This is a genomic window from Rhodoferax fermentans (genome assembly GCF_002017865.1).
GTDB lineage: Bacteria > Pseudomonadota > Gammaproteobacteria > Burkholderiales > Burkholderiaceae_C > Rhodoferax > Rhodoferax fermentans.
On record NZ_MTJN01000002.1, the window covers coordinates 570,845 to 1,024,424 of the forward strand.

The following is a 453,580-nucleotide window of genomic DNA, read 5'->3' on the forward strand; positions in this document are numbered from 1 at the left end:
GTGCTTTGAACTCTAAAAAGCCTGTTCCTGACTGAAATCTTACAGTTTTCACAGTCAAATAGGATAGCAGCTATGATCTTAATAGCAAACTATCGTTGTTCCTATTCAAATTCTTTGCTATCATTTTTGATGGTAACCAAATTACACAGGAGAAAATCCAAATGGCACTTGATGCAGAACTGAACTCATTAGCCCGCCTTGCTATACGCAATGCCTTCTGGGCTGACTTCAGCGCCCTAGCTAATCACTACATCAAACTTGGAGCCGGGCTGGACACGGAACTCTTAGAGATGGAACTAGGCGAATTAACAAGTATCTACGGACGAAACACTAAAGCAACCGGCGATGAGTTCATAAATCTGTGGGTTCAAACCACTCGCGGGACAAATGGTCACGAAACAGTCGTGGAAGCCCTCAAACAAGAAGACGCTCTTGAAGTTCACCTCCAAGGCAAACTAGTTTTCAAACGTGTGAAAGGTATGTGGTTCTTTCAAGAGAAAGCACTTGGCTGATTATTGAGGGAGCAAACCTCATTGAAAGAATTAATCGACAATCTGAACTCTAAGGTGATCTAATCGTCTCCCTCGAAACAACAGGCATCGCCTCTTCGCACAACATCTGAAAGTGCTCCCACCATGAACTCGACTGCTATACATTTTCTAGCGGCGGAAATGACTCTCGGTAAGTCATTCTGGCTAGACAGTCAAGGCGAACTCTGCAAATCAAACTACCCAAATGTCCGTGATTTCACATCGACCACAGTGCACTGCAGCTCGCTCAAAGAGTTTCATGCGGCGCTCATCAAACACGCAGCTGAAGGCATGTGCCTGCTCAAAGGCAAGCTGCACAAAAAGCTCGACCGTGAATCACGCGCAGGCAGCACCAAGTCCGATGACCCAACCAACTGGTTATGTCTGGACCTCGATGGTGCGCCTTATGACACGCCTCAGCAGTTCATGGCAGCAATCCCTGAGTTCAAAGATGTCTCGCACATCGTTCAATACTCAGCGTCCTATGGCATCAACGGCAACAAAAAACTGAGTTGCCACATCTTTATGCTCCTGGACCAAGCCCTCCCCGCCGCCAACATCAAGACCTGGCTGATGGACAAAAACCTCAGCGACGGTCTGCGCAAGGGCATCACACTCAGCCGCATAGGTGCAACGCTACACTGGCCACTCGACGTGACGGCGTGCCAGAACGACAAGCTGCTGTATATCGCACCGCCAACTCTTGGGAAAGGTGTCACTTCAACTCTAAAGGCATCTGAACGAATCCAATACGTTCCAGGCAGACTCCAAGTCCTATCTGTCAAACACCTCCAACCCAAACGCACACTCGAACAAGTCAAAGAAGAATCCAAGAAACTGCGTGACGACCTGCGTAAAGCGGCGAACTTGCCAGCTCTGCGCTCAGGAACCAAATGGGTCGGTGAACTGGAGATTCAAAGCAAACCAGGTGTAGCCAGTATTACCGGCAGAAAGGAAGAACGTGGGTTTGTATATTTCAACCTTAATGGCGGCGACAGCTGGTCTTATTACCACCCTGTTGGTAACCCTGAGTTCATCCGATGCTTCAAAGATCCTGACCTCAGCTACCTCACCCGTGAGCTTCTGCCTGACTATTACAAAGACCAGCGAATCACGCAGCGCATACAACAGTCCCAACCCACCGAAGGTGGTGAACTGGTGCTGGCCTTCAGGGACAAGCGAACAGCTCAATACTGGAACGGAACCTGGCAAGAAGAAACCCAGACCCTTGACCTTCATCCAGCCAAGTCCGAGCTGCAGCTCAACCACTGGATGCAAGGCCACCAGCTCCCACCCTTTGACGTGATCCCTGTATGGGACATGCTGTTCAACCCACAATCCACCGTCATCATTGACGAAGCTGCACACACTATCAACACGTATGTGCCGACCAAGTATTTCAGGCAAGAGCACAACCCCAAAGCCGCCCTGAACGACTGCCCACTGATCAAGCGCATCATGCTGCATGCCATCAGCGGCGGACAAGAAGACGAGACCTTCGAGCACTGGCTCAACTGGCTGGCCGTCATCTTCCAGCAAAAAGTCAAACCCAAGACAGCCTGGATACTCCATGGCGAAGAAGGAACAGGCAAGGGCGTCATCGTCAGCCGCGTACTCACGCCGCTACTGGGTGCCCAGTACGTCCAGCAAAAGCGCGCCAGCGAGCTGGAAGAGAAGTTCACTGGGTGGCTGGAGAAAGCCCTCATCGCATTCATCGACGAGATTGAGGTCTCAGCCTCACAGCGCAAAGACACCATCAGCGGCGACCTGCGCTCCTTCATCACAGAGGACGTGGTCACTATCCGACACATGAACCGCGCAGCGGTGCAAACCACGAACTACACCGGTTTCATCTTCAGCTCCAACAAGACGACACCCGTCGTCATCAGCTCTGGGGACCGCCGCTACAACGTAGGCTTCTTCCAGAAACAACGTCTCCAAGTTACTCAAAACGAACTCGACCACACACTGCCCAAAGAACTGCCCGCCTTCATGAGCTACATCATGACGCGCGAGGCCGACGTACAGACAGCAGGCCAAGCACTCAAAAACCAAGCGCACAAAGACCTGGTCGAAGGCAACAAGACCAGCGCAGACATCACCGCAGGCCAGCTAGCCAACGGCGACATCATGGCCCTGTGGGAGATGCGTATGGACCTGAACCTGGCCCTGCAGATCACTGGTGGCAATGCAGGCTTCGCACACATGTACCACGACATCATCAAGCGTGAGGTAGAGCTGCTGGCCACAAGCCCCAACGCAGACACCTACAAAGGCCGCGTGTCCAAATCTGCCAAGCAAGACATCGTCGTGACTGCCGAGTCAAGACTCAGCCGCGACGAGCTGCTGGTTGTATTCGAGCACTGCGTGGGCAACATGCCCAAGACACCAAACAAATTCACCTCGCTGCTCAAGCACAGAGGCATCAAGACCGAACAGCTTCGTGTCAACGGTGCCAAGACCTTCGGCCTCAAAGTCGAATGGAAAGCACCTCGCTCCTGGCTCGACGAGGTCATGCAGGAAATCGAAGAAGCCAAGCCCCGCACCAGCCGGGCCAAGATCATCAAGCTCTCAGAACGGAGGACAGCATGAAGTGCGTCGCGGGCGATCTCGCCGTCATCCTTAATGACCCCTATCCAGAAAACATAGGGGCCTTTGTAAAGGTTACTCAGCGCGTCACAGACACCGATGCGTGGTATGGATACAGCGGAGAAGAATGGGAGTGCAAACCGCTGCAACCAATTCGCGGCTGGGTAAGTGACGACAAAACACAAAGCACAGTCGGATTAGAAGCCTGCGCTCTTTTCGACGCTGACCTCAAACCCATTCGCGGCAAGAAAGCCGCCGACAAGCAACTCACCATCAACCCGCCAGAAGAGGCTCTCGCATGAAGCACTCACAAATCCAACTCGCCATCGCAGCTGCCAAGCGCTTCATCAAAGCAGCTGAACAAGTCGAGCGTGCCACTTTCAGTGGAACCAGCTCACCGGCTGGCGACTACATCAACACAGGCAAAACCAGCGGAGCTGCGCGCCGAGCTTCTCTGGATCTCACTCGTCAACTCGCAGAAATGAGGAAACCATGAGCAACACACCCGTCGAAATCAACCAGCTTCAACTCGCAGTCCTTCGTGCCTTAGGCGCCACCTTCGAGGGCAACGTCATCCGTTGCTCAGGACGCAAAGGCATCGTCTACCTGCGTACAAGCAAAGGCACAGCGCCCATCGCTCACAACAAACTGACTGGCAAGCCCATCGTCTCAGGTTGTGAACACGAAGGTGCTGACAGCGTCGCTAACTTCATCTCAGAAGTAGCACTTGCGAACCTCATGACTGTGCTGTTCGGCGGCAAAGAATACGTGCTGCCCAAGCCCGAAGACTTCTTCTACGTGTTCGTCGAAGACCTCGACAACGACAACGAACCTGAGATCACAGACACCTCGGACGCAGCCACTGTGCTCGCAGCTATTCAACAACTCTGAAAGAAACCTCACCATGCTCAACACAAACCGCCTCGCCGCCTCGCCGCCATGGCAGCAGCCATGCCGGCCTCAGCAGGATCGGTCGGTAATACTCAAGTCGTAGTTGTGTCTGGAAACACACCTACTGCCGCTGAACTGCAAAAACAGCTGCCTGTCGAACGGACGCCACGCCAGAAAAAACTCGCATCCTTGGGCTTCGACATCTCTTACGCCACCCGGCCACGACGTCGCGCGGGCTATGGCTGGACGAACGCACATGCCAATCGTGTCGCACGGAAGGCACGCAATGTCAAACGGCACCGTGCCGCAGCGAAAGGCTGACCATGATCCATCGTCCTGAACAGCTCGACTATGGCTAGCGGCCCATAGCCCAAAACACAAACCAACAGAGTAACCGGACGGTAGCTTGGAGGGACTTGCTACCGTCCACAAATTCGATAGCGTTGCGTGCAACATTATCAAATTCGTAAAGAAGGATGTATGGAACTCCCAGTTAACTACAACGACACACCGTTCTCTGAGCGACGTGCTGTCCGTGAAGAGTACGCCCGCATTCAAGAAGGCAAATGCTCACACTGCGGCGCACAGCTTGATGGCGCGCCCACCGCCGAGATCCTAAGCAAACGGATCAACACACGCTTGTTCCCCGAAAACTTCTTCAAGTGGCCTGTTCACCTGCACCACGATCACGACACAGGCATGACCATCGGTGCCGTTCACAGCACATGCAACGCCGTCCTTTGGCAATACCACGGAGAGTAAGTATGCAAGTCAATCAACGCGGCGAACCAGTCGTCGAAGAGCACCTGTTTAGGTACGGTATCCGCTCAGCTACAGACGACGAGCGGGACACAGCCATCGTGCTCATCCTTGAGCACCTTGGCCTCGTGATTGTTAAAACGAATGCAACGAAACACGGGACTACCGAGTTGGAGTTGCGAAAGGAAGCACCATGAAGATCAAAGTAAGCGAAACCACGCCCATCCAGCTCGACTGGCTGGTGGCGAAGTGCTTGGGTGGCGTCGTTAAACCTAGCCGCTGTTTCGACTGCAAGCATTATGAAGAAAGACAAGGGCGAGACGAGGCTATTCAATACTGTCATCACCCTAAGATGGATTTTGAAGACGGCTCGGGTGCAATCCATAGCTGGCCCTCTGACCATGAAACGCACAGTCAATGCCCAATCAGTGACCTAACTCCAGAACCGTTCTCCACCGACCCAGCACAAGGTCAGCCGATCTTGGAGCGGGAGGGCGTCCATACTGGCCCACTGACTTACGGAAATGCGTGTCGGGTCATAGGAAAGTGGCGGGGAATTATTGGCTATGCACCTGATGGCGGTGAGCATTTGTTTGAGCAGTTTGGCCCAACCATGCTGATCGCCGGTCTGCGCTGCTTCGTGGCGTCCAAGCTGGGTGACGAAGTCGAAGTACCGGATGACCGCACCTGATCAAACCTTTCACTGACCCGCAACTCTAACCACCTCTAACTAAGGACCACCATGTCGACATTCAAACCCTTCGCCAAAGTCATTCACGACCGTCTGGTCGAGCTGTCCAAACACGAGCTGTACACCACGTCGATCACCGGCGACGAGCTGTGGGCCGCGTACCTCGCCGCCTTCCCTGAAGGCACCAACCCGATTTACAAAACCCGCACTGAGCACGACTGCAGCTGCTGCAAGAACTTCGTGCGCAACTTCGGGCCGCTGGTGGCGATCATCAATGGCCAGACGCACTCAATCTGGCGCGCCGAGGGTCTGGAGCACCCCTTCAACGTCGTGGCCTCCCAGCTTGACAGCCTTGTGGGCAGCGCCACCATCAAAGGCGTGTTCCGCACCTCGGAGAGCCAGTACGGCGCCGAGACGACCCGCAGTCTCGAGGATGGCAACACCAAGACATGGAACCACTTCCACGGGCGGGTGGCAGAACGCCACCAGAACCACATGCCCGACAAGGCTCGTGGTGACATCAACACCACCGCCCAAGTGTTCCTGCGCGGCCTCGAAGAGCTAACGAGGGATGCGATCGGTCAAGTGGTTCAGCTGATCGAAGGCAACGCGCTGTACCGCGGTGAAGAACATCTGGCCGCTGTCAAGGCTTTCCAGAAGCTGCACAACCAATACTGGCTCGTGGACTCGAAGGGGCAAGACCTGTTCATCTGGCAGCACGCCACCAACCCCGCCGTGCGTTTCCGCAACACCGTGATCGGCACGCTGGTGGACGACCTGTCCAAGGGCGTCGATCTGGAAGCCGCGGTGCGCTCGTTCGAGGCCAAGGTAGCACCCGCCAACTACAAACGCACATCGGCCCTGATCACGCCGCGCATGGTGGCTGACGCCATGAAGACCATCAATGACCTGGGCCTGGAATCCGCACTGGAACGCCGCCACGCCACGCTGTCTGATGTCAGCGTCAACAACGTGCTGTGGGTGGACAACGACGCCAAGGCCAAGATGAAAGGCGGTGTTGAGTCCTTGTTGCTGGCCGCCGCCGTGGCGCCGGAGCCCAAGGGCAAGCCCGAAGACATCAGCATCGACGACTTCATGGCCAAAGTAATTCCAACCGCTGTGTCCATGTCGGTGATGGTGAAGAACAGCCAGCAGGCCAACTTCATGAGCCTGACTGCTCCGGTGCATGCCGACGTCGCCCCACTGTTCAAGTGGGACAACAACTTTGCCTGGAGCTACGACGGCAACGTCACCGACTCCATCAAGGAGCGCGTCAAACGTGCCGGTGGCAACATCACCACCGCCAAGCTGCGCGTCAGCCTGGCCTGGTTCAACTACGACGACCTGGATATTCACGTCATTGAACCCAGTGGCAACCACATCGACTTCCGCAACAAGTGCGGCAAGCTGGATGTGGACATGAATGCTGGTGGTGGCCAGACCCGTGAGCCCGTGGAGAACGTGAGCTGGACATCCGCCAATCTGCGTGACGGTGTGTACATGGTGATCATTGATCAGTGGTCGCGCCGCGAAACCAAGGACGTCGGCTTTGAACTGGAAGTCGAAAGTAACGGACAAATCCACCGCTTCGCCTATAAGAAAGCGCTGATGGACGAGTGTGATGCCTTGGTGCTCACTGTCAAGAACGGCGCTGTCGTGGACATCAAGCTGCACGCCGACCTCACAGGTGGCGGCTTCTCGCAAGAAAAGTGGGGTATCAAAACCGAAGCTTGGACCAAGGTCAACACCCTGATGTACAGCCCCAACTACTGGGATGACAACCACACCGGCAACCGCCATGTGTTCTTCATCCTGGATGGCTGTGTCAGCGATGCCGCCACCCGTGGCATCTACAACGAGTTCCTGAAACCCGAGCTGGAAAAGCACCGCAAGGTGTTTGAAGTCCTGGGCAACCGGACGCAATGCACGCCGTCGACTGAGCAGCTCAGCGGCGTAGGATTTTCCTCAACCAACAAGGACACGGTCGTGGTGCGCGTCACCACTGCCAAGTCCAACCGTGTCTACAACGTCAACTTCTGAAAGCCAACCATGAACATCTTTGAACAAGCCTCCATCAACAAACTGCGCTTCTCCACCAACAAGGGCGACCTGACCACCGAACAACTGTGGGACTTGCCGCTGACCTCCAAGACAAGCTTCGACCTGGACACCATCGCCAAGTCAGTCAATGATGAGCTGCGTGGTGCAACGGAAGAAAGTTTCGTAGCGACCAGCACCAACCCGGCTAAGCCCAGCCTGGAACTGAAACTCGAAATCCTCAAGCACATCATCGCTATCAAACTGGCCCAGAACGACGCTCGCCGTCTCGCCGCACAACGTGCCGAAGAACGTCGCAAGCTGCTCGACATCCTGAGTAAGAAGGAAGACGCAGCGCTGGAAAGCCTAAAGCCTGAAGAACTACGCGCTCGCCTGGCAGCGCTCGACTCGTGAACTCTAACGACCTCGAACAACGTGCGCAGCAACTCTACCCTGCGCAGCCAAGCTACCGCGCAGCCTGGCTGCGCATGGTTCAGCTGCTTGGCAACAAGTGGCTTCTCGCTGCGAACGCAGTACCTCGTCCTAAAGGAAATTAACCGTGAACATCAACGACCTTACCCTGGGCCAAGCCAAAGAACTCGCAGCTCTGTTCGGCGCAACAACGGCAACAGTTAAACCCACCCACCCGTTCGTCGGCAAATATGTCATCGCACGTTGCTACACAGCTGGCGTGCATGCTGGCGAAGTTATCAGCGCCGAGGGCGAAAACGTCATCCTGAAAAACTCGCGCCGCCTCTGGAGCTGGAAAGCCAAAGACGGCATAGCTCTGTCCGGTGTTGCTCAGAACGGCGTGCAAAGCGGTTGCAAGATCGACGTGCTCAATCCTGAGATTTATCTCACAGGTATTTGCGAACTCATCCCTTGCAGCGCAACAGCTAAGGAGTCCATCAATGAGTTCAAAAAATAAGGCGTTTATTGACGGCGACGGCTCTGGCTCCGGCGACGGCTACGGCGACGGCTACGGCTCTGGCTCCGGCTCCGGCTCCGGCGACGGCTCCGGCGACGGCTCCGGCTACGGCGACGGCGACGGCGACGGCGACGGCTCCGGCTCCGGCTCCGGCTACGGCGACGGCTACGGCTCCGGCTCCGGCTCCGGCTACGGCGACGGCTACGGCGACGGCGACGGCTACGGCGACGGCTCCGGCTCCGGCTCCGGCTCCGGCTCCGGCTCCGGCTCCGGCGACGGCTCCGGCTACGGCGGCGAATAAAGTAGGCGCATTGGCATTGTCACGATGTAACGGGCAGATAGCCCCAACCTATCCCACCAGCCCCCACAGTAGCGAAATTCAACGCCACTTCGCTCACTACTCTCATACACTCTAACGCCATCTTACGAAAGCGAACCATGCCCTGGTCATACTCCAAGCTACTCGACTTCGAGCAATGCAAGCTGCGCTACAAATATAAACACATCGACCGTGTGCCCGAAGAAAAGAGTCCCGCAGCAGACCGTGGCACAGCCATCCATACCTTGGCTGAGAAGTTCGTCGACGGTCGCTTGAAGAGCTTGCCCACCGAGCTGATGAAGTTCCAGAACGACTTCTGCGCTCTTCGCGAACGGTACTCTAACGGACTCGTATCGAACGAGGGCGAATGGGGATTCGATCAGAACTGGCAACCCGCCGCCTACAAAACAGCGTGGCTTCGCATGAAGGCCGACTCAGTGGCGTTCAACGAAAACCGCACTGAGGCCATTGTCATCGACTTCAAGACCGGCAAGAAGTGGGGCAACGAACTCAAGCATGGTGAACAAACACAGCTCTACTCGCTGGCCACAGCCATCCGCAACCCGACTGTCAAGAAGGTCACCGCAGAACTCTGGTATCTGGACAAAGACGAGCTGACCCCAGTCACGTACACCCGTGAGCAGGCCATCAACTTTGTCAAGAGCTTCGACAAACGCGCCAAGCGTATCGACCACGCACACAGCACCGGGATCTTCGAGCCTTCGCCCAACATGGTGAGCTGTCAGTGGTGCCCCTACGGCCCGCAGAAGGGCAACCAGTGCCAACACGCCTACACCACCTCCATGACCATTGCTGACTACCGGAGAAAGTACGCATGAACCTCGAAGACGTCAAACAACAGGCCATCTACGAGCTTCATCAGGAACATGCACGCCAGCAAATTGAAGCCCTCAAAGCACAGCTTCGCACGCGCAAAACCATTTGGCAGCGCCTCGCCGATCTCCTTCCCTTCACCCTAACCTGGAAAAAACCATGAACATCAAAGCCATCACCGCAACTCCTTCTGTCCGTGAACAAGCCGAGGCAGAAGTGCGCCAAGAGCAAGCCGCCAAAGCCAAAGAAAAGATGAAAGCCAAACTGCGTGACTTGGCTGCGGCACAAGCCGTGGTCAAGGGCATCGAAATCCAGATCGCTGACTTGGAACGGCAGATCGAAGATGGCACTCTTTGAGCCACGCATTCTGAGTCGACCCTACAAAGTTCACTTTGCAGGATTCGAGTCCAGTACCTACAGGCTTCAACAAGCCGGGTGGCAAATTGCCGTTGAACAAGATTTTTACGGTGAGCGGATTAACCTCGCGTTACACCACCCAGTCTTGAAGCTCTCGATGCTGGCAAAACTACAAGATTTCTACTTCGCAGGGCAACCCAATCAATGGGTCGACCCACAGTCCGTGGGTCGACCACTTGAGTTCCACATCACACACTGCTCTTCAAACCTGGGCGTTCAAGTGCTAGCAAACTCATTCGACTTTAAGCCAATTGACGCTCGTCCACAGTTCGTCAACACGGAGTACAAAAACATTGAGGACTACGGCATCTTTGCAACGCCCTTGGTCCGCACAGAAGAAATTCTGATCGAACCCAGCTCGGTGGCTGAGTGCCTTGACCTGATCCGTAGGCTTCAGGCTCCAGACCTGGCTGACATCCGCCAGCGCAACCGCGCCGCCAACGACGCACCCATCGCCCGACAAACTTTCCACGCTCAGATTCTGAGCCTCGCAGCATGACTACCAAACCCATCATTTTTTACCACGCCAACTGCGCCGACGGGTTCGGTGCTGCATACGCCGCCTGGAAACGCTTCGGCGACGATGCGGAGTACGTCGCTGTTAAATACGGTGACATCAAAACGACCGACGACATTGACCTGCTCGGCCAGATCGAAGGGCGCAACGTCTACATCCTGGACTTCAGCTTTCCGCACGACGTGATGGTTCACATCATGGCCGTTGCCAAGCACACCACCTGGCTGGATCACCACAAGACCTCCTTCGAGATGTGGGTGCCCGAAGAGCCGTTCACACCAACATCGTGCTATGTCCAGCAGGACGATGTGATGATCATCCTCCTGAACAACACACGCTCCGGCGCCTTGATTGCATGGAGCTACTTCGTCGGGACAAACCCGCCGCTGGCAATCAGATTCATCGACGACTATGACCGCTGGCAATTCGCATTGCCCGACACCAAGCCATTCAACAAAGCGCTCTGGTCTTACGCACCCTGGAACTTCAAACAATGGGATGAGATCGTCAACGCAGACCCGGACAAATGCGACGCTTTCTTGGCTACCGGCGACGCCCTGCTCCGCGATCACTCGGCCCGAATCTCTAAGCACGTCGAACGCTCTCGCATGTGCTCCATCGCAGGCAAGCCGGGCCTGGCCATCAACGCACCAGGCTACGTCAGCAGCGACGCAGGTCATGATCTGGCCATCCAGAGCGGCACGTACGGCATGACCTACACCATCGACGAGCACCTCGTGGTTAAGGCCAGCTTGCGCAGCAACGGCGACTACGACGTCAGCGCCCTGGCCAAGACCCTAGGTGGCGGCGGACATCGCAACGCCGCAGGCTTCGAGTGCACCGTACACCAACTGATGAACATCCTCACACCAGCATGAAAGTCAACCCCACCTCGGCCACACACCTGTTTCCGATGAAGCCGGTCAAACGATACGCCAGTACCAAGGCACCGGGCACAGCGCTCTCTGTCCAGATCGGTATTCCGAAGGACGAGTACGACAGCAAAGACCTGCGTCCATTTGACGGCAGGCCAGGTGCGCTGGATTTTCTGAAATGTCCAAGCAGAGGGTTTTAGCCATGAGCACCTTCAATTTCAACATCCCTCACTGCCCGCGCTGCAACGGAGACATCGTAAATAACAAATGCCAGAACTGCAGATACGAAGGCAAAGGCGAAATCGTAAAGCCGTTCACTTCCCAAGCCGCGTACGAACGTGAAGCGTACAAAGACCGCAACAACGGCGACTACGACAGAACGTACTATGGGGATGAACTCTAATGGCCTCGCATAAACCACCCCCGCTCTTCAAGCATCAAGGCCAAACCAAGAAAGCGCTCAAAAATGCACACCGATTCTTTGACCAAAGCGAGCCCGGCACGGGGAAAACCCGTGTCGAGGTCGAAGACTTCGCAGAGCGCCGCGCCCGTGGTGGCAAGCCAGCCATCGTCCTGGCCACCCGCTCCACGATGGACTCGGCCTGGGGCGACGACTTCAAAAAGTACGCCCCAGACCTCAAAGTCGCTGTGGCCTACGCGAACAATCGAGAGAAAGCCTTCGCCTCGGGCGCAGATGTTTACATCACGAATCACGATGCGGTGAACTGGCTAGCCAAGCAGAAGGCACCGTTCTGGAAAAAGTTCGAGGGTGGCACACTGGTCGTCGACGAGAGCACTGCCTTCAAGCACAACACAAGCATGCGTTCAAAGAACGCAGCCAAGATCATCAAGCGCTTCGAGTGGCGGCGCATGATGAGTGGCCTGGCTGACCCCAACGGCATCCTTGACCTCTGGCACCAGTATTTCCTGCTCGACGAAGGCAAGCGCCTGGGCAAGAGCTTCTTCGGGTTTCGCAGCGCCGTCTGCACACCACAGCAGGTCGGCCCGATGCCCAACATGGTCAAGTGGGTCGAAAAAGAAGGCATCGCCAACATCGTCGCCGCCCTGGTCAAAGACATCACCATCAAGCACCTGTTCGAAGAGTGTGTCGACATTCCACCCAACCACGAATACACCCGCGCCGTCACGCTAGGGACCAAACATGCGAAGCACTACACCGAGATGGCTGAGGACATGGTCACGATGGCTAAGGGTCAAGTCCTGTCAGCTGTCAACAAAGCGGTGCTTTGTATCAAGCTGCTACAAATTGCATCGGGCGCGGTGTACAACAGCGAAGAGACCGGCTATACGCGCTTCGATACTGACCGCTATGAGCTTGTGCTCGATCTGGTTCAGGAGTGCGAGCATAGCGTCGTGTTTTTCCAGTGGGAGCACCAGCGCGACGAACTCGTCAAAGAAGCCGAACGACGTGGCCTGAACTTCGCTGTCTACGACGGCAAAACAACGGACAAAGAACGCAAGGCGATCACCGAGGACTTCCAGAAGGGCGCCTACGACTGCATCTTCGCCCACCCCAAAAGTGCGGCGCACGGGCTCACCTGGGTCAAGGGTACACGCACCATCTGGGCGTCGCCTTCATCAAATTTGGAGTGGTACAGGCAAGGCTTAAAGCGTATCTATCGCATTGGCCAAACGCAGAAAACCGAAACCATCACCATCATTGCAGCAGGAACTTACGACGAAGTCGAGTGGGAGCGCCTGACAGGCAAGTGCCTTCGCTCAGATGAGTTCACTCAGAAGCTGAAGGAATTTCTTTCATGAGCGCCCCGCACACTCCTGAATCCTTCTGGGCGAACGTCAAAAAGCAACCGTCAGGCTGCTGGGAGTGGCAAGGCTGTACAAACGTTCCGAATGGCTACGGACTTGTCAGGTGGGACAGAAAGCAACGAGTCACACATCGAGTCGCAGCTTTCATAAGCGGCATGATTGTGGACGTCAAAGCGCCACCAAATAAGCAAGACAAAACGCACGTCCTACACACATGCGACAACAAACTTTGCTGTAACCCAGATCATTTATATCTGGGTTCCTATTCAGACAACCTGCGCCACGCTTACAAAACAGGACTGAAGAAGCCAGCCTGCGGAGAGCATGCAAACTCAAAATTAACTGCCTTAAAAGTGCGCCAGATATTCACAAAACGCCGCCAAGGACAGCCCCGTGCATCGGTTGCAAACCAATTTGGTATCTCAAAAGCAATGGTAGACAAGATTGCTCAAGGAAACGCTTGGAAACACATCACAAAGGAGTTTTTAGCATGACTACAAAAGTTACTCGTCAAGACCCAGTGAACCTTATCCGAGACCGCCTCGTCACCCGTCTCTCCAAGCGCGGCACAGTGCGCGACGACCTCTGGATGAAGAATGTTTGGGCTGACTTCAGCCACATGGTCGCAGTGTTCCACATGCAAAGCGCTGTGAACAACATCGCAGAACATCTTCCTGTCGAACTGAAAAGAGCGGCATGAACATCACCTTCGACCCTGCCGCCACAGGTGCAGATAAAACCGTCATCACTACATGGCTTCGCAGACCTGCGATCCTCAATCGCCCACACCTCAGCCCAGACTCAATCATCGCGGTAGGTTTTGGCTCAGCCTTCTGTACTAAAGACCTTGAACTCATCTGCGACGAGCAAGACGTGCCGGAAGGAGATGAGTACAGAACCTGCGCTGACATCGAACTGCTGGCAGCTGCTGACCCGGACCATGACTGGCAGATCAATTACCACGCACCGCTGTACGACGCTGTCTATCAACGCCAAGACGGCTTCTGGGTGCTGATCGAAGAAGGGCGAGGTTTTGCATGAATAACCAGCACATCATCTTCGACTGCGAAATCATCGGCAAAGACAAGCCGGTCTTCCTGGTCCGCACGCTGAACGTCGAGACGCGCGAGCGCTGCGAGTTTTGGTATCACAAGCGCGGCCACATGAACAAGCTGGCGCGCATGCTGGCCACCCCGGACTACACCTGGGTGGGGTTCAACAGCGAGAACTTCGACCGGCCTCTGATCGCCATGGCCATGGACCCGGAGTACGACGTGCACGGTATCAAAGAGCTGGCCACGATCATCATCGAAGAACGGCTGCGCTCCTGGCAGACCTACAAGCAGTTCAACCTGGAGTTCATCGACTACGACCACATCGACCTGTTTGAAGTCATGCCTGGTGTGATGATCAGTCTGAAGACCTACGCCGGGCGCATGGGTTACAAGACCATGGTCGACCTGCCCTTCCACCACGACACCGACCTGACCCCAGCCCAGCAGAAGGTGCTCAGCACCTACTGCGACAACGATCTGGGTGTCACCGAAGCGGCGTTTCTGAGCCAGAAGACCGAGCTGGAGCTGCGTGCCGAGATGAGTGAAGAGTACGGCATCGACCTGCGCTCCAAGAGCGACGCCCAGATCGCCGAGGCCATCCTCAAGAAGCGCGTGGGCATCGGTGCTGGCTCCAAGCATGTACCGCACAGTGTCGATTACGAGGCCCCTGACTTCATCGTCACAGACAGCCCTGTCATCAACGAGCTGGCCGACCTGCTCAGCCGCTTCCCCTTCGTGCTCAACCGTGGCAACGGCAGTCCGACGGCACCCAAGTTCCTCGACGAGCCAGTCGTCATCGGCAGTGGCACCTACCAGTGCGGCGTGGGTGGGTTACACAGCACCCACGACAAAGCTATGTACCTCGAAGCCTCTGACGACTTGCTGCTCAGTGACTTTGACGTGGCCAGCTACTACCCCAACATCATGCTCAAGGCGGGCCTGGCTCCAAAGCTCGGTGGCAACAAGGGCAACAAGTTTCTCGAAGAGTACCGACACATCTACGAGACACGCATTGCGGCAAAGCGACGCGCTCAACAACTATCTGCTGAGATCAAAGTGATTGAGGCCCAGTTGGCAAATGGCTAATCGAACGTATCACGAGCGAGGAAAACTAATCCAAGGTTTTCCTTGCAAAAAGCACCCGCTCTATAACACCTGGGTGCTGATGCGTCAACGCTGCGACAACCCGAATAATCCAGCGTACCGTCATTACGGTGGCCGAGGGATCACAGTTTGCGAACGCTGGCAATCTTTTGAGAACTTCGCGCTGGACATGGGGATGAAGCCCTCGCAAAAGCATTCTCTTGAGCGCGAAGACAACGACAAGGGTTACTCGCCCGAGAACTGCAAATGGGAAACCGTTGAAGCACAACGGCTTAACCGACGTTGCTTTGTGACCAGCGAAAGCGGTCACACCGGAGTTCGCCAAATCAAACCCGGTTGCTTTCAAGCAATGGTTCATATCAACAAAGTGAGATATATCCTTGGAAAATTCAAAACCATCGAAGAAGCTGTCGCAGCAAGAACGAACTTCATTGCAAACAAAGCTGGAAAAGCTCAAAACTGAGCGACGCAAAAACCTTCAAGTTGCAAACGCGCTTAAGATTTGCCTTAACGGCACGTTCGGCAAACTAGGCAGCATTTACTGCAGCTTCTATGCGCCTGAACTGATGCTCGCTGTGACGCTGACAGGCCAGCTCAACTTGTTGTGCCTCATCCACGAGCTGGAGAAGATCAAAGGTTGTAATGTCAAGTCGGCCAACACCGACGGCCTACTTGTTGCCTACAAACCTAATGTTCGTGAGCGTGTGCTGAAAGTCTTTGCTAAAAACGCAAAGCACACGGGTTTCGAGTACGAAGAAACTCCGTACGCCAAGTACGCAGCCAAGGACGTAAACAACTTTATCGCTCTCAAGACCGACGGCAAAGTCAAGTCCAAGGGGCTATACACCCTGAATGACCCCAAAGATAATCCGCTGTACCTGATGAAGAACCCGACGATGGACGTGTGCACACGCATGGTCATCGACTATCTCAAGTGCGGCACACGCCCTGAGTCCAGCATCCTTGGTTACACCGACATGAAGGACTTCGTGGCCATCCGCAACGTCCAGGGCGGCGGCATCCAGTACACCGGGTACAAAAAGGTGGACGACTGGGTCGAGACCGCGCCGGGCAACTGGCGTCGTCCTGACTGGCCCAGCCTGAAAGCCTCGGTACGTCGCAAGTCGCGCCCCGCTCCGGTGGATGTCGGTGTCGGTGGTGAGCCCTTTGGGCGTGTCGCACGCTGGTACATGACGACGGCTGACCTGCCCCCGCTCACGTACCTCAGCTCGGGCAACCAGGTGCCCAAGACTGAAGGCGCTCGCATCTGCATGACGCTGCCCGACAAGCTGCCCAAGGACTTGAACAAACAGTGGTACGTCGACGAGGCGTACGCAATCTTGGAGTCAATCGGCGTGAAGGCGCGATAGCTTTTTTCAATCACTGTAATCTAACGCAATCTGATATTCTCTCAAACCCAAAGGACGCAAACCATGGCAACCGTATCTGCTCTGCGAAAACCCAAAGTCACCGTCGGCAGTCTCATCGACCAGCTCCACACCATACGCTCCCAGAAGCGCGAGCTGGCAGTCCGTGAGAAAGAACTTACCACCGAATACGAAGCCACTGAGCAGCAGCTCATGGCCCTGATGGACGCCGAGGGCGTGACCAAGTCCACTGGCAAGACAGCCACCGCCTCGCTCTCCACGGTGCAGACATTCAACTTCATCCCCGAAACTGGCTTCGACGCCTTCTTCGCCTACGCGGCCAAGATCAAGCGTCCCGACCTGCTGCAGCGGCGCATCTCGGTGCCCGCCGTGCGCGAGCTGTGGAGCATGAAAGGCGCCGTCCCCGGCCTCGTCCCATTTGAAGAAAAGAAGATTGGCCTGCGCGATCTCTGATCCTCAACTCTAAGCGAATCGAAGCGAACCAACGACACTCTTCAACAACCTTGCAAGGAAAACCATGGTAACCAAAGCAACCCCCAAGAAAACCACCTCTGCCTTCGACGCTACCAAGCCCGTCGGCACTGCGCTGGTCAAAGCGAAAGTCAATCTCCCCGCGAACATCCAGGAGCAGTTCGCTGCTGAAGTGGCCGCACTGCAAAAGCGCATCGCTGCGCCGAGCGGTGACCGCATCACAGTGACCCAAGGCCGCACCCTCAAGCTGCCCAACGGCCTGGAGGTCGATGAAATCGAGTGCGTCATCGTCGACTTCGTCGCAGCCAACTTCTACTACTCGTCGGACTTCGACCGCCAGAACATCGTGCCACCAGACTGTTTCGCCATCGGTATGGAGCCTGCGGGCCTCGTGCCTTCGGACAACAGCCCTGACAAGCAGTGTGCTGCGTGCGCCGGATGCTGGGCGAACCAGTTCAAGTCAGCCAAGAACGGTCGTGGCAAAGCGTGCTCCAACACGCGGCTGCTGGCGGTGCTCCCGCTGGACGCCGACGCCGAGTCGCAGATCATGATTCTGAAGGTGTCCAGCACCGGACTCAAGAGCTTCGACGGTCATGTGGCGAACGTGGTCAGCAAGTACGGCGTGCCAATCCGTGGTGTCACCACCCGTGTGACGATGAGCGACGAAGAATACGCCTCGCTGCGTTTCTCTGTCATCGAGAAGCTGTCCCCCAAAGACCCGCTGCTCGCCATCGCGCAAAGCCTCAAAGAAACCGCGCTCACACGACTGCAGACTGAGCCCGACGTGACTGCGGCCACCGCCGAACCTGCACCGGCTCGCCGGGCGCCAGCCAAGAAGGCTGTGCGCCGCTAAAAGTTTCGATTCTCGAATGGCAGGCCGGAAAGACGGCCATCTCGTTTCTTTTTCACAACAACCTGGAGTATTTTTATCATGGCACGTTCCCCATCCGCAGTTCTCTCTCCCGCTGACCGCAAAGCCGCTCTGGCCAACGCCAAGGTCGCTGCAAAAACTGCTGCAGCCGCAGTGAGCGCCAGCGAAAAAGCCGCAGTCGCAGCCGCCAAGTCGTACGCCAAGGCTCAGGCCGCAGCCGACAAGGAATTGATCAAGCTCAAGAAAGAAGCTGACAAAGCCAAGGCTGCTCTGGACGCGCTGGCACCCACAGCTGCAGTCTGATCTGATCTAATCTGATCAAGGGTCGCCTCTCAACGAGGCGGCTCTGTTGAGAGCACAACGTGCTCTCAACAGAGTTTCGATTAACCCAAAGGAGTGAAGATGAACTGCGCTGTTACGCAAGCCAAAGAACAACCCGAATGGATCAAAGACAAAACTGCACCGCCTTGCGAACCGACAGCGCCAGCCTTGCTCATCAAAGCCGCCAGCATTATGCAAGCACGCGCGGCGACCTACGACAAACCAGAAGGTGAACGCTCGATGGCGGCTACAGTGACGGCGTTCAACGCTGTCACCGGGCACACCCTCACCGAATCGCATGGGTGGCTGCTCATGATTTTACTCAAAGCCGTGCGCGACAATCAGCGGGCCGAACCACACGTCGACTCTGTTGAAGACCTCGTCGCCTACGCCAGCCTTTATGGCGAAGCCCGCCTTAAATGAGCCGCAAACCCGAGACAGCGTTCATTGATTCGGTCCACAGGCACTTACCCAAGAGCCTGTACCGAATCAAAAACAACAATCCCTTCAACGGAGGCCAAGCCGACTGCTGGTATAGCGGAAAATACGCAGACCTTTGGATTGAGTACAAATTCATCGAGCGTATAGCTAAAGACGGCGTTTGTGCAAACTTATCCGCACTGCAGTCTGAGTGGTTGCGTGATCGGTACTCAGAAGGCCGCAACATAGCGGTTATCGTTGGAAGCAAAGACGGCGGCGTCCTCTTGCGTGATCTTGAGTGGGAAACTAAGCTCCCACAACAGACTTTTATAAACAATTTAAAAAGCCGCCAGGAACTTGCGCGGTGGATACAAAGCGAAACCGGAGTCCAAAATGATAAAGTCCGAAGCGGAGATTTACCAGATACTCGAAGAACTCCTTCGAGCGGCGGGCAACACACCCCAGACGTGTGTCGACCTGCACGACGACCCACGCGTGCGGGCGCTCGCACCCAGCCCTAACCGCGTCAGCGACTACCTCGGCCACATGTGGCGTAGAGGTCTAGTACAGCGCTGGTACGCCAGCAAGGAAACCGCGCAGCGTTCGCGCTATGCCTACACCTGGATTGATCAACCTGAAGAAAAGCCTGAGCCTGTATCCCGCCTGACAGTGCCTCAGCGCAAAGCCGCGCCAGAGAAGCCCAACGTGACGGTCGTCGAAGACGATGGCAGCATCACGCTTGACTTCAAAGAATTCACCATCACGGTCAAGCGCAAATAAAGCGGGCTGCGGGTGACTGCAGCCTTTATTTAAACCCACAACTCTAACGAGGTCTTATGAACATCAATACAGATGACGAACGAGCACGTCTGATCGGCGGCGCATCATGAGAGCGGGCTGGAAGAACGACCCCGCCACGCGCGCCTACTTCGAGATCAAGCGCGCCGTCCAGCAGCACAACGCACGCTGCAACCAGATGCATGAGATTCAGCTCCAGGCACTGGATGTGGTGGCCGCAGAACTTCTCAAGACCGCTGCGGACGCAGCGAACCGCAGCAAAGAAACGAGGCACTGAAGATGACAAAGCTCACTGACTTGTCGGGAAAGGTCATCGGGCGACTGTTCGTTCAACGCCGTGCCAAAGACTTCGTACAGCCAAACGGTCGAAAGCGCGCTCAATGGCATTGCATCTGTGCCTGCGGAAACGTGATATTGGTTGAAGCCAGCAATCTTGCTTCAGCTCACACACGTTCTTGCGGGTGCCTGGTTGTGGACACCTGTTCTGACGTTGGATGCAAAAATCGAACGCACAGCAAGACAGACACCCGCGAATGGAACGCGTGGGCCGGAGCCAAGAGTCGGTGCTCTAATCCAAACGTAAGCGCGTTTAAAAACTACGGTGGGCGTGGAATAACAATGTGCCGTCGATGGCTAAATTCATTCGCAGCGTTTTTTGCTGACATGGGGCCTTGCCCTCCAAGATTCACTCTCGAACGCAAAGATGTGAACCGAGGCTATACCCCCAAAAATTGCATCTGGGCTTCAGCCAAAACGCAAGCCCGCAATAGACGCACCACTGTTTATGTGCGGCGTAAAGGCCGAAAAATCACTTTGGCTCAAGCGGCTGAAGACCACGGTTTACGACTTAGCCTTGTGCGCGACAGATTTTGCCGCCAAGGTTGGAGTCTTGAAAGATCATTAACAACCCCTGTAAGGAAAATCTGTGTTTAAACCATTACTTGCTGCAGCTATTGAAGACGTCACCAAGCTAGATTTTTCACGAGGCTGGATGGTTTCCGCCAAGCTCGACGGCGTACGCGCCATCGTTAAGGATGGCATCGTACTCTCACGAAGTCTGAAGAAGATTCCAAATCTGCACGTTCAGACTCTGTTCGGCCAGTGCGAGCACTTCGACGGCGAACTCATCGTCGGTGAACCGACCAGCAAGACCTGTTACACCGACACGGTGTCCGGGGTCATGCGTGTCAGCGGGCAACCCGACGTGCGGTTCTACGTGTTCGACAGCGTTCAGTTTCCGCAACGCACCTACTTCGAGCGCCGCCCTCGGCTTTCAGACGAACAAAAGCACCTCGTCGAAGTTAAGCAGACCGTCATCAACGACCTCGACGAGCTACTGGCAATGGAACAGCGCCACCTGACGCTGGGCTACGAAGGCTTGATCCTACGTGACCCAAACGGCAAATACAAGTTTGGACGCAGCACGGCCAATGAAGGTATTTTGCTCAAGCTCAAGCGTATGGAAACCGACGAAGCCGTCGTGCTTGCGGTCGTCGAAGAGCAGCACAACGGCAACGAGGCGACAACCAGTGAGCTGGGCCGCACCAAGCGCAGTTCGCACCAAGCGAACAAGACGGGCAAGGGTTCGATGGGCGCGCTGCATGTGCGTGATGTCAAGAGCGGCATCGACTTTCACATTGGAACAGGCTTTACCGCTGAAGACCGCGCAGCCCTTTGGGCCAAACCACCTATCGGGAAGATCGTCAGCTACAACCACTTCCCTATTGGGCGCGTTGACCGACCCCGACACCCCTCGTTCAAGGGGTTCCGCGACGCGCGAGATATGTCATGAAGACGCACGGCCACGGCTCAGTTGCAAAGGGTATCTCTACGACTTACCGCAGCTGGCAAGAGATGCGTAAACGGTGCAACAACCCGAACGTGATCAGCTACAAAAATTACGGCGGGCGGGGTATACGTATTTGCCCGCGCTGGGATTCATATGAAGCGTTCCTTCAAGACATGGGCGAGCGCCCACCAGGCACCAGTCTCGACCGCAAAGATGGCGAAGGCGACTACACGCCAGAAAACTGTTGTTGGTCTACACGTTTGGTCCAAAACAACAACCGACGCAACTGTCTTTTTGTGACACACCTCGGGCGTAAACAAACCGTTGCACAGTGGTGCACCGAGCTGAAATTGAACTACGCACGGACCTACAGCCGATTGTTTCGTTCGTGTATGCCTCCCGCGCAAGCCTTCGCAGCGCCAGCTCTGCGCAAAAGCCTATGACCCGCCCCGAGTACGCAGCCGCTGAGGTCTGCTGTCTGGGTAAAGACAAGCTCAGCACGATGAACTTGGCGCGTGGCATCGCCAAGCGCATGTCCAAGGTCCGCGAGAAAGCCATTACGGCCTACAAGTGCCCGCACTGTGATGCCTATCACGTCGGGGAAGATAACCGCAAAGGGAGACTCCATGGAAAACCGAGAACTTGAATCCATCCGCCAGGAACTGGCCGGTCGCCTGGTGCAGCGCGAAGTGGTGTGCTGCGTCAGCAGCCTGATGACAGGCGTCATGCGGCTTAGCCAACTCGTGAGCTACGAAGAGATGCAGGACGCGCTGAGCACGGACTCTGACGAACTCTCAGAACTGTTCGTCAGACAGGACTACGAAGAAGCGGTACGTCAGTTCATCATGAACGATGCCGACCGCGTCGAACTCGAAGAAGTGGCTGAACAGCATGGCTACTGGAGCGAGGTGCTGGTGGACGCCAAGGTGCCGGAGGTCTTCGAGTCATCGCCCGACGAAGACGGCGACACGCTCTGGGGCTACGAAGGGGCGGACCCCACGTACGGCGACGAAGACGATGCCCGCGAAGCCGCCATAGAGTCCGTCTTGCCCGCCATCCGAGCCTGCGTCTGGGAGCTGATCAACACCGATGACGAGTACCAGTGGGTGTGCCGCGAGTACGACCTCGACTACGACTACGACGAGGTTTACGAGCACTGGGTGGTCAGTGGCTGGTTGCAGCGTAAGCTGGCCGAGAAAGGCGAGATCACGGGCGACCTGTGCGGCCTGACGATCTGGGGCCGCTGCTGCACCGGACAGAGCATGGTGCTCGACCACGTCATTCAAGAAATCACCCGTGAGCTGTGGCCCGAGGAATGGCCTGGGGAGAAGGCGTGATGGAAGCGCGCATCCCTTTTTCCGGGTTCTACGAAACCAAGTGGTCCGAAGGCATCGACGAAGAAGAAAACCGTTACGCCGAAGAGCTGGCTGCCGAGTACGACGTTCCTATGAGCGAAGTTGCTGCGCTGCTTTTCCGTCACACGAAGTACCACGACGCTTACCGCCAAGTGGCCCGCGACTACGTGCCTTCTTTCTCAGCCCTCATCGACGTGCCCATGACCTACAAGGACATGACGAGCCCGCGCGAGTACAACTTCGAGACCGACCGTGTCTTCGTCGAGGTGGCCTACAAGGACATGCTGCGCTTGGCCCGGCGCGTCGGGCGCAAGGCGCTGCGCAAAGCTGCCAAGGACATGTTCACGTCGCGCAGCGGCTTCATCAGTTTCTATGACGCCGATATAGCACGCTGGGGACCGCTGCGGGGCTGGGACCACAACCAGCTGTACTGCCTACTGACTGCTGCGGTCGACGCCCTGGACGAAGAAGACTGGGACTGGAGCATCTACGAAGACTTCCTCTCCAACGGCGACTTCTCGAACGCCTTCCACGGCGCACTCGACAGTGAAGCCTTGATGCTGAACATCGGCAAGCTCGTTGGACGGCGCGAGCTGCGCGAAGAACTCGAAGAGTCCGACGACGACGGTGGTAAGCGGTTCCCAGTGGCTTGGTCCAACACCGCCGACTATGTCAACCGCTACAACGCAATGAACCCGGATGTGCCGCCAACCTCAGTCGTTTTTGTCAGGATCACACCATGACCCACGAACCCTACTTCGCAGCCCGCAGCGGTCAGCGCTACACCTTCCGCTCGATAGCTGAGGCCATCCACGAAGACCACCCGCACCTCGACGGCAAGCACATCTTTGTGCAGCTCGACGCGGTGGACCTGCGTGCTGAGTTCGACGCAGGCGACACGCCGTACGGCCTGCCCTATTCGTTCACGGATTACCTGGAGACAGCTCATGCGTAAACGCACCACCTATCTTGAAGACGTCGAAGGCGTTGACTGCGAACTGACGTTTGAACCTGTCGAATGGATCGACATGCACAAGGCCAAGGTCGACGACAAGTACGTCGTCGCCTACTGCGTACAGGACAACGACTACCGCGACATCGACGACCTCCTGGGCGACTGCATGGGCAAGATGTACAGCTTCCACCGGCACGCTGGGCACGACGACCACTCTAACGGCCTCGAAGCGCTGGGCAACACCTCTGACGGTGAAGCGGACCTCGACGCGGTGTGGGACAGGGCCTGGCATGAAGCCACAGATCGGCTCGTCAAGCGCGTCATGCTGCGCTACGAACTGGCCGACATCGCAGCAACGTACGACGGCACATCGTATGAAGAGCCGTACCAGGATCAGGAAAAGTACGTCGAGTCGTGCCTGCGTCAAGACTGCAATGACAGCGGCTGGGCCAACATCATGTACGACGAAGACCTCCGGGCTGTCCTCGAAGAAATGTGGTCCGAGCCCGCCTACTTCCCAGGTGACAAAGACGCGCAGCTGCTGGATGTTTACTCTCACAGCGGCGAGCACTGGAGCCTGAGCGGCGGCGGCATGCGCTGCAGGTGGGACACAGCCAGCGGCGCGGGCGTCTGGGTGCCTGACGAGTATCTGCGCCAGCAGCTCGACGATGACGAAGCCAAGGGCAAAGACCGCGCAGACCAGGCTCGCACCTACTGCGAGCAATTCCTCGACACGTACAACGACATCATCAGTGGCAACGTGTTCGGCTGCGTCGTCGAGTGGTTCGACGAAGACGGCACGAGCATCGACCACGACAGCTGCTGGGGCTTCATCGGTGACGACCACGCCCAGGAAGCGCTCAAGAGCGAGTTCTTCGACCCGGTGTGCAAGCGTCTGGCCGACGAAGTGCCTGCGGAGGCAGGGGTATGAAATTCAAATTCACCACCACACCGCTCAAAGACTTGCCGCTGGGCAGCGTCGTCGACGGCTACAAGCTCACCGCGCGCTCGGCCACTGGCAACGGCTGCTTCGCACATCGTGTCGACGCCGACGGCTTCCCGACCACGCCGCGCGAGAAAGTCCTGCTGCTTTACACGAACGAACAACCTGTCGAGGAACAGACATGAAAACACCACTCTTTGAACTCGGCCAGATCGTGGCCACCCGAGGCGCGCCTGTGGACGCCGACCTCGACAAGCTGGTCAAAGAGCTGGCTGACGTGGGCTACTACGCCATCCGCCTCGACCACAAGGAGTGGGAACGCTGGGCCTGGCCCGGTGGCTACCCGCTCTACTACCTCTGCGCTGACGGCGGCGTGCTGTGCAGCAAGTGCGCGAACAAAGAGATTGAGTTGACCAGCACTCCAGACGCTGAGGCGGACTGGCACATCGTCGCGGCTGACATCAACTACGAAGACCCGCATCTGGAGTGCAGCGCCTGTGGCGAATTCTGCGAGTCTGCGTACGGTGAACCGATTGACAAGGACATGGGGTCCTCGCACAGCAGCGTCTGCCCAGGAGCCACATCATGACCGCCACAGCCACAGCCACTCTGCAAGACGTGCACGGCAAGAAGGGCCGTGGCAGCCGGATCGAGGTCAAGTTGTCTGCCACCCAGATCGACTTCCCGTACACCGACGAGGCGCAGCGCCTGGCCCAGTTGGGCAACGCCCGCGCCTACCTCAAGCACGCGCAGCAGGCCGGTGCCAAACTGAAGATCAAGGAACTGGAGGACAAGGTATGAGCACATTAAGTGGTTCAATTATCGGGAGGTGGCGTGTTTTTGAGCGTGTCGCAGAACCACGCAAAGAAACAAAATACAGATGCATATGCGTGTGCGGCACTGAGCGCTTGATTCGCGCGTCCAGACTTTCTTCGTTTGACTCGCTGTCATGTGGGTGCATGGCAAAAGACCTTCTCTCTGAAGCCACTAAAACGCATGGAATGTCTAAATCCGCCGAGTTCCGCGCTTGGGCAAACATGTGGGACCGTTGTACGCGGCCCACGCACAAACAATACCCGCAATACAAAGCGCGAACGCCGCCATTGCGCTGGCGCTCATTTGAAATGTTTCTTTCGGATGTAGGGCTCCGCCCAAGCAAATTGCATTCTTTGGACAGGATAGACAACAGCAAGCCTTATGGACCCGATAACACACGTTGGGCGACATCCACACAGCAGCAAAACAACACGAGCCGCACAGTTCGCTTAACCCACGCTGGGCGCACGCAAGGCATCGCGCAATGGGCGAGAGAACTAGGTGTATCAAAAAGCACTTTGTGTACGCGCCTTTATCGCGGCTGGACCGTAAACGAAATACTCGCGCGGCCCATCCGTGCTAAGCATAAGGAGCAGCAACTATGTCCATGATTTTGATCGAAGTCCGTGGCGGCATCGTCAACACCGTCTGGTGCTCTGAGCCCGACGGTGTGGAGGTCTTTATCCGTGATCTCGACGACATCTACGACGCCGACGATCAGGTCTTCGACCCGCTGGTCGCCATACCCGGCCTGAAGGAACTGCGTGTTCCGCACTTTGTAATTTACTAGGAGGATTTATGAACCCCATCGAAGCACTACGGGCCTCGGGCCTGAACCCCATCGTCATCGACGAAGACACCGACCTGGACAGCGCCTTGGGCGAGCTGCTGGGTGAAACCGCCACGCCGCCGCGACCCGAGACGAACGAAGAATTCATCGCCCGCGTCATGAACTTTGGTTGCCCAACGGGCGCACTGATTCAGTCCTTCATCATCGAAGCTCTGATGCAGTACAGCCAGAAGGTGTCCGAGAGCGACGCTGTCTGGGACAACGGCCTGCTCAACTCCGCGACGTGCAAGCGCACGGCAGTGTGGCTGCTGGCCGAAATCAACGCTAAGTACAAAGGCTGAGCATGTTCTGGAAAGTTTTAGCTGGCATGGCCAAGGGTTCGTTCTATCTCAGTCGCACAGCCACAGCCCTTGGTGCGGCGGTCGTCATCACGGTGGGCGTGTACGACTTTCTCAAAGCTCGGAAACGCCACGACGAGCAACCGGTACGGAGGATCAGATGAAAGCGTTTTACGTCGAAGTCACGAAGATTATCGTGATCACTATCGAGGCTGAGGACTATGACTCCGCCATTAAAGAGATCGAAAAACAGGAAACTGACGGTGAGCATGGGTATAGCTGGGTTCGGGCTGAGCCCCAGTTCAAACTGCTCGACGAATTCAATCTATAGCTATGACCCTCGTCCTCAGCCCCGAGGAACTGGTCAGCCTGACCGGATACAAGCAGCCTGCCCGGCAGGCCAAGTGGCTCAAGACCAACGGCTTCAAGTTCATCATGAACCGCTTCAAACAGCCCAAGGTCGACCGAGCCCACTACCACGCCAAGATGGGGCTTGGCAAGATCAAAGAGCCCGAACCGAACTGGACCGCGAAACAAGGAGCAATCAATGAGCAACAACCTGCCCGTGCCAGGCGTGCCGGGCCTGTACCAGCGTCCCGGCAAGCGCCGGGTCTTGTACTTCTGCAAGCCTCAAAATAAATACACGCCGCTGGGCTACGACCTCGAAGTGGCCAAGGCCGAGCTGGCCAAGCTCATGGAAACGCCGCCCGCGCCAGGCCAGCACACCGTGGCGTACATGTGCCACGAGTTCATCAAGGAGCAGCGCGCGTACATCGCCGCGCATGACCCAGAGGCACGCGCGGTCAGCACCATCGACGACTACGAGGCCAGCCTGACGCGCTTCATCATCCCGGTCTTCGGCCACATGCACCCGGACAGCGTGACCAAGAACCACATCGCCAAGTACCTCAAGGATGGCCGTGCCACACGGCGTGTTCGGGCCAACCGCGACCGCGCTGCACTCTCCGGCGCCTACAAGTTCGGCCTCGGTGAAGGGCTGGCGCAAGCCAACCCCTGTATCGGCGTGCCGCGCAACATGGAGCGTGCCCGTACGCGCAAGGTCTCCATCGCAGAGTTCAACGACTTTCTGGAGCACGCCCGCAGCAAGGGCGGCTCGGCCTACCTCGTGGCCCTGATCGGCTGCACCGTGGCTCTCACCGGCAGGCGCCGGGCCGAGATACTGCACCTGACCAAGAGCGCTCTGCAGCCCGAGGGCTTCAAGGTCAAGGACTCCAAGACCAAGTTCAACGAGCCTGAGCGCCACTACCTCATCGCCTGGAGCGACCTGCTGCACCAGGTGATAGCTGAGGTGGCAGCGATCAAACGCCGGGTGTCGAGCATCTACCTGTTCGCCACGCTCGACGGCACGCCGTACGTCGACGCAGGCTTCAAGTGCCTGTGGAACCGGCTGATGCACAGCTACGCACCGGGCGGCACCAAGGACGCCAAGTGGTTCACGGCGCACGACCTGCGCGCACTTTATGTCTCAGAAATGAAACACCAGGAGCGTGATCCCAACACCCACCGCCAGGAAAAGACCATGAACCGGGTCTATGACCGGCGCGAATTGATCAAGGTAACGCCGCTGGCGTGAAGGAAGAACTATGGTTTACATACAACGTCGCGGCAACGGATACCTCGAAACAGTAGACGAGTTTGAAACAATGGACGAGGCAAAAAAGATGTTGGGCGAGTATCGGCTGAGCGATCCGTCCGCTGAATACTACACATCGTCTCGCCCGTGCAAGGGTTGGAATAGCGACGCCAACCCGGCACAGTGAAACGCAGGAGGACCAAATGTCAACAAGTGCTGAACACGTCAAACAATTCTTTGACCTTCTGAACTCAGGCAAGAAAGCCGCGCTCGACGTACGCCTTGACACAGGCGAAGTGTTTTGTCAGGCGACGCACAACACGGCGACCGGGGCAGTCGGTAACGGTACACCCGGCCAGACGTTCACAGAACGCTGGACCCGCGTCGCAAGTTGTGCCGATGGGAAGCTAACGCAGTCATGACGCCTGCTGAGTCAGCCACCGCGAACTCAGGGCTCTGCCCGAAGTGCCTGATACCTTTCGACGTCAAACACAGAGCGCCGGTTGAAGGCGGCGGAGAACTCTGGGCCGCGTACTGTCGAAAGTGTGGCTCGACGTACATCCTCGGCTAAAAATAAACCCGCTCTAGGCGGGTTTATTTTTGGTGTCGAGCTGTGGTCTTTGCGACTTGCTACGTTTCACCGTTTTTGCTACGATTTACGCTACTATTTTTGTAGTGCGAAACCCTTTATTACTGGGGTGGCTGATGGGGCTCGAACCCACGACAACAGGAATCACAATCCTGGACTCTACCAACTGAGCTACAGCCACCGTGCCCAAAATTATAACATCACACCACAACCAAAATGCCGCGCACTTGAATCCAAAAGCGAGATAAGGCCATTAACTTTCGATGGCCTCGCTGTGAGGGGGAGCACAGTGCGGATTCAGACTCGCATGTTTTTTGGCATGCCTGCGTAGAACACAGATAAATTTTTGCAAGATAACCAGGCTTTTAGTGCCGGATCAACGCGGTGTGATTCGTTTGGGCTCTACATCGGTGACCTCTGTCACGTCCGTCACCTCTGCATCCACCACGTTGTCAGGGCTCGGCGTTGCCCTGCCAGGCTGGCCAAAACCGCCTTGGTTAAAACGCTGCCACATGGCCTGGCGATTCATCTGAAACGTCCATGGGCTCACCGGCTGGCCGGTTAACTTGGCCCACAACGCACGCAACAGCCAAAGGATCAGAACCAGCAAACCTGCGGCCATCAAGCTGGCAAAAAACACCAGCCCCGCCAGCAGCAGTCCGACCCGCACAACAAAACCCAATAATTTCAACAACACGTCACTCAAAACATTGCTCCTTGTGAACCGTTCAAATGGGGCATCCATCCCCTTTTGCAAGCCACTTTACCTCGCCGATGCAAGCCACCACACTCTGTGGCACAAGCGCTTTCTTCTTCAAAGCGACCCGGCAACGGCTTGTATCTGCCCGCCCACCCGGCGCAGCACCGCATACGGCGGCAAGCCTTTCAGCATACGTCTGCCATACGGGGTGGACAGCAGGCGTTTGTCGTAACACACCACCCGCGCCAAATCGTCTTCGGTGCGGATGGCGCGCCCGGTCCACTGCAGCAGGCGAATGCCAGTGGCAGGCACCACCAGTTCAGAAAACGGATCGCGCCCTTCGCGCTTGAGCCACTCAGAACGGGCTTCCTCCACCGGGTCGGATGGGGAGGCAAAAGGCAGTTTGGTGATGAACACCGTCTCGCACAACTGGCCAGGCAAATCCAGCCCCTCGCCAAACGACTGCATGCCAAAAATCACGGAGGGCTGGCCCGCCTCCACCCGCGCCATGTGGGTGCCCAGCAGACGCGCACGCGACAACTGGCCTTGCACCAACACCATGCCCAACAGTGCAGCGTCCAGCGCATCCACCGCTGCCTTCATCTGCGCACGCGAGGTGAACAGCACCAATGCGCCGTGCGCGACCAAGCGCAAATCGGCCTGCAAGGTGGCGACCATCTCACGGGTGAAATTCTCCACCTGACGTGGGTCGGCCACGGTGTCGACCACCAGTAACTGGCCCTGCTTGCGGTAATCAAACGGGCTGTCCACCGCCAGCGTGCTGACATGGTCGAGCCGATGCAGCCCGGTTTCTGCCAAAAAATAGTCAAAACTGCCACAACTGGTGAGAGAAGCCGAGGTGATCACCGCACCACGCACCTGACGCCACAGGTGGTGGCGCAGCAAGCTGCCAGGCACGATCGGGCAGGCATGGGCACTCAATGACACCAAGCCGCTGCTGGTGTCGGACTTGAGCCACTTGGCCATCGGCTGCGCGTCATGGGCCAGCAGCATCGCGCTGGTGCCCAACACGCTGTTGAGTTTGGGCGCCATCTGGCCCAGCTTGGCGTACTGCACCGAGTTTTGGGCAGCTTGTGTCGGGTCTTCTTTGGCGCGGGCTTTGAGTTCCGCCCCCAGGGCTTCAAGCACCTCCGACAAACCTTTGGCATGGCCCTGAATCAGAGACATCGGGTCCATAAAAGCTTCGGGTAGCACACCATCCGGAAAACGGTGCACGATGTCGTAGCTGTCGGTCACACCACGCAGCAAGTCCATGGCAATGCGGCCAGCGTCCAGCAGTGCGGTTTTGAGCTGCTGGGCCAAGGTGATCACATCTTGCTCGACCGCAACTCCCATTTTTTCAGCCACTTCGTGCAGGATTTTGGGCAGCTTGTCGAGCCAGCGCAGGCCGGTCAGGTCCATGGCGCCCGAGAACTGGTCCAGCGCCACCGCAGGCAGGTGGTGGCCTTCGTCAAACACCACCAGGCAGTTGTCGAGTTCGGGCAGCGCCTTCATACCCAGCGAGGCCAGCACCAGGTCGTGGTTGGCCACAATCACCTGGGCCTGTGCCAACAGCGTACGTGCGTTGTAGTAACTGCAATTGCGAAACAGCGGGCAGTGGCGTGCGGTGCAGGTGTGGCGCTCGGCGGCTACCGTGGACCAGTCGCGCGGGTCGGGCTGCTCGGCCAGGCTGTCGCGGTCACCATCCCAACGGCCAGCGGCCAGCGCATTGGCCAGGGTGTCGTACAAGGCCATACGACGCTCTTCGGGATCTTGCCAGTCCTGGCCCTTGAGCTGTTTGGCATACGCGGTTGGGGGCGGCGGCGCATCTTCATCCACGCCAAACAACTCGCTGCTGTCGTCCTCACCGGCTCCGGCCAGACGCTCCAGTTTGAGTTTGCAGACATACCGACCCCGGCCCTTGGCCAATGCGTACACAAACGGGGTGTCCAACGCTGCGGCCAGCGCGGGCAGGTCTTTGGTCATGAGCTGCTCTTGCAGCGCCACCGTGGCGGTAGAGACCACCACCCGTGTCTTGCGTGCCAGCGCCAGCGCCACTGTGGTCGACAAATAAGCTGCCGATTTGCCAACACCGGTACCGGCCTGGATCACCGCAATGGCTTTTTCGGGGTCAGCGTGCTCACCGAGGGTGACGTTGTGCAAGGCGGTGGCAATGCGTTCTGCCATCTCGCGCTGGCCGGGACGCGACCGGAACGCCGAAGTGCTGGCGACCATCCGGTCAAACGCGGCCAGCGACAGCGCTGCCAAGGGGTGGTCAGTCAAAGCGACGCCCACCCGCGCCCACCGTGGTGGCTTCAACAAACAGCCACAGACAACGCGACATGGATATTTTTTTAATATAAATCATAGGCTTATGCCCAAACCAAGCATCTGGTTCAGGCGCCGATGATTGTATCTGGCAAGGCTTAACCCCCGTGATGCACGCCAAGACAGCTTTCACAGGTATGCCATCCAAGTCCCAAAACCAATGACCGGATCAATGCAAGGCGTGCAAACTCGCTACGCCACATAGGCAAACGGGGACCCGTGGCCCCCGTGTTGTCATGCTTTAGACAGACTTACCAAAAGTGTCCAACACCCTGGTGTTGACACTCGCACAACATCTAAGCAGCCGCAAGCAGGTTCATCGCGTGTTTGGCAATCATCATTTCTTCGTTGGTCGGCACCACAAAGGTGGGAACGCGTGCATCTGTCGCCGAAATGTTGAATTGACGTGAAGAGTTGGCATCAGCATCCAACTTGACACCGAGCCACGCCAGACGTTGAGCAATCATGTTGCGAATGTAGGGCGAGTTTTCTCCGATACCAGCCGTAAACACCAGAGCATCAAGCCCGCCCATGGAGGCAGCCATCGCAGCAACTTCCTTGGCTACGCGAAAACAGAACAGGTCAACAGCTTCTTTGGCGTGGGGATCGTCCGACTCCTCGAGCACCTTCATGTCATTGGACAGGCCGGATACACCGAGCAAACCCGAACGCCGATACAGCAGATCCTCGATGGCTTCCAGGTCCATCTTCTTCTCACGCATTAGGTAGAGCAGCACACCCGGATCAATGCTGCCCGAGCGGGTGCCCATCGGCACACCGTCCAGCGCCGTGAAGCCCATGGTGGTGTCCATGCTGCGGCCATCCTTGACTGCACACAGGCTGGATCCATTGCCCAAATGACAGATCACGATGTGGCCTGAGGCCAACTCCGGGCGCGTGGCCAGCAGTTGTTTGCTGACGTATTCGTAAGACAGGCCGTGAAAACCGTATTTGCATACACCCTCGTCGCTAAGTGCCCGTGGCAGTGCGTAGGTCTTAGCCTGCTTGGGTTGGGTGCTATGAAAAGCGGTGTCAAAACAAGCCACCTGATCCAGTTCAGGGTGATTGCGTGCCAGGATATGGATGGGTGCCAAATTGTGTGGCTGATGCAGCGGTGCCAGCGGAACCAGTTGCTCCAGATCGTTCAACAACGCAGGTGTGACCTTCATTGGCAGGCCCAGGAAGCGCCCGCCATGAACCACGCGATGGCCGGCGGCAACAATCTGATCGTCCACCAGGGTGCTACTGATCCAGTCCAGCAGATACTGGAGCATGATGTCGCGGCTGTTCGAGTCGCTTTCGTTCCAGCTGTGTTTGGCCAAAACGCGGCGACTGGCGTCTTTGGCTTCAAAGGTGGCAAGGCTGCCAATTCCCGCAATCTGTCCAGACAGGATGGTTTGCAACTCTGTGGAGCCCGTCGCTTGGCGAAATACTGAAAACTTCAGGCTCGAAGAACCGGCGTTGAGAACCAGATAGGCTTTGTGCTTGGTCATGTTCATGTTTCACTGTGTAGGTTGAACAGCGCCCAATGGACATCAAGTCACTTCAGGCTGATGCAGAGAATATACGACAAAGTCTGCAATTTATGAAACATCGTTTCAATAATTTGTGAAAATAGTCATCGTAAACAAAACAGTGTTTCATGTTTCTTGGATTTTGACCCGATTTGGTGTAGAGTCCGCGCCTGTCAAGCACACACAAGTGTGAATCGAGCGATCAAGCGCCTGCCCAGGGCAAGCCTAACCACCATTGGCCGCTTTGACGGCACATTCTGACAAACACCTGAAGTGCGCTGCGCTCTTGGAGGCACGGCGGAATAAATGACCAGAAAGGATCAAGACATGTATGAACTGAACCGCCAGAGGCTTGCCGAAGGCAAACTGGGTGTTGAATCAACAGCCCCCTCGTCCCTGAAGCCCGTGCGCATCCTGCAAATTGGTGACGGCAACTTCCTGCGCGGCTTTGTCGACTGGATGGTCGATGTGACCAATGGTGCGGGCCTGATGAACGCCGAAGTGATCATGGCGCAACCCATCGACCGCGGTATCGCCGACCTGATGAAAGCCCAGGACCAGCTGTTCACGGTATTGTTGCGCGGTGTGCAAAATGGCCAACCGGTCCAGTCCAAACGCTTGGTGAGCTGTGTCAAAGACACCCTCAACCCCTACACCCAATGGGACGCCATGCTGGCCACTATGCAGGACCCGACTTTGCGTTTTGTCGTCTCCAACACCACCGAGGCCGGTATCGCTTATGTCCCTGAAGCCTTGTTCGAAGGCCAATGCCCGGCCAACTTCCCGGCCAAGGTGACGGCGCTGCTGCTGGCGCGTTTTAAAGCCTTTGGCGGCTCCGCTGAATCGGGCCTGGTGTTCCTGCCCGCTGAACTGATCGAAGCCAACGGCACCAAGCTCAAAAACTATGTGTTGCAATTTGCCGATGTCTGGAAGTTGCCCTCAGAGTTCGTCGCTTGGGTCAAAGAACACAACGTGTTCTGCAACACCCTGGTGGACCGCATCGTCCCGGGTTATCCTGCTGCCGAAGCCGAGGCGCTGTTCGCCGAGTTTGGCTACAAGGATCCGCTGACGGTGGCGGCCGAGCCGTTCCTGCTGTGGGTCATCGAAGGGCCGGCCAAGATTGCCGACGAACTGCCTCTGCACAAGGCGGGCCTGGATGTGGTGTGGACAAAAGACTTGCAGCCCTACCGCACACGCAAGGTGCGCATTCTCAACGGCGCCCATACCGCCAGTTCTCTTGCGGCCTACTGCGCCGGGCTGGACACGGTGCGCGAGATGACCGAAGACGCTGTGGTGTCCAAGTTCCTGAACAAGGTGATGTTCGAAGAAATTGTCCCCTTTGTGCCACTGCCAGAGGCCGAGCGCAAGGCTTATGCAGAAACCATTGTGGAGCGTTTTGCCAACCCACACATCCGCCATGAACTGATCTCGATTGCGCTGAATTCGGTCTCCAAGTGGCAGGTGCGGGTGTTGCCAACCATCAAGGATTACGCTGCCAAACACGGCAAAGCACCTGCCGGGCTCTCGTTTTCATTGGCTGCGCTGCTCACTTTTTACAAGGGACAGTTCGCTGCGAACGGAGACTACGAGGGTCTGCGCCAGGGACAAAGTTATCCGATCAAAGACAACGCCGACATTCTGGTCATCATGCACGCTGCGTGGCATGGCGCCACGGACTTGAACCAAGTCGCATCAACGCTGCTGGCAGACGTCCGGCTGTGGGGCGAGGACCTGACCCAGGTTCCTGGCTTGGCCCAGCAGACGGCCAGCGCTTTGATCCGGATCAAGGAGATCGGTATCAAGTCGGCCATGGGCGCGCTGTGAACCCGTGAAGAAGGCAAAATACAGGGTCTTGTGCTTTACATCAATAAGCTAACAGAAAACTGACTATCCACCATGACCACAGGCACGATCTGGCGCAAGTCGACCACCGATGGCACCAAGCGTGAACAGACTCCACCTGACTCGATGCTCCCTAGCGGAACATCGAGTGAACGTTAATGACTCACAGAGCGAGATTTTTAAAATGACTAAGGAATTGAAAAAAATGCACCGTAACCGTAACGCCAAAATCGTCGCTACCCTCGGACCAGCCAGCGCTGACCGCGAAACCATTCAAGCCCTGTTTGAAGCTGGCGCCGACGTTTTCCGATTGAACTTCAGCCACGGCACACAAGAAGATCACAAACAACGCCTGGACACCATCCGCGCGATTGAACGCCATGCAGGCCGCCCGATTGGTGTGTTGCTTGATCTGCAAGGCCCCAAGTTGCGCCTGGGCACATTTGCCAAGGGCCCGATCATGCTGGCGGAAGGTGCGTCTTTCCGCCTGGACCTGAACACCGACAAACCCGGTGACCAAACCCGGGCGCCGATGCCCCACCCTGAAATTTTTAATGCCTTGGAAGTTGGCACTGACTTGTTGGTCGACGACGGCCGGGTGCGTCTGCGTGTGGAGAGTTTTGGCCCCGACTTTGCAGAAACCCGCGTGATCGCCGGTGGTGCTGTGTCTGACCGCAAGGGTGTCAATGTGCCTGGCGTCGTTTTGCCGCTGTCGGCCCTGACCGAAAAAGACCGCTCAGACTTGGACTACGGACTGACACTGGGCATCGACTGGATCGCCTTGTCGTTTGTGCAACGGCCAGAAGACATTGTGGAGATCAAATCCATCGTCAAGGGGCGCGCACGTATTGTGGCCAAGCTTGAAAAACCGGCGGCCATCCTGAGCCTGGATGCCATCGTGGCGGAAACGGATGCTGTGATGGTGGCGCGTGGTGATCTGGGTGTGGAAATGCCACCAGAACAAGTGCCAGCCATTCAAAAACGCATCGTCCGTGCCTGCCGCGAAGCCGGCAAACCAGTGATTGTGGCCACACAGATGCTCGAGTCGATGGTCACCGCACCGGTGCCCACCCGTGCCGAAGCCTCCGACGTGGCCACCGCGATTTACGACGGTGCTGATGCCGTGATGTTGTCCGCCGAATCCGCCTCCGGTAAATACCCGGTCGAAGCTGTGTGCATGATGAACTCCATCATTGCGCAAACCGAAGCTGACCCCTACTACCGTGAGGCGATCAAAGCCTCTCAGACCACCCACATCCCGGTGCCGTCTGATGCCATCGGTGTGGCGGTGCGCAGTGTGGCTGAGCTTTTGAATGTGGCGGCTGTTGTGGCCTACACCAGTTCAGGTTATTCCGCGCTGCGTATGGCTCGTGAACGCCCCCAAGCCCCCATCATCGGCATGACCCCACGCCGTGCCGTTGCACGTCAGCTGGCGCTGACCTGGGGCGTCTACCCCGTGCTGTGCCATGACGTTCAAGACGTGCTGGAGATGAGCGACTGGGCCTGCGAAACCGCCAAAAAAGAAGGTCTAGGCAAAACGGGCGACACCATCGTGGTGTCGGCTGGTGTTCCCTTCAACACCTCAGGCACCACCAATTTGATGCGTATCGCACAAATCGGCTGATAAAAGCTTGCGTCAACGCGCTTGTCCCGGCTTCGGGGCAAGCGCGTTTTTCTTTTTGTGCGTTACCCGGGCACCTTTGCAAAACGCACCACCAGATCGGCAAGCAAGGCACGCCGCCCTTGCCTATTCTCTCAATCACAGCGTTGAAGTTCAGCAGGCAATCAGGCCACAGCAAATGCCTGCGCACTCAGATCCAGATCAGCGGTTCACGGGAAGATAAGACGTGATATTGGCCAGCGCACGGTCAACATACAGCTCTTTTTCACCGACTGGGGCCACGTAAAACATCGCTTCCTTGGCTGCCTCCAGCCCCGCCAGGCGGGCAATGACCCAGGTTGCCAGGGGGGGGATGTTTGAATTGATCCAGGGGAAAGGCGCCAGAAATACCGAAAAAGGCCTATTGAATCAATGATTTACGGGAAAGAGAGCAAAAACGCCAGGAACGTTTATTTTGATCCAGTCAGTGACCAAAATTCGACTGAAAGTGTTCATTAAATGCCGATTAAATGCCTGGTGAAGTGCTAGAAAAATGCCCGAATATTGCTAAGAACAGACGATGGGCTTAAACTTCGACCAAGTCAGTGGACTGGAAATGCACCAGCCAAAATCCGCGAAGGCGGCTTTATTATGAAGACGTAGCGCCCTTTCTGACCCAAGCCCACCCTGTGTGGGCTTTTTCATGGGTCTAGGGTTCCCAGCAGCAGATCGTAGGCATTCCGGTCTTGCAAGTTTGCGGCAGATGCACTTCCCAGAGAGATGACAGATGCAGACGTGCCAAATTTGGTGGGCTCGTTTAACCGCAGTATGATTTTCGGTAGGGTCTTGTTAAAGCTACCTTGCGGTACAACGATCAGTGTATTTTTCTTCTTGTCCCAAAGCACCGCCCGGTAATTCCTGAAATGCTCTGGCAGGCTGTTGACCCACTCATCCGGCCAAGCCTGCAGGGATGATGCCTTGTGACCGCCAGCCAGATGGTTGGTCAAGCCGTCAAGCACTGAAACAGCCGTGGACTGAAGCTCAATAGCGGGCAGCTTTTCAGCCAACGCGTTGATCATGCCGCTGTCCATAAATCCAACGATTTGGGCCTGACCACTGCGCTGTTTAATCCCCGTTTTAAAGCCCTTGAAATTGTCGCTGAGCACCTTTTGAAAGGCGGGTGAAATCGTTTTGTCGACCAATGGTCCCTGCAATTGGCGCGGCAAAGCGGCCAGTTTTTTGCCCAAGGCCAGTTCCGGACTGATCCAGGCCTGTCCGACGTTGTGATCCCAGCCTGGGTCGATGCCGACAGGCACCCTGTCCTTGATTTCACCATCGCCTGTGATCACCTCACGGGTCTTGATCTCAAACGGGGCGGACTCGGACAGGTCTTTGTCTTTCATCTCGGCCTCTCCGTAGGCCCGCACCGTGCAGCGGCAGCCCCAGCCGTTGGGTGGAAAGTGGGTTTGCCAGAATGAATCCGACAGTGGATAAATCAAGCCGTTCCACATCTTGTGCAGCGGGCGCACGCGTGAGTCACCCGCTGTGCGGTATTGCAGATAGGGGCGCTGTGCCTGATTGGCAATCAGTTGCTTCCAGCGGCCCGCCATGTGCGCTGATCGCATGTTGGTGTTGAAGATCACCGCTGACCTCCAGCCGCGCTTGCCCTTGTAGGTCCAGCCATGTTGCTGCACGATGCGGTCAAAGTCTTTTCGGAACTGGCTGAGGGTGCTGCCGTTGCTAAGTGCATCTGTCACGGCCACATGCATGTCGAGAACCAGGTCAGCGGATGTGGCACCAGCTATGGTGAACACCTTGCCATGCACCGGCCCTGCCAGATCGTCCCACTTCAGGCTGACCTCGGGCAGCTTGCCCTTGAGATAGTCGATGGCTTCGGTGAACTTGACGCCATCAGCCATTGAATACCTCCGGTCCATGCTGGATGGCGCTTTCCAGAACGACAGTAAAGCCCAGCATGCCAGCCAGCCAGCGCTCAATACGGGCACCGCGTGAACCGCGCCAGCCCGGCAGCAGAGCGACAACATCACATGTCACCAGCTGACGGATGGCCAAGCGCATGTAGCCGAGCCAGGTGCCGCATTTGGGGTCCGGGTTCTCAGCAGGGTTTTCAACCTCAAAGCCGAGCGCCCGCAAGCGCTGGGCGGCCGCGTTGAAGGCGGGATAGTTGAACTGGGGCAAACCGGTCATTGGGCCTGCGATGTAAACGCGCTTTTTCATGCAGCCTATGCCTTTGCTGCCGCTTCAGCACCGACCAAGGCCAGCGCGAGTTGGCCGGTCACACCCGCACTTTCGACGGTTGCCCTGATCTGTTCAGCGATCTGTTTCACCTTCTCTTGGTCTGACGCGGGAAGATCAAAGATGACACCCTTGACCGCCAGCAGAACAGCGTCGTCGCTCGAATTAGCCATGGTGTTCCTCCCGGTCGTCCTGGGCGGCCAGCTTTGAGCGCAGCTCGTAGCCCATGAGTGGCCAGATTTTGTTGACAGCGTTTTGCCGGGCGATCTTGCGACCAATCTCGGCATCAAAGTTTTCAGGCGATGCGCAGGCCGACTCGCCGGTCACGGTGAAGCCGTTGCGCAGGACAAGAACGCAGAATGTCAGGAGACTGAGTTGCTGATTCCTTTTTGGAAGGTCTCCTGGGTATGTTCCAAGGCCCTCAGCGGCGAGCCTATTTGCAAACTTCCCGACGACGCCTTCATCAGCCGTGAAATAGTGCTCGGCGGCAATCGCAGCTTCGATGTCCGCAGGCGTCACACGCGCGGCTGTCTTGCCCTTGGCTTGGATTTCTTGCTCGATAGATTGGTCAGTCATGGTGCTCTCCGTTAAAAAATCAGTTGGCCTGCGTGGCAGCGCCGCGCAGGATGGAATAGGTCAAGGCGCGGTCGATGACTTCGCGCAGGGATTCGTTGTCCATCTGGCCGACCAGGCCCTCCAGGGCGGTCTGGAACTCGGCCAGGGTTTTGCCTTCGGACTCGAACTGCACCAGCATCTGGTAGACGGGCGCGATCATGTTGTCTTCGATGGCCTGGTCAGCGGCATCGGCAGCGAGCGCCATGGCTTCGTCTTCTGTCATGCCTGCAGCCTTGGCAAAGGTGAAACCGGCCACGGCGTTGAAGTCCACCGCTGGCTGACTTGCGTCGCCTGCAGCTGCTGGCTTGTTGCTTGTTACGCCGGAAAGGCGTGCAGTCAGGGGCAACAAGGCGTCGGCATCATCCACCGCAGGTGGAATATCGAGTTCATTCAGCATGGCCTTGCGTGAGGGTTTAGCACCCATGTTGGCGGCGATCTGATAGGTCTCGGCCCGCGCCTTGCCAGCAGCTTCCTGCTTGAAAAACTCCAGTGTTGGCGGCGAGACGCCATCACCGAAGTTGAACAAGGTGATCCACTTGAAAATCTGCGCCATGCTGGCCGCCGAGATATCGCGGTCAGAGTCATGCACCGAGTTCTGCCGATCCATCGCTGTCTCTGCAGCAGCGCGGGCACCTACGTCGAGCTGCTCGCCGATCATGGCCTGGCTGGTGAGCGCCTTGCTCATTTCACGGTTGCACAAAGTGATCAAATTTTGCTGTGGCAGATTGCTGCCACCACCTGTGGGCGTCAACAGCTCCAGACCAGTGCCTACCTCTGTCACCACATAACCGGCTTCAATCATCCCGGCCAGTGCATCGGCCAGTTTGTCCTGATCTTCTTCACTGGTGCCAGCCGGATAGCGCTCCACGGGCCAAGGCAGGCCGTGGCGCTCGCAGTACTTGACGAAATACCGCCAGCCACCGGTCTTGAAGGTCCAGGGCCAAAAGCAGCTCGAAAGCAAGGCCATGCCATAGGGGTTGTCAGTGGTGGGCATGTGCCGGGACACCACAAACTGATACGGCTCGACCGGCGCGCCCTGCCACTGGTCGCGTGAGATCAGCAGCGGCGCGCCATAGGCATCGAAGCGAAAGCGCCGACCTGGGCGGTCCAGCACCATGCTGGGCAGGTAATGACCGTCCACCAGGTCCCAGACTATTTCATGCACCCGGTAACCAGTGAAGATGGAGGCGGTCATTTGCCACATCACCTCCAGCCAGTCAGACACGTCATTGGGTGCCAGGGACTGCATCCACTTAACACACAGCTCCATGGCCGCTGCGGCCTTGCTGTCGTTGTCACTGCCGGGAGTCAGTCGGTAGTGGTAAGAACGAAAGGAGCCCCGGATAGAGCGGATTTCGCCCATGACATGGGCGTCGGCCATGATGGAGTAGTAGACCTTTTCCGCCTGGCCCATCTCGCGCAGGATGGGGTCGGGGTTGGGCAGCGAGAACATCGTGCCAAAGTACTTTTGCGGGTCGGTATCAGGCCCTGCGATGGGCTTGCCGAGCCAGCCTTTCATTGTTTGAACTAGGCCGCGTGTAGAAATCATTTTCTTTTTCCAGTTCTGATTTTGGGAATGCCCCCGGCGCTCTTTTGAAAGAGCTTCCAGAGCATTTGCAGACCATCGGGACCGTCGTCATGTGCGGCCTCTGGGTAGTGCTTCACGTTGTCGTTGAAGACGGTGTGGCGCTGGTTGAAAAGGATCAGGCCGTTATTGACGTGCGGCGCGACACCTTCGATCAGGATGTCTTTGTCCCGGTCGTTGTGGATGCCTACGGCGGGCACCGGAACAAATAGCTTCGCCGACTCTTTGACGATTTGCTGCCTGAAATACTCCTGGAAGGCAGTGTCTTCAATGCCCCAAGTGATGCATCGGTATTCGCGCTGAAAGTCGATGATCTTTTCGATCTGCTTATCAGGTTTGATGCGGGCGAGAATGGCTTCAACGATATGCAGCTTCAACTCGTTACGAGGAGAGGCACCAACCAAGATGCAGCAGGGGTCGCCCTTTCGAGCGCTGCGTCCCATGCTGGGGTCATCAACACCGCGATAAATCCACTCACGTTTGATTTCAAACCAGAACTGCATTCCCGTGAAGATCGCGTTCTCTTCATTTGATGGGTCGTTCTGATACTCGCAGTCAAAGGCGTGGTGATCGCTGGCCCGAATCTTCATCAGGCGCAATAGTGGGCGAACGGTGGGCCAGCTGACCACGGCGCCCTGGTCCATATCTTTCTTGCGAGTTGCGTAGTAGGCGTCCGCAGCTTCCTCGCCTTCGCTTTTGAAGACGTCTTCCCATTCTTGCCATAAATCCATGCGGTCAGGCCAGCGCACGATAGCCTTGAACTTGAACCGCTTCCACATAGGGTTTTGGTGGAAGCGGTTCGCCACTGAGTCGTGGTGCAAGATGGTGTTGAGGTACAGGATGTGCATGGAACCATCGGGCGGCCCCAGCGGCATCACCACTTTCTTGACCCATGCCTCGGTCTTGTCGCGTTGCTCTTTTGAGCGGACGTTTTCATCGTTTTCGATATCGTCCAAAGTGACAAAGCCAGGGCGGTGTGGGCCGTGGCGCAGGCCACGCATTTTCTTGCCGGAGCCGAATGCTTGAACCTTGCGGCCATTGGCTGTAACGATCACGCCTGCATTCCACACTCGACCACGACCACAGGCATTGGGGAAGTCCATAGCCAAACGTGGGTTGCTCTCCAGCTCTGCCTTGATGGCTTCCAACATGGTGGCGGCCTGGTCAAAACTGTCCATGACGATGGGCAGGAACCACTGACGCTCGGTCACCACAAGCCACAAGTTGATCAGCTGCGTACCCAATGTTGACTTCGCCTCACCACGCGGGGCAGACACTTCGATGAGCTGGCCGACCTTCATATCCAACATGGGTGGCACGTTGTCATAGAACCAGCGATGAAAGACAGACGGATCGCCCTTGATGTAGTGCGGGAAGTAGGTCTTGCCGAAGAACTCGAAGTCGTTCTGTGCGCGGCTGGCCCGTTGATCACGTGCCGCATGGTCCGTAGAGAAACCGTCGCACTCGGCTGCAATCAGGCGGCGCTGTTCGTCTGCAAAGGCGCGCAGCTCTTCCAGGAACTCTTTGTCCTTGAGGCGTTTTTGCTTTGCCATCAGGCACCGCCTCCACTGAACTCGCGCACAAAGTCGTCTGCTGCGGCTTCGGTGATTTCAATGAACTGTTCGCGCAGCTTGGGGTAGCGGCCCGCAATGAACACGCTCAGGAACTTGACCACGTCCATGGCCACGGCCAGGCGGTTGGCGTTGGGCATGGCCCGGCTGGCGGCGCCGATGGCCTTGTTGTAACCGTCCATCAGGCGCACCATGATGTCGGCGCGCTTGTCGGCAGGCATCTTGGGGTCTTTCTTAACGGCTTCCAGTGTGGCCAGGAACTGCTCGGCGAGTTCGCCCAACACCTCGTTGGCCATGTCTTCCACACCGCTCTTGGTCATGCGCCTGGCGTTGCGCGTCAAGTCCCAGTCGTTGCCGTCGTCAGCGTCCTGGCGCTTCCAGTTGCGGGCGGTGTTGTAGGGCACCTTGCACGCTTCGGCAGCGGTGGCCAGGGGCAGGCCCTGCACGTACTTGGCGCGCACCTTGTTGCGGGTGGAACGTTCGTAAGCCATTGATCAGTGCCCCAGGCCCCGCATTGCTGCGATACCTGCTGCCACGATGGCCCCCGCCAGAGCGCCGGTGCCAGCGGCGCGGATCGCGGTGCCGCGTTCATTCGCCTCCAGCGTAGTCAAACGGCTTTTGACATCATCAAATTGGACGCCTACCGACTTGCTCAAATCTTCAATACGCGTTTGCGTGGCAAGATGATTTTGCTGTAGCAGTGCCGTCATAGCGGTGAGTTGCCCCTTGACCTGGCCCATTTCAACCAGCAAGGCATTGGCTACAGCGGTGGGGTCACTCATGATTTCTTCCTTTTAGCTTTTCAAAAATGGTTTGGCAGGTGACACACCTGATGGCGTTGGGTGCCGCTTTGCGGCGCTCGCGCGGGATCGGTTCGCGGCAGTCTTCACAGCGGGCTTTGCCTTTTCCCTGCAGTGCACGGCGCGCGGCGGATAGACCATCGTCACGGCGGCTTTGCTCCAGGGCGGCGGCTTGTTCATGAAACTTTTCATCCACAGACACGGCTCCTAGCGATCTGCTTCAAACTTGATGCAGATGTCATGGTTGATCTCCAGGAAGGACAGCAGGTTGCACATCTGCTGAGCCAGCAGGTGATAGGCCCGCGCTGTGGCCAGGTGGTTTGATTCCAAGTCCCGCATCTGGCCGGAGTCCGGGGGTGGCAACGGCTGGGGCGGTGCTGTCAGGCTGGCCGGGGGCGGCACCTTCGGTGGTGTGCCCGGCGTTGGCGTCGGCCCAACGGCGCAAGCGCTCAGCAGGCAGCACGCAACTATCGACAGGGTCAGCAGGCGCATGATCTTGGTCCTTGGCAAGTTGATTGAAAAAAGTGTTGACGGCGACACGCCCGCGTTCCTGGCGGGTGCCCACAACATCGGCGCGCTTGATCACGGCCTGGGTGTCGGCCTTTTGGGTGGCTTCGGCCTTTTCATTGACCTTCAGCTGGGCGGCTTCGCAGGTGGTTTGACCACTGGAGGCACCGAGGTCATAGACATATAGGAGCGCTGCCATGAATGCGATGGTCGCCAGGGCGAGATAGATGGCTGAGCGGATCATGCGCAGCTCCTGGTGCCCCAGCTGGCGTACAGCGGCTCAAACTTGCGCAGGATCACCACGGGGTAATGCTGGTTTTCTGCCTGGCTGGCTTGCGCCACGCCGGGGTTGAGGTTGCAGGTGCGGTCCAGGCACACGCCCGGTGTCGGGCTGATCTTCTGGCGCTTGTAAACCCACCCCAAGCCGCCGTTGTAGGCGCTGAGGGTGAAGGCCATTCGCTCACAGTCGTTCGCCGCCTTGATGCGGTCAGACAGCCACTTGTCATAGGTAACCAGGGCGCGCAAGGCCCATGTGGGGTTGGTGGGGGCGCGCTCGCCCAGGCTGGCGTAGAGGCCACTGATCCAGGTGCTGGTGGCGGGCATGAACTGCGCGAGGCCGACAGCGCCAACCGGGCTGCGCGCAGACTCACGCCAACGGCTCTCCTGGTGCACCTGGGCCGCAAAGGTGGCAATCGGCGCATTCAGGCCCCAGACGTGCTGGGCCTCGCGCTTGAGGGTGAGCTGATGGCGGTGAGCGTCACGCGGGATAGCTTGAGCCATGGCCACAGACAGACAAGCGCCCGCCACGAAGAGCAGCATGCCGACATGCACCCAGATGGCCAGGCGAGTGATCGGCCGCATGTCAGGCCCCCAGGCCAACGCAGATCAGACAGGCCGCGACGATGATGGCGCGGCGCAGCATGGACTGACTGAACGTGCCGCCATGACAAACAGCCGTAGCAAATTCACCCGGCAGATCATCCGGTTCCGGCGTGTCGTCTATCTCCAGGTACTGATGCGGGCGGTCATAAGGGAACAGGCAGCGGTCAAGCCAGTAGCCACCCCAGCCGCCCAAGGCCATGAGGTGTGATTTGTAGACGGTGACGGCCAATAGGCTGCCGGGCTGAGATTGCTGCAGAAAGAGGCTCAAAACCATCAACAGCAGCATGAGCACCAGAAAGACCAACATGCGCGGGATCGCAAACATAGAGAACTCCAGACGTAAAAAAGGACTACTAAAAAAGTAGTCCCAGTGTCTGGATTCAGGGCATTCAGGTCATGGTGAACTGGTTCACCGTGCGGGAAATCGCGCACGCGCGAAGAATGCGGGGCATGATCAAACCTCTACCTCGATTGCGCCATGATTGATGCTATCCGAGAGTATTTTGCAGGTCACCCTGTCGCCTATGGGATTTTGATTGGGGTGCTGGTGCGCCACACGCTGGGCAGTTTATTTCAGAGCAAGGTAGGCAAGGAAAAGGCCTGCAATGGCAAGAGTCGCGTTAAATACATTCCATGACCAAACCAGACGCACTTCTCGCACCACCCTGTGTGCCAGGGTTGCTGTCCAGTGCCAACGCACCGCCATTACCACGCCACCATCAGAGCGTTGATGCCTCTCGGGTCTACCGCGCCACCAGCGCTTGATTGGGTTCATTCAGCCTTTTTGCGCCTCGGTTTTGGTGGCGGCAAATTGGCAATCGCCTCGCGCACGATTTGATCAATGCTCTCTTTTTGCTTAGCTCGCGCAGTTTCGTCAATTGGAAACGGAAGCGCATCGAACATTGCAGTCTGGTTGGTGCGAACAACTTCTGCCCGACTTTCCAGAGTCTTTAAGTTCTTGGTTTTTTCGATGATCTGGAGACTCTCGTTAATGATTTGCAGGTGTCGTGCGGATTCAGCAAATGCCGGGTAGCGATCAAGTACTTCCTGCATGGCCAGCTTGGAAGCCGGATAGCCTTCTGCTGTGGTGATGAGCATTGCCACTTCGGAAAACTGCTCGCGGTACTGATCCTCACGAACTAGCTTGATGCCGCCTTGTAGCGAAAAAGTGCCTTCGGTAAGTTGCTGTTTTATTGCACCCGCCACGCGGGTTTCTGCGGTGTCCGCAGGGTTGAAAACACGCACCTCCAGGCGACTGCGCCTGTAGCCCCACATGAGCCAGGCCAAAACGAGCAAACCCAGGGTTATTGCCCACCCCATGGCTCACGCTCTCTTTTTGCTGTCTGTCTTGATTTTCGGTTGCGGAACCACCCAATCATTCTTTGATTCATTGTCTTCTGCAGGTGTGTTCTTCTTCACGCGAGGTTTAACCGGGGCGGCTTCGGGCGATGGCGCCACCGCAGCTCTGGCGGCCTCACGGTTGGGCCTGTAATCAGCGACCAAGTCAATCGTCACATCATCTGAAGGCGCTGGCGCAACCGGGTTGTAGGCCGTGACATTGGCAGCCATGCCCGATGCTTGGCGGATGAATTCTTTGCCCACCGCAGGGGCCTTGCGGTAGGCCTCAATCAGAGCGCGTTCGTCTTGCGAAAGCTCACTGGATTCAGATGTCTCGCCAGTGACCAAGTAAACCAAGTCAATAGGCGACTGGAGCTGCTTGAAGTGCCCATAAAGATTCTGCAAATACGAAATGTCCGGAAGGCGCTCGCCGGCCTCGTAGTTCTGTTGGCCGCGTTTGCTAACGCCCCCCAGCGTTCCCATCGCTTCTTGGCTTTGCATTTTTTCTACACGAAGTGTCCGCAGACGCTCAGAAAAAGAAACACTCATTTTTGCATCTTTCTATTGAAAAGCACTCAAACGTGCGCTATAGTTTCACCATGTTCACAGCGTTTTAGGAAAGGGCAAGAACATGGAGCCAGCAGATATTAAAGCAGCAATTGAACGGGCCGGAACGAATCAATCGGCCATCGCCCGTTATCTGGGGGTGACCACGGGGCACATCGCCCAAGTGGTGAACAAGAAGGTGCGCAGCGCCCGCGTGGAGGCGGAGCTACAGAAGATCACGGGTCGCCCGATTCATGCGCAGAAGGCCAAGCGCGGTCGCCGTATGGCTGTGTGGAATGGGCAGGTGGCCGTATGACTGCCGCTGCTCTCCAAGACACCATCAAAGCCCGCCGCGTAACCGGTGGCGCAGTGGTGACCGTGGTCCGTGCTGACGGACGTACCCACCGCCACCAGGTGAGCCTGCGCCGCTACAGAGCGCTGCGCGGTGCACTGACCGTTCATGACGGTTTGGCAGGCGGCAATTTCACCCATAACGGCTTCGAGTGCCGACTGCGCGACGTGGCTGGTATGGCCGCGTCACTGCGCTGGGTGAAGCGCAATGCCCCCCGCCTTTTGCGTGGCAATGGGAGGGCAGCATGAGCGCCGCCACGACTGAAGGGTTTATGGAAACCTGGCGCGGTATGACCGCTGCAAGCCTGGCTGCGGACCCCGACGATGCCGAGTTGTCCAGGCACATCGCGTGGGCCAGCCATAGGCGCTTTATGCAAAAAGAAGCCCACCAGTACCTGCACGACTTGCTGGAGGTGTGCCGTGCCGTGCGTGCTGCCGCACAGGCTAAACCTTTGACCCCCGGCGAACTGACAGATCTTGAAAGCTGCCTGGCAGATTTTGCTGAAGCGGTGATAGCCGTCACACCGGTGGGTGAGTTGTGGCGGGTTGTGATGCTGCTGGCCTCTGAGGCGGCTGGCAACAAGGTGGTAACGGGTTTGGAGGTGCAGCATGGCTAAGAAAAATGAAGTGGCGGTGGTGGGCAAGAAGGCTGGTGATTTGGTAGAGATTACGGATTCCGGAAAACCAGAGTCTGTAGATCCATTTGCCATGGTGCTGGACTTGCCAGCAGATGCGCTGGTGGGGCGTGCAGTAGAGGCGCTGAATGTGGCCGAGCGCTTGAATATTGGTGCTGGTCTTTGTCTGCTGAAGGCGCGAGAGTTGTGCAGTACGGAATCCGTACTTTTTGACGACTTCCTAAAAAATCACAACTTCCCTCGGCCTCGTGCCTACGAGTTGATGGCCATTGCAGACGTTCTGCAACGCGCCACACCTGAAGATCGCAAGCGGCTGATGCAGCAGCCAAAGACCACGCTGATCGGCCTGGCCCGTATGGATGACGAAGTTCGCCAGCAGCTGCTGGACACCGGCAAGCTTGATGAGCGGCTCACGCTCAACGAGTACAAGGCACTCCTAGAGCGCAAAGATGCGGAGCTGGCAACCCGCGGCTCTGCCATTGAAAAACTGACCGCCCAGGTGCGCACCGCCGAGCTGACCGGGCGCAAGGCGCTGGACGTGCAAACGCCGCTGACGGTGGCGCAGGTGCGCCGTGAGGCTGCCAGCTACGCACAAGATGCCTTGGCTTGTGTGCATGGGTTCACGGGGATGGCTAACCGGCTGGTGCCGCTGGACAACGAACCCTCAACGCGGGCCTGGGTGAAGCCTGCGGCGCTGTCTATGGTGTCGCTACTCGTAGCAGTGCAAGACGCGGTGGCATACCAGTTAAGCGAGCTTGTAAGCCAGTTTGAACTGGATGTGGAGCTGCCCAGCAAGGCTGAATTGCACTTGGCAACACCCGGGCCTGAAGAGGCAGAGCTGATTCGCCGGGCGATGACGGGGGTGCTGGTGGGGTTTGAAACCCGCCAGAGCCAGGTGGCGTATGCGCAGTACCAGGAGCAACGCGAAGCCAACCCCAGCAAAGGCGCACCGCGCAAAGCCCCCAAGGTGACCCAGGGCACAACGCGGGCGGGAGGGCTTAAAGCATGAGCGCCGTAATGCGACTGCCCACAGGCCCTGGCCTTCTTGCGGTGCAAGCGGTGCCAGTTAGCCCCTTGATGATGGCAAACACAAAAGCGCGAGAACAGGCCCAGGCTTTGGCAACCTTGTTGGCAAGTGCTACGGGCGGTGCCGGTGCGGATGCAGAGGCGCAGGCACTGCGCAGCCGGGTGGCAGCAGCCCTGGCCGGTGCACCCGAGTACGTGGCACTGCTGGTGGTGGCGCGCCAGGCGGGCGTGGTGCGGCCCAATGGGGCAATACAAAGCGTGCCGACGCTCAAAAGGGCCATTTTGAAGCACCGCAACGGGGGCACAGCGGCACTGCTCAAGCGGCACCAGGGCAGACCGATGCAAGTGCAGGAATGGCATGTGCGCGCCGCCCGCCTGTGGGCCAATCCGACCAAGCGCGGCTATGCAGATGTGGCCTGGAAGCTGCGCGGCGAAGGGTATGAGGTCACGGATGCGCAAGTGATGCGCTACATCAAAAGCCTGGGTGCCACGGTGGCCAGCCCGCGCAGTGCGGACCGGGTGGGCAAACACTTTTTCAAGCTCAACTACAAGCATCACAAGCGCCGCAACATGGACGAGGTGTTGGTGGGCGAGATATACGCAGCCGATGGGCACACGGTGGACGCGTACATGGCACACCCCAGTACGGGCGGGCTGTATCGCCCCGAGCTGACCCTGTTCATGGACGTGAAGAGCCGCTACTTTGCTGGCTGGTGGCTGAGCGAGGCAGAAACAAAGGAGAGCACGCTGTTTGCGCTGAGCAGCGCCATGACAAGCCACGACCATGTGCCAGCGTGGGTTTACACAGACCACGGCTCTGGCTACCGCGCCAAGATGATGAGCGACGAGAACGTGGGCTTCTATGCCAAATTCTCCATCGCCACGATTGCCGCGCTACCCGGTAATGCCAACGGCAAGGGCTGGATTGAGCGCGCCTTTCGCACGGTGCGCGACAAGCATGACAAGTTCTTTGCCGATGGCCTGATGTATTGCGGCGACGACATGGCGCCAGAAATAAACCGCCGCCTGAGTGTTGACGTAGAGAAGGGCAAACGCAAGTTGCCCAGCTTTAACCAGTATGTGGACAGCCTGACCGCATTTATTGAGCAGTACCACAACACGCCCATGGATGCGCTGGGCGGAAAAACACCTGCGCAGGTGTGGGCGGGGTTGGAGCGCGTGCCGGTGGGCATTGAGTTTGACGCGGTGGCACGCCCCAGCGTAGAGCGCACTGTGAGTCACCAAGAGGTGCGCCTGGACAACCGGCACTACTACAGCGAAATGCTGGCCGAGTGGGACGGCAAGAAGGTGGCCGTGGAATACGACCTGCACAACGATACCAAGGTGTGGGTGCGAACACCCAAAGGCGTGCTCATCTGCGAGGCACCCCTGGTGCACACGATTGGTATTTTGCCGACCGACCGTATGGAGGAGCGGCGGCTTGTGCGTGCCGCAGATGCCGTCAAGCGCAAGCAAAAACACATTGCAGAAGACCTGGCGCGCAGCAGAGCACCCGTGGACGCCGCCAGCCAGGCCGCTGCCATTGAGGCGTTGACCTATGCCCCCAGCCCGGCGCTGCCCGCCCCGCGTGTGGATGACGATTTCAAAGTTGATCTCTTAAATTGGAGGAAAGACCAGTGAGCACTCCCGCAACTGAAACACAGAACGCCTTGCCAGGCATGGCTAGCGCCCCGACTGCCTACACACCACAAGATGTGTCCAAGGTGGATGCGGTCAAGAAGTGGCTGGAGGACCGCAAGAAGAGCCGTGCCTGGCTGAGCAAGAAGGCCGACATCCCCAGCGGCACGCTGAGCCAGATTCTGAGCGGCAAATACGTCAGCAGCCCGACCCGCCAGCTCAATCAGATGCTGTCGGTGCTGGACGTGGAAGCTGATCGCCTGAAGGATGGCACGCCTGGCTATGTGAGGGGCAGCGTGCACAAGCTGATGGTCGTGGTGTGTGACCGCACCCGCAAGCACCAGAACTTTGGCGTGATCACCGGCTATGTGGGCGTGGGCAAAAGCCGCTTCTGTGCTGAGTACCACGAAACCAACCCGATGACGCTGCTGGTCGAAGTCAGCCCCAACATGACGCCTGGTGTGCTGATGACCGAGCTGCTGGAGCAGTTGAACAACGCGGTGCCTGCCGGGCTGGACCGCAAGTTCCGCGAGCTGGTGCGGGTGCTCAAGGGCACCAACTATCTGATCGTGGCTGATGAGGCCGAGAAGATGAGCAGCAGCGCGCTGGAACACCTGCGCCGCCTGCGCGACATGGCCATGGTAGGCGTGGTTCTGGTGGGCACCGAGAAGCTGACCAGCCTGATCAAGCCGCAGCACGGCCAGTTTGACCAGGTGCGCAGCCGGGTGGGCATGTGGCCTGAGACGATCCAGTGCATCAGTCGCGACGACGCTGACGACATGGTGCGCGCCGCCCTGGCGGATGCCGGTGAGCTGAGTGATGACGTGCTGGACACCTTGTGGGCTTATTGCGATGGCAGTGCCCGTGTCCTCAATGAGAACCTGATCCCGGCTGTACGGGACTACGGCATGGGTAGCCTGCCCCTGTCAAGCCGGATGATTGAGACGATTGCCGCCAGCGTGCTGTTCATGTCCAAGCCACGTGTCGAGGTGACGAAATGATGGCCGCGCCGATGGCCGTAGCTGCCCCGCAGGCCGCAGCCAACGCACCAGGCCAATTGCTGGCGTGCCGAGTGGTGATCAAGATGGAAGACGGCTCACGCGGTGAGCACAACGGTTTGTACTATCACCGCATGGATGCGCTGAATCGGGCGCTGGACCTGTTCCCCGATGCCAAGGTGATCGTCAGCTTGTCGGGTGGCAAAGCCCACCGGAGCGCATCATGAGCAAGAACCACACCTGTCATGAGCTGGGCGTGTGTAACAGCCGCCATTGCAGCGACGTGAGCGCCTGCCCCGACTATGACCTGCTGGCGTGTAACGACACGGCTTGCCAGGGTCATGCCGAGATTGCGGCCAAGGGCCTTTGCCCCAGCCTTCTCCCGAAGCGCCGGTTTACCGACCGGCCCGGCGTGGCCCGAGAGGCTTACCCGCAGCCCACTTTCCCGTTTGCGCCAGGCGTGATTCAAGGGCCGAAATGGCGGACTGATGTCTACCCCCTGGAGGATGAGCACGCCGCCCTGAAAGCGCTGCATCGGGCGCAGATTGTGGTGGTTTTGATCGTATTGGCGCTGGTCGGCGCAAGGTGGTTCTATGTCACACACTGATCTGAGCTGCCCCGTGTGTGGCACCGGTCTGAGCATCGCCCACCTGCTGGTCGATGCGGATGACCGCGCCGCTGTGGTGCGCCTGCTGGCCCTGAGTACGCCTGTGGGCGCTGCTGTGGGCCGCTACATCAGCCTGTTCACCCCACCCAAAACAAGCCTGACCCTGCGCAAGCAAGTGCGCATCGTGCTGCAGTTGCTGCCCGACCTTGAGCGCCGAGCCATCACCCACCGTGGGCGCGATTGGCAGGTTCCCCTGAAGGTGTGGGAGGCAGGCATTGACCAGATGCTGGCCGCTCGCGATGCCGGTAAGTTGGATTTGCCAATGAAGGGGCACGCCTATCTGTATTCGATCTTGATGAGCATGGCTGACAAGACCGAAGCCGTTGCAGAGGCGCAATCCGAAGCGCAGCGCCGCACGCCTGCGGCCACCTACCAGGTGCGCGGGCAAACCATGCCGATGGGCCAGGCGCTGGATCAGGTGTTTGGTGGCGTTGACCCAGAGCTGGCAAGGAGGAAGGCCGAGGCGAGCCAAGCCGCACCTGTACCTGCAGAGGCGCGTGCCCTGCTGCAGAACCTGAAGCAAAGCATGAAACCCTGATTTTTACAACTGAGAAGGAACTGACCGTGAGTGAACAAAAAGAAACTGTGCCTGCTGGCTACTGGAAGGATGCCAATGGCTCCCTGGTGCCGGTGGGAAAGATCAAGGAAATCGACAAGCTGCGCCACCAGTGTGTGACCGGCCTGGCCGAAGCCGCCAAGAAGGCCAGCGCCGACCTGTTGTCTTTCAAGTTGTGCGCCATGCAGGAAGTCCAGGCGTTCATTGATACGAGCCTGGCCACCTATGACGTGCGCCAGGGCGGCAAGAAGGGCAATGTCTCTCTGGTGTCGTTTGACGGGCGCTACAAGATCACACGCACCATGCAGGACACCATCGTGTTTGACGAACGCCTGCAGGCGGCCAAGGCACTGGTGGACGAATGTGTGAAGGCCTGGAGCAAAGGCAGCAACGACAACATCAAGGTGTTGGTCAACAACGCCTTCCAGGTGGACAAAGCCGGTGCGGTCAATGTGGGCCGCATTCTGAACCTTCGCACGCTTGAGATCGCAGATGAGAAATGGCAACGGGCCATGAAGGCCATCGGCGACAGCATGAAAGTTCATTCCACCAAGCCGTATATTCGTTTTTACGAATTGGATGAGCAGGCTGGTGATTACGTGCCGATCTCACTGGATGTGGCGGCGCTATGAGCCAGGATACAGCTGCCCATCGCCCGGTCAGGTTGCAGATGAACACCAAGGGTGCCTGGCGTGACGTGCTGGACTTTGATTGCGCGGATGAAGATCGGGTCAAGACTGCGGCCGAGCTGCTCTTCAGAGGCGACAAGCGGGTGACATTGCGGGTGATCGCGCCAAAGCTGCCCGGCCCGCCGCTGATGTGCTGGTCTGATGCCACGGGCTGGCGGGTGTGGGGGGAGCGTCATGCCAATCAAGCCTGAAAACCGCTCTCGCTATCCAAAGGACTGGCCGGAGATTCACCTGGCCATATTGGAGCGTGCCAAATACCGCTGTGAGTGGCCTGGCTGTGGTGCGGGTCACCATCATGTTGGCTATTGGCGCGGTGAGCAGTTTGTGCGGATGCCCCAGGTGCTGAAAGATGCTGGATACAAAGCTGGCGATATTGTCATTTGCTCAGACCGCTCCGAACTCAAACTGCTGCGGATCGTGCTGACCATCGCCCACAAGGACCACACGCCCGAGCACTGCCACCCTGACAACCTGGCTGCCTGGTGCCAGCGACACCACCTGGCGTATGACCAGGAGCACCACAAGACCACGGCCTACATGTCGCGCAAACAGCGCGCCTGCACTCTGGAGCTACCACTATGAGCAAGGCTGCAACCGATGTTCAGCGCAAGCGCGAGCTGGCCCTGATCCACCTGGCCAAGGCCACGCTTGGTCTGAGCCGGGCTGACTATGAGCACGTGTTGCGCACGGTCACGGGCGAAACCAGTGCCGCCGATCTGGATGCGGCCGGGCGTGACAAGCTGCTCAAACACTTCAAGGCCAAGGGCTTCCAGGTCAAACCGACGCTCAAGTCAAAGCAGACCCGCACGGCGGCTGAGCAGCCGCAGGTGCGCAAGCTGCGGGCCATGTGGTACGCGCTGGCTGAAGTGGGTGCGGTGGCGCAGCCGACCAGCCCTGGCGCCTGTGATCTGTTGTTAGAAGCCTGGGCCAAGCGCCAACTCAATGGCACCCGCCTGGGGCCGCTGGATGCGCTGCGGTTTGCCTCTGGCGAGCAGTTGAACAAGCTGATTGAGGAAATGAAGGCCTGGGGCCTGCGCGTGGGAGCCAAGATCAAATGAGCCGCCCGGCCCCCAAGCTGACCGTCAAGCCGCAGGCGTTGCCCGCTGCCCTGCGCGAGCTGGCGCGGGTGCTGGGTGACTCTGACGCGCTGCGCCTGGTGGGCATGCATGGCGGGGCGCGGGTGTCGGTGCCCAAGCAGGCACGGGCTGATCACCCACTGCGCATGGCGCTGGGTGAGGAGGCTTTTGGGCGACTGGTGGCGGAATACGCAGGCGAGACGATTGAGCTGCCCAAGGGCGACGCCTACTTGCGCGAGCTGCGCCACGACCAGGTGCGCCAGTGCCGTGAGCAGGGCCTGACGGTAGATGAGACAGCCGAGGCGGTGGGCTACAGCCGCCGCCATGTGATCAACATCATTGGCGGGCATGCCGACGGCACCGATACGCTGACGATGGATATGTTTGAGGAGGCACCCTGCTCTTACGCTGGGCAAGCCAATGACCCGTTTGGGATGGGGGCACGGGGATGACTCCGCAGGTTTGCGGAGTCCTTAACCGGCGCAATTTTGCGCCGGTCTCAAACGCCTTTTTTTGTTCCGCTGGAACTTGTGCTAAATTCCGCGTGCACCTGAAAAAAACAGGTGTGGGTCTTGACAGGGCTCAAAAACCTAAGCGACTCTTAGAGCCGCTTGGACACCGCACAGGTCTAGCGGCTTTTTCGTTTGCGCTATCAATTTTGGTGGCTCGAATGGGAGGGCGCGAGCCCTGCCGGTTTCCCTTGGGTTTCCCGGTCTGTCAACCCGTTCGAGCCACCGCCCGATTGACAGCGAGCGATGGTTTCTCAACTGAAACGTAAGGAGTCGATATGACTAATTTTTCTCTTTCAAATTTCAACAGCAACACCCTGACTATGGGCAGCCAGGAATTGGCTAGCCTCACGCAAACACGCCATGACAGCGTCAAACGAACTATCGAGACACTGGCCCAAAAAGGGGCCGTAAAGCAACTTCCACAAATTGTGGAAGTTACCAACCACCTTGGACAACGTGTGCAGGAATACCACCTGAACCAGCGTGACACGATGGTGGTGGTGGCCCGCTTGAACCCGCAATTCATGGCCCGTGTGGTAGACCGCTGGATGGAATTGGAGGCCAAACAAGCCCCCGACACTGAGCGCGTGGCCCAGCTCGAAGCGGCTTTGCTGCGCAGCAACCCGCAGTGGGTGCAGACCATCCGCCTGCGCGGCGCTGGCCTGGAGGGCTGGGAGATTGCGCGGGTGCTGGAGGTGAGCCGCACCAAGCAAGAAAAGATTGTGCGTGCCATTCGCGCCGCAGGCCTGGGGCATTTGCTGCCCGCCACCGCCAAGCCACCCGTGGGCCACAAGCTGGCTGCAGCGCCCAGCACCCAAATGGCGCTGGAGGTCTGAACCATGAGCGCCTCTGTACAAGCCATTTACCCCAGCACCCGCCAGCAACGCGCCGCCTACAGCGTGGTGGATGCGGTGGACGATCTGGACGCCCAACTGGGCGCGCTGCGCGCCGTGGAGTGCCTGGCCATCAATGAGAAGGTGGGTAGCGAGGAATACCTGCCACAGCTCAAGCGCGAAGACCTGGCGATGCTGCTGTCGGTGCTGACCAGCAACCTGCAAACCCATTGCGCCACGGCGCGTGAAGCGGCGGTGGCCTCTGCCAAGGGGGTGGCCGCATGATTGTGGGGCAACACCGGGGGAACTTCCCCAAAGGCATAGCAGGTGAGCCAGCGCAGGCCAAGCGGCTGCGGTATGAAGATTGGCTGATTGCCACGCGTGAGCGCCTGTTGACTGGCGCTGAGTTTGCAGCGCAGTTGGGCGGTGCCACAGAAGACCGCAAACATCTTGACCCGGAGTTTGATGCGGTGATGTATCAGCCGGGGCGCACGGCCGCGGTGACACGCCCGAGCAAGACGCTGGCGATTCGGGCGCGCTGCTGGCAGTGTGTGAGCGGTGATGATGACGATGGCGGCACCACGCGCATTGCGGTGTGCAGCAGCACCGGGTGTGCCTTGCATTCGGTGCGGCCCTACCAGCCCGAGGGCGCACGGGTGAAGCGCCTGCCCCGCGCTGATGCCGACGTGAGCGGGGCAGGCCTGCACCGGTTGGACCATGGTGCCAAGGCGGTGGCCAACCCGGGAAACATTGGGCTGGCAGTGCGCGGCTACTGTCACCAGTGCTGCGGCGGGCGCTCAGATGTGGGTACCATGCGGGAAGCCCAGGGATGTGCTGTAGCGAACTGTGGGCTTTGGCGGGTTCGGCCGGGGGCAAATAGTGGTGGCGATCTGCCTTTGGGGGCTCAGGATGATTTGAGGGGGGAGTCGGTGGCATCAGAGGGCGTTTGAAACCGAGTTTGAAGCCGTTTAAAAGGGGGTTCGGCGCGACCAACAAAGAAAGTTGATACCAGCGCACCCCCGAAGCCCTGAAAGGCCCTGTAGTTCACACTGCAGGGCCTTTGCTTTTGGGGAACTGTTTCACCATGACCTGACGCCCCATGCCCGGCAAAGTACAGGGCATGAACAAAGCACACCAATTTAAAGGGCTGGCCGACTGGATCGAAGTGTTCCGGGCTGGCACGCACACCGACAGCAAGGGCCGTAGCTGCACTTTCAGCGAGGCCGACCTGGATCAGATGGTGAGCAACCTGGCGCTGGGCGCTGCGCCCGCCGTGCTGGGCCACCCAAAACACAACGACCCGGCGTATGGCTGGGTCAACGAAGGCGGTGCCAAGCGTGAAGGTGCCTCGCTGTACGTCAAATTCTCAGATATCAACCCGGCCTTTGAGGCGGGTGTGGCCAGCGGGGCGTATCGCAACCGGTCGGTGGCGGTGGTGAAAGATGCCGACGCTGGCTACCGCCTGCAGCATGTGGGCTGGCTTGGCGCAGCGGCCCCGGCCATCGCGGGCCTGACCCCGGTGTCGTTTGCGGCTGATGTGGCAGACGATGCCTGCTTTGAGTTTGCCGCCCCGGGCTACAGCCTGGTGTGGGGCCTGGAGACTGTGGTGCGCCTGTTGCGCGGCCTGCGCGACCAGATGATTGCCAAGGATGGCCTGGAGGCCGCCGATGCCACGCTGCCGCAATGGCAGATAGACAGCGCCCTGGAGGCCGCAACCCAGGCGCGCCAGGAGTTTCAGGATGCTGCTGATGACGCGGCCGAGGGCGAGACCGCCGACCCCATTGCCCCCCAATTTTCCAAACCAACCCCAACCGGAGGAGTTATGTCGTTTACCCAAGAGCAGCTTGATGCTGCAGCGGCCAAGGCCAAAAAAGAGGCCGAAGACAAAGCTGTGGCTGAATTTGCGTCAAGCCAGGCCGAGTTGACCAAGTTGCGCGGCGAGCGCCGGGCTGAGCGCATTGGTGCGCAGATCAGCGGCTGGAAGGCCAAAGGACTGGTGACCCCGGCTGAAGAGGCTGGTCTGGCTGAGTTCATGGGCTCGCTGGAAAGCGGCGAAGGTGGCGAGTTCACCTTCAGCGCCAGTGACAAGAGCGAGGTCAAGAAGACGCCGGCGCAGTTCTTTGCCGAGTTCATGGCGGCACGCAAGCCGCTGGTGAAACTGGGTGCGCAAATGGTTGCTGATGACGCGCCTGGTGTGAATAGCAACGATGCCGGTGCGCTGGCCGACGCCGCGCGCAGCTATATGAAAGAACAGTCTGACAAGGGACTCACCGTGAGCTTGCCAGAGGCCGTGGCCCATGTGGGCCGTCGCGCCTGATCAATCCCTTCAACCCCTCATTTTTCTGGAGTAACGCATGGCAAATATTTTGTTGGTCACCAATCACGTGGCCGAGGGTGCGATTGTTATTAATCGCTTGGTGAAGTATGGCGCGACTGATCGCGGCATTTTGCAGGCTTCGGCCAATACCGATTTCATCATCGGCAGTTGCATGGAGTCTGGCGCCGCCGTAGGTGAGCGCCAGGATGTGCCACGTGTGGGTCTGGGTTGGGTAGAGGCGGGGGCGGCGATTGTGCGCGGCTCGCCCATCACGTCTGATGCCACGGGCCGCGCGATCGTGGCGGCACCGGCTGCTGGCGTGAATGCGCGCATTGTGGGCTTTGCCGATGAGTCTGCTACTGCTGCGGGCGACGTGATCCGGTATGTGATTGAGCCGGGTGTGATGCAAGGCTGATAAGCCTGGCGCCTGATTGTTTTGAGTAAGTAACCCCCTTTTTTTCTGGAGTAACCCCTATGGCAACGACTTCGTTCCCCGTCAACCCGACGATGACGGCAATTGCGATGATGTACAGCAACCCGGCTGTGACATTGATCGCTGACCATGTGATGCCGCGCATTCCGGTGGCCAAGAAGTTCTCTTACAGCTCGTATGACATCGCGCAGGGCTTTACCGTGCCCCAAACATTGGTGGGTCGTAAGAGCACGCCCACCGAGGTGGACTTCACCGGCACGCTGATCAACGATGAAACGCAGGACTTTGGCCTGGACGACGTGGTGCCCAATGACGAAATTGAAGCCTGGGCCAGCATGCAAAAACCCGAGCGCGGTGGGCCGATCAACCCGCTGGACATCAGCACCATGCTGTTGACCAAGCTGGTGCTGCTGGACCGTGAGGTGCGAGTGGCTGGCAAAGTGTTCAATGCGGCCAACTATGGCGGCAACACGGCCACGCTGAGCGGCACCAGCCAGTGGAGCGATTTTGTGAACAGCAACCCGTTGGATGCGATTTTGGCGGCGCTGGACATCCCTCTATATCGGCCCAATGTGGCGACCTTTGGGCAGGCTGCATTTACCAAGCTGCGTCAACACCCGGCCATTGTGCAGGCGGTGTACGGCACGGCGCAAACCCGTGGCACGGTGACACGCGCCCAACTGGCCGAGGTGCTGGAGGTGCAGCAGGTGCTGGTGGGCGCAGGATTTGTGAACACGGCGCGCAAGGGTCAGGCAGTGAACAACCAGCGGGTGTGGGGCAAACACGCGGCGTTTCTGTACATCGACCCGGAGGCCGCACAAGCCAGCCAGCCGACCTGGGGCTTTACCGGCCAGTGGGGCACCCGTGTGGCAGGCAGCCTGCCAGAGCCCAAGAACGGCCTGCGCGGCAGTGAACGGGCGCGGGTGGGCGAGTCGGTCAAGGAAGTGATCTCGGCCCCGGCGCTGGGCTACTTCTTCCAGAACGTGGTGGCGTAAACCGTCAGGCGTTTCCGTGGCAAAGGGCAGTAGTTGCCCTTTGCTGCAAGTCCCCTTTTTCAATTTGATGGAGATTCCCAATGGCAACGAAGAATGACAAAGCTGCAGCCTTGCCCACAAAAACCTACAAGACCCTCACCCAGGTCGAACATGACCAGGTGAAATATGGCGCGGGCCAGCCTGCAGGTGATGAGCTGGAGCTGACCGATGCCCAGGCTGAGCCGCTGCTGGGCGTGAAAGCGGTCGAGTTGAAGGCTGTTGCTGCCGAGGCCTAAACCAGCATGCCTTACGCAACCGCATCCCAGTACATCCAGAAGTTTGGTCTGGATGACGCCGCCCAACTGCTGGCTGATGAGCAGAACACGCTCACCAGTCAGTTGTTGGCGGATGCTGTTGCCGTCAGCTTGGGCGGCTCCTGGACAGGTACGCCAGCGCAGGCTGACAAGGATGTGGCCAATGCGGCGCTGGCACGGCTTAACCGCCAACTGGTGGTCAGCAGCAACTTCATGGATGGCTACCTGCGCAGCGCAGTGACCCTGCCGCTGGCGGTCGGTGATGCCAATGCGGGCGTTCTGGAGGATTGCTGCCTGGCGCTGGTTCGTTACGGGTTGGCCGATGACTCTGACAACGCGACCGAGCGCATGGAAAAGGCGTATGAGCAATGGCGCTCCTGGTTGAAGGATGTGCAGGCTGGGCGGGCGCAATTGGTCGGGGCCACTGGTGAAGCGGTTCCCTCAACCGGGCGGGTGCGCACTGGACAGGCTGTGAGCATGTTTGATTGGCGCAGTTTTGGAGGCGGGCAGTGAGCGGCACGTCTCTGAGCTTCGGCTTTGACTCCCATCTCATTGCCGGCCATCTGGCGCGGCTGGTGATTTTTGACCATGGCAAGTTTGGAGGCGTTCGGCGTGAGATTGGTGAGTTCATGCGCGGCGAAATCCAGGACAACCTGGACGGGCAAAAGCTGTTTGACGGCTCGCCCATGCCGCAAAGCAAGGCGGCGGTCAAGCGCCGAGGAAAGACGCTGATCAAGGATCACCATCTGTATGACAGCTACACGTACAACCTGATTGACAGTGGCTTGGAGGTTGGCTCGGAGAAGGTCTATGCCGCCATTCATCACTTTGGTGGTGAGACGGGACGCCCTGGGCATCGGTTCACACTTCAGGCGCGGCCTGTGATGGGAATAGGGCCTCGCCAAGAGCTGGCCATTGGTGACTACGTGTTTGCAGCTATCAGGCGGACCCAATGAGCGCGACGGTCCTTCTTGACCAGGTGGTGGCACGGGTGCGGGCCAAGTTCACCAAGACTGAGGTGGCCACGGTGCAGCCGTATGCGGGTGAGTTCTCTGCGGCTGAGATTCCGTTCAAGAGCTACAACTGCCCGGCCATCTTTGTGACGGTGCAGGGCTGGCAACCGGCAGACAGTGATTGCCGCCTGACTGGCAAGCATGCCAACAAGGTGCAGCTGGCAGCGTTTGTGGTGTTCAAACATGCCGACCGCAACAAGCGCATGGCCGGGGCGATGCTGCTGGCTGAGCGCCTGGGCATCGTGATGCGCCAGTGGGAGCCGATGCGCGAGACGGCAAATGCCAACCTGCCTGTGACGATAGCCGGACTGGAAGCCGATGCCACTTGCGAAAACCTGTACGGCCGTGCGCTGGACGCAGCAGGTCAGGCGCTATTTCTGGTCGACTGGCACCAGTGCGTGAAGCCCGAGGTGCCTATGGAACAGATATGGGACTTGTTGGCGGTGGGCATTGTGGACAACACACGGGGCGGCACCGTGCCTGCCGATGCTGCGGACACGGGTGTGGTGCCGGTGGTGACTGATGACGTGAAATTTATACAAACCTGAAAGGTAACCCATGGCCAAGACTGATTCCAAGATTGAAACCCCAGTGGCACCCCCCGCACTGGGCACGCAGGTGCTGGTGAAGGTGGCCAGCGGTTGCATGCTGGTGAACAACGAAACCAATGCTTACTTTGAGCCCGACGTGGCTACCCCGGCGACGGTGACCATCACGCTGCTGCGCCGCCTGCAGGACGGTGATGTGACGCTGGTTGGCTGAACCGCCTTCACGCGGCCGTCAAACCCCCATTCAAACTGCCTTTAACGGAACAACGATATGTCTTTACCCAACCTGCTTTCTTTGAGTTTCCTGGTGCCCTTTGTGGCGGCCAAGAATGATTTTTCTCGTGCTATCCGGGGCTTACGCGGCATGCAGCGTCGGTTGCTGTTGGTGGGCCACAAGCTGGCGGCCGGTGGCGTGGCGCTGAACACCCTGGTCACGGTGACCACTGAAGCCGATGCGATTGCGCTGTTTGGCGAGGGGTCGATGCTGGTGGCCATGTGGCGTGACGCCAAGGCCAATGCGGACTTGGGCCTGCCGATTGACTGTTTTGCGATTGCGCCCAACGGCTCGGCCGTGGCGGCGACCAGCATCATTGCGATCACGCCGCCGGGCAATTTGGCAATGAGTGGCGAGGTGATGCTGTACGTTGGTGGTGAACGGGTGAGCGTGGGTGTGACCACGGCAGACACTGCCAACACGGTCGCCACCAAGCTGATCAATGCGGTGAATGCCAATGTGGCTTTGCCTGTGACGGCCGCTGCTACGGCCAACCTGTATGAGTGCAAGCTGACCGCACGCTGGGGCGGCCCAACGGGCAACGACATTGACCTGCGCACCACGTACTACACCGATGACCGCCTGCCCAACAGCCTGATCGTGACGGTGCCAGCCATGTCGGGTGGGGCTGCGTTGCCGGATGTGACGCCGTTGATTGCCGCGATGAACCTGTACCGGGCGACCGAGATTGTTTGCCCGTTCACCGACAGCACCAACATGGCCATCCTGGAGACCGAGCTGGCTGCACGCTGGCTGGCCAACAACATGCAGGATGGCACGGTGATCAATGCGATTCGCGGCACGGAAGCCGCCAACACAACCTGGCTGAGCACCCGCAACAGCCCGCACGTGCACACCATCACCACGACCAAGGATTGCACCAACCCTTGGGAACTGGCGGCATCTGCCGGTGCGGCGATTGAGAGTCTGGCCGCCATTGACCCGGCCATGCCTGCCACCGGCATCAAACTGGCGGGCTACAAGGGGCCAAGTCAGGGTAACCACTGGACCATTGACCAGCTCAACAACATGCTGGTGGCCGGTGGATGCCCGCTGCAGATCGCGCCGGACTACAGCGGCACGCTGTTGCGCATGGTGACGAACTACAAGAAAACGACTTCGGGCGCGGCCGACCGCAGCATGGCCGAGCTGGCCTGGATCAAGACGATGAGCTACTACCGGTGGTTTCACGTGACTGAGTTCCAGACCAAGTACCAGGGTTTCAAGATCGCCCAGTACATCACCGACCCGATCCCTGGCCAGAAGATCATGACCAAGCAACTGGGCGAAGAAATCATGATCGGTCTCTACAAGCTGTTCATGGATGCCGGGCTGTGCCAGAACATGGACTACTACCGCAAAACGCTGGTGGTTGAGGTGGATGGACCCAACGGCAAGCTCAAAGTGCAGGATGAGCCAGTGATCGTGACACAGCACTACCAGACCGAAATCAGCAGCTTTGTGGTGGCCGGACAGGTCTGAGCCTGACCGGTAACCCAATCAACTCCAGGAGAAAGACATGGCAGGAACAGACAATTTGCTCTACCACATCGACCAGATCGTGGTGGACGGCAAGCCGATTGCGTTTGAGGATGGCACCGGCATGCTCAGCGGTGCGGCTCGGTTTGAGAACGACGTGGTGACAAGTGCCAGTGGCGATGACTTCAACAAGCGCAAACGGGTGCCGACGCTGTTCAAGTGCAAGATTCAGTTTGGGCCAGCCGTGAATCCGGCCGACTATGCCAATTACCTGGGCGTGCAAATCACCGCCCGTGATGCGCAGAGTGGTCGCCGGGCGCTGATGCCCAATTGCAGTTTTGGCCAGATGGGGGACATTGGCGGCGGGTCGGTGGATGTGACGTTCAACGTGCTGGCACCGGTGCAGTGGCTGTAATGAAATAAACCACGTTACCCGAAAGGGGCTGGCCCAGCGGGGGCACTAAGGGGCAGGCTAATCACCTGCCCCTTTTTCATTTGGTGAAGTGTTTCACCGTGACGCCCTGGGCCTGGACCGGCACAGTCGGTGCCATGGACACACAAAGCAAACACATAGACGATCTCTACACCCTGACTCTGGTGGACGGTCTGCCGACCGAGAGCCAGGGCAAGACCCTGAAGTACCGCGTGGTGAAGCTACGAGAAACCACGGTGGCGGATGAACGGGCCGCTGCCCGCATGGCGGAACGGGTGCTGGTGGTGGGTGGCAGCCCACGGCTGCTGGTGAGCGAGTCTGACTTTCGCTATGCCATGACGTTGCGGCACTGCGAGCAGTTTGTGTGTGACGGGCAGGCGATTTCTCAGGCGCTGCTTGATCTGGACTTGTTTGGCAAGCTGTCAGCGCATGACTTGCAACTGATTGAGGAGCGGATAGCCCTGATCACGCTGGCAGCACAGGTGCGTTATGGGGCCATCACGCAAGCAGAGTTTGATGACTTTGTGGCTGGGCGGCCTGTGCCTGGGGTGCCCCAGTCCCCACAGCCTGGGGGCCAGGCTGCGAGCGTGGGAAAGTATGCTGATGACGCTCAGCCTGGCCCTGCATTGCTCGCCGATTACTCTGGAGAATCTGCCCAAGGGGCAGCTGCAGGCCATGGCGCTTGAGCTGAACCGGCGCGCAAAGAAGTGAAGGCGATGCCCTATGTCTAAAGAGCTGCGGCTGAAGTATTTCATTGAACTGATCAGCAACATCAAGGAAAAGGCTGGCAGCGATGCCGCTGCCCTGGCCCAGGCGCAGGAAAAGATTCAAAAGGCGCTGGGAAACACTGAGAACAAGCTGTCCCAGTTTGAGCGGGTGCTGCTTCGGGTTGGCGGGATGCGAAACACCGGCTTGCAGCAGCAGGCGCAGTATTTCACCCAGATTGCGCTGACGGCCCAAAGGGCGCAGGCGGCGGTGGAACGGTTTGCACGGGTGGCCAGCGCAGCCAACAAGGGTTTGCAAGCCGTGACTGGTGCCGGTGCGGGGGCTGCGGGGGCGTTCATGGTGGCAAAAGCGGCGCTGGACAAACCGATGGATTACAGCTTGACCTTGGCGCGCATGGCCAATACAGCATTCGCAGACCGGAACAAGGCAGGCCGCATTGCAGGCAAAGCCGAACTCAACGACGCTGTTATGCGGGCGGTCCGCACGGGCGGCGGAAGCCGCGACGATGCAGCGGCCACGTTGGATAGTTTGATCTCTTCGGGCGCCATGCCGATTGAGGCAGCCAAGGTGCTGCTGCCGACTTTAATGCGTGGGTCCAGCGCCAGTGGCGCAACCGCTGGGCAACTAGGTGCGATTGCGGTCAAGTCGTCACAAAACATGAATATTCCGTTGGCCGACAGCGCGGCCATGCTGGATGAGGCGAACGCGGCGGGTAAGGCTGGTGGATTTGAACTGCGTGATATGGCCAAAAGTTTGCCTGAGGCGATGGCGGCTGGCAGGCAAAGTGGTTTGGTCGGGCGCGAGGGGTACCGAAAAATTGTGGCCATGATGCAGGCGAGTGTGATTACCGCTGGCACCAAGGATGAGGCTGCCAACAATGTTGTGAATCTGCTGGCGAAAGCGAACTCCGCTGACACCGCCAATGACTTCAAAAAACAAGGGATTGATTTGTCCAAAGAGCTTGTCAAGGGGCGGGCAAACGGGATGGACTCGATAGACACGTTTGTTTCTTTGGTTGACCGTGTTGCGAGCAAAGATGCGCAATACACGAGCCTCAAGGATCAGCTCGGAAAAGCCAAAACCAATGATGAGAAGCGGGAGACCCTCGCCTCCATGGCAGACATTTTGCAGGGCAAGGCAATTGGTGCTGTTGTGCAGGACCGCCAGGCGCTGATGAGTTTGGTGGCGGTGATGAACAACCGTGACTATGTGACCGACATACAAACAAAAATGCGCGGCGGTAAAGGCTCGCTGGGGCAGGATTTTGAAGTGATCGCAGATGAATCCAGTTACAAAGCTACGGCGACTGGAAATGAGGCCCGGGAGGCTGCAAGCACTGCGTTCAATTCAACTGCGGGTGCGTTGAATTCAGTGCTGGATGGTGCAACGGGTTTGGCGCGAGAGTTTCCGCAGGTGGCTGCGGCCGCTGCGGGTGCAACCGTGGCGCTGGGTGCATTGGCCGCAGCTTCAACCGCGGCCGCACTGCTGGGTGGCGGTGGTGGGGTCGGGTCCAAGGTGGGCGGCTGGATCGGCGGGGCTGCAGGAAAGATTGCGGCCTTGTTTGGTGCGGCAAGGATCGGCGGTGGGGCTGTAGCTGGTGCCTCGACGGCAGGGCGTGTTGGCGCTGGCTTTGGCGCTTTAGGAAAGATGCTGGGGCCGCTTGGGATGATTTTGTCGTTTGATGCGATCAGTGATGAAGATATTGCCAGGCTGAAGGCGTATGAGGCCAAAAAGGCACGCAATGGCAGCGGTGTGCGTGGGCAGGGATTTGATGATCCGCGTAGGCTGGACTTCTTGACGCTGTCGGCTCCTGGTGGTGCAGCCGAGCAACTGGCCGCTGGCCAGGCAAGCAAGGCTGCGGCAGTCGAAGGCAAACTGGCCATTGATGTGCGGGTGAGCGATGAGCGAGTGAGCGCAACATCGGCGGTAGTTCGCCAGCCGGGAGGTGTTCGCGTGAACCCAGGCAACACCAACCCTGGAGGGTTCAAGCCATGAGCGCCCGGCTTGATGCGATGGCGGATGCGGCCAATGGCGAGACGATGTCCAGCCACTGGCTGGATCAGTTGCGCATGGGCAGCTACCGGGGGGTGCCCTTCCACGTCGATAGTCTTGACTGGACGCTGGGTGACAACGTGGTGGTGCGTGAGTACCCGTTTCAGGACTTGCCCACGGTGTTTCGGATGGGGCGGGCGGCCGAAGAGATCAAGTTCAGCGCCTATGTGATCGGTGATGACTATCACCTGCAGCGCGACGCGCTGATTGAGGCCTTGACTGGCAGTGGCCAACTGATGCACCCGACTGCCGGGACGATGCGTGTCTTTGTCAATGGCAAGTTCACCATCAAGGAAAACCCCACGGCTGAGGGCGGCATGGCGCGGTTTGAGTTGTCATTTGTGGTGGCTGAGACTCGGCGCTACCCGTCTGGCGTGGTGTCAACTGCCGGGGCTGCAGTTGCCGCGGCTGATGCTGCAAAAAAATCCAGTGCCGACGCCTTTGCATCGTCGTTTGACCTGACCGGCAAGCATGGCTGGGCGGCAGACCGGGTGGTATCACGTGTGACGGACTCAGTGGCGGCGGTGTGGGGCCAGATGAAGACGGTGACCGGTGGCCTGGGTGACTACAGCAACGCCATCATTGGCAACTACCAGTCGCTGCGCGACGGTCTGACCGCCCTGGTACGCCAGCCGCGCCTGTTGGCCAACTCAGTGACTACGCTGTTTGCCTTGCCCAGCGATCTGAGTGCGGCGTCTTCCAGAGACTTTATGGCGGCCTTTGAAGGGCTGTTTGATGTCTCTTCGAAGGTGACTAAAAGGGACTTTGAAGTGTCTGTGATGCCTGCGGTTGGTGCGGGGCTGGTGATGTTCGGCACGGGCAACGCCGATGTGTTGGGGTTGAGCACCCCGGCGCGAGCGCAGCTTGAAGCGCTGAGCACGGCCAGCGACCAGCTGATTGAGTCTTTTGCCGTGGCGAGCTGGGTACAGGCGGCATCAGTGGCTGAGCTGACCAGTTTTGACGATGCCCTGGCGTTGCGGGCCACGCTGAATGCGCAGTGCACGCGGCTGCTGTTGCGGGCATCGACAGCGGCCGCCAGTGATGGATTGCCTGACTCGGCCTGGCATGACGCCATGCTGGCCTTGCTGACGGCCGGGCTGCGGGACATCCAGGAACGCAGCCGAGACATGGCACGCCTGAGCAGCTTCACGCCCGAGGCGTGGATGCCTGTTTGGTATGTGAGTTACCGGCTGTTTGGCACTGCGGCCTATGCGGATGAGATTTTGGCAATGAACCCACACATCACCCACCCGCTGCTGGTGCCGCCGGGCAAGGCGTTGCGCATCATGAGGCATGACTGATGGTGGCGCAGTACACACGTGACAACGCCAAGATCATGGTGATCGTGAACGGCGTGGCGTATGAAGGTTGGCTGCAGAGCGAGGTGGACCGCAACCTGGAGGCGCTGTGCGGGACGTTCAGCATCCCGATCTCGCTGGTGCCGGGCAAGCCGCCAGCCATCAAGCGCCAGGACCTGGTGCAGATCAAGATTGGTGACACCATTGTGCTGACGGGCTATGTGCTGGCGGCTGAGCCGTTTTACCGGCGTGGCGACTGTGGCATGCGCATCACTGGCCGATCCCGTGCGGGTGACCTGGTGCGGTGCTCTGCGATCTACAAGGGCGGGCAATGGCGCAGTGCCAAGATTGACCGCATCATCAAGGACATCGTGCAGCCGTTTGGCCTGGAAGTGAAGGTGGATGCCGACATTGGTGCGGTGGTGCAGGATTTCAAACTGGGACACGGTGAGTCGGCACTGGACGCGGTGGCCAGGGCGGCGCGGCTGCGGGGCGTGCTGGTGACCAGCGACGACGCGGGCCGGGTGCTGCTGACCAAGGCGGGCACGAAGCGCTTCAAGGGGTCGATTGTGCGGGGCCACAACGTGATCGCCATGGAGGGCATTGGCAGCGATGAGGAGCGGCACAGCGAATACATCGCCTATGGCCAGAGTACCGACTTGACGATGGATTTTGACCAGGCACGTGGGTTGAAGGCGAGTGCCAAGGATGATGAGATCACCCGGTATCTGCCGCTGGTGATCAATGCCGATGGCAACACTACCCAGGCTGAGCTGACCACGTTGGTCAAACACACGGTGCGGGTGCGCCGGGGGCATTCGATGGGCTTTCGCTACCAGGTAGAGGGCTGGACGTTTGAGGGGGAGCCGTGGCCTCTGAATCAGCGCGTGCCCATCTATGACGATGTGGCCGGGCTGGACGGTGCTGAGTGGTTGATCTGCGGGGTAAAGCAAACCTGTGATCTGAAAGAAGGTGATGTGACAGACCTGACTGTGCGGCCCGTCGAGGCGTATGACACGGCACCGCTTAAAACCAAAGTGAAGCGGCACAACTGGGGCAACAAGGGCAATACCACCAACCACCCGCGCGGGCCGAACGACAAGGCAGGGGGCGGCTGATGTGGGCCAACTTGATGCGCTGGGTGCGAATTCGTGGACTGACCGAGGGCAAGATGCAAAAAGGCCGGGTGGAAGGCCTGCCCAATGATGTGCGTGACGCTGCTCAGCGGCCGCAGGACTATGGCTTTGCAGGCAACCCGGTTGATGGCCAGGGGCTGAAGCTGGAGATTGGTGGCCACACGGTGATCATCCGCATGGATCGCGTTGCCGAGCGGCCTCACCTGGCAGCCTATGAAGTGGCGGTGTGGCACAAGGAAGGCCACATGGTGCGACTCAAGGCGGGCCGAATCGTGCAGGTGGACTGTGACCAGTTTGTTGTCAATGCCTCTGCTGGGGTGGTTTTCAACACGCCTGCAGTCACTGCATCTGGCGCAATGGCTGCGGCGACCAGTCTCAAGGTGGGAGGCAAGGAAGTGCTTGGCCACAACCATGGAAGTGTGCAGCGAGGTTCGGACAGTACCGCCAACTTCTGACGAACCGGTGAAGTGTTTCACCATGACCTGGTGAGGTGCTTTTAAGACACTGGCTGCATGTTTGATGTGGCTACCCGACCCCAACCCAATAGCAACGATGCAGCCAGCGTGTTTGGCGTGCCGTTTGACTGGCGGCTGGTCACGCCCGGACCGGCTGTAGCCTACCCATGGAAAGACTTTGCGCAGCCCAACGGCGTGCCAGTGGTGTATGCGGACGTGCTGTCCACCTATTCGGTCGAGCTGGAGGACACGCTGCAGACAGCCATCATCTTGTCGCTGTTCAGTGACCGGCGTGCCACAGTCGATGACACCTTGCCGCTGAATGAGACTGACCGGCGCGGTTGGGTCGGTGATGAATTTTCAAGTGATGACTTTGACACGCGCGCAGACGCCTGGGGTTCGCGCTTGTGGTTGTGCTACTACGGCAAGGCGGGCGTAGGTGTGCTGGAGGCGGCGCGCTTTGCCGCCCAGGAGTCCCTGGACTGGCTGGTGCGTGATGGCATTGCCGACCGGGTGACCGTGACGGCGCAATGGGCGGGTGAACGTGGTGACCGCCTGGCAGTACGCCCGATGATCTACAAGCCCGACCAGGTGCGCCCGGTGTATGACGTGCTCTGGGGCACCAGTATCAAGAGGTTGACGCAATGAGCAGCTCACCACTTGGGACCGCGATCCCCTCTATCAATGACCTGCAGCAGAACGTCGCCCGGCTGCTGCAGCAGCAATTGCTGGCAAGCCAACAGACGGCCAGTCCGTCCATCGGTCTGGGCGTCAATGACCTGGACCTGGCGCGCAGCAACATCAAGGCGCTGGCGTTTGTGAAGGCTGTGGGGCTGCATGGTGCCTACCGTTACCTGCGGGACTTCATTGCCAGGCAGGCCATCCCGATCAAGTCATCTGGTGAGTTTCTGGATGGGTGGTTGGCTACCTATTTTGAAGAAAGCCAGAGGCGTAAGGGAGCGGCTGCAGCTACCGGTCTTGCGAATGGCACCGGCGTAACAGCGACTCTTTTGGAAGCAGGCACGCTCATGCAAACCTCGGATGGTCGCCAATACAAAGTTAGTGCTGATGCGGTAGTGGTCGCTGGCGTGGTGACCCCCTCGGTGGTAGCGCTGGTGGCTGGTGCTGCGAGCAACTTGAGCGGCGGCACGGTTTTGACGCTGGTGTCTCCGGTGGCAGGTATCGATTCCAACTTTGTGGCCGCTATGCCAAACGGTGTGAGCAATGGGGCCGATGCTGAGACGGACACCCAGGCGATCTACCGTTTGCAGCAGCGTCTGAGCAATGAACCGATGGGTGGGTGCCCGGCTGACTATGCGCGCTGGGCGTTACAGGTGGCAGGTATCACGCGGGCCTGGGGATTGCGCAACCCGGCCGGGGCAACGTCGGCGGGGGTGATCATCATGGCGGATGGCAACGTTTCACCAGGCTTGCCGACCGCTGGCCAGCGTCAGGCCGTGCTGGATTACATCCGTGACCCGAAACGTGGACCGCCCGATGAGCTGTTTGTGATCATCCCGACGCCAGTCGTTCACAACTACACGCTGAGCATTTCTCCCGACACGAAAGCAACTCGCGATGCCACAGTGCTGGCTTTACAAGACCTGTATTTCAGGGAAGCAGTTCCTGGCGGATCAATGCCCCACTCCCATCCCAAGGAGGCAATCAGCGGTGTGGTTGGTGAGTACAACCACAGCATCAGCGCGCCAGCGCTTACAGAAGGCGGTGTGTTCACCGTTGGAACCTACAGCAGCCTGCTGGTGCTAGGCACGGTGACGTTTGTCTGACCATGGATAAGTTCTGGCAAGCGCTCACCTATCTGCTGCCCAGCGGTTTTGCCTGGCCACGCGACCCCAACTCGACGTTGATGCGGGTGATGCGGGCGCTGGCGGGTGCCTTGAGTGACCTGCACGAGTTCACCAGGCTGACGGCGAACCAATGGCAACCCCACCAGACGGTCACACGCTTGGCCGAGTGGGAAGAAGCCACTGGCCTACCGGATGCGTGTTTTGGCACCAGCCAGAGTGATGACTTGCGGCGCAAGTTGCTGCTGTCACGCCTGCGCGGGCCGGTGTTGGCCTATGCAGATTCAAGCCCGGCCAGCCCTGGTGCGCTGGTAGCCATTTGTGCCTGGCTTGGCTACAAGGCCACCGTTCAATACAACACACCGTTTCGCTGTGGGATGCGGGTTGGCAGGCGTCTTGGTGCCTTGGACGGCCATCTGTGGATCACGGTAACCATCGAGTCAAAAAGGTTTCGGTGCGGTTCCCGTGTTGGAGAGCGCTTGCGCAGTGGCACTTTGAATGGAGGAGAACTCGCCTGCTATCTCAAACGTGTTGTTCCTGCGCGCTACAGCGTCAACGTCATTTTTGTTTGAGGTAATCATGGACTACACAATCAGCGACTCATATGCAACCGACGCCGGCACCGGCAATCGGATGCATCAAGACACGGCAGCTGTCACCTCGGAGTTCTCTGCTCAAGACGCCAATGGTCTTATTTGGGAAGCCCTGGCGGCGATCAAGGCGGGCGGGCTTGTGCCTGCAGCGTTTGACAAGGCAGTGCCTGCCACCTACACCCAGTTGCGCGATGCCATTGCGATTGCGGTGCGCCTGCAGTCTGCCGCCTACGCCAGCGCAGGTGGAACGGCCGACGCCTCGACCGGGGTTTATGCGCCGGTGGTGCCTGCGCTGGTCAACGGTCTGACTCTTTACGTGCGTGCAGCCACAGCCAATGCCACGCCGACCCCCACTTTCTCGCCAAACGGTCTCGCTGCCAAGCAGATCGTGAAAGGAAACGGCTTGCCGTTGGTGGCAGGAGACATTGCCGGTGCTGGGCACTGGCTTGAACTGAAATATGACCTAGCGCTTGACAAGTGGGTACTGCTTAATCCGGCCACGGGTATTTCTTCTCAGATGCCCGGTGAAGTGTGCCTGTTTGCTCGGTCTACACCGCCTTCCGGCTTTCTTAAGGCAAACGGCGCCGCCGTTTCGCGCGCTGCATATGCCAGCCTATTCAACGCCATCGGCACCATATTTGGTGGTGGTGATGGAGTAGCGACCTTCAATCTTCCCGACCTGCGTGGTGAGTTTTTACGCGGTTTTGATGACGCTCGTGGAGTTGACCCGGCGCGAGTGTTCGGTTCACCGCAAGCCCAAGATTTCCTGGCACACGCACACTTTGCATTTGGCTACATGGACCGAAATTCAATCGGTTCTGCATATGCGCTTACCGGTCAAGCATTTCCTGTCGCAGGTAAAGGATTTGCTTCAAGTTCTGTAAGTTACCCAATCACAACCGAAATGAGTGGCGCCGCCCAAGGCGCGTACTCGGGAGGCACTGAAACCCGGCCCCGTAACGTTGCTCTTCTTGCCTGCATCAAGTACTGATTTTGACCGCCATGAAAAAAACTATTTATAACTTCGACCAAAAAACTGGTGAATTGGTTTTCGAATCGCAAGCGGATGAATCCCCGCTGGAACCCGGTGTAGCTCTAATCCCGGCCTACGCCACCGACATCAAGCCGCCGAAGGCGGGGGCACACGAAGCTGCCGTATTTGTGGATGCAAAGTGGCATAAGAAACCAGACTGGCGAGGCGTTGTTCTCTTCAGCACTACGGATGGCTCATCCGTAGTGCTCAGTGAGTTGGACAAAACGCCCGATGGTGTGGGCGCGACTGAGTGGCCGAGGCCAAGCGCCTCACACATTTGGAAAAACGGGGCATGGGCGCTTGATGAAACCAAGTTTTCAGCGCAGCTTGCAGCGTCAAAAGTGGATGCGCTCACTCGAGTAAGAGAAATGCGCAGACTTGTTTTCAACACCTTAGCAGGCCTGCAGTCCGAGGCCTTGACCAACGGCGACATGGGTGCAGCCCAAAGCATTGCCGTGATCCAGGGCAAGCTGCGCGGGTTGCCTGACGTCGACCTGTCGGAATGTCAGACTGTGGACGAGGTTAATGCGACTTTTTCGGCCGCCTGGCAGACGATTGTGGCGTCTGCTGCACCGGGTCTGATCAGCGCATTCGCTGGGGTTGACCTGTGACCGCCCTCTATGCCGCCCTGGCCACTTTGGGCTACCTGTGGGCCTTTTGGTTGTTGTATGTCCTGACGATGGGCCTGTACCGTGCCAGCCTGTCGGGCAAGCTGACCCGCGTGGCGCTGGTGCTCGGCTCGCCATTCGTCATCCTGGCCATCGCAGTCGATCTGTTGGCCAACTGGACGCTGGCCACGCTTTGGTTTTGGCAGTGGCCTGCCAAGTCCGATTGGCCCAAGCTATCGTTTGTAGGGTGGCGGCCCACCGTCGTTTGGCAGCGGCCTGACCTGGTGACCAGCCGGTTATCTCGCTATATCGACGGCCCTGACGGTTGGCGCAAGGATCATGCGACATGGCTGTGTCACAGCCTGCTGGATGCCTTCGACCCAAGCGGAACACACTGCAAAAGAAAAATTAGTTAAAACAGGGCGAGGGCCTGGGGTGCGCTAACACCTCAAGCCCCCGCCGCCGCCGTGAGTGACCACGGCATTGACCGAAGACCCTGCCACCTGTACAGGTCAGGGCATTATGGAAGATGCCGACATGCAAGAAGTGAGATGTGGTGCCTGTGGCAAGCTGTTGGCCATTGGTGATTACAAAAGACTGCAGATAAAGTGCCCGCGTTGCCGGGTGCTCAATGACCTGAGGGCCGAGAGCCTCCAACCTGAACGCCTCAGAGCGTCATCAAAAAATGGATTGACTGATGACGACAGAACGAGCAGCGCAGAGCACCTTCAACAACACGGCCGATCTGGACATGATTCAGGCGGCGCCGATGGTGCAGTGGGTAGGCGGAAAGCGCCGCCTCGCACCACACATCCTGCCGGTGTTTCCTGAGCACACCTGCTATGTGGAACCCTTCTGCGGTGCGGCCGCGTTGTTTTTCCTCAAGGCGCCCGTGAAGGTCGAGGTGCTCAACGATGTGAACGGTGAACTGGTCACCCTGTATCGAGTGGTGCAGCATCACCTGGAGGAGTTTGTCAGGCACTTCAAATGGGCGCTGGCCAGCCGAGAGATTTACAAGTGGCTGCAGATAACCCCGTCTGAGACCTTGACGGACATCCAAAGGGCGGCCAGGTTCTTTTACCTACAAAAACTGGGCTTTGGCGGCAAGGTGACCGGGCAGACGTTTGGAACCGCCACCGTGCGGCCCGCTGGGTTGAACCTGCTGCGCCTTGAAGAACAGCTCAGCGCCGTGCACCTTCGGCTGCATCAGGTGTTTATCGAGCGACTGGAGTGGTCTGCCTGCGTTGAGCGTTATGACCGTCCACACAGTCTGTTTTATCTGGACCCGCCGTACTTTGGCACTGTCGGCTATGGCGTTCCATTTGGTCTTGAGCAATACGACCAGATGGCGCAGCTGATGGGTTCGATGAAGGGTAAGGCTGTGGTGAGTGTCAATGACATCCCTGAGATGCGCCTGGCATTCAAGGGACACCACTTCAAGCAGGTGAGCATCAGCTACACGGTCGGTGCATCTGGACGTGGTCGGGTGCCCAAAGGCGAGTTGATCATCAGCAACTTCAATCCAGGCGTTTGAAGCGGTTTTGAAGTTCTTTTAATGCTGGATCAAATCAAACGTCTGCCTGGATCAAACTAAACGGCGCGCTACTTTGCCAAATACTGGGAGGCCAGGCACCCACCAGAGGTCGCCACATTGCCGTCCGCGTAAAAAGCCTGGTTCAGCACATCTACCCCGGCTTCCTGCACCCAAGGCTTGGTTAGCAGGTCGGTGCAGGCGGGTATCGACCGCAGCAGCCCCAGTTTGGCCAACATCAAGGTGCCTGAACATTGGGCGCCAATCAGCTGCCTGCTCGGATCGAGTTGCAGCTGGTCCATGACATGCAGGTCATTGGCAATCTCGCGGGTTTTCATGCCACTGCCAAACAGAACCGCGTCCGCCCCACAGGCCTGGGCCAGAGTGGATTGCGCGTGCAAGGTGACGCCATTCATGGATGTCACCTTTGGCGTCGGGCAGCACAGTGAGACACGCCAATCTGGCGTTTTGATGCGATTGAGAATGCCCAGGGCAATCAGCGAGTCGAGTTCATTGAACCCGTCGAAGGTCAGGATGGCGATGTGCATCGGGTCACTTTACCAGCCAGCACACTTTTTTATGTTGTGTGGTGTAAGAAACCGGCAGCCCCACCGACTAAACCATCAGCACGGTACAAAAAGTGTTTCGTGCGGTTCCCCTACTTCCCCTATGTCAACTTCTTAAAGGACAGTCACATGACAACCCAAACCACCACTTCACGTTACACCACAGCTGCTGGCCTGGCGCTGGCCATGAGCGCGGCCCTGACCATTGCGGCAACCCCTATCGCCGCCCAAGCGGCCGACATGGAGAAGTGTTTTGGCGTGGCCCTCAAAGGCAAAAACGACTGCAAAGCAGGTGCGGGTACCACCTGCGCAGGCACCTCCAAGATGGACTACCAAGGCAATGCCTGGTCGATGGTGCCCAAGGGTACCTGCGAAAAAACCATGTCCAAAACCTCGCCCACAGGTTTTGGACAACTGCAAGAGTTCAAGGAAGTCAAAGCCTGATTGGCCCCTAAGGAACGGAGCACCTGGCATGTTGAACCTGACCAACACAGCGCTTCAGACCCAGCTTGCTCCCACCCACCCCCTGCCCACCCGGGCGGGGGTGGGGCTCAAGCCTGAACACTTTCAGGACGTCTTGAGCACGCAGCCAGACATCGGCTTCTTTGAAATCCATGCCGAGAATTACATGGTGCCGGGTGGCCCGTTTCACCATTACCTCACCTGCATCAGGGAAAGTTATGCACTCTCGATCCACGGTGTGGGGCTGTCCATCGGCGCCGATGGGCCGCTGGACTTGGATCACCTGCAAAACCTGAAGCACTTGCTGGACCGATATCAGCCGCAATCCTTCTCGGAGCATCTGGCCTGGTCAACCCACGGCAGCACCTTCCTGAACGACTTGCTGCCACTGCCCTACACCACCGCCACGCTGCAACGAGTGTGCGACCACATTGACCAGGTGCAGTTGTACCTGGGTCGGCGTATGTTGCTGGAGAACCCGGCGACCTACCTGGAATTTGCCTCATCCACCTGGAGCGAAGCCGCGTTTTTGTCAGAAGTGATTCGGCGCACCGGCTGCGGGCTGCTGCTGGACGTGAACAACGTGTATGTCAGCAGCGTCAACCACCAGCGTGACGCACAGGCCGTCATCCGCACTTTGCCTTTGGACCAGCTTGGCGAGATCCATCTGGCCGGGTTTGCCGAGTCACAAGACGCCAACGGTGATCTGCTGTTGATTGACAGCCATGGCGCCCCGGTGGCGCAGGCCGTGTGGGACTTGTACAGCTTCACGCTGGCTTTGACCGGCCCGGTGGCCACCCTGCTGGAACGCGACAACCACATCCCACCTTGGCCGGTGTTGCTGGCCGAGGCCCATCTAGCCGACACCCAGTTGCGCAAAGCGGCGGGCAGATACCAAAACGGCCAATGGCTTGGCCTGGCAGAGGTAGACGCATGAGTACCCAGGCCGACTTCGCAGAAGCCCTGCTCAACCCCGATCTGACTTGCCCGGGTGGCCTGCACAGCTGGAACGGCAGCAACCCGGCGACTCGTTTTGCGGTGTACCGCAACAACGTGATGGTGTCTTTGGTCGATGCCCTGGCCGACACCTACCCGGTGGTGCAAGCGCTGGTGGGCAAGGAGTTTTTCAGCGCCATGGCGCGGGTCTATGCCCAGGCCAGGCCACCACGCTCCCCCGTTTTGGCCTATTACGGGCAAGACTTTGCCGCGTTCATCCACAGCTTTGCGCCCGCAGCCAGCGTGCCCTACCTGGCCGATGTGGCCCGGCTGGAAATGGCCCGGGTGTTGGCCTACCACGCGGCCGATGTGACCTCCATTGCCCCCCAGACACTGCAAGAGGTGCTGACTGACCCGCAACAACTGGCGTCGGCGCGGCTGATCCTGCACCCCTCGGCTCAGATCATTGCCTCACCCTTTGCTGTGTTGTCCATTTGGGCTGCGCATCAGGACAAGGACAACCCGTCGGCATTCGACCCCACCCCAGCCCAGACGGTGCTGGTGTTCAGACTCGGCCTGGCGGTGGACATGCTGGAACTGCTCAAGGGGACAGCGCACTTTGTCCAAACCCTACACAAAGGAGACAGCTTGCTGACTGCTGCCAGCCAAGCCGCCGAATATGACGCTGAATTTGACTTGACCCAGACCTTGGCGCTGTTGCTGCGTTTGCAGCTCGTCACAGACGTCACCACCGAAAAGGCATGACATGAACACACCCGCTAAGCCCTTGCGTTCAACGGCATCACCCCCTTCCCAAGAAGGTGGGATACCCGGCCTGATATGGCAGTTCATCCGCATCGCCGAGTCTTTGCCCAACAGCTTGCTGGCGTTTGTCGCGCGCTTCTCCATCGCAGCGGTGTTCTGGAAGTCAGGTCAGACCAAGATCCAGGGTTTTGCGCTGGACATCGTCAACGGCGAACACATCTGGGGCTGGCCACGCCTGTCGGATTCGGTGGTGGATCTGTTTCGGGATGAGTACCGCCTGCCGCTGTTGCCGCCTGAGCTCGCCGCCATGCTGGCGGCGACGGCTGAACATGTTTTCCCAGCACTGATCTTGCTGGGCCTGGCGACCCGGCTGTCGGCGTTGGCGCTGCTGGGCATGACACTGACCATCCAGTTATTTGTCTACCCCGATGCCTACCCTACCCACGGCACCTGGGCCGCTGTCTTGTTGTACCTGACGGCGCATGGGCCGGGCAAGCTGTCGATAGACCACTGGATCGCCCGGCGTTGCCGCTGAAGCGCAGCACCTGCTGCAAGTGACTCCGCCACAAGTCTGATCAACAGCCGCAAGGACGGTTGTCTATTTGGGCGGCTCTGTCGGCGGGGCTTCGTCCTGGCCCTGGGCATAGGCTTTCATGACCTGGCTCAGAAACGGCAGTTGCACACTGAAATTCTTGCAGCCGGAACACATCATCAAGTGGAACTTCAGACCCACTTTTTCCGGCAGCAACAAGGCACGCTCCTGCGACTCGGACATCAGTTGTGTGGCGTGTTGGCAGTTCATCATCAGTGTTCACCCCTCGCAAACCAATTGTTCTCCAGGCACTCCCGCAGGCGCAGGCGCGCCCGGTGCAACATCACATTGAGGTTGCTGGTGCTGATGCCCACAGCAGTGCAAATCTCGGTGGCATCCAGCTCAATAAATTCTTTCATCATGAACACCCTGGCTTGGTTGCCTGGTAGCCGCTCCAGGCAGATTTCGAACACTGCCCAGAACTGCTGCTGATGCAGGGCTTCGTGTGGGTTGCCCCAATGTGCGGGTCGCTCATCGGCCTGCCAATGCCCTTTCGGGTCAAACAGCTCCGAGAAGTCTTCATGCTCTTGCGGTTCACGCAGCAGGCTGCTGGCATCACCCGTGCGCTGTTTGTGTCGCAAGACATCGGCAATCTTGTTGCGCAAAATGGCAAACACCCAGGTTTTTAACGCTGCCCGACCGGCGAATGCCTTGGCGTTTTTGAGGGCACCCACCAGCGCCTCCTGTACAGCATCTTCCGCCGTATGGCTGCTGGAGAGTTGCAGCGTCGCAAACCGCAACATCTGGCGGCGCAAGTCGCTCAAGAAAGCGGTGTCGGACAAGATTGACGTGTCAGGCAGCTCCGACCCCAGGGCTTCACGCAGTTGCGCGTCCATCACTTTGCACCTGCAAACATCAACAACGCTCCCGCAACAGTGGTAACGCCGCCTGCGACCCTGCGGCGGGCAACCTCCTCAGCGGGGTGGTGTCAGGGCGCCTGTCCAAGGAGGGGAGAACGATGTGCATCCAGTCACTTTACCAGTGGGAGCGGCTGAAATATGCAGGTTTGGGAAAACAACTTGCACGTGGACGTGCACTGTGGAACAGAACAGCTTGTGATTTGCAAAAGAAATGGCGTATAGCCCTTATACAGCAAGCCTTAATAGCTATTTATTTTGAAGTAAACAAACAGCAGATTGGCGAGGCATCCGGCGGATGACAGGTTTGGCAAGCGCTGGCCAGCCCCTAAGCAAGGTGTCTTCGCCTGACAATGGCATGACCCAGACTCAAGGCTTTGGGGACACTTATCGCCGCATACACGCCGACGGTGGGTAGCCAAAGTTGCGCTGAAAAGCCGAGGAAAAGTTCGACACAGTCGAGTAGCCGGCACGGTAGCCCGCCTCGCCGACAGTCAAGCGCCCTTCCATCAACAGTGCGCGGGCTGCGTTCAGGCGCTCGCTACGCTGGAACGCCATCACCGACATGCCATAGGCGGCCTTGAACAGCCGTTGCAGGGTGCTCACGCTCATACCCAGCTCCTGGGCCAACTGCTGCGGCTCGATCAGGCACACGCACACCTGGATCGGCCCCAGCGCCTGGCCAAGCTGGCTTCCATCCTGGGTATCGCGCTTGATGGCCTGCCGAATGACCGTCGCCTTGGCCCCGAAGACTTTGCGGCGCCAACACAGCCGGTGCGCAGCCGCACCCATGCCGAGCTGCTGCTGCGCCGCATCGCCAGCGACCGGCCCACGCTGAAGGACCTGTTGGCCCTGCCCGAGGTGGTGTCGTCCGCGCATTGGCAGGTGATTGGGACACCCGCTGACGCGGTCGAGCAGATCCTGGCTTGGCGAGCGGCCGATGCCATCGACGGGTTCATCGCCCTGCCCGGTGGCAGCCTGGGTTCGCTGGCGCTGTTCCTGGACCAGGTGGTCCCGACCTTGCAGGCGGCAGGTGCCCTGAAAACCGCCTATCACGACGCCGGGCCAGGACAAGCAACGAAACAGGGGTGAGGGAATTTTTTGGCAGACGCCCATCACCCCTCACAACACCTGCACCACCCCCATGTCCGGCCGGTCCAGCCACTGCGCAAATTCGTCAGCCAGCTGCTGACTGGCTGAGACGGCGGCGGTCCAGACCTTGATGCGGCCCGCCAGATCGGCGCCGTAGTGGGTGAAGTCGGTGCGGTCGGGCAGTTTGCCGTTGGGCAGAGTGCTGACCCACTCCGGGTTGGGCGCCAGCAGCAGCAGGTTGTCGAGAAACGGTGTAGCGCGGTGGCGCCAGCGCAGGTGCTTGTCCAGCCAACCCGGCACCACGCTGCGCTGAAAGTGGGGGTACAACACCAGCGCCGCCCCGCTTTGTGGGTCTTTTTGGCCTGTAGCCCTTGTATCACCTGGGCTAACAGCTATGTTTCTGGTAGTACCCAGCGCTGCCGCCCAGTTCAGGTGCAGGTGGTAGTCGGTCACGCCCCCGTCCCAGTACGCGCCGCTGGGTGCACCAGCTATGTCGTGCACCGCCTGCAGCACAAACGGGATCGAGCAGCTGGCCTGCATCGCAGGCAAGAAGTTGGCCTCGGTCAAGCCCACCTGCTGTGTCGGGTAGTCGCTCGTCTCAAATGGCAAGCTGGCCAGCAGATGGGGTGCACCCGGTAGCGGGCTGGAGAACACCACCCGCTGCAGCCACAGGCCCAGCGCCCGACGTGCCAGCAGGTTGCTGGCAAAAGCCGCGCCATAACCGGCGGCGGTGGACCAACCACCTTCGCGCTTGAGCAAGCCACGCCCATGCGCTGTGAGCAGATGCAGCCGGTAACGCGGGTGCTGCAGCAGCTCGGTGATGCGCCCGCCGTAAAAGGCCTGCAGGTTCTGGCCAAACACCGCGCTGACCCGTGCTGCGGCAGGCCGTTTCTCACCGGGCAACAGCGCGTAGTTCTGGTGGATGTAGTCGTGCTCGAGCCGTTGGAGTGCGGCCACCGGCTCGTTCAGGCAGGCGGTGGCCATGCGCCAGGCACCGATCGAGGCCCCCACCAGCGCCACCGGCTGGTTCGACTGCGGCAACCAGTGACCAAAAATGAACTGGTCCAGCGGCCCCAGGATCAGGCCCTTGGGGCCACCCGCAGCGGCCGGTATCGCGGCAATGTCCTGGCTGTGCAGCCCGTGTTGGCGCAGGTGCGCCAGCGCGCGCGGGCCAGCGTAAATGTGTAGCGCTTTTGTCATGGGCAAGGTGGGTAAATAGGGGTCAAGACCTGGGGATTGTCCAGCCACAAGCAGGCAAACCCGGCTCAAACACTCGGATGGGGGTCTGATGGCGGCACATCGGTCACAGCGGCGTGTTTTGGACTATCGCCAAAACGCCACAACGGCTAATATGGCCCGTCCATCTTTGGCTGTTGCCCCAGGCGCGCTGGTCAGCCGCGTGGCGTGTGACAGTTCCCCCCGGTGTGATCCAAGCTTGAACAGGTGTTGCCCATGAAGATGCGTATCCGAATCCCCCTGACTTTTGCCATTGGTGCGGTGCTGATCCTCAGCGCGGGGCTGCTGGGCATTGGTCTGCTCAACGGCGCGGTGGCCAAGTTTGAGAACAATGTGCTCCAGCATGTGGCTGGCAGCAAAAAAGGCGCCGAAGTGGCTTCCGGGTTTGCGGTGGCCATCCAGGAATGGAAAAACGTGTTGCTGCGTGGCAAAGACCCTGCCAATCTGGACAAATACTGGGCCGCACACCAAAAAGCCATGAACCAGGTCAACAGCAACCTCACAACACTGGCGGATCTGGTGGCCGACGAACCGGCAGCCAAAACGCTGGTGGCGCAATTGCAGCCCGAAATGGCCGCAGCCCAGGCGGGCTACCAGAAAGCCTTTGCCGCATTCCAGGCTGCCGACCATGACCCCAGCGCCGGTGACAACGCCGCCAAAGGGGTGGACCGTGCCGCCGCCGCCACCCTGGGCAAGGTGTTGGCCGCCCTGAGTGCGGCGGAGGCCGCAGAAACACAGCAGGCCCACGACCATGCCCAACAGGCCACCTGGGTGTCGACCAGCATGATGCTGCTGGTGGCCCTGCTGTCGGTGCTGGCCGTGACCTGGATGACCTGGAAACAGACCATCGTGCCCCTGAGCTCGGCCTCCGGCCTGGCCAGCCGGGTGGCTGCCGGTGACCTCACCAGCACCGCCACCGTGGTGGTGGCCGATGAGGTGGGTGAGTTGATCGACGCCATGCACAGCATGCAAAACAACTTGGTGCAGGTGGTCAGCCGGGTGCGCCAGGGTGCCGAGGCGGTCGCTGCCGCCAGCACCGAAATCGCCCAGGGCAACCTGGATCTGTCGGCACGCACCGAGTCGCAGGCCAGCGCCCTGGAGCAAACCTCGGCCAGCATGGAAGAGCTCAACGGGCGCGTCAAACAAAATGCCGACAGCGCCCAGCAGGCCAACCAGCTCGCGCTGAACGCCAGCCAGGTCGCCCAACAAGGTGGTGTGGTAGTGAGTCAGGTGGTGGACACCATGCGTGGCATCAACGAAGCCTCGCGCAAGATCAGCGACATCATTTCCGTGATCGACGGCATTGCCTTTCAAACCAACATCCTGGCCTTGAACGCTGCGGTGGAAGCCGCACGTGCTGGTGAGCAGGGGCGTGGCTTTGCCGTGGTGGCCTCCGAGGTGCGTTTGCTGGCCGGGCGCAGTGCCGAGGCCGCGCGCGAGATCAAGACCCTCATCCAGGCCAGCGTAACACGCATCGACCAGGGCAACGCGCTGGTGGACCAAGCCGGCAGCACCATGCAGGAGGTGGTGCAGTCGATCCAGCGCGTAACTGACATCATGAGCGAGATCAGCGCTGCCAGCCAGGAACAAAGCCACGGGGTGACCCAGATTGGTGAAGCCGTGATGCAGATGGACCAGGTCACCCAGCAAAACGCCGCGCTGGTTGAAGAAATGACCGCTGCGGCCAGCAGCCTGAAGGTTCAGGCGCACGGCCTGGTGCAGACGGTGGCGATGTTCAAGCTGCAAACACAGGGTTCGGCAGCGGCACTGCCGCAGCCCATCCGCCAGGCTTAAATCAGCGGTCGCCCGGGCTCCTGCACCGACCAGTCGATCGGGTCCTGCTGCAGCACCAGGTCGATGTCCAGGCCCATCACCTCCGCCACCAGCGAGGGGAAACTCACCGTCATCGCGTTTTCGCTCAAACGCACTTGCCGGGCGCGGGCGCGCCAGATCGCCAGGTGCACCACACCGGCCATCGGTTCGTGGGGCTCATGGTCAAACGGTGCATGGGCAAACAGCAGCGCGTCATGGATCAAGCTCGGCAAATGCCACTGGCGCGCCAGCCAGGCGCTGACCTCGGTGTAACAGAAGCCAAACACACGGCGCTCCACCCGGCTGCGTTTGAGGCCCAGCGGGCGCGACCGGGCGTCCAGCGCCACCACCTGGCTCATGCCGGAGCGCATCGCGAGTTCACCCACCGCATGGATCAGCCCACAGGTGAACGCAGCCTGTTGGTTAAGTCGCAACAACCCGGCCAGCGAACGCGCCACCTTGGCGCAGTCCAGGCTGTAGGCCCAGAACTGGGTGATGTCAAAACTGGGGCTGCTGGGGTAACCCGGCACAGCGGCGGCCGACGCCACCATGGCCTGCACCTGGCCCAGGCGCAGCACCGCCAGCGCCTCACTCACACCGTGGATCTGGCCAGTCAGCCCGAAGTAGTTGGCATTGGCCGCTTGCAACAGGCGCATGGCCAGCGCCGGGTCGGAACTCACCAGCTGGTCAATACGCCGCAAATCCGGCTCGGGCCGGGCCAACTCCACCAGCAGCAGCGCCACCGCCCGGGGCCTGCTGGGCATGACAAAGCGTGACGACAACAGGGCGGTGGGCTCCATGGGGTGTCAGTTTCCCAAGCCTTTGAGTTTGGCAAATGCGGATGACATAGCCGTGGATTGTGGCGCATGTGCTGCCGCACCCGCACCACGCGCACGCTGTTGTGCGCTGGCCCCCTGGAAGCGGTTGTCACCGGCGGCACCGCTGCGTGCGGGCGGTGTGCCAAGTTTCATGGTCAGCGCAATACGTTTGCGCGCCACATCGACCTCGACCACCTGCACCTTGACGATGTCACCGGTCTTGACGACCTCGCGTGCGTCATTGACAAATTTGTGCGCGAGCTGGCTCACATGCACCAGGCCGTCCTGGTGCACACCCAGGTCCACAAACGCGCCAAAGGCGGCCACATTGCTGACCGTGCCCTCCAGAATCATGCCCTCCTTGAGGTCGCGGATGTCTTCGACGCCGTCGTTAAAACGCGCCACCTTGAAGTCCGGGCGCGGGTCACGGCCTGGCTTTTCGAGTTCGGCCAGGATGTCCTTGACGGTGATGACCCCAAACTTCTCGTTGGCAAACAACTCGGGGCGCAGGGTCTTGAGCATCTCGGCGCGGCCCATCAGCTCAGCCACTTCTCTACCGGTCTTGGCCAGGATCTGCTCGACCACCGGATAGGTTTCGGGGTGCACCCCGGTCATATCGAGCGGGTTGCTGCCACCACGGATGCGCAAAAAGCCCGCACATTGTTCGAAGGTTTTGGCGCCCAGGCCGGTCACTTTGAGCAAATCCTGGCGGCTGGCAAAAGCGCCGTTGGCTTCACGCCAGCGCACCACCGCCTTGGCGACACCAGCACTCAGGCCCGAGACACGGCTCAAGAGCGGCACACTGGCCATGTTCAGGTCGACCCCGACGGAGTTGACACAGTCCTCCACCACCGCCTCCAGGGTTTTGGCGAGTTCGCTCTGGTTCACATCGTGCTGGTACTGGCCCACACCGATGGATTTGGGGTCGATCTTGACCAGCTCGGCCAACGGGTCCTGCAGGCGCCGGGCGATGCTGGCAGCACCGCGCAGGCTCACATCCACATCGGGCATTTCTTGGGAGGCAAATTCGCTGGCCGAGTAGACCGAGGCACCGGCCTCAGACACAACTACTTTTTCAATAGCTACCTGCCCTTGTCCATTCTGGGCTGCAGGCGATTTGGCCATCAATTTGATGAGGTCGGCGGCGAGTTTGTCGGTCTCGCGGCTGGCGGTGCCGTTGCCAATCGCAATCAGGTTCACGCCGTGTCTTTGGCACAAGGCGGCCAGAACATGTAAGGAACCGTCCCAGTCTTTGCGGGGTTCGTGCGGGTACACCGTGCTGGTATCCACCAGCTTGCCGGTGGCGTCCACCACCGCCACCTTGACACCAGTGCGGATGCCCGGGTCCAGCCCCAGCACCACGCGTGGGCCCGCCGGTGCGGCCAGCAACAGGTCACGCAGGTTGTCGGCAAAGACCTTGATCGCCACCGCCTCCGACGCTTCGCGCAACCGCGCAAACAGGTCGCGCTCGGTCGACAGGCTCAGTTTGACGCGCCAGGTCCAGGCCACACATTTGCGGATCAGATCGTCCGCCGCGCGGCCTTTGTGGCTCCAGCCGAGTTTGAGCGCGATCCGGCCTTCGGCCAGCGAGACCACAGGTGTTGCTCTTGTTTTTGTAACTGCAGACCCTTTATCTGAAAGGGCTGAAGGCTGATTTGATGCTTGAACACTGGCTACCGGCGGTTCGGGCAAAACCAGCTTGGTCTCCAGAATCTCCAGGCTGCGGCCACGGAACACCGCCAACGCGCGGTGCGATGGCACGCGGGCAATCGGCTCGTCGTAGTCAAAATAATCACGGAACTTGGCCACCTCGGGGTCGGACTCGTTTTTGCCGACCATCAGGCTGCTCTTGAACAGGCCCTGCTCCCACAACCAGCCGCGCAAGTCTTGCACCAGCGCGGCGTCTTCGGCCCAGCGTTCGCTCAAGATGTCGCGCACACCATCGAGCACCGCTTGCACCGTGGTGAAGTCGTCACCGGCTTCGGTTTTCTCGGGCTTGACATAGGCTTGCGCCTGAGCCGCCGGGTCCAGAATCGGGTCGGCAAACAACGCATCGGCCAGAGGCTCGATACCGGCCTCACGGGCGATCTGGCCCTTGGTGCGGCGTTTTTGTTTGAACGGCAGGTACAGGTCTTCGAGCTCCTGTTTGGTCGGTGCGGCCAGCAGCGCGGCCAGCAAGGCCGGGGTCATCTTGCCCTGCTCGTCGATGCTTTTGATCACCGCAGCGCGGCGGTCGCGCAGGTCGCGCAAATAACTCAGGCGGGCTTCCAGCTCACGCAGCTGGATGTCGTCCAGGCCGCCGGTGACTTCCTTGCGGTATCGGGCAATAAAGGGAACGGTGGCGCCACCGTCGAGCAACTCCACCGCAGCCGCCACCTGGCGTTCCTGCACCCGTATTTCTTGCGCCAGTTGCGCGATGATTTTCTGCATAACTTAACAACTAGCCGACCTGGTGAGCGGCCCCAAAACAAACAGGTGCGGGAGTGTGCCACAAGGGACAAGGCAGCGTCGTTTAAGAGCAACACCTGAATTCAGGCACGCTGTTTGCTGCAAACCATACGCAGTCGACGGCTAGCGCCAGCAATTGGGCGGTGTTGCATGTTTTGATAGCATCTCATACAGAATGGATTTAGGGTTACACATGATCTATCTCAATATATCTGCTATACAAATTGCATCCAAGTGGTAAAAATTCACCCCTTGCTGTTATATTGACTTGGTCGTTGCGACATGGAACATAACCAGGGCTCTCAGCTGGGCCCACACACCACCTTATTTGTGAACTCTGCTCATCCTGATGACATCCGGAACCGCTTGCTGGTGGCGCGCCTGCCCACCATGCCGCAGATTCTGATCAAACTCATTGACCTGTGCCAGGCCGATGAAGTTGGGATCACTGAGCTTGCCAAATTGATCGCCAACGACGCAGGCATGACCAGCCGGGTACTGCGTGTGGCCAACAGCGCCGCCTACCAGCGCAGTGGCCGCAAACTGGGCCTGCCGCAGGCGCTGACCACACTGGGTGCAGACCTGGTCAAGTCGCTGCTGATCAGCGAGTCGGTGTTCCAGACCTTCAGCGGTTTTCCACACACCGGCGGCACCGACCTGCGCCCGTTCTGGAAACACTCCCTGGCCGCCGCCGTGATCGCCCGCGATCTGGCCAAGGCCATGCAGTACCCGCAGATTGAAGAGGCCTACCTCGCCGGGCTGTTGCACGATGTGGGTCGACTGGCCTTGCTGGCAGCGGCACCCGACACCTACAGCTTCAATTTTTACACCTCCGATGACGGAGATCTGTGCGCCATCGAACAGAAAAGCCTGCATATCTCACATGCCGAAGCAGGCGCCTGGCTGATCGAACGCTGGGAGATGGACTCGTTCCTGGCCGACGCGGTGCTCTACCACCACGAAAATCCGGCACGCGTCATGATGGCGCACCCGCTGATACGCATCATCCACCTCGCACATGTGCTCAGCGACCACCCAGTAGGTACCCCGCTGGCCGAGGATATGGGCGCGGTGTGTGGCATCGACGATGCCAAGCTGCTGGACATCTACCAGGCTTGTGAGGCACAGGTGATGCTGGCCGCCGAGCATCTGGGCATCAACCTGGCAGGCCTGCCCGAATTGTCGGCATCGGTCTCGGTGCCCGTGGCGCCGGTGACCTCCAACCCGATGCAGCAGCGCCTGACCGAAGAGATCCGTAATCGGGCACTCACGGCCGAGCTCAGCCAGGTATTTGCACGCCAGAAAGACGGCACCCAGCTGCTCGACAGCGTGCGGCAAAACGCCCGCATCCTGTTTGACCTGGAAGACACGGCGGTGTTTCTGGTCAGCAGCAACGGCCGCTCGCTGATCAGCGCCTCGGTGGGTGAGCAGCGCCAGCGGCTGGCAGACTTTTCCATCAGCCTGGCCGGTGGTGGCATCGCCGACTCGGTGACCAGCAGGCATCTGGCTTTTCTGGAGCGCGGCCGCAGCAGCCTGACACTGGCCGAAGAGCAACTGCTGCGCAGCTTCAACAGCCCCTGTTTGTTGTGTCTGCCACTGGTGTCGGGCAACCGCAGTCTGGGCCTGCTGATTGCCGGGCTGGAAGCCTGGCGGGTGTCGGATTTGCAGCGCCAGGAGAAATTCCTGCTGGTGTTTGGCAACCAGGCCGCCAGCGCCATGGAGGCCGCAGCCAAAGAGCGTGGCGAGATGGACCGGCGCATCGCCACCCTGCAGGAAGAACACATCAAGAACTCGCGCAAGATCGTGCACGAGGCCAGCAACCCCCTGTCGATCATCAAGAACTACCTGGGGGTGCTGGACGACAAGCTGGCGCGCCAGGAGCCGGTGGGTGCCGAGTTGTCGATCCTCAACGAGGAAATCGACCGCGTGGGCAGCATCATCAAGGAGTTCGCGCGGGTGACGCCTCCGGCGCCCGACACCCTGATCGACATCAACAAGCTGATCAACGACATCGTGCGCTTGTTCCGGGAGAGCCGGTTTTTGCCGCCCACGGTGCACATTGCGGCCGTGGTGCCCGATGAGCCCAGCACCATTTCAGGCACCAGCGGTGTGGTCAAACAGATTTTGGTCAACCTCATCAAAAACGCGGTCGAGGCCTTGTCCAAAGGGGGCCGCATCGAGGTCATCAACAACGGCATCACACAACGTGGCGGTGCCGAGTATTTTTCGCTGCAGGTCCGGGACAACGGCCCCGGTTTGCCCGACGAGGTGCTGGCCAAACTCTTCTCACCGGTGCGCAGCAGCAAGGCAGGCGACAACCGCGGTCTGGGCCTGAGCATCGTCCATGGTCTGGTGCAAAAGCTGCAAGGGTCGATCACCTGCAAAAGCTCCGCACTGGGAACCGTCTTTGAAATTCTGCTGCCAGCACGGCATGCCAAAAGCCAGGTTCAATGAGTAACTTAAGTCCACTGCAATGGGATTTCACGCTGGCCTCACGTGGGCTGCAAACCACCCAGATCCTGCACAAACCAGCCAAGCTGCTGCTGGTGGATGACGAACCCAGGCTGCTGCAAAGCCTGTGTGATCTGCTGGGCAACCGGGGCTTCATCCTGGTCACCGCCAACAGTGGCACCGAAGCGATTGAGCGACTCAGCAGCGACAGCTTCGACCTGATCATCCTGGACCTGCGCATGCCCGACATCTCGGGACACGAGGTCATGGACTACATGAACCTGCACCAGATCGACGCCAACGTGATCGTCACCAGCGGCGACGTGGGCATCGAGGCGGCCATTGGTGCGCTGCGCCGTGGTGCCTACGACTACCTGCGCAAACCCTATCCGCGCGAGGAACTGATCAAAGCGGTGCAAAACGCCCTGCACCAACGCCAGCTCGAAGCCGAAAACAAGCAGATTGCCGGCAGGCTGGAGAGTTCGGAGCGCATTTACCGCTACCTGGTAGACAGCTCACCCGACATCATCTTCACACTCGACCACCAGGGCAAACTGACCTTTGTCAACAACCGGATTCACCCGCTGCTGGGCTTTCATGCCGAAGAACTGATTGGCAAACACTATGCCGACATGGTGCATACGCGTGATCTTGAGCGTGCCAACTATGTCTTCAGCGACGGGCAACAGCAGCAGCGCTGGTCACGCAACATCGAGCTGCGGCTCAAGTCGCGCCATCTGGAAGAAGAGGGGCGGGTCTTCAGTGTGGAGCTCATGAGTGTGTCCTTCACCACCCAGGTGATGCGCACAGAAGGCATTCCACAGAACCTGGAGCAGATGGGCATCTACGGTGTGGCACGCGACATCACCGACCGCAAACGCGCCGATGAACTGATTGCCTACCAGGCCTACTACGACATCCTCACCGATTTGCCCAACCGGGTCCTGTTCAAGGACCGGCTGAACCTGGCGCTGTTGCAGGCCAAGCGCAAAAAAGGCGGCCTGGCCGTGATGTTTGTGGATCTGGACCGTTTCAAGGTGATCAACGATTCCCTGGGCCACCAACTCGGTGACGAGCTGTTGCAGCAGGCCACCATCCGGCTCAAAGGCTGCCTGCGCCACAGCGACACCTTGTCACGTTTTGGCAGCGACGAATTCAATGTGGTGCTGCCCGAGCTGGACTCGGTGCAAGACCCGACCCGGGTGGCACAGGCTTTTCTGGACGCCTTGCGTGCACCGTTTGCGCTGGGTGGCCAAACCGTGCACATCACCGCCAGCATTGGTGTGGCGGTGTACCCCAAGGACGGCGAAAGTGTCGACGAGCTGATCCGCAACGCCGATCTGGCCATGCATGCCAAGAAGTCCTCCGGGCGCAACGGTTACCAGTTTTTTGAGCTGTCGATGCTCAACCAGAGTTTCGAGCAGATCTCTGTCGAAAGTGGCTTGCGCCTGGCGCTGTTGGCGGGTGAACTGGAGATGTATTACCAGCCACAGGTCGATGCCAAAAGTGGCAAGGTGATTGGTGCCGAGGCGCTGATGCGTTGGAACCATCCGCAGCGCGGTTTCCTGGGGGCCGGTGCGTTTCTGCCCTATGCCGAAGAAAGCGGCCTGATCATTGCCATCAGCGACTGGATGCTCGAGGCGGTGTGCCGTGACCTGCTGGCCTGGAACACCCTCGGCGCAGACCGCCCTTACCTCTCGATCAACCTGTCACCCCATTACTTGGACCGGGGCGACTTTTACGACAAGCTCAAGAACACAATGGAGCGTTACCAGATTTCGCCCTCGCAGCTGGAGGTCGAGATCACCGAAAACATCTGCATCCGCAACCCGCAGGCGGCGATTGACCAGCTTCAGAAGCTGTGCCAGCTAGGGGTCAGGGTGGCGATTGATGACTTTGGCACCGGTTACTCGTCGCTGGCGTATCTGCATCGGTTCCCGATCCATGTGCTGAAGATTGACCGCTCCTTTGTCATGCCGATTGAAGACGACACCCTGCAGTTCCCGGTGGTGCTGGCGATCATCTCCATCGCCAAAGGCCTGGGCCTCAAACTGGTGGCCGAAGGCGTCGAGACCGAGGTGCAGCAACGTTACCTGGAGCAGGCCGGTTGCCAGACCTTCCAAGGGTTTTATTACCACCGGCCCATGCCGCAAAGCGCCCTGATGGGGCTTTTGGACAGCCAAAGAATCCACTGAGTCTGCAAATTGGGTGGGCAAGCCCCAAATTGTTAACAATCCCTTACTTTTTTGTAAGACACAATTTTTGAGGATGCACGGAGCTGCACCGAAAATACTGGGGTAAGCTGCTTCAACACTCCCACCCCCTGCAGGCAGAACATGCATCCAGTTCCCCGGCGCTTTCGCTAGTCTGAACCAAGGCCTGTTGTGAAACTACCGCCCGAAGACATCCACCAACGGCTGCTGGTTGCCCGCCTGCCCAGCCCGCCTCAGACGCTGATGCGGCTGATGGTGTTGTGCCAGTCAGACGATGCAGGCATGGGTGAGTTGTCGGAGTTGATTGCCAGTGACCCCGGCCTGTCGGCCAAGGTGTTGTCGGTGGCCCACAGCGCGGCCTATTACCGCAGCAGCGCAAAAACCCTGACCCTGCTTCAAGCCACCAGCACGCTGGGCATGGCACTGATCAAGGTGCTGGCGATCAGCGAGTCGGTGTTTCAGACCTTCCACGCTTTCCGGCAAACCACCAGCGCTGACCTGCGCCGATTCTGGAAACACAGCCTAGGTGTGGCCGTGCTGGCGCGTGCGCTGGCCGAGCGCCAGGACAGTGTCGGCGCCGAAGAAGCCTACTTGACCGGTTTGTTGCACGACGTGGGCCGCCTGGCGCTGCTGGTGGCGGTGCCCGAGCGTTACAGCGCCCTGTTTGGCTTGCCGGACGACACCAGCCTGTGCAGCCAGGAGCAGCAACAGCTTGGTACCACCCACGCCGAAGCAGGCGCCTGGTTGCTGACGCACTGGCACCTGAGCCAATCCATGGTGCACAGTGTGCTGGAGCACCACAACCCGCCCACCAGACTGGCAGACACCCGGCCACTCACGCGCCTGATCCACCTGGCCCACCTGCTCGATGACCTGCCGCCGGAGCCCCTAGAGGAGCCCCCAGCCTGGGCCAGTGAACACGGCCTGACGCTGCAAGACATCAGTGAGCTGTTGCAAACAGCGGCCACCCAGGTGGCGCAGATCGCCCGCGACCTGGGGGTGGACATCTCGGACGCCAGTGAGCCCAGCGCCGCCAGCCTGGCCGTCACCCGGCCCCAGCCACTCGACGCCGACCAGAGCGCGCTGGCGCGCGATGTGCTGGACCGCAGCGTGCTCAACGAGATGGCCATGACACTGATCAACCTGACCAGTACCAATGCCGCCCTCACCTCGATGCGCCAACACGCCAGCGCGGTGCTGCAGCTCGAAGACGCGATGGTGATGCTCACCCGTGACAACCAGCAGACGCTGGTGCCGGTGTCGATGAACGAGCGCCACCTGGCCGCCACACCGCTGGCCTTCGAGGTGGCGCATGACCCGTCGATGACGCACTGCCTGGCGCAGCGCAAGGTGGTTTTTTCCAAACGCCAGGGCCTGTCGCCGAGTGTCCTGCTCGATGTCATGGATACCAACGAAGTGGTGCTGCTGCCCTTGCTGACCGCCCAGCAGTGCTTGGGTGTGCTGGCGGCCAGCGTGCCGCCAGAGCTGAGCCAGCATCTCAGAAGCCAGCTGCCGACCCTGCAGGCCTTTGGGGTGTATGCCGGGCTGGCCCTGTCGCGCCGGCGCCTGGCCGACAAAAACCGCTCCGGCCAGACCCTGTCGGCCAAAGAAGCGCAAACCCTCGAACTCAAACGGGTGGTTCAGGCGGTTGACCTGCTGGTGGATGCCCTGTCCAAAACACCCCAGCCGACCGCCATGGTGCCGGTTGACCTGAGCCTGGCCGTGCGTGACACGGTGCAACTGCTGCAACACCGCCAGCTCATACCCGGCAACATCGAGGTCAATGCCGAGATGCCCAACCGCGCCGCCTGGGTGCAGGGCTCACCCGGAAAAATCAAGCAGATCCTGCTGATCCTCATCAAAAATGCCTGTGAAACCATGCCCGATGGCGGGCAGATCATGGTCAACGGCGGTGGACTGGTGCAACGTGATGGGGGTGTCTACACCGTGCTCACGGTGGCAGACAGCGCTGCCAGCACCAAGGAAGCCATCCAGGCCCAGCTGTATGACAACGCCCCGGATGCGGCGCGCATCAACCGTGGCCAACCCAGCTTTGGCCTGGCCACGGTGAACCAGCTGCTCGAACAGATGGCCGGGCACATCAAGTTCAGCACCGGCCCCAGCGGCACCCGCTTTGACATCCTGTTGCCCTGCCCGCGCAACCCGACGGTGTGAGGGCTGTCACCCGGGGCGAAGCATCTCCAGGTGCGGTATGCCATCTTCCAGGTAGTGGGTGCCGGTGTCGACAAAACCGTGCTGGGCATAAAAGTGCGTGAGTTGCAGCTGGGCGCCGATGCGAATGGGCTGCGGGCCCCAGACCTGGCTGATGGCCGCAATCGCCTGGGTGATCAGGGCGTGGCCCAAACCGCCACCACGCGCGCTCTGGCGTGTCAGCACCCGCCCGAAACTGGCCTCGGGAAACTTCACACCGGCTTCAAAACAGCGCGCATAGGCCTGCAATTCACCGTGTTGCACCCCCAGCAGATGCATGGCCTGCCGGTCAGCACCGTCCATGTCCTGGAACAGGCACTGCTGCTCCACCACAAACACCTGGCTGCGTAGGCGCAGCACCTCGTACAACTCGTACACGCGTAAGTCGTCAAAAGCCAGCAAACGCCATACTGGCGCGGCGTCCTCACCCTGCTTGCCAGCGGCCGAGCCAATCGACCAGAGTTTGAATGTCACGGTACAACCTCCTGTGTGCGCGCATCAGCGTCGCGCCAAAAAACGACCAAAACAAAATCAGCAATTACTTCCAAATACATAGCTATATGCCCTTATTTCAAAAGGACTAGAGGCCAATTTTTCATACAAATCAGGCATCCGACTGGGCCAAGGCGCTGTTGAAACCATGCACAGTTTTGCTGCCCACTGGCAGACGTTTGATGTATTTGAAAGTACCGGTGGCATGGGCGCAGGCCTGGCCGTGGGCGTCATACACCGTGGCCTCGGTGAAGGCCAGGGTGGCGGTGTGGTGTTTGAGGGTGCCACGCGCTGTCAAAGCTCCTTGTGAGGGCCGCATGAAGCTGGTTTTCATCTCCACCGTGACCACACCGGTACGCCCGGGTGCGGCGCGCGCTGCCATCGCCATGGTCACGTCCAGCAGCGTCATCACCACACCACCGTGGGTCACCTGGTAAGAATTCAGGTGTTCGGGCTGCGGTGCGAAGCTCACCTCGGACTGGCCGTCGGCAAACACCGTGAGCACAAACCCCAGGTGGCGAACAAACGGGATATCGACGCCAAAGTCGGTGCTGGGCAGGGACAGGGTCATGCGACAGACCCTCGCATGTAGGCGCTGGTGCCACCGTCCACCACCAGGCACTGGCCGGTGATGTGTTTGCCCGCGTCGGACGCCAGCAACAGCGTCACGCCCTTGAGGTCTTCATCATCCCCCAGGCGGCGCAGCGGCGCGCTGGCGGCCAGTCGCTCCTCACCCAGCAGTACTAGGGTGTCGGCGGTCATCTGGCTGGGGAACAAACCCGGACAGATGGCGTTGACATTGATGCCGTAACGACCCCACTCACAGGCCAGCGTGCGGGTGAAATTGATCACCGCGCCTTTGGAGGTGTTGTAGGCCAGGCTGCTCATGCCCGGCGGGTTGCCACCCAGCCCGGCAATCGAGGCCACATTGATGATGCGCCCACCCCGCGCGAGCATGCTTTGCTGGCCCAGCAACTGGCTCAGCACAAACATGCCGCGCACATTGAGGGCCATCACCTCGTCCCAGGCTGGCAGCGGGTGGTCTTGCGCCGGGGCGGCCCAGGTGGCGCCAGCGTTGTTGACCAGGATGTCCACATCCCCCATGCGTTGCAGGGTCTCGGACACCAGCTTGTGGATATCGGCCTCCTGCGCGCAATCGGCCGCCACCCAGCGTGCGTCGATGCCAGCGGCTTGTAATTCGGCGCAGGCTGCTTCCAGTGCGTCGGGCTGGCGTGCACACAACATCAGGCGTGCGCCCGCTTCACCCAGCGCGTGGGCCATTTGTAAACCCAGTCCGCGCGAGCCGCCGGCGACCAGCGCGGTTTTGCCGCTCAGGTCAAAAAGTTGTTGGATGGTGCGTGGCATGGTTTGTCCTTGTGGGGACCCATTTTGCAGGAAATTCGACGGCCTTCGCGCGGCCACCCCAGCAGCCGAGCTTGCCCACAAAAACCGCCCCCGCCACACGGCCCGGTTACCATCGGCCGCCCAACGTTCACAACGGCCTGCTGGGTGCTTCTCGCACCGGCGTCTTGTGACACACGCTGTTGAGCCACTGAACCCATGAACATCCACCTGAGCCTCACCCCCCTGATTTCGCTGCTGGCCGGCATCCTGATCCTGATCATGCCCCGGCTGCTGAACACCATCGTGGCGGTCTACCTGATTGCGATTGGCCTGATTGGCCTGTTTGGTGCGGGCGGCTTGCGCCTGGGCTAAAGCCGTCAGAACAGGCTTGAGGCGATGTTGATCGTCAAAGCCAGCAGCGTGGTGTTGAAGAAAAACGCCAGCACACAGTGCAGGGTGCCGGTGCGGCGCATGCTGCGGCTGGTGAAGCTCACATCCGCTGTTTGTGCCGAGGTGCCAATCACGATGGCAAAGTACACAAAGTCGGCATAGTCCGGTGCGTGGGTGCCCGGAAAGTCCAGCCCACCCGGCGCACCCTGGGCCACCGACACATAAAAATCGTGCGCGTAGTGCAGCGCAAACGCCACCTGGGTGAAGGCCCAGGAGCTGACCAGCGTCACGGTGGCCAGCAACACATGGCTGCGCCGCAACTCACCGGTGAGCTCCTTGACCATCGAGAGTTCGGCCACGATGGCCCAGACACACATCAACGCCGCACCCACCACCAGCAACAACACCAGAAACTTGCCATCATCCTGCGACACCGCACGGCTGCGCATGCGCTCGTGGGTGGACCCAAACATCATCCAGGCCGCCAGCAACAGGTACACCAGCGCGCCCACGTTCCAGCCGATGATGGCGCGTGTCACCCAGGGCTGCACCGTGGCCTGCGGAATCAACGCGGCGGTGAACACCCCCGCTGCCAGACAGCCCCACAAGCGCGGGCGTGAGCGCAACACCCGCAACACATAGGCGGATTTACCGCCTGGCGTCTCTGGCAAATTGGCCATGAACGCGGCTACAACAGCCCGCTGGCCAGGTTGACCAGCAACACCAACAACATCAGGTTGAACAACACCGCCAGCCCCCGCTGCACCCAGAGCACACGCGCCAGCTCGGGGCTGCTGATGCTGGCCTGGGCGCTGCGGCCCACGGTGCCCAGCGCCACCGCCAGGCCCAGAAAACGCCGGTAGTCACACACCCGCTCCTCGGACCAACGCAGCACCGCCGGGCTGCCCTGCACCTGTGCATAAAAAAAGGCCTGCGCATAGTGCAGCGCACAACTGACCTGGGTCACCGCCCAGGCACTGGCCAGCGTCAGACCGGCCAGCACCGTGTGGGCCAGCCGCTGCGCTGCGGGCAGCTCCCGGGCCAGTGCCAGCTGAGCCACCACCGTGCCCAAGCACAACAGCACCGCCGCCGCCACCAACCCCAGCACGATCTGCCTGCCGTCTTGCTGCAGCACCGCCAGCACCCGCACACTGGTGCGAGGTTTGCCAAAAATCTGCCAGGCAGCGCCCAGCAAAAACACCGCAGCGCCAGCGTTCCAGCCCAAAATGGCCTTGGCCACCCAGGCTTGTACCTCTGCTGCGGGCACGATCCAGGCCACCACAGCACCGACCAGCCAGGCGCCCCAAAACACCGGGCGCGCCAGGATCACCCGCAGCACATAGGGCACCGAGCTGAACGACAGGTTCGAGGCTTCGCTCATGGTGCAGGGTAGGTGTAGTCCATACACTGGCGCTCCAGGCGGATGGCGCCGATGAAGGGCTTGATGGCCACGTGATCCGGGTGGTTCTGGTAGGCCGCCAGCGCCTGGGCGTCTTCAAACTGCGAATACAGCACCAGGTCATAGGTGCATTCATGGCCCGGCTGGGCCGTGGCCACTTCAAAGCGGTGGGTGCCAGGCACCAGTTCGGCGCAGGATTCGAGCAGCGCCTTGGCGCGCGCCAGGTTGGTGGCCTTGTCCGCGCCCTCGGCGTGGTCCTTGAGTTTCCAGAAAACGATGTGTGTCAGCATACAAATGATGATAAGTCCATAAAACGGGCCCCTGGCGCCACAGATCTTGCTCAGCCCGGCACCGTGGCTTGAGGCAGCGGTGCCGGTGGCAGCGGGCGCAGCTCCCGCGTCAGATCAAGCCGGGTGTAGGGCTGCGTGCGCCCGGACAGCAGCAACGCCAGCCGGGTCACCATCCAATGGGTTGGCGCGGGTGGCGCCAGCAGCGGCGCCAGCACCATCCAGAGTGCCAGCAGCGTCGGCACATACAGATGCCAGCGTGCACTTTGCAGAGCGGGTCGGGACATGGCCAACAGCGTCACCCCACTGCCCAGAAGCCAGCCCAGCACCACCTCAGACACCGAATGGGCATTCACCATCACCCGCGACAGCGCCACCCCAGCGGCCAGCACCAGGCCAAGACCCAGCGCCGCCTTGTGCCAGCCCGGTGAACACCGGGCCACCAGCGTGACCAGCAACAGCGGGTAAATCGCCGCCGAGAACATGGCGTGGCCCGAAAAACCGGTGAAGTTCCAGCTGGCCACCCCCACGCCCCAGCCGATGAACGCCAGCTTGGAAGCGGCATTCAACAGCGTGACCAGCGCCAGGAAGAACAACCACCTGTAGGCCAAAACCCGCGTGGCCTGCGAGCGCAACAAGGCCAGGCACACCCACAACGCCGCTGGCAACAAGGTTTGTACCTCACCAAAACGGGTGATCACATGCCAGTAGATGGGGAAAGCGGTCTCAGACATTGTGGGCGCGCGCCGCAATGGTGACCGGCCTGTTGTGTTGACATGACATCGACAGCAGCTGTGACAGGAGCATAAGGGGGTGGGTCATCGATGGCTCTTTGGGTGGGGCATGTTATTGCCAGTCATCACGTGAGCATATAGAAAAATTTGCCAAGTTTGGCCGCAGTGCCAACCCAAACGCAGACAGCGTCGCGCCAACGCTCACAGCGCGAGCCACTCCCGGCACACGACCTCGTTGGCCAGCAGCGTGGCGGGGCTGCCCTCAAACACCACCCGACCCTGACCCATGACCAGGCAGCGGTTGGACACCTGCAGCGCGATGCTGAGTTTTTGCTCGATCAGCAGCACCGACACCCCGCGCGCTTTGAGGGTCCCCAGGAAGGTGGCCACCTGCGCCACCAGCTGCGGCGCCAGGCCCTCGGTGGGTTCGTCGATCAGGATCAGCTCGGGGTTGCCCATGAGCGTGCGGCACAGGGTCAGCATCTGCTGCTCACCCCCCGACAAGACACCGGCCTTGACATGGGCACGCTGCTGCAGCTGCGGGAACAGCGCAAACATGTCGTTCATGGACCAGCGGCTGGCCGCGTGCCCCGGTTTCTGGCCCAGCAGCAGGTTTTGGGTGACCGTCAGGTCTGGGAACACATCACGGCTCTCGGGCACATACCCCAGCCCGGCGCGGGCAATCTCAAAAGTGGTGCGACCCAGCAGCTGCTGGCCACGCCACACCACACGGCCTTGGGCGGGCACCAGGCCCATGATGGCCTTGGCCAGGGTCGAGCGGCCCGAACCATTGCGCCCGAGCAGCGCCACCAGCTCGCCCGGCCCCACCTGCAGGGACACATCCTGCAGGACTCGGCTTTTGCCGTAACCGGCGCTCAGGTTCTGGATCTGCAGCATCTGCATCAGGCCTTTGACGTGACATCGCGAAGCGATTGCTCGCCCCCTCTCCCCATCTGGGAGAGGGTCGGGGTGAGGGCAACCGCCGACTCGGCTGTGGACAACACGGCGCCCAGGTAAGCCTGCTGCACCAGCGGGTTGTTCCGCACCGCCTCAGGGCTGTCAAAGGCCAGCAGCTGGCCCTGCACCAGCACAGCGATTTTGGTCGCCAGCCCAAAGACCACGGACATGTCGTGCTCTACCATCAATAGCGTTTTGCCACGGGTCAGTGTGTCGATCAGCGCCATGAACTGGCTGGTCTCAGAACGGCTCATGCCTGCCGTGGGCTCATCCAGCAGCAACACCGGCGCATCGCTGGCCAGGGTCAAACCCAGCTCCAGCGCGCGTTGCTGGGCGTAACTGAGCTGTTGCGCTGGCAGGTGGGCAACGCTCTCAAGCTGCAGCTGCTGCATCAGGTTCTGGGTGCGGGTATTGGTGTCGGTCAAGCTGGCCAGAGACCGCCAGAAGTTGTAACCCAGGCCCTGACGCCACAACATCGCGCAGCGCAGGTTGTCAAACACACTCAGGGTCGGAAACAGCTGGCTGATCTGGAAGCTGCGCGCCAGGCCCAGGCGGTTGATCTCAAACGGTTTTTTGCCGTCGATACGCTGGCCCGCCAGCCAGATCTGGCCGCTGCTGGGGGCGCTGCGGCCGCTGATCAGGTCAAACAGGGTGGACTTGCCCGCGCCATTGGGGCCGATGATGGCCACCCGCTCACCCGCAGCCACCGTCAGGCTCAGGTCACGGATGATCTGGGCCGGGCCAAAAGATTTGTTCAGGCCAGCCAAGGCCAGCGCGGCACCAGCAGGGGGAGACGGCTGTGAGTTCATGACACCCCCTTGTGCGCCAGCACAGTGTTGCTCAGCCAGCACAGCCCCCCACCCAAGGAGCCCACAGCCGCCGCAGCCAGCCAACTCAACGGGCTCAACACATCCAAGGGCAGACCCAAGAAGAGCAGATGGGGACCCAGCATGTCCACCTGTTGCAAGCGATAAAGCATCTCAACCCCCGCCAATACAGGGGTGATAGCTATCAAAAATGAGACAAACAACGCCAGGCGCCAGGGCCACAAAACTCGCCAGCCGCCCTGCCCGGCGCTTTGCCAAGCGCGCAGCACCAGCGCCGCCAGACCACCGGGGGCCAACATCACCACCACCACAAACAACACGCCCAGGTACAGCAGCCAGGCCGGGGTCAGGCCAGGCAAGACACCGAGTGCCAGCACCATCAGCACCGCGCCCAGGATCGGGCCGACAAACAGGGTGCTGCCGCCCACAAAGGTGAACAGCAGCAGCAGGCCAGAGCGGTGCGCCGAGAGCACATCGGCGCTCACCATTTCATAGTGCAAGGCCGACAAACCACCTGCGATACCGGCAAAAAAGGCTGACATCACGAAGACCAGGTAGCGGACCCACTGCGGGTTGTAGCCAATGAAGGCGACACGCTCCGGGTTGTCGCGCACCGCGTTGAGCAGGCGCCCCAGCGGCGTCTGGGTCAGGGCGTACATCAGCGCGGTGCAGACCAGGGTGTAGGCCGCAATCAGGTAGTAGAGCTGGATTTGCGGGCCAAAAGTCAGCTCCAGCGGCGCACCACCCACCACCCGGTTGCCCGAGAGTCCCCCCTCCCCGCCAAAAAACCCCGGCAACACCAGCGCGCTCGCCCAGATCAGCTCACCCACTCCAAAAGTGATCATGGCAAACGCGGTGCCCGCGCGCCGGGTGCTGACCCAGCCCAGCAGCAGCGCCAGAAGCACACTGCCCAGGCCACCGGCCAGCGGGATCAGGCTCACCGGCAGCGGCCAGCCACCACTGACGCGGTTGAGTGTGTGCATGGCCAAATAAGCACCCATGCCCGAATACACCGCATGGCCAAAACTCACCAGCCCGCCCTGTCCCAGCAGCAGGTTGTAACTCAGGCAGACGATGATCGCGATGCCGATCTGGCTCAGCAAGGACTGGCCCAGGCTGCTGTCCCACAGCAGCGGCGCCAGCATCAGGGCCAGTGCGTAGCCGCCCCACAGCAGCCGCGTCTGGCGATGGCGGCTGGCCCCCAACTCAGTAACTGGCATGGCGCTGGGCACTCCCCATCAAACCGTTGGGCCGGACCACCAGTGTCAACACCATCACCACATAGGGCAAAACCGGCGCCAGCTGGCTGAGCTTGAGTGAGGGCAACAGCGCCACATCCAGCGCCACGGCAAAGGTCTGCAACAGCCCGATCCCCAGCGAAGCCAGCAAGGCACCGCGCAAGGAGCCCAGCCCACCGACCACCACCACGACAAATACCACGCCACCCAGCGCCTGCGCCATGTCGGGCTCGGTGACAAAGGCGTTGCCCCCCAGCACCCCGGCCAGCCCGGCCAGGGCACAACCCAGGCCAAACACGAGTGTGAACACCCGTGGCACGTTGTGCCCAAGGGCCTGCACCATCTCGGGGTGTGTCAGCGCGGCGCGGATCACCAGCCCCACGCGGGTGCGCACCAGCAGCGCCAGCGCACCCAACACCAAGAGCGTGATGCCCATGATGAAGGCGCGGTACAAGGGGAACTGGGTGTCAAACAGGGTCAACAGCGGCCCGTCGAGCGCTGGCGGCACCCGGTAGTCGACCGCGCTGCGGCCCCACAGGCCTTGCACCAGCTCCACCAGGATGTAGGACAGGCCAAAACTGATCAACAGCTCGGACATGTGGCCAAAGGCGCGCACCCTGCGCAGACCAAGAGACTCAAAACCCGCGCCCAGCAGGCCAACGATCAGCGGCGCCAGTAGCAGCGCCCACCAGAAACCCAGCCAGCCAGACAGGCTGTAGGCCAGGTAGGCGCCCAGCATGTAAAAGGCGGCGTGGGCAAAGTTGAGCACACCCATCAGGCCCCAGATCAGCGTCAGCCCGGAGCTGAGCAAAAACAGCAGCAGGCCGTAGCTGATGCCGTTCAACAAAGACAGGGTCAACCAAGCCATGCCGTGCAGGTGTCCTCAACGCAGGTCGGGCAACACATAGTCTTTGAGCAGCTCGCGCAGCTTGCTCTTTTGCATCTTGCCGGTGGCACCCATCGGAATGGCCTCCAGAAAGATCACATCGTCGGGCACCTGCCACTTGGCCGCCTTGCCCGCGTAAAAGGCCAGCAGCTCCTCACGCGACACGTCCAGACCGGGCTTCCTGACCACCACCACCACCGGGCGTTCGTCCCACTTGGGGTGTTTCATGCCCACACAGGCCGCCAAGGCAACCGCCGGGTGGGCGACAGCGATGTTTTCGATGTCGATCGAGCTGATCCACTCACCACCCGACTTGATCAAGTCCTTGCTGCGGTCGGTGATCTGCATGTAGCCATCGGCATCGATGCTGGCCACATCCCCCGTGGGAAACCAGCCGTCCACCAGCGGCCTGACCGCCTGGGTGTCACCCTCACCCTGGTAATACTCGCGGATCACCCATGGCCCTTTGACCAGCAGGTCGCCACAGGTGTGGCCGTCCCAAGGCAGTTCGGCACCGTCGCCGTCGACGATCTTCATGTCGATGCCGTAGAGGGCTCGCCCCTGTTTCAGGCGCACCTTCATCTTCTCGTCCTCCGACAGGTGCTGGTGTTTGTTTTTCAGAGTGCACAGTGTGCCCAAGGGGCTCATCTCGGTCATGCCCCAGGCGTGCAACACCTCCACACCAAACTGGTCGTTGAACGCGCTGATCATCGCGGGCGGACAGGCCGAGCCACCAATCACCGTGCGTTTCAGACTGGAAAACCTCAGGCCCTTGCCTTGCACATGGCTCAGCAGCATCTGCCACACGGTGGGCACACCGGCGGCATACGTCACCTGCTCCGACTCGATCAGCTCGTAGACCGACTTGCCGTCCAGCCCCGGCCCCGGAAACACCAGCTTGGCACCGGTGAGTGCGGCCGAGTACGGGATACCCCAGGCGTTGACGTGAAACATCGGCACCACCGGCAGGATCGCGTCACGCGCCGAGATACACATCACATCGGGCAGTGCGGCAGCGTAGGCATGCAACACGGTGGAGCGGTGGCTGTAGAGCGCGGCCTTGGGGTTGCCGGTGGTGCCGCTGGTGTAACACATGCTTGATGCGGTGTTTTCGTCGAGGTCGGGCCAGGTGAAGGTCTCCGGCTGACGCGCCAGCAGGGCCTCATAACTCAGCAAACCGGGGATGCCGCTGTTGGCCGGCAGCTTGTCGGCGTCACACAGCGCCACCCAGTGTTTGACGCTCGGGCATCGGCTGTGGATGGCCTGGACGATGGGCAAAAACGTGAGGTCAAAACACAGCAACTGGTCCTGCGCATGGTGGATCACCCAGGCGATCTGGTCCGGGTGCATGCGTGGGTTGATGGTGTGCAAGACCCGGCCCGAGCCGCTGACACCAAAATACATCTCCAGATGACGGTAACCATTCCACGCGATCGAGCCAACACGTTCACCCATCTGGACACCCAGGGTATCCAGCCCATTGGCCAACTGGCGTGCGCGCTGCGCCACCTGGCGGTAGGTGTAGCGGTGGATGTCACCTTCGACCCGGCGCGAGACGATCTCGCCGTCGCCATGGTGGCGCTCGGCAAAGTCGATCAGGGACGAAATCGTCAGCGCCTGGTTTTGCATCAATCCCAACATGTCAGCGCTCCTCTTGTGGTTTGAATCAACCGTCCATCGTACTGCGAAACCAGGCACCCTCCGCACCCCCCACCCGCTCAGGCACCCTGCAACCCTAGCCTGCGCCGGATGCCCCTGCACCCACAGGGTTTGTCGCGGCCAGCCCACAATTCAGTGCTGCGTCACAGAAATACAGGAACACAATGAAAACGACAGATTTTTTTGACTGGCTAGGCGAGAGGAGGCGACATAGCCGTAGCTATGGCAACGACGAACAACAACGCCAGGCAGGAAAAGATGCGTTTTTATGTTCCTGCATTTCTGTGGCGCAGTACTCACCATGAATGCGCCCCACCCGCCCAAGCTGCCCCTGCGTTTGCCCCTGAACTGGGACAACCAGTTTCACCAACTGGGCGCGGCTTTTTACACCCAGATTGCCCCCCAACCACTGCCCGAGCCGTATTGGGTCGGGCGCAGCCCCAGCGCCGCCGCGCTGCTGGGCCTGGACGCCCAGGCCCTGGCCGCGCCTGAGCTGTTGCAAGCGCTGTCAGGCAACCTGCCGTTGTCAGGCAGCCAGCCGCTGGCCAGCGTCTACAGCGGCCACCAGTTTGGCAGCTGGGCCGGGCAGTTGGGCGATGGCCGGGCGATTCTGCTCGGCGAAGCCAATGGCTGGGAAATCCAGCTCAAAGGCTCGGGCCTCACACCCTACTCCCGCATGGGGGATGGTCGGGCGGTGTTGCGCAGCAGCATCCGCGAGTTTTTGTGTTCCGAGGCGATGTTTGGGCTGGGTATTCCCACCACCCGGGCGCTGTGTGTGAGCGGATCGGACCAGCCGGTGGCGCGCGAGCTGCTGGAAACAGCGGCGGTGGTGACCCGGCTGGCACCCAGTTTCATCCGTTTTGGCCACTTTGAACACTTTGCCAGCCGCCGGCAACATGCCGAGTTAAAGACCCTGGCCGACTTTGTCATCGACCGCTTTTACCCGGACTGCCGCAGCACCCCCACGCTGGACGGCAACGTCTACGCGAGCTGGTTGCAGGCGGTGGTGCAACGCACGGCGGTGATGGTGGCGCACTGGCAGGCGGTGGGTTTTTGCCACGGCGTGATGAACACCGACAACATGAGCATCCTGGGCCTGACGCTGGACTACGGCCCGTTTGCCTTTCTGGATGTATTTGACCCGGGCCACATCTGCAACCACAGCGACCCGCATGGCCGTTATGCGTTTGACCAGCAACCCGAGATCGCCCACTGGAACCTGTATGCGCTGGCCAACGCACTGCTGCCGCTGATTGGCCGCCCCGCTCTGGCCGAACAAGCGCTGGACAGCTTTGAGCCCACCTTCAAGCGCAGCTACCAGCAGTTGATGGCAGCCAAACTCGGGCTCCAGGCCGCAGAGGGGGACGAGCAGCTGCCCGTCTTGATCCGCGACACGCTGGCCATGCTGGCGCAGGACCGGGTCGACTACAGCATCTTCTGGCGCCGCCTGAGCCATGCCCGGGTCAGTGGCCCCTTCGAGCCGGTGCGCGACCTGTTCATCGACCGGGTCGGCTTCGACACCTGGCTGCTACGGTATCAAGAGCTATGTGCCCAATCAGAAAAAGGACCAGAGGCCAATTTGATGCTCAAAGTCAACCCCAAGTATGTGCTGCGCAACTACCTCGGTGAAAACGCCATCGAGGCGGCGCGACACAAAGACTTCAGCGGCGTGGCCAACTTGCTGACGCTGCTGCTGGCGCCCTATGATGAACACCCCGCGTTTGAGGCGCTGGCTGGTTTGCCGCCCGACTGGGCCAGCCAGATCAGCATCAGCTGCAGTTCCTGACCCTTTTGGAGACCCACACCATGCGCTTTCCCATCCAGAAAAGTGACGCCGAGTGGCAGGCCCAGCTGGCCGACATGGGCGCCGAACCCGGTGCTTTCCAGGTCACACGCCAGGCCGCCACCGAGCGCCCGTTCACCGGCAAATACGCGCGCCACTGGGCCGACGGCAGCTACCACTGCATCTGCTGCGGCAACAAGTTGTTTGATGCCGATACGAAGTTCGACGCGCATTGCGGCTGGCCCAGCTTTTCGCTGGCGGTGCCGGGTGCCATCACCGAGATCACCGACCGCAGCCACGGCATGACCCGGGTGGAAACCGTGTGCTCCCAATGTGGCGCCCACCTGGGCCATGTGTTTGACGACGGCCCGGCGCCCACCGGCCTGCGTTATTGCATGAACTCGGCTTCGTTAAACTTCAAGGCTACATGAAAATCCTCATCGACTTCTTCCCGATCCTGCTGTTTTTCGGCGCCTTCAAGTTCTACGACATCTATGTGGGCACGGCGGTGCTGATGGCCGCCACCGTGCTGCAGATGGCGCTGATCTACGGCATCGACCGCAAACTGACCGCCATGCACAAGATCACGCTGGCCTTGATCCTGGTATTTGGCACCTTGACCCTGGTTTTGCACGATGAGCGTTTCATCAAATGGAAACCCACCGTGTTGTACGGTGCCATGGCGATTGCGCTGGCCTTGGCCGTGTGGGTCTACAAGAAAAACTTTCTCAAGTCGCTGCTGGGCAGCCAGCTGAGCCTGCCCGAGCCGGTGTGGATGCGCCTGAACGGGTTGTGGGTGGGCTACAGTGCCTTCATGGCGTTCATCAACGCTTATGTGGCGGCGTATTTCAGCACCGAGGCCTGGGTCGACTTCAAAATCTGGGGTTATGTGTTCCCGGTGGTGTTTCTGGTGGGCCAGGGTATCTACATCTCGCGTTACCTGACCGAGGAGAAAAGCGAGCCCACACCATGAGCCAGCCACTGCCGACCGCGAGCGCGGCGCTGATCACCCAACGCCTGCAAGAGCGGCTGCAACCCACTGCGCTCGAGGTGATTGACGAGAGTGCATTACACAGCGGCCATGCGGGTGCCAATGGCACTGGCTTTGGCAGCCACTTCCGTGTACGGATTGCTTCACCGTTATTTACCGGCAAGACACCGGTAGCGCGGCATCGGCTTGTGTATGATGCGCTGCAAGATTTCATCGACCAGGGCCTGCATGCGCTGGCCATCGAAACCCAATTGCCCGCCGCCAACTGAAGCGGGTCCAACCCCCAAACACTTTTCATTCAAAAAACGCAGGAAATTTCCATGAAAAACAAACTCGTCGCAAGTTTTGCACTGGCTGCCCTGGTGGCCGGTCTGTCTCCCTTGGTGAACGCCCAGAACCTGGCCATCGTGAATGGCAAAGCCGTGCCGCTGGCCCGTGTCCAGGCGCTGAGCCAGCAAATCGCCCGCTCCGGCCGTGAAGTCACGCCGGACATCGAAAAACAGATCAAGGACGAAGTCATCGCCCGCGAAATCTTCATCCAGGAAGCCCAGAAACAAGGCCTGGACACCACCGAAGACTACAAGGTGCAGATGGACCTGGCACGCCAGACCATCCTGATCCGTGACCTGTTCACCAACTTCCAGAAGACCAACGCCGTCACCGACGAAGAAATCAAGGCCGAGTACGACAAGTTTGCGGCAGCCAACAGCGGCAAGGAATACAAGGCACGCCACATCCTGGTTGAGAAAGAAGCCGATGCCAAGGCCATCATCGCCAAGCTCAAAAAAGGCGCCAAGTTTGAAGACATCGCCAAAAAGGAAAGCAAGGATCCAGGCTCCGGTGTCAACGGTGGTGACCTGGACTGGGCACCCGCTGGCAACTATGTGACCGAATTTGCCGAAGCCCTGACCAAACTGGCCAAGGGCAAGACCACCGACACCCCGGTCAAGTCACAGTTTGGTTACCACATCATCCGCCTGGACGATGTGCGTGAAGCCCAGTTGCCCAAGTTTGAGGAAGTCAAACCGCAGATCGCCCAGCAACTGCAACAGCAAAAACTGGCCAACTACCAAAACGAGTTGCGCACCAAAGCACGCATCGAATAAGGCAACAGCCTTTGATGCCAAAAAAGCGCGGCCCGAGTGGCCGCGTTTTTTTTGACCTAAGACGGTGGATCGCTGGGCGCGACCATGTCGCCCAAGCCTTGCAGCGACAAAGCCAGCTCCTCTTGCAACCAGGCGCGAAAGGCGACCAAGGGTGGCCAGTTGTCCAGCTCTGGTGGAAAAACACACCAGTAGAGTGCGTAGGCTGAATCTCCGGGCAAGGCTGTGGGTGACAAACGCAGCAAACGCCCATCGCGCAAGGCATCAGCGGCCAGAACCTCGCGCGCCAAGCCGATGCCAATGTCTTGCTCCACCGCCTGCAATAACAAACCGGCATCATTGAAGGTGGCTACTGGGCTCACCTCGCCGCGCCAGCCCCCCAGGGCAAACCAGCGCTCCCACAGTTCTGGTCTGCCCAGCAGGGGCTCTTCTGCCAGGTCGGCCACACAACAGCCTTTTAAGCGACGTGCGGCTGCAGCAGAACCCAGCACCACCAAGGGAGAGTCCACCAACTGTTCGGCTTGCAGGCCGCGCCATGGCCCCTGCCCCTGGCGCAAGGCCACGTGGTAGCCCTCACGCACCAGATCTACCAGTTGTTGGGAGGTATGCAGCTCCAGATGGATCTCTGGGTAGCGCTCACGCCAGCGCGGCATACGTGGCAACAACCAGCGCTGCGCAAAGGAGGGCAGCAAACTCAGGCGGATGCGCTGCGCCTCGCCCTTTGCCGTCGCCACGGCGGCGCGTAAACCTTCATCCAGGCGGTCAAGTGCAGGCTCCACATGGCGCAGCAAAGCCGCGCCTGCGGCGTTGAGCACAATGCGCCGCCCACGCCGGTCAAACAGCTCAAAACCCAGCTGCTCTTCGAGCAATTTGACCTGCTGGCTGACTGCACTGTGGGTCAGATGCAATTCCTGCGCGGCCGCACGCAGGTTGCCCAGGCGCGCCACCACACGAAAGGTCGGCAGGATGTTCAGCGGTAATCTTGACATGTATTGGTAAGCATAAGTGAACAATCAATCCATAAATCATCGATATACAGCACAAGATTAGGCATATAAGCTTACCAGAACCTTCAACCAAACCCTGGAGATTCTCATGAACACCCTCGCCCAGCCCTGTGCCTGCCGCGCTTTGCCACAAGACAGCACACCCAGCCTCATCCCACGCTGGATCGGTGCTGTGCACCGCTTCTGGGCGGCCTGGAAAGCGGCTCGGCGCGCCCGGCGGGAACTGAGCCATTTGACGGCACTGGACGGCCTGAATGCTGAAACACTCAAGGACATCGGTGCGCCGGAATGGCTGCAGGCGCAGGAGTACCAGGCCCAGCAGCGTGCCCACCAAGGCGGCTTGTTGGAGCGCGACTCGCTGCACTGGCGCTAGACGGCCCCGGCCATGCCCCGCACAAGCCGCTGGGGCCATCACCCGCAGGGGCAACACAGCCCGGCCCACACAGGGATAATTCGGGCCATGTCCCTGCTCCCTCACCAACTTGAACTCTTAGCCCCGGCGCGTGACGCCGCCATTGGCATCGAAGCCGTCAACCACGGGGCCGACGCCGTCTACATCGGCGGCCCCGGCTTTGGGGCACGCTCCAGCGCCGACAACTCTGTGGCCGACATCGCCCGTCTGGTGGCACATGCCCATCAGTTCAACAGCCGGATTTTTGTCACCCTCAATACCATCCTGCGTGACGATGAGTTAGAGCCTGCGCGAAAACTGACCTGGCAGCTCTACGACGCGGGGGTGGACGCGCTGATCATCCAGGACATGGGCCTGCTGGAGCTGGACCTGCCACCGATCCAGTTACACGCCAGCACCCAAACCGACATCCGCACGCCTGAGAAAGCACGTTTTTTGCAAGACGCAGGCCTGTCGCAGATTGTGCTGGCGCGTGAGCTGACGCTGCAGCAGATTGCCGCCATCCGCGCCGCCACCGACCCCAGCCGATGCGCCATCGAGTTTTTTGTGCACGGCGCCTTGTGTGTGGCCTACAGCGGCCAGTGTTACATCAGTGCCGCACACACCGGGCGCAGCGCCAACCGAGGTGAATGCAGCCAGGCTTGTCGCCTGCCCTACCAGGTGATCGACGACAAGGGCCGTTTTGTCGCCCATGACAAACACGTCCTCTCGATGAAAGACAACAACCAGAGCGACAACATCGCTGCGCTGGTCAACGCCGGGGTGCGCAGCTTCAAGATCGAAGGCCGCTACAAAGACATGGCCTATGTCAAAAACATCACTGCGCACTACCGCACCCTGCTTGATGAGCTGATTGAAGCGCGCCAACACTCGGAGCAGCCGTTGGCCCGCGCCAGCAGCGGCAAAACCACCTTCAGTTTCACACCCGACCCGAACCAGAACTTCAACCGCGAATTCACCGACTACTTTGTCAACGGCCGCCAGGATGACATCGGCGCTTTTGACTCACCCAAAAACCCGGGCCAACCGATTGGCCACGTGTTGTTGACCGGCCCGAACTGGGTGGAGCTGGAACTGAGCAGCCGTTACACCGAGTTGCACAACGGCGACGGCCTGTGTTACTACGACCTGCAAAAAGAGTTGGTGGGCCTGGCCATCAACCGCGCCGAACTGATCAGCGCCAAAAAAGCGCGCTGGCGGGTGTTTCCCAAAGACGCGATGGACACGCTCAAAGACCTGCGCGCAGGGCTGGAAGTCAACCGCAACCGCGATGTGCATTGGCTGCGCCAGCTCGACAAGAAGTCAAGCGACCGGCGCATCGGCCTCTGGATCAACCTGCAGGTACAAGCTGAAGACGTGCACCTAACCCTGACCGACGAAGATGGCCACAGCGCCACGGTGCAGCAGCCCTTCCCCGCGTCGCAGCGGCAAGCGGCGCTGGATACAGACGCTGCGTTGGAACAGATCCGCAATCAGCTGGGCCGCCTGGGAACGACCAATTTCATAGCCATCAGCACTGACGTAACCTGGGCTAGAGGCCGATTTGAGGCCATTGTGTTGCCGAGCTCCCTGCTCAACAGCTTGCGCCGCGATGCCGTGGCGCAGCTGGAAGCAGCCCGCGTGGCTGCCTTCACCCGCCTGCCACGTGCCCTGCCCGTGGCGCCACCCGCGCCCTACCCCGAAGACAGCTTGAGTTACCTGGCCAATGTGTTCAACAAAGCGGCCCGCAGCTTTTACGCCAAACACGGCGTCAAGGTGATCGCGCCAGCGTATGAAGCAGTGCAGGAGATGGGCGAAGTCAGCCTGATGATCACCAAACACTGTGTGCGCTTTTCTTTGAGCCTGTGCCCCAAACAGGCCAAGGGCGTGACCGGTGTGCAGGGTTTTGTCAAAGCAGAGCCGTTACAACTCGTCAACGGCAAAGAAAAACTCACCCTGCGTTTTGACTGCAAACCCTGCGAGATGCATGTCATGGGCAAGATGAAACCAGCGGTGGCCAAGCAGTCACGCCAGGAGCTGGCCGCAGCCAGCCAGGGTGTGCCAATCAGTTTTCACAAAGTCCGGCCCAAGCAGGAATTTGGGCACTGACATGGCCTGATCAGCGCCCCGGATGGGCCCACTATTTCGGGCATCATCCAGGGCTTTGATGTGAACGAGTGCTCCCCATGACTTTGAAAGCTGTTGCTGCGCCGCCTCTGTGGCTGGCCTGTGTGTTCCTGGCCCTGAGCATGTCGCTGGTGGGCAGTTATGTGGCGCTGAGCAAGCCGCTGGCGGCGGTGCTGCCGGTGTTTTTGCTGGCCTGGCTGCGTTTTGGCATTGGGGCGCTGGCCATGCCGCACTGGCTGGTCAAACCCGCCAATGAGGCGCCGATGAGCCGCTCGACAAAGAAGCTGATTTTTCTCGAATCCTTCCTGGGCAATTTTTTGTTCACGATCTGTATGCTGTTTGGCGTGAGCCTGACCACCGCCGTCTCAGCGGGCGTCATTTTGGCAGCGATCCCGGCGGTGGTGGCGCTGCTGAGCTGGGTTTTCCTGCGTGAGCGCATCAGCCGCCGCGTGGCGCTGGCGATTGTGCTGGCGGCGCTGGGCATCGGCCTGTTCTCACTCTCGAAATCAGAGCTATCTGCCCATGCAATACAAGGGCTAGATGCCAATTTGGCTCATAAAACATCGTGGCTAGGCAATCTGCTGGTGATGGGGGCGGTGGTGTGTGAGGCCGCGTATGCGGTGATTGGCAAAAAACTCACCGGCACGGTGTCACCCAAACGCATCACAGCACTGATCAACCTGTGGGGGTTTGCGCTGATGACCCCGATGGGCCTGTACGCGGCCTGGGCCTTTGACTTCTCGGGCGTGACGCTGCCCATCTGGCTGCTGCTGGTGTTCTACGCACTGGCCGCCAGCGTCTGGACAGTGTGGTTGTGGATGACCGGTCTGAAAACCGTGCCCGCGTCGCAGGCCGGTGTGTTCACCGTGATGCTGCCGATCTCGGCCGCCGCCGTGGGTGTGCTGGTGCTGGGTGAATCACTCAGTGGCTGGCAGCTGCTGGCGTTTGCGCTGTGCCTCTCAGGGGTGGTGCTGGCCACACTGCCGGCACGCGCCACGCCGGTCAAGGCCTGAGCCCGGCTCAGCCCAAGGGCGTGGCGCTCACCACCATGCCATCGGCATCAGCGTACAACCAGTCGCCCGGGCGCACCCAGACACCCTGAATCTGCACCGGCACATCACGCAAGCCCTGGTTGTGTTTGTCGGTGGGCATGGGCACACAGGCCAGCGCGCGGATGCCCAGGTCCAGCTGAGCGAGCTCGGCCACATCGCGCACACAACCGTTGATCACCATCCCGGCCCAGCCATTGCGGGCTGCAGCAGCGCCCAGATTGCCGCCCAGCAGCGCACGGCGCAAGGAGGCCGCACCGTCCACCACCAGCACCTTGGCCGCGCGCCCCTCGGGCGTGTCAATCCAGCCGGGGCTCTCCACTGCGGCTTTCACGAGCGAGTTGTCTTCGAAACATTTGACCGTGCTCACCGGCCCGGCAAAAGCCAGGCGTGCCCCAAAGTCGCGAAACACCGGCGGCAACACCGCAAACACCTCGGGAGACGCCTGTTTGTGCGCATCACACAGGTCACAAGTCAGTGGAATTAAACGCATCGTGATCCCCCTCAAAAATGGAAAATTGTAGGCACGCGCGCGCCCTGACGAGCCCTTCAAACGGGCCACTGGCCACCGTACGGCACCACTGTGGGGCATCACGCTACAAAAAACGTAAGCAACAGGCCATATTTCTCGCTTTTCCCCTTGGAAAAGGGGTTTTTCTCCAGTAGCATCCGGCACAACCAGCAGATGAGCTTTTCTTGCTGGTGATTGATCAACTTCCAATAGGACAAAACACCATGGCAACTGCAACCAAAGCGCCAGCAAAAAAAGCTGCTCCAGCCCCCAAAGCCGCACCCGCAAAAAAAGCGGCAGCCACCAAGGCTGTGCCAGCGGCACCGGCAAAAAAGGCGGCTCCTGCCAAAGCGGCAGCACCCGCCAAAGCCGTGAAGGCTGCACCAGCCAAAGCTGCCGCCAAGGCCGCCCCTGCCAAAGCAGCACCCGCCAAGAAGGCCGCACCGGCTAAAAAGGCCGCAGCCCCCAAAGCCGCAGCCCCCAAAGCCGCTGCCAAAAAAGCGCCCGCCAAAAAACGCACCGTCAATGCTGCCTTCATGAAGGCCCTGACCCCGAGCGCCGCTTTGGCAGCTGTTGTGGGTGGCAAGCCTCTGCCACGTACCGAAGTGGTCAAGCAGTTGTGGGTCTACATCAAAAAGCAAAAACTGCAAGACGCTGTTAACAAGCGCTTGATCAATGCCGATGCCAAACTCAAGGAAGTGTTTGGCAAAGCACAGGTCACCATGTTTGAGATGGCCGGGTTGATCGGTAAACACCTTAAATAAATCTGAAATAATCGATCCCCTTGGCAGCATGAAAAAGCCGACATCACGTCGGCTTTTTTTCCGTGTCAAGACGTTGGGTTCATCATAAAAATCAAAGTCTGCGATGTTTCGTTTCCTGTTAACCCGCTTCAGTCTGATCATCCCGACCTTCATCGGCATGACGCTGGTAGCGTTCTTCCTGATCCGGATGGTGCCCGGTGATCCCATTGAAACCCTGGCCGGGGAACGGGGCATTGACGCAGCACGTCACGCCGAGTTGCTCAAGGCCTATGGTCTGGACCGCCCGGTGATGGTGCAATACGGCATCTACATCGGCCGTGTGCTCCAAGGTGACCTGGGTAACTCGATCATCACCCACAGCCCGGTGCTCGACGAATTCCTAGCCCTGTTTCCAGCCACGGTGGAGCTGGCGGTGTGCGCCATGTTGTTCGCCCTCATCGTGGGCATTCCGGCAGGCATTTTGGCCGCCGTCAAACGCAACACCTTTCTCGACCACGGCGTGATGGGGGTGTCCCTGACCGGTTATTCGATGCCGATTTTCTGGTGGGGTCTGTTGCTGATTTTGCTGTTTTCGGTGCAACTGGATCTGACACCAGTGTCTGGTCGCATCTCGGTGCAGTATTTCATTGAGCCGGTGACCGGCTTCCTGCTGATCGACACCTGGTTGGCTGGCGACAAAGACGCTTTCTGGTCCGCTGTCACCCACCTGATCTTGCCGATGGTTGTGCTGGGCACCAACCCGTTGGCGGTGATTGCACGCATGACACGTTCTGCCATGCTCGAAGTGCTGGGTGAGGACTACATCCGCACCGCACGCGCCAAGGGCCTGTCCAACCTTCGGGTGGTGGGTTTACATGCCCTGCGCAATGCGCTGATCCCTGTGATCACCGTGATTGGGCTGCAGATCGGTGTGTTGTTCACCGGCGCGATCCTGACCGAAACCATTTTTTCCTGGCCCGGCGTGGGCAAATGGATGATCGAAGCCATTGGCCGGCGTGACTACCCCGTGCTGCAAGGCGGCATCTTGCTGCTGGGCGGCATGGTAATGATCATCAACCTGCTGGTGGATGTGACCTACGGCATCATCAACCCGCGCATTCGGCATTAAACAGGCCCTTGACCATGACGACGCTTGCCGAACCTATTTCTCATACCCCCCAGCATCCCCTGCGCGAGTTCTGGGACTATTTTTCAACCAACAAAGGCGCCGTGGGTGGCCTGGTGATTGTGTTGCTGGTGCTGCTGATGGCTGCTTTTGCGCCCTGGATTGCACCGTACGCCCCCGACATCACCGACCCCAGCGTGTTCCTGGTGCCACCGGCCTGGCAGGAAGGTGGCTCAAGTGCCCACCTGCTCGGTACCGACGCGATTGGCCGCGACATCCTGTCCCGCCTGATCCACGGCGCCCGCCTGTCTTTGGCCATTGGCCTGGCGGTGGTGGCGCTGTCGGTGACGCTGGGCACCGTGCTGGGTCTCACTGCTGGCTATTTCCGTGGCGTGTTCGAGGTGGCCGTGATGCGCCTGATGGACATCATCCTGACCCTGCCCAGCCTGCTGCTGGCGATTGTGATCGTGGCCATCCTCGGCCCAGGTCTCATGAACGCGATGCTGGCGGTGGCGATTGTGGTGTTGCCACATTACGTGCGTATCACCCGTGCCGCAGTGATCTCCGAAATGTCGCGCGACTATGTGACGGCGGCGCGCATGAACGGCGCTGGGCACCTGCGGCTGATGTTCAGCGAGGTGCTGCCCAACTGCACCGCACCACTGATCGTCCAGGCTTCGCTGGGCATCTCGACCGCCATTCTGGACGCCGCTGCCCTGGGCTTTCTGGGCCTGGGTGCACAACCGCCCTCACCCGAGTGGGGCACCATGCTGGCCGACGCGCGTGAATTTGTGTTGCGCGCCTGGTGGGTGGTGACCTTCCCCGGTCTGGCAATTTTGATCACGGTGCTGGCCTTCAACCTCTTGGGTGACGGCCTGCGCGACGCGTTTGACCCCAAACTCAAACGCTGAAAGAGTTATAGATGGCACTTCTGGAAATTCAAAACCTGTCGGTCAGGTTCCCGTCCAAGACCGCAGTCATGCACGCCGTGGACGGCGTGAGCCTGTCCCTGGAAGCAGGCGACGTGCTGGGTATTGTGGGCGAGTCCGGCTCCGGCAAAAGCGTGACCATGATGGCCCTGATGGGTCTGGTGTCCTACCCGGGCCAGATCAAGGCCGACAAACTGGTGTTTGACGGCCACGACCTGCTCAAACTGTCAGACCGTGATCGCCGCCGACTCATCGGCAAAGACATGGCGATGATTTTTCAAGACCCGACCACCAGTCTGAACCCCTGTTTTACGGTGGGCTTTCAGATGGCGGAGACCTTGAAGTTACACATGGGCATGGACAAGGCGGCAGCCCGCAAACGCTCTATCGAACTGCTCGAACAAGTGGGCATCCCGGCGCCCGAGAGCCGCCTGGGCGTCTACCCGCACCAGTTGTCGGGCGGTATGAGCCAGCGCGTGATGATTGCCATGGCCATTGCCTGCAACCCGAAACTTTTGATAGCAGATGAACCAACCACGGCGCTGGATGTGACCATTCAGGCCCAAATCCTGGACCTGCTGCGTAACCTGCAGAAGGAACGCAACATGGCGCTGGTGCTGATCACCCACAACATGGGCGTGGTGTCCGAGATGGCGCAACGTGTGGCTGTGATTTACGCCGGCCAGATCATGGAAGAACGCAGCGCACAAGCCATGTTTGAGACCCCGCAACACCCTTACACCGACGCCCTGCTGGCGGCCATGCCCGAGCGCAGTGATGGCGCGACACGTCTGGCCACCATTCCTGGCATGGTGCCGGGCCTGTTTGACCGACCCAGCGGCTGCTTGTTTGCGCCGCGTTGTACGTATGCCAATGCCCACTGCCGTGAACAGCGACCCGCATTGCGCGACTGGCAAAACGGGCTGGTGCGTTGCCACACACCACTCGCAACATCGCCTGCTGCACAAGGAGTGGCAGCATGAGTCAGTCTCCCCATTCCCAACACACCACCAACCTGGCCGATGAGCCGGTGGTGGTCGCGCGTGACCTGAAACAGGTTTACAAAATCAACCATGGTGCATTTCGGGCTGCCGATCACCTGCAGGCTGTCAGCGGTGTGTCGTTCACCGTGCGTGCCGGCAAAACGCTGGCGGTGGTCGGTGAATCTGGCTGCGGCAAGTCCACCCTGGCACGCATGGTGTCGCTCATTGAAGCCCCAACCGCAGGTGACCTGAAACTGGGCCAGGTCGATGTGATGGCCGCCAGTGCCAAAGAGCGCCATGCCCTGCGGCGCACGGTGCAGTTGGTGTTCCAGAACCCGTATGGGTCGCTCAACCCACGCAAGAAGATTGGTGCCATTCTGGAGGCGCCTCTGGAGATCAACACCGACCTGTCCCCCGCCCACCGCGCCGAGCAGGCCCGCTCCATGCTGGCCCTGGTGGGTCTGCGCCCCGAGCACTATGACCGCTACCCGCACATGTTCTCGGGTGGCCAGCGCCAGCGTATCGCCATCGCACGCGCGCTGATGCTCAAGCCCGCTCTGATCGTGGCTGACGAGCCGGTCTCGGCACTGGACGTGTCGATCCAGGCCCAGGTGCTGAACCTGCTGGCCGATCTGCAGCGCGAACTGGGTCTGGCTTACCTGTTCATCTCGCACGATCTCGGGGTGGTGCGCCACATTGCCGACGATCTGCTGGTGATGTACCTCGGCCACGCCATGGAACAAGGTGACAAGGCCACCATTTTTGCCCAGCCCTTGCACCCCTACACCCAGGCACTGCTGGCCTCCACACCGGGTATGGTGGGCTCTGGGGTGTCCAAGCAACGCATTGTGCTCAAAGGGGAGCTGCCGTCGCCACTGAATCCCCCGAGCGGTTGCGTTTTCTCAACCCGCTGCCCGCATGTCACTGCACAATGCCAAGCGGAGCGTCCGATTCTGAGAGAGCTGGCTGGCAGGAAAGTTGCTTGTCATCTGGCTGAACAATTCATCAAACCCGCTGCTTAAGCAGCATCTACCTGTCAGGAGTCCACAAGATGACCATTTCCATTGCGACGACATTGACCAAATTCCCGCTGAAGCGAACTGCACTGTGTGCGTTGGCGCTGCCAGCTCTGCTGGCTCTGTCGCCGGTCTCGGCCAAAACCCTGGTGTACTGCTCGGAAGGCAGCCCGGAAAACTTTGCCCCCAGCATCAACACCACCGGCACCTCGTTTGACGTCAGTGAACAGATCTACGACAACATCGTCGACTTCGAACGTGGTGGCACCAAAGTGGTACCCGGGCTGGCCGAAAAATGGGATGTCTCCAAAGATGGCATGGAATACACCTTCCACCTGCGCAAAGGTGTGAAATGGCAATCCAATAAAAACTTCAAACCCACCCGCGACTTCAACGCCGATGACGTGTTGTTCATGTTTGAGCGGCAGTGGAAAGAAAACGACCCTTACTTCAAGGTCACCAGCGCCAACCACGCTTATTTTGGTGACATGGGCATGCCCAAGCTGCTGAAGTCCGTGGACAAGGTGGACGACTACACCGTCAAGGTCACCCTGAATGCGCCTGAAGCACCGTTCCTGTCCAACCTGGCCATGCAGTTCGCCGGTGTCCAGTCCAAGGAATACGCGATTGCCATGCTCAAGGCTGGCACCCCCGAAAAGATTGACCAGGAACCGGTCGGTACCGGCCCCTTCATGCTGGTGCAATACCAGAAAGACGCCATCATCCGCTACAAGGCCTTCCCACAATACTGGGCTGGCAAGGCCAAGATCGATGACCTGATCTTCTCCATCACCCCCGATGCATCGGTGCGTTGGGCCAAGCTGCAAAAGGGTGAATGCCATGTCATGCCCTACCCCAACCCAGCTGACCTGCCCGCCATCCGCAAAGACCCGAATGTGGTCGTGATGGAACAACCTGGCCTGAACGTGGGTTACCTGGCCTACAACACCACCAAGAAGCCGTTTGACGATGTGCGTGTGCGCAAAGCCGTGAACATGGCCATCGACAAGAAGGCGATTGTGGATGCGGTGTATCTGGGCACAGGTGTTCCTGCCACCAACCCGATCCCACCCACCCAGTGGTCTTACAACAAGTCTGTCAAGGACGACGCCTACAACCCCGCAGAAGCCAAGAAATTGCTGGCTGCTGCTGGCCTGGCCAACGGCTTCACCACTGACCTGTGGGCCATGCCCGTGCAACGCCCCTACAACCCGAACGCCAAACGTATTGCCGAGCTGATGCAGGCAGACCTGGCCAAGGTGGGCATCAAGGCTGAAATCAAGAGCTTTGAATGGGGTGAGTACCGCAAGCGCATGCAGTCGGGTGAACACCAAATGGGTATGTTGGGCTGGACCGGTGACAACGGTGACCCGGACAACTTCCTGAACACCCTGCTGGGCTGTGCTGCGTCCAAGAACAATGGCTCCAACGTGGCCAAGTTCTGCTACCAGCCGTTTGAAGACCTGGTGCAAAAAGCAAAGGTGGTGTCCAACCCGGCTGAGCGTGCCAAGCTGTACGAAAAAGCGCAGGTGATCTTCAAGGAACAAGCCCCCTGGTTCACCATCGCCCACGCGGTGCAGATCAAACCGGTGCGCAAGGAAGTCATTGGCTTCAAGCTGAGCCCGTTTGGCCGTCATTCCTTCTACGGTGTGGACATGGCCAAGTAAGTCGTTTCCGACTCACTCAAAAAAGCCAGCTTCACGCTGGCTTTTTTTTGCCTGATCGGGCTCGCACCAAAGCGTTAGGGTCTCAATACCAAGGCTTCAAAGTGAATCGCCCTGGGAATTGAGGAGGCTCCACACTTTGAGAAGATGGAACCATGAGCAAAAAGTCAAACCGTTTTTCCCCGGAAGTGCGCGAACGCGCCGTACGCATGGTGCAAGAGCACCGTGGCAAAGTGGTTCGCACCACGGTGCCAGACAAGGCCTTGCCCACTGGATAAGGTCCATCGGCAGTTCAAAGCGGATCGGCCCAACCAGCTCTGGGTATCAGACTTCACCTATGTCAGCACCTGGCAGGGCTGGCAGTATGTGGCCTTTGTCATTGACATCTTTGCCCGGCGCATAGTGGGCTGGCGTGTCAGCAGTTCCATGCGTACGGACTTTATGCTCGACGCCCTGGAGCAGGCTTTGTATGACCGTCAGCCCGAACAAAATGCACTGATCCACCACACAGACAGGGGCTCACAGTATGTCTCCATCCTGTACACCAAGCGTCTGGCTCGGGCAGGCATAGAACCTTCGGTGGGTAGCAAGGCTGAGTTGATTCACCGCCGGGCCCCGTGGAAAACCAAAGAGTCTCTGGAACTGGCTACCCTGGAGTGGGTGCACTGGTTCAACCACCATCGGCTGCTGGAGCCTATTGGGTATATTCCACTTGCCGAGGCTGAGGCCAACTTCTACCGGCAACTTGCCCAGAAGACCGAATTCCCGGTTTCACTTTAACTATCCAGCCTCCACGAAAACCGGGGCGATTCAAGATGGGTGATATTGCTGATTGGCCGAAGCTGCCTAAACCAGCTTCTTTACCACGGTTTCACCAAATCACCGCTCGCCTCCCCACACACCTCCAACACACACCCCCGCAACCAGCGGTGCGCGGCATCCCCATCCATACGCGGGTGCCAGAGCATGGACACGGTGATCTCGGGTGCGGGCACCGGCAGGGCGAAGCTGAACATCTCCGCGCGCAACTTGCCGGTGTGGCGCTCGGGCACGGTGGTGATCAGGTCGGTGGCGCGCGTGATGGCCAGTGCGGCTGAAAAACCGCCAACGTAAGCGCCAATCACCCGCGCCAGCCCCTGCGCGGACAAGGCCTCGTCCATCACCCCCTTGTCCAGACCCCGGCGCGACACCAGCACATGTTGGCCTGCCGCATAACGGGCAGGTGTAATCTCACCCTGGCACAACGCATGGCCTAGGCGCACCACACCCACAAATCGGTCATGGAACAACACACGGGTGCGGACCTCCGGGCCGGTGTCGTCGCCCACCACACCGGTTTCCAGGTCCACACTGCCTTCGCGCAAGGCGGTGCTGTGTTTGTCGAGCTTGGGCACAAAACGTAGCCGCACGCCAGGTGCTTGCTGGTTAACGCGCTTGATCAGGTCCGGGCCAAAGTTCTCGGTGAAGCCGTCGCTGACCCGCAGGGTGAAGGTGCGCACCAGCTGTGACAGGTCCAGCAACTCGGCGGAGCGCAATACCGCCTGAGCGCCTTGCACCAGTTGACTCACCTGCGCACGCAGTTGCAGCGCGCGGGGGGTGGGCACCAGGCCGCGCCCGGCCCGGACCAGCAGCGGGTCGCCCAGGGTCTCACGCAGGCGCGCCAGGGCGCGGCTCATGGCAGACGGGCTCAGGTGCAGCCTTTGCGCGGCGCGCGTCACATTGCCTTCGGCAAGCAACACGTCCAGCGTGACAAGTTGGTTCAGATCAGGGGTGGACATGGGGTGGGCTGGGCGCTGATAACTGGCGTCAGACGCAATCACACAGTGCAAATGTAGCGCCTTCCGCTCTGGCACTGCCGTCCCTACGATCCAGACATCAACCTTTCAGAACTGAGCCCAACATGATTTTTAAAACTCCAACACAGACCGATGGCGCGGTGCAAAAAAAACCTGCGGTTCAATGGGTTCTGCTGAGCCTGTCGATGGCCATGTTGTTGTCCTCGCTGGGCACCAGCATCACCAACGTGGCGCTGCCAACTTTGGCGCACGTGTTTGGTGTGTCATTTCAGGCGGTGCAGTGGGTGGTGCTGGCCTACCTGCTGGCCATCACCAGCCTGATTGTGGGTGCCGGTCGGCTGGGTGACATGCTTGGCCGCAGGCGGCTGTTGCTGGCGGGTATCGGGCTGTTCACTGTAGCCTCAAGCTTGTGCGCTGCCGCCCCCACACTCTGGCTGCTGATCGCCGCGCGGGCACTGCAGGGCCTGGGAGCAGCGATTCTGATGGCGCTGACCATGGCGCTGGTAGGTGAAGCCGTGTCCAAAAACAAAACCGGCAGCGCCATGGGTTTGTTGGGCACGATGTCGGCGGTGGGCACCGCACTTGGGCCCACGCTGGGCGGTGTGTTGATTGGCAACTGGGGTTGGCAGGCCATCTTTTGGGTCAACGTGCCGCTGGGTGTGCTGACCTTTTTTTTGGCGCGGCGTTATCTGCCCGTGGATCGTTCGGGGCCAAAACCGGCCTGGGCCAGTTTTGATGGGCCAGGCACGCTGCTGCTGGCGCTGACACTGGTGATGTATGCACTGGCCATGACGCTGGGACGCGGCAATTTGGGCTGGTTCAACGCGGCGTTGTTATTGGCGGCTGTGTTGGGAGCGGGCGTATTTGTGTGGGTGGAGAAACGGGCGGCCGCCCCCTTGATCCGAGGGGCCATGTTCAGCAACCCGGTATGGAGCGCGGGCTTTGCCATGAGTGCCCTGGTGACCACAGTGGTGATGGCGACGCTGGTGGTGGGGCCGTTTTACCTGTCGGGTGCGCTGCAGCTGGAAACAACCCGCGTGGGTCTGGTGATGTCGGTCGGGCCGGTGGTGGCGGCATTGACGGGTGTTCCGGCGGGTCGATTTGTAGACCGCTTGGGCGCCCACACCATGGGTCTGTGCGGGCTGGCCGCCATGTTGGTGGGTTCGAGCCTGTTGGCGCTGCTGCCCATGGCTTGGGGTGTAGCAGGCTACGTCTTGCCGCTGGTGGTGGTCACCGCCGGGTATGCACTGTTTCAGGCGGCCAACAACACCGCAGTGATGCGTGATGTGCCAGCTGAGCGGCGGGGTGTGGTGTCCGGCCTGCTGGGCCTGTCGCGTAACCTGGGGCTGATCACCGGTGCCTCGGTAATGGGCGCGGTGTTTGTGGCTGGGTCAGGCGCGACCGAACTAGCAATAGCCCGCCCCGAGCAAATGGCCGCAGGGCTACACGCCACGTTTGCCGTGGCAGCGGGTCTGGTGCTTGTTGCGCTGGCCGTGGGCCGCCGGGCGCGTTAAAAAAGGGGCAAGGCTTACAAACCCAGGCGCTTGAGGATGTTCATCACCTTCTCCTCAAGAACCGCCTTGGTAAAGGGTTTGACAATGTAGCCAGCAGCACCCTGCTGAGCAGCCAGAACAATGTCTTCTTTTCTGGCTTCGGCCGTCACCATCAAAAAGGGGATGTGTTTGAGCTTGTCGTCTTTCTTGATCTCGGCCAGCAGCTGAAAGCCGTTCATGTTGGGCATGTTGATGTCGCTCACCACAAAGTCAAAGTGACCGTTCTGGAGCATGCGCCAAGCCACCGCACCGTCTTCGGCTTCATCTGCATTCACGAACCCGCTCTCTTTGAGCAGGTTTCGGATGATGCGACGCATGGTGGAAAAGTCATCTACTATCAAAAATCGAAGGTCAGAACTCATGAGAGACACTCAAAACAGACATATCCAAAATCAGAGGGCCATTCTCGTCCATTTCAGAGTCTCTCTCGTGACCATGTGGGCACAATGCCGGCAGATTTCCGCTGGGAGTTGATCAAACGCAGCCAGATGGGCTCTGCAGGCGAAGTTGACCCCACCCGTTGACATGGAACCCACAGTTCGGCCACGGCCTCTTGCACAGCCATCGCAGCAGCTTTGAGTGCGCCAGCGTGTGGTGTAGCATCAGGTGACACATGGAGTTCGGAGAGGTCGTTCAGACAATTGCTCATGTCAAAGCCTGCCACCCAGTTGCCTGCGCACGTGGAGAACACCAGTTACTCCGCCACCGCCGCCAAACGGATCATCCTGATTTACGCGGCGTTTGCCAGCTTCTGGATACTCGTGTCCGACAACCTGGTGAGTTGGCTGGTCAGTGACCCGGTGATGATCAGCCGTATCAGCATTGCCAAAGGGTGGTTGTTTGTGGCGGTCACCACCCTGATGCTATACGGCTTGATCCGAAGAATGCAGATTCGGGCGCAAGATATCTCGGAGCGCGAGCTGACGGTTCAAAAAGACCGTGCAGCCATTCGGCGTCTGCTGGACAACATCGTCGAAAGTTCCTCGGACGCCATTTATGCCAAAGATACCGAAGGACGCTACCTGCTGTTCAACCAGGAAACAGCGCGTTTGCTCGGCCAAACCACCGACAAGGCACTGGGCAAAGACGACGCAGCCTTGTTCCCCAACCAGGCCACCATGATCCGCGCCAACGACCAGCGGGTGATGTCAGAAGACCGGGTCATCAGCTTCGAGGAAACCGTCGCAACCACCATGGGCGAGAGGACTTTCCTGGTGACTAAAGGTCCGCTGCGTGATGCGGATGGCATGGTGATCGGGCTGTTTGGCATCTCACGCGACATCACCGAACGCAAACAGGCGGAGCAGCGGCTGATCACCAGCGAGCTGCAGATGCGTGCGCTTTTCCAGGCGATTCCTGACCTGGTCTGGCTCAAAGACACAAAAGGTGTCTATCTGTCCTGCAACTCGCGCTTTGAGCAGCTTTTTGGCGCAGCCGAGGCGGACATTGTTGGTAAGACCGATTACGACTTTGTGGACAAGGAACTGGCCGACTTTTTCCGCAAAAACGACCAGCTGGCCATGCAAAAAGGGGTTCCCTGTACCAACGAAGAATGGGTCACTTTTGCGTCTGACGGTCACCGGGAGTTGCTGGAGACCACCAAAACCCCGGTGCGCAATGCGCAGGGCCAGGTCATCGGGGTGCTGGGCCTGGGCCACGACATCACCGAACGCAAGCGGATGCATGACGGCCTGATCGCCGCCAAAGAGGACCTCAAGCGACTCAACGAAGACCTTGAGTCCAAGGTGGCTGAACGCACACGAGAGGTTCTTGACTTGTATGACCAGGCACCCTGTGGTTACCACTCGCTATCGCCCGAGGGCGTGGTCCTGCGCGTTAACCAGACCGAACTGAAACTCTTGGGCTACACCGAAGAGGAACTCATTGGACGCCAGTTGCATGAATTCATGACACCTGAAAGTGTGCAGGTCTTCAAAGAAAGCTATCCACGATTCCTTGCATCAGGGTATGTCAGAAACCTCGAATTCGATTTTGTCCACAAGGATGGGTTTGTCCGTCCTGTGGTGATCGATGCCAACTTGGTGAGAGGGCCGAACGGTGAGCCCTTGTTTACCCGTAGTTCGATGGTTGACAACACCGAACACAAGGCCCAGACCCACCAGATCAAAACCTTGAACAACCTGCTCCAGGAAGTGGTCGAGACCCTGCCCTACGGCGTGGTTGTGCTGGACGAGACGCGCCACGTCACACTCAAAAACCGCAGGGTGTCGCAGCTGCTGGACTACCCGGCGGACTTTTTTGAGCCCGGGCAGGTCAGCTTCAGCGACATGATCGCGTTCAACCATGCCCGTGGAGACTACGCAGATCGGACCTTCAACGAGGTGCTGGGCTTTTTTACCCAGGCCATGGTCACACAACAAACCGTCAAGTTTGAGCGGCAACAGGCCAATGGTGTTTTCCTGGAGGTCTGTGGTGTGCCCATGTCCAACGGCTGGAAACTGTTGACCTACACCGACATTTCTGAGCACAAACAGGCCGAACAAACGCTGGACAAGGCCATGCATGCAGCAGAGGCAGCTACCTTGGCCAAAAGTGCCTTCATTGCCAATATGAGCCATGAACTGCGCACACCCATGAATGCCATTCTGGGACTGTCCTACCTGCTGGAAACGAAGATGAGCCTGCCGGGCGACGCCAGTGACCTGGTGCACAAGATACGCCAGTCCAGCACCTCCTTGATGGGCATGCTCAACGATGTGTTGGACTTCTCGAAGATCGAGTCGGGCAAGCTGAACCTGCAATCTGCCCCGTTCCGGCTGGAAGACATCCTCAACAACCTGGCCGGCATCATGTCGACCAATGCGCGTGACAAGGACCTGGAGGTCATCATCGCGCCCACACCGATCGGCACCAGCCAGCTCATCGGTGACTCACTGCGGCTGGAGCAGGTGCTGATCAATCTGACGGGCAACGCCATCAAGTTCACCGCACAGGGCCATGTGGCACTCAACATCATCAAGTTGCACGAAACCAGTGACAGCATCACGTTGCGCTTTGCGGTCAGTGACTCAGGGATCGGTATTGCCCCAGAGCAGCAGCAGGAAATATTTGCGGAGTTTTCACAAGCGGACGGGTCCATCAGCCGCCAGTTCGGTGGCACCGGACTCGGGTTGACCATCAGTCGGCGACTGGTGGAGGCCATGGGTGGTGAGTTGAAAGTGACCAGTGTGCTGGGTAGCGGCAGTGAATTCTGGTTTGTCCTGACGTTTCAACGCATCGAGGATGCGCCGCCAGCCACAACGGACATGGCACACCTGTCGGTGGTGATTGCCGACGACAACGCCATTGCACGGGCAGCCCTGCACACGATTGCGGATGGCTTGGGTTGGCGCGCCAGCGCCTTTGAGTCTGGCGACGAGGTGATTGACCACCTGAAGTCAAGACCACCATTGACGGCGTCGCCAGAAGTGTTGCTGCTGGACTTCAAGATGCCTGGCAAGGACGGACTGGAAACCGCCCGGGCCATTCGCGAGGGCCAGTCCGGGCAAGCTGACCCGATTGTGATTTTGGTCACGGCCTACGCCAACGACGAACTGCTTGGCCACCCGCAGGCCCATCTGGCCGATGCAATCTTGAGCAAGCCGGTGACACCCTCCACGCTCGATGACGCCGTCACACGTGCCATGCGGGTGCGTCGTGGCGCTGAAATACAGACCCCGGCCCACAGCCACTCACGTCTGGCTGGCCTGCGCATCCTGGTGGTGGATGACAGCGACATCAACAGGGAGGTGGCCCAACGTATTTTTGCCAGTGAAGGTGCACAGGTCAGCCTGGCCAACAATGGCCAGGAGGCCTTGGACTGGTTGCAAGACCACGACCATGCGGTCGACCTGGTGTTGATGGATGTCCAGATGCCGGTCCTCAACGGTTATGAGGCCACCCACCAGATCCGCCGCATACCGGCTCTGTCCGAGTTGCCGATTGTGGCCTTGACGGCGGGTGCGTTTCGTGACCAGCAGGAACTGGCCCACGAGGCAGGCATGACCAGTTTCATCTCGAAACCTTTTGACGTGGACACTGCGGTTGCCCTGATTGTGAAACTCACGGGACATGTGGTGGTACCTGCGGCACAGGCCACGACCGATGCCCGCCCTTCGCCGGAGATGCCGCTGGAGGAACTGCCCGGCATTGCCCTGTCCAGAGGTCTGGCCATCTGGCGGGACATAGCCACCTACCAACGCTTCTTGCGCCTGTTTGCCAGCAAATACGCCGATGTGGTTGACCAGTTAGCATCCCTGGACAACACACAGGCCGCCGCTTTGTTGCATAAACTCAAAGGGGCGGCTGCCAACATGGCGCTGCTGGATGTGGCCACCAGCGCCGCCGAGCTGGAAGCAGCGGTGCGTGTCGGCGAGGGTCACGCCGATGGCTTTACAACACTACAGGTTGCGATGGATCGTGTGTTGGTTAGTATTGGGCGTTTTGCACCCGAAGAGGTCTTGTTTGCTGCGCCCGATGTCCGGCCAGAAGACGCGGGCGCGATTGAGGCACTGATCACCAAGCTGCAAGACGCCTGGCACAGCGACAGCGCCAAGGAAGTCCGACAGGCCCTGGCTGAGTTGGGCACGCTGGTACCCAGCGCACGTCTGGCCCAGATACAGGCTGCTTTGGACAACTATGATTTCCGGGCGGGTGAAACCGCCACACATGAACTGCGTAAACAGTTGGCTGCTCTGAGACAGGAACCCTGATGACGACAAATCCGATACTGATGGTCGATGACGAGCCGCTCAATCTGGCGGTGATGGAGGCAGCCTTGAGTGACGACTACGGCCTGCTGTTTGCCCGCAATGGCGCAGAGGCACTGGCCGCTGCCACCAAACACCTGCCGTCGCTGATCCTGCTGGACATTCAGATGCCGGACATGAACGGTTATGCGGTGTGCCGCCAACTCAAGGCCAACCCACGCACCGAAGCCATTCCGGTGATTTTTATCTCGGGCCTGGCAGACGCCGGTCACGAGGAAGAGGGTTTTGCCAGCGGTGGTGTCGACTACATCGTCAAACCGATTTCCAGACCCATATTGAGGGCGCGGGTGAACACCCATTTGTCACTGGTTCGGGCCAGCCGGCTCGACAAGAGTCATCGCGACGCCATCCACATGCTGGGAGAAGCGGGTCACTTCAACGACACCGACACCGGTGTGCACATCTGGCGCATGGCCGCCTATGCCGGCGTGATCGCCTCGGCCTATGGCCTCAACAAAGAGCAATGTGAGCTGATTGAACTGGCGGCACCGATGCACGACACCGGCAAGATTGGCATCCCCCATGCCATCCTCAAGAAGCCCGGCAAACTCGATGCCAATGAGTGGACACAAATGAAGACCCACTCCCGTATCGGCCACGACATTTTGTCCAAGAGTGATGAGCCGGTATTTCAGATGGCGGCAGGCATCGCCCTGCACCACCATGAGCGCTGGGACGGCAGCGGTTACCCCGACAACTTGACGGGTGAGGAAATCCCGGTATCAGCCCGTGTGGTGGCTCTGGCAGATGTGTTTGATGCCTTGACAATGAAGCGCCCCTACAAAGCAGCCTGGCCACTGGAGAAGGTGATTGCCACCATTCGGGACAGTTCAGGCAGCCACTTTGATCCGGCCGTGGTGCGGGCATTTGACTCGGTGCTCGATTGCATTGGCCATATCCGGGCCGAGTGGGACCTCAAGGAACAGCTGGGTGTCCACCACTGAGCTTTGCGGACTCTTGAGCCACACGTTTTGCCCCACGGAACACACATGACCTCGTATGACTACCAGCTTTTTGTCATAGGGGGTGGCTCGGGTGGTGTGCGCGCTGCGCGCGTCGCCGCGGGTCTGGGCGCACGGGTGGCGATCACCGAGGGCTTTCGTTACGGTGGCACCTGTGTCATCCGGGGCTGTGTGCCCAAAAAACTGCTGGTGTACGCCGCCCACTTTGCCGAAGACTTTGCCGACGCCAAAGGTTTTGGCTGGACCGTGCCACCTGCCGAGTTTTCCTGGCCGCAGTTGATTGCGGCTAAAAACCAGGAAATCGCCCGCCTCAGCGGCATTTACGAAAACAACCTGTTGGGCTCCAAGGTCACGGTGTTGCATGGCAACGCACGTCTGCTGGACCCACACACCGTTGAGGTGAACGGCCAGCACGTCCGTGCCCAACACATCCTGATCGCCACCGGTGGCACACCTTATTTGCCAGCCCTACCCGGCATCGAACACGCCCTCACCTCCAACGAGGTGTTTGAGTTGCCGCAGTTGCCCAAGCGGGTGCTGATTGTGGGGGGTGGTTACATCGCGGTGGAGTTTGCTGGCATCCTGCACGACCTGGGAGCACACGTGACCCTGTGTTACCGGGGCCAACACATCTTGCGCGGTTTTGATAACGAGGTGGCGGCGCACTTGCAGGCCGAGATGGTCAAAAAAGGCATCACCATTCTGCTGAACCAGGACGTGGCGCAGATTGAAAAACTGGCCAACGGCAGCTTGTCTGTCAGGCTGGTGGATGCGCAAGCCGCGCCGCTGTTGGTTGACGCGGTGTTGTACGCCACCGGCCGGGTGCCCAACACCCAGGGTTTGGGTTTGGCAGAAGTCGGGGTGGCGTTGAACGACAAAGGCGGAGTCAAGGTCAACGCGTTTGGCCACACCAACCTGCCCAGTGTGCACGCGGTGGGTGATGTGACCCAGCGCATTTCACTCACGCCCGTGGCCATTCGCGAAGGTGCGGCGCTGGCCAACACCCTTTTTGGCCCGGCACCGGTCAGCGCCGACCTGCGCACCGTGCCATCGGCCGTGTTCAGCCAACCACCGATCGGCACCGTTGGCCTGACCGAGGCTCAGGCACTGGCCCAGTTTGGCGAGATCGACGTTTACAGCAGCACATTTCGCAGCCTGCGTCACACGCTGTCGGGTTCAGATGAACGCACGCTGGTCAAACTGGTGGTGGACAGTGCCAGCCAACGGGTGTTGGGCGCCCACATGGTGGGGGCGGATGCGCCCGAAATCATCCAGGGCCTGGCGATTGCGCTTCACATGGGTGCGACCAAAGCCGACTTTGACGCCACCGTGGCCTTGCACCCCTCAGCAGCGGAAGAGTTTGTCACGCTGCGCAACAAGGTCGTCAAAAAAAGACCGGCTTGAACCACTTCGGTCGTGACAGGCGCCCCGCCAAAACCGTCCACTCTGGCTGCGCCTACTTCACCCGTCGCCGCACCGCCTGCAGGATGCCTCGCAAAATGTCCACAGGCTCGGGCGGGCAGCCCGGCACCATCACATCGACCGGGATCACCTTGTCAACCCGGCCACAGGTGGCGTAACTCTCACCAAAAATACCGCCGTTGCAGGCGCAGTCACCCACGGCCACCACCAGCTTGGGCTCGGGCGTGGCCTCATAGGTGCGTTTTAAAGCCATCTCCATGTTGCGCGACACCGGGCCGGTGACCAGCAGCAGGTCGGCGTGGCGCGGACTGGCCACAAACCGGATACCCAAGCCACCGATGTTGTAGTAGGGGTTGCCCAGCGCATTGATCTCCATCTCGCAGCCGTTGCAGGAGCCCGCATCCACCTCGCGGATGGCCAGAGCATCACCCAAAATAGATAGCAACTCGGCCTGAATACGCGAGGCCTCCGCCTGGTTATCTTCACCAATGTCAGGCGCAGCTTCGGTGGCAATACCCACGTTGGCAATCTGACGGACAACTTTCCAGATCATGGCATGTGCCTCATAGGTCTTGCCCTGAGTAACTAAGGTTGAAGGACTTGTTGATGAGCGGAAAGTCGGCCACGATGTCTTTCAGAATGGCGTGCTCGAGCACTGGCCAGTTTTGCCAGGACGGGTCGTGCAGGTGGCAGCGGCTGATGCGATGGCCCACATCGGCGCCCTCAAGTTCAAGCGCCACCACAATCTCGCCGCGCCAGCCTTCGACCCAGCCCAGACCGCGCGCGGCTTGCTGGGGCAAGGCCACATCCACACAAACTGGGCCCTCGGGCATTTCACGCAGCAAACGCTCAACCAGTCGGATCGACTCCAACACTTCCTGAAAACGCACCAGGGCGCGCGCGCCCACGTCGCCCCGTGTGTGGCCAGCCATCACCACACGCAACTGGTCATAGGGCTCAAACGGGTGGTCACAACGCAGGTCCCAGGCCTGGGCGCTGGCACGACCGGCCAAACCCGTCAGTCCCAGCTGCGCCGCCAGTTCGGGGCGCACCCGCCCGGTGTTGATGAAGCGGTCTTGCAGCCCGGCGTGGGCCTCAAACACGTCATACAGCTTTTTCACATCGGTCAGGACCGCGTCACAACAGCTCAGCAGCTGGGTCAACCCCGCTGCGTTGATGTCCGCTTGGACCCCACCGGGCACGATGCTGTCCATCATGAGCCGGTGGCCAAAAGTTACTTTGCAGGCGCGCAACCAGTCCTCGCGCAAGCGCGAGAACTGCGCCAGCGCAAAAGCAAAAGCCACGTCATTGCCCAGCGCGCCCAGATCCCCCAGGTGGTTGGCAACCCGTTCACACTCTAGCAGCAGGGCACGTAACCAGGCGGCACGTGGCGTGACTTGGGTGCGGCAGATCGATTCGAGCGCCATGCAGTAGGCCCAGGCATAAGCCACGGTGCTGTCACCCGAGACCCGGCCCGCCAGCCGGTAGGCCTGCAGCACCGGCAGCTGGGTCATGCGCTGCTCAATGCCTTTGTGGGTGTAGCCCAGGCGCTGTTCCAAGCGCAGCACCTTTTCACCCACCACCGAGAAGCGGAAGTGACCCGGCTCGATGATGCCCGCGTGCACCGGACCCACAGCAATCTCGTGCACACCATCACCTTCCACCCGCACAAACGGGTAATCCTTCAGGGCACCCGGCGCTAGTGGCGGCAGATGCACCGGGTCTTGTAACAGCGGGTGGTGGTCAAACGCCCAGGCGCCGTGGTTGAGCCAGGGCCGCTGGTCCGCTGCACCTTCCGCGTGAACACCCGACAGATCGGCGGCGGCACGCTGCATGCGTGAGGCCGCTGGGAACAGCGCCGACAGGTCCGGATAACACCCATCGGTGCCCAGCGTCAGTTCCAGCCAAAACAGGCCTTCCAGCGTGACATAAGCCACAAATATGGCTCTAGCCCTTTTATCACTTGGGCTAACAGCTTCTGAAAAAGTAGCACCAGAAGCCCACAGCGCCACCAGTCGGCCACCGTGCTCACGCACCGCGCTGGCGGCTGTGACCCACTGCGCCGACGTGACCTGGCCAAACCACACCGGCACCGGTGCGGGCAAGGCGGCAAATTCAACATCCAGACCCGGGATCTTCACGGCGTTAACCTCCCATCATGCGTGCGGCGGCCACATACCAGCCGTTGAGGTAAGGCGGGATGTACAGGCCTAACACCAGGCCCAGGCCCAGGTGCACAAACACCGGCACCAGCGCGGGCGGGTGGGCCAGCCGTTTCAGGCTGGTGTCGCCAAACACCATCGGCAGCACCCGGATCAGCATCGAGGCAAAGGCCACGCCCAGCGCCAAGAACAGGAACGGTGTGGCCCAGGGCTGCTCGCGCATGGCGGTGGTCAAAATCAGAAACTCGCTGGCAAACACCCCAAATGGCGGCATGCCCAAAATCGCCATCACCCCCAGCATCAGGCCCCAGCCCACCGTCGGGTTGACCTTGATCAGGCCGCGGATCTCGCTCATGGTCTGGGTGCCCGCCTTTTGCGTGGCGTGGCCCACGGTGAAAAAGATCGCGGACTTCACGAGCGAATGCACCGTCATGTGCAGCAGCCCGGCAAAGCTCGCAATCGGCCCACCCATGCCAAAAGCAAAGGTGATCAGGCCCATGTGTTCGATGCTCGAGTACGAAAACATGCGCTTGACGTCTTTCTGGCGCGAGATAAAAAACGCCGCCACCACCACCGACAACAGGCCAAACCCCATCATCAGCTGGCCCGCCATCTGGGTGCCCAAGGCGCCGTCGGTCAGCACCTTGCAGCGCAGTACCGCGTACATCGCCACATTGAGCAGCAGGCCAGAGAGCACCGCCGACACCGGCGTCGGGCCCTCGGCATGCGCGTCGGGCAGCCAGCTGTGCAAGGGCACCAGACCAATCTTGGTTCCGTACCCAATCAGCAGGAAAACAAAGGCCAGCGACATGATGGTCGGGTCCAGCTGGCCTTTGATGTCCGAGAGGTTGGTCCACAACAGCGTGGCGTGTTCCGAGCCCAGCACCTTGTCAGCCGCCATGTAGACCAGGATCGTGCCAAACAGCGCCTGCGCAATACCCACGCCACACAAGATGAAGTACTTCCAAGCCGCCTCCAGGCTGGCCGGGGTACGGTAGACGCTGACCAGCAGCACCGTGGTGAGTGTGGCCGCCTCCATCGCCACCCAGATGATGCCCAGATTGTTGGTGGTCAGGCCCAGCAGCATGGTGAAACCAAACAGCTGGTACATGCTGTGGTACAGGCGCATGCGTTTGGGCGTCATCTTGCCGTGGTCTTGCTCGACGCGCATGTAGGGGCGCGAAAAAATCGCGGTGGTCAGGCTGACAAAAGCGGTCAGGGTCACCAAAAACACGTTGAGTGGGTCGATATAAAACTGTTTGGCCCAGAGAAACTGCGGCCCGCCCTCAATCACCTCGTAGGTCATGACACAGCAGGCCAGAAAGGTCCACAGACTGAAACCCACATTGACATCCCGCGCACGCGGCTGGTGCCCCACCAGCGCCAGCACCAGGCCACCCAGCAACGGAATCCCCAGAACAAAACTCAAGGCGTGCATGTCAGGCTCACTCTTCCTTGAGGTTTTCGAGCTTGCGGATGTCCAGGCTGTCGAACTTCTCGCGGATCTGGAACATGAACACCCCCAGGATCAGCACACCCACCAGCACATCCAGGGCAATGCCAAATTCCACAATCATCGGCATGCCGCTGGTGACGGTGGTGGCGGCAAACAACAGGCCGTTTTCCATCGACAAAAAGCCGATCACCTGCGGGATCGCTTTAGAGCGGGTGATCATCATCATGAAGGACAACATCACACAGGCCAGCGCAATGCCCAGCGCCCCGCCCGCCAGCGAGTCCGACAGGCGCGAGATCGGCAGCGCCAGACTGAAGGCAAAAATCACCAGCCCGATGCCCACCAGCATGGTGGTCGGGATGTTGATCAGCGTTTCCACATCCCAGCGCACATTGAGCTTGCGGATGACACGGTGCAGCATCCACGGAATAAACACCACCTTGAGCACCAGTGTGAGCAGGCCGGAGATGTACAGATCGGGTTGCTGCGTGACATAACCCAGCAAGAAGGACGCCGCCACCAACGCCACACCCTGGATCATGAACAGGTTGATCAGCGACACAATGCGCCGCTGGGCGATCATCGCAAACGACAGCAACAAAATCAGCGTCGCCAACAGATTGATCAGCTGGGGCACAAACTTGATCATTTGCCCCCCAGCAACACGTTGACCAGCAGGCCGATCACAGCCATCAGGAAGGCGGTGCCCAGAAACTCCGGCACCCGGAAGATGCGCATCTTGGCACTCGCGGTCTCAATCATGGCCATCAACATACCGCCCACCGCCAGTTTGAACACCAGCACCGGCAAAGCCAGCAGCAGGGCCAGCGGCGCGTTGGCCTCGGCCACACCCCAGGGGAAAAACAGCGCCAGCCCAATACACGAGTAGGCAAACAGTTTGAGGCTGGCAGCCCACTCCAGCAGCGCCAGGTGGCGTGCCGAGTACTCCAGGATCATCGCCTCATGGATCATGGTGAGTTCAAGGTGGGTGTCGGGGTTGTCCACCGGCACCCGGGCGTTTTCTGCCAGCGACACCATGGTGAACGCCACCCCGGCAAGTAACAGGCTCGGGTAGATCGCCAACTCCCGGTGCGCGAGTGTTTCGACAATGGTGGTCAGCGAGGTCGAGCCGGTGATCATCGAGGCACAAAACAGCACCATCAGCAAAGCCGGCTCGGCCAGAAAACCGACCAGCATTTCGCGACGCGCACCGAGTGTGCCAAAGGCAGTGCCGACATCCATGGCCGCCAGAGAGATGAACACCCGCGCCAGCGCAAACAGGCCCACCAGCGCAATCGCGTCGGCCGCCGGTGACAGCGGCAAGTCGGTGGACAGCGTCGGGATGATGGCGCTGGCCAGCAACATACAACCAAACACCACATAGGGTGCAAATCGGTACAGCGGCGAGGCGTGTTCGGCCATCAGCGACTCTTTGTTGAAGAGTTTGTGCAGGTTCATGTAGGGCTGCAGCAGGCTTGGTGCCGACTTGTTCTGCAACCAGTGGCGCCACTGGTTGATCCAGCCGGTGAGCAAGGGCGCCAGCAACAAGGCGACCACCAGGGCCAGCAACTGTGAGAAAGCGCCGAGTGCACTCATCGTTTCACCACCAGCAAGACCACAATCAGGGTAACAAAGCTGTACATCAGGTACACCGCAATCCGTCCCTGCTGCAACACCCCCACCAGCTTGGACACCCAGGCCACCGCCCGCGCCAGCGGCAGGTAGAGCGCATGCCACAGCGGGTCTTCGACCTTGACCTGGTAACTCGGCTGGGCATCAAAGGCAGTCGGCAGGTGCTTGGTGATGCGGAAAAACGGCTCAAAAATCTGCCGGATCGGCTGGCCAAACCCCTCGGCGCTGTCCTGCATACGGGCCGTCTGCCAGGGGTGGCCGCAGTCCCAGGGCGGCACCCGGCGCAGGCGGCCGTGGTAGAGGCGGCGCACCAGCACAAACGCAATACCAAAACTCAGCACCACACCCAGCAGGAAAATCACCGGCGCATAACTGGCCCGCTCCACATTCACCGGCACCAGCAGCCAGCTGTTGTTGTCCACCATCTGCGCCAGCCCGGCGCCCACCAGGCTACGTGTCACCGGGTCCATCAGCGCAATCACCTGGTTCGGAAACAGGCCCAGCAGCACACAACCGGCCACCAGCCACAACATGCCCAGTCGCTCCCAGCGCCCGGCGTCATGCGCCTGGGCCAGCTTGGCCTCACGCGGCTGGCCCAAAAACACCACCCCAAAATACTTGACCATGGTGAAGCCCGAGAGCGCCGCCACCAGCGCAATCAGTGCCGCCATCACCGGCACCAGCATGTCCAGAAACGAGCCCGGCAGCCCGGTAGTGAACAAGAAACTTTGCAACAACAACCACTCGGCGACAAACCCGCCAAACGGCGGCAAACCCGCGCAGGCCAGCACCCCCACCAAGGTCGGCCAAGCCACCCAAGGCATGTAACGCATCAGCCCACCCAGTTTGCCCAGGCTGCGCTCACCGGTGGCATGCAACACCGCGCCGGTGCTGCAAAACAGCAGGCCCTTGAAAAACGCATGGCTGAGCATGTGGTACAGCGCTGCAGTGAGCGCCAGCGCCGACAGCGCCTGCATGTGGTAGCTGGAAAACAGCAATGCCAGCCCGATACCGGCGGCCATCAGCCCAATGTTTTCAATGCTGGAATAAGCCAGCAGGCGCTTCATTTCAACCTGCACCGTGGAGAACACCACACCAAACAACGCGGTGGCCAACCCCAGGCCCATCAACAACACCCCCCACCACCAGAGCCGCGTTTGTAGCAGGTCAAATGACACCCGCAACACCCCATACAGCGCAATCTTGAGCATCACCCCACTCATCAGTGCGGACACCGGTGAGGGCGCTGCCGGGTGCGCCTCGGGCAGCCAGGCGTGTAAGGGCAATAACCCGGCCTTGGCGCCAAAACCGAACACCGCCAGACAGAAGGCCACCGAGGCCCAGAACGGGCTCAGGTGTTGGGCACGCATGTTGGCAAAAGTGTAGTCACCGGTGTTGGCCTGCAACACCCCAAAACACAGCAGGATACCCAGCGCGCCCACGTGCGCCACCAGCATGTAGAGGTAGCCGGCGCTGCGGATTTCGGGGATGCGGTGGTTGGCCAGCACCAGGAAGAAGGAGGAAAACGCCATGGTTTCCCACATCACCATGAACACATAGGCATCGTCAGCCAGCACCACCATCACCATGCTGGCCAGAAACACGTGGTATTCCAGGCACAACAACCCAGGCGGTGTGCCCTCCCCCTGGCGGAAATAACCCGCTGCAAAGGTCGACACCCCGGCCGACACGCCACCGATGAGCAACAGGAAAAAAGCTGAGAGGCTGTCCAGGCGGAAATGGAACGGCAACTGCGGCAAGCCCAGCGGCAACACGACCGTCTCGGTACTGGCAAAGGCGGCACTCAGCGCCACCGCCATCAGGCCCACCGAGGCCACAGCGCCCAGCGGAAACAGCAGGGTCGAGACAATCCGAAAACGCCGCAGTGCCGCGATACCCGCCACACCGATCAACAACCAGACCACAACAACCAGCAACACCCAATCCAGATGGATCCAAGTGGTGGCCGGGGCAAAACTGTTCATGTAGCGGCAACAAATGTGAAGAGGGGGAGGCCTCGGATATTACACCCCCCCTTTTTGGGTGTTAGCCACCCGCAAGCTGGCGGGCGCACAATAGCCGCGCCGGGCTAAAATGCCGCAACGAGACCTCACACCATGAACCTTTTCTACCGCCCCAAGTACGAATCCGAAATCACGCAGTTCCTCAAGGGGCTCAAGGCCAACAACCCGGCCATCGTGCAAGGCCAGCGCCAGGGCCGTAGCCTGTTGTGGGACAAGGCGGTGGACCGCGAGGCCGCCGCGCAGTTCCGTGAGGCCAGAGTGGCGCAACAGCCCTACGTTTACCAAAGCGCCGGTGAGTAACAGGCTTTTTGGCCTGTAGCCCTTACATATCAAGCGTCTTCAGCTATTTAATAAATAGCGATATATCCGCGCAATGGTTGCATCGGCAGTGCCGGTCAGTTCAGCATCCGCCACCACCGCAGACATGCCCACGGTGGTGGACCAGGTGGCGGTGGCGCGCCTGTATGGTGAGCCGCTGTTCTCCTTGCCGCAGAATCTCTACATCCCGCCCGATGCGCTGGAAGTGTTTCTGGAGGCCTTTGAGGGCCCGCTCGACCTGCTGCTCTACCTGATCCGGCGCCAGAACTTCAACATCCTCGACATCCCCATGGCTGGCCTGACGCGCCAGTACATGCTGTATGTCGATGAAATCCGCCAGCGCAACCTGGAGTTGGCCGCCGAGTACCTGCTGATGGCGGCCATGCTGATCGAGATCAAGTCACGCATGTTGCTGCCGCCCAAACCGGTGGCGCAGGGCCAGGAGGCCGAAGACCCGCGCGCCGAGCTGGTGCGCCGCCTGCTCGAGTACGAGCAGATCAAGCTGGCCGCTGCCAACCTCAATGCGATACCGCAGTTCGGGCGCGACTTTGTAGTGGCGCAAGCCTATATCGAACGCTCCCTGCAGCCCCGTTTTGCCGACGTGAGTGTGCAGGAGCTGCAAGAGGCCTGGGCCGCCATCCTGCAACGCGCCCGGCTGGTGCAGCACCACAGAATCACACGCGAGGAACTGTCGGTGCGTGAACACATGAGCCAGGTGCTCAAGCGCCTGCAAGGCCACCGTTTTGTTGAGTTTGAAGACCTGTTCAACCCCGACAAAGGCGCGCCGGTGCTGGTGGTGACCTTCATCGCCCTGCTCGAACTTGCCAAGGAAACCCTCATCGAAATCACCCAGGCCGAGGCCTTTGCGCCAATTTATGTGCGCCTGGCCTACACACCGACCTGAACCCACACCCTGTCCACACCATGAACGCACGCCCTGCCAAATCCACACCACGTCCTCCTTTGGTATTCGATGTCCTGATCGTGGGCAGCGGCCTGGCGGGCTTGAGTGCCGCCCTGCTGCTGGCCCCCACCAAAAAGGTGGCGGTGATCACCAAACGTGCGGTCATGGAGGGCTCCAGCGGCTGGGCACAAGGTGGCATTGCGGCGGTCTGGAACAAGGACGACAGTTTTGAGGCCCACATCCAGGACACCCAGATTGCCGGTGCCGGCCTGTGTGACCCAGATGCCACCCGTTTTGTGGTGGAAAACGCCCCCAAAGCGATTGCCTGGTTGCAAACCATGGGTGTACCGTTCTCGCAGGAGGATGGCCAGCTGCACCTGACCCGCGAAGGCGGCCACAGCGCCCGGCGCATCGTGCATGTGACCGATGCCACCGGTGCGGCGGTACAAAGCACCCTGATCGACGCGGTCAAGAAGACCCCCAACATCAGCCTGTTTGAACAACACACCCTGGTCGATCTGATCACCACCGACAAACTCGGCCAGGCCGACAAACGATGCGTTGGCCTGTACGCACTCGACAGCGAGACCGACGAGGTCATCACCTTCGAGGCACCACAAACCATTCTGGCCACCGGTGGCGCAGGCAAGGTTTACCTCTACACCACCAACCCCGACACCGCCACCGGCGACGGCATCGCTGCCGCCTGGCGCGCCGGTTGCCGGGTGCAGAACATGGAGTTCATCCAGTTTCACCCGACCGCGCTCTACCACCCGCATGCCAAGTCTTTCCTGATCAGCGAAGCGGTGCGTGGTGAAGGTGGCCGACTGCTGTTGCCCGACGGCACCCGCTTCATGCAAAACCACGACGCTCGCCTAGAACTGGCACCGCGTGACGTGGTGGCGCGTGCGATCGACTTCGAGATGAAAAAAGGTGGCTTTGACTGCGTCTACCTCGACATCTCGCACCAGCCCAAAACCTTCCTACTGGAGCACTTCCCCAACATCTACGCACGCTGCCTGGAACTCGGCATCGACATCGCCAAACAACCTATTCCGGTGGTGCCCTCGGCCCACTTCACCTGCGGTGGTGTGTTGTCCGATCTGCATGGCCGCACCGACATCCCGGGTTTGTACGCAATTGGTGAGACCGCCTGCAGTGGCTTACACGGCGCCAACCGGCTGGCCAGCAACTCGCTCGTCGAATGTATGGTGTTTGCCCAAGCCACCACCACCGACATTGCCCAGGCCTCGACCCAGCCCATTGGCACCCTGCCGGTCTGGGATGAGAGCCGGGTCGGTGATGCCGATGAGGCGGTGGTGATCTCGCACAACTGGGACGAGTTGCGCCGCTTCATGTGGGACTACGTGGGCATCGTGCGCACCAACAAACGGCTGGAGCGCGCCGCCCACCGCATCGAGCTGCTCAAAGGCGAAATCCAGGAGTTTTACGCCAACTTCCACGTCACCCGTGACCTGCTGGAGTTACGCAACCTGGTGCTGGTGGCCGACCTGATCGTGCGCTCGGCGCAGGCCCGCCACGAGAGCCGAGGCCTGCATTTCAGCCGCGATTACCCGGACCTGCTGCCTGAGGCGTTGCCCACCATCATGGGCCCACAACGCTGAGTCAGATCGTTTTTCGTCTGCGTTAGACTCGCGCCACTTTTTTTGGGGAGACACCCACATGACCGATCCCACCACCCAGAATGCCAGTCCTTACGGCACGCTGCCGCCAGCCAGTAGCCCGGCCACCCGCAAACCGGTCAGCCTGCCACGCCTGCTGGAAATGCATGCCCGTGGCGAGAAGATTGTCATGCTCACCGCCTACGACGCCACCTTTGCGGCGGTGGCCGATGCGGCGGGCGTGGAATGTATCCTGGTTGGTGATTCGCTGGGCATGGTCTGCCAGGGTCTATCGAGCACGGTGGGGGTGTCTTTGGAAACCATGCGTTACCACACCGAATGTGTCACACGGGGCGTGCGCCGGGTACAAGGCACGGCCTGGATCGTCAGCGACCTGCCCTACGGCACTTATCATGAGTCCAAGGAACAGGCGCTGCGCAGCGCGGTGGTGCTGATGCAGGCCGGGGCCCACATGGTCAAGCTGGAAGGTGGCGGCTGGACCGCCGATACGGTGCGCTTCCTGGTCGACCGGGGCATCCCGGTGTGTGCCCACCTGGGCCTGACGCCACAGACCGTGCACGCGCTCGGTGGTTACCGGGTCCAGGGCAAAACCACCGAATCAGCCACCCTCCTCAAGCGCCACGCACACGAACTGCAGGATGCTGGCGCCACCCTGATGGTGTTGGAGATGGTGCCCGCCGCGCTGTCGGCCGAACTCACCACCGAACTGAGCCACTGCGCCACCATCGGCATCGGTGCGGGCAAGGACACCGCCGGCCAGGTGCTGGTGTTGCACGACATGCTGGGCCTGAACCTGGGCAAGAACCCGAAGTTTGTGCGCAATTTCATGGCCGAGTTGCCCGGCATCCCGGGCCAGCACGGCATCAAGGAAGCCATCACCGCTTATGTACAAGCCGTCAAAAACGGCAGCTTCCCGGACAACGCCCTGCACGCCTGGTAAGCACAGGCAGCGGATTCAAGCACGGGCGCTGGCCACAGCCGGACCCGAACACCTCTTACTTTTTTGCAAGAAATCAGCCGCCAGCCCTTGTGCTGCCTCAATCTTTCACTATGAAAACCATACACACCATCACCGAGCTGCGTGAGCACCTGTCGGCCTTCCGGCACCCAACCTTTGTGCCCACCATGGGCAATTTGCACGACGGCCACCTGGCGCTGGTGCGCCAGGCCAAACCGCTCGGTGACGTGATGGTGACCAGCATTTTTGTCAACCGCCTGCAGTTTCTGCCGCACGAAGACTTTGACACCTACCCGCGCACGCTGGAGGCCGATTGCCACGCGTTGGCCGAAGCCGGTTGTGACGTGTTGTTTGCGCCCAGCGAAAAAGAGTTGTACCCGGAGCCACAGGGTTTCACCGTGCAGCCCCCCACCGAGCTGGCCAACATGCTTGAAGGCCATTTCCGGCCCGGCTTTTTTGGCGGCGTCTGCACCGTGGTGATGAAGCTGTTTGCCATCGTCGGCCCGCGGGTGGCGCTGTTTGGCAAAAAGGACTACCAGCAGCTGATGGTGATCCGGCGCATGGTGCAGCAGTTTGCCCTGCCCATCGAGGTGATTGGCGGCGAGACACTGCGAGCCGCCGATGGCCTGGCGCTGTCGTCACGCAACAACTACCTGAGCCCGACTGAGCGACAGGAAGCGGTGCAGCTCTCGCAAGCGCTCAAGACCATGGCCGAGGCGCTGCGTGGTGGTCAGACCGATCTGCCCGCGCTGGAAGCCCAGGCCATACACGCGCTCAAGGCACGCGGCTGGAAACCGGACTACCTGACCGTGCGCCAGCGCAACAACCTGCAAGCCCCCTCCGTCCACGAGCTGGCACCTTTGCTGGCCAACGCCGGGCTGGTGCTGCTGGCGGCAGCACGTGTGGGCAACACACGACTGATCGATAACCTGGAAATCTGATGCCAGACCACCCGGCGGCAAACCGGGTGCCGCAGGCCGTGCCATTGCGCGCCAAGGCGACGCAACAACACGGATGGTTGAGAAACGGGGTTAGCTGTAATAGGCCTCGACCGTGCCTTTGACCTTGATCAGCAGTGGTTTGCCGTGGCGGTCGCGGGTTTTGCCAGCAGGCACCTTGACCCAGCCTTCGCTGATGCAGTATTCCTCCACATCGGTACGTTCCTTGCCGTTGAAGCGGATGCCGATGTCGTGTTGGAACACGGCGGCGTTGTAAAACGGGCTGCGGGCGTCGATGGACAGATGGTCAGGCAACTCTGGGCGTTGGGTGGTGTCGTTCATGGTTCAAGGAAAAAGAGACCAGAGGTCGTTATAAATTCAATAGCATCTCAGGCAGCACCGATATGGGCTACCAGGCTTCCAGGCACAGGGCCTTGTTTGAGGGCGGCGGTGAAGGCCAGCATCCGGTCAATCGGCACGCGGGCGCGCAATCCCAGCGCCGGGTCGACATGGACCTCGTTGGCACCGGTTTCCAGCACCCGTGCTACGTCAGCCAAGCCGTTCATGGCCATCCATGGGCAGTGGGCGCAGCTTTTGCAGGTGGCGCTGTTGCCGGCGGTGGGCGCTTCAAGGAAGGTCTTGCCGGGGTTCAGCGTACGTAACTTGTGCATCATGCCGTTGTCGGTGGCCACGATGAAGGTTTTGGCATCCATCTCGCGTGCGGCGTTCAGGATGCCAGAGGTGGAACCCACCGCATCCGCCAGCGCCACCACCGCAGCGGGTGACTCAGGGTGCACCAACAGCTTGGCGCCGGGGTGTTCGTGCATCAGTTCTTCGAGCTCAAAGGCCTTGAACTCGTCATGCACGATGCAGGAGCCGCCCCACATCACCATGTCAGCGCCAGTTTCACGCTGGATGTAGCCACCCAGGTGCCGGTCTGGCGCCCACAGGATTTTCTGGCCCTGGTCTTTGAGGGCTTTGACAATGTCGAGCGCGCAACTGGAGGTGACCAACCAGTCCGAACGCGCCTTGACCGCCGCACTGGTGTTGGCATAGACCACCACGGTACGGTCCGGGTGGGCGTCGCAAAAGGCCGAAAACTCGTCCACCGGGCAACCCAGATCAAGCGAGCAGGTGGCGTCCAGATCGGGCATCAGCACGCGTTTTTCGGGCGACAAAATCTTGGAGGTTTCACCCATGAAACGCACGCCCGAGACCACCAGGGTGGTGGCCGCATGGTCACGGCCAAACCGCGCCATCTCGAGCGAGTCGCTGACGATGCCACCGGTCTCCTCGGCCAGGTCCTGCAGGTCCGGGTGCACGTAGTAGTGCGACACCATCACCGCGTTTTTTTCTTTGAGCAGACGGCGGATCTTGTCCTTGAGCGCGGCACGCTCGGCCGGACCAGGCTCCACCGGCACGCGCGCCCAGGCGTGTTTGGTGGCGCACACCGCGCCACCGGTGGGCGAGTTGTCCGGCTGTTCGTAGTCCACCGCCTTGATGGCCAGGGCGCTGTCGCTCATGGTGACTCCAGATTCAAAAGTGAGAGCATTCCCGCCAGGCTCAGAGCGGGTCATCGGCAAATCGCATCGAAAAATCGACGGCCTTGACGTTTTTCGTCAAAGCGCCAATCGAGATGCGGTCGACACCGGTGGAAGCAATCGCACAGACGCTCGACAGATTGACCCCACCCGACACTTCCAGCACCGCACGCCCGGCGGTGATACGCACCGCCTCGTGCAGGTGCATCAGGCCCATGTTGTCAAGCAGGATCATGGTGGCTCCAGCGTCCAGCGCTTCCTTGAGTTGCTCCAGGTTTTCAACCTCGATCTCGACAAAACGGGCCTGCGGCGCCACCTCAGCAGCACGCGCCAGAACCGCGCGTACACCACCAGCAGCGGCAATGTGGTTTTCCTTGATCAGCACCGCGTCATACAGGCCCAGCCGGTGGTTCACACCGCCGCCTGTGTGCACCGCGTACTTCTGCGCCAGGCGCAGGCCCGGCAGGGTTTTGCGGGTGTCCACGATGTTGGTACGGGCGCCAGGCACCTCGCACACCGCCTGCACAAAGTTCGCGGTTTTGGTGGCGACTGCGCTGAGCAATTGCAGGAAATTGAGCGCGGTGCGCTCGGCGGTCAACAAAGCACGCGCCTGCCCATGCACCTCCAGCACCACCTGATCGGCTGCGGCGCGGTGGCCCTCGCCAATGTGCCAGGTCAGTTCAACCGTCGGGTCGAGTTCTCGGAATGCCCGCTCGACCCAGGGCGCGCCACAAATCACCGCAGACTCACGCGCCACCACGGTGGCCCGGGCCAGGCGTGTGGGGTCCACCAGACCAGCGGTGAGGTCGGCCTCACCGACATCTTCGAGCAGAGCCCGTGCCACATCGGCCTGCGCCAGCGCCGCCACGGCTTCGGGGGAAAAATCAAAATAAGCTGCCATCGGATCCTCCTGCGTATTCTTTTAAACCAAAGCCGCCAGTTCGGTGGTGGGCTCACGCCCCATCAAACGCGCGACAGACTGGCGCGGTGTCATGCGTCCGTCCAGCAAATCGACCACTGCCTGGGCAATCGGCATGTCCACCCCCAGATGGGCGGCGCGCTGCACCACGGTGCGAGCACTGTAAACCCCTTCGGCCACATGGCCCAGGGCACCGGTGGCCTGCTGCAAGCTCTGCCCTTGCGCCAGCGCCAGACCCACCTGGCGGTTGCGCGACAGGTCTCCGGTCGCGGTCAGCACCAGATCTCCCAGACCACTCAGGCCCATGAAGGTCTCGGCACGGGCGCCTAGGGCGACACCCAGGCGCGTCATCTCAGCCAGGCCGCGTGTGATCAGGGCGGCACGGGCATTGAGGCCCAGGTTCAGGCCATCACACAGGCCGGTGGCAATGGCCAGCACGTTTTTCACCGCACCACCGACCTCCACCCCGACGATGTCGTCGTTGGCATACACCCGCAGCGCCGAACTGTGAAACGCTGCCACCAGCGCCTGGCGCACAACTTCATGGGCGCTGGCCGCCACCAGGGCGGTCGGCTGGCCACGCGCCACTTCAAGCGCAAAACTCGGGCCGCTGAGCACACCCGCTTGCATTTCAGGAGCAATACTCCCTTGTATTTCATGGGCTAGTAGCCCAAAAGGCTCAGAAACCGGGGCCTCAAAACCTTTGCACAACCAGGCCACGGGCACACGGCAGTTGCGCAGTATTGACAACATCTGGCGCAAAGCTGCCATCGGGGTGGCGACCACCACCAAGTCACAGGTGTTGACCAGCGCGGGCAGCTCGGCATCGGGCGCGGCACTGAATTGCAGCGCGGGCGCCAAGGCCACGCCGGGCAGGTAACGCTGGTTGGCACGCTGCTGCTGCAGCGCCAACACCTGGCTGGCATCACGCGCCCACAATGTGACCTGGTGCCCCGCGCCGTGTGCCGCCGCACTGCTGGCCAGCGCCGTGCCCCAAGCACCGGCACCCAGAACCATTATTTTCATAGCTGCTGAGGCAAGTGATTCAAGGGCTGCAGGCCAATACGGTCAATAACTTACTGAACCGCGGGGGTCTCTTCGGTTTGGGCGGCCTGCTGCTGCTCGTACATCGCCTGGAAGTTGATTTCCGACAGGTGCACCGGCGGGAAACCGCCGCGCTGGATCAGGTCAGACACATTGCTGCGCAAATACGGGTAGACGATTTGCGGGCAGGCGATGCCCATGATCGGGCCCATCTGTTCGGGCGGCAGGTTGCGGATCTCGAAAATACCGGCTTGAGAGGCTTCGACCAGGAACACGGTGCGCTCCTTGATCTTGGTCTGCACGGTGGCCGTCACCACCACTTCATACACACCGTCGGCCACGGTCGAGGCATTCACACCCAGCTGGATGTCCACCGTGGGCTGTTCCTGTTCAAGCAGGATGGCGGGTGAGTTGGGCTGCTCCAGAGAGGCTTCCTTCAGGTAAACGCGCTGAATCTGGAAAACGGGGTTGGGGGTATCGGACATAAGGTTCTCGTGGTTGGTAAATCAGGAGGGCACCCGGCGCTTGCAACGCCCCGGGCGCAAGAAAAAAGTCAGGACTGCAGCAGTGGCATCAGACCACCGCGTGCGTCGAGTGCCACCAGGTCATCACAGCCACCCACATGGGTGCTGCCGATGAAAATCTGTGGCACGGTGCGCCGTCCGGTGAGGCTCATCATCTGGTCACGTTGTTGCAGGTCCAGATCAATGCGGATCTCGTCGATGACCTCAACGCCGCGTGACTTGAGCAGTTGTTTGGCACGAATGCAGTAAGGGCAGACGGCCGTGGTGTACATCTTGACAGCTTGCATAAAGAGGGCTTTCGGTCAGAAGAGTCAGGCTTTTTCAACCGGCAAGTTGGCCGCGCGCCAGGCGCCCATGCCACCCGAGAGCGATTGCGCCTTCTCGAAACCGAGTTTTTTGGCCACAGCCACCGCGCGGCCGCTGCGCGCGCCCGAGCGGCACACCAGGATCAGGGGCAGAGCCTTGTTCTTGACCGCACCCGCCAATTTTTCTTCCAACTGGCCCAGGGGAATGTTTTTGGCACCCACCACATGCCCGGTCGCAAACTCGTCGGTTTCACACACATCCACCACCACCGCTTTTTCGCGGTTGATCAGTTGCACCGCAGCCTCGGCGCTCAAACCACCTGTCGCGCCACCTTTGATGAGCGGCCACAACAACATGCCACCAGATGCCAATGCCACGGCAATCATCATCCAGTTGTCGAGAATAAATTTCACTTGCGAATCCTTATGTTGAGAAATGACCTTAGCCGCGCATTTTAGAATGCGCTTGTTCCCATTACCGGCATCGATTGGAAACCATGCACAAGCTTGTCCTTATTCGCCATGGCGAATCCACCTGGAATCTGGAAAACCGATTCACAGGCTGGACCGATGTCGAGCTGACGCCGCTGGGCATCGAGCAGGCCAGACAAGCCGGGCGTCTGCTCAAGGCCGAGGGATATGACTTTGACGTGTGTTACACCAGCGTGCTCCAACGCGCCACCCACACCCTCTGGCATGTGCTCGACGAAATGGATCGCACCTGGCTGCCGGTGGTCAACAGCTGGCGTCTGAATGAACGCCACTACGGCGCCTTGCAGGGCCTGAACAAGTCCGAGACGGCCAAACAATACGGTGAGTCGCAGGTGCAAGTCTGGCGCCGCAGTTACGACACGCCCCCACCGGCTCTGGAAGCTACCGACCCGCGCTGTGAACGTGGCGACATCCGCTACAGCAAACTCGCACCCGACCAGATACCCCTGACCGAATGCCTCAAAGACACCGTGGCGCGTGTGATGCCGTTCTGGAACGACGCGCTGGCACCGGCTTCGCAACGTGGCAAACGGGTGGTGCTGGCGGCACACGGCAACTCGATCCGGGCTCTGGTCAAGTACCTCGACAACATCTCTGACAACGACATCGTGGGACTGAACATTCCCAATGGCATCCCACTGGTTTATGAGCTTGATGACGAGCTCAAACCGATTCGCCACTACTATCTGGGTGACGCTGAGGCGGCGGCCAAGGCCGCTGCCGCTGTGGCCGCCCAGGGCAAAACCTGAAATACACCGGACAGACACGGAACCCACAGCACAGTTCATGCTCCAAATGGCTCATCACACCCCGCATCCTCACGCTTTGGAATCAAAAATGGGTCACAAATTGAAAATCGTTGGCTTACTGTCTGCCGGAGCGCTGGCTGGCGCCTTGGCCAGCATCTCATTGCAAACCGCAGCCCGTGGCTCGCTCGCACCCTTGCCACTCGAAGAGTTGCAGCAACTGGCCGCCGTGTTCAGCATGGTCAAAAGCAACTACGTCGATCCGGTGGACGAGAAAAAACTCATCACCGATGCGATTGCCGGCATGGTGGCAGGGCTGGACCCCCATTCGGTCTACATGGATGCCAAGACCCTGAAAGATTTCAACGAAGGCACCACCGGCAAGTTTGTCGGCGTTGGCATCGAGATCACCCAGGAGGACGGCTACATCAAGGTGGTCTCACCCATTGAGGACTCACCGGCCTTCAAAGCCGGCCTCAAACCCAACGACCTGATCGTCAAGATTGACGACACCTTGGTCAAAGGGCTGTCGCTCAACGAAGGTGTCAAACGCATGCGGGGTGAGCCCGACACCAAGGTGCTACTGAGTGTGTTCCGCAAGGATGAGAACCGCACGTTTCAGGTGACCATCACCCGCGAACTGATCAAAACCCAGAGTGTCAAAGCCCGCATCGTCGAGCCCGGTTATGGCTGGGTTCGGCTGAGCCAGTTCCAGGAACGCACGGTGGCGGACTTTGCGCGCAAGGTGGAAGACATGTACAAGCAGGAGCCGCGCCTCAAAGGCCTGGTGCTGGATTTGCGCAATGACCCGGGGGGCTACCTGGACGCTGCGGTGGCCATCTCTGCCGCCTTCTTGCCCGAGAACGTTACCGTGGTGTCGGCCAATGGCCAGTTGCCCGAGAGCAAGTTCACTTACAAAGCCTCACCCCAGTTTTACGCCCGCCATGGCAACGACCCGTTGGCACAGCTGAACCCGGCCACCCGCAAGGCTCTCAGCACCGTGCCCCTGGTGGTGCTGGTGAACGAAGGTTCTGCTTCGGCCAGTGAAATTGTGGCCGGTGCGCTGCAGGACCACCATCGTGCCAAGCTGCTGGGTAGCCAGACCTTTGGCAAGGGCTCGGTACAAACCGCAGTGTGCCTGGACGGCGCATTCCGCATGGATAACTGTCCGACGGCGGCACTCAAGCTCACCACCAGCCGCTACTACACACCCAGCGGCAAGTCGATTCAAGCCAAAGGCATCGTGCCCGATGTGATGGTTGACGAAACCGAAGAGGGCAACCTGTTTGCGGCCCTGCGCACCCGTGAAGCTGACCTGGAAAAGCACCTGGCCAGTGGACAAGGTGATGAGGTCAAGGATGCCGCGCGCGAGAAAGTGCGCGAAGAAGCCCGCAAGAAACTGGAAGAAGAAATGAAAAAACCTGCGGCCGATCGCAAGTTGCCCGAGTACGGTTCAGACAAGGACTTCCAACTGCAACAAGCCATCAAACAACTCAAGGGTCAACCCGTGTTGGCCAGCAAAACCCAGGTCGAACGCGCTGAAGAGAAAAAAGAGAACTGAGTCGGTGCTAGCAGATGCAAGACAGCGACCTGCTGCGTTATTCGCGCCACCTCCTGCTCGACGAGATTGGTTTTGAAGGGCAAACACGTTTTCACCAGGCCCACGCACTGATCATTGGTGCGGGCGGCCTGGGCTGCCCCGCCGCGCTGTACCTGTGCTCAGCCGGTGTAGGCCAGATCACCGTGGTGGACCATGACACGGTTGACCTGACAAATTTGCAGCGCCAGATTGCCCACACCCAGGCCCGGGTTGGCTGGCCCAAGGTGGACTCGCTGCAGACCACCCTGGCGGCATTGAACGATCAGGTGCACGTCACCCGCATCCAGGCCCGGGCTGACGCGACGCTGCTGGACACCCTGGTCGCCCAGGCGGACGTGGTGCTGGACTGCTGCGACAACTTTGCCACGCGCCAGGCCATCAACGCGGCCTGCGTGAAGCACAACAAGCCACTGGTGTCGGGCGCTGCCATCCGTTTTGACGGGCAACTGGCGGTGTACGACCCGCGTGAGCCGGGCTCACCCTGCTACGCCTGCCTTTTCCCCCCAGAGACACCACCAGAAGACAGCCACTGCGCCACCCTGGGTGTGTTTGCACCGCTGGTGGGTGTCATCGGCAGTTTGCAGGCCGCCGAAGCACTCAAGCTATTGGGCGGTGTTGGGCAGCCACTCACCGGCCGTTTGCTGATGCTCGATGGCCGGGCCATGCACTTCACCGAGATCGGGCTCAGGCGCAATCCCAGCTGCCCGGTGTGTGGTCCACTCACTTCTGCTTGAAACCACCCTTGTCATCGGGCACAAAACAGCTGCCGTGACGTCGGCGAAAGTCACGCGGCAACTCGGGCTTGGACTGGGCAAACACACCAAGTTTGGCCTGGCGCGCCTGCGCTTCCTGCACCGCATATGGCCCCAGGCTGTGTCGCCAGCGGCTCGACCAGGCCCAGCCTTGATACACCAGGGCCTCGGCCACATCCTGCCCACCCACCTCGATCCGGGCCAGGCCCCGACCATAGTCATCCAAATATTGGACCTGCACTCTCAGCCGACGCTGCATCACCAGCGCACGCAAGGCGTCGCGCGCGGCCACACCACCACTCTGACAGAGCTCCGGGGCATCCACCCCCAACAGGCGCAGCTTGCGCGGTGCCCCGCCCGCCTCCGGCTCCACCCACAGGGTATCACCATCAGAAATGGACTCAGCCCTTGCAGCATAAGCCTCACCAGCTCCAACATGTGTAGCAAAAATGCTCACAAGCCCAGCCAGCAACAGGCGCTGGTAAAAGAACAATGTGTGTCTGCCTGTCAATTTGCACCCTTCTGTGACGATACACATCCAACAAAACTCACAAGAAGAAACCATGGAACAAACTCATCCATCAACCTCTGTGATAGGCCTGGGACAAATGTCAGACCTGTTAGACTCAAAACATCCCAACACCTGCCGCCACCTTGAGTTCATCGACTGCCTCCCCTCTGGTTGATTTGCGCCAATTGCGGCTGGACGATGCTCGGGCATTGCTGGAGCACAGTGGCCAACGCCTGCCTGACCGGCACTCGGACTCCACCGAGTTTTTGCAGGCTGTGATCGACAAACTCAGCGAGTTGTCCCTCAAAGACCCGCTGACCGGCCTTTCCAATCGGCGCTATTTTCAGAGCATCCTGATGCGCGAGATCGAGATGGTGGCACGCTCAGGTGAGTCTGCGCTGCTGCTGATGCTCGATATTGACCATTTCAAGAGTGTCAACGACCAATTCGGCCACCCGGCGGGTGACGCGGTGCTGCAAGCGGTTGCCAAAACACTGGCAGGCTGTGTGCGCCCGATGGACACCGTGGCGCGTTTTGGTGGTGAAGAGTTCGCCATCATCTTGCCGAGCTGCCAGGGTCAATATGGCCTGCAGGTTGCAGAGCGGATTCGTGACTCCGTCAGTGCGTTGAAGGTGGAGTTGCCATCCGGCGTGGCCCTGCGGGTGACCATCAGCATTGGTGGCGCGTTTGCACCGCGCTGGGTGCGCTCAACCTCCGAGCTGTGGGTGGACCGGGCCGACATCGAGTTGTACCGCGCCAAATCGGAAGGTCGTGACCGCGTGTGTATCGAGGCGCAGCCGATGCTGGCGGTCAGCGCCGAAGAAAAGAATTTGCTGTTTGGTCCCCTCTCCTTGGGTGACCCAGCCTGGATTGAGAGCATTGCCAACGATGGTTCTACCGGTTCGTCAGGTAGCGTTATGAACAGAGTGAACTGAAATGAACGACGAAACGCGACCCACTGCAGAACGCCCCGTGGCAAAACCTGGCCCAATCAAGCCCTTGGGCAAGGTGGTGGCCGTCACCAGCGGCAAAGGCGGCGTGGGCAAGACGTTTGTATCAGCCAACCTGGCTGCCGCTTTGGCCAAACGCGGCCAAAAAGTGCTGGTGCTGGACGCCGACCTGGGGCTGGCCAATCTGGACGTGGTGCTCAACCTGTACCCGAAGATCACGCTGCACGATGTGTTCACCGGCAAAGCCAAACTCGAAGAGGCGATTGTGCGGGCGCCGGGTGGGTTCTCGGTGTTGCTGGCTGGCTCGGGCATGGTGGAGTACTCCCGCCTGACCCCCACCGTGCGGCAAGATTTTTTACACATCATGTCGGGCTTGCTACCGCACTACGACATCGTGTTGCTCGACACCGGTGCCGGCATTTCGGACGTGGTGCTGTTTGCAGTGTCTCTGGCCTCCGAGGTGCTGGTGGTGGCCACACCTGAGCCCACCTCTTTGACCGACGCCTACGCCACCATCAAAGTGTTGGTGGGCGAGCAGCAACGGCGCACCATCCGCATGGTGATCAACCAGACCGCACGCATGGGGGATGGCCGCGCCATCACCACCCAGCTGCAGCAGGTGCTGGACCGTTTTGTGGTGGCTAAGCCGGGTGAAAAAGTTCGCCTGATCCACATGGGTGACATCCCGGCTGATACTGCGGTGCGCCAGGCGGTGATGCGCCGTCAACTGCTGATCCTGTCCACGCCGGGTTGCCCGGCGGCGCTGGCGGTGTCGCAACTGGCCGGCAAGATAGAAGACACCCTGATCAACAAACCCCTGTGAGCTGGCGCCCGGCAGCCCGTAGCCATGCGGACTGGACTCTGCTGGTTACGGATGCGTAGCCACACCCGATAGGTCTAGTCTGTTGGGTGTTGTGCCAATATGGCAGTCAACAAGCCCGGGAAGCGACTGTCGATGTCTGCGCGGCGCAGCGAGTTCATGTGGATGGTGCCGTTGTTTTCGGTGCGCACCAATCCCGATTCGCGCAATACCTTGAAATGGTGCGAGACGGTAGATTTCGGCCGTCCGCCGTCAAGGTCGCCGCAGGTCGCCACCTCCACACCCGCCAACTGCCGGACGATCTCCAGGCGGATCGAGTCGCTCAAGGCGTAAAGCACCCGCTCAAGTGAGAGTTCGCTGGCAGCGGGGTGTTTGTAGGGGCGCATGAGCAGCATCATACACTGCGGGCTATACTCCTTCTATAGTTCGATAATCTTCGAAATATAGAACTGAACATTTCCTATCTGCAAAAGGCCCGCCATGTCCGCTTTATTCCAACCCTTCCAACTCAAAGACATCACGTTGCGCAACCGCATCGCCATCCCGCCGATGTGCCAGTACATGGCCGTCGACGGCCTGGTCAACGACTGGCACCTGTCGCATTACGCCAGCATGGCGCGCGGCGGAGCCGGGCTGGTGATTGCCGAAGCAACGGCGGTCGCGCCCGAAGGTCGCATCACGCCGGGTTGCGCCGGGATCTGGAATGACGCCCAGGCGCAAGCCTTTGTGCCGCTGGTGCAGGCGGTCAAGGCGGCCGGTTCGGTGCCGGGCATCCAGATCGGACACGCTGGCCGCAAAGCCAGCGCCAATCTGCCCTGGGAAGGCGACGACCACATCGCCGAAGGGGATGCGCGCGGCTGGCCAACCATTGCGCCGTCCGCCATCGCTTATGGCGCGGGCCTGCCCAAGCTGCCGCGCGCGATGAGCCTGGATGACATCACACGTGTGCGCCAGAACTTTGTCGACGCCGCCGTGCGTGCACGCAACGCCGGTTTTGAATGGCTGGAATTGCACTTTGCCCATGGTTACCTGGCGCAGAGCTTCTTTTCCGCGCATTCGAACCAGCGCGACGACCTCTATGGCGGCAGTGTTGAAAACCGCGGGCGTTTTCTGTTGGAGACACTCAAAGCGGTGCGTGAGGTGTGGCCGGAAAGCCTGCCGCTGACCGTGCGTTTTGGTGTGCTCGAATACGATGGTCGCGACGAACAGACGCTGCTCGAATCGATCGCCCTGGTGCGCGACTTCAAGGCGGCCGGCATGGACATGCTCAGCGTCAGCGTCGGCTTCACCATTGCAGAAACGTCGATCCCTTGGGGTCCGGCCTTCCTGGCTCCAGTGGCAGAACGTGTGCGCCGGGAAGCCAATGTGCCAGTGTCATCCGCCTGGGGTTTTGGCACACCAGAGATTGCAGAACGGGTCGTCAAAGAGCAGCAGTTGGATCTGGTGATGGTTGGTCGTGCACATCTGGCCAATCCGCACTGGGCGTATTTCGCCGCCAAGGAACTCGGCGTCGAGCGTGCGTCGTGGACGCTGCCTGCACCTTATGCCCATTGGCTTGCGCGTTACTGAGCACATCTGTCACCTGCCAACCGTGCTGCGCGCAGGCGGCGCGGCTGTGAAGGTCATAACAGGCGAGGCACCCTCTTCGCCTGAACCGCTTGCCACAAACTGTTTGGCCGAGCAATAGCCTGTCAGGCGGTGATGATCCAACCTTCCAGCGGGTCCATGTTGGCGGGTAAACCATAGGCGCTGTCACCCGCTTCAAACCGGGCTTGCGCCCAGGCCGCCTGCATCAGGCACAAGACCGCGTCGAGCGCATCTCCCCGTGCATCGTCCACCAGGACATCGTGCTGGGCGTGACTCAGCTTCAGACGCAGCCCGAGGCGGGTCCTGCCTTGCTCCAGCGCGGTGACCAGGTCTTTACGGGCGATCAGGCGATCCGGTGTCTGGTTAGCCTTGTCATCACTTTTGTAGCTGCGCCGACCCAGCACCTCACGCGCCAGCAAGCCAGGATAGGCCTCCAGCGCGATGCGTGGTGTTGACTCGCCCTGTTCGCTGCCCAATGCGCAAGACAGGCCCGGCAAGCGCACACCGGCTTGCAGCAACAAGGGCACCCCAGCATGCAACATGAAGGCCACCGGAGGATTGACCCATTTCATGCTCGGGCTGCTGCCCGCCAGAAAATCGGTGGCTCGGTGTGCAAACTTGCCACCGAAGGGGCGTTCATGGCAGAACGCGGCAAAACTCGCCCGGATCTGCTCCCGGCTGAGCGACTGGTAGTGCGTGATGCAGGCCAGCCAGTCGGTCGGCCAGTTCAGGGTTTCAACCAGTTCACGTGGCAGACCAAACGGCAGATCGAACCCACCCAGCCAAGGGCCGCTCTGCTGCAGCCAGTCGGCAACGGCCGACAGGCTCTCGAGTTGCACCAATTTTGATAGCACAACACGCCCATGGGATAAGGACCCAATGGCAATAACAATAGGTTTTTTGCGGCTGGGGGCGCTGGAGAAATCGCAGCCCAGCAAGACCGGGCTCAGGCCAGCCGCGGGCGCCAAGGCAGTGGCCACACCAGGACAGCGATCAGGCCCGGCCAATCACCGAGGCGGTGACCATCAACTCTTCGAGCAAGGCCATCGACACTTTGCCCGAGGCGGAATACGGGTCCAGCTCGGGCTTTTCAGCGTACTTGAGCAGGATCGAGACGTTGACACGCGTCATGTTGACCTCACCCATGGTCCAGCCCGCAAAGCGCCGCTCGGTGATCTCTTCGTAGTGCAGCAGCACCACATCCTTGTGACGGGCATCGCGCTGGATCTGGTTGTAGAGCTGGCTGATGGCCATGCGACCCCCTTCGATCACCTGCAAGAAGATGCCCCCGCCATAACACAGGACCCCGGTGATGCCGCTGTTGGGGTTGCGGGTGCGGCATTCGTGCAGGATGGCTTCGATGGTTTCGGGGCAGGCGTCAATCGCCCGGCTGGCGTAAAGCAAACGTACCAACATGATCAGCCTTTCTGGGGAATCAATGACAGAAATTCGCGGCGCAAGTTGGCATCCTTGAGAAAACTGCCACGCATGACCGAATTGATCATCTTGCTGTCCACGTCTTTGACACCACGCCAGCTCATGCAAAAGTGGCTGGCCTCCATGACGATGGCCAGACCGTCGGGCTGGGTTTTGCGCTGGATCAGGTCGGCCAGTTGCACCACTGCCTCTTCCTGGATCTGCGGGCGCCCCATCACCCATTCAGCCAGCCGGGCGTATTTGGACAGGCCAATCACATTGGTGTGTTCATTGGGCAGCACACCAATCCAGATCTTGCCCATGATCGGGCAAAAGTGGTGGCTGCAAGCGCTGCGCACCGTGATCGGGCCCACAATCATCAACTCGTTGAGGTGTTCGGCGTTGGGGAATTCGGTGATCGTCGGAGCCGGGACATAACGCCCCTGAAACACCTCCTTGAGGTACATCTTGGCGACACGCCGGGCGGTTTTGTCGGTGTTGTGGTCGTGCTCGGTGTCGATCACCAGGCTGCCGAGCACACCCTTCATCTTTTCTTCGACCTCATCAAGCAACAACTCGAGTTCACCGGGCTGGATGAACTCGGCAATGTTGTCGTTGGCATGGAAGCGTTTGCGCGCGGCCTTGATGCGCTCGCGGATTTTGACGGATACCGGGGTGCCTTCGTCGGTGTCAACAGGGTTCATGAGGTTCATGGTAATCAATTGTTTGGCTGATGATGGTATCAGTCTTTTGTTTCAAGGGTTATTGGGCTCTACCCCTTTTCCATAAAGGGCATATTGCTATCAATTTAATACCTCTTGCCGGTCAGCAAAAGCAGCGCATGCATCACCAGCAAAGCCACCCGATCCAGCAGCTTCTGGCCCAGGGAACGCTGTGCATGCTGGTGGGTGTCGAGCCGCACCGCATGGTGTGCCAGCGCCTGTTCCAAGGCGGTACTGAGCGTGCCGGCAAAAGCCGCATCGTTGACCACCACATTGGCCTCACGGGCCAGCAACAGGCTCAAGGGATCGATGTTGGACGACCCCACCGTGGCCCAATGCCCATCCACCACCGCCACCTTGGCGTGTAAAAAACTGCTCTGGTACTCGTAAATCTCGACACCACCGGCCAGCAGATAACCGTAAAGGGCCCGAGTGCCGTGGTAGGACATGAAGTAGTCGTAGCGACCCTGCAGCAACAGGCGTACCCGCACACCACGCTGCGCAGCGCTGACCAGGCTGCGGCGGATCTTGCGGCTCGGTAAAAAGTAGGCGTTGGCCAAAATGATGTCTTTGCGTGCTTCACCCAGCGCCTGGCTGTAGGTCCGCTCGATGCGCGCGCGAAAACGCACGTTGTCACGCAACACCAGTTGCGCCAACGCACCCCGGCCTTTAGCTGGCGACTGGCTGGGGATGGGTTCCTCATGCACCGCCTGCTGCAAGGCCTGCCAGGCACCCGCCCAATCCACCTGCTGAGCACTGCGCACCATCTGGCGACGCCACCAAAACTGCGCCATGGTGGCGTGAACCTCGCGCACCAGCGGGCCAGTGATACGCACCATGAAATCAAAACGCGGCGCCTCCAGCGGGCCATAGTGCGGATCCCACCAGTCATCCAGGATATTGATGCCACCACAATACGCCAGCTTGCCGTCCACCACACACAGTTTGCGGTGCAATCGGCGCCAGCGGCTGGGCAGCAGCAGCCCAAAGGTGCCCAACGGGGCAAAAATCAGCCAGTGCACACCCGCCGCGTCAAAACGCTGAGGCCAGGACTCGGGCAAACCAGGTGTGCCGACACCGTCCATCACCAGATAGACCTGCACCCCGCGTTGGGCAGCATGCACCAGCGCCTGTGCCACCCGCTCGCCACTGCCGTACACCTGGAAAATATAGGTTTCCAGCCGCACCTCGTGGGTGGCGGCATCGATGTCAGCCACCAAAGCATCAAAAAAAGCCTGGGCGCCTTGCAACAGGCTCAGCTGGTGACCCGCCGTGTACTCAGGCATGCACGAACCTCATGCGCCCATCTCAAACTCGGCGATCAGCGGCAAATGGTCCGACATGCGCCACCAGGCACGGCCTTGGGGCGCGGCCAGACTGATCGGTGTCAGCCCCCGCGAAAACACATGGTCGAGCTGGGCCAGCGGCAGTCGTGCGGGAAAAGTTGGCTGCGCTGGGCCAGACCAGCACTGCAGACCCATGCTGGCCAACGCAGCGCCGAGCCGCCAGCCCCCTTCGTTGAAGTCCCCGGCAATCAACAAAGGTGCGTCTGCGGGTACTTCGCGCTGCACAAAACGCTGGAGCTGGGCCACCTGGCGCACCCGGCTGGCGCGCACCAGACCCAGATGCACCACCAACACGTGCAGGCTGCGGCCATGGATCAGCAGCTCCACATGCAAGAGACCACGCTGTTCAAAACGGTGGTCACTCATGTCCTCATGCTGGTGGGTCACCACCGGCCAGCGCGACAGCAGCGCATTGCCGTGTTCACCATGCCGGGTGATGGCGTTCGTCCGGTACACCGAGCTGTAGCCCGGCGGTGCCAGAAAATCCGCCTGCCCGCCCGCCGGCCAGTGTTGAAAACGCTTCTCCTCACGTCGATTGATGTGGCGAACCTCTTGCAAACACACCACGTCGGCGTCAAGCACCTGCACCGCGTCGGCCAGGTTATGGATCTCCAGGCGACGTATGGGCCCCAGCCCTTGCACACCCTTGTGGATGTTGTAGGTCACAACGCGGATAGTTTGCGTGGGAACGGTCATGACACACCCTTGCGTCTGGCCAGGCGCGGCAACATCAGGCAGGCTTCGGCATTGGAAGGTGAAAAACAGCGTTCAGCGGCCTGGGCATATGGCAACCACTGGCAATGGGTGTGTTCACCGGGGTTCAACCGCACCGGCGTGTTGGCAGGCACTTCCAGGCCAAACAGATGTTCGGTGTTGAGCACCACCCCTGGGGCATAACGGTGACGCCAGCGGGGATAAATTTCGTAAACGTTCTCCAGCCCCCAGTCGTGCAAATGGGGCTGCAAAGCCGCACCCTCGCGGCAGTCCAAGGCGGTTTCCTCAAACACCTCGCGCCGGGCGGTCTGCTCAAAGCTCTCGTCCACATGGTCCTTGCTGCCAGTGACCGATTGCCAAAAATCAGGCACATCGGCGCGCTGGATCAGCAACACATCCAGCGCCGGGGTGTAAATCACCACCAGCACGGACTCGGGGAGTTTGAACGCGGTCATGGTTTCCAAAAAACAAAAGGGCGCTCCCAGGAGCGCCCTTTGATTCTGCCTGAAGCCGCAATGTCCGTGGATCAGGCTGGCTTGACCAGATCGGCATTGCGCAGGCGGATGTGCAATTCGCGCAACTGCTTTTCGTCCACCAGAGACGGGGCCTGTGTCAGCAGACACTGGGCACGCTGGGTTTTCGGGAAGGCGATCACGTCGCGGATCGACTCGGCACCGGTCATCATGGTGACGATGCGGTCCAGACCAAAGGCCAAGCCACCGTGCGGCGGCGCGCCGTATTGCAACGCGTCGAGCAGGAAGCCAAACTTGAGCTGGGCTTCTTCGGGCGTGATCTTGAGCGCGTCAAACACTTTCTGCTGCACATCGGCACGGTGAATCCGCACCGAGCCGCCACCCATTTCCCAGCCGTTGAGGACCATGTCGTAGCCCTTGGAGATGCATTTGCCCGGATCGGTGACCATCAGGTCCTCGTGCCCGTCCTTGGGCGCGGTGAAGGGGTGGTGCACGGCCATCCAGCGGTCGGACTCGTCGTCGTACTCGAACATCGGGAAGTCCACCACCCACAGGGGCGCCCAGCGGTCTTCGAACAGGCCGTTGTTCTTGCCAAACGCGCTGTGGCCAATCTTGATGCGCAAGGCACCGATGGCATCGTTGACGATCTTTTCCTTGTCGGCGCCAAAAAACAGCAAGTCGCCGTCTTGGGCACCGGTGCGTGCCAGCACTTCGGCAATGGCCTTGTCATGCAGGTTCTTGACAATCGGGCTTTGCAGGCCGTCGCGTCCCTTGGCCAGGTCGTTGACCTTGATCCAGGCCAGGCCCTTGGCACCGTAAATCTTGACAAACTCACCGTAGCTGTCGATCTCGCCACGTGACAGGCCGGAACCTTCCCGAGCGCCACCGGGCACCCGCAAAGCCACCACACGGCCACCTTTCATGTTGGCCGCACCCGAGAACACCTTGAAGTCCACATCACCCATGACGTCGGTGAGTTCGGTGAATTCGAGCTTGACGCGCAAATCCGGCTTGTCGGAGCCAAAACGCAACGCCGCTTCCTGGTAACTCATCACCGGGAACTCGCCCAGGTCCACACCCAAGGTGTTCTGGAACACGGTCTTGATCATGCCCTGGAACAGGTCGCGGATGTCTTCCTCTTCCATGAACGAGGTTTCGATATCGATCTGGGTGAACTCAGGCTGGCGGTCAGCGCGCAGGTCTTCGTCACGGAAACACTTGGTGATCTGGTAATAACGGTCAAAACCGGCCACCATCAGCAACTGTTTGAACAGCTGCGGGCTTTGCGGCAGGGCAAAAAAGTGACCGTCATGCACCCGGCTGGGCACCAGGTAGTCGCGCGCACCTTCGGGGGTGCTCTTGGTCAACATCGGGGTTTCGATGTCGACAAAACCATGGGTGTCCAGGAACTTGCGCACTTCCATCGCCACGCGGTAGCGCAGCATCAGGTTGTTTTGCATGTAGGGGCGACGCAGGTCCAGCACACGGTGGGTCAGACGGGTGGTCTCACTGAGGTTCTCTTCGTCGAGCTGGAACGGCGGGGTCACAGAAGGGTTGAGCACCTTCAACTCGTGGCACAACACCTCGATCTTGCCGCTCTTCAGGTTGTCATTGACGGTGCCGTCCGGACGTGCACGCACCAGGCCTTTGACCTGGATACAGAACTCGTTGCGCAAGTCTTCAGCCACCTTGAACATCTCGGCACGATCCGGGTCACACACCACCTGGACATAACCTTCGCGGTCACGCACATCGACAAAAATGACACCGCCATGGTCACGCCGACGATTGACCCAGCCACACAGAGTCACAGTTTGGCCCAGCAGGGCCTCGGTCACCAGACCACAATATTGAGAACGCATTGCCATAAACAGCTTTCAAAAGTCACCCCAACGGGTGACAAGGTTGTCAAAAAACTAGGGGTGGGTGGGGGGTGTTCCCACACCCGGCGCCACCGAACCCATCGAAATCACATAGGTCAGGGCCTCATCCACACTCATCTTGAGCTCGATCACATCAGCTCGCGGCAACATCAGGAAAAAACCGCTGGTCGGATTCGGGGTGGTCGGCACATAGACGCTGACAAAGTCATCACCCAGGTGGCTGGCGACCTCACCGCTCGGGGAGCCAGTCTGAAACGCAATGGTCCAGCTGCCAGCACGCGGGTACTGCACCAGCAAGGCGGTGCGAAAAGCATTGCCATTGCTGGAGAACAGGGTGTCTGACACCTTCTTGACACTGTTGTAAATCGACTTGAAGACCGGGATGCGGGTCAACAAGCGCTCCCACTGCCCCAGCCACCAGCGACCAGCGACGTTCGAGACCATGGCGCCGGTCAACAACAGGCCGGCAAACACCAGCACCGGACCTAAGCCGGGAATATGCTTGAGCTGCTCCCAGAACGCAGCATCGGTTTCAGGAGAAATGGCCTGGAGCCCCGTCACCACCCCCTGAAAAACGCCATCGAGCAAACCCATCAGCCACAGCAGCACCCAGATGGTGACCGCCAGCGGCAACCACACCAACAAACCAGTGAGCAGGTATTTTTTAAAAGACACGTTGACTTTCAGTAAAGAATCAGCTGTGGCAAGCACAACCACCGGCACAGCCCGCAGCCGGGGCCGCCGCTGTCTCGGTCGTTGCAGCAGCCGGGGTGCTGGCAAGCGCAGCCGCCGAATCACCCGCAGCTGCTGGCGCGGCTACAGCAGCGCCGCTGCCACCTTTGAAATCGGTGGCATACCAGCCCGAGCCTTTGAGCTGGAAGCCAGCGGCCGTCACTTGTTTGGAAAAGCTGGATTTGCCGCAGTGCGGGCACTCGGTGAGCAAAGGATCAGACACTTTCTGCAACACATCCTTGGCAAACCCGCAGGAATCACATTTATAGGCATAAATCGGCATGGTGTTCAGATCTCCGGGAAAGAGTCGCAAAGCCTGTCATTATAAAGTGGCAGCCTAAAACACCCGCACCCGAACCAAAACCTGCATCACCACCAGCCCCAGGATAAAGCCAACACCGCCATACACCAGGGTGGACAACAAACGGTTGGTCTTTTTCTGCTCCTGCAGCAACGCCTGGACCTCCTCACCCCGGCTGCGGGTGTTGGTGTGCAGGAAGTCGACCAGCAAGCGCGGCAACTCGGGCAACAGCTTGGCATACAGCGGCCCCTCGTTGCGCAGCTGCTCGAACAGTTTTTTGGGCCCCACCTGGTCCAGCATCCATTTCTCAAGAAACGGTTTGGCGGTGCTCCACAGGTCCAGATCCGGGTCCAGCTGGCGTCCCAGACCCTCGATATTGAGCAAGGTTTTTTGCAGCAACACCAGTTGCGGCTGGATCTCGACCTGGAAACGGCGGGAGGTCTGAAACAGGCGCATCAACAAGAAGCCCAGAGAAATCTCTTTGAGCGGCCGGTCAAAGTAGGGCTCACACACCGAGCGGATAGCGGACTCCAGCTCATCGACCCGAGTCGACTCGGGCACCCAGCCCGATTCGATGTGTAACTCGGCCACGCGTTTGTAATCACGCCTGAAAAACGCGGTGAAATTCTGCGCCAGATACTCTTTGTCGGTTTCGGTCAAGGTGCCGACAATGCCGAAGTCCAGCGAGATATACCGGCCAAAGGTGGCGGGTTCCAGGCTCACCTGGATGTTGCCCGGGTGCATGTCAGCGTGGAAAAAGCCGTCACGAAACACCTGGGTGAAAAAAATCGTCACCCCGTCACGCGCCAATTTGGGAATATCCACGCCCGCCGCACGCAGCCGCTCGACCTGGTTGATCGGCACACCCTTCATGCGCTCCATCACCATCACATCGGGCATGCAGTAGTCCCAGAACATTTCGGGGATCAGCACCAGATCCAGGTCGGCCATATTGCGGCGCAACTGGGCCGCGCTGGAGGCCTCACGCACCAGATCCAGCTCGTCGTGCAGGTACTTGTCGAACTCGGCCACCACCTCGCGGGGTTTGAGGCGTTTGCCATCATCCGACAGGTTGTCCACCCAGCCGGCCATCATGCGCATCAGGTCCAGGTCTTTGTCGATCACCGTCAGCATGCCCGGGCGCAGCACCTTCACAGCCACATCTCGCTGGCGACCATCGCGGTCCCGAATGACGGCAAAGTGCACCTGGGCAATCGAGGCACTGGCCACTGGTTCGCGCTCGAACGAGACAAATATGTCTTCCAGTTTTTTCTTGAAAGCCTTCTCAATGATGGCCACCGCCACACCACTTGGAAAAGGCGGAACACGGTCCTGCAGTTTGGCCAGCTCATCGGCAATGTCGACCGGCAGCAGATCGCGCCGGGTGGACATCACCTGACCGAACTTGACAAAAATGGGGCCCAGGCTTTCCAGTGCCTGGCGAATGCGCTGGCCGCGCGGGGCGCTTAAATCGCGCCCCCAGGACAGGGTACGCGCCAGCCGCTTGAGCCAAGGGGCCTTCTGGCTGGACAACACCAGTTCATCCAGTCCGTGGCGCAACAACACCCACAGGATGAAAACACCGCGAATAAGACGCCTCATCGGGCTGCTTGACCTGGAACGAGGGTCGATGCCTTGGTCACAAATTGGCGCACCGCCATCACCAGATTCATGCTCCACTGGCACATCACACGCGCAGGTACGTCACCCAGGATACGCGCCAGATCTTCCTCGATGTCCCAGCGCACGTGCTCGGTGAGCCAGTTGACCTCGGCCGCCAGTTGCACATCTCCTTCAATACGCACCGCAGGCTTGTCGCCGCGCAAGGCGCTTTGTGCCAACACCAAGGGGGATTCTTCTGTGACGGTCAACACCAGGTCCGCTGGCACATGCGCTGGTGCCAGATCCAGCAAACCCGCAGGAGTGGCCTGCAACTTGAAGGAAAAATGACGCCATTGCACCAGCACCACACGGCCCTTTTGGCGCACCAAACGGGCCGTGGCCTCACTTTCCTGCATCAACACATGGTTGAGCAGCAAAACAATGCGGTGCTGAGCCTCGGAAACGGCCCACTCAGGAGCTTGCAGTTTGGGGAGGGGAAGGTGCGGGAGGAGACCCTCCAGCCAAGAAAAAGGGGACTGTGTTGCCATAGTCCCCGATTATTCCTGAAATTTATGAAGCAACGGCTATTGCAGCGCTTGAACCCCTGCTACCAACCAGCCACTTTGACCATTCTTGGGCTTGGTCATGTTCCAGACTTCGCGGAACGGTGCCGGACCGGCCGAGGGTTCCTCGCGAATCATGCCGGAAAACTCGACGCTGGCCATGTAGTCGTCACCCAGGTCTTCGATGCCCAGCAGATGCGCTTCAATCATCACCACCTCGGTCAGGTTGACCGGGCCACCGGTGTGGGCCTCACGCTCAGCGAGCTGGGCCTGGATTTCCTTGAGCATGGTGTCGGTCATCATGATGCGCAGGGCACCCATGTCGGACTTGTCCCAGGCCGCTTGCAAAGACACAAAGTTGGCCTTGGCAGAGCGCAAGAAACCATCCACATCAAAACCAGCCGGAATGCCCCAGGATTGGGAACCGGACAGGCCAGAGCCAATGATGGAACCACTTGCGCCACCGATGCCGCCTGCCTTGCTGCTGTCAAAAGCGGTGGCCGTGCGTTCCCACGGACGGGCTGACGCATCGTTGCCCACATTTTCCGGGCGATAGCTGGCTGGTGTGGCGGTGTGGCCAGAAGCCCCTGCCCCCTGGAACGCAAACGGTGACGCACTTGGTGTTGCGCCACGTGCCTTGCGCGAACGCATCACATAACCGACCACCGCCATGATCACAAAGGCCAGCAGGGCAAACATCATGAACTGCGCCATTTCTTCACCCAGGCCCAGCGAACTGGCCAACCAGGCCAGACCCAAGCCCGCTGCCAGACCACCGAGCATGGCGCCCCAAGGCCGCTTGGGGGCAGCCGCTGCCGCACCCGCCGGCGCCTTGACCGCTGAGTTGGTTGCACCCTGGGTGGGCGCAGCTGCGGGCGGTGTGGCCTGGCGCTGCGTCACATTGCTGGACTGCTGACCAAAAGACTTGCCACCACCCAAGCGTTTGGCAGCTTCGGCCTGACCGGCAAACAGTGCCATGCTCATTGTCAAAACCCAAAGCCACTTTTTCATAACATCTCCTGTTTTTACAAAATACGGTGCGTTGATTCGGGTCAACATTTGATCCCGACGTGTAAGGCTACCAGACCACCGGTCAGGTTGTGGTAATCCACATGCCCAAAGCCACTAGCCTTCATCAGGGTTTTGAGCTCTTCCTGACTCGGGTGCATGCGGATCGACTCGGCCAGATACTGGTAGCTGGACGCGTCCCCCGCCACCCACTCACCGAGCTTGGGCAGGATGTTGAAGGAGTACCAGTCGTAAGCTTTTTCCAGCGGCTTGGCCACTTTGGAGAACTCCAGCACCAGCAGCTTGCCGCCCGGTTTGAGCACCCGGTTCATCTCGGTCAGCGCCACATCCTTGTGGGTCATATTGCGCAGGCCAAAGGCCACGCTGACCAGGTTGAAGTGGTTATCGGGGAACGGCAGTTTTTCGGCGTCACACACCAGCGTGGGCAGAAACACACCCAGATCCACCAGGCGGTTGCGACCGGTGCTGAGCATGGCTTCGTTGATGTCGGTGTGCACCACACAACCCGATTGACCGACCTTTTTGGAAAAAGCCAGCGACAGGTCGCCAGTGCCACCCGCAATGTCCAACACCTTGTCTCCTTCCTGGATGTTGGCCACCATCACGGTGTAGGCCTTCCAGGCGCGGTGCAGACCCATCGACATCAGGTCGTTCATCAGGTCGTACTTGGGTGCCACCGAGTCAAACACGCCCTTGACGTGGCTGGCTTTTTCGGTTTCGTCAACGTTCTTGAATCCAAAATGTGTGGTGCTCATGGTGTGTGCGTGTGTCGGGGTGGTGAACGGGGTTTGGGGTGGCCGGATCTCGAAAGACCTGACTCGGGCATGTATAAACAACGCTGTTGCGGCCGATTATCCCAGCCGACGGCGCGGTATTTCCAGAAAAGTGTCAACCTGCCTCAAGCAGCGCCCTGACCGCAGCCAGTTGCCGCCGCGACACCAGCAGCGGCTCGTTGACCCGGTCCAGTCGCACCGCCCAGCCATCCCCCTCCATGGGGTCATGATGGCGCTCCAGCGAGCGCACCGCCTGGCGCGCCACCAGCGCGTTGCGGTGGATCCGCAGGAAACGCTCGGCATAGCGACTCTCCAGCTCACTCAAGGCTCCTTCGAGGATATAGGTACGGCTGGCGGTGCGCACCGTGATGTATTTGAGTTCGGCTTTGAGGTACAGCACCTCGGCGAGTGGCAGGCGCTCGGTCCGGCCGCGCTCCTGGATCAGCAGAACATCATGGGTCAAATCAGGCTCAAACCCTTTATTTATATGGATCAATCGCTCTATTTTTTGCAGCGATGCCTGCAGACGCTCCAAACGCACCGGCTTGGTCAGGTAGTCCAGCGCGGCCAACTCGAACGCCTGCAGCGCGTGTTCGGCGTAGGCGGTGACAAACACCACGGCCGGCGGCTGTGGCAGGGCACGCAGGCGCTGCGCCAGCGCCAGGCCGTCCTCACCCGGCATGTGGATGTCGGCCAGCACCACATCCACCACCTGTTGGCTCACACATTGCAGGGCCTGCGCCGCGTTGGCCGCCTCCCCCACCACGCGGGCACCGGGCGCCGTGCAGTCGGCCAACAAACTTTTGAGCCGCGAACGGGCCAGCGCTTCGTCATCCACGATCAGCACCCTCAACACCATGTGAACACCCCCAAGCCCCTCATACTGGCACCTCGATCCTGACCTGAAACACACCGTCTTTTAAACCACACTGAAAACGCCCCTGCACATCGTGCAACAGGCTCAAGCGTTCGCGCACATTGTCCAAGGCCAGGCCATGACCGGGTGAACTGGGCGCCGCCGTGGCCGCCACGGTGTTGCTGACCTTGATCACCACCACGTCGCCACGGCGCTGGGTGCTGACCCGGATGCGCGCGCCGCCGGGACTGGGTTCCACCCCGTGTTTGACCGCGTTTTCAACCAGGGGCTGCAGCAGCAAGGGCGGCAAACGGGCACCGTCCGCCTGCACATCCAAGGCCCATTCCACCTGCAGACGTTCGGCAAAACGCACCTGCTCAATCGCCAGGTAACGCTGGGCCAGCGCAATCTCGTCAGCCAGCGTCACACTTTGCGCCTGCACGGTGAGTGCGTAGCGAAACAGGTCACTGAGGTCTTCCAGCAAACGCTCGGCCTGGCGCGGCTCGGCGCGCACCAAGGCAATCGCGCTGTTGAGGGTGTTGAACAAAAAATGCGGCCGGATACGGGCCTGCAACTCCGCCAGGCGCGCGGTGGTGGCGGCCGGTGTCTTGCCTTTGGCGCGCAACACCAGCACGGCCACCAGCACCGCCGACAGCAAAGCCCCGCTGCAGGCGCTGGCCCACCAAGGGGCGCTCTCCAGCAGCCCCATGAACCACAACAGACCACAGCCATACAGCCCCGCCAGCGCACCCAGCAGCACACCGGCCAGCTGCTGCAAAGCAGGCCTCAGGCGCGCCAGCAGCTTTTTAAGACTGCAGGCCAGCAGCAACCAGACCAGGGTGGCTGGCAAGGCGGCACCTGTGATCAATGACAGCCGTGTGAGCCACTGCAAAGCATCGGCCGCGCCAAACATGGCAACCACCGCCACAGAGACCTCCACAAACAGGACCGCACGCAAGACCACGCCCACCCGGCAGGCGTCAAACACCAGGCGGTCGGGTGCTGACGGCAGCTTGGGAGCGGTCTGCAAGGTGGTCTCCTGGAAGACCGATAAAATTTGAGAATCTTTCATTGACCAGCGGGTTGCGGCGAACAGTTGCTTGCGCCGCCCATTATTGATGATTCCCGGTCACAAGCTCCCGCCTAAACTTCCCGCTTACTCACCCTTGACACACCATGAGCCAAAACCAATTTGACAAAAAGTCCCAGGCCTGGTCGGCCCTGTTTTCCGAACCCATGAGTGACCTGGTCAAGCGTTACACCTCCAGCGTGTTTTTTGACAAGCGCCTGTGGCAGGCCGACATCGCAGGCAGCCTGGCGCATGCCGACATGCTGGCCGCCCAAGGCATCATCAGCGCCAAGGATCTGGCCGCCATCGAGCAAGGCATGGCCCAAATCACTTCTGAGATCGCATCCGGTGCCTTTGAATGGAAGCTGGACCTGGAAGACGTGCACCTGAACATCGAGGCGCGCCTGACCCAACTCGTGGGTGACGCGGGCAAACGCTTACACACCGGCCGCAGCCGCAACGACCAGGTCGCCACAGATGTGCGCCTGTGGTTGCGTGGTGAGATGGACCTGATCTCCGAGCTGCTGACCGAGCTGCAAAAAGCCCTGCTGGCGGTGGCAGAGCAACATGTGGACGTGATCCTGCCCGGCTTCACCCATCTGCAGGTGGCGCAGCCAGTGAGTTTTGGCCACCACATGCTGGCTTATGTGGAAATGTTCAGCCGCGATGCCGAACGCATGGCCGAGGTGCGCCGCCGTGTCAACCGCCTGCCGTTGGGCGCCGCCGCCCTGGCTGGCACCAGCTACCCGCTGGACCGTGAACGTGTGGCCAAAACCCTGCAAATGGTCGACGAACAAGGCCGCCCCCAGGTCTGCCAAAACAGCCTGGATGCGGTGAGTGACCGCGACTTTGCGATTGAATTCACAGCAGCGGCCTCCTTGTGCATGGTGCACATCAGCCGTTTGAGTGAAGAACTGGTGTTGTGGATGAGCCAGAACTTCGGCTTCATCAAAATTGCCGACCGTTTCACCACCGGCAGCTCCATCATGCCGCAGAAGAAAAACCCCGACGTGCCTGAACTGGCGCGTGGCAAAACCGGCCGCGTGGTTGGCCACCTGATGGGCCTGATCACCCTCATGAAAGGCCAGCCGCTTGCCTACAACAAAGACAACCAGGAAGACAAGGAGCCGCTGTTTGACACGGTGGACACGCTCAAGGACACGCTGCGCATCTTTGCCGAAATGATCGGCGGCCAGCTCAACCCGGCCACTGGCAAAAAAGAAGGTGGTATCACCGTCAATGCCCAAGCCATGGAACAGGCCGCGCTGAAGGGTTATGCCACCGCCACCGACTTGGCCGACTACCTGGTCAAAAAAGGCCTGCCGTTCCGCGATGCCCATGAAACCGTGGCCCACGCCGTCAAAGCTGCCGTCAGCCACCAGGTGGACCTGTCCGAGCTGCCACTGGCGGTGTTGCAGGAGTTCAACCCCCACATCGGCAAGGACGTGTTTGATGTGTTGTCGCTGCGCGGCTCACTCAACGCGCGCCAAGTCCTCGGTGGCACCGCACCGGTGCAGGTGCGGGCCCAGATCGCACGCCATCAGCAACGCCTGGCCTAAGCAGCCGGGTCACCTGAACAGCCGCAGCCACCAGGCTGCGGTCTAATGTGTCCCAGAGCGCGGCTTGCGCCCTCCCCTGACCTACATCGAGCTCTTGAATGACTGATACCCCCGACAACACCCCTCCCAAACCCTACAACTGGGCGCTGCAACGCTGGCGTCTGGCCACCATTGCCTGTGTGATCCTGCTGGCGGTGGCGGCCGCCACCATGGCCAGCATGATGGAGCAGTTCAAGGCCCAGGTCAGCCATTTGCAAACCAAGCTCAAGACCACGCAGCAGATCAAATACGTGTCGGTCTTGCTGGATGACAAACAACAGCCCGCGATGTTGCTGAGCTTTGACCTGCAGGATGCCTACCTTCAGGTGCAGCGCCTCAATGACGTCAAGGAAGGCCAAGAGGACAGCATGCAACTGTGGGCACTTGACAGCGAGGGGCGCCCCCTGTCTCTGGGTGTCTTGCCCACCAAGTTAAAAACCGCGCAGGTCCCGGTCAGCGACAAAATTCTGTCGCAGGCGGTGGGCCTGGCGATCAGTGTCGAGAACAAAGGTGGCGTTGAAGCGGGCCGGATGCCACGTCTGCCCTACCTGTACACCGGAGCCCTGGTACAAAAGGCGTTGTAAATCGCTTGGGCTAGGATGAGTGATCACTCTAAGGACTCCCAGTGAACCTCATCAAACTCCTGGCAGCAGGCAGCCTGCTGGCCACATCTGTTTTCAGCCACGCGTTCCAGGTGGTCAGCTTCTCACCGCAAGGTGAAATGGCGCGCATCAACCAGGTGGTGGTGAAGTTTGATGCTGCCGTTGTCAACTTCGGCGACCCCAAGGCCAGCGCACCGCTGGATCTGCGTTGCAGTGATGCCCAAGCCAGCCAAGGCACGGGGCGCTGGCTCACTGACCGGCAGTGGGTTTTCGATCTGGCGGCCGATCTAGCACCGGGTGTGAGCTGCACCGCTCAGCTCAAAAAAGAACTCAAATCGACCTCCGGCCAAGTTATCACAAGGGCTGATAGCTACCACTTTAATAGTGGCGGTCCATTTGTACGCAGCATCCAGCCAAGCCCCAGCTCACGCATCGATGAAGAACAATTTTTCATCCTGCAACTCAGCGGCCCCGCCACGCTGACCAGTCTGCAGGCCAACATGTGGTGCAGCGCCGATGGTGTTGGTGAACGCCTGGCCGTGCGGCTGATCAGCGGCAAAGACCGCGAGGCCTTGCTGGCCTCCCAAGGCCTGGAGGAGCAGGCGGCCAGCCAGCCTTTGAGCTTTGTCACGCTGGCCTGCAACCGGCGCCTGACGCCGGGTGCCAAAGTCACGCTGGTGTATGGCAAGGGGGTGGCCAGCCCAGCTGCCACCGGCGTTGCCAAGGGCATTGTTAATTCAGTGGAGTCGCGTTTCGTCTTCCAGGTGCGTGAGCCGTTTGCCGCCAACCTGACCTGTGAGCGTGAAAACGCACAGTCTGCTTGCCTGCCGATCCGCCCGCTGCGCCTGAGCTTCAATGCGCCGGTGGCGCGCAAGCTGCTCGAGGGCATCCGCCTGACATCGGCCAAAGACACGTTCAAACCCAGTTTTGACGAGCAAGAAGGCGACGACGACAGCGTGGTCAGCAGCGTGAGCTTCAAACCGCTGTTGCCGGAGCTGACCGCGTTCTCACTGGTATTGCCCAACGGCTTTCAAGACGCGTCGGGTCGTACCCTGCGCAATGCCGACAGCTTCCCGCTCAAGGTGGCCACCGGGCCCATGCCACCGCTTGCCAAGTTTGCCGCCGCGCCTTTTGGCATCTTGGAACGCTTTGCCGAGCCGGATGGTCTGGCCATGTTACCGATCACACTGCGCCGTGTGGAAGCTGACCTGTCGGTCAAGGCCTTGAGCCCAGGCGGCCAGCCGAGCACAGGCAAAGTCAGCGACCTCAACCCCACGTCGGATGCAGACATCATTGCCTGGTTCAGAAAAGTGCAGCGCTACGACGATTACAACGTGTCGCGCAAGCAGGCCACAAAGGACATTCACACGCCGCTGCCTCAGCTACCAGGTGATCCAAAAAACAGCGAGGTGCAGACCCGCATGGTGTCCTTGCTGCAAGGGCACGCTGGCGTCAAGAAACTGGACTTGCCCAAACCGGCCAGCACCGACCCACGCCCGTTTGAAGTGGTGGGTATTCCCTTGAGCCCCGGCTTCCATGTGGTGGAAGTCGCGTCACCCAAGCTGGGTGAGTCCCTGTTGGACGAACGTTTTGGCGCCAAGCGCACCATGTACGTACGCACGTCGGCGCTGGTGACCAACCTGGGTGTGCACTTCAAACTGGGCCGAGAAAATGCGCTGGCCTGGGTCACCACACTGGACAAAGGCACACCCGTGGCCAACGCGCGGGTGGTGGTGTCTGACTGCCAAGGCCGTGAAGTGGCCACAGCCACCAGCAATGCACAAGGCATGGCCAGCTTCACCGGTATCAGCCCGCGCGCGCCGGTGTGCAGCGGTGACGAGGGCTACAACAACGCCTACTTTGTCAGCGCCCGCGCCCAACAGGCCGGTGTGCTGGACATGGCTTTTACCTGGAGCGACTGGAACAAAGGCATCGAACCCTGGCGCTTCAACCTGCCCACCAGCTCTGAGGCCCAGCCGGATGAGCGCGCCCACACCATTTTTGACCGCAGCTTGTTGCGCGCCGGTGAAACGCTGTCGATGAAACACCTGCTGCGCAGCGAAACATCACAAGGTTTTGGCCTGCCCAGCAGCCAGCCCGACACGCTGGTGATCACCCATGTGGGCAGCGGCCAGCAGTACAGCCAGCCCCTGGTCTGGCGCAAAACCGCCACCGGCGGCCAAAGCGCCGAGAGCACGTTTGCGATACCGCCAGCGGCCAAGCTGGGGGTTTACGAGGTGGTTTTGCGCGGCGGCGAGCATCACCAAAGCTTTGACAGCGGCCAGTTCCGTGTGGAGGAATTCCGCCTGCCGGTGCTGGAGGGTCGCATCACCCCCAGCGACAAAAAACCATTGGTCAATGCCAAGCTTGTGCCAGTGGACGTGCAGGTGAATTACGTCTCGGGCGGCGGTGCCAGCAAGCTGCCGGTGCGTGTGTCAGCGATGGTGCGCAGCAAAGCGGTAAGTTTTAACGACTTTGAAGGCTTCAGCTTCGCGCCGCCACAAGGCAACACCACAGCCAGCCGAGACGAGGAAGAAACCAACACCGGCCAAGATGCCAAGGTGATCGCCGACAAACTGCCACTGATGCTGGACAAAAACGGCGCAGGCAAACTCAGCATCGACCCGGTGCCCAGCAGCCGCCAGCCACAAGACCTGCTGCTGGAAGCCAGCTACGCCGACCCCAACGGCGAGGTGCAAACCCTGCGCAGCACCCAAACGCTGTGGCCAGCCAATGTGGTGGCAGGCATCAAGACCGAGGGCTGGGTGTCCAGCAGTCAAAAAATCAAATTCCAGGCGCTGGCACTCGACCTGAGTGGCAAACCCCAGGCCGACGTGGCGCTGGAGGTCAAGGCCATTGCCCGCATCACCACCACCAGCCGCAAACGCATGGTCGGTGGCTTCTACACCTATGACAACCAAACCCGCCTGAAAGACCTGGGCAGCGTCTGCAGCGGCAAAAGTGATGCACGCGGTCTGTTGTTATGTGACGCCAGTCTGAACGAAGCCGGTGAGGTGGAATTGGTTGTCACGGCACGTGACAGCGCGGGCAATAACATCCAGGCCGCCGCCAGCGTGTATGTCACCAAACAGGGTGAGTTGTGGTTTGGTGGCGAAAACACCGACCGCATCGACTTGCTGCCTGAAAAAAAGAGCTACCAGCCCGGTGACACCGCCAAGTTCCAGGTGCGTATGCCGTTCCGGTTTGCCACAGCACTGGTCGCGGTGGAGCGCGAAGGCATCCTGCACACCGAGGTGGTGAAGTTAAACGGCCAGGACCCGACGGTTGAACTCAAGATCAAAGAGGGCTGGGGCCCCAATGTGTATGTGAGTGTGCTGGCACTGCGTGGGCGCCTGCGCGAGGTGCCGTGGTACAGCTTCTTCACCTGGGGTTACAAGGCGCCACGCGAGTGGTGGACCAGCTTCTGGTACGAGGGCCGTGAATACGTGGCCCCCACCGCACTGGTCGACTTGAGTAAACCGGCCTTTCGCCTGGGCGTGGCGGAGATCCGCGTTGGCACCCAGGCACACCAGCTGGCAGTCAGTGTCAAGACCGACAAAGAAAGTTACGCGGTGCGCAGCCAGGCCAAAGTGACGATCAATGTCAAGTTGCCCAACGGCCAGCCCGCTGCCAACGCCGAAGTCGCGCTGGCCGCCGTGGACCAAGCCCTGCTGGAGCTGATGCCCAACACCAGTTGGAACCTGCTCGACGCGATGCTGCAGCGCCGCAGCTGGGGTGTGGAAACGTCCACGGCACAGATGGAAATCATTGGCCGACGCCACTATGGCCGCAAAGCCGTGCCAGCGGGTGGTGGTGGCGGACACAGCGGCACACGTGAGCTGCTCGACACCTTGCTGCTGTGGAACCCAGCCATCAAGCTCGATGCCAAGGGCAGCGCCACGGTAACCGTGCCACTCAACGACGCGCTGACCACGTTCAAAATTGTTGCCGTGGCCGATGCGAGCACCGGTCTGTTTGGCACCGGCAGCACCAGCATCCGCGCCACACGAGACTTGCAGATCATCAGCGGCCTGCCGCCACTGGTGCGTGAAGACGACGTCTACCGCGCCCAGATCACGCTGCGCAACACCACCAAACAGGCCATGAAGGTGCAGGTGACGCCACGCGCCACTCTCCTGAATTTAGAGCAACAAACCATTGACATACCTGGACTAGAGGCTCGTGAGGCCATATGGACCGTGAAAGCCCCGGCGCAACTGGCGCAAACCCGCTCGGAGGCCATCCTGTGGGAGATCGAGGCCAAGGACACCCTCAGCGGTGCGCGTGATGCACTCAAGGCCAGCCAACGCATCATCCCCGCCGTGCCGCTCACCGTGCAACAGGCCACGCTGGTGCAGATCGACAAAACCTTCACACTGGATGTGGCGCCACCCGCCGATGCCTTGCCTGGGCGCGGTGGGCTGAAGATGTCGCTGCAGCCCAAGCTGGCCGAGGGTTTGCCCGGTGTGAAAGACTGGTTTGCCAACTACCCGTTTGCCTGCCTGGAGCAAAAAACCAGCAAGGCGATTGGCCTGCGTGACGGCAAACTGTGGCAAACCGTGCTGGCGCAGCTGCCCAGTTACCTGGATCAAGACGGCCTGGCCAACTACTTCCCGCCGCGTGATGGCGAGGCGAATCACGGCAGCGACACCCTCACCGCCTACCTGCTGGCCGCCACCCATGAGGCCGCCGACATCGACCCCGCGTTTGCCTTGAGCGACGATGCACGTGCCCCGATGGAACGTGGTTTGATCAATTTTGTGGAGGGCAAGATCCAGCGCAGCTTCTGGAGCCCCCGCAAGGACCTGGACGTGCGCAAACTCGCGGCCATCGAGGCGCTGTCGCGCTACGGCAAAGCCCAGGGCCGCATGCTGGGCAGCATCACCATCGCCCCCAACCAATGGCCGACCCACGCGGTGATCGACTGGCTGAACATCTTGAAACGGGTACCGGATGTGCCTGACCACGACAAACGTCTGGTTGAGGCTAACCAAATCTTAAAGAGCCGCATCAGCTACCAGGGCACCAAAATGCTCTTCAGCACAGAGCGTGACGACTACTGGTGGTGGCTGATGCAAAACGGCGACGTCAACACCGCCCGCCTGATGCTGGCGGTGATGAACGACCCCGCCTGGCAAGACGACATGGGTCGCCTGGCCAACGGCTTCATTGCCCGTCAGCACAACGGCGCCTGGCACACCACCACCGCCAACCTGTGGGGCGGTCTGGCGTTGGAGAAGTTCTCGGCCAAATTTGAAGCCACGCCCGTCTCCGGCACCACCAAGGCCAGCATGGGCGTCAACACCGCCAGCGTGGACTGGAACAAGGTCGAACGCATCAAAACCACGGATACGTCAGGCGCAGGACACCAGACCACCTGGTTTGGCGCACCCGCCGCGCCCGGCAACCTGAAGAACAACAGCATGTTCCTGCCCTGGGGCAAAACGGCTGACAAGGAGGTGCTGAGCGTCACCCATCAAGGCACCGGTAAACCCTGGCTCACGCTGCAGTCGGTCGCAGCGATCCAGCTCAAGAAGCCGTTTTTTGCCGGTTACCAGATCAAAAAAACTATTCAACCGGTTGAGCAGGCCAACAAGAGCCTGCCCGCTGGCAGCTACACCCGCGGTGACGTGTTGCGCATCACGCTGGAAGTCACCGCCAACGCCGACATGAGCTGGGCCGTGATCACCGACCCGGTACCCGGCGGCGCCACCATTCTGGGCAGCGGTCTGGGCCGTGACAGTGAAATCGCCACCCAGGGCGAAAAAAGCGAAGGCGACGGCTGGCCCGCGTTTGAAGAACGCAGCTTCGAATCCTTCCGCAGCTACTACCAGTTTTTGCCCAAGGGCACGGTCAAAATGGCCTACACCCTCCGCCTGAACAACGTCGGCGACTTCTCGCTGCCGCCCTCACGCGTCGAAGCGATGTACGCGCCCGAGATGTTTGGTGAGGCGCCCAATGCGCGGGTGAAGGTGGAGGCAGGCAAGTGACAAGGCCTGTAAGGGCCTGGTCTTTGCTCAACCCGCCACCACTCTTGTCATCGTGAAGCCCTTGCATATTGCCCGCTATATCGCTATTTTTTCAGTAGCTATCTGCCCTCATATCTCATGGGCTGCAGCCAGTTTTGATGAGGTAAAAGCCGCCTGGAAACCGTCTGACACGCAAATCCTTGACCGCCATGGCCAACTGCTGCAGCGGGTGCGCACAGACGCCTCCGTGCGGCGCGGCCAGTGGCTGGCGCTGGCTGACATCTCGCCGGCCATGCGCAGCGCGCTGGTGCTGTCGGAAGACAAACGGTTTTATGAACACAGCGGCGTGGACTGGCAGGCCGTTTCGGCGGCCGCGTGGGCCAACCTGTGGAACACCAAAACACGCGGCGCCTCCACCCTCACCATGCAGCTCGCGGGTTTGCTGGACGATGACCTCAAGCGCGCTTCTGGCGGGCGCAGTGTGCTTCAAAAAGTGCAGCAAACCGTATCCGCCCAGTGGCTGGAGCGCCGTTGGCGCAAGGACCAGATTCTGGAGGCCTATCTGAATCTGGTGCCCCTCAAGGGTGAGCTGGTGGGCATCGACGCCCTGAGCCAGACCTTGTTTGGCAAGGCCGCGCACGGTCTGGACGAGCATGAGGCCGCCGTGGCAACCGCGCTGGTGCGTGCGCCCAATGCCGCCCCCAAGCTGGTGGCACAACGCGCTTGTGGGGTGTTAAAAGCTTTGCACAACCGCAATGCATCCGCCTCTTGCGACGCACTGGAGATGTTCACCACGGGCGCCCTGCAACGACGCGACTATGGCGCCAGCGAAGGTTTCGCGCCGCACGCCGCACGCCAGGTGCTGCGCGGCGCTGTGGGCCAAGCAGCGCCGACCCGCATCACCACCAGCTTGTCTGCCCCGCTGCAACGTTTTGCGGTGCAAACGCTGCAACAACATTTGCGCGAACTTGTCAGCCGCCATGTGGAGGACGGCGCGTTAGTGGTGCTAGACAACGCCAGCGGCCAGGTGCTGGCCTGGGTGGGCTCGTCGGGCGAGTTGAGCAACGCCGCCGAGGTCGATGGTGTCACCGCACTGCGCCAGCCCGGCAGCACCCTCAAGCCGTTTTTGTACGCCCAAGCCATTGCCGAGCGGCGCATCACTGCGGCCACCCTGCTGGAAGACTCGGCCGCCCAAATCCAAACCACCAGCGGGCTCTACATTCCGCAAAACTATGACCACCAGTTCAAAGGCTGGGTGTCAGCGCGCACCGCGCTGGGCGCGTCGCTGAACGTGCCCGCCGTACGCACCCTGGTCATGGTGTCGCCCGACGCCTTTCACAAACAACTGGTCGGGCTTGGCCTGCCCTTGAAGGAAAGTGGCGACTACTACGGCTACAGCCTGGCCCTGGGCAGTGCTGAGGTGTCGCTGCTGGCACTGAGCAACGCCTACCGTGCGCTGGCCAATGGCGGGCGCACCAGCGCAACCACTCTGATGCTGGGTCCCAAACCAACCACGCACGCAGCGTTGGACCCACGCGCCGCCTTCATCGTGGGTGACATCTTGAGTGACCCACTGGCACGCGCCCGCACCTTTGGCACCGACAGCATCCTGGCTACGCGGTTTTGGAGTGCCGTCAAAACAGGCACCAGCAAAGACATGCGCGACAACTGGGCGCTGGGTTATTCACAACACTACACGGTGGGCGTGTGGGTGGGCAACGCCAGCGGCGCACCGATGTGGGACGTGAGCGGCACCAGCGGCGCGGCGCCCATCTGGGCTGCGGTGATGCATTACCTGCACCAAACCCAGCCCAGCCACGCGCCCAGACCACCGACGGGGTTGGTGCAAGTGCCGGTGCAGTTTGCAGAACCCAATGCCAACACCCACAACACTTTGCCGCTGGAGGCGGCCCGCTCGGAATGGTTTATTCAAGGCACACAACAAACCCACTTCGCTATTGATAACGAAGCTATCAGCCCTTATAAAAAAAGGGATAAAGGTCAAAATGGCCTAAAAAATGTCGGCCCGGCCGGTGTGCGCATCAGCAGCCCCACCAACGGCACCATCGTCGCGCTCGACCCAGACATTCCGCCGAACCACCAACGCATCACATTCAGCGCCACGGGTAGCGGGGTGCGCTGGTTGGTGGATGGCAAAGTATTCGCTAGAGGCACCTTAGCGCATTGGCTGCCCTGGCCCGGGCGGCACCTGGTGCAGATCACCGATGCCAGGGGTTGTGTTCTTGACACCATCCAGCTGGAGGTGCGCGGCGCGGGTGTGGTGAACACACCCGACAACCGCACCAAGTCGCGACCTCAAGTCGCTACCCGTGCATGCGTGTTTTGATGACAGCGGGTTTGACTCAGCGCAATACGCTCACAAAGGTTGCGGCAATGATGGCGCTGGTGATGACACCGCTGATGTTGGCCCCCAGCGCCTGCGGCAGGATGATGGCCGAGGGATTGGCTTGTGAAGCAATTTTCTGCACCACCTTGGCGGTGGTCGGCACACAACTCACCCCGGCAATACCGATGATCGGGTTGAATTTTTTGCCGGTGGCAAAGTACAGGATGTAGCCGCCCGCCAAACCACCCAGGGCAGAAATCAGCAGCGCCAGCATACCCAGCAACAGCAGCTTGAGCACCACCGGGTCGAGCAAGGTGCTGGCTTCACACAACACCCCCAGGGTCAGGCCCAGGAAGAATGTGGCGCCGTACAAAAAGGTTTCACCCAACAGTTTGGTGAAAGACTCGAGCCCGCTTTCACGCACTGCCACCCCCACAAACAGCGAGAAAAACAACGGCGCAGCCACCGGAAACAGCAGGCACAGCAGGGTGCAGACCACCACCGCAAACACCATTTTTTGGGATCGGCTGATCTTGGGCCCGAGGTCGGCAGACATGTTGATGCCACGAATGTGCTCAGGCACCAGCCACTTGATCAAATACGGGTAGACACCGTAGGTAAGGCCAAGGTAGAGGTAACCCACCACGGTGATTGGCACAAACAGGTCTTTGGCCAGAATCAGCGAGGTGAACAGCACCATCGGACCATCCGCACCACCAATGGTCGCCACCGACGCCGCCTGACCCGGCGCCATGCCCAGGGCGATGGCGATAGGAAATACGGCAATCGTGCCCAACTCGGCAAACAGCGCGATGAACATGCTCTGGAAGGGGCGTGCCATCACATACCCCACGTCCAGCAGCACACCGATGCCCATGAACACAAAACAGGCGATCAAACCGTTGCTGAAGGTCAGGGTGTAGATCGGTTGCAGCCAGTTGATCTGCAGGATGTTGACCAGGTCGGTCGGGTTCGACATCAATGGGTCAATGAACAGCGTGCCAGCTTTGCCGCTGTCAAGAAACATGACGCCCGCATTGATGGCCGACATGCCCAAGCCCATCGGGATCATCAACAAGGGCTCCAGCACCTGGCGTGACCCCAGATAAATCAGCAAGAAGCCCAGCAACATCAAGAAGATGCGCCCATACATGATGGACGGGTCCGCTGCGACCAGGGTCGCAATGCCCTGGAACAGATCGAGAAAACTCAAATTTTCCATGGCGTGTGACTCAGGCCTTGGCGAGATTACTGGATGGTCAGCACAGGCTGACCACCTTCCACCGCGTCGCCCGCCGCCACCAGAACCCGCGTCACGGTGCCAGCGCGGCTGGCCAGCAGATGGTTTTTCATCTTCATGGCTTCCAGCACCAGCAGACTCTCACCCACGGCCACCGTTTGGCCCACCTTGACATTGACCTGGACAATCACGCCACCCATCTGGGCCACCTCATCGCCAGCGCCAGCCGACGCAGCCGCCACGCTGGGCGCGCGGCTGGGCGCAGCAGCAGCCACACCGCCGGCCACCGGTTCTGTTGGCTGGGCCGACAACGCCGGTGCGGTCGAGGGCGCGGCGCCCGGGGTGAGTTCCAGAACCGCCACATCGTATTCGCGGCCATTCACAGTTACTTTGAACAATCGGGTCATGGTGATTTCCTGCCTTAATGTTGAGGCCGTTGCAACACGGCGTGGGATGTATGTTGTGCCGCACGCCCGTGGCTGGACCAGGTGCGATGGCTGGGCGAAATATGCAAGATGTGGTGCGCACCAATCGCCGCAAAGATGGCCGCCGACAAGGCCGCCACGTCTTCTTCGGGGATACCTTCGGCCACCGGGCAGACCTCACCCTGCGGCACCGTCTTGGCCGCAGTGATGCGTTCAAGCCGCCCCGTGACAGACACCATCACCTTGATCAACACCGCCACCAGCATCGCGATGACGATGGCGATACCGTAGACCTGCAGTGCAAACAAAACGGGCTGATTCATCGTGAAACTTCTTGTGGTGAAGGGTTACAGCGGCATGTTGCCGTGCTTTTTGCCCGGGCGCAGTTCGCGTTTACCCAGCGTCTTGCGCAAGGCCAGCGCCAGGGTCCAGCGGGTGTCAGCCGGGTCAATCACATCGGTGATGTAGAAGTTGGACGCGGCGGCATAAGGCGAGGCAAACTCGTCGCGGTACTGCTGGGTCAACTCCACCGCCTTGGCCTTGGGGTCGGCAGCTTCCTTGAGCTCCTTGCGGTACAAAATCTTGACGGCAGCCTCTGCCCCCATCACCGCAATTTCTGCCGACGGCCAGGCGTAGACCATGTCGGCCCGCATTTCCTGGCTGCACATCGCCAGGTAGGAACCACCGTAGGACTTGCGCAAGATGACCGTGAGTTTGGGCACCGTGGCCGACGCAAACGCATGCAGCATCTTGGCGCCGTGGCGGATGATGCCTCCGCGCTCTTCATCCACACCGGGCAGGAAGCCGGGCACATCCACCAGCGTGACCAGCGGAATGTTGTAGACATTGCAGGTACGCACAAAACGCGCGATTTTGTCGGCTGCGTCCATGTCCAGTGCGCCAGCCATCACCATCGGGTTGTTGGCCACGATGCCCACTACCGCGCCAGAAATGCGGGCAAACCCAACCACCACATTGCGAGCGAAGTTGGCATGCACTTCGAGCATCTCGCCGCGGTCCACCAGACGGCGAATGACCGCATGGATGTCCAGGGGCTCCGAGGAATCGGAGGGAATCAGCTCGGCCATGCCCATGTCGACCTGTTCCTCAATCGGCACCGACAGATCATGCGGCGGCTCTTCGGTGTTGTTGGAAGGCAGGTAGGACAGCAGATTTTTGACCAGGGCAATCGCGTGCTGGTCGTCTTCGGCAATGAAATGCACATTGCCGCTGACCGACGCATGCATCTCGGCACTGCCCACCTCATCCATGGTGGTGGTGCGCCCGGTCACGGCCTTGATGACCTCGGGGCCGGTCAGGAACATGTAGGCGTTGTGCCGCGCCATGATGACAAAGTCCATCAAGGCGGGTGAATAAGCCGCGCCACCCGCGCAGGGGCCCAGCACCACGGCAATCTGCGGCACCACACCCGAGAGCGCCACGTTGTAATAAAACACGTCGCCATAACCCGACAAGGCATCCACACCTTCTTGAATCCGAGCGCCGCCCGAGTCCTTGAACGCGACCATCGGCACCCCCACACGCAAGGCATGGCGCATCAGGCGCACAATTTTGCGGGCCTGCATTTTGCCCATGGTGCCTGCCAGCACCTGGAAATCCTGGCTGAAAGCCGCCACCTGCATGTTGCCCACATAACCGGTGCCGGTGATCACACCGTCGGTCGGCAACTCTCGGCCGGCCATGCCAAACGAGACCGCGTTGTGGTGGGCATGCATGCCCATTTCCTGGAAGCTGCCCTGGATAAACAGGTTCTCCACCCGCTCGCGTGCCGACAACATGCCTTTGGCATGTAAAGCAGCCAGCTTCTCCGGATTGATGTGGTCGGTGATCTTCGCGCGCCGATCGCGCAAGGTGTTCATGGCTTCAATCGGTAGGGTCATCGTAGTTCCCGTCTATGTGGCTGTGTGTCATGCGGCACCAATACACTGAGGCGTCAAAATCAGGCTCTGATTTGACGCTGTGTTTTGTTGCTGTTCAGTATATCCCCCAGCCACAATCATTAATTATTCATTAACAAAGCGTTGACTTTGATCATGCTTTTTTGTTCTTCTGTGCACAAACACACCCAACACTGACCCCGATGTTTCTGGCTTCCAAATTGCTGATGTTTCTGACCCAGCCACTGGCTTGGGTGGCTGCCCTGCTGCTGGCCGGCCTGCTGTTGATTCGCACCCGCCCCCGTTGGGCCCAACGTTTGTGTGCCTCGGCACTGGGCTTGCTGATGCTGCTCGGCTGGGAGCCTTTGCCCAATATGGTCTTGCGCTCACTCGAGACGCAGTACCCCGCCGTTACACCCAACACGCTTGGGGCGGCTTATGTAGGGGTGGTTGTTCTGGGTGGCGCCCTGGAGCCCGCTTACGTCTGGACCGCACCACAGCAAAGCGCCTTGAACAGCGCCGCCGAACGCATGACCGAGGTGATCCCTCTGCTGCGCCAGCTGCCGAAGCTGACTGTGCTGTTCACTGGTGGCGAAGGTGAGCTGTTTGCCAGTGGCCTGTCGGAGGCCGAACGTGCCAGCCGATTCTTCCAGGGCCAAGGGCTGCCCGCCAGCCAGCTGCTGCTCGAATCGGCCTCACGCACCACCTATGAAAACGCGGTGTTGAGCCGCCAACTCCCGGGGGTAGATGCCAACCAGCCCTGGCTGCTGCTGACCTCGGCATTCCACATGCCACGTGCCATGGCCGCATTTCGCCGTGCGGGTTGGAACGTCTCTGCGTACCCGGTGGACTTTCGCAGTGGTGTCAGTACACCCTGGTCACAGTATTCGATGGATCAAGGGGTAGCGAAATGGCGCCTGGCCTTGCATGAGCTGCTGGGCCAACTGGCCTACCGCCTCGCGGTTCGCGCCTGAACACCGGGCCGCTTAGTCTGTGCGGGGCAACAGACTGGCCAGCACCTTGTCAATGCGTTTGCCGTCCAGGTCGATCACCTCAAACAACCAGTTGTCGCACTCGATTTTTTCACCGATGGACGGCAAATGGCCACTCACCGCCATCAACAGACCCGCCACCGTGTTGTAACGACCCCGGTCCTCGTCGGGCAGCTCGTCAATGTCAAGCCGGGCCTTGAGTTCATTCACCGGCATCATGCCGTCGAGCAGCCAGCTGCCGTCCTCGCGCTGGGTGGCCCAGGCATCGGCCTGTAGACCGGGTTGCAATTCTCCGGTGATGGCTTCGAGCAGGTCGTAAGGTGTCAGCAGCCCCTGCACCACGCCGTACTCGTCCACCACCAGCACCAGGCGCCCCACCTTGGCGCGAAACTGCTCCAACAACTCCATGCCGCTGAGGGTTTCTGGCACAAACACGGCGGGGGTGACATAGTCTGCCAGCGTGCCCGGACTGTTGGCCCCGAGTTCAAGCAAGCGCGCCACACTGACCTTGCCAATGACATCGTCCAGCGAACCCCGGCACACCGGGTACCAGGAGTGCGACTTCTCGGCCCCATCCGCGCCCACTTTCTGCAGACTCAAGGCCACCGTCATGCTGGCGTCGAGCCAGTCCACCTCGGCACTGGGCACCATCAGCGAGGTCAGGGGCCGGTCGTCCAGGCTGAACACGTTTTGCACCATCTGGTGCTCGTGTTCTTCGATCACACCGGCATCCACCCCCTCTTCCAGGCTGGCGGTGATTTCCTCTTCGGTCATGGCACGCGAGGTGTTGGTGTCAATGCGCAGCAGCCGCAGAACAGCAGCGGTCGAGCCCGACAGCAGTTTCACAAACGGCCCCGCAGCCCGCGCCAGCCACAACATCGGCCGGGACACCCAACGTGACACCAACTCCGGGTAAAGCTGGCCAATCCGTTTGGGCACCAATTCCCCAAAAATGATGGTGGTGAAGGTGATCAGTGTCACCACCAGCGCGGTGGCCGACAGGGCTGCCGCTTTTTCTGCCACACCCAGCGTGTGTAACCAGTGCGCCAACCCATCGCTGAACGCAGCCTCGCCCACGATGCCGTTGAGCACACCAATCGAGGTGATGCCAACCTGTACCGTCGAGAGAAACTGGTTGGGGTTGGCCAGCAGCGTCAGCGAGGCCTGCGCACCCTTGTCGCCCCCTTCAGCCATCGCGTTCAGGCGCGATTTGCGGCTCGCCGCCAGGGCCAGCTCAGACATGGCAAACACACCATTGAGCAGGGTCAGAAAAACAATCAGCAAAAATTCCATGCGGTACAAACGACAATCAAGACCATGGCACTTTACCTGATTGGTGATGTGCAGGGCTGCGATGGCGCTCTGCAACACTTGCTCGACACCATTTCTTTCTCACCCAGCCGCGACACGATCCACCTTTTGGGTGACTTGGTCAACCGAGGGCCGGACTCTGCTGGCGTGTTGCGCCGACTGATGGCCTATGGCCAGTCTGCGCAGTGCATTCTGGGCAACCACGACCTGCATCTGCTGGCTGCGGCACACGGCGCCCGCAAACCGGGGCGCAAGGACACCCTGGAGGATGTGCTGAACGCACCAGACCGGACCGCCCTGCTCGATTGGCTGCGCCAGCAGCGCCTGGCGATCCAGCTACAGCACCAAGGTTCAGAGTATTTGATGGTTCACGCCGGTGTCCTGCCTGGCTGGAGTGCTACAAAAACCATGGCACTCGCGAGCGAAGTGGAAAGCGTGTTGCGCAGCGCCGGGCTGCCAGAATTCCTGCACCAGATGTATGGCAACACGCCCGCTGGCTGGAGTGATGCACTAACCGGTGTTGAGCGGCTGCGTGTCATCGTCAACGCGCTGACACGGCTGCGTTTTTGTACGCCACAGGGAGAGATGGAGTTTTCTGTCACCGACGGCACGGCTGCGGCGCCAGCCGGTTACCTGCCCTGGTTTGAGGTGCCAGGCCGCCAGACTGCCGATGTGCGTGTGGCGTTTGGCCACTGGTCCACCCTGGGCTGGCTGGGCCGCACCGATGTGCTGTCACTGGACACCGGCTGTGTCTGGGGTGGTGCTCTCAGCGCCCTCAAGCTCGGCGAGAGCCGTCAGGCGACCCATGAACTGATCCAGGTGTCTTGCCCACAAGCGCAACGCCCCGGAGACTGAACCCGGTTAAACCGGGGTGAACAGCGCCGCGACCTTGCGTTTGGAGCGGATGTTGCCGGAAATGGTGCGCACCCCGGGCCGCGCTGCTGCAGCCTCCCACGGGGGAGCGGCTTCGGGCGGCAAGGATGGCTCATAGGGTTTGTCAAAGAAGGGATCGGCCGGTGCGGCCGCGCGCGCTCTAGGCTTGTAGTCACTGCGTGGTTCACGCGGCGCACGCGCCACATAAGCATCACGTCCAGAAGTCTCGCTCTCTTGTTTGTACAGACGCCGACCATCGTTGATGTGGCCCTGCTTACGGATATCGGGCAGGTCTTCCTCGAACTCGATGGCTTCCAGCTCAATCTTGGTCTTGAGCAGTTTTTCGATCTCGGCAATCAGGCGTGCATCACTCTTGGAGACAAAGTTCACCGCCAGACCGGCCGCACCTGCACGGCCCGTGCGCCCAATGCGGTGCACATAATCTTCGGCGTGGAACGGGATGTCGAAGTTGAACACCGCCGGCACGTCCTTGATGTCGAGCCCGCGCGCGGCCACGTCGGTACACACCAGCAAGTCCACCTCGCCTGTTTTGAACGATTCCAACGCCTTCAGGCGCTCGTCCTGGCTTTTGTCGCCATGCAGTGCGGTGGTTTTGAGGCCTTCACGCTCCAGCGAACGCGCCAGTCGGGCACAGCCAAGTTTGCTGTTGACAAACACAAAAGCCTGTTTGAGCTCACGCTGCTTGAGAATCTGGTGCAGGGCGTGGCGTTTGTCGTCATCCCCCACGCTGTAGAAGTGTTGCTCGACCGTGGAGGCGGTGGCATTGGAGCGCGCCACCTCGATCGTCACCGGGTCTTGAAGGTAGCTGTTGGCCAGGCGTTTGATCTCCGGCGAGAAGGTGGCCGAGAACAGCAAGGTGGTGCGTTGTTTGGGCAGGTAACTCAGGATACGCTGCAGATCAGGCAGAAAACCGATGTCAAGCATCCGGTCTGCCTCGTCCAGCACCACGTACTCGACCTGGTTCAACACGCAGTTCTTGGCTTCGATGTGGTCCAGCAAGCGCCCGGGGGTCGCCACCAGCACCTCCACACCTTTTTTGAGCTCAGCGGTTTGCGGCTTCATGTCGATGCCACCAAACACCACGGTGCTGCGCAGGTTGGTGTATTTGCCATACAGACGAACCTGCTCGGCCACCTGATCCGCCAGTTCACGCGTGGGCAACAGCACCAGCGCACGCACCGGGTGGCGCGCGGGTGAGGTCGAGGCGTTTTCATGCTTGAGCATGCGTTGCAACAACGGCAGCGCAAAGGCTGCGGTTTTGCCGGTGCCGGTCTGAGCCGCACCCATCACGTCGCGGCCTTGCAGCACCACGGGAATGGCTTGCGCCTGGATCGGGGTCATGGACTCGTAGCCCATCTCTGCCACGGCGCGGGCCAGAGGTGCCGACAGTTGCAGCTGCGCAAACGCCATGGGGAGCGTGTCGGCGGTTAATTCGTTCGAAAGATCAGGAGTCAGGTCGGTCATTCAGAGCCAGTGTCAGTTGCTACCCATCCGATAGCTGGTGCAGCCCCACGAACTGGAGCAAACCCTCATTATCGCCCAAGCCTTACATTCTGCTGGCAAGCGGCCAAAGGCCGGGCCAAGCGCACGCCCCGCGTGAGTCAGGCTGCTCACCATCGGCAGGGCCGCTGCACCCTCAGGCCTTGGGCAAGGTCACGCCACGCTGGCCCTGGTATTTGCCGCCGCGATCCTTGTAGCTGGTTTCGCAGACGTCGTCCTTGTCGCTCTCGAAAAACAACACCTGGGCGCAGCCTTCACCAGCGTAAATCTTGGCAGGCAGCGGTGTGGTGTTGGAGAACTCCAGCGTCACATACCCTTCCCACTCGGGTTCGAACGGGGTCACGTTGACGATGATGCCGCAGCGTGCGTAGGTGCTTTTGCCCAGGCAAATCGTCAGCACATTGCGCGGAATACGGAAGTACTCCATGGTGCGCGCCAGTGCGAAGCTGTTAGGCGGGATGATGCAGACGTCGTCGTTGAAGTCGACAAAACTCTTCTCATCGAAGTTCTTCGGGTCAACCACCGTGCTGTGGATGTTGGTGAACACCTTGAACTCGGGCGCGCAGCGGATGTCGTAGCCATAGCTGCTGGTGCCGTAGCTGATGATTTTGTTGCCGTCACGCTGGCGGATCTGGCCGGGCTCGAACGGGTCGATCATGCCGTGTTGCTCTGCCATGCGGCGGATCCATTTGTCGCTTTTGATGCTCATGGGAAGTCAGTCTCTTGGTGGGGTAGCGGATTGTAAGCAGGCACCGGGCGCGGCCAAAGGGGCGGTAGCACAAGTGTCGTATCTCAACGGCAAAAACTATCAATAAAATAGCGTTCTGCCCTTGATATAAAAGGGCTAGAGGCCAAAAAGGCTTGTCATACCATCATCCGCTGTGCGCGACAACCCGCAGGCTTCACGGCAAACTACCCGCAGCTTGTGGCCTGGTTTCGCCCCACACCACACACAACAGGCCCAGCAACACCAGTGCCAGGCCACCATAGGCCAGGGTGCCTGGTTGTTCACCCACCACCACAATCGCCAGCACAAAAGCTGTCACCGGCTCGGCCAGCGTCAAGGTCACACAGGTGGCCGCCGACACCCGGCGCAAGGCATGGCTGAACAACAAATACGCCACGCCGGTGACCACCACACCCAGGTAAGTCACCATCCACCAGGTGGCGGCCGAGTTCACCCAGGGTGGCGACACCAGCGCCGCCACCGGCACAGCCATCACCGCCGCCACGGAGAACACCAAAAACGTCGCCATGGTCGGCGTCGTCAGCCCCACCAGATGTTTGGAGACGATGGTGTAACTGGCGTACGACAACCCCGCCAGCAGACAAAGCCCCAAACCCGCCACATTCACCTGGGCGTCGGCGCCACCGGCCATCATCATGAAGCTGATGCCGGCCACCGCCAAGGCGGTTCCCAGCCACCAGACCGGACGCGGCGCTTGCCTGTTGAACAAGGCCTCCAACAGGCCCACCCACACCGGACCGCTGCCAATGGCCACCCCGGTGCCCACCGCCACCCCGGTGGCCTTGACACCGGCAAAAAAACTCAGGTTATAGATCGCGACGGCCGTGCCTGCCAGCAGCGCCCAGCGCCAGACGGTTCGCAAGCCCTGACCGCCAGCAAAATGACCCGCGCGACCAACAAGCAGACAGGCGGCGAAGAAGACACTGCCAATGGCCAGCCGCAAAGCACCAATCCAATAGGGCGACGCCTGGGCCGAGACAAAGGTTTGTGCGGTGCCGGTGGTGCCCCACAGGGCAGCGGCACAGAGCGCCATGGCGATACCGATCAATGTTGGATGTTTCATGGCCACATGGTGCCGCCGGGTGGCGTACCAAATTGCGAGATCCTCTTGACCTGTGGTCAGGCTTGGCGCAGAACGCGAGCGCCGAGTTGGCGGTCGCGTTTGAGGGCATAACTCAAGGCACTGGCGGAGCGGTAGCCCACCTGCAAAGCGGCCGCCTCCAGCGCCAGGCCCTGGCGCACGAAGCGCTCGGCCGCATCCAGGCGCAGACGGCGCAGATAGTCTTGCGGCGTTTGCCCGGTGAGTTCCAACAGCCGCGCATGAAAACGCTGGGGGCTCAAATAGAACAGCGCGGCCATGCGTTGTGTGCTCCAGGCTTCAAACAAGGCGCTGCTCAAAGCTGCATCCAAGCGCGCCAGATCGATGCCACGGCGCGCCAGAATACGCGGCGCCTGCAGTACCTGGGCCAGTTGCACGCTGGCATCACCCCAGACCACACTCTCACGGCAAGCGGCAGTGACCGCAAAACTGCGTGCGCGACCCAGATCCTCTTGTGCGGGCAGCTCGATCACAAACATCCGGGTGTCCGGGCCAGCCAGAAAGCCGTGAGACACGCCCGCAGGAATCAGCAAACCACAGGAGGCATCGGCAAAAGCACTGTGGCCAGCCACCTCCAGTTCCATGCGGCCCTGCAAGCCGAACATGATCTGCACATGGTCGTGCGCGTGGCTCTGGTACTCGCCGTTGTAACGACGCACACCACTGCTCACGCCATCAAAGCGGGCTGGATTGACTTGCATGGACAGACAACAGCATCACAACCCAGCCGCAAACCAAGGCAAACCAAGCGGGATGGGGTGTGAGGGATGGCATGATTTACTACGACTTAAATAGCAAGAAGCGCTTGTTGCAAAAGGGCCAGGGGCCTAAACCGCTTGTGAAATCACGGTGCGCTCCACGAGCCGGTCATCCCCCAGCACAATCATCGAGAACAGCAGCTCATCGAGCGTGGCCGCTTGTGCGGTGCGCCGCGCCAGCAAGGGCGTGGCCTGCGGGTTGAGCAGCACAAAGTCTGCCTCACAGCCTGGCAACAGGTTGCCCACCACACCCTCCAAGCCCAGCGCTTGCGCCGCACCTGCGGTGTGTTGCCACCAGAGTTGCTGGGGCGACAGCGACAGGCCGGTCTTGCCCCGCCCCTCGCGCCCCACGTAATAGGCCGCCAGCATGGTGTGGAACGGGCTGAAACTGGTGCCCCCACCGACGTCGTTGGCCAAGCCGTACTTGAAGCCAACCCGATCCGCACTGGCGTAGTCGAAAAAGCCGCTGGCCAAAAAGAGGTTGCTGGTCGGGCACACGGCGGCAGCCGCGCCGCTGTCGCGCATCAGGGTCCGATCGGCATCGTCAAAGTGGATGCAGTGGGCATACACCGCGCGCTGGCGCAGCAGGCCAAAGTCGGCATAGGTGGCCAGGTAGCTGCTGGAGGCCGGAAACAGCGCACGCGCCCAGGCGATCTCATCTTTGTTCTCGGCCACATGCGACTGAATCCAGACACTCGGGTACTTGGCGGCCAGTTCACCCGCGCCGCGCAACTGGGCGTCGGTGCTGGTGGGTGCAAAACGCGGCGTGATCGCATAACCCAGGCGGTCGACCCCGTGCCAACGCTGCAGCAGCTCTTCAGAGTCGATCAGGCTTTGTTCGGTGGCGTCGACCCGGCCGGGCTGGGACGGCTGATTGAGCAGGCTGGACGGCGCATGGCGGTCCATCAGGCACAAGCCTGTCATCCAGCGCAGGTGCTGGGCTTGTGCCTCCACAAACAAAGCGTTGACCGAGGCCGGGTGCGAGGTGGCAAAAGTCAGCGCGGTGGTGACGCCATTGCGCAACATTTCAGCTACAAAAAACTGAGCTGCCTGCGCACAGTATTCGCAGGCTGAGAAGCGATTCTCTTCAGGAAAGGTGTAATCCTCCAGCCACGGCAACAAGCCGTCGGCGGGTGAGGCAATCACATTGGTTTGCGGGTAGTGGCTGTGCAGGTCGACAAAACCCGGCGCGATGATGCGCCCCGGCCAGTGCTGCACCGGCAGTTGCGCGTAGTCGGCTTGCAAGGTGGCATACGGCCCCAGAGCCAACACCACCTGGGTGCCGCTGGCGTTGGGCCCCACCACCAGCAAGCCGTCTGGCTCATAGACCACAGACTGGCGCGGATCGGCCTCGGGCTTGAAATAAAGAAGGGCGGCACGGTAAGCTTTCATAGGCGCTGAGCTTACCCAATTTGTCCGGAAATCGTCGCCAGCAGGCGGCCTTGGGGGCCAACTGCGATAATCGCGGGATGAATTCCCAGCCCACTACCCCTCTTCTGACCCTCTGGCGGCCGATTTTGGCCATGCTGGTGGTGATCGTTTCGTCCAATTACCTGGTGCAGTTCCCGCTCAACGATTGGTTGACCTGGGGCGCCTTCACCTTCCCGGTGGCCTTTCTGGTGACCGACCTGACCAACCGCGCGGTTGGCAATGCGGCAGCACGCCGTGTGGCCTGGGCAGGTTTTGCGATTGCGGTGGTGGTGTCGTTTGCCCTGGCGCCCTGGCGTATTGCCGTGGCCTCCGGTGTGGCCTTCATTGTGGGTCAGCTGCTTGACATCGTGGCCTTCAACCGCCTGCGCGCCGGATCGTGGTGGAAAGCACCACTGATTGGCTCGGCCGTGGCATCGGTGGTTGACACCGCCATCTTCTTCTTCCTGGCGTTTGCGGGCTCCGACATGAACTGGTTGATGCTCGCCGCTGGCGACCTGAGCATCAAGTGGCTCATGGCTGCGGTGCTGCTGGCACCCTACCGCGTGATGCTGCCGCGCCTGCAGCTGTGGGTGCCGGTGCGCTAAGCACCTGGCCACCCGACCGGCAACCCGCAAGTTGCCGGTTTTCCCTTCACACACCCCTCATTCAAACGTTTCAAACAGCTCAGCCAACCGGTCTTGATAGGCCTGCTTGGCTGACGCATCGATAAAACTCGCCTCAAAACTGTTGCTTGCTAGCTGATAAGCATGTTGCGAGCTCAGGCCCAGCGCCGCAAAGGTCTGGGTGAAGTTCTCATTGATGTAACCACCAAAATACGCCGGGTCGTCCGAGTTGACGGTGGCCACCAGACCGGCCTGCAGCATCGCACCCAGGTTGTGCTGCGCCAGCGTCGGGAACACACACAGCTTCAGGTTGGACAGCGGGCACACCGTGAGCGGAATCTGCTCACGCACCAGCCGCGCCACCAGCGCCGGGTCCTTCAAAGCTTGTACGCCATGGTCAATCCGTTCAACTTTAAGAGCATCCAGGGCGCTCCAGATATAGGCGGGCGGCCCTTCTTCACCGGCATGGGCCACCAAGCGCAGTCCCAGTTGGCGCGCTTTGGCAAACACCTCGGTGAACTTTTCGGGCGGGTGCCCCAGCTCACTGGAGGCCAGGCCCACACCCAACAACTTGTCGAGATGTGGCGTGGCCTGCTCCAGCGCCTCAAAAGCCTCGGCCTGGCTCAGATGGCGCAGGAAACACAGGATCAGCCCGGCGCTGATACCCAGTTGGGACCGCGCGTCCACACAGGCGCGGTGCAAGCCATTGATCACGGTGTCCGTGTCCACCCCATGGCCGGTGTGGGTCTGGGTGTCAAAGAAGATTTCTGTATGCACCACATGGTCGGCCGCCGCACGCTCCAGGTAAGCCCAGGTCATGTCGTAGAAGTCCTGCTCGGTGCGCAGCACCTGGGTACCTGCGTGGTACACGTCCAGAAACTCCTGCAGGTTGCCAAACACATAGGCCTTTTTGAGCGCCGCCACATCGGCATAAGGCAAGCTCAAACCATTGCGTGCGGCCAGCGCAAACATCAGCTCGGGTTCGAGCGAGCCTTCGATGTGCATGTGCAACTCGGCCTTGGGCAAGCGTTTGAGCAAGTCAGGCAGTCGGTGGGCAGGAATGGGTTTGACGGTGTTCATGGCAGTCCGTTTGAAGTGGGGGGTCAGACCCGGGGGCAGCGGGTACAAAATAGCTCGTCTCGGGTTTGACCGGCTGAAGAACAAAAAAGCCGCCCTCAGGCGGCTTTTTTGGGTAGGGACACCAGAGTTTACTTGGCGCCGGGCACTTTGCCTTCCACGCCCTTGACGTAGAAGTTGATGCCGCTGAGGAACTTGTCATCTGCCACAGCGTCCTTGGCCAGCACTTCCTTGCCAGCGCTGTCTTTCAGAGGACCTTTCCAGATCACAAAAGAACCGTCGGCCAGACCCTTCTTGACTTCTTCCACCTTGGTCTTGGTGTCAGCAGGCACGTCTTCAGCGATGGAGACGATGTCGATCGCGCCTTCTTTCACGCCCCACCAGCTGTGGCTACCTTCGCCAGCCTTCCAAGAGCCATCCAAAGCTTCCTTGGTGGTCTTGATGTAGTACGGACCCCAGTTGATGACGGCGGACGCCAGGTGGGCTTTCGGACCATAAGCAGTCATGTCAGAGTCCCAGCCGAAGGCGCGTTTGCCCTTGGCTTCAGCGGTTTTCAAGACAGCGGCTGAGTCGGTGTTCTGGAACAAGACGTCAGCGCCGCCATTGATCAGGCTGGTGGCTGCTTCGGTTTCTTTCGGTGGGTCAAACCAGGTGTTCACCCAAACCACCTTGGTCTTGATCTTGGGGTTGCTGCTTTGGGCACCGAGCGTGAAGCTGTTGATGTTGCGGATCACTTCCGGGATTGGCACCGAGGCCACCACACCCAGGGTGTTGCTCTTGGTCATCTTGCCAGCGATCACGCCCGCCATGTAGGCGCCTTCGTAGGTGCGGCTGTCATAAGTGCGCATGTTCTCGGCTTGTTTGTAACCGGTGGCATGCTCAAACTTGACGTCCTTGAACTCGGCTGCCACCTTGAGCATGGGTTCCATGTAACCAAAGGTGGTGCCAAACACCAGCTTGTTGCCTTGGCCAGCCATGTCGCGGATGACGCGTTCGGCGTCAGCAGACTCGGGCACGTTTTCAACAAACGAGGTCACGATCTTGTCGCCAAATTCGGCTTCCAGCGCTTTGCGACCATTGTCATGGGCAAAAGTCCAGCCACCATCACCCACCGGACCCACATAAGCAAAACCGATTTTCAGCGGCTCAGGTTTGACCGGTTCCGGTGCAGAGGCCACGGGTGCCGGTGCAGGCGCAGGAGCGGGTTCCTCTTTTTTGCCGCAGCCCACCAGCGCGGCAGAAGCCACGGCGGTCAGCGCAGCCACCTTGAGCAGCGTACGTTTTTGCAGATCAGTCATGTTGAATCCTTATCAAAGGGGGTAACGACGGGTTAAAGAAAACAGTGATTATGAGTCCAGCGCAAACCAATTCGTCAAGGCTCAGGCGCCTGGATAAAAAGGTTTGCCAATGCTGGCGGGCATGTTGATGCGAATCCACTGCGGGTTGCGCGAGATCAGCGCCAGCACCAGAATGGTTGCCACATAAGGCAACATGCTCAGGAACTCGCTGGGCACATCGACCCCGATACCCTGCAGATGGAACTGCAACATCGTCACACCACCAAACAGGTAGGCACCAAGCAATACCCGTGCCGGGCGCCAAGTGGCAAAGGTGGTCAAGGCCAGCGCAATCCAGCCTTTGCCAGCCACCATGCCTTCCACCCACAGCGGGGTGTAGATCACCGAGATGTAGGCGCCAGCCAGGCCACACAAGGCGCCACCGGCCACCACCGCTGCCAGACGGATACGGCGCACCGGGTAACCCAGCGCATGGGCCGACTCGGGGCTTTCACCCACACTGCGCACAATCAGGCCGCTGCGGGTGCGGTACAGGAACCAGATCAAGGCCAGCGCAAACAAAACCGTCAGGTACACCAAAGGATGGTGGCGAAACAGCGCCGGGCCAACCAGCGGGATGTCTGACAGGTAGGGCACAGCGAACGACGCACGTTCGGGAATCCTGGCCTGCACAAAACTGGTGCCTACAAAGGCGGAGAAGCCGGTGCCAAACAAGGTCAGCGCCAAGCCGGTGGCGTACTGGTTGGTATTGAGCCAGATCACCAGCAGGCCAAACACCGCCGCCAACGCGCCACCCACGGCCATGCCAGCGACAAAACCCAACCAGTCCGAGCCGGTCGTGACCACCGTGGCAAACCCGGCAATGGCGGCGCACAGCATCATGCCCTCGGCCCCGAGGTTAACGATGCCCACCTTCTCGTTGATCAACAGCCCCAGCGAGGCAATGGCCAGCACCGTGCCTGCATTCAATGTGGCTGCCAACAGCAGCGCGTACGACTCCATCACAAGCTCCTGCTTTGTCGCCAGACCAGGCGGTAGTTCATCAAGGTGTCGCAGGCCAGCAGACTGAACAGCAGCAGGCCCTGGAACACACCGGTAAGGGATTTGGTGAGGCCCAGACGCGATTGCGCCAGCTCACCCCCAATGTAAAACATGCTCATCAACAAGGCTGAGAACACCATGCCGACCGGGTGCAGGCGCCCGACAAAGGCCACGATGATGGCTGCGAAACCGTAACCCGCAGGCACATAAATGGTCAGCTGACCGATCGGCCCTGCCACCTCCAATGCCCCGGCCAGCCCGGCAGCACCACCCGAGATCAACAACGCCGTCCACAAGGCCTTGCGCGAAGAAAAGCCCGCGTAACGCGCCGCCGCTGGCGCCAGGCCACCCACCTGCAGCGAGAACCCGGCACGGGTGCGAAACAGGAACACCCACAACGCGGCCACACCCAGCAAGGCAAAAAACACCCCTATGCTCACGCGTGAGCCGGTGAACAGGCGCGGGATACGTGTGACAAGCTCAAAGGTCTTGCTTTGCGGAAAGTTGAAGCCCATCGGGTCTTTCCAAGGCCCGCCCACCAGATAACTCAGCAGCTGCACCGCCACATAGACCAGCATCAGGCTGACCAGGATCTCGTTGGCATGGAAGCGGTCCCGCAGCAAAGCGGTGATGCTGGCCCAGACCATGCCACCCAGCATGCCCGCCAGCAAAATCGGCAACACGATCCAGGCACTGGTGTCCCGCTCAGCCAGCAGCGCCACCCCAGCGGCAAAAATCGCACCGATGATGTATTGGCCCTCGGCACCGATGTTCCAGACGTTCGAGCGGAAACACACGGCCAGCCCCAGCGCAATGATCAGCAGCGGTGTGGCCTTGACCAGCAGTTCACCCCAGGCGTAGGCGCTGCTGATGGGCAGCCAGAAAAACATCTGCAAACCCTTGACCGGGTCTTTGCCCAGCGCCACAAACATCAGGGTACCGACCAGCACCGTGATCACCAGCGCCAGCAAGGGCGAGGCAAAGGTCCAGATCTTGGACGGCTCGGGACGCGCCTCAAGCTTCAGCATGACCCGCCTCCTGCACCACCACCCCCGACATCTCGGCCAGATGCGCCTGCACCTCCACATCCCACAAGCCACTCATCCATTCCCCAATCTTTTCAACCGTGGCCTGCGCCACCGGCACCGACGGTGACAACTGGCCACGCGCAATCACATGCAGCCGGTCACACACCTCAAACAACTCGTCGAGCTCTTCACTCACCACCAGCACCGCGCAACCGGCATCTCGCATCGCCAGAATCTCACCCCGAATCTGCGCGGCGGCACCCACATCCACACCCCAGGTCGGCTGCGACACGATGAACAGCTTGGGTTTGGCGTCGATCTCGCGCCCAACAATGAACTTCTGCAAATTGCCGCCCGAGAGTGAACGCGCCAGTGAACGCGGCCCACCAGCCTTGACCTTGAAGCGGTTGATGATGTCGTCCGCCTGCGCCTCCAGCTGGCTGAGCCGCACCCAGCCCCCCAGAAAACGCGGGTAGGCAATCGCTTCCTGGCGCGTCAGCAACAGGTTGTGTGCCAAGGGCAAGGTCGGCACCGCACCACGGCCCAGGCGCTCCTCGGGCACAAAATGCAGGCCCAGCTTGCGCCTGCGCCCCGGGTGCATTGCCGCCACATCGATGCGGCCGATGCGCACACTGCCAGGTTTGGCGCGGGTGTCTTCGCCCGACAGGGCGCACAACAATTCTTTCTGGCCATTGCCAGAGACACCAGCAATACCCACCACCTCACCAGCGCGCACCTCAAACGACACCGCCTCCAGGTCGACGCCAAACTGGTCTTCACGCGAGAGCGTCAGGTTGCTGACCCGCAGCACACTCGGGCCGGGGTCTTGCGCCCGGTGGGTCAGCTGCGGCGGCTCGGCGCCAATCATCAGCTTGGACAAGGAGGCATTGCTTTCCTGCGCCGGGTTACACACACCGGTGACCTTGCCACCGCGCAGCACGGTGCAGGCATTGCAGAGTTCGCGGATTTCATGCAGCTTGTGGCTGATGTACAAAATGCTGCAGCCCTCAGAGGCCAATTTTTTGAGCACCACAAATAACTTGTCCACCGCCTGCGGTGTGAGCACCGAGGTGGGCTCGTCCAGGATCAGCAGCTGCGGGTTGGTCAGTAACGCCCTGATGATCTCCACCCGCTGCATCTCACCCACACTCAGGGTGTGCACCGGGCGCGTCGGGTCGATATCCAGCCCGTACTCAGCCGCCTTGACCTCGATGTTGCGGGTGACCTCGGCCAGACTCAGGCTCTTGCTCAAGCCCAGCCAGACGTTTTCTGCCACGGTGATGGTGTCGAACAAGCTGAAATGCTGAAACACCATGCTGATGCCCAGGGCCCGCGCCTCTTGCGGGTTTTTGATGTGCACCGGCTGGCCATTGAACAGCACCGAACCCTCGTCAGGCTTGACCGAGCCGTAGATGATCTTCATCAGGGTCGATTTGCCTGCGCCGTTTTCGCCAAGCACCGCATGGGTTTCGCCGGGAAGCACCACCAGATTGACTTCACTGTTGGCCACCACGCTGGGGTAACGCTTGGTGATGCCGCTGAGTTGGAGTCGGGGAGTGGTCATGGACGGACGCGCAAGATGTGTTTCAGAAAACCGAGCAAAGGTGGGCGGAAAATGATTTTGGACGGAAGTGTATTGAATAAACCGGCCCACTCAGCGCCCAAAGCAACAATCAATTCAAAGCAAGGACAATGCCACCCTTGGCAAGAATCTTGCTGCAAACCTGCTAAAAACGCTCTTTGTACCTGACACCCATCACCGCCTGCTGGATTCATTTTTATGCCTCATCCCGAGCTTTCCTTTGTGCACCGTGGCCAGATCATTCACCTGCGCGAGGTGCCGCCCACCCGCACCCTGCTGCAACTTTTGCGCGACGACCTGGGTATCAACGCCACCAAGGAAGGTTGCAACGAAGGCGATTGCGGCGCCTGCACCGTGGTGATCGGTGAACAACGTGGCGACCATCTGCACTACAGCGCGGTCAACAGCTGCATCCGCCTGGCGCACTCCATCCACGGAATGGCGCTGTGGACCGCGCAAGACCTGAGCGCGGCCGACGGCAGCTTGCACCCGGTGCAGCAGGCGCTGCTCAACCAGCACGCCAGCCAATGCGGCTTTTGCACGCCCGGGTTTGCGATGAGCCTGTTTGGCCTGTACCAGAACCAGGTCTGCCAGGGCAAACCTGTGAGCCGCGAGGGTGCCCAGGAGGCGCTGTCGGGCAACCTGTGCCGCTGCACCGGTTACCGCCCGATTCTGGACGCCGCACAGCAGATGCAGACGCTGCCCCGGGTCACCCTCGACGAGGCTGAGATACTCTCAAAACTGGAGCATATTTCCCTTATTCCAAAAGGGCTGGAGGCCGATTTATCATATAAATCACCGACCACACTGGCTGAGCTGCTGGCCCTGCGGGCGGCCCACCCGCAGGCGCAGATCGTCGCGGGTTGCACCGATGTGGGCTTGTGGATCAACAAGTTGCACAAGGACTTTGCCGAAGTGCTCGATGTGACCCGGGTGGCCGAATTGCGCCAGATCAGCACCGACGACACCCACCTGCGCATTGGCGCGGCGGTGACGCTGACCGACGCTTTTGCCGCGCTGGCCCAGGACCGCCCTGCCCTGGTCACTTTTGCCAATCGTTTTGCCGGGGCACCGGTACGCAACTCGGGCACGCTCGGTGGCAATGTGGCCAATGGTTCACCGATTGGTGACTCGATGCCGCTGCTGATCGCCCTGCAGGCGCGTGTGCAACTGGCCAGTGTGCGTGGCAGCCGCGAGCTGGCGCTGGAGGCGCTCTACACCGGCTACCGCCAGAATGTGATGGCCAGCGACGAGCTGCTGACCCAGATCATCGTGCCCAAGCCCGAACCTGATGAACTGCTGCGGGTCTACAAAATCTCCAAACGCCAGGAAGACGATATTTCTGCGGTCTGCTTCGCGGTTCGGCTGCAGGTACAGAACGGTGTGGTGACCCAAGCCTCCATCGGCGTTGGCGGTGTGGCAGCCACACCGGTGCGCGCCGTTCAGACCGAAGTGACACTGACTGGACAAGCCTGGACTGAAGCCACGGTGGAGGCTGCGGCGGCCGCCTTGCGCCAGGAGTTCCAGCCGATCTCCGACATGCGCGCCAGCAGCGACTACCGCCGACAGGTGCTGGGCAACCTGATGCAGCGCTTCTGGTTGGAGAGCCAGGGGCAAACCCTTGTGACGCTGGCTGACCTGACGCTGGAGGGTCTATGAACACCACCACCCACAGCATCGGCCGCACCGTGGCCCACGAAAGTGCCCGTGCACAAATCGCCGGTGCCGCGCCCTACATTGACGACCTGCCCGAGCTGCGTGGCACCTTGTACGCCGCGCCTATCCTCTCCACCGTGGCGCACGGCAAGATCAATGAGATCCATACGGCTGCAGCCCTTGCCCTGCATGGGGTGGTTGCTATTGTTTTGGCGAGTGATGTGCCTGGCGACCCCATACTGGCGGCGTTTGCCGGAGACGAGCCGGTGTTCGCCCGTGACACCGTGCAGCACATTGGCCAGGTGATTGGCCTGGTGGTGGCCACCGACGTGATGCTGGCCCGGCGCGCAGCGCGGCTGGTCAAGCTTGATATCACGCCCCTGCCCGCGATCCTGACGGTGCCCGACGCGCTGGCATCCGAGAGTTATGTGTTGCCGCCGGTGACGGTGGCGCGTGGGGATTCCGACGCCGCTCTGGCACGTGCACCACACACCCTCAAGGGCACGCTCGAAGTCGGTGGCCAGGAGCACTTCTATTTGGAAGGCCAGATCGCCTACGCGCTGCCGCAGGAGCAAAACCAGTGGCTCATCTACAGCAGCAGCCAGCACCCCGGCGAGGTGCAGCACTGGGTGGCGCACGCGCTGGGGCTGGACAACCACGCGGTGCGGGTCGAATGCCGTCGGCTCGGTGGTGGTTTTGGTGGCAAAGAAACCCAGGCTGGCCATCTGGCGGTGTGGGCGGCAGTGGCCGCAGCCAAGGTCAAACGCCCGGTCAAGCTGCGGCTGGACCGCGACGACGACTTTCTGATCACCGGCAAACGCCACCCGTTCAGCTACCAGTACACCGTGGGCTTTGATGACACCGGGCGCCTGTGCGGCCTCCAACTGATGATGGCGGCGCACTGTGGTTTCAGCGCCGATTTGTCCGGCCCGGTGGCCGACCGCGCGATCTTCCACGCCGACAACGCCTACTACCTGCAGGATGTGGCCATCACCTCCTACCGGCTCAAGCTCCACACCCAGAGCCACACCGCGTTTCGTGGTTTTGGCGGGCCGCAAGGCATGATCGTGACCGAAACGATTCTGGGCGACATCGCGCGCCAGCTTGGGCTCGACCCATTGGCCGTGCGCTTGCGCAACCTCTACAGCGATGAGCCACTGAACCCTGCCGAGCCCGGCCTGCGCCGCGACACCACCCACTACGGCATGCAGGTGGAAGGCAATATCCTGCAGCCCTTGCTCTCAACACTGGAGCAGTCATCCCAATACCAAAAACGGATAGAGGCCATTTCCGCTTGGAATGAACAACACCAGACGCTCAAGCGTGGCATCGCGCTGACACCGGTCAAGTTTGGCATCAGCTTCACCGCCACGCTGTTCAACCAGGCCGGTGCGCTGGTGCATGTCTACCTGGATGGCAGTGTGCAGATGAACCACGGTGGGGTCGAGATGGGCCAGGGCCTGAACACCAAGGTGGCGCAAATTGTGGCCGACGAACTCGGTGTGCCACTGCACAAGGTGCTGGCCACCGCGAGCGACACCAGCAAAATCCCCAATGCCTCGGCCACCGCCGCATCAGCCGGTACCGACCTCAATGGCCGTGCCGCCCAGTTTGCGGCGCGCCATGTGCGCGACAACCTGGCAGCTTTTGTCGGCGGGCTCGACGGTGTGGGCGCCGGTGCGGTCACCTTCCAGGGCGGCCAGGTGTTCACTCCCAAGACCACGCGCACGTTCGATGCGGTGGTGCAACTGGCCTATGCCAACCGCATCCAGCTCTGGAGCGACGGTTTTTACCGCACGCCCAAGATCCATTACGACAAAACCACGCTGAGTGGTCGGCCGTTTTATTACTTTGCCTACGGTGCGGCGTGTACCGAAGTCGCCCTCGACACCTTGACCGGCGAGAACAAGGTGATACGGGTGGACATCCTGCACGATGTCGGTCGCTCGATCAACCCCGGGCTGGACGTGGGTCAGATCGAAGGGGGATTTGTGCAGGGCATGGGCTGGCTCACCACCGAAGAGCTGGTCTGGAATGACAAGGGTTTGTTGACCACCCACGCCCCCAGCACCTACAAGATCCCGACCGCGGGTGACATTCCCGCCCATTTCAAAGTCGATTTGTGGGACGCCCCCAACACCGAGGACAACGTCGGTGGCTCGAAAGCCGTGGGGGAACCACCCTTCATGCTCGCCATCAGTGTGTTTGAGGCACTGCGTGACGCGGTGGCGCGTGCGCGGGACGATGGCGCGGTGGTGCAGCTCAACGCACCGGCGACACCGGAAAAGCTGCTCAAAGCCCTGACCCAGGTCCGCTGAATGGCCAGCCTGGGTGCACGGACCTGTCAGAAACGAAAAACGCCGCAGAAGCGGCGTTTGGACGGTTTGGGGCGGGACTCAGAAACCGGCGAGAGAGCGCAAGGCACTTGGGTTGACCAGGTTCAACACCCGACCCGATCCGCTGATCAGGCGTTTTTCACGCAGGGTGCGCAACACGCGAGAGAAGGTCTCTGGCGCAATGCCCAGCTGGGCGGCAATGCTGCGTTTACGCTGCTGCAGCTCCACAGCCAGATCACCCTTGGCGCCAAAACGCGCGTGGCTCAACAGCCATTCGGCGCAACGTGCTTCGGCATCCTTGGCCAAACGGCTCATTGCAAATTCGGTCTGGCGACGGTGCGCCATCGCTACATCGGTCAGCACCGCCTGGGCGGAACCGTGCATGTCGGCAATGGCTTTTTTGAAATCTGTGGTGGCCACCGAGCACAGTTGCAAGGGGGTGTCGGCCACGGCATCCACCAGATGTGGCAAACCCAGCACCACCGAGCTGGCGTCGAGCCAGCACGGGCCCTCCAACACGCCAATCTGGTGTTCCATCTCCTCAGCGCCCATGACACCCAGCGCCACGCGGCCGGACTCGATGTAACAAACTTGATCCGCCTCAAACCCGCGGCGCAGCAGGACTTGACCACGGTTAAGGGTGCGCATTTGCGCCTGCGGATTGATGGTGTGTACTGAGAACATGGGAGTGACTGTGCCGTAATCTCAAGTTGACAACCTTGAGATAGATCAAACAAGACCTGATTTGACGCGAAACAACCACATCCCTACCCACAACGTCGGGCTTCTGCCCGCTTTGCCCGGCATCGGGACCAGACCGTTGATGCGAACATGACCCCCTTTGAACACCACCGATTCCGACGACCATGCCGACCCTGCTGATCCACAACGCCCACTGCATCGCCACCTTTGACAACGCCGATCCCCTGGCCGCGCGCGAGTTGAGGGACGCCTCGGTGTTCATCCGCGACAACACCATCGAGGCCATCGGACCTGCGGCAGAGCTACCACAAACGGCCGACGAGGTGATCAACGCGCGCGGCCACTTGGTGACTCCCGGCCTGATCAACACCCACCACCACATGACCCAGAGCCTCACCCGGGCTATTCCTGAGGTGCAAAACGCCGAGTTGTTTGGCTGGTTGCGTGGCCTGTACCCGATCTGGGCTGGCCTCACGCCCGAGATGGTGCGGGTCAGCACCCAGATTGCGATGGCCGAGCTGCTGCTGAGTGGCTGCACCACCAGCAGCGACCACCTCTACATCTACCCCAACGGCGTGCGGCTGGATGACAGCATCGAAGCAGCACAAGCCATTGGCATGCGTTTTGTCGCCAGCCGGGGCAGCATGAGTGTGGGCCAGTCGCAAGGGGGTTTGCCGCCCGATGCCGTGGTCGAGAACGAGGCGTTCATCCTCAAAGACACCCAACGCCTGATCGAGACCTGGCATGACCCACGTCATGGTGCGATGGTGAATGTGGCGGTGGCGCCGTGTTCCCCCTTCAGCGTAAGTCAAGATCTGATGCGCCAGTCGGCCCTGCTGGCACGCAGCTACCAAGTGCGCCTGCACACCCATCTGGCCGAGAACGACCACGACCTGGCCTACAGCCGCGAGAAGTTCAACTGCACCCCCACGCAGTACGCACAAGACCTGGGCTGGCTCGGGCCTGATGTGTGGCATGCCCACTGCGTCAAGTTGGACGACGCGGGCATCAGCCTGTTTGCAGCCACGCGCACCGGAGTGGCGCACTGCCCGTGCAGCAACATGCGCCTGGGCTCGGGCATTGCGCCGATCCGCAAGATGCTCGACGCGGGCGTGCCGGTGGGTTTGGGGGTGGATGGCAGCGCCAGCAACGACGCAGCGCACATGGTCAATGAAGCGCGCCAGGCTCTGCTGCTGGCGCGTGTGGGCCGAGCCATGTTGCCACCCGAAACACGGACCCAGGCAGACGGTTCACAGCGCCGCTTTTTTGGCTGTGATCTAGGTCCAGCCGAGATGACCGTGCGTGATGCCTTGGCCCTGGCCACACGCGGTGGGGCGCAGGTGCTGGGTCGGCCCGACATTGGCCACCTGGCGGTCGGCATGTGTGCCGACCTGGCTTTGTTTGATCTGGAAACGCTGGGGTTTGCCGGTGGCGCGGTGCACGACCCGGTCGGTGCACTGTTGTTGTGCACCAGCCCGCAAGCGGCTTACACCATTGTGAATGGCACCGTTGTGGTGCAAAAAGGGCAACTCAGTACGCTGGAACTGGGCCCGCTGGTTGAGCGGCACAACCAACTGGCCCGCCAGCTGGCCAATTTGGTGCACTGAGACGTGCTGCGTTTTAGGTAGCTACCAGCCCTTGTTGCGTAAGGGCTAGAAGCATAAAAGGCTTGAACTATTCGCCCAGGTAGGCGGCACGCACCTTGGGGTCTTTGAGCATGGTCTTGCCCTCACCGGTCATGGTGATCAGACCCGAGTCCATCACATAACCGCGATTGGCCAGGGCCAACGCGCGGCTGGCGTTCTGCTCCACCAGCAGCACCGTGACACCTTGGGCATACACGTCACGCACCACCTCGAAGATCTTGTCGACCATGATCGGTGACAGACCCATCGACGGCTCATCGAGCAAGAGCACTTTGGGGCGGCTGATCAGCGCACGGCCCATGGCCAGCATCTGTTGTTCACCACCGCTGAGCGTGCCAGCGAGCTGGTCCTTGCGCTCTTTCAGGCGCGGGAAGATGCCAAACACCTTCTCGATGTCCATCTGGATCTCAGGCTTGTCGTTGCGGATGTAGGCGCCCATCTGCAGGTTTTCCAGAATGGTCATGCGCGTGAAAATCCCGCGCCCTTCGGGCACCATGGCCAGGCCCTGTTTCACCAGATCCCACGGCCCTTGGCCACGGATGCTCTTGCCCAGGTACTCGATGTCACCATCGTTGATCGGCAGCGAGCCGGTGATGGCCTTCATGGTGGTGGTTTTACCCGCACCGTTGGAGCCGATCAGCGACACCAGTTCGCCCTCGCGCACCTCAAAGTCCACACCTTTGACGGCCTGGATGCCGCCGTAAGCCACTTTGAGGCCTTTAACTTTCAGAAGAGTTTTTGTCATATCAGTGGCCACCCGTGCCCAAATAGGCTTCAATCACTTTTTCATTACGTTGCACTTCGGCGGGTGTCCCCTCGACCAACTGCTTGCCGTAGTCCAGCACAGTCACCCGGTCACACAGGCCCATCACCAGCTTCACATCATGCTCGATGAGCAGAATGGTGCGGTTGTCGTTGCGGATTTTGTCGATCAGCTCACGCAGCAACACCTTTTCGGTGCTGTTCATGCCCGCAGCGGGTTCGTCCAGCGCAATCAGCTGCGGGTCGGTGGCCAGGGCACGGGCAATTTCCAAGCGGCGTTGGTCACCGTAGCTCAGGGTGCGGGCCTTGAAATCGGCCAGTTTGCCAATGCCCACATAGTCCAGCAGCTCATGCGAACGCTGGGTGATGGCGGCTTCTTCGGCCTTGAAACCCGGCGTGCGAAAAACCGCCCCCAGCAAACCCGAGTGGGTGCGCACATGGCGCCCCACCATGACGTTTTCCAGGGCCGTCATTTCGGCGAACAAACGGATGTTCTGGAAGGTGCGGGCAATGCCGGCTTTGGCCACCTCGTGCACGGCGGTGGGCTGGTAGGGTTTGCCTGCCAGCTCAAACGTGCCGGTATCTGGCGTGTACAAACCGGTGAGCACATTAAAAAACGTGGTTTTACCGGCACCATTGGGGCCAATCAGGCCATAGACCTGGCCGCGTTTGATCTGGATGCCCACATCGCTGAGGGCCTGCAGGCCACCAAAACGCTTGGACACACCCGAGACGTTGAGAACTGTATCTGTCATAGTCGTCGATTCCTTTGAGACACCGCTCAGGGCTTGGTGCTGGTCAGTGATTTGCCATGCTCTGGCGCGGGCCACAGGCCGCGTGGGCGCAGCAGCATGATGCTGATCATGGCCAGAGCAATCAGCAGCTGGCGCAGGATGGAGGCATCGAGCCGACCACCGGTCATGCTTTGCAGCGGCCCAGCCACATAACGCAAGACCTCAGGCATGGCCGACAGCGCTACCGCACCCAGGATCACACCAGGCAAGTGGCCAATGCCACCCAGCACCACCATCGCCACAATCATCACCGACTCCATCAGGCTGAAGGACTCGGGCGAAATGAAGCCCTGGAACGAGGCAAACATGGCACCCGAGACACCACCAAAGGTGGCACCCATACCGAAGGCCAGCAATTTCAGGTTGCGGGTGTTGATGCCCATGGCCTTGGCGGCAATTTCATCTTCGCGGATCGCCATCCAGGCCCGACCCACACGCGAGAGTTGCAAGCGGTGCGAGATCAGCACACTGAACACCACCAGCACCAGGAACAGGTAGTAGTACAGCGTCACCGAGGCAATGTCATAGCCAAAAATGTCGATGCGTTTGCCAAAACTCATGCCAAAAAAGGTCAGCGAGTCGATTTCGCCCATGCCTTTGGGGCCGTTGGTGATGTTGACCGGGTGGTCCAAGTTGTTCATGAACACCCGGATGATTTCACCAAAACCCAGGGTCACGATGGCCAGGTAGTCACCGCGCAAACGCAAGGTGGGCGCACCCAGCAAAACACCGAACAGCGCCGCCAGACCTGCGGCTGCCGGGATGATGACCCAGATCGGCATGTGCAAGCCGTTCGGGAACATGGCCGCAATGGCCGGGAAGTTCTCGGTCAGATGCGGCGAGGCCAGCAGCGCGTACATGTAGGCGCCAATGGCAAAAAACGCCACATACCCCAAGTCCAGCAGACCGGCGTAACCCACCACAATGTTCAGACCCAGCGCCAGCAGCACATACAGCAGCGCCATGTCGGCAATCCGCACCCAGGCATTGCCAAAGCCCTGCAGGATGAGTGGGGTGACCAGCAGGCCCACGGCCGCCAGCAGGAAAACGATGATTTGTTTCTGTTTCATGACCCGTCTCCTCAAGCGCGGTCAGCCACGCGCTCGCCCAGCAGGCCGGAGGGCCGCAACGTCAGCACAATGATCAACACAATGAACGCAAAAATATCGGAATAGTGGCTGCCCAGCACACCACCGGTGAGGGCACCGATGTAACCCGCACCCAGCGACTCGATCAAGCCCAGCGCAATACCACCGACCACCGCACCAGCCAGGTTGCCAATGCCACCAAACACCGCCGCCGTGAAGGCCTTCAGACCTGGCAAAAAGCCCATGGTGTGTTGCACCGTGCCGTAGTTGGCAGCCCACATCACACCTGCAATCGCGGCCAGCACCGCACCAATCACAAAAGTGGCCGAGATCACAAAGTCGGGTTTGACACCCATCAGGGCCGCCACGCGCGGGTTTTCGGCGGTGGCGCGCATGGCACGCCCTAGCCGGGTGTAGTTCACCAACCACATCAGCACCGCCAGCGAGATCGCGGTCACACCCAAAATCAGCACCTGCGTGAGGGTGATCACCGCGCCGCCAATCTCATACGGCACCATCGGCAGCAGGTTCGGGTAAGGTTTGTAATTGGGCTTCCAGATGATCATGGCCAGGGTCTGCAGCAGCAGCGACATACCAATGGCGGTGATCAGCGGCGCCAGACGGGGGCTGTTGCGCAAGGGACGATACGCCAGTTTTTCAATCGAAAAGTTCAGCACCGCAGCGACCACCGCAGCAATCAGCATCGACACCAACAGGATCAACCAGCCGGGTGTGCCGGGCATCGCGTCCTGCATCAAACCGATGACGCTCCAGCTGGTCAGAGCCCCCACCATCAGAACCTCGCCATGGGCAAAATTGATCAATCCGATGATGCCGTACACCATGGTGTAGCCCAACGCCACCAAGGCATACATGCTGCCCAACACCAGACCATTGATGATCTGCTGTATCAAGGTTTCCATAAATATTTTTCTCCGAAATAAGCCGAATAATTGTGTCGGCCGGTACGTCGACCCTGGGTAAGGGTCTGCAAAACCATGCACTACAAGCAACCCGGTTTCTCTAGCAATAAGCCTGCCAGTACAAAGCACCGGGGGCGGAAGTGGCCGCGATTGTAGTCAAGGTCAAATGGCCCGCCGCCCCAGTACTGGCGCGGGTTTACCCCCGGATTCACACTCCATCAGATCAGCTAATCGGGGATGACGATGTCTCATTGACCGCCTGATGCACGCACAACACCGCTGGCCAATCGGTCCTGAACGCACCTGCACGAGCCAATGGCCATATCCGGCATCAGCGTTTGCCAGCGGACGCAGCGGCCTGGTTTTGCGCACGCAAGGCACGCATCTTGTCGGCAATCTTGATCTCCAGACCACGCTCCACCGGTTGATAAAAACCGGGTTCGGCCATGCCCTCAGGCAAATAACGTTCACCGGCCGCAAAGCCGCCAGCCTCATCGTGCGCGTAGCGGTAGCCCTTGCCGTAGTCCAGCTGTTTCATGAGTTTGGTCGGTGCGTTGCGCAGGTGCATGGGCACCGGGCGGGTGCCATCTTGCTTGACAAAGGCCTTGGCTGCATTGAAAGCTTTGTAGACCGCGTTGCTCTTGGGGGCGATGGCCAGGTAGACCACACACTCGGCCAGCGCCAGCTCACCCTCGGGGCTGCCCAGGCGCTCATAGACTTCGGCCGCATCCAGCGCCAAACGCAAGGCCCGCGGGTCGGCCAGACCAATGTCTTCGCTGGCCATACGGACCAGGCGTCGCGCCATGTATTTGGGGTCGGCGCCACCGTCGAGCATGCGCACCAGCCAGTACAACGCGGCGTCCGGGTCACTGCCGCGCACACTTTTGTGCAAGGCCGAGATGGTGTCGTAAAACTGTTCGCCACCCTTGTCGTAACGGCGCATGCGCTCACCCAGCACCTTGAGCAACCAATCGTCGGTGATCTCGACACGCTTCTCCTGTGCTGCCGCCACGGCCAAGGTTTCCAGGGTGTTCAGCAGACGCCGGGCGTCCCCATCGGCATAAGCTACCAAACGCTCAACTGCTGCGTCTTCAATAGCAGGCACCCCTTGCAGCGTCTGGGCTGAAGCCACAATGTGCTTCAAATCATCGGCGGTAAGCGCTTGCAACACATAAACGGCTGCGCGTGACAACAGGGCCGAGTTGACCTCGAACGAGGGGTTTTCGGTGGTGGCGCCGATGAAGGTGAACAAACCGCTTTCCACATGCGGCAAAAAAGCGTCCTGCTGGCTTTTGTTGAAGCGGTGCACCTCATCGACAAACACCAGTGTGCGCCGACCCTGGGCCTGGGCCAGTTGCGCCTGCTCGACCGCCTCGCGGATGTCCTTGACCCCACCGAGCACCGCGCTGATGGTGATGAACTGCGCGTCAAACGCATCGGCCATCAGCCGCGCGATGGTGGTTTTACCGGTGCCCGGCGGGCCCCACAGGATGCAGCTGTGCGGCTGACCTGACTCAAAAGCCAGGCGCAGGGCCATGCCCTCGCCCAGCATGTGTTGTTGGCCAATCACCTCGGCCAGGGTCTTGGGGCGCAGGCGCTCGGCCAGCGGCGGGTGGTTGGAGGGCGCGGTGCTCATGACCCTATTGTGGCCTGACCAGGCGGGCAAATGACCCCGCTGCCCGCTCAGCCGTCAGCCAGACGGATCACATTGCGACCCGCCGCTTTGGCCTGGTACATCGCAGCATCAGCCCATTTCAGCAGGTCATTCTGACTGGCGTCCTGACCCAGAAACAGCGCCAGACCGATGCTGGCCGAGCAGTGGTGCTCCACCAGGGTATCCATCTGCCCGCTCTGGGACACCTTGAGCAGGTAAGGCGCGACCAGACTTGCGCGGATTTTCTCGGCCACGTCGCTGGCCTGCTGGATGGAGCGCGGCCGGTCGGCACTCAACTCCCCCAGGATCACCACAAACTCGTCACCCCCAAAACGCGCCACGGTGTCTTTCTGGCGCACACAGTCCACCAGCCGCTGGGCGACCTCCAACAACAGCAAATCACCCACATGGTGGCCGTGCAAATCATTGAGGGTCTTGAAGTTGTCCAGGTCCAGCACCATCACCGCGCCATAGTTGCCGCTGCGTTTGCTCACCACCAGGCTCTGCCCGAGCCGGTCATCGAGCAGGCGCCGGTTGGGCAGGCTGGTCAGCGGGTCAAAAAATGCCAGCTGCCGTACCTCGTCTTCCAGCCGGACACGGTCGGTGCACTCGCGTGTGGTGCCGTGGTAACCCAGGATGTTGCCTTGTGCGTCATATTGCGGTTTGGCCAGCACCTCCCCCCACAACACCCGGCCGTTTTTGGCGCGGTGTTGCACAGAAAAGATCCAGAAGCCTTCGGGAGACCGTTTCCCCTCACCCGCCTGGGTTGTGTTTTTAAGAATGTTCTGTACCGTGGCCACACCGTCTTCGGTGAACAGCTCAAACACATGCCGGCCCAGCACCTCTTCGGCCTTGAAGCCACGCAGCCGCTCATCGGCCGGGCTGATGTAGGTGATGCGCAAGTCGCGGTCGGTCTTCCAGACCACATCCAGGGTTTCTTCGGTCAGCAGGCGGTACAACGCCTCGCTGTCCTGGAGCTGTTTGGTGCGCTGCTCGACCAGACTCTCGAGCGTGCTGTTGCGGTCCTGCAAACCTTTCAGGGGATAGACCTCACCGGCCTGCACCAGGTGGTAGGGGATGGAGATGCCGCTGTGCACAATTTTCCAGTCCCCCTGCTCCAGCCGGAAAATCAGCACCAGGCGTGCCGTCTCGCGGGACAACACATGCTCCGGGCCCGGCAGGTGGATATGGAAAAAAGCGGTGACCACCACCACCTCATGACACAGGTCTTGCAGGCAAATGTCGAGCATCTCGATGCGCAGTGGCTGCGGCACCTGGGCAAAGTCCTGCCGGGTGATCTTCACCCACTCGGCGCGGTCCTTCACCAGCACATCCCCGCCACCGCTGTAACCACTGAAGTTGTCGCTGAAACGGGTGATCAAGCGGTCATCACGCGTGGCGTACTGCGCGATGTAGTCGTCAAACAGAGCCCGGATGGTTGACAGGCGCTCAGACGGCAATGGGACTGGCATAAACAGTGAGGTAAAAGGGTTGGTGTCTTGAGAATGACCCTGGCGCCCGAAAGTGCGGCGGCCACATTCTGCCGGAGACAAGGTCATTTTCCACCGGAGGCACCACACACCAGCCCCAGTTGGATCAACTCCAGCGCAGATACAGGCCAACGGCTCGACCAGATCAAGCCGATGCCATCACCAGCCAGCCCTCACTGTTTGAGCACATCCGCCCCAGGCGGGGGTTTGAACTCAAAACCTTTGGCTGGCAAAGCCGGGTTGACCTGGAAACCCGCAAAACTCAGCACCGAACGCTGGCCAAAACTGTCCAGAATCTCCAGCACTTCGAGGGTGGCCACTTCGGATCCGCCAGCCCTGAAGCCGACCCGCACCGACTGCAACTGTCCGTCTTTGGCCTTCGGTGTCGCCAGCACCCATTGCAGCCCGTCCTTGTCGGGTGCATCAGTCAAGGTGAAGTCTGCCTGCAGCGCCTTCAGATCAGCGGCCGAGGCAATCAGCGCTGCGGGGGTCGAACCCAACACCTGCGACTGCTGGCGCGCCGTGACCTGGTTCAGGTCAACGTCATACAACCACAGGGTCTGGCCATCGGCGACGATGGTCTGGGCAAAGGGTTTGACGTAGACAAACTTGAAACGGTTGGGCCGGGCAAATTCAAACTGGCCGCTCGATGTTTTGACACGTGGCGCCTGCCCGTCCTTGGCCGGTGAAGTCACTACCTGGGTGAAGTCGGCCTTGCCGGCTTTCACGGTTTTGACGAATTCTTCCAAGCTTTTTATGCCGCCAGCCCAGGTATTACCTGCCCCGATAGCTATCAAAGCCGTAGTGATCAAAAGTCGTTTGAAGTGCATTGTGGGACCCATCATTCGTTGCGCGCGGGCACCAGGATGTCACGCTGGCCGCTGGTGCTCATGCTGCTGACCAGACCGGCTTTTTCCATGTCTTCCACCAGCCGGGCGGCGCGGTTGTAACCAATCTTCAAGTGACGCTGCACCAGCGAGATACTTGCCTTGCGGTTTTTCAGGACCACCTCAACTGCCTGGTCGTACATCGGGTCTTTTTCACCGCCACCGCCGTCGAGTGTGCCTGCACCGTCTTCCCCGTCGACCGTGCCGCCTTCGAGAATCCCTTCGATGTAATTGGGTTCACCCTGGCTCTTGAGGTAGCTGACCACGCGGTGCACTTCCTCGTCGCTGACAAAGGCGCCGTGCACACGGATTGGCAGGCCGGTGCCGCTGGGCATGTAGAGCATGTCACCCATGCCCAGCAGCGCCTCGGCCCCCATCTGGTCGAGGATGGTGCGGCTATCGATCTTGCTGGACACTTGGAACGCAATACGCGTCGGGATGTTGGCCTTGATCAGGCCGGTGATCACATCCACACTGGGGCGCTGGGTGGCCAGAATCAGGTGGATACCGGCGGCGCGGGCTTTTTGCGCCAGGCGGGCAATCAGCTCTTCGATCTTTTTCCCCACCACCATCATCAGGTCAGCCAGCTCGTCGATCACCACCACGATGTGGGGCAGGCGCTCAATCGGCTCGGGCGCCTCAGGCGTCAGGCTAAACGGGTTGTAGATGAACTCACCACGTGCCTTGGCCTCGTCCCACTTGGTGTTGAAACCAGCCAGGTTGCGCACGCCCATCTTGCTCATGAGTTTGTAGCGGCGCTCCATTTCGGCCACACACCAGGTCAGGCCATTGGCGGCCTGTTTCATGTCGGTGACCACCGGACACAACAGATGCGGAATGCCTTCGTAGACCGACATTTCGAGCATCTTCGGGTCGATCATCAGCAGGCGCACGTCATGGGCCTCGGCCTTGTAGAGCAGCGAGAGGATCATCGCGTTGATACCGACCGACTTGCCCGAGCCGGTGGTACCCGCTACCAGCACGTGCGGCATCTTGGCCAGATCGGCCAGCACCGGGTTACCCACAATGTCCTTGCCCAGGCCCATGGTCAGCATCGACTTGGCTTCGTTGTAGATCTTGGAGCCCAGAATTTCGCTGAGTTTGATGGTCTGGCGTTTGGCGTTGGGCAACTCCAGCGCCATGTAGTTCTTGCCGGGAATGGTTTCCACAACGCGGATCGACACCAGGCTCAGACTGCGCGCCAAATCCTTGGCCAGGCCCACAATTTGTGACCCTTTGACGCCGGTGGCCGGTTCGATCTCATAACGGGTGATCACCGGGCCGGGCTGGGCCAGCACCACCGCCACCTCGACGCCAAAGTCCTTGAGTTTTTTCTCGATCATGCGGCTGGTCATCTCCAGCGTCTCGGGCGCCACAGTTTCCTGGCGCAGCAGGGCGGCATCGAGCAGGTCAACCTGCGGCAGCTTGCTGTCAATTTCCTGGAACAGCGGTTTCTGGCGCTCTTTGACCACACGCTCACTCTTGGGCACCTCCACCACCACCGGCTCCACCACCACCACCGGTTTGGGGTGGTGCACAGCCTGGTCCTGGCGCTCTTCAACCAGCACCTCGGCCCGTGCCTGGGCGGCCTGCTGGCCCAGCGCCAGGTCTTCGTCCTGGGCGATTTTTTCGCGACGGTTTTCGATCTGGCCGAACATCCAGGCACCCAGCCGTTCGGCCACCAGCCCCCAGGAAAAACCAAACACCAAAGACGAACCAATCACCCCTGCGGCAATCGCCACCAGTCCCGAGCCGGTGAACCCCAGGCCCTGCAGCCCTAGCGGCCCCAGAAAATAACCCAGCAAACCACCACCGTGACCCGGCAAGCCTGCCTCCAAACTGTAAAAACGCGTCCACTCCAGCGTGGCACTGGCGCACAGCAGCACCAGCAAGCCCAACCAGAAAAGAATCCGCCCGCCTTCGGCCGACACGGCCTGAGCACCGGGTTTGGCCGGTGCCAACACCTCCTCATGCCCACGCAACCAGCGCGCCAGGGCCGACAACCAGGCACGCAGGCCGGCGGCCACACACCACCACACCGAATACCCCAGCAGAAAGTAACTGCCGTCGGCCAACCAAGCGCCCACATGACCCGCGTAGTTGTGCAAAGGTCCGCCGTTGCCCGAGGTGGACCATGCCGGGTCCAGCGGGGAATAACTCAGCAGTGCCAGCAGCCACAGCGCCAGCAGCACGAGACCCATCAGCAGCCACAGCTCCTGCGCAAAGCGGCCCAACACCGAGCGACTCGCCTTGGGTGCCTCGTTGCGGGATGAGTTGAGGGTATTGAGGGAATAGGTCATGGGAGTTGGCGCAAAGCCAGACGACGTTCTTTCAACACAAAACAACCAGCTTCATTGGTCTGGATGAAACCCTGCTCTTCAAAATCACGCATCACCCGGCTGACCATTTCACGCGAGGCGCCCACCATTTTGGCAATGTCCTGGCGCGTCATTTTTTCGCAGATCACCAGATCACTCTCACCCTGGGGCTGGGCGGCGTCCACCAGCACCTTGGCCACACGCCCGTACACATCCATCAGCGCCAGCGAGCTGACCATCTCGCCCGATTTGCGCAAGCGCTGCACCAGTCCCTTCATGATCCAGAACGCGATGCTCTGGTTCTCGGCCAGGCAGCGCACAAACTCGGAGTAGCTGAGCACCAGCACATCGGTCTGGACATCGGTCTTGACGCTGGCTGAGTGACTTTCACCGTCGATCAGGCTCATCTCACCGATGCAATCGCCCGGCCCGAGGGTGTTAAGGATCACCTCTTTGCCACGTCGGTCGGTCATGACAACCCGGGCCCGACCCGACAGGATGATGAACAAGGCACCACTTTTTTTGCCCTGTTCAACGATCAATTCACCCCGCTTGTAGCGCTGCTTGACCACATTGCCGGACAATTGAGATATCTGCGCCGGGGTGAGCCCCGCAAAAATAGGCACCCTGCGCAATAAATCCGACGTTGTCAACATAGCCATCTCATCACCCTAAAAAACGCAGATTCCCAGAACCGATAGCATCAAAACACGCACACTTTCCGTTCTTTTAGCAACCCGATAGTTTAAAAAATTATCTCGACTGTACACGTCAGCCCCTCGTATTAAAAAGGTAACAAATGACAATCCAACGCCACACACAAGTTCTGATCCTAGGTTCCGGCCCCGCTGGTTACACCGCGGCCATCTACGCCGCCCGCGCCAACCTGTCGCCACTGCTGATCACCGGCATGGCCCAGGGCGGCCAACTGATGACCACCACCGAGGTCGACAACTGGCCATCCGATGTGGACGGTGTGCAGGGCCCGGACCTGATGGCGCGTTTTCTGGCGCATGCCGAACGTTTCAAGACCGAGATTGTGTTTGATCACATCAACCAGGTTGATTTCTCCAAACGCCCGTTCACCTTGACCGGTGACAGCGGCAGCTACACCTGTGATGCACTGATTCTGGCCACAGGCGCGTCTGCCAAGTACCTGGGACTGCCCTCGGAAGAGGCTTTTATGGGCCGCGGTGTGTCAGGCTGCGCCACCTGTGACGGCTTTTTCTACCGCAATGAGGTCTGTTGTGTGGTCGGTGGTGGCAACACCGCCGTCGAAGAAGCACTGTACCTGTCCAATATTGCGTCCAAGGTGTATCTGATCCACCGCCGCGACAAGTTCCGTGCCGAGCCGATCATGATCGATAAACTCATGGACAAAGTGGCCTCGGGCCGGATTGAACTGCGCACCTTCAGCACCCTCGAAGAGGTGTTGGGTGACCAGAGTGGTGTGACCGGTGCCCGCATCAAAAACGTGAACACCGGCGCGCTGGAAGACCTGACGCTCAAAGGCTGCTTCATCGCCATCGGCCATTCCCCCAACACCGGCATTTTCGAAGGCCAGCTGGCCATGGAAAACGGCTACATCATCACCCAAGGCGGTAACAAGGGCTTTGCCACCCAGACCAGTGTGCCCGGCATTTTTGCCGCAGGCGACGTGCAGGACCACGTCTACCGCCAGGCCATCACCAGCGCCGGCACAGGCTGTATGGCGGCGCTCGATGCCCAGCGTTTTCTGGAACAACAGGCCTGAGCCCAAATAGCGGGCTATAATGCCGGGCTTTGCTGAACGCCCCCGTGAGGGGATCGGACGGCAATCGGGTTACCGCCACCCTTTTTCTTGGCGAGGTGAGGCTCCCGGCGTCAGTCGGGGCCGTTAAAAATATCGGAGTGTCCACATGGCACGCGTATGTGAAGTCACGGGCAAAGGCCCGATGGTTGGGAACACAGTTTCCCACGCCAACAACAAAAACAAGCGTCGGTTCCTGCCGAACCTGCAATACCGCCGTTTCTGGGTGGAATCTGAAAATCGCTGGGTTCGCCTGCGTATTTCCAACGCCGGTCTGCGTTTGATCGACAAAAACGGTATCGACGCTGTGCTCGCAGACCTGCGCGCACGTGGTCAAGCCTAATTTCACGAAGGAATCATCATGGCAGCCAAAGGCGGACGCGAAAAAATCAAGCTGGAATCAACAGCTGGCACCGGTCACTTCTACACCACCGACAAAAACAAGAAGACCACTCCCGAGAAATTGCTGATCAAGAAATTTGATCCCAAGGCTCGCAAACACGTGGAATACAAGGAAATGAAGCTGAAGTAATTCAGTCTTTCCTGAGTCAAAAAAGCCCGCTTCCAGCGGGCTTTTTTGCTTTTATAGCTGTAGCAAGCAGCCCTTTTAAACAAAGGGCTGGAAGCCAATTTAACTGCTTTTTGCCACCGCCTCAGCCCAGCGCCCGGCCATGGCGGGGGTGTTGAAACAGGTGGTGACATCACCTGCGCTGTAGACCGCACGGTCAAGCAGCTGGATGTCGGCCTCATGCTGGCGTGCCACATGCGGGTCTTCAAAAAAGATCACTTTCTGACAGCGCCGATCCAGCACCAGCTCGGCGATCTGGGAATCCCCACCGAGTGGGCCGCTCTGGTAACAGGTGACCCAGGGTTGGGATGCCGGCCAGCCACGCGCCCAGGCCATGGCATTGAGGCGGCTGCCGGTGGTGCCGGTGGCAACCCGTCCAGCAAAACGCGACAAGGTGTCAAAGTGTTTCATGGCAAAGTCGACCATGTCCTCTTTGAGTGCATCGTGGGCGATCAGTGCCACCACCTGGGATTCCAGCGCCAGCAGCTGCGCGGCCATCGGCACCGGCCCGGTGCCGACACCCGCACGCACCAGCTCCAAGGCCACCCACTCCACCGCACCGGCAAAGGTGGCCACAAAGGGTTTGCCATGGATCACACATTGGCGCTTGAGGGCCTGCGCCTCCGGAAAAATCGAGGTCGGGTTGACCGGGTCGATGAAAAAAAACACCCCATCAAGCTCTGCCTCAGGCGTCAGCCCACCCGCAATCCGCGACGCGAGCCGCATCAGGCCGCCATCCCGGCCATAACCCACCGACATCAACTGGCCACGAAACAAGTCGTTGACCACCAATGTGTCATGCGCCCCACCGGTGGCGTGCCAAGTGATTCCGAGCTGCCGCAGCGCCGGTTCACACACACGCGCCCAACGCAGCAAGGTGCACTCTGTTCCCATGCGGTGCAGGCGATGTGCTGCCAGTCCAAAATTCATGCTGCACTCCCGGTGTGAGACAAACAACCCATCGTGGCGTAGCCCACAAGGTGATCAGTGGCTGGCCAGGGCGCAGCAGGCAAGGTCAGGAACGCAGACAGGATCATGGTCAACATCTTTCACAAAAAGGCTGGCATCCAAGGGGCAGCGGCAGGGGCCAGTCGCCCAGAAACGCTATGAATAGCGAAGCATTCTACCCACTTGGAAAAAGGGCCAAATGCCCGTTTCGTGCCTATATTTGCAGCAGCCTCAGGCTTGCACGGCGCGCAGCTTTTTTGAAAACTCCTGCAAGGCCGCAATGCCACTGGCCTCGGCGCGCTGGCACCAGGCCTGCAGTTCGGCGGCGAGTTGCTCACGCGTGTGCAAGCGGTTGAGCCACATCTGGCGCAGCTCTTCACGCATCACCACCATTTTGTCGAGCACCGGCGAAGCCGCACGGGCTGCCGCCAGCTGCGCGGCCATCTCTGCAGGGATCTTGTCGGCATCGCGGTGCAACCAGCTTTTGGCAGCGCGGATCACACTGGCATCGGCCTGGCGCGCGCGCAGGGCTTTGACCTCCTGCTTGAACGCGCTGCGCATGCCCTGGGCGTAACGCGCCATCAACTCAAAGCGGTTGTGGATCAGCGCCTCCAGCGTCTGCTCATCCGCCACGGGCCGTACGCTGCCCAGCGCCAGCCGAGGTGGTGTCTTTTTGACCTTGGCCAGGTGCAGGCGCTGCAGCAGGCTGATGTACATCCAGCCGATGTCAAACTCATAAGGCTTGACCGACAGCTTGGCCGAGGTCGGGTAGGTATGGTGGTTGTTGTGCAACTCCTCACCCGCAATCAGCACACCCCAGGGCGAGATGTTGGTGCTGGCGTCGGGCGCCTCAAAGTTGCGGTAACCCCAGTAGTGCGCCGCGCCATTGATGATGCCAGCCGCCATCACCGGGGTCCACATCATCTGCACCGCCCACACCGCCAGCCCGGCCGCACCAAACAGAGTCAGATCAATCAGCAGCATCAGGATCACACCGGCCGACGAAAACCGGCTGTAAACGTTGCGCTCCAGCCAGTCGTCAGGTGTGCCGTGGCCATAACGCGCCAGGGTGTCGAGGTTGGACGCTTCCTTGCGGTACAGCTCGTAACCTTGCAATAGCACGGTTTTGATGCCGTACACCTGCGGGCTGTGCGGGTCGTCGCGCTGCTCACACTTGGCGTGGTGTTTGCGGTGGATGGCCGCCCACTCCTTGGTGACCTGCCCGGTGGTGAGCCAGAGCCAGAAGCGGAAAAAATGCGAGGCCGCCGGATGCAAATCGAGCGCGCGGTGCGCCTGATGCCGGTGCAAAAAGATGGTGACGCAAATCATGGTGATGTGGGTCATCACCAGCGTGAACAGCACCATGGCCCAGGCACTGATGTCCCACAGGCCCACACTGGCCCAATCGAGCAAAAAAGTCGTCAAGCTTTGTCCCTCTTTATAAATATCCCGCGCTACCAGTGGATCACTGGCAGCGGGTTGCGGCAGCGCGGCTTATTTACGCTGCCAGACTGCGGCAAAAAAGCCGTCGGTCTGGTGCTGGTGAGGCCACAGTCGCAAATAACACTGACCGTTGTCCCCACCGCTGCATAAGGTGGCCGCTTGCTCGACTTTAAGCTGGGTCAACACTTCACCCACATCCAGCGGCTCAAAGTCCTTGTTGGCCTCGGAGAAAGCCTGGGCAATCGCTTCGTTTTCCTGCGGCAACACGCTGCAGGTCGCATAGACCAGGCGGCCACCCGACTTCACCAGACGCGCGGCGCTTTGCAAAATAGCCGTCTGTTTGACCGCCATCTCCTCAACGGCCTTCATGTCCTGGCGCCATTTGAGGTCGGGGTTACGTCGCAGCGTGCCCATGCCGGTGCAGGGTGCATCCACCAGCACCCGGTCGATCTTGCCTGACAGGCGTTTGACGCGGTCATCACGCTCATGCGCAATAGCAGCCGGGTGCACATTGGACAGCCCGCTGCGCGCGAGGCGCGACTTGAAGGCATCGAGCCGCCCAGCCGAGGTGTCAAACGCATAAAGCCGCCCAGTGCTGCGCATGGCCGCACCAATCGCCAGCGTCTTGCCACCGGCACCGGCACAAAAATCGACCACCATCTCGCCGCGTTTGGCGTCCAGCAGCATCGCCAGCAGTTGCGAGCCTTCGTCCTGCACCTCAAAGTCGCCAGCCACAAAGGCAGGGTGTTTGTTCAGCGCTGGTTTGCCCGAAATACGCAGGCCCCAGGGGGAGTACGGCGTGGGCAGCGCCTTGATGCCGGATTCGGCCAGCGCTTTTTGCACATCGGTCCGTTTGGCCTTGAAGGTGTTGACGCGCAGATCAAGCCCGGCGCCTTTGTTGAAACTCTCCACCAGCGGCCAGAAACCGTCACCGAGCTGGTCTTTGAGCGGCTGCACCAGCCACTCGGGCAGGTTGTGGCGGTGGCGATCCATCAGGTCTTGTGGCTGGATCTTTTCACACTGGTCGAGCCAGTTGATTTCTTGATCACTCAGGGCGCTGCGCAGGAAATCACCCGGGCCGTAAAAACCCAGAATCGCCAGGCGCCGCTCTTTGGGGCCACTGCCGGATGGCGCAAAGTGGTCAAACAGGTTTTTTTTGCGCAAGACCGTGTAGACGGTTTCGGCCAGGGTGGCACGCTCACGCGGCCCCAGGCCGCGGTGGTCGCGGAAAAAGCGCGACACAATGGCGTCGGCCGGGTGATCAAATTTGAGGGTGAGACGCACCAGTTCAGAACAGGCGTCAAGCAGGGCTTTTGGATGCATAGGGCGCGCATTGTCCCATGAGCCACCGGACAACGGTGCAAAGTCGCTATATCACCCGCAGGTCACGCCTTGTAGAACCGGTGGCGGCTTGGCCGATGCGGGAACTTTACACAGCTTCACCGCTCTGAGACTCAGCTTTCATCAAGATGCCGCACAATCCGCCGGTCTGGCCCAGCCGCCGCCCCTACATCCCTTTTTGATGCACCCCACACCGCTTCGCACCGCCCGCTTTTGCCCGTCTGCCCGCCCCAGCCTGTTGCTCACACTGACCACCTGCCTGGCATTGGCCGGATGCGCCAACCTGAGTACAACTCCTGACTCACAAGAGCCGGTTTGGGAGGCAAGCAGCACTGCGGCCCAGCAACCCACCGCCTGGTGGGACGATTTTCAAGACCCCTTGTTGAGCCAACTGGTGAACCAGGCTTTGCAGGCCAACACCAGCATCCGCTCTGCGCAAGCCGCCTTGCAGCAAGCGCGCGCCCTGCGGGATGTGGGTGTGGCCACGGCGGGCCCCAATCTGAGCCTGTCCGGCTCAGGCCAGCGCAGCAAAACCGAGAGCAGCGAGGCCAGCAACCGCTTCACGGCCGGGCTGGACGCCGGGTGGGAAGTGGATGTGTTTGGTGCCAACCGCAGCAGCATCCGCGCCAGTGAGGCCGACGCACTCGCCTCCCAGGCCAGCCTGCGCGATGTGCAGGTCAGTATCACGGCCGAGGTGGCGCTGGCTTACCTGCAGTTGCGTGGCACCCAGAGCCAGCTGGCCATTGCCCAGAACAACCTGGCCAGCCAGCAACAAACCCTGCAGATCACCCAGTGGCGTGCCCAGGCCGGTCTGGTAACCTCGCTCGAGGTGGAGCAGGCGCAAACCGCTGCGGCGCAGACCGCCGCGCAAATCCCCTCGCTATTGACCAATCTGGCCCAGACCCGCCACAGCCTGGCGGTATTGACCGGTCAGCGGCCGCTGGATCTGGACACCCTGCTGCTGCCAGAGCGTGCTGTGCCGCAAGCCAACAGCACAATGAGCCAACAGATCCCCGCCGAGACCCTGCGCCAGCGTGCCGATGTGCGTGCCGCCGAGTACCGCATCCGCGCCGCACTGGCACGGGTGGATGCAGCGGATGCCGCGCGTTACCCCAGCTTCAAGCTGGGTGGTTCCCTGTCTCTGAGCGCCCTGACCTTGGCGGGCCTGGGCAACGGCGCCACGCTGGTCAGCAGCCTGCTAGGCTCGGTCTCGGTGCCGCTGATCGACGGTGGCGCTGGCAAAAGCCGGGTACTGGCGCAGGAAGCCGCGCTGGAGCAGGCCCGCGCGAGCTACCAGAGCACGGTGTTGACCGCCCTCAAAGAGGTGGAAGACGCGCTGATGGCACTCCAAAACGACCGCGAACGCCTGGTTTTGCTGCAACAAGCAGCGACCGCTGCGCGCAACGCCGACCTGCTGGCACAAAACCGTTTTGCCAGCGGCCTGATCGACTTCCAGACCGTGCTGCAAACCCAGCGCACCCTGCTCAGCACCCAGGACAGCGTGGCCAGTCTGCAGGCCACATTGGGTGCCGACCATGTCCGGCTGGTCAAAGCGCTGGGTGGCGGCTGGCAGGCGCAGCCCTGACACCGCCCGAACCCCAGGCCGCCGAATCTGATCCCCTATCTGCATCGATATGAACACCCCTATCTCCCCCACCCCACCCACACCCCAGCCCAACGCGCTGCAGGCCTTGCTGGCCGCCAAGCCCAAGCCGACCTGGTGGAAGCGCCGAAGCCTCTGGGCTGCTGTTGTATTGATAGCTGCAGGCTCAGGCGGTTATTGGGCTTGGAGCCTCAATCAGCAAAAAAATGCGGCGCCCAGCTACATCACCGAGCCAGTCACCAAAGGCAACCTGACGCTCAACGTCACCGCCAACGGCACGCTGCAACCCACACGCTCGGTCAGCATCGGCAGTGAACTCTCGGGCACCGTGCGCCGCGTGCTGGTGGACATCAACGACCGGGTCAAACAGGGCCAGGTGCTGGTAGAGCTCGACACCGCCAAGCTGGGTGACCAGGTGACCCGTTCACGCGCCGCACTGGCGGTGGCGCAAGCCCAGCTGGCCCAGGCCACGGCGACCGTCAAGGAAAACCGCGCCAGCCTGGCCCGGCTCGAAGAAGTGGCCCGGCTGTCGGGTGGCAAAGTGCCCTCGGCCACCGAGCTCGACACCGCGCGGGCAGGCATGGAGCGCGCCGTGGCCGCTGAGCTGAGTGCCCGCGCCAGCGTCGACTCGGCCCGTGCCTCCTTATCCACCGACGAGACCAACCTGTCCAAAGCGTCCATCCGCTCACCGATCAACGGTGTGGTGTTGACCCGTAGTGTCGACCCGGGCAACGCGGTGGCCGCCTCATTACAAGCCGTGACCCTGTTCACCATTGCCGAGGATTTGAGCCAGCTGCAGTTGAAAGTGAATGTGGACGAGGCCGACGTGGGCCGGGTCAAGGTTGGACAAAAGGCCAGCTTCACCGTCAGCGCCTTCCCGACGCGGCGCTTTCCGGCCACCATCACCACGGTGTCGTATGGTTCGACCATCACCGACAACGTCGTCACCTATGTGACCCAGCTTGATGTGGCCAACGCCGACCTGAGCCTGCGCCCCGGCATGACCGCCACCAGCACCATCACGGCGGTTGAGCGCAAGGGGGTGCTGCTGGTGCCCAACACCGCGCTGCGTTTTAACCCGGCCAAGACCAACACAGCAGCGGCCAAATCGGGTGGCGGCATCATGTCGAGCATGATGCCGCGTATGCCCCCGGGGCGCAGTAAAAGTGTCTCGGGCGGCGCGACCAAACAGGTATGGGTGCTGCGTGACGGTGTGCCCGAGGCGGTGACGGTCACCCCTGGCATCAGCGACGGTCGTATGACCGAGATCACCGACGGCGCCCTTAGCGAAGGTTTGGCGGTGATCACCGAACAACGCAGCAACGCCAGCGCCAAAAAACCATGAGCAGCGAGCCGCTGATCCAGCTCAAACAGGTGACCAAGGTCTACGGCCAGGGCGCCACCGCCCTGCTCGCCCTCAAAGGGGTGGATCTGGCTATCGATGCGGGTGACTTTGTCGCCATCATGGGCCCCAGCGGCTCGGGTAAATCCACCGCGATGAACACCCTCGGTTGCCTGGATACACCCACCTCGGGCGAGTACATCTTCAACGGTGTGCATGTGGAACACCTGTCGCGTGACCAGCGTGCGTTATTGCGGCGGAACTACCTGGGTTTTGTGTTCCAGGGCTTCAACCTGCTGGCGCGCACCTCGGCGCAGGAAAACGTCGAACTGCCCCTTCTATACCGGGGTGAACCCACCCAAAAGCGCCATGCCGCCGCCAAAAAGGCGCTGGCCTCGGTCGGTCTGGCGGGCTGGGAGCACCACACGCCAGCAGAGCTATCCGGTGGTCAACAACAGCGCGTGGCGATTGCCCGCGCCATCGTCACCGAGCCCGCCGTGCTGCTGGCCGATGAACCCACCGGCAACCTGGACACCAAACGCAGCCACGAGATCATGCACCTGCTCTGGAAGCTCAATGTGGACCACGGCATCACCGTGCTGATGGTCACCCATGAGAGCGACATGGCCGACTACGCCAAACGCATCGTGCGTTTTGTCGACGGTCTGGTGGCCAGTGATGTGCGCAACCCGCATCCGCTGGCACTGACCGAAGCAACTGTCACCCAGACCGAGGAGAGCATCTGATGTGGCTCAACACCTTGTTGCTGGCGCTGCGCTCGATCCGGCGCAACCTGATGCGCTCGTTTTTGACGATCCTGGGCATTGTGATTGGTGTCAGCGCAGTGATCACGATGGTGACCGTGGGCAACGGCGCCACCCTGTCGGTGCAGAACCAGATCGCCGGGCTGGGCACCAACCTGCTGCAAATCCGGCCCGGCCAGCGCATGGGCGGACCCGGTGGCAGTGGCGCACCGTCTTTCCGCGAGGCCGATGCCATCGCCATCCGCAGCCAGGTCAGCGGCTTGTTGGCAGTGGCGGCTGAGGGCCGTACCTCAGCCACCATCGTTGCCGACGGGCGCAACTGGGGCAGCAGCGTGATTGGCAGCACCAACGACTGGCTGGTCACCGGCAACTGGAAACTCAGCGAGGGTCGCTCTTTCAGCGACGACGAAGAACGCGGTGGCGCCTCGGTCTGCCTGGTGGGCCAGACGATCCAACGCGAGCTGTTTTCTGGCAACAGCGCGCTGGGCGCCTTCATCCGGGTCAAACAAATCACCTGCGAGGTCATTGGGGTGCTGGGCTCCAAGGGCCAGGGTGCTTTTGGCAACGACCAGGACGATGTGGTGCTGGTGCCTTTGCACACGCTGCAGCGGCGCATCACCGGCAACCTGCGTATCAACACCTTGCTGGTGTCGATGGTGGACGGCGCCGACCCCGAACGTGTCAAAGCCACCCTGACCGAGCTGCTGCGCGAGCGACGCAAGCTGGCCGAGGCCGACGAAGACAACTTCAATGTGCTCGACACCAAACAACTCGGCGAGACCTTCGCCAGCACCACCAAGGTCATGACCATGCTGCTGGGTGCGGTGGCTGCGGTGAGCCTGCTGGTGGGCGGCATCGGCATCATGAACATCATGCTGGTGAGTGTGACCGAGCGCACGCGTGAGATCGGCCTGCGCCTGGCGATTGGTGCGCTGGAAGGTGAGGTGCTGCTGCAGTTTTTGATAGAGGCGGTGGTGCTCTCGGCCCTGGGTGGCCTGATCGGCATTGTGCTGGCCACAGGTGCGTCCATCGGGCTGGCGCGGCTGATGGATGTGCCCTACGTCTTCAACGTGGGTGTCAACCTGCTGTCCTTCGTGTTTTCAGCGGCGATTGGGGTCTTGTTTGGCTACGTGCCGGCCCGCCGCGCGGCGCGGTTGGACCCAATTGAGGCGCTGCGGCACGAGTGAGTTTTGCATAAGAAATGTGCTTCTAGCCCTTATAAATCAAGGGCTAATAGCTACTTATCTTGAAGCAACTTCACCACCGCACGCGGGTAGATCAGGTGTTCCTGTGTGAGCACCCGTGCCGCCAATGTGTCTGCACTGTCCCCCGGCAACACCGGCACCACGGCTTGCGCCAGGATCGGGCCGTGGTCCAGCTCGGGGGTCACCAAATGCACCGTGGCACCGGCCACCTGGCAGCCCGCATCAATCGCGCGCTGGTGGGTGTTGAGCCCGGCAAAAGCGGGCAGCAGCGAGGGGTGGATGTTGACCAGCCGTCCGGCATAGTGGTTGACAAACCCAGGCGTCAGAATTCGCATGAAGCCCGCCAGCAGCACCAGCGGCGGGTGGCCGGGGGTGGCGTAGCTGTCGATGCGCGCCATCAGCGCCGCATCAAACGCCTCGCGGCTGGCAAAGCTAGTGTGGTCAAGCACCTCGGTGGCCACACCTTGTGCGCGTGCCAGGACCAGCCCACCCGCGCTGGCCTTGTTGCTAATCACCGCGGCCACCTGGGCCTGATACTGGGCGGCCCAGTTGTCGCGTTGTGCGGCTTTGAGGATGGCCAACATGTTGGAGCCGCCGCCTGAGATCAAAATAACGATGTTTTTCATACTTGGCTGAATTATGACTTTGACCCCTCCCCCCTTTGGCAGCGCACCGGTCACCCCGCCTGCGCCCACCATCCTGCTCACCCCGACTGAAGCACGTGTGCTCGGCACCTTGATGGAAAAAGCCCGCACCGTGCCCGACAGTTACCCACTGTCGCTCAACTCGCTGATGCTCGGTTGCAACCAGAAAAGCAGCCGCGACCCGCTCATGAACCTGAGCGAGGCCGAGGTGGCCGACGCGGTCAGCAGCCTCAAAACGCAGCAACTGGTGCGTGAAAGCAGTGGCAGCCGGGTCACCCGTTTTGAGCACAACGCCCAGCGTGGCCTGGGTGTGCCGGAACAGTCGGCGGTGCTGCTGGGCCTGCTGATGCTGCGCGGCCCACAAACCGCCGCCGAGTTGCGCCTCAACAGCGAGCGCTGGTACAAGTTTGCCGACATCTCCTCGGTGGAGGGTTTCTTGGAAGAACTGCAGGACCGCCCCGACGAGAAAGGTGGCCCGCTGGTGGTGAAACTGGCCAAAGCCCCGGGCGCCCGTGAGCAACGCTGGGCGCATCTGCTGTGTGGTCCGGTGGATGAGGCTTTGTGGGCCGGCGCGGGCTCAGCACGTCAGACCGAAGGCCTGGCACTGGAGCGTGTAGCACGCCTAGAGGCCGAGGTGGCCGATCTGCGGGCCACGGTCAACCGGCTGTGTGCGGAGCTGGGGATGGCAACTCCCCCCACAGCGGATTGATCAAACGCTACAAAAGCTTGTGGTCACACGCAGATAGTATGTCGAGCTTGGCCTGGGCCACGCGGGTTTGTACACCGGAGAGGTCCAGCACGGTGTGAAACAGATTGTCGTGTGACCAGGGTTTGCTGGCCTGGGCTTGGGCGCAGCTCATCTGCAGGCCACGCTCCTGTTGCAGGGCTTTGGAAAACCACATCAGCATCGGCACATGGGTCTGTTCCTGCGGTGCCAGGGCGTAGGGCATGCCATGCAGGTACAAACCCTTTTCGCCCAGTGACTCACCGTGGTCAGAGACATACATCAAGGCAGTCGGCTGGTCGGGGGCTTGCGTTTGTAACCAGTGGATGGTTTGCGCCAGAAAGTGGTCGGTGTAACGCAGGGAGTTGTCGTAGGCGTTGACCAGCTGTTGTGTCGGGCAGTCCTGCAAGGCATTGCTGTTGCATTCCGGCAAAAACGCCTTCAAAGCCGGTGTGGAACGCTTGAAGTAGGCCGGCCCATGGCTGCCCATCTGATGCAACACCACCACGGTGCCACGGGCGCGTTTGGCCGGGTCCAGCTGCGCCAGTTGAGCAGGCAGCTGGCGCAGCAGCGCTTCATCCAGGCATTCGTCCCTGTCGCAGAGGGCGCTTCCCCGCTGTTCATGGGTATCTGCGTGTGGCACCCGGTCACAGACACCTTTGCAGCCCGACTGGTTGTCCAGCCAAAGCACGGCCAGACCGGCGTGCTGCAGGATGTCCAGCAGGTTTTCATAACGCGCACCGTTGCCCACATAGTTTTTGCGCCCCAGGTGCGAGAACATGCAGGGCACCGATGTTTCGGTGTTGGTGCCGCAGGAGCTGACCTGGCTGTAGTACACCAAGTCACCCGCCGCTTGCAGCTGGCGCAACTCGGGCGTGGTGTCCCGGGCATAACTGCCCAGGCCAAAGTTATCAGCACGCGCGGTTTCACCCACCACCAGCACAATCAGTGGCGCAGCGCCGGGTTTGCCAACCGGCAGCACCACATGGGCGTCTTCACCGAGCGCCTGCAACACCTGCTGGGAACGCTCGGCCTGGCCGACCCCATGGCGAACCAAGGCATACACGGTGTTGAACGGGTTGATCATGTAACGCAGGGACTTGTGGTTGCGCATCAGCGAAGCCACATCCTGAAACGACAGCCACAGCAAGACCACGGCCAGCACCAAGGCCAAGACCATGGTCCCCAACTGCTGCCCCAGCAGGCGCCTGCTGCCCACGGGTCGCACGGGTTGGCGCCACAACCACAGCCCGGGCAACACCAGGCCCAGGCCTAGCGTCCATAACATCGACCAGGACAACAGATCCAGGGCCTCCGAGGTGTTGGTATTCACCACGTTGGCAATCATGCTGGCGTCGATCACCACGCCGTAACTTTGCATGAAATAGCTGCTCGATGCCGCCAGCGCCAGCAGCACCAAAGCCACCGGCTTGAGCCAGCGCGGCCACACCAGCAAACACAAGACCGCCACCGTGAATGCCATCACCGCCAGCACCAGTGTGCTCACCGTCAACACCGCATGCCAGCCCTGGGTTTCGGGCAGCTGCCAGATGACACGCCACAGCGGCAGGTTGCCCGCTGTGGCCAGCCACAGTGCCAGGGTCAAAATCAGCAAAACAGGGTGCCAAGGTGTGCGGCGGGTCAAGGTGAGGGTCATAAAAGCCTGTGTAAGGGTTGTTACAGGCATTCTGAAAAAGCTGGATTAAGTGCAGCTTAAGAAAGCCCTTCCCGGCCCCTCCACGGCCCTGGTTTTAAGCCTGGCTTAACCCAAAGGGGCTGCAATAGCGGCCATGTACCCATTTGCCAAGCACCCACCCGCCCGCCCATCCAGCCAAACCAAACGAGCCATCCCACTCTGGCCCATCAGTCTGATCGGGCTGGCCCTGCCCCTCTTGTGGGACGCCTCAGGGCTGGACCTGTGGGTGATGGCCCAACTTGGGTCCTCACACGGGTTTGCACTGCAACACAACTGGTGGCTGGAAGCCGTTCTGCACGATGGCGCGCGTCAGTTGGCTTGGGGTGTTTTGGCGTGTCTGGCGCTGATGGTCTGGCGACCCATCGGGCTTTTCAGACAGTTGCCGCGCCGCCAACGTGCCGAGATGCTGCTGGGCACCCTACTGGCCTTGCTGCTGATCAGCACCCTCAAACACCACAGCCTGAGCAGTTGCCCCTGGGACCTGCAGCAGTTTGGTGGGGTGGCCGAGTACCGCTCACACTGGGCCTGGGGGCTGCCCGATGGTGGTCCGGGCAAGTGTTTCCCGGGCGGCCATGCCTCTGCAGCATTCGCATTTTTGGCCTTGCCACTGAGTCTGCTGGCCTCTGAGCTCACCACACACCGCCACACCGGCTGGTGGTGTCTGGCCGGTGTGCTTCTGGCCGGGATCGTGCTGGGGGCCACCCAAACCCTGCGCGGCGCCCATTACCCAAGCCACAACCTGTGGACCGCCCTGATCTGCTGGACCGTGGCCCTGCTCAACCACCTGGCCTGTCGCGCTTTCCCTCAAAAAACTATCTTAAGGCAGCCTTAATCTCGCCGACCCAACATCGCGGCCTGTCTCCAATCAACCACAAGGAAAGCAATGTCGTTCATGGCTTCACGTCAAGTTTTACCGCCCGGTGACGATTCGGCTTTGTCGGCTCGACCCAGGATTCGCACCCATCTGCCGGGCAGCCCGGCACGGGCACAAGTTGAGGACTTCATCGGCCACATTTACCGCGACAGCTACGGCGCCGATGTCCGGCACTTCTCACCCACACTGGTCAGCCTGCACGATGCACAGGGTGAGATCGTGTCAGCCGCGGGTTACCGCGCGGCCAGCCAAGAGCCACTGTTTCTGGAGCGTTATCTGGACACCCCGATTCAGACCCGGCTCACCACTGCTGGTGGCGTCGCGCCCGAACGCACACGGATCGTCGAGGTTGGCCACCTGGCCTCGGGCAAAGTGGGCAGCGGCAAAAGCCTGATCCTGCAATTGGCCCCATTGCTGGCGGCCCAAGGCTTTTTGTGGGTTGTCAGCACCCTGACCGAAGAACTGCGCCACCTGTTTTTGCGCCTGGGCATCGCGCCTTTGGCGCTGGGTATGGCCGACCCCGATTTACTCGGTGATGCGGCAGCAGCCTGGGGCAGTTATTACGACCACCACCCGGTGGTGCTGGCCGGACAGCTGGACCTGGCACTACAGACCCTGAGCCGCCGTGGGGTGTTGGCATGAAGCCGGTATTGGAAGACAGCCAAACGTCTTGGTCGGCGCCCGCCTTGCAACAGGCGGTTGCAGAAGCCCAAGACTGGCTGCAAGCGGGCAACACACGCGTGCTGGCCAGTGTGTTGGACAACTCGGCCGCTTTTGTGGCGCTGGACGAAGCCCTGATGGCCGGTGAAGGTGTCCATGTGCCTTTGCCGCCCTTTTTTACCGCGACACAAATGCGCCATGCGCTGGCAGCCACCGGGGCCGACACCCTGGTCACCGAACCGGCATGGGCACAAGCCTGGCAAGGTTTGCCCTGGCAACCCGTGCGCCTGGCCGGGCGTGAGCTGCTTGCCACCCGCCTGCCCAGTACGCCACGCCCCTTGCCACCCGGCACAACCAAGATCACCTTTACCTCGGGCACCACCGGCTCCCCCAAAGGCGTTTGCCTGAGCCAACAGGCCATGCAGAACGTGGCCCAAGGTCTGATCACGGCGCTGGGGCCCTTGGGCATCGAGCGCCACCTCAATGCCTTGCCCTTTTCGGTGCTGCTGGAAAACATAGCCGGTCTGATGGCCCCGCGCCAACAAGGCATCACCTTGGTGACTCTGGGTATGCAGGCGCTGGGCTTGCAGGGCTCCTCGCAGTTTGATGCCGCTGTGTTCCATGCCGCCGTGACAACAAGCCAGGCACAAAGTCTGATCCTGCTGCCACAAATGCTGCGCGCCTGGTGTGGCTACTTGCAGCACACCGGCCAGCGTGCACCCGAGGGTTTGCGTTTTGTGGCGGTGGGGGGTGCCGCTGTTGGGGCAAGCCTGTTGTTGGCGGCCCACAGCCTTGGGATTCCCGCCTATGAGGGTTACGGCCTGTCCGAAGGTGCCTCGGTTCAGACGCTCAATCTGCCCGGTGCCAGCAAACCGGGCAGCGTCGGGCGCGCACTGGCACATGCCCAGATTCGCTGCGCGGCCGACGGTGAAATTGAGGTCAGCGGCAGCCTGTTCAATGGCTACCTCGGTGACACCACAGCGCCGCCTGCCTGGTGGCCTACCGGCGACCTGGGTTCCATCGATGCCGACGGTTTTGTCCAGGTGTCGGGCCGCAAAAAACATGTGTTGATCACCGCCTTCGGGCGCAATGTCTCGCCCGAGTGGGTGGAAACCAGCCTGTGCAGCCAACCCAGCATCCTCCAGGCGGTGGTGTTTGGGGACGGTGAACCCAGCCTGTTGGCCGTGCTCTGGCCGCTGAGCGCCGACCTCAGCGACGCCGCCTTGCAGGCCGCGGTGGACCGCTGCAACAGCCAGCTACCAGATTACGCACGGATTGGCCGCTGGACGCTTGCGCGCGCCGCCTTCCATGTCTCCACCGGCCTGGCCACCGCCAATGGCCGACCACAACGCCCGGCCATCTGGGCACAACACGCCGATCTTCTTTCCACCCTGACTGTCTCCCAAGCATGAACTTCTACCAACACCTGATTGAACAGACGAATGAGGCCCGCCAGGGCCTGCTGAACACCCCCATCATCGAAGGCGCCTTGCGCGGCCAGGTGAGCCTGTCCAGCTACCTGGCTTTCCTGCGCGAGGCTTACCACCATGTGAGCCACACCGTGCCGCTGTTGCGGGCCACCCAGGCCGCGTTGCCAGCCCACCACCAGTGGCTTTTTGAGCCGCTGCAGGAGTACATCACCGAAGAAAGCGGCCACGAAGAATGGATCCTGGACGACATCCGTGCCTGTGGTGGTGACGCCGAGGCCGTGCGCGCTGGCCCACCAGCCCATGCCACCGAGATGATGGTGGCCTATGCCTACGACACCATCGCGCGCAAGAACCCGCTGGGCTTTTTTGGCATGGTGCTGGTGCTCGAAGGCACCAGCGTGTCCCTGGCGCTGATGGCAGCCGATGCGATCCAGAAGCCGCTGGGCCTGCCTGACGCTGGCTTCAGCTACCTGCGCTCCCACGGCACCCTGGACCAGGAACACACCCAACACCTGGCGGTGTTAATGAACCAGGTCACCGACCCCACAGACCAGGCCGCCATCGTGCATGCCGCGCGCGCCTTTTACCGCCTGTATGGGGATGTGTTTCGCAGCCTGCCACTGCCGGTGGTCAGCCCGGCCCAGCAGATGCCGGTGGCACAGGTATGAAGCTCGATCAGGCACGCGTGCTGCTGACCGGCGCCAGCGGTGGCATCGGTCAGGTCATGTTGCAGGCTTTGCTGCAGGCCGGGGCCCAGGTACTGGGTATAAGCCGCCAGCCACAAAAGTCCACTCACCCCCGTCTGACCTGGCTGCAGGCTGACCTGACCGAACCACAAGGCATCAGCGATGTGGCCCGTATGGGCGCCCAGTGGCAGGCCAATGTGCTGGTCCACGCGGCGGGTTTGCCGGGTTTTGGTGCCCTGCCGAACCTGTCAACAGCGGCCATTGGCCAGGTGATCCAGACCAATTTGCTCACCCCGATGCTGCTCACCCAGGCCCTGTTGCCCCACCTGCAAAGCCAGGCGCGGGCCCAGGTGGTGTTTGTGGGGTCGGCGCTGGGACGCATCGGTTTGCCGGGGTTCAGCGTCTACGGTGCCAGCAAAGCCGGCCTGCATGGTTTTGCCGAAGCCTTGCGGCGAGAACTGGCGGGCAGCAGTGTGCGGATCCAGACACTGGCGCCACGCAGTACCCGCACCGGCTTCAACAGCGCTGAGGCCGAACGCTACAACCAGGCCACCGGCACGGCGGTGGACACCCCCGAGACCGTGGCCCAAGCGCTGCTGAAACTGATCGAAAGCCAAGCCGCCGAGCAGTTCATCGGCTGGCCCGAGCGCCTGGCAGTGCGTCTGAACGGGGCGCTAGGACCACTGCTCGACGGCAGTTTCACCAAACACCGCCAAGCTCTGGCGCAGGCCACCCCCCACACACACCAACCCATACCTCAAGGAACTCAACCATGAAATTGCTCGCCACCCTTCTCTTGACCGCCGCTTGTGTGCTGCCTTTTTCTTTGCGTGCCGCGCCGCTGGACGACGCCATCACCGAACTGCAGCGCGACTGGGAAGTCATCCGTTACCAGACGCCGGAGTCTGCCCGCCTCAAACGTTTTGAGGCGCTGAGCGCCAAGGCACACGGTGTCAGCCAGACCTTTGCCGGGCACAGCGAGCCGCTGGTGTGGGAGGGCATCATCGTCAGCTCTTTGGCCAATGAAAAAGGGGGCCTGGGTGCGCTGAGCCTGGCCAAACAGGCCAAGGCGATGTACGAGCAGGCGATTGCCCTGCGCGGTGATGCGCTGGATGGCTCGGCCTACGGCAGCCTGGCCGTGCTGTATTACAAGGTGCCGGGCTGGCCGCTGGGGTTTGGTGACAAGGCCCGGGCCGAAGAACTGCTCAAAAAAGCGTTAAGCGTGAACCCCACGGGCATTGACCCCAATTATTTCTATGCCGACTACCTGGTCGAGGTGGGCCGCGGCGCCGAGGCCACCCCCTATCTGGAACGCGCCCTGGCAGCCCCACCCCGGCCAGGCCGCGAGGTGGCCGATACGGGCCGGCGCGAAGAAGTGCGCCAGTTGCTGGCCAAAGTCAAGGCGCTGTGAGTTCGGCCACCACCCCGCTGCCATCAGCGCGCGGGTGGTAGCGCAAGACCCAGCCATGCAGCGCGGCGATGCGCTGGGCAATCGACACGCCCAGGCCACTGCCGGGCTCGGCTTGCCCGTCCGGGCGGTAAAACCGCTCGCCCAGACGTTGTAACTGCTCGGCGGGCAGCGGCTCACCCGCGTTTTCCACCCGCACGCTGCTGCTGGTCAGACACAGGGTCACGGTGCTGCCTTCCGGGGCATAACGCACCGCGTTGTCGAGCAGGTTGCGCAACAACACCGCCAACAAGTCCCCGTCACCACACCAGTCAGGCGGTCTCTGGGGTTCTTGTGGCCAGTCACACGCCAGCTCAATCTGACGCCGCTCGGCCAGCGCCAGGCTGTCACTCATGGCCTGCTCGGCCAGCGCCTGCCAGTCCAGCGGCTCGGCATGGACCAACACCTCGGTGGCCTCCAGCCGTGACAGCCGCAACAACTGGTCCACCAGACGCGTCATGCGCGCCATGCCCGCTGTCAGTTTTTGGGCTGCCTGCTCACGCTCTGGCTCAGTGGCGGCGCGCTGCAACACCTCCCACTGCGCACTCAGCACCGCCAGCGGTGTGCGCAGTTCATGCGCGGCATCGGCGGTAAAACGCCGCTCGCGGGCCAGGGTGGCGTCGATGCGGCCAAACAGACCGTTCATCGCCTGCAACAGCGGCTGGATTTCGGCCGGGGCCTGTTGCGACGGGATGGCTTGCAGATCATCGGCGGTGCGTTGTTGCAGCTCGGTGGTCAAGGCGCGCATCGGGCTCAGCGCCTGTCGCACCGCCCAGGCCATCGCCAGCAGCAGCAACGGCAGCATCAGCAACCAGGGCAACAGCTGGCTCCCGACCAAGCCCCACACCAGCTCGTCGCGCTCTTCCACCTTTTGCCCGGCGGCCACCAGCCACTCGCGGTTGGGCGCCTGCAGGTAGTACACCCGCCAGGGCTGTTGCTGCAAAGTCAGCTCTACAAAACCCACCGCGTCGGCCAGCAGCGGCAGCTGTGTGCCTTCACGGTCCGTCAGCAGCACCTTGCCCTGATGGTCCCAGACGGCGATGGCCAGGTCGTCCAGATCCGCCTCCGGGCTCACAACCGGCGCGGTTGGACTGCCCCTGGCCCGGTCCAGCCCCAGCAGCGTGGCCTGCACCTGCAGGGTCAGGCGGATCATTTCGGTGTCAAACAGTTCGTTGACCTCGGTGCGTGCCCGGCTGGACGACACCCAGGCCGCTACCGCCCACACCAGGGGCGCACAGATCAGCAAATAAATCAACAGGCGGCGCTGCAGACTCATGGGGCCTCCTGGGCGGCGCCCAAGGCATAACCCAGCCCGCGAATGGTGCGCACCACGGTGGGGTGAATTTTGCGACGCAGGTGGTGGATGTGCACCTCCAGCGCGTTGCTTTCGGGCTCGTCCCCGCTCCAGTCGTACATCTGCTCCTGCAACTGGGTTTTGGACAACACCCGCTGCGGGTGTTTGAGCAAAATCTCCAGCAAACCCGTCTCGCGTGCGGTCAGTTCCACCGGCTGGTCTTGCCAGTGCACCTGCCGGGTGGACGGGTCATAACGCAGGCCGCCGTGGACCCACTCCGACTGGCTGCGCCCGGTGGCACGGCGCAGCAGGGCGCGCAAGCGTGCTGCCAGTTCTTCGATGCGCATGGGTTTGATCAGGTAGTCATCGGCCCCGGCATCGAGCCCGGCGATGCGTTGCTCCAGACCATCACGGGCAGTCAAGATCAGCACCGGCAAAGCCACCCCACGCTGGCGCCAACGTTTGAGCCAAACCATACCGTCGGCACCCGGCAGGCCCAGGTCCAACACCAGGGCGTCATAACTGGCCGCGCCCAGCGCCGCATCAGCGCGCGCGCCATCTGGAAAACAGTCCACCACATGGCCGAGTTGGCGCAGCCCGGTGCTCAGGGCATCGGCCAGCTGGGCATCGTCTTCAAGAATCAGTAAACGCATCGGGCTCCCTTGGTCCGGGTGGCATGGCCCGCTGCCACAGAGCGAGCTCAGTCTGCGGGCGGGTGGCCGATGCTACCAAAGCGGGTGACTGCGTCAGCCTTAGACACACGGTCCAGCTGACGTGGCAAGCTCAGGGTGGCCACCAGGCCACCTTCGGGGTGGTTGGCCAGCGTCAGAGCACCACCGTGTCGGCGGGCAATGTCACTGGCCGTGGCCAGACCCAGCCCGACCCCGCCACTGTGGCACGGCTGGGTTGATGCCAGCTGGTAGAACGGGGTCAACACCTTGTTGAACGCCGCCTCGGGGATGCCCGGGCCGTTGTCATGCACTGAAATCTGTAGCTGCTCACCCTTATCCAACAAGGAGATGCGGGCATATTGACCATAACGCAGCGCATTGCCAATGAGGTTGCTCACACAGCGGCGCAGGGCCGAGGCCTGCGCCAGCACCGGCGCACAAGCCAGCTCACCGACCAGCTGCACATCTTGCGCGCTGTCGCGGGCGTCTTCGGCCAGACTGCGCAGCAGGGCCGCCACATCCAGCTGCACCATGGGCTCGGGTTCGGCCAGACCCCGCAGGGTGTCAAGCGTGGTACGGATCATCTCGTGCATTTCGCCAATGTCTTTGTCAAAACGCTGGCGCTGCAAAGGGTCAGGCAGGGCTTGGGCGCGCTGCGCCAGACGGTTCAGCGGGGTGCGCAGGTCATGTGAGACCGCCGCCACAAACTGGTCGCGTTGCAGCATCTGCTGGCGGATGCGCGCCCGCATCTGGTTGAACATGCGGGTGGCTTCGCGGCACTCCAGCGCCCCCTCTTCAAGCAAGGGTGCCCGGCGCAAACAGCTGCCAACCGCCTTGGCCGCCACATTGAGCCTGCGCAATGGCAGCCGCGTCCAGCGGGCCCCGAACCAAGCGGCCAACACCAAGGCCACAGCGTCGAGCAGCCAGCCAAGGTGGACCAGACTGGCCAGCGGTGAAACCACCGGCGCAGCACCCCGCTCGCCCCAGGCCGTCAGCGGTGGCCAGGGCGACAGCCCTGTCACCAGCGTGGCCGCCAGCACCCGACTGACCACCATCGTCAACAGCAACAGCAGCAACAAGCGGCCAAACAAACCAGTGGGCAAAGCCCGCAACACCAGCCGATACAAGCCGCTTGCCATCCGGGCGCTCAGTTGTGCCATGCCGAGCGCCCCTGCACCGACTGGGCGTTGAACATGTAACCGGCGCCACGCACCGTCTTGATCATCGAGGGCGCCTGGGGGTCTTGGGCCAGTTTCTGCCGCAGACGCGACACCAGCAGGTCGATGCTGCGCTCAAACACATCCATGGTCCGCCCGCGCGCCTGCTCCACCAGTTGGTCACGGCTGAACAGCCGCCGCGGGGTCTGCAAAAAGGTTGAGAGCAGCCGGAACTCGGCGTTTGACAGAGCCACGGTCAGCCCGCTGGGTGACGTCAGGCTGCGTTCACTGCGGTGCAGCACCCAGCCATCAAAATGCACCACATCGCTGTACAACAAGGCCGCCGCACTGTCCAGGGTCGGTTTGGCGCGGCGCAACACGGTGTGGATACGCGCCACCAGTTCACGGGGCTCAAACGGTTTGCTGACGTAATCGTCGGCGCCATTTTCCAGACCCATGATGCGGTCATAAATGCCGCGGCGTGCGGTCAACAAAATCACCGGGATCGTCGAACGCTGGCGGATTTCGCGCGACAGCTGCAGCCCATCCACCCCTGGCAGCATCACATCCAGCACCACCAGGTCAATCGGGTGACGCGCCAGCTCAGCCCACATCTGGACGCCATCACCGGCGGTGTGTGCTTTGAAATTAAAACGTGCCAGGTAGTCAGCCAGCAAGCTGGTGATTTCTGCGTCGTCGTCAACGATCAAAAGTTGGGGTTGTGGCTTCATGGCGAACTGCACTGCGGCAAAACCAGTTTAGAACGCAGCGCCTGGGCCGATGGGGCGAATTGGGCGGCTTTTCAACCCCTGTTGGTTTTCTCCAGATGACATTTGTATCTGGCCTGACACAAAGCAGACATTGGCGCGAAACCGGGGGGTTTCAAAATGCTGACACCCTCCTCTTCAACCCCGGAAAGGACACGACATGGGCTCCATCTCTGGTGTCAGTGGCATGCGCAATGCTTGGACCCAAGTCACCCCACAGCGCGACCAGAGACAGGACAAGCCTGCCGCTCGCATCGACGCAGACAGCGGCTCGGATGAGCAAGCGAGCCCGGACAACGCCGTCTCGGACATCGGCCAGATCACCGACATGCCAACGGAGTTCGGCGGATCAGAAGACGCCGGGCACTGAGCGTCAGAACCTCAATCTGCCCTCGCCTATTCTGGTTTTCTCACTCTCAAAAACGAAGCAAATCGCGGCAGGCCTTTGGGTGTGCGCTCGCGGTAGCGGTAGCTCACCAGACTGCCGATGGGCGGTGGGTCGGCGCGTTGGGCGTCGCTGAAACCGGTGCCCAGAGCAAAACGCTGGCCACTGGGCAACTCCAGCAACAAGGCGCCCATCTGGCCATGCAGGCGACCTTTGCCCGGCAGGTGGCCCACCACCCGGGCCTCGTCGTCGGGCTGCGGTTTGAGCTTGCGCAAGGCGCTGCTGCGCCCAGGTGACCACAAGGCGTCGGCGCGGTGCAACACCAGCCCCTCGCCACCGCCTTGCACCGTGGTGGTCAGCAGGGCTTGCAAGGCCTGAGCATCCGACACACGCTGCTGAGGCACGGCCTGTAACCAGGGCTGGGCGGCTTGTGCCAGCACGGCCTGCAAACGCTGAACACGTTCACCAAAAGGCTCAGGGGCACCGGGCAAGTCAAACACCATGTAGCGCACTTGGCGCCAATCGTCCTCCAGCGGAGTAGCGCGGCGCACCAGGCCTGAGAGTTCGTCAAAACGACCGCGCCCGAGCCACAACTCTCCGTCGAGCGCCACAGCAGGCAGAGCGGCGGTGAACCAGCCAGGCGCTGCAATCACCCTGCCACTGCGAAAACGCAGGGTCTGGCCGTCCCAGAAGGCGCGCACACCGTCGAGTTTTTCACTCACCAGGTGAGCCGCCGGGTCCTCTTTGGCCAACCAGTCGCTGGCCAGCATCAAGGCCGGGATGTTGGCAGCGGCCAGCGCGTCCGGTGTGCCCGATGGGCTGGCGGCAGCGGCCAACACCGGTGGACAGGCCCCACCGAGCAACAACGCCAGGCAAGCGACCGATGTGGCGGAGCGTGAAAAATGCATGGAATGCCCCCTTTCGTTGTAGAACAAAAAGGCCTCAAGCCCTTGTTCAACAAGGGCCTATTACTATGACTTTGATATCAACAGCTGTGACGGCTCGGGTGATCCGGTTCCACCCCTGCACGAAACAAAGCGACCGCAGTGTTGGGGCCTCAGCCCCGATCAGGCCGCCAGCCGCGATGACTTGGGCACATGCGCCATCAAAAACGCCATCTGGTCCACGAGGATGCGGCGGTTGCGCAGGATGAAGTCTTCCCACAGGCTGGGCACATAAGGCGTGTAGAGCAGCGGCATGTTGGCCTGCTCGGGCGTGCGGTGGCTTTTGCGGTGGTTGCAGGGTTTGCAGGCGGTGACCACATTCATCCAGGTGTCAATGCCCTTTTGGGCAAACGGGATGATGTGTTCACGTGTCAGGTCGGCCTCGGCAAACCAATCACCACAGTAGGCGCAGATGTTGCGGTCGCGCGCAAACAATTTGGCATTGGTCAGGCCCGGGCGCAGCTCAAACGGGTTGATGTTGGGCACCCCCTTGGTGCCAATGATGCTAGAGACCGTGATGACCGACTGTTTACCGGTGATCGCGTTGTGGCCCCCGTGGAACACGGCCACCTCATGGCCCATTTCCCAGCGGACCTCCTCGGCGGCGTAGTGCAACACCGCTTGTTCCAGCGAAATCCACGATTGGGGCAGCCCCTGGGCTGACAGCTTCAAGACTTTCAAAACACGACTCCCAAAAAAGACGTTATCCGAAACCCGTTCAAAACCTGACATTCACCACCAGAACATTTGGCACGCCCCTGAAGGGATGCAGGAAACGCGCCAATATCCATCCCAACACCGGTCTGGGACACAATATACCCCCTTTACGTGTCAAATTGGCGTCAAGCCCACTTGAACTTTGCCTATTGCGCTATTTAAGTTATAACAAAGAATGAAGATTTACAGGGGTTTCAAGCATCCGGACATTGCACCGGCGTGTGCCTTGACGATTGGCAACTTTGACGGCGTGCACCGCGGCCACCAGGCCATGCTCTCGCTGCTCAAGGGTGAGGCCCAGCAACGTGGGGTGCCCAGCTGTGTGCTGACCTTCGAGCCACACCCGCGCGACCACTTTGCCGCCATCACCCACAACCCGGCGCGGGCACCGGCGCGCGTGGGCACCCTGCGCGACAAACTGATTGATCTGGCGGCCTGTGGTGTCGACCAGATTGTGGTGCTGCCTTTTGACAGCCATCTGGCCAATCTGTCACCGATGGACTTCATCAACCAGGTGCTGCGCCGTGGTTTGGGTGCCACCTATGTGCTGGTGGGGGATGACTTCCGTTTTGGTGCACGGCGCTCCGGTGACTATGCGCTGCTCGACCAGGCCGGGCTGGACCAGGGTTTTGATGTGGCCCGCATGAACAGTTACGAGGTGCACAACCTGCGCGTGTCCAGCTCAGCGGTACGTGAGGCGCTGGGGCAAGGCCGCATGAAAGACGCCACCCGCCTGATGGGCCACCCCTACCGCATCTCGGGCCATGTGGTGCATGGCCGCAAACTCGGGCGCTCGCTCGGCTTCAAAACCCTCAACATGCGGTTTGCGCACTGGAAACCGGCCGCCAGTGGCATTTTTGCAGTGCTGGTCTATGGCCTGAGCCCGCAGCCGCTGCGTGGTGTGGCCAACATGGGCATCCGCCCATCGCTTGACCCCAACGATGTCAACGGCGGGCGTGTGCTGCTGGAAACCCATTGCCTGGACTGGCCAGAGAGCCTGGGTGCCGAAGGTGCCTACGGCAAAATTGTGCGTGTGGAACTGCTCCACAAGTTACACGAAGAACGCAAATACGCGTCCCTGGACGCGTTGACGGCGGGCATCCACCAGGACTGCCTCGATGCCCGCACCTACTTTGACACCCACCCTGAAGCGGGCAGCACCAAAACCTGAGCCCTCTCGGCCTGGTGTGCAGACGGTCTGTCCGCCCAGCCCCCGTTGTGCCATCCGCTACGATGTCCCCATGCCCATTGATTACGCGCGCAGCCTGACCGCCGAAGATCGCTCCCTGCGCAGTGATCGCCACCTCGGGTTCACACTCGCCTTTGTGGCGGGTGCTGCCAACGCGGGGGCTTACCTGGCGGTCAAGCTCTACACCTCACACATGACCGGTCTGGTGTCATCCCTGGCGGACCACATCGCGCTGGGTGAACTCACCCTGGCGCTCAGTGCCTTCGGTGCCGTGTTGTCCTTTCTGCTCGGCGCCACCACCTGCGCACTGATGGTCAACTACGCCAAACGACGTCGGCTGCACAGCCGATACGCGCTGCCGCTATTGCTGGAGGCCTTGTTGTTGCTGGTGTTTGGCCTGCTGGGCGCCAGACTGGCGGGGATGCAAGCTTTGTTTGTCCCGGTGACGGTGATGCTGCTGTGTTTCATCATGGGGCTGCAGAACGCCGTCATCACCAAGATCTCGGGCGCGGTGGTACGGACCACCCACCTCACCGGTGTGATCACCGACCTGGGCATTGAAATAGGTCGCCTGCTCTACTGGAACCGAAGCAGCCGTCCGCAGGACGAACACGTGGTGGCCGACCGCGCCAGGTTGGCCATGCTGGTCATGATGTGTATGTACTTTCTGCTGGGCGGCATTGTGGGTGCGCTCGGCTTCAAACACCTGGGTTACCTCGCCACGCTGCCGCTTGCCGCCTTGCTGGTCGCCCTGTGTCTTGTGCCCATCGTCGACGATCTCAAAAACACCCTCCAACCCGCATGACCCACCTAAGATAGCGCTGCATACCTCTCTGTCAATTGTGCTGATAGGCATCACCATCAGGAGTCCCCATGCTTGCCCATTCGCTGTCCCCTTGCATCACCACAACAAAGGTCGAAGAGTCGCGTGACTTCTACGTCAGGCACTTTGGCGCAAAGGTCACTTTCGACTGCGGCTGGTACGTCAGCCTCGGCTTCGGACAGGGGGCATCGCTTCAGTTCATGGCACCTCAACCCGAGCAGCCGGTCTGTAACCCAGCTGGCTTGACCTACAACTTCAGCGTGTCCGATGTTGACGCCGAGTTTCAGTCATTGGCGGCGTCTGGTCTGGTGGCCGTTTTGCCACTCGAAGACCATCCTTGGGGAGATCGCGGTTTTGCTGTTCAAGACCCCAACGGCATCCTTCTCTACATCTACGCCGAGCGCGAACCCAGCCCTGAATTCAAACAGTATTTCAAGCCCTGACGCCATGCCCGCCAATCGCATCTCCAAATTACTCGAAGACATCCGCGCAATCGATCCTGAGCGTTTCGAGCTGGTACAAGCATTGAGGAACATCGTTCTGGGTCTGGATTCATCCATCTCCGAGGAGGTGAAGTACGGTGGTATCTTGTTCGCCGCTGACCAGCCTTTTTGCGGCATCTTCGTGTACACCAAACACGTTTCGCTGGAGTTCAGTGCGGGCGCGTCGCTCCCAGACACCTTCAAAGTACTGGAGGGTGAAGGCAAGTTACGCCGCCACATCAAGCTGACGTCTGCACAGGACATCGCGCAAAAGCATGTCAGTGACTATCTTCTTTTGGCGCTGAAAGCATCTCCCAAACCCTGAGACCCAGCCCCACGCCACCGTGCGCCAGCAGGGCCTACGGTAAAATCCACCGTTTCGCGCGGCAACACCGACTGCACAACGAACTCACCACCCTTGCCTGGACGCTTAGGCACTGGCATTCGTCAAAACTGCCAAGATGCCCGTGCCTACTTTGCCTTTCAGCCGAACCATGACCACACCTACCGACTACCGCAGCACCCTGAACCTGCCCGACACCCCGTTTCCGATGCGTGGCGACCTGCCCAAGCGTGAACCGGTGTGGGTCAAATCCTGGGAAGACCAAGGCCTGTACCAGAAGCTGCGCACCGCGCGCCAAGGCGCCCCGCTGTTTGTGCTGCACGACGGCCCGCCCTACGCCAACGGCCAGATCCACATGGGCCACGCGGTCAACAAGATTCTGAAAGACATGATCGTCAAGGCGCGCCAGCTCAAGGGGCTGGACGCGGTCTACATCCCGGGCTGGGACTGCCACGGCCTGCCGATTGAAAACGCGATTGAAAAAAAGTTTGGCCGCAAATTGGCACGTGACGACATGCAGGCCAAGAGCCGCGCCTACGCCACCGAACAGATCGCCTTACAAATGGCCGACTTCAAGCGCCTGGGTGTGCTGGGCGACTGGGAGCACCCCTACCGCACCATGGACTTCAAGAACGAGGCCGATGAAATCCGCGCGTTCAAACGTGTGATCGAGCGCGGTTTTGTCTACCGTGGCTTGAAACCGGTGTATTGGTGTTTTGACTGCGGCTCGTCCTTGGCCGAGTTCGAGATCGAATACGCCGACAAGAAGTCACAAACACTGGACGTTGGCTTTGTGTGTGCCGAGCCCGCCAAACTCGCCGCAGCCTTTGGCCTGAACGCGATCAACAAAGACGCCTTTGCCGTCATCTGGACCACCACCGCCTGGACCATCCCGGCCAACCAGGCGCTGAACCTGAACCCGGAGCTGACCTACGCGCTGGTCGATACCGAGCGTGGCCTCTTGGTGCTGGCCGAGAGTCTGGTTGAGAAATGTATGACGCGTTTTGGTCTGACCGGCAACGTGGTCGCCACCACCCTGGGTAAAAACCTCGGTGGTTTGAACTTCAAACACCCGTTCGCCCATGTGGACGCGGGTTACGACCGCCTGAGCCCGATCTACCTGGCCGACTACGCCACCGCCGACGACGGCACCGGCATCGTGCACTCTGCCCCAGCCTACGGTTTGGAGGATTTCAACAGCTGTGTCTCACACGGCATGAAGTACGACGACATCCTGAACCCGGTGCAGGGCAATGGCGTCTACGCGCCCGAGCTGCCGCTGTTTGGCAACCAGCAGATCTGGAAGGCTTGCCCGGTGATCATCGACGCACTGCGTGACGCCGGACGCCTGTTTGCCACCGAGAACATCGTGCACAGTTACCCACATTGCTGGCGCCACAAGACGCCGGTGATCTACCGCGCCGCCGCCCAGTGGTTCATCCGTATGGACGAGGGTGAGGGCATCTTTACCAAGGACAAAGCGCCTCAGACCCTCAGGCAGACTGCCTTGGCCGCTATTGAAAACACAGCGTTTTACCCAGAGAACGGCAAGGTGCGGCTGCGCGACATGATCGCCGGGCGGCCCGACTGGTGTATCTCTAGACAACGCAGCTGGGGGGTGCCGCTGCCGTTTTTCCTGCACAAGGACAGCGGCGAGTTGCATCCCAAAACCATGGACATCCTCGACATCGCCGCCAACATGGTGGAAGAAGGTGGCATCGAAGCCTGGAGCAAGGCCAGCACCGAAGACATTCTGGCCACGGTGGACGCACAAGCCGATGCGCCGTTCTACACCAAGAGCAGCGACATTCTGGAAGTCTGGTTTGACTCCGGCACCACCCACACCACGGTGCTCAAAGGCTCCCACCCCGGTTGCGGGCATGACAGCGGCCCAGAAGCCGACCTGTATCTGGAAGGCCACGACCAGCACCGCGGCTGGTTCCACTCCAGCCTGTTGACCGCTTGTGCGATGTACGACCGTGCGCCCTACTTGGGCATCCTGACGCACGGCTTCACCGTGGACAGCAAGGGCCACAAGATGAGCAAAAGCGCCGGCAACGGCGTTGACCCGCAGGAAACCAGCAAGAAGCTCGGCGCCGAGATCATCCGCCTGTGGGTGGCTGCCAGCGACTACTCGGGCGACATCGCCGGTGACGACAAGATCCTGGCGCGGGTGGTGGACACCTACCGCCGGGTGCGCAACACGCTCAAGTTCCTGCTGGCCAACACCCAGGACTTTGACCCGGCCAAGGACAGCGTGCCCGCAGACCAGCTGCTGGAAATTGACCGCTACGCGTTAAGCCGTGCCGCGCAGTTGCAAGCCGACATCCTGGCGCATTTTGAGGTCTATGAATTCCACCCAGTGGTGGCCAAGCTGCAGATTTATTGCTCGGAAGACCTGGGCGCGTTCTATTTGGACGTGCTCAAGGACCGGCTCTACACCACCGGCGCCAACTCGCTGGCCCGGCGCAGCGCGCAAACCGCGCTGTGGCAAATCACGCAGTCCATGCTGCGCTGGATGGCACCTTTCTTGAGCTTCACCGCGGAAGAAGCCTGGGCTGTGTTGGGTGCCGAAGGCAAAACCCCGGCGGCCACGCGCGACTCGATCTTCATGGACACCTACAGCACCCAGCCTGAGCCCAATGCCGAGCTGCTGGCCAAGTGGAACCGCATCCGCGAGATCCGCGACTTGGTCAACAAAGACATCGAGGTTTTGCGCGCCAACGGCCAGGTCGGCTCGTCCTTGCAAGCCGTGGTGGAACTCACCGTCGGCCCAGATGATCTGGCCTTGCTGCAAAGCCTGGGCGCGGATCTGAAGTTTGTGTTCATCACCTCCGCTATTGAACTGGTAGCTGGTGAGGCTTTATCCATCAGGGCTAGTGCCTCAAATGGCGTGAAGTGTGAGCGTTGCTGGCATTACAGCGACGAGCTGGGCACCGACCCCGCTCACCCGACCCTGTGCCCGCGTTGCACCAGCAACCTGTTTGGCAGCGGTGAAACCCGGAGCTTTGCCTGATGGCCAGCAAAGGCAGGGGCGCAGGCCGATCCAACATGAGCTTCAAGTCGGGCTCGGGCAGCTGGTTGCCCTGGCTGGCTTGGTCGCTGGTGGTGATCCTGGTCGACCAGTTCACCAAGGTGCTGGTGCTGGGTTATTACCAACTCGGTGACAGCCACCCGGTGACGAGCTTTTTCAACCTGGTGCGCGTGCACAACCACGGCGCGGCATTTTCGTTTCTGGCCAGCTCGGGCGGCTGGCAGCGCTGGTTGTTCACCGGTATTGGCATCGGTGCGGCGGTGTTGATCATCTGGCTGCTCAAGTCCCACCCCGGGCAAAAACTGTTTGCTTTTGCGCTGGCCAGCATTCTGGGTGGCGCACTGGGCAATGTCATTGACCGGCTGTTGCACGGTTATGTGGTCGATTTTCTGGACTTTTACTGGAAAAACTGGCATTTTCCGGCCTTCAACATCGCCGACAGTGCCATCACCCTGGGCGCGATTTGCCTGATCCTCGACGAGCTGCTGCGTGTGCGCCGTGGCCGCTGAAACCCACTTGAACTAGACCACCACATTGACCCACCTGCTCAACCTGCTCGCCGCGATTGCCCTGCTGGTGTGGGGCACCCACCTGGTGCGCAAGGACACATTGCGGGTGTTGGGCGCCAACCTGCGCCGGGTGCTGGCGCAAAGTGTGGGCAACCGTTTCACGGCGGTGCTCTCTGGCGTGGGGGTCACCGCGCTGCTGCAGTCAAGCACCGCCACCGCGCTGATCATCTCGGCCTTTGTGGGCCAGGGGCTCATGAGCCTACCCGCCGCGTTGGCGGTGATGCTGGGCGCCGATGTGGGCACCAGCCTGATGGCGTTGGTGTTCTCGCGTGATCTGTCCTGGCTGTCACCGCTGTTCATTTTTCTTGGGGTGGTGCTGTTCATTGCCAAACAAAGCACCAGCACCGGTTATGTCGGACGCATCCTGATTGGTCTGGGCCTGATGCTGCTGGCGCTGAGCCTGGTCCGGGCCTCGGCCAACGAACTCACGCAAGCGCAGGCGGTGCGCGACCTGCTGGCCACCTTGGGCAGCGACCGGCTGCTCGAGATCACCATCGGCGCGGTGTTGTCGGTGCTGAGTTATTCGAGCCTGGCGATTGTGCTGCTGATCGCCACCCTGGCCAACAGCCATGTGGTCACGGTGGATGTGGCGCTCGGCCTGGTGTTGGGCGCCAACCTGGGCAGTGGCCTGCTGGCGGTATTGACCACGCTGCGCTCCCCCATCGAAGCGCGTCAGGTCCCCATGGGCAACCTGATCTTCAAGCTGATGGGTGTGGCGCTGATGGCACCCAGCATGGGCCTGTGGCTCAGCCATGTGCGCCCCAACGTGGCCGACGCGGCCACCACCGTGGTGCTGTTTCACTTCATGTTCAACGCGCTGGCGGCGTTGTTATTCATTGGCCTGACCCAGGTGGTGGCGCGCTGGGTGGCCTACTGGCTGCCGATCCCCAAGCGCAACGCCCTCAATGGCCGCCACCGCCATCTGGACGCCTCGGCGCTGGCGACACCCTCGGTGGCGCTGGCCTGTGCGGTGCGCGAGGCCATGCACCAGGCCGACGTGGTGGAGACCATGCTGCGCGGTGTGCTCGATGTGATCAAGACCAACGACCTCGATCTGGCCAAGTCGCTACAGAAGATGGACGACACGGTGGACCGGCTTTACTCCGACATCAAGTACTACCTGACCAAGATCTCGCGCGAGGCGCTCAACGACAAGGAAGGCCGACGCTGGACCGATGTGATCAGCTTCACGATCAACATGGAGCAGATCGGCGACATCGTCGAGCGCATCCTCGAAGACATCGAAAACAAGAAGATCCGCACCGGGCGCGAGTTTTCACCAGCTGGCATGGCCGAGATCACCGAGTTGCATGGTGACTTGGTCAACAACCTGCGTCTGGGCATGAGTGTGTTCCTCAACGACGACCCGCGCGACGCGATCAAGTTACTCGAAGAAAAAACGCGTTTCCGTGATCTGGAGCTGAAATACGCCGCCAACCACCTTAACCGGCTGACCGACAACACGCTGGAGAGCATCGAAACCAGTTCGTTACACCTGGATTTGATCAGCGAGCTCAAACGCATCAACTCGCTGATTTGTGCGATTGCCTACCCGATTCTGGAGTCCACCGGCGCGCTGGCGCCCAACCGCCTGCGTCAGCCCGCAGCTGCACCGGGTTCACCTGACTCGGCCATTTGAGCGCATGTCCAGTGGGCTGGACGCGCGCACCCGCCACATGAAGCGCACATCACTCACCCTGACCCTGGCTCTGGCGGCCCTGTTCGCCAGCCCCTGGGTGCACGCACAAAACCACCAACTTGCCACCTGGCCAGCACACCGCCCTGTCCCGGCACGGGTGGGCACCGACCTTCAGGGCAAGGTGTGGCACTTGGCCGACTTGCGTGGCAAGGCGGTGTTGATCAATTTTTGGGCCAGTTGGTGTGCGCCCTGCCTGGCAGAAATGCCGTCCCTGCAAACCTTGGCGCAAGCCTATGGGCCCGAGAAACTGGTGGTGCTGGCGGTGAACTTCAAGGAGTCAAACGCCATCGTGCAGCGTTTTGTGCAACGAACCCAGTTTGATCTGCCGGTGCTGCTGGACCCGACCGGGGTGATGGCAAACCAGTGGGGTGCCCGTGTGTTCCCGACCACCGTGTTGGTGGCCGCCAACGGGCAAGTGCGTACAGTGATTCGCGGTGAGGTGGATTGGTCAAGCCAGCAGGCCGCCACACTGATCGAGCCTTTGCTGAACCCTTCGGCCCCCTAGGCCCTCCAGGCACACCGCGATAATCTGCGCTTCGACCACGGGCCAGCCCGGCATCGCCACAGCCGAGATGCGTACCTTTCCCTACGCAGACGGCACTTGTCCTTTTCCACTTTTCCGGAGCTCTCTACATGACCCCCGTTCACACCCAAGCACGCCGTGCTTTTATGAAAAATATGGCGGCAGCCGCCGCAGCAGCTTCATTGCCTGCTATATCTTTTGCACAAAACACAGCAGCGACCGAACACAAGTTTGCGCCGCAAGCAGGCACCTGGCGCAGTTTTGAGGTCACCACCCGGGTCAACATCCTCAAGCCCCAAGGTGTCACACGCCTGTGGCTGCCCATGCCGTCCGTCAATACCGACTGGCAACAATCCTTGGGCAGCAGTTTCTCCAGCAATGGCAAGACCCAGATCACCAGCGATGGTCGGTATGGTGCACAGATGTTGTATGTCGAGTTTGCCGAGAACGAAGCCAAACCTGTTGTCGAGCTGACCAGCAAAGTCCGGACCCAAAACCGCTCTGTCGACTGGGCACACCCACACGCCGCCAGCGAAGACCAGGCGGCGCTGAACTATTGGACCCAGCCCACCCATTTGTTGCCCACCGACGGCATCGTGCGCCAGACCGCGCTGCAAGCCATTCGCGGCGCACGTACCGATGTTGAAAAAGCCCAAAAACTCTACGACTGGGTGGTGGTCAACACCTTCCGTGAACCCAAGGTGCAAGGCTGCGGCGAGGGCGAGATCCAGACCATGCTGGAAACCGGCAACCTGGGTGGCAAATGTGCGGACCTGAATGCGCTGTTTGTCGGCTTGTGCCGCTCGGTCGGTCTGCCCGCCCGCGATGTTTACGGGCTGCGGTTGGCGCCCTCGGCCTTTGGTTACAAGCAGTTGGGTGGCAATTCAGCCAGCCTGCAGGGTGCACAGCACTGCCGGGCTGAGGTCTACCTCAAGCAGTATGGCTGGGTGGCGATGGACCCTGCGGACGTGACCAAGGTCATGCGCCAGGAAACACCAGAGTGGATCAAGTCGTCCAACCATGCCCTGGTGGCCCCGGTCAACAAGGCCCTTTTTGGCAGCTGGGAAGGCAACTGGATGGCCTACAACACCGCCCACGACGTGACGCTGCCCCATTCCACCGGGCCGCGCTTGGGCTTCCTGATGTACCCGGTGGCCGAAAATGCCGCTGGCCGCCTGGACTCTTACGCCCCGGACGACTTCAAATACCAGATCAGCGCCCGGGACATCACGGCTTGATGGTCAGACTGGGCTTGGGGTGTCCCCACGCCCGCTGACACGGTGTCGGTTTTTATAGAGGTTCTGGATGAAAGTCTTATTTGTTCTTGCTTTGGCTACATGGGTTTGCGGGTGCGCTCACGCCACCGCAGAATCCGGGCACAACACCGTGATCGTGCAAAGCAACACCCCTGGGTTGGAAGGCCGATGAACCAGCCCGCTGCCCTGCCCCCCTACTTGGCGCTGGTTGGCCCCACCGCAGCGGGCAAAACCGCCGCCGCGCTGGCCATTGCACAGCAACACCCGGTCGAGATCATCAGCATTGACTCGGCCCTGGTTTACCGGGGCATGGACATTGGCACCGCCAAACCCAGCGCAGCTGAACTGGCCGCCGCACCGCACCATCTGATCAACATCCGCGACCCCTTGCACGCCTACAGCGCGGCCGAGTTTGTGGCAGATGCCAGCCAGCTGATCCACGACATCCACACCCGTGGCAAGTTGCCGTTGCTGGTCGGTGGCACCATGCTGTATCTGAAGGCCCTGCGCCAGGGTCTGGACGACCTGCCCAAGGCCGATGCGGCCGTGCGCGCCCAGATCGAATTGGAAGCCGCGCAACACGGCTGGCCCGCGATGCATGCTGAGCTGGCGCAAGTGGACCCGGTCACGGCCGCACGGCTGGCACCTGGCGACTCACAACGCATCTCGCGGGCGCTGGAGGTGTGGCGCCTCACCGGGCAAACGCTGGCCAGTTTTCACACTAGCAAAAAAGAAGCTACTAGCCCAATGGATACAAGGGCTACAGGCCCAAATGGTGCTGAAGATGCTGCAACGTCGATGCTGATCTCGCTGGAGCCGCTGGAGCGCAGCTGGCTGCATTTGCGCATTGCCCAGCGTTTTGACGAGATGCTCAGACAAGGCTTGCTCGACGAGGTGCAGGCCTTGCGCGCGCGCGGTGACCTGAACCCCGATTTGCCCTCGATGCGCTGCGTCGGTTACCGCCAGGTCTGGGAAGCGCTCGACGGCCTGTGGCCTATCAGTGAGTTGCGCGACAAAGGCATTTTTGCCACCCGCCAACTCGCCAAACGCCAGATCACCTGGCTACGCAGCATGCCCGAGCGCCAGGTTGTGGCCTGCGATACACCCGATGCATTGCAACAGGTGCTGGCGCTGGCCAATACCTTTGTGGCGGGTTTGCCCCCAGAGACACTGCGGCACTGACATCTGGCCTATCCTCGCCGCACCGCAGGACAGCCCCACAGCACCCCACCATGAGCCTGATCATCCAGAACTTGAGCAAACACTACGGCAGCGTGCCGGTGTTTCGCAACGTCTCGCTTCATGTGCAGACGGGTGAGTTTGTCGCCATCGTGGGTGAATCGGGTGTCGGCAAATCCACCCTGCTCAACTGCATGGCCGGGCTCGACAGCTGGGACAGCGGCAGCGTGCTGCTGGACGGGCTGGACCTGAGCACCCAGAGTGACGACCAGCTGGCCCGCCTGCGGCGCGAAAAAACCGGTTTTGTGTTCCAGGCCTTCCACGTGTTGCCGCACCTGAGCGTGAGCCAGAACGTGGCCCTGCCGCTGATGCTGCTGGGTCAGCTGGACGAGGCACGCGTACAAACCATGTTGACCGAGGTCGGCCTCGAAGGTTTGGGTGAGCGCCTGCCACAACAGCTCAGCGGTGGCCAGTTGCAGCGGGTGGCGATTGCCCGGGCGCTGGTGCACCGGCCGATGTTGCTGCTGGCCGACGAACCTACCGGCAACCTCGACCCACGCACCGCCGAGCGGGTGATGGACGCCCTGGTCAGCCAGACCCGCGCCCATGGCGCCGCGATGGTGCTGGTGACACACTCGGTGGCCGCTGCGGCGCGTGCCGACCGCAGGCTGCTGCTGACTGCCGACGGTTTGCTGGACCATGCTGATCCGGCTTGACTTTGCCGACCCGCACCGCCCACCCGGCGCACCCGACGCCGCAGGCACACCAGGCAGCAGCGCAGCATCGGGCACTTTGCGCGCCAGTTTCGAGGCACCGCTACACACACTGATCGCCCACACGCCCGAGCAGGTCAAACCTCTGCTAAACGCGGTGGACAACTTTGCCAAGCAAGGCCTGTGGTGTGTGGGGTATTTACGTTATGAAGCGGCCAGCGCCTTCGATGCGGCACTGCAAACCCACCCAGCAAACGGCCCGCTGGCTTGGTTTGGCGTGTTTGAACAGGCCCAAACCTGGCCAGAGACGCCAACGGTGGCCACTGCAGCCCGGTCACAAGATGCACCGCCTCCAGCGGCCCCAGGTGGCCCTGGTTCGCAAATTCAGCCCCAAGACCTGACGCCCACTTCTGTGACTTGGCAGAACCCACTGAGCCACGAGCAGTTCGATAACAACCTGGCCACCATCCACGAGGCGATTGGCGCCGGTGAGTATTACCAGGTGAACTACACGACCCCACTGCAAGGTGACTTTGTGGGCGACCCGCTGGTGCTGTTCGCACGCCTGCAACAAGCCCAACCCGGTGGTTACGCGGCGTTCATTGACACTGGCGCCGAGCAAATCCTGTCCGTTTCACCCGAGCTGTTTTTTGACTGGGACGGCCAGCACATCCTGACCCGGCCAATGAAAGGCACCGCCCCACGCGGCCAGACGCCGCAGGAGGATGCGGCCTTGGTGCAAGCGCTCACAGCGTCACCCAAGGAACGCGCCGAGAACGTGATGATTGTGGATTTGCTGCGCAACGACCTGTCGCGCATCGCCCTTCCCCACACGGTGCAGGTGCCGTCCCTGTTTGCCGTGCAGACCCTGCCCACGGTGCACCAGATGGTGTCGGACGTGACCGCTCAAACCCGCCCCAGTACGAGCTTGAGCGAAGTGTTTGGCGCGCTGTTTCCTTGCGGCTCGATCACCGGCGCACCCAAAGTGCGGGCCATGCAGGCCATCCACGACCTTGAACCCGAGGCTCGCGACGTCTACTGCGGTGCCATCGGTGTGGTGCGTCCCGGCGGCCACGCCACCTTCAACGTGGCGATCCGCACGGTGACGCTGTATGGCCAACAAGCCCGCTGCGGTATTGGCAGCGGCATCACCTTTGACGCCACCGCGCCCAACGAATGGCGTGAATGGCAACACAAACGCGGTTTTCTGGAGCGCGCCAGCGAAGCCTTTCAACTGCTGGAAACCCTGCGTCTGCAGGCCGGTGTGTTTCACCATTTAGGAGCACACTTGGCAAGATTGGCGAGGGCTGCAGCGCATTTTGGCTATCCTTATGACGAGGGGCGTGTGCGCGCTGCCTTGCAAACCCTGCTGGGCCCCAACACGCCTCATCAAGATGACAGCGTTGCCTGGCGGGTGCGCCTGCTGCTGGATGCCCAGGGAACACCGGTGGTTGAGAGGTTTAAGCTAAATCACACCCCAGCCCTCGTATCGCTTGGGCTAGCAGCTATTCCTTTTGAAGCAGCACAGAGTGAATTCACCCGCTTCAAAACCACCCGCCGCGCCCACTACGAGGCCTTGGCCCCCACCGACCCAGCCGCTTTTGACACCCTGCTCTACAACGAACGTGGTGAACTGACCGAATGCACCCGAGGTAACATCGCGGTGCTGCTGGACGGCCAGTGGCTCACCCCCGCACTGCACTGCGGCCTGCTGGATGGCGTGGGGCGGGCGCAGTATCTGGCGCAAGGCCGATTAAAAGAAGCCATCATCACCCTGGCCGACCTGCCGCGTGTGCAGCGCTGGGCATTTGTCAACAGCTTGCGCGGGTGGGTGGATGCGCAGCTGGTGGGCAGGGGCGACTGAGTGCATCCAACGGGCTGGCCGCGCCGCCCACCACCAACTTAAGCACATACGTGTCAATCAAGATGCTGGAAACAGCCAGAACCACCCCAACGCTGCCCAGATAAGGGGGCTTGGTAGCCAAGGCAACTGCACGGCCAGAACTCGATCCCACAACAGCAAGGTGCTCAGCGCCTGATTGAGGGTGGCCACCGACACGTTGCGCTGTGTAGTCAACATGGAGGAAAACTGCTGTACCTCCACCGCAACCATGTCACTCGGGTGATGAAAATCTCACCCAATACACGTCAGCCTCTTCTGTGCGCAGGCTATAGTCTTTGTGACGCAAGACCTCTCGCCATCAGTCCTGCAACCGGGTCGATTAGGGGAGTTTGGAGAATGGTTTTCATGAGAGGCACAACAACCTTTTTGTTTACACAGCCTTCGGCTTTTAGATCAGGGCTGCAAGCGACTGTTTGGCGATGGTAGAACACCCGTAAAAACTCGCTTACCCAGCTTTTTATGCCGTCTAGGGCGGGCTGCTCAGGATAAGCACTTGACTCCATCACGTTCTACATCAAAAGGACACCAATGAGTTCGACCGTGTTTTCACGATATTTTCAGGCGTTGTAACGTTCGTTCTCGGCCAGGTTTTTGTGAAACCGGTTATTGATCCTGTCCAAGACTTGAAGAAAACGATTAGGCAGATTTCCCACTGCCTTATTGAACGTGCAAACGTAATTGCAAATCCCGGCATTCCAACTTCCGCAGTGAAGCGTGAAAATTCGCAAGATCTGCGGTGCCTTTCATCTCAGCTGCAAGCCCATCTATATTTGGTTCCGCTGTATGGCATCATGGGGAAGGTTTTCATTCTTGCGTCAAAGCAAAGCATACGTGCCGCTTCCATTGCATTAATTGGTCTCTCGAACAGCATACATCAGCCATCCGAGCATATTTACAATGGAAGTGAAAAGCGTGTTGAGACCATATGCGACTCGCAATGAATCTTTCTAGCAGAGGGTGATCGGTTGCAAAAAAATTCTTGACGTTGAACCCATTACTTCAGTGAACCACCACACGCTGCACCTGTGGTTCTCTCAGTTTTGCGACGGTAACCCCTTAATTAAAATCTTATATCTTCTTCTTTAGCAAGACCCGTGAGTAACACAAAAAATATCCTCCTTTTGGTAGGCCGAGATGATTGGCAAAAAGATGAGGCTTTGAATTTAGTTTTACTCAATAAGTTAACAAAATACAATATCGAAATAATTTGGGAAGACCCTGCAGCCAAAGTCATTCATCATCTCAGAAAAATTGAGAACAAAATAGGCATTCATGAGAAAACAGTAAAACACCTGAATCTCCGGATAGTTCAGATAGTTTATGGATTATTAAACCCATCTTATCTTGCCTATCTCTATAAAAGAAGAAGCAAATCTGTGTTATCTCGTTGCCATTCATTAGCAAAAATGATTTGCAAACGTGGTATTGCGGCACAGACAATCATTCTTTCACGATCTTCTGGCGGGCGAGTTGCATCGTTAATTGCAGATGAATTGGGAATCAAACATATTGTTTGTTTAGGCTACCCTTTCAATCATCCAGATCACGGGGATGAACCCGAACGATATGCACACTTGGTACATTTAAAAACACCAATGCTCATTATTCAAGGGATTGATGATGCGTATGGCGGCTTAGAAATAAAATACAAGTATGCTTTTAGTGAAAACATAGAGCTCTCTTTTTTCAAATCCGATCATAACTTCGACATTTCCGATGCAATGGCTCACGAAATCGTCGAGTTGATTGAACGTGTCACGGGTTTGGGCCAAAAATAACAAAACTTGACGCTAGACGACATGACGTGCCCTCATTGAAGTAAAAGTTAACCCGCCTTGCAGACCGCACGCACTCTACAGGGATGACCCGGTGCCGGACAATGTATAAAAATGGCACGCTATCCCTGATGTTACCTGGGCTAGCAGCTATACATTCTGAATCTTCCAACAGCTACTTCGGACGCTTCAAAATCACGCGCTGCGGCAACACCGCCGTGCGGCGGTGTCTTCGTGCGTTCAGCCCGCGCCAATCTCCGACAACCCGTATTTCCTGATCTTGTCGTGCAAGGTGGTTTTGGCCAGGCCGAGGGCTTCGGCGCTGCGCGCCAGGCTGCCGTGGTGGCGACGCAGGGCGTCGGCGATCAGGGCGCGCTCAAAGGCGTTGACGGTCTCGGCCAGGGGGCGCACACGGTCATCCGCTTCGTTGCCAAAAGGCGGCGCGCCAGACTCGATGCCCAGCACACAGCGGTCGGCCACGTTGCGCAGTTCACGCACATTGCCGGGCCAGTGGTAGGCCATCAGCTGGCCGGTGCGTGCGGCGTCATCGGCTGGCACCGGCCGCCCATGGCGCGCTGCCGCCTGCAGCAAAAAGTGCTGAAACAACAGCGGGATGTCTTCACGCCGCTCGCGCAGCGGTGGCAAGGGCACGGTGGCGACACTGAGCCGGTAATACAGATCGGCGCGAAAACGGCCCTGCTCGGACAAGGCGCGCAGGTCTTCCTTGGTGGCGGCCACAATGCGGCAGTCAATCGGGATCGGGGTGTTGGAGCCCAGCCGCTCGAGCGTGCGTTCCTGCAGCACACGTAACAGCTTGATCTGCATCGGCACCGGCATGGTCTCGATTTCGTCGAGGAACAAAGTACCGCCATTGGCGTATTCGATCTTGCCGATGCGGCGTTTGCTGGCGCCGGTGTAGGCGCCTGCCTCGTGGCCAAAAATTTCGCTCTCAAACAGCGTCTCGGGCAAACCACCACAGTTGATCGCCACGAAGTTGCCTTTGCGCCGCGAGCTGGCCTCGTGCAGGCAGCGCGCGACCAGTTCCTTGCCGGTGCCGGTTTCGCCCTGGATCAGCACATCGGCGGCGCTGTCGGCCAAGCCGCTGATCAGTGTGCGCAGTTTGCGCATGCCGTCTGCGTTGCCAATCAGGCGCGCTTCGATCTGGTCGCGGCCATCCAGGCGGTTGCGCAGGTCGCGCACTTCCAGGGTAAGCTGGCGTTTCTCCAACGCACGGCGCACCACCTCGACCAGGTATTCCGGCGAAAACGGCTTCTGGATGAAATCGTGCGCACCGTCTTTCATGGCCTGGACCGCCATCGAGATGTCGCCATGGCCGGTGATCAACACCACCGGCAGCTGTGGGTCCACCGCCAGCACTTCGCGCAAAAAAGTCATGCCGTCCATACGCGGCAGGCGGATGTCGCTGACGATGACACCGCGAAAATCCTTGCCCAACAAGGGCCTAGCCGCCTCGGCGCTGGCCACACTGTCGGTCAAGATGCCTTCAAGCTGCAGCGCCTCCTCACAACCCAGGCGCACATCCGGGTCGTCTTCGATGATCAGTACTTTGAGGGCGTCGGTCATGGTGCCGGTGTGGCTAGGGGGATATCCAGGGTGAAGACGGCGCCGCCGTCAGGATGGTTGGCGCCGCTGAGCGTACCACCGAAGTCGCTCACGATACCGGCCGAAATCACCAGCCCCAGGCCAAGGCCAACCCCGGCCTCTTTGGTGGTGAAGAAGGGTTCAAACAAACGCGCCAACACCTCCGCACTCAGGCCCACACCGTGGTCCCGCACGGTCAGGCGCAGCATGCTGCCCTGGGTGGTGCCATGGATCTCCAGACCAGGACGGGTGTGACCAACCATGGCGTCGAGTGCATTGCTGAGCAGGTTGACGATGACCTGCTCCAGCCGGTTGGCGTCACACAACGCGAACAGTGCTGCATCAGGGAAATCCATCTTGACCTCGGCGCCGCTGCTGCGCAGGCGCTGGTCCAGGATGGCCACCGCATGGGTGACCACCTGGCAGATGTCGACCGGCCGGGCTTGCCCGCTGGACTTGTGGGCAAAGGCCTTGAGTTGCCCGGTGATCAAGCCCATGCGGTCCACCAGCTGGGCGATGCGCTCCAGGTTGGAGCGTGCGGTGCTGTCGTCACCCCGTTCCAGAAAACGCACCGCATTGCCTGAGAGTGTGCGCAGCGCCGCCAGCGGCTGGTTGAGTTCATGCGCGATGCCCGCCGAGAGCTGACCGATGACCGCCAGTTTGCCGGCCTGGATCAACTCGTCCTGCGCAGCGCGTAATGTGCGCTCAGCGCGCACCCGCTCCACCACTTCGTCTTGGAGTTGCTGGTTGGCACAAGACAGATCTGCGGTGCGTTCCTCGACCTTGCGTTCGAGCTCATCGTGGGCCTTTTGCAAGGCTTCGCGGGCGGCCAGGCGGTCGCGCAGGTGCCGGCGACGCTGGTAGACCATTGAGGCCAGAATCCACAGCAGAATCGTTGTGACACCCGCCACACTGGCGCGGATGAAGCTCATCTCGTTGACCGGTTTGACGTGGGAGAACACCGTGAGTGTCCAGGGTGTGCCGGGCATGGCCTGGGACTGTGCCAGAAAGTTGCCCGCCACCGGATAGGCCGAGACCATCTCCTGCGGCTGTTTGGCCAGCTGCACCAGGCGTGCACCCTGGCTCAGGTCGCCCATCTCCCTGACACCGAGTGGTTGCAGGGCGCGGCGGTTGTACTGCTGGGTGCGGTCAAAACTTTTGCGGGTACCCTCGTCCAGGGGCCGCAGTGTGGTGAACTTCCAGTCGGGCACCGAGCTCAGGATGACCACCCCGTTTTCATCAGCCACCAGCACCGGCGCCTCCACCGTGGACCACGACTGCTCCAACTGGTCCAGACCCACCTTGACAATCGCCACACCGAGGGTGCGGCTGTCGTCACTCAAAGCTGAGGACAGGTAATAACCCGGTTCACTGCGGGTGGTGCCGATGCCAAAAAAGCGCCCACTGCCGGTGTCCATCGCTTCACGGAAGTACGGGCGAAAAGCGAGGTCTTCGCCCAGGTAACTGTCACTGCGTCGCCAGTTGCTGGTGGCACGTACCGTACCCTGGTCGTTGATCACGTAAATGGCCAAGGTGCCTGCGCGTTCATTGAGGCGCTCAAGGTAGACATTGGCTTGGGCGGTGCGGCGTGGGTCGTCTGCCTGGGTGAGTACATCCAGAACGTCGCGTTCCAAACCGAGGGTGGCCGGGAAATAGGCGTATTTGCCAATTTCGCGCTCCAGGCTGGCGGTGTACAGATCAAGCCGATGCCTGCCGGTGGTCTGCAACTCGGTCAAACCCATGCGCTGGCTGATCTGATAGGTCGTCAGCGATGTCGCGGCCACCAGCGCAGTCAGCACCAGCAACAGTAGGGAAAAGCGCAAGGGTTGACGGGTGAACATGGGCTGGGCAGGTGGCTTTCAAAAAACGTTGTCTATCCCATCAAAAAATGCGGCAGACCTCACAACAACAGCTGCAAGTATCTGCCAGATGCTGGTGATGCCAGCCCTGTTGTATGAACAGGGCGCCACCAAACTACACCACGTTGCCTTTGCGTGTCGGCACAGCACTGGTGGGCTGATCTTCCCACTTGGACATATCGAGCTCACCCTCGGTCTTCGCCACAATCGCGGTGCAGACCATGTCGCCACCCACATTCAGGCAGGTGCGGCCCATGTCGAGCAAAGCATCAATGCCCAGGATCATCGCGTAGGCAGCTGCCACGGCAGAACCTGCCTCGACCTTGATGCCAATCGACTCAAGCGCCATCAGCAACATGATGGCGCCAGCACCCGGCACACCGGCGCTACCGATGGCAGCCAGGGTGGCGGTGGTGACCACAACCATCTGCTGCTCAAACGTCAACGGGTGGCCGGTGGCATAACCGATGAACATGGCGCACACACCCACGTAGATCGCGGTGCCGTTCATGTTGATGGTGGCGCCCAGCGGCAGGGTGAAGGACGAGATGGTGCGTGGCACACCGAGCTTTTCTTCAGACACCCGCATGGTGACTGGCAAGGTGCCGTTCGAAGAACGGGTCACAAATGCGGTGATCAGCGCCTCGTTGGCACCCTTGAAGAACTTGATCACACCGAGCCGGTACACCGCCAGCAAACCGCCGTAACCAATGATCGTCAGCGCAACGAATGCCAGGTAAACCGTGACGGTCACGTAGAGCAGCGGGCCCAGTGCCTTGGCACCTTGTTGGGCAAACACCATGGCGATCAGGAAGAACACACCAATCGGTGCGTACTGCATGATGCCGCGAACAATTTTGTACATGGTCTCAGCCGCCGCGTTGACCAGGCCAAACAGCGAGTTCGCGCCCTTGGCTACAGCTGGATCTTCGGACTCCTTGGTAAAGGAAATCGCCAGACCAAACAACATGGCAAAAAAGATGATCGGCAACACATCCCCCTTGGCCAGCGACTCGGCCGGGTTGGTCGGGATGATATTGAGGAAGATGGTCGAGAGTGAAGGCGCCTCGGCAACCTTGCCCTTGACCGCTTCCACGCCAACAATCTCCATGCCCAGACCAGGTTGCAGCAGGTTGGCAAAGAACAGACCCACAGCCACGGAGGCTGCCGAGGTGGCCATGTAAAAAGCAATGATTTTGACCCCCACACGCCCGAGCCGCGACGGCTCAATGCTGGCAGCACCCGCAATCAGCGAGAAGAAGATCACCGGCACCACAATCATCTTGAGCAGACGGATGAAGATGTCGCCAAAAATCTTGGTGTTGTCGACAAACGCCTTGCTGTTGGCCGGGTCACCAAAACCCAGCAAAATACCCACGATACAGCCTGCGACCAGCCCGACCATGATCCGCGTGAGCAGATTGGTCTTGAAATACCAGTCAAGCATTCCTCTTTTTTGACTCATGTTGTCTTCCTCGGTTAAAAAATTGCAATCAATCTGAGCCTGCGAACTTGCGCTGCACTCGAACAGCCACGCGCGCAGGTGCGGCCGTCCGGGGCAAGCTCAGGCAGGGTTTACTTTTCGAATTTCGGGCTGATCAGGTTCTCGAACGAGAACACCTCATCCCAATGCGCCTGGGTCATGAGCTGGCGCTCTTTGACCACCACGTCGTGTAACGACTTGCCGGTTTGGTGGCATTCGCGGGCAATTTCGGCGCACTGCTTGTAACCCAGCGAGGGTTTGAGCACGGTGATGATGCCCAGCGAGTTCAGCACCAGATCACGTGCGTGTTCCACATTGGCGGTGATGCCGTTGATGCAGTTGATGCGCAGGCTGTTGACCGCGTTTTCCATGGTCGCAATCGAGGTGAACAGCGCATAGGTGATCACCGGCTCCATCACATTGAGCTGCAACTGACCGGCCGAGGCCGCGAGTGTGACCGTGAGGTCCAGACCAATCACCAGAAAGCTGGTCTGGTTGACCACTTCCGGGATCACCGGGTTGACCTTGCCCGGCATGATCGAGCTGCCTGGCTGCATTTGCGGCAGGTTGATCTCGTTGAAACCACAACGCGGCCCCGAGGACAACAGACGGATGTCGTTGCAGATCTTGGTCAGCTTGGTGGAGGTGCGTTTGAGCACCCCCGAGAGCAACACATAGGCACCGGTGTCCGAGGTGGCCTCGACCAGATCACCACCCAGGATGAACTTGCAGTCGGTCAATTCGGACAGGTACTTGGTGGCCAGCTCGGGGTAACCCGGCGCGGCGGTGACCGTGGTGCCAATCGCGGTGGCGCCCAGGTTGATCTCGTGCAGGAACTGGCGGACTTCGGCAATACGCTCCACCTCCTCACCCAGAGTCGTGCCCCAACCGTGGAACTCCTGGCCCAGCGACATCGGCACCGCGTCCTGCAAATGGGTGCGGCCCATTTTCAGAACCCGCTCGAACTCCTTGGACTTGGCAAAAAAGGAACTCTGCAATTTGCGCAGCGCTTCCATGTAGCTCGACAAGCGCAGGATCAGCGCCAGACGGAACGCGGTCGGGTACACGTCGTTGGTCGATTGGCCAAAGTTGACGTGGTCGTTCGGATTCACGAACTGGTACTCACCCTTCTGGTGGCCCAGAGCTTCCAGCGCCACATTGGCGATCACCTCGTTGGCGTTCATGTTGGTGGAGGTGCCAGCCCCCCCCTGGATGAAGTCGGTGACAAACTGGTCACGCAACTCACCGGCAATCAACCGGTCACAGGCACCAATGATGGCGTTGGCGACTTGTGCGTCGATGCAACCCAGGTCCCGGTTGGCCATGGCTGCGGCCTTCTTGACGTAGCCAAACGCTTTCACAAAATACGGCTCGGTCGACATCGGGATGCCGGTGATGTGGAAGTTGTCCTTACCACGTTGTGTCTGCACACCGTAATAGGCGTCGTCCGGTATCTGTTTTTCGCCCAGAAAGTCTTTTTCGATTCGATAACTCGTGCTCATGGGGACTCCTGCAATCGGGTTGCGGCCAAAGGCCGTGCCGCAAGCCTGCGGCCTCTCTCTCACAGCATGGAGCGTACCAATCCACACAGATTGCAAGTCATTGATTCATAAAGATAAAATAGCATTTTTTGCAGCCATCATTCGGTTTTCCGAACAATTGACCAGCAAGCTGATCGGAAATCCGAACAAAACAAAACCCTGTCGGGCAGCACTTGGCCAAGCGCTGCCCGAGAATGGCGCCTGATGTTTGCTCTGCTCACCACCTTCTCCTGGCAGGAATTGCGCCAGCACCCCTGGCGCAATGCAGCTGCCGTGCTGGCGGTGACGCTGGGTGTGGCGCTGGCGTTTTCTGTGCACCTGATCAACAACTCGGCGCTCGACGAGTTTGCCCAGGCAGCCCGCGCGGTAGGTGGCCAGAGTGACCTGGAAGTGTCTGGCGTACAAGGTAACTTTGACCAGGCTGTCTACAAAAAGATAGCACAAACCCCAGGCGTGACAACGGCCTCACCGATTCTGGAGATCAACAGTTATGTGTTGACGCCACAGGGCAAACGCGCGTTGCGGGTGGTGGGGGTGGACGCCTTGAGTGTGTTTGCCACCTCACCGGACCTGGTGCCCTTGCCCAAAGCTGCGCCGGTGGACCGCTGGGTGCTGTTTGCGCCGGGGCAGATGTTTTTGAACGCGGCGGCCAAACGCCTTCTCTGGCCCACAGGCGCCGGGCCTGCAAGCTCAAGCAGCGGCCTCCAGGTACAAAGTGGCATGACCTGGGTGGATGCCCAGGTGGCTGGCAGCGTGCGCGCCACGGGCCCAGCACTGGCGGTGATGGACATCGGCGCCGCGCAGGACCTGTTTGACAAACCCAAGCAGCTCACCCGCATCGACCTGCGGCTGGACAAAGGTGTGGACCGTGATGCTTTGGCCCGCCAGTTACAGGCGGCCCCCGACTGGCCCGCTGATGTGCGGGTGGCGCAGCCCCAAGAGGCCGAGTCCCAGATCAACAACCTGTCACGTGCCTACCGGGTCAACCTCACGGTGCTGGCGCTGATTGCGCTGTTCACCGGCGCGTTTCTGGTGTTTTCGGTGCTGTCGCTGAGTGTGGCCAAACGCGCGCAGCAATTTGCACTGCTGGGCGTGCTGGGCCTGTCCGGTCGTGACCGGCTCAAGCTGGTGTTGTGGGAGTCACTGGCGCTGGGCCTGGTGGGCAGCCTGGCCGGGCTGGCGCTGGGCACTGGGCTGGCGGCGCTGGCGCTGGGCCTGCTCGGTGGTGACCTGGGCAGCGGCTTTTTCTCGGGCGCCTCACCGAGCCTGCAGTTCAGCCCTGTGGCCGCTTTGGTCTATGGTGCTTTGGGTGTGGCAGCGGCGTTGGTGGGCGGCTGGTGGCCAGCACGGGTGGCACAACAACTGCCACCCGCCCAAACCCTCAAAGGCCTGGGCAACCTGGGTGTGGGGACCAAGTCGCACTGGATCAGTTTACTTTTGATAGCTTTTGGCGCTTTATTGACAAGGGCTCCACCCGTTTTTGGCATACCTTTGGCGGCCTATGTGTCGGTCGGGATGCTGCTGGTGGGTGGCATCACCGCCCTGCCGTGGTTGATTGGCCTGCTGCTGGGCTGGCTGGCACCCCGGCTGGCACGCCAGACCTTGCCACTGCTGGCGGTGGAACGCGCCCGGCGCCAGCGCGACACCGCGGCGGTGGCTGTCAGCGGTGTCGCGGCCTCGCTGAGCCTGGCGGTGGCGTTAACGGTGATGGTGGCGAGTTTTCGCGACTCGGTCACCCAGTGGCTGGACCGGTTGCTGCCCGCGGACCTGTATGTGCGCAGCGCGGTGGGCATGAGCGCCAGCGACACCGTGTTTTTTGACCCGGACTTTGTGCAAGCGGCGGCCCAGCTGCCGGGGGTGAGCAAGCTGCAACCACAACGCCTGTTGCCCCTGAGCCTCAGCCCCAGCCTGCCCGCAGTGGCGCTGCTGGCACGTGAGCTGGGTGACCCGACGCGCAGCCTGCCGCTTCTGGCGCCGCCGCTGCCGGTGCCACCCGGCCAGATTGGGGTCTACGTGAGTGAGGCGGTGGTCGATTTACATGGCGCCCAGGTCGGCCAGAGCTTGCCCGCGCTTTCCAAGGCTTTTAGGCCTCTATCCCTTATGGATCAAGGGGGTAGAGCTACATTTTTTGTGGCAGGTGTGTGGCGCGACTACGCCCGCCAGTCGGGATCGATCGCGATCGATCTGGCAGATTTTCGGCGCCTCACCAACGACCAGCGCGCCAACGACCTGGCGCTGTGGCTGGACCAGCCCGAGGACACGGCTCGGGTGCAGCAGGCCCTGCAGGCACTGGCCGGGCCGCAGGCAAACCAAGGTGCCGATGCCCAGCGTGGCACCGGTGGCCTGCTGGAGTTTGGCAGCTCGGCCCAGATCCGAGCCATCTCGCTCAAAATTTTTGACCGCAGTTTTGCGGTGACCTACTGGCTGCAGGCGGTGGCGATTGGCATTGGCCTGTTTGGGGTGGCGGCCAGTTTCAGCGCGCAGGTGTTGTCGCGGCGCAAAGAGTTTGGCCTGCTGGCCCACCTGGGGCTGACGCGCCGCCAGATCCTCAGTGTGGTGGCGCTCGAAGGCCTGGCCTGGACCACGCTGGGTGCCATCGCGGGCCTGGGCCTGGGCCTGGTGGTGGCGCTGGTGTTGGTGCTGGTGGTCAACCCGCAGAGTTTTCACTGGACCATGGACCTGATGCTGCCCTGGGCCAAGTTGCTGACGCTGTGCCTGTCGGTCGTGGCAGCAGGCACCCTGACCGCTTGGCTGGCAGCCCGCGCCGCTGCAGGCCAGGACGCGGTGTTGGCGGTGAAAGAGGATTGGTGAAACAACAGCGTCGATGACGGTGGTTTGGCCTGTGGCCAGGCCTCACGGCCAGGCCGTGCGTCCGTCGGAGGACCAAGCCGCATCAGGCTGCCAGTTGGCCAGCCAGTCGACCAGCGCCGGGCCGGGCATCGGGTGGGCAATGCCATACCCCTGCGCCAAATCACAGCCCAGCTGCAGCAAACGTGTGCCATGGGCCACGGTCTCGACGCCTTCGGCCAGCACCTCGCGCCCGAAGGCACGCGCCAGGCTGATCACGCCCCGCAAAATCGCCAGATCGTCGGCGTCGTCGAGCATGTTGCGCACAAAACTCTGGTCAATCTTGATGGTCTGCACCGGCAGGTGTTTCAGGTAACTCAGTGAGGAGTAGCCGGTGCCAAAGTCGTCCAGCGCAAAACCCACACCCAGTTGTGCGCAAGATCGAATCACCAAAGCGGTGCGCGCCAGGTCACGCAATGCACTGGTTTCGAGCACCTCCATTTGCAGCAAGGCCGGGTTGGCCCCCGGCACACTGGCCAACAATTCACCCAGACGCTGGACAAAATCATCCTGCTGCAGCTGTCTGGCAGCCACATTCACACTGACCTGCAGGTGCAGGCCCAGGTCTTGCCATTCCTGCATTTGCACCAACGCGGTGCGTATCACCCATTCACCCAGGTTCACCGCGAGCATGTGGTCATCGATCAGCGGCAAAAACTGGGCCGGTGCCAGCAGGCCCCGTGTCGGGTGTAACCAGCGCACCAACGCCTCGGCACCCAGCACCTGACCAGTGCGCATATTGACCTTGGGCTGGTAATACAGCACCAGCTCGTTGTGATCGATGGCGCGGGCAATCTCTTCCAGGCTCTCGTGCAGGCCGCGCACGCTGTGGTCGTGTACCGCGTCAAACGCGTGGTAGCGGTTTTTGCCGGTCAGCTTGGCCTGGTACATGGCCTGGTCTGCCTGGCGCAGCAGCTGGTCGGCATCCACCGCTTGTGCCTGCGGGTAAAAGGTCACGCCCAGGCTGGCTGACACGCTCAGCTGGGTGTCGGCAAACTGCACCGGCCGCGCCACGGCGGCCAGCAGCCGCTGCATGGTTTGGGAGCAGTCCTCTGCGTCCGAGAGGTCAGTCAACACCGCCACAAACTCATCCCCACCGAGCCGGGCCAGGGTGTCCCCCTCGCGCAGCACATGTTTCATGTTGTCGGCCACTGCCACCAGCAAGAAGTCGCCCGCTTCGTGGCCAAAGCTGTCGTTGACCAGTTTGAACCCATCGAGGTCCAGATACACCACCGCCAGCAGGCGATCACGCCGCTGCACCTGCGACATCGCCTGCTGCAGCCGGTCTGCCAGCAGGACACGATTGGGCAAATGGGTCAAAGGGTCAAAGTGAGCCAGGTTTTCCAGCTGCTGCTGGTGCGCCTTGATGTCGCTGAGGTCAAAAAACATGGCCACATGGTGCTGAATTTGGCCCTGCGGGTCGCGCACAGCGGTGATGGTCAGCATCTCGGCATAGTCCTCACCACTCTTGCGCCGGTTCCAGATTTCGCCATGCCAGTACCCCTGGTGCGCCAGATCCGCATACATGCTGCGGTAGAACTCGGCGCTGTGGCGCCCCGAGGACAGCAGCCTCGGGTTCTTGCCCAGCACCTCGGTTCGGCTGTAGCCGGTGATGGTGGTGAAGGCCGCGTTGACGTTGATGATGTCACCGGTCGGATCGGTGATCAGGATGCCCTCACGGGCATGCTCGAACACGCTGGCATCGAGCATCAGCTGGGCCTCCAGGCGTTTTTGTTCACTGATGTCTTCGTAGATGCCCAGCACACCAAAAATCTCACCATCCGGGTCACGCAGCGGCACCTTGGAGATGCGGTTCCAGCGCAACTTGCCACGGCGGTTGACAAAACGGTCTTCATAAAACAGCTTCGGAACCCCCGAGGCCATCACCACCAGATCGTCGTCACGGTAACGCTGCGCACGCTCGGGCTCGGCCACATCAAAATCGCCCTTGCCGACCAGGGCTCGGGCATGCGAGCGGCCACAGTCTTTGGCAAACACACTGTTGCAGCCCAGGAAACGCAGGTCACGGCCTTTCCAGAAGATACCGATCGGCACGTTGTCAATGACCGTCATCAGCAACTCGCGCGACTGTTCGGTAGCCCGCTCAGAGGCCTGGCGGTTGGCCACCTCGGTGCGCAGGCGGCGCTGCGCCAAGGCCAGCCGAACCCCCAGCAGCCCCACCAGCATCAGCGCCACCATCGACACAATGAACGGCGTGCGGTAGCGTGAGACCACGTCGCGCCAGGTGAAGGCCGGCATCAGATCAAAGGGTGGCAGGCGCAAGGCCCGCAAGGTGTCAGCCACCTGTGCGTAATCAGCTGGCACCGAAAACCCGCGTATGCCCATGGCACGGGCCTCGGCTGAGTCACCGTCGATGGAAAACAGCGCGGCTGTGACACGCCGCGCCAAGCGCTCATCCACATGCCCCAGGTAAGACAAAGGCCACTCCGGGTAGAGGGTCGTCGATGATGGCACCGGAAACGTATCGAGCTTTTGGGTGTGGATCACCCGCACCTGACCGGGTTTGAGCTTGCCCTCGCGCTGCAGGGCTTCGAGCACACCGGTGCGCACAAAGCCGACATCGGCTTTTTTGTTCAGCACCGCCTCCATCACCCGGTCATGCGGCTGGCCCGTGAGCAACAAGTTGCCGTCTGCCTGTGGATTGACCCCGGCCTGCAGCAGCTCCAGCACCTGCATCTGGTACCCGCCGAGTGACTCCACATCCACAGCGGCAATGGTCTTGCCTTGGAGTTCTGACAAGGTGGCCACCGGTGGGGCATCGGCCCGGGTAAAGATCACACCGCCGTAATTGGCCACTTCCTGCCCACTCTCATCCACCAGCAGCGTGGCCAGCGGCGCCTTCAGACCGGCACGGCGCGCCAGCAGCACATACTGGCCCGGATTGGTCAGCACAAAATCGACCTGCCGGTTGACCACGGCCTGCTGCAGCTCGGCCGGGTCATAGACCAAGACCTCAAAGTCGTACTCAGGAACCGCCGCCTCGAGCACCTTGGCCAAGGGTTGCCATTGCATCAAGGCCTGGGGTTTGGGTCGGTAGGCGCGCACCCCAATCCGGACCGGTTCGGCCGCCAACACCGGCCAAGTCAACAACACGCCAGACAGCATCAGCCAGAGCAACAACAAACCACGCCCCCACACCCGGGCTGTCGCACAAAAGCCGCAGGCGGCCACCCCCATCGACTCCCTGGCAGGGGCACTTGGGGGCCGAAGTGGCAAGAAAACAGGCAGCATGGTGTGTCAAATGTTAATTCATGAATACAAAACTCACTTCTTGGCACGAAGTATGCTGATCCCACCACACCTGTGTCCTAGGTAGAAACATCCGCCAGAAGGGCCTGACGCTGAACTTAAAATATTGTGTTCGCGATTTTTTAACCCGCCGTATTCCGGCACTGTCGTAAGAAAGTCACTGTATGAAGAAACTCCTGCTAGCTGCTGCCATCACCGCCATGTGCGCCACCGCCTTTGCGGCAGGCAAGGATCTCAAGGTCGCGATTGATGCCACCTACGAGCCCTTCACCTTCAAAACCGCCGATGGCAAACCCACCGGCTTTGACGTGGACATTGCCAACGCCCTGTGCGAAGAAATCAAGCGGACCTGCGTGTTTGTGGAACAACCCTGGGACGGCATGATCCCCGGCCTGCTGGCCAAAAAGTACGACGTGATCATCAGCTCGATGTCGATCACCGAAGAACGCCTCAAACAAGTTGACTTCACCGACAAGTACTACAACACCCCAAGCAAGATCGTCCTCAAGAAAGACATCAAGTTTGACGGCCCGGCCTCCCTCAAAGGCAAGAAGATTGGTGTGCTGAAGGCCTCCACCCAAGAAAAATACGCTTTGGGCGAACTCAAGACCGTGGGTGTTGAGGTGGTGTCGTATGACGCACAAGACCAGGTCTACCTGGACATCAAGGCCGGCCGTCTGGACGGCACCGTGGCTGACACCCTGGAAGTCACCGGTGGTTTCCTGACCAAGCCGGGCGGTGAAAACTACCAGTTCGTAGGCACTGAGCTGTTCATTCCCAAATACTTCGGCACCGGTGCCGGTGTGGCATTGCGCAAAGGCCAAGCCGAACTCAAAGGTCAGATCAGTGCTGCCATCAAGGCCATCCGCGCCAATGGCAAGTACAAGACCATCAACGACAAGTACTTCAAGTTCGACGTTTACGGCAAGTAAACCCTCATCAGCGGCGCCCTCCCTCACGCAATGCAGTCTTATTTCTGGGTCATCCTTCACGGCTCTCTGCTGACGGTGGGGGTTTCTTTGCTGGCGCTGCTGGTATCGGTGATTTTTGGTCTGGCCGGTGCTGCGGCCAAACTCTCGGGTAAGCCCCTCTTGGTGGGGCTTGCCACCCTCTACAGCACGATCATTCGTGGTATTCCTGATCTTGTGCTGATGTTGCTGGTGTTTTACGGCGGCACCATCGGCATCAATACCTTGCTGGAAAAACTCGGCTCCGAGGCCACAGTCGACATCGAGCCCTTCATGGCCGGGGTGTTGACCATTGGCTTCATCTACGGCGCCTACATGACAGAGACCTTCCGGGGCGCGATCCTGAGCATCCCCAAAGGCCAGATGGAAGCCGCCTGGGCCTTTGGCATGAGCCGCTTCCAGACCTTTTTGCGCATCACGCTGCCGCAGATGGTGCGTTATGCGCTGCCCGGCTTCACCAACAACTGGCTGGTGCTGATCAAGGCCACCGCCTTGGTGAGTCTGATTGGTCTGCAGGAAATGACCTACCTGGCCAAACAGGCCAGTGCCGCCACCCGCTCACCCTTCATCTTTTTCATGTTCACCGGGGCGCTGTTCCTGATCTACACCTCGGTGTCGCTGTTTGTCCTGAAAAAGGTCAATGCACGCTACAGCCTGGGCACCAAACGAGGCCAGTTGTAATGGAATGGGCTGTCATTTTTGAGCCAGACAACCTGGCCTTGTTTGGCAATGGCATTGTCATCACACTGTGGCTGCTGTTTGCCTCGCTGGCTGTGGGTGGGGTGCTGGCGCTGATGTTTGCGTTGATGCTGACTGGCCCCTGGGCGGCGTTGCGCTGGGTGGTCGGTGCCTACACCTTTGTGATTCGCGGCACACCGCTGCTGATCCAGGTCTATCTGATTTATTACGGCCTGGGCCAACTCGAGTGGATCCAGGCGCGCTGGGACGCGGTTTGGCCCTGGACCTATTTCAAAGAGCCGTTTTTCTGTGCGCTGCTGGCCTTCAGCCTGAACACGGCGGGGTACACCGCCGAGATGCTGGCCGGAGCGATTCGCGAAACCAGCGCGGGCGAGATCGAAGCCGCCCACGCCTACGGCATGAGCCGTGTCCAGACCATGTGGCGCGTGGTCTTGCCCAGCGCCCTGCGCCGCACCCTGCCCGCCTACAGCAACGAGGTGGTGATGATGTTGCATGCCACCAGCCTGGCCAGCGCGGTGCCCAATATGCTGGACGTCACCTCGGCGGCCAGCCGCATTTACGCCACCTACTATTTGCCGTTTGAGGCCTATCTGGCCGCCGCCGCGATTTACCTGACGGCCTCGTTCTGCCTGATCGGGTTTTTCCGCTTCAGCGAAGGTCGGCTGCTGGCCTATTTGGCGCCACGCAAACACTAACCTGGATGGATTGTTGTCATGCAGCGTATGGATCACCCCCTGTTGTCGCCCAGTCTGGGCAGCCACAAAACCCTGACCAGTTTTCACTTTGGCCAGCCCGGCTCGGGCCTCAAAATTTACATCCAGGCCAGCTTACACGCCGAAGAATTGCCCGGCATGTTGGTGGCTCACCATTTGCGCGCGGCGCTTGAGGCGGCTGACGCCCAGGGCTTACTCTGTGGTGAAGTGGTGTTGGTGCCGGTGTCCAACCCGATTGGCCTGGCCCAACGCCTGGACCACAAACCGATGGGGCGTTTTGAACTCGACACCTCGGAAAACTTCAACCGCCATTACCCCGATCTGGCCGAGGCAGTGGCGCCCGCCGTCATGAGCGCCTTGAGCGACGACGCGCAGGCCAATGTGGACCTGGTGCGCCAGGCCATGCGCGAGTACCTGCAGGCCTGGGCACCCGACACCGAGCTGCAAAGCCTGCGCCGCAGGCTGCTGCTGCTGTCACACGACGCAGACTATGTGCTGGACCTGCACTGCGACTGTGAAGGTGTGCTGCATTTCTACACCGAAGAACCGTGCTGGCCACAACTGGCGCCGTTGGCTCATTTTCTGAAAAGCCAAACCAGCTTGCTGGCACGCAATTCGGGCAACCGCCCGTTTGACGAATGCCTCTCCAGCGCCTGGTGGCAACTGGCCGACAAACTGCAGGCAGCCGGGTTTAACGCGCCGCTGCCCCAAGGCTGCTGCAGCACCACCGTGGAATTGCGCGGTGAACTGGACGTGAGCCATGCGCTGGCCCAACAGGATGCCCAAGCCATCACCAACTGGCTGCAACACGTTGGTGTCTGGGCCTGTGAGCGTGCGCCCGATGTCCCCGCACCCTTGTGTGAAGCCACGCCACTGGCCGGGTCTGAAACCCTGTATGCCCGCTCCCCTGGCGTGGTGGTGTTTGCCGCCGAACCTGGCCAGACCCTGGGCAAGGGTGACCTGGTGGCCGAGGTCATCAACCCGATCGAGGGCAGCGTCGAGCATGTCCGGGCGGGTGTCGATGGCCTGTTTTACGCCCGCATCCGCGACCGCTACATCACCACAGGTGGTGAACTGGGCAAAATTGCCGGCGCCCAGGCGTTTCGCACCGGTGCCCTGCTAGGGGCTTGACCGCACCGCCCCGACTACAAGAGCTTTTCCATGACCGCCACCACCACCCTCAAACTCCAGGTTGAAAACATCCACAAGCGCTTTGGCTCCAACGAGGTGCTCAAGGGGGTGTCGCTGACCGCCCATGCGGGCGATGTGATCAGCATCATTGGCAGCTCGGGCTCGGGCAAAAGCACCTTTCTGCGGTGTATCAACATGCTGGAAAAGCCCCACCAAGGCCGCATCAACGTGGCCGGTGAAGAGTTACACCTGAACCCCAGCGCCAACGGTGAGTTACACCCCGCCAACCCGAAACAGCTGGCGCGCCTGCGCACCAAGCTGGCCATGGTGTTCCAGCACTTCAACCTGTGGGCGCACATGACGGTGTTGCAAAACATCATCGAGGCGCCGGTGCATGTGCTGAAGGTGCCGCACGACCAGGCGGTGGAAACCGCCCGCAAGTACCTGGCCAAGGTCGGTCTGGAAGGCAAGGAAGACGCCTATCCCGCACACCTGAGTGGTGGCCAGCAGCAACGTGTGGCGATTGCCCGCGCGCTGGCGATGGAGCCTGAGGTGATGTTGTTTGACGAGCCCACCAGCGCACTTGACCCCGAACTGGTGTCCGAGGTGCTCAAGGTCATGAAAAACCTGGCTTTGGAAGGCCGCACCATGGTGGTGGTGACGCATGAAATGGGCTTTGCCCGCGAGGTCTCCAACCACCTGATCTTTTTGCACAAGGGCCTGATCGAAGAAGAAGGCAACCCGGCGCATGTGCTCTCCAACCCCAAGAGTGTGCGCCTGGCGCAGTTCCTCTCGGGCAGCCTCAAATAGGCATCAAAACAGGCCCTAGCCCTTAATCCATAAGGGTTAGTAGCTCACATTTTTGAGAACATCTATGAACTGGCTTCACAACGCCATCGCGCAGATCGAGGCCGACTACCAGCGCAGCGCCGACACCCACCTGATCGCCCTGCCGCTGCCCGGCTTTGCCAAACACGGCATCGACCTGTACCTCAAAGACGAGTCCACCCACCCCACCGGCAGTCTGAAACACCGGCTGGCACGTTCGCTGTTTTTGTACGGCCTGTGCAATGGCTGGATCCACGAGGGCTCCACCGTGGTCGAATCCTCCAGCGGCTCCACCGCCGTGAGTGAGGCCTACTTTGCCCGGCTGCTGGGCCTGCCGTTTATTGCGGTCATGCCACGCGGCACCTCGTGTGAAAAGATTGCCCAGATCGAGTTTTACGGTGGCCGCTGCCACCTGGTGGACAGCGCCAGCGCCGTCTACGACGAAGCGCGCGAACTGGCTCGTAACACCGGTGGCCACTACATGGACCAGTTCACCTATGCCGAACGCGCCACCGACTGGCGTTCCAGCAACAATATCGCGCAAAGCATGTTCAGCCAGATGGCGCGTGAACGTTTCCCGGTGCCGCGCTGGATTGTGGTGGGCGCCGGCACTGGCGGCACCAGCGCCACCATAGGCCGTTTTGTGCGTTACCAGCGCCACAACACCCAGCTGTGTGTGGCTGACCCGGTCGGCTCGGTGTTTGGTGAGTACCACCGCACCGGTGACGCCAGCGTCACCGGCCCGGGCTCGCACATCGAAGGCATTGGCCGACCACGGGTCGAGCCCAGCTTCATCCGCACCCTGGTCGACCGCATGATCGAGGTGGCCGATGTCGATTCGGTGGCGGCCATGCAATTGCTCTCCGGTTTGCTCGGCCGCAAAGTCGGCCCCTCCACCGGCACCAACCTGGTCGGTATGCTGCAACTGGCCAGCGAGATGCGTGAACAAGGCCAGCAAGGCTCGATCCTGTCGCTGTTGTGTGACGCGGGTGAACGTTACCTGGGATCGTATTTTGATCCGGCGTGGGTCTCCAAAAACATCGGGGATTGCAGCACGGCGTTGGCACAACTCAGGACGCAGTTGAACTGAAACTAGTGATCGGGAGTACATCATGAGACTCGTTGTTTTGGGCAAACACTTCCTGGGTGTCTTGGCGTTGACACTGCTCCCCGTCCTCACACAGGCCCAAAGCTTGATCACCGTTCCACGTTATGACGACGCAGACGAATATCTGCCAGAAGCCGAGAAAAAAAATGTAGACGGGGTGCGCTTGTTCCTGAAACAGCAGCCAGGCGAAGAGACCTGGACGGCGATTTCCGAACGCAGGGTAAGTGTGAAAGTGATTGCGCACATTCCTGAAGCGGCAAAAGCCGGTGTCATTGTTTTCCCAGGTGGCTCCGGCCAGTTGTCGATGACTGCTGATGACAGACTTGATCGCTCATTCAATTTCAGTGGACGGTCAAGGAGCTATTACTGGCCCCTTGGACTGGCAACTTTTTTGGTGGATGCGCCATCAGACCATCTGGACAAGACAGGGATGACAGCAAAGTTTCGGGCCAGCCCGGAATTCACCACCGATATGCGTGCCGTCATTTCCATGATCCGTCAAAAATTTGACAAACCACTGCACGCAGTCGGCCACTCCAACGGTGCCATTGCAGTGGCTACGGTTGCGGCTATGCAAGACCTACCGATTTCTAGCTACACGCTGATGGGCCCCAACTACGGCAGCACAGACACAGTGGCCAATACAAGCTATACAAAGCCCGTTTTCATCGTCGAGAACACAGAGGACACCTGCAAATTAAGCAGTGCCTCTGGTATTGATGCATTATCCAAATCCATCAACGCGCCAAGCATGAAAGTCAGCTGGATCAATGGTGGCAAGAATATTCTCGGCGGCCCGTGTGGACCATTCAGCAGGCACTCCTTCATTGGCGTTGAAGATCTAGCGATTCAGGCTGTCGCAGCATCGTTGCCTTGAAACAAGACTTTTGAAGGTGTTCCAGCGGCTTGGTCGATTGGGGACGATAAACAACGGATTTCATGGGGTAAGCCAATAAACATCCGTTTGGTCAATTCATTTTGTCGTCTAGCTGGAGTTGATCAAAATAGAGACGTTGGCACAGACGTCGCCCCACCATCCACACAAGGACAGACCGATGATCAAGCAGGTTGGCCCCACCACCATCAACGAGCACCATCTCGCCTCCTGCCACTGCGGTGCGGTGGTGTTGCGCCTGCATCTGCCGGATGGCATTGTGGATCCGCGTCGTTGTGACTGTTCGATCTGCCGCCGAAAAGGCGCCATCGTGGCGTCTGTGCCCTTGTCAGGCATCGAGGTGGTTCAAGGCCACGACAAGCTGCGTTTGTACGAGTTCAACACCAAAACAGCCAAACACTATTTTTGCTCTGTGTGCGGGATCTACACCCACCACCAGCGCCGATCCAATCCCAACGAGTACGGTTACAACGTGGGTTGTCTGGACGGTGTCAATCCGTTTGATATCCAAGACGTGCCCACCAACGATGGGGTGAATCACCCCGCTGATCGGCTGCGCTAGCAGTTGTGTTGAGAGAAGTCGACACTCAGCTCAAGCTTCATCGGTCCACAGGCGTTTGTCCCACAAGGAACCCTCCATGAGTATCTCGAAAGCATTTGCCGTTTTCCTAAAAGAAGCGCCAGCCCAAGCACAAGCCTGGATGCAGATGGCACAGGCCCTGGATCAGGCCAGTGCTTTGGACAAAAAGACCGAGGAATTGGCCTACATTGCGGTCCTTGCTGCCACCGGCAACACCTCTGGTGTGCCATTTCATGTGCTCTCGGCCAAATCACAGGGGGCGTCACGGCAAGAAGTTCTGAGCGCGGTGCTGCTCGGCCTGCCCGCCGCCGGTGCCACGGTCATTGGGGCCTTGCCTGTTGCCTTGGAGGCCTACGATGGGCAAGATCAATAAGCTGTGGCATGAGCAACACGCCATGCCCAAAAACCCCAGTCTGCAACAACGTATCGACTGGCATCTGGTGCATCACAGGGCCTGCAACTGCCGCCCGATCCCGGCCGGTATTCTCAAAGCCCTTCAAGACCGGGCGCCGAAACCCGGCGCTTGAGACATCCTCTTGCACACCCCGACCTTCACCCCCCTGACCCGCCGCCAGTGGCTGGCGGCGACGCTGATTGCCCCGCTGTGGCATAACCAGGCGCAGGCGCAAAGCAACGACCCCACCGCCGCGCCAGCAGTGCTGGTCAAACGCCTGCTGCAGTTCCCACGTGATCTGGGCAGCCACCCGGACACGGCCACCGAATGGTGGTATGTCACCGGTGAGTTGCAGGCGCAGGGCCGCTTGTTTGGTTTTCAGCTGACCTTTTTCCGCTCTCGGGTGCCCAGTACACAGGCCATGCGCTCCGGCTTTGCGGCCAAACAGCTTCACTTTGCCCATGCGGCGGTCACCGATGTGACGGGCCAGCGCCTGTTGCACGACCAGCGGATTGCCCGCAGTTCGGGTAACGCACAAGTCGACTTGGCCCAGGCCAGTGACACCGATACCGATGTCAGCCTGCGTGACTGGTCGCTGCAGCGGCGTAGCAGCAGCTACCTGGCGCGTGCCAATGGCGCAGGTTTTGCCTTTGAGCTGAACCTGCAGGAAACCCAGCCGCTGCTGCTGCAAGGTGATGCAGGCCTGTCGCGCAAAGGACCCGAGGCGAGCCAGGCAAGCTTTTATTACAGCCTGCCGCAGCTTCGTGTGAGTGGCCAGTTGACACTGGACGGTCAGCGCCAGGCGGTGACCGGGCGCGCCTGGCTGGACCATGAGTGGAGCCAGTCCATCATGGCGCCGCAGGCGGTGGGCTGGGACTGGATCGGCATGAACCTCAACGATGGCAGCGCACTCACCGCCTTTCGCTTGCGCAACAAAACGGGTGGCACGGTCTGGGCCGGTGGCTCCTGGCGCGCCAAGGATGCCTTGGTGCCGGTGGTCTTTGGGCACGATCAGGTGAGTTTTGAACCCATACGCCGCTGGACCAGCCCGGCCAGTGCCACAAGCTACCCGGTGGAATGGCGAGTGACCGTGCCCGATGCCTCATCCACCCCCAGACGCTACACCGTGCGCGCCTTGGTCGACAACCAGGAACTCGACAGCAGCCGCTCCACCGGCGCGATCTACTGGGAAGGACTGAGCGACTTGCTCGATGAGCAGGGCAAGCCGCTGGGTCGGGGATATCTGGAGATGACAGGCTACGCCAAACCTCTCAGCCTGTGAGTCAATTGCTCTAGTTTTTGAAGCTATCCACCCATATACTACATGGGCTAGAGCCTATTTCCAGCGCAATTCAAAACGGCACACATCGTCGCCCTTGGCTTCACATTCGGTCTCTTCGACTTGGGTGTTGGGGTGCACCAGCACCTGAAACAGGCGCTCAAAGGTGGCGGAATAGAAGTCGCACACCGGCACATCGGTGCGCACATCGCGGCACAGTGGGTTGTTGCGAATCGTCAGCACCACCGTCTGTCCCACCTCGTAGCTGAACTGGCCACTGCCCGCAAAGGTCCAGCTGTGGCCGCCGATGGTTTTCAGCAGCAGACGCGCCGAGGCCGCAGCAGGTAGCGCCTTGAACACCACTTGCGCGGCCTTGGGGATGCGGTTGGCCAGCAGGTAGTCGGCGGTTTTGAGGCCAGCCTTCCAGGTGATGTCGGCACAGGTGGGCTGCCCCAACTGCTCACGCAAGACCTGGTGCAAGCGCCACACCTCGGTCTCGTTGACCATTTTTTCGGGCAGCTGATCGAGATAGTGCCCCAGCCGGGCCTGCACAAACAGACCAGCCGTGACATCCTGCCCGAAGCTCTCGCGCAGGGTCTCCAACACACGAATGATGGCGTTGGGCCCAATGCGGCCCGCCACGCCGTCGGCTGCACCCATCAAGCTCTGGCCATTTCTTCTTCGGTCATTTGCTCTTTACCACCACCACAGGCCGATACAGGCATTGCAGCGGCTGCGGCGGCTTGTGCGGCAATGGCTTCTGCAGCGATGTCCTCGCCCTTCTTGCGGCGCATCTCGATCTTGGGACCGTGCATGGTGATCCAGCCTTCGTCGGCCTTGGCCACCAGAGCGGCATCGGGGCGTTCGTGGCGCACACCCTGGTCGAACTTGAAGTCGACCTTTTTCTTGCTCTGCGGGCCCCAGTAACCGACCCGGCCCAGGTCGTAGAACTTGCGCTCAAAACCACTCTTCAAGAAGGCCTTCAAACAGCCCATCAGGTACTTGCGGCGCACCGGGTCGCGCGTCCAGGGGTACTGGAAGAAGGTCTTGTTCATGAAGAACCGGCGGTAGTTGTTCATCACCCGGTCCAGCAGCTCACCACGGTCCATGGCGGTGGGTTTCATGATCGGGGTGACAAAGTTGTACTTCTCGTAGTCGAACACCTCGACCTTGTCGCCCAGTTCCTGGAACAGGTCGGAGAACGGCCACGGGGTGTACATCGCCCAGTTGGCCATGTCGGGGTTCCAGTCGCGCGTCATGCGATAGGTTTCCTCGATGGTCTCGGCGGTTTCGTTTTCCAGACCGACGATGAACTGCGCTTCGGTCACGATGCCGGCTTCACGCAGCAGGCGGATCGCCTTCTTGTTCTGCTCAATCGTGGTCTCTTTGTTGAACAAATCGAGCTTGAGCTGGGCCGCCGCTTCGGTACCGAGCGACACGTGGATCAGGCCAGCCTTGCGGTACAACGGCAGCAGTTTTTCGTCACGCAGGATGTCGGTCACGCGGGTGTTGATACCCCACAGCACCGGTAACTTGCGCTCAACCAGCTCTTCACAGAACTGGATGAACTTCTTGCGGTGGATGGTGGGCTCTTCGTCGGCCAGGATGAAGAAGCCGACCTTGTGGTTCTTGACCAGGTCTTCGATCTCGTCGACCACCTTTTTCGGGTCACGGATGCGGTAGTCGCGCCAGAACTTCCACTGGCTGCAGAAACTGCAGGTGAACGGGCAGCCGCGCGCAAAGTTGGGGATCGCCACCCGCACATTCATCGGGGTGTAGATGTATTTGCTCCAGTCCAGGATGCCCCAGTCTGGTGTGATGGTGTCCAGGTCGGCAATCGGTGGCTCGGCCGGGGTGGCCACAATCTTGCCCTCGTCGTTGCGGTAGGCAATGCCTTTGACAGCGTCGCGGTTTTGCATGAAGTCACCGGCGTCCACCGCTTTCACCAGGTTCAGGAACACCTGTTCACCCTCACCACGCACAATCGCATCAATCCAGGGCGACTCACCGAGCACCTGCGAGAACATGAAGGTGGCGTGGATACCACCCAGCACGGTCACGATGTTCGGATTGACCTCCTTCACCACCTGCAACAGGCGCTGCGCCTTGTAGATCGACGGGGTGATGGCCGTGCAGCCAACGATGTCAGGCTTGATCTCGGCAAACTTCTGGCGCATGGCGTCTTCACTCAGGTCCAGCGTCATGGCATCAACAAACACCACATCGGTATAACCGCCTGCCTTGAGGTAACCAGTCAGGTAAGCCACCCATGCTGGAGGCCACGTGCCGGCAATTTCAGCACCACCCGAGTGGTAATTGGGGTGAACGAGCATTACGCGCATAACTTTTCCAGTAAGTTGTAGGACCAGGCTACTGTGCCTAGGCTGCTGTTTTGTGACATTGATGAATGTCAACTTTTGTTGACATTCTGCGGCATTTTGACGTGCATCAACAGTTTGAGCAAGAGGTACTGTCCGGGGCAGATGACACCCCGATGGACAGCGCGATCGTCAGCGGACTTGGGCGCTGGCCACGTCCCAGCCGAACTTCACATCGCCACCCAAGCCGCCTTTGCCATCCTGGGGTTTGTAGGCAAATTCGATGTCGCGGTAGGTCAGCGTGACAGCTTCGATGATCTCGCCACCGTCCGCGCAGGATGGCTGGACGCTGGTGACATGCACCTCTTTCAGGCTCACTTGCAGGAAATCCTTTTGGCCTTCACCCGCCTTGCGGGACGTCAGCACCACCGTCTTGAAGAGTTTGCCCGCCGCACAGTGTTTGGCCAGCAGGGGTGATGCCTTGTCATAGAGATGCACAAAGCTCAAGGGCTCCGCCACCGTTTTGCCCTTGCCGGTGCTGGTGCCGCCGACCTGCCCGGCGGTGGCAATGCCCCAGCTCCAGGACAAGACGTCAACCGCCCCCTTGTGGTCCTTGTTGCTTGACTCACCCTCGACACCGTCAAACTTGATAAAACAATCGATGGCCATCGTGTGCTCCTTGGTCAGTGAAAAAACCGGTGATGCAAGTGGGGTTTGGCGGGTATGAGGTGGAGCCAAGCAGCTTGGTCCATTTGCCGCTCCCTTTTTTTTGGCACGAGTATAGGAAGCAGCTTGGAGAAGCGTCAACGCCATCACGCCCAGCGGAGCTAGCGACCCGACCTACCCCCCTGAAGGACGAGGTGAAGTTGCTAGACTTCCCCCCCAATGACCGACCACACCCTGCCACACACCCCCATGATGACCCAGTACCTGGGCCTCAAAGCGGATCACCCCCACACCCTGCTGTTCTACCGCATGGGCGACTTTTACGAGCTGTTTTATGCCGATGCCGAAAAAGCCGCGCGCCTGCTCAACATCACCCTGACGCAGCGTGGCCAGAGCGCAGGGCAGCCGGTGGTGATGGCCGGGGTGCCATTCCACTCGGTCGAGACCTATCTGGCGCGGCTGATCAAGCTCGGTGAGTCGGTGGCGATTTGTGAACAGGTCGGCGACCCGGCCACAGCCAAAGGCCCGGTCGAGCGCAAGGTGGTGCGGGTGGTCACGCCCGGCACCCTGACCGATCTGGAATTGCTCAACGACAAGACCGAGGCGCTGCTGCTCTCGGTGCACCAAGGCCCGCGCAACAGCTGCGGCCTGGCCTGGCTCAGCGTGACCCAGGGGGTGGTGCATCTGGCCGAATGTGCGCTGGACGACTTGGCCAACTGGGTATTGCGCGTGGGTCCGGGTGAGCTGATCTTCAGCGCCGGGGCCACACCAGCGTTTGAGGCGCGGCTGCGCGCGATTCCAGTCACCACACCGCTGTCGATCTCCGTGCGGCCAGACTGGCAGTTTGACACCGGCCTGGGCCAACGCACCCTCACCCAACACCTCAACACCGCCAGCCTGGCGCCCTGGCACGCGCAAGAACTGGTGCTGGCCCAGGCGGCGGCAGCCGCGCTGCTGAGTTACACCGAACACACCCAAGGCCGGGCACTCACGCACATCCATAGCGTGCAGGTGCAGCGCGAGGGCGATCTGATCGACCTGCCGCCCACCACCCGGCGCAACCTGGAGCTGGTGCAGACGCTGCGCGGTGAAGATTCACCTACGCTGTTCTCCTTGCTCGACACCTGCCAGACCGGCATGGGCAGCCGCCTGCTCAAAAGCTGGCTGCTCTCACCCCGGCGCGACCGCAGCGAAGCGATACAACGCCACCGCGCGATTGAGGCGCTGCGCAGCGGCCCCACGCTGTCAGCCGGTGCTGGCCCGTGGGACAAACTGCGCCAGCAGCTCAAGGGCAGCACCGATGTACAACGCATCACCGCACGCATCGCGCTGCGCCAGGTGCGTCCGCGTGAGCTGGTGGGCTTGCAAGTCACGCTCCAAAAAACAGAGCTACTGGCCCCCGTGATACAAGGGCTAGAGGCCTACTTGACGCAAATTTCTCAGAACCTGCTGCCGCCCGTCGGTTGCGCCGAGTTGTTGCGCGCCGCGATCGACGCCGAGCCCGCCGCGCTGGTGCGCGACGGCGGTGTGATCGCCAGCGGCTTTGATGCCGAACTCGACGAGTTGCGCGCCATCCAGACCAATTGCGACGGCTTTTTGCTGGACCTGGAAACCCGCGAACGGGCCCGCACCGGCATCAGCAACCTGCGGGTGCAGTTCAACAAGGTGCACGGCTTTTTCATCGAGGTGACGCAAGGCCAGGCCAGCAAGGTGCCCGACGACTACCGTCGCCGCCAGACCCTGAAAAACGCCGAGCGTTTCATCACGCCCGAACTCAAAGCCTTTGAAGACAAGGCCCTGAGTGCGCAAGAGCGTGCCCTGGCGCGGGAAAAATGGCTCTACGAGCAGCTGCTGGACCAGTTGCAAGCCTATGTCCCCGCCCTCACCCGGCTAGCCGACGCGCTGGCCACACTCGACGCCCTGTGCGCCCTGGCCGAGCGCAGCCTCACCCTGGACTGGTGTGCGCCGCAGTTTGTCAAAGAGCCGTGTATCGACATCGACGCCGGTCGTCACCCGGTGGTGCAGGCGCGCCTGGCTGAACTGAGCTCAGGTGCATTCATCGCCAACGACACCCGCCTGAGTGTCAAACAGCGCATGCAAATCATCACCGGCCCCAACATGGGCGGTAAATCGACCTACATGCGCCAGATTGCGGTGATTGTGCTGCTGGCCAGCATGGGCAGTTATGTGCCTGCCAGCGCCTGCCGACTGGGGCCGATCGACGCCATCCACACCCGCATCGGCGCGGCCGACGACTTGGCCAACGCCCAGTCCACCTTCATGCTGGAGATGTTGGAAGCCGCACAAATCTTGAACGCCGCCACACCCAACTCCCTGGTGCTGATGGACGAGATTGGCCGCGGCACCAGCACCTTTGACGGCCTGGCGCTGGCATCAGCCATTGCCACCCAGTTACACGACAAAACCCAGGCTTACACCCTGTTTGCCACCCACTACTTTGAGCTGACCGAGTTCCCGGCCAGCCACCATGCTGCGATCAACGTGCATGTGAGCGCGGCCGAAAGTGGCCGCGACATCGTGTTCCTGCACGAGATCCAGCCGGGACCTGCCAGCAAGAGTTACGGTATCCAGGTGGCGCGCCTGGCGGGTATGCCCGCTGCGGTGGTCAACCACGCGCGCCACACGCTGGAAGCGCTGGAAGCCCAGGCCAGCCAGCACCAGGCCCAGGTCGATCTGTTTGCGGCACCTGCCGCTACAGAGGTCATAGCTGAAAGCCCAGTCGAAGCCTGGGCTAAAGCCCTCAATCCTGATGATTTGAGTCCGCGTGAGGCGCTGGAGGCGCTGTACCAGCTCAAGAAGCTGAGCGTCCAAGGATAAATTTGGTCCAAAGCGCCAGCCCCTGGTGAGGGGCGGGCCCACTTGCACAACACGCCCCAATAACCATACACACCCCGTTCGTATGGCGCGGGCCTGGCCCGCAAAATAGCCCCTTGCGGGAGAATCCTCAAGCGCGCCGACTGCATCCTTGGTCGAGATGCGGTTCTCACCATCGTCAAACCTCACCATGTTCAACCTCACCGCACTCGAACTGGCGCGAATCCAGTTCGGATTCACGATCACCTTCCACATCATCTTTCCCGCCATCACCATTGGCCTGGCGGCTTACCTCGCCGTGCTCGAAGCCTTGTGGCTGAAAAAACAGGACATGGTCTACAAAACCCTGTACCACTTCTGGTCCAAGATCTTCGCCGTGAACTTTGCGATGGGTGTGGTGTCTGGCCTGGTGATGGCCTACCAGTTTGGCACCAACTGGAGCCAATACTCCGAGTTTGCGGGCAGTGTCACCGGGCCGCTTTTGACTTATGAGGTGTTGACGGCGTTTTTTCTGGAAGCCGGTTTTCTGGGTGTGATGTTGTTCGGCTGGAACAAGGTGGGACCACGCCTGCACTTCTTTGCCACCGTGATGGTGGCGCTGGGCACTTTGGTCTCGGCGACCTGGATCCTGGCCTCCAACAGCTGGATGCAAACACCACAGGGGCACGAAATCATCAACGGTGTGGTGGTGCCGGTGGATTGGGTCGCCATCATCTTCAACCCGTCCTTTCCGTATCGGCTGGCCCACATGGTGGTGGCTGCATTCATCTCAACCGCCTTGCTGGTGGCTGCATCGGGTGCCTGGCACCTGCTCAAGGGCAATCACAAGCCGGAAATCAAGAAGATGTTCTCCATGGCCTTGTGGATGTTGCTGTTCGCGGCGCCGCTGCAAGTCTTTGTGGGTGATTTGCACGGCTTGAACACACTCAAACACCAGCCGGCCAAGATCGCGGCCATGGAAGGCCATTGGGAGAACACACCGGGTGAGGGTGTGCCGCTGGTGCTGTTCGGCTGGCCCGACATGGAGGCTGAAACCACCCGCTACAAGATCGAAATCCCGAACCTGGGTGGTTTGATCTTGACTCATGATTGGCACGGCCAGTACCCGGGTTTGAAAGAGTTCCCCCGGGAAGACCGCCCCAATGCCACCGTGGTGTTCTGGACCTTTCGTGTGATGGTGGGGCTGGGTATGTTGATGATTGTGCTGGCGTTGTGGGGAGCCTGGTCACATTGGCGCCAACGTGCCTATGAGTCGCCTGCGCTGTGGCGCTTTGCGCTGCTGATGGGGCCGTCCGGCGTGCTGGCCATGCTGGCGGGCTGGTACACCACGGAAATCGGCCGACAGCCCTGGGTGGTCTACGGGCTGATGCGCACGGCGGAAGCGGTGTCCAAGCACTCCGCAATGACGCTGAGCATCAGCCTGCTGGTGCTGGTGATTGTGTACATCGCTGTGTTTGGCGCGGGCGTGGCGTACCTGCTCAAACTCATTGGACAAGGCCCGGACGTGCACGAGCCCCCACCCGACGGGGACGCGCTGGACCAACGACCCGCACGTCCGCTGTCGGCCGCCACGCCGCCTGCGCAACCACCCATCACCACGGTCTGACCAAGGAAGCACAACATGGGTATCGATCTCCCCCTGATCTGGCTGCTGATCATCGGCTTTGGCGTGATGATGTATGTGATCGCCGACGGCTTCGACCTCGGGATCGGGATTCTGTTTCCGCTCGTCACAGACCGCAGCCACCGCGACGCGATGGTCAACACCGTGGCACCGGTGTGGGACGGCAACGAAACCTGGCTGGTGCTGGGTGGCGCTGCGCTCATGGCGGCTTTTCCCAAGGCCTACGCCATTTTGCTCAGCGCGTTTTATGTGCCCCTCATCCTCATGCTGCTCGGCTTGATCTGGCGCGGCGTGTCTTTCGAGTTCCGTTTCAAGGCCGACGAGACCCACAAACCCTTCTGGGACAAAGCCTTCATGCTGGGCTCCTTCGTGACGGCCTTCTGCCAAGGCGCCATCCTCGGGGCCTTTATCAGCGGCATCGAGATCGTCGACGGCAACGCGGTGTATGGGGTCATGGACTGGTTGACACCGTTTTCGGTCTTCACGGGCTTAGGGGTTGTGATCGCGTATGCGCTCTTGGGATCAACCTGGCTCATTCTCAAAACCGAAGGTGATTTACAACGACAAATGATCCAGATCACCAAACCCGCCACGTTTGCCTTGTTGGCGGCCATCGCCACGGCCTCGATTTGGACACCTTTGGCACACCCAGACATTGCCGGGCGCTGGTTCAGCCAACCCAACATCTGGTTTTTTGTGCCGGTGCCTGTTCTTGTGGCACTGGCCACCTATTACATCCTGCACACACTCAACAACGACCCACACGCTGGCCCGTTCATCTGGTCGCTGCTGCTGATTTTTCTGGGTTACAGCGGGTTTGTGATCAGCATCTGGCCCAACATCGTGCCGCCGTCCCTGTCCATCTGGGCGGCAGCCGCGCCGCCGCAAAGCATGGGCTTCGCCTTGGTGGGGGCGCTGCTGATCATCCCGATGATTCTTGGTTATTCCGCCTGGGCTTATTACGTGTTTCGGGGCAAAGTCAAGGTGGGTGAGGGGTACCACTGAATGGCGAATCCGCCCACACCCACCCAAGCTCGCGAAACCCTGCGGCGGGTCGGCTGGCTGATCCTGATCTGGGCCTGCAGTGTTGCAGGGCTAGGTGTTGTTGCGCTGGGTATGCGCCTGCTCATGAGCTGGGCGGGCATGACGCGTTGAGCCAGCGCAGCGCTGTGTGCTGAGGCACCGGGCAGCGCCACCCTGCTCGGCAGCGGCTCAGTCCAGCAGCGCCGCGTAGACCATGTCGCGGAACAACATGCGGTAGTACTCACGCTGGTTCGGGGCCTGCAACATCAAGCAGGCAAACATGTCCAGCGCCGGATCGACAAAAAACGAGGTGCCAGCCAGCCCACCCCAGAAATAGGTGCCCACCGAACCCGGCACCGGCGCCACACCCAGGTGTTTGCGCACCGCAAAACCCAGGCCAAAACCGTGCCCGGCGGGCAACAGCGCACGAGAGCCACCCGGTGCCACCGGGATGTCACCCAGGTGGTCGGTGGTCATGAAGTCCACCGTGCGCGGGCCCAGCAGGCGCACACCGTCGAGTTCACCGCGGTTCAGCAAAAAATGCAGAAAACGTGCGTAGTCCTGCGCGGTGGAGATCAGGCCACCACCGCCCGAGGCCAGTGTCGCGTCGGTACGCACGTCGATCACCTTCATCTGCAGGCCACCATCGGGGTCGCGGGCAAAGGGTTCGGCAATGTGGTCGTGAAATTCGGGCGGCACGGTGAAGGCGGTGTTGGGCATACGCAGTGGCTCAAACAACTGCTCTTGTAAAAACTGCTGCAGCGGCTGCGCGCTGATCACCTCGATGACGCGGCCCAGCACATCGGTGGCACGGCTGTACTCAAACATCTGGCCGGGCTGGTACATCAGCGGCAGCGCGGCAAGTTGTTGGGTGAAATCGGCCAGGCTGCGATCGCGTGAACCCAGGCGCAGCTGCGCGTACTGGCGCTGCACCGGGCCGCTGCCGAGAAACTCGTAGGTCAGGCCGGCCGTGTGGCGCAGCAGGTCGTGCACCGTGGCGTCACGCATCACCGGCTGCAGCTCGGTGGCCTCACCGTTCATCGCCACGTTTTGCTGCGCAAATTCGGGCAGGTATTTGGCCACCGGGTCGGCCAGCAACAGGCGTCCCTGCTCCACCAGCATCATGGCCGCCACCGACACAATCGGTTTGGTCATCGAGTAGATGCGAAAACGCGCATCGTTGTGCATGGCTTCACCGGTGCGCGGGTTGAGCTGGCCGACGCTGTCCATCAAGGCCAGCTTGCCGTGGCGTGCCACCACGGCCACCGCGCCGGGCAGGCGTTGGTCAGCCACCTCACGCTGCAGAACAGCCATCAGGCGCGCCAGGCGCTCGCTGCTCAGCCCCACTTTTTCAGGAGAAACGTTTTGAAGAGTCATATCAAAAATATAGCTATAGGCCCTTTATAAATAAGGGCTAGAGGTCAAAATGGCGTAAAAATCAAAAATCCGCAGCATGCATCTTGCGTCAAGGTATTGTGACGACAGGACGGTGTGGGACCTCTCGCTCAGACCAAATTGGCGCGGCTCACTCCTGCGCCGCGCCGTCATGTTCATAACGGGGCAGGCTGGCGCCGCAGTGGCGGCAATAGCGGGCGTCGGGCATGTGCCCTTCGGTCAGGCACACATGGCAGGTGCGGGTGGTGGTGGCTGCGCGGCGCGCGTAGGTCATCTCGGCGGTGACGATGCCGGTGGGCACCGCCAGTGTGCCCCAACCCAGCAACATCATGAGCGAGGCAATCAGCCGCCCCAGATCGGTCTTGGGCGTGATGTCGCCAAAACCCACGGTGGTCATGGTGGTGATGGCCCAGTAGACCGAGGTCGGGATACTGGTGAAACCATTGGCCGGACCCTCCACCACGTACATCAGGGTGCCAATCACCAGCACAATCATTAACACCGCTGCCAGAAACACCGCAATCTTGCGGCGACTCGCTCGCAGGGCCTGGCCAATTGCCTGGTACTCGGACACATAGGCGGTGAGTTTGAAGATCCGAAACACCCGCAGCAAACGCAGAACACGCACGTCGATCAGCGCCCCCACCTCGGGTACCAGCAGAGCCAGGTAGGTGGGCAACAGCGCCAGCAGGTCAATCACCCCGTAAAAACTGAGCACATAACGCCAGGGATGGCGCACGCAGGCCAGCCGCGCCAGGTACTCCACCGTGAAGATCAGGGTGAAAAACCACTCGGCAGGGGTGAACAGGTGGTGGTAAGCCAGGTTGATGCTGTGCACACTGTCAGCCACCACCACCGCCACGCTGGTCAGGATGACAGCAATCAGCACCTGGTCAAACAGCCGTCCGGCACGGGTGTCGGCCTCAAAAATGATGGTGTAGAGCCGCAGCCGCCAGCCTTCCAGTGGTTTACCCAGGATTTCTGCTTTGGATGAGGGCACGGTTTACCTTGTGGTGGTTGCGAAAACGCCGATTTTGCACTGCCTGAACCCACCGCCCCACATGGCACGCTTACTGCTTGTTACACCGTCATCAGTCAGGGTGTGAATCACCTCTACTTGCTGGTTTGCTCACGTAAACCCGGATGCCTTTCGAAATATGCACTGCTAGAGTGCATCGCTTGGCGGCAATGTGGGGCACGCCTCCTGAAACCCTTTTCATCAACCGGAGATCTTCACCTATGCGTATCAGCACTGTAAAAACACTGGCAGTGATTGCCACAGCCATCGGCACGTTGACAGCCCTTCCCGCGCATGCGGGTAAAACCCTGGACAGCATCAAGTCACGTGGTCAGGTGATCTGTGGTGTCAACACCGGCCTGGCAGGTTTTGGCGCTGCCGACTCTGCCGGCAAATGGACCGGGCTGGATGTGGATGTGTGCCGCGCTGTGGCGGCGGCCGTGCTGGGTGATGCAGAAAAGGTGAAGTACGTGCCGCTGAACGCACAACAGCGCTTCACCGCGCTGCAGTCCGGCGAAGTGGATGTGTTGTCACGCAACACCACCTTCACCCTGACACGTGATGCTTCCCTGGGCCTGAACCTGACCGCTGTAACCTACTACGACGGCCAGGGTTTCATGGTGCCGGTCAAGAGCAAGATCAAGAGTGCGACCCAGCTCAAGGGCCAGACCGTGTGTGTGCAGTCCGGCACCACCACCGAGAAAAACCTGACCGATTACTCCAAGGCCAAGGGCCTGGGCATCAAACCGGTGGTGTTTGAACAACTCGAAGCCGCTGAAAACGCCTACTTCACCGGCCGTTGCATCGCCTACACCACCGACGCCTCTGGCCTGGCATCCACCCGCAACAAGGTGGCCAAGGTGCCGGCAGACCACATCATCCTGCCCGAGCTGATTTCCAAGGAACCCCTGGGCCCGATGGTGCGCCGCGGTGACGACGAGTGGTATGCCATTGTGAAGTGGGTGATTTATGGCCTGCTCGAAGCGGAGGAGTACGGCGTGACCCAGGCCAATGTCGACTCGCTCAAGACCAGCAGCACCGATCCGGTGGTCAAGCGTATTCTGGGTACCTCGGAAGATACCGGCAAACTGCTGGGCCTGGACAAAGAATGGATGGCCCGTGCGATCAAGGCCACCGGCAACTACGGTGAAATTTTTGAGCGCAATGTCGGCCCCAAATCGGCATTGGGCTTGCCCCGTGGTGTCAATAACCAGTGGAACAAAGGCGGCCTGATGTACGCCTACCCGGTTCGCTGATCGACTGTCTGTCACGCTGCGCCGCTTGATGTCGCACCTGCGATGCCTGCGGCGCATTTTTTTAGGCATTCCCTACCTGCCACACGTGGCTTCCATTCCAAGGCCTGCGGGCAAGAAGCACCATGAGTTCTGACACCCCTCCCTCTCACCACCACTGGTCGTGGCGCAGCCAGGCGTTTCGCGGCATCGTCTACCAGGTGCTGGCCGTTGTGGCCATTGTGGCCGTGGTCTGGTTCCTGGCCCACAACACCCTGGTCAACATGCGGGTGCGCGGCATCCAGAGTGGTTTTGATTTTCTGAGCCAGGCCGCCGGTTTTGACATCGGTGAAAGCCTGTACCCCTTTGACTCCGAACAACCCTACTGGCAGGCGTTTCTGGTCGGTGTGACCAACACCCTGCGGGTGGCCATTGTGGGCATCATCCTGTCGACGGTGTTGGGCACCTTGCTGGGTATCGGGCGCTTCTCGCGCAACGCACTGGTGCGTGGCGTCTGCCTGTCGTATGTGGAAGCCTTTCGCAACATCCCGGTGCTGCTGCAATTGCTGATGTGGTACGTGATCCTGACCGAGGTCTTGCCCTCGGCAGACGTGGCCTGGCAAGTTGGCGACTTCTTTTTGTCCAAGGGTGGTTTGAACTACCCGATTCCCGTGTGGGCGGCTGGCCAACTCTGGGCCGCCTTTGGTCTGCTGGCTGGGGTGGCGCTGGTGCTGCTGTACCGACGCTGGGCCAAACGCCAGTTTGAAGCCACGGGGCAATTGCGCAGTGCGTTCTGGGTGCCGGTGCTGATCTTGGTCGCCTGCAGCCTGGCGGGCTGGGCCCTGGGTGGTGCCCCCACCGAACTGAACCGCCCTGTCAAGGGGGATTTTGCGATTGAGAATGGCGGTGCCCTGACGCCCGAGTTTCTGGCGGTGCTGATTGGCCTGACGCTCTACACCGCGTCCTTCATTGCCGAGGTGGTGCGCGGAGGTATTGCTTCGGTGCCACGCGGCCAGGGTGAAGCGGCCTCGGCGCTGGGTCTGTCGCAACAACAGGAAATGCGCCTGGTGATGCTGCCGCAGGCGCTGCGGGTGATCATCCCGCCGCTGACCAACCAGTACCTGAACCTGACCAAAAATTCCTCGCTGGCCGTGGCCATTGGTTACCCCGATGTGGTGTCGATTGCCAACACCGCGCTGAACCAGACCGGCCGCGCGGTGGAATGTATCTCGCTGGTGATGCTGGTGTACCTGATCACCTCACTGGGCACCTCGCTGCTGATGGGCTGGTACAACAGCCGCGCGGCGATCAAAGAGCGTTGAACAGGACAACACCAAATGACCTCAACCACTTTTCAACCGATTGCACCGCGCCCTGCGCCGGTCAACTCCGAAGGCCCGCTGGCCTGGATCAAGAGCAACTTGCTGGCCGACTGGAAAACCAGCCTGGGCACCTTCGTGATTGGCGGCTTGCTGCTGTGGCTGCTGCCCCAGGCCATCCACTGGGCACTGATCTCCGCCAGCTGGTCGCCTCACTACGAGGTCTGCCATGCCGAAGGTGTCGGCGCCTGCTGGGGCGTGATTTCCGAGAAGTACCGCATCATCCTGTTTGGCCGTTACCCGTATGAAGAACAGTGGCGGCCCTTGATTGCCACCATTTTGCTGACCGGCTTGCTGGTGGTGAGTTGTATGCGCAGCTTCTGGAAAGCCTGGCTGCCGCTGCTTTGGCTGGCCGTGTTGGCGGTGTTTTTTGCACTGATGTACGGCAAGGTGTTTGGCCTGACCCAGGTCGACACCGACCGCTGGGGAGGCCTGCCGCTGACCATTCTGCTGTCCTCGCTGTCCCTGGTGCTGTGTTTCCCGATTGCCCTGCTGGTGGCACTGGGCCGACGCTCCAAGCTGCCGGCCATCCGCAGCTTCTGCACCATTTATGTCGAACTGATCCGTGGTGTGCCGCTGATCTCGGTGCTGTTCATGGCCTCGTTCATGTTCCCGCTGTTCATGCCCCAGGGCACGCAGATTGATGTGCTGGTGCGTGTGCTGGTCGGTATCACACTGTTTGCGGCGGCCTACATGGCCGAAGTGATCCGCGGTGGCCTGCAGGCCATTCCCAAAGGCCAGGTCGAGGCCGCCGCCACGCTGGGGCTGAGCTACTGGCAGACACAACGCATGATTGTGCTGCCGCAGGCGCTGGCGATGGTGGTGCCAGGCATCATGAACAACTTCATCTCCACCTTCAAGGACACCTCGCTGGTGACCATCGTGAGCCTGTACGAGCTGACCGGTGCGCTCAAACTCGGTGTCAACTCCGATGCCAACTGGCGTCCTTACATCATCGAAGGCTACTTCTTCATTGCGCTGATCTACTTTGTGTTCTGTTTCTCCATGTCCCGCTACAGCCGTTGGGTGGAAAAACAGGTCAACAAGAGCAAGCTGCGCTGATTTTCCCCATTCAACCAAACACCACCATGGCTGAAACCAACACCACCTCCCCCATCATCACGTTTGACAAAGTCAACAAGTGGTACGGCAACAACTTCCATGTGTTGCGCGACATTGACCTGAGCGTGGCCAAGGGCGAACGCATTGTCATCTGTGGCCCCTCAGGCTCAGGCAAATCAACACTGATCCGCTGCATCAACCGGCTCGAAGAACACCAGCAAGGCCACCTGATCGTGGATGGTGTGGAACTCACCGACGACATCAAGGCGATTGACCAGGTGCGCAAAGAAGTCGGCATGGTGTTCCAGCAGTTCAACCTGTTCCCACACCTCACCGTGCTGGAAAACCTGACCTTGTCACCGATGTGGGTCGGCAAGATCCCCAAAAAAGAGGCCGAGGAAAAGGCCATGGTCCAGCTCAAACGGGTGCGTATTGCCGAACAGGCGCACAAATACCCGCTGCAGCTCTCGGGCGGCCAACAGCAGCGTGTGGCGATTGCGCGGGCCCTGTGCCTCAAACCCAAGATCATGCTGTTTGACGAACCCACCAGCGCACTCGACCCCGAGATGATCAAGGAAGTGCTCGACGTGATGATTGCCATGGCCAGCGAGGGCATCACCATGCTGTGTGTCACCCATGAAATGGGGTTTGCCAAGGCGGTGGCCGACCGTGTGATCTTCATGGACCAAGGCCAGATCGTTGAGCAGAACAACCCGCACGACTTCTTCAACAACCCGCAAAGTGAACGCAGCAAGGACTTCTTGTCGAAGATTCTGGGGCATTGAGCGCACGCTTATTAGCCGCGTAAATCACGCTTGACTTGGATTGATCCAGGTGGTGCATGCTCGCACCGAAAGTGTGCAGACAGTAAGATCGCAGGTTCAGGGGCCGCATGGCGCCTGAAACCTTCGCAACTTCTGATCAATCACATGCAAACCTCTACTTCCTCCGCTGCTTCGCTCACCCTGACAGCTGCTGCTGTGCTGGCCCTGAGCTCCTCCCTGGCGCATGCGCAAGACGTGCAAACCGTACGCATCGCCCACGCTGGCCCGACCTCGGGTGGTATTGCCCACATTGGCAAGGACACAGAAAACGGCGTGCGCATGGCGATTGATGACATCAATGCCCAGGCGCTGGTGATTGGTGGCAAGAAGATCAAGTTTGAACTGGCCCCGGAAGATGACGCCGGTGACCCGCGCCAAGCCACTGCCGTGGCGCAAAAGTTATGTGACTCCAAAGTGGCGGGTGTGGTGGGCCATTTGCAATCGGGCACCACCATCCCGGCTTCGAGCATCTACAACAAATGTGGCATTCCCCACATCACCGCTGCTGCCACCAACCCGGACGTGACCAAGCGCGGCTTCAACACCACCTACCGCCTGATCGCCAACGACAACTCGCTGGGTGCAGCCCTGGCTTATTTTGCCAACGACACACTCAAGATCAAGACGGTGGCGGTGATTGACGACCGCACCGCCTACGGTCAGGGTCTGGCCGATGTGTTCAAGGCCACCGCCGAACAACGTGGTGTGCAAGTGGTTGCCAACGAGTACACCACAGACAAAGCCACGGACTTCACCGCCATCCTGACCTCGATCAAGAGCAAGAAGCCCGACGCCATTTTCTACGGCGGCCTGGACGCCCAAGCCGGCCCGCTGCTGCGCCAGATGATGCAACTGGGCCTGCCCAATGTGAAACTGTTTGGTGGTGACGCCTTGTGCACCGAAAAACTGCCCGAACTCGCCAGCCTGTCCGACAACCTGGTCAACGTGACCTGCGCCACCGGCGGCGCCTCGGTGCAGAAAATGCAGGGTGGCCCTGAATGGAAAAAGCGCTACGACGCACGTTTCCCAGGCCAGTTCCAGATCTACAGCCCCTACGCTTATGACGCCACCTTTGTGCTGGTGGACGCGATGAAGCGCGCCAACTCGGTTGACCCGCAGGTCTATGTGCCTTTCCTGAGCAAGACACAGTTCAAGGGCATCACCGCCAACATCGCTTTCACCCCCAAGGGTGAACTGAGCACCCCGGCGGTCACACTCTACAGCTTCAAGGGCAAAGCACGTGTTGCGCTGAACTGATCCGCCCGCCCCACTACCCAGTGGGGCTCCCCAAAAAAAAATGCGCTGTTGTCCCAACCGGGCGGCAGCGCATTTTTTGGCTGAGCGGTGCACGGCCAAACAATCAAATAAAGAGCATTGAGCCCTTATAGATCAAGGGCTACAGGCCTATTTCGCCATAAACAGAATGCCATCCAGAGTGATGGCTAGCGACCAGTTGATGCCGTTTGGTCCACCAGACCTCAAGTCTGCGAGCTCTGTGCCGATGACATCTGTATGCAAGTCACAGGCATTTCCTCCTCGAGCACATCTGGCAGCAGTTCGGCTGGCAGCGCCAGCCAGATTGCCCAGTTGCAAAAGCAGCTCAGGGACCTTACCCAGCAACTGAGGGACGTGGCGACCTCCAACATGGAGGCCAAGGCCAAGCAACAACAGGTGCAGTTGTTGCAGGCGCAGATCCTGGCCATTCAGGCCCAGATTGCGGCCATCCAGAATCAGAAACAGCAAGAACAGGCCAGCAAGGCCAGTGCGGCCCAGAACAAATCCCAGGCTGCCGCCGCCAGCAGCGACAAGGCCTTGGGCTCTCAGGTCGACGTCTACATCTGAAGCAACAGCTTCACTCAACCGGCAAAGCGGCGCGGGCGACACCGCCCGCACAGGGCAGCGGTATTCAGCTGCCTGCCACCTTCATCTTTTTGATCAAAATTGAGCCAACCGTCTTGGCACCCTGGTTGTAGGTATCGGCACCCACCGCCAGGATGTCCTTGAACATGGTTTTCATGTTGCCAGCGATGGTGATCTCTTCCACCGGGAAGGCGATGCGGCCGTTTTCCACCCAAAAACCGCTGGCACCGCGTGAATAGTCGCCGGTGACGCTGTTGACACCGCTCCCCATGAGCTCGGTGACAAACAGGCCGGTGCCCAGGCGTTGCAACATCGCATCCAGGTTGTCACCCGCGCGGGTCAGGCGTGAGGTGAGTGTCAGGTTGTGTGAACCGCCCGCGTTGCCGGTGGTTTTCATGCCCAGTTTGCGCGCCGAGTAACTGCCCAGAAAATACCCCTGCACCTTGCCCGCCTCCACCACGCTGCGCGCCTGTACCCGCACACCTTCGTCGTCAAACGGCGAGCTGCCTTTGGCCCGTTTGACAAACGGGTCCTCCAAAATGTCGATGTGTTTCGGAAACACCTGTTTGCCCAACGAATCGAGCAAATACGAACTCTTGCGGTAGAGCGAGCCACCACTCACCGCCTGCACAAAGGCGCCCAGCAAACCCGCCGCCAGCGGTGATTCAAACAACACCGGGCACTCGGTGGTGGCAATCTTGCGGGATTTGAGGCGGCTCAGCGCGCGCTCAGCGGCGTAACGGCCAATCGCCTCGGGCGAGGCCAGGTCGGCCGCATCACGCTGCGAGCTGTACCAGTAATCGCGCTGCATGTTGGCGCCTTTGCCGGCAATCGGCGACACCGACACCGAGTGGCGCGAGCTGGCATAACCACCGCGAAAACCATGGGTGTGGGCGCTGAAAAAGTGCGACTGCTGGGCAGACACACCCGCACCTTCGCTGTTGGTGATGCGTTTGTCGAGACTCAAGGCGGCGTTTTCGGTCTGCAAGGCCAGCTGTGCGGCCTGCTCGCTGGTGATGGCCCAGGGGAAAAACAGGTCGAGATCAGTGCGCTGCTCGCCCGGTTGGGCAATGTCGGCCTCATCGGGCAAGGCAGCAAACGGGTCTTCGGCGGTGAAGCGGGCGATGTCAAACGCGGCCTGCACCGTCTGTTCGATGGCTTTCTGAGAAAAATCCGAGGTGCTGGCATTGCCCCGGCGCTGGCCGATATGCACCTTGATGCCCAGCGACTTGTCGCGGTTGCGCTCGACGTTCTCCAACTCACCCTTGCGCACCGACACACTCAGGCCACTGCCTTCGGAGGCATGCGCCGAGGCGTCGCTGGCACCAAGTTTTTTGGCGTGGTGAATGGCACTGTCCACCAGATCCTCAAAGAAAGTTCGGCTGTAGGCAAACCCCGCTTCAGCGGGAGCCGGAGTGCGTCTGGGCTGGCTCGGCGTCACAGTGGAGGAACGTTTGCGGGGGGTGGCTTTGGAAGCGATGGAAGGCATGGTGAAGGCGGCTGCGTGACTGGCACTCAGGTCCGTTTGGGTTTATTCATAGCGGCGGCTATGATACTTGGCTATGTCAAGAAAACTGAAAAAAGGCTATTTTGTGCGCGGCGAGTTTGTGGCCGAGGGCAGCGAGCGCGATATTGAGCTCAAAGCCGAGCTCAAAGGCACCGACGATCTGAGCCGCACCGACCTCAAGCGCGAAAGCACCGAGCTGCAAAAACTCGGTGAAGCGCTGCTGACCCTGCGCGCCGATCTGTTGGCGCGTCTGCCCCTGAGCGACAAGTTCCGCGATGCGATTGCGGACGCCAAACGCATCACCAACTTCGAGGGCAAACGCCGCCAGATGCAGTACATCGGCAAGATGATGCGCAAGCTCGAACCAGCCGAGGTGGATGCGGTGCGTGCTGCCCTGGACGAGCAGGCCAATGGCTCAGCTGCTGAAAATCTGGCGCTGCACCAGGCCGAGCAATGGCGCGACCGCCTGATTTCGCAGGACGATGCCGCAGGCCAGTGGATTGAGCAGTACCCGACCACCGACACCCAGCAATTGCGCGCCCTGATCCGTCAGGCCCGCAAAGACGCGGTGCCCGAAAAACCCGGCGCTGCCGTGCGCCATGGCCGCGCTTACCGCGAGATTTTCCAGCTGGTGCGTGAGGCCCTGGGCGCCATCCCCGACCCGGACGCCGATACCCCACCCTTTAGCGCCAGCAACGAGGCATCGTGAGCACGGGCTCACCCTACCCACCGGTCAAGATCGGCATCGTGTCCATCAGCGACCGGGCCAGCAGCGGTGTTTACGAAGACAAAGGCCTGCCTGCCCTGCAAAGCTGGCTGGCACGCGCCCTCAAAAACCCGCTGCAGTTTGAGCCGCGCCTGATCCCGGACGACCAAGCCACCATTGAAGCCACGCTGATTGCGCTGGTGGAAGCCGGTTGCGCCCTGGTGCTGACCACCGGCGGCACCGGCCCCGCCCTGCGCGATGTGACACCCGAGGCAACGCTGGCGGTGGCACACAAGGAGATGCCCGGTTTTGGTGAACAGATGCGCCAGATCAGCCTGGCTTTTGTGCCCACCGCGATCCTGTCGCGCCAGGTGGCCGTGATCCGCGATCAGACACTGATCATCAACCTGCCGGGTCAGCCCAAGGCGATTGCCGAAACGCTGGAAGGCTTGAAAGACAACGACGGCAAGCAGCGGGTGCCCGGCATTTTTGCCGCCGTACCCTATTGCATCGACCTGATTGGTGGGCCCTACCTGGAAACAGATGCAGCGGTGTGCCAGGCGTTCCGGCCAAAAACCGCTATTCGCACATTTTCATAAGAAATGTGCCGCTAGCCCTCTTAAAATAAGGGCTGATAGCTCCTATAACTATAGTCGTTTCACTGCTATCACAACCCCTCAATAAATCGCATCATCATGCCGATCTACCGCTGCAACAAGTGTGGATTCATTGCTGAAACCGTCCCGCTGCTGCCTGACAGCAAAATCCCTTGCGCACGCTGCGCCCACCCCAGCAGTGTGTATGACACGGTTTTTTTCGCCGAGAAGCTGGTTGAAAAGTATTTTGCTGCCTTGCGCGAGATCGAGGCGCTGAAGGCGGCTGACCAGCCCGCAGCACCCGCCAACCCCATTGCAAGCAGCCCGGCACCGTCGGCCATCCCGCCCGCCATGCCTTTGAACCAGCTCAACATACACAACACCAGCCAACTGGCCACCGCTGAGCAACATCTGCCGCTCCAACAGTGGTTTGCCGCCCGCCAGATCGAGGCCCGGTTTGACCACGCAGCCGTTGATACCACCGGCTTTTTTGACGACGCCGCGCGGGCTCTGAGTGACAACTTTGCACTGTATGGTGAACTGCTCAATCGCATCCGCTGGGCCTACCGCAACAGCCACAGCAACGTCAATCTGGAACTGGCCAACCTGAGCCAGAAGGACGCACAGGCGCTCAACAACCTGTGCCGCCAGTTTCACAGCCACTCGTTGTTTGCCACTTACCGTTACCAGAAAGTCGAAAAAATCGTCCGCCTGGGCTTGCAGACCGCTCCCACGGTGCGGCAGTTTTTTGAGGGCGGCTGGCTGGAGTGGTTTGCTTTGATCACGCTGCTTGAGCAGCTCAAAACCAAGAACCGTGTCTTTTCATGTGCCCGGGGTGTGAAAGTGGTGTTTGCCAACGACGACCTGCATGAGATCGACGTGATGGCGCTGGTCAACGGCCAGACACCGGTCTACATCGAATGCAAAACCGGTGAGTTCCGCCGCGAGATCGACAAGTTTTTGCGGCTCAAAAAACGCCTTGGAATTCCGCGCCAGCAGTTCATCATATGCGCCAGCGAGCTCAGCGCCGAACAGGCTGCCGGGCTGTCGGCCATGTACGAGCTGAACTTTGTGAACCACGACACACTGGCTGACAAGCTGCAGGCCATTCTCTGACTTTTTCGGCCTTAGCCCTTGTCCAAAAAGAGCTGTTAGCCACAAATACTGAAGCTATTTACCCACCAGCTGGGTGAGTTTGTCGGCCTCAAAATGTTCGGCCAGGGTGGCGTCGCCGGGCACACAGTTGGTTTTGTCGCGGCTGGCCTGCAAGGTGTCGATGGCTTTCCACAACATTGCAATCTGGTGTTCGTGGCTGGACGCGTTGTCGATCAAACCGCGCATGGCCTGGCTCAACGGGTCGTCGCTTTGGGTCACACCGTAGGCAGAAAAACCCATTTTGGAGGCAGCCTCTTCGCGTTTGACATCGAGCTCAGCCTGGATGATGCGCGCCGGGTTGCCCACTGCCGTGGCACCAGCTGGCACCGGTTTGGTCACCACCGCGTTTGACCCGACCTTGGCGCCGTCACCCACGGTGAAGCCTCCGAGCACCTGGGCACCCGCGCCCACCACCACACCGCACCCCAGCGTCGGGTGGCGTTTGGCGCCCTTGTAGAGCGAGGTGCCGCCCAACGTCACACCCTGGTAGATGGTGCAGTCGTCACCAATTTCGGCGGTTTCCCCCACCACCACACCCATGGCATGGTCAAAAAACACGCGGTCACCAATGGTGGCGCCGGGGTGGATTTCGATGCCAGTCAAAAAGCGGGTGATGTGGGAGACAAAACGCCCGAGCCATTTCAAACCATGCGTCCAGCAGGCATGGGCCAGCCGGTGCAGGATGACCGCATGCAAGCCGGGGTAACAGGTCAACACCTCCCAGGTGCTGCGGGCAGCCGGGTCACGTTCAAGAATGCACTGGATATCGGATCGGATTCGGGACAACATGGTTTGAGTCTAGTGGGATTCAGGCAAGGGCGTGGACGGCGCGGCCTTGAGCATCATTTTGGCCATGCCACGCAGGATGTGGATTTCTTCCTGGGTGACACCGGCACGGTTGAACAGCTGGTTGAGCCGGGGCATGAGTTTTTTGGGCGCCTGCGGGTCGAGGAAATCAATCGCCACCAGTGCCTGCTCCAGATGCGCCAGCATGCCTGCCACCTGCGCCGCATCAGCCAGGGCGGGCGCGGCCGTGGCCGATTGCACCGGGTAGCCGCCCAGCGCCTCGCGCCAGTCATAAGCAATCACCTGCAGCGCTGCAGCCAGGTTCAGCGAGCCAAACTGCGGGTTGCTCGGGATGCTCAGGCACACATGGCAGCGGTACACATCCTCGTTGGCCATGCCAAAACGCTCCGAGCCAAACAGGAAAGCCACCCCAGAGTTGGATGCTTTTTCGGCCTCCAGCCCTTGTTCTGATTGGGCTAGCAGCTCCTGTTTCACGAGCGACTGGAAATGCTCACGTGGCCGCACCGTGGGTGGACCAAAGTCGCGCGGGGTCATGGCGGTGGCGCACAGGTGGCTCATGCCATCCAACGCCTCATCGAGCGTGTCGACAATGCGGCAGTTCTTGAGCACATCGGTGGCGCCGCTGGCGCGCTGGATGGTTTCCTCACGGCGCAGCACATTGGCCCAGCGTGGCGCCACCAGCACCAGATCGTCAAAACCCATGGTTTTCATGGCGCGCGCGGCGGCGCCGACATTGCCGGCATGGCTGGTGTTGATCAGGATGAATCGGGTCTTCATGGTGGGCCGTTAAAATAGACCGATTGTCGCTGCCCCACGAGGGTGCTGCGCCACTCCACAACTCACCATGCAGACTTGCCAAAGAGCCCGCATGGTCACTACCGAGCCACCATGAACTCTCCGAATCTGCACCCAATGATCAATGTGGCGGTGAAAGCCGCCCGCGCTGCCGGGGCCATCATCAACCGCGCCGCGCTCGACGTGGAATCCGTGCGGGTCTCGCAAAAACAGGTCAACGACTTTGTCACCGAGGTCGACCAGGCCTCCGAGCAAATGATCATCGAAACCCTGCTGGGCGCGTACCCGGGCCACGGCATCTGGGCTGAAGAGTCCGGCCGTGAACACGGCGCACGTGATTCCGAGTTTGTCTGGATCATCGACCCGCTGGACGGCACCACCAACTTCATCCACGGCCTGCCGGTTTACTGCGTAAGCATCGCGCTGGCTGTGCGTGGCAAGGTGGAACAAGCCGTCATTTACGACCCCAGCCGCAACGACCTGTTCACCGCCACCAAGGGCCGTGGCTCTTACATGAACAACCGCCGCATCCGGGTCGCCAAACGCAACCGGCTGCAAGAGTGCCTGATCTCCACCGGTTTCCCCTACCGCCCCGGTGATGACCTGCCCAGCTACCTGCGCATGCTGGGTGACATCATGCAACGCACCGCCGGTGTGCGCCGCCCCGGTGCCGCTGCACTCGACCTGGCCTATGTGGCCGCTGGCTTCACCGACGGCTTTTTCGAAAAAGGCCTGCAACCCTGGGATGTGGCCGCTGGTTCGCTGCTGGTCACCGAGGCGGGTGGTCTGGTCGGCAACCTGTCGGGTGACTCGGACTTCATGGAACAACACGAATGCCTGGCAGCCAACCCGCGCATCTACGGCCAGATGGTTGGCCTGCTGGGCAAATACAGCAAGTTCGCTGGCGCCGGTGACAAGGCAGGTGTACGCGCTGCGGTGGCAGAAATGGCCGCCGCCAGCGCCGATGAAACGCTGCCAAGCAAGCCCACAGACGAAGCAGACGCTGATTTTTGACACCAGCCGGGCTGCAAAAGCCGCAGATGTCAACCCAGATTGACATATCATGTCGAGTTGAGACAGAAGCAGATCAGAGTTTCTTTTTTGGACATCTCATGGCACTCACTTTCCCTTTTGCAGCAATCGTCGGACAAGAAGAAATGCGGCTGGCCATCCAGATGCTGGCCGTCGATCCCACCATCGGTGGTGTACTGGTCCTGGGTGACCGGGGCACCGGCAAATCTACCGCCGTGCGGGCACTGGCGGACCTGTTGCCCCCCATCAAAGTAGTCAAAGACTGCGCCTACGGTTGCGACCCGGCAGGCAGTTCCTTGTGTGAAGCCTGCCAGACCCAGGTCGGCCACAAGTTAAAAACCGAGACGCGCGCGGTGCCGGTGGTCGACCTGCCGCTGGGCGCCACCGAAGACCGTGTGGTCGGTGCACTGGACCTGGAAAAGGCCCTGTCGCAAGGCATCAAGAAGTTTGCCCCAGGCCTGCTGGCCCAAGCCAACCGTGGCTTTTTGTACATCGACGAGGTCAATCTGCTCGAAGACCACATCGTTGACTTGTTGATCGACGTGGCGGCCTCCGGCGAAAACCTGGTGGAACGCGAAGGCCTGAGCGTGCGCCACCCGGCGCGTTTTGTGCTTGTTGGCAGCGGCAACCCCGAAGAAGGTGAATTGCGGCCCCAGTTGCTGGACCGCTTTGGCCTGTCGGTCGAGGTGCGCACACCACAAGACCTGGACCTGCGGGTGCAGGTGGTGCGCCGTCGTGATGCGTTCGAGCGCAACCCAACGGCCTTCCGCGCCGAATGGGAAGACGCCAACACCAAGCTGCGCCAGCGCATTGTGCGTGCCAAAAAACTCATCCAGAACCTGCAGGTGTCAGACGATCTGCTGATGTCTTGCGCCACCTTGTGCCACAAACTCGGCACCGATGGCCTGCGCGCCGAGCTGACGCTGTTGCGTGCCACCCGCGCTTACGCCGCACTGCAGGGCGACAAAGTGGCCGAGCGCAGCCACTTGCGCGCCATCGCACCACTGGCCCTGCGCCACCGCTTGCGCCGCAACCCGCTCGACGACACCGGTTCCGGTACGCGCGTGCAGCGTGCCATGGATGAGGTGCTGCCTGCATGAACACCCCCGGCCTGTCACAAGCTGACCAGGCTTGGCAGGATGCACAGCTGGCGCTGATGGCGCTACAGGTGGACCCGGTGCGCCTGGGTGGCATCTGGTTACGCGCCGCACATGGCCCGGTGCGGGACAACTGGCTGCAGCTGCTCAAGGCCTCCTCACTCAAGACCTTCCGGGTACCCGGCCAAGTCGATGATGAACGGCTGCTCGGAGGCATGGACCTGGCGGCCACGCTGCAAACAGGCCAGGTGGTGCACCAGCCGGGCCTGCTGGCACAAGCCCATGGTGGCGTGATTGTGCTGCCCATGGCCGAGCGCCTGCCCTCCAAGGTCAGTGCCCACATTGCCCAGGCGCAGGACAAGGGCCAGGTGCATGCGACCCACGCCCACATCACCAGCCTGGCGCAGTTTTCAGTGATTGCGCTGGACGAATCCGAAGAAGACGAAGCCTGTGCAGCCCAAGGATTGACCGAACGGCTGGGCCTGTGGCTGGATTTGCGCGATGTGTCCATGGCGCAAAGCAGCAACACGCTGGAAGCGCTGGGGCAATCTGAGCTGCAGGAAGCCATTGGATTGCTGCAGCAGATGCAAACCAGCCACGAACAGGTAGAAGCGCTGTGCCAGACCGCACTCGCGCTGGGTGTAGACAGCTTGCGCCCGCCCCTCATGGCGCTGCGCCTGGCCTGCGTCTGTGCCGCGCTCGAAGGCCGTGACGCGGTCGAGCAAAGCGATCTGCAGCTGGCGGCCCGACTGGTGCTGGGTCCACGTGCCACCCGCATGCCCGCCCAAGCTCAGGACGAGGAACAAGAGCCACCACCCCCCGAAGAGCCGGAAGAACCGCCGCCGGAACAAGAACCCGAGAGTGACCCACCCGAGCCACCGCCAGAAGACGAGCAGGAGCCCGAGCCACCCCAGGAGGCACTGGAAGACGTGTTGCTCGCCGCTGCATTGGCCAGCTTGCCACCCAAGCTGCTGGACCGCCTGCTCATGGGCAAAGCCAGTACCAAGGCAGCGCACGGGCTGGGCAACAGTGGCCAGGCCAAGACCAGCAAGCTGCGTGGTCGGCCACTGACACCGCGACCCGGCAAACCCAGTGCGGGCGCGCGTCTGCACGTGCTGGCCACACTGGTGAACGCAGCACCCAAACAACGCCTGCGGCAGAACAACCCAGGTTCTGGGCGTGTGGCCATTCGCAGCGACGACTTCCATGTGCAACGTTACGCCCAACAGACACCGTCCTGCCTGATTTTTGCGCTCGATGCCTCCGGCTCGGCCGCACAACACCGGCTGGCCGAGGCCAAAGGTGCGGTGGAACTGCTGCTGGAACAGTCTTATGCCCGGCGCGACAGTGTCTGTGTGATTGGTTTTCGGCTCGCCACAGCCCAGGTGCTGCTGCCCCCGACACGCTCGCTGGTGCGCGCCAAACGGGCGCTGGGCGGCCTGCCCGGTGGTGGCGGTACACCGCTGGCCAGCGGTATCCAGGCGGCTTTGTTGCAAGCCCAGATGCTGCACCGCGCTGGTTCCACCCCGATGCTGGTGATCCTGAGCGACGGTCGCGCCAATGTCAGTCTGGCCGGCACCGGTGGCCGAGCGCAGGCGCGGGAAGATGCCCAAACCTTGGCACAGCATTGGCGCCTGACGGGTTACCCCTCTCTGTGGATCGACACTGCGCCACAACCTGAACCACAGGCCCAGAACCTGGCCAATTTGATGGGCGCCAACTATTTCCCGATGCCCTATGTCCAGGCGCAACGTATGGCGTCGGTGGTGCAAGACCTGAGTGCGCAGGTGCGCAGAGCCTGAATGGCCCTCTGGGACACGTTCTACCCGCCCATGGACTGGGAGGCCAACCGCAAGAGCTGGCCACACACCTCACACAGCCGTTTTGTCACAGTTCATGGTCAGGTCTGGCATGTGCAGACCTTTGGCCATGGCCCGGTGCTGCTGCTGTTGCATGGCACCGGTGCATCGACACACTCCTGGCGCGACCTGGTGCTGAGCCTGGCTAAACACCATACCGTGATCTGCCCGGATCTGCCCGGGCATGCGTTCAGCTACTGGAACACCAAAAAGAGCAATTCGCTCGACCACATGGCGACCAGTCTGGCCGACCTGCTGAACCATTTGAAGTTATGGCCAAGTGCCATCATCGGACACTCGGCAGGTGCGGCAGTGGGGGCGCAACTCATCCTCAAACATGGCAAAGGCCCAACCCCCACGCTGATCGGCCTGAACCCGGCTTGGTTACCTTTGACCGGTTTGGCCAGTTGGCTGTTTCCGCCAACCGCCAAATTGCTGGCCCTCAACCCTTTGTCAGGCGTGTTGTTTGCCAAGCAGGCAGCCAAACCAGCGGTAGTGCGTAATTTGTTGCAAAGCACCGGATCACATCTGGACGAGGAGGCACTGAGTTACTACCAAAAGCTGTTGCAAACACCGTCACATGTCAGGGGTGTTTTGGCCATGATGGCCGCCTGGCGGCTACACCGGCTGGCACAGCAGTTGCCGCAACTGACTGGCCCGGTCTTCATGCTGTTGGGGGCAAACGACCGGACCATCCCGGCGAGCCTGGCCGCTGCAACCATGAAGCTCTTGCCCAACACCACCAGCCGAACCCTGGCTGGCCTGGGTCACCTGGCCCACGAAGAAGCGCCAACTGTCGTGAGCGAACAGATCCTGGAGTGGGTTAAGCAAACGGCCCGTTGAGCGCAATGGTGGTCCAGTTCAGGACACCAGCCGCACTCACCCAGGCCAGGTAAGGCAAGATCAAGATGGACGCCCAGCGCGATTCACGCCACAAGAACCACACCAGTGAAAACACCGAGAGCCACAAGGCGACCCACTCGACCATGGCCCAGTCAGGCCGATGCAGGCCGAAGTAGAGCGCACTCCAAAGCATATTGACCAGGGCATTGACCACAAACAGGCCCAACACAAAGCGCTTTCGCGCCCTGGTGGGCGCAGCAGTCCAGGCCAATGAGCCGCTGAACACCAGCAAAAAGAAGATCACCGACCAGATCACCCCAAAAGCAGCATCTGGTGGTTTCCAGGACGGTTGTTTGAGTGAGAAATACCACGGGCCCAGGTCAGTCAGCCAGGAGCCAATGCTGGCTGTGCCAAAGCTGAAGACAAAAGCAATGAGCAGGGTTTGCCAACCTCCAAAACGCTTCATACGCGGGCGAAACCCAGCAAATGCGCCAGGTCTTTGAAGAAGATACGGATATGGGCCATGGGTTTTTTGCGTACCAGTTTTTTGTTCATGTAGGACTCAAAGGTCAAGCGCTGCACATCGGGGTCTTCACAGACTTTGACAAAACGCTCACGGCGTTTGTCATTCTGGTACCAGAAGTACTGCAGCAGACCAAGAATCCAGAAGACCCGGCCATGCTCTTTGAGAAACTGTTTGCGGGCCAACTTCAAACAGGCTGCATCACCTGTTTTGAGGGCTTGTTGAACCGCTTCTGCCACCATCCGTCCACAAGCCATCGCGTAATAAATCCCTTCACCCGAGGCGGGTGCCACCACCCCGGCGGCGTCGCCAGTGAGCACAATGTCGCGGCCATTTTCCCAGCGCGGCAAGGGTTTGAGCGGAATCGGAGCTCCTTCACGGCGCAGGGTTTCGACCTCGCTGAGGCCCGCGATCTCGCGCAGTTTGCCCACCGAACCACGCAGTGAAAAGCCTTTGTCAGCGCTGCCCGTGCCCACACTCATGGTGTCACCATGGGGAAACACCCAGCCATAAAAGTCGGGCGAAATCGGCCCCTGGTAATAAACATCACACCGCTCGGGATCATGTGTCGGGTCCTGCAACGGCGCACGAACGATCTCGTGGTAAGCAAAAACATACTTGGTCCGGTCAGCACCTTCGATGTGCTGGCGAGCGATTTCAGATCGCGCTCCGTCGGCCGCCACCACCATGCGGGCACGCACGCTGTCGGGCTCACCCAGTCCCTGCGCCGTCACTGGATTGAAATGCACGCGGGCGACACCATCGGCATCACGGGTGATCTTGTCACACAAGGCGCGCAGGCGCGTGGCGCCATGGGACTGGGCACGTTCGCGCAGCCATTCGTCAAAGCTGTCGCGGTTGACCATGGCCACAAACCCGTTTTCGATGTGAATGTCCACCCGGTTGTCTTTGGGCGAGATCATGCGTGCGCAACGCACCTTGGCCACCAGCAAGTGATCTGGGATGTCGAAGTCCTTGATCAGCCGCGGCGGAATGGCGCCGCCACAGGGTTTGGTTCGACCTTGCCGATCCATCAGCAACACCGACCAACCTTGCCGAGCCAGATCATCTGCGGCCGTTGCCCCAGAAGGCCCTCCGCCAACGACCACCACATCGTATTGGCTTGTACTCATGACTGCACCCTTTGCAACTCCGTTGAAAAATAAGCTGGGGCTTGCTCAGCCACGACACCGTTGCGATTCACCAAAATAGCGCACCACGCCGACAACGCAAACATCACAGCCGCAAAACCAAAAACCGATGAGTAGGCCAGCCCACTGGAGGCCATGAGCCAGTGCGCCATGTCGCTGGCGGCGGTGCCCAGCAGACCACCCAGCCCAAAAGCAATCGCTTGAGCAGCACCCCACAAGCCCATGCGGGTGCCCTCATTGCCATGGGCACCCTGGGTGGACAAACGCATCATGGTGGCAATGGCTGCAATGGAAAAGGCGCCGTTGGCAACACCCAGCACAACAATATTGAACTTCAAGGGCCAGTTGTTTCCTTGCACACCTGCCATCGCCAAACCCACCATGGCAAACGCAGAAAGCACACAGCCCCAGACCATCCAGCTGTGAACACTGCCCAACCGACCCTTGACCCGTTCCCAACCGACCAAGGCCACCCACAACATGCCCGCCAATACTGCGCCGTGCTGAAAACCAGCCAACTGCGTGGTCTGCCCGGGTGTCATGCCAAACACATCACCGGCAAAAGGCTCGAGGATCAAATCCTGCGCGCTGTAGGCCAGCATGGACAAGAACACAAAGATGGTGAAGGTTCTGGCCTGAGGCTCACGCCAGACCTGAGCAAGTGTTTCCTTGAACTGGCGGGCTGAGCGTTCACCCGACGCAGCATTGGCAGGAGCGGCATCGGTACCTTCGGCAACCTTTCCTTCAAGTCCCCACAAACTCAATGCGGCCACAGCGACCACAAGCAGCGCCAGACCGGCAGTCACACGAATGAGTTGCTCGGGCGTGTAGGGATCAATCAACTTGCCCACCGTGATGGCCGTCATCGCAAAGCCAAAAATCATCATCATCCAGACCAGAGTGGCTGCGGGAGCGCGCCGACTGTCAGGCACGCGCTTGGCCATCAACACCAACAAGGAGGTGCCGCAAGCACTCACACCGAGGCCGATCATGGAAAACGCCAGAACACACAGGGCCAAACCCAGACCAAACGTGGTTTGCATCAGAACCGTGGCCACCGATGCCAACACCCCACCCAGGGCGAGCACGATCACACCACCCAACATCCAGGGAGTACAGCGTCGCCCCTGGTCCGCGCCAAATCCCATCCGTGGCCGAACCATCTGCACCAGATAGTGCAGCGCCACCAAAATACCTGGCAACAGCGCTGGCAGCGCCAACTCAACCACCATGATCCGGTTGAGCGTGGATGTCGTGACCACCACCACCGCCCCCATACAGGCCTGCACCAAACCCAGTCGTGCCACATCCAGCCAACCAAACACACGTGTTGAACTCATGCTGACACCTGGTGAAGGAAATGCAACGCCCAAGCACTGACCATCATGCCGGACACATACAGAGGGACGCCGAAAGCACTGAGCATCAAAGCCTTGTCAATCGGCTGACGCACAAAAGACAGCATCAGAGGGAGTTGTGCCAGCACAAGCGCCAAGACACCTGCAGCATGCCAAGGCTGCGACCAGGACACCAACAGCCCAACCACCACCAGTTGCGGAACAAGCATGATGACGCAGGCAGCCTGAGCGGCCCCCAGTGGACCAAGTTGTACAGGCAATGAGCGCACGCCCATCTGCTTGTCACCTTCAATGGCCTTGAAATCATTGAGCGTCATGATGCCGTGCGCCCCCACGCTGTAAAGCAAAGCGAGAAGCAGGGACTCAACATGTGGCAAGGCGCCACCCAGCATCACGGCACCACCGGTGACCCAGGCCAGACCTTCATAACTCAAAGCACAGGCCGTGTTGCCCCACCAGCCATTGAGCTTCAGACGAAAAGGGGGGGCACTGTAGGCCCAGGCGAACAACAACCCCAAGGCGCAAGCCCAAAAGCCCCAAGTGCCCAAGCCCCAGGCCCAGATCAGGGACAAAACAGTCCACAAGACAGCAATATAGAGCCCCCAGCGACCCGGCATACGCCCGGACGGAATAGGCCGGTTGGGCTCATTGATGGCATCCACATGACGGTCAAACCAGTCATTCACGGCCTGACTGCTGGCACAGACCAACGGCCCGGTCAGCACCAATCCCAGACAAATGAGTCCCCAGTTTGCGCTGAAGCTCTGTGCAGAGGCCACAACACCGCATGAAAAAGCCCACATGGGCGGAAACCAGGTAATCGGTTTAAGCAGTTCAGTGACTGTGGAAAGCGAGGGTCGAGCCATCTGAAGATTTTGACCCAGACGCAAAAGATGTCAACTAATACTTACACTTTAGTTGTCAAATATCAATCAGTGAATGCTGTTGACCTCCATGTCACTGACCATCTCAAACCGTCGCAACTTGACATAAAGACTTTGCCGGGACAACCCCAGCATTTCTGCCGCAGATGCGCGATTGTTCTTGGTCAATTCAAGGGCGGACTGGATACACATCTTTTCGATCATGTCCACGGTCTCTCCCACAATGTCCTTCATTGGCATGCGCCCCACCAGTTTGGACAGTTCAGCAACCGAACTCACCATGCCATTGGTGACTGGCGTTTCCTTGACACGGATCCGCTCAACATCACGGATGTAAAAGGCGTAGTACGCCTGATCGGTATTAAGGGTCAGCGCGGAAATTTCCACAGCAACGGTTGAACCCGCCATCACACGCAGTTCAGTCGAGAAATTCTTCACAAGTGTCTGTGAGCGCAAGTTCGTCAGCAACACGCCCCAGTCAACCCCCCCGCGCACCAACCAGTTCTCCAGAGGTTGGCCTGCCAACTGCGATAGTGCGGTCACCCCCAGCATGGTCATCAATTCTGCGTTGGCAGACTTGATAATCCCCGCTCTGTCAGTCAGGGCAAATCCGTCAGGGGAATGTTCAAGCGCTTCACTGAAGAGCAGTTGCTGGTCCGCCGCTGAAGTTGGCTTGGCAACCATGCCATGAGGCAAGAGGCGCATCAGGAAATGCGGTCCACTTTCCTGCCGGAAGACAGAAGCAGAGACGGTGCAATCGCCCGTGGCGCCAACAAATCTGGCGCGGCACATCTCAATGCGACCCGTAGCATGTGCCATGCGCAACAAAGACTGAATCTCGTCCCTGTAAACCGTCTCAAAACACTCGGTGATGTCGCGGCCAACCAGCTTCTTGTTGTTGTCTTTGACGAAGACCTGTGCACTGGAGTTCGCATCCAGAACTCGGAAGCTCAGACCATCCACTAACAAGACGGCCTCATTGCCCGTTTCAAAGAGAATGCGGTACTTGGTCTCAATGTGCCGAAGTCTTAGATAGTCTCGCTCAATAGACTGCTGAGTCTCGATCAATCGCCGCTGAAGAATCGCAATGGCCTCCATATCGCGTCCCAGCGCCAGAACCCGACCATCGTCGCCCAGACTCATCACGGCATACTGCATTGGCAGATCCGTGCCGCTGCCTGTGCCGTGGTTCACATGACGCCAGCGCAACTCTTCACTGGCACTGCACGAGGCCAGCATTTCCAGAATCTTGCCCCGGCTTTCGCTGGTCACGACACTGCTCCAGGAACGCCCCACCCAAGACTGGCAGCCCAATGCAAGCAACTCTGATTTGCGGACAGATATGTCCTCGATCACGCCGTCTTTGTCAACGATCAGTGCGACATCAAAGGCCACGCGCACCAGCCGATCAAAGGCCTCCCCTGACAAATTACCGAGCTTCATTTGGACATCTTGATGAGGTTGAATTCGTCGACTCAGATACTTCAGTCACACACATAGTTCAAGCTGCCAGTTCTAACCTTTTGATGTTTTGTCGAGCAAGTCGCTGCGATACCCGCGCGTCACCGCCGATCAAATCAGCGCCTAACACGGCTGCCAAACCAGGATTTAAATCCACCATGGGTCCGCCAATCATGATCTGCACATTGGGATTGAGTGACACCTGTCGGGTTTTCAGGATGAGCGATCTCAAGGCAGGCCATCCTCGGTCAGAACAGATCGAAAAACCGACCACCTCGAACCACTGTTGAGACAGCTCTTTCACCACGTCAGATTCTGATTCAGGCGCAACGCTTGACACTTTCCATCCTTCACGCCGAAAAAATTCAGCCACCATGATCGAGCCAAAACCATGCTGGGAGTTGGGTGTGGAAAAGAAAATTGCCCGGTACCCGTTGAACTTCTGGTTAGCTCGCTGTAAGAATTGGGGACTAAGCTCATAGAGAATCTGCTGCAGGTTGTGGACGCCTATTGTGACCTTGACGAAGTCAATCCGATCAGACAACCACCACTCACCCAAAAGGCGTGCAGCGGCGGCAAGTCCATCCAAATAGATATCTTCAAGTTCAATGCCTGCGCCTAGCCAAGCATGAACCTCGGTCAGTGCAGCGTCATATTGGCAAATACACGCCTCAGCCAAAACCTCTATATCGCGCAGGCCCAAAACGCCAAGGCCTGCCCTAGCCCGAATTGAAGACATATTTTCCTGCTGAAACAGGCCCACACCGCAATCACCACGCTCTCTCTGAGAGCAGTGATTGAGCGAGACTCTCACACATAGCTACGCCAGCAGTTTCAACCTGGAAAGTCTTAACTGTGTCTATAGAAACATTTTACTGGGAAACCCCAGCAATGTAAAAAAAATAATACGTCAAGTTATGTTGACACTTTACACAGCACCAGCTACAGTGACCGCTTGAAGTTCTTTCATCAGAGCACATGTCAAATCCAGTCTCAAGCCACAAGATGCTTTACAGCCCCGAGGAGAAGCGCCGCAGAGATCAGTCGATCTGGACGCTGGTACAAGGCGTTCTAGCCCCCCTGCAGTTCCTGGTCTTTCTGGTCAGTTTGGCGCTCGTTGTCCGTTGCCTCATGACAGGTGAAGGCGAATCCGCTGCGCTTCTGTCTGTGGTCATCAAAACATTGACGCTCTACACCATCATGCTGACCGGCTGCATATGGGAGAAGGTGGTGTTCGGTCAGTACCTGTTTGCACCCGCTTTTTTTTGGGAAGACGTCTTTAGCATGCTGGTTTTGGCCTTGCATACAGCGTATCTCTATGCTTGGTGGACCGGTGCCATCACGCCCTTGCAGCAACTTTGGCTAGCAATGGCTGCCTACGCCACTTATTGCATCAATGCGGGGCAGTTTTTGCTGAAGCTCAGAGCTGCCAGGCTTCAAGCTGAAGGATTGCGAATTGCTGAAACTGATCAAGCCCAGCTCAACGTTCGAACGGAAGGTGTGGCGTGAATCCGGTGATTCCTATCCGCAGCGCAGAAACCTTGGGCTGCGCCAACACCGCTGTCATCTCTGAAAAGGGTCAAAGACAAGTCTTTTGTGGTCTCACTGGCATTATCTGGCTGCACCGCAAAATACAGGACGCGTTCTTTCTGGTGGTGGGATCACGCACTTGCGCGCATTTGATCCAGTCAGCTGCTGGCGTCATGATTTTTGCAGAACCACGCTTTGGCACAGCGATCATCGACGAACGCGACCTCGCCGGTATTGCAGATGCCAACGATGAGTTGGACCGTGTGGTATCTGAGTTGCTCGCCCGCCGCCAAGACATCAAGTTGCTCTTTTTGGTCGGATCCTGCCCTTCTGAGGTGATCAAACTCGACTTATCGCGAGCTGCAGAAAGACTCTGCAAGCAACACATGCCGCACACCCGGGTTCTCAGCTATTCAGGCAGCGGCATTGAAACCACGTTTACCCAAGGCGAAGACGCCTGCCTTGCTGCATTGACAGAAACCTTGCCTGCTAGAACCTCTCAAGGCAAACACCTGCTGATCGTGGGCACCTTGGCTGATGTGGTGGAAGATCAGCTGAGCCTATTGCTTCGCAAAATGGGCATTGACCATTTCGACTTCTTTCCACCCCGCAGAAGCACGACACTTCCAGCCATTGGGCCAGAGACCGTATGTGTGCTGGCTCAGCCCTTTCTCGCTGACACAGCAAAGCAACTTGAATCAAAAGGGGTGAAGCGTCTGGAAGCGCCCTTCCCGCTCGGCGCGGAAGGCACCACCCAATGGTTGCAGGTGATCGCCCAGGCGTTTGCCATTGACCACACTCGGTTTGAAGAGGTCACACAGGCCCCACGCCAAAGAGCGGAGCAATCGGTAGCGCGTCACCGCACGCAGCTGCAAGGCAAAAGCATCACCTTCCTGCCCGATTCCCAGCTTGAGATACCGCTGGCCCGGTTTGTTTACCAAGAACTTCATATGAAGTTATTGGAAGTCGGCACACCCTACCTGCATCGCCAGATCATGGCCCCTGAGCTTGAACAGCTGCCTAGCAGTACACGTTTGAGTGAAGGTCAATCACTGGAGTTGCAGTTGGATCGATGTGATGCAGACCAGCCCGATTTGATCGTCTGTGGTCTTGGCTTGGCCAACCCACTCGAAGCAAAAGGGTTCACCACCAAGTGGTCTATCGAACTGGTGTTCACTCCTATTCAAGGGTACGAGCAGGCGGGGGACTTGGCAGCCCTGTTCAGCCGACCTTTGGCACGCAAACTCAAACTAGTCGCTTAGACATCACGTCAATGCAGCTCACGCTCTGGACTTATGAAGGCCCACCCCATGTGGGCGCCATGCGAGTGGCTACGGCCATGACCAACGTTCACTACGTATTACATGCGCCACAAGGAGATACCTACGCAGATCTCTTGTTCACCATGATTGAGCGCCTGCCCAGGCGCCCACCGGTCACCTACAGCACTTTTCAGGCAAGGGATCTGGGTGGTGACACAGCGCAGCTTTTCAAGGAAGCTGTCGCCAACGCTTTTGACCGCTTTCAGCCACAGGCGGTACTGGTGGGATCTTCCTGCACGGCAGAGCTGATCCAAGACGACCCGGGCGGCTTGGCCAGAGCTCTGAATTTGCCCGTACCGGTGATTCCGCTTGAGTTACCCGCTTATCAGCGCAAGGAAAACTGGGGAGCATCCGAGACCTTCTACCAACTTGTCCGAAACCTGGTCAAGCCAGCTGACAAGGACCTGTCTGCGGCTCCCCACAAGCCCAGTTGCAACATTTTGGGACCTACGGCACTGGGATTTCGGCATCGCGACGACGTACGCGAGATCTCTCAGCTTTTGCAGGCCTTGGGTATAGAAGTCAAGGTGATTGCGCCGTTAAACGCGTCGGTTGAGGATATTCGCAAGCTGGCGCAAGCGGATTTCAATGTTGTTCTTTATCCCGAAATAGCCAACACAACTGCGCAGTGGTTGGAACGCCAGTTCAATCAACCCTACACCCGAACCATACCAATTGGTGTGAGTGCCACACGCGAGTTCATCCGGGAAGTTACCAGTCTGTCCGAACTGCCCATTCCGGTAGGGCTTGAAGATGACATGCACTCCGTTTGGTACTCCCGGTCTGTCGACTCAACCTACTTGACCGGCAAGCGCGTGTTCCTGTTCGGCGATGCCACACATGTGGTGGCTGCAGCCCGGTTCGCCAGCGAAGAGATGGGGTTTGAAGTGGTAGGCCTCGGGACTTACAGCCGGGAATTTGCCCGTGAAGTGCGCGAAGCGGCTAAGAAGTACCAGGTTGAGCCGCTGATCACCGATGACTATCTGGCCGTTGAAGAACAGATCAAGCATCTTCACCCAGAACTGATCCTGGGGACACAGATGGAGCGACACATTGCCAAGCGGCTCAATATCCCCTGTGCAGTGATCTCGGCCCCAGTACACATTCAGGACTTTCCTGCCCGCTATGCCCCTCAGATGGGTTTCGAGGGCGCCAACGTCTTGTTCGACACGTGGGTGCATCCACTGATGATGGGCCTGGAAGAGCACCTGCTGGGCATGTTCCGTGAGGATTTTGAGTTCCACGATGGAGCTGCACCATCACACTTGGGTTCCAGCCGTGTGGCCGAGACGCCAGTGACTGCCTTGAGAGAAGTTGCTCAGACTGAATTGCCCAAGCCAATCACAGCCCAACCAGCCTCAAGCGCTTGGAGCATTGAGGCCGAGAAAGAGCTGGGAAAAATACCTTTTTTTGTGCGAGGCAAAGCCCGCAGAAATACGGAACGGTATGCGTTGGAACAAGGCCTGAGCACCATCACCGTGGAGACGTTATATGACGCGAAAGCTCACTTCAGCCGCTGACAACTCGGGGGCGCAAACCCCGATCAAAGTGCTCTTGCTCACGATGGATAACCATCTGGCAAGTGCAGCAGAACGCGCGTCCAAAAGCCTGCGCCAGCAGATTCCTGGTTTGGCATTCAAAATTCATAGCGCAGCATCCTGGCGCGACAACGCTGATGCGCTTGCCAGCAGCATAAACGACATCCAGAACGCGGATGTGATTATTGCCACCATGCTGTTCATGGAGGACCATTACCTGCCCGTGCTGGAGACACTCAAGGCCAGGCGAGAGCAATGTGACGCCATGGTGTGCATCATGTCGGCACCGCCGGTCATGCAACTCACCCGCATGGGCAAGTTCACCATGGGCGGGCAAGCTGGGGGGCTGGTCGGGCTGCTCAAAAAGCTTCGCCCCACCCCCAAAGAGGGATTCAAGAGGGAAGAATCCAGCGGAGATGCTGGCGCCAAACAAATGGCGATGCTGCGCCGACTCCCCAAGCTCTTGCGCTTTATTCCGGGTACAGCACAAGACGTCAGGGTGTTTTTCCTGACCATGCGGTATTGGCTGGCGGGTTCCGAGCAAAACGTGAGCAACATGGTGCAGATGTTGATCAAGCGCTACGCCAGCGGCCCAAGGCAACAGCTGCGCGATCTGGCTCATCCCCAAGACCCGGTGGAGTACCCGGACACAGGTGTGTATCACCCGCGGATGAAAACGCAGCTGTCCGATCAGTTGAGCCATTTGCCGACGGGGTCCAAGCAACAACCCACCGTTGGTTTGCTGCTGCTGCGCTCCTATCTTCTGGCAGGTAATGCAGCGCACTACGATGCTGTGATCAATGTGCTGGAGTCCAAGGGATTGCGGGTGATTCCAGCCTATGCCAGCGGCTTGGATGCCCGCCCGGCGATTGAGCGCTATTTCAAGACCAACGGCAAGGTCAACATTGACGCCCTGGTTTCCCTGACTGGTTTCTCGCTGGTGGGTGGACCTGCTTACAACGATGCCAAAGCAGCCGAGTTGGTGCTGTCGGGTCTTGACGTTCCCTATCTGGCGGCACATCCCTTGGAGTTCCAGTCTCTGGACAAGTGGGGAGGTTCCAACCGGGGCTTGCTGCCGGTGGAAAGCACCATCATGGTCGCCATTCCTGAGCTGGACGGCTCCACGGTGCCCATGATTTACGGCGGCCGCCCTGGTTCGGATGGCACGGTTTGCGCTGGTTGTGGTCGCCTGTGCAAGTTCACGGCAGACAACAAAACCGAGGACATGTATGCCTGCACGGAACGCATCGAGATGCTGGCAACGCGGGTGGCAAAACTCGTGGCTTTGCGTCGCACCAAGCGTGAGAACCGCAAAATTGCAATTGTGCTCTTCAACTTTCCGCCCAATGCAGGTGCAGTAGGAACGGCCGCCTTTCTGTCTGTGTTTGAGTCTTTGTTCAACACGCTGACCTCGCTGGCTAAACAAGGCTATCGGGTGACCGTTCCAGCCAGTGTGGAAGCCCTGCGCGAAGCCGTTCTCAAAGGCAATGCCAGCCAGTACGGAACCGAAGCCAATGTGCACGCCTTGATCCCTACTGAAAAACATGTACAACAAGAACGGTGGCTCAATGACATCGAGGCACAGTGGGGGCCGGCACCTGGCAAACATTTGACCAATGGGCAGAGCATTTTTGTCTTGGGCGCCCAGTTTGGTGAAGTCTTGGTGGCACTGCAACCTGGTTTTGGCTACGAAGGCGACCCAATGCGCTTGTTGTTCGAGTCCGGTCTGGCACCTACCCATGCGTTCAGTGCCTTCTATCGGTACTTGCAAAATGACTTCAACGCCGATTGTGTGTTGCACTTTGGCACCCATGGCGCGCTGGAGTTCATGCCCGGCAAACAGGCTGGCATGTCAGGCAACTGCTGGCCGGAACGGATGATTGGCGCACTCCCCAATGTCTATCTGTATGCCGCCAACAACCCGTCGGAAGGGGTATTGGCCAAACGTCGCGCTGCAGCAACGCTTGTCAGCTACCTCACACCAACACTGGCTCAAGCAGGTCTTTACAAAGGCTTGATTGAGCTGAAGCAATCGCTTGAGCGGTGGCGTGCGCTGGAGCCGGACCAATCCAAAGAACGTCCGGAACTGGCCGACATGTTGCACACGCAGGCCATAGCACTCGATTTGGCGGTGCCACATACCAAGCCAGAGCTCACTGATGGTCAGGCCAACGGCGCTGCAGTCCCCTGGATTGACGCCTTGCAAGCCCAGATTCTGGAGTTGGAATACACATTGATCCCGGAAGGTCTGCATATCGTTGGCAAAACACCAACGCGTGAGCAGCGCCTCACCACACTCAAGGCGCTGGCCCAAGCCATGGGTATCGACAATGCTGAATTGCTGGAACATTTGGTGGACGGTGCGTCCGAAACAGACCTGATGCCGCTCGCGACTGATCTGAACCAGGCCCAGCTTGAGTCGTTGAAGCAGTTGGTAGCCACCAATTACCAGCTTGGCCAAGACAGTGAAATCGAAGGCTTGCTCAAAGCACTGGATGGACGCTATATCGCCCCGGCACCTGGGGGAGATTTGCTGCGAAACCCCAAGGTGTTGCCGACCGGCCGCAACATTCACGGCATTGACCCATTCCACATCCCATCCGCTTTTGCTGTCAAAGATGCACAGCGCCAGAGCGACAAACTCATCGCCCGCTACAGGCAAGACGGTGGCATGCTGCCGGAAACGGTTGCAATGGTGCTCTGGGGTACCGACAACCTGAAGTCTGAAGGTGGGCCGCTGGCCCAGGCCTTGGCGTTGATGGGTGCCCTGCCCCGTTTTGACACTTATGGACGGCTTGCAGGGGCGTGCCTGATGCCGCTGGAGGAGCTGGGCCGCCCGCGTATCGATGTGGTGATCACCCTGTCAGGCATCTTCCGTGACCTGTTGCCAATGCAAATCCGGCTTCTGGCTGAGGCCTCTTTCCTGGCGGCCTCAGCAGATGAACCGGAAGACCAAAACTATGTCCGCAAACACGCTCTGGCCTTCATGGCAGAACACGGAGGTGACATGGAGGCGGCGTCATTGCGGGTTTTTGGCAATGCCGAGGGCGCCTATGGTGCCAATGTCAATCAATTGGTCGACAGCAGCGTCTGGCAGGATGAGGACGAACTGGGTAACTGCTTCACCCAACGCAAAGGTTTTGCTTATGGCCGCGAGGGTCGCCCCGTGCGCAACAACGTCCTGTTGCAAAGCGCGCTGGCCAGTGTCTCGCTCACGTACCAGAACCTCGATTCGGTGGAGCTAGGGGTGACGAGCATTGATACCTACTTTGACACTTTGGGCGGCGTGAGTCGCGCCGTGTTGCAGGCCAAACACAAGATTGAAGGTACCCAAGCCAGTGCCCCGCCTGTTTATATCGGCGACCAGACACAAGGTGACGGGGTGGTACGTTCCTTGACAGAACAGGTCTCGCTGGAAACACGCACTCGCATGCTCAATCCCAAGTGGCATGAAAGCATGCTCCAACACGGTTATGAAGGTGTGCGTCAGATTGAGGCCCACCTCACCAACACCATGGGCTGGTCCGCTACAACCGGACAGGTTCAACCCTGGGTGTACCAGCAGTTGGCACAGACGTTCATCCTCGATCCTGAGATGCGCGAACGGCTGGCCCAGCTCAACCCTGTCGCATCAACCAAATTTGCCAACCGCTTACTGGAAGCGTCACGGCGCCAATACTGGCAACCCAATGCCGAAACCATGGACGCGCTGCGGCTCGCCGGTGAGGAGTTGGAAGACCGTTTAGAAGGTGTTTACGAAGGAGTTCCCGCATGATCGAAACCACGGCAGTCCCCCTGTCAGATATACGGCGAGGTGGCCGTCATCTGGATGGCGAGGGAAGTATGCAAGTGCAGCTCGACCCTGCCGTCAAGATTGGCACCGCCAAAGTTTTTGCGGTGTATGGCAAAGGTGGTATTGGCAAGAGCACAACCTCGTCGAATTTGTCAGTGGCTTTCAGCAAGATGGGTAAACGCGTGCTGCAAATTGGCTGCGATCCCAAACACGACTCCACATTCACCCTGACCAAGAAGCTGATGCCCACCGTGATTGACGCGCTGGAAGCCGTCAACTTCCACGCCGAAGAATTGCGCGTTGAGGATTTTGTCTATCGGGGCTACAACGGTGTCATGTGTGTAGAGGCTGGCGGACCACCCGCCGGCACAGGCTGTGGTGGCTACGTGGTGGGGCAAACCGTGAAGCTGCTCAAAGAACATCATCTGCTCGAAGACACCGATGTGGTGATCTTTGACGTCTTGGGTGATGTGGTGTGTGGCGGTTTTGCCGCCCCGCTGCAACACGCTGATCGCGCATTGATCGTGACCGCCAATGACTTCGACTCCATCTTTGCGATGAACCGCATTGTCCAAGCCATTGGTGCCAAGGCCAAGAACTACAACGTCCGGCTCGGTGGTGTGATTGCCAACCGCAGCGATGCCACGGACCAAATTGACAAGTTCAATGCGGTGGTTGGTCTGAAAACCATGGCCCATTTCCCGAACCTGGATGAAATTCGCCGCAGCCGGTTGAACAAATCCACCCTGTTTGAGTTGGAACCCACACCAGCCGTCAAAGCGGTGCAGGATGAGTACATGCGATTGGCTGCTGCCCTCTGGCTGGGTACGGATCCCTTGCCTGCTGTGCCGATGAAAGATCGGGACATTTTTGACCTGTTGGGTTTTGACTGAGGCCACCGCATGAACGAAAACACCTACCAGGAGCGGCGTGGTCAGATTGAAAACTACTTCGATCGAACCGCCGCAGCAGCCTGGGAAAAGTTGACATCGGATGCCCCCCTGGGACGGGTGCGGGCGACGGTACGCGCCGGACGGGACAACATGCGCGCAACACTGCTCTCCTGGTTGCCGCCCGATCTTCACGGCAAACGCATCCTGGACGCAGGCTGTGGTACCGGCGCGCTGTCGGTAGAGGCAGCACGTCGAGGCGCCGAAGTTGTGGCGATAGATCTGTCACCCACCTTGGTTGAACTCGCACGCAACCGCTTGCCTCCAGATGTCGCCAGTCGCATTGATTTTCGCAGCGGCGACATGCTTGACGCAGCTCTCGGTAAGTTCGATCATGTGGTCGCGATGGACTCCATCATTCATTACCGAACCGAAGATGCCGTCAGTGCTTTGGCCAAACTGGCCGAGCGGACTTCGTCCTCCATTTTGTTCACCTTTGCACCACGCACGCCGCTGCTGGCATTCATGATTGCGGTTGGGCGCATTTTTCCTCGCGGCAACCGCGCCCCGTGGTTAGAACCAATGGCCGAAGAAAGAATTGCCAGCTTGATGGCCCAGCATGCTTCGCTGGCTCTGTGGAACCGAGGTCGGACCCAAAGAATTTCCAGCGGTTTTTACCAATCTCAAGCGATGGAGTGGCAGACATCGTGAGAGCTGCAACGTTCAAACGTCTTGCCAAGAGTATTCCTGCGCAGTGGCTGCCCTTTGCGGATGTGGCCAGTGCGGGTTTGCCTCTGTCTCGGCTTTTGCGTTTGTCGTTATTCAAAGTCACGATGGGCATCACCACGGCGCTCCTGATTGGTACGCTCAACCGGGTCATGATTGTTGAATTGGGTGTGGCAGCATCCTTGGTGTCACTGATGCTCGCGCTTCCTCTTCTGGTCGCACCGTTTCGTGCGGTCACGGGCTACCAGTCAGATACACACCAATCTGCTTTTGGCTGGAAACGTGTTCCTTTTATGTGGGGGGGAACACTCGTCCAGTTTCTCGGGTTGGCCTTTATGCCCTTTGCACTGTTGGCCCTGACCGGTCAGGGGGAGCGGCCTCTGCCGCCCTGGCTGGCGCAAGGTGTCGCAGCCATGGCCTTTTTGATGGTCGGTGCGGGATTACAAACATCCCAAACCGCAGGGCTGGCACTTGCCACGGATCAGGCCAGTGAAGAAACGCGTCCAAGGGTCGTCGCCTTGATGTACATCATGCTGCTGGCGGGCGCCGTGGGCGGCAGTCTGGTTTTCAGCGTCCTGCTGACGGACTTCAGTGCCCAACGTCTGGTTCAAGTCGTTCAAGGGACAGCCATGGTTGTCTTGATGCTCAACGCATTTGCCCTGTGGAAGCAAGAAGCTCGCAATCCACAACGTGCTGCGGCACGAAAACAGACGCCCAAACCTGCGTTCAAAGAGGTATGGACGCATTTCATCAATTTGCCCAACGCACGGCGTTTTTTGTGGACCACGGGTCTGGGAACCATGGCGTTCAACATGCAGGATATTGTGCTGGAGCCTTACGGCGGTGAGATCTTGCATTTGAGTGTGGGTGCGACAAGTGCCCTGACCGCGATGCTTGCCGGCGGTGGCTTGATGGGCTTTTTGCTGGCCGGTCGCCAACTGGCCCGAGGCATGGATCCTTTGTTGCTGGCGGCGGGTGGCGCCATGATTGGCATCCCGGCGTTTTCTGCCGTCATCTTTTCTGCACCGCTTGAGGCTGGGTGGTTGTTTCGCCTTGGCGCTCTGGGCATCGGCCTGGGTGGCGGGCTGTTTGCCGTTGGTACATTGTTCACAGCCATGCGCCTGGATGGTGGTGGTTATGTGGGCTTGGCACTCGGGGCTTGGGGTGCTGTGCAGTCGACCGCTGCGGGACTGGCCATGTTTTTTGGTGGCGCGTTGCGCGACCTGGTGACGCAGTTAACTGCTGGTGGCGCTTTTGGCGCCGCCTTTGCGGTGCCGTCGGTTGGTTACAGCGTGGTTTACCACGTTGAAATGCTCTTGTTGTTTGTCACGCTCATTGCCGTTGGCCCCTTGGTCAGACACGGCGTCCGCGCCACAAACAACGTCCGGATCGCCCCTGTTATTCAGTAGATTTTTTGAAGGAGTTGACCATGGAAATTGGTGGTTTCACACAATCTTTCGACGTAGCACAGCTTGTGCTTTACGTTTTTTGGGCATTTTTTGCCGGCCTGATTTATTACCTGCAACGAGAGGCGCACCGCGAGGGTTATCCAATGGACCCGGGTCGCGTCAATGGCCCGGTGACCACAGGCTGGCCCTTGGTACAGCCCAAGACCTACAAAATGCGCCATGGCCCCGACATGGTTGCACCGAACCCGGACCGGCCCGATGGCGAGTTCTCCTTTGAACCCGGCAACAACCCATGGAGCGGTGGCAACATCGTGCCAAAAGGTGACCCTCTGCTCGCCGGTGTGGGTCCTGGTGCCTGGGCCATGCGCGCTGACGAGCCAGATCTCACTTACGAAGGCGCACCCAAAATTGTTCCTTTGCGGGTTGCCAAGGACTACAACGTCGCCAAGCAGAACATTGATCCTCGCGGCCTTCAGGTCATTGGCGCGGACAAGGAAAGTGCGGGGCAAGTGTGCGATATGTGGGTTGACCAGTCGGAATCCATCTTCCGCTACATTGAAGTGGCACTCAAGGGGTCTGAGGCTCGCGTGTTGATCCCGATGAATTTCGCCCGGATCAATAAAGAAGGGGTTCATGTGAACGCCTTGATGTCCTACCAGTTTGGCAATGTTCCCAAGACACGTGTTCCGGAACAAATCACGCTCCTGGAAGAAGAAAAGATCATGGGCTACTTCGGCGCAGGCCTGCTTTATGCCCATCCCAGCCGGCAGGAACCTTTGCTGTGATTGCAACCCATGAGCATGAGTTCGAGGCAGCTCCAGGGCTGCCCGAGCCCTTGCCTCCTGGCGAAAAAATGCTTTGGCAGGGAGTGCCGCAATGGCGGCAATTGGCTTTACATGCGTTTCATGTCCGCAAAATTGCGATCTACTTTCTGATCATGTGGGCAATTCAACTCGCTTACTTGTTGGACAGCCATGCTGGCAACCATGAGATAGCCATCTCCCTCATCAAGAGTTTTCTGACTGGGTCCGTGGCCTTGGTGCTGCTGAGTTCCGTTGCTTGGTTTTCCAGCAAAACCACGGTGTACACCATCACCGACAAGCGGGTTGTGATGCGCGTGGGCATGGTTCTCACACTCACCTTCAACTTGCCCCACAAACGTATCGCGTCAGCTTCTTTGAAGAACTTTCATGGCAACTCTGGCGATATCGCTTTGAGTCTCTACCCAAGTGATCGCATCGCCTGGATGCATCTGTGGCCACATGCCCGTGCATGGCGTTTGACCCAACCGGAACCTGCGCTTCGTTGCATCCCAGATGCCCAGGCCGTTGGCAGGATCCTGCTGGCAGCCTGGAGTCAAGAACGGACAACAGAGCGGATCGTGGCTCAAAGCGTTCCATTGCCGACCCAATCAGAGCAACAACAAGAAGGTTTGCCCGCATGAATGGCCCCATGCCTTCAGGAAACATGAAGCCCCCCATTCGCAAACCAATTGGGTATTTGCTGGCTTTCCTGGGTCTCGTCCTTTGCCTGGTGGCTTTCGCGCGCTACCAGGGGCTGACATGGACGGTCGAGGATGCACCAATACTGTGGCAACGCGATCTGATGTTCGCTGATACACCGGATGGACAGATTGTCGCAATTGATAGTTTTGATAGCAAAGAAGTGATGGTATTCAAGGGCGAACAAGGGTTTTTACGTGGAACCCTTCGCGCACTCGCGCGCGAAAGAAAACGTCGTGGCATGGGGCCGGAAGCGCCATTTCGGGTGATTGAACACACGGATGGCAGGCTCACCCTGCTCGATCCCAGCACATCTCAACGCATCGACCTGGAGTCCTTTGGACCGGTCAACTCCGCTATATTTCGAAATCTCAAGCATCCGTAGTCAACCAACATACGCTCTATGAACACACTCGTGCAACGTATCGAAACAGCGAAAGATGCGAACGACAAGGCGGTGCAAAGCAGCATGCTGAGTCCGCGTTTCTACACCACCGACTTTGCTGAGATCAACCGCATCAATATTGAACCGCTGCGCAAAGAGTGGGACATCATGATGCGTGAGTACGAGGGGGACAACAACCACGACCACTTTCAACGTGATGCCAGCTTCGCCGATGAGGTGGCGCAATCGATGACTCAACTCTCCAAGGAGATGCGTCAGGAGTTCATTGACTTTCTGGTGAGTTCACTCACATCAGAGTACTCGGGTTGTATCCTGTACAACGAGATCCGTAAAAACATCTCCAACCCGGATCTGAAACAACTGATGGCGTATATGGCCCGTGACGAGGCCCGTCACGCTGGATTCATCAATCAGTCCTTGCGCGACTTTGACCTTGGCATCGATTTGGGAAGTTTGAAGCGCGAGAAGGCCTACACCTTTTTCAAACCCAAATACATCCTGTACGCCACCTACTTGTCGGAAAAAATTGGGTACGCCAGGTACATCACCATCTTTCGTCATCTGGAACGCCATCCGGACAAACGCTTTCATCCGATCTTTCGCTGGTTCGAGCGTTGGTGCAACGATGAGTTTCGTCACGGCGAGTCATTTGCACTGATCATCCGCGCCAATCCACACCTGCTGCGGGGTGGCAATGTGTTGTGGATCCGCTTTTTCCTGTTGGCCGTTTATGCCACCATGTATGTGCGTGACCACACCCGCCCCATGTTGCACGAAGCCATGGGCCTGGACTCTGCAACGTATGACTACGCGGTGTTTGACATCACCACACAAATCACCCGGCAGGTCTTTCCCATTGCCCTGGATACCGACAATCCGAAATTTCGCGCGGGGTTGGCCAAACTGTTCACCATCTCCAAGGCCAATGACTTGGCCAAAAAACAAGGGGGATGGCTCGGAAAACTGAAGCAGGCATGGTTCGTGTCGCAGGCCTGCCTGGTATTCGGCAAACTGTATTTATTACCGATAAAACGCCAAGTGCTGACTGCAGATGTGCGAATGGAACCCGTGTGGTGAATGACACCCTTTTAGCTTCGGGTTATGCCATTCTGTGCTGGTGGTTTGGAACAGGCATCATCTTGTGGCTCGACCGCCTGCCGCCCAGCAGTTTTCGTTGGAGTCTGGGGGGCTGGAGTGTATTGTTGGTGTTCAGCTTCTTGGCAGTTGCAGAAAGTATGGAGAGCTTGAGCGTTGAAAACGCCTATTTGGGCTTTGGCAGCGTGATTGTGATGTGGGGTTGGCATGAGCTGGCATTTCTAACTGGCTGGCTGACCGGGCCTAGAAAACAGACTTTGCAACCCGGCGTGACCGGGTGGGCCCGGTTCAAACAATCGCTGGATGTGATCCTGTACCACGAGATAGCTTTGATCCTGAATTTTGTGGCCCTTTGTCTGATGCAAAGGGGACAACCCAACCACGTGGCACTTTGCACTTTCGCTGTGTTGTGGTGTATGCGCATCAGCGGCAAGTTGAATTTGTATTTCGGCGTGCCACAAAACGGCGCGCAGTATCTTCCCAAACACTTGGTTTATCTGGCCAGCTATTTTCCAACCCGCGGTATCACAGCCTGGTTCGTGTTTTCGTTCAGTATGGCATTGGCCGTCTGGATCTGGATTGTGGGTCAGGCGCAATTGGGTGTGGTTGAAATCACCACTGGGTGGGTCTTGCTGGCCAGTCTTCTCGGTCTGGGCATCTTGGAGCACGCCATGATGGTTTTGCCTTGGCCACTCGAACGCTTGTGGGGCTGGGCATTAAATACAAAAAATAAGGTTGCACTGGATAACGCAACATTGGACTCCAAATGAACGCATTTTCAAACATACAAACTGCCGCTCCCACAGAGGATGTGACTGCAGACAAGAGGCCGACGGCCATTGTGATTGGTACGGGTTTTGGCGGTTTGGCAGCAGCCGTGCGCTTGAGCTGCAAAGGCTATCGGGTTCAAGTGCTGGAGAAGCAGGATCAGCCTGGTGGTCGGGCGGCTGTCTGGCGGCGCGACGGATTTACCTTTGATGCGGGGCCGACCATCGTGACCGCACCGTACATGCTGGAAGAGTTGTGGGAGATGTGCGGACGTCGATTCTCTGATGATGTCACACTGGTCCCGGTGGCACCTTTTTACCGGATTCGGTATGACGATGGCAGTTTTTTCGATTACGGCAAGGACCAGCAGGCCAATCGGGAACAGGTCAAGAAAATTTCCCCGTCGGACCTGGCGGGTTACGAGGCCTTTATCAAGGAAGCGGAGCGGTGTTATCAGCTTGGCTTCTTAGAGCTGGGAAGCATTGTTTACGACAGTCCAAGTGATTTGATTCGCGCGATCCCCAACATGCTGAGATTGCGAGGCTGGCGCAGCATCTATGACATGGTGTCGAGCTATATGAAACACCCCAAACTGCGTGCAGCCTTCACGCTGCAGTCGCTCTTGATTGGGGGAAATCCGCTGAGCGTCACCGGCATTTACGCGCTCATCAATGCTCTGGAACGACGCTTTGGTGCGCATTGGGCGATGGGCGGCACAGGCTCGCTGGTGCAGGGACTGGTCGGCTTGCTGGATCAACGCCAAGTGCCCATTCGCTACAAAGCAGAAGTACGCCGCATTCTGGTGGAGCAAGGCAGAGCCACTGGCGTCGAGTTGGCCAACGGAGAGCACATCTCCAGTGACATCGTGGTCAGCAATGGGGACACGGCTTGGACCTACCGCTACCTGGTGGATGCCAAAGATCGCCCCCACTGGACGGACAGCCGAATTGAGAACAAAAAGTACTCCATGGGTTTGTTTGTCTGGTACTTTGGCACCGACAAAAAGTACGAAGATGTGCCTCACCACACGATGGTGTTAGGTCCGCGTTATCAGGAGTTGCTCAACGATATCTTTAAACGCAAGCACTTGGCTGAAGACTTCAGCCTTTACCTGCACCGACCGACGGCCACTGATCCCGGCATGGCGCCAGAAGGGTGCGACACGTTTTACGCCTTGTCACCCGTACCTCACCTCGACAGTGGCACCGACTGGCAGGTCCAAGGTGAAATCTACCGCCAGAAGATTGAAAAGCGGCTGAGTGAAACGATTTTGCCCGAGCTTGGATCACATATCGTCACATCCCAGTTCACCACCCCACAAGACTTTCACGATCGTCTGCTGTCGTTCAAAGGAGCCGGTTTTGGCATGGAGCCTCTCCTACTGCAAAGTGCTTATTTCCGTCCGCACAACCGCAGCGAAGATGTCAAAGGCCTCTTCATGGTTGGGGCAGGAACGCACCCAGGCGCAGGTGTTCCTGGTGTCCTGATGTCCGCCAAAGCGCTTGAACAGGTAGTTCCCCATGTCAACAGTTTCTCTTGACTACGATTCGCGCGACCTGAAAGCCTGCATCGCCATGATGAAGGGCGGGTCGAAGACGTTCTTCGCTGCCAGCCGCTTACTGCCTATGCGCGTGCGTGCTGCGGCGGTTGCCTTGTATGCCTTCTGCCGCGTCGCGGATGATTTGGTTGACCAAGGAGGAGATGTCCATACCAACTTATCGGTTTTGCGACAGCGACTGGACCAGATTTATTCTGGCAACCCATCCGAATTTGTTGAAGACCAAGCACTGACACTGGTTGTTCAACAGTATCAACTGCCGCGTTTATTTCTAGACGCTTTGCTTGAAGGTTTCGAGTGGGATGCACTTGGGCACCGATACCAGACCTTGGAAGACCTTCAGTCCTATGCAGCGCGGGTTGCGGGTACGGTGGGTGCGATGATGTGCTGGATCATGGGTTCAAAGTCGACCACGACTTTGGCACGAGCATGCGAACTTGGTGTCGCCATGCAACTCACGAATATTGCACGTGATATCGGTGAAGATGCCCGCAACGGCCGAATCTATTTGCCTCTGGAGTGGATGGAAACAGCTGGTATCAACGTCGAAGAATGGCTTGAAAACCCAAAACCAACTGCTGAAGTCAAAGCTTTGATATCACGTCTTTTGGAAGAGGCTGATTTACTGTATCGCAGATCACAGTCCGGTATTGCAGAGTTGCCGCCAGACTGCAGGGCAGCCATACTTGCCGCCAGTTCAATTTATGGGGAAATAGGCGCACAACTGAGGCGAGAAGGCCTTGACTCCATCACACGGCGAACGATTGTCAGTACAACGCGCAAACTCGTGTTGCTTGCCTCAGCTTGGACACAAGTCAGGTGGATCTACGTAGATACACAACAACCAAGCCCCTTAAAGGCCATTAGTTTTCTGGTTGAAAACTGCCAAAAAAACCTCAACGATCGAAACACCCCTACCTATGCACCAAACAGGGCCATGTCACAAAAGATCGAATGGGTTTTAGGATTGTTCGAACGGCTTGAGAATGAAAGAATCGGACGCAAGCCGATCGAACTATCGGAATAGACTTATTTTTTATCGTCGGGGCGATTCAGCCAGTTCATGATCATGAACAAAATGAATACGACGTACATAATAATCAAAATGGTGCTGGTCTTCATATTTTCTCCTTAAAGTTGAGGTTCACTTTTCTATCGACACGGGAATCAGATAATCTAGACTAAAGTTTGGTTTTGCGACCAAGCAATGGGAGCATGATGACGATGGTCACACAAAGCAGCAGCAGCTCCAGCCCGTAAACGGTATGGTAACCAGTTGGCGAGTCGGACCACTTGGCAACAGAATCTCTTAAAACACCTCCAAAAGCCATGGCCAGGCCAGCGGCCGTCGCCTGTACAGCACCCCAGGTACCCAAGGCCATGCCAACTTGATCTTTTGGCGCCAAATTCATCGTCGAAGTCAACGTACCATGGCTAAACAGGCCGGCACCCAAACCAATTAAAAAAGTTCCTGAAGCAAATAACCAAGGGGCTTGTAAGTACCCCGAAACAATGATTGCACTGAATGCTGGAATACCTACCCAGGCCCCACCGCTGGCCATACGAAAAGGGTCGGCACCGCGACTCAAGACCCGAGATGCCCAGCCAAAACCGATCAAACCGCCAAACGCCAAAGTAGCGGTCAAGGTTGTGGTTGCAGAAACACTCAAGCCGAGAATTTCACCACCATAAGGCTCAAGTAAAACATCTTCCATCGTAAATGCTGCCGTTCCACATCCCAACACCAATAGGCGCCTGACAGCATGACCACCTTTGCTGAAACTGATCCACGACTCCCGAAAGCTCGGATCGGCGACGGGCGCACTCTGTCGTACTGAGTGCCTCGCTTCCTGCTTCCAAAGGGCCACAACATTCAGGCACATGGTGACAAGTGCAGCGCCCTGAATGACCTGAACCAAGCGGCCAGGACTATAGTCTGACAGCAGTTCGCCATAAATGAACGCGCTGCCAATCATGCCCACCAAAAGCATCACATACATCAGGCCAACCACTTTGGGCTGTGACTCGATTGGCGCCAAATCTGTCGCCAAAGCCAGACCAACTGTCTGCGTGGTGTGCATGCCGGCCCCTACCAACAGAAAAGCTACTCCCGCACCGATGTAGCCGACCCAAGGGGGGGCCTGCGCTGCCTCACCGGCACCCGCAAGAACCAACAGCGCAAACGGCATGATGGCAAACCCCCCAAACTGCAAAAGCGTACCCATCCAAATGAAAGGCACCCTGCGCCAACCTAACGCTGAACGATGGTTGTCTGATTTGAACCCAATCAAAGCTCGCAAAGGTGCGAATAACAGTGGCAGTCCGACCATGATGGACACCAGGGCGGACGGCACCTTGAGCTCAACAATCATGACCCGATTCAACGTGCCAATCAGCATGACCATCGCCATGCCTACAGAAATCTGAAACAAAGACAACCTCAGCAACCTGGGCAGAGGAAGATCGGGGGTAGCTGCGTCAGCAAAAGGAAGGTAGCGCGTACCCGCTGCAGCCCATGCAAAAACCAGTTTTTGGCTAAATCTGTTCATTCAAAAAAAGGGACCGAGATCTTTCGACCTCGGTCTCTAAGCTCCATACCTGCGTTATTTTTTCGCAGTCACGGCACCAGGCAAAGCTGGCACGGCATCAGCCGAAGCAGTCACTGCAGCTTTAGCAGCGCTACCGCTGTAGTAGGCCTTCAGCCATGGCACGTTGGTGAACAGGGCCAGATGAACGGCAAAAGCGCCGACAGCCACTGCACCCAAGTAAAGCGGAATACCTGTCGAAGGTTTCACATACAACCAAATTTTTCCGTAAATCATGGTGTTATCTCCTTACTTGAGCCAAGGTGAGTAAATATAGGAAAGCAAATGGGCAAATGCGGCGATCATGCCGAAAATTTGCGTTCCCTGAATGAGATGCCGATGGATCTCTTGAGCTTCGGCTTCAGTCAGTCCCGTTGGGTAAACTTTGTCTGTATCAGACATGGTTATTCTCCTTGCAACGTGCAAAACCCGCACGAGGGTTATTTAAGGCCGGAATGGCCAAAAATTCATTATATTTGCTGTCACCCACTAATAGCTGTTCCACCGCAAAAATACGCAATAGTGGCGACAACAAAAAAACCTTTCCAATACTTTCCATATTTAAAATATCAATCACTAAAACCGTCTTGGCATACGCCAAGGTAGCATTGCCCGAACCACCGGAGACACAAGCCGTGGTATCGATAATGATTCGTGAAAACTGACAACTTTCTCACCTAACAACTCACTCTTCAAAAGAGATCTTTGATAGAAAGGCGTATCTTCAAGTTGTTCAGAAATCTCCACTGGCGCACTGCTACGAACACCTCTGCTCACCCGCCATGCAGTAGGAGGTAGTACTTTACGCCCGGGTGGGTCAAAAGTGCTTACCTGTCCCTGACAATCAAACCGCAAAGCCAATATAGATTGGCTTTGATCCTTATATTTCATGTCATACAGCACTGCAGTACTGCCATTGCGCATCAAACTACGTGACCAATCCCATTCATGAAAACCATTTTCAATAGGTTCATCACCTTCATTTGAATCCAAATAGGCATTACCTTGCCACTTCTGAAAAGGTTTGCTCAGATTGACTTCAATTTTGGCTGATGGTGCAATCGGACCCCAACGGTGTTTCTTTTGGGCATCCAGTGCAGTACTGAATCCAAACAGCTGACGAGGTTCAATACGAATAGTCCCGGTGATCTTGTGAGGAATCGGAGACCCAGTTTCATCCACACGTATCGTCAGACTGGTCCCATCCCAATACATGTCACTTGGGCCAATCACAAACCTGCTGGCGCTACGTGAGCAGTGCTTACGACTGCGTTCTGTCATACACCACCGTTTGTTATTGCGGCTGTACAAGGCAACATTCAGAGCACAAAAATTATCAGGATCTGTTTTGCCGCTGCGTCTGGCCCAAGCGTAGTAAGGCGAAAAGACGCTGCCAACAAAGGCAATCAAGCTCAATCCGAATTGGCCGTCGTCACTCATGGCGTCAACATACCACCAGAGGTAGCCTCCGTTTGGGACAGCCTGGTCAAACCGAGGTTCTCCAGAACTGCCGCGGCCGCCAGTCGCCCTGACATCGCTGCCATCGGCACTCCAGGCCCCGGATGGACACTCCCGCCCGCCAGATACAAACCCGGTATCGGGCTGATCGCTCCTGGTCTCGAAAAAATGCTCAGCCATCCGTGTGTCGCCTGTCCATAAAGTGCACCACCTGTGCCGGGGAAACGTTGATGAAAATGCCGAGGTGAGGTTCTAACCAACCGACCGGTATCCAACTCAATGTCCAGACCGCAGGCCCTGGCACGCCCAAAACTTCTTTCCTGCAACTTCTCAAGCAAGTCAGCTGACAAGCGCTCATCATCCGTATCACCAATCGCTGGCGCATTGACCAAACACAACAATCGTTCAGGTGTATGCGAAGTCGCACCTGCGCCCCGGTCTTGCGCACAGACATACAGCGTTGGATCCGTGGGCAAACTTTGCCGAGTGAAAATGTCCTCAAATTCTGTAGCGTACTGCCGTCCAAAAAACAGGTTGTGACGGTCCAAATTGAGACCTTTTGTCTTGGCCACAGCACACCAAGTGACGGCAGACAAAGAACGCTGTGCTTTGTGTGAAGAGAACGCCGCACGGCTTCGTGCCCCTAGCAAGCCTTGGTGCAACGCCGACACATCACCGTTAAAAACAAGCGCATCCGCCGCCAGCCGTTCACCGTCGCGCAAGACCACACCTTTCACGCGACCCTGCTCAACCTGAATCTCCTGGCATTCCGTTTGGTAACGGAACTGCACACCGTTTTGTTTACACAGACGAACCAAACACTGGGCTAGCGAGGTCATGCCACCCTGAACCGACCACACACCATCCATCTCGACCTGGGCGATCAAATTCAGAGTTGCCGGTGCCTGTAAAGGTGAGGAACCACAGTAAGTCGCATAACGGCCAAACAGCTGGCGTAAACGCGGGTCCGTGAAGTGCCTGCCCAAACTGTCCCACATGGTCCGCGTTGGACCAACACGCGCCAACAATGCCAAACCACGAGGCCCCAAACTCATCATAAACTTCGGTAAGTTGCTGGCTTGTGACCGTATGAAAGGTGTCTCCAGGCTCCGATACAGGGCCTTGGTCGTTTGGCAGAAATGACGGAATCTCTGCGCTTCGTCTGGACCAGCAAAAGCCTCCACAGCAGCCTCGCTAGCCTGCGGATCGGCAAACAAATCCAATGCGCTGCCGTCGTCCCAAAAGTGTTTGGCAAGAACTGGCAAATGAGACAGTTTGAGTTCGGTGTCGATGTCAGCCCCTACCGACTCCATCAGCTCCGAGAAAACCCACTTCATGGTGAATACCGTGGGGCCGGCGTCAATGTAGCTTCCACCCACTTCCTGAGCACGCACTTTCCCACCGGCCTGCTCACTGCGCTCCACCACGGTCACATCAAGGCCCTGATGCCCCAAGCGCAAAGCGGCAACAAGACCAGCCACCCCTGCACCCACCACGACCACATGTTTGTCAGCCATGCTGAACCTCACGTGAGACGCCGTAGCGTTTGCCAAGCCACAGACCTGTCATGGCAAGAACCCGCATCCGAACAAACATGGACTCTGCAAAATAGTCATTTTTATATGCTGCAGTGATGGCGTGTTTGTGAGCCCCTGAGTGGGCATAGGCGACCATGGCGTCCGTATCGCTCCAGAGACTAAAAGTACATTGCCGCAACAGCGGGGCTTCGCCCAGTCCCATGGCGAGGTGACATCCTTTGGCAGTGTTGAGTTCTTTTTGAGCCGGTGGTGAGTAGCGCCAAAACGCAAGTGCCTTGGCTGGCCGAATGGTCCCCCGAGTCAACACAGCGACCAAGTTCCTCCCCGATTCAGACTCAGTACCAGTCTGATCCTGTGACGCCAACAAACAGTCAGTCGGAGTGACTCCCCAAACCTGCTCATCCCATTGCCCTCTGGCCGAGGTAACTGCCATCGAACTCAACCAGTGTTCGCGGGAATGTTCAATCATGGCCTGAACGTAGGGGCCTTCACAGAACTCATTGGCCTTTTGTTCATCCTCAAACAGACAAATCAAGCCTTGATGGCTGCCACTGGGACGCAAACCAAATCCACCTCCGTGCCCGCTACCCATCACTTTGGAAAACAGGAGCCCAGGTACATCCTTGAGTGCACCAGGACCTTGGATCAGTCGCATCCACCCCCAAGCCCGATGTTGGGTCAAATAGTCAACCAGCAGCACCACAACCACACCGGAGAGTGCGATAGATGGGTTAGCAGAGGTATTCACTGTCTGACCTTCAGTCTTTGTCAAAACACGACACCAAGCCGCCAATCAGCATTTCAACAGGCATGCTCATCATCAACTCGGTGTCAACGGTTCACTTCACTTTGCAGCGACAGTTGTCACCGCAGCAGGACGAGAACCGACCAACTCAGGATAGTCCTTGATAAAAGGTGTCCCGTGCAACGGCTTGTAAACACCCTGGTGACATGTCGTGCAGTTCACCTTGGGAGAATCCCCCGTCGGGCCCAACCTGTTGGCAGGGAAAGCCGTTTTAAGGGGCTCAAGGTAGGCGACATTGAGGTCTCTGGCCATCCGAATACCGTGCCACGCGACTGCGCGTTGTGGAGGATTGTCTGTCCAGTCACCAAAGGACCGCGTGTTATGACAGTAGGTGCAATTCACGTTCAGCGCAGAAGACATGTGTGTCATCAAGCTGTAGGTGTATTCCGTCTGCTTGAGCGAGCTGCGATTGGTCCGATCCGGAAGTGCAGTGGTACTGTAAACGCGGATGTTCTTGCTTTCCAACAAGAAAGGCGTGAACGGGTCTGTTGGCGTAGCCATCAGTGCCACCGTCATCGACGCGGTGTTTTGTCCAGCATTGTCTCCAATGAAGTTGGACCCATTGGCTTGCGGAGGCTCCTTGAACCAGATATTGGATGGCACCGGTTGCCCACGATGGCAGGTGAAACAGGTCACGCCAGTTGCCGCCACATGGGCCGTCCAATCCGAATTGATGTGCCTGGTCATTTCAAGCATCCGCCGCGAAACCACCTTGGTGTACATCTTGTCGTCTGCAAAATTCTGCAAATCATGGCAATACGCGCACCCTTCCACAGGAGACACCCAGGCCGTTATGGCCGTCATCAGTCGGGTGAACTCAGCAACGCTGACATCACCCAGGACCTTGACATTCTGAAAAGCCTGACTGGCTCGCGGCCCACTGGCGTCCGCAGCAGGTATGGCGTCAGGCAGCAGATTCTTGGCGTTGATGGCTTCGACCAAACGCGGGTTATAAACCTGCAGCATGCCAGTACCGCGATAGCCGCGTTGGATTGAATCAGGCGAAGGACGCTCACACCCCGCCAGCAACACCAACCCACCCAGGAGCAAGAGCTTCAGTGAAGTAGATGACAAGCTCATGGTTTCACTCCAATCAAGGTTGCGGGATCAACAACGATGGGGAAAACAGACGGCTGTGGCGGAACCACCCCATGTTTCATCGACCACAAGTACCAGTTGTCCACCACAGTGCCAGACAACAAGATGCCAATACCACCCACCAAGGGGCACAAAACTGCAAACCACCACCCCCAACGGTGAATCGATTCCATCGTTGCGTTGATGCCCATGGTCCAGCGCCAGAACAGTGCAGCGCGTTCAGAAGCACCACCGCGGTCGAAGATCTGTTCGATTTCCCTCTCGCCACCAAACCGGCTTACTGCCAAAATAGTAGCGCCATGCATTGCAAATATAAGGGTTGAGCCGTAAAGGAAGGCAATAGACAAGGCGTGGAACGGGTTGTAGAACAGGTTGCCGTAGCGCAAGGAAAATGCAGCCGTCCAATCCAGATGCGGGAAGATCCCAAAAGGCACCGCCTCACTCCAAGAACCCATCAAAACCGGGCGAATGAAACCCAGCACCAGATACAGCCAGATGGCTGCGGCAAAGGCCCAAGCCACATGGGTACCCATGTGCAACTCACGTGCCCGACGGTAGATACGCAGCCACCACAGAATCAGTGAAGCCGTCAGAAAGAATCCAGCCATCAGCCACCAGCCGCCCTGATTCAAAGGTGGCAACTTGAGCCCATACTCCGGCGGCGGTGGTTCCAACGCCAGCCAAAACAGTTGACGCACAAATTGCACCGGGTCCCAGCCCACCGATGCCAGCATATTCATCCCGACGATGAAAAATGCGATCGAAAAACTGACAGCTGCAGCAACCCCGAGTGTTCCGAGGTAGATCGGACCAATCTGGGCATTACCTAGGCGGCCCAACAGATGAAACTGAACAGGGTGGCCAAAACGCGGCTCATTTCCTTTGCCCAATGGCACACCGTGATGCACAGCGCCCGACGGCTGTACTGCAGTAAATAGATTTTGATATTCAGCCATGACGTGATCTCCTGACTTAATTCCAGATGGGCATGTTCAACCACCAACCCCACCATTCAGGCCATCCACGCGTCCAGAATGGTCCACTGATCACAATGCACAAGGCACTAAACAGGACGGCCGCCAGAGCCAGAAACAAACCAAGGCGGTGAATCCCCAGGGTACCAATTGAATAACCGATGATGTCGCGGAAGAACGTATCCTCAGCTTCAGGTGCGCAGACCTTCTCGCCCTTCTTGGGATTCGAGGCAGACACAATCAGCGAGCTATGCAAAGACAGAGCAAATGTGGTCCCAAAGAAAAAACTGATGGCCAGCATGTGGGCGGGGTTGTAGTGGAAATGCAGGTACTGATACCCCACGTTAGAAACCCAGTCCAAATGGCTGTAAATCCCATATGGGAAACCGTGGCCCCAGGCCCCCATCAGCACCGGGCGAATGACCACCAAGGTGACATAGGCAAAGATCGCAACACCAAACGCCAGGGGAACATGCAGACCCATGCCAAGTTTGCGGCAGATCTCAACTTCGCGAAGCATCCAGGAAACAAAAGCGCCGATGGCACACACCGTGACCAACTGCCACAAGCCACCCTCCATGAGAGGCGCGATCCCCAACCCATAAGACAAATCCGGCGGGGCAATGCTGATCTGCCAAAGGTTCCATGTCGGACCTTGCGATGCACCCCAAAGAATCATGAACGTGCCCAACACAGAGAAAAACAATGTGGTGACACCAAAAAAACCAACGTAGAAGGGACCGACCCAAAAGTCGAACAGGTCACCACCTATCAAAGTTCCTCCACGAACTCTGTACTTCTTTTCAAAGCTGAGCATCGCCATGATTGCACCCGCCTAACTAGAACTGACGCATAGTCAATTCCGAATGTTTACTAAAACTGGGCAAACGACACCCAAAAGAGCTTTTGGGTCCGTTTGCTTTCCCTGAACACAGTCCGCTTAAGAACCTGCTGCAGGAACTGTTGCCGGCAGGGGTGCGTTTTGCGTAGCAACCGCACCTGCCTTGTGTTGGCCATCGAGCCAGTTGAACTTGTTGGTACCGAGCAAGATCAGATGAATCATTGCAGCCAGAGCAAACAAGAAAACACCTTGAGCAACCATAACCCTGATAGGGTCGAAAAGACGCCAAATTCTCCACATGGTCATTTCTCCTAAATAATGTATGACATGAGTGTGTACACCGCTGAATTCACACCTTCAATAAGACCTTTGGAATTCTCTGCACCAGGTAAAAACGTTCTCCATTGCATACCAATCAGTGAAGCTGATACCGATGCAACAAAGAAAATGACAAATACCGGCGCAAAAATCATCCAGAAAGTCAGCGATTTTTCAACATGGAAAAACTCGCCTTTTACTTGAATGTTTTGATTCATGGCAACTAATCCTGGAATCAAACGATGGCGTTACAGCCAGGGTCGCCAAGCCCAAACAAGAATGTGCGCAACCACAGCAACTGCCGTGAATCCCACAAATCCTTGAACATAGAACTTGTGGAACTCCTGGGCTTCCTCGTCAGTCAGTCCGGAAATAGAGGTTTGATTCGACATGCGAATACTCCTTCACAAAAAAGCCTTTCGGCCGATGATGCGCACAACCCGCGCAACCTGAGTAGCCAAGATCTTTGACCTTGACATCTTGACGTCCAAGGCTGATGGCAGCCCCGGCACAGAGCCATGCAGATCGAAACTCATGCATGAACCCCCAATCCCAACTCTTCGCCAGCACGGTCAACATGCGAGACCATGACTTTGTCCTGGTCTGATTCACGAGCGAACTTTTCAGCCAAATCACGCAAGCGTTTGGCGGCAGAAATCTGTATCAACACGGGTTGGTTCTGAATCAAATCCCGCATCCGCAACTGCGCAGCCTCATGCCACGCCGCGTTCGGTACCACCACACCGCGTGCATGTGTTGGATCCACACGATCCATGTCAACACCCAAGGGAAGGATGTGAAACAGGGCATCAAACAGGCTGTTGCACACCTCTTGGATGAGGTAGCTTGCGCCGCTGTAACCCATAAAAGGTGTACCTGTATGGCGTCTGATCACCGCACCTGGAAACGAGGCCGGAATGAAGGAAGCACGCATCGGCCCCCCACCAGACATCTCGCTCAGATACATGCGCTCGTTGTAACTGCCAAACATGATCAGCGGTGTTTGCGTTTTGCACAAATCACGAATCTTCTGGTTATCCGTTTTGGTACCAGCGGTGCGGGAGATGGCAAACTTGCACGGCAAGCCCATCTCGACATCCAGGAAATTCTTCAGTCCTCGGGTATAGGTTTCGTTGGCAACCACCGCAAAACTGGCTGTCGAGAAAAAATCCTGGGTCACCGAGCGCCACAAATCCCAAAGTGGTTTCAGGGTGGTATGCCGCTCACGTTCAATGAATGGCTCAGGGTCCAAGCCCAACAACTCACCGAGTTGGCGCAAAAACAGCGTAGTGCTGTGCAGACCAATGGGGGCCTGGAGGTAAGGTCGCTCAAGCGCCTCACACAACATCCGGCCAAACTCACGGTACATGCAAACATTGACATCCGCATTCACAAGGTTCGGAACATCAGCCAGATGACTGCCGAGCGGGAACACCATATTGACTTCCGCGCCAATACCCTCCACCAGACGGCGCACCTCGGCCAAATCGCTTGCCGAATTGAACACCCCATACGACGGGCCGATGATGTTGACCCGGGGCTTTTCTTCTGGATGGCGTTCACTCAGTGGTTTGCGCTGCGGCACTTTGCGCAAGCCGTATTCGCTCCACAACCAATAAATCGCCCGGTTGGCACATTGCCACTGGTCTTCATCAATCGTGCGCGGCAGGAACCGCAAGATATTCGTTCCTTCCGGTGTCACACCACCGCCAATCATCTCGGCAATGGAACCTGTCACCACCACCGCAGGCAGGTCGGGGTCCAGCACAGCGTGTGCACGTTTCATGGCCCCTTCGGTCCCTTCGCGCCCCAGCTGTTCTTCACCCAACCCCGTCACCACAATCGGCAACTCATGGGGCGGCAAAGCATCCGTATAGTGCAGCACAGACGTCACTGGCAGGTTTTCACAGCCTACCGGCCCATCAATGATGACCTGCAGCCCTTTGATGGCGGTGAACACATACACCGCTCCCCAATAGCCACCCGCGCGATCATGGTCAAGGATGAACATCAGCCCATCTCCTCAGCTTTGCGCTTCTTTGACAAGCGGTCCAACTGCCGACGCGTCTCTGCACGAAACTCAGGGTGCTTCTCGGGAACATCCTCCCAAATGCCTGCGGTGTCACCCGAGCCCACATTTTCAAAAAATGCGGTCATGGTCTCGAACCGAGCCCGATTGCCTATGGCGGACTGAACAACCTGCACCAGGGAACCGACCCCGGCCACCCCCATCAAGGGACGCGCTGAAATCAGGTTGGTGAAATACAGTGCCGGAATGGACATCTGCTTGGCTTTCTGGACAACCGGGGTGGTCCCGATCGCGAGATCTGGCTTGAACTCATCCACCGCAGCCATGTCTTGCTCCAGAGAAGCGCGAAACTGGACACGAACACCCTTCGAAGCCAACCATTCGGCATCCAAACTGTTCCAGGGTGTTGCAGGACAGGCTGTACCGACATACTTCAGGTCTGCACCACACTCCACCAACAAACGACCAACCAGCAGCTCAGAGCCTTCATAACCGCTCAGCGTGATACGCCCGGCAATGGGTTGCGTTGCCAACACCGCCCGAATGGCAGCGCCAGCCTGGTTTTTGGCCACATCAATCATGTCTTGGGCCACACCTGCCGCTTCACCAATCGCCTGCAACCAAGACAGGGTGCCATCCAGCCCGACCGGTGCGGAGCCCACCACGGGCCGACCTGCCGCCTCGAACTCACGCACACTGGCCGTATAAAACGGGTGAATGGCCGCAACAGCCACACAGTCCAGTGCTGCATACAACTCGCGCCATTCACGGGTCGGTACCACCGGACCGGCAGCCAGCCCCATCGGCGCCAACAGATGCGCGATACCCACCGGGTCAGCCGGAAACATCTCACCCAGCAGAGTGATGGTGGGCAAATGAACCACGCCGCCGCGCGGCGCCTGCACGGGCCCACTTTGAACCTCATGCCGTGCATAACGCAACATCGCGCCAGCCAAGACATCCTTCGCCTCAGCGTGAGTTGGCACGCCAAAACCTGGTACGTCAATGCCAATGATGCGAACACCGTCAATTTCCTTGGGCAACAGTTGCAGCGGAACACCGCTGGCGGTAGGCACACAAAGATTGATCACCACGATGGCATCAAGTGTTGCTGGATCAGCTTGGGCGTGAACGGCGTCCCGAATATCCTCAAACAGTTTGCCTGTCACCAGGGATTCGGAGTTGAAGGGCACATACCCAACACTGCGGCGTGCGCCGTAGAAATGGGAGATGAACGTCAAACCATACACACAGCACGCCGAGCCCGACAGAATGGTGGCGGTTCTGCGCATACGCAGGCCAACACGCAACGCCCCAAACGCCGGGCACATGCTTTGTGGCTGGTCATGCGGCCCCGCATTGGGGTTGACCGGATAGTCTTTGGCGTACTGCAACAGAACTTCGGTTTTGCCAGAAGACCGCGCAGCAGACAACAACTTTTCACCCCCGGCATGGCAACCCATGCCATCACCTTCCAATGCAGTGGACTGCATCTCTGGCGTTTGAGCGAGGATGGTAGCTTCAGAGTACGACATAACTCAGGACGCGTCGTAAATGACTTCCAAGCTGGGCTTCACCACATCGTGGCGACCCACCATATCAAAAGCAGTCGCAGGTTCCAACACCACATGACGACCCACCACATCGGCACTGAACAAACTCAACAATTGGTCCTGCGTTTGTGGCTTGGGACGCACAGGTGGCGCTTCACCCACATTGGTCGCGAGTTGTTCAAACATCGGGCCCCACTCGCCACCAGGAATACCGATGATTTCGTAATTGGCACTTTTGCGGCGAATATCTTCATTGGCAGGTATCGCAGCCAGAACAGGTATGCCTGCATTGGCCGCAAAGGCGGCGGCCTCCCCTGTGCCATCATCTTTGTTGATCACCATGCCGGCAACACCCACATTGCCACCCAGCTTGCGGAAGTACTCCACCGCCGAGCAGACATTGTTGGCCACGTACAGGGACTGCAAGTCATTGCTGCCAACCACAATCACCTTCTGACACATGTCACGGGCAATGGGCAGACCAAAACCGCCACAGACCACGTCACCCAGAAAATCGAGCAAAACGTAATCAAAACCCCAGTCGTGAAAGCCCAGTTTCTCCAGAGTTTCGAAACCGTGAATGATGCCGCGGCCACCGCAACCCCGACCGACTTCCGGACCACCCAACTCCATGGCAAACACGCCATCACGCTTGAAGCACACATCGCTGATGCTCACAGCCTGACCAGCCAGCTTCAACCTGGAGGATGTCTCAATGATCGTCGGGCACGCCTTGCCGCCAAACAAAAGGCTGGTGGTATCGCTCTTGGGATCACAACCAATCAGCAACACCTTCTTGCCCTGTTGAGCCATCATGTAACTCAAATTGGACAGGGTGAAGCTTTTACCAATGCCACCCTTGCCGTAGATGGCAATGATCTGCGTCTCTTTGGTCGGCTGGGCTGTCGACACCTCTGGCAGAGGCTCCGACGCCTCTTGACGCAAACGCTCTACAAACTTGACGGGTTGCTCAGAAGGAATAGCCAAGTTGGTCATGCGTTGGCACTCCAATCCATAATCATTTTGAGACACAAAGGATCACCAAAAGCCACCTCATAGGCAGCCAGGGCATTTCTAGGCGACTGGTGATGTGTGATCAAACCTTCCAACGACAACCTGCCGGTCGTGACCAACTCAGTCACCGCCAACAAGTCGGCTCGCTTCCACTCTGCGGCGGTGCGAATTTGAGCCTCTCTCATGAACGCTGGCGCATAGGCGAAATGCAAATCTTGCTTGTAAAAACCAGCCAGCACCACCTCGCCCCCCGGGGCCAGGCGCAAAATCAATTTGTCGAGCAAGTTGCTGTCGCCACTGACGTCATAGATGGCTTTGTAGTCCTTGCGTGGGTCATCATCGGGATGCACCACGCGGTAGCCCTCGGCACCATCCATGCGCACAGCCTGTGTTTCCCAAACGGTGGGCTCAGGTGCACCAGCAGCCACCGTCAGGCGTGCCAGCAAACGCCCCATCACACCATGACCCACAATCAGGTCCGGTGACGTGATCACTTCACGTTTGCCACCACCGGCGACAGCATGGTAGGCCGTGGCCGCCAAAGCCAGCAGAACCGCTTGTGCGCCAAGACTGTCTGGCACCGGGATAGCACGTTCCTGAGGCACAACCAAGTCAGAGGCCGAGCCGCCAAACAGGTTGCGAACACCCTGGAAACAGTTGGCACCCGGCAAAAACACCCGCTGCCCCACTGTCAGCGAACTGTCGCCAGCAACCCTGACCACACGGCCCACTGTCTCATAACCTGGCACCAAGGGATAACCCATGCCCGGAAACGCCGGCATGCTGCCATCCCACAACAGTCTTTCGGTGCCGGTACTGATGCCGCTGTACTCCACCTGAACATGAACCTGGTGGTCCATCAGCTCAGGCAAGTCCAAAGACTGCACAGACAAATGTCTGGGTTGCTCGAAAACGATGGCTTGTGCTTTCATAATTTAATTCTAGGTTGACATTCACATTTGTCAACTTGAATTTACAGTTTAATCATTTGCCTAGGGTAAATACCTAGATCGCCCCAGGCTTCCGAGCCACCAGCAGTCGGGTGTGGATGGGCATGGCATTGGGAATCAAGGCCACACGCTCAAAGCCACTCTCTTGCAGCATGGCTGTTAATTCACTGGGGGTGCGGTAACGGCCAGCACCCATGGCCAGCAGGTACAGATGAAAGTAGGCGTCACCTAGTGGTTTGTCACCCGGCTCCTGCGCCATGGGTTCGGCCAACAGAAGTGTTCCCCCCGCAGGCAGAGCCTGGTAGATCCTTTTCATGATGCCCAACACGGCACCATCCGGATGGTCATGTGCCACGCGTACCAAGGTCACCAGATCAGCCCCTTCTGGCAGCGCATCGTGGAAAAAACTGCCCGGGTGATAGGACATCCGGGATTCGAGACCCAGACTGGCATGGTTTTTCTGCGTCAATGCCAACACGGCAGGCAGATCAAACAGTTTGAAATTGAGTTGTGACTCACGTTGCGCCACAGCGGCCACAAACCGCCCCATGCCGCAACCCACATCCATCATGCAACGATGCTTTTTGAAAGAGTAGGCGCTCACAATCTCTTCGATCACAAAGTTCTGTGAAGCAGCCATCAACGCCGAATACCGCCCGACCTGATCCAGCTTGGCAACCGAATCCTGGGCCGGAGAGTCTGAGTGGGCATACGGCCAATAACCCGCCATGCCACCGCGCCAGGTGTCACGCAGAAAATCAAGCGGTTCAGCCATGTCACGGTAGAGCAGATGGTTGTGCTCTACCATGGCGCGCACGCCTTCGTGGGCAGCAAGAGGTGCCCCAAGTGCTCCTAGCCCAATACGGGAAAGGCTTCTATGCTCCAATAAACGTAGTGCAATGGCTGACAGGACAAGCCGCTGCAACACCGGCGCGGGAACCTGGCAGCGTGTTGACAGCTCCTCCAAGGTGACCGGCGCCTGGCGCACGATCGAGAAGATATTGAGCTTGACGCAGGCCAACAACACCTGGGAATGGACAAAGCCAGACATCAGATCAAAGACCTGCTTGGTCCTTCGACGGGTGAACCAGCGTGTCAAAGGGTTGGCGATGGAGGTCCGATACAGGCCCGGCGACGTCATCCACGCGTCAATTTTCTGATGAATGCCATCCATCCAGGACTGGCTTGTGATGCCAGCAGGGGACAGCCTGGCAAGATCCAAATGTTCCACAGTCAATGTCCGAAATGTGACCTATCCGACCCGTTCAAGCGGAGATGCTTTGGGGGGTTGCGCTCTGTTGGCTCCGATACTCGGCAAAGGCGGCACTGGGCACCAGCCGTTCAGCCTCCCGATGCACCAGCTGCTGCAACAAACCACGGTGAGAGCACTGGGGGATGCAGTCAACAGCCTGCTCAATGAGCGACTGAAAATGCGCCATAGCGCCATCCAGACCGAGTTCACTGGCGGCACTGGGGCGAGCGTGCAAAGCGTCCTGCCCGACAGGTTTACCCATCAAAATCACCTGCCCCATGACATCACGGATGTCATCGGCCACTTGGTAGGCCTCGCCCAGATTGGCACCCAAAGCCGCCCACGGGCTGGCATCACTGGCACACGACAAAGCCCCCGCGCAGGTGGCCGCCACAAACAGGGCACCGGTTTTGGCACGCTGGTATTGGCCCAGGTCTGCTTTGACCTCACATTCCCAGGCCTGCCCCGCCACAATGCCCGAGGGCAAGCCAACACCCGCGCTCAGGTTCTGCATCAAGGCCACTAGGCGATCCGGATAGGCTTGACCGGCATTGAGCAAAACTTGGTAGGCCATCACAATCAAGGCGTCGCCCGCCAACAATGCCAAGGGCTCCCCAAAGGCTTTGTGCACCGTTGGCCTGCCGCGGCGGATATCTGCGTTGTCAAAGGTTGGCATGTCGTCATGCACCAGAGATGCGCAATGCATTAACTCGACCGCACAGGCCGCAGCATCCGTCAGCTCCACGGCGTCTTCACCACACGCCATGGCCACCGACAGGACCAACTGGGGTCGCACCCTGGCACCACCCGAGAAAACCGCATGGCGCATGGCCTCCACCAGCCTGGGGGGGGCACCCGAGCCAACGGCTCTGCCAAAGTGAAATTCCAGGGCGTTCTCAGCGCGCTTCAACAAATCCATAGGGCCTCGCTTTTGTGTCACATTAGCTTGACATTTGTGCAGCACTATATATAAGCGCCGCAACTTGTCAACAAATATTTACACATTTTTATTGTGCCTACTCTGTTCTGAGCGAGACAAGGGCTCGCTGTCATGGTTGACAAAGCAAAGCAGAGCCCCAATACCCACAGAACGTTTCATGACAATACTTTCTTTCAAGATGCTGACTTGATTTTTGAGGTAGCCCTAAGCAAACAATGGGGTTACTATCTCCAGCGTCCGGCATGAATTCGTTTCCAGTCAAGTCCACCTGACGCTGTCAGCGCGGCAACCTACAGAGAGCAACATGTTGAACAGTGCTATCCGTTTATCGGTACCCCGTGTGCCCATCAGGCCCGTCAACCCTGTGACAGAAGATGTGTGCGCAGGCTCCCTGCGCAGTGTGATCGAGAGCCAGATCATCCCGCGGCTTCTGGAGGCCCACCCGCGACCCGGGGCTGCCAACGCACAGCACTTCAAACTCGCTTACCAGCCTCTGCAAGCCGAGATCGCCGCCTTTGCCGAGTTATGTGTGTCCCGTGGCTCCGACGAAGTGCTTGAGTTCATCGAAAAGCTGCTGCTGGACCACGTTGACAACGACAGCATTTTTTTGAACTTGATCGCGCCCGCTGCCCGCCACCTGGGTTTGATGTGGGAATCTGAACGTGCCGATTTCAGCCAGGTCACCATGGGGCTGCTGCGCATGCACCAAATCACCCACCGAATTGGCTACGAGTACCAAAGTGGCCCGCAAAAGGCGGGTGTGTCCAAGCGGGTGATGCTGGCCTCGGCACCTGGGTCACAACACATCCTGGGCTTGGCCATGGTGTCTGAGTTTTTCCGCAAAGACGGCTGGCAGGTTGTCATTGAAGTGGCTGGCACGCCCACCCAACTCTGCCATGCCGCACAAAATGAATGGTTTGACCTGATTGGCCTGTCGGTGGGTGTGACAGAGCAGCTCAACCATCTTCCCGACCTGATTTCTGACATAAAAAGGCAATCACGCAACCCCAACATCCCCGTGCTGTTGGGCGGCCCGGTCTTTTCTGCGTCTGATCTCAGCGCCGAGAGTCTGGGCGCTGACGGCATTTCCACAGATGCCATCGAAGGGGTTCAGCTGGCGTCGTTGCTGGTGGGCACTTAATACGCTCTGATCCTGCGGGGGGTGTGCAAACCCTGGAGCGCCAGAAGCGCGCAGGGAGCACAAGGTCAAACACCTGCACAGGCGGGTACCCACAGCCAGGACACGTAAACTGGCTGGTTCCTGCTTGCATCTATGCGGTGGTATCACCGACCCCATGAACAGCCCTCTGCCCCATGACTGAGACCGTCTCCCCCGCATCCAGCCCGACATCACTCTCCGGCCTCCTGCCCTTCTTGCGGCCCTACCGTCTGCGCATCGGCCTGGCCCTGGTGTTTTTGATACTGGCGGCCGCCAGCACGCTGGCCTTTCCATGGGCACTGCGCAGCCTGATCGACAGCGGCCTGGTCCAGACCGACCCCGGTGAACGCATGATGGCGATGCGCGACCATTTTGCTTTGCTGTTCGGGGTTGCAGTGGCATTGGGGGTGTTCTCGGCGGCGCGCTTTTACATGGTGAGCTGGCTGGGCGAGCGCATCAGCGCCGACCTGCGCAACGCCGTTTACAGCCATGTGTTGCAACAAAGCCCGGAGTTTTTCGAAACCACCCAGACGGGCGAGGTGCTGTCGCGCCTGTCGGCTGACACCACGCTGGTGCAGACGGTGGTCGGTTCCTCACTGAGCCAGGGCCTGCGCAACCTGGTGATGGGCCTGGGCGCCCTGGGTATTTTGGTGTGGACCAACCCGCTGGTGATGGCCCAGGTGCTGCTGATGCTGGCCCTGATTGTGGTGCCGGCGGCGGCGTTTGGACGCCGGGTACGCAAACTCTCGCGCGACAGCCAGGACCGGGCGGCCGACTCCAGTGCCATGGCAGCAGAGGTACTCAACGCGATCCCGGTGGTGCAAAGTTATACCGCCGAAGGCCGGGAGACAAGGCGCTTCACCCAGGCCACCGAAACCGCGTTTGAGGTGGCAGTGCGGCGCACCCGCACCCGCTCGGGCCTGGTGGCTTTTATCATTGTCGCCACCTCAGCCGCGCTGCTCTGGGGCTTGTACCAGGGCACACAGGCGGTGCTGGCTGGGCGCATTTCGGCAGGACATCTGGGCCAAACCGTGGTCTATGTGATCATTTTGGCCAGTGCTTTTGCGGTGCTGAGCGAGGTGTATGGCGATTTGTTACGTGCCGCCGGTGCGACTGAGCGGCTGATGGAGCTGCTGGCCAGCCAGTCACCCATCACTTCACCATCAAATCCGGCTGTAGCCCTTATATACAAAGAGGGCAGCGCTATTACTTTTGAGAACATCACTTTTCATTACCCGTCGCGGCCGAATCAGGCGGCGTTGCGTGGTTTTTCATTACACGTCAGCGCGGGGCAGACCGTGGCTCTGGTCGGGCCCAGCGGCGCGGGTAAAAGCACGGTGTTTCAGCTGCTGCTGCGGTTTTACGACACCCAGGAAGGCCGCATCTTGCTCGATGGTGTGGCCACACGAGAACTGTCCTTGCAGGACTTGCGCCAGCACATTGGCATCGTGCCGCAAGATGCGGTGGTTTTCTCCACCAGTGCGCTCGAGAACATTCGGTATGGCCGACCGGATGCCACAGATACCGAGGTCAAGGCGGCGGCCGTGGCGGCGTTTGCCGATGGCTTCATCACCAAGCTGCCCCAGGGCTATGACACCTTCCTGGGTGAACGGGGCGTGCGCCTGAGCGGCGGGCAACGCCAGCGTATCGCCATTGCTCGCGCCATCTTGAAGAACCCACCCCTGCTGCTGCTGGACGAAGCCACCAGCGCACTGGACGCCGAGAGTGAACGCATGGTGCAGGCGGCGTTGGAGTCCGCCATGCGTGGCCGCACCACCCTGGTGATTGCGCACCGACTGGCAACGGTGCAAAAAGCCGACCGGATTGTGGTGATTGATGCGGGTCAGCTGGTGGAACAGGGTACCCACAACGAACTGGTGGCCTTGGGTGGGGTCTACGCCGGACTGGCGGCACTGCAATTCCATGCATGACGGCATGGCATTTGAAAGTGATTGAACATCAGGCTCAAGACTTGTAAACTGACCCTCTGACTGCGACAGGAGTACACCATGGAAATTTCAAGCACCCGGACGTCACCCACGCAATCCACCCAACAGCCCACGCAGCTACAAAAAACAAAGCAAACAAGCGAGCAGGAACAAGGGCAGAAGGCAGAAACAAAGCCTGCCGAGACACCGCCTCCCAAACCTGTGGTCAACACCCAGGGTCAAACCACCGGGCGACTGCTCAACGTCACGGCCTGATTACCACCCAGCACAGGTGCCATCATGGCCGCCTTGGCAGCCACCAACAGTGCCACACCGTCGTTGCAGTCCACGCTGCTCAAAAGCCGTGTGCAACAGGCCAGGCGTGAGGCCGACCAAGCCGAAGCCAACGCCGAAAACCTGCGTTTACAAGCAGAAGAACAAGACCGGCTAGTGCAGCAAGCACGCCAGCGGGCACAAAACTTTGAGAAACAGGCACAAACAGCCCCCAGCGCCACCCCAGCAGCCTCCAAACAAATCACCACACAGGTGAAGAGTGAGCCCACCTACGAAAACACTTTGGCGGGTGTCTTTCAGTTGGGCAAACCGATCCTGGAGGTCGACCTGTCCAACACCCAGAAAAACATCGTGAACGGCAGCCTGTTCACACTGGCGGCACAGACCTGGGCAAGCCAAGCGTCACCCTCGCTTGCCCTGCAAAAAAACTACAGCCAACAAGCGCAAACAACGCCTGAGAAAACCACGGGGCGTTTGCTCAACACCTCGGCCTGACCCGGCTGTTCATGTGCCGTCACGGCCTGCGACTCCTGAGCAGGTCACAACACATCAGGCCAAATGCCGCAACTCCCGCAAGGCCACCGAGACCGGAGCCAGATCTGGCGCTTGTGCCCCGATGGTCTGCAACAACTGGCGCAAACGTCCGATTTGGCCAGCATGCCGTGCCGACCAATCGTCCACGCTGGTGTGCCGCGTCAACACGGTCTGGGTGATCTGCCCCGCCATGGCATAAATGTCGTCTCGGGCACTGCTGCGCGCCTGGGTCTGCCACAGGGTATCTGTCGGCAAGCGGTTGATTTGTGTGCGCCAACCCGACAAATCCAGTGTGACCGCCACCGCAAAATAGGTTCGGGCGGCCTGTTCCAGCGGGATATGGGCCGACGCACTGAGGTCCACCAGATCCAGGGCAGGAAACGCAAACTCGAGCGATGTCAGACGTCGCGCCAGATCAACGGCCACACCCTGGTCCACCCACTCCTGTGTCATCTGTTGCCAGACCTGTTGGGTGGCCTCAGGCAACCAGTCGTCCAGGTGTGCACGCAACTCACTGGCACCCGGTTGGTAACGTGTAATCAGAGTCGGCAGATCAGTCGCCTTGTCACGTTTGCGCAGCATCCAGCGTGACGCACGTTTGGCAATCGACATCAGCTTGCCTAACAAATCCAGCTGCAGGGCGCTGGGAATCTGGGCGTCCAGAGTGTCAATCTGGTCCCACAGCGTTTCCAGGTCAAAGATTTCTCGCGCCAAGGTATAGGCGCGCACCACATCAGCGGTCTTGGCGGCAGCTTCTGCAGCCAGGAAATTGACAAAGGTCGCGCCCATGCGGTTGACCAAGGTGTTGGTCACATGGGTGGCGATGATCTCGCGCTTGAGGGGGTGCGAGGCTATGGCAGCGCTGAATTTTTCTGTCAGAACTTTCGGGAAATAAGCTTGCAGTGAACGGTTGAAAAACAGGTCGTCTGGCAGGTCACTGACAATCAAATCGTTGAACACAGCAATCTTGGCATAGGCCAGCAACACCGCGTTCTCAGGAGCGCTCAGTCCTGTTGCTGCAGCACGGCGCAGCCTGATCTCTTCGTCCGTGGGCAAAAACTCGATGGCTCGGTCCAGCCGACCAGACCCCTCGAGCCACTGCATGAGCCGTTGTTGACCATCCAGGAAATAACTGGGGCGATGGCAGGCCACATCCAAGGCCTGGGTTTGGTAATAGTTGTCCGCCAGCACCAAATGGCCGACTTCCTCGGTCATGGAGGCCAGCAGATCGTTGCGCTGCTTGAGGGTCATGTCCCCCGCCTCAAGCACCCGGTCCAGCAGGATCTTGATGTTGACCTCATGGTCCGAACAGTCCACCCCAGCCGAGTTGTCGATGGCATCGGTGTAGATCAGGCCACCTTTTTGGGCATACTCAATACGCCCGTTCTGGGTACACCCGAGGTTGCCCCCTTCCACCAGCACTTTGCAACGCAACTCCGAGCCATTCACGCGGAAAGCGTCACCGGCTTTGTCACCGGCCTGGGCATGGGTTTCTCGGGAAGATTTGACATAAGTGCCAATGCCGCCGTTGTAGATCAGATCCACCGGTGCCTTGAGCAAGGCATTGAGAAGCTCGACCGGTGACAGCTCTTGAACCGGTATCCCCAGAACAGCCTGAGCGGCCACCGACAGCCTGATGGACTTGGCGCCGCGTGAATACACACCGCCACCGTCCGAGATCAAGGCCTTGTCATAGTCGTCCCAGCTGGATCGGGCCAGGCCAAACAGGCGTCGGCGCTCGGCAAAACTGGCAGCCACATCGGGACTCGGGTCGATGAAGATATGCCGATGGTCAAACGCAGCCACCAGCCGGATGTGTTCGGACAACAGCATGCCATTGCCAAACACATCACCGGACATGTCACCGATGCCGACCACGGTGAACGGCGTGGTTTGGGTGTTGATGCCCAACGAGCGGAAATGCCGTTTGGTCGATTCCCAGGCCCCTCGCGCGGTGATCCCCATCTTTTTGTGGTCATACCCCACCGAGCCACCCGAGGCAAAGGCATCCCCCAGCCAGAACCCGTAGTCAGCAGACAGGCTGTTGGCAATGTCCGAAAAACTCGCCGTGCCCTTGTCCGCCGCGACCACCAGATACGGGTCATCCGGGTCATGGCGAACCACCCGCTCTGGCGCCACCACCTGACCTTGGACCAGGTTGTCGGTCAGGTCCAGCAAACCCGAGAGGAAGAGGCGGTAACACGCGATACCCTCGGCCAGGGTGGCGTCACGGTCAGACGGACTAGGCGCCGCCTTGAGCACAAAACCACCTTTCGAGCCGACCGGCACAATCACCGTGTTTTTGACGTGTTGCGCCTTGACCAGCCCCAATATCTCGGTACGGAAGTCCTCGCGCCGGTCTGACCAGCGGATGCCGCCACGCGCCACCTTGCCGTGGCGCAGATGCACCCCCTCAAAACGCGGGGCGTAGACCCAGATCTCATGCTGTGGCTTGGGCTCGGGCACACCCGGCATCTTTTTCGGCTCGAACTTGAAGCTCAGATAAGGCTTGTGGAGCCCATCCACCGTGGTCTGCCAGGCATTGGTGCGAACCGTTGACAACATGCTGTTGTAAAACTGGCGGATAACGCGGTCTTCTTCCAGGCTGGCCACCTCACCGAGCAAACGTTCAATGTGCTCTGACAGGCCTTGCTGGGCCGCGTCGCGGTCTCCCGCCAGATCGGGGTCAAAACGTGTGGCAAACAGATCAAAAAGCAGCTGGGTAAGTGCTGCGTTTTTGCGCAGTGTGGTCTCGATGTAGGCCTGGCTGAAGGCAAATCCAAGCTGACGGAAGTAGCGCGTGTAGGCGCGCAACACCGAGATGGCTCGACCGTCCAGCAGGGTGACCAGCACCAGTTGGTTCAACCGATCACTATCAAATTCGTTGTACCACACCCTTAGAAACAAAGACTCGAAGCGTTCTTTGATGGTGGAGAAGTCGGTGTTGTCGGGTAACTGCAGGCCCAGGTCGTGAATCCAGAAGTGGCGCTGTGCCCCCGCCTCCATCACCCGGTAGGGATGTTCGTCCAACACCCGGGCACCCATACATTCCAGAATCGGTAGCGAATCTGACAAAGCCAACTTGCTGGTGCTGTACATCTTCAAACGAACAACATCTGGTTTGGGCTGGACCGGGCGGTACAGCCTGACCGCCAAGCCCACACGCTCGGACAGTGTTGACAAGACCAGCGCATCGTCGGCCGCTACCGCGCCAGAAAAATCTTCCTTGTAACTGGCAGAAAAAGCATCTGCAAAACGTTTGGCCAGCGCCAGGCCTGCTTCTTCGCCATGGATTTGTAACAGCGCCAACTTGCAATCGTCCTCCCAGCGCCGTGCCAGCGTGGCAATGCGGGCCGCCAAGGCAGGCTCATCCAGATGGGACGCCACAGCTTGGGCGGTGCGAATCAGGTAGTGGATGCGCGCCATCGGATGGTCCGTCAACATCGGCGTGAACTCGATCGACTGGCCATCCAAGGTGCGCACCAGTTCTTCCCCAATACGCAGGCGCAACTCGGTGTTGTAACGGTCGCGTGGCACATAGACCTGCACCGAGGTGAAACGGCCAAAAGGGTCGTGCCGCAAGAAGACACAGGTGCGCTGGCGCTCCTGCAAGCGCAGGATGCCAATCGCATGCTGGATCAGGGTGGCTGTGTCCACCTGGAACAACTCGTCACGCGGATAGGCTTCCAGGATGGCTTGCAGCGATTTGGCGGCGTGGCTCTCAGGCATCACCTCAGCCGCCCGCATGACCTGGGTGATGCGCAGCCGCACCTGGGGAATGTCGGCAACCGGTGCCGCGTAAGCTTTGGAGGTGTACAGCCCCAGAAAACGAGTTTCACCCACCACCCTGCCCGCCTCGTCCAACCGCTTGATCGCCAGACAGTCGAGCCAGGCCGGACGGTGCACCGTAGAGCGCGTCATGGCCTTGGTGGTAACCACCAGCTGATCCGTCTCCAGGATCGCCTGTGCGTCCAAAGGCAACTGGCTGACCGGTGTGAGGGGATCTCCCCGCAAAATGCCCAAACCGGTGTGAGGGATCGCCGTGAGATGAACAAGCTCCCCCTCACGCGACACGCTGTAGTCACGAGCACCGAGAAAGGTGAAGTGTTGTGCCTCCAGCCAGCGCAGGAAGGCCACACCTTCGGACATGGCTGCCGTGCGCTGAGGTGCTTGCTCGGACACGTCGATGACTTCCTGCAAACGGGCCAGCATCGCGGGCCAATCGCTGACAGCGGCCGACACGTCTGCCAGGACACGCAGCAGATCAGCCTGCAAAGCCTGGCGCTCTGGCTCGGAGATGATGCGGTCACACTCCACCACAATAAAGGACTGGACGGCGCTCTCGGCCAGCGCTGCCGGATTGGCATGGCGAACTTGACTGAGCCGTCGCTGGGCGTCCAACTGAATCACCAGCAGCGGATGAACAATCCAGTGTGCGGTGTATCCCGCCCGGTTGACCGCCATCGTGACCGAGTCCACCAAAAAGGGCATGTCGTCCTGCACAATTTGGACCACGGTGTGATCACTCACAAATCCGTCTTCGGCAATGCTCGGGTTGAACACCCTGACCCGTGCGCCAGAGGGGCTCGGTGGCAGCTCCAGCAAACGCAGATGGGCACAGGCCATGGCCATCAGGCAATTTGGCCCGCGGGCCTCTATTTCATTGGGGTCTGCGCTATAAAAATAGTTAGCAACAAAATCGGCCAGGACGTGACCATGGAGCCCGGTGTTTTCACGCGCAAAGCTGCGCAGCGCCGCCAGCGAGGTGTCGTTCATCACTGTCTCCTGTATCTGCCCAGAAGGCAAGACAGACTGATCAACACCGGAGAAATCAGGGAAGTGATCGCTGCGGAGGCTGTCAGCAGATCTGTGTCATCAGGCTAAGTCGTTTCAAACCAGTCCAGCGTCCACGCGCCGGAAAACACGTTTTGCAGCCACAAAGCGGCCATCAAAGTCTTGGCGTCGGTGACCTGCCCTTCGCGGCACCAGGTCAGGAGCTCCGCCGGCGTTGCAGTGAACACATCCAATAATTCGTCGGCGTCCAGCTGTCGGGCACCAGCGGTCAGGCCCTTGGCAAACCAGATGTCGATGACCTCGGTCGAATAGGCTGCCACCGGATGCATCACACCGGCATGCGCCCAGAAGCGCGCCAGGTAACCGGTTTCCTCGCGCAGCTCACGTTGGGCACATTGAAACGGCTCTTCGCCAGGATCCTTCTTGCCAGCCGGGAACTCCACCATCACACGGTTCAAGGGGTAGCGAAACTGGCGCTCCAGCACCAGGCGGACCTCACCCTGGGCATCCTCGATCAGCGGCACCACCATCACGGCACCAGGATGGACCACGTATTCCCGGGTTGTCAGAGCCCCGTTGGACAGCTCGACGGTATCACGCAAAACATGCAGGAAACTGCCCTTGCACAACTCTGCGCTGCCGACCTGTTTCTCCTGCAAGTGTTCCATGTCGGCCTCTGGGTACAGATGGAAGGGTCAGAAGCGGCTGGCGGTCAGGTGGCCAGCATCTTCAGCACGGCATTGGCACACAGTGTCATCAAACCACCGGGCAACAGCCCCAAGACCAGCAACAAGGCCGCGTTGATGGTCAGCACGGCACGCACATCCATGCCTGCGGTCAAAGGCGCCGTGTTGACTGGCGCATCAAAATACATCACTTTGACCACACGCAAGTAGTAGAAGGCGCCAATCAATGACATCATCACCGCATACACCGCCAAAGCGATGTAGACCGTTCCACCCGTGGCCACCAAGGCCTCCAGAACAGCCAGCTTGGCATAAAACCCAACCATCGGGGGAATACCTGCCAAGGAGAACAGGCACAGTGCCATGATGCCAGCGTAGAGCGGGCTGCGTTGATTCAGCCCGGCAAAGTCAGCAATCTCTTCACTCTCGAAACCTTCACGCGACAGCAGCAAAATGACACCAAAACTGGCCAAGGTTGTCAACACATAGGAGACAACATAAAACATGGATGCACCGTAGGCATTGCCAGCCGCATCCGCATGCCCGCTGACCACACCAGACATCATGCCGACCAACACAAAACCCATGTGCGAGATGGTGGAGAACGCCAGCATCCGCTTGACATTGGTCTGAGCAATCGCCGCCAGGTTACCAATCGCCAGCGAGGCCACAGCCATCACCATCAGCATTTGTTGCCAGTCCACCGCCAAAGGCAACAGCCCCTCAACCAGCAGACGAATGAACACGGCGAACGCAGCCAACTTCGGGGCGCCAGCGACCATCAGGGTGACCACGGTTGGTGCACCTTGGTAGACATCTGGAATCCACATGTGGAACGGCACCACACCGAGTTTGAACGCCAGGCCAGCCACCAGAAACACCAGACCAAAAATCAGAATCTGGTGATCAATCTGCCCACCGTTGATCGCCTTCAACACCTGCCCCAAATCCAGACTGCCGGTTGCACCGTACAACATCGACATACCGTAGAGCAACAAGCCCGAAGCCAGCGCACCCAGCACAAAATATTTCATGGCCGCCTCTGTCGACAGCACGTGGTCGCGGCGTAGTGCCACCATGGCGTAACTTGAGAGCGTCAACAACTCAATACCCATGTAGATACCCAAGAAGTTGTTGCCTGAGATCATCACAAACATGCCCAGCAACGAAAACAAACTCAGGGTGAACAGATCACCGCCGCGCAACATGTCGCGGCCAGCAGCGTAGTCTCGCCCATAGACCAGCACCACCATGACAGCTGCTGCGGCAAAACACTTGAGCCAGTGGCCCATGGCATCGTTGACAACCATGTTGCCAAAGGCATAAACGGTTTGGCCGGAAGTCGCAGACGCAGCCTCCAACGCGACCACCACCGCGAGTGTCACCAGCGTGAGCCCATAGGTCGCACCCCGCTTGGCACTTTTGACCGACAGATCAAACAGCAGGATCACGCAGGCCATGACCAACAGGATCACTTCTGGAATTACAGCCATCAAACTGAGTTTGTCAAACATGTGTGTCTCTTGTCTAGGGAATCAGATTGGATAACTCAGGGCAGCTTGGATTGGGCGACATGCCGCAGCAACTCAGCCACGGAGACATCCATCACATCGGTGAACGGTTTCGGGTAGATACCCATGTACAGCACGGCAATGGCCAGCAAAGCCAGGAAGAAAAATTCGCGCTTGTTGATGTCGGCCAGATGTTTGACATGGTCGTTGGCCACCGGTCCCAAGTAAACCCGCTTGAACATCCACAGGGAGTAAGCCGCACCAAAAATCAAGGCGCTGGCCGCTGCCATACCCACCCAGAAATTGACCTTGACGGCACCGAGGATCACCATCCACTCACCCACAAAACCGGCGGTACCCGGCAAGCCGCAGTTGGCCATGACAAACAGCAAGGCAAACGCGGTGAAACGCGGCATGGTGTTGACCACACCACCATAACTGGCGATCTCCCGGGAGTGCATGCGGTCGTACAACACACCGATAGACAAGAACATGGCCGCCGAAACAAAACCGTGTGAAATCATCTGAACGATGCCACCCGAAACCCCAAGCTCATTAAAGATGAAGAAGCCCAGCGTGACAAAGCCCATGTGAGCCACCGAGGAATACGCCACGAGCTTCTTCATATCCCGCTGCACCAAGGTCACCAGACCCACGTACACCACGGCCACCAGCGACAAGCCAATCATCAGGCCGGCCCAGTGGTGCGAGGCATCTGGCGCAATCGGCAGCGAGAACCGCAGAAAGCCATACGCCCCCAGTTTCAACATGATCGCAGCCAGCACAGCAGAACCGCCTGTGGGGGCCTCTACGTGCACATCTGGCAACCAAGTGTGCACCGGCCACATCGGCACCTTGACAGCAAACGCCGACAAAAAGGCAAAAAACAACAACGTTTGCGCTGTGCTGTCGAGCGGCAACTTGTGCCACGCCGCCAGATCAAAGCTGCTGCCGGACTGCACATAAAGATAAATCAGGGCCACCAGCATCAACAAGGAGCCGAGCAAGGTGTACAGAAAAAATTTGAAGGACGCGTAGATCTTGTTCGGACCACCCCAGATCCCGATGATCAGGTACATCGGGATCAGCGTGGCTTCAAAGAACACGTAGAACAACAACCCATCCAGTGCACAGAAAACCCCGATCATCAAGCCGCTGAGGATCAGGAAAGCACCCATGTACTGGTTCACCCGGCTGGTAATCACTTCCCAAGCGGCAATCACCACAATCACATTGATAAAGGCGGTGAGCAGCACAAACCACAGCGAAATGCCGTCCACGCCGAGGTGATAGTTGACGTTGAAACGCTCAATCCAAGGCGACAACTCGACAAACTGCATCGCTGCCGTTGAGATATCAAACTGCAGGTACAACGGCAAGGTCACCAACAAACTGAGTACAGCCCCAAACAAGGCCAACCAGCGCACAGTGCGGACTTGATCCTCCCGCCCCATCGCCAACAGAACGACACCAAACAGAATTGGCATCCAAATAGCCAGGCTCAAAAAACCCATTTTTATCTTTCTCCTATTTGAGCCAGACGAAATACGTCATGAGCACGAAGATGCCCAGCACCATCGACAGCGCGTAGTCGTACAAGTACCCGGTCTGGAATTTCCTGACCACGCTGGAGATCAAACCAACCACACGCCAAGAACCATTGACGGCAGCGCCGTCAATCAGCGTTTGATCCCCAACCTTCCAGAACAACGTCCCCAAACCGCGCGCGCCGCGCGCCAAGACGTTCTCGTTGAACCAGTCCAGGTAATACTTGTTGTCCAACAACTGATAAAGCGGCATCATGCTGCGTTTGATCGCAGCAGGCAAGGCTGGATTGACCATGTACATGTAGTAAGAACAGACCACACCTGCCAGAGCCAGCCAGAAAGGTGTCGCCGAGAAGCCGTGCCGTGCCAACGCTGCCGCACCATGGAATTCTTCCGAGAGAACTTCCATGGCTTTGTGAATCTCGTGGTTCACAAAAATGGCATCTTTGAAGAAGTCTCCAAACAACATCGGCCCAATGGTGTGGTAACCAATGATCAAAGAAGGTATGGCCAGCAAAATCAAAGGAATCGTGACAACCCAGGGGGACTCCTTGGGGTGGTGGTGCGCATCATGGCCGTGACCGTGACCGTGATCGTGATCGTCAGCAGCGTGGTCGTGTCCATGGTGGGCATCCGGATTCTGGTCAAAACGTTCTTTGCCATGGAACACCAAGAAATACAGCCTGAACGAGTAAAACGCGGTCACGAACACACCCGCCAGTACCGCAAAGTAGGCAAACCCGGAGGCTGGCAAATTGCTGGCGTGCACCGCCATGATGATTTCGTCCTTGGAATAGAACCCTGAGAAAAAGGGCGTCCCAATCAAGGCCAGCGAACCAATCAGCGAGGTGATCCAGGTGATGGGCATGTATTTGCGCACCCCACCCATCCAGCGGATGTCCTGGTTATGGTGCAGCCCCATGATCACCGAGCCTGCGGCCAGGAACAACAAGGCTTTGAAAAATGCGTGGGTCATCAGATGAAACACCGCCACCGAGTAGGCGGATGCACCCAGCGCAACCGTCATGTATCCCAACTGCGACAGCGTGGAATAAGCGACCACCCGCTTGATGTCGTTCTGAATGATGCCCAAAAAACCCATGAACAAGGCCGTGATGGCACCGATGACCATGATGAAGTTGAGTGCGGCCTCACTCAGCTCAAACAACGGAGACATGCGGGCCACCATGAAAATACCAGCGGTCACCATCGTGGCGGCATGGATCAGCGCCGAAATGGGTGTTGGGCCTTCCATGGAGTCAGGAAGCCAAACGTGTAAAGGGAACTGTGCCGACTTGCCCATGGCGCCAATGAACAGGCAAATGCAAATCACGGTGACCAGCATCCAATCTGTTCCTGGCAAGGTCATGGCAGCCAACTCGTCGGCTTTCGCAAAAGCCTCGGCGTAACTCAAAGTGCCTGCATAAGCCGCAATCAGACTGATACCCAGGATGAACCCGAAGTCGCCCACGCGGTTCACCAAAAACGCTTTCATGTTGGCAAAAATCGCCGTTGGTTTGTTGTACCAGAAGCCAATCAGCAGGTAAGACACCAGCCCCACTGCTTCCCAACCAAAAAACAGCTGCAGCATGTTGTTGCTCATCACCAGCATCAACATGGAAAAGGTAAACAGCGAGATGTAAGAAAAGAAACGGTTGTAACCCTCGTCTTCTTCCATATACCCAATGGTGTAGATGTGCACCATCAGGGAGACAAAAGTCACCACACACATCATCATGGCAGTGAGACCATCCACCAGGAAGCCGATCTCCATCTTCAGGCCACCGACCACCATCCAGGTGTAGAGGGTTTCATTAAAACGTGCGCCATCCAAGCTCACACTTTTGAGCGTGAAGGCAGACAGGATGAAAGACAGCAACACACCGAGGATGGCAACGGAATGCGAAGCCCGGCGTCCCATACTGTTGCCACCAAACTTGGTTCCCAGCACACCGGCCATCAGGGCACCCACCAATGGCGCCAGGGGAACGGCCGCCAACATGGGGGCGGATAGGGTTTGACTCATTTCCTGTTACCCCTTCAACGAATCAAGTTCGTCCACATTGATGTTGGATTTGTTCCGGAACAGCACCACCAGAATGGCCAGTCCAATGGCGGACTCTGCGGCGGCAACTGTCAGAATGAAAAACACAAAAATCTGTCCATGCAGATCACCCAGGTAATGCGAGAAGGCGATGAAATTGGTGTTGACAGCCAACAACATCAACTCAACAGCCATCAGCAAAACGATCAAGTTCTTGCGATTCAAAAAGATGCCAATGACCGAGAGCGCAAACAGAACAGCGCCCAGCGTCAAAAAATGGCCCAAGGTCAACGTCATGCTTTGTTCTCCACAGATGGTGCTTCGACCGCATCAACAGGCAAGGCGGGTTGGGTAGCCGCCATCTTCACCACGATCATCCGGTCCTTGGCTCTTACCCGAACCTGCGCGGCCGGGTCAATGGCTTTGCTGTCCTTGCGCTGGCGCAACGTCAGCGCAATCGCCGCAATCATGCCAACCAGCAAAATCGCAGTGGCAACCTCGAGCGGATAAATATATTGGGTGTAGAGCAGTTTGCCCAGCAGCTTGCTATTGGATAGCTCGGCCCCAGCGTTGCTCACCGCGGCTGCAGTACTGGGCGCATCAGCGACCTGAAAACCTCCCAGCAGGACCGCCGACATCTCTGCAATGATCAAGAGGCCCAACACAGCCGCAAGCGGAAAATGTTTCCAGAAACCTTTGCGCATTTCCTCGGTGTTGACATCCAGCATCATCACCACAAACAAAAACAAGACCATTACCGCGCCGACATAGACCAGCACCAAGGTCAACGACAAAAACTCAGCCTTGAGCAGCATCCAGATCATCGAGGCCTGGAAAAAAGTGAGCACCAAGTACAAGACCGCATGCACCGGGTTACGTGTGGTGATCACCCGAAAAGCAGCGGCCAACAAGATGGCAGAAAACAGGTAGAACAGACCAGTCGTGACACTCATGATTCGGATTCTTTCTTACGACGGATCAACGGTATTTGGCATCAGCCAACTTGCTGGCAGCAATTTGGGGCTCATAACGGTCACCCACAGCCAGCAACATTTCTTTGGTGAAGTACAAGTCGCCTCGCTCCTCCCCGTGGTACTCGAGAATGTTTGTTTCCACAATCGAGTCCACCGGACAGCTCTCTTCACAAAAACCGCAAAAGATGCACTTGGTCAAATCGATGTCATAACGGGTTGTCCGGCGGGATCCATCCGCCCGCTCTTCGGATTCAATGGTGATCGCCATCGCGGGGCAGACCGCTTCACACAGCTTGCAGGCGATGCAACGCTCTTCACCCGTTTCATAACGACGAAGCGCATGCAAGCCCCGAAAACGTGGCGACAAGGGCGTTTTTTCCTCGGGATATTCCAGCGTGATCTTGCTTTTGAAGGCGTACTTGCCGGTAAGCCGCATGCCCTTAAAAAGCTCGGTCAGAAAGAAACTCGACAGGAAATCCGATAAGAAAAAGGCGTTCACGGAAGAGCTTTTACTGGTATTCAAAGTTGGGGTTGACATAAGCGACTCACATTACTTCCAAATGTTCCACGGGGTCTGCATCCAGACACCAATCACCACCAGCCACACCAAAGTCACCGGAATAAAGACCTTCCAACCCAAGCGCATGATCTGGTCATAACGAAAGCGAGGGAAAGTGACACGTACCCAGATAAATACCGTCATCACGGCAAAGGTCTTGATCCCAAGCCAGATCCAACCCGGAATCCAGCTCAAAGCCTCGATGGGCGACAACCAACCACCAAAAAACATGGTGACGCTCAGGATGGAGATCAACCAAATGCTTGCGTACTCAGCCATCTGGAACATCGCCCACGACATGCCAGAGTACTCCACCATGTGCCCGGCCACAATTTCAGACTCACCTTCAATCACGTCAAAAGGGGTGCGGTTGGTTTCAGCCAGACCGGATACAAAATAAACCACCACAATCGGCAACAGCGGCAGCCAATTCCAGGACAAGAAGTTCCATCCCATTTGCGAGAAATGCCCCTGGCTCTGTCCCATGACGATGTCCGTCATATTCAAACTGTTTGACACCATCAACACGATCAGGAAGCAAAAACCCATGGCGATTTCATAACTCACCATCTGGGCCGAGGCACGCAGTGCACCCAGGAAGGCATATTTGGAGTTGGAAGACCATCCTGAGATGATCACACCATACACCTCCAAAGACGCAATCGCCATCAGAAACAACAGACCCGCATTCAGGTTAGCAACTGCAATCTCTGGACCAAAAGGCACCACGACCCAAGCCGTCAAAGCGGGTGCAACCGTCAGAACAGGTCCCAGATAAAAGAGAAACTTGTCCGAGGCAGCTGGCCTGACGATTTCCTTGGTCATCAGTTTCAAGGCATCGGCAATCGGCTGCAACAGGCCCCATGGACCGACACGATTGGGGCCAATCCGGATTTGCACCCAGCCCAGCAACTTGCGCTCCCACAAGGTCGCGTAGGTCACCGCACCCATCACAATCATCAAAACGGGGATGATTTTGATCAAAGCCCACACCAGTGGCCAAACGATGTCCACCCACCACTGAGCGGATACCAGGCCTAGGCCGCCGGAATAAATCTGGTCAATCATGCTGGCACCTCCTGGGTCTCAGCGAATTTGGCGTCTGCCGTGCTTTGCAAGGCAGGCGCCCGACGCACGATGCCATCAAGTTGGTAAATATTGGCGACACAGGGGGTCAGCATCCCAGAGCCGGACACCGCTGACTGCGCATTCGCATTGCTGAGACGCGCAGCTGGCACAAACGCAGGAACCGCACCATCAGCATCGGCCAGGATCTGTTTAAGGACATCCTGAGACGACTCAGCGTCAAAACCCGGCAACTCCAGGATATTGGCCAAGGCCCGAAACACTTTCCAGGCAGGACGCGTTTCACCCAGGGGTTTGACCACCGCATGAAAGCTCTGTGGCCGTCCCTCTGCGTTCACAAAGGTTCCGGATGTTTCTGTAAATGGCGCAATTGGCAATAGCACATCACTGCAGTCCAGATTGGTCTTGAACGGACTCAAAGTCACGACCATCTGACATTGGGCCAGAGCCGCCACTGCGGACTTCCCACCGGCACTGTCAAACTGCGGCTCGGTATTGAGCAACATGACGGCCTTCAGGCCTCCTGCCAGCATTTGACCGGCATGAAGCCCACCGGTCCTCGGCATAGCTCCCACAAACTGCGCACCAACCGTATTGGCTGCTTCGGTCAGGTACCCCACCGTCGCACCAGTGTTCTCTCCAATCCAGTTGGCCAAGGCCAACAACTCGCTGGCCTGAGGGTGATGTGCCGCCGCATTGCCCAACAAAACGGCTCGACGCTCACCTCCGAGCAAGGAGAGCGCCACGGCGCGTGCCGCATCGGTCGCCTGACCACTCTGCGGAGCCTGGATCTGCTTTTCAAGCGCCACAGCAGCCGCGATATCGGCCAGCACCTGCACCCAGCCAGCGCTTGGAGCCGTGCATGTCGTGGCGACCGGCATACCCCAATCGACAGGGCTCGCTGTCACCACATGAACGGCACAACCCAGCTTGACGGCTTGGCGCACACGCTGGGCGAACAAGGGATGGTCCTTGCGCAGATTGGAGCCAACCACCAGAACACTCTGCAAGGTCGACAGATTGGCAATCGGCATCCCCAAAAACCGAACACCAGGCTGCCCGGTTTCGAACTGGGCATGACGGAGCCGGTAGTCAATGTTGTCGCTGCCCAAACCTCGCACCAAAGCGCCAGCGAGGTACAGCTCCTCAAGTGTGCTATGCGGGCTGACCAATGCACCGATGGCACCGGCGCCATGGTCCGTCTTGATGCTCTTTAAACCGTGGGCCACATATTCCAGCGCGGTCTTCCAGTCAACCTCATGCCATTGACCGCCTTGTTTGATCATGGGGCTTGTCAGCCGATCTGAACTGTTCAGTGCTTCGTAAGAAAAACGGTCACGGTCGGCAATCCAACATTCGTTGATCGCTTCATTTTCCAGAGGTACCACCCGCATGACCTTGTTGTTCTTGACCTGCACGATCAGATTGGTGCCAGTGGAGTCATGGGGGCTGATGGACTTGCGACGTGACAACTCCCAGGTCCGCGCGCTGTAACGGAACGGTTTGCTGGTCAGAGCACCCACAGGGCAGATGTCGATCATGTTGCCCGACAACTCGGAATCAATCGTCTTGCCACCAAAAGTTTCAATTTCGGCGTGTTCACCACGGTGCGACATGCCCAACTCCATGGCGCCGGCAATCTCCTGCCCAAAGCGCACACAACGGGTGCAATGGATGCAGCGCGCCATTTCCTGCATGGAGATCAAAGGGCCCACGTCCTTGACCGGGACGACCCGCTTTTCTTCTTCGTAACGCGAGGCGGTGCCGCCATAACCCACCGCCAAGTCTTGCAACTGGCATTCACCGCCTTGGTCACAAATGGGGCAATCCAGAGGATGGTTGATCAGCAAAAACTCCATCACCGACTGCTGGGCCTTGATCGCCTTGTCGGATTTGGTACGCACCACCATGCCTTGTGTCACCGAGGTGGCACAAGCCGGCATGGGTTTGGGCATTTTTTCGATGTCGACCAGACACATGCGGCAACTCGCCGCGATGCTGAGCTTTTTGTGGTAACAGAAATGCGGGATGTAGGTCCCCACCTTGTCAGCGGCGTGCATCACCGTGCTGCCCTGCTCAATCGCTACTTTTTGACCGTCGAGTTCAATTTCAATCATCTGGTGCTCACTCAAACGTATGCGGGAACCATGCAGGTTTTGTGTGCAATGTGGTATTCAAATTCAGGCATGTAATGCTTGAGCATGGCCCGCACCGGCATGGCTGCAGCGTCGCCCAGTGCACAAATCGTGCGCCCTTGAATGTCTTCCGCCACAGAGTTCAACAGAGCCAGATCCGCTTCGCGACCTAAGCCATTTTCAATGCGGTCCACCACGCGTGACATCCAGCCCGTGCCTTCCCGGCAAGGTGTGCACTGTCCACAGGACTCGTGCATGTAGAAGTAACTGAGTCGCTGCAAACTCTTGACCATGCAGCGCGAGTCGTCCATGACGATGACCGCACCCGAGCCCAGCATCGACCCCGCCTTGGCGATGGCGTCGTAGTCCATGGTGCAGTCCATCATGATGTGGGCTGGCAACACAGGTGACGACGACCCGCCAGGAATCACCGCCTTGAGCTTGCGACCGGAACGCACACCACCAGCAAGTTCGAGCAAAGCGGCAAACGACGTGCCCATGGGCACTTCATAGTTGCCTGGCAACTCCACGTCACCACTCACCGAAAATATCTTGGTACCACCATTGTTGGGCTTGCCCGATTCCAAATAGGCCTTGCCACCATTGCGAATGATCCAAGGCACAGCACCAAAAGTTTCGGTGTTATTGATGGTCGTTGGCTTGCCGTACAAACCGAAACTGGCAGGGAACGGCGGCTTGAAGCGCGGCTGGCCTTTTTTGCCCTCCAGCGACTCCAGCAAACCGGTCTCTTCACCACAGATGTAAGCCCCGAATCCATGGGCCGCATGCAGCTGAAAACTGAAGCTGGTGCCAAGAATGTTGTTGCCCAACAGCCCGGCAGCACGGGCTTCTTCCAACGCCTCTTCAAAGCGCCGGTAGGTGTGAAAAATCTCGCCGTGAATGTAGTTGTAACCCACGGAAATGCCCATGGCATAGGCGGCAATGATCATACCTTCAATCACAACATGTGGATTGAATTCCATGATGTCGCGGTCTTTGCAAGTACCGGGCTCACCCTCATCCGAGTTGCACACCAAGTACTTTTGCCCCGGGAATTGCCTCGGCATGAAACTCCACTTCAGTCCGGTCGGGAAACCGGCGCCGCCACGACCACGCAGACCCGATTCCTTCACCGTGGCAATCACCTGATCCTGCGTCAAACCAGGTCCACCGTCCAACCCCAGCACCTGACGCAAGGCCTTGTAACCACCACGCGCTTCGTAGTCTTTCAGGCGCCAGTTGGAGCCATTCAGATTGGCCAGGATTTGTGGGTTGATATGCCGATTATGAAAACAGGTCTGCACACCGCTGGACTGGAACTGCGCCAGAAAGCTGTCAACACTCATGACTTCACCTCCATCGAACGCAGGCCGTCCACCAACTGATCCAGCTTGTCGTCGGTCATGAAGCTGCACATATTGGTATCGTTGACCAGCATCACCGGCGCATCGGCACAGGCACCAAGACACTCACATTCTTGTAGCGTGAACAGCCCATCTGGCGTGGTCTGATTGGCATCAATGCCAAGTTTTTCTTTCAAGTGGGTCAACGCATGGGCACCGCTGCGCAACTGGCAAGGCAGGTTGGTGCAAACATTGAGTTTGTACTTTCCCACTGCCTTCTGGTTGTACATGTTGTAGAAACTGGTGACTTCATGCACAGCCATGGGCGCCATACCCAGGTAGTCAGCCACAAAGCGCTCACTCTCCGGACTGACAAAACCCTGTTCCTGCTGAACAATCTGCAGGCAGGCCATGACAGCCGACTGACGTTGCTCGAACGGATATTTGGCAACCTCTTTGGCAAAGGCTGCGAGAGACTTTTCTGAAATCATCGGTCAACTTCCCCAAACACAATGTCCATGGTGCCGATGATCGCCACCGCGTCAGCAATCATGTGGCCTTTGCCCATCTCGTTGAGAGCAGCCAGATGCACAAAGGCAGGTGGTCGAATTTTCATGCGGTACGGCTTGTTGGCGCCATCACTGACCATGTAGATACCGAATTCCCCTTTGGGATGTTCAATGGCTGAGTAAGCCTCCCCTTCCGGAACTGCAAAACCTTCTGTGAACAGCTTGAAGTGGTGGATCAGATCTTCCATGTTGGTTTTCATGGCTTCCCGATCTGGCGGCGCAATCTTGTGGTTGTCCGTGATCACCGGACCCGGGTTGGCTCGCAACCAGTCCACACATTGTTTGATGATGTGATTGGACTGTTTCATTTCCTCCATACGCACCAGATAGCGGTCGTAGGTATCCCCAGTTTTGCCTACTGGAATGTCGAAGTCGAGACGGTCATAAACCTCGTATGGCTGCTGTTTGCGCAGATCCCAGGCAATGCCGGAGCCACGCAACATCGGTCCAGTAAACCCAAGGTTCAACGCCCGCTCTGGCGTTACCACACCAATACCCACTGTGCGCTGCTTCCAGATCCGGTTTTCCGTCAGAAGTGTGTGGTACTCACCCAGATAAGTCGGGAAACGCTGGGTAAAGTCGTCGATGAAATCCAGCAGACTGCCACCACGATTGCGATTCAAAGCCTGTGTGGATTTGGCACTGCGAACCTTGTTGGGTGCATGTTGCGGCATCGTATCGGGCAAATCGCGGTAAACGCCGCCTGGACGGAAGTACGCGGCATGCATACGTGCGCCACTGACCGCCTCATACGCATCCAGCAAGTCTTCCCGTTCGCGGAAGGCATACAGCATGACCGTCATGGCGCCACAGTCAATCGCGTGCGCACCCACCCACAACAGGTGATTGAGCAGGCGGGTGATTTCGGCAAACATCACCCGGATGTACTGTGCGCGAAGAGGGACTTCCAGACCTAGCATCTTTTCGATCACAAGGCAATACGCCTGCTCGTTGCACATCATGGACATGTAGTCCAGACGATCCATGTAGGGCAAAGTCTGCAGGTAGGTCTTGTTTTCTGCCAGTTTTTCGGTGGCGCGGTGCAACAGGCCGATGTGCGGGTCAGCACGCTGTATCACCTCACCATCGAGCTCCAGAACCAAGCGCAACACACCGTGCGCTGCCGGGTGCTGCGGGCCAAAATTCAGGGTGTAGTTTTTAATGTCCGCCATAACTTACTGCGCCTGCGGCAGGCCTCCATAGTTCTCTTCACGGATGATGCGGGGCGTGATCTCACGCGGCTCAATCGTGACAGGCTGATACACCACGCGCCGTTGCTCGGCGTCATAACGCATCTCAACATGCCCGGACAAGGGAAAGTCTTTGCGAAATGGATGACCAATAAATCCGTAATCCGTGAGGATCCGGCGCAAATCGTCATGCCCCTCAAAAACGATGCCATAGAGGTCAAAGGCTTCGCGCTCGAACCAGTTGGCCGCACTCCAGATATCGCAAACTGAACGAATCACTGGCGCATCATCGTCGGTAGCAAAAACCTTGAGACGAATGCGCTGATTCAGACTCACCGACAACAGGTGCAGCACCACACAAAAACGCTGCCCAAGCTGCGGTTCATCCTTGTAGGTTGAATAGTCCACACCACACAAGTCAATCAACTGCTCAAATTGGCAGGCCGGATGATCTCGCAAGATACCAGCCACCTGGTGGTAGTCAGCCGCCTTCACCACCAAAGTCAACTCACCCCATTTCACAGCACTGCTCTGCACAAACTCGCCCAAAGCCACATTGACCTGGGCCTGGAGCGTATGAGGATTTACCGCGTATACCGTCATGACATTCCTTTTAAGTACGCGCAATGGTTTGCGTGCGACGGATTTTGTTCTGCAACTGAATGATGCCGTACACCAGCGCCTCGGCGGTGGGCGGACAACCCGGCACATAAATATCAACCGGCACAATGCGGTCGCAGCCACGCACCACAGAATAGCTGTAGTGGTAATAACCACCCCCATTGGCGCACGACCCCATGCTGATCACCCAGCGCGGCTCAGCCATCTGGTCATACACCTTGCGAAAGGCTGGCGCCATCTTGTTGGTCAAGGTGCCCGCCACAATGATCAGATCAGACTGACGTGGACTGGGTCGAAACACCTCGGCACCAAACCGGCTGATGTCATAACGGGCCGCAGCCGCATGCATCATTTCAACCGCACAACAGGCCAAGCCAAAGGTCATCGGCCAGACCGACCCCGTCTTGGCCCAGTTCACGACGCTGTCATACGTCGTCGTGACAAACCCTTCTTTGAGAACACCTTCAATCATTGACTTACTCCCAATCCAGGGCGCCTTTAAGCCACATGTACACAAAGCCAATCGTCAGAATGGTCACAATTTCCAAACCAACCATGAAACCGTAAAGACCCAGCTCTCTGAGCGTGACAGCCCACGGAAACAGCAGCGCCGTTTCCAGATCGAACAGGATAAAAAGAATGGCAATCAGGTAATAGCGGACATCAAAGGTCATTCGGGCGTCGCCGAATGCCTCAAAGCCACATTCATAAGGGGAGTTTTTGGCAGCGTCGGGGCGATTGGGGCCCAACACGTAACCGATCACCTGGGGAAGTACCCCGATGGCGATACCCACCAGGATAAACAAGAGTACCGGCAGGTACTGACCGAGGTTCATCATAAGGATTTGTCTGCTTGTATCTCAGGCACATTTGCATGCGCCCGAGTTGTTTATCTGGTGCCGTCGGCGAGACTCGAACTCGCACAGCTGTCGCCACTACCACCTCAAGATAGCGTGTCTACCAATTCCACCACGACGGCAATTTAGATCTTCTAAAGACACAAACCTTGATGTTTGTTAAGTCTGTAGAAGCAAGCGGGAGTTTACCCTGAAATCCTTGTTCTCCTAGGGTGAGAGTATATTTCGAAAGTCAATTACTTCGACGGAATTTGTGCTGCACCAGATGCAGGAACTGCAGGAATTGCAGCTACAGGTGCGGGCGCAACCAGGGCTGCGTTTTCAAGAACACTGCCAGAGCTCGCAGCCGGACGAGCCGACCCGAAATACGCCAGACCCAGGGTGCTGACAAAAAACACCGTGGCCAGCACGGCGGTGGTGCGCGACAGGAAATTGGCGCTGCCACTGGCCCCAAACAAGCTGCCTGAGCCACCACTGCCAAATGCTGCCCCCATGTCAGCGCCCTTGCCGTGCTGCACCAGAATCAAGCCCACCATCACCACCGCAGACAGCATCTGCACTGCCAGCAAAATCGTCAACAAAACATTCATACCTTACTCCTCATTCAATAGCTACCAGCGCTTGTTTATCAAGCGGCTGCAGCAATAATCGTTAAAAAATCCGGGGCTTTGAGGGCGGCGCCGCCAATCAGGCCACCGTCAATATCGGGTTGGGCCAGCAGCGAGGCTGCGTTGGCCGCATTCATGCTGCCACCGTACAGCAGCTTGATGCGGTCGGCATGCTCGGAAGCGGCCTTCAACTGGGCACGCAACACCGCGTGCACTTGCTGCGCCTGCTCCGGCGTTGCCGTCTTGCCGGTGCCAATGGCCCAGACCGGCTCGTACGCCACCACCACCTCGCTGATGCAATGTCCGTTTGTTTGGATCACTGCGGCCAGCTGACGCTTGACCACCTCGTCCGTGAGGCCTGCTTCACGCTCGGCCAGCGTCTCACCCACACACACAATCGGCGTGATGCCACTGCTCAGGGCGCGCTGCGCCTTGGTGGCAACCACAGCATCAGTCTCGCCATGGTACTGGCGGCGCTCGGAGTGGCCCACGATGGCGTAACGCACTCCAAACTCCTTGAGCATGGCCGCCGAGGTTTCACCGGTGTAGGCACCTGCTTCATGCGCCGAAATGTCTTGCGATGCGAGATCGATCTTGGTGCCCGCCAGCAAGGCCTGGCACTGCCCCAGATACACCGCAGGCACACCCACGGCGACCTCGCAGCTGGCTTGACCCAGGCCGGCGAGGATGTCTTTGAGCAGCTTGTCATTGGCAGCCAGGCTGCCGTTCATCTTCCAGTTACCTGCAATCAGCTTTTTCATGATGTTGTTCCCAAGTCAAAACAATTTTTCCAACGTGCTGGCTCGATTCCATCAAGGCATGCGCCGCCGCCACATCGGCCGCCGCCAACGACCGGTAGATCACCGGCTTGATCCGTCCGTCAGCCAGCGCTGGCCAGACGTTTTTCAGACAGGCTTTGGCAATGGCGGCTTTGAAAGCCACCGACCTGGGCCGCAAGGTCGAACCCGTGATGGTCAGACGCTTGCGCAAGACCAGGCCCGCGTTGAACTCGCTGCGGGTACCACCTTGTATCGAAATGATGACAAGGCGCCCATCGTCCTTGAGGCATTGAACCTCTTTGGCCACATAAGCCCCGGCCACAATGTCCAGGATCACATCCACACCTTGACCCTCCTCGGTCAGGCGCAACACCTCGTCCTGGAAATCCTGTGTCTTGTAGTTGATGGCAGCGTCCGCCCCCAGGGCGATGCAAGCCTCACATTTTTCAGCGCTGCCCGCCGTCACAAACACCCGTGCACCGGCCAGTTTGGCCAGCTGGATGGCGGTGACACCAATGCCGCTGGAGCCCCCCTGGATCAGCACGGTTTCACCGGGCTGCAGGCGCGCACGCTCCATCAGGTTGCTCCAGACCGTGAAAAACGTCTCGGGCAGACTGGCCGCCTCGACATCACTCAAGCCCGCAGGCACCGGCAGACATTGGGCAATAGGCGCCACGCAGTACTCTGCATAACCGCCACCCGCCACCAGCGCACACACACGGTCACCCAGCTGGAATCCAGCCGCAGCCAACTCAAGCGGGTCGCCCGCTTCGATGGTGCCAGCCACTTCAAGCCCCAGAATGTCCGAAACTCCCGGCGGCACCGGGTAGTGTCCTTGGCGCTGCAACACATCGGGACGATTGACACCACTGGCTGCCACACGGATAAGCAATTCCCCCGCGCCCGCGACAGGCACAGGCCGCTCACCCAGATGCAAAACATCTGGGCCGCCGAAGCCAGTGATTTCAATCGTTTTCATGGTCATTTTGGCCTCTAGCCCTTATTCAATAAGGGCTAGCAGCTATCAACTTGATAACTCTCAGGCCCGGTTGTCCGCGCCGGTTTGGGCAGGACGCTCCAACAAGGCTTTCATCGACAGCTTGATGCGGCCTTTTTCGTCGGTTTCCATGACCTTGACCTTGACGATCTGGCCTTCTGCCAAATAGTCGGTGACCTTCTCGACACGTTCATGGGCGATCTGGCTGATGTGCAACAAGCCGTCCTTGCCAGGCAAGAGGTTGATCAATGCACCGAAGTCGAGGATCTTGACCACCGGGCCTTCGTAGACCTTGCCGATTTCGACTTCGGCGGTGATCTGCTCGATGCGGCGTTTGGCTTCTTCAGCCTTGGCCGGATCTGCGGACGCAATGGTGATGGTGCCGTCTTCGTCGATGTTGATCTGGGTGCCGGTTTCTTCGGTCAGCGCACGGATCACCGCGCCGCCCTTGCCGATCACATCACGGATCTTCTCGGGGTTGATCTTCATCGTGAACAGGCGCGGTGCGAAGTTGGAGACTTCGGTCTTGGCCTCACCCATGGCTTCGACCATCTTGCCCAGGATGTGCATGCGTGCTTCTTTGGCTTGGGCCAAAGCGACTTGCATGATTTCCTTGGTGATACCTTGGATCTTGATGTCCATCTGCAGCGCGGTGATGCCGTTGGTGGTACCGGCCACCTTGAAGTCCATATCGCCCAGGTGATCTTCGTCGCCCAGGATGTCGGTCAGCACCGCAAAACGGTTGTCGTCCTTGATCAGGCCCATGGCGATACCGGCCACATGCGCCTTCAACGGCACACCAGCGTCCATCAAGCTCAAGCAGCCGCCGCACACCGACGCCATCGAAGACGAGCCATTGGACTCGGTCACTTCAGACACGACACGCATGGTGTAGGGGAAGTCTTCCTTGTTGGGCAACACCGCAACGAGCGCACGTTTGGCCAGACGGCCGTGGCCGATTTCGCGGCGCTTGGGCGTACCAACACGACCGGTTTCGCCGGTGGCGAAGGGAGGCATGTTGTAGTGCAACATGAAACGGTCTTCGTAGTCACCAGCCAGCGAATCCACGCGCTGGGCATCACGCTCGGTACCGAGCGTGGTCACCACCAGCGCCTGGGTTTCACCACGGGTGAACAGGGCTGAGCCGTGGGTACGGGGCAACACGCCGTTGCGGATTTCGATGGCACGCACGGTGCGGGTGTCACGGCCGTCGATACGGGGTTCGCCAGCCAGAATTTGGCCACGCACGATCTTGGCTTCGATCTCAAACAGCAGGCCTTCGATGGCCACGCTATCAAACGCCACGCCTTCTTCCTTCAATGCAGCCATGACTTCAGCATAGGCAGCACGGCAGGCTTGGGTGCGGGCTTGTTTGTTGCGGATCTGGTAAGCGGCGACCAGCTTGTCTTTGGCCAGGCCGTCGATCTTGGCGATCAGCGCTTCGTCCTTGGCGGCAGGTTTCCAGTCCCACACCGGTTTGCCAGCGTCACGCACGAGTTCGTGGATCGCATTGATGGCAATCGCACCCTGGGTGTGACCAAACACCACCGCACCGAGCATGATGTCTTCGGACAGCTGGTCGGCTTCGGACTCCACCATCAGCACGGCCGATTCGGTACCAGCCACCACCAGGTCCATCTGGCTGTTCTTGCGCTGGGTTTGGCCCGGGTTGAGCACGTACTCACCATTGATGTAACCGACGCGGGCGGCGCCAATCGGTCCGCTGAACGGCACGCCGCTGATGGACAGCGCAGCGCTGACGGCAATCATGGCGGCGATGTCGGCATCCACTTCGGGGTTGAGCGACAGGGTGTGCACCACCACATGCACTTCGTTGAAGAAACCTTCGGGGAACAGCGGGCGAATCGGACGGTCGATCAGGCGACTGGTCAGGGTTTCGTATTCGCTGGGGCGGCCTTCACGCTTGAAGAAGCTGCCGGGAATGCGGCCTGCGGCGTAGGACTTTTCGAGGTAATCCACGGTCAAGGGGAAAAAGTCCTGGCCAGCCTTGCCTTCAGACTTGGCCACCACGGTGGCCAGCACCACGGTGCCGTCCATGTCGAGCATCACTGCACCGCTGGACTGACGGGCGATTTCGCCGGTTTCCATGGTGACCGTGTGTTGACCCCATTGGAAAGTCTTGCTAACTTTTTTGAACATCGTCATTTGTTATCTCCTGAGTATTTGGGGGATGCAGGCCACCCCGCCATAGCCCGGAAACTGCCACACAGAACACGATGCCATTCCAGAACCCCACCCCGATACAAGATGACCGGGCTTTGGAATGACACAGCTTCGCTCGTGTATTTGCCGTCTCCGAAGTAAAAAACGCCTGAGCTAGTGACCTAACTCAGGCGCTTCATCGTCTTGTCAGACAATTATTTGCGCAGACCCAGCTTGGCGATCAACGCCACATAACGGTCAGCATCTTTGGCCTTGAGGTAGTCCAGCAGCTTGCGGCGACGGCTCACCATACGCAGCAGACCACGGCGACCATGGTGGTCTTTGGCATGCAGCTTGAAGTGGGGGGTCAGTTCGTTGATGCGCGCTGTGAGCAGGGCGACCTGAACTTCGGGGCTACCGGTATCACCGGCGGAACGTGCGTTGTCTTTGACAACAGCGGCTTTGATTTCGGATGCGATCATGCTTTTTCCTGAGAGTAAACAACTTGCGTCAGGCGCTGGAACTGCCCCTGACGTGCGAGAACTGCAACGCGTGCAGAGCCTTGGAGTATAACCTGCCCGGTCTGGATGCACCAGCTGCGCCCAGAAGCGGTCTACGCGGCCGCTTTGTCACACGGCCACCGCTCAGGGGCGCACCATGTGGCAGGTGGTGGCCTGCTCGGCCTCAGCCGCACTCAGCGTCTTGATCACGCGAAAGCCGTAACCCGAGCCTTCCACATCAAATTTGACACCGGGAGCGCCCTTGCGCTCCATCAGCCCCACCACCAATGATTGCTGAAATTGATGATCACTCGCCCGCATCGCTCCACTTTGGGCATACAAAGTGACCCGGGCTTTTTCCAGCTGCGTCGCCACAGCCACCGCATCCGTCGTGCCTGCGGCTTGCAGCGCCTGCACCAGCGCCTGCACCATGAGTTGCATGCGCATGTGCACATAGTCGTCTGCGGGATTGGGGAAACGCTGGCGGAAGGCTTGGTAGAAGGCCTCGCTCTGGGGCGTGGGCACATTGGGCAACCAGTCGGCCACAGCAATCACCTTGCCGATGCCAGCCTCACCCATCGCGGCTGGCGCACCCAGCGCATTGCCGTAGAACGTGTAGAAGCGACCGTCATAACCCACGTCTTTGGCGGCCTTGACCAGCAGCGTCAGGTCATTGCCCCAGTTGCCGGTGATCACTGCCTGTGCGCCGCTGGCCTTGATTTTGGTGAGATAGGGAATGAAGTCCTTGACGCGCCCGATGGCATGTAACTCGTCTCCCACAATGCGCACATCGGGGCGCATCTGCGTCAACTGACGGCGTGCTTCACGCGCCACCGCCTGGCCAAAGCTGTAGTCCTGGCCGATGATGTAGACACTTTTGAGCGCGGCATCGTCCTTGATCACCGACATCAGCGCGTTCATGCGCATGTCGGCGTGGGCATCAAAACGAAAATGCCAGAAACTGCATTTCTCGTTGGTCAGGATCGGGTCCACCGCCGAGTAATTCAGGAAGATCACCCGCTTGCCCGGTTCGCGCTCGTTGTGTTTGTTGATCGCATCCATCAGCGCCGCCGCCACCGCCGAGGAATTGCCCTGGGTCACCACCCGGGCCCCCTGGTCAATGGCAGCCTTGAGCGCGGTCAACGCGTCTTCAGTCTGACCCTTGCTGTCAAAACGGTCGATTTGCAGCGGTACACCCTTGGCCTTGTCACCCAGCTTGACACCCCCCGCCGCATTCACCCGCTCCACCGCCCAGGCCAGGTTGCGGTAGACCGACTCACCGGTGTTGGCGAACGGGCCACTCAGCGCCTCGATCATGGCAATTTTGATCGGCGCCGGAGTTGGCTGGGCCATGGCCAGAACCGGCAGACATAGGGCCAGGACCAGGGATTTCAAGGCGCGTGTGAGAACAATAAACATGGGGAAATTTCTCTTGAAAGAAGCGTGCACGTGCACAGATAGGGGTCTTGCGGCGTTCTTGTGCTGAAGGCCGCGCAGTTTACAAGGAGTCACCCCATGTTCTTTACACCCGCCACCCCCGCCGGTTTCCGCCGCCAACTGTATGTCGCCGCCCGCCCGCCAGTCGGGCTCGTTGAGCCGAACCAGACCAGCCGCAGCCAGCGCCCCAGTGCGGTCGAGCAGGACGAGCAATCCTTCACCCTCTCGTTCGACGTTCCCGGCGTCAGCCGCGAGCAATTGGTGGTGGGCATCGAAGGCAATGTGGTGCGCCTGTCCAGCGCCGAAGGTGCACCGCGCAGCTACCACTTTGCCTGCGAGTTGCCACAAGACATCGACGCGGGCCAAAGTGCCGCCAAGCTGGAAAACGGCGTGTTGACGCTGAAGCTGGCCAAGGTGGCGCCGGTGAACCGGGTCACCGAGTTGGTGATCCACTGAGCCACCTGCGGATCAGGCCAAACCGGCGATGTCAAGGTTTGGCCTGACGACCGCAGACTTCAATAGCGATCAATTTCGATAGCTATATGCCCTTATTGCAAAAGGGCTAGAGGCTTATTTCTTATATAAACCTCAACCGCCAATGGCATCCAGAGGCCAGCGTGGTTTGACGTCAAAAGCGTAGTTGTTGACGGCGCTTTGCTGGCCGGACTGCAGTCGCATCGCTGCCGCCATCGCAATCATGGCGCCGTTGTCGGTGCACAGGTGCAACTCGGGGTAGTGCACCCGTGTCTTGAGCCGGGCACATTCGGCATTGAGCTGCTGGCGCAACTCCCGGTTGGCGCCCACACCACCAGCCACCACCAGGCGTTTGAGCCCGGTTTGTTTCAAAGCGGTGAGTGATTTCTTGACCAGCACCTCCACAATCGCGGCCTGGGTGGAGGCGGCCAGATCTGCCAGCACGGCCACCGGTAAATCCGCCACCGCGCAACCATGGGCATGGGCACATTTACCGGTCTGCACCATCACTGCGGTCTTGAGCCCAGCAAAAGAAAAGTCCAGATCACCGCTGTGCAACAAGGGGCGTGGCAATTTGTAGGCTTTGGGGTTGCCCGACTCGGCCAGCTTGGACAGCGCCTGCCCACCCGGGTAATCCAGGCCCAACAGCTTGGCGGATTTGTCAAAGGCCTCGCCCGCGGCGTCGTCAATCGTCTCACCCAGAATCTGGTACGAGCCGACCCCATCCACCCGCATCAACTGGCTGTGTCCACCAGACACCAGCAACGCAACAAACGGGAACTCGGGCGGATCGATACTCAGAAACGGTGACAACAAATGCCCTTCCAAATGGTGCACCCCCAGCACCGGTTTGCCCAAGGCAGCAGCCAGCGCACAGGCCACACCGGCGCCCACCAGCAAGGCACCAGCCAAGCCGGGCCCCCGCGTGAACGCCACCACATCGACATCGACCAACGTACGGCCCGAGTCCTGCAGCACCTGCTGGGTCAGCGGTAACACACGGCGGATGTGGTCACGGCTGGCCAGCTCGGGCACCACACCGCCGTAGGCCTGGTGCATCTCAATCTGGCTGTACAAGGCATGCGCCAGCAAAACCGGCAAGCCCTGCGCGGGCATGTCGACCAGGGCCACGCCCGTTTCATCACACGAGGACTCGATCCCCAGAACACAACACTGTTTCACCATAACCCACGAGTTTAGGCGATGGTCTCTGGCGCAGGCCCAGGCAAGGGCAGCCCGAGCCCGGTAAGGTAGACCGACACCGCCGCTCGCGCGACCTCAACCAAGTCGAAGGTGCTGGGCGCCAGCATCCAAGTTTGGATCAAGCCTGCCATCAGGGAATGCAGCCCCTGGGCGGCCACCAATGGCGACATCGGCAAGCACACCGAACGATGTGTGGCGACCTCCTGCAATCGGCGCTGCAACTCACGCGTGTTGTCGCTGTAACACTGCACATGCCGCTGCTTGACGGCCAGCAACTCCTCAACATACTCCACCTTCATCGTGGCGATCTCAAAGACGGCGCGTACCCGCTCATCGTCCACGATGGTCTGCATCGGCAACAGGATGGCGCGTTCCAGCTCCAGCAGGGGGTCCTGGGTCCGATCGTCACTGATCTGTTGCATGGTCCGCTCCATCGGCAAGGTGGCGCTCTCCATCAGGGCATTGAACAGATCCGCCTTGTTTTTGAAGTGCCAGTAGATGGCGCCTCGGGTCGCACCTGCGGCGAGGGCAATATCTTGTAAGGAGGTGCGCGACACACCTTGTTTGGCAAACAGATGCAACGCAACGTCCATCAGTTGAGTACGCGTCGCTTGCGCGTCTTCTTTGGTCCTGCGAGCCATGGTGATGAGCTTTCAAAGGGGGGATTTATTTACATTCATCATTGTATGTATAATTCTGAAAAAATCAAACCTCCCACCCGAATCCTAGGGTTAACCCTTACATTTTGGACCCGCACCATGCACCCTGTCCTTCCCCCATTCCACCCCCTGCCTGGCCAGCGATCTCGCACCCCCGGATTCACCCGGACCGCTGGCAGCGCCCTGGCTGTCAGTGCCTTGCTTTTGTTGTCGGCATGTGGCCAGGGCAAACCTGACGCAGCCGGTGGTCCCGGTGGTGGCATGCCCCCGGCTGAAGTGGGTGTCATCACCGTGGCACCGGGTGACGTGGGCCTGACCACCGAACTGCCAGGTCGGCTGGAGGCCTCGCGTGTGGCCCAGGTGCGTGCCCGTGCGGCAGGCATCTTGCAAAAGCGCCTGTTCACCGAAGGCAGCGACGTCAAGGCGGGTCAGCCCCTGTTCCAGATTGATGCCAGCCCCTATGAGGCTACCCTGTCCAGTGCGTTGGCCAACGTGGCCAAGGCCGAAGCCAACCAGGTCCAAGCCAGCGCCCTCGCAGAACGTTACAAACCTCTGATTGAAGCCAAGGCCATCAGCCAGCAGGAATTCATCAACGCCCAGGCGTCCCAAAAGCAGGCCGACGCGGACGTGGCTGTGGCCAAGGCGGCGGTACAAACCGCCCGCATCAATGTGGGTTACGCCAATGTCACCTCCCCCATTTCTGGCCGCATTGGCCGAGCCTTGGTGACCGAGGGTGCCTTGGTCGGCCAGGGTGAAGCGACCGAACTGGCGGTGGTGCAACAGATCAACCCGATGTATGTGAATTTCACGCAGTCGGCGGCTGAGGTCATGGCCCTGCGCCGTGCCATGGACAGCGGACAACTCAAACGCGCTGGCAAACAGGCGGCCAGCATCCGGGTGGTGCTCGAAGACGGCACCGACTACCCGCTGACAGGCAAGCTGCTGTTCTCTGACCTGACGGTGGACACCACCAGTGGCCAGATCACCCTGCGCGCCGAAGTGCCCAACCCACAAGGCGCACTGTTGCCCGGCCTGTTTGTGCGTGTCCGGCTCGAACAAGCCCAGGCTGGCAATGCCATCACCCTGCCCCAGCAAGCCGTGACCCGCTCCCCACAAGGTGACACCGTGATGGTGGTGGACGCCCAGGGCAAAGCCGCACCACGCACCATCAAGATTGGTGGCCAGCAAAACGGCCAGTGGGTGGTATTGAGTGGTTTGCAGGCCGGTGAGCAGGTGATGGTTGACGGCTTCCAGAAATTACGGGGTGGTCCGGTCAAGCCAGTGCCATGGCAAGCCGGTGCACCCGCAGCGGGCAAGCCGGGTGCCGGCCAGCCAGCGGCAGCAGCTTCAGCAGAAAAAGCCGCATCAGCCCCCGCTGATGCTGCCTCAGGCGCTGCGAAATAAGGAGCGCCTTCCATGTCCAAATTTTTCATTGACCGCCCGATCTTTGCCTGGGTGATCGCCCTGTTCATCATGGTGATGGGCGTGGTGTCCATCACCCAGTTGCCGATTGCCCAGTACCCGCCGGTGGCGCCACCGTCGATCGTGATCTCGGCCACTTACCCTGGCGCCTCGGCGCAAACGATGGAAGACAGTGTGTTGTCCATCGTCGAACAGGAGATGAACGGCTCGCCCGGCCTGATCTACATGGAGTCCACCGCACAGGCCAACGGTACCGGCACCATCACGCTGAGTTTTGAACCATCCACCAACCCCGATTTGGCCCAGGTGGATGTGCAAAACCGGCTCTCGCGCGCCACACCTCGCCTGCCTTCTGCGGTGACCCAGCAAGGTGTTCGCGTTGACAAGTCACGCAACAACTTCCTGTTGTTCACCATGCTGACCTCGGACGACGCGGCACTCGATCCGGTGGCGTTGGGTGACTACGCCTCGCGCTCGATCGTGCCCGAAATCCAGCGTCTGCCAGGGGTGGGCCAGGCCCAACTGTTTGGTACCGAGCGTGCCATGCGGGTGTGGATCGACCCGGCCAAACTGGTGGGTTTCAAACTGTCTGCGGCTGAAGTCAACGCCGCGATCAAGGCGCAAAACGCCCAGGTCTCCGCCGGTGAAATCGGCAGCTTGCCCAACGTGGCAGGCCAAGGCATTGCGGCCACCGTACTTGTCAGTGGCCAACTCACCAACGCAACACAGTTTGGCAACATCGTGCTGCGCGCCAACACCGATGGCTCCACGGTGCGCCTCAAGGACGTGGCCCGCATCGAATTGGGCGGCCAGTCTTACGCCACCTCGGCCCGTCTCAACGGCAAACCTGCCATCGGCATTGGTGTGCAACTCTCCCCGAGCGGCAACGCCCTGGCCACGGCCAAAGCGGTGCGCGCCCGCATGCATCAGTTGGAGACCTTTTTCCCCAAGGGCATGAGTTGGTCGATTCCTTACGACAGCTCGCTGTTCATTCAGACCTCGCTGGCCCAGGTGGCCGAGACCCTGGTGGAAGCAATTGTGCTGGTGTTCCTGGTGATGTTCTTGTTCCTGCAGGACTGGCGCTACACCCTGATTCCAACCCTGGTGGTGCCGGTGGCACTGTTGGGCACCTTTGCCACGATGTTGGCCATGGGTTTCTCGATCAACGTGCTGACCATGTTCGCCATGGTGCTGGTGATTGGTATCCTGGTGGATGACGCCATCGTGGTGGTGGAGAACGTCGAACGCATCATGAGTGAGGAAGGCTTGTCCCCCTTGCTGGCCACCCGCAAGGCGATGGGCCAGATCCAGGGCGCCATCATTGGCGTGACCGTGGTGCTGATCTCGGTGTTTGTGCCACTGGCATTCTTCAGCGGGTCGATTGGCAACATCTACCGCCAGTTCTCGGCGGTGATGGGGGTGTCGATTGCGTTCTCGTCCTTCCTGGCGCTGTCCTTGACCCCGGCCTTGTGTGCCACCTTGCTCAAGCCGGTGGAAGCCGGACACCACCACGCCAAGAGCGGCTTTTTTGGCTGGTTCAACCGTGGTTTTGCCAGCACCGCCAAAGGCTATGAACGCGGGGTCGCCAAGACCCTGCCACGTGCTGCGCGTTACCTGGTGATTTATCTGGCAATTCTGGCCGCAGCGGCGGTGATGTATACCCGTTTGCCAACCTCCTTCCTGCCCAGCGAAGACCAGGGCAGTATGCTGATCAACGTGCAACTGCCACCTGGCGCCACCCAGGAGCGTACCCTGGCTGTGATGCAGCAGGTGGAAGGATTCATCCTGGAGCAGCCTGAGGTCAAAAGCATGGTGGGTGTGCTGGGTTTCAGCTTCTCGGGGCAAGGACAAAACGCCGCGCTGGCTTTTGTCACCCTGAAAGACTGGGCCGAGCGCAAAGGCCCGGGCAGCTCCGCCGAGGCGCTGGCCGGTCGCGCTTTTGGCGCCCTGTCAGGCATCCGCGACGCCTTCATCTTCCCCTTGAGCCCGCCGCCTATTCCCGAACTGGGATCCTCCTCGGGTTTCAGCTTCCGGCTGCAGGATCGCGGTAGCCAGGGTCATGAGGCCCTGCTGGCAGCGCGCAACCAATTGCTGGGCATGGCGGCCCAAAGCAAGGTGCTGACCCAGGTTCGCCCGGATGGTCTGGAAGACGCGCCCCAGCTGCAGGTCGACATTGACCGCGACAAGGCCAATGCCTTGGGGGTTGGTTTTGATGCCATCAACAGCCTGATTTCCACCGCGCTGGGCTCCGCCTATATCAACGACTTCCCCAACAGCGGTCGGCTGCAGCGGGTGGTGGTGCAGGCTGATGCCATGGCACGCATGCAACCCGAAGACCTGCTCAAACTCAATGTCACCAACAACAAGGGCCAGACCGTGCCACTGTCCGCTTTCGCCAGCACCCGCTGGGTGAAGGGCGCGATGCAGACGGTGCGCTACAACGGGTACCCGGCCATGCGCATCAGCGGCAGTGCCGCACCGGGCTACAGCACGGGTGCCGCATTGAACGAGATGGAGCAGCTTGCAGCCAAATTGCCAGCCGGTTTTGGCTTTGAATGGACCGGTACCTCACGCGAGGAAAAACTGGCCGGCTCACAAGCCATGATCCTCTACGCCTTTGCCATTCTGGCAGTGTTCTTGTGCCTGGCCGCGCTGTATGAAAGCTGGAGCATTCCCATGTCCGTCATCCTGGTGGTGCCGCTCGGTGTGCTTGGGGTGATCGTGGCCACCCTGCTGCGCAGTTATGCCAATGACGTGTACTTCCAGGTCGGTCTGATCACCATCATCGGTTTGTCGGCCAAGAACGCGATTCTGATCATCGAGTTTGCCAAGGACCTGCAGGCGCAGGGCAAATCCGTGATTGCAGCCGCCTTGGAAGCGGCCCACCTGCGGTTTCGCCCGATTGTGATGACCTCGATGGCGTTCACGCTGGGGGTGTTGCCACTGGCGATCTCCAGTGGCGCGGGCTCAGCCAGCCAGCGCGCCATTGGTACCGGCGTGATCGGCGGCATCCTGACCGGCACAGCCTTGGCGGTGGTGTTTGTTCCAATCTTTTTTGTGGTGGTGCGCTCGCTGTTCAAGGACAGCGAACGCCAGCAGCAGGTGCATGCCGAACAGGCCGCGCACATGGGAGTGCATTCGCATGAATAAATTAACTGTGATCTCGGTGGCCTGTGCCAGTGTGTTGTCAGCCTGCTCGCTGATCCCCACCTACGAGCGGCCTGCAGCACCCATCGCCACCCAGTGGCCCACGGCAGCTGCGGCCACGGCCAGATCTGAAAAACAAAGCACCAGCCCCTTATGGAATAAGGGCTGGGAGGAGTTTTATACCGATATAACGGTGCAGCAGCTGATCCACACCGCACTGGCCAACAACCGTGATCTGCGGGTGTCGGTGCTCAACATCGAACAAGCCCGCGCCCAGCTGGGCCTGCGCCGTGCCGACCAGTTTCCGGCCGTCAACGCCACACTGAGCGGCTCGCGGGTGCCCAACAGCAGCGGCGGCATCACCAGCAGCTACACCGGTGGCTTGACCTTCACCGCATACGAACTGGACTTTTTTGGCCGGGTCGCCAGCCTCAAGGAACAGGCCCTGGCCCAGTATCTGGCCACCTCCGAGGCCACCAAAACGGTGCAGATCAGCCTGATGGCCAGTGTGGCGCAAAGCTGGCTGAGCCTGTTGGCTGACGAAGATTTGCTGCGCACCTCGCGCCAGACCCTCGCCACGCGAGAAGAGTCTCTGAAACTCACCGAACTCAAACGCAGCCACGGTGCGGCGTCTGACCTGGAATGGCGGCTGGCGCAATCGCTGCTGGAAAGTGCCCGTGTCACCCTGGCACAACAGCTGCAAAAACGCGCACAGGACGAAAATGCGCTGACCCTGCTGCTGGGCCAAAGCCTGCCTGAGGCCGCCCGCAACCAGCTGGCCCAAGGCCAACTCGACAGCCAACAGTTCCCCAACCTGCCCGCCGGGCTGCCATCTGACCTGCTGACCTATCGCCCCGATATCCGACAGGCCGAACAAAGCTTGCTGGCCAGCAACGCCAACATTGGTGCAGCGCGCGCCGCGTTCTTCCCGCGCATCACACTCACCGCTGGCGCCGGGTCGGCCAGCAGCGAACTCTCGGGTTTGTTCAAGAGTGGCTCCTGGGGCTGGACCATGGCGCCCAGTCTGGTGTTGCCCATCTTCAACGCGGGCGCCAACCAGGCCAATTTGGACATCGCGCAGGCGACACGCGACATCGCGGTGGCGCAATACGAAAAAACCATCCAGAGCGCGTTTCGCGAGGTGGCCGATGCCCTGGCTGGCCAGGACACCCTGGCGCAACAGCTCCAGTCGAGTGAGGCGTTGCTGAAAGCAGAGAGTGAACGCACCCGTCTGACCAAACTGCGTTTTGACAATGGCGCGGCCAGCCAACTCGACTGGCTCGATGCCCAGCGCTCTCTGTTCACCACCCAGCAGTCTCTGGTGCAAACGCGCCTGGCGTATTTGCAGAACCAGGTCACCCTGTTCAAAAGCCTTGGGGGCGCCAATCCGGAGCTGAGCATCGAGCCTGGCAAGGCCCCCTGAAACACAGGCCTCTGAAGTGCATCGCCGACGCTAATCGGTGATCTTCACACCTTTCCAGAAGGCGACCCGGTCACGCACCTGGTCAGCCTCTGGTTTGGGGTCGGGGTAGTACCAGACCGCATCCGGATTCATCTCACCGTTGACCATCAGCGAGTAATAACTGGCCTGCCCTTTCCAGGCGCAGGAGCTTTTGTGGTTGCTGAAGTGCACAAACTCCCGGTTGAGTGAACTCGCCGGGAAATAGTGGTTGCCCTCCACCATGACGGTATCGTCGCTCTGTGCAATCACTGCACCGTTCCAGATCGCTTTCATCTTCCATGTCCTTCACAAAAAGAGGTATTTGAACCGATGTCGCAGAGACACCACGACAATCACTTGCCAGCCCCAAAGACACCGCTATAATGCTTGGCTTTGCTGGCAAAACTCCGCTGCCTGATCAACTTTTAAGCGGAGAAATTCGCAAGATCAATTTTTGGCCCGATCTTCCAAACTTTGAAGTCTGCACCTTTTGGATTACTTGACTCCATGACAACCATTCGTGTTAAAGAAAACGAGCCTTTTGACGTCGCTCTGCGCCGCTTCAAGCGCACCATTGAAAAACTGGGCCTCCTGACTGACTTGCGTGCACGCGAGTTTTATGAAAAGCCCACCGCTGAGCGCAAACGCAAGAAGGCTGCTGCAGTCAAGCGCAACTACAAGCGCATCCGCGCCATGCAGTTGCCCAAGAAGCTGTACTGATTCTGCTGACTCAGCCGGGCTACCAAGCCTGCAGACAAGCTCGCCGGGGACGCCCAGGCGGGCTTTTTTCGTTCTGGCGTATCCAGACCTTTCATCCCAACAATTGACCAGGAGTCACCACCATGTCCCTCAAAGACCAGATCACCGAAGACATGAAAACCGCCATGCGTGCCAAAGACAGCGTCCGGCTGGGCACCATCCGCCTGTTGCTGGCGGCCGTCAAACAAAAAGAGGTCGATGAGCGTGTGGTGGTCGACGATGTGACCTTGGTCGGCATTGTGGACAAGCTGATCAAGCAGCGCAAAGACTCAGTGGCCGCTTATGTTCAGGCCGAACGGCAAGACCTGGCGGACAAGGAAGCGGATGAAATCAAGGTGCTGGAAGCCTACTTGCCGCAGCGCCTGGGCGCTGACGAAATCACGGCTGCGGTGGCCTTGATTGTCAGCACACTGGGCGCCTCCGGGCCTGGTGACATGGGCAAAGTCATGGGAGCCGTCAAAACCCAACTCGCCGGCAAGGCCGACATGGCTTTGGTGTCGCAGGCGGTCAAGGCCGCGCTGGCAGGCTGACCGGGCAGCCCCAGACGGGGCTGCTTGGTTTTTTCAGGACCCGGCGTCGATGCTGTTGCGCATCGCCGTGCGAACCACGGCGTCCAGCGCACCGTCCACCATGGAAGACTGGTCTGACACCACACGCAGCTTGCCCTCGGCCAGCATGCGTTCGTAAAAGCGCTGGGTCATGGACTGGGTTTTGCCACCCACATTGGTGAACAGGTACATGGTGCCGTGCGGACTGATCCAAGACAGCTGCACGCGCTGCCAGGCACCCGAGAGGTACAACTCGATCCAGGCCCCCACCGCCAACGGCACGGTGCTGGTTTGGGCCGGCAAGGACAACGGCGCCGACTTGGGCTGGTCTGCCACTTCTTCGTCCGCAAAATCCATGAAACCGGATGCCTTGGCCTCGGAAGGTGCCACCCAATGGTCCTGGCTGCCCATCAAGCTGGCATCGAGACCCTCCGGTGCAGCCGCCTCCTCCTGCGTGGCAGGCCTGAACGCCTGATGGTGCTGCTTCATCAAAACATCAAAAAAGACGCTGGTTTTGGTGGAAGGGTAACCAATCAGGCTCAGGCCTTCGCGCAGGCCCGACAGCAGCCGGGGTACCAGTTTGGTCAAACGACCAACATCTTTGCGTGTCAGATCAGGTTGCGCGCTCCACAACAGATCTGCAACCAGTGCCTTGTAGGCACCTGGGTCGTCCGTCCCGGGCACGGCTTTGAGTTGCGCCTCTGCCATCACATGCGACCAAGGACCACACAAAAAGTCCAATACATCCACAGGCACCCGGGACATACCCGACATCTTCATCATGTTGTTCGCCATCTGGGAAGCCAACAAATTGCGCTCCTCGGCGTAACCCAAAGCTGCGGCCGCACTTTGAATCTGGCTATTGACGGTCTCCCGCACCTCGGGGTTGTCCCACTCTTGCTGAAGCTGCTTGAGCGCTGCCTCAAAGGGCTGAACCCCCTCGATATTGAGCACCGCCAAGGGGCTGACATGCCGCTGCAAGGACAGCAGGAAAGCCTCAAAATCTGGATCAGTTTCTGAGCCAAACGCCAAACCCCGTTGCGAGATTTCGTTCAACAACAGCCGCGCCGGGTGCGCCTTGTCAATGAAAAAACGCGGGTCAACAATCACCAGCCGCAGCAGTGCGGGCTCCAAGCGCTCAATGATTTTCCTCACCTGGGGCAACAAGCGGGTGTCCTTGATCAGGTTCTCCGCCATCAGGGACACCACCTCCAGGCTCAGCACCTGGCTCATCGACTTGGCACTGCGCGTCAACTCTTCACGCACAACCGCACCCGGTGGTCGTGTGTCAGTCGCTCTGCCTTTGGGGGGGGCGGGGCGCTGCTGCATACGCAGCACCACCGTGTCAAGTTGCTGCATCTCCTGCAGGGCATCCAGGGCTGCTGGCAAGGTCGCCTGAAAAGCGGTTTCAGGACCATGCTCTGGCGACTGCCCACCCTCAAACTCACGCGCAAACTGCTGGGCAAACGCCTCTTTGGGACTGTCTGGCGGGCCATCAAGGTGACCCGACATCAACTGCCGCAACTTGTCCAGCGTCAGCACCGTTTGCCGGTATTCAGGGGTCCACACCGCCCGTTCGGCACGACCCGAACGACCATGATCCACCACCTCGGTCACCACCTCGGGGGTGCGAATCACGGTGAAGCCCACCCGCCGCACGTCCTGGCTTCGAAGCTGTTCTGACCATTGCAGATACGCCTCACGCAACGCACTACCCAGCGGGGCTGACAGGTGACGCAACCAGATGGCACGCACCTGTGTCGGCACCCGCATCTCGTTCATGAGCTGTTGCAAGGCCTTGACATATGAGTCGGGGCGCAGCGGATTGTGTTCGGGGGAGACCCGATCCAAGCCCACCAAAGCACACACAAAACTGTTGAATTCGGGCAAGGCCAGCCCGGCATCCAACAACACATGCTGCAACATGCGAGCCAGTTCCACGCGCTCCTGAACCTGGCTCTCATCCATCAGTTCAAGCTGATCCAAGCGCAAGGCTTGCTCACCCAAGACGCCGGATTTGGCCTGCGTGTCACCATGGCTGCGGAAGACCGCCAGCAAAATGGCCGGAAAACGCTCACACAGACTAAGTGTGTGTGACTCCATCAACTTGACACTGAGCTCCAGCTGGTCTCGCTCCAGAAAACCCCGAGCCGTGGACACCTCGGTGCGCAGGGTTTTGCGGGCCATGCCCAACACCTGCGACAACATGCTTGCACTCGTCCGCGCCGCCGACTCCAACAGGCTCTGGTAAATGGACAATCCAGGAATGGACGAATCAGCGGTCGACATGGTGATTGATCCTCGTGGAGAGCCTACTTCAGCGCCTTGAAACGCATGCGTTTGGGTTTGGCACCCTCTTCACCCAGACGTTTTTTCTTATCCTCTTCGTAGTCGTGGTAGTTGCCGTTGTAGAAGGTCCACTGGCTGTCGCCCTCACAGGCCAGGATGTGGGTGGCAATCCGGTCAAGGAACCAGCGGTCATGGCTGATGACCATGATGGACCCCGCAAACTCCAGCAAAGCGTCTTCCAGCGCACGCAAGGTTTCCACGTCCAGATCGTTGGAGGGTTCATCGAGCATCAGCACATTGCCGCCCGCAATCAGCGTCTTGGCCAGATGCAAGCGACCGCGCTCACCACCTGACAACAAACCGACACGTTTTTGCTGGTCCGCACCATTGAAGTTGAAACGGCCACAGTAGGCCCGGCTGGCCATGGTGAACTTGCCGATGTTGAGCATATCGAGCCCGCCCGACACATCCTCCCAAACGGTTTTTTCGTTGGCCAGATCGTCACGGTTTTGGTCCACAAAGGCCATCTTGACGGTTTGACCAATCTTGACCGTGCCGCTGTCGGGCTGCTGCTGGCCGGAGATCATGCGGAACAAGGTGGACTTACCGGCGCCGTTGGGGCCGATGATGCCCACAATGGCGCCCGCAGGCACCTTGAAGCTCAGGTTGTCAATCAGCAGACGGTCACCAAAGGACTTGCTGACGTTGGTGAACTCAATGACCTCATTGCCCAAGCGGTCCGCCACCGGGATAAAGATTTCATTGGTTTCGTTACGCTTCTGGTATTCAAAGTCAGACAGCTCTTCAAAACGGGCCAGACGGGCCTTGCTCTTGGCCTGACGTGCCTTGGGGTTCTGACGCGACCACTCCAACTCCTTCTTGAGGGTCTTGGCGCGCGACTCTTCACCCTTTTGCTCCTGCTCCAAGCGTGCCTGCTTTTGCTCCATCCAGGAGCTGTAATTGCCCTTGTAGGGAATACCAGCACCCCGGTCGAGTTCCAGAATCCACTCGGCCGCGTTGTCCAAGAAGTAGCGGTCATGGGTGATCGCCACCACGGTGCCGCTGTAACGCTGCAAAAACTGCTCCAACCAATCCACCGATTCGGCATCCAAGTGGTTGGTGGGTTCATCGAGCAACAACATGTCGGGGTGGCTCAGCAGCAGGCGGCACAGCGCGACACGGCGCTTTTCCCCGCCGGAGAGCACACCAATCACCGCATCCCAAGGCGGCAAGCGCAACGCGTCAGCCGCAATTTCCAATTGGTGCTCGGAGTCGGTGCCGGCGGTGGCGATGATCGCCTCCAGCTCGGCCTGTTCCGCCGCCAGCGCATCAAAGTCGGCATCTTCTGCACCGTAGGCGATGTACACCTCTTCCAGGCGCGCCTTGGCAGCAAACACCTTGCCCATGCCCGACTCGATGCTCTCGCGCACGGTCTGGGCCGGATCCAGTTGCGGTTCCTGCGGCAGGTAACCGATGTTGAGCCCGGCCATCGGAATGGCTTCACCTTCGATGTCCTTGTCCACACCGGCCATGATCTTCAGCAAAGTGGATTTGCCCGAACCGTTGGTGCCGAGCACACCAATCTTGGCACCCGGGAAGAAACTCAGCGAAATGTCTTTCAGGATATGCCGCTTGGGTGGCACGATCTTGCCAACGCGGTTCATCGAAAATACGTATTGAGCCATAGGACTTGAAATGTTGCTTCTGTGAAAAAGCCCCATTATCGACGCTAGCGCAGCCGCAGTCACCGTGTCGTGCGACAATCGCCGCTGTTTCAGGACTTCAGTTACCTGAGACGTCAGCACCTTGCTGGGAGTTTCATCATGTGTGAGGCTCCGTTTTTGATCCCATCTGCCTTTGACTGAATTGTCGCGACAACGCGCCAAAACGGGCTGATGTCCTGGCACCCTGGATGGGGTGCACCTCACCATGAAATTTGAAGAACTCAATCTGGCTCCGGCCATCATCAAAGCTGTGCTTGAGCAAGGCTATGAAAACCCCACGCCGATCCAAGCCCAGGCGATCCCGCTGGTGCTTGACGGCCACGACCTGTTGGGCGGCGCCCAGACTGGCACCGGCAAAACCGCTGCCTTTGTGCTGCCCATGCTCAACAAACTCTGCGCACAGGAAGCCCCTCGCAACAAGTTTGGTGGCATCGGCATCCGCGCCCTGGTACTGACCCCCACCCGCGAGCTGGCAGCCCAGGTCGAAGAATCGGTGCAAACCTACGGCAAATACCTGGAGATCAGCTCGGCTGCCGTGTTTGGTGGTGTCGGCATGAACCCCCAAATCAGCCGCATGAAAAAAGGTGTGGACGTGCTGGTGGCCACCCCTGGCCGACTGCTCGACCTGATGCAACAAGGCATGCTCGACCTGGGTCAGGTACAGATCCTGGTGCTCGACGAAGCCGACCGCATGCTCGACATGGGCTTCATCCATGACGTGAAAAAAGTGCTGGCCGCCGTGCCCAAGGACAAACAAAGCCTGTTGTTCTCGGCCACCTTCAGCGACGAAATCCGTGAACTCGCCGCCACCCTGCTGAAAAATCCGCAAAGTGTGCAAGTCACCCCGCGCAACACCACGGTGCAACGCATCACCCAGCTGATCCACCCCGTGGGTCGTGGCAAGAAAAAGGCCTTGCTCGCCCACATCGTGCAAGAACACAACTGGAGCCAGGTGCTGGTGTTCACCCGCACCAAGTTTGGCGCCAACAATGTGGCTGAGTTTTTGACCAAAAACGGCATCAATGCCATGGCATTACACGGCAACAAGAGCCAGACCGCGCGCACCCAGGCGCTGGCTGACTTCAAGAGCGGTGACGTGCGCGCCCTGGTGGCCACCGACATTGCCGCCCGTGGCATCGACATCGACGACCTGCCGCATGTGGTGAACTACGACATCCCCAATGTCTGCGAAGACTATGTGCACCGCATTGGCCGCACTGGCCGTGCTGGCGCCGAAGGCCAGGCGGTGAGCCTGGTGAGCCTGGACGAAGAAGGTTTCATGCAAGCCATTGAACGCTTCACCAAACAGGATATTCCGGTGCAAATCATTGCCGAGTTCATGCCCGAACCCGGTGAAAAAGCCGAACCCATCGCCATGGGCCGCCAGACCATCTGGGGCGGCGCTGGCAAACCACCGAGCCGTGACGTGATGATGGCTGCCGCCAAGGCCGCCCGCACCGAGATGCTGACACGTGTGCGCGAAAGCAAGGGCCCAGGCGCCGCCCGCCCTGCCAATGGCGGCGGCAACGGTGGTGCAGGCCGTGGCCGCAGCGGTGGCGGTGGTGGTGGCCGAGGTCCCCGTCCGGCAGGTGGTGAAGGCCGCCCTGCCAACCCGCGCAACGACGGCAACTTTGATGCCGACGGTGGTGGCCGCAGCATGGAGCCACGCAGCCATTTGTCCGCCGCTGAACAAGCGGTGCGTGGCCCGGGTCAACGCCCGGCGCGTGGTTACGGTGGTGGCAACGGCGGCGGTTACGGTGGCCCAGCCCCGGCACCCGCACGTGGTGCTGGTGGTCAGCCCGACCCGATGCGCACCAGCGTTGACATGATGTCTGACCGCGGCCCGCGTCGCAATGGTGGCGGTGGTTTTGGTGGCGGCAACCGCAATGCCGGCCCCGCAGGCGCAGGCTTTGGCAGTGGCCCAAGCCGCTCGGGCGGTGGCAACCGCTCCGGCAGCCGCGGTCGTTCCGGCGGCCCCGCTGGTGGTGGCTCACGTGGGCCCAGCAGCCGCTGAGCCACATAACAAAGGGGCTTGAAGCCCCCTTGTTATTCAGTCTTTTAGCACTCCAGCCCTTGATTCATAAGGGCTGATAGCTATTTAATCTGTAGTTGACAACCACACCAGCAGCTGCTGGTGTGATGGCTTTGGTTAGCTGCGCACAAACAGGGTCACCAGCTCGTCAGGTCCAACCTGGCGGCTCCAGTGGCCGTGCACGCTGGCGTCAAAGCTTTGGCCTTCGGGCACCACGTCGGCCGAGTAAAAGTGTTCACCGGCCTTGAAAATGCGCGAGCTGCCGTCCTGCAGGAAAATCTCCATCTGGCCACCCAGAATAAACACCCACTGCGGGTCAGTGGTGCAATGCATTCCGCTGACAAAACCCACCGGGCTGTGGCGCAGCTGCATACCACCAGAGGGCATCAGGGCCGACAAGGCCACCTGGGGCTTGACGGGGTCCAGCGCAACGGTTTCCTCGCGAAAACGGGCGCGGCCATCGGTATCGGTGAACAAAACGACTTTGGTAAACGCAGGCATGATCTACTCGGGTTGGTTGAAAATAGGCGCCATTATTCCCCAACCATGGCCTGAAAACGGCCCAAGACCCTGGTTTGCTAACGCGATATAGCCAACTCTTGATTTCACCCCTTGTTTCAATTTTTTTAAGCTTCCACCATGCGAATTCTTCACACCATGCTGCGCGTCGGCAATCTGCAACGCGCGATCGACTTCTACACCCAGGTGCTGGGCATGACCCTGCTGCGTCAGTCGGACAACCCCGAGTACAAATACAGCTTGGCCTTTCTCGGCTTCGAGGGCGGCAACCCCGGCCAGGCCGAGATTGAGCTGACCTACAACTGGGGGGTGGAGAGTTATGAGATGGGTAGCGCCTATGGCCACATCGCGCTGGGGGTGCCAGATGCCAAGGCCGCCTGCGACAAAATCCGCGCGGCCGGGGGCAAGATCACGCGTGAAGCCGGTCCGGTTCAAGGCGGCAGCACGGTGATCGCTTTTGTGGTTGACCCGGACGGCTACAAGATTGAGCTGATCGAGCGCGCCGAAGGCAGCGGCGGTCTGGGTTTGCGCTGAGACCAGCACCGGGCTGGCGCCAGCGCGGGCCAGACGCTATTGGTGCAAGGCCTTGGTTTCCAGCGCCAGGCGGGTGACACGGCCCCAGTCACCCGACTCGGCCACCTGGGCCGGCACCAGCCAGGAGCCGCCCACACACACCACATTGGGCAGTGCCAGGAAATCGGGCGCGTTTTGCAGCGTGATGCCGCCAGTGGGGCAAAACTTCACATCAAAAAACGGACCACCCCAGGCCTTGAGCATGCCCACACCTCCGGCTTGTACCGCCGGAAAGAACTTGAGCTCGGTGAACCCGTCTTCACTCGCCCGCATGATCTCGCTGCCGGTGGCCACGCCGGGTAGCAGCGCCAGTTTGGCATCGCGGCAGGCCTGACCGACCGCGCTGGTGTAGCCCGGGCTCACTGCAAAACGGGCCCCGGCATTGGCTGCGGCCTGGGCATCCGACGCGCTGCGCACCGTGCCAGCACCCACCATGGCCTCGGGCACCTCGCGCGCAATCGCTTCGATACAGGCCAGCGCCTGCGGCGTGCGCAGCGTCACCTCCAGCATACGGATACCTCCGGCCAGAAAAGCGCGTGCCAGCGGCACCGCGTGTGCCACATCGTTCAACACAATGACCGGGATCACCGGTGCGTCTTGCATGACCTGCAGAGCGGTCAAAGAGGTGTTTGCGTTCATGAAAACTTTCTAAAAAAAGGAAGAAAAGCACGCCAGGCGAGAACGCCCGGCGGGATCAGGATGACAGGTGGGGGGGGTGAAGACCGTGCTTGGTATCACAACCAGCTGCAGGCGCCCTCTTCGGCGCTGCTGGCGTTGCGCCGCATGCTGGCAAACAGCGCGCGGCCCATGCCCACACCGTTGGCGGCGCGCAAGGCATCGGGCATTTGAGCGACTTCACGTTTTGCCCATTCCGCTTCAGGCACCAGCACCTGCAGGGTGCCGGTCTCGGCGTCGAGCCGGATCACATCACCGTCGCGCACGCGAGCGAGCGGGCCGCCTGCCACCGCTTCGGGCGAAACGTGAATGGCAGCCGGCACCTTGCCGGAGGCACCACTCATGCGTCCGTCGGTCACCAGCGCCACGCGGAAACCTTTGCCTTGCAACACCGCCAACGGCGGGGTGAGTTTGTGCAACTCGGGCATGCCATTGGCTTTGGGACCCTGCCAGCGCACCACACACACCACGTCCTGGTTGAGTTCGTTGGCGGCAAAGGCTTTTTGCAAGGCGTCCTGCGAGTCAAACACGCGGCACGGTGCCTCGATCACATGGCGGTCATCGGGCACGGCCGAGATCTTGATCACACTGCGACCCAGGTTACCGAGCAACAATTTCAGGCCGCCGCTGGCGCTGAACGGCTCACTGGCCGGGCGCACCACAGACTCATCTTTGCTAGCACCAATCTCTTGCCAGATCAGGGCTGGAGACGATTTATCCTCTGAAACCGATGTCGGGGCTGCAGGCACGCGGGTGTATTCGCGCAACCCACCGGAGCGCACGGTCAACACGTCGGCATGCATGAAACCACCGTCGAGCAGCTCGCGAATCACAAAACCGGGACCGCCAGCGGCCTGGAACTGGTTCACATCGGCGCTGCCATTGGGGTAAACACGGGTCAGCAGCGGTACCACGTCCGACAGGGCTGAAAAATCATCCCAGTCGATCACGATGCCTGCCGCACGCGCCACCGCCACCCAGTGGATCAGGTGGTTGGTCGAGCCACCGGTGGCCAGCAAGGCCACCATGGCGTTGACGATACATCGCTCGTCCACCACCAGGCCAATCGGCGGGCACTTGTAGCTGGCCGATCCCAGCACGGTGCGCAGGGCTTCACGTGTGAGTTCCTCGCGGATGCTGGCGCCCGGGTTGATGAAGGCGGTGCCCGGCACATGCAGACCCATGGCTTCGAGCAACATCTGGTTGCTGTTGGCAGTGCCGTAGAAGGTGCAGGTGCCCTCGCCGTGGTAGGCCGCCGACTCGGCTGCCAGCAACTCGGGGCGGCCCACCAGGCCTTGGGCGGCCTTTTCACGCACCTTGGATTTGTCGTTGTTGGACAAGCCGGTGGTCATCGGACCGGCGGGCACAAACACGGTCGGCAAATGGCCAAACTGCAGCGCGCCGATCAGCAGGCCCGGCACAATCTTGTCACACACACCCAGCATCAGCGCCCCGGCAAACACATCGTGGCTCAGCGCCACGGCGGTGCCCATGGCGATCACGTCGCGCGAGAAGAGGCTCAACTCCATGCCCGGCTGGCCCTGGGTGACACCATCACACATCGCCGGCACGCCACCAGCGACCTGGGCGGTGGCGCCAAACAACCGGGCCTCGGCCTTGATCAGGTCGGGGTAGTGGCCCAGCGGCGCGTGGGCCGACAACATGTCGTTGTAAGCGGTGACGATGCCGATGTTGGGCGCTTTCTCGGCCACCACACGCAACTTGTCGTTGCCCGGCAAGGCCGCAAACGCATGTGCCACATTGGCGCAACCCATGCGCTGTGCACCCGGCGGGCGTTGCGCGTCGGCCTGTACCTGCGCCAGATAGGCGCTGCGTGTGGGTTGGCTGCGCTGGATGATGCGCTGGGTGACGGCGTCAACGGTGGTATTGAGTTTCATGATGGTTGAAATTTTTAGTAACTAAATTACATACTCAATGGTAACCCAGTCTGGTCTCTGGCGGTGTTTCAACAGGTACTTGGCGGTTACGAGCGCCTCTTCGGCACCCTCGCTCCAGACTGCTTCTTTATACTGCCGACATGACCACATTAGCCGACCTGCGCAAAAGTTACGAACGTGCCGAACTCAACGAAGACGCCTCCCACGCCGACCCGCTGAAACAGTTTGAGCAATGGCTGCAAGAAGCCATCCACGCCGAAGTGCCCGAACCCAATGCGATGACGCTGGCCACCGTGAGCAGCGATCTGCGCCCGAGCACCCGCGTGGTGTTGATCAAGGCTTATGACGAACGCGGCATTGTCTGGTACACCAATTACGACTCTCGCAAAGGCCAGGAACTGGCGGGCAACCCCTATGCGGCCTTGCAGTTCCACTGGGTTGAGCTCGAACGTGTGGTGCGCATCGAAGGTGTCGTGAAAAAAGTCAGTGAAACCGAGAGTGACACCTACTTCCACAGCCGCCCGCTCGACAGCCGCATTGGTGCCTGGGCCAGCCCGCAAAGCCAGGTGATCAGCGGGCGCGGGGTGTTGGTGGCCAACGCGGCCAGGTATGGCGCCCAGTTTCTGCTGCAACCGCCCCGCCCGCCCCACTGGGGCGGTTACCGCCTGAAACCCGAGCGCTGGGAGTTCTGGCAAGGGCGCAAGAGCCGCCTGCACGACAGGCTTCGTTATGGCCTGCAGCCCTTATCTGACAAGGGCTCACAACTATGGATTCGAGAGCGACTGGCACCCTGAATTTGGGTTTAACCAGAGCTTGGGGGGGCCTGCTGTGCGCCTTGCTGGTGTCGCTGCTGCTGCATGCGCTGCTGCTCTGGCCGTCCCACCAGATCTGGCAGCTGCCCTCTTGGCTGCGCGGCCAGCCGGACCAGCGGGTGATCCTGAGGGTGGTGCGCCCCGCCCAAAGCGAGCCACAGACAGCACACCAGCCGCCCCAGCAGGCGCCTGCGTTGGCACCGCCTGCACCTCAGCCCACTGAACCAGAGGAGCAGTCGCTCCCACCACAGCCACCGTCAAATCCGGAACGGCTGCCAGACAGCGAGAACGGTTATTTGCCCGCAGAGTTTCTTTCCCGCACGGCATTGCCCGCCAGCGAGATCGAGCTGCAAGACCTTGCGGCACCCGAGGCGCCTGGCCGCCTGCAACTGCTGCTGTGGATCAATCAGGCAGGGGAAGTGACCCAGGTGGACGTGGAGGCGAGCGACGCACCAGACTGGTTTACCCAAGAAGTGACACAGCGGTTCAAACAGGCCGTGTTTGAACCGGGGCTCAGAGCTGGCCGAGCCGTGGCCAGCCTGATGCGCATCGAGGTGCTGTTCTGAGGATCACAGCGCCTGCGCCCGGCCTGTCACCCCCGCTCAGAAACTCTCCCACTCATCGTTGCCAGCCTTGCCGCCACTGTCATGAGGCAGGCTGGCCGCTTTAGGTGCTGGTTTGTTCGCCAGCTTGGCGGTCACCGTGCTGCTGGCTGCCACCGGTTTGGAGACGTTGGGCCGGATGGCTGCACTGCTGCGTGCCGCAGGTGCCGAAAAACCGTGATCCTGTCCCGACGCAAGTTTGAACACCGCCACTGTTTGCACCAGATCCTGTGCCTGACTCTTGAGGCTGCTGGCCGCTGCGGCCATTTCTTCCACCAAAGCCGCGTTTTGCTGGGTGACCTGGTCCATCTGCTGGATGGCTTCCCCAATCTGGCCCACACCCTGGCTTTGCTCGGTGCTGGCTGCACTGATCTCACCCATGATGTCGTTGACCCGGCGAATGGAGGCCACTACTTCGGTCATGGTGGTACCGGCCTGGTCCACCAGGGCTGTACCTTGTTCGACCCGCTCGACACTGGTGCTGATCAGGGTCTTGATTTCTTTGGCGGCTTCAGCACTGCGGCCTGCCAAGCTGCGCACTTCACTGGCCACCACCGCAAAACCACGACCCTGTTCACCCGCACGGGCGGCTTCGACCGCCGCATTCAACGCGAGGATGTTGGTCTGGAAGGCGATGCCGTCGATCACACTGATGATGTCGCTGATCTTGCGGCTAGCTTCATTGATGCCTTTCATGGTGTCCACCACCTGGGCGACGACTTCACCGCCCTTGATGGCCACCGAGCTGGCGTTTTGGGCGAGCTGGTTGGCCTGACGGGCGTTGTCGGCGTTTTGTTTGACGGTGGAACTGAGCTCTTCCATGGAAGCGGCTGTTTCCTCCAGAGCGCTGGCCTGTTCTTCGGTGCGTTGGCTCAGGTCGTTGTTGCCCTGGGCGATCTCGGAGCTGGCGGTGGCCACCGAGTCGGAGCCGGCGCGTACCTTGGAGACCACACTCACTAAGCCTGTTTGCATGCGGGCCATGGCTGCCATCACACTGGTCGTATCTCCACTGCGAACCTGCAAAGTGGCAGTCAGATCGCCATCAGCCACAAGGCTGGCTGCATGGCTCAAATCGGCTGGCTCGGCCCCCAGCGCACGGGTCAGGCTTCGGGTAATGAGTACGCCCGCCAATACGGCCACTCCAAACACAAATAAGCAGACAGTGATCAAGACAACTCGCTGCGTGACGTAGATGGCTTCCGACTCTTCTACCAACTCGACGGAACGCGCTGCCGTGAAATCCGCATAGTTGGTTTCAGCTTTAGCCAATGCCGCCAAAAGAGGGCGGCATTCCGTATTCATTTTTGCAATGGCTTCTTCATGCTTGTTACTGAGGGTCAACTCAACAATACCCATGGCCACTGGTGCGTATGATTGTTCAATCTTGTCGATCTCGGCAATCAAGCGACGCGCTTCGTCTGATACATCAGCCTCTTTGGCCATCTCTTTGAGTTTGGCCATGCGCTGCCCCACATCTTTATGCGCTTGCAAGACGTTGTTTTTCTCAATGGCCAAGTCTTGTGGTTGTGTCACCAACACCAGATTGCGCGCCGCTATGGCACGACTGTCCACCGCTTGTCGCACGCCAGCTGCCATCTGGGCCTGTGCGTTGATGCCATTGATGTAGTTTTCAAAACGATCGTGGGCATCGTTGAGCATCTTCGCGGAAAAGCCAGATACCAGTAAAACCATCAAGGCCAGTCCACCAAACGACCAAGCCAACTTTGTACGTACCGTCAAATTGTTCATAGGAAATTCCAGGTAGTTGCAGCTGTTTCAAGCCATTGAAGGATCTATGCCCATGTCCGAACTGGACATGAGTTTTCCGATGTCGATCAGGATCAGCATGCGGTTTTCCAGCGAGCCTATGGCCAGCAGGTGGTCGCTGCCAATGGCCGATGACAGCTCGGGCACCGGGCGTAATTGCTCCGGGCTCAGGGTGATGACGTCTGAGACCCCATCGACCACCATGCCCACCACCCGGCTGCCGATGTTGAGAACAATCACCACAGTGAAGTGGTCGTAATTGACCGGGTTGAGCTTGAACTTGATACGCATGTCCACCACCGGCACGATCACACCGCGCAGGTTGACCACCCCCAAAATGTGTTCAGGCGCATTGGCCATGCGGGTGGGACGCTCGAAGGAGCGAATTTCCTGCACCCGCAGGATGTCGATGCCGTACTCTTCCTCACCCAGCTTGAATGCCAGGAACTCACTGACAGCCAAGGCCCGGTTCACGTCCGTGACAGGTGTCGCTCCATGATGCGCAGCGTCTGTGCTTTCCATGTTTACCTCCATATTTTCAACATCAAACCATACAATTTGACAAAATTATATATTAATTGATAAATTTTGCATGTTTCGATAAAAATTCGAAGCTAGGTGTTCAGAACAGGCTGAGTAGCCAGAGCGAATCACTTGGAAGGGGCGTGGCAGGTGGCCGCATCAAAGTCCTGCCCCAACCAGTGTGAGGGCGGCACCACAACGCGTCAAGTCAAGACACATCGGGACAAACCCGGCAGAAGCGCCGGGCCCGCAGTGCCAAAACCTCAGCCGAGCCAGCCCACCAAAGCCATCACCAGCGAAATCGTCAACAGGCCCAACAAGGTCGACACCGCCAGGCTGGCGGTCACCAGTTCTTGTGCGACCTCGTAACGCTGGGCAAACAGGAACACATTGGCGCCCATGGGCAAGGCGGCGGTGACGATCATCACGTTCAGGGTGGGGCCTGCCATGCCCAGCCCCCAGCCCAAAAGTGCTACCAGCAATGGCAGGGCCAGGTTTTTCAGCAGGCTGATGCCCAAAGCCGCTTTCAGGTGGGTGCCAATCTGCACCTGTGTCAGCATCGCACCCACCAGCACCAGCGCCACCGGCCCAAAGGCACTGCCCAGCAATTGCAGCGGCCGGTCCACCACCTCGGGCAACACCAGCCCGGTCTGCGCAAACAACAAACCCGCAATGATCGGCATCGGCACCGGGTGGATCAGGCCACCTTTCAAGGCCAGCAACACCGTCAGTGCCATGTGCTGCTGGCCGCCCTGCCCGGCCAGGCGCGCCTGGCGTGCACTGGCCATCTCCAGCACCACGGTGGTGATGGTCAACATCACCAGCAAATGCACCGACACCAGGGTCAGCAGCGTGACCATGCCGGCCTGCCCGTAGGCCAGGCTGATCAGCGGGATACCGATCATCACGGTGTTGCTGAAGGTGCAGGCCAGCGCCAGCACGGCGGCCCGGTGGTCGCGGCCCTTGCCCACAAAAACGCCCATGAACAGCAGCAGCACGGCGGCGAAGTACATGAGCAGTGGCCTGAAGTTGAGCTGCTCCACATGCACCGTGCTCATGGTGCGAAACAGCAAGGCCGGTGTGAGCACCGAAAACACCAGGTTGGAGAGGTCTTTGTTGGCCTCGACCCGGATCAGTCCAGCTCGAACCGCGATGAAGCCGATAGCAATCAAAAAAACCACGGGCAACAAGGCCGAGACAACAGGACTGTTCACTTCAAACAACACATGGGATAACAAAGACAACGCATGAAAACACAAAAACCACCCAGGCGCTGGCCAGGGTGGTTTTTGAATGCTGATAGCCGGGGGGGTGACGCTCAGGTCGGCCGCCCGGCCAGACAGGGCGTTATTTGTGCGCGCTACGTTCGGCCTCAGCCATTTTTTTCCGCAACACAACATAGGCATAACCCAGACCCGCAATCATCGCGGCGATGACCACAACACTCATCAGCCCGTAGTCGGTGGAAAAAAGATCTTGCAACGCTTTCATGGTTTGGCTCCTTGTCAATCAGGTCAATACGGCCCAAAGACCCTACTGTGCGACAGGAATTGCACTCAAAACATGACAAGGATCAAGTCCAGCCCAGATTCAAAGCAGAAACCGCGTTTGGACGGGCGGGTTCACCTGGTTTGCTGGCCATCGAGCATGCGGTAATACAGACCCGTCGGGTCGTCTGACAACACGGCCAAGGTGCCCTCCACCAGCACCGGCTCCAGCGAGTACTTGACCGGTGTGCGGGTCTTGACTTCGATCATGCTCTCGGGCCCGCCAGGTGTACAAAAGGCGCAGGTCAACGGCACCGAGGTCAAGAGGAAATGGGTCTGTTTCTGGCCCGGGCTCAGCGGCATCATGAAACCCTGCACCCGCTGGGTTTTGCCGTCCAACGCCAGCACCGCGGCGGGAAAGGTCGGCAGCACCCGCTTCTTGACCACGCTGACCTTGACATCCGACAGCAGCGACCAGGGCAACACATCGGCACGTTCGACCAGCGGCGCAAACGGGCTGTTGGGGCTGTGCACACCCGGGCCGGCCCCCGAAGGCACACCGGCGATCGGCGAACTCAGCTGCGCCAGGGCAGGCGCGGCTGCCGCCAACAGCAGGACAGACAGCGCCAGACCCCGCCAGCCCAAGCGACCTTCTCTGCGCACCCAATCACCCATGGACGACCCCTTTTTTGAAACCCACTGATGTTAGTGCGTGTGTTTCATGCCGCAAAACTTGCCAATCGCCAGGCCCTTGCATTCCACCTGCAGCTGCTTTTCACAGACCTCGTCAGACTTGCCCGACTCCAGGCATTTGGCGGCATTTTCGTGCGCGGTGGCCATGGCCCGGTGGCGCGCAATGTCCTCTTGCGTGGCTTTGTCCAGTAGCGTCGTGGCAGCTATGCCAAAAGTAGCAAATGACCCCATCAACATAAGGGCTAGAAGGCTTTTTTTCATACAAACTCCAGACTAAGTTCTAGGGGAAACGACAACAACAGATCGGGGCAGAGCAGCAGCCACATCGGACCTCAGCGGCCCTGCAGAAGTTCCAGCACACTGACGCGGTAGGCCCCCAGCGCGGGCAGCAGCGCCGCCCCCAGTGACACCAGCAGCGCCAAGGCGGGCACCACCAACAAGTCGGACGGCCAGACCCAGCCGCCCACCAGCAGCGAGCTGTCGAGCTGCAGGAACCAGCCCAGCGCCGCGGTGCAGCCCTGGCCCAGCAACAGACCCAAGGCGCCCGCCAGCAGGCCCAGCCAGAGCGCCTCACACAGCAGCAAAGCCGCCACCCGCCGGGGCGGTGCGCCCAGCATACGCAGCAACGCCAGGTCGGCCCGGCGCTCACGCACCGCGCTCCATAACGCGATGAACACACTCAAACCAGCGGTGAGCAAGAGCACCGCCGCAAAAGCGCGCAGCACCTCGGTGCCCAGGCCCAGCATGTGCAAGAGCCGGGTGATCTCGACCGCCGGGGCGGCGGCCTGCATGTCGGTGCTGCTGTTGACATAACGCGGAAAAGTCAGTGCCGCCATCGGCGTTTTGTACCGCACCAGCGCCAGCGTGATTTCACGCTCGTCTTCCATCACAGCGCGGTCTTCGTCATCGAGTGCGGTGTAGTCCTCGTGCACCTTCCAGACCGAGGCCGTGTCGGTCAGGATCAGGCGGTCCAGCACACTGGCGCTGGGCTGCAGGATGCCGACCACGGTGTAGGTACTGTCACCGTGAACATGGCCACCTGCGCCCAGACCATGCGAGCCAACAAAGGTCTGGCCCAGCTGCAGCCCAAGCTGGCGCGCCACCGTCGAGCCCAGCACCACCTGCATCGGTGTGGTCCAGAGCTGGCCCTGCGCCAGCTGCGCGTTGTAGTGGTGGATGTAGTTGATGCTGGTGCCCACAATGCGGTAGGCGTGGAAGTTGTCGCCCAGGCTGATCGGGATGATCTGCGCCACCTGCGGGTGGCTTTCAAGCTCGCGAATGTCTTTCAGCGGCACATTGCCGGTGGGCACATCCACATGCAACACACCGCTCAAAATCAGCTGCATCGGGCTGCCCTTGGCACCCACCACCACGTCGATGCCCGCCAGATCGCGGTCAAAGGCTTTTTCCAGCTGGTAACCGACCAGCAGCAAAAAGGTCATTGACGCTAGGCCCAGCGCCAGCAGCAGCACATTGAGCGCCGAATTCAGTGGCCGCGCCCACAGGTAACGCCAGGCCAACCACAAGGTCTTCATGCTGTGGATTCCATAGCTACTGGCCCTTTAAGAATAAGGGCTCAAAGCCATTTTGACCATCAGGCTTGGGCGGGATCAGCCGCGCCACCCGGGCGTCGTGGGTGGCAATCACCAGGGTTGCGCCTTGGGTTTGGGCGGTGGCCAGCAACAGCGCCACCGCATCGGCAGCGGCGACATCGTCCAGGCTCGCGGTGGGTTCATCGGCCAGGATCAGGGCGGGCTGCAGCAACACGGCGCGCGCCAGCGCCACCCGCTGCGCCTGCCCACCCGAGAGCTGCGCAGGCAGGCGTGCCGCCAACTCAGCCACACCCAGTGACGCCAGCGCCTGCTCGATGCGTGCAGCGTTTTCTGGCACACCGGCCGCCCACTGCGCCATGGCCAGGTTTTGGTAAACAGTGAGTGCCGCGCTCAAATGCAACTTCTGGGGCAAAAAACCGATGGTCCGGGCACGCCAGGCATCGGCGGCGGCAGGCTTGAGCACGCCAAGCAGTTGCCCGGCCACCTCCAGCTGACCATCGGTGGGCGCCACCAAAGCGGCCACCAGCGCCAGCCAGGTCGATTTGCCACAACCCGAGGGGCCGCTGAGCAACAACACCGTACCGGGCGCCACCATCACATCGGGAAAAACCAGCGTGGCACCACCTGGATAAACAAAACGCAAAGCCTGAGAGCGAATCATGGCGCGCAGTCTACCCAAGACGGCTCAGCCCTCAAGAGGCGGTGGCCTGATCTGATGCAGGTGACGGCCTGTTTTCAGCCCCTTGCGCCATGTCGGTGAGGGTCGGTGCCGAGGCAATGTGCAACGTTTGTGTCGGAAAGGCAAAACCAATGCCACGCTCGGCGAAGTCCCGCACCAGCTGCAAGTTGATGGCCTGTTGCGCGTCCATGTAAACGTTGTAGTCCGGTTCACGCACGTAATAGACCGCCTCAAAGTCGAGCGAAAAAGCGCCGAATCCCTTGAAGTGTGCGCGGTCAAAACGTGCTGCCGTTTGTGCCTCGATGGCTTGGCGGATCAGGTCTGGAATGGTTTTGAGTGCTGGTTCAGCCGTGTCGTAGGTCACCCCGATGGCAAACACCACACGGCGCTCCTGCATGCGTTTGTAGTTGCGGATGCGGCTCTTGAGCAAATCGTTGTTGGAAAAAACAATCTGCTCGCCACCCAAACCACGGATGCGGCTGGTTTTTAAACCCACATGCTCCACTGTGCCCATCAGGTCGTCCACGGTGATGAAGTCACCAATCACAAACGGTTTGTCGATGGCAATCGACAACGACGCAAACAGGTCACCCAGAATGTTCTGCACCGCCAGCGCCACCGCAATACCACCAATACCCAGACTGGCGATCAGCGCGGTGACATTGAGCCCGAGGTTGTCCAGGATCAGCAGTGCCACCAGTGACCACAGCACCACCCGCCCGAGGAAGGACAGCAGCGAGCGGGTCATCTCGCGTGCGCCGGTCTCATTCACATCACCCTGGGCAAACCGGTGGCGCAGCCAGAAATCCAATCCCCGCGTCGCCCAGAAACCACACTGCAGCAGCATCAGCCCAATCACAGTCCGATCAACAATTTTCTGCAAACCGGTCGGCAGCTCAAGAAACAGGCTGGCGATATACAGGCTGACCACACTGGCCAACAGCACCCGTGTGGCCGACAACACCTCGACCAAAAAGTCGTCAATCAAGGTGTCGGTGTTGCCTGCCAGGCGCTGCAGGCGACGCAACACCACACCCCGCAAAAAGTACAACACAACTAGGAAAACCGAGGCGGCCAGCAGCGCACTGAGCCAATGGGCAGAGGTGTTGTCGGCAAGAAGTTGGCGAAACAAGGGGCCTCCCATCCTGAAAAGTCATTACAAGGCACCAATTATATTTGCACAAATATAATTGGTGCACAATGACCCCAACGGCTCTGCGTGCCAGGACGTTCCAAACGGAGACAAAAGCCATGAAAAATGACCCGACCACAAACACTTCACCCCCTTTGAGCATTGCCCTGATCAGCATCCACGGCCTGATCCGCGGCCATGATCTGGAACTGGGGCGGGATGCCGACACCGGCGGACAAACCAAATATGTGGTGGAGCTCGCCAACGCACTGGGTGAACGTGATGACGTCGCCAAAGTGATGTTGTTGACACGCCGCGTGGTGGACGATTTGGTCAGCCCCGACTACGCCGTGGCAAATGAGCCGCTGTCGGCCAAGGCCAGCATCGTGCGTGTGGAATGTGGTGCGCCAGGCTATGTGCGCAAAGAGTTGCTGTGGGACTCGCTGGACAGTTTTTCAGACAATGTGTTGGCCTATTTCAAACTGCCCGGAAACATGCCGGACGTGATCCACAGCCACTATGCGGATGCGGGTTATGTGGGGGCGCGTCTGTCGCACCAGCTGGGGATTCCCTTGGTGCACACCGGCCATTCTCTGGGGCGCAACAAACGCAAACAACTGGTGGCCAGTGGTGTCAAACGCAGTGAGATTGAATCAACCTACAACATCAGCCGACGGGTAGAAGCCGAAGAAACCACCTTGGGGGCGGCTGAGCGAGTGATCACCAGCACACAACAGGAAATTGAGCAGCAATACGGCTTGTACGACTATTACCAGCCCCAAGCCATGCGTGTGATTCCGCCGGGCACCGACCTCAAGACATTTTTCCCGCCGCAGGGCGAGGACGAAGACCCGAGTGTGGCCCTTGAACTCGCCAAATTTCTGAAAGAACCCACCAAACCCATCATTCTTGCGCTGTCACGCCCGGACCCCAAAAAGAACATCATTTCCCTGATCGAAGCTTATGGCGAGTCGCCCAAATTGCAGCAAGTGGCCAATCTGGTGATTGTGGCGGGCAACCGGGACGACATTCAGGACATCAGCGGTGTGTCAAAAACCGTGCTCAACGACATCCTGCTGGCCATCGACAAATACGATTTGTATGGCAAGGTGGCCTACCCCAAACACCACAAGGCGTCCCAAGTACCCACCCTGTACCGGCTGGCGACCCGCCTGGGCGGTGTGTTTGTCAACCCGGCCCTGACCGAGCCATTTGGTCTGACCCTGATCGAAGCCGCAGCCTGTGGCCTGCCGCTGGTGGCAACCCAAGACGGTGGCCCCATCGAGATCATCAAAAACTGCAACAACGGCTACCTGATCGACCCGCTGGACAAAGCCGCCATGGCCAAAAAGCTGCTGCTCACGCTCACCCGCAAAAAAGATTGGCAGCGGTTCTCGGCCAACGGTGTGGCCGGTGTGCGGCAGTTCTACTCTTGGCCAGCGCATGTGGAGAGTTACCTCAAGGTGATCCGGCCTCTGGTGGCCAAAACCGAGCCTGTCGTCAAGCTGAGCTTGAAGCGTCGGCCCAACCTGTTTCGTCGGCAGGCACTGTTCACCAGCCTTGACCTGAACCTGACTGGGGATCAGGCCTCTCTCGCTGAGCTGTTGAAGCTGATTCACGACCAACGCAAGGCATTCATCTTTGGCATTGCCACTGGTCGGCATCTGGATGATGCTCTGGTGGTGTTGCGCCAGCACGGTATTCCCGAGCCCGACATCCTGATCACCAACCAGGGAACACACATCCACTACGCGCCCGAGCTGACACGTGACACGGCTTGGGAGCGACACATCGACCACCATTGGAATCCACAGGAAATTCGCACCCTGCTGGCGGAGATTCCGGGCCTCAAGATGCAACCCAGAAACTGCCAGAGCGCCTTCAAGATCAGCTACTTCATCGACCCAGCAAGCGCCGATGTCACGGAGATCCGGCAAGTCCTGCTGCGCAACGACCAAGCCGTCAACCTGGTGTTTTCGTTTGGCCATTTTCTGGACATCCTACCTGCGCGCGCGTCCAAGGGGCTGGCATTGCGCTGGTGCGCCGACCAGTTTGGTTTCCCGCTTGACAACACACTGGTTGCAGGTGTCACACGTGCCGATGAAGACATGTTGCGCGGCAACACCATGGGGGTGGTTGTGGCCAACCAGTACCCCCCGGAACTGTCTGAACTCAGTGATGTGGACAAAATCTATTTCTCCAAAGACCTGTACGCAGCCGGTATTCTGGAAGCCATTGCGCACTACCAATTTTTGACACCTAACAGAGACAAAACCACCTGATGACACGCCTGCTGCTTTGCACCGACCTGGATCGCACGCTGATCCCCAACGGATCTCAACCCGAGTCGCCACAAGCGCGCGCCTTGTTTGCCAAGCTGGCAGACAACCCAGGTGTGACACTGGCCTATGTCAGCGGCCGCCACCAGGCGCTGATCCAGCAGGCAATTCGCGACTTCGACTTGCCCACGCCCGCTTTCGCCATTGCTGACGTGGGGGCTTCGATCTACCAGGTGACAGGGACGGTGTGGCAACGTTGGCACGCATGGGACGCCCATATTGCCCCGGCGTGGGCGGGGGCCAGCCACAACGATCTGCGAGGTCTGCTGTCTGGCATCACGGCGCTGACCCTGCAGGAGCCCGAAAAACAGGCGATCCACAAACTCAGCTACTACGCGCCGATTGACACCCAAACAACGGACTTGTTGGCGCAGATAGAGGCCCTCTTCAAACCTTCGGGCATCCAGGTCCATCTGATATGGAGCATCGACGAAGCAACCCAACAAGGCCTGCTGGACATCCTGCCAGCCTCTGCCAACAAGTTACATGCCATTGAGTTTTTGATGGCAAAGCAGGGTTTCGCGTGTGATCAGACGGTGTTTGCCGGCGACAGTGGCAACGACCTGGATGTGCTGACCAGCGACATTCCGTCCGTGCTGGTGGCCAACGCCGACGCGGACATCAAGGCCCGCATGGCCAACGTTTCGCCCGCCAAGCTCTACCTCGCCAAAGGTGACTTCCTGGGCATGAACGGCAATTACGGCGCCGGCATTCTCGAAGGTGTGGCCCATTTCCACCCGGGCATGGCGGTCTGGTTGCGCCAACAACATTGATATGAATCGAAAGCCCACCCCATGTACGAACAAGAATCCCACGCGCTGTTAAACGACATCCTGACCAAACTCAAGCCAGAGTTGAGCAATACCCACACCCGCCACTTCTACACCCGCCTGGGAGCCAACTTTTACGCCATCCATTCGTTGTTTCACCTGCTGTATGGTGAGCGCGAGGACTTCAAGCAGCAGTTGTCGAGCCTGGTGGAGACACTGGCCTTGCGTTATGTGCAGCGGGCGCCACACTTGCGCGAGTCAGACATGGCGCGCGAAAAAAACTACAACTGGTTCCTGAGCCAAAAATGGGTGGGCATGGCGCTGTACTGCGACCGTTTCGCCGACAACCTGAATGACCTGCAGACCAAACTTCCCTACCTGCAAGACCTCGGCATCAATCTCTTGCATGTCATGCCGATTCTGGATTGCCCGCCGGAGGCCAGCGATGGCGGTTATGCGGTGCGCAACTACCTCGAAGTGGATGCACGTTTTGGCAGCACCAACGATGTCGAGGCGTTGGCCAGTTCACTGACCCAGCGTGACATGTTGCTGGTGCTGGACGTGGTGGTCAACCACACCTCGGACCAACATGAGTGGGCGAAGCGCGCGCGCCAGGGCGACAAAAAATACCAGGACTATTACTACGTTTTTGACGACCGCAGCCTGCCCGACGCCTATGAACAAGGCATGCCCGAGGTCTTTCCACTGCAGGCACCAGGCAACTTCACCTGGGATGAGGCCATGGGCAAGTGGGTGATGACTGTGTTCAACACCTACCAGTGGGACTTGAACTACCGCAACCCGTCGGTGTTCATTGAGATGTTGGACGTGATCCTGTTCTGGGCCAACAAAGGGGTGGATATCCTGCGACTCGACGCGGTGGCCTTTTTGTGGAAAAAGATCGGCAGCAGCTGTCAGAACGAACGCGAAGCCCATCTGCTGCTGCAACTCATGAAAGACTGCTGCCAGGTCACCGCACCAGGGGTGCTGTTCATTGCCGAGGCGATTGTTGCCCCGAGTGAGGTGTCCAAGTATTTTGGTGAAGATGCGATCAACGCCAAGGAGTGCGAAATTGCCTACAACGCCACCTTCATGGCCTTGTTGTGGGACGCGGTGGCCACCAAAAATGCCCGTTTGCTCAACCAGGGGGTCAAAAGTTTGCCCACCAAACTGGAACGTGCCACCTGGCTCAATTACGTCCGTTGCCACGACGACATCGGCCTGGGCTTTGATGACCGTGATATCAGCCTGGCTGGGTATGACCCACGCCAACACCGCCAGTTTCTGATCGAGTATTTCACCGGCCGGTTTGAGGGTTCACCCGCGCGTGGCTTGCCCTTTGGTGTGAATAAAAAAACCGGTGACGCGCGTTTTACTGGCTCCTTGGCCTCCTTGGTCGGCTTGGAATCGGCCCTGCAGAGCCAGGATGAACAAGCCATCGATGCAGCCATCAAAACAATTGTGTTGTTACACAGCATGATCCTGTCGTTTGGTGGTATCCCGCTGATTTATTACGGGGATGCGTTGGGCACGCTCAACGACATGGCCTACATGACCGACCCCTTCAAGGCCAACGACAACCGATGGGCGCACCGTTCCCACTTTAATTGGGAAAAAGCTGAAAAACGCCATCAAAGCGGCACCGTCGAACACAAATTATTCAGCACCATGAAAAAGCTGATCGCGCTGCGCAAGGAACTGGTGGCCTTCGCGGACTTTGACAACCGGCAACTGCTGTCGGTCAACAACCTCAACCTGCTGGCCTTCTTGCGCACAGATCCCAAAAACAGTCACAACAAAGTCTTGGTGGTGGGCAATTTCAGCACCGAAGCACAGCGGTTTGACATAGACCCGCTGAGCTCGTGCACCCTGTTCATGCACCACGATGTCAAAGACCTGGTGGCAGGAACTCGGTTGGCACTGGACAGCCACGGCCTGCTGATCCCGCCCCTGTCCTTTTATTGGTTGTCGGAATAAGCTGATTCAGGCCGACCCGGCGGCGGCGCTGGCGCAATCGGCACACACGCCACGCACCGCCAAGTCCAGGCTCACATCCTGGTAACCCAGCGCTTTCAGAGCCTGCAGCGCACCTTCGGCAGCGGCCTCCAGATCCAGCGCATTGCCTTGCAACGCTCCGGCCAGCGGGCTGTCGCGGTGGCAGGTCTGGCATTCAAAGTGCGGCATGGCCTTGACACTCTCGGGCATGGCCTGGTAACGGCGCACCCGATTCGCATCCACCCTGCATAGCAAGAGGCCCACCTGGGTCAGCCGGTCAATCAGGCGGTACAACGTGACGCGGTCCAGCGTCACGCCCTTGTCCGGCTCGGCGCCCTGCAAGGCCGACAACAGCTGCGCATGGGTGTAACTGGTATCGGCGTGCGCCAGAAACCAGCCCAGCACCAGGCGCGCCGCCACCGTGCGTCGCAAGCCGTGGGCCGAGAGCAGCGCGTCGATGGGGTCCGTGCGCGCCGGGTGTGCAGAAGAAACCGTCATGGTGTGGGCCTCAAATCAAGATTATTGCCATTGAGTTGCATTAACTCAAAAATGCAAGTCAATTGCGATACACTATACCGCAACCCAGTTGCACTAGCGAAACAACCGCTCTGTTTGATGCCCTCTTCTTATCCCCCACACAGCCCTGACACCCCGCCCGCGCCAGGTCAAAACCACGACCATGGCGCCGGTCATAGCCACACCCATCCGGCAACGCAAGGCCACTTGAGCACGTCAAGTCCCGACCTGCGCAGCAGTGTGCTGGGCTGGCCAGCCTGGCAGCGGTTGTTGCTTGTGTTGCCGGTGTTGCTGCTGCTGTGGCTGGCCGTGCTCTGGGCCAGCGCCGAGGTGCAGCCATGGTGACGGTCGAGAACCTGACGGTGAGTTACCGCCAGCACCCGGCCCTGCACCACATCAGCGGCCGTTTTGTGGACGGGTCGCTGACGGCGGTGATTGGCCCCAATGGCTCGGGCAAAAGCACCCTGCTCAAAAGCATCATGGGCCTGCTGCGCCCGGCGGGTGGGCGGGTGCAGGTGAACACCCCACGCGCACGCATTGCCTACATGCCCCAGCTCACCGAGATCGACCGCACGTTTCCGATGTCGGTGCAGGACTGTGTACAGCTGGGCTGCTGGGCTGCCAGCGGCGCCTGGGGCGGGGTCACCCCGGCGCTGCGGCAACGCGTGGCCAATGCCATCACCGAGGTCGGTTTGACCGGTTTTGAGCAGCGCAGTGTGGGCTCACTCTCAAGCGGGCAATTGCAACGGGTGTTGTTTGCTCGGCTGATGGTGCAGGACGCCGATCTGATCTTGCTCGATGAGCCCTTCAACGCCATGGACAGCCGCACCACCGACGCACTGCTGGCCCTGGTCCACCGCTGGCATACCGAGGGCCGCACCGTGGTCGCGGTGTTACACGACGACGAGCAGGTGCGTGCCCACTTTGACCAGACGCTGCTGCTGGCACGTGAGCTGGTGGCCTGGGGCGACACGCACACCGTGCTGACCGGGCCCAACCTGCAACGCGCCCGCGCCCTGGCCGAGGCCTGGGACGACCACGCCGACATCTGCCACACCGACGAGTTGCCCTCACTACCAAAGCGGGAGGCTGTATGACGATGGCCCCCTGGTTGTGGGACAGCCTGATTGGCCCGTTTGCCGAATTTGCCTTCATGCGCCGTGCGCTGGTGGCTACGCTGGCGCTCTCACTCAGCGCCGCGCCACTCGGAGTGTTTCTGACATTACGGCGCATGAGCCTGCTCGGAGACGCGCTGAGCCATGCGGTGCTGCCCGGTGTGGCGGTGGGGTTTTTGCTGTTTGGCCTGTCCCTGCCAGCCATGGCACTCGGTGGGGTGGTCGCTGGGCTGCTGGTGGCCGGCATTGCCGGTCTGGTCAGCCGCGCCACCAGCCTCAAAGAAGATGCCAGTCTGGCTGCGCTGTACCTGGTGGCGCTGGCGATTGGCGTGGCACTGATCTCGCGCCAAGGCAGCCAACTGGACCTGTTGCATATCCTGTTTGGCAGCGCACTCGGTGTCGATGCACCCGGGCTGCTGCTGGTGGCCGGTGTCGCCAGCCTGAGCCTGCTGCTGCTGGCCGCCGGTTACCGTGGCCTGGTGCTGGAGACCTTTGACCCGGTGTACCTGAGCGCCGCTGGCGGCAGGGGCTGGGTCTGGCAACAGGGCTTTCTGATGCTGGTGGTGCTCAACTTGGTGGCTGGCTTTCAGACCCTTGGCACACTGATGGCGGTGGGCCTGATGATGTTGCCCGCCGTCTCGGCCCGCCTCTGGCATGAACACCTGAGCGCCCAGCTGGTCAACGCCAGTGTGCAGGCCATGCTGGCCAGCCTGGCCGGGTTGCTGCTGTCTTACCACCTGGACACCCCCAGTGGCCCCACCATCATTGGTTGTGCCGGGGTGTTGTATGCCTTGTCATTGCTGTTGTCGCCGGGCGGCTGGCTGCCCAAATTGCTCAAGCGCCCACACCGGGTGGCGTGAGCCCTGTCTTTACATCCTGAAAGGAATATCCCATGAAACGACTGACCTTGAAATGGTTGGCCTGCGCCGCCCTGAGTGCGCCTTTGCTGCTGCAAACCAGCCACGCCGCCGAACCAATCCCGGTGGTAGCCAGCTTCAGCATCCTGGCCGACCTGGTGCAGGTGGTGGGTGGTGAACGCGTGAAGGTGCAGGCCCTGGTCGGGCCCGATGCCGATGCGCATGAGTTCACACCCTCGCCTGCCGATGCCAAGGCGATTCTGGGCGCACGTCTGTTTGTCATCAACGGGCTCAATTTCGAGCCCTGGGCGCAAAAATTGGCCAAGTCAGCCGCTTACGCTGGCCCGACTCTGGTGGCCAGCCAAGGTGTCAAACCCCGCAGCATGCCCGCCGAAGAAGCGCATGGGCATGGGCATGACCATGGCCACTCGGCCACCGACCCGCACGCCTGGCAAGACCCAACCAACGTCAAGCTGTATGTGAAAAATATTGCCAAATCGCTCTCCAGCCTTGATCCGCAGGGGGCTGACAGCTACCAGAAAAATAGCGACGCCTACATCAAGGAGCTTGATACGCTGGATAGCTTTGCCAAAGAGCAGCTGGCCAGTCTGAGCCCGCGTCAACGCCAGGTGATCACCTCACACGATGCTTTTGGTTACTTTGGCGCGCGTTACCAGATCCGTTTCCTGGCGCCCCAAGGCATCTCGACCGAGGGTGAGCCCAGTGCCAAAGAGGTGGCCAAACTGATCCGCCAGATCAAGCAGGACAAGATCCGCGCGGTGTTTGTGGAAAACATGAGCAACCCCAAGCTGCTGGCGCAAATTGCCAAGGACACCGGCGTGACCCTGGGCGCCAAGCTGTATGTGGACGCCCTTTCCAGCCCCAGTGAGCCAGCCAGCACTTACCTGAAGCTGATGCAGCACAACGTCACCCAGTTGGTGGCGGGCATGAAACTCAACTGAGTCTTGACACACGCGGGCAGCGCCCGCGATGCTGGGCCTGAAGCATCCGGCCAGCTGCAATCGGTGCAGGGCGCCGGGTGCAGACCGCTTTGATATTCATTTTGTAGCGTCAAGCGCTTGTTCAACAAGCGCTGGGGCTTCTTTTTGTCAAAAATTTGGAGGTCCCTATGCAACATTCCCTTGTGCCTGTCACGGTGCTGTCGGGTTTTCTGGGCGCGGGCAACACCACCTTGCTCAACCACATGCTGGCCAACCGGCAGGGGCTGCGGGTGGCGGTCATGGTCAATGACATGAGCGAGGTCAACATCGACGCCTCGCTGGTGAACAAGACGACCCGCTTCCATCATGGGAACGCATGAAAACCCCGCCTGAGCCAGCTCCCGCCCTTGGCTCCACGGTTGTAACTTCTCAAATACTTGTATGAAACCTATCGTCTCTGCCAGCACAAACTTCTTGCTTCGCCGCGCCCTGCTCCTGGGCTTGGTCGCCGCTGTCCCTGCGGCCGTGGCCCAAAGCGGCCCCTCGGCCAACGCCCGCGTCCTCAAGGTGGCTGCACCTTGGGAAATCGGCAGCCTGGACCCGTCCAAGACCGGCTACATCTTCACCCGCCTGGAAATCACCGAAACCCTGGTGGATGTGGATGCCACTGGCCAACTCAGCCCCGGCCTGGCCGCACGCTGGAGCGTCTCGCCCGACCAGAAAACCTGGCGCTTTGCTGTGCGGCCCGGCGCCCTGTTCCATGACGGCTCGGCCGTAACCCCCGAGGCCGTGGTGCGCAGCCTGGAGCGGGCACTGGCCCAACCCGGCATCCTCAAGAACACCCCCATCCAACGCATCGCGGCGGTCAACGGTGAGGTACAGATCGCGCTCAAACAAGCCTTTACCGCGCTGCCGGCCTACCTGGCCCACAACAGCACCCAGATCCTCGCGCCCGCCGCCTTTGCGGCAGACGGCACAGTGCAGGCGGTGCTTGGCTCAGGCCCCTACAAAATCGTGCGTATCAATGCACCCCAAAAACTGGAGACAGTTGCCTTTGAGGGCTGGCGCGGCAAACGCCCGGCGGTCGAGCGGGTGGAGTACCTCTCCAGCAGTCGCGGCGAAACCCGGGGCATGCTGGCCGAAAGTGGTCAGGCCGACCTGGTCTTCACCCACGATGCGGTGGCCATCGAGCGGCTCAAACGCAACCCACGGCTGCAGTTCCACACCCTGCCGATTCCGCGCACGCTGTACCTCAAGGTCAATGCCGCACACCCGCTGCTCAAGGACGTGAAAGTGCGCCAGGCCATCAGTCTGGCGATCGACCGCCCGGGCATCGCCAAGGCCATTCTGCGCGAACCCAAGGCCGCAGCCACCCAGCTGTTCACGCCCGGTATGGCCGAATGGCATGTGCCGGGCTTGCAGCCGCTGACCCGCGACCTTGGCAAGGCCCGCCAGCTCCTGCAAGAGATTGGCTGGCAGGCGGGGCCGGATGGTCTGCTGCGCAAGGACGGCCGCCCCTTCAAGCTCACACTGCACACCTTCTCTGACCGGCCCGAGCAGCCGCCCATGGCTACCGCCATCCAGGCCCAGCTGCGCGAGGTCGGTATGGACGTGGCGGTGGCCATCGTCAACGCCAGTGACATCCCCGCCGGTCACCAGGACGGCTCGCTGGAGCTGGCGCTGGTGGCGCGCAACTACGCGCTGGTGCCCGACCCGATTGGCACCCTGTTGCAGGACTTGGGTCCCAAGGGCGGCGACTGGGGTGCCATGGGCTGGCAAAGTGCCCAGGTCACCAGCACACTGGAGAGCCTGAGCAGCGCCAATGATCCGGCGCGCCGCTCGCGCCTGCGCGGAGCGCTCGCCACCGTGTTGCAGGCCGAACTGCCGATCATCCCGGTGGCCTGGTACCAGCACACGGCCACCAACAGCCAACGGATCGGCAATGTCAGCATCGACCCGCTGGAGCGCAGCTACCGCATCAGCCAGTTCACCTGGGCGAAATGAGCATGGGCTGGACATGGGTAGCCCATCAGAGTGCACGTTTGCTGGGCCAGGGTGCCCTGGTGGCTGGCGCCGTGGGGGCGCTGAGTTTTGTCATGACGCGGGCCCTGCCCGGTGATGCGGCCTACCGCATTGCCGCAGGTCGTTATGGGTACGACCTGGTCGACACAGCGGCGGCCGATGCAGTGCGCAGCGAACTGGGCCTGGACCAGCCCGCCTGGCAGCAACTGCTGCACTGGCTGGGCGACCTGCTGCAACTGCGGCTGGGTGAATCGATGGTGTCGGGCGACCCGGTGGTCGATGAAATCACCCACCAGCTCGGACACACACTGCAGCTCTCTGTGGCCGCGTGGCTGTTGGCCATCACCCTGGGCTTGCTCTTGGGCAGCTGGGTGGCTTTACGTGGCGGCCACTGGAGTGCCCGCTGGATCCAGCCAGTGTGCACGTTGCTGCGGGCCAGCCCGGCCTTTGTGCTGGGCGTGGTGCTGATGCTGGGCCTGGGTGTGCATCTGGACTGGCTGCCGGTGGCAGGCCATGGCGAGGCCATCAACCTGGTGTTGCCCGCTCTGGCCCTGGCTCTGACCCTGCTGCCCGGCATGACCCAGGTGGTGAGTCAGCGGCTGCAGCAGGTGCTGGCCTCTGACGCTTTTGAGTTCGCGCTGACCAAGGGTTTGCCACTGCGCGCTGCCCTGTGGCGCCACGCCCTGGCGCCGCTGGCGCTGGGCACCCTGGCCTATGCGGGCATGCAACTGGTGCTGCTGGTCGAAGGTGTGGTGGTGGTGGAAAGCCTGGTGGCCTGGCCCGGCATTGGCCATGCGCTGGTGCATGCTGTCCTCTCGCGCGATGTGCCCATGATCCAGGGCACGGCGCTGGCCATGGGTCTGCTGTTTGTGCTGCTCAATGGGCTCATGGATGCCGCCGTGCAATGGCTGGACCCGCGTCTGCGCGAGCCCGCTGGCAGAAGGAGTGCAACATGAGCGCCGCGTCACCCTCTGCCATCGTGACGTCGCCTGCACCGCTGGGACGCTGGGGCGTTTGGGTCCTGCTGGCGGTGTTGCTGCTGGGCCTGCTGAGCACCTGGCTGGGGCCAGACCCCGCCATCCAGAACCTGGACCAGAGCCTGGCCGCCCCCAGCACCAGCCATTGGCTGGGCACCGACCACTTGGGCCGCGACCTGCTGGCCCGCCTGGGCGAGGCGGTGCGTGTGTCGTTCTGGCTGGCGCTGGGCTCAGCCCTGCTGGCTGTGGGGCTGGGCACCGTGCTGGGGCTGTGCGCCGCCTGGCAGCGCGGGCTGACCGAGCGCCTGCTGTGTCTGTGTGCCGATGGTGTGGCGGCCATCCCTGGCTTGCTCTGGGTGCTGCTGGTGGCCGCGCTGGCACCGGGGCAAAAATGGGCGCTCTACAGCGGGCTGGTGCTCACCGCCTGGGTGGAGTTCTTCCGCCTGGTGCGCAGCCGCGCCAGCATGACCCTGGCGGGTGATGCGGTGCAGGCCGGGCGCCTGCTGGGTTTTGGTGCGCCTTACCTGTTGCGCTGGCATGTGCTGCCGCCCCTGCAGTCCGATCTGCTGCGCCTGTGGAGCTACGCCGTGGCCAACGCGGTGCTGGCGGTCGCGGCCCTGGGTTTTGTGGGGGTGGGCCTGCGCCCGCCCACGGCCGAACTGGGTCTGATGATGACCGAGGCCCTACCCTACTACGACGAAGCCCCGTGGCTGCTGGCCGGCCCGGTGCTCTTGCTGGTACTGACGGTGGCCGCCCTGCAATCGGCCACGCGGCCGCATGAAAGAGAGAGCGCATGAACGCCCCCCTGTTGCAGGTCAAGGACCTGCGTATCCACCTCCAGCCCAATGCACAGCAGCCGAAAGGGCGTACCCTGCTGGAAGCCTGCAGTTTTGCCCTGAACGCTGGTGAGCGCCTCACCATGGTGGGGGAATCAGGTGCGGGCAAGTCGCTGCTGGCCCAGGCCATCATGGGCACCTTGCCTGCGGCCTTGCGGGCCAGTGGCGCCATCTCGATCGGTGGTGTGGCGACCAACGGCGAGCGCGCCCTGACCCAAGCGCTGTGGGGTCGGCGCATGATGATGCTGCCGCAGGAGCCCTGGTCGGCACTGAACCCGCTGATGCGCATGCACAGCCAGGTGGCCGAGGCCGCCCATTTTGCGCGCGGCCTGGACTGGCCCACGGCCAGACAACAAGCCAGCACCCGCTTGCAGGCTGTGGGCGTGGGACATGCCGCACAACAATGGCTGCACCAGATTTCAGGTGGCATGGCCCAACGTGTGGGTGTGGCCTGCGCCGCCGTGGCACAGGCCAGCCTGTTGATCGCCGATGAGCCCACCAAAGGCCTGGACCCGCAGGCCTGCGCGCAAGTGGCACAGCTGTTGATGGCGGCCCAGACCCAGGGGCAGGCCCTGCTCACCATCACCCACGACCTGGACCTGGCCGCCCAGCTGGGTGGCCAGATCGTTGTCATGCGCCAAGGCCAGATCGTGGAACAGGGCCCGGTCCAGCAGGTGCTGCAGCAGCCGCAACATGCCTACACCCAGGCCCTGATCGCTGCCCAACCCAAACACTGGGCCAACTATCCCTTTGCCGCAACTGGCGAGGCTGAACCGGTGATACAAGCGCATGGCCTGAGCAAGTGCTACGGCGAGCGCCGCTTGTTTGACGGGCTGGACCTGGCGCTGCAGGCGGGTGAAGTGGTGGCCATCAGCGGCCCCAGCGGTTGTGGCAAAACCACGCTGGGCAATGTGTTGCTGGGTGTGGTGCAGGCGGATGCCGGACAGGTACAACACCGCACCGGCCTGCCCCGCTGGAAGTTCCAGAAGCTCTACCAGGACCCGCCTGCCGCGTTTTCAGCTTTTCGCACCCTGGGTCAGGCATTGGCCGATGTGCGCCAGCTGCATGGCCTGTCCGATGCCCAACAAACCCAGTGGATGCAGGCCCTGGGTCTGGATGAGGGCCTGTTGGCGCGGCGGCCCCACGAGGTCTCGGGTGGGGAGTTGCAACGTTTTGCGCTGCTGCGCCTGATGCTGCTGCAGCCGGCCTTCCTCTTTGCCGACGAGCCCACCTCGCGCCTGGACCCGATCACCCAGCGCCACACCATGCAGGTGCTGTGTGACTGCGCAGCGCAATCGGGCTGTGCGGTGCTGCTGGTCAGCCACGATGCCGACCTGGCCCGCAGCAGCAGCCACCGGCATTTGTCGATGGCCGACCTGGGCCGCCAGACGCCACCCCAACATGCCTCTGAAACACTCTGTTTTCAGTAGCTACTAGCCCTTTCAAAATAAGGGCTAGAGGCCAAAAAGACTGAAACTCAAGCGGGCTCGAATTCCTCGACGGAGGCCGCAGGCTTGGCCGGTGCCAGCTTGGCGAGCGCGGCCAGCGGGTCTTGGCCTTTCCAGCTGCCCTCACTGCCGAGCAGCCGGAAGCGGGCAAAGAAATACTCCACCAGCCACTTCTCCGAATAGGCGGACGCGATGGCTTTGCCGTGGTAAGTGTTGCCCCGTGCAAAAGCCGCCATCGACTGGCCATCGGGCCAGATCGAGAAGGTCATCTGGTAGAACAGCGGCGTCTCACCCATGCCGATCTTGAACACCACGTTCGGGTCGGCACCAATCATCTGGGAAATGTTGGGCGCACGGCTCCAGAAGCGGGTGGCGGCACCGAGTTTGACCTGCGCCCGGGTCAGCGCCACCAGCGGGCCGTCTGGCATGGCGTTGGAGTCGTAGTTGTCGGCAGTGAACGGCACCTTGCCACCCCACAGGCCTTTGGCGGATATTGGGTTGAGGTAGACCGTCCAGTGTTCATCCGACTTGGCGCGCCATTGTTGGAACAGTGCCTGGTTGGCGATCTGTTGGCGGGCCGTGGCTTCATCTGGCCAGACGGTGAAGATGCCCCAGACCGCCGTGTTGGGTTGGGGCGTGAAACCCTCGCCCGTACCAGAGCCCAGCAGCTTGTAGAACTGCAGGTCGGGCATGTTGTTGAGCGGCCCCCGCGCCCAGGCCATCTGGCCAACCACCCATAACCTGTCCAGCACGGACTCGAAGTGAAAGATGCTCAGGCAGACGGTGGTCATGGCAAGCTCCCGGTGACAGCTTCAAACCCCATCTGACGGGTTGAGTGGTGGGCTAGAACAAGGGCTGGCAGATGGTGCCTGCTTGGGGGCAGTCCAGCCCTTGGATTCTAGGCCGGGTGGGTATTGATACAGGTCAATTCAGCCACGCCACCCGGTGTGCGGGCACGCTAGCGCCTCACTCAAACAGAGCTTCCAGACCACCACTCAGTTCGGCCAAGGGGGGCATCACCCCCCGGGCATCCCGGTGACCGGCTTCGGCCAGCGCGGGTGTCCAGTTCGGCTCCAGGTTCAGATGCAGCCGCCTGGCCACCGCCAAGGGGTAACAGTCCAGCTGGGCCTTGTAACCCAGGGCCAGCACCTCGACACTGGCGCGCCAGGCCCCCAGATGCACCCAGGCGGCTGCTTCCGAAAAATTGGGAGCTGCCAGGGGCTGGGCCACGTGGCGCAGCGCATCCACCAGCGAGAGCGGGAAATGCCAGACCTGCGCCAGCTCAGCCGACACGTCACCATAGTGAAAACCAAACGCATCAAGCTCCAGTTGCGCTCGCCGGGTATCCAGCACACTCATTTGTTTGTTCAGCGCCACCAGGTCTGCCGGCATCATCACATGCATGTGCAGCTGACCAATGGCATGCATCACCCCCAGCGTGAAAACCCGGTCGGCATCCACATCGGCCTGGCTCGCCAACCAGCGCGAGGCACAGGCGGTGTACAGGTTGTAGCGCCAGAACTGCTTCAGATCGAGCCCCGTCGTGGCCTTGAAGGCTGCGGCCACCGTGCTGCCAATCACCAGGTTGCGCACCATCACCAGACCCAGCGTCTGCAGCGCTGCCTCGACCGTCTCAATGCTGCGCGGTACCTTGAAATAGGGCGAGTTGGCCAGCCGCAGCACTCTGGCGCTCAAGGCCGGGTCCAGCGCCAGCTGCTCGGCAATCTGGCTGACCGACACCTCGTCATCGTTGAAACTGGCAATGAGTTTCTGGCCCACTTTGGAAATGGTGGGCATTTTGTCGGGCTGGTCAATCAGGTGCTTGAGTTTCATGAGCTCGCTTTCGCCACTGAAGGTGTACATGGGTCAGCATGGTGCGATCTGCACCACACACACGGTCTGGCCAAGGGCACACTGGCTTGGCCTGCAGGCACAGGACCCTCAGGTCCAGAGCCGGGGATCGGGTTCACTCAAACAAGGCGTCCAGGCCCTGGGTCAGTTCGGCCAGGGGCGGCATCAGCAGCAGCGCGTCAGTGTGGGATTGCGCTGCCAGCGCGGGGGTCCAGTTGGCTTGCAGGTACAGCCGTTCACCCACATCAAACGGGTAGTTCGCGACCTGCTCCGCGTCGCTCCAGCCCAGCACCTCGGCGCGGGCACGCCACGCCCCCATATGCACCAGAGCCGCCGCCTCCAGAAATTCAGGCGCCGCCAGCGGGTCCACGATGTGGCGCAGTGCGTCCACCAAAGGCAGCGGCAAATTCCACGCCAAGGCCAGTTCGGCCGACACATCACCGCAATGGAAGCCCAGCGTGCGCACCTCCAGTTGCGGGCGCCCCGGGTGCAACACACTCATTTGCTGGTCCAGCGGGGCCATGGTCTGTGGCGCGATGGCATGCAGTTGCAACTGGCCAATGGCATGTAACAAGGCCAGCGTGAACACCCGATCAGCGTTGAAGCCAGTACGTTCGGCCAGCCACCGTGCGGCGCACGCCGTCTCGAGGTTGTAGCGCCAGAACTGCGGCAAATCCAGACCGGGTGTCGCCTTGTAGGCCGCCGCCACGGTGCTGCCCAGCACCAGATTACGCACCATCACCAGGCCCAACATCTGCAGTGCACCATCGACCGTACCGATGGTGTGCGAGACCTGGAAATAGGCCGAATTGGCCAGCTTGAGCAATTTGGCGCTCAAGGCCGGATCGGCGGCAAGCTGCTTGCTGATCTCGGCCACCGACACCTGCTCAGCACCAAAACTGGCCAAAAGCTGCTGGCCCAACTTCGGGATGGTGGGCAACTTGCTGGGGATGTCGATCAGGCTTTTGAGGTCCATGGAGTCACTTTCTCAAAGAGACGTGTGGGGCGCGACTATTTTCTCCCATCCTCCACGCCGATGGTGTGCAATTTGACCTCAGCAGCCCCCCTGGCCTCAATCCAATGCCAGACGGGCAAAGGTTTTCCTGAACTTGGCCACCTTGGGTGCCGCCACCGCCAGGCAATAGCCCTGGTGCGGGTTGCGCGCAAAGAAGTCTTGGTGGTAGTCCTCGGCAGCACTGTAGTTGTGCAAGGGCAGCACCTCGGTCACGATGGGGCGTGTGTAAATGCCGCTGGCCATCAGCTCCTGAACGATGTCCTGCGCCACCTGCTGCTGGCTGGCGTCCGTGAAATAAATACCACTGCGGTACTGGCTGCCGTGGTCATTGCCCTGGGCGTTGAGCGTGGTCGGGTCATGGATGACAAAAAAGATCTCCAGGATCTCACGCAAACTGATCTGGCCTGGGTCAAACACCAGCTTAACCACCTCGGCATGCCCAGTGCGTCCGGTGCAGACCTGCTCATAGGTGGGCTGCGCGACGTGGCCGTTGCAGTAGCCCGACTCCACCGCCACGATGCCCTTAACCTTGGCGTAAACCGCATCCAGGCACCAAAAACAACCTCCGCCCAGGGTGATGGTGTGATGTGCTGTTGGCATAGGTGTCTCCTTGGGTGGTCTGTCAAACTTTGGATTGTCTACAGACTGGCAATACCCTTGCGTCAGACCGCCATTGCCCCACCCGCCCCTATTCCAGACCCAGCTCCTGGATTTTGCGGGTGATGGTGTTGCGCCCGATGCCCAGTCTTTGCGCCGCCTCGATACGCCGGCCCCGGGTGCTGGCCAGGGCCGCCAGGATCAGGCGGGACTCAAAACGGCGGGTGAGTTCGTCCCACACATCACAACGGTCGGTGGCCAACAGGGCGTGGGCATCAGCCTCCAGGCCCAGCTCCCAGCTGGACGGCTGGGGCAACGCGGCCGCAACCTCTGCCACACGCAGTTCGACATCATCCAGATGGGCACCTGACAGCGCATCCGCCTGAACACCCGCCGGTTTGGCCATGACTTCCGCCAAACCGGCCGGAAACGCCTGGACCACCTCAGCCACCCTGCTGGTGGACGCAGGCAAGGACCGGTTGGCGCCATGGGTCACCTCCACCTCGGGCGGCAAGTCCTTGGGTTCTATCAACTGGGCGGGGGCCATGACGGTGAGCCAGTGGCAGATGTTCTCGAGCTGACGCACATTGCCGGGAAATGAAAAATCGCTGAGCCAGGCCAGAGCAGCCTCGGAAATCCGCTTGGGTTCCACACCCAGTTGGGCTGCACTTTGCTGCAGGAAATGGCGGGTCAGCGCGGGGATGTCCTCGCGCCGTTCACGCAGCGCAGGAAGACGCAGGCGGATGACGTTCAGACGGTGGAACAAGTCTTCGCGGAACACCCCTTCCTTGACCCGTTGCTCCAGATTCTGGTGGGTCGCGGCAATCACCCGCACATTGGTCTTGACCGCACCATGGCCACCGACCCTGTAAAAGTGACCATCTGACAGCACCCGCAGCAAACGGGTCTGCAGGTCAAACGGCATGTCACCGATTTCGTCCAGGAACAAGGTGCCACCATCGGCCTGTTCAAAACGGCCACGGCGCATGGTCTGGGCACCGGTGAAGGCCCCCCGTTCGTGGCCAAACAATTCAGACTCCAGCAGGTCTTTCGGAATTGCAGCAGTATTGATAGCAACAAATGGCCCACTGGCGCGGGGTGAGTGCTTGTGGAGTGCTCTGGCGACGAGTTCTTTGCCGGAACCCGACTCACCAGTGACCATGACCGTGACATTGCTCTGGCTCAATCGCCCGATGGCCCGGAACACATCCTGCATGGCGGGTGCCTGGCCGAGCATTTCCGGGGCTTCGGTGATACGTTCTTCGGCCACTTCCTCGCGCTGGCTCTCTTCGACCGCACGGCGGATCAGCTCCACCGCCTTGGGCAAATCAAACGGCTTGGGCAGATACTCAAACGCACCGCCCTGAAACGCCGATACCGCGCTGTCCAGGTCCGAATACGCCGTCATGATGATGACCGGCAGACCGGGCAACTTGGCCTTGATTTTTTCGAGCAGGTCCAGACCGGAGCCGCCTGGCATACGGATGTCACTGACCAGCACCTGCGGTCCGCGGTCGCTGTCGTCGTCCAGGGCACTCAGGACATCACGGGCATTGGTAAAACTGCGGGTGGGCAGGTTGTCACGCAAGAGCGCTTTTTCAAGCACGAAGCGGATCGACTGGTCATCGTCAACAATCCAGATGGGCTTCATAGTGTGTGGTCACCTCGTTAAGTACCCACGCTCTGGCCGGGTACAGCCCACCTTGCGGCGTGCCATTCTGCGGGTCAGGGCAGAGGAATCAGTATCTTGAAATCAGTCAATCCGGGAGAGCTGTCACACTCGATCAAACCCTGGTGTTGCTGGACAAAGGTTTGTGCCAATGTCAGCCCCAGCCCGGAACCACCCTCACGTCCGGACACCAACGGATAAAAAATACGGTCTTTGATCGAGTCTGGCACCCCAGGCCCGTTGTCCATCACATGCAATTCCAGTGCCAACCGGTAACGTTGTTTGCCAAAGGTGGTCTGACGCGCCACCCGGGTGCGAAAAGTGATGCGACCATCCCCCTGCGCAATGCGCTCTGAGAGGGCCTGGCAGGCATTGTGGGCGATGTTCAGCAGGGCCTGGATCAGCTGCTCGCGGTCGCCCCGCAGCTCAGGAATGGAGGTGTCATAGTCCTGCACCACCTCCAGCCCCTTGGGAAACTCTGCCAGGATCAGCGAGCGGACCCGTTCACACACCTCATGGATATTGACATCTCCCACCACATGCGCCTTGCGATGCGGCGCCAGCAGCCGGTCCACCAGCGACTGCAGGCGGTCTGCCTCATGGATGATGACCTGGGTGTATTCGTTGAGGTCAGGCGAGGCCAACTCCATCTCCAACAACTGGGCCGCACCACGAATCCCGCCCAGCGGGTTTTTGATCTCATGCGCCAGATTGCGGATCAGCTCCTTGTTGGCCAACGCCTGTTCAGCCAGACGCTCCTCGCGGTCTTGCCGGGCTTGTTGCTCCAGCGGCAGGAGCTCGGCAATGATCTCCGGCCCCTCGGTGAGGGTCACAATCACATGCACGGGCAAAGCGTCACGGCTGACCCGCAGCAAGGCGGCGTCGTAACGCAAGGCCGAAAAGTCGTTGCCACCCACGCCCGTCAGAATGGTGCGTAAATGCTCCGGCTGGGTGAAGCAGTCCGGAAAATGGGCGCCCACAATGATGCGGCGTGACATGCCCAGCGCGTCCTCCATGGCCGCATTGACAAATAACACGGTGCCGTCGCTACGCACCACCGCCACCAGGGTGGCCAGCAAATCAAAGGCCTTGTAGCGCTCGGCGTTGACCGAGGATGAAGGGATCATGGCAGACCCTGAGAGAGGATGGCAGGTCATCAGATAGGCGCAGACTTACTGCGATGGGGAGCTGCTGGCGGGAGGCAATCGGTCAATCTCACGGCGCAGACCAGCAATGTCACTCTCGGTGCGCGCCAAACTGGCTTTGAGTTCGGCCACCCGGTCCAGGTATTTCTGGTAGTTGCGGGCCTCGCCGCCCTGCTTGTCGGGCTCGCCGTTGTTGTATTCTTTCTTCAACTCTTCCTGACGGGCCAGGGCTTTCTTGAGTTCATCTTGCAGGATCAGTCGGCGGTCCGAGTCACGCGCTTTTTGCTGCGACGACTCCACCTTGGAGGTGTTACTGCCAGCGGAGGGGGTGGGATTGGCTTTGGGGGCGGGTGTCCCTTGCACCACAGTGATGTTGCCACCTTCGACCAGTTTGCAGCCTTTGGCGCGTGCATCCGGCTTGGTGTTGGTGTATTCGTTGCCACAGCGGTAAATCTCAGCCTGTGCCTGGCTGGGCAAGGCTGCTACACCCGCTGCCAAGGCCACCAGCATCCACAGTTGTTTCATAAGGCTTTTGCTCTCTCCATCGTGACCAGGTTTGGCGGGCTGCCTGAACCCGGCAGCCCGCCCCATTGGTATAGTTTCCCACAATAAAAAAGGACGGCAACTGCCGTCCTTTTTGCGGTACCAAGTTGTCATGGCTGACCCACCTGGTAAGGTCGCTGATTACAGCGAGTAATACATGTCGAACTCGATCGGGTGGGTCGCCATACGCAGACGTGTGACTTCAGTCATCTTGAGTTCGATGTAGGCATCGAGCATGCTGTCAGTGAACACTCCACCCTTGGTCAGGAAGCTGCGGTCTGCATCGAGGCATTCCAGCGCCTGGTCCAAACTGTGGCAAACGGTCGGGATCAGTGCGTTTTCTTCGGGCGGCAGGTGGTACAGATCCTTGGTGGCGGCTTCGCCAGGATGGATCTTGTTTTCCACACCGTCCAGACCCGCCATCATCAAGGCCGAGAAACCCAGGTACGGGTTCATCAACGGATCGGGGAAGCGGGCTTCGATACGGCGGCCCTTCGGGTTCGCGACAAACGGAATACGGATCGATGCAGAACGGTTTTTGGCCGAGTAAGCCAATTTCACCGGCGCCTCAAAACCAGGAACCAGACGCTTGTAGCTGTTGGTACCGGGGTTGGTGATCGCGTTCAGTGCGCGGGCATGTTTGATGATGCCGCCGATGTAGTACAGGGCGAAATCGCTCAAACCGGCATAACCGTCACCGGCAAACAGGTTCTTGCCGTCTTTCCAGATCGACTGGTGCACGTGCATGCCCGAGCCGTTGTCACCCACGATGGGCTTGGGCATGAAGGTGGCGGTCTTGCCGTAGGCATTGGCCACGTTTTGCACCACATACTTCAGAACTTGTGTCCAGTCAGCGCGCTCAACCAGGGTGCTGAACTTGGTACCAATTTCGTTCTGACCAGCGCCAGCCACTTCGTGGTGGAACACTTCGACCGGGATGCCCAGCGATTCAAGGATGAGCACCATTTCGGCGCGCATGTCTTGGGTGCTGTCAATCGGAGGCACCGGGAAGTAACCACCCTTGACGGTGGGACGGTGACCACGGTTGCCGCCTTCGAGCTTGGCACCGGAATTCCAGGGGGCTTCGTATTCTTCAATCTTGAAGAAGGTGCCCGACATGTCGGTGTTCCAACGGACATTGTCAAAAATGAAGAATTCTGGTTCTGGACCAAAGAAGGCGGTGTCACCAATGCCAGACGCCTTCAGGTAGGCTTCTGCGCGGCGTGCGATGGACCGCGGGTCGCGGTCGTAGGCCTTGCCGTCACCTGGCTCGACCACATCGCAGCTCAGGAACAGCGTGGTTTCTTCGAAGAACGGGTCGATGTTGGCGGTGTTCGGGTCGGGCATGAGTTGCATGTCCGAAGCTTCAATACCCTTCCAGCCAGCGATGGAAGAACCGTCAAAGGCATGGCCGGAGCTGAACTTGTCTTCATCAAAATGCGAAACGGGCACAGTCACGTGCTGTTCTTGGCCACGGGTATCGGTGAAACGGAAGTCAACAAACTTGACTTCGTTGTCTTTCACCATCTTCATGACATCTGCGACGGTCTTGGCCATCAAATACTCCTGGTTGCTGTTGAGAAAGGGTTTGTGAAATTGAATGCAGGTTTTGTGCCAGTGTCGGGGCATGTTCAACAAGTCCGCACCTCCGCCATTTTGCACCCACTTTACGGCACAACTTCGGGTTCAGCGTTTGCAGGTTTGCCTGTTCTTCCGACAAGTGCAATGGAAAGAACAATGATAGGCACCATACTGGTGCAAAAAACATGCACTAAAACAAAGTGCTCAGGATTGCACCAATTCGGGGCCAAGTTTGACCTGGAAGGTTTGCAGACCCGCCAACAAAGCGACGTAGGCCGGGTTGACCAGGCCTGGCGCACCTTTGACACCCAACTCAATATGGCGCCCCCATTCCGGGTGATCCACACTGGGCAAGCTGAACACCTTGATGCCGGGATAGTCTTGCTCCAGTTGCTGCATCAGCGGCGTCAGTGTCGCCTCCATGGCACCAAAAACAATCACCGAGCGCTCCAGCCAAGCCTGGTTCTGAAACCACTGGGCGTAACAGCTGTCCAACACCCACTCGATCATCGGCCAAGCCATGACCGGGAAACCCGGCACAAAATGCACCCGCCCGACGCTGAAGCCAGGGATCTGGTTGTAGGGGTTGGGGATGATGCTGGCACCCTGAGGGAACACCCCCATGTTGAGCCGATGCACGTTGTCTGGCGCTTGGGCGTCGTAGACCTTGCCTTGCTCTCGCGCCTGATTCTGCATACGTTGCTCAATCAGGTCCTTGGCCTGAGGATGCAAGGCCAGGGGCAGCGCTAGCGCAGCTGCGGCACATTGGCGGGTGTGGTCGTCAGGGGTGGCGCCAATGCCACCGGTCGAGAACACCACGTCGCCGGATTCAAAAGCCCGCTGCAACACCGCCGTGATGCGATCCGGGTCATCCCCCACATATTCGGCACAGTCCAACTGCAGGCCACGTGCCTTGAGCAGTTCAATCACTTTGGGCAAATGTTTGTCAGCTCGCTTGCCAGACAGGATCTCATCCCCGATCACAATCAGGCGAAAACCGGGGCGATGTTCAGGCTGCGCTTGGGGGCTTGGTGTTGGTGTCATGGGTCAATGGTAACGCCTCGGGCTCGGCCAAAGTTGCTTCAACCAGGTGCTCATCCACTGACGGCAGGTCCAGTTCGCGCTGTTGCCGCAGGTTGTGCAAGGCCTGTAAACAGTAGTGCGCGAACCACAGGGACGACAGTGCAAAGACCCAGGTGTAGAGCCAGATGCCAATCGGCACCAACACCACAAATGCGGCCGCAAACAACACCCCAGAGGCCCAGATCACACTGGGCGCGGCCCCCAGATAACCACAAAACACGCCAATACCCAGCAAACTCAGCCGGTGCTTGCGAAACAGCTCACGCCGCTCTTCACCGCTGGCATGGCTGGCCAGTGCGTCAAACGCCATCACCCGGTAGGTGAGCCAACCCCAGATCAGCGGTGGCAACACCAGAATCAGCGGCGGGATAAACCACAGGGGAATCGACACCACCAAAGCCACCAAGGCGAGCAAGGTCGACAACAGGGCCCAGCCCAAGCCCAGGATGAAATAACCACCTTCTTTGCGCGCCAACTGCGGAAAGCGTTGCTTGGCCACAAAATGGGTCAGCGCAGGGGTCATCAAAAGAGCGACCGACAGCAGCGACAACAGCACCACCACCGGCATGATGCTCACAATCACAATCAAGGGTGCCAGCACCGAGGTGATGCCACCCAGGCCGAGGGCCTGCATCCAGCCGGATACCACACCCACAATGCTCGACGCCTCCAGCGTGGCACGCACCCAGACCAGGCTGGTCTCCCAGTACAGGTTGCCCAGGGTCACGGACAACACCGCCATCAACACCAGGGGCGCCGCTGACAACAACATCACGCGTGGACGAAAACAATCCAGCAACGCCCGCCAGAACGAGTCAAACAGCAAATTCATGGTGTGAGCATACCCGAGCCCAGCACGCGCACCAGCGCCCGCTCAGCGAGGAGTGGTCTGGTTGACAAGCGCCAGATCGGCGGCGTTGAGCCAGCGCCACTGGCCGGGCAGCAGGTCCTCAGGAAGACGCAGACCACCGATCTGCGAGCGGTGCAGGCCCTCGACCCGGTTGCTCACCGCCGCCAACATACGTTTGACCTGGTGGTACTTGCCCTCGGTCAGCGTCAGGCGCAGATGGTGGCTGCTTACTGCCTCACAGGCGGCAGCACGCACCGGTTTGGGGTCATCGTCCAGCACCACACCAGCCAGCAGCTGACTCACCTGCCGCTCATCGAGCGGATGCTTGACCGTGACCTCGTACACCTTGGGCACATGGTGGCGCGGTGAACTCATGCGGTGAATGAACTGGCCGTCATCGGTGAGCAGCAACATGCCGGTGGTGTCCTGGTCCAGCCGCCCCACCGCCTGAACCCCTTGCACTGCGCCTTTTTGCGGCCGCTGGCGCAAGGGTGCGGGCAGCAAGGTGTAGATGCTGGGATAGGTCGAGGGCTTTTGGGAACACTCGGTGGCTGCCGGCTTGTGCAGCAGGATGTAGGCCTTCTCCGCATACGGCCAATCCACCCCTCGCACCCTGAAGCGCAGATTTTCAGCTTCAAACTCCATAGCTGCTTGCGTAATGGTGACAAGGGCTAGAGGCTCATTTTCTTGATAAACCTGAACCAGACCCTGCTGGATCAGACCGGCACAGACGCGGCGTGTGCCAAAACCCTGGGAATAAAGAATGTCTTGCAGTTGCATGCTGCGAGTATCTCAAAGCCTGGACAACAGCCAGAACCGGCGTCAATCAGGCAAACAACAAGGTGGCCGCCTCACGGGCAGCGACCACCGCTTCATCGGTGGGCACCACCCACACTTCGACTTGGCTCGAGGGCGCGTGAATCGCCACCACCTCACTGCCGGTGGCCCGCGCATTACGCTCTGGGTCAATCACCACACCCAGCCAGGAAAGCTGTTGCCCGACCTGCGCACGCAATGTCACATCATGCTCACCGATGCCTCCACTGAAGGCCAGCACATCCAGGCCCTGCACACAAGCCACGAGCGCACCAGTTTCACGTACTACGCGGTAGGTGAAGGCCTCGATGGCCAGCTTGGCCTGCGGTGACGACGCCTCACGCAGGCGTCGCATGTCCGCAGACAGGCCCGACAAACCCAGCAAACCACTTTGCTTGTAAAGCAGCTTTTGCAGCCGCGCATGGTCCCAGCCCTGCTCCAACAAGTAGAGCAACACCCCCGGGTCCAGTGCACCGGGACGGGTTCCCATGATCAGCCCGTCGAGCGCCGAGAAGCCCATGGTGGTGGCGCAGCTCTTGCCGTCACGCGCCGCGCACAGACTGGCGCCATTGCCCAGGTGCGCCATCAAGGTGCGCCCCTTGGCCCGCGTTGAGTGAGCCAACAAGGTCCCCATCACATACTGGTACGACAGGCCATGAAAACCGTAGCGACGCAAGCCCTGCGCGTAGAGCTCTTGTGGCAGGGCAAAGCGGTAATCCACCTCAGGCAAGCTGGCATGAAACGCGGTGTCAAAACAGGCGACCTGGGGCAAGCCAACAAACGCCGCACGGAAAGCACGAATGCCCTCGAGATTGTGTGGCTGGTGCAAAGGCGCGAGCGAGTTGAACGCAGCCAGTTGCGCCAGCACCTCATCGTTGACAAACAGGCTGGCGCGGTACTTGTCCGCCCCGTGCACCACCCGGTGGCTCACCGCCTGCAGGGTCGGGGCATCTGGCAACTGTGCCAACAACTCACGCAGGCTGCACAAGGCCTGGGCAAACACCGGCTGATCGTCCACCACCAGGGCACAGCAGTGCTCTTGCCCCTGGTAGTGCCAACGCATCTGCGGCGCACCACCTGACTCCAAACCTTCCATCAGGCCTGACAGGATCTGTGTTTGAACCTCGCTACCGATCAGGGGATAGAGAGCAAACTTGAGTGAAGACGATCCCGCGTTGACCGAGAGAATCGCCACCCCACCACCTACCAGGCAGTGCGGGGCTGGCTGCGCCTTGCATTGTGGGCTACCAACAGCCCCAGCAAAGCGGACGCCACCCGGTTGGAGGGCCCCTCGGCGCGGCTGGTCAGCGCAATCGGTATACGTGCGCCCAGCACCAGCCCGGAACCACTGGCACCAGCCAGGTACTCCAGTTGTTTGGCCAGCATGTTGCCACTCTCCAAGTCAGGCACCGCCAGAATGTCGGCGTGGCCAGCCACCGCAGAGGTGATGTGTTTGATCTGCGCGGCATGCATCGAAATGGCATTGTCAAAGGCCAGCGGGCCATCCAGCACACCACCGGTGATCTGCCCGCGATCAGCCATCTTGCACAGAGCTGCCGCATCGATGGTTGACGGGATCGTGGGGTTGACCGTTTCAACCGCCGACAGAATCGCCACCTTGGGTGTGGTGACACCCAAGATGCGGGCAAAGTCGATGGCATTCTGGACGATGTCGATCTTTTCCTGCAAGCTGGGGCGGATGTTGAGTGCCGCATCGGTGATCAGCAAGGGCTTGTGGTAGAGCGGCACATCGAAGCGAAACACATGGGACATGCGCCGCCCGGTGCGCAACACAGCTTGGGACAACACCGCGTGGATCAGCTCATCGGTATGCAGACTGCCCTTCATGAGCATCTCAACCTGCCCACTGGCAGCCAACGCTGCGGCAGCTTCGGCAGCGGCATGGCTGTGTGGCTGGTTGATGATCTCGGCACCGGTCAGGTCGATCCCGGCCTCGGCCGCGACATGGCGAATGCGCACCTCCGGGCCAATCAGCACCGGCAGGATCAGGCCGTAGCGCGCCGCATCCATGGCCCCACTGAGGGAACCATCGTCGCACGGATGCACCACGGCACAACGGACGGCGTCCAGCTTGTTACCCAGGGCGAGCAGTTGTTTGAAACGCACCTGGGGGTCATACAACTGAATCTGTGGCGCAGCCACACGTGGCAGACGGACCTTGACCGTGGGCGCCAGCACCCGGGCCATGCCGCTGAGCACACAGATTCCCTTTTGGTTCACCACCTGGCAATCCAGCTCAATGCTGTGGTTCTCCGGGTTTTTGGATAGCACCGTCACCGTCACCGTGAGGGTGTCACCAACGCGCACCGGTTTGACAAAATGCAGGGCCTGGTCCTGGTAGATCGTCCCAGGGCCCGGAAACTGGGTTCCCAGCAACGCTGATATCAGGGCACCACTCCACATGCCATGGGCAATCACGCCGTGGAACAAGGTGTCGTTGGCATATTCTGGGTCCAGGTGGGCTGGATTGGTGTCACCCGAGACAGCGGCAAACGCCCGGATGTCCTCGAGCTTCAGGGCACGCAACAAACGTGCACTTTGTCCGACCATGATTTCATCGAAGACATGGTTTTCGATCAGCTCAGAGTCGGAGGGAAGATTCATACTTGCCTAGTGTTCGTTGAAAAGACCATCAGCATCTGGCCCATTGGCCCCGGGCCTGAAGCCCCGTTGTTCCAGTCGGTATTCCGCCAGAGACACGATTTCACGGGTCAGTTCCAGACCATGCTGATTGAGACTGACCGTCTCCAGTTGATAGCGTAACACCAACAGGCCCCGCAGTTCTTCGCGCAAAAGAACCACACGGCGCCCCCCTGACATGGCTTGCGCCGCCCGGCCGGATGTCCCCCTGCCACGTGGCGGGGCTTGGTCTATGACTTGTTGTACCGCTTGTTGGTCATTGAGCTTGATGCCAAGCCCGATGGCCAGGCGTGCAATCCGCTCACCCAGGGTTTCCAGAGACACACTCAGGCGCCGGGCTTGTTCCACTTCGATCTGCATCGTCGGTTTACCTTCGAAAAAACAACGCACGCACCGGAGCAGCACATGTCAAAAATTGCGCCCCGCCAAGCCGTGACAACCAGACTGGACAAACGCAGCACACTGGTCAACCTCTCCGAGGCACCTGTTTGGGACAGACCATATTTTAGGGTATACCCTTAGTTTTTCAACACCAACAAGCTTACAACAGCCCGACATCGATATCCAAACGATTGGGCACACATAGCCGTCAAACACCCATAAAAAAACCCGCCGAAGCGGGTTTTTTTATCAAGGCAGAAGCCTGAAGATCAGTTGGCGCGGGTGCCGACCACTTCAATTTCCACACGGCGGTTCTTGGAACGGCCATCTTTGGTCTTGTTGTCAGCAACAGGTTGTTTTTCGCCCTTGCCTTCGGTGTAAACGCGGTTCTTTTCGATGCCCTTGGACACCAAGTAAGCCTTCACAGCTTCAGAACGTTTGACCGACAGCTTTTGGTTGTAAGCATCAGAACCCACTGAGTCGGTGTGACCCACAGCGATGATAACTTCGAGGTTGATACCTTTGACCTTGGCGACCAAATCATCGAGCTTGGCTTTGCCTTCGGGCTTGAGAACAGCTTTGTCGAAGTCAAAGAACGCATCAGCGGCGTAGGTCACCTTGGCAGCAGCAACAACGGGAGCTGGTGCGGGAGCAGCTTTGGCGGCCGGTGCAGGAGCGGCGGCGGGAGCCGGTGCGGCAGCAGCAGCTGCCACGATGGCGCCGTCGCAACCAACAGCTGCAGTGGCAGGTGTCCAGAAGGCATCGCGCCAGCACAGTTCGTTGGAACCGTTCTTGATCACCGTGCCATCGGCAGCGCGCCAGTTGTCAACGGTTTGTGCACCAGCAGCGGAAGCAAACGCCACAGCAGCGATCAACATTGCAAATTTGTTCAATTTTTTCATGATTCTCCTAGATGAAAAAGACCGCATCGGTGCGGCGTAAGTAAAACAGACGCCCAAGATGCCTATCACTTGGAACGGTTAATCTATTGTGCCACATAGCGTTTCCACATACCGGTGCAGTTTCAGCCAAGCGGACCGCAGCCGCGACAAGTGTGCGTTAATTGACGGTTCCGTTGCGGGCTAGCCACAGCCTGACCGCATAAAATCGCAGAACTCCACTGAATTTGCCTCGCATCAACTCCCCATGACCCAATTCGCCAAAGAAACCTTGCCCACCAGTCTTGCGGACGAAATGCGCCGCAGCTATCTGGACTACGCCATGAGCGTGATCATCGGGCGGGCTTTGCCGGATGCGCGCGACGGTCTGAAACCGGTGCACCGGCGTGTGTTGTTTGCGATGCACGAATTGAACAACGACTGGAACAAGGCCTACAAAAAATCCGCACGTATCGTGGGTGATGTGATCGGTAAATACCACCCGCACGGCGACCAGTCGGTGTACGACACGATTGTGCGTATGGCGCAGGACTTCTCCATGCGCCACATGCTGGTGGATGGCCAAGGCAACTTCGGATCCGTCGATGGCGACAGCGCTGCCGCCATGCGTTACACCGAAATCCGCTTGGCCAAGATTGCGCACGAGCTGCTGGCCGACTTGGACAAAGAAACCGTGGACTTCGGCCCGAACTACGACGGCTCCGAAAAAGAACCGCTGGTGTTGCCTACCCGCCTGCCCAACCTGCTGGTCAACGGCTCTGGCGGTATTGCCGTGGGTATGGCCACCAACATCCCGCCGCACAACCTCAACGAAGTCGTTGATGGCTGCCTGCATTTGCTGAAAAACCCAGAAGCCTCGATTGACGAGCTGATGGAGATCATCCCGGCACCTGACTTCCCCACCGCCGGCATCATCTACGGCATCAACGGTGTCAAGGACGGCTACCGCACCGGTCGTGGTCGCATCGTGATGCGCGCCAAATGCCATTTCGAAGACATCGACAAAGGCCAGCGCCAGTCCATCATCGTTGACGAACTGCCCTACCAGGTCAACAAAAAGACCTTGCAGGAACGCATGGCCGAGCTGGTGCACGAGAAAAAAATCGAAGGCATCAGCCACATCCAGGACGAGTCCGACAAATCCGGCATGCGCCTGGTGATCGAACTCAAGCGCGGTGAAGTACCCGAGGTGGTGCTCAACAACCTGTACAAACAGACCCAGCTGCAAGACACCTTTGGCATGAACATGGTGGCCCTGGTCAACGGCCAGCCCAAGCTCTGTAATCTGAAGGATCTGATCGAGGTCTTCCTGAACCACCGCCGCGAGGTGGTGACACGGCGTACCGTGTTCGAATTGCGCAAAGCACGCGAACGTGGCCATGTGCTCGAAGGCCTGGCCGTGGCGCTGGCCAACATCGACGACTTCATCCGCATCATCCGCGAGTCACCCACCCCACCGGTGGCCAAGGCCGAGTTGATGACCCGCAGTTGGGACAGCAAACTCGTGCGCGAGATGCTCACCCGCACCCGTGCCGATGGTGGTGTGGTCAATGCCGACGACTACCGCCCCGACGGTCTGGAGATGCAATTTGGCATGCAAGCTGACGGCTTGTACCGACTGTCTGAAACCCAAGCCCAAGAAATTCTGCAAATGCGCCTGCAACGCCTGACCGGGCTGGAGCAGGACAAGATTGTGGGTGAATACAAGGAAGTCATGGCGGTCATTGACGACTTGCTCGACATCCTGGCTCGCCCGGAACGGGTCTCTATCATCATTGGCGACGAACTCACCGCGATCAAAACCGAATTCGGTCTGACCAAAATCGGCGCGCGCCGCTCGCTGGTGGAGCACAGCTCGTTTGACCTGAGCACCGAAGACCTGATCACCCCAACCGACATGGTGGTCACGCTGAGCCACAGCGGCTACATCAAGAGCCAGCCGCTCAGTGAATACCGCTCCCAAAAGCGTGGTGGCCGTGGCAAACAGGCCACCGCCACCAAAGAAGACGACTGGGTCGACCAGCTCTTCATCGCCAACACCCACGATTACCTGCTGTGTTTTTCCAACCGAGGCCGCATGTACTGGCTCAAGGTCTGGGAGGTGCCACAAGGTTCACGCGGCTCGCGTGGTCGCCCCATCGTCAACATGTTCCCGCTGCAAGATGGCGAAAAAATCACCGTGGTGTTGGCACTCACTGGCGAAAAACGCACATTCCCCGAAGACCAGTATGTGTTCATGGCGACCCGCATGGGCACCGTCAAGAAGACCGCACTCGATGAATTCAGCAACCCGCGCAAGGCAGGCATCATTGCGGTGGACTTGGACGACGGCGACTTCCTGATTGGCGCGGCATTGACCGACGGCAAACACGATGTGATGTTGTTCTCCGATGGTGGCAAGGCGGTACGTTTTGACGAGAACGATGTGCGCCCGATGGGCCGCCAGGCACGTGGTGTGCGCGGCATGATGCTTGACGAGGGCCAGAGTGTGATCGCCATGCTGGTGGCCGAGGACGAGTCCCAAAGTGTGCTCACCGCCACCAAGCACGGCTACGGCAAACGCACCAGCATCGTCGAATACACCCGCCATGGCCGCGGCACCAAGGGCATGATCGCTATTCAGCAGAGTGAGCGCAATGGCAAGGTCGTGGCCGCCACGCTGGTGCACGCCGATGACGAGATCATGCTGATCACCGACAAGGGTGTCTTGGTACGCACCCGCGTCAGCGAAATTCGCGAGTTGGGCCGTGCCACCCAGGGCGTGACCCTGATTGGTCTGGACGAAGGCTCACAGCTCAGTGGTCTGCAGCGTATTGTGGAAAACGATGCCATTGCCAAAACAGCAGACGACAGCGCTGGCGATGCTGCCGACGAGCCCACTGCACCTGACGCCTGAGCACTTCTAAAAACATAGCTTCTTGCCCTTTATGTATAAGGGCTAGAGCCTGATTTCTTATAGATGTCACGCATGAACAGACCTTATAACTTTTCTGCCGGCCCGGCCGCCATGCCCGAAGAAGTCTTGGCAGAGGCCGCGGCCGAGATGCTGGACTGGCACGGCAGCGGCATGGGTGTGATGGAGATGAGCCACCGCGGCAAAGAGTTTGGCCAGATCGCCCAGGAAGCCGAGGTCGATTTGCGCGAGCTGTTGGCCGTGCCAGCGCACTTCAAACTGCTGTTCATGCAAGGCGGTGGCTTGGCCGAGAACGCCATCGTGCCGCTGAACCTGTCGCGTGGGGAGGCGGTTGACTTTGTGGTCAGCGGCAGCTGGAGCCAGAAATCAGCACAAGAAGCCGCCCGTTATTGCACCGTGCGGGAGGCTGCCAACACCCAAGCCAGCGGTTTTACCACGCTGGTCGACCCGGCCAGCTGGCAGCTCAGCAACAAACCAGCCTACGTGCACATCTGTAGCAACGAAACCATCAACGGGGTCGAGTACCAGAGCCTGCCTGACCTGAAGGCGCTGGGCTGTGAGGCACCGCTGGTGGTCGATTTCTCGTCCCACGTCGCCTCGCGCCCGGTGGACTGGTCACGGGTCGGTTTGGCTTTTGGCGGTGCTCAGAAAAACCTTGGCCCCGCTGGCTTGACCCTGGTGGTGGTGCGGGAGGATTTGCTGGACCGTGCCCTGCCGATCTGCCCAAGCGCTTTCTGCTACAAAACCGTGGCAGAGAACAACTCCATGTTCAACACCCCGCCCACCTATGCGATCTACATCGCCGGGTTGGTGTTCAAGTGGCTCAAGCGCCAGGGTGGCATCGCCGCGATGGAGGCGCGCAACATCGCCAAGGCTGAGCTGCTGTACCAGGCCATCGACCGCTCCAGCCTGTACACCAACCGGGTCGACCCAAGCTGCCGCTCCCGCATGAATGTGCCGTTTTACCTGCGTGACGAAAGTCTCAATGAAGCCTTCCTGGCTGGCGCCAAAGAACGTGGTCTGCTGCAACTCAAAGGCCACAAGTCGGTGGGAGGCATGCGCGCCAGCATCTACAACGCGCTGCCGCTCGAAGGGGTGCAGGCGCTGGTGGCCTATTTACGCGACTTCGAAGCGCAGCACGGCTGACCACTTCGGTCAGCCGTACCCGCCCACAGAGATTCCACCCCAACGCCGGTCACACACCCAGCCCAATCAACTGAACCGACACGATGGCCAAGACCCTTCCTGAGTTACGCAACCAGATCGACGCGGTCGATCTGGAACTGATCGCCCTGCTCAACAAACGCGCCGCCCTGGCCCACGAGGTCGGTGAGATCAAACGCCTGGACGGCTCGACTGTGTTCCGGCCCGACCGCGAAAACCAGGTGATCAGCAACCTGCAGGCCGTCAACCAAGGCCCCCTCAAAGACCACAGCGTGGCCATCATCTGGCGCGAAATCATGTCGGCCTGCCGCTCTCTGGAAGCACCGCAGCGCGTTGCGTATCTGGGCCCGGCGGGCACGTTCAGCGAACAGGCCGCGATCCAGTTTTTTGGCGGCAGCATGGCACGCGTGATGTGTGTCAGCTTTGACGAGGTGTTCCGCGCCACGGCGGCGGGCAGCGCCGAATTTGGTGTGGTGCCGATCGAGAACTCGTCCGAAGGGGTGGTTTCGCGCACGCTGGACCTGCTGCTCAGCTCACCGCTGCACATCATTGGTGAAACCAGCTTTCTGGTGCGCCACAACCTGCTGCGCCTGGAGCCCAGACTGTCCAACATCGAGGCGGTCTACGCCCACCCGCAGGCCCTGTCGCAATGCCAGGACTGGCTCAGCACCCACCTGCCGCATGCCGACCGCCGCGCTGCACCGAGCAATGCCGAAGGTGCACGCCTGGCCTCCACCAACCCAGCCTGGGCCGCGATTGCCAGCGAACGCGCGGGCAGCGAATTTGGCCTGCATGTGGTGTCCTACGCGATCCAGGACGACGCTTTCAACCGCACCCGCTTTGCGGTGATCTGCCTGCCCACCACCTTGGCGGCGCCGCAAGCCACCGGCAAAGACTGTGTCAGCCTGATTGTGTCGGTGAACAACAAGCCCGGCGCGGTGCACGACCTGCTGGTGCCACTCAAACGGCACGGGGTGTCGATGACGCGTTTTGAGTCACGCCCGGCGCGCTCTGGCCAGTGGGAGTACTACTTCTACATCGACCTGGCCGGCCACCCGTCCGAGCCGCATGTGGCCGCCGCGCTCGAAGAGTTGCGCAGCCTGTGTGCCTTCTACAAGGTACTGGGCACCTACCCGGTGGCCGAATGAACAAGTTACCCACACGTGCCCACCCATTTGGGCCGCTCGGCATGTGCAGCAGTCAACCAGCCGGGAGGTCTGATGTTTGAACAACTGGGCTTGATTGGCTGCGGCCTGATGGGTGGCTCCTTTGCACTGGCACTCAAACAGGCGGGCCTGGTTAAACGTGTTGTGGGTTACAGCAAGTCACCCTCCACCACCGAGCGCGCCTGCCAGATGGGGGTCATCGACGTGGCAGCCCCATCGGCCTTGCTGGCGGTGTCGGGCGCCGACATTGTGCTGATGGCGGTGCCGGTGGCAGCCTCCGAGGCCACCTTCAAAGCCATCAAACACATGGTCACGCCCTGCATGTTGATCATGGATGTGGGTTCAACCAAGGGTGACGTGGTCGAGGCGGCGGCGCGCGGCCTGCGCGAGCAAGTTGGCTCTTTTGTGCCTGCGCACCCGATTGCAGGCAAGGAGCTCGCTGGTGTCGACAACGCCGACGCCGAGCTGTATGTGGGCAAACAGGTGATCCTGACGCCCACCGAGGTGACGCTATCCGCCCACACCCAACGCGCGACCGAGGTCTGGAGCGCGCTGGGCTGCAAAGTGGTGCAGATGTCGCCCGAGTCCCACGACGCGGCTTTTGCTGCGGTCAGCCACCTGCCCCACATGTTGGCCTTCACGCTGATGAACTCGGTGATCGGGCAAAGCAAAGGAGCCAGCTACATGGGCTTGGCCGGGCCGGGTTTTCGCGATTTCACCCGCATTGCCGCCAGCGACCCCAAGGTCTGGCGCGACATTCTGCAGGCCAACCGGGCCGAGTTGCTGACCCAATGCCAGCACTTTCGCGACCAGCTGGCCCTGTTTGAAGCTGCCATGTTGGCGGGTGACCAGCAGACGCTGGAAGCCCTGATCACCCAGGCCAGCACCGCCCGCGCCGCCTGGCGCATGAACCAGTTACCGTGAGTCCCGTTGCGCATGTTCACCACCGCTTTCCTTGATCTTCCCCCCCTAGAAACCGCCGCTGGCACCATCACCCTGCCCGGCTCCAAAAGCATCTCGAACCGGGTTCTGCTGCTGGCCGCCCTGAGTCAGGGCAGCACGGTGGTGCACGACCTGCTGGACTCCGACGACACCCGCGTCATGCTCGAAGCCCTGCGCCAACTGGGTTGCAGGATTGAACAAAACCATAGCACGGTCACCATAGAGGGTCTGGGCGGGAAGCCCATAACAGCACAAGCCCAGCTGTTCATGGGCAATGCCGGCACCGCCATCCGGCCACTCACCGCTGCGCTGGCGGTGATGGGTGGCAGTTATGAATTGCGCGGCGTGGCACGGATGCACGAGCGTCCGATTGGTGATTTGGTGGACGCACTGCGCCAACTGGGTTGCCAGATTGATTACCTGGAGAACCCAGGCTACCCGCCGCTGCGCATCGGTCAGCCCACGCTGGACGTGTCGCAGCCGATCCGGGTGCGCGGGGATGTGTCGAGCCAGTTCCTGACCGCGCTGCTGATGGCTTTGCCCCTTGTTGCAAAGCAAGACATCACGATAGAAGTTGTGGGCGAGCTGATTTCGCGCCCCTACATCGAGATCACGCTGAACCTGCTGGCGCGTTTTGGCGTGGTGGTGCAGCGCGAGGGCTGGCAACGTTTCACCATTCCAGCGGGCAGCCGGATCATTTCTCCGGGTGAAATCCATGTCGAAGCCGATGCCTCATCCGCTAGTTATTTCATAGCTCTTGGGGCAATCGCCAAAAGGGCTAGCAGCCAAAATTGCATCAAGATTCTGGGCGTCGGTGCCGACTCCATTCAGGGTGACATCCGCTTTGTCGAAGCCGCACAGATGATGGGCGCACAGATTACCAGTGGCCCGAACTGGCTGGAGGTCACACGCGGTGCCTGGCCGCTCAAGGCGATTGACCTGGACTGCAACCACATCCCCGACGCCGCCATGACGCTGGCGGTGATGGCGCTCTACGCCGACGGCCCCTGCACCATGCGCAACATCGCCAGCTGGCGCGTCAAGGAAACCGACCGCATTGCCGCCATGGCCTGTGAATTACGCAAGCTCGGCGCCACGGTGGAAGAAGGCGCCGACTTCATTCGGGTGTTACCGCTGCCGAACCCGGCAGACTGGAAGCCCGCCAGCATCCACACCTACGACGACCACCGCGTGGCCATGTGTTTTTCGCTCGCTGCGTTCAACCCGGCGGGCTTGCCGGTGCGCATCGAGGACCCGAAATGTGTCGCCAAAACCTTCCCGGATTATTTTGAGGCGCTGTTCTCGCTGGTCCAGACCAGCCGCCAGCACATTCCGGTGATCTGTATCGATGGTCCCACGGCTTCGGGCAAGGGCACGCTCGCGGCAGCACTGGCCAAACGGCTCGGATACCACTTCCTGGACTCAGGCGCGATGTACCGCATCACCGCCTTGGCGGCCACCGGCGCGGGCCTGCCGATTGATACCAGTGGTGAAACCGCTATCGCTAGTCTGGTGCAAGACCTGTCAATCACGTTCACCGCTGGTCAGATCCTGCTGGATGGGGTCGACGTGACCGAGGCGATCCGCTCGGAAGCCAATGGCATGAACGCCTCCAAAGTGTCTGCCCTGCCCCAGGTGCGGGCCGCCTTGGTCGACCTGCAACACAGCTTTCACCGCCTGCCCGGGCTGGTGGCCGATGGGCGCGACATGGGCTCCGCGATCTTTCCACAAGCCCCACTCAAGGTGTTTCTGACCGCCAGTGCCGCAGAACGCGCACAAAGGCGTTTCAAACAGTTGATTTCAAAAGGGATTTCAACTACACTCGACAGTCTTCGCGCTGATTTAGAAGCCAGGGACGAGCGGGACCAAACCCGCAGCGCCTCACCTTTAAAACCCGCACAAGACGCCGTGTTGCTGGACAACTCGGATTTATCGGTTGAAAAATCGGTCGATCTGGTAGTGGGCTGGTGGCTAGGCAAACAGCCCTTTTGAACCTTCTCAAGGGCTGTACCCGCAGGGGCTGATCCCCTTGCAACCGGCCCTCATCTGCCTTTTCGCGCTGCACTGCGCACCGCAGGTGAGGTTCACAAAACTTAACCCCGTGGCGTTAATGCCACACAAAAAATGTCTGAATCTTTTGCCGCCCTGTTTGAAGAGTCCTTGACACGCACAGAAATGCGTCCAGGCGAAGTGATCACTGCTGAAGTGGTCCGTATTGAACACAGCTTTGTGGTTGTCAACGCTGGTCTGAAGTCTGAAGCCTATGTGCCGCTGGAAGAGTTCAAGAACGATCAGGGCGAAACCGAAGTGCAAGTCGGTGACTTTGTCTCCGTGGCCATCGGCTCCATCGAAAACGGCTACGGCGACACCATCCTGTCGCGCGACACCGCCAAACGTCTGGCTTCCTGGATGAGCCTGGAAAAAGCCCTGGAAACAGGCGAATTTGTCACTGGCACCACCAGCGGCAAGGTCAAGGGTGGTCTGACCGTGTTGGTCAACGGCATCCGCGCTTTCTTGCCCGGATCTCTGGTGGACACCCGTCCGACCAAGGACCTGTCTCCGTACGAAAACAAGACCCTGGAATTCAAGGTCATCAAGCTCGACCGCAAGCGCAACAACGTGGTGCTGAGCCGCCGTGCCGTGGTGGAAGCCTCCATGGGCGAAGAACGCTCCAAGCTGATGAACACGCTGAAAGAAGGCGCGATTGTTCACGGTGTGGTCAAGAACATCACCGAATACGGCGCGTTTGTGGACCTGGGCGGTATTGACGGCCTGCTGCACATCACCGACATGGCCTGGCGCCGCGTCCGTCACCCGTCTGAAGTGGTGACTGCTGGCCAGGAAATCACCGCCAAGATCCTGAAATTTGACACCGAGAAGAACCGCGTGTCTCTGGGTCTGAAACAAATGGGTGATGACCCGTGGATGGGCGTGAACCGCCGCTACCCGCAAGGCACCCGCATGTTCGGCAAGATCACCAACATCGCCGACTACGGCGCATTTGTGGAACTGGAACCCGGCATCGAAGGTCTGGTGCACGTGTCCGAAATGGACTGGACCAACAAGAACGTGGCCCCGAGCAAGATCGTTGCCCTCGGCGACGAAGTCGAAGTCATGGTTCTGGAAATCGACGAAGACAAGCGCCGCATCAGCCTGGGCATGAAGCAATGCAAGGCCAACCCATGGCAAGAATTCGCGCAAAACACCAAGCGCGGTGACCGCGTCAAGGGCCCGATCAAATCCATCACCGACTTCGGCGTGTTCGTCGGCTTGGCTGCTGGTATCGACGGTCTGGTGCATTTGTCCGACCTGTCCTGGAACGAAACCGGCGAAGCCGCTGTGCGCGAGTACAAGAAGGGCCAAGAAGTCGAAGCACTGGTGTTGGCTGTGGACGTGGACCGCGAACGCATCTCCCTGGGTATCAAACAACTCGATTCCGACCCGTTCACCACCTTCTCGTCGATCAACGACAAGGGTTCTGTGGTGACCGGCAAGGTCAAGACTGTCGATGCCAAGGGCGCTGAAATCGACCTCGGTGAAGACATCCTTGGTTACCTGCGTGCTTCCGAAATCAGCCGTGACCGCGTCGAAGATGCGCGCAATGTGCTCAAGGAAGGCGACGAAGTCACCGCTGTGGTGGTCAATGTGGATCGCAAGACCCGCAACATCCAGTTGTCAATCAAGGCCAAAGACGCTGCTGACCAGAACGAAGCCATGGCATCTCTGAGCCAGCAATCGGCTCGTGAAAACGCTGGCACCACCAGCCTCGGTGCGTTGTTGCGCGCCAAGCTGGACAACAACTGATCAGGTTGTTGCCCCTCTGAACTGACGACCGGTTGCACCCGTGCACCGGTCGTTTTTTTCTTCGTTTCAGGCCCCAGATCATGACCCGTTCCGACCTTGTTGAAGAGCTAGCTGCGCGTTTCAGCCAACTCACCCAGCGTGATGCCGAGTTTGCCGTCAAAGCCATTCTGGACGCGATGAACGACGCACTGGTGCGTGGCCACCGCATCGAAATTCGTGGTTTTGGCAGTTTTTCCGTCAACTACCGTGCACCGCGCATGGGCCGCAACCCGCGCAGCGGCGAAAGTGTGGCCATTCCCGAAAAGCGCGTGCCCCATTTCAAACCTGGTAAAGCGCTGCGTGAGGCAGTTGACCAGCGCACGGCAGAATTGACCCAAACCGCCCGCCCCTGACGCTGTAGCAGCCCCCATCATGCCTGCGGTCGCAAACCTGACCGTCGGTGATCATGGCCGAAGTTGTTGGCGTTAAAATTTTGAGCCCTTGGGAACACGCCAATGAACAAACTGATCTGGTTGATAAAGTGGATGCTGAAAGCAGCCATTTTTTTTACCCTGTTCGCCTTTGCGCTGAACAACCAGCAAGACACCACGGTGCATTTTTTCTTTGGCAACCAGTGGCAAGCACCCCAGGTTCTGGTGGTGTTGACCGCGTTTGCGGCAGGTGTAGCCGTTGGCGTAGTGGGCATGGTGCCCTGGTGGTGGCGGCAAAGACGCCAGTCCAAACAGCCCATCGCAGAAGTGCCGACTTCGCCCAACACACCCGCCGGCTTGACAGCCACACCGCCTGCCAACGCACCTGCCTACGCCGATGGAATTTAGTCTGAGCTGGATTTTGTTGGGCCTGCCGCTGGCCTTTGCAATGGGGTGGTTGGCTTCGCGTTTTGATTTGCGCCAAATTCGTCTGGAAAACCGACAGGCGCCTAAGGCCTACTTCCGGGGGCTTAACTACCTGCTCAATGAACAGCAGGACCAAGCCATTGACGCCTTCATCGAAGCCGTCCAAAAAGACCCGGACACCTCTGAGTTGCACTTTGCATTGGGCAACCTGTTTCGTCGTCGTGGTGAATACGAACGCGCGGTACGGGTGCATGAACACCTGATGTCACGCGGTGACCTGAGCCAGGCCGACCGGCATCGGGCACAACACGCACTGGCGCTGGACTTCCTCAAGGCAGGGCTGCTGGACCGCGCCGAAGACGCGCTCAACAAACTCGAAGGCACAGCCTTTGAGACCGAGGCCCGGCTGGCCTTGCTGGCCAACTACGAACGCAGCCGCGACTGGGCATTGGCAGCCCAGGTGGCCCACAAACTTGAGAGCGCCAACCAAGGCAGCTTCCACCAGCGCCTGGCACATTACCTGTGCGAGCAGGCTGCGGACGATCTGGCGCATGGTCGGGTGGATGCCGCACGCGTCCACCTTGAAGAAGCGGTGAACAAGGCGCCGGACGCAGCACGTGCTCGCATGGCACTGGCGCAACTCCAGGCCAACGTCGGTGATTTGGCTGGTGCACAACAAACACTGCTCGACGCCATGACACACGCGCCGACAGCCATCCCCTTGATAGCCGGCCCGCTGGCAGACATCGCACTGCGACTGGGCAACGTTCAGCAGGCGCTGGACCGGCTGCAAACACTTTATGAGCAGCAAGCCTCGCTGGATGTCCTGGATGCGATTGTTCGACTGACTGCCGACACCGCTGGCGCCGAGCGCAACCTGTATGCCCGTCACCTGGCGCAAGAGCCTTCGCTGGTCGCGGCCACCCGCTGGATTGCTGGCGAGAAGTTTGAAGACGAGCAGTTTCACCCCCAGGTGCAACGCGCTCTTGACCATGCCATCAAACCCCTGTTGCGTTACCGATGCGCCGCCTGCGGTTTTGAGGCCACACAGCATTTTTGGCAGTGCCCCGGTTGCCAGACCTGGGACAGTTACCCCGCAAGGCGGGTAGAAGAACTATGACCACAATAACCAAACAACAATTGAGCCAGGCCCGTGTCCTGGTGGTGGGTGATGTGATGCTGGACCGCTACTGGTACGGTGCGGTAGACCGCATCAGCCCCGAAGCCCCGGTGCCGGTGGTGCGTGTCACCCGCGAAGACGAGCGCATGGGTGGCGCCGCCAATGTGGCCTATAACTTGGTCACACTGGGGACGCAATCATCCTTGCTGACGGTGGTGGGCAACGATGAAGCCAGCCACAAACTCGAAGCTCTGGTCGCAGGTACCGGCATCCAGGCACATTTTGGACGCGACACCGAACTCAAAACCACGGTCAAATTGCGTGTGATTGGCCGTCAGCAACAGCTGTTGCGCATGGACTTCGAAAACACCCCTCAAACCGAGATCCTGGCCTCGCAAACCGCTGCCTTCATCGGCCTGCTGCCCCAGCAGGATGCGGTGCTGTTCTCGGACTACGGCAAAGGGGGGCTAGCCCATGTCAGCGACATGATTGCACGCGCTCGTGCTGCGGGCAAGCCGATCCTGATCGACCCCAAGGGCACAGACTATTCACGCTACCAGGGCGCCACGGTGATCACCCCCAACAAGGCGGAGCTGCAGCAGGTCATCGGCCACTGGCACAACGAAGCCGACTTGACCAGCAAAGCCCAAACTCTGCGTGAACAACTTGGCCTGCAAGCCCTGTTACTCACCCGCAGTGAAGAAGGCATGACCTTGTTCGATGCCCAGGGGCAGATCAGCGTCAGCGCGCAAGCGCGTGAGGTGTTTGATGTCACTGGTGCTGGCGACACCGTGATCGCCACCATGGCGGCGATGGTCGCGGCTGGCATGAGCCTGCGTGACGCCTTGCCCTTGGCCAACCGGGCGGGTGGTGTGGTGGTGGGCAAGTTTGGCACCGCTACCGTTTCTTACGAGGAGTTGTTTGTATGACCCGAATCGTCGTCACCGGTGCAGCCGGATTTATTGGTAGCAACATCATCAAGGGGCTCAACGCCCGCGGCCTGACCGACATCATCGCCGTGGATGACCTGACACAAGGCGACAAGTTCCGCAACATCGCTGACCTACAGATTGCCGACTATGTCGACGCCGACGTGTTCTACGACAACTATGCAGAAGGCGCCTACGGGCAGGTGGAGGCCATCTTCCACGAAGGTGCTTGCAGCGACACCATGGAAAGCAATGGCAAGTACATGATGCAAAACAACTTTGCCACCTCGCTGCAGCTCTACCATGCCTGCCAAAAACGTGGCGCCAGGCTGCTCTACGCTTCCAGCGCCGCCACCTACGGCGGTTCGGACACCTTCCGTGAAGAGCCCGCCTTTGAGGCACCGCTCAACGTTTATGGTTACTCCAAGCTGCTGTTTGACCAACGCATGCGCCGCGAATGTGGCTTGCAATTCGAACGTGCTTTTGCCGGCAAAACCATGCAGGTGGTGGGTTTCCGCTACTTCAATGTCTATGGCCCGCGTGAGCAACACAAGGGTCGTATGGCCAGCGTGGCATTTCACCAGTTCAACCAGTTTCGCTCTGAGGGTCGCGTCAAGCTGTTTGACGAATACGGTGGTTATGCGGCCGGTGCACAAATGCGCGACTTCGTCTTCATCGACGACGTGGTGGCGGTCAACCTGTGGTTTTTTGACCATCCGGGTATCTCGGGCATTTTTAACCTGGGCACCGGTCGTGCACAGCCGTTCAACGATGTGGCCAGCTCGGTGGTCAACAGCCTGCGCGAGTTGGACAACTTGCCCGCCTTGTCGCTGCCAGAGCTGGTGAGCCAGGGCCTGCTGGAGTACATCCCCTTCCCGGACGCGCTGCGTGGCAAATACCAGTGTTACACCCAGGCCGACCTGACAGCGCTGCGGGCTGTGGGTTGTAACCACCAGTTCGCCGATGTGCAAACCGGTGTGGCGAGCTACGTGAAGTCACGAGTGCAAACGGGTCAGAGCTGAAACTGCCGGATTGATACAAATTTGCGACAGCGTTTTCTGAGGTGCGGTTTTACACTGCTTGCGTGAATGCTGTGCCCTCTGGCACCCACACAGCGTCACCTTGTCTCGTCAACCAAGCTCAGGAGGACTCATCATGCTGAAGAAAATTTTGGCCCTGGGGGCCATGTTGTATGCAGCTGCAAGCTTTGCCGCTGTGGATGTCAACAAAGCCACCGCTGCCGAGCTGGACAGCATCAAAGGTATTGGACCGGGCATTTCCACCAGAATCCTGGACGAGCGCAAAAAAGGCAACTTCAAGGATTGGACAGATTTCATGGATCGTGTCCAAGGTGTGGGGGAAGGCAACGCTGCCAAATTTTCAAAAGAAGGTTTGACCGTCAATGGTGAAGCCTTCAAGGCGACAATGCCCACCGCCAAAAAAGCCGAAAGCAAGAAAACTGACGCGGCCCAAGCAGGCGCCAGCGCCGCCAAAAAATAGGCCTCAGCCCTGGCTCACCAACAACCCGCTTCGGCGGGTTTTGTTTTTTAGAAAGCCACAGCCCACTCACGCCCGGATACCTGCCCCGGCCTCAGCCAGTTTTCGGTACAAGGTCTGGCGGCTGATGCCCAGTCGCCGCGCCGCCTGGGACACATTGCCCGAACTGGCGTCGAGCGCCTGGTGAATGGCCTGGCGAGACAAGGCCTGCAGGTTATGCAACAAGGTCACGTTGCCGGACTCGGTGGTGCTTGCTGCAGCGTTCTGAACCCGGGCTGGGGACCCTGGCACGGCTGGCACTGGGCCAGCTGCCACCCCGTCTGGCACATGCAGCGTATGTTGCAAGTCTTCCAACAAATCGTCGGGCAGGTGGTCCCAGCTGATGCAGTCCTCGTGTGTACCCAGCATGGCACAGGCGGTGCGCAAGGCATTGGCGTACTGGCGCAGGTTGCCAGGCCAGTTGTGCTGGCAAAAACGCGCCAACACATCTGGCGCCACAGACACCCGGTGCCCCGGGCTCAGGTCAGCCAACAGACGCTCGGTCAACATCACAAAATCTGTTCGCTCGCGCAGCGGCGGCAACAACACCGTCAGCCCGTTGATGCGGTAATACAGGTCGTTGCGAAAACGACCAGCAGCGGCTTCTTCACGCAGTTTGTGATGGCTGGCACAGATCAGGGCAAAGTCCACCGCCACCGGCTGGCCACCACCCAGAGGCGTCACCTGACGCTCCTGCAGCACCCGCAGCAAACGCGCCTGCAGGCCCAGCGGCATATCACCAATCTCGTCCAGAAACAGTGTGCCACTCTGGGCTTCACGCAGGCGCCCGACACTGCCCTCGCGCCGTGCGCCGGTGAAGGCACCCGGGGTGTAACCAAACAACTCGGCCTCGATCAGATTCTCCGGAACAGCAGCACAATTGATAGCAACAAACGCTTTATTTTTGCGGGGTCCGCTGTCATGAGAGGCTCTGGCAAACAGCTCTTTGCCAACCCCGGACTCCCCCTGAATCAGCACCGGTATGGGTTTGTCCAACACCCGCCGGACCTTGTCGGCGGCACTACGCCAGCGCAGGTCACCAGTATCCAGGCTGTGCAGGGCATCCCTCAGGGGGGGCGCGCTGGACACCGGTTGTGGCAGCACCGAGACACAGGTCGGCAACGTATGTTGCACCAGGACATACAAGCCACTGCCATCGAGCTGACGCACCTGGGTGGGCTGCCCGGGGCGTCGCTTGTGGCGGGACAACAACTCGGCCAGCGGAACTTCCAGCCGCTGGTTCAGCTGGACCGCACCGAGGTCGGCGCGACTGAGTTTGAACCAAGCCATGGCAGCGCGGTTGGCCCCAACCAGCCAGCCGTCTTCGGACAGCAGCACAATGCCTTCGGCGATGCTGCCAATACCTTCCAGCTGGGCATGGACATGCAGGCGGATGTGGCGCTGGCAGGTACTGATGATCAGGCGGTTTTCAATCATGCGTGAAGCCATGCCCACCAAACCCAGCGTGTGCGGGTGGCGGCTGCGCTGGTCCCCCGAGATGTCCAGCACCCCCAGCAGCTCAGCCTGCGCCGACAAAATGGGCACGGCGGTGCAGGTCAGAAACTCGTTGCGCTCCAGAAAGTGCTCGGCACCGTGGATCTCCACCCCACTGGCCTCCACCAAAGCGGTACCAATCGCGTTGGTACCCCGCTGCTGCTCATGCCAGTTGGCACCACATGACAAGGCCACACGCTCGGCCCGGCTCAGAAAGTCGGCATGCCCCAGCGTGTGGACCAGGGTGCCGCGCTGGTCCGCCAGGATCACCATGCCCTGGGTGTGGCGCACCTGCTCAAACAGGTGCGCCATCACCGGACGCGAATGCGCGAGTAACTCGTGGTTGGAGGCCATGGTGTGCAGCAGTTCGGCACCGCTGCTGTGCTCAGACTCCGGCACCCGCCCCGCAGGCAGCGAGCCAGCCGCCAGACTGCGCCGCCAGGAGCGCGCCACGCGTTCATCCAGACCACCGGGCGGGCAGTCACCATGTTCCAGCAAATGCAGGCGTGCCTGGCGCAAGGCCACGGCAGTGGGGGGTGTTCGCACGTTGTCTCCTGGGCGGACTGAAGTCCACTCTCTGGTTGTCGTCAGGGCCATGGTGACCAGGCCCACGCGTTCATGCAGCAGGAAGTGTATTGCATGGCCAGGGTGCTCGTCAGACCTGTCACCTTGAGGAACACCTGTCACATTTTGGTACACCTCCTGGCCCCACGGACAACGCTGACACCGCGCACCCACGAAGACATTTTTCAATGAAATCAACCACTTGAGTTGACTCCACTGATCTGGCACGCGACTTGATAGACCCAGCTTGCCGCAAGGCAATTTCATTCACAAAGACACATAAAGAGGACACAAGATGATTTATGCCGCTCCCGGCTCGGCCGGTGCCAAACACAACTTCAAAGCACGTTATGACAACTTCATCGGTGGCAAATTTGTTCCGCCGGTCAAGGGCCAGTACTTTGACGTGGCCACACCCATCACCGGCAAGCCCTACACCCAGGTGGCCCGCTCTGGCGCCGAAGACATTGAGCTGGCGCTGGACGCCGCCCACGCCGCCGCAGACGCCTGGGGCAAGACCGATGCTGCCACCCGCTCCAACATCTTATTGAAAATTGCCGACCGCCTAGAAGCCAATCTGGAGCTGCTGGCCTACGTCGAAACAGTGGACAACGGCAAACCGATCCGCGAAACCCTCAACGCCGACATTCCGCTGACCATCGACCATTTCCGCTACTTTGCTGGTTGCCTGCGCTCACAAGAGGGTGGCATCAGCGAGATTGACGAAAACACCATGGCCTACCACATCCATGAACCCCTGGGTGTGGTGGGTCAGATCATTCCCTGGAACTTCCCGATCCTGATGGCAGCCTGGAAACTGGCGCCAGCCATTGGTGCGGGCAACTGTGTGGTGCTCAAACCGGCCGAGTCCACCCCGGTCAGCATCCTGGTGCTGGCCGAGCTGATTGCCGACATTCTTCCTCCGGGTGTGCTCAACATCGTCAACGGTTATGGTCGTGAAGCGGGCATGCCGCTGGCCAACAGCAAGCGCATTGCCAAGATCGCGTTCACCGGCTCCACCACCACCGGTCGGGTGATTGCCCAGGCAGCTGCCAACAATCTGATCCCGGCCACGCTGGAGCTCGGTGGCAAGTCGCCCAACATCTTTTTTGCCGACGTGATGGACCAGGATGACGGTTTTCTGGACAAAGCCATTGAAGGCCTGGTCTTGTTCGCCTTCAACCAGGGTGAGGTGTGCACCTGCCCGTCACGCGCGCTGATTCAGGAGTCGATCTACGACAAGTTCATGGAAAAGGCCTTGAAACGCGTCGCCGCCATCAAACAAGGCAGCCCGCTCGACACCGACACCATGATGGGGGCACAAGCCTCGCAGATCCAGATGGACAAGATCGAGTCCTACCTCAAACTCGGCAAGGAAGAAGGCGCACAGGTGCTGATTGGTGGAGGGCGTGCCCAGATGGACGGGGATTTGTCCGGTGGTTATTACATCCAGCCCACGCTGTTCAAGGGCCACAACAAGATGCGCATCTTCCAAGAGGAAATCTTTGGCCCGGTACTGGCCGTGACCACCTTCAAGGACGAGGCCGAAGCGCTGGCCATTGCCAACGACACCTTGTACGGCCTGGGTGCCGGTGTCTGGAGCCGCAACGGCAACGTCGCCTATCGCATGGGCCGTGCCATCAAGGCCGGACGGGTGTGGACCAATTGTTACCACGCCTACCCGGCGCACGCCGCTTTTGGGGGGTACAAGGAGTCGGGCATTGGTCGTGAAACCCACAAGATCATGCTGGACCATTACCAGCAGACCAAGAACCTGCTCGTGAGCTACAGCGAGAAAAAGCTGGGCTTCTTCTAACCCTGCGCCACTTGGTGCACAACAGACAAGGGGCGGGCAGCTGCCCCTGTCTGTTGGCAAAGATCGCCACCACCACAAGGAGTTGTTTTGGTCAACAAAGTCATCGCCACACCCGCCGCACTCGAACTCATCGCGTTCCTGAAAACCAAACACGGTCCGGCGCTGATGTTTCACCAATCGGGTGGCTGCTGCGACAACAGCGCCGCCAATTGCTTTCTGCCTGGAGAAATCACCATGGGTGCCGGTGATGTGTACCTGGGTGACATCGGCGGCTGCCCGTTCTACATGGGCAAAGCGCAATACGACTACTGGCAACATACCCAGCTCATCATCGACGTGCTCGAAGGCCAAAGCGGCAACTTCTCGCTCGAAAGCCCAGAGGGCAAGTCCTTTCATACCCGCTCACGGGTGTTCACACCCGCTGAACTGGCCGAGCTGGGCATCGCGGCGCCGACTGCGCCGATGCCATAACACGGCGGCCCAGCGTGTCGGCCCCACAACACTTCACTATCCATAGCAACATGCCCTTTCAAAATAAGGGCTTGAGGCAAAAAACACGCCAAACCGTGCAAACGTCACGGCTGCGTGGTTGTACCAAGTCGCGGGCTGGCGTTAGCATGCTTTCATGCAGCTCAACTTTTTGGCCAAGCATTCCATCAAGACACGGGTCACGCTGTCGACCATGGCCATCTTCCTGGCCAGTTTGTGGAGCCTGTCTTTTTATGCCAGTGTTGAATTAAAGAACGACTTGCAGGCCGGCCTCAGTGCCCAGCAGTTTGCCACCGTGACCCTGTTGTCCAAACAGCTCGATGAGCAGTTGTCCGAGCGACACGCGTGGCTGCAGATGGTGGCCAACGACATCGACGCCAAGCTGCTGCTGGACCCGCCCAAATTGCAAAGCAGCCTGGACCACCGTGCTTTGTTGCCGAGCAAGTTCAACGAGGGGGTGCTGGTGCTCAACAGCCAAGGACTGGTGCTGGCCGACAGTGCCAGTGGCCCCAGGCGCGACGGGCAAACACTGCTGGGGCTGGCCTCGGTACACACCGCACGCAACGAGGGACGCAGCAGCATCGGACAGGTGTCTGTGGCGGCCGGGGTCGGCACCCCCAGTCTCGACATGGCGGCACCACTGCGCGATGCCAGTGGCCGCGTGGTGGGCACGGTGGTCGGCCTCACCAACCTGCGCAAACCCAACCCACTCACGACCGTCACCGCCAACCGCTATGGTCGCACGGGTGGCTACTTGCTGGTCGACCCGCTCCAACGCCGGGTGATTGCCGCCACCGATACCACGCGCCTGATGGAACAACTGCCAGCGGTCGGCCTCAACCCGGTGTTGGACCGTTTTCTGGATGGTTATCAGGGTTCGCTGGTGTTGACCAACCCAAAAGGGGAAGAAGTGCTCGCCTCTGACAAGCGCCTGGCAAGCACCGGCTGGATTCTCTCGGCGGTGCTGCCCACGACCGAGGCGTTTGCCCCGATCCAGGCGATGCAGCAGCGTATGCTGCTGGCCACCCTGCTGCTGACCCTGTTGGCCGGCGGCCTGACCTGGTGGCGTGTGCGACACCAGCTGGCGCCCGTGTTCGACACCATCCGGGCGCTGGGGCGACACCCGCCCCACAAAAAAACGCCGATCAGCCTGCCAGTGAATGCACCCGGAGAAATCGGTGAACTGATCCAGGCCTTCAACACCTTGCTGGCCACCCTGGCACAACGCAACCAGAAACTGCTGGCCCAGCAGGACATGTTGTCGCGCACCGAGGCCTTGGCCCACCTGGGCAGCTGGTCGTGGGATGTTGACACCAACACCACCACCTGGTCGGACGAATTGTTCCAGTTCTTCCGTCTGGACCCGGCCATGGGTGCACCCACACTGCGCCAGCTGGCCGGGCTGTTCATCCCGCAAGACGCCAAACGGCTCGAGGAAGCGGTACAGCGGGCGCTGCACTACGCCATTCCTTTTGAACTGGAATTGCACACCCTGCGCCGCGACGGCGCCCAGCGCTACTACCTGGCGCGCGGTGAGGTGCAGCGTGACGCCCAGCTGGTGGTGCGCCGCCTGATGGGCTCCCTGCAGGATGTGACCGAACAACGCCAGATCCAGGAGACCCTGCAACACAGTTATGGTGCGCTGCAGGCGGTGTTGCAAACCACGCTGGACGGGTTTGTGCGGGCCGACAAGCAGGGGCGGCTGTTGCAGGTCAACCCGGCCTATTGCGCCATGTCGGGCTACTCTCAGGACGAGTTGTTGCAGATGTCCATCCTTGACCTGGAGGTCAGCGAACGGCCAGAAGACATTGCCGCGCGGGTACTGCGCCTGTACCAGACCGGTCGCGACCAGTTCGAAACACGCCACCGGCGCAAGGACGGCACACTGTGGGACGTGGAGGTCAGCCTCACCACCCACACCGATGGTGGCGGTGACATGTTTGCTTTTGTGCGGGACATCACCGAACGCAAACGCGCGCAACTGCAGCTGGAGATGTCGGCCAGTGTCTTCAGCCATGCGCAGGAAGGCATCAGCATCACCGATGTCCACGGCCACATCCTGAACGTCAACGACACCTTTTGCCAGATCACCGGTTACTCACGCGCCGAAGTCATTGGCAAACACACGCGGCTGCTCAAGTCCGAGCGCCAGGACAGCACGTTTTACCAAACCATGTGGAAGGCCCTGCTGATCAATGGCCACTGGAGCGGTGAGATCTGGAACCGGCGCAAAAATGGCGAAATCTATCCCGAGCTGCTGACCATCAGCGCGGTGCGTGACGAGCGCGGGGTGACGCGCCAGTATGTGGCCCTGTTCTCCGACATCTCGGCACGCAAGGCGATTGAGGACAGGGTGCGGCAACTGGCCTTTTTTGACGCCCTGACCGAGTTGCCGAATCGCCGCCTGTTGACCGACCGCCTGAGCCAGATCCTGCTGGCCAACAAACGCAGCGGCCACTTCGGCGCGGTGTTGTTCATGGACCTGGACAACTTCAAGCCGCTCAACGACACCCACGGCCACGCGGTGGGCGACTTGCTGCTGGTCGAAGTGGCGCGGCGCCTCAAAGCCAGTGTGCGCGAGGTCGACACCGTAGCGCGCCTGGGGGGTGACGAGTTTGTGGTGCTGCTCAGCGAACTTGACCTCACGATGGAGACCTCGCAGATACAGGCCATGGCCATCGCCGATAAAATCCGCCGGTCCATTGCCGAGGTGTACCGGCTCACCCGCAACGGCCACACGGGCTCGGCCAGCCAGGCGGTCGAGCACCACTGCACCGCCAGCATGGGGGTGGCCGTGTTTGACCCCAGCCAGACCGACCAGGAAAGCATCTTGCACCATGCCGACGAAGCCATGTACCGCGCCAAAGAAGCCGGGCGCAACCAGGTGGTGCTGTACACCACCTTGCCAGCCAACACCTGAAACTATTGAATCTATAGCTATTCGCCCTGATGAAATAAGGGCTTGAGCCTTGAATTGCCCTTAAATTTATGCACCGCCGCTCCCTCCTCCTGTCTGCCGCTGGCCTGCTGGCCGCTTGCAGCACCTCTGCCCCCCCACCCCCGGCACCGCTGGCCCCACCCGGCCCGCCACGCCAGCCGCGTATTGGCATCGCCCTGGGCGGCGGTGGCACCAAGGGTTTTGCCCATGTGGGGGTGATCAAGGCGCTGGAGGCGCAGGGCCTGCGGCCCGAACTGATCGCAGGCACCAGCGCCGGTAGCGTGGTCGGCGCCCTGTACGCCAGTGGGCTCGACGGTTTTGCGCTGCAGGAACTGGCCTTTGGGCTGGACGAGAGCAAGGTCAAAGACTTCAACCTGCGCAGCCCCTGGGAGGGGCTGGTGATTGGCCAGAAACTGCAGGACTATGTCAACCAGCTGGTCAAAAACCGGACCATCGACCAGTTGTCCAAACCCTTTGTGGCGGTCGCCACACAGGGTGATACCGGCCAGCGGGTCGACTTTGCCCGCGGCAACACCGGGCAGGCGGTGCGCGCCTCCAGCAGCTTCCCGGTGTTTTTCAAACCGACCCAGATCCTCGGCAAAACCTATGTGGACGGTTGCCTGGTGAGCCCGGTGCCGGTGGATGCCGCGCGCAAGATGGGCGCCGACATCGTGATCGGGGTGGACATTTCTGCCCAACTGGAGCGGCGGCTGGTGTTTGACGGCCTGAGCAATGTGATTGATCAATCCCTGGTCATCATGATCAGACGCCTGGGTGAGCAAGAGCTGGCGCGCGCCGATGTGGTGATCCGCCCCAAGGTGGGCAAGATTGGCGTCACCGACTTTGACCAGAAAGACAAAGCCATTCTGGAAGGTGAAAAAGCCGTGGCGCTGGCGCTGGCCGACGTTCGCTTGGCCATCCAGAAGTGGCAGCTCAGCCACCCCTGAGCGTGTTCTAACTCGTCAGGCTCTGCAGGTAGTTGGGCAGGCCCATGCTCTGGATCAGCTCCTGCTGGGTTTCCAGCCAGTCCAGGTGTTCCTCGTTTTCTTCCTTGAGGTGCTCCAGCAGATCACGTGAGACATAGTCCTGCTCGCGCTCACAGGTCGCAATCGCGTCCACCAGAACACTGTGTTTGCGCTGCTCCAGCTGCAAGTCACAGCTGATGATTTCCGGCACATCTTCACCAATCAGGAGCTTGCCAAGTTCCTGCAGGTTGGGCAGCCCTTCGAGCAAAAAGATGCGCTGGATCAGCCGGTCCGAGTGTTTCATCTCGTCAATCGACTGGTGGTAGATCTTGCTGTCGAGCTTCTCGTACCCCTGGTTTTTGGCCATGCGGGCGTGCAGAAAATACTGGTTGATGGCGGTCAGCGATTCACGCAAGGCGCTGTTGAGCACCATCAAAACGGGCTGGGAGATCTTCATGGTGATGGCTCCTAAAGGGGGTGTCAGCTGGCCTGGCTTTGCAGGTAATTGGGCAGGCCAATCTGTTGGATCAGGAACAGCTGCTGTTCCAGCCAATGGGCATGGTCTTCTTCGGTGTCCTTGAGTTGCGCCACCAGGATGTTGCGCGACACATAGTCCTGCTCGGTCTCGCACAGGGCCACACCCTTCTTGAGGTCAGCGCGCACCTTGAACTCCACCGCCAGATCGTTCTCGAGCATGGACACCACGCTGCTACCAATGTTGAGTTGTTCGGGTGTCATGGCAGGTGTGCCGCCCAGCATCAGAATTCTGGCAATCAAGGCACTGGCATGGCCAGTTTCATCGGCCATTTCGTGGGCAATGCGGTCGTGCAACTTGCCATAGCCCCATTCGTGAAACATGCGCGAATGGATGAAGTACTGATCACGCGCAGCAAGCTCGCCGGCCAGAAGGAAGTTGAGATAAGAAAGAACTGCTGGACTGCCTTGCATGGTGGGCTCCTGATGATTGGGTCCGCGCATTGTAGAAATGCACAGACGCACGTCAACCACGTGGGGTCATCACCCACCCCAGCAGATTTGTCAGGGCATCACAGGGCGCAAGACGCTGGCATCTGCTAGCCGGCCAAAGCCAGCAGACCCCGGGCTGGCTGGCCGTTGTGCTCGATGTGGGCAACCAGCTGGTTCGGGTTGCATTCCGCGATGATGCTTCTGGCTTTGCACTCACATTTGCCACACTGGGTGGCCACGCCCAACTCCATCTGGAGGTCATCAAAATCCAGACCCGCGCGCGCACAACGTTCAATCGTTTTGTCATTGACGCGACGGCAAACGCAAATAATCATGACGCTCTTGATCTCCAGTAATGGTAACTATTCCCAGTTGGCAAATGATAACCATTCTTGAAAAGAACAGCAAGCCTGGGGTTGAGCGCCACCTGGGCAGGTTTGTGGCCACCGCCCAAGCTCGCGACATCCGGTGCTTTTGTCTCACCCGAGCTGTGTTGGAGCGCTGACGCTGGAGCGGCGTCTGTTGAGGGGCGAGCTGTCTGTGGCCCCGAGCAACAGCGTGCTTCGGGGATACATCGTTTTTGATAGTGACCAGCCCTTTTTATATAAGGGCTACAGGCTGTTTTGATGCCCAACTAGGGCAATGCAGGGGGCACAAGGAGGTCTGGGCGATGCGCAACTTCGCGGTCCACAAACCGCGCGGCAATTGCCTGAAACGCATCCTGCACCGCCACAAACGCATCGACCACGTCGGGGTCAAAGTGGGTAGCCCGGCCCGCCAGAATGAGTTCGACCGCCTGGGCATGTGACATGCCCGCCTTGTAGACCCGTCGACTGATCAAGGCGTCATACACATCGGCCAGCGCCATCAGGCGGGCACTGATCGGGATGGCATCCCCCACCAGGCCCTGCGGGTAGCCGCTGCCATCCCACTTTTCCTGGTGCGACAAGGCGATTTCCTTG

454 protein-coding genes, 2 tRNA genes and 4 pseudogenes (1 of these 460 only partly in view) are annotated in these 453,580 nt (G+C 59.8%); 252 read left to right on the forward strand and 208 right to left on the reverse strand.

Annotation, left to right across the window (positions count from 1 at the left end; translation table 11 throughout):
- Positions 1-161 precede the first annotated feature (161 nt).
- The 44 genes from RF819_RS02795 to RF819_RS21260 all read left to right on the forward strand — a co-directional run bounded on the left by RF819_RS02795 (position 162) and on the right by RF819_RS21260 (position 28,370).
- On the forward strand, positions 162-512 hold the full coding sequence (locus RF819_RS02795; RefSeq protein WP_078363562.1) for a hypothetical protein: 351 nt from the start codon (positions 162-164) through the stop codon (positions 510-512).
- A gap of 123 nt (positions 513-635) precedes the next feature.
- The gene (locus RF819_RS02800; protein WP_143541576.1) at positions 636-3,122 is read left to right on the forward strand and encodes a DUF5906 domain-containing protein; all 2,487 of its coding nucleotides are present in this window, start codon (positions 636-638) and stop codon (positions 3,120-3,122) included.
- The gene (locus tag RF819_RS02805; protein WP_078363564.1) at positions 3,119-3,421 is read left to right on the forward strand and encodes a hypothetical protein; all 303 of its coding nucleotides are present in this window, start codon (positions 3,119-3,121) and stop codon (positions 3,419-3,421) included. Before RF819_RS02800 ends, RF819_RS02805 begins: the two co-directional genes overlap by 4 nt.
- The gene (locus RF819_RS20880) at positions 3,418-3,615 is read left to right on the forward strand and encodes a hypothetical protein (protein WP_143541577.1); all 198 of its coding nucleotides are present in this window, start codon (positions 3,418-3,420) and stop codon (positions 3,613-3,615) included. The genes RF819_RS02805 and RF819_RS20880 overlap by 4 nt, the downstream gene beginning before the upstream one ends.
- On the forward strand, positions 3,612-4,010 hold the full coding sequence (locus tag RF819_RS02810; RefSeq protein WP_078363565.1) for a hypothetical protein: 399 nt from the start codon (positions 3,612-3,614) through the stop codon (positions 4,008-4,010). The genes RF819_RS20880 and RF819_RS02810 overlap by 4 nt, the downstream gene beginning before the upstream one ends.
- A gap of 480 nt (positions 4,011-4,490) precedes the next feature.
- On the forward strand, positions 4,491-4,772 hold the full coding sequence (locus RF819_RS02815; RefSeq protein ID WP_078363566.1) for a hypothetical protein: 282 nt from the start codon (positions 4,491-4,493) through the stop codon (positions 4,770-4,772).
- A 190-nt stretch (positions 4,773-4,962) separates the two neighbouring features.
- On the forward strand, positions 4,963-5,460 hold the full coding sequence (locus RF819_RS02825) for a phage protein NinX family protein (RefSeq protein ID WP_078363568.1): 498 nt from the start codon (positions 4,963-4,965) through the stop codon (positions 5,458-5,460).
- A 51-nt stretch (positions 5,461-5,511) separates the two neighbouring features.
- Positions 5,512-7,500, forward strand: coding sequence for a hypothetical protein (locus tag RF819_RS02830; RefSeq protein WP_211276184.1), 1,989 nt, complete (start codon positions 5,512-5,514; stop codon positions 7,498-7,500).
- 9 nt (positions 7,501-7,509) lie between these two features.
- Positions 7,510-7,911 carry a hypothetical protein gene (locus tag RF819_RS02835; RefSeq protein WP_078363569.1) on the forward strand — a complete coding sequence of 134 codons (402 nt, stop codon included), beginning with the start codon at positions 7,510-7,512 and terminating at the stop codon, positions 7,909-7,911.
- A 145-nt stretch (positions 7,912-8,056) separates the two neighbouring features.
- A complete protein-coding gene (locus RF819_RS02840; protein ID WP_078363570.1) occupies positions 8,057-8,425 on the forward strand; it encodes a DUF6948 domain-containing protein in 369 nt (122 codons plus the stop codon).
- A complete protein-coding gene (locus RF819_RS21245) occupies positions 8,409-8,726 on the forward strand; it encodes a hypothetical protein (protein WP_078363571.1) in 318 nt (105 codons plus the stop codon). The genes RF819_RS02840 and RF819_RS21245 overlap by 17 nt, the downstream gene beginning before the upstream one ends.
- Positions 8,727-8,863: 137 nt before the next feature.
- Complete coding sequence (locus tag RF819_RS02850) at positions 8,864-9,583, forward strand: RecB family exonuclease (RefSeq protein WP_078363572.1); 720 nt, start codon at positions 8,864-8,866, stop codon at positions 9,581-9,583.
- Positions 9,580-9,741, forward strand: a complete 162-nt coding sequence (locus tag RF819_RS21250) for a hypothetical protein (protein WP_158081223.1) — start codon at positions 9,580-9,582, stop codon at positions 9,739-9,741. The genes RF819_RS02850 and RF819_RS21250 overlap by 4 nt, the downstream gene beginning before the upstream one ends.
- A complete protein-coding gene (locus RF819_RS02855; RefSeq protein WP_078363573.1) occupies positions 9,738-9,935 on the forward strand; it encodes a hypothetical protein in 198 nt (65 codons plus the stop codon). The genes RF819_RS21250 and RF819_RS02855 overlap by 4 nt, the downstream gene beginning before the upstream one ends.
- Complete coding sequence (locus RF819_RS02860) at positions 9,922-10,494, forward strand: hypothetical protein (RefSeq protein WP_078363574.1); 573 nt, start codon at positions 9,922-9,924, stop codon at positions 10,492-10,494. The genes RF819_RS02855 and RF819_RS02860 overlap by 14 nt, the downstream gene beginning before the upstream one ends.
- Entirely contained in the window at positions 10,491-11,390 is a 900-nt protein-coding gene (locus RF819_RS02865; RefSeq protein ID WP_078363575.1) for a DHHA1 domain-containing protein, read from the forward strand. Before RF819_RS02860 ends, RF819_RS02865 begins: the two co-directional genes overlap by 4 nt.
- Positions 11,387-11,587 carry a hypothetical protein gene (locus RF819_RS02870; protein WP_078363576.1) on the forward strand — a complete coding sequence of 67 codons (201 nt, stop codon included), beginning with the start codon at positions 11,387-11,389 and terminating at the stop codon, positions 11,585-11,587. The genes RF819_RS02865 and RF819_RS02870 overlap by 4 nt, the downstream gene beginning before the upstream one ends.
- Before the next feature lie 202 nt (positions 11,588-11,789).
- Positions 11,790-13,169, forward strand: a complete 1,380-nt coding sequence (locus tag RF819_RS02880; protein ID WP_078363578.1) for an SNF2-related protein — start codon at positions 11,790-11,792, stop codon at positions 13,167-13,169.
- Positions 13,166-13,669: an HNH endonuclease gene (locus tag RF819_RS20890; RefSeq protein ID WP_143541578.1), complete on the forward strand. Its 504-nt coding sequence runs from the start codon at positions 13,166-13,168 to the stop codon at positions 13,667-13,669. Before RF819_RS02880 ends, RF819_RS20890 begins: the two co-directional genes overlap by 4 nt.
- Entirely contained in the window at positions 13,666-13,875 is a 210-nt protein-coding gene (locus RF819_RS02885) for a hypothetical protein (protein WP_078363579.1), read from the forward strand. The genes RF819_RS20890 and RF819_RS02885 overlap by 4 nt, the downstream gene beginning before the upstream one ends.
- Entirely contained in the window at positions 13,872-14,216 is a 345-nt protein-coding gene (locus tag RF819_RS02890; protein WP_078363580.1) for a hypothetical protein, read from the forward strand. Before RF819_RS02885 ends, RF819_RS02890 begins: the two co-directional genes overlap by 4 nt.
- Complete coding sequence (locus RF819_RS02895; RefSeq protein ID WP_078363581.1) at positions 14,213-15,316, forward strand: hypothetical protein; 1,104 nt, start codon at positions 14,213-14,215, stop codon at positions 15,314-15,316. Before RF819_RS02890 ends, RF819_RS02895 begins: the two co-directional genes overlap by 4 nt.
- Positions 15,309-15,797 carry an AP2 domain-containing protein gene (locus RF819_RS20895; RefSeq protein WP_143541579.1) on the forward strand — a complete coding sequence of 163 codons (489 nt, stop codon included), beginning with the start codon at positions 15,309-15,311 and terminating at the stop codon, positions 15,795-15,797. Before RF819_RS02895 ends, RF819_RS20895 begins: the two co-directional genes overlap by 8 nt.
- Positions 15,715-16,704: a hypothetical protein gene (locus RF819_RS02905; RefSeq protein WP_143541580.1), complete on the forward strand. Its 990-nt coding sequence runs from the start codon at positions 15,715-15,717 to the stop codon at positions 16,702-16,704. Before RF819_RS20895 ends, RF819_RS02905 begins: the two co-directional genes overlap by 83 nt.
- Before the next feature lie 63 nt (positions 16,705-16,767).
- The gene (locus RF819_RS02910) at positions 16,768-17,175 is read left to right on the forward strand and encodes a hypothetical protein (RefSeq protein WP_078363584.1); all 408 of its coding nucleotides are present in this window, start codon (positions 16,768-16,770) and stop codon (positions 17,173-17,175) included.
- A gap of 64 nt (positions 17,176-17,239) precedes the next feature.
- Positions 17,240-18,046: a hypothetical protein gene (locus RF819_RS02915; protein ID WP_078363585.1), complete on the forward strand. Its 807-nt coding sequence runs from the start codon at positions 17,240-17,242 to the stop codon at positions 18,044-18,046.
- A 78-nt stretch (positions 18,047-18,124) separates the two neighbouring features.
- Entirely contained in the window at positions 18,125-18,367 is a 243-nt protein-coding gene (locus RF819_RS02920; RefSeq protein WP_078363586.1) for a hypothetical protein, read from the forward strand.
- Positions 18,368-18,466: 99 nt separating this feature from the next.
- A complete protein-coding gene (locus RF819_RS02925) occupies positions 18,467-18,808 on the forward strand; it encodes a DUF6378 domain-containing protein (protein ID WP_200224171.1) in 342 nt (113 codons plus the stop codon).
- A 390-nt stretch (positions 18,809-19,198) separates the two neighbouring features.
- The gene (locus RF819_RS02930) at positions 19,199-19,585 is read left to right on the forward strand and encodes a hypothetical protein (protein WP_143541581.1); all 387 of its coding nucleotides are present in this window, start codon (positions 19,199-19,201) and stop codon (positions 19,583-19,585) included.
- A 106-nt stretch (positions 19,586-19,691) separates the two neighbouring features.
- On the forward strand, positions 19,692-19,880 hold the full coding sequence (locus tag RF819_RS02935; protein WP_078363588.1) for a hypothetical protein: 189 nt from the start codon (positions 19,692-19,694) through the stop codon (positions 19,878-19,880).
- A gap of 648 nt (positions 19,881-20,528) precedes the next feature.
- On the forward strand, positions 20,529-21,395 hold the full coding sequence (locus RF819_RS02940) for an ATP-dependent DNA ligase (RefSeq protein WP_078363589.1): 867 nt from the start codon (positions 20,529-20,531) through the stop codon (positions 21,393-21,395).
- Between the two features lie 623 nt (positions 21,396-22,018).
- On the forward strand, positions 22,019-22,729 hold the full coding sequence (locus RF819_RS02950) for a hypothetical protein (RefSeq protein ID WP_078363591.1): 711 nt from the start codon (positions 22,019-22,021) through the stop codon (positions 22,727-22,729).
- Complete coding sequence (locus RF819_RS02955) at positions 22,708-23,490, forward strand: hypothetical protein (RefSeq protein WP_143541583.1); 783 nt, start codon at positions 22,708-22,710, stop codon at positions 23,488-23,490. The genes RF819_RS02950 and RF819_RS02955 overlap by 22 nt, the downstream gene beginning before the upstream one ends.
- A complete protein-coding gene (locus RF819_RS02960; protein WP_078363593.1) occupies positions 23,487-23,702 on the forward strand; it encodes a hypothetical protein in 216 nt (71 codons plus the stop codon). The genes RF819_RS02955 and RF819_RS02960 overlap by 4 nt, the downstream gene beginning before the upstream one ends.
- Complete coding sequence (locus RF819_RS02965) at positions 23,695-24,633, forward strand: hypothetical protein (protein ID WP_078363594.1); 939 nt, start codon at positions 23,695-23,697, stop codon at positions 24,631-24,633. Before RF819_RS02960 ends, RF819_RS02965 begins: the two co-directional genes overlap by 8 nt.
- On the forward strand, positions 24,630-24,830 hold the full coding sequence (locus RF819_RS02970) for a hypothetical protein (protein ID WP_078363595.1): 201 nt from the start codon (positions 24,630-24,632) through the stop codon (positions 24,828-24,830). Before RF819_RS02965 ends, RF819_RS02970 begins: the two co-directional genes overlap by 4 nt.
- Positions 24,827-25,234, forward strand: coding sequence for a hypothetical protein (locus tag RF819_RS02975; protein WP_078363596.1), 408 nt, complete (start codon positions 24,827-24,829; stop codon positions 25,232-25,234). The genes RF819_RS02970 and RF819_RS02975 overlap by 4 nt, the downstream gene beginning before the upstream one ends.
- Entirely contained in the window at positions 25,231-25,446 is a 216-nt protein-coding gene (locus RF819_RS02980) for a hypothetical protein (RefSeq protein WP_078363597.1), read from the forward strand. The genes RF819_RS02975 and RF819_RS02980 overlap by 4 nt, the downstream gene beginning before the upstream one ends.
- Positions 25,447-26,062: 616 nt before the next feature.
- Complete coding sequence (locus RF819_RS02985; protein WP_143541584.1) at positions 26,063-26,251, forward strand: hypothetical protein; 189 nt, start codon at positions 26,063-26,065, stop codon at positions 26,249-26,251.
- A gap of 8 nt (positions 26,252-26,259) precedes the next feature.
- Entirely contained in the window at positions 26,260-26,592 is a 333-nt protein-coding gene (locus tag RF819_RS02990) for a hypothetical protein (protein WP_078363599.1), read from the forward strand.
- Between the two features lie 157 nt (positions 26,593-26,749).
- Complete coding sequence (locus tag RF819_RS21255; protein ID WP_158081224.1) at positions 26,750-26,920, forward strand: hypothetical protein; 171 nt, start codon at positions 26,750-26,752, stop codon at positions 26,918-26,920.
- A gap of 2 nt (positions 26,921-26,922) precedes the next feature.
- Entirely contained in the window at positions 26,923-27,228 is a 306-nt protein-coding gene (locus tag RF819_RS02995; RefSeq protein ID WP_078363600.1) for a DUF4224 domain-containing protein, read from the forward strand.
- A complete protein-coding gene (locus RF819_RS03000; protein ID WP_143541585.1) occupies positions 27,137-28,183 on the forward strand; it encodes a tyrosine-type recombinase/integrase in 1,047 nt (348 codons plus the stop codon). The genes RF819_RS02995 and RF819_RS03000 overlap by 92 nt, the downstream gene beginning before the upstream one ends.
- Positions 28,184-28,193: 10 nt before the next feature.
- Positions 28,194-28,370 carry a hypothetical protein gene (locus RF819_RS21260; RefSeq protein WP_158081225.1) on the forward strand — a complete coding sequence of 59 codons (177 nt, stop codon included), beginning with the start codon at positions 28,194-28,196 and terminating at the stop codon, positions 28,368-28,370.
- A gap of 507 nt (positions 28,371-28,877) precedes the next feature.
- Here RF819_RS21260 and RF819_RS03005 read toward each other — a convergent pair.
- From RF819_RS03005 to RF819_RS03020, 4 genes are all read right to left on the reverse strand, one after another.
- Positions 28,878-28,953, reverse strand: a tRNA-His gene (locus tag RF819_RS03005).
- A gap of 195 nt (positions 28,954-29,148) precedes the next feature.
- Positions 29,149-29,478 (reverse strand): hypothetical protein, encoded by a 330-nt coding sequence (locus tag RF819_RS03010; RefSeq protein ID WP_078363602.1) that lies wholly within the window; start codon positions 29,476-29,478, stop codon positions 29,149-29,151.
- A gap of 108 nt (positions 29,479-29,586) precedes the next feature.
- On the reverse strand, positions 29,587-31,755 hold the full coding sequence (gene dinG, locus RF819_RS03015) for an ATP-dependent DNA helicase DinG (protein WP_078366738.1): 2,169 nt from the start codon (positions 31,753-31,755) through the stop codon (positions 29,587-29,589).
- A gap of 341 nt (positions 31,756-32,096) precedes the next feature.
- Positions 32,097-33,293, reverse strand: coding sequence for an acetate/propionate family kinase (locus RF819_RS03020; protein ID WP_078366739.1), 1,197 nt, complete (start codon positions 33,291-33,293; stop codon positions 32,097-32,099).
- Between the two features lie 348 nt (positions 33,294-33,641).
- Between RF819_RS03020 and RF819_RS03025 the strand changes: the two genes are divergently transcribed.
- Entirely contained in the window at positions 33,642-35,138 is a 1,497-nt protein-coding gene (locus tag RF819_RS03025; protein WP_078366740.1) for a tagaturonate reductase, read from the forward strand.
- Between the two features lie 223 nt (positions 35,139-35,361).
- Positions 35,362-36,780, forward strand: coding sequence for a pyruvate kinase (gene pyk, locus RF819_RS03030; RefSeq protein ID WP_078366741.1), 1,419 nt, complete (start codon positions 35,362-35,364; stop codon positions 36,778-36,780).
- Between the two features lie 198 nt (positions 36,781-36,978).
- Here the strand turns inward: pyk and RF819_RS21625 are convergent.
- The 11 genes and pseudogenes from RF819_RS21625 to RF819_RS20905 all read right to left on the reverse strand — a co-directional run.
- Positions 36,979-37,122: pseudogene (locus RF819_RS21625) on the reverse strand (AraC family transcriptional regulator); the annotation flags it as partial.
- 335 nt (positions 37,123-37,457) lie between these two features.
- Positions 37,458-38,570 carry a phage head morphogenesis protein gene (locus RF819_RS03040; protein WP_158081226.1) on the reverse strand — a complete coding sequence of 371 codons (1,113 nt, stop codon included), beginning with the start codon at positions 38,568-38,570 and terminating at the stop codon, positions 37,458-37,460.
- A 97-nt stretch (positions 38,571-38,667) separates the two neighbouring features.
- Positions 38,668-38,994, reverse strand: a complete 327-nt coding sequence (locus RF819_RS03045; protein ID WP_078363604.1) for a DUF4406 domain-containing protein — start codon at positions 38,992-38,994, stop codon at positions 38,668-38,670.
- Between the two features lie 5 nt (positions 38,995-38,999).
- Positions 39,000-39,185: a hypothetical protein gene (locus RF819_RS03050; RefSeq protein ID WP_078363605.1), complete on the reverse strand. Its 186-nt coding sequence runs from the start codon at positions 39,183-39,185 to the stop codon at positions 39,000-39,002.
- The gene (locus RF819_RS03055) at positions 39,178-39,588 is read right to left on the reverse strand and encodes a Gp49 family protein (protein ID WP_078363606.1); all 411 of its coding nucleotides are present in this window, start codon (positions 39,586-39,588) and stop codon (positions 39,178-39,180) included. The genes RF819_RS03050 and RF819_RS03055 overlap by 8 nt, the downstream gene beginning before the upstream one ends.
- Positions 39,589-39,607: 19 nt before the next feature.
- Complete coding sequence (locus tag RF819_RS03060; RefSeq protein ID WP_244899861.1) at positions 39,608-41,176, reverse strand: phage portal protein family protein; 1,569 nt, start codon at positions 41,174-41,176, stop codon at positions 39,608-39,610.
- A complete protein-coding gene (gene terL / locus RF819_RS03065; RefSeq protein ID WP_078363608.1) occupies positions 41,173-42,765 on the reverse strand; it encodes a phage terminase large subunit in 1,593 nt (530 codons plus the stop codon). Before terL ends, RF819_RS03060 begins: the two co-directional genes overlap by 4 nt.
- Positions 42,765-43,274 (reverse strand): DUF1804 family protein, encoded by a 510-nt coding sequence (locus tag RF819_RS03070; protein WP_078363609.1) that lies wholly within the window; start codon positions 43,272-43,274, stop codon positions 42,765-42,767. Before RF819_RS03070 ends, terL begins: the two co-directional genes overlap by 1 nt.
- 3 nt (positions 43,275-43,277) lie before the next feature.
- Positions 43,278-43,565 carry a hypothetical protein gene (locus RF819_RS03075; protein WP_078363610.1) on the reverse strand — a complete coding sequence of 96 codons (288 nt, stop codon included), beginning with the start codon at positions 43,563-43,565 and terminating at the stop codon, positions 43,278-43,280.
- Complete coding sequence (locus RF819_RS03080; protein WP_200224165.1) at positions 43,558-43,779, reverse strand: TraR/DksA C4-type zinc finger protein; 222 nt, start codon at positions 43,777-43,779, stop codon at positions 43,558-43,560. The genes RF819_RS03075 and RF819_RS03080 overlap by 8 nt, the downstream gene beginning before the upstream one ends.
- Before the next feature lie 11 nt (positions 43,780-43,790).
- Positions 43,791-44,075 carry a hypothetical protein gene (locus tag RF819_RS20905; protein ID WP_143541586.1) on the reverse strand — a complete coding sequence of 95 codons (285 nt, stop codon included), beginning with the start codon at positions 44,073-44,075 and terminating at the stop codon, positions 43,791-43,793.
- Here RF819_RS20905 and RF819_RS20910 point away from each other — a divergent pair.
- Positions 44,074-44,277, forward strand: a complete 204-nt coding sequence (locus tag RF819_RS20910; protein ID WP_143541587.1) for a hypothetical protein — start codon at positions 44,074-44,076, stop codon at positions 44,275-44,277. The two genes, RF819_RS20905 and RF819_RS20910, sit on opposite strands and share 2 nt — an antisense overlap.
- A 53-nt stretch (positions 44,278-44,330) precedes the next feature.
- Here the strand turns inward: RF819_RS20910 and RF819_RS03090 are convergent, their stop codons facing one another.
- Positions 44,331-44,951 (reverse strand): transglycosylase SLT domain-containing protein, encoded by a 621-nt coding sequence (locus tag RF819_RS03090; protein ID WP_078363612.1) that lies wholly within the window; start codon positions 44,949-44,951, stop codon positions 44,331-44,333.
- 1 nt (position 44,952) lies between these two features.
- On the reverse strand, positions 44,953-45,297 hold the full coding sequence (locus RF819_RS03095; RefSeq protein ID WP_078363613.1) for a putative holin: 345 nt from the start codon (positions 45,295-45,297) through the stop codon (positions 44,953-44,955).
- Positions 45,298-45,450: 153 nt separating this feature from the next.
- Between RF819_RS03095 and RF819_RS21265 the strand changes: the two genes are divergently transcribed.
- Positions 45,451-45,609, forward strand: a complete 159-nt coding sequence (locus tag RF819_RS21265) for a hypothetical protein (RefSeq protein WP_158081227.1) — start codon at positions 45,451-45,453, stop codon at positions 45,607-45,609.
- 134 nt (positions 45,610-45,743) lie between these two features.
- Here the strand turns inward: RF819_RS21265 and RF819_RS03100 are convergent, their stop codons facing one another.
- Complete coding sequence (locus RF819_RS03100) at positions 45,744-46,247, reverse strand: hypothetical protein (protein WP_078363614.1); 504 nt, start codon at positions 46,245-46,247, stop codon at positions 45,744-45,746.
- Positions 46,248-46,295: 48 nt separating this feature from the next.
- Entirely contained in the window at positions 46,296-46,859 is a 564-nt protein-coding gene (locus tag RF819_RS03105; protein ID WP_143541588.1) for a helix-turn-helix domain-containing protein, read from the reverse strand.
- Between the two features lie 82 nt (positions 46,860-46,941).
- Here RF819_RS03105 and RF819_RS03110 point away from each other — a divergent pair, with 82 nt between their 5' ends.
- From RF819_RS03110 to RF819_RS03305, 40 genes are all read left to right on the forward strand, one after another.
- On the forward strand, positions 46,942-47,172 hold the full coding sequence (locus RF819_RS03110; RefSeq protein ID WP_078363616.1) for a helix-turn-helix domain-containing protein: 231 nt from the start codon (positions 46,942-46,944) through the stop codon (positions 47,170-47,172).
- Positions 47,169-47,456 (forward strand): hypothetical protein, encoded by a 288-nt coding sequence (locus RF819_RS03115; RefSeq protein ID WP_078363617.1) that lies wholly within the window; start codon positions 47,169-47,171, stop codon positions 47,454-47,456. The genes RF819_RS03110 and RF819_RS03115 overlap by 4 nt, the downstream gene beginning before the upstream one ends.
- Positions 47,453-47,824, forward strand: a complete 372-nt coding sequence (locus RF819_RS03120) for a hypothetical protein (protein WP_078363618.1) — start codon at positions 47,453-47,455, stop codon at positions 47,822-47,824. Before RF819_RS03115 ends, RF819_RS03120 begins: the two co-directional genes overlap by 4 nt.
- Positions 47,817-48,851, forward strand: coding sequence for a hypothetical protein (locus tag RF819_RS03125; RefSeq protein WP_078363619.1), 1,035 nt, complete (start codon positions 47,817-47,819; stop codon positions 48,849-48,851). Before RF819_RS03120 ends, RF819_RS03125 begins: the two co-directional genes overlap by 8 nt.
- Before the next feature lie 71 nt (positions 48,852-48,922).
- On the forward strand, positions 48,923-50,509 hold the full coding sequence (locus RF819_RS03130; protein ID WP_158081228.1) for a Mu transposase C-terminal domain-containing protein: 1,587 nt from the start codon (positions 48,923-48,925) through the stop codon (positions 50,507-50,509).
- Positions 50,506-51,507 (forward strand): AAA family ATPase, encoded by a 1,002-nt coding sequence (locus RF819_RS03135; protein ID WP_143541589.1) that lies wholly within the window; start codon positions 50,506-50,508, stop codon positions 51,505-51,507. Before RF819_RS03130 ends, RF819_RS03135 begins: the two co-directional genes overlap by 4 nt.
- Positions 51,507-51,731 carry a hypothetical protein gene (locus RF819_RS03140; RefSeq protein WP_143541590.1) on the forward strand — a complete coding sequence of 75 codons (225 nt, stop codon included), beginning with the start codon at positions 51,507-51,509 and terminating at the stop codon, positions 51,729-51,731. Before RF819_RS03135 ends, RF819_RS03140 begins: the two co-directional genes overlap by 1 nt.
- Positions 51,728-52,111, forward strand: a complete 384-nt coding sequence (locus tag RF819_RS03145) for a hypothetical protein (RefSeq protein WP_078363623.1) — start codon at positions 51,728-51,730, stop codon at positions 52,109-52,111. Before RF819_RS03140 ends, RF819_RS03145 begins: the two co-directional genes overlap by 4 nt.
- Positions 52,098-52,709: a hypothetical protein gene (locus RF819_RS03150; RefSeq protein WP_078363624.1), complete on the forward strand. Its 612-nt coding sequence runs from the start codon at positions 52,098-52,100 to the stop codon at positions 52,707-52,709. Before RF819_RS03145 ends, RF819_RS03150 begins: the two co-directional genes overlap by 14 nt.
- Before the next feature lie 26 nt (positions 52,710-52,735).
- On the forward strand, positions 52,736-53,359 hold the full coding sequence (locus tag RF819_RS03155; protein ID WP_078363625.1) for a DUF3164 family protein: 624 nt from the start codon (positions 52,736-52,738) through the stop codon (positions 53,357-53,359).
- 38 nt (positions 53,360-53,397) lie between these two features.
- Positions 53,398-53,607, forward strand: a complete 210-nt coding sequence (locus RF819_RS03160; RefSeq protein WP_078363626.1) for a hypothetical protein — start codon at positions 53,398-53,400, stop codon at positions 53,605-53,607.
- Complete coding sequence (locus RF819_RS03165; RefSeq protein ID WP_078363627.1) at positions 53,591-53,998, forward strand: hypothetical protein; 408 nt, start codon at positions 53,591-53,593, stop codon at positions 53,996-53,998. Before RF819_RS03160 ends, RF819_RS03165 begins: the two co-directional genes overlap by 17 nt.
- Positions 53,995-54,474 carry a regulatory protein GemA gene (locus RF819_RS03170; protein ID WP_078363628.1) on the forward strand — a complete coding sequence of 160 codons (480 nt, stop codon included), beginning with the start codon at positions 53,995-53,997 and terminating at the stop codon, positions 54,472-54,474. The genes RF819_RS03165 and RF819_RS03170 overlap by 4 nt, the downstream gene beginning before the upstream one ends.
- Positions 54,471-54,944 (forward strand): hypothetical protein, encoded by a 474-nt coding sequence (locus RF819_RS03175; RefSeq protein ID WP_078363629.1) that lies wholly within the window; start codon positions 54,471-54,473, stop codon positions 54,942-54,944. The genes RF819_RS03170 and RF819_RS03175 overlap by 4 nt, the downstream gene beginning before the upstream one ends.
- Positions 54,945-55,279: 335 nt before the next feature.
- A complete protein-coding gene (locus RF819_RS03180; RefSeq protein WP_078363630.1) occupies positions 55,280-55,840 on the forward strand; it encodes a Rha family transcriptional regulator in 561 nt (186 codons plus the stop codon).
- A gap of 3 nt (positions 55,841-55,843) precedes the next feature.
- Positions 55,844-56,122, forward strand: a complete 279-nt coding sequence (locus RF819_RS03185) for a hypothetical protein (RefSeq protein ID WP_078363631.1) — start codon at positions 55,844-55,846, stop codon at positions 56,120-56,122.
- Positions 56,119-56,787, forward strand: coding sequence for a hypothetical protein (locus RF819_RS03190; protein WP_078363632.1), 669 nt, complete (start codon positions 56,119-56,121; stop codon positions 56,785-56,787). Before RF819_RS03185 ends, RF819_RS03190 begins: the two co-directional genes overlap by 4 nt.
- 170 nt (positions 56,788-56,957) lie before the next feature.
- On the forward strand, positions 56,958-58,154 hold the full coding sequence (locus tag RF819_RS03195) for a hypothetical protein (RefSeq protein ID WP_078366743.1): 1,197 nt from the start codon (positions 56,958-56,960) through the stop codon (positions 58,152-58,154).
- Between the two features lie 37 nt (positions 58,155-58,191).
- Positions 58,192-58,569: a capsid cement protein gene (locus tag RF819_RS03200; RefSeq protein WP_078363633.1), complete on the forward strand. Its 378-nt coding sequence runs from the start codon at positions 58,192-58,194 to the stop codon at positions 58,567-58,569.
- Positions 58,570-58,628: 59 nt separating this feature from the next.
- Positions 58,629-59,582: a major capsid protein gene (locus RF819_RS03205; protein WP_078363634.1), complete on the forward strand. Its 954-nt coding sequence runs from the start codon at positions 58,629-58,631 to the stop codon at positions 59,580-59,582.
- 80 nt (positions 59,583-59,662) lie between these two features.
- Entirely contained in the window at positions 59,663-59,857 is a 195-nt protein-coding gene (locus RF819_RS03210) for a hypothetical protein (protein ID WP_078363635.1), read from the forward strand.
- A 6-nt stretch (positions 59,858-59,863) separates the two neighbouring features.
- Entirely contained in the window at positions 59,864-60,388 is a 525-nt protein-coding gene (locus RF819_RS03215) for a phage protein Gp36 family protein (RefSeq protein WP_078363636.1), read from the forward strand.
- Complete coding sequence (locus tag RF819_RS03220; protein ID WP_078363637.1) at positions 60,385-60,831, forward strand: phage virion morphogenesis family protein; 447 nt, start codon at positions 60,385-60,387, stop codon at positions 60,829-60,831. Before RF819_RS03215 ends, RF819_RS03220 begins: the two co-directional genes overlap by 4 nt.
- Positions 60,828-61,436, forward strand: coding sequence for a hypothetical protein (locus RF819_RS03225; RefSeq protein ID WP_078363638.1), 609 nt, complete (start codon positions 60,828-60,830; stop codon positions 61,434-61,436). Before RF819_RS03220 ends, RF819_RS03225 begins: the two co-directional genes overlap by 4 nt.
- Before the next feature lie 10 nt (positions 61,437-61,446).
- Complete coding sequence (locus RF819_RS03230) at positions 61,447-61,650, forward strand: hypothetical protein (protein ID WP_078363639.1); 204 nt, start codon at positions 61,447-61,449, stop codon at positions 61,648-61,650.
- A 57-nt stretch (positions 61,651-61,707) separates the two neighbouring features.
- A complete protein-coding gene (locus tag RF819_RS03235; protein ID WP_078363640.1) occupies positions 61,708-63,192 on the forward strand; it encodes a phage tail protein in 1,485 nt (494 codons plus the stop codon).
- Between the two features lie 37 nt (positions 63,193-63,229).
- Complete coding sequence (locus RF819_RS03240; protein WP_078363641.1) at positions 63,230-63,604, forward strand: hypothetical protein; 375 nt, start codon at positions 63,230-63,232, stop codon at positions 63,602-63,604.
- Between the two features lie 98 nt (positions 63,605-63,702).
- Positions 63,703-64,308: a phage tail assembly protein gene (locus tag RF819_RS03245; RefSeq protein ID WP_244899863.1), complete on the forward strand. Its 606-nt coding sequence runs from the start codon at positions 63,703-63,705 to the stop codon at positions 64,306-64,308.
- 307 nt (positions 64,309-64,615) lie between these two features.
- On the forward strand, positions 64,616-66,343 hold the full coding sequence (locus RF819_RS03250; RefSeq protein ID WP_158081229.1) for a phage tail tape measure protein: 1,728 nt from the start codon (positions 64,616-64,618) through the stop codon (positions 66,341-66,343).
- On the forward strand, positions 66,340-67,701 hold the full coding sequence (locus tag RF819_RS03255; protein WP_078363643.1) for a DNA circularization protein: 1,362 nt from the start codon (positions 66,340-66,342) through the stop codon (positions 67,699-67,701). The genes RF819_RS03250 and RF819_RS03255 overlap by 4 nt, the downstream gene beginning before the upstream one ends.
- Positions 67,701-68,816 carry a phage baseplate assembly protein gene (locus tag RF819_RS03260; RefSeq protein WP_078363644.1) on the forward strand — a complete coding sequence of 372 codons (1,116 nt, stop codon included), beginning with the start codon at positions 67,701-67,703 and terminating at the stop codon, positions 68,814-68,816. Before RF819_RS03255 ends, RF819_RS03260 begins: the two co-directional genes overlap by 1 nt.
- Positions 68,816-69,289: a phage baseplate assembly protein domain-containing protein gene (locus RF819_RS03265; RefSeq protein WP_078363645.1), complete on the forward strand. Its 474-nt coding sequence runs from the start codon at positions 68,816-68,818 to the stop codon at positions 69,287-69,289. The genes RF819_RS03260 and RF819_RS03265 overlap by 1 nt, the downstream gene beginning before the upstream one ends.
- Positions 69,290-69,346: 57 nt before the next feature.
- Entirely contained in the window at positions 69,347-69,937 is a 591-nt protein-coding gene (locus RF819_RS03270; RefSeq protein WP_078363646.1) for a phage GP46 family protein, read from the forward strand.
- A complete protein-coding gene (locus RF819_RS03275) occupies positions 69,934-71,076 on the forward strand; it encodes a baseplate J/gp47 family protein (RefSeq protein WP_078363647.1) in 1,143 nt (380 codons plus the stop codon). The genes RF819_RS03270 and RF819_RS03275 overlap by 4 nt, the downstream gene beginning before the upstream one ends.
- 2 nt (positions 71,077-71,078) lie before the next feature.
- Positions 71,079-71,666 carry a putative phage tail protein gene (locus tag RF819_RS03280; protein ID WP_078363648.1) on the forward strand — a complete coding sequence of 196 codons (588 nt, stop codon included), beginning with the start codon at positions 71,079-71,081 and terminating at the stop codon, positions 71,664-71,666.
- 7 nt (positions 71,667-71,673) lie between these two features.
- Complete coding sequence (locus tag RF819_RS03285) at positions 71,674-72,678, forward strand: phage tail protein (protein WP_143541591.1); 1,005 nt, start codon at positions 71,674-71,676, stop codon at positions 72,676-72,678.
- 11 nt (positions 72,679-72,689) lie between these two features.
- A complete protein-coding gene (locus RF819_RS03290; RefSeq protein WP_078363650.1) occupies positions 72,690-73,331 on the forward strand; it encodes a hypothetical protein in 642 nt (213 codons plus the stop codon).
- A gap of 68 nt (positions 73,332-73,399) precedes the next feature.
- Entirely contained in the window at positions 73,400-73,744 is a 345-nt protein-coding gene (locus RF819_RS03295; protein WP_158081230.1) for a hypothetical protein, read from the forward strand.
- 121 nt (positions 73,745-73,865) lie between these two features.
- Positions 73,866-74,159, forward strand: a complete 294-nt coding sequence (locus RF819_RS03300; RefSeq protein ID WP_078366745.1) for a Com family DNA-binding transcriptional regulator — start codon at positions 73,866-73,868, stop codon at positions 74,157-74,159.
- Positions 74,080-74,862: a DNA adenine methylase gene (locus RF819_RS03305; RefSeq protein WP_078363652.1), complete on the forward strand. Its 783-nt coding sequence runs from the start codon at positions 74,080-74,082 to the stop codon at positions 74,860-74,862. The genes RF819_RS03300 and RF819_RS03305 overlap by 80 nt, the downstream gene beginning before the upstream one ends.
- Before the next feature lie 74 nt (positions 74,863-74,936).
- On the opposite strand, the pseudogene RF819_RS03310 reads toward RF819_RS03305, so the two are convergent.
- Positions 74,937-75,407, reverse strand: a pseudogene (locus RF819_RS03310) (DJ-1/PfpI family protein); the annotation flags it as partial.
- 147 nt (positions 75,408-75,554) lie between these two features.
- On the opposite strand from RF819_RS03310, the gene RF819_RS03315 reads away from it, so the two are divergent.
- The 4 genes from RF819_RS03315 to RF819_RS03330 are packed head-to-tail and all read left to right on the forward strand — an operon-like array spanning position 75,555 to position 78,123.
- The gene (locus RF819_RS03315) at positions 75,555-75,869 is read left to right on the forward strand and encodes a BufA1 family periplasmic bufferin-type metallophore (RefSeq protein ID WP_078363654.1); all 315 of its coding nucleotides are present in this window, start codon (positions 75,555-75,557) and stop codon (positions 75,867-75,869) included.
- Between the two features lie 28 nt (positions 75,870-75,897).
- A complete protein-coding gene (gene bufB, locus RF819_RS03320) occupies positions 75,898-76,824 on the forward strand; it encodes an MNIO family bufferin maturase (protein WP_078363655.1) in 927 nt (308 codons plus the stop codon).
- A complete protein-coding gene (locus RF819_RS03325; RefSeq protein WP_078363656.1) occupies positions 76,821-77,588 on the forward strand; it encodes an HvfC/BufC N-terminal domain-containing protein in 768 nt (255 codons plus the stop codon). Before bufB ends, RF819_RS03325 begins: the two co-directional genes overlap by 4 nt.
- Before the next feature lies 1 nt (position 77,589).
- Entirely contained in the window at positions 77,590-78,123 is a 534-nt protein-coding gene (locus RF819_RS03330; protein ID WP_078363657.1) for a DoxX family protein, read from the forward strand.
- Between the two features lie 63 nt (positions 78,124-78,186).
- Here the strand turns inward: RF819_RS03330 and RF819_RS03335 are convergent, their stop codons facing one another.
- Positions 78,187-78,390 carry a zf-HC2 domain-containing protein gene (locus tag RF819_RS03335; RefSeq protein WP_200224175.1) on the reverse strand — a complete coding sequence of 68 codons (204 nt, stop codon included), beginning with the start codon at positions 78,388-78,390 and terminating at the stop codon, positions 78,187-78,189.
- A 2-nt stretch (positions 78,391-78,392) separates the two neighbouring features.
- The gene (locus RF819_RS03340; protein WP_078363659.1) at positions 78,393-79,016 is read right to left on the reverse strand and encodes an RNA polymerase factor sigma-70; all 624 of its coding nucleotides are present in this window, start codon (positions 79,014-79,016) and stop codon (positions 78,393-78,395) included.
- A 122-nt stretch (positions 79,017-79,138) separates the two neighbouring features.
- Here RF819_RS03340 and RF819_RS20915 point away from each other — a divergent pair, with 122 nt between their 5' ends.
- The gene (locus RF819_RS20915) at positions 79,139-79,339 is read left to right on the forward strand and encodes a hypothetical protein (protein WP_143541593.1); all 201 of its coding nucleotides are present in this window, start codon (positions 79,139-79,141) and stop codon (positions 79,337-79,339) included.
- A gap of 85 nt (positions 79,340-79,424) precedes the next feature.
- Here the strand turns inward: RF819_RS20915 and RF819_RS21270 are convergent, their stop codons facing one another.
- A complete protein-coding gene (locus RF819_RS21270) occupies positions 79,425-79,649 on the reverse strand; it encodes a helix-turn-helix transcriptional regulator (RefSeq protein ID WP_158081231.1) in 225 nt (74 codons plus the stop codon).
- Between RF819_RS21270 and RF819_RS21275 the strand changes: the two genes are divergently transcribed.
- Positions 79,629-80,129: an LLM class oxidoreductase gene (locus RF819_RS21275; protein WP_158081232.1), complete on the forward strand. Its 501-nt coding sequence runs from the start codon at positions 79,629-79,631 to the stop codon at positions 80,127-80,129. The two genes, RF819_RS21270 and RF819_RS21275, sit on opposite strands and share 21 nt — an antisense overlap.
- A 30-nt stretch (positions 80,130-80,159) precedes the next feature.
- Here RF819_RS21275 and RF819_RS03350 read toward each other — a convergent pair whose 3' ends face one another.
- Positions 80,160-81,329, reverse strand: a complete 1,170-nt coding sequence (locus tag RF819_RS03350; protein WP_078363661.1) for a patatin-like phospholipase family protein — start codon at positions 81,327-81,329, stop codon at positions 80,160-80,162.
- Positions 81,330-81,581: 252 nt separating this feature from the next.
- Between RF819_RS03350 and RF819_RS21865 the strand changes: the two genes are divergently transcribed.
- Complete coding sequence (locus RF819_RS21865; RefSeq protein WP_078363662.1) at positions 81,582-83,159, forward strand: methyl-accepting chemotaxis protein; 1,578 nt, start codon at positions 81,582-81,584, stop codon at positions 83,157-83,159.
- Here RF819_RS21865 and RF819_RS03360 read toward each other — a convergent pair.
- Both RF819_RS03360 and RF819_RS03365 read right to left on the reverse strand, forming a co-directional pair.
- Positions 83,156-83,977: an HDOD domain-containing protein gene (locus RF819_RS03360; protein ID WP_078363663.1), complete on the reverse strand. Its 822-nt coding sequence runs from the start codon at positions 83,975-83,977 to the stop codon at positions 83,156-83,158. The genes RF819_RS21865 and RF819_RS03360 overlap by 4 nt on opposite strands.
- 6 nt (positions 83,978-83,983) lie before the next feature.
- A complete protein-coding gene (locus tag RF819_RS03365) occupies positions 83,984-86,425 on the reverse strand; it encodes a Tex family protein (protein ID WP_078363664.1) in 2,442 nt (813 codons plus the stop codon).
- A gap of 348 nt (positions 86,426-86,773) precedes the next feature.
- On the opposite strand from RF819_RS03365, the gene RF819_RS03370 reads away from it, so the two are divergent.
- From RF819_RS03370 to RF819_RS03380, 3 genes are all read left to right on the forward strand, one after another.
- A complete protein-coding gene (locus tag RF819_RS03370) occupies positions 86,774-88,897 on the forward strand; it encodes an HDOD domain-containing protein (protein WP_244899865.1) in 2,124 nt (707 codons plus the stop codon).
- Positions 88,894-91,089, forward strand: a complete 2,196-nt coding sequence (locus RF819_RS03375; protein ID WP_078363665.1) for an EAL domain-containing response regulator — start codon at positions 88,894-88,896, stop codon at positions 91,087-91,089. Before RF819_RS03370 ends, RF819_RS03375 begins: the two co-directional genes overlap by 4 nt.
- 189 nt (positions 91,090-91,278) lie before the next feature.
- A complete protein-coding gene (locus RF819_RS03380) occupies positions 91,279-93,282 on the forward strand; it encodes an HDOD domain-containing protein (protein ID WP_078363666.1) in 2,004 nt (667 codons plus the stop codon).
- Positions 93,283-93,288: 6 nt separating this feature from the next.
- Here RF819_RS03380 and RF819_RS03385 read toward each other — a convergent pair whose 3' ends face one another.
- The 3 genes from RF819_RS03385 to RF819_RS03395 all read right to left on the reverse strand — a co-directional run bounded on the left by RF819_RS03385 (position 93,289) and on the right by RF819_RS03395 (position 95,175).
- A complete protein-coding gene (locus RF819_RS03385) occupies positions 93,289-93,792 on the reverse strand; it encodes a GNAT family N-acetyltransferase (protein WP_338109561.1) in 504 nt (167 codons plus the stop codon).
- A gap of 130 nt (positions 93,793-93,922) precedes the next feature.
- On the reverse strand, positions 93,923-94,381 hold the full coding sequence (locus RF819_RS03390) for a PaaI family thioesterase (protein ID WP_078363667.1): 459 nt from the start codon (positions 94,379-94,381) through the stop codon (positions 93,923-93,925).
- Positions 94,378-95,175: an SDR family oxidoreductase gene (locus tag RF819_RS03395; protein WP_078363668.1), complete on the reverse strand. Its 798-nt coding sequence runs from the start codon at positions 95,173-95,175 to the stop codon at positions 94,378-94,380. The genes RF819_RS03390 and RF819_RS03395 overlap by 4 nt, the downstream gene beginning before the upstream one ends.
- 195 nt (positions 95,176-95,370) lie before the next feature.
- Between RF819_RS03395 and RF819_RS03400 the strand changes: the two genes are divergently transcribed.
- Positions 95,371-95,526, forward strand: a complete 156-nt coding sequence (locus tag RF819_RS03400) for a DUF3096 domain-containing protein (RefSeq protein ID WP_078363669.1) — start codon at positions 95,371-95,373, stop codon at positions 95,524-95,526.
- Between the two features lie 5 nt (positions 95,527-95,531).
- On the opposite strand, the gene RF819_RS03405 is transcribed toward RF819_RS03400, so the two are convergent.
- The 9 genes from RF819_RS03405 to RF819_RS03445 all read right to left on the reverse strand — a co-directional run bounded on the left by RF819_RS03405 (position 95,532) and on the right by RF819_RS03445 (position 103,513).
- Entirely contained in the window at positions 95,532-96,224 is a 693-nt protein-coding gene (locus RF819_RS03405; protein ID WP_078363670.1) for a DUF1345 domain-containing protein, read from the reverse strand.
- A gap of 8 nt (positions 96,225-96,232) precedes the next feature.
- On the reverse strand, positions 96,233-96,925 hold the full coding sequence (locus RF819_RS03410) for a DUF1345 domain-containing protein (RefSeq protein WP_078363671.1): 693 nt from the start codon (positions 96,923-96,925) through the stop codon (positions 96,233-96,235).
- Positions 96,922-97,233, reverse strand: coding sequence for a Dabb family protein (locus RF819_RS03415; protein WP_078363672.1), 312 nt, complete (start codon positions 97,231-97,233; stop codon positions 96,922-96,924). Before RF819_RS03415 ends, RF819_RS03410 begins: the two co-directional genes overlap by 4 nt.
- A 50-nt stretch (positions 97,234-97,283) precedes the next feature.
- Positions 97,284-97,964, reverse strand: a complete 681-nt coding sequence (locus RF819_RS03420; RefSeq protein WP_078363673.1) for a phosphatase PAP2 family protein — start codon at positions 97,962-97,964, stop codon at positions 97,284-97,286.
- A 201-nt stretch (positions 97,965-98,165) separates the two neighbouring features.
- Positions 98,166-98,861 (reverse strand): ABC transporter ATP-binding protein, encoded by a 696-nt coding sequence (locus tag RF819_RS03425; RefSeq protein WP_078366748.1) that lies wholly within the window; start codon positions 98,859-98,861, stop codon positions 98,166-98,168.
- A 5-nt stretch (positions 98,862-98,866) separates the two neighbouring features.
- Complete coding sequence (locus tag RF819_RS03430; protein ID WP_078363674.1) at positions 98,867-99,730, reverse strand: ABC transporter ATP-binding protein; 864 nt, start codon at positions 99,728-99,730, stop codon at positions 98,867-98,869.
- A complete protein-coding gene (locus tag RF819_RS03435; protein WP_078366749.1) occupies positions 99,727-100,968 on the reverse strand; it encodes a branched-chain amino acid ABC transporter permease in 1,242 nt (413 codons plus the stop codon). Before RF819_RS03435 ends, RF819_RS03430 begins: the two co-directional genes overlap by 4 nt.
- The gene (locus RF819_RS03440; protein ID WP_078363675.1) at positions 100,955-101,854 is read right to left on the reverse strand and encodes a branched-chain amino acid ABC transporter permease; all 900 of its coding nucleotides are present in this window, start codon (positions 101,852-101,854) and stop codon (positions 100,955-100,957) included. Before RF819_RS03440 ends, RF819_RS03435 begins: the two co-directional genes overlap by 14 nt.
- 15 nt (positions 101,855-101,869) lie before the next feature.
- Complete coding sequence (locus RF819_RS03445) at positions 101,870-103,513, reverse strand: 3-(methylthio)propionyl-CoA ligase (RefSeq protein ID WP_078363676.1); 1,644 nt, start codon at positions 103,511-103,513, stop codon at positions 101,870-101,872.
- Positions 103,514-103,832: 319 nt separating this feature from the next.
- Between RF819_RS03445 and RF819_RS03450 the strand changes: the two genes are divergently transcribed.
- The 5 genes from RF819_RS03450 to RF819_RS03470 are packed head-to-tail and all read left to right on the forward strand — an operon-like array spanning position 103,833 to position 107,411.
- Entirely contained in the window at positions 103,833-105,317 is a 1,485-nt protein-coding gene (locus tag RF819_RS03450) for a protein adenylyltransferase SelO (protein WP_078363677.1), read from the forward strand.
- A 20-nt stretch (positions 105,318-105,337) separates the two neighbouring features.
- Complete coding sequence (msrB, locus tag RF819_RS03455; RefSeq protein WP_078363678.1) at positions 105,338-105,745, forward strand: peptide-methionine (R)-S-oxide reductase MsrB; 408 nt, start codon at positions 105,338-105,340, stop codon at positions 105,743-105,745.
- Positions 105,742-106,287, forward strand: a complete 546-nt coding sequence (locus RF819_RS03460; RefSeq protein WP_078363679.1) for a septation protein A — start codon at positions 105,742-105,744, stop codon at positions 106,285-106,287. The genes msrB and RF819_RS03460 overlap by 4 nt, the downstream gene beginning before the upstream one ends.
- Positions 106,284-106,574: a BolA family protein gene (locus RF819_RS03465; RefSeq protein ID WP_078363680.1), complete on the forward strand. Its 291-nt coding sequence runs from the start codon at positions 106,284-106,286 to the stop codon at positions 106,572-106,574. The genes RF819_RS03460 and RF819_RS03465 overlap by 4 nt, the downstream gene beginning before the upstream one ends.
- A gap of 51 nt (positions 106,575-106,625) precedes the next feature.
- On the forward strand, positions 106,626-107,411 hold the full coding sequence (locus RF819_RS03470; RefSeq protein WP_078363681.1) for a peptidylprolyl isomerase: 786 nt from the start codon (positions 106,626-106,628) through the stop codon (positions 107,409-107,411).
- 56 nt (positions 107,412-107,467) lie between these two features.
- Here RF819_RS03470 and RF819_RS03475 read toward each other — a convergent pair whose 3' ends face one another.
- On the reverse strand, positions 107,468-108,397 hold the full coding sequence (locus RF819_RS03475) for a LysR substrate-binding domain-containing protein (protein WP_078363682.1): 930 nt from the start codon (positions 108,395-108,397) through the stop codon (positions 107,468-107,470).
- Positions 108,398-108,503: 106 nt separating this feature from the next.
- Between RF819_RS03475 and RF819_RS03480 the strand changes: the two genes are divergently transcribed.
- The 3 genes from RF819_RS03480 (at position 108,504) to RF819_RS03490 (ending at position 111,946) form a co-directional block, all read left to right on the forward strand.
- The gene (locus tag RF819_RS03480) at positions 108,504-108,788 is read left to right on the forward strand and encodes a hypothetical protein (RefSeq protein ID WP_078363683.1); all 285 of its coding nucleotides are present in this window, start codon (positions 108,504-108,506) and stop codon (positions 108,786-108,788) included.
- An 87-nt stretch (positions 108,789-108,875) separates the two neighbouring features.
- The gene (locus RF819_RS03485) at positions 108,876-110,915 is read left to right on the forward strand and encodes a peptidase U32 family protein (RefSeq protein WP_078363684.1); all 2,040 of its coding nucleotides are present in this window, start codon (positions 108,876-108,878) and stop codon (positions 110,913-110,915) included.
- A gap of 77 nt (positions 110,916-110,992) precedes the next feature.
- Complete coding sequence (locus tag RF819_RS03490; protein WP_078363685.1) at positions 110,993-111,946, forward strand: DMT family transporter; 954 nt, start codon at positions 110,993-110,995, stop codon at positions 111,944-111,946.
- Between the two features lie 7 nt (positions 111,947-111,953).
- On the opposite strand, the gene rraA is transcribed toward RF819_RS03490, so the two are convergent.
- On the reverse strand, positions 111,954-112,475 hold the full coding sequence (rraA, locus tag RF819_RS03495; protein WP_078363686.1) for a ribonuclease E activity regulator RraA: 522 nt from the start codon (positions 112,473-112,475) through the stop codon (positions 111,954-111,956).
- Between the two features lie 242 nt (positions 112,476-112,717).
- On the opposite strand from rraA, the gene RF819_RS03500 reads away from it, so the two are divergent.
- The 7 genes and pseudogenes from RF819_RS03500 to RF819_RS03530 form a co-directional block, all read left to right on the forward strand.
- Entirely contained in the window at positions 112,718-113,257 is a 540-nt protein-coding gene (locus RF819_RS03500; RefSeq protein WP_078363687.1) for an SWIB/MDM2 domain-containing protein, read from the forward strand.
- A 103-nt stretch (positions 113,258-113,360) separates the two neighbouring features.
- Positions 113,361-114,365, forward strand: coding sequence for an ABC transporter permease subunit (locus RF819_RS03505; protein ID WP_078363688.1), 1,005 nt, complete (start codon positions 113,361-113,363; stop codon positions 114,363-114,365).
- A 14-nt stretch (positions 114,366-114,379) separates the two neighbouring features.
- A complete protein-coding gene (locus tag RF819_RS03510) occupies positions 114,380-115,273 on the forward strand; it encodes an ABC transporter permease subunit (RefSeq protein ID WP_078363689.1) in 894 nt (297 codons plus the stop codon).
- Positions 115,274-115,284: 11 nt separating this feature from the next.
- The gene (locus RF819_RS03515; RefSeq protein WP_078363690.1) at positions 115,285-116,274 is read left to right on the forward strand and encodes an ABC transporter ATP-binding protein; all 990 of its coding nucleotides are present in this window, start codon (positions 115,285-115,287) and stop codon (positions 116,272-116,274) included.
- Positions 116,271-117,296: a dipeptide ABC transporter ATP-binding protein gene (locus RF819_RS03520; RefSeq protein WP_078363691.1), complete on the forward strand. Its 1,026-nt coding sequence runs from the start codon at positions 116,271-116,273 to the stop codon at positions 117,294-117,296. The genes RF819_RS03515 and RF819_RS03520 overlap by 4 nt, the downstream gene beginning before the upstream one ends.
- Before the next feature lie 29 nt (positions 117,297-117,325).
- The gene (locus RF819_RS03525) at positions 117,326-118,957 is read left to right on the forward strand and encodes an ABC transporter substrate-binding protein (RefSeq protein WP_078363692.1); all 1,632 of its coding nucleotides are present in this window, start codon (positions 117,326-117,328) and stop codon (positions 118,955-118,957) included.
- A 221-nt stretch (positions 118,958-119,178) separates the two neighbouring features.
- Positions 119,179-119,734: pseudogene (locus tag RF819_RS03530) on the forward strand (IS3 family transposase); the annotation flags it as partial.
- A gap of 80 nt (positions 119,735-119,814) precedes the next feature.
- Here RF819_RS03530 and RF819_RS03535 read toward each other — a convergent pair.
- On the reverse strand, positions 119,815-120,732 hold the full coding sequence (locus RF819_RS03535) for a LysR family transcriptional regulator (RefSeq protein WP_078366750.1): 918 nt from the start codon (positions 120,730-120,732) through the stop codon (positions 119,815-119,817).
- A gap of 122 nt (positions 120,733-120,854) precedes the next feature.
- Between RF819_RS03535 and RF819_RS03540 the strand changes: the two genes are divergently transcribed.
- Positions 120,855-122,264 carry an MFS transporter gene (locus tag RF819_RS03540; protein ID WP_143541594.1) on the forward strand — a complete coding sequence of 470 codons (1,410 nt, stop codon included), beginning with the start codon at positions 120,855-120,857 and terminating at the stop codon, positions 122,262-122,264.
- Positions 122,265-122,278: 14 nt separating this feature from the next.
- Here the strand turns inward: RF819_RS03540 and RF819_RS03545 are convergent, their stop codons facing one another.
- Positions 122,279-122,665 (reverse strand): response regulator, encoded by a 387-nt coding sequence (locus RF819_RS03545; RefSeq protein WP_078363693.1) that lies wholly within the window; start codon positions 122,663-122,665, stop codon positions 122,279-122,281.
- A gap of 285 nt (positions 122,666-122,950) precedes the next feature.
- Here RF819_RS03545 and RF819_RS03550 point away from each other — a divergent pair, with 285 nt between their 5' ends.
- The 3 genes from RF819_RS03550 to gor are packed head-to-tail and all read left to right on the forward strand — an operon-like array spanning position 122,951 to position 129,438.
- A complete protein-coding gene (locus RF819_RS03550) occupies positions 122,951-127,015 on the forward strand; it encodes a PAS domain-containing protein (protein WP_078363694.1) in 4,065 nt (1,354 codons plus the stop codon).
- Positions 127,015-128,016, forward strand: coding sequence for a response regulator (locus tag RF819_RS03555; protein ID WP_078363695.1), 1,002 nt, complete (start codon positions 127,015-127,017; stop codon positions 128,014-128,016). The genes RF819_RS03550 and RF819_RS03555 overlap by 1 nt, the downstream gene beginning before the upstream one ends.
- A 45-nt stretch (positions 128,017-128,061) precedes the next feature.
- Positions 128,062-129,438 carry a glutathione-disulfide reductase gene (gor, locus tag RF819_RS03560; protein WP_078363696.1) on the forward strand — a complete coding sequence of 459 codons (1,377 nt, stop codon included), beginning with the start codon at positions 128,062-128,064 and terminating at the stop codon, positions 129,436-129,438.
- A 52-nt stretch (positions 129,439-129,490) separates the two neighbouring features.
- On the opposite strand, the gene RF819_RS03565 is transcribed toward gor, so the two are convergent.
- The 6 genes from RF819_RS03565 to hyfB are packed head-to-tail and all read right to left on the reverse strand — an operon-like array spanning position 129,491 to position 136,691.
- Positions 129,491-130,006: an NADH-quinone oxidoreductase subunit B family protein gene (locus RF819_RS03565; protein WP_078366752.1), complete on the reverse strand. Its 516-nt coding sequence runs from the start codon at positions 130,004-130,006 to the stop codon at positions 129,491-129,493.
- 13 nt (positions 130,007-130,019) lie between these two features.
- Positions 130,020-131,597: a hydrogenase large subunit gene (locus tag RF819_RS03570; protein WP_078363697.1), complete on the reverse strand. Its 1,578-nt coding sequence runs from the start codon at positions 131,595-131,597 to the stop codon at positions 130,020-130,022.
- Positions 131,598-131,601: 4 nt separating this feature from the next.
- On the reverse strand, positions 131,602-133,056 hold the full coding sequence (locus RF819_RS03575) for a hydrogenase 4 subunit F (protein ID WP_078363698.1): 1,455 nt from the start codon (positions 133,054-133,056) through the stop codon (positions 131,602-131,604).
- 7 nt (positions 133,057-133,063) lie between these two features.
- Positions 133,064-133,723, reverse strand: a complete 660-nt coding sequence (locus RF819_RS03580; protein WP_078363699.1) for a formate hydrogenlyase — start codon at positions 133,721-133,723, stop codon at positions 133,064-133,066.
- A complete protein-coding gene (locus tag RF819_RS03585; protein ID WP_078363700.1) occupies positions 133,720-134,670 on the reverse strand; it encodes a respiratory chain complex I subunit 1 family protein in 951 nt (316 codons plus the stop codon). The genes RF819_RS03580 and RF819_RS03585 overlap by 4 nt, the downstream gene beginning before the upstream one ends.
- Complete coding sequence (gene hyfB, locus RF819_RS03590; protein ID WP_078363701.1) at positions 134,667-136,691, reverse strand: hydrogenase 4 subunit B; 2,025 nt, start codon at positions 136,689-136,691, stop codon at positions 134,667-134,669. Before hyfB ends, RF819_RS03585 begins: the two co-directional genes overlap by 4 nt.
- Before the next feature lie 132 nt (positions 136,692-136,823).
- Here hyfB and RF819_RS03595 point away from each other — a divergent pair, with 132 nt between their 5' ends.
- The 5 genes from RF819_RS03595 to panC all read left to right on the forward strand — a co-directional run bounded on the left by RF819_RS03595 (position 136,824) and on the right by panC (position 141,494).
- The gene (locus RF819_RS03595; RefSeq protein WP_078363702.1) at positions 136,824-137,030 is read left to right on the forward strand and encodes a DUF3460 family protein; all 207 of its coding nucleotides are present in this window, start codon (positions 136,824-136,826) and stop codon (positions 137,028-137,030) included.
- Between the two features lie 73 nt (positions 137,031-137,103).
- Complete coding sequence (locus tag RF819_RS03600) at positions 137,104-137,952, forward strand: segregation and condensation protein A (protein ID WP_078363703.1); 849 nt, start codon at positions 137,104-137,106, stop codon at positions 137,950-137,952.
- Between the two features lie 20 nt (positions 137,953-137,972).
- Positions 137,973-139,577 carry an L-aspartate oxidase gene (gene nadB / locus RF819_RS03605; RefSeq protein WP_078363704.1) on the forward strand — a complete coding sequence of 535 codons (1,605 nt, stop codon included), beginning with the start codon at positions 137,973-137,975 and terminating at the stop codon, positions 139,575-139,577.
- Positions 139,578-139,635: 58 nt separating this feature from the next.
- Entirely contained in the window at positions 139,636-140,535 is a 900-nt protein-coding gene (gene panB, locus RF819_RS03610; protein WP_078363705.1) for a 3-methyl-2-oxobutanoate hydroxymethyltransferase, read from the forward strand.
- A gap of 110 nt (positions 140,536-140,645) precedes the next feature.
- Positions 140,646-141,494 (forward strand): pantoate--beta-alanine ligase, encoded by an 849-nt coding sequence (gene panC / locus RF819_RS03615; protein WP_078363706.1) that lies wholly within the window; start codon positions 140,646-140,648, stop codon positions 141,492-141,494.
- 90 nt (positions 141,495-141,584) lie between these two features.
- On the opposite strand, the gene RF819_RS03620 is transcribed toward panC, so the two are convergent.
- The 7 genes from RF819_RS03620 to RF819_RS03650 all read right to left on the reverse strand — a co-directional run bounded on the left by RF819_RS03620 (position 141,585) and on the right by RF819_RS03650 (position 146,238).
- Positions 141,585-141,833 carry a DUF3297 family protein gene (locus RF819_RS03620; protein WP_078363707.1) on the reverse strand — a complete coding sequence of 83 codons (249 nt, stop codon included), beginning with the start codon at positions 141,831-141,833 and terminating at the stop codon, positions 141,585-141,587.
- A gap of 47 nt (positions 141,834-141,880) precedes the next feature.
- On the reverse strand, positions 141,881-143,014 hold the full coding sequence (nadA, locus tag RF819_RS03625; protein ID WP_078363708.1) for a quinolinate synthase NadA: 1,134 nt from the start codon (positions 143,012-143,014) through the stop codon (positions 141,881-141,883).
- A gap of 40 nt (positions 143,015-143,054) precedes the next feature.
- A complete protein-coding gene (gene nadC / locus RF819_RS03630) occupies positions 143,055-143,933 on the reverse strand; it encodes a carboxylating nicotinate-nucleotide diphosphorylase (protein ID WP_078363709.1) in 879 nt (292 codons plus the stop codon).
- A gap of 21 nt (positions 143,934-143,954) precedes the next feature.
- On the reverse strand, positions 143,955-144,977 hold the full coding sequence (locus RF819_RS03635) for an NAD(P)H-dependent glycerol-3-phosphate dehydrogenase (protein WP_078363710.1): 1,023 nt from the start codon (positions 144,975-144,977) through the stop codon (positions 143,955-143,957).
- A 50-nt stretch (positions 144,978-145,027) separates the two neighbouring features.
- Entirely contained in the window at positions 145,028-145,480 is a 453-nt protein-coding gene (gene secB, locus RF819_RS03640) for a protein-export chaperone SecB (protein ID WP_078363711.1), read from the reverse strand.
- Between the two features lie 68 nt (positions 145,481-145,548).
- Complete coding sequence (gene grxC / locus RF819_RS03645; protein WP_078363712.1) at positions 145,549-145,806, reverse strand: glutaredoxin 3; 258 nt, start codon at positions 145,804-145,806, stop codon at positions 145,549-145,551.
- Between the two features lie 24 nt (positions 145,807-145,830).
- Positions 145,831-146,238, reverse strand: coding sequence for a rhodanese-like domain-containing protein (locus RF819_RS03650; protein WP_078363713.1), 408 nt, complete (start codon positions 146,236-146,238; stop codon positions 145,831-145,833).
- 83 nt (positions 146,239-146,321) lie between these two features.
- Between RF819_RS03650 and gpmA the strand changes: the two genes are divergently transcribed.
- From gpmA to RF819_RS03665, 3 genes are all read left to right on the forward strand, one after another.
- Positions 146,322-147,065, forward strand: a complete 744-nt coding sequence (gene gpmA, locus RF819_RS03655; RefSeq protein WP_078366753.1) for a 2,3-diphosphoglycerate-dependent phosphoglycerate mutase — start codon at positions 146,322-146,324, stop codon at positions 147,063-147,065.
- 88 nt (positions 147,066-147,153) lie between these two features.
- Positions 147,154-148,623, forward strand: a complete 1,470-nt coding sequence (locus RF819_RS03660; protein WP_078363714.1) for a S41 family peptidase — start codon at positions 147,154-147,156, stop codon at positions 148,621-148,623.
- 14 nt (positions 148,624-148,637) lie between these two features.
- Complete coding sequence (locus RF819_RS03665) at positions 148,638-149,396, forward strand: HesA/MoeB/ThiF family protein (RefSeq protein WP_078363715.1); 759 nt, start codon at positions 148,638-148,640, stop codon at positions 149,394-149,396.
- On the opposite strand, the gene RF819_RS03670 is transcribed toward RF819_RS03665, so the two are convergent.
- A complete protein-coding gene (locus tag RF819_RS03670; RefSeq protein ID WP_244899866.1) occupies positions 149,383-149,907 on the reverse strand; it encodes a thermonuclease family protein in 525 nt (174 codons plus the stop codon). The two genes, RF819_RS03665 and RF819_RS03670, sit on opposite strands and share 14 nt — an antisense overlap.
- A 161-nt stretch (positions 149,908-150,068) precedes the next feature.
- Here RF819_RS03670 and RF819_RS03675 point away from each other — a divergent pair, with 161 nt between their 5' ends.
- Complete coding sequence (locus tag RF819_RS03675) at positions 150,069-150,860, forward strand: GGDEF domain-containing protein (RefSeq protein ID WP_078363717.1); 792 nt, start codon at positions 150,069-150,071, stop codon at positions 150,858-150,860.
- A 1-nt stretch (position 150,861) separates the two neighbouring features.
- The gene (locus RF819_RS03680; RefSeq protein ID WP_078363718.1) at positions 150,862-151,698 is read left to right on the forward strand and encodes a MinD/ParA family protein; all 837 of its coding nucleotides are present in this window, start codon (positions 150,862-150,864) and stop codon (positions 151,696-151,698) included.
- Between the two features lie 74 nt (positions 151,699-151,772).
- On the opposite strand, the gene RF819_RS03685 is transcribed toward RF819_RS03680, so the two are convergent.
- The gene (locus tag RF819_RS03685) at positions 151,773-152,081 is read right to left on the reverse strand and encodes an ArsR/SmtB family transcription factor (protein ID WP_078366754.1); all 309 of its coding nucleotides are present in this window, start codon (positions 152,079-152,081) and stop codon (positions 151,773-151,775) included.
- 94 nt (positions 152,082-152,175) lie between these two features.
- On the opposite strand from RF819_RS03685, the gene RF819_RS03690 reads away from it, so the two are divergent.
- Entirely contained in the window at positions 152,176-153,264 is a 1,089-nt protein-coding gene (locus RF819_RS03690; RefSeq protein WP_078363719.1) for an NADH:flavin oxidoreductase/NADH oxidase, read from the forward strand.
- Positions 153,265-153,386: 122 nt separating this feature from the next.
- Here RF819_RS03690 and RF819_RS03695 read toward each other — a convergent pair whose 3' ends face one another.
- The 15 genes from RF819_RS03695 to RF819_RS03765 all read right to left on the reverse strand — a co-directional run bounded on the left by RF819_RS03695 (position 153,387) and on the right by RF819_RS03765 (position 166,764).
- Positions 153,387-154,262, reverse strand: a complete 876-nt coding sequence (locus RF819_RS03695) for a DUF429 domain-containing protein (RefSeq protein WP_078366755.1) — start codon at positions 154,260-154,262, stop codon at positions 153,387-153,389.
- Positions 154,263-154,275: 13 nt separating this feature from the next.
- On the reverse strand, positions 154,276-154,698 hold the full coding sequence (locus RF819_RS03700) for a BLUF domain-containing protein (RefSeq protein WP_078363720.1): 423 nt from the start codon (positions 154,696-154,698) through the stop codon (positions 154,276-154,278).
- Between the two features lie 2 nt (positions 154,699-154,700).
- Positions 154,701-155,402 (reverse strand): GTP cyclohydrolase I, encoded by a 702-nt coding sequence (gene folE, locus RF819_RS03705; RefSeq protein WP_078366756.1) that lies wholly within the window; start codon positions 155,400-155,402, stop codon positions 154,701-154,703.
- A 104-nt stretch (positions 155,403-155,506) separates the two neighbouring features.
- Positions 155,507-156,706 (reverse strand): cardiolipin synthase ClsB, encoded by a 1,200-nt coding sequence (gene clsB / locus RF819_RS03710; RefSeq protein WP_078363721.1) that lies wholly within the window; start codon positions 156,704-156,706, stop codon positions 155,507-155,509.
- A 9-nt stretch (positions 156,707-156,715) separates the two neighbouring features.
- Positions 156,716-157,462, reverse strand: a complete 747-nt coding sequence (locus RF819_RS03715; RefSeq protein ID WP_078363722.1) for an endonuclease/exonuclease/phosphatase family protein — start codon at positions 157,460-157,462, stop codon at positions 156,716-156,718.
- Entirely contained in the window at positions 157,459-157,935 is a 477-nt protein-coding gene (gene nudB, locus RF819_RS03720; protein ID WP_078363723.1) for a dihydroneopterin triphosphate diphosphatase, read from the reverse strand. The genes RF819_RS03715 and nudB overlap by 4 nt, the downstream gene beginning before the upstream one ends.
- 71 nt (positions 157,936-158,006) lie before the next feature.
- A complete protein-coding gene (gene aspS, locus RF819_RS03725) occupies positions 158,007-159,821 on the reverse strand; it encodes an aspartate--tRNA ligase (RefSeq protein WP_078363724.1) in 1,815 nt (604 codons plus the stop codon).
- 48 nt (positions 159,822-159,869) lie between these two features.
- Positions 159,870-160,511, reverse strand: coding sequence for a DUF502 domain-containing protein (locus tag RF819_RS03730; protein WP_078366757.1), 642 nt, complete (start codon positions 160,509-160,511; stop codon positions 159,870-159,872).
- 19 nt (positions 160,512-160,530) lie between these two features.
- Entirely contained in the window at positions 160,531-160,851 is a 321-nt protein-coding gene (locus RF819_RS03735) for an FmdB family zinc ribbon protein (RefSeq protein WP_078363725.1), read from the reverse strand.
- 54 nt (positions 160,852-160,905) lie between these two features.
- Positions 160,906-162,471, reverse strand: a complete 1,566-nt coding sequence (gene ubiB / locus RF819_RS03740; protein ID WP_078363726.1) for a ubiquinone biosynthesis regulatory protein kinase UbiB — start codon at positions 162,469-162,471, stop codon at positions 160,906-160,908.
- Positions 162,468-163,019, reverse strand: coding sequence for a hypothetical protein (locus RF819_RS03745; protein WP_078363727.1), 552 nt, complete (start codon positions 163,017-163,019; stop codon positions 162,468-162,470). The genes ubiB and RF819_RS03745 overlap by 4 nt, the downstream gene beginning before the upstream one ends.
- A gap of 36 nt (positions 163,020-163,055) precedes the next feature.
- On the reverse strand, positions 163,056-164,045 hold the full coding sequence (locus RF819_RS03750; protein WP_078363728.1) for a Tim44 domain-containing protein: 990 nt from the start codon (positions 164,043-164,045) through the stop codon (positions 163,056-163,058).
- 41 nt (positions 164,046-164,086) lie between these two features.
- Positions 164,087-164,818 carry a bifunctional demethylmenaquinone methyltransferase/2-methoxy-6-polyprenyl-1,4-benzoquinol methylase UbiE gene (gene ubiE / locus RF819_RS03755; protein WP_078363729.1) on the reverse strand — a complete coding sequence of 244 codons (732 nt, stop codon included), beginning with the start codon at positions 164,816-164,818 and terminating at the stop codon, positions 164,087-164,089.
- 133 nt (positions 164,819-164,951) lie between these two features.
- Positions 164,952-165,695, reverse strand: coding sequence for a LytR/AlgR family response regulator transcription factor (locus tag RF819_RS03760; RefSeq protein WP_078363730.1), 744 nt, complete (start codon positions 165,693-165,695; stop codon positions 164,952-164,954).
- Between the two features lie 19 nt (positions 165,696-165,714).
- On the reverse strand, positions 165,715-166,764 hold the full coding sequence (locus RF819_RS03765) for a histidine kinase (protein ID WP_078363731.1): 1,050 nt from the start codon (positions 166,762-166,764) through the stop codon (positions 165,715-165,717).
- A 104-nt stretch (positions 166,765-166,868) separates the two neighbouring features.
- Here RF819_RS03765 and argH point away from each other — a divergent pair, with 104 nt between their 5' ends.
- From argH to pbpC, 4 genes are all read left to right on the forward strand, one after another.
- Positions 166,869-168,320 (forward strand): argininosuccinate lyase, encoded by a 1,452-nt coding sequence (argH, locus tag RF819_RS03770; protein ID WP_078363732.1) that lies wholly within the window; start codon positions 166,869-166,871, stop codon positions 168,318-168,320.
- A 98-nt stretch (positions 168,321-168,418) separates the two neighbouring features.
- Positions 168,419-168,943 (forward strand): anti-sigma factor, encoded by a 525-nt coding sequence (locus RF819_RS03775; RefSeq protein ID WP_078363733.1) that lies wholly within the window; start codon positions 168,419-168,421, stop codon positions 168,941-168,943.
- A gap of 41 nt (positions 168,944-168,984) precedes the next feature.
- Positions 168,985-174,951 (forward strand): alpha-2-macroglobulin family protein, encoded by a 5,967-nt coding sequence (locus tag RF819_RS03780; RefSeq protein ID WP_244899867.1) that lies wholly within the window; start codon positions 168,985-168,987, stop codon positions 174,949-174,951.
- Between the two features lie 52 nt (positions 174,952-175,003).
- A complete protein-coding gene (gene pbpC / locus RF819_RS03785; RefSeq protein ID WP_420853883.1) occupies positions 175,004-177,277 on the forward strand; it encodes a penicillin-binding protein 1C in 2,274 nt (757 codons plus the stop codon).
- A gap of 16 nt (positions 177,278-177,293) precedes the next feature.
- On the opposite strand, the gene RF819_RS03790 is transcribed toward pbpC, so the two are convergent.
- Genes RF819_RS03790 through RF819_RS03805 form a run of 4 tightly spaced genes read right to left on the reverse strand, consistent with a single transcriptional unit; the run spans position 177,294 to position 180,843 of the window.
- Positions 177,294-178,499, reverse strand: coding sequence for a sodium ion-translocating decarboxylase subunit beta (locus RF819_RS03790; protein ID WP_078363735.1), 1,206 nt, complete (start codon positions 178,497-178,499; stop codon positions 177,294-177,296).
- 26 nt (positions 178,500-178,525) lie between these two features.
- Positions 178,526-178,924, reverse strand: coding sequence for a biotin/lipoyl-containing protein (locus tag RF819_RS03795; protein ID WP_078363736.1), 399 nt, complete (start codon positions 178,922-178,924; stop codon positions 178,526-178,528).
- Between the two features lie 14 nt (positions 178,925-178,938).
- Positions 178,939-179,265 carry a hypothetical protein gene (locus RF819_RS03800; protein ID WP_078363737.1) on the reverse strand — a complete coding sequence of 109 codons (327 nt, stop codon included), beginning with the start codon at positions 179,263-179,265 and terminating at the stop codon, positions 178,939-178,941.
- Positions 179,266-179,289: 24 nt separating this feature from the next.
- Positions 179,290-180,843, reverse strand: a complete 1,554-nt coding sequence (locus tag RF819_RS03805; protein ID WP_078363738.1) for an acyl-CoA carboxylase subunit beta — start codon at positions 180,841-180,843, stop codon at positions 179,290-179,292.
- 200 nt (positions 180,844-181,043) lie between these two features.
- Here RF819_RS03805 and RF819_RS03810 point away from each other — a divergent pair, with 200 nt between their 5' ends.
- Positions 181,044-181,814, forward strand: coding sequence for a YdcF family protein (locus RF819_RS03810; protein WP_078363739.1), 771 nt, complete (start codon positions 181,044-181,046; stop codon positions 181,812-181,814).
- A gap of 12 nt (positions 181,815-181,826) precedes the next feature.
- Here RF819_RS03810 and RF819_RS03815 read toward each other — a convergent pair whose 3' ends face one another.
- Positions 181,827-183,125: a hemolysin family protein gene (locus tag RF819_RS03815; protein WP_078363740.1), complete on the reverse strand. Its 1,299-nt coding sequence runs from the start codon at positions 183,123-183,125 to the stop codon at positions 181,827-181,829.
- Positions 183,126-183,149: 24 nt separating this feature from the next.
- Here RF819_RS03815 and RF819_RS03820 point away from each other — a divergent pair, with 24 nt between their 5' ends.
- Positions 183,150-183,998: a symmetrical bis(5'-nucleosyl)-tetraphosphatase gene (locus RF819_RS03820; RefSeq protein ID WP_078363741.1), complete on the forward strand. Its 849-nt coding sequence runs from the start codon at positions 183,150-183,152 to the stop codon at positions 183,996-183,998.
- A 6-nt stretch (positions 183,999-184,004) separates the two neighbouring features.
- On the opposite strand, the gene RF819_RS03825 is transcribed toward RF819_RS03820, so the two are convergent.
- The 5 genes from RF819_RS03825 to guaD form a co-directional block, all read right to left on the reverse strand.
- Positions 184,005-185,447 (reverse strand): DEAD/DEAH box helicase, encoded by a 1,443-nt coding sequence (locus RF819_RS03825; protein ID WP_420853885.1) that lies wholly within the window; start codon positions 185,445-185,447, stop codon positions 184,005-184,007.
- Positions 185,448-185,673: 226 nt separating this feature from the next.
- Positions 185,674-186,246 (reverse strand): dCTP deaminase, encoded by a 573-nt coding sequence (gene dcd, locus RF819_RS03830; protein ID WP_078363743.1) that lies wholly within the window; start codon positions 186,244-186,246, stop codon positions 185,674-185,676.
- Between the two features lie 193 nt (positions 186,247-186,439).
- Positions 186,440-187,348, reverse strand: coding sequence for a DMT family transporter (locus tag RF819_RS03835; protein WP_078363744.1), 909 nt, complete (start codon positions 187,346-187,348; stop codon positions 186,440-186,442).
- A gap of 56 nt (positions 187,349-187,404) precedes the next feature.
- Positions 187,405-188,085 carry a helix-turn-helix domain-containing protein gene (locus RF819_RS03840; RefSeq protein WP_078363745.1) on the reverse strand — a complete coding sequence of 227 codons (681 nt, stop codon included), beginning with the start codon at positions 188,083-188,085 and terminating at the stop codon, positions 187,405-187,407.
- Positions 188,086-188,211: 126 nt separating this feature from the next.
- The gene (guaD, locus tag RF819_RS03845; protein ID WP_078363746.1) at positions 188,212-189,534 is read right to left on the reverse strand and encodes a guanine deaminase; all 1,323 of its coding nucleotides are present in this window, start codon (positions 189,532-189,534) and stop codon (positions 188,212-188,214) included.
- Between the two features lie 77 nt (positions 189,535-189,611).
- Between guaD and RF819_RS03850 the strand changes: the two genes are divergently transcribed.
- Positions 189,612-190,157, forward strand: a complete 546-nt coding sequence (locus tag RF819_RS03850) for a VUT family protein (protein ID WP_242473223.1) — start codon at positions 189,612-189,614, stop codon at positions 190,155-190,157.
- A gap of 57 nt (positions 190,158-190,214) precedes the next feature.
- On the opposite strand, the gene RF819_RS03855 is transcribed toward RF819_RS03850, so the two are convergent.
- The 5 genes from RF819_RS03855 to RF819_RS03875 all read right to left on the reverse strand — a co-directional run bounded on the left by RF819_RS03855 (position 190,215) and on the right by RF819_RS03875 (position 196,183).
- The gene (locus RF819_RS03855) at positions 190,215-191,255 is read right to left on the reverse strand and encodes an adenosine deaminase (RefSeq protein WP_078366759.1); all 1,041 of its coding nucleotides are present in this window, start codon (positions 191,253-191,255) and stop codon (positions 190,215-190,217) included.
- A 128-nt stretch (positions 191,256-191,383) separates the two neighbouring features.
- Positions 191,384-192,550, reverse strand: coding sequence for a BMP family ABC transporter substrate-binding protein (locus RF819_RS03860; protein ID WP_078363748.1), 1,167 nt, complete (start codon positions 192,548-192,550; stop codon positions 191,384-191,386).
- 81 nt (positions 192,551-192,631) lie between these two features.
- Entirely contained in the window at positions 192,632-193,552 is a 921-nt protein-coding gene (locus RF819_RS03865) for an ABC transporter permease (protein ID WP_078363749.1), read from the reverse strand.
- A complete protein-coding gene (locus RF819_RS03870; protein WP_078363750.1) occupies positions 193,552-194,619 on the reverse strand; it encodes an ABC transporter permease in 1,068 nt (355 codons plus the stop codon). The genes RF819_RS03865 and RF819_RS03870 overlap by 1 nt, the downstream gene beginning before the upstream one ends.
- Positions 194,606-196,183 (reverse strand): ABC transporter ATP-binding protein, encoded by a 1,578-nt coding sequence (locus RF819_RS03875; RefSeq protein WP_078363751.1) that lies wholly within the window; start codon positions 196,181-196,183, stop codon positions 194,606-194,608. Before RF819_RS03875 ends, RF819_RS03870 begins: the two co-directional genes overlap by 14 nt.
- A 216-nt stretch (positions 196,184-196,399) precedes the next feature.
- Between RF819_RS03875 and xdhA the strand changes: the two genes are divergently transcribed.
- Entirely contained in the window at positions 196,400-197,860 is a 1,461-nt protein-coding gene (xdhA, locus tag RF819_RS03880) for a xanthine dehydrogenase small subunit (RefSeq protein ID WP_078363752.1), read from the forward strand.
- A complete protein-coding gene (gene xdhB / locus RF819_RS03885) occupies positions 197,857-200,175 on the forward strand; it encodes a xanthine dehydrogenase molybdopterin binding subunit (protein ID WP_078363753.1) in 2,319 nt (772 codons plus the stop codon). The genes xdhA and xdhB overlap by 4 nt, the downstream gene beginning before the upstream one ends.
- Positions 200,176-200,253: 78 nt before the next feature.
- On the opposite strand, the gene RF819_RS03890 is transcribed toward xdhB, so the two are convergent.
- A complete protein-coding gene (locus tag RF819_RS03890) occupies positions 200,254-200,877 on the reverse strand; it encodes a Crp/Fnr family transcriptional regulator (RefSeq protein ID WP_078363754.1) in 624 nt (207 codons plus the stop codon).
- A gap of 182 nt (positions 200,878-201,059) precedes the next feature.
- On the opposite strand from RF819_RS03890, the gene RF819_RS03895 reads away from it, so the two are divergent.
- Entirely contained in the window at positions 201,060-202,502 is a 1,443-nt protein-coding gene (locus tag RF819_RS03895) for an 8-oxoguanine deaminase (protein WP_078363755.1), read from the forward strand.
- Positions 202,503-202,569: 67 nt separating this feature from the next.
- On the opposite strand, the gene RF819_RS03900 is transcribed toward RF819_RS03895, so the two are convergent.
- The 9 genes from RF819_RS03900 to RF819_RS03940 form a co-directional block, all read right to left on the reverse strand.
- Positions 202,570-203,286: an ABC transporter ATP-binding protein gene (locus RF819_RS03900; protein ID WP_078363756.1), complete on the reverse strand. Its 717-nt coding sequence runs from the start codon at positions 203,284-203,286 to the stop codon at positions 202,570-202,572.
- 1 nt (position 203,287) lies between these two features.
- Positions 203,288-204,058, reverse strand: a complete 771-nt coding sequence (locus RF819_RS03905; RefSeq protein ID WP_078363757.1) for an ABC transporter ATP-binding protein — start codon at positions 204,056-204,058, stop codon at positions 203,288-203,290.
- Between the two features lie 26 nt (positions 204,059-204,084).
- A complete protein-coding gene (locus tag RF819_RS03910) occupies positions 204,085-205,167 on the reverse strand; it encodes an ABC transporter permease subunit (protein WP_078363758.1) in 1,083 nt (360 codons plus the stop codon).
- Between the two features lie 11 nt (positions 205,168-205,178).
- A complete protein-coding gene (locus tag RF819_RS03915; protein WP_078363759.1) occupies positions 205,179-206,108 on the reverse strand; it encodes a branched-chain amino acid ABC transporter permease in 930 nt (309 codons plus the stop codon).
- 331 nt (positions 206,109-206,439) lie between these two features.
- A complete protein-coding gene (locus RF819_RS03920) occupies positions 206,440-207,744 on the reverse strand; it encodes a replication-associated recombination protein A (RefSeq protein ID WP_078363760.1) in 1,305 nt (434 codons plus the stop codon).
- 47 nt (positions 207,745-207,791) lie between these two features.
- Complete coding sequence (locus tag RF819_RS03925) at positions 207,792-209,234, reverse strand: diguanylate cyclase domain-containing protein (RefSeq protein WP_078363761.1); 1,443 nt, start codon at positions 209,232-209,234, stop codon at positions 207,792-207,794.
- Positions 209,235-209,425: 191 nt separating this feature from the next.
- Entirely contained in the window at positions 209,426-210,082 is a 657-nt protein-coding gene (gene lolA / locus RF819_RS03930) for an outer membrane lipoprotein periplasmic chaperone LolA (RefSeq protein ID WP_078363762.1), read from the reverse strand.
- An 11-nt stretch (positions 210,083-210,093) separates the two neighbouring features.
- Entirely contained in the window at positions 210,094-212,439 is a 2,346-nt protein-coding gene (locus RF819_RS03935) for a DNA translocase FtsK (protein WP_078363763.1), read from the reverse strand.
- On the reverse strand, positions 212,436-213,119 hold the full coding sequence (locus RF819_RS03940) for a Crp/Fnr family transcriptional regulator (RefSeq protein ID WP_078363764.1): 684 nt from the start codon (positions 213,117-213,119) through the stop codon (positions 212,436-212,438). The genes RF819_RS03935 and RF819_RS03940 overlap by 4 nt, the downstream gene beginning before the upstream one ends.
- Positions 213,120-213,256: 137 nt before the next feature.
- Between RF819_RS03940 and trxB the strand changes: the two genes are divergently transcribed.
- The 3 genes from trxB to rpmG all read left to right on the forward strand — a co-directional run bounded on the left by trxB (position 213,257) and on the right by rpmG (position 214,778).
- Entirely contained in the window at positions 213,257-214,210 is a 954-nt protein-coding gene (trxB, locus tag RF819_RS03945; protein WP_078363765.1) for a thioredoxin-disulfide reductase, read from the forward strand.
- 145 nt (positions 214,211-214,355) lie between these two features.
- On the forward strand, positions 214,356-214,589 hold the full coding sequence (gene rpmB, locus RF819_RS03950; RefSeq protein WP_078363766.1) for a 50S ribosomal protein L28: 234 nt from the start codon (positions 214,356-214,358) through the stop codon (positions 214,587-214,589).
- Between the two features lie 18 nt (positions 214,590-214,607).
- The gene (rpmG, locus tag RF819_RS03955) at positions 214,608-214,778 is read left to right on the forward strand and encodes a 50S ribosomal protein L33 (RefSeq protein WP_078363767.1); all 171 of its coding nucleotides are present in this window, start codon (positions 214,608-214,610) and stop codon (positions 214,776-214,778) included.
- 99 nt (positions 214,779-214,877) lie between these two features.
- Here rpmG and RF819_RS03960 read toward each other — a convergent pair whose 3' ends face one another.
- The 3 genes from RF819_RS03960 to RF819_RS03970 form a co-directional block, all read right to left on the reverse strand.
- Positions 214,878-215,744, reverse strand: a complete 867-nt coding sequence (locus RF819_RS03960; protein ID WP_078363768.1) for a methylglyoxal synthase — start codon at positions 215,742-215,744, stop codon at positions 214,878-214,880.
- Between the two features lie 249 nt (positions 215,745-215,993).
- Positions 215,994-217,127, reverse strand: coding sequence for a DesA family fatty acid desaturase (locus tag RF819_RS03965; RefSeq protein ID WP_078366760.1), 1,134 nt, complete (start codon positions 217,125-217,127; stop codon positions 215,994-215,996).
- A gap of 129 nt (positions 217,128-217,256) precedes the next feature.
- A complete protein-coding gene (locus RF819_RS03970; protein WP_078363769.1) occupies positions 217,257-218,528 on the reverse strand; it encodes an RsmB/NOP family class I SAM-dependent RNA methyltransferase in 1,272 nt (423 codons plus the stop codon).
- Between the two features lie 199 nt (positions 218,529-218,727).
- Between RF819_RS03970 and RF819_RS03975 the strand changes: the two genes are divergently transcribed.
- From RF819_RS03975 to RF819_RS03990, 4 genes are read left to right on the forward strand one after another with little or no spacing between them, the layout of a single operon-like run.
- A complete protein-coding gene (locus RF819_RS03975) occupies positions 218,728-220,131 on the forward strand; it encodes an efflux transporter outer membrane subunit (protein WP_078363770.1) in 1,404 nt (467 codons plus the stop codon).
- A 49-nt stretch (positions 220,132-220,180) separates the two neighbouring features.
- Entirely contained in the window at positions 220,181-221,494 is a 1,314-nt protein-coding gene (locus RF819_RS03980; protein WP_078363771.1) for an efflux RND transporter periplasmic adaptor subunit, read from the forward strand.
- Positions 221,491-222,237 (forward strand): ABC transporter ATP-binding protein, encoded by a 747-nt coding sequence (locus RF819_RS03985; RefSeq protein WP_078363772.1) that lies wholly within the window; start codon positions 221,491-221,493, stop codon positions 222,235-222,237. Before RF819_RS03980 ends, RF819_RS03985 begins: the two co-directional genes overlap by 4 nt.
- The gene (locus RF819_RS03990) at positions 222,237-223,442 is read left to right on the forward strand and encodes an ABC transporter permease (protein WP_078363773.1); all 1,206 of its coding nucleotides are present in this window, start codon (positions 222,237-222,239) and stop codon (positions 223,440-223,442) included. Before RF819_RS03985 ends, RF819_RS03990 begins: the two co-directional genes overlap by 1 nt.
- A gap of 50 nt (positions 223,443-223,492) precedes the next feature.
- Here the strand turns inward: RF819_RS03990 and purN are convergent, their stop codons facing one another.
- Positions 223,493-224,086, reverse strand: coding sequence for a phosphoribosylglycinamide formyltransferase (purN, locus tag RF819_RS03995; RefSeq protein ID WP_078363774.1), 594 nt, complete (start codon positions 224,084-224,086; stop codon positions 223,493-223,495).
- Positions 224,087-224,099: 13 nt separating this feature from the next.
- On the opposite strand from purN, the gene RF819_RS04000 reads away from it, so the two are divergent.
- Positions 224,100-224,813: a YceH family protein gene (locus tag RF819_RS04000; protein WP_078363775.1), complete on the forward strand. Its 714-nt coding sequence runs from the start codon at positions 224,100-224,102 to the stop codon at positions 224,811-224,813.
- Positions 224,814-224,820: 7 nt separating this feature from the next.
- Here RF819_RS04000 and RF819_RS04005 read toward each other — a convergent pair whose 3' ends face one another.
- Positions 224,821-226,485 carry a phosphoethanolamine transferase gene (locus tag RF819_RS04005; RefSeq protein ID WP_242473220.1) on the reverse strand — a complete coding sequence of 555 codons (1,665 nt, stop codon included), beginning with the start codon at positions 226,483-226,485 and terminating at the stop codon, positions 224,821-224,823.
- Between the two features lie 133 nt (positions 226,486-226,618).
- On the opposite strand from RF819_RS04005, the gene RF819_RS04010 reads away from it, so the two are divergent.
- Genes RF819_RS04010 through RF819_RS04035 form a run of 6 tightly spaced genes read left to right on the forward strand, consistent with a single transcriptional unit; the run spans position 226,619 to position 231,585 of the window.
- Complete coding sequence (locus tag RF819_RS04010; protein WP_078363776.1) at positions 226,619-227,356, forward strand: phosphatase PAP2 family protein; 738 nt, start codon at positions 226,619-226,621, stop codon at positions 227,354-227,356.
- Positions 227,357-227,416: 60 nt separating this feature from the next.
- A complete protein-coding gene (locus RF819_RS04015; RefSeq protein WP_078366762.1) occupies positions 227,417-228,040 on the forward strand; it encodes a thermostable hemolysin in 624 nt (207 codons plus the stop codon).
- Positions 228,037-229,470 carry an AMP-binding protein gene (locus RF819_RS04020; protein WP_078363777.1) on the forward strand — a complete coding sequence of 478 codons (1,434 nt, stop codon included), beginning with the start codon at positions 228,037-228,039 and terminating at the stop codon, positions 229,468-229,470. Before RF819_RS04015 ends, RF819_RS04020 begins: the two co-directional genes overlap by 4 nt.
- A complete protein-coding gene (locus tag RF819_RS04025; protein ID WP_078363778.1) occupies positions 229,467-230,156 on the forward strand; it encodes an iron-containing redox enzyme family protein in 690 nt (229 codons plus the stop codon). Before RF819_RS04020 ends, RF819_RS04025 begins: the two co-directional genes overlap by 4 nt.
- Positions 230,153-230,950, forward strand: coding sequence for an SDR family oxidoreductase (locus RF819_RS04030; protein WP_078363779.1), 798 nt, complete (start codon positions 230,153-230,155; stop codon positions 230,948-230,950). Before RF819_RS04025 ends, RF819_RS04030 begins: the two co-directional genes overlap by 4 nt.
- Positions 230,947-231,585 (forward strand): tetratricopeptide repeat protein, encoded by a 639-nt coding sequence (locus tag RF819_RS04035; protein ID WP_078363780.1) that lies wholly within the window; start codon positions 230,947-230,949, stop codon positions 231,583-231,585. Before RF819_RS04030 ends, RF819_RS04035 begins: the two co-directional genes overlap by 4 nt.
- Here RF819_RS04035 and RF819_RS21870 read toward each other — a convergent pair.
- The 4 genes from RF819_RS21870 to RF819_RS04055 are packed head-to-tail and all read right to left on the reverse strand — an operon-like array spanning position 231,572 to position 235,474.
- Entirely contained in the window at positions 231,572-232,897 is a 1,326-nt protein-coding gene (locus RF819_RS21870; protein WP_078363781.1) for an ATP-binding protein, read from the reverse strand. The two genes, RF819_RS04035 and RF819_RS21870, sit on opposite strands and share 14 nt — an antisense overlap.
- Positions 232,894-233,568, reverse strand: coding sequence for a response regulator (locus RF819_RS04045; protein ID WP_078363782.1), 675 nt, complete (start codon positions 233,566-233,568; stop codon positions 232,894-232,896). The genes RF819_RS21870 and RF819_RS04045 overlap by 4 nt, the downstream gene beginning before the upstream one ends.
- Before the next feature lie 47 nt (positions 233,569-233,615).
- Positions 233,616-234,746, reverse strand: coding sequence for an ATP-binding protein (locus tag RF819_RS04050; protein ID WP_078363783.1), 1,131 nt, complete (start codon positions 234,744-234,746; stop codon positions 233,616-233,618).
- Positions 234,734-235,474 (reverse strand): response regulator, encoded by a 741-nt coding sequence (locus RF819_RS04055; protein WP_078363784.1) that lies wholly within the window; start codon positions 235,472-235,474, stop codon positions 234,734-234,736. Before RF819_RS04055 ends, RF819_RS04050 begins: the two co-directional genes overlap by 13 nt.
- A 196-nt stretch (positions 235,475-235,670) precedes the next feature.
- Between RF819_RS04055 and RF819_RS04060 the strand changes: the two genes are divergently transcribed.
- A complete protein-coding gene (locus RF819_RS04060) occupies positions 235,671-235,880 on the forward strand; it encodes a hypothetical protein (protein ID WP_078363785.1) in 210 nt (69 codons plus the stop codon).
- Between the two features lie 26 nt (positions 235,881-235,906).
- Here the strand turns inward: RF819_RS04060 and RF819_RS04065 are convergent, their stop codons facing one another.
- Together RF819_RS04065 and RF819_RS04070 are read right to left on the reverse strand one after the other, a co-directional pair.
- Entirely contained in the window at positions 235,907-236,803 is an 897-nt protein-coding gene (locus tag RF819_RS04065; protein WP_078363786.1) for a DNA ligase, read from the reverse strand.
- A gap of 159 nt (positions 236,804-236,962) precedes the next feature.
- Entirely contained in the window at positions 236,963-237,520 is a 558-nt protein-coding gene (locus RF819_RS04070) for an HNH endonuclease (protein WP_078363787.1), read from the reverse strand.
- Between the two features lie 211 nt (positions 237,521-237,731).
- Here RF819_RS04070 and RF819_RS04075 point away from each other — a divergent pair, with 211 nt between their 5' ends.
- From RF819_RS04075 to pabB, 12 genes are all read left to right on the forward strand, one after another.
- Positions 237,732-238,727: a bifunctional riboflavin kinase/FAD synthetase gene (locus RF819_RS04075; protein WP_078363788.1), complete on the forward strand. Its 996-nt coding sequence runs from the start codon at positions 237,732-237,734 to the stop codon at positions 238,725-238,727.
- Between the two features lie 70 nt (positions 238,728-238,797).
- Positions 238,798-239,550, forward strand: coding sequence for a YoaK family protein (locus RF819_RS04080; protein WP_078363789.1), 753 nt, complete (start codon positions 238,798-238,800; stop codon positions 239,548-239,550).
- A gap of 68 nt (positions 239,551-239,618) precedes the next feature.
- The gene (locus tag RF819_RS04085; RefSeq protein WP_078363790.1) at positions 239,619-240,011 is read left to right on the forward strand and encodes a VOC family protein; all 393 of its coding nucleotides are present in this window, start codon (positions 239,619-239,621) and stop codon (positions 240,009-240,011) included.
- Between the two features lie 4 nt (positions 240,012-240,015).
- On the forward strand, positions 240,016-240,375 hold the full coding sequence (locus RF819_RS04090; RefSeq protein ID WP_078363791.1) for a DUF1801 domain-containing protein: 360 nt from the start codon (positions 240,016-240,018) through the stop codon (positions 240,373-240,375).
- Between the two features lie 169 nt (positions 240,376-240,544).
- Positions 240,545-243,409: an isoleucine--tRNA ligase gene (gene ileS / locus RF819_RS04095; RefSeq protein ID WP_078363792.1), complete on the forward strand. Its 2,865-nt coding sequence runs from the start codon at positions 240,545-240,547 to the stop codon at positions 243,407-243,409.
- The gene (gene lspA / locus RF819_RS04100; RefSeq protein ID WP_078363793.1) at positions 243,409-243,936 is read left to right on the forward strand and encodes a signal peptidase II; all 528 of its coding nucleotides are present in this window, start codon (positions 243,409-243,411) and stop codon (positions 243,934-243,936) included. Before ileS ends, lspA begins: the two co-directional genes overlap by 1 nt.
- 25 nt (positions 243,937-243,961) lie before the next feature.
- The gene (locus RF819_RS04105) at positions 243,962-245,635 is read left to right on the forward strand and encodes a Na/Pi cotransporter family protein (RefSeq protein ID WP_078363794.1); all 1,674 of its coding nucleotides are present in this window, start codon (positions 243,962-243,964) and stop codon (positions 245,633-245,635) included.
- A gap of 4 nt (positions 245,636-245,639) precedes the next feature.
- Entirely contained in the window at positions 245,640-246,200 is a 561-nt protein-coding gene (locus tag RF819_RS04110; RefSeq protein ID WP_078363795.1) for a TlpA family protein disulfide reductase, read from the forward strand.
- Between the two features lie 128 nt (positions 246,201-246,328).
- Entirely contained in the window at positions 246,329-247,456 is a 1,128-nt protein-coding gene (locus tag RF819_RS04115) for a transglutaminase-like domain-containing protein (protein ID WP_078363796.1), read from the forward strand.
- Positions 247,457-247,642: 186 nt separating this feature from the next.
- On the forward strand, positions 247,643-248,656 hold the full coding sequence (miaA, locus tag RF819_RS04120; RefSeq protein ID WP_078363797.1) for a tRNA (adenosine(37)-N6)-dimethylallyltransferase MiaA: 1,014 nt from the start codon (positions 247,643-247,645) through the stop codon (positions 248,654-248,656).
- Positions 248,657-248,706: 50 nt separating this feature from the next.
- Positions 248,707-249,369 carry an ABC transporter ATP-binding protein gene (locus RF819_RS04125; protein ID WP_078363798.1) on the forward strand — a complete coding sequence of 221 codons (663 nt, stop codon included), beginning with the start codon at positions 248,707-248,709 and terminating at the stop codon, positions 249,367-249,369.
- Positions 249,353-251,230, forward strand: coding sequence for an aminodeoxychorismate synthase component I (pabB, locus tag RF819_RS04130; protein ID WP_078363799.1), 1,878 nt, complete (start codon positions 249,353-249,355; stop codon positions 251,228-251,230). The genes RF819_RS04125 and pabB overlap by 17 nt, the downstream gene beginning before the upstream one ends.
- Before the next feature lie 57 nt (positions 251,231-251,287).
- On the opposite strand, the gene RF819_RS21280 is transcribed toward pabB, so the two are convergent.
- Positions 251,288-251,446, reverse strand: coding sequence for a hypothetical protein (locus RF819_RS21280; RefSeq protein ID WP_158081233.1), 159 nt, complete (start codon positions 251,444-251,446; stop codon positions 251,288-251,290).
- A gap of 917 nt (positions 251,447-252,363) precedes the next feature.
- On the opposite strand from RF819_RS21280, the gene RF819_RS20920 reads away from it, so the two are divergent.
- Positions 252,364-253,047 (forward strand): alpha/beta family hydrolase, encoded by a 684-nt coding sequence (locus RF819_RS20920; RefSeq protein WP_143541598.1) that lies wholly within the window; start codon positions 252,364-252,366, stop codon positions 253,045-253,047.
- A gap of 237 nt (positions 253,048-253,284) precedes the next feature.
- Here the strand turns inward: RF819_RS20920 and RF819_RS04145 are convergent, their stop codons facing one another.
- From RF819_RS04145 to RF819_RS04160, 4 genes are all read right to left on the reverse strand, one after another.
- The gene (locus RF819_RS04145; protein WP_078363802.1) at positions 253,285-254,628 is read right to left on the reverse strand and encodes a sigma-54-dependent transcriptional regulator; all 1,344 of its coding nucleotides are present in this window, start codon (positions 254,626-254,628) and stop codon (positions 253,285-253,287) included.
- Complete coding sequence (locus RF819_RS04150) at positions 254,625-256,487, reverse strand: sensor histidine kinase (RefSeq protein ID WP_078363803.1); 1,863 nt, start codon at positions 256,485-256,487, stop codon at positions 254,625-254,627. The genes RF819_RS04145 and RF819_RS04150 overlap by 4 nt, the downstream gene beginning before the upstream one ends.
- A 133-nt stretch (positions 256,488-256,620) precedes the next feature.
- Positions 256,621-257,970 carry a dicarboxylate/amino acid:cation symporter gene (locus tag RF819_RS04155; protein WP_078363804.1) on the reverse strand — a complete coding sequence of 450 codons (1,350 nt, stop codon included), beginning with the start codon at positions 257,968-257,970 and terminating at the stop codon, positions 256,621-256,623.
- A 110-nt stretch (positions 257,971-258,080) separates the two neighbouring features.
- On the reverse strand, positions 258,081-259,490 hold the full coding sequence (locus tag RF819_RS04160; RefSeq protein WP_078363805.1) for an aspartate ammonia-lyase: 1,410 nt from the start codon (positions 259,488-259,490) through the stop codon (positions 258,081-258,083).
- A gap of 243 nt (positions 259,491-259,733) precedes the next feature.
- Between RF819_RS04160 and RF819_RS04165 the strand changes: the two genes are divergently transcribed.
- Positions 259,734-262,340 (forward strand): ABC transporter permease, encoded by a 2,607-nt coding sequence (locus tag RF819_RS04165; protein ID WP_078363806.1) that lies wholly within the window; start codon positions 259,734-259,736, stop codon positions 262,338-262,340.
- Between the two features lie 42 nt (positions 262,341-262,382).
- Here the strand turns inward: RF819_RS04165 and RF819_RS04170 are convergent, their stop codons facing one another.
- Entirely contained in the window at positions 262,383-265,628 is a 3,246-nt protein-coding gene (locus tag RF819_RS04170) for an EAL domain-containing protein (RefSeq protein WP_143541599.1), read from the reverse strand.
- 182 nt (positions 265,629-265,810) lie between these two features.
- Between RF819_RS04170 and RF819_RS04175 the strand changes: the two genes are divergently transcribed.
- The 11 genes from RF819_RS04175 to RF819_RS04220 all read left to right on the forward strand — a co-directional run bounded on the left by RF819_RS04175 (position 265,811) and on the right by RF819_RS04220 (position 274,244).
- Positions 265,811-266,578 (forward strand): transporter substrate-binding domain-containing protein, encoded by a 768-nt coding sequence (locus tag RF819_RS04175; protein WP_078363807.1) that lies wholly within the window; start codon positions 265,811-265,813, stop codon positions 266,576-266,578.
- 30 nt (positions 266,579-266,608) lie between these two features.
- Positions 266,609-267,295 carry an ABC transporter permease gene (locus tag RF819_RS04180; protein ID WP_078363808.1) on the forward strand — a complete coding sequence of 229 codons (687 nt, stop codon included), beginning with the start codon at positions 266,609-266,611 and terminating at the stop codon, positions 267,293-267,295.
- Entirely contained in the window at positions 267,295-268,008 is a 714-nt protein-coding gene (locus RF819_RS04185) for an ABC transporter permease (protein WP_078363809.1), read from the forward strand. Before RF819_RS04180 ends, RF819_RS04185 begins: the two co-directional genes overlap by 1 nt.
- Positions 268,009-268,026: 18 nt before the next feature.
- The gene (locus RF819_RS04190; protein ID WP_078363810.1) at positions 268,027-269,157 is read left to right on the forward strand and encodes a succinylglutamate desuccinylase/aspartoacylase family protein; all 1,131 of its coding nucleotides are present in this window, start codon (positions 268,027-268,029) and stop codon (positions 269,155-269,157) included.
- A gap of 30 nt (positions 269,158-269,187) precedes the next feature.
- Entirely contained in the window at positions 269,188-269,967 is a 780-nt protein-coding gene (locus RF819_RS04195; RefSeq protein WP_078363811.1) for an ABC transporter ATP-binding protein, read from the forward strand.
- 64 nt (positions 269,968-270,031) lie between these two features.
- Complete coding sequence (locus RF819_RS04200; protein ID WP_078363812.1) at positions 270,032-271,075, forward strand: PLP-dependent cysteine synthase family protein; 1,044 nt, start codon at positions 270,032-270,034, stop codon at positions 271,073-271,075.
- Positions 271,076-271,097: 22 nt separating this feature from the next.
- Complete coding sequence (locus RF819_RS04205; RefSeq protein WP_143541600.1) at positions 271,098-271,970, forward strand: alpha/beta fold hydrolase; 873 nt, start codon at positions 271,098-271,100, stop codon at positions 271,968-271,970.
- A gap of 178 nt (positions 271,971-272,148) precedes the next feature.
- On the forward strand, positions 272,149-272,550 hold the full coding sequence (locus tag RF819_RS04210) for a GFA family protein (protein ID WP_078366764.1): 402 nt from the start codon (positions 272,149-272,151) through the stop codon (positions 272,548-272,550).
- A 76-nt stretch (positions 272,551-272,626) separates the two neighbouring features.
- Positions 272,627-272,941, forward strand: a complete 315-nt coding sequence (locus RF819_RS04215) for a carboxymuconolactone decarboxylase family protein (protein WP_078363814.1) — start codon at positions 272,627-272,629, stop codon at positions 272,939-272,941.
- On the forward strand, positions 272,925-273,095 hold the full coding sequence (locus RF819_RS21390) for a hypothetical protein (RefSeq protein WP_169906423.1): 171 nt from the start codon (positions 272,925-272,927) through the stop codon (positions 273,093-273,095). Before RF819_RS04215 ends, RF819_RS21390 begins: the two co-directional genes overlap by 17 nt.
- 75 nt (positions 273,096-273,170) lie before the next feature.
- Positions 273,171-274,244: a lipocalin-like domain-containing protein gene (locus tag RF819_RS04220; protein ID WP_420853869.1), complete on the forward strand. Its 1,074-nt coding sequence runs from the start codon at positions 273,171-273,173 to the stop codon at positions 274,242-274,244.
- Positions 274,245-274,298: 54 nt separating this feature from the next.
- On the opposite strand, the gene bchJ is transcribed toward RF819_RS04220, so the two are convergent.
- From bchJ to RF819_RS04235, 3 genes are all read right to left on the reverse strand, one after another.
- Positions 274,299-274,901: a bacteriochlorophyll 4-vinyl reductase gene (gene bchJ / locus RF819_RS04225; protein WP_078363815.1), complete on the reverse strand. Its 603-nt coding sequence runs from the start codon at positions 274,899-274,901 to the stop codon at positions 274,299-274,301.
- Positions 274,901-276,583, reverse strand: coding sequence for a magnesium-protoporphyrin IX monomethyl ester anaerobic oxidative cyclase (bchE, locus tag RF819_RS04230; RefSeq protein WP_078363816.1), 1,683 nt, complete (start codon positions 276,581-276,583; stop codon positions 274,901-274,903). The genes bchJ and bchE overlap by 1 nt, the downstream gene beginning before the upstream one ends.
- Positions 276,584-276,751: 168 nt before the next feature.
- Positions 276,752-277,228: an Hcp family type VI secretion system effector gene (locus RF819_RS04235; protein ID WP_078363817.1), complete on the reverse strand. Its 477-nt coding sequence runs from the start codon at positions 277,226-277,228 to the stop codon at positions 276,752-276,754.
- Between the two features lie 216 nt (positions 277,229-277,444).
- On the opposite strand from RF819_RS04235, the gene mutS reads away from it, so the two are divergent.
- From mutS to RF819_RS04255, 4 genes are all read left to right on the forward strand, one after another.
- Positions 277,445-280,063: a DNA mismatch repair protein MutS gene (gene mutS, locus RF819_RS04240; protein ID WP_078363818.1), complete on the forward strand. Its 2,619-nt coding sequence runs from the start codon at positions 277,445-277,447 to the stop codon at positions 280,061-280,063.
- A gap of 187 nt (positions 280,064-280,250) precedes the next feature.
- The gene (locus RF819_RS04245; protein ID WP_078363819.1) at positions 280,251-281,666 is read left to right on the forward strand and encodes a cytochrome ubiquinol oxidase subunit I; all 1,416 of its coding nucleotides are present in this window, start codon (positions 280,251-280,253) and stop codon (positions 281,664-281,666) included.
- A 15-nt stretch (positions 281,667-281,681) separates the two neighbouring features.
- Positions 281,682-282,689, forward strand: a complete 1,008-nt coding sequence (gene cydB / locus RF819_RS04250) for a cytochrome d ubiquinol oxidase subunit II (protein WP_078363820.1) — start codon at positions 281,682-281,684, stop codon at positions 282,687-282,689.
- A complete protein-coding gene (locus tag RF819_RS04255) occupies positions 282,690-282,839 on the forward strand; it encodes a DUF2474 domain-containing protein (RefSeq protein ID WP_078363821.1) in 150 nt (49 codons plus the stop codon).
- Between the two features lie 57 nt (positions 282,840-282,896).
- Here the strand turns inward: RF819_RS04255 and RF819_RS04260 are convergent, their stop codons facing one another.
- Both RF819_RS04260 and RF819_RS04265 read right to left on the reverse strand, forming a co-directional pair.
- Positions 282,897-284,084 carry a serine hydrolase domain-containing protein gene (locus RF819_RS04260; protein WP_078363822.1) on the reverse strand — a complete coding sequence of 396 codons (1,188 nt, stop codon included), beginning with the start codon at positions 284,082-284,084 and terminating at the stop codon, positions 282,897-282,899.
- 148 nt (positions 284,085-284,232) lie between these two features.
- Positions 284,233-285,102: an ion transporter gene (locus RF819_RS04265; protein WP_078363823.1), complete on the reverse strand. Its 870-nt coding sequence runs from the start codon at positions 285,100-285,102 to the stop codon at positions 284,233-284,235.
- Positions 285,103-285,341: 239 nt separating this feature from the next.
- On the opposite strand from RF819_RS04265, the gene RF819_RS04270 reads away from it, so the two are divergent.
- From RF819_RS04270 to RF819_RS04295, 6 genes are all read left to right on the forward strand, one after another.
- Positions 285,342-286,376, forward strand: a complete 1,035-nt coding sequence (locus tag RF819_RS04270) for an amino acid ABC transporter substrate-binding protein (RefSeq protein WP_078363824.1) — start codon at positions 285,342-285,344, stop codon at positions 286,374-286,376.
- 122 nt (positions 286,377-286,498) lie between these two features.
- Positions 286,499-287,674, forward strand: coding sequence for an amino acid ABC transporter permease (locus tag RF819_RS04275; protein ID WP_078363825.1), 1,176 nt, complete (start codon positions 286,499-286,501; stop codon positions 287,672-287,674).
- Between the two features lie 15 nt (positions 287,675-287,689).
- On the forward strand, positions 287,690-288,793 hold the full coding sequence (locus tag RF819_RS04280; protein ID WP_078363826.1) for an amino acid ABC transporter permease: 1,104 nt from the start codon (positions 287,690-287,692) through the stop codon (positions 288,791-288,793).
- A 26-nt stretch (positions 288,794-288,819) separates the two neighbouring features.
- A complete protein-coding gene (locus RF819_RS04285) occupies positions 288,820-289,578 on the forward strand; it encodes an amino acid ABC transporter ATP-binding protein (protein WP_078363827.1) in 759 nt (252 codons plus the stop codon).
- Positions 289,579-289,722: 144 nt separating this feature from the next.
- Positions 289,723-290,874 carry a branched-chain amino acid ABC transporter substrate-binding protein gene (locus tag RF819_RS04290; protein ID WP_078363828.1) on the forward strand — a complete coding sequence of 384 codons (1,152 nt, stop codon included), beginning with the start codon at positions 289,723-289,725 and terminating at the stop codon, positions 290,872-290,874.
- 255 nt (positions 290,875-291,129) lie between these two features.
- The gene (locus RF819_RS04295) at positions 291,130-291,459 is read left to right on the forward strand and encodes a FlxA-like family protein (protein ID WP_078363829.1); all 330 of its coding nucleotides are present in this window, start codon (positions 291,130-291,132) and stop codon (positions 291,457-291,459) included.
- Between the two features lie 64 nt (positions 291,460-291,523).
- On the opposite strand, the gene pmbA is transcribed toward RF819_RS04295, so the two are convergent.
- On the reverse strand, positions 291,524-292,966 hold the full coding sequence (pmbA, locus tag RF819_RS04300; RefSeq protein ID WP_078363830.1) for a metalloprotease PmbA: 1,443 nt from the start codon (positions 292,964-292,966) through the stop codon (positions 291,524-291,526).
- Positions 292,967-293,039: 73 nt separating this feature from the next.
- On the opposite strand from pmbA, the gene yjgA reads away from it, so the two are divergent.
- The 3 genes from yjgA to RF819_RS04315 all read left to right on the forward strand — a co-directional run bounded on the left by yjgA (position 293,040) and on the right by RF819_RS04315 (position 295,402).
- Positions 293,040-293,693 (forward strand): ribosome biogenesis factor YjgA, encoded by a 654-nt coding sequence (gene yjgA / locus RF819_RS04305; protein ID WP_078363831.1) that lies wholly within the window; start codon positions 293,040-293,042, stop codon positions 293,691-293,693.
- Positions 293,690-294,289 (forward strand): molybdopterin adenylyltransferase, encoded by a 600-nt coding sequence (mog, locus tag RF819_RS04310; protein WP_078363832.1) that lies wholly within the window; start codon positions 293,690-293,692, stop codon positions 294,287-294,289. Before yjgA ends, mog begins: the two co-directional genes overlap by 4 nt.
- A gap of 96 nt (positions 294,290-294,385) precedes the next feature.
- The gene (locus RF819_RS04315; RefSeq protein WP_078363833.1) at positions 294,386-295,402 is read left to right on the forward strand and encodes a PDDEXK family nuclease; all 1,017 of its coding nucleotides are present in this window, start codon (positions 294,386-294,388) and stop codon (positions 295,400-295,402) included.
- Positions 295,403-295,456: 54 nt separating this feature from the next.
- Here the strand turns inward: RF819_RS04315 and cysE are convergent, their stop codons facing one another.
- Positions 295,457-296,230 carry a serine O-acetyltransferase gene (gene cysE / locus RF819_RS04320; protein ID WP_078363834.1) on the reverse strand — a complete coding sequence of 258 codons (774 nt, stop codon included), beginning with the start codon at positions 296,228-296,230 and terminating at the stop codon, positions 295,457-295,459.
- A 9-nt stretch (positions 296,231-296,239) separates the two neighbouring features.
- Complete coding sequence (locus RF819_RS04325) at positions 296,240-297,025, reverse strand: RNA methyltransferase (RefSeq protein ID WP_078363835.1); 786 nt, start codon at positions 297,023-297,025, stop codon at positions 296,240-296,242.
- Positions 297,026-297,136: 111 nt separating this feature from the next.
- Here RF819_RS04325 and RF819_RS04330 point away from each other — a divergent pair, with 111 nt between their 5' ends.
- The 4 genes from RF819_RS04330 (at position 297,137) to bchO (ending at position 301,874) form a co-directional block, all read left to right on the forward strand.
- Entirely contained in the window at positions 297,137-298,057 is a 921-nt protein-coding gene (locus RF819_RS04330; protein WP_078363836.1) for an inositol monophosphatase family protein, read from the forward strand.
- 98 nt (positions 298,058-298,155) lie between these two features.
- The gene (gene bchI, locus RF819_RS04335) at positions 298,156-299,175 is read left to right on the forward strand and encodes a magnesium chelatase ATPase subunit I (RefSeq protein WP_078363837.1); all 1,020 of its coding nucleotides are present in this window, start codon (positions 298,156-298,158) and stop codon (positions 299,173-299,175) included.
- On the forward strand, positions 299,172-300,974 hold the full coding sequence (locus RF819_RS04340; protein ID WP_078363838.1) for a magnesium chelatase subunit D: 1,803 nt from the start codon (positions 299,172-299,174) through the stop codon (positions 300,972-300,974). The genes bchI and RF819_RS04340 overlap by 4 nt, the downstream gene beginning before the upstream one ends.
- Positions 300,975-301,874: an alpha/beta fold hydrolase BchO gene (gene bchO / locus RF819_RS04345; protein ID WP_078363839.1), complete on the forward strand. Its 900-nt coding sequence runs from the start codon at positions 300,975-300,977 to the stop codon at positions 301,872-301,874. It begins immediately after the preceding gene.
- Here the strand turns inward: bchO and RF819_RS04350 are convergent.
- From RF819_RS04350 to RF819_RS04375, 6 genes are all read right to left on the reverse strand, one after another.
- Entirely contained in the window at positions 301,855-302,340 is a 486-nt protein-coding gene (locus RF819_RS04350) for a TspO/MBR family protein (protein ID WP_078363840.1), read from the reverse strand. The genes bchO and RF819_RS04350 overlap by 20 nt on opposite strands.
- The gene (locus RF819_RS04355; RefSeq protein ID WP_078363841.1) at positions 302,337-303,530 is read right to left on the reverse strand and encodes a geranylgeranyl diphosphate reductase; all 1,194 of its coding nucleotides are present in this window, start codon (positions 303,528-303,530) and stop codon (positions 302,337-302,339) included. Before RF819_RS04355 ends, RF819_RS04350 begins: the two co-directional genes overlap by 4 nt.
- Positions 303,527-304,888, reverse strand: coding sequence for a BCD family MFS transporter (locus tag RF819_RS04360; RefSeq protein WP_078363842.1), 1,362 nt, complete (start codon positions 304,886-304,888; stop codon positions 303,527-303,529). The genes RF819_RS04355 and RF819_RS04360 overlap by 4 nt, the downstream gene beginning before the upstream one ends.
- Positions 304,885-305,772: a chlorophyll synthase ChlG gene (gene chlG, locus RF819_RS04365; RefSeq protein WP_078363843.1), complete on the reverse strand. Its 888-nt coding sequence runs from the start codon at positions 305,770-305,772 to the stop codon at positions 304,885-304,887. Before chlG ends, RF819_RS04360 begins: the two co-directional genes overlap by 4 nt.
- A 66-nt stretch (positions 305,773-305,838) precedes the next feature.
- The gene (gene ppsR / locus RF819_RS04370; RefSeq protein ID WP_078363844.1) at positions 305,839-307,233 is read right to left on the reverse strand and encodes a transcriptional regulator PpsR; all 1,395 of its coding nucleotides are present in this window, start codon (positions 307,231-307,233) and stop codon (positions 305,839-305,841) included.
- 58 nt (positions 307,234-307,291) lie between these two features.
- On the reverse strand, positions 307,292-308,014 hold the full coding sequence (locus RF819_RS04375; protein WP_143541601.1) for a cobalamin B12-binding domain-containing protein: 723 nt from the start codon (positions 308,012-308,014) through the stop codon (positions 307,292-307,294).
- Positions 308,015-308,229: 215 nt separating this feature from the next.
- Between RF819_RS04375 and bchF the strand changes: the two genes are divergently transcribed.
- The 14 genes from bchF to RF819_RS04445 are packed head-to-tail and all read left to right on the forward strand — an operon-like array spanning position 308,230 to position 324,815.
- The gene (gene bchF, locus RF819_RS04380; protein WP_078363846.1) at positions 308,230-308,760 is read left to right on the forward strand and encodes a 2-vinyl bacteriochlorophyllide hydratase; all 531 of its coding nucleotides are present in this window, start codon (positions 308,230-308,232) and stop codon (positions 308,758-308,760) included.
- On the forward strand, positions 308,757-310,043 hold the full coding sequence (locus RF819_RS04385; protein WP_078363847.1) for a ferredoxin:protochlorophyllide reductase (ATP-dependent) subunit N: 1,287 nt from the start codon (positions 308,757-308,759) through the stop codon (positions 310,041-310,043). Before bchF ends, RF819_RS04385 begins: the two co-directional genes overlap by 4 nt.
- Before the next feature lie 59 nt (positions 310,044-310,102).
- Positions 310,103-311,623: a ferredoxin:protochlorophyllide reductase (ATP-dependent) subunit B gene (gene bchB / locus RF819_RS04390; protein ID WP_242472707.1), complete on the forward strand. Its 1,521-nt coding sequence runs from the start codon at positions 310,103-310,105 to the stop codon at positions 311,621-311,623.
- Positions 311,595-315,416 (forward strand): magnesium chelatase subunit H, encoded by a 3,822-nt coding sequence (locus RF819_RS04395; RefSeq protein WP_078363849.1) that lies wholly within the window; start codon positions 311,595-311,597, stop codon positions 315,414-315,416. Before bchB ends, RF819_RS04395 begins: the two co-directional genes overlap by 29 nt.
- Positions 315,413-316,327, forward strand: a complete 915-nt coding sequence (gene bchL, locus RF819_RS04400; protein ID WP_078363850.1) for a ferredoxin:protochlorophyllide reductase (ATP-dependent) iron-sulfur ATP-binding protein — start codon at positions 315,413-315,415, stop codon at positions 316,325-316,327. Before RF819_RS04395 ends, bchL begins: the two co-directional genes overlap by 4 nt.
- 9 nt (positions 316,328-316,336) lie before the next feature.
- The gene (gene bchM, locus RF819_RS04405) at positions 316,337-317,035 is read left to right on the forward strand and encodes a magnesium protoporphyrin IX methyltransferase (protein ID WP_078363851.1); all 699 of its coding nucleotides are present in this window, start codon (positions 316,337-316,339) and stop codon (positions 317,033-317,035) included.
- Positions 317,032-318,459: a BCD family MFS transporter gene (locus tag RF819_RS04410; RefSeq protein ID WP_244899868.1), complete on the forward strand. Its 1,428-nt coding sequence runs from the start codon at positions 317,032-317,034 to the stop codon at positions 318,457-318,459. Before bchM ends, RF819_RS04410 begins: the two co-directional genes overlap by 4 nt.
- 20 nt (positions 318,460-318,479) lie before the next feature.
- The gene (gene puhA / locus RF819_RS04415; RefSeq protein WP_078363852.1) at positions 318,480-319,244 is read left to right on the forward strand and encodes a photosynthetic reaction center subunit H; all 765 of its coding nucleotides are present in this window, start codon (positions 318,480-318,482) and stop codon (positions 319,242-319,244) included.
- Positions 319,241-319,903: a photosynthetic complex putative assembly protein PuhB gene (gene puhB, locus RF819_RS04420; protein WP_078363853.1), complete on the forward strand. Its 663-nt coding sequence runs from the start codon at positions 319,241-319,243 to the stop codon at positions 319,901-319,903. The genes puhA and puhB overlap by 4 nt, the downstream gene beginning before the upstream one ends.
- Positions 319,900-320,346, forward strand: coding sequence for a photosynthetic complex assembly protein PuhC (gene puhC / locus RF819_RS04425; protein ID WP_242472702.1), 447 nt, complete (start codon positions 319,900-319,902; stop codon positions 320,344-320,346). Before puhB ends, puhC begins: the two co-directional genes overlap by 4 nt.
- Positions 320,347-320,364: 18 nt before the next feature.
- Positions 320,365-321,444, forward strand: a complete 1,080-nt coding sequence (gene acsF, locus RF819_RS04430) for a magnesium-protoporphyrin IX monomethyl ester (oxidative) cyclase (protein ID WP_078363854.1) — start codon at positions 320,365-320,367, stop codon at positions 321,442-321,444.
- Positions 321,441-322,232: a putative photosynthetic complex assembly protein PuhE gene (puhE, locus tag RF819_RS04435; RefSeq protein ID WP_244899869.1), complete on the forward strand. Its 792-nt coding sequence runs from the start codon at positions 321,441-321,443 to the stop codon at positions 322,230-322,232. The genes acsF and puhE overlap by 4 nt, the downstream gene beginning before the upstream one ends.
- The gene (crtI, locus tag RF819_RS04440; protein ID WP_078363856.1) at positions 322,229-323,770 is read left to right on the forward strand and encodes a phytoene desaturase family protein; all 1,542 of its coding nucleotides are present in this window, start codon (positions 322,229-322,231) and stop codon (positions 323,768-323,770) included. The genes puhE and crtI overlap by 4 nt, the downstream gene beginning before the upstream one ends.
- A complete protein-coding gene (locus RF819_RS04445; RefSeq protein WP_078363857.1) occupies positions 323,751-324,815 on the forward strand; it encodes a phytoene/squalene synthase family protein in 1,065 nt (354 codons plus the stop codon). The genes crtI and RF819_RS04445 overlap by 20 nt, the downstream gene beginning before the upstream one ends.
- Positions 324,816-324,969: 154 nt before the next feature.
- Here the strand turns inward: RF819_RS04445 and RF819_RS04450 are convergent, their stop codons facing one another.
- The 19 genes from RF819_RS04450 to RF819_RS04530 all read right to left on the reverse strand — a co-directional run bounded on the left by RF819_RS04450 (position 324,970) and on the right by RF819_RS04530 (position 341,122).
- On the reverse strand, positions 324,970-326,337 hold the full coding sequence (locus tag RF819_RS04450) for a PucC family protein (protein ID WP_078363858.1): 1,368 nt from the start codon (positions 326,335-326,337) through the stop codon (positions 324,970-324,972).
- Positions 326,338-326,391: 54 nt separating this feature from the next.
- On the reverse strand, positions 326,392-326,610 hold the full coding sequence (locus RF819_RS04455) for a light-harvesting protein (protein WP_078363859.1): 219 nt from the start codon (positions 326,608-326,610) through the stop codon (positions 326,392-326,394).
- Between the two features lie 12 nt (positions 326,611-326,622).
- Entirely contained in the window at positions 326,623-326,775 is a 153-nt protein-coding gene (gene pufB / locus RF819_RS04460; RefSeq protein WP_078363860.1) for a light-harvesting antenna LH1, beta subunit, read from the reverse strand.
- Complete coding sequence (locus RF819_RS20925; RefSeq protein WP_143541602.1) at positions 326,768-326,950, reverse strand: hypothetical protein; 183 nt, start codon at positions 326,948-326,950, stop codon at positions 326,768-326,770. The genes pufB (RF819_RS04460) and RF819_RS20925 overlap by 8 nt, the downstream gene beginning before the upstream one ends.
- Positions 326,950-327,813: a carotenoid 1,2-hydratase gene (locus RF819_RS04465; RefSeq protein ID WP_078363861.1), complete on the reverse strand. Its 864-nt coding sequence runs from the start codon at positions 327,811-327,813 to the stop codon at positions 326,950-326,952. The genes RF819_RS20925 and RF819_RS04465 overlap by 1 nt, the downstream gene beginning before the upstream one ends.
- The gene (gene crtD, locus RF819_RS04470) at positions 327,810-329,348 is read right to left on the reverse strand and encodes a 1-hydroxycarotenoid 3,4-desaturase CrtD (protein WP_078363862.1); all 1,539 of its coding nucleotides are present in this window, start codon (positions 329,346-329,348) and stop codon (positions 327,810-327,812) included. The genes RF819_RS04465 and crtD overlap by 4 nt, the downstream gene beginning before the upstream one ends.
- A complete protein-coding gene (locus tag RF819_RS04475; RefSeq protein ID WP_143541603.1) occupies positions 329,341-330,117 on the reverse strand; it encodes a hypothetical protein in 777 nt (258 codons plus the stop codon). The genes crtD and RF819_RS04475 overlap by 8 nt, the downstream gene beginning before the upstream one ends.
- A gap of 96 nt (positions 330,118-330,213) precedes the next feature.
- Positions 330,214-331,254 (reverse strand): photosynthetic reaction center cytochrome PufC, encoded by a 1,041-nt coding sequence (gene pufC, locus RF819_RS04480; RefSeq protein ID WP_078363864.1) that lies wholly within the window; start codon positions 331,252-331,254, stop codon positions 330,214-330,216.
- Positions 331,251-332,228, reverse strand: a complete 978-nt coding sequence (gene pufM, locus RF819_RS04485) for a photosynthetic reaction center subunit M (RefSeq protein ID WP_078363865.1) — start codon at positions 332,226-332,228, stop codon at positions 331,251-331,253. The genes pufC and pufM overlap by 4 nt, the downstream gene beginning before the upstream one ends.
- A 16-nt stretch (positions 332,229-332,244) precedes the next feature.
- The gene (gene pufL, locus RF819_RS04490) at positions 332,245-333,069 is read right to left on the reverse strand and encodes a photosynthetic reaction center subunit L (RefSeq protein ID WP_078363866.1); all 825 of its coding nucleotides are present in this window, start codon (positions 333,067-333,069) and stop codon (positions 332,245-332,247) included.
- A gap of 117 nt (positions 333,070-333,186) precedes the next feature.
- On the reverse strand, positions 333,187-333,387 hold the full coding sequence (gene pufA / locus RF819_RS04495) for a light-harvesting antenna LH1, alpha subunit (RefSeq protein WP_078366768.1): 201 nt from the start codon (positions 333,385-333,387) through the stop codon (positions 333,187-333,189).
- A gap of 11 nt (positions 333,388-333,398) precedes the next feature.
- Entirely contained in the window at positions 333,399-333,623 is a 225-nt protein-coding gene (locus tag RF819_RS20930) for a hypothetical protein (protein ID WP_143541604.1), read from the reverse strand.
- Positions 333,624-333,653: 30 nt separating this feature from the next.
- Entirely contained in the window at positions 333,654-333,797 is a 144-nt protein-coding gene (gene pufB, locus RF819_RS04500) for a light-harvesting antenna LH1, beta subunit (protein WP_078363867.1), read from the reverse strand.
- Between the two features lie 140 nt (positions 333,798-333,937).
- Positions 333,938-335,416 (reverse strand): chlorophyllide a reductase subunit Z, encoded by a 1,479-nt coding sequence (gene bchZ / locus RF819_RS04505; RefSeq protein ID WP_078363868.1) that lies wholly within the window; start codon positions 335,414-335,416, stop codon positions 333,938-333,940.
- On the reverse strand, positions 335,416-336,969 hold the full coding sequence (gene bchY, locus RF819_RS04510; protein ID WP_078363869.1) for a chlorophyllide a reductase subunit Y: 1,554 nt from the start codon (positions 336,967-336,969) through the stop codon (positions 335,416-335,418). Before bchY ends, bchZ begins: the two co-directional genes overlap by 1 nt.
- 3 nt (positions 336,970-336,972) lie before the next feature.
- Positions 336,973-337,983, reverse strand: a complete 1,011-nt coding sequence (locus RF819_RS04515; protein WP_078363870.1) for a chlorophyllide a reductase iron protein subunit X — start codon at positions 337,981-337,983, stop codon at positions 336,973-336,975.
- Positions 337,980-338,933 carry a chlorophyll synthesis pathway protein BchC gene (gene bchC, locus RF819_RS04520; RefSeq protein ID WP_078363871.1) on the reverse strand — a complete coding sequence of 318 codons (954 nt, stop codon included), beginning with the start codon at positions 338,931-338,933 and terminating at the stop codon, positions 337,980-337,982. The genes RF819_RS04515 and bchC overlap by 4 nt, the downstream gene beginning before the upstream one ends.
- Before the next feature lie 73 nt (positions 338,934-339,006).
- Positions 339,007-340,002 carry an acetylserotonin O-methyltransferase gene (locus RF819_RS04525; protein ID WP_242472703.1) on the reverse strand — a complete coding sequence of 332 codons (996 nt, stop codon included), beginning with the start codon at positions 340,000-340,002 and terminating at the stop codon, positions 339,007-339,009.
- Between the two features lie 214 nt (positions 340,003-340,216).
- On the reverse strand, positions 340,217-341,122 hold the full coding sequence (locus tag RF819_RS04530; RefSeq protein ID WP_078363873.1) for a polyprenyl synthetase family protein: 906 nt from the start codon (positions 341,120-341,122) through the stop codon (positions 340,217-340,219).
- Positions 341,123-341,447: 325 nt separating this feature from the next.
- Between RF819_RS04530 and RF819_RS04535 the strand changes: the two genes are divergently transcribed.
- From RF819_RS04535 to RF819_RS04545, 4 genes are all read left to right on the forward strand, one after another.
- Positions 341,448-342,284: a cobalamin B12-binding domain-containing protein gene (locus tag RF819_RS04535; RefSeq protein ID WP_078363874.1), complete on the forward strand. Its 837-nt coding sequence runs from the start codon at positions 341,448-341,450 to the stop codon at positions 342,282-342,284.
- 173 nt (positions 342,285-342,457) lie between these two features.
- Complete coding sequence (locus RF819_RS04540) at positions 342,458-344,233, forward strand: ABC transporter transmembrane domain-containing protein (RefSeq protein ID WP_078363875.1); 1,776 nt, start codon at positions 342,458-342,460, stop codon at positions 344,231-344,233.
- Positions 344,234-344,311: 78 nt separating this feature from the next.
- Positions 344,312-344,506, forward strand: a complete 195-nt coding sequence (locus tag RF819_RS20935; RefSeq protein ID WP_143541605.1) for a hypothetical protein — start codon at positions 344,312-344,314, stop codon at positions 344,504-344,506.
- Positions 344,507-344,530: 24 nt separating this feature from the next.
- Positions 344,531-345,019, forward strand: coding sequence for a DUF2058 domain-containing protein (locus tag RF819_RS04545; protein WP_143541606.1), 489 nt, complete (start codon positions 344,531-344,533; stop codon positions 345,017-345,019).
- 54 nt (positions 345,020-345,073) lie between these two features.
- On the opposite strand, the gene RF819_RS04550 is transcribed toward RF819_RS04545, so the two are convergent.
- From RF819_RS04550 to RF819_RS04660, 23 genes are all read right to left on the reverse strand, one after another.
- Entirely contained in the window at positions 345,074-349,834 is a 4,761-nt protein-coding gene (locus RF819_RS04550) for an NAD-glutamate dehydrogenase (protein WP_078363877.1), read from the reverse strand.
- A 104-nt stretch (positions 349,835-349,938) separates the two neighbouring features.
- A complete protein-coding gene (locus tag RF819_RS04555) occupies positions 349,939-350,520 on the reverse strand; it encodes an NUDIX domain-containing protein (RefSeq protein ID WP_078363878.1) in 582 nt (193 codons plus the stop codon).
- A gap of 44 nt (positions 350,521-350,564) precedes the next feature.
- Positions 350,565-352,052, reverse strand: coding sequence for an NADH-quinone oxidoreductase subunit NuoN (nuoN, locus tag RF819_RS04560; RefSeq protein ID WP_078363879.1), 1,488 nt, complete (start codon positions 352,050-352,052; stop codon positions 350,565-350,567).
- A gap of 35 nt (positions 352,053-352,087) precedes the next feature.
- Entirely contained in the window at positions 352,088-353,563 is a 1,476-nt protein-coding gene (locus tag RF819_RS04565) for an NADH-quinone oxidoreductase subunit M (RefSeq protein ID WP_078363880.1), read from the reverse strand.
- 13 nt (positions 353,564-353,576) lie between these two features.
- Positions 353,577-355,622, reverse strand: coding sequence for an NADH-quinone oxidoreductase subunit L (gene nuoL, locus RF819_RS04570; RefSeq protein ID WP_078363881.1), 2,046 nt, complete (start codon positions 355,620-355,622; stop codon positions 353,577-353,579).
- A 6-nt stretch (positions 355,623-355,628) separates the two neighbouring features.
- A complete protein-coding gene (nuoK, locus tag RF819_RS04575; protein ID WP_078363882.1) occupies positions 355,629-355,937 on the reverse strand; it encodes an NADH-quinone oxidoreductase subunit NuoK in 309 nt (102 codons plus the stop codon).
- The gene (locus tag RF819_RS04580) at positions 355,934-356,593 is read right to left on the reverse strand and encodes an NADH-quinone oxidoreductase subunit J (protein WP_078363883.1); all 660 of its coding nucleotides are present in this window, start codon (positions 356,591-356,593) and stop codon (positions 355,934-355,936) included. The genes nuoK and RF819_RS04580 overlap by 4 nt, the downstream gene beginning before the upstream one ends.
- A 25-nt stretch (positions 356,594-356,618) precedes the next feature.
- On the reverse strand, positions 356,619-357,152 hold the full coding sequence (gene nuoI, locus RF819_RS04585) for an NADH-quinone oxidoreductase subunit NuoI (RefSeq protein WP_078363884.1): 534 nt from the start codon (positions 357,150-357,152) through the stop codon (positions 356,619-356,621).
- A gap of 12 nt (positions 357,153-357,164) precedes the next feature.
- On the reverse strand, positions 357,165-358,241 hold the full coding sequence (nuoH, locus tag RF819_RS04590) for an NADH-quinone oxidoreductase subunit NuoH (protein ID WP_078363885.1): 1,077 nt from the start codon (positions 358,239-358,241) through the stop codon (positions 357,165-357,167).
- Positions 358,238-360,376 carry an NADH-quinone oxidoreductase subunit NuoG gene (nuoG, locus tag RF819_RS04595; protein ID WP_078363886.1) on the reverse strand — a complete coding sequence of 713 codons (2,139 nt, stop codon included), beginning with the start codon at positions 360,374-360,376 and terminating at the stop codon, positions 358,238-358,240. Before nuoG ends, nuoH begins: the two co-directional genes overlap by 4 nt.
- Positions 360,377-360,387: 11 nt before the next feature.
- A complete protein-coding gene (gene nuoF / locus RF819_RS04600) occupies positions 360,388-361,740 on the reverse strand; it encodes an NADH-quinone oxidoreductase subunit NuoF (protein WP_078363887.1) in 1,353 nt (450 codons plus the stop codon).
- The gene (gene nuoE, locus RF819_RS04605; protein ID WP_078363888.1) at positions 361,737-362,228 is read right to left on the reverse strand and encodes an NADH-quinone oxidoreductase subunit NuoE; all 492 of its coding nucleotides are present in this window, start codon (positions 362,226-362,228) and stop codon (positions 361,737-361,739) included. Before nuoE ends, nuoF begins: the two co-directional genes overlap by 4 nt.
- Entirely contained in the window at positions 362,225-363,478 is a 1,254-nt protein-coding gene (locus RF819_RS04610; protein ID WP_078363889.1) for an NADH-quinone oxidoreductase subunit D, read from the reverse strand. Before RF819_RS04610 ends, nuoE begins: the two co-directional genes overlap by 4 nt.
- A 3-nt stretch (positions 363,479-363,481) precedes the next feature.
- Complete coding sequence (locus RF819_RS04615) at positions 363,482-364,099, reverse strand: NADH-quinone oxidoreductase subunit C (RefSeq protein WP_078363890.1); 618 nt, start codon at positions 364,097-364,099, stop codon at positions 363,482-363,484.
- A gap of 10 nt (positions 364,100-364,109) precedes the next feature.
- The gene (locus RF819_RS04620; protein ID WP_078363891.1) at positions 364,110-364,589 is read right to left on the reverse strand and encodes a NuoB/complex I 20 kDa subunit family protein; all 480 of its coding nucleotides are present in this window, start codon (positions 364,587-364,589) and stop codon (positions 364,110-364,112) included.
- A gap of 4 nt (positions 364,590-364,593) precedes the next feature.
- Positions 364,594-364,953: an NADH-quinone oxidoreductase subunit A gene (locus tag RF819_RS04625; RefSeq protein WP_078363892.1), complete on the reverse strand. Its 360-nt coding sequence runs from the start codon at positions 364,951-364,953 to the stop codon at positions 364,594-364,596.
- Positions 364,954-365,011: 58 nt separating this feature from the next.
- Positions 365,012-365,096 (reverse strand) — tRNA-Leu (locus tag RF819_RS04630).
- A 114-nt stretch (positions 365,097-365,210) separates the two neighbouring features.
- Positions 365,211-365,564 (reverse strand): preprotein translocase subunit SecG, encoded by a 354-nt coding sequence (secG, locus tag RF819_RS04635; protein ID WP_078363893.1) that lies wholly within the window; start codon positions 365,562-365,564, stop codon positions 365,211-365,213.
- A gap of 38 nt (positions 365,565-365,602) precedes the next feature.
- The gene (tpiA, locus tag RF819_RS04640) at positions 365,603-366,343 is read right to left on the reverse strand and encodes a triose-phosphate isomerase (RefSeq protein WP_078363894.1); all 741 of its coding nucleotides are present in this window, start codon (positions 366,341-366,343) and stop codon (positions 365,603-365,605) included.
- Entirely contained in the window at positions 366,321-367,340 is a 1,020-nt protein-coding gene (locus RF819_RS04645) for an NAD(P)H-quinone oxidoreductase (RefSeq protein WP_078366769.1), read from the reverse strand. The genes tpiA and RF819_RS04645 overlap by 23 nt, the downstream gene beginning before the upstream one ends.
- A 60-nt stretch (positions 367,341-367,400) precedes the next feature.
- Positions 367,401-369,524 (reverse strand): polyribonucleotide nucleotidyltransferase, encoded by a 2,124-nt coding sequence (gene pnp, locus RF819_RS04650; protein ID WP_078363895.1) that lies wholly within the window; start codon positions 369,522-369,524, stop codon positions 367,401-367,403.
- Positions 369,525-369,736: 212 nt separating this feature from the next.
- Complete coding sequence (gene rpsO, locus RF819_RS04655; protein WP_078363896.1) at positions 369,737-370,003, reverse strand: 30S ribosomal protein S15; 267 nt, start codon at positions 370,001-370,003, stop codon at positions 369,737-369,739.
- A gap of 162 nt (positions 370,004-370,165) precedes the next feature.
- Positions 370,166-371,440, reverse strand: a complete 1,275-nt coding sequence (locus RF819_RS04660) for a branched-chain amino acid ABC transporter substrate-binding protein (RefSeq protein ID WP_078363897.1) — start codon at positions 371,438-371,440, stop codon at positions 370,166-370,168.
- A 96-nt stretch (positions 371,441-371,536) separates the two neighbouring features.
- Between RF819_RS04660 and RF819_RS04665 the strand changes: the two genes are divergently transcribed.
- Entirely contained in the window at positions 371,537-371,914 is a 378-nt protein-coding gene (locus tag RF819_RS04665) for an Hsp20/alpha crystallin family protein (protein WP_078363898.1), read from the forward strand.
- A gap of 132 nt (positions 371,915-372,046) precedes the next feature.
- Here the strand turns inward: RF819_RS04665 and tsaD are convergent, their stop codons facing one another.
- Together tsaD and RF819_RS04675 are read right to left on the reverse strand one after the other, a co-directional pair.
- Positions 372,047-373,117: a tRNA (adenosine(37)-N6)-threonylcarbamoyltransferase complex transferase subunit TsaD gene (gene tsaD, locus RF819_RS04670; RefSeq protein WP_078363899.1), complete on the reverse strand. Its 1,071-nt coding sequence runs from the start codon at positions 373,115-373,117 to the stop codon at positions 372,047-372,049.
- 11 nt (positions 373,118-373,128) lie between these two features.
- Complete coding sequence (locus RF819_RS04675) at positions 373,129-373,776, reverse strand: TetR family transcriptional regulator (protein ID WP_078363900.1); 648 nt, start codon at positions 373,774-373,776, stop codon at positions 373,129-373,131.
- Positions 373,777-373,893: 117 nt separating this feature from the next.
- Here RF819_RS04675 and RF819_RS04680 point away from each other — a divergent pair, with 117 nt between their 5' ends.
- The 3 genes from RF819_RS04680 to RF819_RS04690 are packed head-to-tail and all read left to right on the forward strand — an operon-like array spanning position 373,894 to position 379,786.
- Positions 373,894-375,198 carry an efflux RND transporter periplasmic adaptor subunit gene (locus tag RF819_RS04680; RefSeq protein WP_078363901.1) on the forward strand — a complete coding sequence of 435 codons (1,305 nt, stop codon included), beginning with the start codon at positions 373,894-373,896 and terminating at the stop codon, positions 375,196-375,198.
- 12 nt (positions 375,199-375,210) lie between these two features.
- Positions 375,211-378,366: an efflux RND transporter permease subunit gene (locus RF819_RS04685; RefSeq protein ID WP_078363902.1), complete on the forward strand. Its 3,156-nt coding sequence runs from the start codon at positions 375,211-375,213 to the stop codon at positions 378,364-378,366.
- Positions 378,359-379,786, forward strand: coding sequence for an efflux transporter outer membrane subunit (locus RF819_RS04690; protein ID WP_078363903.1), 1,428 nt, complete (start codon positions 378,359-378,361; stop codon positions 379,784-379,786). The genes RF819_RS04685 and RF819_RS04690 overlap by 8 nt, the downstream gene beginning before the upstream one ends.
- A gap of 30 nt (positions 379,787-379,816) precedes the next feature.
- Here the strand turns inward: RF819_RS04690 and RF819_RS04695 are convergent, their stop codons facing one another.
- Positions 379,817-380,098: a DUF427 domain-containing protein gene (locus RF819_RS04695; protein WP_078363904.1), complete on the reverse strand. Its 282-nt coding sequence runs from the start codon at positions 380,096-380,098 to the stop codon at positions 379,817-379,819.
- Positions 380,099-380,311: 213 nt separating this feature from the next.
- Between RF819_RS04695 and rpsU the strand changes: the two genes are divergently transcribed.
- Together rpsU and RF819_RS04705 are read left to right on the forward strand one after the other, a co-directional pair.
- Positions 380,312-380,524, forward strand: coding sequence for a 30S ribosomal protein S21 (gene rpsU, locus RF819_RS04700; RefSeq protein WP_078363905.1), 213 nt, complete (start codon positions 380,312-380,314; stop codon positions 380,522-380,524).
- Positions 380,525-380,646: 122 nt separating this feature from the next.
- Positions 380,647-381,093 carry a GatB/YqeY domain-containing protein gene (locus RF819_RS04705; protein ID WP_078363906.1) on the forward strand — a complete coding sequence of 149 codons (447 nt, stop codon included), beginning with the start codon at positions 380,647-380,649 and terminating at the stop codon, positions 381,091-381,093.
- A 33-nt stretch (positions 381,094-381,126) separates the two neighbouring features.
- Here RF819_RS04705 and RF819_RS04710 read toward each other — a convergent pair whose 3' ends face one another.
- On the reverse strand, positions 381,127-383,400 hold the full coding sequence (locus RF819_RS04710; protein ID WP_078363907.1) for a DUF1631 family protein: 2,274 nt from the start codon (positions 383,398-383,400) through the stop codon (positions 381,127-381,129).
- A 23-nt stretch (positions 383,401-383,423) separates the two neighbouring features.
- Positions 383,424-385,085 (reverse strand): energy-dependent translational throttle protein EttA, encoded by a 1,662-nt coding sequence (ettA, locus tag RF819_RS04715; RefSeq protein WP_078363908.1) that lies wholly within the window; start codon positions 385,083-385,085, stop codon positions 383,424-383,426.
- 244 nt (positions 385,086-385,329) lie between these two features.
- Here ettA and RF819_RS04720 point away from each other — a divergent pair, with 244 nt between their 5' ends.
- The gene (locus tag RF819_RS04720) at positions 385,330-387,138 is read left to right on the forward strand and encodes a DEAD/DEAH box helicase (protein WP_078363909.1); all 1,809 of its coding nucleotides are present in this window, start codon (positions 385,330-385,332) and stop codon (positions 387,136-387,138) included.
- Between the two features lie 135 nt (positions 387,139-387,273).
- On the opposite strand, the gene RF819_RS04725 is transcribed toward RF819_RS04720, so the two are convergent.
- On the reverse strand, positions 387,274-387,657 hold the full coding sequence (locus RF819_RS04725; protein WP_078363910.1) for a cupin domain-containing protein: 384 nt from the start codon (positions 387,655-387,657) through the stop codon (positions 387,274-387,276).
- Positions 387,658-387,795: 138 nt separating this feature from the next.
- Here RF819_RS04725 and gloA point away from each other — a divergent pair, with 138 nt between their 5' ends.
- Positions 387,796-388,209 (forward strand): lactoylglutathione lyase, encoded by a 414-nt coding sequence (gloA, locus tag RF819_RS04730; RefSeq protein WP_078363911.1) that lies wholly within the window; start codon positions 387,796-387,798, stop codon positions 388,207-388,209.
- Positions 388,210-388,245: 36 nt separating this feature from the next.
- Here gloA and eda read toward each other — a convergent pair whose 3' ends face one another.
- Both eda and edd read right to left on the reverse strand, forming a co-directional pair.
- Positions 388,246-388,887 carry a bifunctional 4-hydroxy-2-oxoglutarate aldolase/2-dehydro-3-deoxy-phosphogluconate aldolase gene (gene eda, locus RF819_RS04735; RefSeq protein ID WP_078363912.1) on the reverse strand — a complete coding sequence of 214 codons (642 nt, stop codon included), beginning with the start codon at positions 388,885-388,887 and terminating at the stop codon, positions 388,246-388,248.
- Between the two features lie 95 nt (positions 388,888-388,982).
- Entirely contained in the window at positions 388,983-390,821 is a 1,839-nt protein-coding gene (edd, locus tag RF819_RS04740) for a phosphogluconate dehydratase (RefSeq protein ID WP_078363913.1), read from the reverse strand.
- A 140-nt stretch (positions 390,822-390,961) separates the two neighbouring features.
- Here edd and pdxH point away from each other — a divergent pair, with 140 nt between their 5' ends.
- Together pdxH and RF819_RS04750 are read left to right on the forward strand one after the other, a co-directional pair.
- Complete coding sequence (gene pdxH, locus RF819_RS04745; protein ID WP_078363914.1) at positions 390,962-391,615, forward strand: pyridoxamine 5'-phosphate oxidase; 654 nt, start codon at positions 390,962-390,964, stop codon at positions 391,613-391,615.
- 2 nt (positions 391,616-391,617) lie between these two features.
- Entirely contained in the window at positions 391,618-392,199 is a 582-nt protein-coding gene (locus RF819_RS04750) for an energy transducer TonB (RefSeq protein WP_143541607.1), read from the forward strand.
- Positions 392,200-392,235: 36 nt separating this feature from the next.
- Here RF819_RS04750 and RF819_RS04755 read toward each other — a convergent pair whose 3' ends face one another.
- The 9 genes from RF819_RS04755 to RF819_RS04795 form a co-directional block, all read right to left on the reverse strand.
- Positions 392,236-393,984, reverse strand: coding sequence for a methyl-accepting chemotaxis protein (locus RF819_RS04755; RefSeq protein WP_078363916.1), 1,749 nt, complete (start codon positions 393,982-393,984; stop codon positions 392,236-392,238).
- Positions 393,985-394,011: 27 nt separating this feature from the next.
- Positions 394,012-394,524, reverse strand: coding sequence for a chemotaxis protein CheW (locus RF819_RS04760; RefSeq protein WP_078366770.1), 513 nt, complete (start codon positions 394,522-394,524; stop codon positions 394,012-394,014).
- Between the two features lie 263 nt (positions 394,525-394,787).
- The gene (locus RF819_RS04765; RefSeq protein WP_078366771.1) at positions 394,788-395,738 is read right to left on the reverse strand and encodes an AEC family transporter; all 951 of its coding nucleotides are present in this window, start codon (positions 395,736-395,738) and stop codon (positions 394,788-394,790) included.
- Between the two features lie 133 nt (positions 395,739-395,871).
- Positions 395,872-396,015 (reverse strand): DUF3149 domain-containing protein, encoded by a 144-nt coding sequence (locus tag RF819_RS04770; protein WP_078363917.1) that lies wholly within the window; start codon positions 396,013-396,015, stop codon positions 395,872-395,874.
- 131 nt (positions 396,016-396,146) lie between these two features.
- Positions 396,147-396,686 carry a DUF3299 domain-containing protein gene (locus RF819_RS04775; protein ID WP_078363918.1) on the reverse strand — a complete coding sequence of 180 codons (540 nt, stop codon included), beginning with the start codon at positions 396,684-396,686 and terminating at the stop codon, positions 396,147-396,149.
- Between the two features lie 30 nt (positions 396,687-396,716).
- On the reverse strand, positions 396,717-396,965 hold the full coding sequence (locus RF819_RS04780; RefSeq protein ID WP_078363919.1) for a hypothetical protein: 249 nt from the start codon (positions 396,963-396,965) through the stop codon (positions 396,717-396,719).
- Between the two features lie 71 nt (positions 396,966-397,036).
- On the reverse strand, positions 397,037-398,239 hold the full coding sequence (locus RF819_RS04785) for an ABC transporter permease (protein WP_078363920.1): 1,203 nt from the start codon (positions 398,237-398,239) through the stop codon (positions 397,037-397,039).
- Between the two features lie 16 nt (positions 398,240-398,255).
- Positions 398,256-398,918 carry an ABC transporter ATP-binding protein gene (locus RF819_RS04790; protein WP_078363921.1) on the reverse strand — a complete coding sequence of 221 codons (663 nt, stop codon included), beginning with the start codon at positions 398,916-398,918 and terminating at the stop codon, positions 398,256-398,258.
- Positions 398,919-398,949: 31 nt separating this feature from the next.
- On the reverse strand, positions 398,950-400,068 hold the full coding sequence (locus tag RF819_RS04795; RefSeq protein ID WP_242473350.1) for a mechanosensitive ion channel family protein: 1,119 nt from the start codon (positions 400,066-400,068) through the stop codon (positions 398,950-398,952).
- A 155-nt stretch (positions 400,069-400,223) separates the two neighbouring features.
- Between RF819_RS04795 and RF819_RS04800 the strand changes: the two genes are divergently transcribed.
- The 3 genes from RF819_RS04800 to RF819_RS04810 are packed head-to-tail and all read left to right on the forward strand — an operon-like array spanning position 400,224 to position 405,154.
- Entirely contained in the window at positions 400,224-402,350 is a 2,127-nt protein-coding gene (locus RF819_RS04800; protein WP_200224535.1) for an HAD family hydrolase, read from the forward strand.
- Positions 402,350-403,180, forward strand: a complete 831-nt coding sequence (locus tag RF819_RS04805) for an HAD-IIB family hydrolase (RefSeq protein ID WP_078363924.1) — start codon at positions 402,350-402,352, stop codon at positions 403,178-403,180. The genes RF819_RS04800 and RF819_RS04805 overlap by 1 nt, the downstream gene beginning before the upstream one ends.
- 21 nt (positions 403,181-403,201) lie before the next feature.
- The gene (locus tag RF819_RS04810; protein ID WP_078363925.1) at positions 403,202-405,154 is read left to right on the forward strand and encodes an amylosucrase; all 1,953 of its coding nucleotides are present in this window, start codon (positions 403,202-403,204) and stop codon (positions 405,152-405,154) included.
- A 6-nt stretch (positions 405,155-405,160) separates the two neighbouring features.
- On the opposite strand, the gene RF819_RS04815 is transcribed toward RF819_RS04810, so the two are convergent.
- Positions 405,161-405,670 (reverse strand): Fur family transcriptional regulator, encoded by a 510-nt coding sequence (locus tag RF819_RS04815; RefSeq protein WP_078363926.1) that lies wholly within the window; start codon positions 405,668-405,670, stop codon positions 405,161-405,163.
- 225 nt (positions 405,671-405,895) lie between these two features.
- Here RF819_RS04815 and RF819_RS21285 point away from each other — a divergent pair, with 225 nt between their 5' ends.
- From RF819_RS21285 to RF819_RS04860, 9 genes and pseudogenes are all read left to right on the forward strand, one after another.
- Entirely contained in the window at positions 405,896-406,033 is a 138-nt protein-coding gene (locus RF819_RS21285) for a hypothetical protein (RefSeq protein ID WP_158081234.1), read from the forward strand.
- Positions 406,027-406,785 (forward strand): zinc ABC transporter ATP-binding protein AztA, encoded by a 759-nt coding sequence (gene aztA, locus RF819_RS04825; RefSeq protein ID WP_078363928.1) that lies wholly within the window; start codon positions 406,027-406,029, stop codon positions 406,783-406,785. Before RF819_RS21285 ends, aztA begins: the two co-directional genes overlap by 7 nt.
- Complete coding sequence (locus tag RF819_RS04830) at positions 406,782-407,663, forward strand: metal ABC transporter permease (RefSeq protein ID WP_078363929.1); 882 nt, start codon at positions 406,782-406,784, stop codon at positions 407,661-407,663. Before aztA ends, RF819_RS04830 begins: the two co-directional genes overlap by 4 nt.
- Positions 407,664-407,695: 32 nt before the next feature.
- Positions 407,696-408,622 carry a metal ABC transporter substrate-binding protein gene (locus tag RF819_RS04835; protein WP_078363930.1) on the forward strand — a complete coding sequence of 309 codons (927 nt, stop codon included), beginning with the start codon at positions 407,696-407,698 and terminating at the stop codon, positions 408,620-408,622.
- 167 nt (positions 408,623-408,789) lie between these two features.
- Positions 408,790-408,969, forward strand: a pseudogene (locus tag RF819_RS04840) (GTP-binding protein); the annotation flags it as partial.
- Between the two features lie 73 nt (positions 408,970-409,042).
- On the forward strand, positions 409,043-410,605 hold the full coding sequence (locus tag RF819_RS04845) for an ABC transporter substrate-binding protein (RefSeq protein WP_078363931.1): 1,563 nt from the start codon (positions 409,043-409,045) through the stop codon (positions 410,603-410,605).
- A gap of 2 nt (positions 410,606-410,607) precedes the next feature.
- A complete protein-coding gene (locus tag RF819_RS04850) occupies positions 410,608-411,579 on the forward strand; it encodes an ABC transporter permease (protein WP_078366772.1) in 972 nt (323 codons plus the stop codon).
- Entirely contained in the window at positions 411,576-412,397 is an 822-nt protein-coding gene (locus RF819_RS04855) for an ABC transporter permease (RefSeq protein WP_078363932.1), read from the forward strand. The genes RF819_RS04850 and RF819_RS04855 overlap by 4 nt, the downstream gene beginning before the upstream one ends.
- Positions 412,394-413,866 (forward strand): ABC transporter ATP-binding protein, encoded by a 1,473-nt coding sequence (locus tag RF819_RS04860; protein WP_078363933.1) that lies wholly within the window; start codon positions 412,394-412,396, stop codon positions 413,864-413,866. The genes RF819_RS04855 and RF819_RS04860 overlap by 4 nt, the downstream gene beginning before the upstream one ends.
- Positions 413,867-413,913: 47 nt before the next feature.
- On the opposite strand, the gene crtA is transcribed toward RF819_RS04860, so the two are convergent.
- The 15 genes from crtA to ompA all read right to left on the reverse strand — a co-directional run bounded on the left by crtA (position 413,914) and on the right by ompA (position 428,978).
- A complete protein-coding gene (crtA, locus tag RF819_RS04865) occupies positions 413,914-414,675 on the reverse strand; it encodes a spheroidene monooxygenase (RefSeq protein WP_078363934.1) in 762 nt (253 codons plus the stop codon).
- A gap of 175 nt (positions 414,676-414,850) precedes the next feature.
- Complete coding sequence (locus RF819_RS04870; protein WP_078366773.1) at positions 414,851-415,717, reverse strand: HDOD domain-containing protein; 867 nt, start codon at positions 415,715-415,717, stop codon at positions 414,851-414,853.
- A gap of 133 nt (positions 415,718-415,850) precedes the next feature.
- On the reverse strand, positions 415,851-416,711 hold the full coding sequence (locus tag RF819_RS04875; protein WP_078363935.1) for an HDOD domain-containing protein: 861 nt from the start codon (positions 416,709-416,711) through the stop codon (positions 415,851-415,853).
- Positions 416,712-416,807: 96 nt separating this feature from the next.
- Positions 416,808-417,350, reverse strand: a complete 543-nt coding sequence (gene msrA, locus RF819_RS04880) for a peptide-methionine (S)-S-oxide reductase MsrA (protein WP_078363936.1) — start codon at positions 417,348-417,350, stop codon at positions 416,808-416,810.
- An 88-nt stretch (positions 417,351-417,438) separates the two neighbouring features.
- Positions 417,439-418,998: a nitrogen regulation protein NR(I) gene (ntrC, locus tag RF819_RS04885; RefSeq protein WP_078363937.1), complete on the reverse strand. Its 1,560-nt coding sequence runs from the start codon at positions 418,996-418,998 to the stop codon at positions 417,439-417,441.
- A 74-nt stretch (positions 418,999-419,072) separates the two neighbouring features.
- Positions 419,073-420,143 carry a nitrogen regulation protein NR(II) gene (gene glnL, locus RF819_RS04890; protein WP_143541610.1) on the reverse strand — a complete coding sequence of 357 codons (1,071 nt, stop codon included), beginning with the start codon at positions 420,141-420,143 and terminating at the stop codon, positions 419,073-419,075.
- A gap of 45 nt (positions 420,144-420,188) precedes the next feature.
- Complete coding sequence (locus RF819_RS04895; RefSeq protein ID WP_078363938.1) at positions 420,189-420,686, reverse strand: hypothetical protein; 498 nt, start codon at positions 420,684-420,686, stop codon at positions 420,189-420,191.
- A 159-nt stretch (positions 420,687-420,845) separates the two neighbouring features.
- Positions 420,846-422,261 (reverse strand): type I glutamate--ammonia ligase, encoded by a 1,416-nt coding sequence (glnA, locus tag RF819_RS04900; RefSeq protein ID WP_078366775.1) that lies wholly within the window; start codon positions 422,259-422,261, stop codon positions 420,846-420,848.
- 228 nt (positions 422,262-422,489) lie between these two features.
- Positions 422,490-423,329: a competence/damage-inducible protein A gene (locus RF819_RS04905; protein ID WP_078363939.1), complete on the reverse strand. Its 840-nt coding sequence runs from the start codon at positions 423,327-423,329 to the stop codon at positions 422,490-422,492.
- Positions 423,295-424,200 carry an EI24 domain-containing protein gene (locus tag RF819_RS04910; RefSeq protein ID WP_078363940.1) on the reverse strand — a complete coding sequence of 302 codons (906 nt, stop codon included), beginning with the start codon at positions 424,198-424,200 and terminating at the stop codon, positions 423,295-423,297. The genes RF819_RS04905 and RF819_RS04910 overlap by 35 nt, the downstream gene beginning before the upstream one ends.
- Before the next feature lie 42 nt (positions 424,201-424,242).
- Positions 424,243-424,998 carry a 16S rRNA pseudouridine(516) synthase gene (locus RF819_RS04915; protein WP_078363941.1) on the reverse strand — a complete coding sequence of 252 codons (756 nt, stop codon included), beginning with the start codon at positions 424,996-424,998 and terminating at the stop codon, positions 424,243-424,245.
- A gap of 46 nt (positions 424,999-425,044) precedes the next feature.
- On the reverse strand, positions 425,045-426,229 hold the full coding sequence (locus RF819_RS04920; protein WP_078363942.1) for an acetate/propionate family kinase: 1,185 nt from the start codon (positions 426,227-426,229) through the stop codon (positions 425,045-425,047).
- 8 nt (positions 426,230-426,237) lie between these two features.
- Positions 426,238-427,659 carry a bifunctional enoyl-CoA hydratase/phosphate acetyltransferase gene (locus RF819_RS04925; RefSeq protein ID WP_078363943.1) on the reverse strand — a complete coding sequence of 474 codons (1,422 nt, stop codon included), beginning with the start codon at positions 427,657-427,659 and terminating at the stop codon, positions 426,238-426,240.
- Positions 427,660-427,665: 6 nt separating this feature from the next.
- Positions 427,666-428,055 carry a hypothetical protein gene (locus tag RF819_RS04930; RefSeq protein WP_078363944.1) on the reverse strand — a complete coding sequence of 130 codons (390 nt, stop codon included), beginning with the start codon at positions 428,053-428,055 and terminating at the stop codon, positions 427,666-427,668.
- A 290-nt stretch (positions 428,056-428,345) separates the two neighbouring features.
- On the reverse strand, positions 428,346-428,978 hold the full coding sequence (gene ompA / locus RF819_RS04935) for an outer membrane protein OmpA (RefSeq protein WP_078363945.1): 633 nt from the start codon (positions 428,976-428,978) through the stop codon (positions 428,346-428,348).
- A 244-nt stretch (positions 428,979-429,222) separates the two neighbouring features.
- Between ompA and gyrA the strand changes: the two genes are divergently transcribed.
- The 12 genes from gyrA to RF819_RS04995 all read left to right on the forward strand — a co-directional run bounded on the left by gyrA (position 429,223) and on the right by RF819_RS04995 (position 443,350).
- Positions 429,223-431,871: a DNA gyrase subunit A gene (gene gyrA / locus RF819_RS04940; protein WP_078363946.1), complete on the forward strand. Its 2,649-nt coding sequence runs from the start codon at positions 429,223-429,225 to the stop codon at positions 431,869-431,871.
- A 72-nt stretch (positions 431,872-431,943) separates the two neighbouring features.
- Complete coding sequence (gene serC / locus RF819_RS04945; RefSeq protein WP_078363947.1) at positions 431,944-433,035, forward strand: 3-phosphoserine/phosphohydroxythreonine transaminase; 1,092 nt, start codon at positions 431,944-431,946, stop codon at positions 433,033-433,035.
- A gap of 83 nt (positions 433,036-433,118) precedes the next feature.
- Complete coding sequence (gene pheA, locus RF819_RS04950; protein ID WP_078363948.1) at positions 433,119-434,201, forward strand: prephenate dehydratase; 1,083 nt, start codon at positions 433,119-433,121, stop codon at positions 434,199-434,201.
- 72 nt (positions 434,202-434,273) lie between these two features.
- On the forward strand, positions 434,274-435,143 hold the full coding sequence (locus RF819_RS04955) for a prephenate dehydrogenase (RefSeq protein WP_078363949.1): 870 nt from the start codon (positions 434,274-434,276) through the stop codon (positions 435,141-435,143).
- Between the two features lie 12 nt (positions 435,144-435,155).
- Positions 435,156-437,153 carry a bifunctional 3-phosphoshikimate 1-carboxyvinyltransferase/cytidylate kinase gene (locus RF819_RS04960; RefSeq protein ID WP_078363950.1) on the forward strand — a complete coding sequence of 666 codons (1,998 nt, stop codon included), beginning with the start codon at positions 435,156-435,158 and terminating at the stop codon, positions 437,151-437,153.
- 132 nt (positions 437,154-437,285) lie between these two features.
- Positions 437,286-438,965: a 30S ribosomal protein S1 gene (gene rpsA / locus RF819_RS04965; protein WP_078363951.1), complete on the forward strand. Its 1,680-nt coding sequence runs from the start codon at positions 437,286-437,288 to the stop codon at positions 438,963-438,965.
- Positions 438,966-439,045: 80 nt separating this feature from the next.
- On the forward strand, positions 439,046-439,357 hold the full coding sequence (locus tag RF819_RS04970) for an integration host factor subunit beta (protein ID WP_078363952.1): 312 nt from the start codon (positions 439,046-439,048) through the stop codon (positions 439,355-439,357).
- Positions 439,358-439,459: 102 nt separating this feature from the next.
- Complete coding sequence (locus RF819_RS04975) at positions 439,460-439,783, forward strand: LapA family protein (protein ID WP_078363953.1); 324 nt, start codon at positions 439,460-439,462, stop codon at positions 439,781-439,783.
- Positions 439,773-440,921 (forward strand): lipopolysaccharide assembly protein LapB, encoded by a 1,149-nt coding sequence (gene lapB / locus RF819_RS04980; protein WP_078363954.1) that lies wholly within the window; start codon positions 439,773-439,775, stop codon positions 440,919-440,921. The genes RF819_RS04975 and lapB overlap by 11 nt, the downstream gene beginning before the upstream one ends.
- Positions 440,918-441,850 (forward strand): D-glycero-beta-D-manno-heptose-7-phosphate kinase, encoded by a 933-nt coding sequence (gene rfaE1, locus RF819_RS04985; protein ID WP_078363955.1) that lies wholly within the window; start codon positions 440,918-440,920, stop codon positions 441,848-441,850. Before lapB ends, rfaE1 begins: the two co-directional genes overlap by 4 nt.
- Entirely contained in the window at positions 441,847-442,872 is a 1,026-nt protein-coding gene (rfaD, locus tag RF819_RS04990) for an ADP-glyceromanno-heptose 6-epimerase (protein ID WP_078363956.1), read from the forward strand. The genes rfaE1 and rfaD overlap by 4 nt, the downstream gene beginning before the upstream one ends.
- 133 nt (positions 442,873-443,005) lie before the next feature.
- Positions 443,006-443,350 carry a ComEA family DNA-binding protein gene (locus RF819_RS04995; protein WP_078363957.1) on the forward strand — a complete coding sequence of 115 codons (345 nt, stop codon included), beginning with the start codon at positions 443,006-443,008 and terminating at the stop codon, positions 443,348-443,350.
- Between the two features lie 66 nt (positions 443,351-443,416).
- Here RF819_RS04995 and RF819_RS05000 read toward each other — a convergent pair whose 3' ends face one another.
- Complete coding sequence (locus RF819_RS05000; RefSeq protein WP_078363958.1) at positions 443,417-445,426, reverse strand: sigma-54-dependent Fis family transcriptional regulator; 2,010 nt, start codon at positions 445,424-445,426, stop codon at positions 443,417-443,419.
- Between the two features lie 313 nt (positions 445,427-445,739).
- Between RF819_RS05000 and adh the strand changes: the two genes are divergently transcribed.
- The 4 genes from adh to RF819_RS05020 all read left to right on the forward strand — a co-directional run bounded on the left by adh (position 445,740) and on the right by RF819_RS05020 (position 451,634).
- A complete protein-coding gene (gene adh / locus RF819_RS05005; RefSeq protein WP_078363959.1) occupies positions 445,740-447,260 on the forward strand; it encodes an aldehyde dehydrogenase in 1,521 nt (506 codons plus the stop codon).
- A gap of 87 nt (positions 447,261-447,347) precedes the next feature.
- Complete coding sequence (locus RF819_RS05010) at positions 447,348-447,731, forward strand: DUF779 domain-containing protein (protein WP_078363960.1); 384 nt, start codon at positions 447,348-447,350, stop codon at positions 447,729-447,731.
- Between the two features lie 154 nt (positions 447,732-447,885).
- Positions 447,886-450,669, forward strand: coding sequence for a sensor domain-containing diguanylate cyclase (locus RF819_RS05015; RefSeq protein ID WP_078363961.1), 2,784 nt, complete (start codon positions 447,886-447,888; stop codon positions 450,667-450,669).
- Positions 450,670-450,737: 68 nt separating this feature from the next.
- Complete coding sequence (locus RF819_RS05020) at positions 450,738-451,634, forward strand: patatin-like phospholipase family protein (RefSeq protein ID WP_078363962.1); 897 nt, start codon at positions 450,738-450,740, stop codon at positions 451,632-451,634.
- A gap of 7 nt (positions 451,635-451,641) precedes the next feature.
- Here RF819_RS05020 and bfr (RF819_RS05025) read toward each other — a convergent pair whose 3' ends face one another.
- The 4 genes from bfr (RF819_RS05025) to RF819_RS05040 all read right to left on the reverse strand — a co-directional run.
- The gene (bfr, locus tag RF819_RS05025; RefSeq protein ID WP_078363963.1) at positions 451,642-452,109 is read right to left on the reverse strand and encodes a bacterioferritin; all 468 of its coding nucleotides are present in this window, start codon (positions 452,107-452,109) and stop codon (positions 451,642-451,644) included.
- Between the two features lie 23 nt (positions 452,110-452,132).
- Entirely contained in the window at positions 452,133-452,600 is a 468-nt protein-coding gene (bfr, locus tag RF819_RS05030) for a bacterioferritin (RefSeq protein WP_078363964.1), read from the reverse strand.
- Between the two features lie 125 nt (positions 452,601-452,725).
- A complete protein-coding gene (locus tag RF819_RS05035; protein ID WP_078363965.1) occupies positions 452,726-452,953 on the reverse strand; it encodes a (2Fe-2S)-binding protein in 228 nt (75 codons plus the stop codon).
- A 299-nt stretch (positions 452,954-453,252) separates the two neighbouring features.
- Positions 453,253-453,580, reverse strand: the 3' end of a protein-coding gene (locus tag RF819_RS05040; RefSeq protein WP_244899870.1) for a response regulator. It continues 830 nt past the right edge of the window; only the last 328 of its 1,158 coding nucleotides appear in the window; the start codon falls outside the window, past its right edge; it ends in the stop codon at positions 453,253-453,255.

Excerpts from the sequence above, each read along its gene's own strand:
- RF819_RS04285 (WP_078363827.1), top strand. The coding sequence starts at position 288,820 with ATGGCTGAAACCAACACCACCTCCCCCATCATCACGTTTGACAAAGTC.
- RF819_RS03575 (WP_078363698.1), bottom strand. The coding sequence starts at position 133,056 with ATGCACGCCTTGAGTTTTGTTCTGGGGATTCCGTTGCTGGGTGGCCTG.
- ettA (WP_078363908.1), bottom strand. The coding sequence starts at position 385,085 with ATGGCTCAATACGTATTTTCGATGAACCGCGTTGGCAAGATCGTGCCA.
- serC (WP_078363947.1), top strand. The coding sequence starts at position 431,944 with ATGAACAGACCTTATAACTTTTCTGCCGGCCCGGCCGCCATGCCCGAA.
- RF819_RS03935 (WP_078363763.1), bottom strand. The coding sequence starts at position 212,439 with ATGACCTATTCCCTCAATACCCTCAACTCATCCCGCAACGAGGCACCC.
- RF819_RS04465 (WP_078363861.1), bottom strand. The coding sequence starts at position 327,813 with ATGAGTGACGACGGCCAATTCGGATTGAGCTTGATTGCCTTTGTTGGC.
- RF819_RS03360 (WP_078363663.1), bottom strand. The coding sequence starts at position 83,977 with ATGGAGCCCACCGCCCTGTTGTCGTCACGCTTTGTCATGCCCAGCAGG.
- RF819_RS03230 (WP_078363639.1), top strand. The coding sequence starts at position 61,447 with ATGGCCAAGACTGATTCCAAGATTGAAACCCCAGTGGCACCCCCCGCA.
- RF819_RS02985 (WP_143541584.1), top strand. The coding sequence starts at position 26,063 with ATGTCCATGATTTTGATCGAAGTCCGTGGCGGCATCGTCAACACCGTC.
- bufB (WP_078363655.1), top strand. The coding sequence starts at position 75,898 with ATGTTGAACCTGACCAACACAGCGCTTCAGACCCAGCTTGCTCCCACC.
- RF819_RS03985 (WP_078363772.1), top strand. The coding sequence starts at position 221,491 with ATGAGCAGCGAGCCGCTGATCCAGCTCAAACAGGTGACCAAGGTCTAC.
- RF819_RS04395 (WP_078363849.1), top strand. The coding sequence starts at position 311,595 with ATGACGCGAAAGCTCACTTCAGCCGCTGACAACTCGGGGGCGCAAACC.
- RF819_RS04660 (WP_078363897.1), bottom strand. The coding sequence starts at position 371,440 with ATGTTTATTGTTCTCACACGCGCCTTGAAATCCCTGGTCCTGGCCCTA.
- RF819_RS04665 (WP_078363898.1), top strand. The coding sequence starts at position 371,537 with ATGTTCTTTACACCCGCCACCCCCGCCGGTTTCCGCCGCCAACTGTAT.
- RF819_RS04350 (WP_078363840.1), bottom strand. The coding sequence starts at position 302,340 with ATGAAGCGTTTTGGAGGTTGGCAAACCCTGCTCATTGCTTTTGTCTTC.
- RF819_RS03665 (WP_078363715.1), top strand. The coding sequence starts at position 148,638 with ATGCAAGACAGCGACCTGCTGCGTTATTCGCGCCACCTCCTGCTCGAC.
- RF819_RS04530 (WP_078363873.1), bottom strand. The coding sequence starts at position 341,122 with ATGGATTTGTTGAAGCGCGCTGAGAACGCCCTGGAATTTCACTTTGGC.
- terL (WP_078363608.1), bottom strand. The coding sequence starts at position 42,765 with ATGGCAAAGCAAAAACGCCTCAAGGACAAAGAGTTCCTGGAAGAGCTG.
- RF819_RS04010 (WP_078363776.1), top strand. The coding sequence starts at position 226,619 with ATGTACCCATTTGCCAAGCACCCACCCGCCCGCCCATCCAGCCAAACC.
- RF819_RS03185 (WP_078363631.1), top strand. The coding sequence starts at position 55,844 with ATGAGCGCCTCTGTACAAGCCATTTACCCCAGCACCCGCCAGCAACGC.
- RF819_RS03115 (WP_078363617.1), top strand. The coding sequence starts at position 47,169 with ATGACTGCCGCTGCTCTCCAAGACACCATCAAAGCCCGCCGCGTAACC.
- RF819_RS02855 (WP_078363573.1), top strand. The coding sequence starts at position 9,738 with ATGAACATCAAAGCCATCACCGCAACTCCTTCTGTCCGTGAACAAGCC.
- RF819_RS03600 (WP_078363703.1), top strand. The coding sequence starts at position 137,104 with ATGGTTGCATCGGCAGTGCCGGTCAGTTCAGCATCCGCCACCACCGCA.
- RF819_RS03765 (WP_078363731.1), bottom strand. The coding sequence starts at position 166,764 with ATGAAAGATTCTCAAATTTTATCGGTCTTCCAGGAGACCACCTTGCAG.
- RF819_RS03255 (WP_078363643.1), top strand. The coding sequence starts at position 66,340 with ATGAGCGCCCGGCTTGATGCGATGGCGGATGCGGCCAATGGCGAGACG.
- nudB (WP_078363723.1), bottom strand. The coding sequence starts at position 157,935 with ATGACCGCGTTCAAACTCCCCGAGTCCGTGCTGGTGGTGATTTACACC.
- pmbA (WP_078363830.1), bottom strand. The coding sequence starts at position 292,966 with ATGCCTTCCATCGCTTCCAAAGCCACCCCCCGCAAACGTTCCTCCACT.
- RF819_RS03595 (WP_078363702.1), top strand. The coding sequence starts at position 136,824 with ATGAACCTTTTCTACCGCCCCAAGTACGAATCCGAAATCACGCAGTTC.
- RF819_RS03430 (WP_078363674.1), bottom strand. The coding sequence starts at position 99,730 with ATGAACTCACAGCCGTCTCCCCCTGCTGGTGCCGCGCTGGCCTTGGCT.
- RF819_RS04645 (WP_078366769.1), bottom strand. The coding sequence starts at position 367,340 with ATGAAAACGATTGAAATCACTGGCTTCGGCGGCCCAGATGTTTTGCAT.
- RF819_RS02980 (WP_078363597.1), top strand. The coding sequence starts at position 25,231 with ATGACCGCCACAGCCACAGCCACTCTGCAAGACGTGCACGGCAAGAAG.
- hyfB (WP_078363701.1), bottom strand. The coding sequence starts at position 136,691 with ATGAACAGTTTTGCCCCGGCCACCACTTGGATCCATCTGGATTGGGTG.
- RF819_RS02995 (WP_078363600.1), top strand. The coding sequence starts at position 26,923 with ATGACCCTCGTCCTCAGCCCCGAGGAACTGGTCAGCCTGACCGGATAC.
- RF819_RS03680 (WP_078363718.1), top strand. The coding sequence starts at position 150,862 with ATGAACGACGAAACGCGACCCACTGCAGAACGCCCCGTGGCAAAACCT.
- RF819_RS03400 (WP_078363669.1), top strand. The coding sequence starts at position 95,371 with ATGAACATCCACCTGAGCCTCACCCCCCTGATTTCGCTGCTGGCCGGC.
- pufB (WP_078363860.1), bottom strand. The coding sequence starts at position 326,775 with ATGTCTGATACAGACAAAGTTTACCCAACGGGACTGACTGAAGCCGAA.
- RF819_RS04145 (WP_078363802.1), bottom strand. The coding sequence starts at position 254,628 with ATGACCGACGCCCTCAAAGTACTGATCATCGAAGACGACCCGGATGTG.
- RF819_RS03545 (WP_078363693.1), bottom strand. The coding sequence starts at position 122,665 with ATGAGTTCTGACCTTCGATTTTTGATAGTAGATGACTTTTCCACCATG.
- guaD (WP_078363746.1), bottom strand. The coding sequence starts at position 189,534 with ATGAAAGCTTACCGTGCCGCCCTTCTTTATTTCAAGCCCGAGGCCGAT.
- RF819_RS03975 (WP_078363770.1), top strand. The coding sequence starts at position 218,728 with ATGCACCCCACACCGCTTCGCACCGCCCGCTTTTGCCCGTCTGCCCGC.
- RF819_RS04955 (WP_078363949.1), top strand. The coding sequence starts at position 434,274 with ATGTTTGAACAACTGGGCTTGATTGGCTGCGGCCTGATGGGTGGCTCC.
- RF819_RS03435 (WP_078366749.1), bottom strand. The coding sequence starts at position 100,968 with ATGCCAGTTACTGAGTTGGGGGCCAGCCGCCATCGCCAGACGCGGCTG.
- RF819_RS03775 (WP_078363733.1), top strand. The coding sequence starts at position 168,419 with ATGACTGATACCCCCGACAACACCCCTCCCAAACCCTACAACTGGGCG.
- RF819_RS03295 (WP_158081230.1), top strand. The coding sequence starts at position 73,400 with ATGGGCCTGTACCGTGCCAGCCTGTCGGGCAAGCTGACCCGCGTGGCG.
- ileS (WP_078363792.1), top strand. The coding sequence starts at position 240,545 with ATGACCACACCTACCGACTACCGCAGCACCCTGAACCTGCCCGACACC.
- RF819_RS03330 (WP_078363657.1), top strand. The coding sequence starts at position 77,590 with ATGAACACACCCGCTAAGCCCTTGCGTTCAACGGCATCACCCCCTTCC.
- RF819_RS04325 (WP_078363835.1), bottom strand. The coding sequence starts at position 297,025 with ATGAAGACCCGATTCATCCTGATCAACACCAGCCATGCCGGCAATGTC.
- RF819_RS04155 (WP_078363804.1), bottom strand. The coding sequence starts at position 257,970 with ATGAGTCAAAAAAGAGGAATGCTTGACTGGTATTTCAAGACCAATCTG.
- bchL (WP_078363850.1), top strand. The coding sequence starts at position 315,413 with ATGATCGAAACCACGGCAGTCCCCCTGTCAGATATACGGCGAGGTGGC.
- RF819_RS03285 (WP_143541591.1), top strand. The coding sequence starts at position 71,674 with ATGGACTACACAATCAGCGACTCATATGCAACCGACGCCGGCACCGGC.
- RF819_RS03235 (WP_078363640.1), top strand. The coding sequence starts at position 61,708 with ATGTCTTTACCCAACCTGCTTTCTTTGAGTTTCCTGGTGCCCTTTGTG.
- RF819_RS03500 (WP_078363687.1), top strand. The coding sequence starts at position 112,718 with ATGGCAACTGCAACCAAAGCGCCAGCAAAAAAAGCTGCTCCAGCCCCC.
- RF819_RS03635 (WP_078363710.1), bottom strand. The coding sequence starts at position 144,977 with ATGAAAATAATGGTTCTGGGTGCCGGTGCTTGGGGCACGGCGCTGGCC.
- RF819_RS02805 (WP_078363564.1), top strand. The coding sequence starts at position 3,119 with ATGAAGTGCGTCGCGGGCGATCTCGCCGTCATCCTTAATGACCCCTAT.
- RF819_RS03460 (WP_078363679.1), top strand. The coding sequence starts at position 105,742 with ATGAAAATCCTCATCGACTTCTTCCCGATCCTGCTGTTTTTCGGCGCC.
- RF819_RS03090 (WP_078363612.1), bottom strand. The coding sequence starts at position 44,951 with ATGCGGCCGATCACTCGCCTGGCCATCTGGGTGCATGTCGGCATGCTG.
- RF819_RS03940 (WP_078363764.1), bottom strand. The coding sequence starts at position 213,119 with ATGGCTATGTTGACAACGTCGGATTTATTGCGCAGGGTGCCTATTTTT.
- RF819_RS04995 (WP_078363957.1), top strand. The coding sequence starts at position 443,006 with ATGCTGAAGAAAATTTTGGCCCTGGGGGCCATGTTGTATGCAGCTGCA.
- bfr (WP_078363964.1), bottom strand. The coding sequence starts at position 452,600 with ATGCAAGGCAGTCCAGCAGTTCTTTCTTATCTCAACTTCCTTCTGGCC.
- RF819_RS03415 (WP_078363672.1), bottom strand. The coding sequence starts at position 97,233 with ATGCTGACACACATCGTTTTCTGGAAACTCAAGGACCACGCCGAGGGC.
- RF819_RS04180 (WP_078363808.1), top strand. The coding sequence starts at position 266,609 with ATGCAGTCTTATTTCTGGGTCATCCTTCACGGCTCTCTGCTGACGGTG.
- RF819_RS04680 (WP_078363901.1), top strand. The coding sequence starts at position 373,894 with ATGCACCCTGTCCTTCCCCCATTCCACCCCCTGCCTGGCCAGCGATCT.
- RF819_RS03265 (WP_078363645.1), top strand. The coding sequence starts at position 68,816 with ATGTGGGCCAACTTGATGCGCTGGGTGCGAATTCGTGGACTGACCGAG.
- RF819_RS03110 (WP_078363616.1), top strand. The coding sequence starts at position 46,942 with ATGGAGCCAGCAGATATTAAAGCAGCAATTGAACGGGCCGGAACGAAT.
- mutS (WP_078363818.1), top strand. The coding sequence starts at position 277,445 with ATGACCGACCACACCCTGCCACACACCCCCATGATGACCCAGTACCTG.
- RF819_RS04280 (WP_078363826.1), top strand. The coding sequence starts at position 287,690 with ATGACCTCAACCACTTTTCAACCGATTGCACCGCGCCCTGCGCCGGTC.
- RF819_RS03915 (WP_078363759.1), bottom strand. The coding sequence starts at position 206,108 with ATGGAAACCTTGATACAGCAGATCATCAATGGTCTGGTGTTGGGCAGC.
- RF819_RS03050 (WP_078363605.1), bottom strand. The coding sequence starts at position 39,185 with ATGGCTAATTCGAGCGACGACGCTGTTCTGCTGGCGGTCAAGGGTGTC.
- bchB (WP_242472707.1), top strand. The coding sequence starts at position 310,103 with ATGCGAGTGGCTACGGCCATGACCAACGTTCACTACGTATTACATGCG.
- RF819_RS03410 (WP_078363671.1), bottom strand. The coding sequence starts at position 96,925 with ATGAGCGAAGCCTCGAACCTGTCGTTCAGCTCGGTGCCCTATGTGCTG.
- RF819_RS20935 (WP_143541605.1), top strand. The coding sequence starts at position 344,312 with ATGGAAATTTCAAGCACCCGGACGTCACCCACGCAATCCACCCAACAG.
- RF819_RS04760 (WP_078366770.1), bottom strand. The coding sequence starts at position 394,524 with ATGGAAAGCACAGACGCTGCGCATCATGGAGCGACACCTGTCACGGAC.
- RF819_RS02815 (WP_078363566.1), top strand. The coding sequence starts at position 4,491 with ATGGAACTCCCAGTTAACTACAACGACACACCGTTCTCTGAGCGACGT.
- RF819_RS02975 (WP_078363596.1), top strand. The coding sequence starts at position 24,827 with ATGAAAACACCACTCTTTGAACTCGGCCAGATCGTGGCCACCCGAGGC.
- RF819_RS04770 (WP_078363917.1), bottom strand. The coding sequence starts at position 396,015 with ATGAAAGCGTTGCAAGATCTTTTTTCCACCGACTACGGGCTGATGAGT.
- RF819_RS02860 (WP_078363574.1), top strand. The coding sequence starts at position 9,922 with ATGGCACTCTTTGAGCCACGCATTCTGAGTCGACCCTACAAAGTTCAC.
- RF819_RS03700 (WP_078363720.1), bottom strand. The coding sequence starts at position 154,698 with ATGTTGGTACGTTTGCTTTACGCCAGCCGGGCGATTGACGCCTGCCCC.
- RF819_RS03810 (WP_078363739.1), top strand. The coding sequence starts at position 181,044 with ATGTTTCTGGCTTCCAAATTGCTGATGTTTCTGACCCAGCCACTGGCT.
- bfr (WP_078363963.1), bottom strand. The coding sequence starts at position 452,109 with ATGAAGATCTCCCAGCCCGTTTTGATGGTGCTCAACAGCGCCTTGCGT.
- RF819_RS04915 (WP_078363941.1), bottom strand. The coding sequence starts at position 424,998 with ATGCAACTGCAAGACATTCTTTATTCCCAGGGTTTTGGCACACGCCGC.
- RF819_RS04035 (WP_078363780.1), top strand. The coding sequence starts at position 230,947 with ATGAAATTGCTCGCCACCCTTCTCTTGACCGCCGCTTGTGTGCTGCCT.
- RF819_RS04195 (WP_078363811.1), top strand. The coding sequence starts at position 269,188 with ATGACCGCCACCACCACCCTCAAACTCCAGGTTGAAAACATCCACAAG.
- RF819_RS04235 (WP_078363817.1), bottom strand. The coding sequence starts at position 277,228 with ATGGCCATCGATTGTTTTATCAAGTTTGACGGTGTCGAGGGTGAGTCA.
- bchF (WP_078363846.1), top strand. The coding sequence starts at position 308,230 with ATGTCAAATCCAGTCTCAAGCCACAAGATGCTTTACAGCCCCGAGGAG.
- RF819_RS04030 (WP_078363779.1), top strand. The coding sequence starts at position 230,153 with ATGAAGCTCGATCAGGCACGCGTGCTGCTGACCGGCGCCAGCGGTGGC.
- RF819_RS02910 (WP_078363584.1), top strand. The coding sequence starts at position 16,768 with ATGGCAACCGTATCTGCTCTGCGAAAACCCAAAGTCACCGTCGGCAGT.
- bchI (WP_078363837.1), top strand. The coding sequence starts at position 298,156 with ATGGCACTCACTTTCCCTTTTGCAGCAATCGTCGGACAAGAAGAAATG.
- RF819_RS04675 (WP_078363900.1), bottom strand. The coding sequence starts at position 373,776 with ATGGCTCGCAGGACCAAAGAAGACGCGCAAGCGACGCGTACTCAACTG.
- bchE (WP_078363816.1), bottom strand. The coding sequence starts at position 276,583 with ATGCGCGTAATGCTCGTTCACCCCAATTACCACTCGGGTGGTGCTGAA.
- tpiA (WP_078363894.1), bottom strand. The coding sequence starts at position 366,343 with ATGAAAAAGCTGATTGCAGGTAACTGGAAGATGAACGGCAGCCTGGCT.
- tsaD (WP_078363899.1), bottom strand. The coding sequence starts at position 373,117 with ATGGTGAAACAGTGTTGTGTTCTGGGGATCGAGTCCTCGTGTGATGAA.
- RF819_RS03525 (WP_078363692.1), top strand. The coding sequence starts at position 117,326 with ATGACCATTTCCATTGCGACGACATTGACCAAATTCCCGCTGAAGCGA.
- bchO (WP_078363839.1), top strand. The coding sequence starts at position 300,975 with ATGGCCCTCTGGGACACGTTCTACCCGCCCATGGACTGGGAGGCCAAC.
- RF819_RS04340 (WP_078363838.1), top strand. The coding sequence starts at position 299,172 with ATGAACACCCCCGGCCTGTCACAAGCTGACCAGGCTTGGCAGGATGCA.
- pdxH (WP_078363914.1), top strand. The coding sequence starts at position 390,962 with ATGACCACATTAGCCGACCTGCGCAAAAGTTACGAACGTGCCGAACTC.
- RF819_RS04525 (WP_242472703.1), bottom strand. The coding sequence starts at position 340,002 with ATGTCTGGCTTTGTCCATTCCCAGGTGTTGTTGGCCTGCGTCAAGCTC.
- secB (WP_078363711.1), bottom strand. The coding sequence starts at position 145,480 with ATGTCCGATACCCCCAACCCCGTTTTCCAGATTCAGCGCGTTTACCTG.
- RF819_RS04785 (WP_078363920.1), bottom strand. The coding sequence starts at position 398,239 with ATGAAGACCTTGTGGTTGGCCTGGCGTTACCTGTGGGCGCGGCCACTG.
- RF819_RS04015 (WP_078366762.1), top strand. The coding sequence starts at position 227,417 with ATGGCTTCACGTCAAGTTTTACCGCCCGGTGACGATTCGGCTTTGTCG.
- RF819_RS03120 (WP_078363618.1), top strand. The coding sequence starts at position 47,453 with ATGAGCGCCGCCACGACTGAAGGGTTTATGGAAACCTGGCGCGGTATG.
- RF819_RS04205 (WP_143541600.1), top strand. The coding sequence starts at position 271,098 with ATGAGACTCGTTGTTTTGGGCAAACACTTCCTGGGTGTCTTGGCGTTG.
- bchC (WP_078363871.1), bottom strand. The coding sequence starts at position 338,933 with ATGAAAGCACAAGCCATCGTTTTCGAGCAACCCAGACATTTGTCTGTG.
- xdhA (WP_078363752.1), top strand. The coding sequence starts at position 196,400 with ATGCCTCATCCCGAGCTTTCCTTTGTGCACCGTGGCCAGATCATTCAC.
- RF819_RS03585 (WP_078363700.1), bottom strand. The coding sequence starts at position 134,670 with ATGAGTGCACTCGGCGCTTTCTCACAGTTGCTGGCCCTGGTGGTCGCC.
- RF819_RS04860 (WP_078363933.1), top strand. The coding sequence starts at position 412,394 with ATGAACGCCCCCCTGTTGCAGGTCAAGGACCTGCGTATCCACCTCCAG.
- RF819_RS03865 (WP_078363749.1), bottom strand. The coding sequence starts at position 193,552 with ATGGAGTCGTACGCGCTGCTGTTGGCAGCCACATTGAATGCAGGCACG.
- RF819_RS04000 (WP_078363775.1), top strand. The coding sequence starts at position 224,100 with ATGACTTTGACCCCTCCCCCCTTTGGCAGCGCACCGGTCACCCCGCCT.
- RF819_RS04970 (WP_078363952.1), top strand. The coding sequence starts at position 439,046 with ATGACCCGTTCCGACCTTGTTGAAGAGCTAGCTGCGCGTTTCAGCCAA.
- RF819_RS03900 (WP_078363756.1), bottom strand. The coding sequence starts at position 203,286 with ATGACAAAAACTCTTCTGAAAGTTAAAGGCCTCAAAGTGGCTTACGGC.
- RF819_RS02930 (WP_143541581.1), top strand. The coding sequence starts at position 19,199 with ATGATAAAGTCCGAAGCGGAGATTTACCAGATACTCGAAGAACTCCTT.
- RF819_RS03445 (WP_078363676.1), bottom strand. The coding sequence starts at position 103,513 with ATGTTGGGATTGATGCAAAACCAGGCGCTGACGATTTCGTCCCTGATC.
- RF819_RS02870 (WP_078363576.1), top strand. The coding sequence starts at position 11,387 with ATGAAAGTCAACCCCACCTCGGCCACACACCTGTTTCCGATGAAGCCG.
- RF819_RS21250 (WP_158081223.1), top strand. The coding sequence starts at position 9,580 with ATGAACCTCGAAGACGTCAAACAACAGGCCATCTACGAGCTTCATCAG.
- crtI (WP_078363856.1), top strand. The coding sequence starts at position 322,229 with ATGAACGCATTTTCAAACATACAAACTGCCGCTCCCACAGAGGATGTG.
- RF819_RS20910 (WP_143541587.1), top strand. The coding sequence starts at position 44,074 with ATGATCTTGGTCCTTGGCAAGTTGATTGAAAAAAGTGTTGACGGCGAC.
- RF819_RS03200 (WP_078363633.1), top strand. The coding sequence starts at position 58,192 with ATGGCAAATATTTTGTTGGTCACCAATCACGTGGCCGAGGGTGCGATT.
- RF819_RS03140 (WP_143541590.1), top strand. The coding sequence starts at position 51,507 with ATGGCCGCGCCGATGGCCGTAGCTGCCCCGCAGGCCGCAGCCAACGCA.
- pyk (WP_078366741.1), top strand. The coding sequence starts at position 35,362 with ATGCACCGTAACCGTAACGCCAAAATCGTCGCTACCCTCGGACCAGCC.
- nuoK (WP_078363882.1), bottom strand. The coding sequence starts at position 355,937 with ATGACGTTGACCTTGGGCCATTTTTTGACGCTGGGCGCTGTTCTGTTT.
- RF819_RS03855 (WP_078366759.1), bottom strand. The coding sequence starts at position 191,255 with ATGAACACCGTCAAACCCATTCCTGCCCACCGACTGCCTGACTTGCTC.
- ppsR (WP_078363844.1), bottom strand. The coding sequence starts at position 307,233 with ATGAAGCTCGGTAATTTGTCAGGGGAGGCCTTTGATCGGCTGGTGCGC.
- RF819_RS04620 (WP_078363891.1), bottom strand. The coding sequence starts at position 364,589 with ATGATTGAAGGTGTTCTCAAAGAAGGGTTTGTCACGACGACGTATGAC.
- pufC (WP_078363864.1), bottom strand. The coding sequence starts at position 331,254 with ATGAGCTTGTCATCTACTTCACTGAAGCTCTTGCTCCTGGGTGGGTTG.
- bchY (WP_078363869.1), bottom strand. The coding sequence starts at position 336,969 with ATGTCGTACTCTGAAGCTACCATCCTCGCTCAAACGCCAGAGATGCAG.
- RF819_RS03795 (WP_078363736.1), bottom strand. The coding sequence starts at position 178,924 with ATGACCCGATTGTTCAAAGTAACTGTGAATGGCCGCGAATACGATGTG.
- RF819_RS03070 (WP_078363609.1), bottom strand. The coding sequence starts at position 43,274 with ATGGCTTACGAACGTTCCACCCGCAACAAGGTGCGCGCCAAGTACGTG.
- RF819_RS03485 (WP_078363684.1), top strand. The coding sequence starts at position 108,876 with ATGTCCCTGCTCCCTCACCAACTTGAACTCTTAGCCCCGGCGCGTGAC.
- RF819_RS03325 (WP_078363656.1), top strand. The coding sequence starts at position 76,821 with ATGAGTACCCAGGCCGACTTCGCAGAAGCCCTGCTCAACCCCGATCTG.
- RF819_RS03175 (WP_078363629.1), top strand. The coding sequence starts at position 54,471 with ATGAGCCGCCCGGCCCCCAAGCTGACCGTCAAGCCGCAGGCGTTGCCC.
- crtD (WP_078363862.1), bottom strand. The coding sequence starts at position 329,348 with ATGGCTGACAAACATGTGGTCGTGGTGGGTGCAGGGGTGGCTGGTCTT.
- RF819_RS04090 (WP_078363791.1), top strand. The coding sequence starts at position 240,016 with ATGCCCGCCAATCGCATCTCCAAATTACTCGAAGACATCCGCGCAATC.
- RF819_RS04845 (WP_078363931.1), top strand. The coding sequence starts at position 409,043 with ATGAAACCTATCGTCTCTGCCAGCACAAACTTCTTGCTTCGCCGCGCC.
- RF819_RS04830 (WP_078363929.1), top strand. The coding sequence starts at position 406,782 with ATGACGATGGCCCCCTGGTTGTGGGACAGCCTGATTGGCCCGTTTGCC.
- RF819_RS04905 (WP_078363939.1), bottom strand. The coding sequence starts at position 423,329 with ATGACACCAACACCAAGCCCCCAAGCGCAGCCTGAACATCGCCCCGGT.
- RF819_RS03520 (WP_078363691.1), top strand. The coding sequence starts at position 116,271 with ATGAGTCAGTCTCCCCATTCCCAACACACCACCAACCTGGCCGATGAG.
- RF819_RS03075 (WP_078363610.1), bottom strand. The coding sequence starts at position 43,565 with ATGAGTGACCCCACCGCTGTAGCCAATGCCTTGCTGGTTGAAATGGGC.
- RF819_RS04565 (WP_078363880.1), bottom strand. The coding sequence starts at position 353,563 with ATGGGTTTTTTGAGCCTGGCTATTTGGATGCCAATTCTGTTTGGTGTC.
- nuoG (WP_078363886.1), bottom strand. The coding sequence starts at position 360,376 with ATGATTGAAATTGAACTCGACGGTCAAAAAGTAGCGATTGAGCAGGGC.
- RF819_RS03960 (WP_078363768.1), bottom strand. The coding sequence starts at position 215,744 with ATGAATTTTGGACTGGCAGCACATCGCCTGCACCGCATGGGAACAGAG.
- RF819_RS03970 (WP_078363769.1), bottom strand. The coding sequence starts at position 218,528 with ATGCATCCAAAAGCCCTGCTTGACGCCTGTTCTGAACTGGTGCGTCTC.
- RF819_RS03390 (WP_078363667.1), bottom strand. The coding sequence starts at position 94,381 with ATGACCCTGTCCCTGCCCAGCACCGACTTTGGCGTCGATATCCCGTTT.
- RF819_RS20915 (WP_143541593.1), top strand. The coding sequence starts at position 79,139 with ATGTGCATCCAGTCACTTTACCAGTGGGAGCGGCTGAAATATGCAGGT.
- RF819_RS04535 (WP_078363874.1), top strand. The coding sequence starts at position 341,448 with ATGTTGAACAGTGCTATCCGTTTATCGGTACCCCGTGTGCCCATCAGG.
- RF819_RS02800 (WP_143541576.1), top strand. The coding sequence starts at position 636 with ATGAACTCGACTGCTATACATTTTCTAGCGGCGGAAATGACTCTCGGT.
- RF819_RS02955 (WP_143541583.1), top strand. The coding sequence starts at position 22,708 with ATGGCCTGGGGAGAAGGCGTGATGGAAGCGCGCATCCCTTTTTCCGGG.
- RF819_RS03910 (WP_078363758.1), bottom strand. The coding sequence starts at position 205,167 with ATGAAACAGAAACAAATCATCGTTTTCCTGCTGGCGGCCGTGGGCCTG.
- RF819_RS02960 (WP_078363593.1), top strand. The coding sequence starts at position 23,487 with ATGACCCACGAACCCTACTTCGCAGCCCGCAGCGGTCAGCGCTACACC.
- RF819_RS04780 (WP_078363919.1), bottom strand. The coding sequence starts at position 396,965 with ATGAAAAAAAGCCTTCTAGCCCTTATGTTGATGGGGTCATTTGCTACT.
- RF819_RS03620 (WP_078363707.1), bottom strand. The coding sequence starts at position 141,833 with ATGAACGACACCACCCAACGCCCAGAGTTGCCTGACCATCTGTCCATC.
- RF819_RS03160 (WP_078363626.1), top strand. The coding sequence starts at position 53,398 with ATGAACACCAAGGGTGCCTGGCGTGACGTGCTGGACTTTGATTGCGCG.
- RF819_RS03060 (WP_244899861.1), bottom strand. The coding sequence starts at position 41,176 with ATGATTTCTACACGCGGCCTAGTTCAAACAATGAAAGGCTGGCTCGGC.
- RF819_RS04185 (WP_078363809.1), top strand. The coding sequence starts at position 267,295 with ATGGAATGGGCTGTCATTTTTGAGCCAGACAACCTGGCCTTGTTTGGC.
- RF819_RS03760 (WP_078363730.1), bottom strand. The coding sequence starts at position 165,695 with ATGGTGTTGAGGGTGCTGATCGTGGATGACGAAGCGCTGGCCCGTTCG.
- aztA (WP_078363928.1), top strand. The coding sequence starts at position 406,027 with ATGGTGACGGTCGAGAACCTGACGGTGAGTTACCGCCAGCACCCGGCC.
- RF819_RS03260 (WP_078363644.1), top strand. The coding sequence starts at position 67,701 with ATGGTGGCGCAGTACACACGTGACAACGCCAAGATCATGGTGATCGTG.
- RF819_RS21255 (WP_158081224.1), top strand. The coding sequence starts at position 26,750 with ATGAAAGCGTTTTACGTCGAAGTCACGAAGATTATCGTGATCACTATC.
- RF819_RS03510 (WP_078363689.1), top strand. The coding sequence starts at position 114,380 with ATGACGACGCTTGCCGAACCTATTTCTCATACCCCCCAGCATCCCCTG.
- RF819_RS03215 (WP_078363636.1), top strand. The coding sequence starts at position 59,864 with ATGCCTTACGCAACCGCATCCCAGTACATCCAGAAGTTTGGTCTGGAT.
- RF819_RS03465 (WP_078363680.1), top strand. The coding sequence starts at position 106,284 with ATGAGCCAGCCACTGCCGACCGCGAGCGCGGCGCTGATCACCCAACGC.
- RF819_RS03195 (WP_078366743.1), top strand. The coding sequence starts at position 56,958 with ATGAACAAAGCACACCAATTTAAAGGGCTGGCCGACTGGATCGAAGTG.
- RF819_RS04695 (WP_078363904.1), bottom strand. The coding sequence starts at position 380,098 with ATGAAAGCGATCTGGAACGGTGCAGTGATTGCACAGAGCGACGATACC.
- trxB (WP_078363765.1), top strand. The coding sequence starts at position 213,257 with ATGACAATCCAACGCCACACACAAGTTCTGATCCTAGGTTCCGGCCCC.
- RF819_RS04115 (WP_078363796.1), top strand. The coding sequence starts at position 246,329 with ATGACCCCCGTTCACACCCAAGCACGCCGTGCTTTTATGAAAAATATG.
- panB (WP_078363705.1), top strand. The coding sequence starts at position 139,636 with ATGACCGATCCCACCACCCAGAATGCCAGTCCTTACGGCACGCTGCCG.
- RF819_RS04160 (WP_078363805.1), bottom strand. The coding sequence starts at position 259,490 with ATGAGCACGAGTTATCGAATCGAAAAAGACTTTCTGGGCGAAAAACAG.
- RF819_RS03275 (WP_078363647.1), top strand. The coding sequence starts at position 69,934 with ATGAGCAGCTCACCACTTGGGACCGCGATCCCCTCTATCAATGACCTG.
- RF819_RS20880 (WP_143541577.1), top strand. The coding sequence starts at position 3,418 with ATGAAGCACTCACAAATCCAACTCGCCATCGCAGCTGCCAAGCGCTTC.
- RF819_RS04550 (WP_078363877.1), bottom strand. The coding sequence starts at position 349,834 with ATGAACGACACCTCGCTGGCGGCGCTGCGCAGCTTTGCGCGTGAAAAC.
- chlG (WP_078363843.1), bottom strand. The coding sequence starts at position 305,772 with ATGGCTCGACCCTCGCTTTCCACAGTCACTGAACTGCTTAAACCGATT.
- RF819_RS04045 (WP_078363782.1), bottom strand. The coding sequence starts at position 233,568 with ATGCGTTTACTGATTCTTGAAGACGATGCCCAGCTGGCCGATGCCCTG.
- RF819_RS03315 (WP_078363654.1), top strand. The coding sequence starts at position 75,555 with ATGACAACCCAAACCACCACTTCACGTTACACCACAGCTGCTGGCCTG.
- RF819_RS04360 (WP_078363842.1), bottom strand. The coding sequence starts at position 304,888 with ATGAGTTCAACACGTGTGTTTGGTTGGCTGGATGTGGCACGACTGGGT.
- RF819_RS04165 (WP_078363806.1), top strand. The coding sequence starts at position 259,734 with ATGTTTGCTCTGCTCACCACCTTCTCCTGGCAGGAATTGCGCCAGCAC.
- msrA (WP_078363936.1), bottom strand. The coding sequence starts at position 417,350 with ATGCCAACAGCACATCACACCATCACCCTGGGCGGAGGTTGTTTTTGG.
- RF819_RS03100 (WP_078363614.1), bottom strand. The coding sequence starts at position 46,247 with ATGTGGGGCTACAGGCGCAGTCGCCTGGAGGTGCGTGTTTTCAACCCT.
- RF819_RS03335 (WP_200224175.1), bottom strand. The coding sequence starts at position 78,390 with ATGAACTGCCAACACGCCACACAACTGATGTCCGAGTCGCAGGAGCGT.
- puhA (WP_078363852.1), top strand. The coding sequence starts at position 318,480 with ATGGAAATTGGTGGTTTCACACAATCTTTCGACGTAGCACAGCTTGTG.
- RF819_RS04330 (WP_078363836.1), top strand. The coding sequence starts at position 297,137 with ATGAACTCTCCGAATCTGCACCCAATGATCAATGTGGCGGTGAAAGCC.
- RF819_RS04080 (WP_078363789.1), top strand. The coding sequence starts at position 238,798 with ATGCCCATTGATTACGCGCGCAGCCTGACCGCCGAAGATCGCTCCCTG.
- pufB (WP_078363867.1), bottom strand. The coding sequence starts at position 333,797 with ATGTCGAATCAAACCTCTATTTCCGGACTGACTGACGAGGAAGCCCAG.
- RF819_RS03440 (WP_078363675.1), bottom strand. The coding sequence starts at position 101,854 with ATGGCTTGGTTGACCCTGTCTTTGTTGAACGGCATCAGCTACGGCCTG.
- rpsA (WP_078363951.1), top strand. The coding sequence starts at position 437,286 with ATGTCTGAATCTTTTGCCGCCCTGTTTGAAGAGTCCTTGACACGCACA.
- glnL (WP_143541610.1), bottom strand. The coding sequence starts at position 420,143 with ATGATCCCTTCATCCTCGGTCAACGCCGAGCGCTACAAGGCCTTTGAT.
- RF819_RS02795 (WP_078363562.1), top strand. The coding sequence starts at position 162 with ATGGCACTTGATGCAGAACTGAACTCATTAGCCCGCCTTGCTATACGC.
- RF819_RS04355 (WP_078363841.1), bottom strand. The coding sequence starts at position 303,530 with ATGAGTACAAGCCAATACGATGTGGTGGTCGTTGGCGGAGGGCCTTCT.
- RF819_RS02895 (WP_078363581.1), top strand. The coding sequence starts at position 14,213 with ATGAATAACCAGCACATCATCTTCGACTGCGAAATCATCGGCAAAGAC.
- bchZ (WP_078363868.1), bottom strand. The coding sequence starts at position 335,416 with ATGTTCATCCTTGACCATGATCGCGCGGGTGGCTATTGGGGAGCGGTG.
- RF819_RS20930 (WP_143541604.1), bottom strand. The coding sequence starts at position 333,623 with ATGAATCAAAACATTCAAGTAAAAGGCGAGTTTTTCCATGTTGAAAAA.
- RF819_RS02965 (WP_078363594.1), top strand. The coding sequence starts at position 23,695 with ATGCGTAAACGCACCACCTATCTTGAAGACGTCGAAGGCGTTGACTGC.
- RF819_RS03305 (WP_078363652.1), top strand. The coding sequence starts at position 74,080 with ATGATTCAGGCGGCGCCGATGGTGCAGTGGGTAGGCGGAAAGCGCCGC.
- RF819_RS04315 (WP_078363833.1), top strand. The coding sequence starts at position 294,386 with ATGCCGATCTACCGCTGCAACAAGTGTGGATTCATTGCTGAAACCGTC.
- rpsO (WP_078363896.1), bottom strand. The coding sequence starts at position 370,003 with ATGATCGCATCCGAAATCAAAGCCGCTGTTGTCAAAGACAACGCACGT.
- RF819_RS03375 (WP_078363665.1), top strand. The coding sequence starts at position 88,894 with ATGAGTAACTTAAGTCCACTGCAATGGGATTTCACGCTGGCCTCACGT.
- RF819_RS03045 (WP_078363604.1), bottom strand. The coding sequence starts at position 38,994 with ATGAAAAAGCGCGTTTACATCGCAGGCCCAATGACCGGTTTGCCCCAG.
- pabB (WP_078363799.1), top strand. The coding sequence starts at position 249,353 with ATGCTGATCCGGCTTGACTTTGCCGACCCGCACCGCCCACCCGGCGCA.
- RF819_RS03715 (WP_078363722.1), bottom strand. The coding sequence starts at position 157,462 with ATGACCGTTCCCACGCAAACTATCCGCGTTGTGACCTACAACATCCAC.
- rpmB (WP_078363766.1), top strand. The coding sequence starts at position 214,356 with ATGGCACGCGTATGTGAAGTCACGGGCAAAGGCCCGATGGTTGGGAAC.
- RF819_RS03125 (WP_078363619.1), top strand. The coding sequence starts at position 47,817 with ATGGCTAAGAAAAATGAAGTGGCGGTGGTGGGCAAGAAGGCTGGTGAT.
- RF819_RS04260 (WP_078363822.1), bottom strand. The coding sequence starts at position 284,084 with ATGACTCTTCAAAACGTTTCTCCTGAAAAAGTGGGGCTGAGCAGCGAG.
- RF819_RS21280 (WP_158081233.1), bottom strand. The coding sequence starts at position 251,446 with ATGTTGACTACACAGCGCAACGTGTCGGTGGCCACCCTCAATCAGGCG.
- RF819_RS04755 (WP_078363916.1), bottom strand. The coding sequence starts at position 393,984 with ATGAACAATTTGACGGTACGTACAAAGTTGGCTTGGTCGTTTGGTGGA.
- cydB (WP_078363820.1), top strand. The coding sequence starts at position 281,682 with ATGGGTATCGATCTCCCCCTGATCTGGCTGCTGATCATCGGCTTTGGC.
- RF819_RS04710 (WP_078363907.1), bottom strand. The coding sequence starts at position 383,400 with ATGTCGACCGCTGATTCGTCCATTCCTGGATTGTCCATTTACCAGAGC.
- RF819_RS02915 (WP_078363585.1), top strand. The coding sequence starts at position 17,240 with ATGGTAACCAAAGCAACCCCCAAGAAAACCACCTCTGCCTTCGACGCT.
- RF819_RS04445 (WP_078363857.1), top strand. The coding sequence starts at position 323,751 with ATGTCAACAGTTTCTCTTGACTACGATTCGCGCGACCTGAAAGCCTGC.
- dcd (WP_078363743.1), bottom strand. The coding sequence starts at position 186,246 with ATGAGCATCAAAAGCGACAAATGGATCCGCCGCATGGCAGAGCAACAC.
- RF819_RS04555 (WP_078363878.1), bottom strand. The coding sequence starts at position 350,520 with ATGGAACACTTGCAGGAGAAACAGGTCGGCAGCGCAGAGTTGTGCAAG.
- ompA (WP_078363945.1), bottom strand. The coding sequence starts at position 428,978 with ATGAAAAAATTGAACAAATTTGCAATGTTGATCGCTGCTGTGGCGTTT.
- panC (WP_078363706.1), top strand. The coding sequence starts at position 140,646 with ATGAAAACCATACACACCATCACCGAGCTGCGTGAGCACCTGTCGGCC.
- nadC (WP_078363709.1), bottom strand. The coding sequence starts at position 143,933 with ATGGCAGCTTATTTTGATTTTTCCCCCGAAGCCGTGGCGGCGCTGGCG.
- RF819_RS03270 (WP_078363646.1), top strand. The coding sequence starts at position 69,347 with ATGTTTGATGTGGCTACCCGACCCCAACCCAATAGCAACGATGCAGCC.
- RF819_RS03840 (WP_078363745.1), bottom strand. The coding sequence starts at position 188,085 with ATGCAAGTCAATCCAGCCCGCTTTGATGGCGTGAGCAGTGGTGTGCGT.
- RF819_RS04815 (WP_078363926.1), bottom strand. The coding sequence starts at position 405,670 with ATGACGGTTTCTTCTGCACACCCGGCGCGCACGGACCCCATCGACGCG.
- nuoN (WP_078363879.1), bottom strand. The coding sequence starts at position 352,052 with ATGTTTGACAAACTCAGTTTGATGGCTGTAATTCCAGAAGTGATCCTG.
- RF819_RS03660 (WP_078363714.1), top strand. The coding sequence starts at position 147,154 with ATGGGTCACAAATTGAAAATCGTTGGCTTACTGTCTGCCGGAGCGCTG.
- RF819_RS03925 (WP_078363761.1), bottom strand. The coding sequence starts at position 209,234 with ATGCCAGTCCCATTGCCGTCTGAGCGCCTGTCAACCATCCGGGCTCTG.
- RF819_RS04025 (WP_078363778.1), top strand. The coding sequence starts at position 229,467 with ATGAACTTCTACCAACACCTGATTGAACAGACGAATGAGGCCCGCCAG.
- RF819_RS04005 (WP_242473220.1), bottom strand. The coding sequence starts at position 226,485 with ATGACCCTCACCTTGACCCGCCGCACACCTTGGCACCCTGTTTTGCTG.
- RF819_RS04215 (WP_078363814.1), top strand. The coding sequence starts at position 272,627 with ATGAGTATCTCGAAAGCATTTGCCGTTTTCCTAAAAGAAGCGCCAGCC.
- RF819_RS03850 (WP_242473223.1), top strand. The coding sequence starts at position 189,612 with ATGAATTCCCAGCCCACTACCCCTCTTCTGACCCTCTGGCGGCCGATT.
- RF819_RS04775 (WP_078363918.1), bottom strand. The coding sequence starts at position 396,686 with ATGGGTGATTGGGTGCGCAGAGAAGGTCGCTTGGGCTGGCGGGGTCTG.
- RF819_RS02885 (WP_078363579.1), top strand. The coding sequence starts at position 13,666 with ATGACTACAAAAGTTACTCGTCAAGACCCAGTGAACCTTATCCGAGAC.
- RF819_RS04895 (WP_078363938.1), bottom strand. The coding sequence starts at position 420,686 with ATGAAACAACTGTGGATGCTGGTGGCCTTGGCAGCGGGTGTAGCAGCC.
- lapB (WP_078363954.1), top strand. The coding sequence starts at position 439,773 with ATGGAATTTAGTCTGAGCTGGATTTTGTTGGGCCTGCCGCTGGCCTTT.
- RF819_RS05015 (WP_078363961.1), top strand. The coding sequence starts at position 447,886 with ATGCAGCTCAACTTTTTGGCCAAGCATTCCATCAAGACACGGGTCACG.
- RF819_RS21870 (WP_078363781.1), bottom strand. The coding sequence starts at position 232,897 with ATGAGTCTGCAGCGCCGCCTGTTGATTTATTTGCTGATCTGTGCGCCC.
- RF819_RS03130 (WP_158081228.1), top strand. The coding sequence starts at position 48,923 with ATGGCAAACACAAAAGCGCGAGAACAGGCCCAGGCTTTGGCAACCTTG.
- folE (WP_078366756.1), bottom strand. The coding sequence starts at position 155,402 with ATGAACCCTGTTGACACCGACGAAGGCACCCCGGTATCCGTCAAAATC.
- ntrC (WP_078363937.1), bottom strand. The coding sequence starts at position 418,998 with ATGAAGCCCATCTGGATTGTTGACGATGACCAGTCGATCCGCTTCGTG.
- RF819_RS04875 (WP_078363935.1), bottom strand. The coding sequence starts at position 416,711 with ATGGACCTCAAAAGCCTGATCGACATCCCCAGCAAGTTGCCCACCATC.
- RF819_RS04855 (WP_078363932.1), top strand. The coding sequence starts at position 411,576 with ATGAGCGCCGCGTCACCCTCTGCCATCGTGACGTCGCCTGCACCGCTG.
- RF819_RS03000 (WP_143541585.1), top strand. The coding sequence starts at position 27,137 with ATGAGCAACAACCTGCCCGTGCCAGGCGTGCCGGGCCTGTACCAGCGT.
- RF819_RS04295 (WP_078363829.1), top strand. The coding sequence starts at position 291,130 with ATGCAAGTCACAGGCATTTCCTCCTCGAGCACATCTGGCAGCAGTTCG.
- RF819_RS03750 (WP_078363728.1), bottom strand. The coding sequence starts at position 164,045 with ATGAAAAAGTGGCTTTGGGTTTTGACAATGAGCATGGCACTGTTTGCC.
- RF819_RS03790 (WP_078363735.1), bottom strand. The coding sequence starts at position 178,499 with ATGGAAAATTTGAGTTTTCTCGATCTGTTCCAGGGCATTGCGACCCTG.
- edd (WP_078363913.1), bottom strand. The coding sequence starts at position 390,821 with ATGAAACTCAATACCACCGTTGACGCCGTCACCCAGCGCATCATCCAG.
- RF819_RS03815 (WP_078363740.1), bottom strand. The coding sequence starts at position 183,125 with ATGGAATTTTTGCTGATTGTTTTTCTGACCCTGCTCAATGGTGTGTTT.
- RF819_RS04720 (WP_078363909.1), top strand. The coding sequence starts at position 385,330 with ATGAAATTTGAAGAACTCAATCTGGCTCCGGCCATCATCAAAGCTGTG.
- RF819_RS03240 (WP_078363641.1), top strand. The coding sequence starts at position 63,230 with ATGGCAGGAACAGACAATTTGCTCTACCACATCGACCAGATCGTGGTG.
- glnA (WP_078366775.1), bottom strand. The coding sequence starts at position 422,261 with ATGGCCAAGACCGTCGCAGATGTCATGAAGATGGTGAAAGACAACGAA.
- RF819_RS03835 (WP_078363744.1), bottom strand. The coding sequence starts at position 187,348 with ATGAAACATCCAACATTGATCGGTATCGCCATGGCGCTCTGTGCCGCT.
- RF819_RS03020 (WP_078366739.1), bottom strand. The coding sequence starts at position 33,293 with ATGACCAAGCACAAAGCCTATCTGGTTCTCAACGCCGGTTCTTCGAGC.
- RF819_RS03745 (WP_078363727.1), bottom strand. The coding sequence starts at position 163,019 with ATGGCAACACAGTCCCCTTTTTCTTGGCTGGAGGGTCTCCTCCCGCAC.
- RF819_RS04455 (WP_078363859.1), bottom strand. The coding sequence starts at position 326,610 with ATGATTTACGGAAAAATTTGGTTGTATGTGAAACCTTCGACAGGTATT.
- RF819_RS04725 (WP_078363910.1), bottom strand. The coding sequence starts at position 387,657 with ATGCCTGCGTTTACCAAAGTCGTTTTGTTCACCGATACCGATGGCCGC.
- RF819_RS04190 (WP_078363810.1), top strand. The coding sequence starts at position 268,027 with ATGCAGCGTATGGATCACCCCCTGTTGTCGCCCAGTCTGGGCAGCCAC.
- nadB (WP_078363704.1), top strand. The coding sequence starts at position 137,973 with ATGAACGCACGCCCTGCCAAATCCACACCACGTCCTCCTTTGGTATTC.
- gor (WP_078363696.1), top strand. The coding sequence starts at position 128,062 with ATGACCTCGTATGACTACCAGCTTTTTGTCATAGGGGGTGGCTCGGGT.
- RF819_RS04255 (WP_078363821.1), top strand. The coding sequence starts at position 282,690 with ATGGCGAATCCGCCCACACCCACCCAAGCTCGCGAAACCCTGCGGCGG.
- RF819_RS04200 (WP_078363812.1), top strand. The coding sequence starts at position 270,032 with ATGAACTGGCTTCACAACGCCATCGCGCAGATCGAGGCCGACTACCAG.
- RF819_RS21865 (WP_078363662.1), top strand. The coding sequence starts at position 81,582 with ATGAAGATGCGTATCCGAATCCCCCTGACTTTTGCCATTGGTGCGGTG.
- argH (WP_078363732.1), top strand. The coding sequence starts at position 166,869 with ATGAGCCAAAACCAATTTGACAAAAAGTCCCAGGCCTGGTCGGCCCTG.
- RF819_RS03350 (WP_078363661.1), bottom strand. The coding sequence starts at position 81,329 with ATGACAAAAGCGCTACACATTTACGCTGGCCCGCGCGCGCTGGCGCAC.
- RF819_RS04835 (WP_078363930.1), top strand. The coding sequence starts at position 407,696 with ATGAAACGACTGACCTTGAAATGGTTGGCCTGCGCCGCCCTGAGTGCG.
- RF819_RS04450 (WP_078363858.1), bottom strand. The coding sequence starts at position 326,337 with ATGAACAGATTTAGCCAAAAACTGGTTTTTGCATGGGCTGCAGCGGGT.
- RF819_RS03095 (WP_078363613.1), bottom strand. The coding sequence starts at position 45,297 with ATGTTTGCGATCCCGCGCATGTTGGTCTTTCTGGTGCTCATGCTGCTG.
- RF819_RS03450 (WP_078363677.1), top strand. The coding sequence starts at position 103,833 with ATGAATGCGCCCCACCCGCCCAAGCTGCCCCTGCGTTTGCCCCTGAAC.
- secG (WP_078363893.1), bottom strand. The coding sequence starts at position 365,564 with ATGAATGTTTTGTTGACGATTTTGCTGGCAGTGCAGATGCTGTCTGCG.
- ubiE (WP_078363729.1), bottom strand. The coding sequence starts at position 164,818 with ATGAGCACCACACATTTTGGATTCAAGAACGTTGACGAAACCGAAAAA.
- RF819_RS03210 (WP_078363635.1), top strand. The coding sequence starts at position 59,663 with ATGGCAACGAAGAATGACAAAGCTGCAGCCTTGCCCACAAAAACCTAC.
- nuoL (WP_078363881.1), bottom strand. The coding sequence starts at position 355,622 with ATGAGTCAAACCCTATCCGCCCCCATGTTGGCGGCCGTTCCCCTGGCG.
- RF819_RS04615 (WP_078363890.1), bottom strand. The coding sequence starts at position 364,099 with ATGACGGTATACGCGGTAAATCCTCATACGCTCCAGGCCCAGGTCAAT.
- RF819_RS03690 (WP_078363719.1), top strand. The coding sequence starts at position 152,176 with ATGTCCGCTTTATTCCAACCCTTCCAACTCAAAGACATCACGTTGCGC.
- RF819_RS02920 (WP_078363586.1), top strand. The coding sequence starts at position 18,125 with ATGGCACGTTCCCCATCCGCAGTTCTCTCTCCCGCTGACCGCAAAGCC.
- RF819_RS04610 (WP_078363889.1), bottom strand. The coding sequence starts at position 363,478 with ATGGCGGACATTAAAAACTACACCCTGAATTTTGGCCCGCAGCACCCG.
- RF819_RS02825 (WP_078363568.1), top strand. The coding sequence starts at position 4,963 with ATGAAGATCAAAGTAAGCGAAACCACGCCCATCCAGCTCGACTGGCTG.
- lspA (WP_078363793.1), top strand. The coding sequence starts at position 243,409 with ATGGCCAGCAAAGGCAGGGGCGCAGGCCGATCCAACATGAGCTTCAAG.
- bchJ (WP_078363815.1), bottom strand. The coding sequence starts at position 274,901 with ATGGGTGCAGCCGACGGCGTGGCGGGCCGCATTGGGCCCAACGCCATC.
- RF819_RS03280 (WP_078363648.1), top strand. The coding sequence starts at position 71,079 with ATGGATAAGTTCTGGCAAGCGCTCACCTATCTGCTGCCCAGCGGTTTT.
- RF819_RS03055 (WP_078363606.1), bottom strand. The coding sequence starts at position 39,588 with ATGACTGACCAATCTATCGAGCAAGAAATCCAAGCCAAGGGCAAGACA.
- RF819_RS04055 (WP_078363784.1), bottom strand. The coding sequence starts at position 235,474 with ATGAAGCCACAACCCCAACTTTTGATCGTTGACGACGACGCAGAAATC.
- pnp (WP_078363895.1), bottom strand. The coding sequence starts at position 369,524 with ATGACGATGTTCAAAAAAGTTAGCAAGACTTTCCAATGGGGTCAACAC.
- RF819_RS03105 (WP_143541588.1), bottom strand. The coding sequence starts at position 46,859 with ATGAGTGTTTCTTTTTCTGAGCGTCTGCGGACACTTCGTGTAGAAAAA.
- RF819_RS04625 (WP_078363892.1), bottom strand. The coding sequence starts at position 364,953 with ATGAACCTCGGTCAGTACCTGCCGGTACTCTTGTTTATCCTGGTGGGT.
- RF819_RS02850 (WP_078363572.1), top strand. The coding sequence starts at position 8,864 with ATGCCCTGGTCATACTCCAAGCTACTCGACTTCGAGCAATGCAAGCTG.
- pufM (WP_078363865.1), bottom strand. The coding sequence starts at position 332,228 with ATGGCTGAATATCAAAATCTATTTACTGCAGTACAGCCGTCGGGCGCT.
- RF819_RS03515 (WP_078363690.1), top strand. The coding sequence starts at position 115,285 with ATGGCACTTCTGGAAATTCAAAACCTGTCGGTCAGGTTCCCGTCCAAG.
- RF819_RS03470 (WP_078363681.1), top strand. The coding sequence starts at position 106,626 with ATGAAAAACAAACTCGTCGCAAGTTTTGCACTGGCTGCCCTGGTGGCC.
- RF819_RS03290 (WP_078363650.1), top strand. The coding sequence starts at position 72,690 with ATGAAAAAAACTATTTATAACTTCGACCAAAAAACTGGTGAATTGGTT.
- rraA (WP_078363686.1), bottom strand. The coding sequence starts at position 112,475 with ATGCGTTTAATTCCACTGACTTGTGACCTGTGTGATGCGCACAAACAG.
- RF819_RS03420 (WP_078363673.1), bottom strand. The coding sequence starts at position 97,964 with ATGTCTGAGACCGCTTTCCCCATCTACTGGCATGTGATCACCCGTTTT.
- RF819_RS04930 (WP_078363944.1), bottom strand. The coding sequence starts at position 428,055 with ATGCAGATCGAAGTGGAACAAGCCCGGCGCCTGAGTGTGTCTCTGGAA.
- adh (WP_078363959.1), top strand. The coding sequence starts at position 445,740 with ATGATTTATGCCGCTCCCGGCTCGGCCGGTGCCAAACACAACTTCAAA.
- RF819_RS04085 (WP_078363790.1), top strand. The coding sequence starts at position 239,619 with ATGCTTGCCCATTCGCTGTCCCCTTGCATCACCACAACAAAGGTCGAA.
- RF819_RS02835 (WP_078363569.1), top strand. The coding sequence starts at position 7,510 with ATGAACATCTTTGAACAAGCCTCCATCAACAAACTGCGCTTCTCCACC.
- RF819_RS21390 (WP_169906423.1), top strand. The coding sequence starts at position 272,925 with ATGGGCAAGATCAATAAGCTGTGGCATGAGCAACACGCCATGCCCAAA.
- RF819_RS03490 (WP_078363685.1), top strand. The coding sequence starts at position 110,993 with ATGACTTTGAAAGCTGTTGCTGCGCCGCCTCTGTGGCTGGCCTGTGTG.
- RF819_RS04515 (WP_078363870.1), bottom strand. The coding sequence starts at position 337,983 with ATGACCAACTTGGCTATTCCTTCTGAGCAACCCGTCAAGTTTGTAGAG.
- rpsU (WP_078363905.1), top strand. The coding sequence starts at position 380,312 with ATGACAACCATTCGTGTTAAAGAAAACGAGCCTTTTGACGTCGCTCTG.
- miaA (WP_078363797.1), top strand. The coding sequence starts at position 247,643 with ATGAACCAGCCCGCTGCCCTGCCCCCCTACTTGGCGCTGGTTGGCCCC.
- RF819_RS21260 (WP_158081225.1), top strand. The coding sequence starts at position 28,194 with ATGGTTTACATACAACGTCGCGGCAACGGATACCTCGAAACAGTAGAC.
- rfaE1 (WP_078363955.1), top strand. The coding sequence starts at position 440,918 with ATGACCACAATAACCAAACAACAATTGAGCCAGGCCCGTGTCCTGGTG.
- rfaD (WP_078363956.1), top strand. The coding sequence starts at position 441,847 with ATGACCCGAATCGTCGTCACCGGTGCAGCCGGATTTATTGGTAGCAAC.
- RF819_RS21265 (WP_158081227.1), top strand. The coding sequence starts at position 45,451 with ATGATTGATGCTATCCGAGAGTATTTTGCAGGTCACCCTGTCGCCTAT.
- RF819_RS04170 (WP_143541599.1), bottom strand. The coding sequence starts at position 265,628 with ATGCTGCCTGTTTTCTTGCCACTTCGGCCCCCAAGTGCCCCTGCCAGG.
- RF819_RS04245 (WP_078363819.1), top strand. The coding sequence starts at position 280,251 with ATGTTCAACCTCACCGCACTCGAACTGGCGCGAATCCAGTTCGGATTC.
- RF819_RS03505 (WP_078363688.1), top strand. The coding sequence starts at position 113,361 with ATGTTTCGTTTCCTGTTAACCCGCTTCAGTCTGATCATCCCGACCTTC.
- RF819_RS03965 (WP_078366760.1), bottom strand. The coding sequence starts at position 217,127 with ATGGTGCTGTTCACGCTGGTGATGACCCACATCACCATGATTTGCGTC.
- RF819_RS03890 (WP_078363754.1), bottom strand. The coding sequence starts at position 200,877 with ATGTTCTCAGTACACACCATCAATCCGCAGGCGCAAATGCGCACCCTT.
- RF819_RS02970 (WP_078363595.1), top strand. The coding sequence starts at position 24,630 with ATGAAATTCAAATTCACCACCACACCGCTCAAAGACTTGCCGCTGGGC.
- RF819_RS04050 (WP_078363783.1), bottom strand. The coding sequence starts at position 234,746 with ATGGCACAACTGAGCGCCCGGATGGCAAGCGGCTTGTATCGGCTGGTG.
- msrB (WP_078363678.1), top strand. The coding sequence starts at position 105,338 with ATGCGCTTTCCCATCCAGAAAAGTGACGCCGAGTGGCAGGCCCAGCTG.
- RF819_RS04960 (WP_078363950.1), top strand. The coding sequence starts at position 435,156 with ATGTTCACCACCGCTTTCCTTGATCTTCCCCCCCTAGAAACCGCCGCT.
- RF819_RS04065 (WP_078363786.1), bottom strand. The coding sequence starts at position 236,803 with ATGCATTTTTCACGCTCCGCCACATCGGTCGCTTGCCTGGCGTTGTTG.
- acsF (WP_078363854.1), top strand. The coding sequence starts at position 320,365 with ATGAACACACTCGTGCAACGTATCGAAACAGCGAAAGATGCGAACGAC.
- clsB (WP_078363721.1), bottom strand. The coding sequence starts at position 156,706 with ATGCCTGAGTACACGGCGGGTCACCAGCTGAGCCTGTTGCAAGGCGCC.
- RF819_RS02925 (WP_200224171.1), top strand. The coding sequence starts at position 18,467 with ATGAACTGCGCTGTTACGCAAGCCAAAGAACAACCCGAATGGATCAAA.
- crtA (WP_078363934.1), bottom strand. The coding sequence starts at position 414,675 with ATGACCACCGTCTGCCTGAGCATCTTTCACTTCGAGTCCGTGCTGGAC.
- RF819_RS04870 (WP_078366773.1), bottom strand. The coding sequence starts at position 415,717 with ATGAAACTCAAGCACCTGATTGACCAGCCCGACAAAATGCCCACCATT.
- RF819_RS03205 (WP_078363634.1), top strand. The coding sequence starts at position 58,629 with ATGGCAACGACTTCGTTCCCCGTCAACCCGACGATGACGGCAATTGCG.
- RF819_RS04175 (WP_078363807.1), top strand. The coding sequence starts at position 265,811 with ATGAAGAAACTCCTGCTAGCTGCTGCCATCACCGCCATGTGCGCCACC.
- RF819_RS03870 (WP_078363750.1), bottom strand. The coding sequence starts at position 194,619 with ATGCTGAAGCTTGAGGCGCGTCCCGAGCCGTCCAAGATCTGGACCTTT.
- RF819_RS03475 (WP_078363682.1), bottom strand. The coding sequence starts at position 108,397 with ATGTCAAGATTACCGCTGAACATCCTGCCGACCTTTCGTGTGGTGGCG.
- RF819_RS04540 (WP_078363875.1), top strand. The coding sequence starts at position 342,458 with ATGACTGAGACCGTCTCCCCCGCATCCAGCCCGACATCACTCTCCGGC.
- RF819_RS02865 (WP_078363575.1), top strand. The coding sequence starts at position 10,491 with ATGACTACCAAACCCATCATTTTTTACCACGCCAACTGCGCCGACGGG.
- RF819_RS04925 (WP_078363943.1), bottom strand. The coding sequence starts at position 427,659 with ATGAATCTTCCCTCCGACTCTGAGCTGATCGAAAACCATGTCTTCGAT.
- RF819_RS04545 (WP_143541606.1), top strand. The coding sequence starts at position 344,531 with ATGGCCGCCTTGGCAGCCACCAACAGTGCCACACCGTCGTTGCAGTCC.
- RF819_RS03165 (WP_078363627.1), top strand. The coding sequence starts at position 53,591 with ATGCCAATCAAGCCTGAAAACCGCTCTCGCTATCCAAAGGACTGGCCG.
- RF819_RS03365 (WP_078363664.1), bottom strand. The coding sequence starts at position 86,425 with ATGCAGAAAATCATCGCGCAACTGGCGCAAGAAATACGGGTGCAGGAA.
- RF819_RS20905 (WP_143541586.1), bottom strand. The coding sequence starts at position 44,075 with ATGCGCCTGCTGACCCTGTCGATAGTTGCGTGCTGCCTGCTGAGCGCT.
- RF819_RS04580 (WP_078363883.1), bottom strand. The coding sequence starts at position 356,593 with ATGAGTGTCACGACTGGTCTGTTCTACCTGTTTTCTGCCATCTTGTTG.
- RF819_RS04790 (WP_078363921.1), bottom strand. The coding sequence starts at position 398,918 with ATGATTCGCTCTCAGGCTTTGCGTTTTGTTTATCCAGGTGGTGCCACG.
- RF819_RS04020 (WP_078363777.1), top strand. The coding sequence starts at position 228,037 with ATGAAGCCGGTATTGGAAGACAGCCAAACGTCTTGGTCGGCGCCCGCC.
- RF819_RS04110 (WP_078363795.1), top strand. The coding sequence starts at position 245,640 with ATGTCCAGTGGGCTGGACGCGCGCACCCGCCACATGAAGCGCACATCA.
- xdhB (WP_078363753.1), top strand. The coding sequence starts at position 197,857 with ATGAACACCACCACCCACAGCATCGGCCGCACCGTGGCCCACGAAAGT.
- grxC (WP_078363712.1), bottom strand. The coding sequence starts at position 145,806 with ATGCAAGCTGTCAAGATGTACACCACGGCCGTCTGCCCTTACTGCATT.
- RF819_RS04975 (WP_078363953.1), top strand. The coding sequence starts at position 439,460 with ATGAACAAACTGATCTGGTTGATAAAGTGGATGCTGAAAGCAGCCATT.
- RF819_RS04270 (WP_078363824.1), top strand. The coding sequence starts at position 285,342 with ATGCGTATCAGCACTGTAAAAACACTGGCAGTGATTGCCACAGCCATC.
- lolA (WP_078363762.1), bottom strand. The coding sequence starts at position 210,082 with ATGCACTTCAAACGACTTTTGATCACTACGGCTTTGATAGCTATCGGG.
- ubiB (WP_078363726.1), bottom strand. The coding sequence starts at position 162,471 with ATGAGGCGTCTTATTCGCGGTGTTTTCATCCTGTGGGTGTTGTTGCGC.
- RF819_RS04075 (WP_078363788.1), top strand. The coding sequence starts at position 237,732 with ATGAAGATTTACAGGGGTTTCAAGCATCCGGACATTGCACCGGCGTGT.
- RF819_RS03180 (WP_078363630.1), top strand. The coding sequence starts at position 55,280 with ATGACTAATTTTTCTCTTTCAAATTTCAACAGCAACACCCTGACTATG.
- RF819_RS04060 (WP_078363785.1), top strand. The coding sequence starts at position 235,671 with ATGGGCTCCATCTCTGGTGTCAGTGGCATGCGCAATGCTTGGACCCAA.
- RF819_RS02830 (WP_211276184.1), top strand. The coding sequence starts at position 5,512 with ATGTCGACATTCAAACCCTTCGCCAAAGTCATTCACGACCGTCTGGTC.
- RF819_RS04275 (WP_078363825.1), top strand. The coding sequence starts at position 286,499 with ATGAGTTCTGACACCCCTCCCTCTCACCACCACTGGTCGTGGCGCAGC.
- RF819_RS03425 (WP_078366748.1), bottom strand. The coding sequence starts at position 98,861 with ATGCTGCAGATCCAGAACCTGAGCGCCGGTTACGGCAAAAGCCGAGTC.
- yjgA (WP_078363831.1), top strand. The coding sequence starts at position 293,040 with ATGTCAAGAAAACTGAAAAAAGGCTATTTTGTGCGCGGCGAGTTTGTG.
- gpmA (WP_078366753.1), top strand. The coding sequence starts at position 146,322 with ATGCACAAGCTTGTCCTTATTCGCCATGGCGAATCCACCTGGAATCTG.
- RF819_RS03535 (WP_078366750.1), bottom strand. The coding sequence starts at position 120,732 with ATGTCCACCCCTGATCTGAACCAACTTGTCACGCTGGACGTGTTGCTT.
- gloA (WP_078363911.1), top strand. The coding sequence starts at position 387,796 with ATGCGAATTCTTCACACCATGCTGCGCGTCGGCAATCTGCAACGCGCG.
- RF819_RS03480 (WP_078363683.1), top strand. The coding sequence starts at position 108,504 with ATGAACACCCTCGCCCAGCCCTGTGCCTGCCGCGCTTTGCCACAAGAC.
- RF819_RS02950 (WP_078363591.1), top strand. The coding sequence starts at position 22,019 with ATGGAAAACCGAGAACTTGAATCCATCCGCCAGGAACTGGCCGGTCGC.
- nadA (WP_078363708.1), bottom strand. The coding sequence starts at position 143,014 with ATGAGCGACAGCGCCCTGGCCATCAAGGCGGTGGACTACGAACAGCCG.
- RF819_RS03805 (WP_078363738.1), bottom strand. The coding sequence starts at position 180,843 with ATGACCCTACCGATTGAAGCCATGAACACCTTGCGCGATCGGCGCGCG.
- RF819_RS02935 (WP_078363588.1), top strand. The coding sequence starts at position 19,692 with ATGAGAGCGGGCTGGAAGAACGACCCCGCCACGCGCGCCTACTTCGAG.
- pufA (WP_078366768.1), bottom strand. The coding sequence starts at position 333,387 with ATGTGGAGAATTTGGCGTCTTTTCGACCCTATCAGGGTTATGGTTGCT.
- RF819_RS03170 (WP_078363628.1), top strand. The coding sequence starts at position 53,995 with ATGAGCAAGGCTGCAACCGATGTTCAGCGCAAGCGCGAGCTGGCCCTG.
- RF819_RS21245 (WP_078363571.1), top strand. The coding sequence starts at position 8,409 with ATGAGTTCAAAAAATAAGGCGTTTATTGACGGCGACGGCTCTGGCTCC.
- eda (WP_078363912.1), bottom strand. The coding sequence starts at position 388,887 with ATGAACGCAAACACCTCTTTGACCGCTCTGCAGGTCATGCAAGACGCA.
- RF819_RS03395 (WP_078363668.1), bottom strand. The coding sequence starts at position 95,175 with ATGCCACGCACCATCCAACAACTTTTTGACCTGAGCGGCAAAACCGCG.
- nuoF (WP_078363887.1), bottom strand. The coding sequence starts at position 361,740 with ATGAGTGTTGACAGCTTTCTGGCGCAGTTCCAGTCCAGCGGTGTGCAG.
- RF819_RS03025 (WP_078366740.1), top strand. The coding sequence starts at position 33,642 with ATGTATGAACTGAACCGCCAGAGGCTTGCCGAAGGCAAACTGGGTGTT.
- RF819_RS04210 (WP_078366764.1), top strand. The coding sequence starts at position 272,149 with ATGATCAAGCAGGTTGGCCCCACCACCATCAACGAGCACCATCTCGCC.
- puhC (WP_242472702.1), top strand. The coding sequence starts at position 319,900 with ATGAATGGCCCCATGCCTTCAGGAAACATGAAGCCCCCCATTCGCAAA.
- rpmG (WP_078363767.1), top strand. The coding sequence starts at position 214,608 with ATGGCAGCCAAAGGCGGACGCGAAAAAATCAAGCTGGAATCAACAGCT.
- RF819_RS04805 (WP_078363924.1), top strand. The coding sequence starts at position 402,350 with ATGACACGCCTGCTGCTTTGCACCGACCTGGATCGCACGCTGATCCCC.
- RF819_RS02990 (WP_078363599.1), top strand. The coding sequence starts at position 26,260 with ATGAACCCCATCGAAGCACTACGGGCCTCGGGCCTGAACCCCATCGTC.
- RF819_RS03990 (WP_078363773.1), top strand. The coding sequence starts at position 222,237 with ATGTGGCTCAACACCTTGTTGCTGGCGCTGCGCTCGATCCGGCGCAAC.
- bchM (WP_078363851.1), top strand. The coding sequence starts at position 316,337 with ATGAACGAAAACACCTACCAGGAGCGGCGTGGTCAGATTGAAAACTAC.
- RF819_RS04290 (WP_078363828.1), top strand. The coding sequence starts at position 289,723 with ATGCAAACCTCTACTTCCTCCGCTGCTTCGCTCACCCTGACAGCTGCT.
- RF819_RS04705 (WP_078363906.1), top strand. The coding sequence starts at position 380,647 with ATGTCCCTCAAAGACCAGATCACCGAAGACATGAAAACCGCCATGCGT.
- RF819_RS03550 (WP_078363694.1), top strand. The coding sequence starts at position 122,951 with ATGTCAAAGCCTGCCACCCAGTTGCCTGCGCACGTGGAGAACACCAGT.
- RF819_RS03820 (WP_078363741.1), top strand. The coding sequence starts at position 183,150 with ATGGCACTTTACCTGATTGGTGATGTGCAGGGCTGCGATGGCGCTCTG.
- RF819_RS05035 (WP_078363965.1), bottom strand. The coding sequence starts at position 452,953 with ATGATTATTTGCGTTTGCCGTCGCGTCAATGACAAAACGATTGAACGT.
- RF819_RS03800 (WP_078363737.1), bottom strand. The coding sequence starts at position 179,265 with ATGAATCAGCCCGTTTTGTTTGCACTGCAGGTCTACGGTATCGCCATC.
- RF819_RS05020 (WP_078363962.1), top strand. The coding sequence starts at position 450,738 with ATGCACCGCCGCTCCCTCCTCCTGTCTGCCGCTGGCCTGCTGGCCGCT.
- RF819_RS03300 (WP_078366745.1), top strand. The coding sequence starts at position 73,866 with ATGCAAGAAGTGAGATGTGGTGCCTGTGGCAAGCTGTTGGCCATTGGT.
- RF819_RS03735 (WP_078363725.1), bottom strand. The coding sequence starts at position 160,851 with ATGCCGATTTATGCCTATAAATGTGATTCCTGCGGGTTTGCCAAGGAT.
- RF819_RS04850 (WP_078366772.1), top strand. The coding sequence starts at position 410,608 with ATGGGCTGGACATGGGTAGCCCATCAGAGTGCACGTTTGCTGGGCCAG.
- aspS (WP_078363724.1), bottom strand. The coding sequence starts at position 159,821 with ATGGCAATGCGTTCTCAATATTGTGGTCTGGTGACCGAGGCCCTGCTG.
- gyrA (WP_078363946.1), top strand. The coding sequence starts at position 429,223 with ATGACCCAATTCGCCAAAGAAACCTTGCCCACCAGTCTTGCGGACGAA.
- RF819_RS04810 (WP_078363925.1), top strand. The coding sequence starts at position 403,202 with ATGTACGAACAAGAATCCCACGCGCTGTTAAACGACATCCTGACCAAA.
- RF819_RS03860 (WP_078363748.1), bottom strand. The coding sequence starts at position 192,550 with ATGACTGATCTGCAAAAACGTACGCTGCTCAAGGTGGCTGCGCTGACC.
- RF819_RS04910 (WP_078363940.1), bottom strand. The coding sequence starts at position 424,200 with ATGAATTTGCTGTTTGACTCGTTCTGGCGGGCGTTGCTGGATTGTTTT.
- RF819_RS03685 (WP_078366754.1), bottom strand. The coding sequence starts at position 152,081 with ATGCGCCCCTACAAACACCCCGCTGCCAGCGAACTCTCACTTGAGCGG.
- RF819_RS03920 (WP_078363760.1), bottom strand. The coding sequence starts at position 207,744 with ATGAGCACCGCGCCCTCCAACCACCCGCCGCTGGCCGAGCGCCTGCGC.
- purN (WP_078363774.1), bottom strand. The coding sequence starts at position 224,086 with ATGAAAAACATCGTTATTTTGATCTCAGGCGGCGGCTCCAACATGTTG.
- RF819_RS03825 (WP_420853885.1), bottom strand. The coding sequence starts at position 185,447 with ATGGCGTTTGCGCAGCTGCAACTGTCGGCACCTCTGGCCCGCGCCGTG.
- nuoI (WP_078363884.1), bottom strand. The coding sequence starts at position 357,152 with ATGTCAACCCCAACTTTGAATACCAGTAAAAGCTCTTCCGTGAACGCC.
- RF819_RS20890 (WP_143541578.1), top strand. The coding sequence starts at position 13,166 with ATGAGCGCCCCGCACACTCCTGAATCCTTCTGGGCGAACGTCAAAAAG.
- RF819_RS20895 (WP_143541579.1), top strand. The coding sequence starts at position 15,309 with ATGGCTAATCGAACGTATCACGAGCGAGGAAAACTAATCCAAGGTTTT.
- RF819_RS03555 (WP_078363695.1), top strand. The coding sequence starts at position 127,015 with ATGACGACAAATCCGATACTGATGGTCGATGACGAGCCGCTCAATCTG.
- RF819_RS03540 (WP_143541594.1), top strand. The coding sequence starts at position 120,855 with ATGATTTTTAAAACTCCAACACAGACCGATGGCGCGGTGCAAAAAAAA.
- RF819_RS02880 (WP_078363578.1), top strand. The coding sequence starts at position 11,790 with ATGGCCTCGCATAAACCACCCCCGCTCTTCAAGCATCAAGGCCAAACC.
- RF819_RS03190 (WP_078363632.1), top strand. The coding sequence starts at position 56,119 with ATGATTGTGGGGCAACACCGGGGGAACTTCCCCAAAGGCATAGCAGGT.
- RF819_RS03580 (WP_078363699.1), bottom strand. The coding sequence starts at position 133,723 with ATGATCAAGTTTGTGCCCCAGCTGATCAATCTGTTGGCGACGCTGATT.
- RF819_RS04125 (WP_078363798.1), top strand. The coding sequence starts at position 248,707 with ATGAGCCTGATCATCCAGAACTTGAGCAAACACTACGGCAGCGTGCCG.
- RF819_RS03895 (WP_078363755.1), top strand. The coding sequence starts at position 201,060 with ATGCCGACCCTGCTGATCCACAACGCCCACTGCATCGCCACCTTTGAC.
- RF819_RS04690 (WP_078363903.1), top strand. The coding sequence starts at position 378,359 with ATGAATAAATTAACTGTGATCTCGGTGGCCTGTGCCAGTGTGTTGTCA.
- RF819_RS03875 (WP_078363751.1), bottom strand. The coding sequence starts at position 196,183 with ATGACCACTCCCCGACTCCAACTCAGCGGCATCACCAAGCGTTACCCC.
- RF819_RS04685 (WP_078363902.1), top strand. The coding sequence starts at position 375,211 with ATGTCCAAATTTTTCATTGACCGCCCGATCTTTGCCTGGGTGATCGCC.
- nuoE (WP_078363888.1), bottom strand. The coding sequence starts at position 362,228 with ATGATTTCAGAAAAGTCTCTCGCAGCCTTTGCCAAAGAGGTTGCCAAA.
- RF819_RS21270 (WP_158081231.1), bottom strand. The coding sequence starts at position 79,649 with ATGAGCGTGAGCACCCTGCAACGGCTGTTCAAGGCCGCCTATGGCATG.
- RF819_RS04150 (WP_078363803.1), bottom strand. The coding sequence starts at position 256,487 with ATGTTCACCCGTCAACCCTTGCGCTTTTCCCTACTGTTGCTGGTGCTG.
- RF819_RS03145 (WP_078363623.1), top strand. The coding sequence starts at position 51,728 with ATGAGCAAGAACCACACCTGTCATGAGCTGGGCGTGTGTAACAGCCGC.
- RF819_RS03150 (WP_078363624.1), top strand. The coding sequence starts at position 52,098 with ATGTCACACACTGATCTGAGCTGCCCCGTGTGTGGCACCGGTCTGAGC.
- pufL (WP_078363866.1), bottom strand. The coding sequence starts at position 333,069 with ATGGCGATGCTCAGCTTTGAAAAGAAGTACAGAGTTCGTGGAGGAACT.
- RF819_RS03225 (WP_078363638.1), top strand. The coding sequence starts at position 60,828 with ATGAGCGCGACGGTCCTTCTTGACCAGGTGGTGGCACGGGTGCGGGCC.
- cysE (WP_078363834.1), bottom strand. The coding sequence starts at position 296,230 with ATGTTGTCCCGAATCCGATCCGATATCCAGTGCATTCTTGAACGTGAC.
- RF819_RS03340 (WP_078363659.1), bottom strand. The coding sequence starts at position 79,016 with ATGGACGCGCAACTGCGTGAAGCCCTGGGGTCGGAGCTGCCTGACACG.
- RF819_RS03905 (WP_078363757.1), bottom strand. The coding sequence starts at position 204,058 with ATGACAGATACAGTTCTCAACGTCTCGGGTGTGTCCAAGCGTTTTGGT.
- nuoH (WP_078363885.1), bottom strand. The coding sequence starts at position 358,241 with ATGATTGACCAGATTTATTCCGGCGGCCTAGGCCTGGTATCCGCTCAG.
- pheA (WP_078363948.1), top strand. The coding sequence starts at position 433,119 with ATGGCCAAGACCCTTCCTGAGTTACGCAACCAGATCGACGCGGTCGAT.
- RF819_RS02890 (WP_078363580.1), top strand. The coding sequence starts at position 13,872 with ATGAACATCACCTTCGACCCTGCCGCCACAGGTGCAGATAAAACCGTC.
- RF819_RS03405 (WP_078363670.1), bottom strand. The coding sequence starts at position 96,224 with ATGGCCAATTTGCCAGAGACGCCAGGCGGTAAATCCGCCTATGTGTTG.
- RF819_RS03980 (WP_078363771.1), top strand. The coding sequence starts at position 220,181 with ATGAACACCCCTATCTCCCCCACCCCACCCACACCCCAGCCCAACGCG.
- RF819_RS02810 (WP_078363565.1), top strand. The coding sequence starts at position 3,612 with ATGAGCAACACACCCGTCGAAATCAACCAGCTTCAACTCGCAGTCCTT.